This window comes from Nocardia sp. BMG51109, assembly GCF_000526215.1.
GTDB lineage: Bacteria > Actinomycetota > Actinomycetes > Mycobacteriales > Mycobacteriaceae > Nocardia.
This window is the reverse complement of record NZ_JAFQ01000004.1, coordinates 3156078-3615069: the sequence shown is the minus strand read 5'-3', so window position 1 is coordinate 3615069 and position 458992 is coordinate 3156078. Positions and strand designations below refer to the sequence as shown.

The window sequence follows — 458992 nt, the reverse complement described above, 5'->3', positions numbered from 1 at the left end:
CGAAACCGCAGTCGCGCATGACCTCGATCCCGATCTCGTGCAACCGGGGCGTCTGGGCGGCGCAACAGTCGTGCAGCAGCGTGACCGGGAAGTCACGCATAATGGCCGACCGCACAGTGGTCTCCACGCAGAAGTTGGTTACGACGCCGCACGCCACCAGCTCGGTCACGCCCATACCGCGCAGCAACGGCTCCAGTGAGGTCCACTGGAAGGCATCCAGCCGCGCCTTGTCGACCACCAGATCCTCGGGGCCGCAACCGAGTTCGTCGATCACGTCGCCGTCCCAGCTGCCCGCCCGCAAGCCGCCCGAGGCCTCGATGTCCGGGGTACGTCCGGCCAGCCAGGGCCCCTGGTCCGGATAGCCGGGCCGGTACACGTGCCGGGTGAAGACCACCGGCATGCCGATCCGGCGAGCATGCGCCACGGCCTCCGTGGCGGCCGCGACCGCCGCGTCGTTCCCGGCCAGGCCCATGCCCAGCCGCGGCAGCGAGCCCTCGGGGTGGCAGAAACCGTTCTGCATATCGATGACGATCAGCGCTTTCATCGCGCAACCTCCAGTTCGGGTTGTTCGGTTCGGGGCATGCCGAGGACGACCGGGCCCTTCGGTGGTCGCCACGCATGCGGTTTGCAGGAGTCCTTGCAGGCGCCCTCGGTCGAGCAGCACAGCGAGCACACGGTGCCGCCGTGGAAGGGGCAGGTGGCCATGTCGACGACGTCGAAGCTGCCCTCGCATACCGAGCACGGCAGTTCATCGGCGCCCTCCGGAAGCTCGGAGACCCGAGCGACGTACCAGCGGCCGCGGGTCGCCCAGGCGATCACCGGTGGCAGGACCAGGGCGATGCCGAGCGCGATGAACGGGGACAGCGCCGCGGCGGTGTCACCGAAGACCCGGTAGTAGGCGACCATCGACACCACGCCGGCGACGATCATCGACCCGAAGCCGACCGGATTGACGTTGTACAGGTGCGCCCGATGGAAGACCAGCTGCGGCGGCGCCAGCTTCAGCCATCGCTTGTTGATCACCAGGTCCGACACCATGGCGGCGATCCACGCGATGCCGATGTTGGAGTACCAGGCCAGCACCTGGACGATGTGGTCGAAGATGCCGATCTCCATCAGGATCAGCGCGAGCCCCACCTGCAGGAACACCCATGCCGCCCGGCCGGGATGGCGGTGCAGCACCCGGGAGAAGAAGTTCGACCAGGACAGCGAGCCCGAATAGGTGTTCATAATGTTGATCTTGATCTGGGACAGCAGCACCAGACCGCCCGCCAGGATCAACGCCGACGTGTGATTGCCGGTCAACCGCTCGTACACCACGGTGAACAGGTCGACCGGCACGCCGACACGGTCCGCGTCCAGCGTCGTGGCGGCATAGCCGACCAGCAGCGTGGAGGCGAAGAAGATCCCCACGGCGAACAGCGCGAACCCGGGCCCGCCGAAGATCACCGCCAGCCGCCACCGGCCCAGCCTGCCCTTCTCCGGATCGGGCATCAGCCGCAGGTAGTCGCCCTGCTCACCGACCTGCGCGGCCAGCGACAGCTGCGCGGCGGCGATCGCGAACACCGCCAGCACCGTCACCCCGGCGGCCCCGCCCGGTGCCACACTCGCCGGATGCACCATGTGCTGCCCGGCGTCCGGTGCCGTGGCCGCCGCTCCCAGCGCGAGCCCGATCAGCACGATCCACAGCGGCCAGGTCCAGGCCTGGAACTTGGCGCTGAACGACATGCCGTAGAGCGTCAGCGGAATCATCACCACGGCCACCAGGACGTAGGAGGCGTGAATGTCCATGTGGGTCAAGGCCGTAACTGCCTGCGCCATGATCGCGCCCTCGTAGGCGAGGAAGATCAGCGTGTACGTGGCATAGACCAGCGAGGTCACGGTGGAGCCCAGATAGCCGAAACCCGAACCGCGCGTGAGCAAGTCGATGTCGACGTGGCGGCGCGCGATGGCGAACGCGATGACCAGCGTCAGCGGTATCGTCACCACCGCGGCCAGGCCGAAGCCGATCAGCGCGCTGCCGAACCCGAATTCGTCCACGAACGCCGCGTCCAGCGCATAGCCCGCCATCGCGGAAATCCCGACCAGACAGGACAGGAACACCATCCAGGGGGACCATCGGCGGAACGCTGCCGGCGTATATCGGAGCGAATAGTCCTCCATTTTCGGATTGTCGGTGAAGCCCATTGTCGATCCCTTCGCTGCGGTGAGATCGACGGTGACAGCGGCGTATTTCGGCCCGGTATCTACTGTCGTTTCGCCTGGTTACGCCGGATCGGGCGGGCGGGGCGGGGCGCGGAGCTCGGGTTATGCGCGAATCGAAACGTATTCCGCCGGATTCGCCGGGAGTTACGCGGCCAGGTTATAACCACGCCGTCAGGTCAGGCGGCACCGTTCCCGACCCGGCCGTGTCGAAGACCTGCGGGAACACGGCGATCGACCTACCGACACCCATCGCGCCAGCCGCCTGGGCCACATCGGCGGGAATAGTGGTGGCTTCGGTCATGTCCCCCATACGTCGAAACCACCCGGGCTTTAACCTGACTCGCTGTGTTGCTGGAACACTCGCTGCCCTCCGTCTGATTCACCGGTGCGCAATGGTTTTCGGGATCGGCTCGCCGCCCCTGTGGTTCTGAGGAAAGCACGGTGAGGACACTCCGACGGCCAGGCTTCCACGAGGGTTCCGGGTGAGTATCAGCAGATATCCGTCCGGGGTGCCGGCCTTCACCTCCGGGATGTCAGGGTCACTGTTGTCACGGAATGGTTTCCACCCCAGCCTCTTCCATACCGCTTCGAACAGATCCAGGTACTCACCGCCCCGGTCCGCGGGTACACCGATGACCCAGTAGTTTGCACCGAGGTTGTAAGGGCGGTTCGGCACGGTGTCGTCATCGATACAGGGCACGACCGTGGCGTCACCGAACATCGTTTGCGGAAACTGAGGGTTCTGCCATGAGAGCGAGATCTCGGTGGGGAGCTGTCGGAGCGTATCGAGCAGGTAGGCGACGACCTGTTGCCGCGCCGCCGCCTCTGTCAGCACGGCGTCCGTGGGGCCGGCGGATACCACGCAATCACTCTCTCATCAACCCGATCCACACGTAATCCCGCGCCCTGGTCAGCGCCACCATGGTCTGGCGCAGGGTCAGTTCCGCGCGATCGCGTTCGCCGCCGGCCAACCGGCCGAGTGATTGGGCCGGTTCCTCGACGAGATGGAATACCGCGGCGAAGTCCATGCCTTTCGCGCGGTGGACGGTGCCGACCTTGACTTCGTTTCGGTGGGTGCCGTCGTAGTATTCGAGGGGCATCGAGGGGATGTTACTGCGGCGCAGTAGGTCTCGGATCTGCTCGGCTTCCCGGTTGGTGGAGGTGATTACGGCCGTGTCGGAACGGGAGACAGGGCATTCGGAGACTGCCCGGACAAGTCGGGCATGGGCGTCGTTGTGGGAGACGATCTCGTATTCGGCTGTGCCGCCGGGCAATACGACCTCGGTGTCGCGGAGTACGAAGCCGGGTTCGCCGTCCAGGTCGTCGACGGTGTTGGTGGCGTCCATGCGGGCGGCGTAGTGGTGGACTGCTTCTCGATTGCGGTAGTTGATGCGCAGGACGGCGCCGCGGCCGACGATCGGGATGCCCGCGTCGGACAAGCGCCAACCGCCCGGGTAGACCTGTTGCTGGCCGTCTCCGACCAGCAGGAGCGGGGAGTTCGGAGTGCCGCCGGCTATTTGGTGGGCCAGCATCAGCTCCGTCAAGGTGAAGTCCTGGACCTCGTCGACGACGACGAGCGCGTAGGGGTCGTCGCTCGGCGCTGCTCGCAGCTCGGCGATGGCCATGTCGATGACGTCGTTGAAGTCGTGCTCCCTGCGTGCTCGCAGGTTGTCCTGATACGGCTCGTACAGGTGCTTCCAGATGAACTCGCGCCGGTCACCGTCCAGGGCGAGGCGCTCGCGGCCGGTGCGGTCGATCTCCCTGTACTCCTTCAGCTTTCTGATGCCTCGGCCCTTGATGACGCGCTGGATTTCGTCCTTCCAGTAGTGCGGGTTCGGTTCGATGGCTCCCAGGACGTTGCGTGCGTTCCGCCATGCTCGCGAGAAAGCGTTGTCGCCCTCGACGAGTCTGGGCTCGTACCCCCGTTCTCGCAGAAATCGCACCGTCCAGGAATGCAGTCCGATGAACTCCGCGCGGTCGCCCGCATTCGGTGCGAGGCGGCGAAACCCCGACTCGTGGTAGGCCGGTAGGGTGCGCACGAAGCTGGTGAACAGCAGGCGGCCGGGCTCGTGTTTCGCGAGACGTGCCATTCTGTGCAGTGCCACAACGGTTTTCCCGGTTCCTGCTGGGCCACTGAACCGGGCGGGTCCGTTGAAGTTCCGGTGGACCAACTCCAGCTGAGCGGGATCCAGGAAGGTCATCCACTCGGCGAACGGGCGGCCGAGAGCTCGGGTGCGTTCGTCGTCGCGCAGTGCCGACGGCGCGAAAAGCCCTTCTGTCACGGAGGTTTCGGGCACCGGTGCGCTGTCGCTGGAAATCAGCTCGTACCGGATGTTTCGGTCGGCGGCGGTCATCGCGATCTGCCGAGCACCCTGTTTGGACAGTTTCGGTTCGGCGAAGAGGCACTGCGGCAGGCTGGTCAGATCGGCGGTCGTGTACCGGGCCTCCGCAGGGGTGTCGTCCGCTCTCGGCATGAGCAGCAGCACCTCGACCATGTGCGGAACGTACCGGCTGCGGCCGGCGACGAGGTTCGTGAACACCTCCTCGGCGTGCGCGCGGATCTGTCGCAGAGCGGATTCGGACGGGACGCTGTCGGTGAACACCAGGGCGAACACGCCGCCCGGACCCACCGCGAACGCCCCCGCGTGACCGGGTGGCGGGAACACGTCACCGCGCTCGACCAGCACATGCCACCCGTTGCGCATCAGCGGCACGGACAGGAAGCGACGATGCGCTCCGGTCAGAAACGGCAGAGCATCCAGTTGCTGCTCCACCCACCGACGACGTTGCTCAAACCTGATGTCGGCCATGCACATCCCCAATTCAACCCAGTGATCGATCATCCAGCTCATCGGATCCGAGTCGAAAACCCCGCCTGTCCAACCCATCGCCGGGCCTCGGTGTCCGCGCCCTCGTCACAGCAGACCCGAGCTGAATCCCAGATTGCTCGCCGATCGGGCAATTCAGATGCTAGCAACACTCGGATGTTGGGAACATCTGAATCGTCGAATCAGCGACATCCAGCACATGCCCAGCACGGTGGGAGTACGAGCCGCCGACCCGCGGCTATGACATTCCGGTGGAGGAGCCAACCGCTACGGCGCTATTTCGGTGCATAGAGTTCGGGCCGGAAGAGCCCCTCGGCACCCTCTCGGGTGGAGAGCTTTCGTTGCAAGCCTCGTGCGTTACGGTCGGCGAACCCAGTGCACGTACCGGAATCGGCGCATCGTGGGACACACCGGTCCAGCTTGCCAGCACCTGATCTCCAGTCCGGCTCCGCCACCAGCTCCACCCCGTCCCACGTAAACCGCGCCGTCGTCACGGCATCATCCCCGTCCCCGGCCAGAATCTGATGTATCGCAATGCCATCCAGCTCGGCATACGTGCACCACTCGTGGCCGGAGGTGAGGAGCAGGTCCAGGTCCAGTGCCGACAGCAGGGCGAAGATCTGGCCGCGGCGGTAATCCCGGCCCGTTCCCACAGCGCGCGAACCTGCCGGGCATCGGAGGGCGGCTCGAGATCCTGCATGGCGCTCAGAGCGCGAAAACCGGTAGCGGTATCCTCGCGCCGGGCAATTCCCGCAGGACACGCAGAGCCAGCTCCAGTGTCCGGGGCGTCAAGATTTTGGCCTACCGTCTTCCTGCTTGTCGAAGTAGAGGATGGTGTCCGCAGGGTAGTCCTGGAGCAGCATCCCCTCGCATGCTGTGCGGAAACCGCCGGCGGAGAGGCCGGTGAGGATGCCGAACAGCCTGGGGTTGCCGAAGGCTGCGCGGATCTCGGGAGGCGAGGCGTCGACGGCGCTGTCGGTGGTCAGGTCCCCGAAATCCAGGGGGCGCAACGGTGTGTCGAGTTCTGTCCGGCCCGCTGGGCGGCCGATCGCCGCGTACTCCTGCGGTTCGCCGTGGTCGTACCGGCACAGCTCGTAGGAGACGTCCTCGATCGCGGTCACGCTGATTATCGGCCAGCGGGACGACAGGCGCAGGGCGAGTGGGTGTTTGCCCAGCGGGGTCAGCTCCCAGTTGCAGCTCATGATGGTGATCCACGGGTCGTAGGATTCGTCGATCAAGACGATGTCCGGTCCCAGCGATCCGTCGGTGTTCAGCTGAGCGTCGAGGATCTGTTCGTGCCTGGGAGCGACGGGGAATACTCCGTTGGCCGCATAGGCGTCGATGATGGCGGTGCGGATGTCGGCGACGGTGTCTCGCGGGCGGGGACGCAGATTCAATGCGCCGAAGGTGGTCTCCAGTTGCACCGGAGCCTCCGGAAAATCCGGTGGTGCACCGGATTCCATCGGTCCGAGACCTACGAGTTCCAGGCGCAGGTCGATCTCCTCGAGGCACCAGCGCGGTGCCCTGCTGGCGTAGATGATGTCGCGGCGGGTCGACTGCGAGACATCCACGAGGGTGTCGCAGCCCAGCCGGCGCAGCGTGTTGTAGGTCGAGATCGTGAGATCGAAGTCGGCGAGCGGGGCCTCGTGCAGTTGCCGAACCAGCTCCGCCGGAACAAGACTCGAGTACGCCCTGCGATACGCCAGGGTCGCCTGCACGATCGGCAGTGCGGCCCGCAGCGCGCGCTCGAGCGCGCGCAAGCTGCCGATCAGTTCCTCGATCCGATCCGAATCGCCCGCCGCCCGTTGGCAGTTGATCCGAACGACCTCCTCGGCGGCGGCGATCGCTTCCGCCTTATCCGACTGCATACGCCTCGACCTCGTGCCACTGCGAAATACTCTCGCGCCGTGCGCATATCAAGGCCGGGTGAACACAGGTCAGCGCTCGCGCATGCCGGCCACTCGTCGCGGGAGAGGTGCGGTTTCCGACCCACCACTTCCCGTCCGAGTCGTACGAGATAATCACCGGAACATTAGAACGCCGAGCGGTACCGGCCGCCAGACCCGTCACGGGGGCCTTGACAAAACGGATCCGGGTCGTGCCGATGTTCCAAGGCCACCGGAAAGGCCACCGGCCCGGCCGAGCGCGATTCCCGCCGATGCGCAAGGGTCCATCGTCCCGAGAAGGAACGGACCGAATCGGCCGCATCGCGTCCGTAGGCCATCAACTCACCGCCGGGGACCCCTTGTCGACCTGCTGGTTACTCGCATTTTTCGAGTGGCCGAGTAAAGCGCAGCAACACCATTCATCGCATCGATCCGAACAAGGAGGGTGGTTACGATGGCTCCACCTCGGAATGCCGCGGTCGGGTAGGTGCACCCTTCGAGACGGTGCCCGTCTAGGGCACAAGGGCATCGGTTGACGACAACCGGTCACCGACACGGGTCCCAAAGGTCACCGTCTCGGCCATCCCGCACACAGGTGGCTAACAAGCGACGCACAATGGTAAGCCAGCGGGTGTTTCCGGGTGACGAGATCCGTTGCTGCCGCTAACAACTCGCCGACAATGTCGGAAACCGATCGGGGGTCGATGGTAGCTGTGCCGATACCCGAGGATCGGTGCGCTCGGTTTCCGACCCGAGCCCAGTAGAAGACGTATGGAATCCGGAAAAATCATGCACAACAAGGTTTTTCGTGCCGTCGCCACCGCCGGTGCCGTGGGCACGGTCATTTTCCTGCTCGGCGTGCCCGCCGGTGCCACGCCGGACGGAGCCACGTCGACCACGCGCAATACCGGTCCCGAACGCAGTGCCGTCGATCGGCAATTCCTGAAGCAGAGTCATCTCGAGGACGCCGACCACATCCGGCAGGACGCCGGCATCCAACTGGCGCACGCGGACTGCGCGTGGCTCGATGCCAAGGGGAACTCGGCGGCCAATCAGATCGCGCTGGCGGAGAATCTGCGGAGTTCGGTCGACTATCCGTACACATTTCTCAATGCCGCCGTCGACGCCTACTGTCCGTGGAACCAGCTGGCACGGCCGACCATGTACAGCGGATGAGAGCCCCGCAATCGCGGGGCTCGGCCGAAGAGCAGCCCGGTAGCGGAGGGGACCCCCGGACTTGCGCAAGAACGGTCAAGCGCCGCCGCACCCGCGCATACCAGACTGATATCCGTGACCAATGGACGCGACCGCCTGCGTGAACTGCTCGACGCCGTGCTCGAGGAGGGTAATACGACGCTGAGCGCGATGGCGCAGGACGCCTTCGCCTCCCCGTACCATTTCACTCGCCAGTTCTCGCGCGGCACCGGCGAGTCTCCGGTCGCCCTCAAGCGCCGGGTGCTGCTGGAGCGGGCGGCCTGGCAGCTGCGGCACGGCTCCTCGGTGACCGAGGTGGCGTTCGCGGCCGGGTACGACTCGGTGGAGGGATTCAGCAGGGCGTTCAGCAGAGCCTACGGGCATCCGCCGAGCGCCGACGACGAGTCGAAGCAGCACTGGCTGCCCGCGGCCAACGGCATTCATTTCCATCCACCGATGTCGCTGTGGGTGGAGAGCGAACCGAAAGGCAGGCATCACATGGATCCGACCTCACTGCTGGTACACCACGATCTCGACGACACCCGGGAACTGATGAAACTGGCGACCGGCCTCGGCGAGGAGCAGTACCGGCGCGGGCGCGAGGCACACCTGGTCCTCGGATGGGACGGCCCGGACGATTCGATCGCGACCGCGCTGGATCACCTGGTCTGGACGAAGGAGGTGTGGCTGGCATCGATCGACGGCGCCGACACCCCGCCGCGCCGACCCGACGATCTGCCGACGCTCATGCGCCGGCTCGACGAGGTCGGCCCGCACTGGCTCGACACGATCCGCGACATCGACCGCCGCGACGGCTGGGGCGACACCCTGATCGACGCGCTGTGCGAGCCGCCGGAAAGCTTCGTCGTCGGCAGCGTCATCGCGCACGTCCTCACCTTCTCCGCACACCGCAGGCAGCTGGTCCGGCATTGGCTACGCAGTGAAATCCCGGACAGTACAACAGAGTTCGACAACGGCGACCCCATCATGTGGCTCCGAGAGCGAGGCTGACCATGCCCTTCACCACCTACTACACCGCGACCACCCTCGACGGGTTCATCGCCACACCGGATCATTCGCTGGACTGGCTGCTCTCGCGCACCATCGACGGCAACGGGCCGATGGGCTACGAGGCGTTCATCACCGATATCGGCGCAATCTGTATGGGCGCCAGTACTTATCAGTGGCTCCTCGACAACCAGGGCAACGAGCCGTGGCCGTATCGGGTGCCGGTCTGGGTGTTCACCCACCGCACCTTCCCCGCACGCACCGACGCCGACATCCGCTTCACCCAGGACTCGGCGCCGGCGGTCCACAAGCAGATGGCGGATGCGGCGGGCGACAAGCACATCTGGGTGGTCGGCGGCGGCGACCTCGCCGGCCAGTTCGCCGACCACAGCCTCCTGGACGAGGTCTGCGTCTCCATCGCCCCGGTCACCCTCGGCACCGGCGCTCCCCTACTCCCCCGCCACCTCGAACTGAAACTCACCGAACTCGCCACCAACGGCGAATTCGCCTGCGCCCGCTACACAGTCGCCCACACCTGACCGCCGGACACCGACTGCGGAAGTAACCGCGGTCCGGCACCAATTCACCCTGCCCCGAGAACACACTCGATTCACTTACCGTAGAACCAGCAGCTCACCACGCTGCACGCAGTGATCACCGAACGCGGCGGCGGCCCCCCTGTGGGGACGCGGCCGCCGCGAGGATCCGGTGCCTACATCTGCGGCAGGCGGTCGCCCTGCACCAACTCGATGTCGAGGTCGAGCTTCACCGTGGTGCCGACCGCCGCGACGCCCGCGCGGACCACGGCGTTGTAGTCGATGGCGAAATCGTCGCGGCGCAGGAGTGTTTCGGCGTGGAAGGCGGCGCGCACGCCGCCCCAGGGGTCGGGGCCGTAGCCGCCGTAGGTGACGGCCAGCTCGACCTGCTTGCGCTGGCCGTGCAGCTCCAATTCGCCTGGCATCGACCAATTGTCGGCGCCGGTGCGCTTCAGGCCGGTGCCGGTGAATCCGATCAGCGGGTACCGCTCCACGTCGAGGAACTCCCCGGAACGCAGATGATCGTCGCGCATACCGACGCCGGTGTCGATGCTGGCGGCCTTGATCTCGGCGTATCCCGTTGTCTTCTCGAAGTTTTCGGCGACGTCGAGGCGGCCGCTCACATCGTCGAAGCGGGCCCGGATGCTCGCGATGCCGAGGTGGCGCGCGGTCACCACGACGTGCGAATGCACCGGGTCGATCGTCCACGGCCCCGCCGGCGGCGTCTCGATCGAGCTCGCCTCCGGTTCGAGCCGGACCTCGCCGAGGCTGCCGGCGCCCGACGACGAGACGCGCGCGATCTGCGCGACCGGCTTGTGGCCGGGTGCGGTCACGACCGCGGTGTGCATGCCCGCGGGCAGCGCCTCGGTGCCGGCCGCGCCGCTCTCGTCGGCCACCGCCCGGCCCAGCTGCCGACCGTCCAGGCTGGTGACGGTCAGCACCGCACCGGCGACCGGCCAGCCGTCCACGGTCCGAATCTGTGCGGTCAGCCCACTCATATCGTCGCCCTCCTGATTCCCGGCACCAGCAGGTGCCGATATTCGTTCGAGCCCCCCGATCGTCTGCCGGCCACCGTCGAGACGATTGATACCGCGGCCACTCCCCCGTCTGCTTCCGGCCGGAATCCACGAGTGCCGGTGCGGGATCCGGGCCGAGCGCACGCCGGAACGACCAGGACCGGTGACGACTGCGGTTGCCGAACTACCCCGCCATTCACGACGGCCCCGCCTGACCGTTGACGTCGTAGCCGAGCCGGACGTCGTGGTCCACCTCGCCGCCGGCGATGGTCACCGCGCCGGTCACCGGCGGGTAGCCGCGCGCGACGACCGTGTACTCGCCCTCGGGCAGATCCGGCACCGCGTAGCGGCCGTCCTCGTCGGTGCGGGCGGTTCCGACGGTGGTACCGGTACGGTCGAGCACCGTGATCTGCGCGTCGGGCACGACCCGCCCCTCGGCGCGGACCGTGCCGGACAGGACGGCCATCGACTCGAGCTGGACGTCGTAGTGCAGCCGGCCGCTGTCGGGCACGGTCAGGGTGGTCGCGGTGGGCCGCTTGTGCTCGGCGACCGCGACCAGCGTGTAGGTCCCCGACACCACGCCGTGGCAGGAGTACGCGCCGTCGCCGGCCGTGACGGCCGCGCCGACCACCTCGCCGCGCAGGTCGGTCACCGTCACGGTGGCGCCGGCCACCGGTTCGCCGCCGGCCGTGCGCACCGTGCCCGACAGCTCACCGGAACCGCGCAGGGTCAGGTCCAGCTGCTGCGCGCTGCCGTCGACGCTGACGTTCACCGCCGTCGGCTGATGCCCGCTCGCCGACACGATCAGCACATAGCTTCCGGGCGTGGGCGGTTCGATGGTGTAGGTGCCGCCGCCGTCGCCGGCGGAGCGCGAAACCTGGTGTCCGCGTTGGTCGATCAGGGTCAGGGCGGCGCCGGGGACCGGGCTGCCGTCCTCCCGCCGGATATGTCCGCCGATGGACCTGCCACCGGTGGAGGCCACGGCCCGGGTCGTCGTCATCGCCGACACCCGTTGCGCCGCATAGCCGTTGACGGCGGAATGGCGCCCGCCCGTGCCGACCAGTGCCGGTTCGGGTTCCGGCCTGGGCTCGGGTTCGGGCCGCGGTTCGGCGACCGCCGGCGCGGCACCGGCCGGCACCCGGTCGTCGACCCGCTCCACATCGGCGTTGCTCATCACCTTGTCGTCCGATTCGACCGCATCCAGCTGTGGCTCCGGATCCGGCTGGGACGCTGGGGCATCCTGCAATGGAATCTCCTTCATGAACATCAGCACGATGCACGACAGCAGGGCGACCCCCGCGGCCACGAAGAACACACCGTGCATCGCGTTGGTGAAGCCGATCAGAATCGGTTCACGCACCTGATCCGGCAGCGCCGCGATACCCGCGGTGTCGGACTGCATCTGCTCGAGCCGGTCGGTGTCGAACCCGGCGGGCAGCCGCCCGCCGAAGGCATCGACGATCTTGTTGGGGAGCAGGTTGAACAGGATGGTCAGGAACACCGCCACGCCGAGCGTGCCGCCGACCTGCCGGAAGAACGTCGCCGACGCGGTCGACACGCCCATATCCCGGCGCGGGCCGGCGTTCTGCGCCGCGATGATCAGCGTCTGCATGCAGAAGCCCAGGCCGAAGCCGATGACGGCGCCGAAGACCAGCGGCTGCCACAGCGGGCTGTCGAACTGCACCTGGGCGTAGAGCAGGGCGCCGATGGTGATGACGAAGGTGCCGAAGACGGGCAGGATCTTGTAGCGGCCGGTGCGCCGGGTGATCTGGCCGGCGATCACGGAGCCGGACATGATGCCCAGCACCAGCGGCAGCATCAGCAGGCCGGCCTCGGTCGGTGAATACCCGCGCACCACTTGCAGATACAGCGGCACCATGGTGATGGAGCCGAACATCGCGACGCCCACGATGGTGCCGCCGACGATGGACACCGAGAACGTCGAGTTCTCGAACAGCCGCAGCGGGATCAGCGCCGAATCCTTCATCAGGGCCTCGACGATGAGGAACAGCACCAGGCCGACCGCGCCGACGCCGTAGCAGAGGAGCGCCTTGCTGGAGTCCCAGCCCCAGGTGCGGCCCTGTTCGGCCACGATCAGCAGCGGCACGACGCAGATGGCCAGCGTGACCGCGCCGAACCAGTCGACCCGCAATTTCTGCCGTTGATGCGGCACGTTGAGCACCTTGGCGACCACCAGCAGGGCGAGGATGCCGATGGGCACGTTCACCAGGAACACCCAGCGCCAGCCCTCCAGGCCCCACAGGTTCTCGTAGTCGGAGAACAGGCCGCCCAGCACCGGGCCCAGCACGGTCGAGGTGCCGAACACCATCATGAAGTAGCCCTGGTACCGCGCGCGCTCCCGCGGGGGCACGATATCGCCGATGATGGTCAGCGCCAACGACATCAGGCCGCCAGCGCCGAGGCCCTGGAAGGCCCGGAATCCGGCCAGCATGTACATCGAGGTCGCGAACGTGCACGCCGCCGAGCCGATGACGAACAGACCGATCGCGGTGAGGTAGAACGGCTTTCGGCCGTAGATGTCGGCCAGCTTGCCGTACAGCGGCGTGCTGATCGTGGCCGTGATGAGATACGCCGTCGTGGCCCACGCCTGCTGGTCGAAACCGTTCAGGCTGTTGGCGATTCGCACGATCGCCACGCTCACGATGTTCTGGTCCAGTGCGGCCAGGAACATTCCCAGCAGCAGACCCGACAGGATGGTCAGGATCTGCCGGTGCGACAGCGAAGTGTGCGCACCCGCGTCCAGGTCCGGCTGCGCCGCCGGTGCCTGGGTGGTCGAAGTTGTCATCTATCAGGCCCTATTCGAATCGGCTGTAGCAGTGGTCTTCTCGATGCTGGTGACGAGTCGCTCGACGAGCCGGGTCAGCACCGCCCGCTCGTCCTCGGGCCAGTCGGCCAGCATCTGGGCGATCCGGTGGTTGCGGATGCTCCGGTTCTCCTCGAACACCCGCTCCCCCTCCTCGGTGGCCGCCAGCACACAGGCCCGGCCGTCGACCGGATCGGCTCGGCGTTCCACCAGTCCGTGCGACACCAGGTACCGGACCTGCCTGCTGATGGTCGAGGTCTCGGCATGCAGCAGTTCGGCGACCTTGCCGGTCCGCTGCGGCCCGTCCTGGACCAAGCAGTACAGCACGGCGTAGGCCAACCGCTCCAGCCCGTCGGGGCCGTGCTTGGTCAGCTGTGATTTTGTCCTACCGATCGCCCGCACGAGCCGGACCAGCTGGGCGCCGAGCTGGTCGGCGACGTCGAGTTCGGCTGCCGTAGCGCCACGATCACGGGCAGCAACGACCATGATCCGTTTTCCTTGTTCCCGCACACATTCGTTAGCAGCTACAACTAGTTGCTGACGCCAACTATACAGACCGGAGGTGGTGCCTCCGCAAGGAGATTCTGCCGCCGCCCCGCCGGTCCGTACAGCGACTTTCCGATAGCCGTCCCCGCAGGTCGAGATGCCCTTATGCGCAGGAGTGAGGCGGCACCCCAGGTCGGCTGTGTCCAGGAACACAGTGGCGGCCGCGCGCGCATCGGGTATCCGCGCCCTGTCCAGGAACCTGGAAAAGATGCGGTCGCGGCAGGTGGGAGCCATGCACCCAGCACACACCCTCGAGCGAACTCGAGGTCAAGAGCGCGGGGCGGCAAGGCATGAGGACCGGTCCGGGAGCGACTATGGCCCAGCCCGGGGAGCGACTGTGCCCGATTCCGGAAGACCGTGACCCGGCTCAGGCGGCGCGGCGACGGTGTTCGGCGACGTGCACGCGGGTGGAGCACCTGGTGGAGCAGAACCGCCGCCGGCCGTTGCGGGAGGTGTCGACGAAGACGGTGCGGCAGCCGTCGCGGGCGCAGCGGCCGATGCGGCCGGCGTCCTCGCAGAACAGCGTGGCGAGACCGGCGGCGGTGTATGCCTTCACGCGCTCGTCCATCGGATCGCCCTCCCACGCGTAGTGCAGGTGCGGCGGGCGGCCGTCGTGCGTGGAAATGTATGGGCGACTGGTGGTTTCGGCCAGCAGCGCATTGATCCGGTCGACCGTCGGATCGGCGAACACCTCGTCCAGGCGGCGGATCCAGCGGCGCAGATCGGCGGTCTGGCGGGCGCTCAGCGTGGTGATCGGGCGGTAGCCGAACTGGTCGAGCAGGCGGACCAGATCGGCCGCCGAATCGGCGTTGACGAGCCGGGCGGCCAGTTCGGCGGCGGCGCCGCCGTAAGGGTTGAACTGCACTAGGTCATTACAGCACGCTGATCGTATGAATGCGATATGCCCTTCCTGTTCCTGGCCGGACCCGGTCGTCGTCTCGTCGCACGGACCGGTGCGGTATCTGCGCTGCGTCTGCGGACGGTGGCTGGTTCTCGACGGCGGCGAGCTGGTGGCGGCCCCGGGGGCCGGTCAGTTCGCCGAAGCGGCGACCGGTCCGGCCGCATGCGGGTCCAGCGGGCGGTGAGTGGCTCTTGCCCGGCGCCGTGCTCCGATCCACGCTGAGTCGATGACCGTGCACACCTCGGTATCGGATCTGCTGCCCGCCGACGTCCTGGACGCCTTCGCACCGACAGTCACCTTCTTGAACACGGCCAACTACGGCCTGCTGCCGAAAACCGTTGCGGCGGCCGTGGCGGAGGTCGATACGCAACGCCTGCACGGGACGTTCCGCACCGCATCGGTCGATGCGGTCGTGCGGTCGTGCCGCGCCGGTTTCGGTGAGCTGACCGGATTCGCGCCCGAACAGGTCGCCGTCGGCGCACAGGTGTCGCCACTGGTATCGCTGGTGGCCACGGCGTTGCCGGAGGGTGCGTCGGTCGTGGTCCCGGAGGGCGAATTCACCTCCGTCCTATGGCCTTTCCTGGCCAGGCCCGATCTGCGGGTGCGCACGGCGCCACTGGCCGATATCGCCGCGGATGTACGCGAGGGCGACGACCTGGTGGCCGCCTCGGTGGTGCAGTCGGCCGACGGGCTGGTGGCCGATACCGCGGCGATCGTCGCGGCGGCCCGAAAGCAGGGTGCCCAAGTGCTTTTCGACCTCAGCCAGGCCGTCGGCTGGTATCCGGTGCGCGACCTCGGAGCCGACTGGGTGGTGAGCGTCGGCTTCAAATGGCTGCTCGGGCCGAAGGGGACGGCGTTTCTGGCCGGGACGGACAAGGCGCTCGCCCGGCTGCGACCCCTGGCCGCCGGTTGGTACGCCGGCTTCGATCCGTGGGAGACCTGCTACGACGCACCGCTGCGGCTGGCAAGCGACGCACGGCGTTTCGACCTCTCGCCGACCTGGCAGGCCTGGGTCGGACAGCAGCACGCCCTGGACCTGGTGTCCGCGATCGGAATCGACGCCATCCACCGGCACGACCTCGCACTGGCCGATCGGTTGCGCGCGGGACTGGGTCTGCCGCAAGGGAACTCGGCCATCGTCTCGATCGAGGCGCCACCGGAGACGCTGCGGAGGCTGGACGAGGCCGGCGTGGTGGGTTCGGTGCGCGCGGGACGCCTGCGGCTGGGCTGCCACCTCTACAACACCGAGGCCGATATCGACCGCGCCCTCGAGGCATTGCGTGGTTAGCGGCATTGCGCGGTTAGCTGTTTACTTGCCGGCCGTTGCGAATACAATCTCCGGGACCGACTCGGAAGGGATCCGCAGTTATGGACGCGGTCGTCACGGAAGTCGCCGTAGAAGGTAAGCGGCTCATCGATGAGGCATGGCTGGGCCGGATCAGCCGCGACCAGGCCGTGCACAGGTTCGTGCAGGTCGGCGATGGTCTGGTGGAGCCGGATACGGCCGAGGACATCGTCGATGACGGCCTGGCCTGGCTGGATTCGCACGCCACGCGGCTGCGCCTGGTGCGCTGGTGCGCGCTGCTGGAACCGCCGGTATTCGGCGGGCTGGCCATCGTCGGCGTGGTGACCGGCGACTATCTGGCGGCGGGTATCGCGGTGGCGCTACTGGCGGCGCTGCAATACCTGCACCGGCGGTTCGCCCCGCACGCCGCCCCGATCCGGCGCCGCGCACGCGCCCGTCGCTGAGCGAGATCCCGCGGCCGGTCGGCATTTTCGCAGCTCTCGCAGGGTAGCGACGGCATGCGCGGCCGTCGCGGGTGCGCTGAATATCATGGCGCAATGACCAAGTCCCAGCGTCTGCACATCGTCCCGTCCCGGTTCGCGGTGGAGCATCTGCCCGCCGCGACATTTCCCGAGGACGACGAGTGGATCGCGCTGGTGCGCGCGCCCGAGGGGCTGACCCTGGTGCGCGAGGCGCCGCCGTGGGAGCAGGGCGACGTGTGGGTGGGTTTCTACGCGGGAACCGGCGGGCCCGGGCTCGACGATTCGCAGGCGCTGGCCGCGCTCGTGAATCCCCTGGCGGACGCCTCGATTCCGGTCTTCGCGGCCTCCACTTACCACGCCGACCTCGTGCTGGTGCCGGAGCGGCGGCAGGAGGAGGCCGCCGCCGCACTGCGGGAGGCCGGGCACGACATCACGGAGTAGCGCTCATCCTCGCGCGCTCTTCCACGCGAGATACTCCGCCCGCAGGCACACCGCACACGGCCGGTATCCGGCGGCGACGGCGGTCCGCTCGTCGGCGAAGAAGACCCGATGGGCCGCATACGGCCCACGCGACAAGGCCCGCAGCGCGGCCGGGCAATCGAGCCGCCCGTAGATCCGCAACCGCCGATGCCCGCCCAGCGCGCCGGGAACCGCACTGCGATAAGGCTTTCCGTCCGCGCCGAGCAGCGTGTACGTCAAGGGACTCGCTCCTCGACGCTAGGCATCGTGGAAGACGAGGCCGAGGGTGTGGCGCTGTCCGGAGCGGACGACGCTGACGCCGTGCCGCATCGGGGCGGCGGACCAGCCCCGGGCGCCGCGCACCGGGCGTTCGCGAGTGGTGAAGATCAGGCCGTGGCCCTGGGGCAGGGTGGCCGCCGCACCGCGGGACTGGGCGCGGGGGCGCTGCTCGACCAGGAGGAATTCGCCGCCCGTGTAGTCAGCGCCCGGCACGTCCAGACCGATGACGACCTGTAGCGGAAAGACCATGTCGCCGAACAGGTCACGGTGTAATGCATTCCAGTCGCCGGGGCCGTAGCGCAACAGGATCTGCGCCGACCGGGACTGTCCGGCCTGATGGCACTGGGCAATCCAGTCGTCCAGCCGCTGCGGCCACGATCCGGGGCGACCGAGCCGCCCGGCCCAATCCCGCGCGATGGGAAGCAGTTCCGGATAGAACGCCGCCCGCAGCTCGCGCACGATATCCGGCAGGTCGTGGGTGAAGTAGCGGTACTCACCGGAACCGAAGCGGTGCCGCGCCATATCGACGGTGCTGCGGAACCGCTCCTCGCGGTCGTACAGCGCGGCGATCGACCCGCATTCGGCGGCGGTCAGCAGCGGACCGGTCAGCGCGTGGCCGTGCTGGTCGAGTTCGTCGGCCAGCACGGCCCACTCCTGTTGGGCTACGCGGTCGGCCGGCTTCGCCGGCATTCCGGTCGCCATCATGCCGCCCGGCGCGCCCGTTCCAGTTCCAGCAACTGTTGCTTACGCCACACGCCCCCGGCATAGCCGGTGAGCGAGCCGTCGGCGCCGAGGACGCGATGGCACGGCCGCACGATCAGCAGCGGATTCGCCCCGATCGCCGTGCCCACCGCGCGCACCGCCGCCCGCGACGCCCCGATCCGGGCAGCGATCTCGCCGTAGGTCGCGGTGGCGCCGTAGGGGATCTGCTCCAGCGCCTGCCACACCCGGCGCTGAAAATCGCTGCCGCCACCGGCGAATTCGATATCGAAGCCGGTGCGCTCGCCGTCGAAGTAGTCGCGCAGCTGCGCGATCACCGCGGCGAACGGCGCCGGGTCCGAGATCCACTCGTCCTGCACCGCAACGCCTTTTCCGCCGTTCATGGACAGCCCGGTGAGCAGTACGCCGTCCCCCGCCGGCTCGCCGGCCAGCACCAGCTCGCCGAGTGGGCTGTCGATCGTCGTATACACGGTCATCGAGTTTCCTTTCCTGTTTCGCGGTGTTCCACGCTCCAATCTGCCCGCGCAACCTCCCCGATACCGGCGGAAATCGGACACCTCATTAGGGGGTCGTACGGACACGATTGCGCTGGTCCAGGCGCGGCGAACCGGGCGGCGACCGGATCGGCACGCCCGGCAACGACATTGAGGAATACCGTCGTAGGACGCTGCCGTTGCGCTAACCACCATCATCCTGCTAGCAAGGGGATCCATGCGGATCATCGTGATCGGTGCGACGGGAACGATCGGGGCGGCAGTCGCGGCGCAATTGGAACGCGCCCACGAGGTCGTCCGGGCATCCCGCCGCGGCCCGATACATGTCGACCTCGACGACCCGGCCTCGATCGACCGGCTTTTCGTGACCGTGCCCGACGTGGACGCGGTAATCTCCTGCGCCGCAAGCGGAAAACTCACGCCACTGGATTCCGACGACGACTTCTACCGCGGCATCCAGGGCAAGCTGTTCGGGCAGGTGCTGTTGGCGCGGACCGCCCTGCGGCGGCTGCGCGACGGCGGCTCGATCACCCTGACCTCGGGCGTCTTCGAGCGCGCGGAGCGCGGCATGGCGTTCGGCGCGCTGGCGAACGGCGGCCTGGAGGCCTTCGTCGGGGCCGCCGCGGTGGAGATGCCCCGCGGCATCCGGGTCAACGCCGTCAGCCCCGGCTGGGTGGCCGAGACGCTGGAATCGACGGGCCGCGACGGTGCAGACGGCACCCCGGTCGAGGATGTCGCCCGCGCGTATGTCGAGGCCGTGCAGGGCTTCCGGCAGGGACAGATACTGCGACCGAGCCGGGCCGGGGTGCTGGTGGTCTGAACCGGGTTCGCTCTCCCGCCGAACCCGGACCCGAGTGGTTTCGGGCCCGGATCGACACCGCGTCGCCGGGCCGACCCCTCAGACGCGCTCGAGTTCGCGCGTCGGATGTACCGGCTTCAGCGTCTTGTCCAGGTTGGTTCGCATGGTCGTGGCGGCGTCGAGCAGGTAGTTCTGTCGCACCCGCCACGGATGCCGGTCGCCCTGGCGGGGGAACTCGCCGACCGACCGCTGGATGTAGCCCGAGGCGAGGTCCAGCAGCGGGCGCTCGGTGAGGGCGCCCTGCGGTTCGGGGACGACGGCCCGGTAGCCGCGCCGGTCCAGATGCGCCAACACCTTGCAGACCAGCCGCGAGCTGAGGTCGGCGCGCAGCGTCCAGGAGGCGTTGGTGTAGCCGATGCAGACGGCGAAGTTCGGGACGCCGGTGAGCATGGTGCCCTGCCAGACGAACTGATCGGTCATATCCACCGACCGGCCGTCCACGGTCAGCGACATTCCGCCGAAGACCAGCAGCTTCAGCCCCGTCGCCGACACCACCACATCGGCCTCCAGCACCCGCCCGGACCGCAGCCGGATCCCTTCGGGCACAAAGGTTTCGATGGTGTCGGTGACGACCTCGGCCGTCCCCTTCTTCACGGCCCGGAAGAAGTCGGCGTCGGGCGCGGCGCACAACCGCTGATCCCACGGCTCGTAGGTGGGCGTGAAGTGCTCGGCGACGAGCCGCTCGTCCTTCAGAATGCGAGTGGACAGACCGGTGAGCAGCTTGCGCGCCTTCTCCGGCCGCCGCCGGCAGTACTGGTAGAAACCCACGCTGAACAGGATGTTCTTGGCGCGGATGAGCCGATGCGCCGGTTTCGGCGGAAGCAGGTCGCGGATCCGGTCGGCGTACTTGTCCCGGCCCGGCACCGCGGAGATCCAGCTCGGCGAGCGCTGCAACATGGTGACGTGCCCGGCCTGCTCCGCCATGGACGGCACCAGCGTCACGGCCGTCGCTCCGCTGCCGATCACGACCACCCGCTTACCGGCGTGGTCGAGATCCTCCGGCCAGAACTGCGGGTACACCAGCTGTCCCGAAAACGATTCGAGGCCCGGGAATTCCGGGGCGTGACCCTGGTCGTAGTCGTAGTAGCCGGCGCAGCAGTACAGGAATCCACATGTCAGGGTGCGCGTTTCGCCGCCCTGCTGGATGGTGAGCGTCCAGCGGGCCTCCTCGCTCGACCAGTCGGCTCCGATCACCTTGGTGCCGTACCGGATTCGCTCATCGATGCCGTACTGCTCCGCGGTCTCGGTGATGTAGCGCAGGATCGACGGACCGTCGGCGATCGACTTGGCATCGCGCCAGGGCTTGAACGGATAACCCAGGGTGAACATGTCGGAGTCCGAGCGGACCCCGGGGTAGCGGAACAGGTCCCACGTTCCGCCCAGCGCCTCGCGCGCCTCGAGGAGTGCGTAGCTGCGGCCGGGGTGTTCGGTCTGCAGCCGGTAGGCGGCGCCGATGCCCGACAGGCCCGCGCCCACGATGACGACATCGAGATGTTCTCCAGCCACAGTCATGCCTCCAGTGTGCGGTTCCGGGCCGTCCGCTTCTTGACTTTTCACGACAACTATTTAACTCTAGGCGACATGTCGGTCATACGGTCGGCGGGCCTGCGGGGCTTCCGCGCCACGGTAGCCGAGCTGGGCGGCGACGCGGAGGAGTTCGCGGTCGCGGCCGGGCTGCCCGTCGCCGCGCTGGACACCGACGATCTGCTGGTGCCCGACGAGGCCATGGCGATGGTGCTGGAGATCGCGGCCCACCGGCTGCGCTGCCCGGACCTCGGGCTGCGGATCGCCACGCGGCAGGATCTCGGCATGCTCGGCCCGCTGGCGCTGGCCATCCGCAGCTCCCCCACCCTGGCCGACGCGCTCGACTGCACGTCGCGCTACCTGTTCGTGCACGCCGAGTCGCTGAGCCTGGCTCGGGAGCCCGACCCGTACGGCGACCGTGGCGTCACGGCGCTGCACTACGGCGTGGGTCCGGGGCTGCCGACCCCGGTCCAGGGCACCGATCTCGGACTGGGGTTTCTGCACCGGGCGTTGTACCGGCTGGTGGACGGGCCGTACGGCCTGCGCACCGTCGAACTGCCCTACCGGCCCCCCGCGGCCCGCGCGGTGTACGAGGAATTCTTCGGCGCCCCGGTGCGTTTCGAGCGCCCGGCCGCGGTCCTGCGGGTGCCGAGCAGCCTCACCACCCGGGCGGTGGCCGGCGGCGACGAGACGCTGCGCCGGCTGGCGCTGGCATTCCTGGCCGAGCAGTCCGCCGGCGCGGGCGCGAGCGTCGAGCCGAAGGTGCGCGCCGCGGTACGCCAGTTGCTGGGCACCGCCACACCCGAAATATCCACTGTTGCAAGGCTTCTCACGATGCATCCGCGCACGCTGCAACGCCGCCTCGCGGCCGAGGGCACGTCGTTCGCCGCCGTCCTCGACGACGTCCGGCGCACCGAGGCCCGGCGCTACCTCACCGCCACCGATCTCCCCATGACCCAGATCGCCCGCCTGCTGGGACTTTCCGAGCAGTCCGCACTCACGCGAGCCACCCGCCGCTGGTTCCACGCCACCCCCTCCACCCTTCGCCGGACTCATCAAGCGGCGCAGGGGAATTCGTGGTGATCCGCGCTGCGCACCGGAGTGGCAGCGATACACCTTCGAATAGCGGGAGTGTTGTTCGGGTCGCGTTCCGTAGCGCGCGGATTCCCGGCGATCGCTTCCGGTTCGGGGATGCCGGTGTCGTCGGTCGATCGCGCCGACAGCAGTGCCGCCACCGGCATCTCGTAGGCGTAGTGGCTGCCCGAACCGCCGCCGGAGACGAACAGCATCCGTCCGGTGGTGACCGCGAGCAGCCCGCGCCCGCCACACACCGGTCGCCGCGGCCGGGTGCTGCCAGGAAGTCGATGCGGCGGCCCGGCGGCTTCCGGCGGCTCGACCGTCAAGGGGCGGCGGGCGCCCAGCGGTTGGCGGTGAGCGTGACACCCGACAGCGGCATCGTGGCCTCGTACAGGCGCTCGTATCCGGTGTGGGCGATGCGCCACCGGCCGTCGTCCTTGCGGTAGCGGTCGCGGTAGTAGGCGGCGCCGCGGATCATCACGTCGAAGTCCGGCACGATCACCGTGTCCTCGAGACACCAGCTGCCGGTGGCCGTTTCGCCGTCCACCTCGATGTCGGGGTGGCTGCACACGTGCACGGTGATGATGTTGCCGTTCAGCGCCGAACGCATGTAGCCGACGATCTCGGCGCTGCCGGTGAACCGCAGCGGGCCGCCGCCGGACGGCGATCCGTAGTCCCCGGTGGCGTCCTCGGTCAGCGTGCCGGCGAACTCGTCCCACTGCTTCAGGTCCAGCGACCGCAGGTAGCGGTACTTCAGCGCCCGTATCTCCTCCAGCGCGTGCGTGTCCATCCGCGGCCACCTCCTCGTATCGACCCGCAGCCACTGTAGAACACGTTCTTGTTTTGTTCGATGAGTTTCGCCCGCGGGCGCCCGTGGAAGGTCGGGACCAGCGTGGATCGTCGTCGGCGATCGGGACGCGCCGTAGGGGTCCGGCCCGGGACCGGGTCATTGGCGAATCGGTGGCTACATCTTCACCGGGCGGCTCGACGGCCGTGCGACGCGCCGTCGAGGTGGCACAGCCGTTCCGAACGGCCGGAATCCACCGCATCCCCGCGCAGCGATGGCGGCGACCCGATCCGGCGAATACCGGGCGACCATAGCGACGACGATTACGGCCCAATTGATCTTGCTGCGGTGCCACACTGCGAGGAGGTTGGGCTCGAGGAGGATCTGTGACCACAGCACCGTCTCGCGGCGCCGCCGAGATCGAAGCCGTCAGGCCCTATCCCCGGCGGATCGCCCCGAAGGGTTCCTATATCTGGAACATCGTCACCACCACCGACCCCAAGTTGCTCGGGGTCATGTACATCGTCACCTCGGTGGCGTTCTTCCTCGTCGGCGGGCTGATGGCGCTGTTGATGCGCACCGAGCTGGCGCGGCCGGGACTGCAATTCCTGTCGGGTGAACAGTTCAACCAACTGTTCACCATGCACGGCACCATCATGCTGCTGTTCTACGCGACCCCGATCGTATTCGGCTTCGCGAATTGCGTACTGCCACTACAGATCGGCTCGCCGGACGTGGCGTTCCCGCGACTGAACGCGCTGAGCTACTGGCTGTATCTGTTCGGCGCCACGATGGCGACCGCCGGCTTCCTCACCCCCGGCGGCGCGGCCGATTTCGGCTGGACGGCCTATGTGCCGCTGAGCGTGGCCGAGCACGCGCCCACCGTCGGCGGGGATCTGTGGATCATGGGCGTGGCGGTGTCGGGGCTCGGCACCATCCTCGGCGGCGTCAACATGGTCACCACCGTGGTATGCCTGCGCTGCCCGGGCATGACCATGTTCCGGATGCCGATCTTCACCTGGAACATCCTGGTGACGAGCATCCTTGTGCTGCTGGCCTTTCCGATTCTGACGGCGGCGCTGATGGCGCTCCTGCTGGACCGGCACCTGGGCGCGCACATCTACGATCCGGCCAACGGCGGGGCGATCCTCTACCAGCACCTGTTCTGGTTCTTCGGCCATCCCGAGGTCTACATCGTGGCGCTGCCGTTCTTCGGGATCATCACGGAGATCATTCCGGTGTTCAGCCGCAAGCCCGTATTCGGTTACACCACATTGGTTTACGCGACGCTGTCCATCGCGGCGCTGTCGATGGCGGTGTGGGCGCACCACATGTTCGCCACGGGAGCGGTGCTGCTGCCGTTCTTCTCGCTGATGACCTTCCTGATCGCCGTGCCGACGGGGGTGAAGTTCTTCAACTGGATCGGCACCATGTGGAAGGGGCAGCTGACGTTCGAGACGCCGATGCTGTGGGCGCTCGGGTTCATCACCACCTTCCTGTTCGGCGGCCTGTCGGGGGTCATCCTGGCCAGCCCGCCGCTGGACTTCCACGTCTCCGACAGCTATTTCGTGGTCGCGCACTTCCACTACGTGCTGTTCGGCACGATCGTGTTCGCGACCTTCGGCGGCATCTACTTCTGGTTCCCGAAGATGACCGGGCGTTTCCTGGACGAGCGGCTGGGCCGAATCCACTTCTGGTCCACGTTCTTCGGTTTCCACCTGACCTTCCTGGTCCAGCACTGGCTGGGCGCGGAGGGGATGCCGCGCCGCTACGCCGACTACCTGCCGACCGACGGGTTCACGACGCTGAACGTGATCTCCACGGTCGGCTCGTTCGTGCTCGGGTTCTCGATGGTCACGTTCGCCTGGAACGTCTTCAAGAGCTACCGCTACGGCGAGGTGGTGACCGCGGACGATCCGTGGGGGCACGGCAATTCGCTGGAATGGGCCACCACCTGCCCGCCGCCGCGGCACAACTTCTTCGAACTGCCACGGATCCGCTCCGAGCGACCGGCCTTCGAGCTGCACTACCCGCACATGGTGGAGCGCATGCGGGCGGAGGCGAGTGCCGGCTGGGGTCGCCGCGAGGCCGCGCCGGTGAGCGAGGCCGCGGAGTCGACGCACTGACGATCCCGTCACCGAGGCGCCGTCCGCTTGCCCGTGTTCGGGCCGAGGGGCCCGCCGACCGGACGTACGTCGTTATCCGACGGTGCCGACCCGGACGATCCCGGGGCCGGGCCGAGGGCACGACACCGTGGCCGCCGGCGCGGCAAAACTTGTCGTACCCCTCCGGCATACTTGTTCTCGTCGGACGCCGATCAGGTTGCAACGCAAGGTAAACCGCAACCCGAGGAAAGGCGTACTCATGGCCGAGTTCTACTCGTCGACGTCCGACAACCGCGCCGGCGATCGGCTGGCCGCCGAGATCGAGCGGCACCGGGAGCTGCTGGCCGGCCCCGTCGCGGACCATTGGCGACGGGTGGACCTGCGGATCCGGTTCGCCGATCCGTCGGTGCAACACCTGCTGGTGAAGCAGGCCGAGCGGCTCCTCGACGGTCTGATGATCGACGCCGAGCGGCACCGCGATCTCGACGTGGACGCCTACCTGGCCGTGCGCGACGGGGTGCCGGTGCGCTACGACGCGCGGCGTCGGCGATTCGTCGCCGAGCGGGGCGGCCGGGAGATCGTGATCCGCCCCGACGGTCAGGAGCGGCGGCTGGGCATCATCGCCCGGCTGGCCGCGAGCGGCGTCGATGTGGACCAGATCCTCACCGTCGCCGCGGTGGTGGTCGCCCACCCCGGGTTCCCGGGCGCGGCGGCCGCCCGGGGCCCACGCCGTGACGACCCGTTCCGCCAGGCCCACAGCCGGGCCACCACGAGCAGGTGAGCTGGGCTGGGCACGGGTATTCCGTGCCCAGCCGCAGTACTTCGTTCCGGCGCGCTTCCGGCCGGAATCCATGCCAACCACCGGATTCGCTCAGTCGGCCCCGTTCTCGCGGCGCTCCGACGGCGCGGCCGGCAGCGGCTCCGAACGCCGGTGCACCACGTACTGCTGCACGAAGGTCCAGGTGTTGCTGGTGGCGAAGTACACCAGGATGCCCAGCGGCATGATCAGGCCGGCCGCGGCGGTGAAGAGCGGCAGCACCCACAGCGTCATCCAGTTGATCATCCTGGTCTGCGGCGTCGTCTCGAGCTGACGCGCGATCGATGCCCGGGCCGTGCCGTGGGTGGCGAGGGCGCCGATCAGCACCAGCGGAATCGCCACGGCCACAAAGGAGGCCAGCGCCGAACCCGACGTGGCCAGGGTCGCGGTCAGCGGGGTGCCGAGCAGCTCGGCGTCCAGGAACGACCGCACCTGTTCCGGCGAGAACAGGTAGTTGGCCGTGTTGGCGTTGTCGGCGGCGCTCATCGAGGCCGAACTGCCCAGGAACGGCACCTGCGAGACGGGTCCGGTGCGGTCGAACGACCGCAGCACGTGGTAGAGGCCGAGGAACAGCAGCAGCTGCCCGACCACCGGCAGGCACCCGCGCAGCACGCTGAAGTTGTGCTGCTGCTGTAACTTCCGGGTCTCCGCCACCAGTTTCTCGCGGTCGCCGGAGTACTTGGCCTGCAACTCCCGCACCTGCGGTTGCAGTACCGACATGGTCCGGGAGAACCGCACCTGCGCCAGGAACGGCCGCACCAGCAGTGCCCGGACGGTGACGACGAGAAAAACGATCGCCAGCACCCAGGCCGGGCCGCTGCCCGCGCCGAGCAGGGCGGCGAATCCGGTGTGCCACAACCACAGCACGGCGGACACCGGGTAGTACACGAAATCGAGCATGGGAGAACACCTCACGGTGTGGCGCCCGCGCACGGGCGAAAGGGAAACAGGGTCAGCGAAACTGCCGACCACGTCCTACGACGCGGTCAGGCTCCGCTACCCGGCGCCCTGGGCCGCACCCGACCGGCGGCATCCGGATTGCTCTGGCGCAGAAACGATCCCCGGCGCCGCCGCTGCGCGGATGCCGGCGGCCCGGCGTGCACGACCACGGGCAGCAGCGTGGCCCGCGCGGTCTGTGCCGCCACCACGGCCAGCGCCACCGCCGCCACGGCGCCTACGGCCACGAGCGAATTCGGCTCACTCACCGGCATCGCGAGCACGGCCCACCCGGACACGACGAGCGCGCACACCAGCAGCGCCGCCGACCGCATCCGAGTGATCACGCTCCCGAGCGTACCGGGTCACCGCCCGGGTGACGGGCGCCACGCGAACGCGATTCCGCGCGGATCGCAAATGATTCGCACCGGGGCCAGGCGATATCGGCCGGAATCACCCGGGTCGCATTGTGGGACTTTAGTCCCTAATTTTCCGAAACCCGGCCGCCCTACTGGCGTCACGCCAGTCCGTAGCGTCACTATCGTGTAGCGCGACGGTCTCCGATCGGGGGGAGACGCTCACCCCGAGCCACCATCGGGTCGCGCCGAATCTCTTACTCCTGCGGAGGGACACCATGAGCAAGAGACTCCTGGCAGCGCTGATCGCGGCATCCGGCGCGGTGCTGGCGTTCGCGCTCGTCCTCGGGTTCGCGACACCCGCGGCCACCTCGTTCGGCGTGCCGACCTTCCTCGTCGGCGTGGTCTCCAGCGCGCTGGTCGGGGCCGCACTCGGCACGGTGCCGCACGCCATCGCCGCCAAGAAGGTACGCGGGCACTCGGACTCACGCAACGACGCACCCGCGGCCCGGGGCAACGGCCAGGACTGATCCACGCCGTCCACCGGCAGCGGCCGGCCCGCCCCACCGTTCACAACATGCGGCGCGGGCGCAGCATGGCCCTGGCGCGGCGCACCGAGATCCGCGACCACAGGACGTTCTGCAGCGCCAGCGTGCCCCACCCGGCCAGCGCCATCCCGGCGATGTTCACCAGCAGCTGCAACGAACTCTCCGCGATCGCGGACCCGACCCCGAAGGCCGCCCCGAGCGCGATATTGCCCGCGGCCGACACCGTCGTCACCGAAATGAACACGCCCGCAAGGGCGGTCGCCTTCGCCGAGGTCAGTGACAGCACACCGGCCGCCCCCGCGACCAGGGCCACGATGAACGACCACTTGTCCGGTGAGTAGATGAAGGCGGTGCCCGGGCGCGGGCCCACCACGTCGTCGAGGGTGATCCAGCCCAGCGCCCGGCCGATCAGCGCCAGCACCAGCGTGGCGACGATGGCCGCGACGAAGCCCAGCACCAGGGTTCGGATGGCCAGCATGCCCAGCACATAGCGACGCCGCACCAGGGCCACGCCGAGCGCGGCGATCGCGCCGAACTCCGGGCCGAGCACCATCGCACCGATGACGAGCACCTGCGAGTCGCTGATGATGGCGATGCTCGCGATCACCGTCGCGAGGGTCATGAAGCTCAGATAGGTCCAGTTGAGCTCGGTGGCCTCGTAGGAGCGCTGGGCGACATCGGCCCACACGACCGAGTCGGAAGCACTACCCGGACAGCGGATCTCGGCCTCGAACCCGCTCCGCGACAGCCAGGTGGGCACCTGCTGGATCTCGATGCTGCCGCGATGGTGGACGCCCAGTCCGCGCAGCCGGGCGATGATGTCGTTGGCGGCCTCCCGCGCCACGTTCGCCGTGACGACGTCACCGACCGGCCGCAGTGCCGCGCCACGCATCACCGCCAGACCACTCACGCTGTCGTCGCTGTCGAGCGCCTCGAGGACGTCGTCGGTCATGTCGGCGGGCGACATGATTCGGAGGTTGAGCATGGGGACAGTCTGCCGTGCGCGGGCCGGCTCGGCCGAGATCTTTGCCCCGACACCGGGCCCCCGGCAGACGACTCGCCGTACCGCGGCCGATCTCCGCGACAACCACGCCACCGCCGACCTTCGCGACAATCATGCCACCGCCGACCTTTCGCGACGGCGGCGTGCACGGCGCTCGGCCGTCGCGACGACAGGTGCACCGGCCGGGGCGGGCCGACCGGCCGCTTCCTCCTATCGGCCCGCACAAGAACGCGAGCGAACCATCGTGGCATGCCGGGGCGGGGAACGACGGCGTCACCGGCGCTCGGACCGCTACGCTCACCTGCGGTCGAATGCCGCTGCTACACATCATTGTCCGGCAGCAGCGCCAGGAAGTTGTGCACCAGGGCGCGGTCGTCGCCGCTGCGGTGCACGGCGTAAACGGTTGTCGTGGCATCGGTTTCGGCCAAGGGCACGACCCGCACGCTCTGCGGTGCGGTGAATGTCGCGCTGCGCGGTGCGATGGTGACGCCGAGCCCCTCGCCCACCAGATACAGCACCGTGGTCCAGGTGTTGCCCTCCTGCACGATGTTCGGCCGGCAGCCGGCCTCCACCAGCGGGCGCAGGTTCTTGTCGTGGGCGACCGCGCCCGCGGCCCGCGGAAAGAACACCAGCGGATCGCCGGCGAGTTCGGCGCCGCTGAGGGCGGGGCGGTCGGCGAGCGGGTGCTCGACGGGCAGCACCGCCATGAACGGCTCGGTGGCCAGCGGGAACGCGACCGTGCCGGGTTGTTCGTCCGGATCGCGCACGATCGCCAGATCGAGCGCGCCGTGGCCGAGCTGCGCCATCATGTGCGTGGTGTAGCCCTCGACGAGTTCGATCCGGACCAGCGGGTAGCGGTCGCGGAACTGCCGGACGCTGCGCAACGGCTTCAACGGGAGCACCGACGGCACGAATCCGAGATAGAGCTTGCCCTGGCTGCCCCGGCCGATGCGCGCCACCTCGTCGAGATCGCGGCTCGCGTGTCGCAGGATCGTCGCGGCGCGTTCCCGCAGCACCTGCCCCGCCGGCGTGAGCGCGACGCTGCGCGAGGTGCGGTCGAACAGCCTGGTACCCAGCAGCGTCTCCAGCCGCTGGATCTGCTGGGTCAGCGCGGGCTGCGCGATGTGCAGCCGGGCCGCCGCCCGGCCGAAGTGCAACTCCTCGGCTACCGCGAGGAAATAGCGCAGGTGGCGCAGCTCCACTCCCTCGTTCATAAGTTGAACGTATCAATTGGACCTATCATGTATTGGACGTAATGGTTCTGTCGCGGGCAGGCTGGCGTCGTGACCCAGCAGACCGGACCCGTTACCTCCCCCGCCGCCCTCGTCGTCGAGCCGATGTCCGGCCCGGCCGACGCGCGCGCGTTCAAGGAACTCAACGAGGCGTGGATCGTCGAACTGTTCTCCCTGGAACCCGCCGACTCCGCGACCCTGGACGATCCCGAGCACAAGATCATCGCCGAGGGCGGCCAGGTGCTGATCGCCCGCGAGGGCGAGGATGTCGTCGGATGCGTAGCGCTCGTCCCGGAGGGCGACGGCGTGTTCGAGCTGTCCAAGATGGCCGTCGCCCGCGACCGGCGCGGCCGCGGCCTCGGCCGGATCATCCTGCGGGCCGCCGTCGACTACGCTCGCGAGCACGGCGCCACGGCCCTGTTCCTGGGGAGCAACAGCATCCTGAAGGACGCGGTCCACCTGTACGAATCCATCGGCTTCGTGCACGTCCCGCCCGACCGGATCGGCCCGATGCCCTACGACCGCGCCGACGTGTTCATGCGCTACGACCTGGACTGAGGCCGAGTTCGCCGAGGAAGCCGGCCACCGCGCGGGCGACCCCGGCGGGGTCGTCGTCGTGAATCCAGTGCCCGGCGCCGGCGAACTCCACGAGACGGCTACCGGGCCGCCGAGCGATCATCCGAGCGGCCAGTTCGGCGGGCAGTAGCGTGCTGTGCTCGCCACGTAAAACCAATGCGGGACAAGTAGATCCGAGCCACTCTTCCCACCAGTCGCCGACGCCGCCGGCCTGCACGGCCATCATGTCATCCCAGTCGAACAGCAGCCGCCAGCCGCCGTCGGCCGGTTCGGCGCTCTGCATGAAATAGCCTGGATCGGGGACGCCGCGCGACCGGATCGCCTCGGCCAGTTGATTTTTCGTGGACGCTTCGGCGGGCCAGCCACGCACGTCCAGGATCGGACGGGCTATCTCGGGCGGCCGCATCACCGGGCCGACATCCTCGATGACCAACGCCGACACCAGCTCCGGGTGCCGGGCGGCGAGGCGGTAGGCGGTAATTCCGCCGTGTGAATGCCCGAACACCACGACCGGAGCCAGACCCAGGCGCTCGATCACCCCGGCGGCATCGCCGACGAAATCATCGCTCGCGTAACTGTCGGCACGACCGGTGTAACCGTGGCCCCGCTGATCCGGGGCGACGATCCGGGCCCGGCCGGCGAGTTCACGGGCCAGTCCGTCGAATATGCTTGCGCGCCCGAAACTTCCGTGCAGCGCGACCATCGGCCGACCGGCACCGCCGAAGTCGGTGACCGCGATACCGTCCACCGTTACCGTCCGCTCGTTCACCAGACCATCCTGCCGCGCCGGGCAAGCGGTTTTCGCGAGCCCGTGATCACCGCACCTCGGCCGGGTGCGCCCCGATCACCGGCGCGATGCGCGCGACGAGCCGGATTTCCTCGCCGTCGATGTGGTGCGCAAGCGGCCGGTGACCCGATCGGCTACTCCCCCTGGAACTGCTCGAGGGCCTCGGTCAGCACCCGCAGCCGCTCCGCCCGGAACCGCGGGAGGTCCTTCTCGATCGAGTCCAGCACGTCCAGCGCCGGGTCCGCGCAGGCCCAGAAGCGCAGCTTGGTCTCGGTCCGGGAGTCGAGTTCCATTCCGCGGCAATGCTGTACGCGCCCGACGAAATCCCGTCCGGCCTCCGGATACAGGTAGCACAGGTCGTAGTCGGGGTCGGTGATCGCCACGTCGCCGAAGTCGATCAGCCCGCTGATCTCGGAACCCGTGACGAGCAGATGGTCCAGGCTCAGGTCTGCGTGCGCCAGCGTGGGCCGGTTCGTGAAATTCACGTCGTCCCCGAGATAGTCGTCCCAGGCGTTCAGCAGCATCGTCGCCTCCGCCGACGACAGCAGCGGAACCACCTCGGCGCGAACGGATTCCAGATCCTCGGTGAAATCCGCCCGCAGATCCCACAACTCGATGCCCAGCTCGCGAGCTCGGGAGACCGGGAAGGCGTGCACTCCCTCGATCAGCTCGGCGATGCGCCAGGGAACCGCGGGCAGGTCCAGCAGCCCCCGCTCGTGCCACCTCTCCTCGGGCACGGACTCGCCCGGTACCACCGGATAGACACAGAACTCCCCCGGGCCCAACGGATTCGGGGCGGTGAACAGGAATCGTGGTATCGGCACCGGCAGCAGTCCGGCAAGCTCCGGCAGCAGGCGAGCCTCGCGTGCGATCCCCTCGGCCCCGTGCGGATCCTGCGGCAGCCGCAGCACATACGCCCCCTCGGGCCGCTCCAGCAACAGCGCCAGGCTGTCCATGCCCGCGCCGAGCAACCGCAGCTCCCCATCCGCCAGCTCCGGCCGCGGCGAGACGGCCAGCACGGTACGAACGCACTCCTCCCAGCCGTCCGGAAGTTCGACGCTCGCACTCATGTCCACGTCGGGATCCTACGAGAGAAAATCCGCCCGGTGCGGGAGACGAGGGCGCTCAGCTCCCGGACGGCCGCGCGACGAGCAGGTGCGCCGGAACCGGCCGGTGCTCGATGACGCGATCCTCGACGGCGAAGCCCACCCGCTCCAGCTCGCCGATCACGTCCGCGACCGGCCGCAGCCGGAATCCGTAGGCCGTGAACGGCATTCGGGCCATCGCCGCCGGATCACCGATACCGACCACCACGCGACCGCCGGGCCGCACCACGCGGGCCAGCTCGGCGCACGCACGATCCAGCTCGGGCACGAAGTACACGGTGTTCACCGTGATCGCCGCGTCCACGGCGGCATCGGCCAGCGGCAGTTCGGTCAGCGACCCCGTGAGCAGCCGCAACCGCCCGGCGCCGACCTCGGAGACGAAGCGGGACCTGGCCCGCGCCAGCATGTCCGGCGAGATCTCCACGCCGTGCACGGTGCCACCCGCGCCGACCCGATCCAGCAGCAGCGACAGTCCCACGCCGCCACCGAATCCGATATCGGCCGCCGCCGCGCCCGGGGCGACCTCCGCCGCCTCGACGGCACCGGCGACCATGGCCCGGTTTCCGCGATCGAGCATGGCCGCCACGCCCTTACCCAGCAATCCGTGCGGATTGCCCAGCTGCCCGGCGAGAGTGGACATGACCCGAGTGACAATGGGATTCACATCCACGGATACTACCGGCCGGCGTCCGGGCCGGTGAGCAGCGATTCCCCCGGTACCTCCCACACACTCCCGCTCCCGGATCCCCGGAACGCCGACCCCGGGGGCCTAATCTGCTGAACGTGAACGACACCGGGACGCATCCGTCCGAACCGCACGGCCAGGGCCTGATATCGAAGCTGAACTGGCTGCGGGCCGGAGTGCTCGGCGCCAACGACGGCATCGTGTCCACCGCCGGGCTGGTGGTCGGTGTGGCGTCGGCGACCACCAGCACCACGCCGATCCTGGCCGCCGGCGTGGCCGGGCTGGTGGCGGGCGCGATCTCGATGGCGGCGGGCGAATACGTCTCGGTCAGCACCCAGCGCGACACCGAGAAGGCCCTGCTGTCGAAGGAGAAGCGGGAACTCGCCGAGGAACCCGACTACGAACTGGCCGAACTCGCCCAGATCTACCGGGCCAAGGGCCTGTCGCCGGAGACCGCGCACCAGGTCGCCCGGGAGCTCACCGCCCACGACGCATTCGCCGCGCACGCCGAGGCCGAGCTGGGACTGAACCCGAACGAGCTGACGAACCCCTGGCAGGCCGCCGCCTCCTCGGCCGTGGCATTCACCTGCGGCGCCCTGCTGCCGCTGCTGGCCATCCTGCTGCCGCCGCCGTCGTGGCGGGTTCCGGTGACGATCGTGGCCGTGCTGGTCGCGCTGGCCTGCACCGGGTCGATCAGCGCCCGCCTCGGCGGCAGCAACCCGCGCCGCGCCACCGCCCGCGTGGTGATCGGCGGCGCCCTGGCGATGGCCGTCACCTACGGCATCGGCCAGATCCCCGGACTGTCCGGCCACTGATCCGCCCCTGGCAGATCCACCGCCCGCCTGACACAGTGGAAGCATGAACGAGCAGCGGCGCGGACTGTTCTGGGAGGGAGTCGAGGGCCGGGTCCCGATCCCCCGGGCCGCGCAGACCCTCGGCTTCGAATTCATCGACGCCGATATCGACAGCGGAACAATCGAACTCGCCTTCACCGCGACGGAGGCATTCACCAATCCGCTCGGCGAGGTGCTGGGCGCCTTCGTCGCCGCCATGCTCTACGACACGGTCGGCCCCGCCCTGCTGGCCACGCTCGGGCCGGGCGAGTTCCAGTCCACGCTGGACATGCAGGTGAGCTTCCTGCGCCCCGCCCGGACCGGCCGCCTGCGCGGCACCGGCCGCGTCGTGCGCCGCGACGGCGACATCGCATTCCTCGCAGGCGAACTGCGCAATCCCGACGGTGCGGTGGTCGGCACCGCCACGGCCACCGCGCGGGTCATCCCGCTCGAGCACTGACCTCGCTACCGGGCCGAGGATTCCGCACCGTCGACGCCACCCTCCGTGCCTCGGGCCCGAGACCGCGCGACGACGCTCGCATCGCCACAGGAAGCAACCCGATACCCGCTTCGCCACATCGACTGTAGCGCGCGCCCGTTCACGATCCCGGCTCGTCCTGCGCCACAACCGGTCTCACAACTCGCGGCGGGTTCCGATGCCGGGTGCTCATCGGGTCGTTCTCGGCCACCGCGGCACTCGTTTTCACCGCGGCCGATCCGGAGTACGGCTACCTCACCACGCAACTGGTCGTCGACGGCGGCGAGATGGCCGTTCCTGCGCACCGGGAAGCACGAATTCAGTTGCCGAGCACAATAATTCCCGCCGCACGCGCAAACGCCGAGGCGAGATCGAGCAGCCGCACCGTACTGATGGTGGAGCCGCGCAGCGCGCCTGTATCACCACGCAACTGGTCGCCTACGGCGGCGAGATGGCCGTTCCTGCGCACCGGGAAGCACGAATTCAGTTGTCGCGCACAATAATTCCCGCCGCACGCGCAAACGCCGGGGCGAGATCGAGCAGCTGCACCGTATTGATCGTGGCGCCCCGCAGTGCGTCGATACCGGCGGTGATCTCCAGGTTGACCGCGCCGCGCAGGTCGACCTCGTGCAGCGTCGAGCCGTGCAGCGCGACCTCGTCCAGCCGGGTGCCCGGGAAGCTCACCCTGGTGAGTGCCGCCTCGCCGAAATCGGTGTCGCGCAGGACGCAATCGGCGAACGTGACGTCCCGAAGAACCGCGTTGCGCAGGTTGACCGAGTCGAATTTGCAGCCCTCGAACCGGACCCGGCGCAGCTGACAGCCGACGGCCTCGACACCGGACAGCGCGGAATCGACGAATTCGCTGTTCAGCCAGCCGGATTGGCCGAGGCCGGTGCCGATCCAGCGCACATTGCACAGCCAGACGTCGTCGAATCTGGCGTGGCGCAGCGCGCCGCCGGTGAACGTGACGCCGGTGAAAGCGGATTCGGTGAACATGCTGCCGCAGGCATCGAGAGCGTCGAAAGTGGCCGCGTCGACATGCACGCTCTCGTAGTCGGTATCGGGCTCCGGCTCGGTACCGAGGTCTTCCAGAAAGCGCGCATACGGTAGATCGGCTAGGTCGCGAGGCACACCCGTACCCTAGGCGAGCACACCGACACCCGGGGCATCCGCTCCCCCGCGACTCGGTTGCCGCCCGGCACGGATCCCACAGCGCGATCAGTCCAGATCGATGCGCACGGTGAGCAGGTCGGTGCCGACCGTGCCCACGATCGCGCTGTTGGCCCGGGGCAGCTGCCGGAGGCGCGCCCGCGCGTCGTCGTCCGGCACCGGGTGCGCGGTGCCGGTGTGCCAGTGGCCGTTCAGCCGCAACCGCACCCGGTTGTCGGCCCGGATATTGCGGATGTACTGGGAGCGCTCACCGAATTCGGAGACGAACCAGAACGAGTCGCCGACGCGGCGTCCGCCGATCGGGGTGAGGCGCGCCTGCCCGCTCACCCGGCCCGTCGTCTCCAACAGCGTCTGCACGCCCATGCGCCGCAGCATCGGATTGCCGATATTGCGCTGGAAGGTCGTCACCAGTCGGTGCTGAATGTCACGCCGGTCCGCCATGGGGCCGACGGTAACACCCACGGCGGCATCGGTCATCTGCCGCGGCCGACGAATCTCATTGCACGGGTTCGAAATCCACCTGACCGTCATCGACGAGCGCGTACGTGCCCGGTGCGAGGTCGAGCGCCGTGACGGTGCGCGCCACGGCCTCATCGAGGTGGATGCGCGGCGGATCGGGTTGTTCGCGCAGGTCGGGGTAGTAGGTGTCGGGCCCGTAGAACTGCCCGTAACGCAGCACCACGCCGTCGGCGCCGCGCACCGACTCCTCCAGAAACTCCTTGGCGGCCTTGCCTTCTCCGCTCAGCTCCCACGCGACGCTCTGCGCCAGCACACGCTCGACCCCGGCGGCCCGCGCGGCCGCGAGCAGGTTGGTGGTGCCCTCGCGGCGCATGCGCGCATTGGCGGCCCGCCCGGCCGCCAGCTCGGCGGCATCGTCGGGGAGGTCGGTGAGCTGGTGCATCACCATATCGGGCGCGCAGGCACGTACCGCCTGCTCGAGTGCCGCGGCGTCGTACACGTCGCACACCACCGGCTCGGCCCCGAGCTCGGCCAGCATCGGCGCCTTGTCGGGAGATCTCGTCATCCCCGCCACCTCGCACCCCGCCGCGATCAACAACGGCGTCAACCGGACGCCCAGCACCCCACTCGCACCCGCCAGAAAGATTCGCACATCCGCCACCCTAACGACCTGCCCTGCGCCGCCGAGGCGATACACACCCGAGCAGTCGCTCACCGCTACCTCGAGGCCGCGAAGTAGTTCAGAGCAGGCAGAGCAGGATCCCCGAGGCGGTCGTGGCGGCGATCAGCAGCGGGCCGCCCACACCCAGCGCGATGCCGGTGAGCAGCCCGGCGCGCGTGTGGAAATGCCGGCCGTCGCGCGGCGCGGCCAGGCGCTCGGCGCGGGCGAGCACGTCGACACCGCTGGCGGAGAGCACGCCCGAGGGCGCCGCACCGGACAGCGTCAGCAGGCTCGACAGCAGCGGGGCACGGCCGTGCCGGCGCACCGCGGCATCGTCGGCACACATCTCCAGCAGCCGCGCCACCTCCCGCGCGCCGACCGTGCACAGCCGCAGCCGCGGGAACGTCGTCGCCAGCCCGCGCATCACCGTCAGCACCAGCGGATGCCGGTGCCGGAGGTGGGCGTGCTCGTGCGCCAGCACCGCGGCCAGCTCGCTGTCTTCCAGCGCCGCCAACGCGCCGCTGGTCACCACCACGACGTTCGGCGCACCCGCCACGCAGTAGGCGGCGCGCTCGGCGGTGTCGAGCACCACCACGTCGCCGGATTCGTGCCGGTGCATCGGCCGGCCGGTCAGCCGCAGCGCCTCGGCATGTTCGCGGGCCCGCAACCGCATCCGCCGGTGCGATCGGGCCCACCTGGTAGTGAGGACCATGGCCATCACGGTCAATGCGACGGTTGCGGCGATCAGCGCCAGCTGGGCCGCGACACCGGCGTGCCCGATCGCTATCTCTTCCGCTTCGTGCAGCCCCAGGACCAGCAGCCGCTCCGGCCGGAACCAGATGTGCGTGATGTCGACCAGCGCGACCGCCAAGCCGACGCACCAGGAACTGAACACGCTGACCATCAGGGCCAGCCACGCCAGCACGCCCAGTTGCGGGAAGACGCCGTGCCGTGTCAGCCGGGGCAGCACGCGCGGTGCCACCAGCGCCACCAGGGTCCCGTAGAGGAACAGGCCGACAGCTACCGTCACGAGCCCTCCGTCAACTTCCGCAGCGCCGCGCGTAACCGGTCGGACTCCTCCGGACCGATCTGCTCGAGGAAGTGCGCGAGCACGAGTTCGGAGCGGCCCCCGTCGTCCAGCGCCTCGCGCATCAGCCGGGCGCTGTGCTGTTCGCGGGTCAGCGTCGGCCAGTAGCGGAACGCCTTGCCCTCGCGGCGGCGCTTCAACCAGCCCTTCCGGTGCAGATTGTCCATGGTCGACATGACCGTCGTATACGCGATCTCGCGTTCGCCGGACAGCTCGTCGAACAGCTCCCGGACGGTGGTCGGGTGGCCGTTCCGGTCCCAGAGGCGGTCCATGACCACCGCCTCGAGTTCCCCGAATCCGCGCGTGCGCACAGCACCTCCTCGTCGTGCGGCCGCGCCGGATCCCGGACGGCTCCCCGCATACTATCTACGTACCTAGACAGTAAACGTGGTCGCCGCATCCGGCCACACAAGTTGCCGGACAGCACATACTTGTCTCCAAATACTCGCAGACGTATATTTGCAGACGAGTAAGGAGGTGCGATGGCCCAGCGGCGGAAGGTCGGCAATCTGCTGGCGCTGGCGGTGCTGGCGACCCTGGCCGAGCGGCCGATGCATCGCTACGAGATCGCGGCCACGCTGAAGGAGCGCGGCAAAGAGCGCGATATGGACATCAAATGGGGCTCGCTCTACACCGTGGTGCGGAACCTGGAGAAGCACGGCCTGCTCGAGATCATCGGCAACGAGCGCGCGGGCGCCCGGCCGGAGCGGACGATCTACCGCCTCACCGAGGCCGGCCGCGCCGAGGCCGACGACTGGGTCCGCGAACTGCTCGCGACGCCCGAACCCGAGCCGCGCCGGTTCGTCTCCGCCCTGTCCATCGCGGCGATGCTGCCGCCCGACGACGTGGTCACCCTGCTGACCGAGCGCCTGCGCCGACTGGACCACGACATCGCCGCCGAACGCGAGTCGCTCGCGGCCGAGTCGAGCAGGATACCGAGGCTGTTTCTCATCGAGTCCGAGTACCGGGCCGCCATGCTGGAGGCGGAGCGCGCGTGGGTCACCGCCCTGCGCGACGAGCTGACCGCGGGAACCTTTGCCGGCGTCGACTTCTGGCGGCGCATGCATGCCGAAGACCTCGAGCCCGCGGAGGTCGCCGACATGGTCGAGAGGGGGGACTTCAGACAGTCGAACGACGCCTGAACACCAGGCAACCGGCCCCGGCGACGTGCGGCAACACCTCACCGGGGACCGATCGAATCACCGTCTCGAACCGCCTCCGCGCAGGCGAACCCGGCCCGAATGTGGCAACTACAGGATAACCGGGCTCGCCGCGTGACCGGTTCGGGCATCCGAACCCACCCGGGGAGAACCCTCATGTCCATTCGGACCGCTCTGGTCATCGGCGGCGGCATCGCCGGCCCGGTGACCGCCACCGCACTGCACAAGGCGGGCATTCGGGCCCGCGTCTACGAGGCGTATCCGGGGCCGGCCTTCGGCATCGGCAGCGCCCTCGGCTTCCAGTCCAACGGCCTGGCCGCGCTGGACGTCATCGGGGTCGGCGACGCCGTGCGCAAGGTCGCGCTGCCCATGCCGAACACCGTGATGTCGCTGGGGCACAAGCAGATCGCCGTGCCGACGCTCGGCGGTATCGAACCGCTGCAGGTCGTCGACCGCGCCGCGCTGCACCAGGTGCTGCACGACGCCGCCGTCGCCGTGGGCGTCCCGATCGAATACGGCAAGCGCCTGGCCGGCGTCGACGAACACGCCGACGGCGTCACCGCCCGCTTCGCCGACGGCTCCACCGCCACCGCCGACGTGCTGATCGGCGCGGACGGCATCAAGTCGGCGGTGCGCACGCTGATCGACCCCGGCGCGCCCGCCGCCGAATATCTCGGCATGCTCGGCTTCGGCGCCTACACCGAGTGCTCGGTCGACATCCCGCCGCAGACAATGGTTTTCGCCTACGGCAAGAACGCCTACTACCTGTACTGGTCGCTGCCCGACGGCCGGGTCGGCTGGGGCGTCAACCTGCCGCACACGCAGTACCTGTCGCTGTCGCAGGCGCGGGAGGTGCCCGCCGAGGACTGGCTGCGCATCCTGCGCGAGACCTACGGCGACGACGTGCCCGGCGGTGAACTCGCCCGCAACACCACGGCGGACGACCTGGCGATCGTCGGCGGCCTGCACATCATGCCGCCGGTGCCGACCTGGTACCGCGGCCGGATGGTCCTGGTGGGCGACGCGGTACACGCGCCGTCCAACAGCACCGGCCAGGGCGCGTCCCTGGCCATCGAGAGCGGTATCCAGCTGGCCCGCTGCCTGCGCGATATCGACGACCCGGCAACGGCTTTCGGCATCTACGAGCGGATTCGGCGCCCGCGCGTGGAACGGATCGCCGCGCGCGGCGCCAAGATCAGCCACAGCAAGACGATGGGCCCGGTGATGCGCCGGATGATGCCGGTGCTGATGCCGCTGGCGGGCCGCGTGATGAAGATCGAGGAGACGATGGCGCGCGAGCAGCGCTACATCGTCGACTGGGATGCGCCGGTCGACGTCCGGGCCGAACTCGCCCAGGTCTGAACCGAATTCGCGGCCCCCTGCCCGCCGGACCGGCGGGCAGGGATCAGCCGACCGACGCCGCGGGCAGGGATCAGCCGACCGACGTCGGCAGCGCGTCCGGCCGTTCGGTCTCGTCGAGCAGCTTGGCGGCGATGTTGTCCAGCGCCTGGTCCAGCAGGCGGCGGTCCTCGGCGTCGGAGCAGTCCCAGTCGTCGAGGTGGTCGCACAGCCATCGCCGCCACGCGGCGAAGATCTCGTCGAACCGCTGCTGACCGGCGTCGGTGAGATCCACGAGATCACCGTCGAATTCGACGTAGCCGTTGCGAACGGCCTTCTCGTACACCGGTTCCAACACCTCCGGCGGCATCCAGTGCGCCCGCGCGATCGCGGTCAGCGTGGCGCCGCCGCGCACCCGGTTCAGCATCTCCACCTGCCCGATCGCCCAGGCCTGGTCGCGGGTCAGCGAGCTCTCCGCGGCCGCCAGGATGCGGGGGTCGGGCAGTTCGTCGGCGCGCAGCCGCCGCATCACGCTGGCCAGCGAATGTTCCAGCAGCACAACGCGGTCCACGGATTCGGGCACCGCGAACCCGCCACCCACGTCGGTGGCGTCGACGCGGGCGCTGTCACGCAGCGGCACCTGCCTCAGCAACCAGGCCACCAGGAAACCGGCCACCGCGATCGGGACCACCCAGCGGAACACATAGTCGATCGTGTTCGCATAGGCATCGACGATCGGAATCCGCTGCACCAGCGGAATATCGTGCAGCAGTTGCGGATTGCCCGCGGCGGCGGGTGGTACGCCGGGAACCCGGGCGAGCGCCTCCGCCAGGTTCGGTTCCAGCCGGTTGGTGTAGAGCGTGCCGAAGATGGCGGTGCCGAACGTACTTCCGATGGTCCGGAAGAAGGTCACGCCGGAGGTGGCGGTGCCGAGTTCGGCGTAGGGCACGGTGTTCTGCACCACGATGGTGAGCACCTGCATGGTCAGGCCGATGCCGAGCCCCAGGATCAGCATGTACAGCGATTCCAGCCAGAAGCCCGTGGTCCGGCCCATGGTCGACATCAGATACAGGCCCAGCGCCATCACGGCCGTCCCGGCGACCGGAAAGTACTTGTACTTGCCGGTGCGCCCGACCACCTGGCCGGAGATGATCGAGGTGGTGAACAGCCCCACCACCATCGGCAGCGTGCGCACGCCGGACGCGGTCGCCGACACCCCGTTCACGTACTGCAGATAGGCGGGCAGGTAGGTCATCGCCCCGAGCATGGCGAAGCCCACGATGAAACTGAGCACCGAGCAGACGGTGAACACATTGCTCCGGAACAGATGCATCGGCAGCATCGGTTCCCGAGCCCGCGACTCGACGACGACGAAGGCCGCCAACAGGATTGCCGCGCCCACGAACATGCCGATGATGGTCACCGAACCCCACGCGTACTCCTGCCCGCCCCATTCCAACGCCAGGATCAGGCAGCTCACCCCGGCCGCCACCAGCGCGATACCGGCGTAGTCGATCACCGGGCGCTCGACGGTCCGGATGGCCGGGATCGCCCGGGCCGCAACGACGATCATCACGATCGCGATCGGCACGTTCACATAGAAACACCAGCGCCAGCTGGCATGATCGGTGAACAACCCGCCGAGCGTCGGGCCGATCACGGTGGTCACGCCGAACACCGCGCCCAGCGCACCCTGATACTTGCCGCGCTCGCGCAGCGGAATCACGTCGGCGATCAGCGCCATCGCGGTGACCATCAGACCGCCACCGCCGATGCCCTGGATGCCGCGGGCGACCACCAGCAGCGTCATCCCGTGCGCCAGCCCGGCGATCATGGATCCCACGATGAAGATCAGGCCGCTGATCTGGAACACCCGTTTCCGGCCGAACAGGTCGCCGAACTTGCCGGCCAGGGCCGTCGCCACCGCCGCGGCGAGCAGATAGGCCGACATCACCCACGCCATATGCCCGGCGCCGCCGAGGTCGGACACGATCGTCGGCAGCGCGGTCGACACGATGGTCTGGTCGAGGGCGGCCATGAGCATGCCGAGCACGACCGTGGCGAAGACCACATTGGCCCGGGCGTGGCCGACGGGTTCGGGGGATTCGGCGACGGCGGCGGTCATTAGCCCAGTATGTGCCGACAAGGCCGTTTCATCCCGCAGACACGTCAGACGCCCAGTTCATGGACAATCATATGAAGTTGCTAATGGATACCCTCCCCCGTACACGAGGCGCTTCGGCCGAAACCACCGTCACGATCCCGGGCCGCGGACGCGCCGAGCGACGAGTTCCGGCACCTTTCTGCCCGGGAACTTACTCTGAAGTAAGGTCGGCGTGAGAGAATGCACCGACGCTTCTCGTACACGGTAGGCAGTGAGGTCTCGACCATGGCGTGGAATCCCAGCGACATTCCGGACCAGTCCGGGCGGACGTTCGTGATCACCGGAGCCAACGGGGGTATCGGCAAGCAGACCACCAGGGCGCTGGCCGGCAAGGGCGGTACCGTGATCATGGCCTGCCGCAACACCGACGCGGCGCAGCGGGTCGCCGACCGCATCGACGGTGACGTCCGAGTCTCCGCACTGGACCTGGCAGACCTCGCCTCGATCCGCGATTTCGCCGACCGCACCGGTGAGATCGATGTGCTGATCAACAACGCGGGCCTGATGTACGTCCCGTTCTCCCGCACCGAGGACGGCTTCGAAACCCAGTGGGGCGTCAACCATCTCGGCCATTTCGCGCTGACCGGCCTGCTTCTCGACCGGCTCCGCGACCGGGTGGTGACGCTGTCGAGTATCGCGCACAACCAGATCTCGAAGCTCCGGACCGACGACCTGAACTACGAACATCGCAAGTACCAGCGCAATCCGGCCTACTCCCAGGCCAAGCTGTCGAATCTGATGTTCGCCCGCGAACTGCAGCGCCGGCTGACCGAGTCGGGGTCGAGCAAGCGGTCCTACGCGGTCCACCCCGGCGTCTCCGCCACCGACCTGTTCGCGCGCACCGAGACACCGCTGGACAAGGTGTCCAAGCCGTTCATCGCGCTGGTCGGGCATTCCCCGGCCAAGGCCGCCGAGTCCAGCCTGTTCGCCGCCACCATGCCCGACGCCGATCCGGCCGTCTACTGGGGCCCGACCTGGCTGTTCGGCTCGCGGGGCCCGGTGCGGCCCGCGCCGTCGAGCACGCTGTCGAAGGACCGCGAGGTATGGCGGCGGCTGTGGGAGGAGTCCGAGCGGCTGACCGACGTCACGTACAAGTTCTAGCGGCGCCGACGGGGCGGTGACTCCGGGAGCCTGCCCCTACGTATCGTGTAGTAGACGGGTACCGTGGTAGGCGTGTCCGCTCCGTACCGCCGCCCGGCCTTGATCATCCTGGTGCTCGTCGCCGCGCTGGTCTGCCTCGCGCTCGGCTGGTGGCAATGGGGCCGATTCGAATCCTCGAGCGGTACCGCGCAGAATCTCGGCTACGCGCTGCAGTGGCCGCTGTTCGCCGGATTCGTGGTGTTCGCCTACTTCCGGTTCGTGCGGCTGGAGCGCGAATCCGATGCGGCCGAGACAACCGCCGACGAGGCATCCGACCCGGCGGCCCAGACTCCGAGGAGCACCAAACCCGTTGCGCCGCGCGAGATTCCGGCCGGAATCCTGCCGGAGCGGCCGGCCGCGCCGCGCGACGACGATCCGGTCCTCGCCGAGTACAACAAGTACCTCGCCGAATTGAACGAGCAGGACCTGCGACAGCAGTTGCGCACCGCCGGGCTCACCGACCGCGACGTCGAGCGGAGCACGCGGTGAACGTCGGCACCACCGGCCTGCCCGGCATGCCGTTTCCAGCCCCATCATCGATCGCATCATCCGAGAGGAGCGCCGGTTGAGCGCCGCCGACAACTCCACCGAGACCACCCCGGCCGCCGCCGCGCCCCGCCCCGCGGGCGCGAACACCGCGCGCATCCGGTCCGGCCTGACCCGCTACCGGGTGCTGGCCTACATCACCGGTGTCTGGCTGCTCATCCTGTGCGGCGAGATGGTCTACAAATATCTGCTCCTCGACGACAGCAGCGAGGCGCCACACTGGCTGTTCTACATCGGCCAGGTCCACGGCATCTTCTACATGCTGTACCTGGTGTTCACCATCGACCTGGCGATCAAGACCCGCTGGAAGCCCGCCACCACCGTGATCACGGCGCTGGCCGGCACCATCCCCTTCCTCTCCTTCGTCTGCGAGCACTACCGCACCCGCCAGGTCAAGGAGCAGTACAACCTCTGAGCGCGCCCGGCTACTCCGCGAGGTCCGCCAGCGCGGGCAGGAGGGCACGGAGCGCACGGCCGCGGTGCGAGTCGGCGTCCTTCTCGGCGGCGGTGAGCTGAGCGGCGGTGCGGGTGCCGCCGTCCGGAACGAACAGTGGATCGTAGCCGAAGCCGTTGTCGCCGACCGGCTTTCGAATGACCGCGCCGGGCCATTCGCCGACGACGACCGCCTCGCGACCGTCGGCGACCAGCGCACAGGCCGAGACGAAGCGCGCGCCGCGGCGCTCGTCGGGAACATCGGAGAGCTGGCCCAGCAGCAGCTCGTTATTGGCCGCGTCGTCACCGTGACGACCCGACCAGCGCGCCGACAGCACCCCCGGCATACCGTTGAGCGCATCCACGGCGATCCCGGAATCGTCTGCGACACAGGCCAATCCGGTGGCCGCCGCACCGTCGCGAGCCTTGGCCAGCGCGTTCTCCTCGAAGGTCGCGCCCGTCTCCGGCGCCTCCTCGTAGGGCGGCACCTCGTTCAGGCCGACGATCTCCAGTCCCTCGATCCCGGCCTCGGACAGGATGCGGCGCAGCTCGTCGAGCTTCTTGGCGTTGCGGCTGGCGACCAGGACCCGCCGCGCGCTCATTTCTTCTTCCCCGGCTCCGGCAGGACCCCCGGATACGGCTGCGCCAGCGCCTCCTTCTGCACGGCGAACAGCTGCTCGCAACCGGCCAGCGCGGAATCCAGCAGCTTGTCCAGGGTGGAGCGCGGGAAGGTGGCGCCCTCACCGGTGCCCTGGATCTCCACCAGCGTGCCGGTGTCGGTGGCCACCACGTTCATGTCGACCTCGGCGCGCGAATCCTCCTCGTAGGGCAGGTCCAGCCGCACCCGGCCGTCGACCACGCCCACGCTGACCGCGGCGATCATGCACGAGATCGGCTGCGGGTCGGCCAGTTGCCCGGCCGCGCCCAGATAGGTGACCGCGTCGGCCAGCGCCACGTACGCGCCGGTGACGGCCGCGGTGCGGGTGCCGCCGTCGGCCTGCAGGACATCGCAGTCGATGGCGATGGTGTTCTCACCGATCGCGGCCAGGTCGATGCACGCGCGCAGCGAGCGGCCGACCAGCCGGCTGATCTCCTGGGTGCGGCCACCGACCTTGCCCTTCACCGACTCCCGGCCGCTGCGGGTGTGGGTCGCCGCGGGCAGCATCGCGTATTCGGCTGTCAGCCAGCCCAATCCGGAATCCCGCCGCCACGGTGGCACGCCCTCGGTGACGCTGGCGGTGCACATCACCCGCGTCTGCCCGAATTCCACCAGTACCGAACCCGCGGGATGCGTGGTGAACCCCCGGGTGATCCTTGCCTCGCGGAGTTCGTCGTCCGCCCTGCCATCGGCTCGTCTCGACACATCGAGCAGCCTAGTGGTGAGCCCCGACAGATCCGCACCCCCCTCACACCGGCGGACTACGGGGTACTCAGATGTCGATGACCTCGCCCGGAGACACCGCGTGCACGGGACCGCTGAACTGTTCCTTGGCCTCCGCGATGACATCCTCCCGCGCGGTCCACGGCGGGATATGCGTCAGCAGCAGCTCTCCGACGCCCGCCTCGGCCGCGATCTGCCCCGCCTCGGTGCCCGAAAGATGGATGCCCGGCGGGCGATTGGCCGGATCGTGCGTCCAGGAGGCCTCCGACAGCAGAATGTCGGCACCCCGCGCGAGTTCGAAAACCGCCGGGCAGAGCGCGGTGTCGCCGGTGTACACCAGGGTGCGGCCGGCCGGCGTGGTCAACCGCAGGCCGTAGGATTCCGGCGGGTGATACATGCGCCGGGCCAGCGCTGTGTACCCGGGGCCGAACGACACCGTCTCGCCCTCCACCCACGGCCGCATATCGATGACGTCGGACCAGTCGTCGCATTCGCCGCCGATCTCGGCCGAGGCGTTGCCGACCCGCACCGAAGCATCCGACGGCCCGCGCACGATCGCCCGTCCGCTCGGGGGATTCGGGTGGTAGCGCCGCCACACCAGCAGGCCCGGCATATCCAGGCAGTGATCGGCGTGCAGATGGGTGAGGAAGATATTCACCTCACCGGGATCCTGGTACCGCTGCAGTGCACCCAGGACGCCGGGACCGAAATCGACCACCGTCGGCGTCATATCGGGGCCGGTGAGCAAATACCCCGACGCCGGGGAATCCGGGCCGGACACACTGCCCGAACACCCGAGGACGGTGAGGCGCATTCCCCCATGCTGCCACGCTGCATCTTCACTCACGAGGGGGTCCCCCAAACCACCGGCCGGGCTCCGCGATCACCTCGGCGACGCGGAGCGGCCGACACTATCCCCGCGGCGACGACGACGTTCATCCCCAGAGAGTACCCAGCCGGCAATCAGTCCACCCACCGCCCCGAAAAGATGTCCTTGCCAAGAGATTCCGGGCTGTCCGGGCAGCACTCCCCACAGGATCGAGCCGTACAGCAACCCCACGACCAGGCCGATCAGTATCTGCCAGACATTGCGCGCGAAGAATCCGCGGGAGATCAGGTAGGTCAGCCAGCCGAATACGAGCACCGAGGCGCCCACGTGCACCGAGCCGGGCTCACCGGTGAGCCACGTACCCGCTTCGCCGACCACCCAGACGATCGCGGTGGCGGCCAGCCCGCGGCCGATACCGGTCAGCAACGTCAGCAGACCGAGCACGATCACCGGAACGGTATTGCCCATCAGGTGCGCCCAGTCGCCGTGCAGCAGCGGCCCGAACGCGATGCCGATCAGGCCGTCGGCGCTGCGTGGCCGCACCCCTTCGCTCTGTAACCGGTCACCGCTGAGGGTATCGATGCCCTCGATGGCGTACAGCAGGGCGACGAATCCGAGTGTCAGCCCGATTGCCCGCTGCCACAACAACTTCAGCGCCGGCGACGAGCCCGGCCGCGGCGCCGGGGATTTCCCCGGCCCGCCGCGCAGCGCGGCGATCCGATCCGGATCGAACGACGAACCCATGCCGGCGGTCACCGCCATCACCTCCTCGCGGAAACCCGGGGGCGCACTCGGCTCGCGCTCGAACCGGACTCCGCATCTCCGAGAGTACCGGCGCCGGTCACCGCGGCCGACTCGCCGGGCACACGACCGACTCGCGCCGAGCACCGGGCCCACAGCCGACCGCCTAGGCCCACAGCTGGCCGTCGAGCTTTTCCTCGGCCTCCTCGAGGGTGCCCTCGTACGCGCCGGTGGACAGGTACTTCCACCCGCCGTCGGCGACCACGAACGCGATATCCGCCCGCTTGCCCGCCTTCAGCGCCTTGTTCCCCACGCCCAGCGCCGCGTGCAGGATCGCGCCGGTCGAGATGCCGGCGAAGATTCCCTCCTCGGACACCAGTTCCCGGGTGCGCCGCACCGCGTCGTAGGGGCCGACGGAGAACCGCGAGGTCAGCACCGACTCGTCGTAGAGTTCCGGCACGAATCCCTCGTCGAGATTGCGCAATCCATAGACGAGTTCGCCGTACCGCGGCTCGGCGGCGACGATCTCGATCGAGGGCACCTTCTCGCGCAGGTAACGCCCGGTGCCCATCAGCGTTCCGGTGGTCCCGAGACCCGCCACGAAATGCGTGATCTCCGGCAGATCCGCCGCCAGCTCCGGGCCGGTGCCCTCGTAGTGCGCGAGCGCGTTCGCGGCATTGCCGTACTGGTACAGCATCACCCAGTCCGGGTTCTCGGCCGCGATCCGCTTCGCCTGCGCCACTGCCTGATTCGAGCCGCCCGCCGCCGGCGAGTCGATGATCTCCGCGCCGAACATGGTCAGCAGCTGCCGCCGCTCCACCGAGGTGTTCTCCGGCATCACGCAGACCAGCCGGTAGCCCTTCAGCTTGGCCGCCATGGCCAGTGAGATCCCGGTGTTGCCGCTGGTCGGTTCGAGGATCGTGCAGCCGGGCCGCAACGTTCCGTCCGCCTCGGCCTGCTCGATCATCCGCAGGGCCGGCCGGTCCTTGATCGACCCGGTCGGGTTGCGGTCCTCGAGCTTCGCCCACAGCCGCACGTGGCCGTCGCCGTCCCACCGCGGCGAGAGCCGGCGCAGGCCGACCAGCGGCGTATTGCCGAGCGTCTCGATCAGGGATTCGTAGCGCGCCACGGAATCAGCGGAGCCCGCGAGCGGTGCCGGACATACCTCCGGCAGTGTCCGACGAGCCTCCGGCTGTATCCGACGAGCCTCCGGCTGTGTTCGACGAGCCTCCGGCGACGGCGGGCAGGATGGTCACGGTGCCGTCGGCGGGCACCTCGGCCTCCAGTCCGCCGGCGAACCGCACGTCCTCGTCGTCGACGTAGATGTTGACGTAGCGGTTCAGCTTGCCGTCGGTGAGCAGTCGCTCCTTCAGGCCGGCGTAGTTGCCGTCGAGATCGTCGATCACTGCGGCGAGGGTGCCGCCGGTGGCCTGCACCCGCTTCTCACCCCCGGTGAGGGTGCGCATGATGGTCGGGATGGACACGGTTACCGACATGGGTGCTCCTTAGCTCTTCCTGGTCGGGGACGGCGTTTTCCGGTCGGACGGCTCAGCCCTCGGCGACCGGCGTCGACGCGGGACTCTCCTCGCTCACCTGCGCGCCCGGGCCGGCCGCCCCGGAGTACTCGGGCACGATCCGCACCGGCTCCTCGGTGACCACACCGTCGACGATCCGGTAGCTGCGCAGTTCGTGCCGCTCCGGATCGCGGGTGGAGACCAGCACGTAGTGCGCGTTCGGTTCGGAGGCGTACGAGATATCGGTGCGGCTCGGATACGCCTCGGTCGCGGTGTGCGAGTGGTAGACGACCACCGGCTCCTCGTCCCGATCGTCCATCTCGCGCCACACCCGCAGCTGCTCACCGGAGTCGAAGCGGTAGAACGTCGGCGAGCGTTCGGCATTGATCATCGCCACGTACCGCTCGGGGCGGTCGGATCCCTCCGGCCCGGCGATGATGCCGCAGGCCTCGTCGGGGTGATCGGTGCGCGCGTGCGCCACCATCGCGTCCACGAGGTCGGCCCTGATCACCAGCACAGTCGACAAATCCTTCCGTTCTGCGTCCGACGCGCTCGACCACAGGTCGAACCGCTGTCGTCAACGGCCCAGAATATGCACCTATTCCCGGCCGTCCGAAATCGCCCTGCCATCCGGAAACGATCAGGAGATGAGGGCCTGCAGCAGCGAGTCCTGCATCCAGGTGAGCCAGTGGTAGACGTCCAGGTGCGGGGCGCGCGGATCATTGGGGTCGAGCTGGTCGGGCGTGTCGTTTTCGATGCCGAGCGCGGTGCCCAGCGCCAGCCGGACGTCGTTGAGGGCGGTCAGCCAGGCATCGGCCTGCTCGGGGGTGAGCACGATCTTGCCGCCCTCGGCGGGCAGGGTGTCCAGCACCACGGTGCCCGCGGCCACCTTGGCCTCGATGATCTCCGGTTCGTGCAACCCGCGCAGCGCGCTGTTGAGCCCGGCGCGGTCGGCGTCGGGGGAACCCGGTTCGGATCGATGGAAATCGGGAAGTAATCGGGCCAGCCGCGGGTCGTCGGGCGGGATGGTGTTGCCGCTGCGTAGCCCGGTGAGTGCGGCGAGATCGTCCTCGGGCGCCGACTGCGCCCGGTCGCTCAGCAGGCCGGTCACCGCTCCCACCAGGGAGCGCAGCACCTCCGCCTCCCGTGCGTCCATCTCGGACCGCAGCTTGAGCCCGCCCAGCGAGTTCTTCCTGCTCCACTTGCGCACGAGGCTACGGTAGTCGTCCGGGTCAGTCGTCCCGCTGCATGGTCGCCCAAAGCCCGGCCGCGTGCAGTCGCTGGACGTCGTGCTCCATCTTGTCGCGGGAACCGGAGGACACCACCGCCTTGCCCTCGTTGTGCACCTTGAGCATCAGCTCGGTTGCCTTGGCTTTGCTGTAGCCGAACAGCTTCTGGAAAATATAGGTGACGTAGTGCATCAGGTTCACCGGATCGTCCCAGACCACCGTGACCCAGGGCCGGTCCTCGGCCTCCAGGATCTCGGTGTACTCGACGGCTTCCGGGGTCGCCTGCGGCGCCGACAGTTTCACGACGGCAACGCTCCCGAGGTGCGGCGTGGCTGCGCCCGCTGCCGCCTCCGGGGCCGGTGCGCTCGTCGCGGTCACGTTCGCGCCGACCGGACCGGCGGCGACCCGGACAGCGTCCATCATGCACAGACCCATAGCCCTTAGGGTACGACTCGGCTACGTATAAACAACACCCGCAGGTAGACGTTTTGTCCCCTTCCGGCGCCGATGTCCGGAGCCGGTCCGAGCGGGTCGGCTGGCTACAGTGACGGCGTGGACACCACGCTCCCGCCCGCGGGCACCGCGCTGCTGACCGACCAGTACGAGCTGACCATGCTGGCGGCCGCGCTGGCCGACGGTTCGGCACGGCGCCGGTGCACCTTCGAGGTATTCGCCAGGCGATTACCGCACGGCCGGCGCTACGGGGTCCTCGCGGGTACCGGCCGGTTGCTCGAGGCGTTGACCGGGTTCCGGTTCGGTGAATCCGAGCTCGCGATCGCCGCCGGGTTCCTGGACGATCGCACGCTGGACTGGCTGCGCGAATACCGCTTCACCGGCGATATCGACGGCTACCGCGAGGGCGAGCTGTATTTCCCCGGCTCGCCGCTGCTGTCCGTGCGGGGCAGCTTCGCCGAATGCGTCGTGCTGGAGACGCTCGCTCTCTCGATCCTCAACCACGACAGCGCCGTTGCCTCGGCCGCGGCGCGCATGGTCAGCGCGGCGGCCGGGCGGCGGCTGATCGAGATGGGCTCGCGGCGCACCCACGAATGGGCCGCCCCGGCCAGTGCCCGCGCCGCCTACCTGGCCGGATTCGACGCCACCTCGAATCTGGAGGCGGTGCGGCGCTACGGCATTCCCGGCGCGGGCACCAGCGCCCACGCGTTCACGCTGCTGCACAGCGGCACGGACGGTCAGCACGAGGCGGCGGCGTTCCGCAGCCAGGTGCGGACGCTGGGCGTCGGCACCACGCTGCTGGTGGACACCTTCGACATCACGCAGGGGGTGGCCACCGCGATCGAGGTGGCCGGGCCCGAACTGGGCGGGGTGCGCATCGATTCCGGTGATCTCGGCGTGCTGGCACGGCAGGTGCGCGACCAGCTGGACGGGCTCGGGGCGACCGGGACGCGCATCGTGGTGTCGGGGGATCTTGACGAGTACTCGATCGCCGGGCTGCGCGCCGAACCGGTCGACGCGTACGGCGTCGGTACCTCGCTGGTGACCGGCTCCGGCGCGCCGACCGCCGGCATGGTCTACAAGCTGGTGGAGGTGGACGGCGTGCCGGTGGCCAAGCGCAGCAGCCACAAGGAGTCGCGCGGCGGCACCAAGCGGGCGCTGCGGCTGGCCCGGCGAACCGGGACGATCGTGGAGGAGGTCGTGTATCCGGCCGGCGCGGACCGACCCGAGATCGACGGCCACGAGGTCCGCGACCTGCTGGTTCCGCTGGTCCGCAAGGGCCGGGTGGTGGACGGACAGCCCACCCTGCAGGACGGCCGCGACCTGGTGGCCCGTGGCCGGGTGAGCCTGCCGTGGGAGGGCCTGAAGCTGTCGGACGGCGACCCGGCGATTCCGACGACCTTCCTACAATGAGAACAGGGCAGACGACACCGACCGCCGGTCCGGGTCTGCCCTACACCGGTGTCGCCGGATCGCGAGGGACCGCGTACGCCACCGTCACGAAACCGAGGGGCACAGCCAATGACCAGAGCACTCATCGTCGTCGACGTGCAGAACGATTTCTGCGAGGGCGGCTCCCTGGCCGTCTCCGGCGGTGCCGCGGTGGCCGATCGGATCAGCGACTATCTCGGCGTCTCGGATTACGACGCGATCGTGGCGACCCGCGACCATCACATCGATCCCGGAGCGCACTTCTCGGAGCACCCCGACTACGTGGGCACCTGGCCGCCGCACTGCCGGGTGGGCACACCCGGCGCGGAGTTCCACCCGAACCTGAACCTCGCACCGATCGAGGAGATCTTCTCGAAGGGTGAATACACCGCCGCCTACTCGGGCTTCGAGGGCACCGCCACCGACGGCACTCCCCTCGCGGACTGGCTGCGCGCCAACGACATCGACACCGTCGACGTCTGCGGCCTGGCCACCGACCATTGCGTCCGCGCCACCGCCCTGGACGCCCGCTCCGCCGGCTTCGGCACCCGGGTCCTCCTGGGCCTCACCGCCGCCGTGTCCCTCGACACCGCCACCGAGGCCCTCCGCCGGATGCGCGATGCCGGAGTAGAACTCGCCGGCGAACTGGAGAGCTGAGGCCGACGAACTACTCCACCCTGAGCGCGGGGACGCGGCTCAGGACGCGAGTCCGGAGTCCCGGATGGCCTCGGCCAACGGCTCCAGCACGGCCGGGTCGTGCGGGGGCGGCAGGTAGATGATCGCGAGTTCCAGGCCCTCGGCGCCCAGTGCGGCCGCCCAGTCGACCACTTCGCCGTAACCGCCCTGGGGGTCGAAGCGCTTCTGGGCCGACAGGGTGATCTCCTTCGGATCGCGGCCGATATCGGCGCAGTGTGCGGCCAGCACGTCGCGCTTGCGGGCGAACTCCTCGACGGTTCCGGTGACGAAGTTCCAGTGCTGGGCGTAGCGAGCCGTGATGCGCAGCGTGCGCTTCTCGCCGTTGCCGCCGATGCAGATCGGAGGGTGCGGGCGCTGCGGACCCTTGGGCTCGTTGCGGGCGCCGGTGAGTTGATAGAACTTGCCGTCGAAATCCGTTGTCTCCCGGCTCAACAGGCCGATGAGCACCTGGCAGGCCTCCTCGAACCTGTCGAGGCGTTCGGTGATGCTGCCGAGCGGGATCCCGTAGGCGCCGGACTCCTCCTCGTTCCAGCCCGCGCCGATGCCCAGTTCGAGCCGGCCGCCGGAAATGATGTCGAGGGTGGCGGCCATATTGGCCAGCACGGCGGGATGCCGGTAGTGCACACCGGTCACCATCGTGCCGAGCCGCAGCCGCTCGGTGGCCTGCGCGAGCGCGGTCAGCGTGGTCCAGCCCTCCATGCACGGCCCGGTGGGGTCGGAGAAGATCGGATAGAAGTGATCGAAGGTCCACCCGGACTCGTAGATCTCGATGTCATCGGCGGCCTGCCAGACGGCCAGCATGTCGCCCCAGGTCGTCTCCTGCGGCGAGGTCTTGAACGCGAATCGCATACCGACAACGCTAGAAGCTGGAGCACGCTCCAGGTCAAGGGGTACCTCAGCTCGCCGGCGCGATCAGCCCGCCGGCATCGTCGCCGAGCAGACGACGCGCCCGGACCAGACGATCCGCCGCCGCGACGAGCCGGCCGTACTCGGTGGTGGTGTCGGGCATTCCGTAGTGCTCGGCGAGCCGGCGGGCGACCTCGGTCCACAACCCGGCGACCACGCCCGGCCGTGACCGAACGGGGGTGAGCGCGAACGGATTACCGGGTGTCCAGCGGGTGACCGTCCTTCTGTCGGACCGGCGCAGTACTCTGCCTGGGTGCCCGAACTGCCGCCCGTCCCCACCCTGCTGGCGACCGCCGTCGAGGCGCTCGGCGGCACCCCGCGCAAGGGTCAGCAGACGATGGCGGCGGCGGTCGCACACTCCATCGACACGAAGGAGCACCTGGCGGTGCAGGCCGGCACCGGCACCGGCAAGTCGCTGGCCTATCTGATACCGAGCCTGCGGCACGCGGTGCAGTCCGGTCGCACGGTGGTGGTGTCGACGGCGACCATCGCGCTGCAGCGGCAGCTGGTCGATCGCGATCTGCCCCGCCTGGCCGACGCGCTGGAGAAGCCGCTCGGGCGGCACGCCCGCTTCGCGATCCTCAAGGGCCGCAACAACTATCTGTGCCTGAACAAGATCAACAGCGTGATCCCCGACGAGCCCGCCGACGCCGAACTGTTCGACGCGTTCGCCATCTCCCGGCTCGGCCGCGAGGTGCAGCGGCTCAACGAATGGGCCTCCGACACCGAGACCGGCGACCGCGACGAGCTGGCCCCCGGCGTCAGCGACCGGGCGTGGCGGCAGGTCAGCGTCTCCGCCCGGGAATGCCTGGGCAAGTCGCGCTGCCCGTTCGGCGCCGACTGCTTCGCCGAGCGGGCCCGCAGCGAATCCGGCCAGGCCGACGTGGTGGTCACCAACCACGCCCTGCTGGCCATCGACGCCATCAGCGGCATCCAGGTGCTGCCCGAGCACGACGTGGTCGTCATCGACGAGGCGCACGAGCTGGTGGACCGGGTCACCGGCGTGGCCACCGCGGAACTGTCCACCGCCACGATCTCGGCCGCGGCCAAGCGCTGCGCCAAGCTCGTCGACGAGCAGGAGACCGACCGGCTCGAGGGCGCCGCCGAGTCCTGGCACGATCTGCTCGAGGAGCTACCGGCGGGCCGCTGGGACACGCTGCCCGGCGGCGCGTCCTCGGTCCTGGCGCTGATCCGCGACGCGGCGTGGAATTGCCGCACCGCACTGGCGCCGCCGGGTTCGAGTGCGCCGCAGGGCGATCCGGAGGCGGCCGCGGCACGCAACCAGGCGGTCGCCGCGGTCGAGGAGGTGCACGATTCGGCGGTCCGCGCGCTCACGACGTTCGACGAGCCCGATCCGGCGGCCCGGCGGGATGTGATCTGGCTGTCCGCCGACGAGGTGCGCGGCGTCGCCCGCCGCTCGCTGCACATGGCCCCGCTGTCGGTGGGCGGATTGCTGCGCAGCCGATTGTTCGGCACCGCGACGGTGCTGCTCACCTCGGCCACGTTGCAGGTCGGCGGCTCGTTCGACGGGCTGGCCGTCACCTGGGGCCTCCCGCCGCAGTCGGCCGACCGGGCGGAGCACGGCGCCGACACCCCCGAGCGCGGCCCCGACCCGGCGCTGGCCAACGGCGCCGAGGCGCCCTCGGATTCCGGTGCGATCCGGTGGAACTCGCTGGATGTCGGCTCCCCGTTCGACCACGCCAAGTCCGGAATCCTGTATGTCGCCAAGCATCTCCCGCCGCCCGGCCGCGACGGCCTGTCGCCGGCGTACCTGGACGAGATCGAACGGCTGATCCGCGCGGCGGGCGGCCGCACCCTCGGCCTGTTCTCCTCGATGCGCGCGGCCAAGGCCGCCACCGAGGCGCTCCGCGGCCGGCTCGACACACCGGTGCTGTGCCAGGGCGACGACGCCACCGGCGCGCTGGTCCGCCGCTTCGACGAGGACCCGGAGACGTCGCTGTTCGGCACGCTGTCGCTGTGGCAGGGCGTCGACGTGCCGGGCCCGTCGCTGAGCCTGGTGATTCTGGACCGCATCCCGTTTCCCCGGCCGGACGATCCGCTGCTGGTCGCGCGCCAGCGGGCGGTGGAATCGCGGGGCGGCAACGGATTCATGGCGATCGCGGCCAACCATGCGGCGCTGCTCCTCGCCCAGGGCACCGGGCGCCTGCTGCGCAGCACCGACGACCGCGGCGTCGTGGCGATCCTGGATTCCCGCCTGGCGACCGCGCGCTACGGCACCTACCTGCGCGCGTCGTTGCCGCCGTACTGGGAGACCTCCGATCCGGAGGTGGTGACCAAGGCGCTCCAGCGCCTCACCGGGACGGCGCCGACACCGACCAGCGGCTAAACATCACGAAGCTGTGAATTTACCCTCAGATCCTTGGACCGAACTTCTGTCCGGAACTAACTTGGTCCTCGGTACTCCGATGACCCCCAATTCCCCATCGGTCGTATCGGACGCCCCCGCACCAAGCCCTGCATGCGGTGCGGGGGCACCATAATCTTTCGATCAGCGGCCCGGCGTGCGGGCCGGTTTCACAGTGACCATTTGAGGATCAGGGTGACGACGCCCGCGACGACCGCGAGAACGACCGCGGCCGCACCCCAGACGAGACCCTGCCGCTGCCACGGCCGACCGGCGTCGAGCGAGATCCGGCCCGGTCCGGTGAAGGCGATGGCCGCTCCGACGACGCCGAACAGCAGCGCCATCTCGTAACCGGGCCCTTGCATACCGCCGAACAGGCCGCTGTGCCAGGTCGCGTTGATCGCATTGAGCATGGTGCCCAGCACGATCGCCCCCGCCAGTGGTGTGAGCAGGCCCAGGAAAAGCAGTCCGCCACCGACGAGTTCGCTCAGCCCGGCCAGGGTGCCGAAGAACTTGCCGGGGTTGTAGCCCATCTGGTCGAAACTGGCATTGGTCGCGTCCATGCCGGGTCCGTTGAACCAGCCGAACAGCTTCTGCGCGCCGTGCGCGAACAGCAGCCCGCCGAAGAACAGGCGAAATAGCAGCAGGCCGATATCGACCCCGGTGACGTCGCCACCGGGGCGTCGATCGAGCGCGGTGGAGTCGGTAGTGGGGGCGGTCATAGCGTCCTCATCTCGTTAGTTGAAGCAAGCAAACCGGACTCTGGTCCGGTTCGTTCACGGGTCACAACCCTCTCCGGTTCAACCCTTATTCCGTAGGACGAGGCCGCCGCCGAGAACTATTCGGCCAAGAAGAAGAAATATCCGAGGAACACCGCCATCAGCACCCACATCACCCAGTGCACCTCGCGAACTCGCCCGCGGGCCGTCATCACCACCGGGTAGAACAGCAGCCCCAGCGCGATGCCGTTGGCGATCGAGTAGGTCAGCGGCATCATGGTCACGGTGATGAACGCCGGAATCGCGTATTCCAGTCTGTTCCACTCGATTTCACCCAGGGCGCGGGCCATCAGCACGCCGACGACGACGAGCGCGGGCGCGGTCACGGCGGGCGCCCCGGCCACGACGGCGAACAGCGGGAAGAAGAACATCGCGATCAGGAACCACACCGCGGTGGCCACGGCCGTCACGCCCGTGCGCCCGCCCGCGCTGACACCGGCGGTCGATTCGACATAGGCGGTGGTGGTGGACGTGCCGATGATGGCACCGGCGGTGGTGCCCACCGAATCCGCGGCCAGCGCCTGGGCCGCCCGCGGCAGCTTGCCGTCCGGGCCGAGCAGGCCGGCCTGGTTGGCGATCCCGATCAGCGTGCCCGAGGCGTCGAAGAAGTCGACGAACAGCATGGTGAGCACGACGATCGCCATCTGCCCGGTGAACGTGCACGATGGCCTGCCCGAAGGTCTGATCGAGCCCGTGCGGCATGGCGACCACCGCGTCCGGGAGCTTCACCAGCCCGCTCACGATGCCGACGACGGTGGTGGCGACGATGCCGTAGAGCACCGCGCCGTGCCAGCGCAGCACCAGGAAGACCACGGTCACCACCAGGCCGAACAGCGCCAGCAGCGTACTGCCCTTGGTGAAATCGCCCAGGTGCACGAGGGTGTCCTCGCTGGCGACCACGATGCCGGCGTTCTTCAGGCCGAGAAACGCCACGAACATGCCGATCCCGGCGCCGACGGCCAGCTTCATCTGCATGGGAATGGCGTCGATGATCTTCTCGCGCACCTTCGTCACCGCCAGCACGAAGAAGATCACGCCCGACAGGAAGGTGCCCGACAGCGCCTCCTGCCACGGAATTCCCATCCCGAGCACCACCGAGTAGGCGAAGAACGCGTTGAGCCCCATCCCCGGCGCGAGCGCGACCGGATAGCGCGCCCACAGGCCCATGACCAGCGTGCCGAATACCGCGGCGACGGCCGTCGCGGTGAACACCGCCTGCGTCGGAATGCCGAGCGGGCCGAGATCGCCGCGGTCGCCGAGGACCGTCGGATTCACCGCGAGGACATAGGACATCGCCAGGAATGTCACGGTGCCGGCCATGATCTCGCGCCGATAGGTCGACCCCAGCCTGGAGACCCCGAAGTAGGAGTCGAGACGACCCGGCGGTCGCTGCTGCACGTCGGTACTCATCGTGATGTCTCCACCCTCGGGACGGAACGGGAATGCCCAGGGCACCGTATCTGTCGCGACACGCGCATCGCCATTCCGGCACTCGCTATCCAGCGGCAATCCGGCCCACCAGAGCCGAGGCGTGACGGCAAGTCACACGCAATCTACCCGCAATTTAACGAGGAATTCACCTGCAATATGAAGCTCCTTGACCTGTGGTGTGACTGCCGTTACAAATGCGTTATCCGCCGAACCGAGCTGTCGAACCGGCCGAGCGAGAAGTGCAAGCAGTTGGTTACCGAAATCGTCGAGGCCGCCGCAGATCTGCCGGCCGCCCGTCATGCCATATGGGGTCTGCTCCTGGAGCCCGAGACCTACACCCGGATGTTCCCGGGCGTCGGCGCCTGCGAACAGCTCGACTACGACGGCCGCACGCTGCTGTTACGGATGCGGCTCGGTGGCGGCGATGCCGAGATCACGGCCGTCGACGTCAGCCTGACCCCGACCAAGGCCCCGGAGTTCCTCGAACTCCAGTGCCCCGGACAGGGCTGCTTCGCCGCGGTGCGACTACGCGGCGACGACGAGCGGACCCGGGTCAACGTCACCTATTTCGCCCCGATGCGGGTGCATCCGCTCCTGGCGACGCTGACGAACGCGGCGGTGGCCGACTGGACCCAGTCCGCGCTGCGGCGGCTGGCCGACCTGGTGAACGGCTCGGCCACATCGGTGGTGGTCAACGGCGAGGATTCGCCGATGCGGCTGCAGACCGACGTCGCCCGGCAGATGGTCGCGACGGGCGTCGTGCGCAGCTACCGTCTCGACCGCGGGGTGAAACAGTTCGGGCGCCTGGCGAAATGGGGTTTCAATCTGGCGGGTGGTTATGCGGCGGCGGCCGCCTACGACCCGCACCGCCCGGCCGTGATCGACGATCAGGGCATGCACACCTTCGCCGAAATCCACGAGCGCACACACGCTCTGGCGAGCGGACTGGCCGATCTCGACCTTCGCCCCGGCGAGGCGATCGGGGTGCTGTCGCGCAATCACGCCGAGATGGTCGAAATCATGGTCGCGGCAGGCAAACTCGGTGTCGAGGTGGTGCTGCTCAACACCGGGCTCGCGGCCGGGCCGATCGCGGAGATCGCCGAACGGCACGAGCTGGCCGCGGTATTCGTCGATCCGGAACTCGACGAGCCGGCCGGCCTGCTGCCACCGGACATCCCCCGCTACGCCACCTTCGCCGACCCGGCGCAGCCCGGCCGCGCCACCGTCGACGACCTGATCGCCGCGGCGCGTGGAAGTTTCGTCAAGCCCCCGCGGCCGGGCGGGCTGATCGTGCTGACCTCGGGCACCACCGGCACCCCGAAGGGCGCGCGCCGGCCGCACCCGAAGGGCTTCGCCACGGTGGCGGCGCTGCTGTCGCGAATCCCGTTGCAGATGAACGAGATCATGCTGATTCCGGCGCCGCTGTTCCACACCTGGGGTCTGGCGGCGCTGCAGATCAGCACCCCGCTCCGGGCATCGGTGGTGCTGTCGGAGCGGTTCGACGCCGAGGACTGCCTGCGGCTGATCACCGAGCACCGGGTCACCTCGCTGATCGTGGTGCCGATCATGGTGAATCGGATCCTGGACCTGCCCGATGCCGTGCTCGCCCGCTACGACACCTCGAGCCTCCGGGTGGTGGCCAGTTGCGGGGCGCCGTTGCCGGGGGCGACCGTGCTGCGGTTCACCGAACGGTTCGGCGAGGTCCTCTACAACGTCTACGGATCGACCGAGGTGTCGTGGGCGACCATCGCCGATCCGGGCGACCTGCGCATCTCCCCGACCACCGCCGGACGGCCACCACTCGGCACGAAGGTGGCCGTGCTGGGGCCCGATGCGCGGCCGGTGCCGGTCGGCGCGACGGGACGCATCTTCGTCGGCAACCACATGCTCTTCGACGGGTACACCGACGCGGCGCCGCCGGCCGAGGCCGACGGCATGCTCGACACCGGCGACGTCGGATATCTCGACGCCTCCGGGCGGCTGTTCGTCGCCGGCCGCGACGACGAGATGATCATCTCCGGCGGCGAGAACGTCTTCCCGCGCCCGGTCGAGGAGGCGCTGTCGAACCTGCCGCAGGTGAGCGAGGTGGCGGTGGTCGGCGTCCCGGACCGCGAATTCGGCCAGCGCCTGGCGGCTTTCGTCGTCAAGCGCGAGGGCTCCGGGCTGGATCCGGACATGATCCGGGCGTACGTCCGCAACCGCCTGGGCCGCTTCTCGGTGCCCCGTGACGTCCACTTCCTCGACGCCCTGCCCCGCAACCCCACCGGAAAGATCCTCAAGCGCACCCTGATTCAGGCGCGCTGATCCGGCGCCTCCGGTGGGGCCACGGAGAACAGGCCGATCAGGCCACGGCGATCAGCAGCAGCACGACGAGCGCCAGTCCGGCGACGGCCATGACGACCGGCAGCAGGAGCAGGATCGCCATCGCCCCGGCGCCGGCGGACCGCTGCGGCGTCGTCCCGATGGCCGCCGAGCAGTGCCGGAGAGCCGGAAGCCGGTAGTACACCGTTGCTCTGGCCGCGGCCGGAACCTCGACCTCCAGCTGAGCGGGGTACTGGAACTCGCCGAACCGGTTCACGTACACGACGACGCTGTGGGCTCCCGGGCCCACCGGTACGATCCACCGGCCCCAGCCGCGCGCCGCGACCACTCCGTCGACGACGACCTCGGGCGTCATCGACATCAGCACCAACGGATGGCCGTACGACGGCGCGGAAATGACAATGTCGAGCGCCGGTGTGCCCACCGGTGCGTCAACGACATGCGCTGAGAGTGCGTCCTTTTCCGCCATGCCAATAGCATGCGCGCCACCGCTTAAGAATCTCTAGCCGATTTCCTATGGGCAGGCTGTTCCTATGGGCAGGCTGTTCCTATGGGCTGGGTGTTCCTATGGGCTGGGTGTTCCTATGGGCTGGGCGTGGAAATCAGCCCCCATTCGGCGGGGGTCGCCAGCAGCCGGTGCCGCGGCAGCACCCGCACCGTGTAGCCGACCGCACCCGACAGCGGTACCGGGGTGTCCACGGTGAACACCTCGACACCGGAATCCGTTGCGGCATGGGTCATGTCGACCGTCATGACATCGGACAGCTCGTCGTCCTGCGACACCCGGCCCAGGACCGCCTGCACCTGCACCTCCGTCGGCGCCAGTTCGCCGAGGGCGAGGCGGGCCCGCAGCGACAGCTCCGCGCCGATCACCGGGATATCGGGCAGGCCGGCGCTGTCGACCTGGATCACCTGCACCTGCGGCCAGGCCGCCTCCACCCGGCGGCGATACTCGGCAAGCTCCCTGGCTCCCGCGAAATCGTCCCGTGCCACCGCGGAATACGCGTGCGCGGCGGGGAGGTAGTAGTCGACGACGTAGTCGCGCACCATGCGGGAGGCGAGCACCTTCGGCCCCAGGGTTTGCAGGGTGTGGCGGACCATCTCCATCCAGTGCACCGGCAGGCCGTCGGGATCGCGGCGGTAGAAGTGCGGCAGCACGGAGCGTTCCAGCATTTCGTAGAGGGCGGTCGCCTCCAGATCGTCGCGGCGGTGGTCGTCGCGGACGCCGTCGGCGGTGGGGATCGCCCAGCCGTTCTCGCCGTCGTACATCTCGTCCCACCAGCCGTCGCGGATCGACAGGTTCAGCGCGCCGTTGAGCGCGGCCTTCATTCCGGAGGTACCGCACGCCTCGAGCGGGCGCAGCGGATTGTTCAGCCAGACATCGCATCCCCAGTACAGGTAGCGCGCCATCGACATGTCGTAGTCGGGCAGGAATACGATGCGATGCCGCACGGCCGGATCGTCCGCGAAGCGGACCACCTGCTGGATCAGCGCCTTGCCGCCGTCGTCGGCCGGGTGGCTCTTGCCCGCCACCACCAGCTGCACCGGGCGCTCCGGATCGAGCAGCAGCGCCCGCAACCGGTCCGGGTCGCGCAGCATCAGGGTCAGCCGCTTGTAGGTCGGCACCCGGCGGGCGAAGCCGACGGTCAGCACGGCCGGATCGAAAACCTCGTCCACCCAGGCCAATTCGGCGGGCGCGGCGCCGCGTTCCAGCCAGGACGCCCGCAGCCGGCGGCGCACCTCGTCGACAAGGCTGCCGCGCAACGCATTCCGCGTGGCCCACAGCTCCCGCAGATCGACATCGCGCAGCCGCTCCCAGCCGCGCGCCTCGTCCACCGCGGGTTCCGTGCCGGCGAGTCCCCGAGCGACCTCCGGATCGGCGCTTCCGGTGGCCGCGTGAACCGCCGAATCACCTTCTGCCGCAGTGCTTCCAGACGCCATCACCGAACCCGCCCGGCCCCCAGCGCTCTCGGTGCCGCTCGCGACCGGCCGCCCGGCCGCGCCGGAACCTGTCGCGCACGCCGCATCTCCCGCGGCACCCCCCGGATTCACGGCGCTCGCGAAAACCTCCGTCGTTTCGCGGCCCGCCACTTCGGCGTCCGTCGCGGCGTCGATCCACTCGCGGGCGGCCCAGGTGGGCGCGTGCACGCCGTTGGTGACCGAGCCGATCGGCACCTCGGCCGCGTCGAATCCGGGCCACAGCGGCGCGAACATGGCGCGGCTCACCTCGCCGTGCAGCCGCGAGACGCCGTTGGCGCGCTGGGCGAGCCGCAGGCCGAGGTGGGCCATGTTGAACACCGACGGGTCGGCCTCCCGGCCCAGCGCCACGATGCGATCGACGGAAACGCCGGGCAGCAGCGGAGATTCGCGCTCACCGTGCGCGCCGCCGAAGTACCGGCGGATCAGGGCACCCGCGAACCGGTCGATGCCCGCGGGGACCGGGGTGTGCGTGGTGAATACCGTTCCGGCCCGGACCGCGGCCAGGGCGGCATCGAAATCCATTCCGCCGGACATGAACTCGCGAATCCGCTCGATGCCGAGGAATCCGGCGTGCCCCTCGTTCATGTGGAACACGTCCGGATCCGGGAGGCCGTGCGCGTGCGTGTAGGCCCGCACCGCCCGCACCCCGCCGATACCGGCCAGGATCTCCTGCTTGATGCGATGGTCCTGGTCGCCGCCGTACAGCCGGTCGGTCACCGCCCGCAGTTCGGGATCGTTGTCGGCGATGTCGGAATCCAACAGCAGCAACGGAATCCGGCCCACCTGTGCGATCCACACCCGCGCCCGCAGCACCCGGCCCTCGGGCATCGGTACGTGGATCAGCACGGGGGCGCCCGCCGCGCCGGCGCCGTCGGTCAGCAACCGCAGCGGCAGGCCCTGCGGATCCAGATCCGGATAGTGCTCGAGTTGCCAGCCGTCGCCGGTCAGCGACTGCCGGAAGTATCCGGATCGGTACAGCAGTCCGACGCCGATGAGCGGCAGCCCGAGATCGGAGGCCGCCTTCAGGTGGTCGCCGGCCAGAATCCCGAGCCCGCCCGAATAGTTCGGCAGCACCTCGGTGACGCCGAACTCCATCGAGAAGTACGCGATGGCCCGCGGCGGATTCTCGGCCGGCCGGCGCTGGAACCAGCGCGGGCGGGTCAGATACTCGCGCAGATCCGCGTCGGCGGCATCCACCGCCCGCACATAGGCCGCGTCGGCGGCCAACTCGTCGAGCCGGGCGGCAGGCACCTCGCCCAGCATGCGCACCGGATCGTGCCCGACCTCGCGCCAGCGGGCCGGGTCCAGCCGCGCGAACAGATCCTGCGTCGGCGGATGCCACGACCACCGCAGATTCGCCGCCAGTCCGGCGAGCGCGGACAGCCGTTCGGGCAGATGGGCTCGAACCGTGAACCGACGCATTGCCTTCACCGATCGAACCCTACACGGCCGCCGGCCGCGCAAGAGCAGCGGATGGCGCCCCTGACCTGCGGACACCCGTGTCCCGGTGCCGCCCGGACGACCGACGCCACGGCCTCACCGGCGCCGGTCGCACCGGCCTCCGGTCACCCGGCGGCCAGGTTCCGGTCCAGCAGCGCCACCAGTTCCCGCCAGTGCCGCTCGGCGGCCGGCTCGTCGTAGCTGCTGGTGTCGGACTGGGTGTAGCCGTGCGCGGCGCCGGGGTAGACCTCGCAGCGGTGGCGGACGCCGGCGGCGGTGAGCGCCTTCTCGAAGCCGTCGATCTGCTCCGGCGGCAGCGAGGGGTCCTCGTCGGCGTGGCCGAAATACACTTCCGCCGCGACATTTCCGACCACCAGGTGCGGGCTGTCGGGGCTGTCGGTGGCGAGCCCGCCGGTGTGGAATCCGGCGGCGGCGCCGACGAGCTCGGGGAATCCGGCGGCCGTGCGCAGCGACAGCCCGCCGCCCAGGCAGTAACCGGTGGTGCCCATCGGGCCGTCCGCGGTCTTCTCGAACGCCGTCAGCCAGGCCAGGTAGGCGTCGGCATCGCGGAGCACCAGGTCGGGGGTCAGCTCGAGGATCATCGGCATCAGCTGCTTCAAAATCTCGGGCCGCTCCCCCATGTCGATGAATTCCGGCACATCGACCACCGGCGAGCGTCCGTGCCGGTAGAGCACGTTCGGCGCCAGCACCGTGTAGCCGTGGCCGGCGAGACGGTCGACCATGCCTCGCAGGGCCGGCCGCAGACCGAAGGCATCCATATAGAACAGCACCCCCGGATGGCGCGCACCATCGTCCGGATACGCTACATAGGCGTCGGCGATCCCGTCCGGCGTCGTTACGTCGACCGAAATGCCCTGCGTACCAGCCATCTGTGAATCTCCTCCAGCGTCGCTCGTGGCTCGGAACTAACGGAGGGATCCTCCGCTTCGGACTACCGCCGGACAGGTTTCCACACGCGGCGAATTCTTGCCAGACCGGGTGCGAACGATCGGCCCTCCGCACACCCGTCCGCCGCGACTGCCGGGCCCGCGTCCGGGGTGCCGGTACGGTTGTCTCGTGACCGGTCGCATCGCCATCGATGACACGGCCCCGGCCCTCCCCGGCGGCCGCCCGGCCAAAGCCGTGGTGGGCGAGGTGTTTCCGGTACGGGCCGTCGTGTGGTGCGAGGGGCACGACGCGGTGGCCGCGACACTGGCCGTGCGCGGCACCCGCACGCGGCGGATCCGGATGTCCCCCGACTACGAGCCGGACGTGTTCAACGCCGTGTTCACCCCGGACGAGCCGGGTTCGTGGACCTACCGCATCGAGGGCTGGCGCGACCCGATCGCGACCTGGCGGGCCGCGGTGGAGGCGAAGCTCGCCGTCGGGCAGAGCGCCGCGGATCTCGCCAACGACCTCGAGCTCGGCGCGCGGCTGTTCGACCGGGCGGCGCAGCAGGTGCCGAAGAGGCAGTGGGAACGGCTGCGGACGGCGGCGGACGCGCTGCGCGGCGACGGGCAGCTGCCCGCCCGGGTGGCTCCCGCCTTCAGCGCCGAGGTCGGCGACATCCTGCGCGAGACGCCGCTGCGCGAACTCGTCACCCGCGGACCGCAGCACGCGGTGCACGTGGAGCGCCGGCGGGCGCTGTACGGCGCGTGGTACGAGTTCTTCCCGCGATCGACCGGCGGCCGGGACGCCGGCGGTGCGCCGGTGCACGGCACCTTCGCCACCGCCGCCGAGGAACTGCCGCGGATCGCCGCCATGGGGTTCGACGTGGTGTACCTGCCGCCGATCCATCCGATCGGCACCGTGAATCGCAAGGGGCGCAACAACTCCCTGACCGCCGAACCGGACGACGTCGGTTCGCCGTGGGCGATCGGCTCCGACGAGGGCGGCCACGACGCCATCCACCCCCTGCTCGGCACCGAGCGGGATTTCGCCGAATTCGTCGAGTCCGCACACCGTCTCGACCTGGAGGTGGCGCTGGATCTGGCGCTGCAGTGCGCCCCCGACCATCCGTGGGTGCGCGATCATCCGGAGTGGTTCACCACCCTGCCGGACGGCACCATCGCCTACGCCGAGAACCCGCCCAAGAAGTACCAGGACATCTATCCGATCGACTTCGACAACGACCCGGACGGCCTGTACGCCGAGGTGCTGCGGGTGGTACGGCATTGGATCTCGCTGGGCGTCACGCTCTTTCGCGTCGACAACCCGCACACCAAGCCCGCCGACTTCTGGGAGTGGCTGCTCGCGCAGGTACGCCGGACCGACCCGGACGTGATCTTCCTGTCCGAGGCGTTCACCCGCCCGGCCCGGCTGTACGGGCTGGCGCGGCGCGGATTCGGCCAGTCCTACACCTATTTCACCTGGCGCACCGGCAAAGACGAGCTGGCCGAGTTCGGCCGGGAGCTGGCCGCCAAGGCCGACGAGGCGCGGCCCAACCTGTTCGTCAATACGCCCGACATCCTGCACGAAAGCCTGCAGCACGGCGGGCCGGGCATGTTCGCGATCCGGGCGGTGCTGGCCGCGACGCTGGCGCCGGCCTGGGGGGTGTATTCCGGTTTCGAGCTGTTCGAGCATCAGGCGGTGCGGCCGGGCAGCGAGGAATATCTGGACTCGGAGAAGTACCAGCTGCGCCCGCGCCACTTCGCCGACGCCGCCGCGCGCGGAGAGTCGTTGCAGCCGTGGCTGACCCGGCTCAACGAGATACGCCGCGCGCACCCGGCGCTACAACAGCTGCGCTGCATCGCCTTTCACCACACCGACAACGACGCCCTGCTGGCGTACTCGAAGGTCGACCCCACCACCGGCGACGCGGTGCTGATCGTGGTGAACCTGAACCCGTTCGGCCCGGAGCAGGGCATGATCTCGCTGGACCTCCCCGCGATCGGCCGCGAATGGCACGACCATCCGGTGGTCCTCGACGAGGTCAGCGGCGAGGAATACCACTGGGGTCAAACCAATTACGTGCGGCTCGACCCGGCCCGCGCCGTCGCCCACATCCTCGCCCTGCCGCCGGTCTCCGCCGCCGCCCGCACGGAGCTGGCCTATCGAAGGTCGTTCCGGTGACGGCCGCGCACCGGGCGAGCAGGGCATATCCCCCTGGTAGCCGGACGAGCCGGCCCGTGCCCACTCCGGTCGGGCACGACCACAGGACTCCGCTCCGATGAACCGGCGGGATCTGATGCTACTGGCCGCGGGGACGCACAGGGACCCGCACACGGTGCTGGGCGCGCACCCGCACCCCGACGGCACGGTGGTCAGAACCCTGCGCCCACAGGCGGATTCGGTATCCGCCCGGATCGGCGACGACAACTACCCGCTCGCACACGTCGAGCACGGCGTATTCGAGGGTGTGGTGCCGTACCCCGATCTCTGGGACTACCGGCTGCTGGTGTCCTACCCGAACAGCCGGACCGTGCTGCACGCCGACGGCTACCGGTTCCTGCCGACGGTCGGCGAATTCGACCTGCACCTGATCGGCGAGGGACGGCACGAGCGGCTGTGGGAGGTGCTGGGCGCGCATCCGCGCCGGTACACCACCCTCGACGGAGAGGTGTCCGGAACCTCGTTCGCGGTCTGGGCGCCCAATGCCCGCGGGGTCGCGGTGATCGGCGATTTCGACGGATGGAGCGGAAAGACCGCGCCCATGCGGACGCTCGGCGACTCCGGGGTGTGGGAGCTGTTCGTCCCCGGTATCGAACCGGGCGAGAAATACAAGTTTCGGGTGCACGGCGCGGACGGTCGCACGGTCGATCACGCCGACCCCTTCGCCTTCGCCGCCGAGATGCCGCCGGCCACGGCGTCGGTGGTCACCGAGAGCACCTACACCTGGCACGACGACGACTGGCTCACCATCCGCGCGCGCACCGACCCGACCCGCGCGCCGATGAGCATCTACGAGGTGCACCCGGGCTCGTGGCGCCCGGGTCACGATTATCGCGCGCTGGCGGAGCAACTCGCCGAATACGTTCTCGCACAGGGCTATACACACGTCGAACTGCTCCCGATCGCCGAACACCCGTTCGGCGGCTCATGGGGCTACCAGGTCACCTCCTACTACGCGCCGACCGCCAGATTCGGTACGCCCGACGAGTTCCGGGCGTTCGTCGACCATCTGCACGGCGCGGGCATCGGCGTCATCCTGGACTGGGTGCCGGCGCACTTCCCGCGCAACGAGTGGGCACTGGCACGCTTCGACGGCACCGCCCTCTACGAACATCCCGATCCCCGCCGGGGCGAGCAATTGGACTGGGGCACCTACGTCTTCGACTTCGGCCGGCATGAGGTGCGCAACTTCCTGGTCGCCAACGCCCGCTACTGGATCGAGGAGTTCCACCTCGACGGGCTGCGCGTGGACGCCGTGGCATCCATGCTGTACCTGGACTATTCGCGGCCCGAGGGTGGCTGGGAACCCAATATCCACGGCGGCCGGGAGAATCTGGAAGCCGTCGCATTCCTCCAGGAGATGAACGCGCTCGTGCACCGCCACCACCCAGGGGTGGTCACCATCGCCGAGGAATCCACCACCTGGCCGGGCGTCACCCGGTCGACCGACGTCGGCGGCCTCGGCTTCACCATGAAGTGGAACATGGGCTGGATGCACGACACCCTCGGCTATCTCGGCCACGACCAGATCCACCGCAGCTGGCATCACAACGAGATCACCTTCTCGGCGGTCTACGCGTGGAGCGAGAACTACGTGCTGCCGATCAGCCACGACGAGGTCGTGCACGGCAAGGGCACGCTGTGGACCCGGATGCCCGGCGACGACTGGGTGAAGGCCTGCGGGGTACGCACGCTGCTGGCCTACATGTGGGCGCATCCGGGCAAGCAGCTGTTGTTCATGGGCCAGGACTTCGGCCAGTTCCGCGAATGGTCGCACGACCGCGGACTGGACTGGCACGAGCTGGACAACCCGCTGCACAACGGAATTCGGCTGCTGGTCCGCGACCTCAACGCCGCCTACCGCGCCCACACCGCCCTGTGGACCCAGGACACCTCGCCCGGCGGCTACGCGTGGATCGACGCCGACGACCGCACCAACAATGTCCTCGCGTTCCTGCGCTACGGCTCCGACGGCTCGCTCGTCGCCTGCGTCTACAACTTCTCCGGCACCCGGCACGACGACTACCGCATCGGCCTCCCCACCCCCGGCGCCTGGCACGAAATCCTCAACACCGATGCGAACACCTACGGCGGCAACGGAATCGGCAACCTCGGCGGCGTCACCGCCACGGACGAACCGTGGCACGGCCGCCCCTACTCCGCCGCGGTCACCCTCCCCCCGAACGGCGCCCTCTGGCTGACCCCGGCCGACTGACCTTCGCCGACCGCCTCCGCTCCCAGAGCCGCGGTGGGCAAAGCAGGCCACACCATTCGGAGTGGGCACGTCGCCCGCAGTCACCGGCAGGTTCTCGGCCGGGATCCACACCGCACGACCGGGTTCACGTTACAGACGGGCCGGAATGGCAGGTGGCACCATCCGTCGTTCCGGCGGAGGCACCGCCCGGCCGGTCAGAAGTGCCAGGGAGCCGACAGCTCCGGGACCAGGCAGCCGTAGGTGCGTTCCACCGAGACGGGTGCGCCACGCAGAGTGCCCTCCGCGCGATACACCACCGGGTGGTAGCGGAAGCATCGGACCGACGGGTTCTCCTCGGGGAGCGTGAGTTCCCCGAGCGGGGCGAGGTAGCGGCAAGCCGCGTCGGCGCTCGGATGTGATCCACCGACCGGGTCACAGCTCAGTGTGGCCGTGCGTGCCGGGCGGCCGGGCTCCTCCCGGGTGAGGACGAGTTCGGTCGGGGCGCCCTCGGCGGTGGCAGGCCCGGCCGACAGCAATACAGCCACCGCCGCGGCCGCTGCGGCCGAGATCCGAGCGAGGCTTCGCACCGGCTCGCCCTCCCGGCCCCGAGTTGCGTTATGCCCAGGCACATCCCGATCGTAGCGCGCCTCCGGACCGCCCGACCGCCGCTCGGCGAGCCGGGCACCGGACCGAACCGGAGCGCCCGCAACGTCTCCGGCAGCGGGCCGTATGGTGGCCGGCCGTCCGGCGGCGGACCCTCCGATCACGCCCGCCCCCGGACCGCAAAGCCCCTCGAACCGCTCCGCCGTCGAACCCGCCCGGCCGTCGAACAACCGAACGGGCGTGGGCAGACCGGCTCAGTACAACGCGGTGGCCAGTTTCCGGCGGGCGGCGACCACGGCCGGATCGGCGGTGTCGAACAGCTCGAACAACTCCACCAGCCGGGTGCGGACGCGGTTGCGGTCGTCGCCGGCGGTGCGCTTCACCAGAGTGATGAGGCGGCCGAAGGCGGCCTCGGGATCCTGGTTGAACAGCTCCATATCGGCGGCGGCGAAGGCTGCGTCGATATCGTCCGGAGCGGCGTCGGCGCGGGCGATCGCGTCGGCGGGCAGATCCTGCGCGCGGCCGTAGAAGCGCACCTGACGCAGCGCGGCCTTGGCATCGGCGTTGCCCGGCTCCTCGGCGAGGATCTTCTCGTACGCGGCGACGGCGCCGTCCACGTCACCCCGCTCGAGCGCGTCCTCGGCGGCGGTGAACCGCGGATCCTCCGGGGCGGCGGCCGGAACCTCCTCACCCTCGGCGCCGTCCTCACCGGACAGCTTCCCGCGCACCGCGTCGACGACGGCGGCCAGCCACTGCTTCACCTGTGGTTCGGGCTGGGCGCCCTGGAAATCCGCCAGCGGCTGCCCACCGGCCACCGCGACCACGGTCGGAATGCCCTGCACCCCGAGTGCCTGCGCGATACGCATATTCGGCTCGGCCTCGACGGTGGCCAGATCCCACTCGTCACCGGCCTCGGCGACCAGGCGCTCGAACAGCTTCACCAGCTCCACACTGCCCGGGCTGCGCTGCGAGTACAGGACGATGACCACCGGCACCTGCATCGAGCGGCGCAGCACCTTGGTCTCGAAATCCGCCTCGGAGACGGCGTGACCATCCGGGGCATCCGCGGCGGCCGGCTGTTTCAAACTGGACAGATCCACCGCGCCGGACATGGCGGCGGCAGCGGCGGGCGAAGGACGACGTGCGGCAGGTCGATTCACGGTTTCCAGTTTGTCACGAACGGGCCGAGGCGGCCGTCGGGGTCGGGCTCAATTCACCCAACTGCCCGCTGCGAATCGCCCAGACCTCGAACCATGCCGAGGTGAACGGCACCACCGACGAGACCAGACCGAGCAGCAGGGTCTTACCCGGCCACTCGTACTGGCGGAACGCCACCAGCAGATGCAGCGCGAACAGCACGAAAATGATGCCGTGCAGCATCCCGAACACCATCACCGGCCAGGTGATCGGCTCCGGCAGCCGCTTCAGCACCGATCCCGTCAGCAGCAGCACCCAGGACACGGCCTCGAGAATTCCGAGCAGCCGCACCCGCTTGGCCACCGTGCTCACATCGAAGAATTCGCCCATACGCCCCATTGTGCCGAACCTCTACGACAACCCGTAGTCGAAGTGAGTCACGACACACCATCGAGCGCGGCGACTCCCGTATCTGCCCGCCGGACGCACGTCGCGGCGGGCCGGCCGGACCCGCACGGCCGACGCATCGCCCTGGCCACTACCGCACCGACAGACCCGCGGTGCGCTGGTGTCCGGTGCGGACGCCACCGCACCGCGGCCACACGGATGATCCCGTCGTCGCGGTACATCCCGAACTACCGATCGCGGCCACGCTCACCCGCCGACAACCCGGACGATGTGGCGTCGGCGCCGGCCGGACCTCAGACCCGGACGATGAGCGCATCCCCCTGGCCGCCGCCACCGCACAGCGCCGCCGCACCGACGCCGCCACCGCGGCGCTTCAGCTCCAGCACCAGGTGCAGCAGGATGCGGGCCCCGGACATGCCCAGCGGATGACCGATGGCGATGGCGCCGCCGTTCACATTGACCTTCGCCGGGTCGATGCCCAGCTTGCGGGTGGAGGCGACGCCGACCGCGGCGAACGCCTCGTTGATCTCCACCAGGTCCAGGTCGGCCGGCGCAATGCCCTCGCGCGCGCAGGCCTTGGCGATGGCGTTGGCGGGCTGCTCCTGGAGGGTGGAATCCGGTCCGGCCACCACGCCGGCCGCGCCGATCTCGGCGATCCAGCTCAGGCCCAGTTCCTGCGCCTTGGCCTTGCTCATCACGACCACCGCGGCGGCGCCGTCGGAGATCTGCGAGGCCGAACCGGCGGTGACGGTCCCGTCCTTGCGGAACGCCGGGCGCAGCTTGCCCAGCGACTCGACCGTGGTGTCGGCGCGGATGCCCTCGTCCTCGGACACCAGGACCGGGTCACCCTTGCGCTGCGGCACCGCCACCGGCACCACCTCGCCCTCGAACACGCCGTTCTTCCAGGCCGCCGCCGCCTTCTGATGCGAGTCCGCGGCGAAGGCGTCCTGCTCCTCGCGACCGATGTGGTCGCGGTCGTTGCGCGCCTCGGTCAGCGCTCCCATCGCCTGATCGGTGAAGATGTCGTGCAATCCGTCGAAGGCCATGTGGTCGCGCAGCGTCACGTCGCCGTACTTGAAGCCCTCGCGGCTCTTCTCCAGCATGTGCGGCGCCCGCGACATCGATTCCTGGCCGCCGGCCACCACGATCTCGTGCTCACCGGCGCGAATCAGCTGGTCCGCCAGGGCGATCGCGTTGATACCGGACAGACAGACCTTGTTCAGCGTCAGCGCCGGCACGTCCATCGGGATCCCTCCGGCGACCGCCGCCTGCCGCGCCGGGATCTGCCCCGCACCGGCGGTGAGCACCTGGCCCATGATCACGTATTCGACCTGCTCGGGCTGCACGCCGCTCTTCTCCAGCGCCGCCTTGATGGCGAATCCGCCCAGATCCGAACCGCTGAAATCCTTCAGCCCACCCAGCAGCCGGCCGACCGGGGTGCGCGCGCCGGAGACGATGACAGAGGTGGTGGTCACGATGTGCCTCGCTTCATGGAGTCGGAACGCCTGCGACGGACCCGGCCGTACGACACGCCGGACCACGTCCGTACTCCAAGGTAACCGGCGCCGTCCCGGCAGCACCACCGCGGTACGCGCTACCGTTCGAAGAGTGAGTACCTCCCAAACGCCCGAATTCATTCCCGCCGATTACGTCCTGGCCGTCGATCACGTCGGCGTCGCCGTCCCCGACCTCGACGCCGCCGTCACCTGGTACTCGGCGAACCTCGGAATGGTCGAGACCCATCGCGAGGTCAACGAGGACCAAGGCGTGCACGAGGCGATGATGTCGCTGCCCGGCGCCGGGGACGATTCGTCTGCTCTACAGTTGCTGGCGCCCGCGTCGGACGCCTCGACAATCGCCAAGTTCATCGATCGCAACGGCCCGGGGCTCCAGCAACTGGCCTACCGGGTCACCGATATCGAGGCGGTGGCAACCTTCCTGCGCTCGCGAGGACTACGTTTGCTCTTCGACGCGCCTCGCCCCGGAACGGCCGGCTGCCGGATAAACTTCATCCACCCGAAGGATGCTGGCGGTGTGCTGATCGAGCTGGTCGAGCCCGCGCCGAATCCTACTCACTAGTATCGCAATCCGACCGGGGAAACTTGTCGTAACGACATTCGCGGTCGGGTCACCATCGTGGGGCGACAGGCTGTAGTTTGTGGGGCATGTCGTCCACTGAGCCCGATCGCAATCGCTTCGTCGCGTTGCCTTTTACCGTAGTCCGTAAGGGCTACGACCGCGATGAGGTGCGCAATTACTTCGACCGCTTCGACGCCGAACTAAGGGTCACCGCCACAGATCGCGACGCCGCCGCAGCCCAGGCCCGAAATCTGGCCGCCCAGCTGGAGGACGCTCGCGACGAAATAGACGAACTGCGCAAGGAAGTCGACCGGCTGTCGGTGCCGCCGACGACCGCAGAGGGCATGAGCGATCGCATTTCGCGCATGCTCCGTCTGGCTTCCGACGAGGCGTCCGAAGTCCGTGCGCAGGCACAGGCCGAGGCCGCCGAGATGATCTCGATAGCCGAGCAGCAGGCCACCGAGATGCGCGGTAAGTACGAGTCGCTGCTCGCCGAGACCAAGGAGAAGCGCGAGGCGCTCGAGGTCGAGTTCGAGCAGACCCTCGCCAACGCGCGGTCGGAGTCCAAGAAGATCCTCGAGGCCGCCAACGCGGAGTCCGAGCGGATCACCAAGGAGGCCGAGGCCAAGCGCAAGGCCGCCCAGCAGGACTTCGAGGTCACCATGGCCGAGCGGCGCACCAAGCTCACCCGCGCCATGGAGGAGCTGGAGGCCAGCAGCCGGTCCGAGGCCGCTCAGCGCATCAAGGATGCCACCGACGAGTCCAACCGCCTGGTCACCTCCGCCACCCAGCAGGCCGAGCGCAAGATCGCGCACGCCAAGGAACTGGCCGAGGAGATGCGCGTGCTGCGCGGTCGCGTCCTGGCCCAGCTGCTGGGTATCCGCGGTCAGCTCGATTCGGTGCCGGCCATGCTCGCCGCGGTCAACCGCGAGAGCGAGCTGCTCGACGGCGGCGCCCCGGAACAGCAGCAGCGCTCGCTGTCGGGCAAGCAGTCGGGTTCCGGTCGGCAGAAGGCGATCCCCGAGGTGAAGGCCGAGGAGGACGAGTACGCCGACGACGAAGAGCGCGAGAACGCAGAACTCTCGAGCTAGCGCCGATCCCGCCGGGCGACACAGTTATCCGTCCGAAGGCCGCCCCCGCACCGCCGGGGGCGGCCTTCCTTATGTCTGTCGCCGGAATTGTTCTCCGGCGAACGAGGATGATTCAGGACCAGCGCCGCGTAATGGTGCGGGTGTGGCGGCCACGCCAGCAGCCGGTGTGCCAGTGCCGGCGGTCGTCCTCCCCGTCGTGCTCGCGCCAGGCGACGATATGCGCCGTGCCGGGCCGGATCTCGTGATCGCAGCCCGGGCAGCGATAGGTCTTCGTGGCCCGCGAACCGGGAACGGTGCGCACGATATACGTCTCGCCACCGCCCGGCCCCGGCTCGGTACGCCCGAAGACGTCGCCGAGCGGCCGCGGCTCACGCCGGAACCGCGCCGGCGACTGTTGGGGACGCGGTTTCCGGCGGGGCATGGTCTCCGAGCTTAGAACAGCCGGAACTCGTCGCTTTCCGTGCCACGCAGGGCGTCGTAATCGAGTGTCAGGCAACGGATTCCGCGATCCGAGGCGAGAGTCTTGGCCTGCGGCTTGATCTGCTGGGCGGCGAATACGCCCGCGACCGGTGCCAGCAGCGGGTCGCGGTTCAGCAATTCCAGATAGCGGGTGAGCTGTTCGACGCCGTCGATCTCGCCGCGCCGCTTGATCTCCACCGCGACCGTGGCGCCGTCGGCGTCGCGGCACAGGATGTCCACCGGCCCGATCGCGGTCATGTACTCCCGCCGAATGAGCGAGTATCCCGCGCCGAGGGTCTCGATGTGCTCGGCGAGCAGCTCCTGCAGGTGTGCCTCGACGCCGTCCTTCACCAGGCCCGGGTCGACTCCCAGGTCGTGCTCGGAATCGTGCTCGATCTCCTCGATGATGATGCGCAGTTCCTCGCCGGCCTTGTTGGTCACCACCCACGATCTGGCGGGATGGTTGCCGGCGGCGCTTGTCGAGCCGTCGGGGCCGGCGAGCGCCGTGGCCTCGGAATCGCTGCTGCTCCGATCCTCCAGCCAGCACGGCGGGCTCATCCAGTTCAGCGGCTTGTAGGAGCCGCCGTCCGAATGCACCAGCACCGAACCGTCGGCCTTCATCATCAACAATCGCCGCGCCATCGGGAGATGAGCGGTGAGCCGACCCACATAGTCGACCTGGCAGCGAGCAATTACGAGGCGCACCCCAGGCACTTTAGGGGAGCGGGTCCGAACGATGTCATTCAGCCCACGAGCATCAGGTAGCCGAGCGCGGAAGCGATGGCGAGCAGGCAACATTCGAACCGCGTCAACCGGGGTAGCCGCGGTGGATGCGTGCGCAGCAGCCAGAATCCGGCGAGCAGGCCGATCGCGAGGGCCACCAGGTGCCCGGCATTGGTGAACGTTCGGCCCATCGCGACGCCGGAAACCGCCACCGCCAGCCAGCTGATCGCCCAGGTGGCCCGCCACCGGCCGGGCAGCAGCACCACGAACGCGCCGATCACGGCCATCGCCCCGTAGCTGATGCCGACATCCTCGGCCGTCGTGATGCTCACCGGCACCCAGTCCGCCGTGACCGCCACCCACAGGCCCGCGGCGACCAGCAGGGTCGCACCGATATGGCCGGCGACGAAGATACGGATCGTGGTCAGTGCCCCGAACCGGAGCTCGGCCAGCGCGAGTAGGCAGATCAGCAGCGGGATGATCAGCGCCGCCACCGCGCCGTCGCCGACCACGAGGGCGCTGGAGACGAGCGTGCCGTAGTTCCCGCTCAGCAGGTTGCTCAGGTTCGTGCTGGCCCGGAGGACCACCTTGTTCTGCGCGGTGTCACCGAGCGCCGCGAGCAGGCCGGCCACGGCGATGAGCAGGACGGCATAGCCGTAGGTGACGGGAAGGAAGAACCGCCGCCACCCGGAGCGGGTGGCACCCAGCGCAGGAGCCGCCCCGGCCGTTACCTCTCCGACCATCCGCATCGCTTCCTTCCTGCGCGGCTTCGCCGTTCCGGTCCTACCCATCCATCATCCAGCGAAGTCTTTCCGAACAGGTTGCCATTGTTTATGAAGTAGCTGTGAATCCCGCCCGCCGGCCGCGTGTATACCGGGCCTGCCCCGTTACGGGCGGTTCTAACGCCATCGGACGAATCTGCAGACCTCCGAACGACCTCGCGACGAATGCGGCCGCTGGCGCCGGACAGTGCCGGGCGCTTACGACAGGGGGGAGAGATTTCGGACTTGAAAAATGCGAAAGGCCCCCATACAAGGCCGTCCGTAGTGTCATGCCTCAGCCTGACACGACCCGGACCACACCCTGCCCGGTGCCCCCGGAGCCCACCATCCGGTAAGCCACCATGGGAAAGGGCCCGGAAATGACGGAAGGCCCCCAGCTGCTGCTGGAGGCCTCCCTCGAAGTATGTTCCGGCGGTGACCTACTCTCCCACACCCAGTCGAGTGCAGTACCATCGGCGCAGGCGAGCTTAGCTTCCGGGTTCGGAATGGGACCGGGCGTTTCCCCACCGCTATAACCACCGTAACACTATGAAACTATCCACCACCCACCACACACGCTCTGCCGAGCAGGCGGGGGTGTGGTGTGTTGTTTCAGAACACCGCACAGTGGACGCGTAGCACCTTCGTTCATAAGCCCTCGGCCTATTAGTACCGGTCACCTACACCCCTCACAGGGCTTCCAGCTCCGGCCTATCAACCCAATCATCTCTTGGGGACCTTAACCCCTCGAAGGGGGAAAGAAACCTCATCTTGGAACAGGCTTCCCGCTTAGATGCTTTCAGCGGTTATCCCTCCCGAACGTAGCCAACCAGCCATGCTCCTGGCGGAACAACTGGCACACCAGAGGTTCGTCCGTCCCGGTCCTCTCGTACTAGGGACAGCCTTCCTCAAGTTTCTCACGCGCGCGGCGGATAGAGACCGAACTGTCTCACGACGTTCTAAACCCAGCTCGCGTGCCGCTTTAATGGGCGAACAGCCCAACCCTTGGGACCAACTCCAGCCCCAGGATGCGACGAGCCGACATCGAGGTGCCAAACCATCCCGTCGATATGGACTCTTGGGGAAGATCAGCCTGTTATCCCCGGGGTACCTTTTATCCGTTGAGCGACACCGCTTCCACACGCCGGTGCCGGATCACTAGTCCCGACTTTCGTCCCTGCTCGACACGTCCGTCTCACAGTCAAGCTCCCTTGTGCACTTACACTCAACACCTGATTACCAACCAGGCCGAGGGAACCTTTGGGCGCCTCCGTTACCCTTTAGGAGGCAACCGCCCCAGTTAAACTACCCACCAGGCACTGTCCCTGAACCGGATCACGGCCCGAGGTTAGAAGCCCAATACGACCAGAGTGGTATTTCAACGACGACTCCACCCGAACTAGCGTCCAAGCTTCACAGTCTCCCACCTATCCTACACAAACCGTACCGAACACCAATACCAAGCTATAGTGAAGGTCCCGGGGTCTTTTCGTCCTGCCGCGCGTAACGAGCATCTTTACTCGTAATGCAATTTCGCCGAGCCTATGGTGGAGACAGCAGAGAAGTCGTTACGCCATTCGTGCAGGTCGGAACTTACCCGACAAGGAATTTCGCTACCTTAGGATGGTTATAGTTACCACCGCCGTTTACCGGGGCTTAAATTCTCAGCTTCACGGAACAAATCCGTTAACCGGTCCTCTTAACCTTCCGGCACCGGGCAGGCGTCAGTCCGTATACCTCGTCTTACGACTTCGCACGGACCTGTGTTTTTAGTAAACAGTCGCTTCTCTCTGGTCTCTGCGACCCACCCCAGCTCCCCGTGCAAGACGGTTCACCAGAACGGGCCCTCCTTCTCCCGAAGTTACGGAGGCATTTTGCCGAGTTCCTTCACCACAGTTCGCTCGATCGCCTCAGTATTCTCTACCTGACCACCTGTGTCGGTTTAGGGTACGGGCCGTGTACCAACTCACTAGAGGCTTTTCTCGACAGCATAGGATCACTGAATTCACCTCAACCGGCTACGCATCACCTCTCAGGATATATGCAACACGGATTTACCTATGCTGCTCCCTACAGGCTTACACCCGGTAATCCACCACCGGGCCCAGCTACCTTCCTGCGTCACCCCATCGCTTGACTACTACAACCAGGATCCCGTGCATCCCTCTTGGGTCCCCCGAAGGAGATCCCGCCAGTTCAGGACGGTTAGCACAGCTGATTCGCCATTGGGCGCGGATACACGGGTACGGGAATATCAACCCGTTGTCCATCGACTACGCCTGTCGGCCTCGCCTTAGGTCCCGACTCACCCTGGGCGGAATAACCTGGCCCAGGAACCCTTGGTCATCCGGCGGACGAGTTTCTCACTCGTCTTTCGCTACTCATGCCTGCATTCTCACTCGCATGCCCTCCACACCTGGATCACTCCGGCGCTTCCCTGGACATACGACGCTCCCCTACCCATCCAGACCACTGTCCCGAAGGAAATGTCATGTCTGAATGCCGCGGCTTCGGCGGTGTACTTGAGCCCCGCTACATTGTCGGCGCAGGACCACTTGACCAGTGAGCTATTACGCACTCTTTCAAGGATGGCTGCTTCTAAGCCAACCTCCTGGTTGTCTCAGCGATCCCACATCCTTTTCCACTTAGTACACGCTTAGGGGCCTTAGCCGGCGATCCGGGCTGTTTCCCTCTCGACCACGAAGCTTATCCCCCGCAGTCTCACTGCCACGCTCTCACACACCAGCATTCGGAGTTTGGCTGACTTCAGTAAGCTTGTAGGCCCCCTAGGCCACCCAGTAGCTCTACCTCCGGTGTGAAACACGCAACGCTGCACCTAAATGCATTTCGGGGAGAACCAGCTATCACAGAGTTTGATTGGCCTTTCACCCCTACCCACAACTCATCCCCTCAGTTTTCAACCTAAGTGGGTTCGGGCCTCCACAACATCTTACTGCTGCTTCACCCTGGCCATGGGTAGATCACTCCGCTTCGGGTCCATGACATGCGACTCCACCGCCCTCTTCGGACTCGCTTTCGCTACGGCTCCCCCACACGGGTTAACCTCGCCACACACCAATGACTCGCAGGCTCATTCTTCAAAAGGCACGCCATCACCCAACAAGTGAGCTCTGACGGATTGTAAGCGCCCGGTTTCAGGTACTATTTCACTCCCCTCCCGGGGTACTTTTCACCTTTCCCTCACGGTACTAGTCCGCTATCGGTCACCAGGTAGTATTCAGGCTTACCGGGTGGTCCCGGCAGATTCACAGCAGATTCCACGGGCCCGCTGCTACTCGGGTATCTCCCACGACAGGGAACATGTTTTCGCTTACCGGACTCTCACCGTCTACGGTCGGCCATCCCAGACCAATTCAGCTAACACGAACCTTTCTGACTGTCGCCCATCACGGCAGTGATGAGAAGAAAGACCCCACAACCCCGGCCATGCAACGACTGCCGCCTATCACACATAACCGGTTTAGCCTCATCCGCTTTCGCTCGCCACTACTCACGGAATCACAATTGTTTTCTCTTCCTGCGGGTACTGAGATGTTTCACTTCCCCGCGTTCCCTCCACACACCCTATACATTCAGATGCGGGTAACACGACATCACTCGTGCTGGGTTTCCCCATTCGGAAATCCTCGGATCTCAGCTCGGTTGACAGCTCCCCGAGGCATATCGCAGCCTCCCACGTCCTTCATCGGCTCCTGGTGCCAAGGCATCCACCGAACGCTCTTACACACTTACAAACAAAGATGCTCGCGTCCACTGTGCAGTTCTCAAACAACACACCCGGAGAAACCCCAACCCGGACCAACCAGCAACCCACAGCCACCAGCGGTATCCAGGAAATCCCTCCGGATCCATTTTTTGCCTAGAAGAAACACCGCGTGTTCCCTCAGGACCCAACAGTGTGTCGACTACATCCAGCCACCCCGCCACCCGTGCGGCGAAGTTCATGCCGGCGCATGTCAGCGTTCCACCCATGAGCAACCACCGGAAGACACATGCTCCCGTAATGGCCTCTGCCAGAAGAACTCCCACCGACGCGGAAGCCTCACTGGAGAATGCTCCTTAGAAAGGAGGTGATCCAGCCGCACCTTCCGGTACGGCTACCTTGTTACGACTTCGTCCCAATCGCCGATCCCACCTTCGACAGCTCCCTCCCACAAGGGGTTAGGCCACCGGCTTCGGGTGTTACCGACTTTCATGACGTGACGGGCGGTGTGTACAAGGCCCGGGAACGTATTCACCGCAGCGTTGCTGATCTGCGATTACTAGCGACTCCAACTTCACGGGGTCGAGTTGCAGACCCCGATCCGAACTGAGACCGGCTTTAAGGGATTCGCTCCACCTCACGGTATCGCAACCCTCTGTACCAGCCATTGTAGCATGTGTGAAGCCCTGGACATAAGGGGCATGATGACTTGACGTCGTCCCCACCTTCCTCCGAGTTGACCCCGGCAGTCTCCCGCGAGTCCCCAACACGACTTGCTGGCAACACGGGACAAGGGTTGCGCTCGTTGCGGGACTTAACCCAACATCTCACGACACGAGCTGACGACAGCCATGCACCACCTGTACACCAACCACAAGGGGGGCCACATCTCTGCAGCTTTCTGGTGTATGTCAAACCCAGGTAAGGTTCTTCGCGTTGCATCGAATTAATCCACATGCTCCGCCGCTTGTGCGGGCCCCCGTCAATTCCTTTGAGTTTTAGCCTTGCGGCCGTACTCCCCAGGCGGGGCGCTTAATGCGTTGGCTACGGCACGGAGCCCGTGGAAGGAACCCCACACCTAGCGCCCACCGTTTACGGCGTGGACTACCAGGGTATCTAATCCTGTTCGCTACCCACGCTTTCGCTTCTCAGCGTCAGTTACTGCCCAGAGACCCGCCTTCGCCACCGGTGTTCCTCCTGATATCTGCGCATTTCACCGCTACACCAGGAATTCCAGTCTCCCCTGCAGTACTCTAGCCCGCCCGTATCGACCGCAAGCGTGCAGTTGAGCTACACGTTTTCACGATCGACGCGACGAACCGCCTACAAGCTCTTTACGCCCAGTAATTCCGGACAACGCTCGCACCCTACGTATTACCGCGGCTGCTGGCACGTAGTTGGCCGGTGCTTCTTCTACAGGTACCGTCAGTTCCCCTTCGTCCCTGTCGAAAGCGGTTTACAACCCGAAGGCCGTCATCCCGCACGCGGCGTCGCTGCATCAGGCTTCCGCCCATTGTGCAATATTCCCCACTGCTGCCTCCCGTAGGAGTCTGGGCCGTGTCTCAGTCCCAGTGTGGCCGGTCGCCCTCTCAGGCCGGCTACCCGTCGTCGCCTTGGTAGGCCATTACCCCACCAACAAGCTGATAGGCCGCGGGCCCATCTCGCACCGATAAATCTTTCCACCACACCCCATGCGAGGCACGGTCCTATCCGGTATTAGACCCAGTTTCCCAGGCTTATCCCAGAGTACGAGGCAGATCACCCACGTGTTACTCACCCGTTCGCCACTAATCCACCCGAAGGCTTCATCGTTCGACTTGCATGTGTTAAGCACGCCGCCAGCGTTCGTCCTGAGCCAGGATCAAACTCTCCGTTGAAGACTCTCAACCACACCCCGAAAAGGGGTGTAATCGGAAGTAACTCTCGAACCAGGAGTCCGAAAACCTAACTAAAACGCCAGCCGGAATTAAGCTGACTAAAAAATAATGCCCTGCCCTCACACGGGGGTATGAGAACAGGAACCAAAAAATATTTGGCACTGACATTCATCGACACACTATTGAGTTCTCAAAGAACACACGCACACACCATCTCCCAGGCATCCGCCCGCTCGATCATGAGGCAACTTTCCCAGCTTAGCTCAGCCATCCACCCCGAACCAAATCAGAGTCTCAACCGAACCAGTGTGACCATCAGGCGCTCCCCGTCCAACCTCGTGTCCCCGCCTCACAGCCGGGTCGGCGTCCGTGTCGCTCTGACCTCGAATAAGTTACGTGTCGGTGGAATCGATGTCAAATCGCCTGGTCACGAACGATTTTCACAATCAGGCCACACGCCGCACCTCGGCCCCCAGCGCCCCCAGGTTCTCCACGAAATCCGGGTAGCCGCGGTCGATGTGGAACACGTCGTGCACTTCCGTCACGCCGTCGGCCACCAGACCCGCCAGGACGAGTCCCGCGCCGGCCCGGATATCCGACGACCACACCGGCGCGCTCGACAACCGCGGGATGCCCCGCACCACGGCGTGATGGCCGTCGGTCCTGGCGTCGGCGCCGAGGCGGATCATCTCCTCGACGAAACGGAAGCGAGCCTCGAAGACGTTCTCGGTGATCATCGAGGTGCCGTCGGCGATCGCCGCGAGCCCGATCGCCATCGGCTGCAGGTCGGTCGGAAATCCCGGGAACGGCAGCGTCGAGAAGTTCACCGCGCGCGGTCGCTCGGCCTGCGTCACGCGGAAACCGTCCGGCTCGAACGAGATTCGCGCACCCGCGGAGCGCAGCTTGTCCAGCACCAGGGACAGGTGCTTGGGATTGATTCCCGTGACGCGGACGTCGCCCAGCGTCATCGCGGCGGCGATGCCCCAGGTGGCGGCGACGATTCGGTCCCCGATCACCCGGTGCGTGGTCGGCGAGAGCTTGCGCACGCCGTCGATGGTCAGCACCGAGGTGCCCGCGCCGCTGATCCGCGCGCCCATCCGGATCAGCATGGTGCACAGGTCGACGATCTCCGGCTCGCGGGCCGCATTGTCGATGACGGTCTCCCCCTCGGCCAAGACCGCCGCCATCAGGATGTTCTCGGTGGCGCCGACCGACGGGAAGTCCAGCCGGATGCGCGCGCCCTGCAGTTCGTCGGCGCGGGCCACCAGGCAACCGTGTTCGATCTCGCTGGTCGCGCCGAGCAGCCGCAGCCCGGTCTGATGCATGTCGAGGGGTCGCGATCCGATCGCATCGCCGCCGGGCAGCGCCACGACCGCGCGCTTACACCTCGCCATCAGGGGCCCGAGCACACAGACCGAGGCCCGGAACTGGGTCACCGCAGGAAAATCCGCGTGGTACTTCGGTTCGGTGGGGGTGGTGATGGTCACCACGGAACCGTCGACCGTCACGTCGCAGCCGAGGCCGCGCAGTACCTCGCCCATCAGTGGCACGTCGAGGATGTCGGGGCAGTTCGTGATCGTCGTGGTGCCCTCGGCGAGCAGCGCGGCGGCCATCAGCTTGAGCACGCTGTTCTTGGCCCCGCCGACTGTCACCTCACCGGCGAGCCGACTGCCACCGGTCACCAGAAACCGTTCACTCACGGGGGTCAGCCTAGTGGCCCGGAGTGGGGAGGGTGACCACTCCGCCCCTGCCCGAGCGGATGTCGTGGCCGAGGCGTTGCCGCGGCGAGATGCGACGGATCGAAGCGCATGAAAGATCCGGCCCTACGAGTCCGGCTGCCCGGCCGCATCCCCCGGCCCGTCCACCGAACCGCCGGGGCGCCACAGCACGTCGCCGTCCGGATTGGCCACCCGGCCGAGGATGAACAACAGATCCGACAGCCGGTTGAGGTATTTGGCCGGCAGCACCGACGTGTCGTCGGGATGCGCGTCGACGGCCGCCCACGCGGACCGCTCGGCCCGGCGGGCCACCGTCCGCGCCGTGTGCAGCAGCGCGGCCAGCGCGGTACCGCCCGGCAGGATGAACGAATTCAGCGGTGCCAGGCCCGAATTGAATGCGTCGCACCAGGTCTCCAGGCGATCGATGTAGTTCTGGGTGATGCGCAGCGGCGGATACTTCGGATCGGCCACCACCGGGGTGGACAGGTCGGCGCCGGCGTCGAACAGGTCGTTCTGTACCTGCCGCAGCACCGGCAGGATCTCCGCATTCGGCGCGCCCAGCGCGACCGCGACACCGATCGCGGCATTGGTCTCGTCGCAGTCGGCGTAGGCGACCAGCCGTGCGTCGGTCTTGGCGACCCGGGAGAAGTCGCTCAGCCCGGTCGTGCCGTCATCGCCGGTCCGCGTGTAGATCCGAGTCAGGTGCACATTCACACCGCCACACTAACGCCCGAGAACCGCGACGTTCCGCTGGATGCCGGGCTGATGCCGGCCCGGAGGATTCCGGGATAACGGAATAGGAGCACGTCCGGACGCCGGCCGCCGCCGGCTACCTGCGGCGGCGGATGCGTTCGGAGGGACGCGATTCCACCCAGGACAGGAAGGCCGCCAGCGCACCGCGGTCCAGGGCCAGCTCGTAACTGCCGTCGCCGTCGGACACCGCGATCACGATGATCTCGTCGTTCATGATGTCGTATTCGTCGCCGACCGGACCGCGCCGATCCACCACCTCGATACCCGATCGGCGAATCGTGGAGTCGGCCCCCACTTTCAGGCTGGTCAGCTTGAAGAAGACCAGGCGGTCTTCCTCATAGCGAATCAGCCCGTGCCGCCAGCCCTGCCCGCCCTTGACCGGCAGGACCCGCAGGATCGCCGGCGTCCCACCGCGGCGCAGCATGACGAAGCGGTACAACGACACCAGCGCCAGGCCGACGAGCAGCAGCACCAGAATGATCAGAAGCACCATCCCGGTCCACAATCCAGGTCCGTCCCTTCGCCGTTGCCCCTGTGCCGTTACGGGAGCCGTGCCATCCCGAGCAGGGTCACCATTGGGGCGAGTCTACAAACCGTTCCGTCCCGTGGTGCGGCCGGTACACCGGTCGGGGGCCATCTGCCGACCGGGCGCGTCGCCGCGGCGAGCGGGCCACGGAAAGGTTTGGCTCACAGCGTAATCGGTGCGCGCGAGACACACCGCCCCGACCCGCGCGAACGCATAGATCGGCAGCGGTACATATCGGCAACGGCGGCCCCGGGAGTGATCCCGGGACCGCCGCTCGATACTTCCGCTCGAATCAGGCCCGCGCGGCCTCGAACGCGCGGACCTGCCCGCGCGCGGCATTCTGGGCCTGCTCGGAGGCGTTCGGATCGGCGAGCACCGCCCGCGCGGCCTCGACGTCCACGTCGTCGGCGAATTCCGCGGTCTCTGCGAGAATCCGCACCGACGATGCCGTCACCGAGAAGAACCCGCCGTGCACGGCGGCGACGATGCGCTCGCCTTCCGCGCTGTCGATGATCACCGTGCCGCCCTCGACCAGTTGGCCGAGCAGCGGCTCGTGGCCGTGCAGAATGCCGACCTGGCCCTCGGTGGTCTCGGCGACGACGAAGCTCGCCTGCCCGGACCACAGTCGCCGTTCGATGGCGACCAGATCAACTGACATCGCATTTGAATCGGACACAGTAGCCATGGTGACTACTTCCCGGCGATTTTCTTGGCGGCCGCCTCGACGTCGTCCAGGCCACCGCAGGAGTTGAACGCCTGCTCCGGCAGGTGGTCGAATTCGCCCTTGCAGACCCGCTCGAAGTCGTCGATGGTCTGCTCCAGCGGTACGACCGAACCCGGGTTACCGGTGAACTTCTCGGCCACGATGAAGTTCTGGCCGAGGAACTTCTCCAGGCGGCGAGCCCGGCCGACCAGAACCTTGTCCTCTTCGGAGAGTTCGTCCATGCCGAGAATGGCGATGATGTCCTGCAGTTCCTTGTACTTCTGCAGGATCCGCTTCACCTCGTTGGCCACCGCGAAGTGCCGGTCGCCGACGATCGAGGCCTCGAGGATGCGCGAGGTCGAGGTGAGCGGGTCGACGGCGGGGTAGATACCCTTCTGCGAAATCGGGCGGGAGAGCTCGGTGGTCGCGTCCAGGTGGGCGAAGGTGGTGGCCGGCGCCGGGTCGGTGTAGTCGTCGGCGGGCACGTAGATCGCCTGCATCGAGGTGATCGAGCGGCCGCGGGTCGAGGTGATCCGCTCCTGCAGCTGACCCATCTCGTCGGCCAGGGTCGGCTGGTAGCCGACGGCGGAGGGCATGCGGCCCAACAGGGTCGACACCTCGGAACCGGCCTGGGTGAAGCGGAAGATGTTGTCGATGAACAGCAGCACGTCCTGCCCCTGCACATCGCGGAAGTACTCCGCCATCGTCAGCGCGGACAGCGCGACCCGCATGCGGGTGCCCGGCGGCTCGTCCATCTGACCGAAGACGAGGGCGGTGTCCGGGAGCACGCCCATCTCCTCCATTTCCAGGTGGAGGTCGGTGCCCTCACGGGTGCGCTCGCCGACGCCGGCGAACACCGAGGTGCCGGAGAACTCGCGCGCGATACGGGTGATCATCTCCTGGATCAGCACGGTCTTGCCGACACCGGCGCCACCGAACAGGCCGATCTTGCCGCCCTTCACGTACGGGGTCAGCAGGTCGAGGACCTTGACGCCGGTCTCCAGGATCTCGGTCTTACCCTCGAGCTGGTCGAAGGCCGGCGGCTCGCGGTGGATGCCCCACTGCTCGCCGTCGCGGCCGGTGCCCGGCTTGTCGAGGCAATCGCCGAGCGCGTTGAAGACGTGGCCCTTGACGATGTCGCCGACCGGCACCGAGATCGGCTTACCGGTGTCGCGCACGTCCGCGCCGCGGACCAGGCCGTCGGTCGGCTGCATCGAAATGGTGCGGACGATGTTGTCACCCAGGTGCTGCGCCACCTCGAGGGTCAGCGTCTTGGCCACCGACGGCAGGGCGATATCGGCGTGCAGGGCGTTGTACAGCTCCGGGATGGCGCCCCGCGGGAACTCGACGTCCACGACGGGACCGATGACCCGGGCGACGCGGCCGGAACCGGCGCCCGCCCGGCTGGTGTTTTCTGCAGTAACTGCTGCGGTCATGGTTTCTCTCCGAAAATATGGCGGTGTACGCGGGTCCCTACGTGGTTACGCAGGCTGCCTCCTTCGGTCCCGTCGCTCCCACCGCGGGTGGGCTCAGTCGCTAGTAGCTGCCAGCGCATTCGCACCGCCGACGATTTCACTGATTTCCTGGGTGATGTTGGCCTGCCGGAGCGAGTTCGCCTGGCGGGTCAGGCTGTTCACCAGATCCGTGGCGTTGTCGGTGGCCGCCTTCATGGCCGTGCGGCGCGCGGCCTGCTCCGAGGCCGCGGCCTCGAGCAACGACGAGTAGATCCGAGTGTTCACGTACTTCGGCAGCAGCGCGCCCAGCAACACGTCCGCATCCGGCTCGAACTCGTATTGGGGACCGACGTTCGCGTCGGGATTGTCCGTCACGAAATCGTCGCCCAGCTCGTAGTTCTCGTCGACGAAGCTGACCTCGATCGGCGCCAACCGGCGCACCTCCGGAACCTGCGACAGCATCGAGACGAAACGCGTGTAGACGATGTGGATCTCATCGATACCCGCCATGGTGCCCGTGCCGTCCACCGTCGGAACCTCGCCCTCGGCACCGGCCATGAAGGCCGCCACCAAGTGGTTGCAGGCCGCCGACGCATCGGAGTAGTGCGGCCGCTGCGAGAAACCGACCCATGAGCCACTCGGCCTGCGATTACGGAAGTTGTAGTAGGTCAGGCCTTTCACGCCCATCACATACAGCACCGGCTCCTTGCCCTCCGAGCGCAGCGTTGTCATCAACTCCTCGGCGCGCTTGAGCACGTTGGAGTTGTAACCACCGGCCTGGCCGCTGTCGCTGGTGATCACCAGCACGGCGGCCCGAGCCGGGTTGGGGCGCTCGGTCAGCAGCGGATGCGTGAGGTTCGTCGAGGCTGCCGCCAGCTCGCCCAGAACCTTCGTGATCTCCTCCGCGTACGGCTTCGCGGCGGCAACCCGGGCCTGCGCCTTGGTGATCCGCGAGGTGGCGATCAGTTCCTGGGCCTTGGTGATCTTCTTGATCGAGTTCACACTACGGATGCGGGAGCGCAGTTCGCGAGTGGTTGCCATCAGCCGTTCACACTCCCTTCATCGGTGCTGTATCCATGTCGCCGGCTCTTACTTCTCGACGTGCTTGCGAGTGACCGACAACGACTCGACCTCTTCGTGGCCCAGTTCGCCGGCGGCCGCCTCGTTCACCACGCGGCTGCCGTCGGAGGCCAGGAAGCCCTGCTTGAACTTGTCGGTGGCGGCCTTGATCTGCTCGGCGGCCTCGCCCTCGAGCCTCTTGCCGCCCTCGATCGCCTTGAACGCGTCGGCGGCGCTGCGGTGCAGATCCTCCAGCAGCTCGACGTTGAAGCGGCGCACATCGTCGACCGGCACCGTGTCGAAGTAGCCGGAGTCGACCAGGAAGATCGAGACGATCTGATCCTCGACCGCGACCGGCGTGTACTGGTCCTGCTTCAACAGCTCGACCCAGCGGGCACCGCGCTCCAGCTGCGCCAACGAGGCCGCGTCCAGGTCGGAGGCGAAGGCGGAGAACGCCTCCAGTTCGCGGTACTGGGCCATTTCCAGGCGCAGCGAACCGGCGACGGTCTTCATGCCCTTGGTCTGCGCGGCGCCACCCACGCGGGAGACGGAGGTACCGACGTTGATCGCCGGGCGCACACCCTTGTTGAACAGGTCGGACTCGAGGAAGACCTGGCCGTCGGTGATGGAGATGACGTTGGTCGGGATGAACGCCGAGATGTCGCCGGCCTTGGTCTCGATGATCGGCAGACCGGTCATCGAGCCCGCGCCCATCTCGTCGGACAGCTTCGCGCAGCGCTCCAGCAGGCGCGAATGCAGGTAGAACACGTCGCCCGGGTACGCCTCGCGGCCCGGCGGGCGGCGCAGCAGCAGCGAGATCGCGCGGTATGCCTCGGCCTGCTTGGACAGGTCGTCGAACACGATCAGGACGTGCTTGCCCTGGTACATCCAGTGCTGGCCGAGGGCCGAACCGGTGTAGGGCGCAAGCCATTTGAAGCCGGCCGAGTCGGATGCGGGCGCCGCGACGATGGTGGTGTACTCCATCGCGCCGTGCTCCTCCAGCGCGGCCTTGACGCCGGCGATGGTGGAACCCTTCTGGCCGATGGCGACGTAGATGCAGCGCATCTGCTTCTTGGGGTCGCCCGACTCCCAGTTCGCCTTCTGGTTCAGGATGGCGTCGATGCAGACGGCGGTCTTGCCGGTCTTGCGGTCGCCGATGATCAGCTGACGCTGGCCGCGGCCGATCGCGGTCAACGCGTCGATCGCAGTGATGCCGGTGGCCATCGGCTCCTCGACCGGCTGGCGCTCCAGCACGCTGGCGGCCTGCAACTCCAGCACGCGGCGGTCGTCGGACTCGATGTCGCCCAGGCCGTCGATCGGCTTGCCGAGCGGGTTGATGACGCGACCGAGGAACTTGTCGCCGACCGGCACCGAGAGCACGTCACCGGTGCGGCGGACCTGCTGGCCCTCCTCGATGGAGTCGAACTCACCCAGGATGACCGCGCCGATCGCGTTGTCCTCGAGGTTCAGCGCGACGCCCAGCACGCCGCCCGGGAATTCGAGCAGCTCGTTGGCCATCGCCGACGGCAGGCCACTGACGTGGGCGATGCCGTCGCTGGTGTCGGTGACGACACCGATTTCCTCGATCGAGGTCTCGGGGGTGTAGCTCTGGGTGTAGCTCTCGATCGCGCTACGGATCTCGTCGGGGGAGATCGTCAGCTCCGCCATGGTTCTTCCTGCTCTCGCTGTCTGGTCTGGGAATGTCGGGAGTTGGTGGCGCCGGGCCGACCGGTCAGCCGAGGGACTGACGCAGCCGCCGGAGCCGGCCCACCGCGCTGCCATCGATCACGTCGTCGCCGATCCGCACGACGACACCGGCCAGGAGGTCCGGGTCGACCTGGACGTGCACCGTGACCGGCTTGTCGTAGATTCGCCGCAACGAGGCCGCCAGATGCTCCCGCTGCTGCGACGTCAGGTCCGTCGCCGCGCGCACGTGCGCGACGATCTGCTTGCGCAGCGACGCCGCCAGTTCCGACAACTTGTCGAAGACGACGCCCACGTCGCCGTGCGAACGGCCGACCGCCTGCCCGGCCAGCTGCAACGTGATGTCCTCGACCTTGCCGGCGAGCAGGCGCTCGAGCAGGCCCCGCCGGTCGGCGGCGCTCCGGCCGCGACCGGCCAGCGCCTGCTCCAGGTCCGGGTTGTCCTCGACGATGCGGCCGAGCCGGAACAGCTCGTCCTCGACGGCGTCGATACGACCGCCGTCGGCCGCGGCCCGCAGCAGCGCCTCCTGACCCAGCAGCACCAGGGTGTCGACCAGATCCCGGGTGCGGGACCAGTCCTGGGCGACCGCCGTCGTCAGCACGGTCGTGGTGGCCGCGCTGATCTTGCCGCCGAAGACGCGTTCGGCCAGTTCGGCGCGCGCCGAACTGGACGCCGACTTATCCGCGAGCGCTACACGCAGCGACCGCTGGTCGTCGAGCACGGCGACAACGGCGAACAGTTCGGAGCCCGTCGTGGCCGCGATATGGCTGGTCGCGGCCAGAGCAGCCGACAGAGTCTCCCGGGCCCGGGAACTCGCCTCGCGGCTCGCTGCGTACATGCTTCCCACCTTCATTGTGTTCGGTTCCTGCCGGTGGTTCTACCGTCCGACCCCGATGCCGCTCTTCTCGTCCAGTTCGGTCAGGAACCGGTCGATCGACGCGGCCTGCTTGGCCTCGTCCGACACCGACTGCCCGATGATCTTCTCGGCCAGGTCGACGGCGGTGTGCCCCAATTCCGCCCGCAGCTCGGTCACGATCTGCTGACGCTGGGCCTCCAGCTGGGCATGCCCGGAGGCCACGATGCGGTCGGCCTCGGACTGCGCCTCCGAGCGCAGCTGCGCCAGGATCTGCTGGCCCTGGGTGCGCGCCTCCTCGCGGATGCGCGCGGCCTCGAGCCGGGCCTCGGCCAGCTGCTGCTGGTACTGCTCCAAGGTCGCCTGCGCCTCGGCCTGTGCGGCCTCGGCCTTCGCGATGCCGCCCTCGATCTTGTCCGACCGCTCGTTGAGCACCTTCATCAAGCGCGGAACGACGTACTTGTAGAAGACGAACGCGATGACGACGGTGACGATCAGCGACCAGACGATGTCATACGTCTCGGGAAGCAGAGGATTCTTATCCTCCGCCTCCTGAGCGAGCACATGGATCGTATTCATGGCAATCAGAAGATGAAGCCGGCGACGAGACCGATCAGGGCCAGCGCCTCGGTGAACGCGATACCCAGGAACATGTTGGTCCGGATGGTGCCCTGCAGCTCGGGCTGGCGGGCGAGGCCTTCGATCGCCTTACCGACGACGATGCCGACGCCGATGCCCGGGCCGATGGCGGCCAGACCGTAACCGATGGCGCCGTAGCCCTTGGCCTTCTCGGAGGTCTGAGCGAGTTCGGCGGCCAGGTAGGAGAGGCTCATGAGATTTTCTTTCCCTTTCTGTTGCCCACCCCGGGCGACGGGGCGGGTCAGTCTTTATGCGGTCGTGCGTTCAGTGCGAATCGGCGTGCTGCGCCAGACTGATGTACACGGCGGTCAGCAGCGCGAAAACGTAGGCCTGCAGGAAGATCACCAGCATCTCGAACATGGTGAAGGCGAATCCGCCCGCGAGCGCGAACGGCGACAGTCCCTTCATCCACGCGGCGCCGTCGAACAGGAAGAACTGGGTTGCCGAGAAGAACAGCACCAGCATGATGTGTCCGGCCAGCATATTGGCCATGAGACGGACGGTGAGCGTGAACGGGCGCAGGACGAAGGTCGAGATGAACTCGATCGGAATCAGCAGCACGTGCATCGCGGGCGGCACATCCGGCACCACGATGCTCGAGCGCATGTACTTCCAGAAGCCGTACTTCTTGATGCCGATGGCATTGAAGGCGACGTAGGCAATCACGGCCAGCACCAGCGGCATGCCGACTCGGGCGTTCGAGGAGATGTTCAGGAACGGGATGATGCTGGAGAAGTTCAGGAACAGGATCGTGAAGAAGATCGTCGCGATCAGCGGGAAATACTTCCGGCCCGTTTCCTTACCGAGGATCTCCTCGCAGATCTGTTCCTTGACGAACAGCAGGCCGTACTCCGCGACGTTCTGCAGACCGCGCGGAACGATCTTGGGACTGCGGAATGCGAGCAACATCACCGCAATCAAGATCACCGCCATCAGGATGCGGACGAGCATCAAACGGTCGAGCTCGAAAGGCGTCCCCTCGAACAGCACAGCTGGAGGGAAGAAATCTGACAGCGAAGGAGCGTGGAACTCGCTCGCCAAGGTGGTGACGCTCAGCGTTCTCTCCCGTGTTCGGCCGCGGGCCGTGTTTCCACCCGCGGTTCGATCGGACATTGACGATCTGGTGGTCGACTCAGGTCGGCTCGAAGTTCGTCAGCAGCTGAACGGGCTCACCCGCCGTGGCGTCTGTACGTCGGCGACATCGTCGACGGTGCAGAGCCGAAACCCCTCAGGATCCGGCACGGCTGTAAGCATAACCACCCAGACCCCGATCGGTGTGATCGCCCTCGGATGGCTGCCTACGGTAAAGAGTTTACCAAGCCATCTACGACAACGTGTAGGGGGTGCGCTCAAACGTTTGAACGATCTTGGTCCGCCCCCTCGGCCGGCGGATCCACCACCGGAACTCGTTGCCGCAGAAGACCGTACGTTTCCGCGCCGAGCACGATGAGTAACGCACCGACCACGGTGAGGAACAACGTGCCCGGGCTGTAGAAGTCGAACTGCTTCAGCGCCGCGACCACGACCATCACGATCAGCAGCTTGGCCACCCAGCCGCCGAGCATCACCATGCCCTGGGTGCCGGATTCCAATCTCGCGCTGAACAGCACCAATGCGGCGGTGGTGAGAATGAAGAAGCCGCCGATGGCCGAGCCGATCAGCGCGCCCCACAGTCCGGGGAGCCCGGCGAAGATCGACCCCAGCACGGCGCCGACCACCACGAGCGCGATCAGCCCCGCGACGCCGTAGCGCAACGCGGCGCGCAGTGCCGAATCGGCGGTCTCGGGGTGCGCCTCCTGGCTGTGTTGTTCTGGCTCCTGGTTGGGCACAGCATCGTGCCCGTCGCTCGACTCCGCGGGAGGAGCGTCGGGAGATTGGTCGGATGCCGTGCTCACGCCGGACACTCTACCTATTCCGCACCGGGGCCCGGCCCGCGCGGGGCCCGCCGCCGGATGCCGAGGGCCTCGCGCAGCGACGGCACCATCGTCACCACCAGCGCGAACACCAGCCCGGCGGCGAACAGCAACACCACCACCCGGCGGTCCATCAGCGACGTCCCCACCGCACCGAAGGCCAGCACGCCGACCCATAGGTAGATCGTCAGCACTACCCGGCGCTGGGAATGACCGATCTGCAGCAGCCGGTGGTGCAGATGCATCTTGTCCGGCGTGGAGAAGCTGACCCCGGCCCGCACCCGGCGCACGATCGCCAGCACCAGATCCAGCACCGGAATGAACATCACCGCGCCCACCAGCAGCAGGGGCGACAGCAGGCCGACGATGTCGCGCGGGCCGTAGCTCTGCAACGGAATGCGGCCGGAGACGCTCGACGAGACGGCGGCCAGCACGAGGCCGATCAGCATCGATCCGGAGTCGCCCATGAAGATGCGGGCCGGCTGGAAATTGTGCGGGAGAAAGCCCAGGCAGGCACCGGCCAGGACGGCCGCGAGCAGCGCCGGCGGATAGGTGTCGACGGAACCGCCCTGCGCGTACATGACGCCGAGCGAGAAGACGAAGACCGCGGCCGCGGCGATCATGCCGAGCCCGGCGGCCAAGCCGTCCAGTCCGTCGACGAAGTTCATCGCGTTGATCAGGGTGACCGTCACCGCCACGGTGATCAGACCGCCCTGCAGCGTGTCCAGGGAGATCGTGGAATTGGTGAACGGGTTGTAGATGCCGTACCAGCTCAGGCCCATCACGGCCATCACGCCGGCGGCCGTGACCTGCCCGACGAACTTGGTCAGGGCGTCGAGACCCCAGCGGTCGTCCACGATCCCCACCAGCACGATCAGGGTGCCGGCCACCAGCACGGCCATCGGGATGTTCGGGCCGTAGTCGAACCCGCGCCGCAGTGCGGGAAGTTGGTGGGCGAACAGCACAGCCGCGGCGAAGCCCAGGTAGATGCCGACGCCGCCCATCCGGGGTATCGGCTTCACGTGCACGTCGCGGTCGCGCGGCACGGCGACCGCGCCGAAGCCGATCGCGAGGACGCGCACCCCGCCGGTCGACAGCAGCGTCACCACGGTCGCGACGAGCATCACCAGCAGCAGCTCCCGCTGGGGAACGACCGCGCTCACCCCTACCACGCGACGGCCCACCTGATCATGTGCGGCGCCACCACGTCAGCAGGACAGCGCGCCGAATCGAGCGACCGGCGCGGCGCCCGGCGCGGCGACGGTGCCGGCCGCCGCCGGATGGGCGCCGGGCCGGAGGTGGTCGAGGCGGGCGCGGTTGCTGATCGTGCTCACCCGTTCATCCTTACACTGATCCGTCCACATTCCGCCATTCGGCCGCCGGGTTGCCGGATGTTCGGATTGCCCGGCCGACACAACCGAAGTGGTTGGCGCACTTGCGACATCGAACGACCGACCGGCCGGGCCGGTCAGCGTGCGGTCTCGGGCGTCAGTTCGTCCGGTGAGAGACCCAGCACCTCGGCCACCTGGTCGGTCGGCACGGCGCCCTCGCGCAGGATGCGCGGGGTGTCCGCGGTGAGGTCGAGGATCGTGGAGGGGACGCTGTGCTCGGCCTTGCCGCCGTCCAGGTACACCCCGACCAGATCGCCGAGCTGCTCACGCGCCTCGTGCACCGTGGTGGCGGGCGGGCGGCCCGAGACATTGGCGCTCGACTGGGCCAGCGGGCCCACCTCGCGCAGCAGCTCCAGCACGACCGGATGCAGCGGCATCCGCAGCATGACCGTGCCGCGGGTGTCACCGAGGTCCCAGGCCAGCGAGGGCGCCTGCTGCACGACGAGGCTCAGGCCGCCGGGCCAGAACGCCCGGATCAGATCCCGCGCCCGGGGCTGCACGGAGAACACCAGGCCGTCGATGGTGTTCCAGGAGCCGACCAGGATCGACACCGGCATGTCCCGGCCGCGGCGCTTGGCCGCGAGCAAGGCGTTGACGGCCGCCGAATCGAACGCGTCGGCGGCGAGGCCGTACAGCGTATCGGTCGGGATGACGGCCAGCCGCCCGGATTTCAGGGCCGTGCGCGCGGCGGTCAGCCCCGCGACCCGTGAGTCGGGATCGGTGCAGTCGTAGACGGTGCTCACGGCGCAGAGTCTATTGAACGCCACCGCACCGCATGTGCCCGGCGGGTCGCGGGCACGGGCGAGCGGCGCGGCCCGCAAGGTTCGGCCCGGGCGGGAGAAGTCCGGAACCCCGAGGATGCGCGGGGCCGCTATGCCGCTCCGGTGGTTACACCGGCTCGAACCCCGCGATGACGTCCGCGGCCGTGTTTTCGCCGACGGTCGTCCGCCGGGTTCCGTCCGGACAATCAGTGCAGCGCCGGCGCCCCGAGTGAAACGACAACGTTCGCTACTTTCGGGCGAAACGCAGTCGTCGGCTCCGGCTCGATCGATGTCCAGCGGTCCCGTCGAGCCGCTGAAGCGTGATGGCGCCCACCGTGTCCGCGCGTGCCCGGATCCACGCCGCCGGTCGACGTCCGCAGAGGTCTCGATGTCACCGCCGACAGCTCCGCCGTTTCAGGAGGTCGTGGTCATTCCGTCGGTAGACCGACCGGCTGCCGCGAGGTCGGCGGGCCGTGCTCCGTCAGCGGCCGCTCGTGCGGCGGGCGGTGACGAAGCGCGGTCTGGCGGCAAGGTCCAGGTGTTCGGTCACCTCGGTGAAACCGCCGTGTGCGGTGAACAGGGCAGCGGTGGCGGATCCGTTGGTGTCGTCGTGCTCCACCGCGGTAACGCCGCCGGTGCGCAAGAGCCGGGCGATCGTGCCGATCATCGGGCGGATCACGTCGAGACCGTCGGCACCGCCGAACAACGCCGGGTGCGGATCATGGTCACGCACTTCGGGATCCAGCTCCGCGGCGGCCGGGATATAGGGCGGGTTGGCGACGACCATGTCGACGCGGCCGTCGAGGCCGGTCAGGTTTCGCGGGTCGGTGACATCGCCGGCGTGCAGGGTGATCGGGGTGTCGCCGGCGGCCTCGCGGAGATCGGCGTTGCGTCTCGCCCAGTTCAGCGCCGCCGGATCGAGTTCGACCGCGTGCACCTCGGCGTCCGGGCGGGCGTGCGCGATCGCCAGGGCCAGCGCCCCCGATCCGGTGCACAGATCGACCACGACCGGCCGGTGCGCGTGGCCCGCCGCCCATTGCTCCAGGGCCCAGGCGAACAGCAGTTCGGTCTCGGGCCGCGGCACGAAAACACCGGGGCCCACGTCGAGATCGATCTCCCCCATGGCGGCGGTGCCCGTGAGATGTTGCAGCGGAACCCGTTCCGCGCGCCGCGCCACCAGCTTCCGGAACTCGCCCAGCTGCTCGGCGGTCACCGTGTCGATCAGCGCCAGCCGCGGCCGCTCCACCCCCAGCACATGGGCGGCCAGGAGTTCGGCATCGCCGCGCGAACCGGCAACTCCCACGGCCCGCAACGTCTGCTCGGCATCGCGGATCGCGGGGCGCAGCGGAAATCGGCTCACGCCCTCCAGCCTGCCCGATCGACCCGCGTCACCGGACATCGACAGGCACACCCCGGTGGCCACATCGTCGCGCGGCACTCGCTCGAACGCCTGCGCGGCATCCAACAGTCCGACCGGCCCCGAGCGGCGCCGGCGAGCGATTCACTCGGCGGCGAGGCGGGCGGTGCGGTCGGCTTCGCCCAGGGCGTCGAGCAGGGCGTCCACATCACCGTCCAGCACCGAATCCAGGTTGTGCGCCTTGAAGCCGATGCGGTGGTCGGTGATCCGGTTCTCCGGGAAGTTGTAGGTGCGGATGCGTTCGGAGCGGTCCACCGTGCGGATCTGGCTGGCCCGGCCGGCCGCGGCCTCGGCGTCGGCCTGCTCCTCGGCCAGCGCCTGCAACCGGGCCGCCAGCACCTGCATGGCGCGAATCTTGTTCTGCAGCTGGGACCGTTCGTTCTGGCAGGTCACCACGATGCCGGTGGGCACATGGGTGAGGCGCACCGCCGAGTCGGTGGTGTTGACGCCCTGACCGCCCTTGCCCGACGACCGGTACACGTCGACGCGCAGATCCGATTCGTCGATCTGCACCTGCTCCACCTCGTCCGGTTCCGGATAGATGAGCACGCCGGCGGCCGAGGTGTGGATGCGCCCCTGCGATTCGGTGACCGGCACCCGCTGCACCCGGTGCACGCCGCCCTCGAACTTCAGCCGCGACCACACGCCGTCGCGGCTGGGCTCGCGGCTCTTGATCGAGATCGTCGCCTCCTTGTAGCCCCCCAGATCGGAGAGGGCGGCGTCGAGCACCTCGACCTTCCAGCCGTGCCGCTCGGCGTAGCGGAGGTACATGCGCGCGAGGTCGGCGGCGAACAGCGCCGACTCCTCGCCGCCCTCACCGGATTTCACCTCGAGCACGACGTCGTCGGAGTCGTGCGGATCGCGCGGCGCGAGCAGATCGGTCAGCGCCGCCGCCAGCTCCTGCTCCTGTTGTTCGAGGTCGGGCACCTCCGCGGCGAAGGACGGGTCGTCGGCGGCCAGTTCCCGGGCCGCGGCCAGATCGTCGCGCACGGCCTGCAGCCTGCCGTAGGTGGACATGATCGGAGCGAGTTCGGCGAACCGCTTACCGACGCGCCGGGCATCGCCCGGGTTGTTGTGCAGCGCCGGATCGGCCAGCTGCGCCTCCAGGCCGGCGTGCTCGGCCAGGATGTCGTCGATCGCGGACGGGGCCGTCTTCTCGGCCATCGCGGTTGCTCCTCTGGGGTCCATGGGTGCCGAAACACAGGGCGCCGAAACGCGCCGACGCCCGACCTGCGAGGCAGGACGGGCGTCGGCGGGACAGCTACTTGGTGTCGGCGCCCTTCTTGGCGCGCTTGCCGTAGCGGGCCTCGAAGCGGGCGACGCGACCACCGGTGTCCAGGATCTTCTGCTTGCCCGTGTAGAACGGGTGGCACTGGGAGCAGACCTCGACGGTGATGTGGCCCGACTCCTTGGTGCTGCGAGTCTCGAACGTGTTGCCGCAACCGCAGACGACGGTCGTCGGCACGTACGCCGGGTGGATTCCTGCCTTCATGGGTGTCCTTTCGATGTGGCCGCCGGGTCGCCGTCGAAATCGAGGGCGTGAACCGGAACCGACTAGGCGGGATGGCCTGCCGCTCTCGGCAGACGCACCAGCGATTCAGTATGCCAGAACCGCTGACACGCTCCCAAAACGCACCCCGCACCCACTTTGTTCCCCTGACTCCCCCTGCCTCCCCCCAAGAAGTGCGGGCACGCGCCCGGGCCGCGCTCGAGCCACGCTGAAAGACGAGTAGTGCGCTACTCGGGAATGCGAACACCGTTGTTCATAGAGTATCGCCAGGTGAGAACCGCGCGATCACGTGGGAAGGACAGCAGTGAATCTGCACGCCGCTCAGGGGGCGACGAGGGCCAGGTCCCCGGCAACCGTGCGAGCGAATCCGAAACGTCGATCACGGCGCGCGCCGGCGGGGAGTGGGCGCGCGACCACGATGACGGCGGGCGCGATATTCGCCGCACTCGCACTGACGGCGGGAATCGGCCGGCTGACGGCACCCGGCGGCCGGACCCAGCTCGTCGTCGCCACACCGGCCCGGACGCCGCAATTCGAATACACCGCCCACACGGCTCCGACGGGCGGCCTCACCACGGCGACGGCCGTGATCCTGGCGCTGCTGATCGTCGGCGCCGCGGTGATCGGGCTCGTGTTCTTCGGCCCGAAAACGGTGCGGCGGCCCCGCCGAAGCGAGGCCGCCGCCACCCGTTGCGTCACTCCGGGATACCCCGGAACGCGTTACTCCTCCAGCGCGCCCGGTGCGGTCTTGGAGACCGTCATCAGGAACTCGAGGTTGTTCTTGGTCTTCTTCAAGCGGTCGATCAGCAGATCGATGGACTGATGCGAGTCCAGCCCGGTCAGCACCCGCCGCAGCTTGTGCAGGACCGCGGCCTCGTCGGGATTCATCAGCAGATCGTCGCGCCGCGTACCGGACGGATTGACATCCACCGCCGGGAACACGCGCCGCTCGGCGATCTTGCGGTCCAGCTTCAGCTCGGCGTTGCCGGTGCCCTTGAACTCCTCGAAGATCACCGTGTCACCGGTCGAACCGGTCTCCACCATGGCGGTGGCGATGATGGTCAGGGAGCCACCGTTCTCGATGTTGCGGGCCGCGCCGAGGAACCGCTTGGGCGGGTACAGCGCGGTCGAGTCGATACCACCGGACAGGATGCGGCCCGACGCCGGCGAGGCGTTGTTGTACGCGCGCCCCAGGCGGGTGATCGAGTCGAGCAGCACGACGACGTCCTGGCCCATCTCCACCAGGCGCTTGGCCCGCTCGATGGCCAGCTCGGCGACCGAGGTGTGATCGCCCGGCGGACGGTCGAAGGTGGAGGCGATCACCTCGCCGCGCACGGTGCGCTGCATGTCGGTGACCTCTTCCGGCCGCTCGTCCACCAGCACCACCATCAGGTAGCACTCGGGGTTGTTCGTCGCGATCGCGTTCGCGATGTCCTGCAGGATCGTGGTCTTACCGGCCTTCGGCGGGGACACGATCAGCGCGCGCTGGCCCTTGCCGATCGGCATGATCAGGTCGATCACGCGCGTGGTCAGCTTGTTCGGCTGGGTTTCCAGCCGCAGCCGCTGATTCGGGTACAGCGGGGTCAGCTTGTTGAAGTCCGGGCGGCGCTTGGCGCTGTCGATATCCGCGCCGTTGACGGTGTCCAGGCGCACCAGCGGATCGAACTTCTGCCGCTGGTTGCCGGCCTCGCCCTCGCGCGGCGCCCGCACCGCGCCGGTGATGGCGTCGCCGCGGCGCAGGCCGTTCTTGCGCACCAGGTTCATCGACACGTACACGTCGTTCGGCCCGGCCAGGTAGCCGGAGGTGCGCACGAACGCGTAGTTGTCGAGCACGTCGAGGATGCCGGCCACCGGCTGCAGCACGTCGTCCTCACGGATCTCGACGTCGCGGCTCTCGCCGCCACCGCCGCCGCCCTCGCGGTCGCGGCCGCGGCGGCGCTCCCGGAAACGACGACCCCGGCGGCCGCGGCCGCCCTCGTCGTCGTCGTTGTTGCTGTTGTTGCTGCTGCGGTTACCGTTCTGGTTCTGGCCGCTCGACTGCTGGTTGCGGTCGCGACGACGGTCGCCGGCCTCCTGCTCCGGCTTCGCCTCGCCGCCCTCCGACTTCGCCTCGGCCTTGTTCTCGGACTTGGCGTTCTCGGACTTGGCGCTGTCGGACTTGGCGTTGTCGGACTTGGCGTTGTCGGACTTGGCGCTGTCGGACCGGGTCTCGCCCTCCGCATTGGCGCGCTGGTCGCGGCCCCGGCGCTGCCGGCCCCGGCCGCGCTGGCCGCCCTCGCGGCCGGCGTCCTCACTCTGATCCGCCGCGGTCTTCGATTCGGCCGGCTTGTCGTCGGTGCCGACGCCGTCGAGCGTCTGCTGTTCGGCCCGGGCCGATCCCGACTTGGCGCCGGACTCCGCTTTGTTCGTCTCGGCCTTGTTCATGTCGGCCTTGGCCGCGGAACCGGCCTTGGTCGCAGCGTCGGATTTCTTGCCGGATTCGGCCTTGGCCGCGGGCTCGGCCTTCGTCGCGCCGGACTCCCCACCATTCGACGGCGCGTCGGCCTTCGGCTCGCTCTCGGCGGCCTGGGTCTCATTACGTCCGCGCGTACCGGTGGTACCCGGCGAGGACGCCTGATTTTCCTTGATAGCGGCGATGAGATCGCCCTTACGCATCCCGGATGTGCCTCGGATACCGAGCTCTCCAGCAAGCGCACGCAACTGCGGCAACAACATTCCAGTCAGCCCCGATCGTGCGACGTCGGTTTGTTCGCTCATCTTCGAAATCTGTCCGGAGTCACTATCGCGGCCCGGGGTACGTTCACCGGATTCCACCCCGGGTGTCGCGAGCAGGTCCGTATCTGTCACGGAGATCCTTTCCTTCCCTCGACTGCCGTGTGCTTGTTCGAGGGTTTCGTCCCGAAGTCCGGTCACTGCGCCGAACTCGGATGCCGTATCGCCTGCCCCGCCGGACCGGCAGCCATCAACCACCTGGTCACAGCCACCGGTTCACAAAGGTGGGAGTGATCATTCCAGTCGCTATCCCCAAAGTCCGAGACTCGGATTCCGAGCCTGAGCAAGGGAGCCTGCTGGAGCGATTGCCCTGATGAAGCACCGGCGTCTGACGCGCACGATGTACGGACTCGCTCAGGATAGCTCCCGCAGTTCACGTCAGCAAGGCAGGCGCGCCGTCAATCCACTCGCACGCCGTCGGCGATGGCCGGACGGACCACTCGCAGACCGTCCGCCGCGGCACGTTCACGCAGGTCATCGGGAAATTCCTCGGTACCGAGAGCCAAGACGGTCGGGCCCGCCCCCGATACCATGGCGGCGATCCCGGCGTCCCGGAGCCGGGCGATCCACGCCGTCGTCAACGGCAGCGCGGCCGACCGGTACCCCTGATGCAGCCGGTCCGCGGTGGCCGGAAGCAGCAGGTCGGGCCGCTGCGTCAAGGCAACTACCGCCAGCGCCGCCCGGCTGGCGTTGAACGCCGCATCCGGGTGCGGAACCAGCTCCGGCAGCAGGCCGCGGGTGTGCGCGGTCGAGGAATGCTCGTCGGGAACGAGCACCGTCGCGCGCAGCGCGGGGTGCGGATCCAACCGTACCGCCCGGTAACTGCGCAGATGATGTTCGGAAGTCCCGTTCGAGGCGGTGCCGACCGGGCTCGGAGACTCGATCCACGACACCGTGATACCGCCGAGCACGCTGGCCGCGGCGTTATCGGGATGTCCCTCGAATTCCGAAGCCAGCTGGATCAATTCGGCATCGTCCCGGGTCAGCTCCGGATCGAACCGAGCGGCCAGCCCGCGACCGGCGGCCAGGCCGGCCACCACTGCCGACGCGGAGGATCCCAACCCCCGCGAATGCGGAATCACATTGCGGCACACCACATCCAGGCCGTCGGCCCAGACGCCCGCCGATTCCAACCCCCTTTCGATCGCACGCACCACGAGATGCGAAGGGCCCCAAGGTACATCGTCGGCGCCCTCGCCCTCCACCCGGATCGTAAGCCCGGAATCGGTCGTCCGCACCACGACTTCGTCATGAATACCCAGCGCGATGCCGAGCGAATCGAAACCCGGCCCCAGATTCGCGCTGGACGCGGGCACCCGCGCCGTCACCGTGATGCCGGGCGGCAGGGGTCGCGTCCTGCCCGAGGGCGCGGTGAGGTGGTTGCCCCGCTGCGCTCCCGTACGCACTTGCCCCTCGCGCGAACTCAACTCAGGCCAGCTCGAGTTCGTGGGCCACCGCGACCGGATCGACCCGGATCGCCTGCACCTCCGGCATGCCCGACAGCGCGGTGTCGGGGTCCTTGAGGCCGTTGCCGGTCACCGTGCACACCACGGTGAGCCCGGCGCCGAGCCAGCCCTCCTCGCGGGCGGCCAGCAGACCGGCCACGCTCGCCGCGGAGGCGGGCTCGACGAAGACGCCCTCGGTGCTCGCGACCAGGCGATACGCGGCCAGAATGGCCTCGTCCGTGGCCGCCCGGAACGCGCCGCCGGACTCGTCCCGCGCGCTCACCGCACCGTTCCAGGACGCCGGCGCGCCGATCCGGATGGCGGTCGCCACCGTCTCGGGGTCCGTCACCGGCGCCCCGTGCACCAGCGGCGCCGCCCCGGCCGCCTGCACGCCCAGCATGCGCGGCCGGGCCGAGGTGATGCCGTCGGCGTGGTATTCGCCGTAGCCCTTCCAGTACGCCGTGATGTTCCCGGCGTTGCCCACCGGCAGCGCGTGCACGTCGGGCGCCCGGCCGAGGGCGTCGCAGATCTCGAACGCCGCGGTCTTCTGCCCCTCGATGCGCGCCGGATTCACCGAGTTCACCAGGCCGACCTCCGGAAATTCGGAGGTCACCTTGCGGGCCAGCTCCAGGCAGTCGTCGAAGTTGCCCTGCACCTGAATGATCTTCGCGCCCAGCATGACCGCCTGGGCCAGCTTGCCCATCGCGATCTTGCCCTGCGGGATGAGCACCGCGCAGGACATGCCCGCGCGGGTGGCGTAGGCGGCGGCCGAGGCCGAGGTGTTGCCCGTCGAGGCGCACAGCACCGCCTTCTGGCCGCGGGCCTTGGCATCGGTCATCGCCATGGTCATCCCGCGGTCCTTGAACGAACCGGTCGGATTCAGGCCCTCGACCTTGAGATAAACCTCACAGCCGGTGAGTTCCGACAGGTGGTGCGCGGGCACCAGCGGGGTACCGCCCTCGAACAGCGTCACCGGCTCCCAGTCCGCACCGACCGCGAGCCGATCGCGGTACGCGGCAATCAGCCCTGGCCACGGAGTGTGCACAGCCGACGACTGCGCTATCCGGCGGTGTCCGCGGGTCCCTACGTGGTTACGCACGCCGACTCCTCCGGGCCCGTCGCTCCCACCGCACTCCTGTACTCATTCTTCGGTGCCTTCCAATCTCAGAACGCTGGTCACGCGCGTGACGGACTCTCGCTCGGCGAGCGCTGCCACCGTATCGGCCAGGGCCGACTCCACCGCGTGGTGGGTGACCACGACGAGCCGGGCGCCCTCGCCGTGGCCCTCCTGGCGGACCGTCGAGATGCTGACACCGTGCTCGGCGAATTCGCCGGCCACTGCCTGCAGCACCCCGGTACGGTCGGCGACCTGCAGGTTCACGTGGTAGCGGGTGGGCGTGTCACCGATCGGCGCGATCGGTAGCTCAGCATAGACCGATTCGCCCGGAGCGCGACCACCGTAGAACTTGTTGCGCGCCGCCATCACCAGGTCGCCCATCACCGCGGACGCGGTCGGGGCACCACCGGCCCCCTGGCCGTAGAACATCAGCCGACCGGCGTTCTCCGCCTCCACGACCACGGCGTTGAACGCGCCGGTGACCGCCGACAGCGGATGCTTGCGCGGGATCAGCGCCGGATACACGCGCACCGACACCCGCTCCTTGGCGCCGGGCCCGATGCCGGGCACGCGTTCGCAGATGGCCAGCAGCTTCACCGTGCAGCCGACGGCGGCGGCCGTCTCCAGATCCTCCGCGGTGATCTTCGAGATGCCCTCGCGGTACACGTCCGCGGCGGTGACCCGGGTGTGGAAGGCGAGCGAGGCCAGGATCGCGGCCTTCGCGGCGGCGTCGTAACCCTCCACGTCGGCGGTCGGGTCGGCCTCGGCGTAGCCCAGCCGGGTGGCCTCCGACAGCATGGTGCCGTAGTCCGCGCCGGTCTCGTCCATTGCCGAAAGGATGAAATTCGTTGTGCCGTTGACGATTCCGACCACCCGGTTCACCCGGTCGCCGGACAGCGACTGGATCAGCGGGCGCACCACCGGGATCGCGCCGGCGACGGCCGCCTCGAAGTAGAGATCCGCCCGGCTGCGCTCGGCGGCCGCGGCCAGCTCGCCGGTGTAGTCGGCCAGCAGCGCCTTGTTCGCGGTGATGACCGATTTACCGGCGTTGAGCGCGACGAGGATGTGTTTGCGGGCCGGGTCGATGCCGCCCATCACCTCGACGACCAGATCCACGTCGTCGCGCGAGACGAGGGCATCGGCGTCGGTGGTCAGCAGGTCGTCCGGGATGCCACGGTCGACCCCGATCCGGCGCACGGCCACCCCGCGCAGCACGACCGGGGCGCCCACCCGGGAACGCAGATCCTCGGCGTGGTCGCGCAGGATCCGCACCACCTCGGTCCCGACATTGCCCATACCGAGCACCGCGACGCCGACCGGATGGTCCACTCCGAATCCGCCGGCCCGGGCCTGGCCCACCACCTCGGTCATACCGCTCATGCCTCCACCTCCAAGCTCAACAGGTCGCCCACCGTCTCCCGACGCAGGATCAGCCGCGCCTGCCCGGCACGCACGGCCACCACGGCCGGCCGGGTCAGCATGTTGTAGCGGCTGGACATCGAGTAGCAGTAGGCGCCCGTACCCGCCACCGCGACCAGATCGTCCGGTCCGACATCGGCCGGGATCCAGGTATCGCGAATGACGATATCGCCACTCTCGCAATGCTTTCCGACCACTCGCGCCACGACCGGGCGCGCGTCGCTGGAACGGGAGACCAGCCGGCAGTCGTAGTCGGCCTGATACAGCGCGGGACGGATGTTGTCGCTCATGCCGCCGTCGACGCTGACGTAGCGCCGCCGGGCGCCGGCGTCCAGGGTCACGTCCTTGGTGGTGCCTACCCGGTAGAGCGTCACGGTGCCCGGCCCGGCGATCGCGCGCCCCGGCTCGACCGCGATTTCCGGTGTGGCCACACCGATCTGGTTCGCCTCCTCGGAGACCAGATCGCGCACCTTGGCGGCGAATTCGTCGAGCGGCGGCGGATCGTCGCTCGGCAGATACGAAATCCCCAGCCCGCCACCGAGATCCAGGGTGTGGATCTGCTCGGTGCGTTCGACGCCGAACTTGTCGACGGCGTCACGCAGCAGCCGCAGCATGCGCCGGGCGGAGATCTCGAAGCCGTCGATCTCGAAGATCTGCGAGCCGATGTGGCTGTGCAGGCCGACGAGGCGCAGGTTGCGGGTCTCGAACACCCGCGTCAGCGCCTCCATGGCGTCGCCGCCGGCGATCGAGAAACCGAACTTCTGATCTTCGTGCGCGGTCGAAATGTATTCGTGCGTATGGGCTTCCACGCCGACGGTGACCCGGACCAGGACATCCTGAACGACGCCCGCACGGCCGGCCACCTGCTCCAGCCGGTCGATCTCGATCAGCGAGTCGACCACCACCTGGCCGACCCCCGCGGATACCGCCTGCTCCAGCTCGGCCACCGATTTGTTGTTGCCGTGCAAGGCGATTCGGTGCGCCGGGAAGTCGGCGTACAGCGCCACCGCCAGTTCGCCACCGGAGCACACGTCCAGATACAGGCCCTCGTCGCGGACCCAGCGGGCCACCTCGCCGCACAGGAAAGCCTTGGAGGCGTAGTGGATTCGCGCATCGTCGCCGAACGCGCGCAGCATATCCCGGCAGCGGGAGCGGAAATCGTCCTCGTCCACCACGAACAGCGGCGTGCCGTACCGCTCTGCCAGCTCGGTCACCGGGACACCCGCCAGCCGGACCACGCCGTCGGCGTCGCGAGTGGCGTTGCGCGGCCACACGTTCGCGGGCAGCTCGATCAGTTGTGCCGGATTCGCCGGGCGCTCCGGAAGATTCGGGGCGTGGGGAATTTCGGCGTGCCGGGGCCCGGCCGGGTGCGCGCTCACGACGGGTCCTTTCTCACGATGCCCGCCGCCGCGGAGGCGGGCGGGTGCGGTGCGTTCGAGGGTGTCACATGCGCTCCGGGGCCGAGACGCCCAGGAGACCGAGGCCGTTGGCGAGCACCTGGCGGGTGGCCTCGACCAGTGTCAGGCGGGCGGCGTTCAGCGGTGTCACCGGATCGTCGCCCTGCGGCAGAATGCGCAGCGCCTTGTTGGTCTGGAAACGGTGGTACGCGGCCGCCAGCTCCTCCAGGTAGCGGGCGACCCGGTGCGGCTCGCGCAGGCTCGCCGACCCGGCGACGACCGCCGGGTACTCGCCCAGCGTGCGGATCAGCTCGCCCTCCTCGTCGGCGGTCAGCAAGGCGAAATCCGGTGCGACACCGGCGAATCCGAAGTCCTCGGCGTTGCGGCCGACCGCGCGGGTGCGGGCGTGCGCGTACTGCACGTAGTAGACCGGATTCTCGTTGCTCTGCTTGGTCCACAGATCCAGGTCGATATCGATGCTCGAGTTGACCGAGCTGCGCACCAGCACGTAGCGCGCGGCATCCACCCCGATCGCCTCGACCAGATCGTCCAGGGTGATGACGGTGCCGGCGCGCTTGCTCATGCGCACGGCCCGGCCGCCGCGCACCAGGTTCACCATCTGGCCGATCAGCACCTCGACGGTGCCGGGGTCGTCACCGGAGGTGGCGGCGATCGCCTTCAACCGGCCGATGTACCCGTGGTGGTCGGCGCCGAGCATGTAGATGCACAGGTCGAAGCCGCGGTCGCGCTTGTTCTGGTAGTAGGCGATATCGCCGCCGACGTAGGCCGCGTGACCGTCGCTCTTGATGACGACGCGGTCCTTGTCGTCGCCGTACTCGGAGCTGGCGATCCACCAGGCGCCGTCGGACTCGTAGAGGTCGCCGGAGGTCTTCAGCGCCTCGACGGCCCGCTCGACCGCGCCCGACTCGAACAGCGAACTCTCGTTGAAGTACACGTCGAAGTCGGTGCCGAAGTCGTGCAGGGTCTGCCTGATGTGCGCGAACATCAGCTCGACGCCCTCGCGCCGGAACAGTTCGTGCCGCTCGGACTCCGGGAGCTCGGCCGCGCCGGGGTGGGCGGCGACGATGCGGGCCGCGATATCGCCGATGTAGGCGCCGGCGTAGCCGTCCTCGGGGGTGGGCGCGCCGACGGCGGCGGCGACCAGCGAGTTGGCGAACCGGTCGATCTGCGCGCCGTGGTCGTTGAAGTAGTACTCGCGGGTGACATCGGCGCCCTGCGCGGACAGGATGCGGCCGAGCGCGTCGCCGACCGCGGCCCAGCGGGTACCGCCCAGGTGGACCGGGCCGGTCGGGTTGGCGGAGACGAACTCGAGATTGATCTTCCGGCCCGACTGCGCGCCGGCCGAGCCGTACCGTGCACCGGCCGCCAGGATCTGCTCGACGATCGCGCCCTGCGCGGCCGCGGCCAGCCGGATGTTCAGGAAGCCCGGGCCCGCCACGTCGGCGGATTCGATCCCCTCGGACGCCGACAGCGCCTCGGCGAGCAGTCCGGCCAGCTCGCGCGGATTCGTGCCCGCCTTCTTGGCGACCTGCATGGCCAGATTGGTGGCGTAGTCGCCGTGTTCCGGATTGCGGGGACGCTCCACCTTGACCTCGTCGGGCAGGATCGACGGATCCGATCCACGTTCGACAAGCACCTTCGCGGCGGCAGCACGAAGGAGATCTGCAAGGTCAGCTGGAGTCACGAGTCTCTATCCTATGGTTCGGGCAGGTACGCGCCATCAGCGGGCATCGCCGGACGGGGTCGGCTCAGTCATATCAGCGCGCCACCCCGCCTCACATCCGCTTTTTGGCGCACGCCGCTGGATGCGTTACGCTTTCCGAGCCCGATCGCCAACGTGAAAACCGGTGACGAGCGGGTCCAACCCCGCCCTCGTAGCTCAGGGGATAGAGCGTCTGCCTCCGGAGCAGAAGGCCGTAGGTTCGAATCCTACCGAGGGCACATATCGCAGCAGTGGCCATGGGGCACATGGCGCTTCTATCAGCGTAATTCGGGCTCCGTGAACAAGCTGTACGGTCTGCGGGCGTCGGCGGCCGGATCCTGGTCCTGAATCGGAGATACCGGTCGGAATGACGAGCCCGATGACGCCGACGGCGTCGGGCTACACTCGGTGGCGGCCCGAGGCAATGGCATTGCCGCCCACGCCGGGGATATCCCGCGGGCAAATCTCCCCGGGCCAGTCAGCCACTTCCCTGCCGCAGAGCGGACGACGAATAGCCCCTCACCCATCCTGCGCCGATCCGGGCACACGACGGGGTGATCCGCCTCGGCACTACACGAACGGCATCCGCGTGCACATCACCGACCAGGCCGCGCCGGAATCGACGGCGCCCGATCCGCCATGCCTCGGCCCACACCGATCGGCGGCCGGCAGCATCGGCCGTGGACCGGAGTACCCGGCGGTGCTCGATGCCGTCGCGTGGCCGACGGCGCGCCGCCCGCGGCACACGATCGCAGGGATTGCCTGGACTCTGGGGTTCGCCTACCTGATTGCCGAGTTCGTCACCGCCGTCTTCTGGAAGACCGGCTACAGCTTCCGTCACGACACCATCAGCGATCTCGGCATCACCGCCTGCACCCCCGACATGTGCTCGCCGCTGCACCTGCTCATGAACGCGGCCTTCGTCGCTCTCGGCCTGCTCACCATCATCGGCGCCGTCGGATTCCGCGACTACCTCCCGCATGGGCACCGCCGGTGGTGGATCGTGGCCTTTGCCGTCGTCATCGGCCTGAGCACGGCGGCGACCGGGGTGGCGCCCTCCGACAATGGCATCATCGTGCACGGCCTGGCTGTCATGCCGGCGTTCGTATCCCGGCACATCGTGCTGATCCTGCTCGCGATCTGGCTGTGGAAACAACGCCGCCTCGCCGCGATCTGGTCGGCATTCTGCGCATCGACCGGACTCACCGGCACCGTCCTGTTCACCATCGGCCTCCAGGTCGGCATCAGCGAACGTCTCGTCCTCTACCCACTACCGGCCTGGATGGCGATCACCGGCGCCGTCGTCGTGCTCGGGCCGCTGCGTAGGGCGGCACCACTGCGATACCTACGAGGGGCATCGCGAAACCCACTGCGGTGCCGGTAGTCGCGGATACGCAGACCGTGCGCGAACGCCGCGGACCGATCCCCGGCCGGATACCGCGCGGCCTGACCATCCTGTTCACCGGCCGCGCCGCGACGACGTCCGGTGCCGGCTCCGGAACCATGCGTCGGCGCCGAACCCCGCCCCACCTCCAGAATTCCAACGCCATCCTGCGGCGCCGGTGCCGGCATCGGCTTCCGGGGTGATGATCCGAAGGGTCAGCGTGTCGCCGCCGATTCCGAGGACCTGAAGAGTGCGTGCGGGTATCTGCCGGTAGCCGTCGAGCCGAACCCGGCACCCGCCGCTATCCAGTTCTTTTGGCGCGGTGGACCATTCGTCGATGGGGTAGATCACGCGACGGATCGGGCCGAACCCGGGCCTGAGCGCCGAGAACAGATCCGGAAGCTCCACGGCGAGGTCACGGCTGTGCGGCCACCAGGCGCCGTCGGTATTTCCGGTGCCGCCGGCATCCAATTCGAGCCGCAACCGGTGGGTCCACGGCTCCTGCCGATCGGCGCCGGTGGCGTTCGGTCTCAGTGTCATGATCGGCGCTCCTGTCGCGGCCATGCTGCGGCCGGCCATGGTGATTCGGGTGCGGGGTCGAGTGCTTGTCCGAGGCGTCGCACCGACCAGTCGATCGACACTGTCGAGCATGTTGTCTACAACGTAACTCTACGCCGTAGACAATGGTTGTAGCCGAGGACTACGTTGGAGACGGCGCCGACATCGCCGCCCGAGAGAGCGTCGAGCCGGCCACCACATCTACTCGGTCGATCACGAGAAGCCCTCTTACCGAACGGAGAAGTGAATGGCGACAACGCCTTACGAGCGTCGAGTGGCCCGTATCCGAGAGGTGGTGCGGCAGAACTCGGAACTCGACGACAACGCCGCGACCGCACTCGCGGTGCAGGTACTGCACGCACTCGATACGATCCCCGAGAAGATTCGCTGACTTACGGCTCCCCCGCCAGTCGTCGTGCTTGCTGCCGAGTGGACAGCCGCGCGAGTGTCGATTCGGCGCCTTGGTTTTCGTTGCTGCCGGTGAGTTCCGGTCCGTCGGCACAGCCGCCGCTGTCCGGGTCGGCCGGCGGGGTGCCGACGTCGTTCCTGCCGCGAAACCAGGCTTCGCACAAGCCGACACCGCACGCGGTCACCGCGGCGTCGGCGCGTTACCCGGCCCGGGCAACGACGCGACGCCGGGCCCGGCCGGCCGGGCGTCACCCGGCCCGGGCACAGTCGCCGCGAGACCGGCCAGCAGCACGTCCAGTCCGCGCTCGAGTTCCGTGGCGCCGTCGTAGGCGGCCAGGACCGGCGCCAAGCTCCGCACCAGCGGGAACTCACCGATCGGAAGCCGATACAGTCCCAGCCGCAGCAGATCGTCGGTCTCCTCCGGGCGTTCGACGATCTCCTGCAGTTCGTTGAGCACGTGCCCGTAGAGGAACCCGAACAGCGCCCGATAGATGTGCAGCGCATCGACCTCGGTGTATCCGGCGCGCATGAGCAGCGCGAGCATGTCCTCCAGCGGCCGCACCACCGCCGGCGGTCGCTGCCCCAGCGGGGTCGCCAGCGGACGGGTCACCAGGAGCGGCACCACCCGCGGATGCGCCAGCGCCAGCTGCCGGAAATCCCGAGCGACACTACGCATTTCGGCGACCCAGTCGGCTGCCTCCGGGTCGACCGACAGTTCTCCGAATACGATTTCGGCGACACCGTCGAGAACCGCGGCCTTGTTCGGCACATGCCGGTAGATCACCATCGGATCGCGGCCCACCGCCTCGGCCAGGCGACGCATCGACAGCCCGTCGCTCCCGTCGCGGTCGATGATCTCGAGCGCCGCGCTGAGCACCGCCACCCGGGTCACGGGAGTGTCCCGGCGACCGGGCCCGGGCTTCCTGCGATTATTCGACGACTCAGCCATCACGAACGGACTCCATTCCTTCGGGATCCACAGGTCATCCAGAGCGTTGACCTACAACGTTGACACATGGCACACGCGGCGTCTACCGGAGCTGACCGGGCACTTCGGCAAGCAGTGGCGCCGAGTCCGCGGCGCGCCCACTCTCCGACGCCGTGTGACCTGCCTCGCCTCTCGACGAGGTCGTTTGCCACTTCGTAGCCGGTGTGCGATCTTGGAGACAGAGCCCCGGTGACGTGGGCTTCCGGACGAGAGGGCCGTACCCGGTGTGCGACAAGACGACCCATGGAGGCTGTCATGTCGGTGTCGTGGATCGTGCTGGTCGTGTCCGGGGTCCTGGAGGCTGTGTGGGCGACCGCCCTGGGTAAATCCGAGGGATTCTCCAAGTGGCCGCCCGCGGTCGTCTTCGCGGTGGCGCTCGCCGGCAGCATGGCCGGGCTGGCCTATGCGATGCGGGACCTTCCCGTCGGCACCGCCTACGCGGTGTGGGTGGGGATCGGCGCCGTGTTGACCGTCGTGTACGCGATGGTGACCGGGCAGGAGCCGCTCACGCTGCTGAAGGTCGTCTTTCTCGTGATGATCGTCGGCGGGGTGGTCGGGCTCAAACTGGCGCACTGACCCGTTTCGGGCTCCGAGCCGCCGGGCACGTGCCGGTCATCGGCCGGATGAGCCGGAAACCCTTGCGCCGTCGAGGAATACGGTGAGCACGGCGGCGCTGGCCTGTTCCACCCCGGCCTCCCCGCGCACTACCGTGTGCAGTGCTTTCTCGAGAAGTCCGGTGAACAGTTCGAAGAGCATGCCGGTGGACAGATCGGCGCGCAGGGTGCCGTCGGCGACGCCACGAGCAAAAAGGGCGACGATGGGCTCGCCGAGCCGTCGCTGCAACTGCTCGTCCTTGTCCGGCAGCACACTACCGGGCTGCAGCAGGGCCGCGTATTTGCTTCCGGCCGTGAGGAATCCGCGGGTGAGACGAGCCAGCGCCGTCGGCACCGGCGCCGACTCCAGCTCGGCGTCGGCGATCTTCGCGAGCAGGTCTCCGAGGGCCGCGACGGTCAGGCCCTCGAGCAGCGCCTCGCGGTTGGGAAAATAGCGGTACAGCGTGGCCCGGCCCACCCCGGCGGCCTCCGCGATGTCGGCCATGCTCGCGGCGGGGCCGCGCGCGGCCAGCACGTCGGCGGCGGCCGCGACGATTCCGGCCTCGACGTGATCACGCGAACCCGCACGCTTCACCATGTCCGGGAGCCTACATATCGGTCTCGGTCGTTGACTTCAACGTCTCTTATTGAGACACTATTGTCTCAATAAGAGATCGGAGATACTCATGGATACGGCTCGCAGGCTCGGTTCCACGGACCTGGAGATCACGCCGATCGGACTGGGCTGCATGCAGTTCGCCGGTACGGGAATCGTCGCGGAGTTCTATCGCGCACTCGATGCGCCGACCATCGAGTCGATCGTGCGAGCCGCGCACGACGGAGGTATCAGGTGGTTCGATACCGCCGAGATGTACGGGCACGGCCATTCCGAGCGCGCGCTCACGACCGCGCTGCGATCGATGGGCATCGCCCCCGGCCAGGTGACGATCGCCACCAAGTGGGCGCCGATGGGGCGAACGGCCGGCAATATCGGGCGCACGATCAATGCCAGACTTACCGCACTACAAGGGTTTCCGATCGATCTGTATCAGATTCACGAGCCACATACCGCGCTGTCCCCGCTCAGCCGCCAGGTGCGCGCCATGGCCGAACTGCGGACGGCCGGCAGGATCGGGGCCGTGGGGGTCAGCAACTTCTCCGCGCGGCAAATGGAGCTCGCGGACCGGATTCTGCGTTCGTACGGGCTGCGCCTGGTATCCAATCAGGTGCAGATCAGCTTGCTGCACCGCACCGTCGAGAGCAACGGCGTGCTGGACGCCGCTCGCCGCCTCGGTGTCACGCTGATCGCGTACTCACCGCTGCGTTCCGGGTTGCTGACCGGAAAGTTCCACGACACACCGGAACTCGTGCGTACGGTGCGGCCGATCCGCCGCACCCTCGGCGGATTCACCGCCCGCACGCTGGCCCGGACCGCACCGCTGATCGACGAACTGCGCGGCATTGCCCGTGCGCACGGTGTCACGCCCGGTCAGGTCGCCCTCGCCTGGCTGCTCGCCCGCTACGGCGGCACCGTGGTCGCCATTCCGGGCGCCTCCAGCCCCGCGCAGGCCACGGCGAACAGCGAAGCCATGCACCTGCGGCTCACCGAGGCGGAAATGGCACGCCTGGATACTCTGTCGGCACGCTGACGGCCCCGAAAAATGCCGGGCCGTCGACCGGGGTCGCCCAGTACTCTCGCTGCCCATGGCACAGGACGAGCGCGGTGTGACCGCACAGAGTGAGGACTTCGCTGCCTGGTACAACGAGGTGGTCTTCAAGGCCGGCCTCGTCGACCGGGGTCCGGCCAAGGGCACCATGGTCATTCGACCGTACGGGTATCGGTTGTGGGAACAGTTGCAATCCGAACTCGACCGGCGCATCAAGGACACCGGCCACGAGAACGCCTACTTTCCGCTGCTGATCCCGGAGAGCTACCTCGGCCGCGAGGCCGAGCACATCGAGGGCTTCTCCCCCGAACTGGCCGTGGTCACCCATGCCGGCGGCAAGAAACTCGACGAGGCGCTGGTGGTGCGGCCGACCTCGGAAACGATCATCGGCCGGATGATGGCCAAGTGGATCGGCTCGCACCGGGATCTCCCGCTGCTGCTGAACCAGTGGAGCAATGTGGTGCGGTGGGAGCTGCGGCCGCGAATGTTCTTGCGCACCACCGAATTCCTGTGGCAGGAGGGTCACACGGCGCACGCCGGCGAGGCCGGTGCCCGGCACGAGACCATGCTCGCCCTCGACATCTATCGCGAAGTCGCGCGGGACCTCGCCGCCATGCCGGTCGTTGCGGGCGAGAAGACGCCGGGCGAACGCTTCGCGGGTGCGGTCGCGACCTTCACGATCGAGGGCATGATGCGCGACGGCCGGGCGCTGCAGTCGGGCACCTCGCACTACATGGGCACCAACTTCGCCCGGGCCTTCGACATCCGCTACACCGGCGAAACGGGCCGAGACGAGTTGTGCCACACCACATCCTGGGGCATGAGCACGCGGCTGATCGGCGGCGTCATCATGACCCACGGCGACGACAAGGGGCTCGTCCTCCCGCCGCGGCTGGCCCCGCATCAGGTGGTGATCGTGCCGATCACGCGCGGCGGCGATGCTGCCGTCGAGGAAGCCGCCGAGGATCTGGCCCGGCGCCTGCGCGATGCGGGCGTGCGGACCCACGTGGATTCCCGCCCGCAGCTCAGCCCCGGATTCAAGTACAACGAATGGGAGTTGCGGGGCGTCCCGATCCGGCTCGAACTCGGGCCCCGGGATCTGGCGGCCGGCACGGCCGTGCTGGTCCGGCGCCTGGGTGGCGACGGCAAGCAGGCCGTCCCGATCGACTCGCTGCCCGAGGCGCTGCCGCCGCTCCTGGACGATTTCCACGATTTCCTGCTCGCCCGGGCAACGGCATTCCGCGACAACCACTCTCGCGCGGCCGACACCTGGGCCGAGTTCGCCGACGCGGTAGCCACCGGATGGGCGCTGACGCTGCACTGCGGCACCTCCGCCTGCGAGGAGGAGATCCAGTCCGTCACCGCCGCCACCCCGCGCTGCATTCCGCTGGACGGCGACGAGGAAGCCGGTGCGTGCGTTCGCTGCGGTGCGCCGTCGGCATACGGCAAGCGGGTGATCTTCGGGCGCGCCTACTGACGGGAACGACCGCAGCGACGGCCGAGGGCGCCGCGTCGCACTCACCCGACGCTGCCCTCCTCCACCCCTGTCCCGGCGTATTCGTGGCCGGGATCCCACCGGTCGCGGGATTCCGGCCGCACACGCCCGAAAGTCGCCGGCCGCGCACCGGATACGACGAGGGACGGCGCGCACGCCGGGATGACGGCAGGACCACCGCCCGGCCCGGCGGGGCCGCCGTCCCGTGCAGCGGGATCGACGGCCCAAATCTCGGGCGGTGGGATCGGCGGCCGAAATCTCGGGCGGTGGCGCGGCGCCGACGCTAGCGTGGGCGCTGCCGACGATCCAGGAGCAACCGTGACCAAAGTGATGTACGCCCTGTGGGGTTCGGGCCTGGACAAGGCCCTGCACGCGCCGACGCTGCACGCCCGGCTGTCCGCCGCCGGGGCGGAGACTTTGCAGCTCAACATCTGTGACGACGATGTTGCGGCCGCCCGGCTGCGTCTGTCGACCTACGAGGAGCCGATCGCGGCGATCGTCGGCGTCTGGACCGACGGCGCGAACGGGCCGGTCACCGAGGCGCTGGCGACGGTGGCCGATCGGGTCGACGGCTGGATCGTCGACGAGCGCGTTCCGCTGCCTCCTCCCCCGGCCGAGAACGGCGCTCGCCACGAGGCGCTGGCAAACGTGGCGCTGCTGCGGGTTCCGGCCGATCAGACCCGCGACCAGTGGTTGCGCTACTGGCACGACACCCACACCCAGGTGGCCATCGACACCCAGGCCACCATCGGCTACGTGCAGAACGCCGTCACCGCCGCGCTCACCCCCGGCGCGCGAGTGGACGGCCTCGTCGAGGAGCTGTTCCCGATGGCCGCCATGACCGACCAGCACGCCTTCTGGGGCAGCGCCGGCGACGACGCCGAACTCCAGCGCCGCGTCGCCCGAATGCTGTCCAGCATCAGCGCTTTCGGCGCCGACCGCGACATCGATGTGGTGCCCACCAGCCGCTACCGCTACCGATTGACGTAACGCCGACGGTCCGACCGGCTGTGCCACACAACCACTGGCGTGACGTGCGAGACAGTCCGGGTGCCGCTCGACCGGACGGAAACGGCTACAGCAGCCCGGCCTCGGTGATGAGCTGGGTGGCCTTCTCGGCATCCAGCCGGGCCGGGTCGACTCGCGGGGGCTGGAGGGTGTCCAGGGGCGGGAGGGCCGGGTGGGCGGGGACGCCGGCGGCGATCGGGTATTCCATGGACATGCCGTCCCGCACTATCTGCTGAGCGGTTCGGCCGGTGAGGAATCGGACGAAGCTCTGCGCCGCCTCGGACCTCTTACTCGACTTCAGCACGCCCGCACCGGAAATCGACACGAACGCCCCCGGATCCTGGTTCCGGAAATAGTGCAGCGCGGTGTTGCCGCTGTTCACCCCGGGCCCGGCCTGGTCGCGGTACCAGTAGTCGTGTTCGATCAGGCCGCCCGCGATCCGGCCGCTGTCGACGACGCGCAGCGAGGCGATGCTGTCCGGCGCCGAGGCGGCGTTCGCCTTCATGCCGCGCAGCCACGCCCGCGTGACGTCCTCACCCCGCAACGCCAGCAGGCCGGCCACGGTGGCCTGGAAGTCCGCGCCCGAGGGGTCGACCGTCCAGCGGCCCTGCCACTGCGGCTGCTGCAGATCCAGCAGCGAGGCGGGCAGCCGGTCGGCCGGCAGCTCGTCCCTGTTGTAGACGAAAGCCGTTGAGCGTGCCGCGATTCCGATCCACGTGCCGGTCGACGGGCCGTACTGCTCGGGAACCTGGGCCCGCGTGGCCGGATCGATATCGGCGAACAGGCCGGCGTGCACCACCGGCGCCAGGGCCGTGGAGTTCGCCGTGAGCAGGACATCGGCCGGGGACTTCTCGGCCTCGGCGACGACCTGATCGGCCAGATCGGTGTCGCCGCCGTTGCGAAGGGTGACCCGGATACCGGTTTCCCTGGTGAACGCGTCCACCCATTCCCTGGCCAGCTGTTCGTGCTCGGCGTTGTAGACCAGGATCTCGTTCGCGCCGGCGGGCGAATCGCCACAGGCCGTGGTCGACATCAGGACCGCGAGCACCGCCAGCGCACCGGTGACAAGTTTCCGTCGGGCCGCCGTCATGACCGTCCTTTCGAGACTTTTCCCTGCTACGAGGGCCGACTGAGGAACCTACCCCGCAACCCGGCGGTGCGGTGGGGCGACCCGTTGTCCGGGACCGAATTGCCGTACTCTGCACACGAACCGGTGGGCACACGAGGGGAGCGCGATGACCTATCCATCCGGCGAGCAACCCCCCGGACCGCTACCCGGCCCGCAACCGCCGCTCGGTTACGCGCCGCCGCAGCCGCCGAGTTATTACCCGCCGGAAGGGTATCCGCCGCTCGCCCCGGCAGAGCAGCACCCAGGCACATCGCCACAGCCGTACCCGGGCGCATCGCAGCAGCCGTACCCCGGCACGGCGCAGCAGCCGTATCCCGGCGCACCGCCGCCCAGGCGCCGCATCGGCCGGATCGTACTTCCGCTGGTGCTGGTGCTGGCGGCCCTCGGCGGCAGCGTCGCCACGGCCGCGCTGCTGATCGGACGGGGCGCGGCCGCCTCCGACGAGCAGAAGGTCGAACTCGCCGTCCGGGACTTCTACGACACCATCGCCGCCGACGGCGTCGACGCCGCGATGGCCAAGTCCTGCCACGCGGACCGCGCGGAATACGCCGCACTGCCGGGGGATCAGCGCTCGATGATCGCGGACGAGACGATGCCGGTCCGCATCGATGCCATCGACCACATCCTGATCGACGGCGACCGGGCGACCGCGACGGTGCACGGCACGATGGCCGAGGAGAGCACGCTCGCACCCGGTCTCGGCGTCATCGACAGCGCGCCCGAGTTCCTGCGCAAGGAGGACGGCGACTGGAAGGTCTGCGCGGCCGAGAACCGGTAGGCCCTGCTACGGTCGCTGCGAGTATGGGATCGGCGGTGGGATTCCGGCCTCGAGCACGCCGGAACGACCAGCACGAGAAGGACACGCGCGCCGGAACGACCGGGGCGAGAGGGGCAGGCACGCCGGAATGAGCTGCTGCGGACCGGACCGGCGGCGGGTGCTGCACGCGCTCGGCCTGGCGGCGGCGCTGCCGGCGCTGGCCGTGCACCGTTCGGGACCGGCTCGCGCGCAAGCGGGTTCGCTGATCGCCACCGATCTCGAGGTGGTCACCGTCACCGACACCTCGGTCGCGCTGACCTGGACGACGCTGGGACTCGACGCGGCCGGAGCCCCGGTCCCCATGGCGGCGGGCACGGAAGTGCGGCTCGCCCCGGCGGATTCCCGAGAACCGGCGGCGGCGCACCTGCCGGACGGCGCCCAGCGCACGCCGTACCACTACGCCGAGATCGACGGCCTGGAGCCCGGCCGCACCTACCGCTTCGAGGCATGGTCGGACGGGGTGCGCGCGGCCCCCGCGAACAACGTCGTGACCCGTACGCCCGGAACAGCCGAGACCACCGGGGAATTCACGACCCTGGTGCCGCCGCCGGGCCGTCCGCTGCGCACCGTCGCGCTGAGCAACGACGTGCACTTCGGCGAGGAGATCAGCGGTCTCGTCGCGGCCGGACTGCCGCCGGGAATCGCGCAGGAGCCGGGCCTGGCTCCGTATCCGGAGGTGATGCTGGCCGCCCTGCTCGACGATCTGCGCCGCCCCGACCGCGGGGCCGGCCAGCTGATCCTGGCCGGCGACCTCACCTCCGAGGCGACCGCCGCCCAAACCCGGGACGTCCGAAGGCAACTCGACGCCTGGGGCGCGGCGGGCCGGGACTGGTTCGCCGTCCGCGGTAATCACGACCGCCCGCACACCGGCGCCGACTACGCCGGATGCGCCCCGGTGGCGGGCACCGATCACCGCGACTGCTGGGGCGAATCCTTCGGCGCCCGTGGCGATGTGCTCGAACACCGGGTGGGCGGGCTGCGCCTGCTGGGGCTGGACACCACCGAACTCGACGGCGCGGGCGGCAGCATCGACCCGGCCGAGTTCGACCGCGTGGCCGAGGTGCTGCGCGCCGATCCGGACCGTCCGACCCTGGTCTTCGGCCACCATCCGGTCACCCTCGACGCGGCCGTATCCAATATCGCCGGACCGGGTTTCGTGCTGAACCGCCCCGACGCGGCGCGGCTGCAGGAGCTGTACCGCTCCGCGCCCGGCGTCTTCCTGCACCACAGCGGCCACACCCACCGCAACCGCCGCACCCGCCCCGACCTTCCGCTGAACGTGGAATTCCTGGAAGTGGCCGCGGTCAAGGAGTATCCGGGCGGCTATACCCTGCTCCGACTGTACGAGGGCGGCTACATGGCCAACTTCTACAAGACCCGCACCGCCGACGCGCGCCGCTGGAGCACCCGGACCCGCGCCGAATACCTGGGCCTGCAACCGGAATACACGCTCGGCACCGCCGCCGACCGCAACCACGTTGTGCTACGCGACCTTTCGGGCCTGTCGTGACATAGAGCGGGTGGCGGGAATCGAACCCGCGTACACGGTTTTGCAGACCGTCCCCTGGCCACTCGGGCACACCCGCATTCGACACCCATGGTCGGGTGCGCGACGACATTTGCCGATGCTTTGCCTCATCATGATCGGAACCTCAGCCGACGGCACCGCACCGGACGGTCCTGTGTACCCCCTAAACTCACCGTCATGGCCGAACCCCGCCCACTGCCGCTGGATCCCATCGGGGAGGCGCACCGCCAGTGGACCGAGCACGGCTGGGGCGACGTCGCCGACGGGATGGCCACGGTGACCTCGCTGGTCCGGGCTCAGCAGATCGTGATGGCCCGGGTGGACGAGGCGCTGCGCCCGTCGGGCCTGACCTTCTCCCGCTACGAGCTGCTCATGCTGCTGAGCTTCAGCAAGCGAGGATCGCTGCCGATGGCGCTGGCCAGCGCGCGGCTACAGGTGCACCCGACCAGTGTGACCAATACCGTCGACCGGCTGGAGGCGGCTCATCTGGTGCGCCGCGTACCGCACCCCAGCGACCGTCGGGCAACCTTGATCGAGATCACCGACGCGGGCCGGAAGCTGGTCGACCAGGCAACCGTCGAGCTGAACGAGAAGGTCTTCGCCCACCCGGGCTTGCCGCCCGACCGCCTGCGGTTGCTGCTCGGCCTGCTGGCCGAATTCCGGAGCGCGTCCGGTGACTTCGACAGCGGCGACACGCCGACTCAATGGGGGTGACACGCCACCCGCCAGCATCCACCCAGCGACATTCCGGTTCCCCGTCTTCCCATCGACCGGTAAAAGGTCCACCATGGAAGTCATGGTGCTGGTCCTGGGGGTGTCGGTGGGCGCTGCGGGCGCACGCGCGATGCTCACGCACTCCGACCAGCCACACCTCCCCCCGATCGACCGCTGCACGGTGCCGCGCCGCGCCGGCGGCGGCGTCGACGAGCCGGTCTTCCAGGCCATCCGCCTGATGCGCCGGGCGGCCGAGCGCCGCGACGAGTTCATCACCGGCATCGCCGTCACCTCGCGCAGCCCGGTGCACGCCGACGCGATCCGGGAGACGGCCGGGCGCAGCCGGCTCACCATCGTCGACGAGCCGGTGGCCCAGCTGCGCTACCTGCGGTTCAGCGGTCAGCTGCCGGAGGAGGGCGCCGCGGTCCTCTACGACCTGGGCGCCTCGGGCCTGACCGTCACCGAGATCGATTGCCGCACCGATGCCCTGCTGGCGGCCAAGCGCAGCACCGTGCTCGGCGGCGACGGCCACGACGCGCTGCTGCGCTGGCGCATGGCACACGGCGGCGTGATGATCGACAAGCCGACCAGCCGCGCCTACAAGGAGGCGCTGACCACCACCCCGGTGCTGACCGCGAACGATCCGCTGACCGATTCGCGAATGGTGTTCACCCGCAGCGATTTCAGCGATCTGGTGGCGGCCGGGATCCACCATTCGGCGTCGTTCGTGCGGCAGCTGACCGAGGAGACGGGCGTGCCGGCCGATTCGATGGCCCTCCTGGGCGGCTGCACCCGCAACCCGGGTATTCGCGAGTCACTGGCGCAGCTGCTCGATATTCCGCTGATCTACGACCCCGAGCCGGAGTTCGTCTCGGCCCGCGGCGCCGTGCTGATGGCGACGCAGATGCCGTCGGCGCGCCGGGTGCGGTTCACGGTCAAGCCGATGGGGACGGACGGGTCGGTGTCGCGGCGCAAGGTGATCGCGGCGCTGGCCGTCACCGCGGCGCTCGGCGGCACGGTGGCCGGTCTGCTGGCCGCCGACCGGCAGGCCCCGCAGCCGACCACCCACGGCACCGCACCGTCCCCGGTCGAGGTCGCGGGGACCTCCGCGAAACCGATGCCGCACAAGTAGTTTCAGCGAACGGCGAGGTCAGCGATCGGTGCGCTCAGCGATTCGTGAAGTTCGGCGGCCGCTTCTCCACGAAGGCCGTCATCCCCTCGGTCTGGTCCTCGGTGGCGAACAGCGAGTGGAACACCCGCCGCTCGAAGCGCAGGCCCTCGGTCAGCGTGGTCTCGTAGGAGCGGTTCACCGCCTCCTTGGCGATCAGGACCGACGGCAGCGACATCGACGCGATGGTCTCGGCGACCTCGAGGGCGGTCGCCACCAGCTCGGCCGCGGGCACGATCCGGGACACCAGCCCGGCGCGCTCGGCCTCCTCGGCGCCGATATTGCGGCCGGTCAGCACCAGATCCATCGCCTTGGCCTTGCCGACCGCGCGGGTCAGCCGCTGGGAGCCGCCCATTCCGGGGATGATGCCCAGCTTGATCTCCGGCTGACCGAATTTCGCGGTGTCGGCGGCGAGCAGGATGTCGCACATCATGGCCAGCTCGCAGCCGCCGCCCAGGGCGTATCCGGCGACCGCGGCGATGATCGGCTTGCGGAAGGCGGCCAGGCGGTCCCAGCCGGAGAAGTGGTCGGCCAGGAACATGTCCATATACGACTTGTCCTGCATCTCCTTGATGTCGGCGCCGGCGGCGAACGCCTTCTCCGACCCGGTGAGCACGACCGCGCCGATGTTCTCGTCGGCCTCCAGCTCGTCGAGCGCGGCGGTGATGTCGACCAGAACCTGGGAGTTCAGCGCGTTGAGCGCCTTGGGCCGGTTCAGGGTGAGCAGGGCCACGCGGCCCTTGCGCTCCAGCAGAATGGTCTCGAAGTCGGTCACGGGTCGGCTCCTTCCGTAGGCATGAACACCGGGTGCGTGAACTCCGGCCCTCCGTGGTGCGCAAGCTGGCCTCGGTGGCCGGGACCGCGCCGACCGCTTGCGGACACCGGCCACATTAGCCGAGGGTGCCCGGCCCTCTTCAAGCTCGTGGCCCGCGTCCGATCCAGTGCCGACCGTGCCGCGCCACGGCGGCCGCACCGTGCCGCACAACGGCAGCCGCGCATGGCCGCGCAATAGGTATCTGCGTGGAGCCAACCGACGATGTGCGCACGGGAGCGCCCGACAGTGTCCGCGCGGAAGCGCTCAGTCACATCGTCCGCGCGGAAGCGCTCAGTGGCGTCCCGGGCACGTCTTCAGCGCTCCACCGGGGCAACGAGATTCAGTTCGTGGTCGCCCAGTCCGGCGAAGTAGGAGTCGACCAGTTCGGCGGGGACCTCGGCGAGAGTGGCCGGCCGCCATCGTGGATCGCGGTCCTTGTCGACCACCTGGGCGCGAATGCCCTCGACCAGATCGTGGCTGGACAGCGCCGCGACCGAGGCGCGGTAATCGGCGTTCAGTACGTCCTCCAGGCTCCCGGCCGCGCGGGCATCGCGCAGCGCGCGCAGCGTAACCTTCAGTGCCACCGGCGATTTCGACAGCACCTGCTCGGCCGCGGCGTCGGCCTCGGCGGAGGGGTGCGCCCGCAACCGGGCAACGATCTCCTCGACGGTGTCGGCGCCGTAGCAGGCGTCGATCCAATCCCGTTGCGCGACAAGCTCGGATGGCGGTGCGTTCTCGGCGAACTTGGCGATCGCGACCTCCGGGTCGGCCGTACGCAGCGATTCCAGCAGCGCGTCGAGCCGATCGGAGGGCACGTAGTAGTCGGCGAATCCGGCGGCGAGGGCGTCGCCGGCGCTCATCCGGGCGGTGGCGAGAGCGACGTGCGTGCCGATCTCGCCCGGGGCGCGCGACAGCAGATAGGCGCCGCCGACATCCGGGACGAAGCCGATGCCGGTCTCGGGCATCCCGACCTCGGAACGCTCGGTGACGATGCGGTGGCTACCGTGCCCCGAGAGCCCGACGCCGCCGCCCATCACGATGCCGTCCATGACGGCCACGTACGGCTTCGGAAAGCGGCCGATGGCGGCGTTCAGGATGTACTCGTCGCGCCAGAACCGAGCACTCGGCGAATCTACGCCCGCCGCACCGGTTTTCGCGTCGTCGTGGATGGCGACGATATCGCCGCCCGCGCACAGCCCGCGCTCGCCGGCCCCCGTCACGACCACCGCGCGCACCTCGTCGTCGCCGGCCCACCGCCGCAGTGCCGCCAGGACGGCCAGCACCATCGCATGGTCGAGGGCGTTGATGGCCCGCGGCCGATTCAGCGTGATCAGGCCGAGCCCGTCACGCTTGTCGATCAGAACCTCGTCACTCATCAGCCACTCCTCACCACGCATCGATCCCGCCGACGATGCGACCATCATATAGTTGGACGTCCAAGTAATTCTCGTGCGTAGCCCGGAGTGTGCCGAATACCACGCACCGGGCGACCGGATTCACCGAGCGCATCATCGCAATCCGCGGGCAAGTGCGGCCCACCGAGATCGCCCGTCGTCGGGCCGCCGCCATCGGGCCGCGAACCCCGAGAGACACGCTGATTACCGGATACAGCCGAAGACGATGATGCCCCCGCACGCGGTCGATGCCACACTTCGGCACTGTCGTCGGCAAATCACCGGCACGGGTCTGCCCGAGTATCTGGCGCCGGACTCCTCCGCGCCGTAGGATTACTTGGACGTCCTAGTATCGGCCGCCAAAGCACTCGTCAAAGGACCCCAGATGCCCGACAACTCCGCTCTGCACACCCCCGTGCATCCCGTCCGCTTCGTCACCTCGGCGGCGCTGTTCGACGGGCATGACGCGGCCATCAACATCATGCGCCGGATTCTGCAGTCGCAGGGCGCCGAGGTGATCCACCTCGGCCACAACCGGGCCGTGCACGAGGTGGTCGACGCGGTGCTGACCGAGGACGCCCAGGGTGTGGCGGTCAGCTCGTATCAGGGCGGGCACGTCGAGTACTTCGAATACCTGGCGTCGGCGCTGCGCGAGGCCGGCGCGGGCCACGTGCGGATCTTCGGCGGTGGCGGCGGCGTGATCGTCGACGAGGAGATCAAGCGCCTGGCCGAGTCCGGGGTGCGGATCTTCTCCCCCGAGGACGGGCAGCGGCTGGGCCTGCCGGGCATGATCAACGAACTGGTCCGGGACTGCGACGTCGATCTGTCGCTGACTCCGGCGCCGATCGACGCGCTGCTGTCCGGGGAGCGTCCGGCGCTGGCGCGCACTCTCACCTGCCTGCAGCAGGACGCGCTGCCCGCGGAACACCTGGACGCGATCACGGCCGCCGCGCAGAACCGGACGGTGCCGGTGCTCGGCATCACCGGCACCGGCGGCTCCGGAAAGTCCTCGCTGACCGACGAACTCGTGCGGCGGCTGCGCTCGGATCAGCAGGACAAGCTGCGCGTGGCGATCCTGGCGGTGGATCCGACGCGGCGGCGCGGGGGCGGCGCGCTGCTGGGCGACCGGATCCGGATGAACGCGCTGGACAGCGACCACATCTACTTCCGCTCACTGGCCACCCGCGCCGGGCGCGAGTTGCCGGCCAATGTCGACGCGATGATCCTGGCCTGCAAGGCCGCCGGATACGACCTGGTGATCCTGGAGACCCCGGGCATCGGCCAGGGCGATGCGGCGATCATCGACCACGTCGACGCGTCGATGTACGTGATGACGCCGGAGTTCGGGGCGGCGTCGCAGCTGGAGAAGATCGACATGCTCGACTACGCCGATGTCGTGGCGATCAACAAGTACGAGCGCCGCGGGGCCGCCGACGCGCTGCGCGATGTGTCGCGACAGCTGGTCCGCAATCGGGAGGCGTTCGGTGCCACGCCCGACGATATGCCCGTATTCGGTACCAGCGCGGCGACATTCAACGACGACGGCGTGACCGCGCTCTACCAGCATCTGGCGAATATGCTGCGGGAGCGTGGCCTGGTGCTGGAACCGGGTGTGCTGCCGCGCGTGAGCACCCGGGCATCGACCCGGTTCGCCCAGGTGATCCCGCCGGCGCGGGTGCGGTACCTGGCGGAGATCGCCGAGACGGTGCGCGGCTACCACACCGAGACCGCGCGGCAGATCCTTGCGGCACAACGGGTTCAGCGCTTCGAGCAGGTGGCCGGCGAGCTGCCCGACGACACCGCCGTGGCGGAGCTGTTGCAGCGCGCCCGGGCCGAGCTGAGCCCGGAAAGCGCCGGCCTGCTGAAGGAATGGCCGGAGGTGGTCGAGTCCTACAGCGGCGACGAGCAGGTGGTCCGGGTGCGCGACCGGGAGCTGCACACCGCGCTGCGCCGAACATCGCTGTCGGGCAGTTCGATCCCCCGCGTCGCCCTGCCGCGCTACACCGATCACGGTGAGCTGCTGCGGTTCCTGCGCTCGGAGAATCTGCCCGGCAAATTCCCGTTCACCGCGGGCGTGTTCGCGTTCAAGCGCGACAACGAGGATCCGGCACGGATGTTCGCGGGCGAGGGCGATCCGTTCCGCACCAACCGCCGGTTCAAGGTGCTGTCCGAGTACTCGGACGCGAAACGGCTGTCCACGGCGTTCGATTCGGTGACCCTCTACGGACACGACCCGGCCGAGCGGCCCGATATCTACGGAAAGGTCGGCACCTCCGGCGTTTCCATCGCCACGCTCGACGATATGAAGGTGCTCTACGACGGCTTCGACCTCGCCGCGCCCACCACGTCGGTGTCGATGACCATCAACGGCCCGGCGCCGACCATTCTGGCGTTCTTCCTGAACACCGCGATAGATCAAGCGCTGGAACGGTTCTCGGAGTCGGAGGGGCGTGCGCCCAGCGCGGCGGAGGCCGCCGACCTTCGCGCGCGGACGCTGTCCACCGTGCGCGGCACCGTGCAGGCCGACATCCTCAAGGAGGATCAGGGGCAGAACACCTGCATCTTCTCCACCGAGTTCAGCCTGCGCATGATGGCCGACATCCAGGAATGGTTCGTGCGCAACGGTGTTCGCAACTTCTACTCGGTGTCGATCTCCGGCTATCACATCGCCGAGGCCGGCGCGAACCCGATCAGCCAGCTGGCCTTCACGCTCGCCAACGGATTCACCTATGTGGAGGCGTATCTGGCGCGCGGCATGCATATCGACGAGTTCGCGCCCAACCTGTCGTTCTTCTTCTCCAACGGCATGGATCCGGAGTATTCGGTGATCGGCCGGGTGGCCCGGCGCATCTGGGCCGTCGCCATGCGCGACAAGTACGGCGCCAACGAGCGGTCGCAGAAACTGAAGTACCACGTGCAGACCTCCGGGCGCTCGCTGCACGCACAGGAGATGAGCTTCAACGACATTCGCACCACGCTGCAGGCGCTCATCGCGCTCTACGACAACTGCAACAGCCTGCACACCAACGCCTACGACGAGGCCGTCACCACGCCCACCGAGGAGTCGGTGCGCCGCGCCCTGGCCATCCAGTTGATCATCAACAAGGAGTGGGGCCTGGCGATGAACGAGAATCCGCTGCAGGGCAGCTTCATCATCGACGAGCTCACCGATCTCGTGGAGGAGGCGGTGCTGAGCGAGTTCGAGCGGATCAGCGAGCGCGGCGGCGTGCTCGGCGCCATGGAGACGGGCTACCAGCGCGGCAAGATCCAGGACGAGTCGATGCTCTACGAGCACCGCAAGCACGACGGCAGCCTGCCGATCATCGGCGTCAACACCTTCCGCAACCCGCACGGCGAGGAGCATCGGGAGCTGGAGCTGGCGCGCGGTACCGAGCAGGAGAAGCAGTCGCAGCTGCGGCGCACCCACGACTATCGGAGCGGGCACCGCGATGCGGCGCACGACGCCCTGGCCCGGCTGGACGCGGCCGCCCGCGGCGACGACAACGTCTTCGAGGTGCTGATGGACGCCGCCCGGGTCTGCTCGCTACAGCAGATCACCGACGCCTTCTTCGCCGTCGGCGGCCAGTATCGCCGCACTGTGTGAAACCCGCCGAACTCCCGCGTCCGGCGCCCGGATCATGTGACAATCGCCTGGTCGCACGGGTAGCCGAGGCGGAAGGGGCGGCATGGATCTCGCGGGTATGAGCGTCGTCGACGCGCACGTCCACCAGTGGGATCCGCTGCGGACGCCGCGCGACTTCAGCACGCTGGCCAGGGCGTTCCGCTATATCCCGGTGCCGGTCGATCTCGTCGCGCGGCTGGCGTCGCGGCGCGATCGCGAGTTCGTCGGCGATCCCGATATCTACGTCCGCCCCTACCTGCCCGCCGACTACCGCACCGACCTGGGCGAGGTCCCGGTCGAGGCGCTGGTGCACATGGAGGTGCAGTGGGCGGGGGAAGCGCCCGAGGCCAAGGCCGACGAGACGCGGTGGGTGGCGAGCCTGCCGCTGGGCGTCGACACCCCCGCGCTGGGGGCGATCATCGGCAGCGCGGATCCGGCGGCCGAGGGCTTCGCCGCGCTGCTCGACGCGCACCGGTCGGCATCGCCGCTGTTCCGGGGCATCCGCACGATGGTCACCCATCATCCCGACCCCGACGTGCGCTCGTTCTGCACCTCCCCGGGCGCGCTGACCGAGAAGGCGTTCCTGGACGGATTCGCGACGCTCGCCGAGCGTGGGTTGTCGTTCGAGGCGTGGGTGTACTCCGATCAGCTGCCGGACGTGACGGCGCTGGCGCGGCGCTATCCGGAGGTCACCCTCGTGCTCAACCACTTGGGCACGCCCGCAGGGATATTCGGGCCGGTCGGCAGGTACACCGGCATCCATCCCGGGCGGCGGCGCGAGCTGTTCGTCCAGTGGCGCGACGATATCGCCACGCTCGCAACGCATCCCAATGTCGTCGCCAAGCTCACCGGGCTGGGCATGCCGATTCTCGGTCACCCGGTCCCGAAGCGCGGCGTCCCGACTCCGGTCCCGGAGCTACTGGACCGGACGGCTCCGCTGCTGCGGCACGTCTTCGACGTCTTCGGTACCCAGCGGCTGATGTGGGGCTCGAATTACCCGGTGGACAAACCGATTACGAGCATCGCCAACAGCGCCCAGGTGATCGTCGAGGTGCTCACCGAACGAGGCGGCGGCGCCGCGGAACTCCAGCAGGTGTTCCGCGGCAATGCCCAGCGGGTGTACGGGATCGACGCCGAACTCCTGACCTGAAGCCGGCGGCGATCCGGCGCAGGACTAGCGGTCGATGATCTCGGCAGGCAGGTAGTGGGCCGACAGCAGGGCAGCGTGCGCACCGGTGTGATCGATGATGCGCGCCGCGTCGACGTCGATCGCACCGGCACGCCACACCGCGAGCAGTTCCACGAAGCCGCCGATGCCCATCAGGGTGCTCATCCGGAACGAGGTTTCGTCCACGCCGGGGCGCAGGTACGGGCGGGCGGCGGCGATGAGCAGGTCGGTGGCGTCGGTGAGCATCTTGGCGCGGCGCTCCTCGAGGATGGCGCTGCCCGCGTGGTCGGCCAGCAGGATTCGCGCATGGCCGCCCGACTGGAGTTGCACCGCACGGGCAATCGCCGCGCGCAGGATGTCCAGCGGTGCGCGCCCGAGGTTTTCGGCGACGACCGCCGAGAGTTCGCCGAACACCTCGAGACAGACCTCGTCCCATCCGGCGGCCAGCAGTGCGTCCCGGTCGGCGAAATGCTCGTAGAAGTACCGATCGTTGAGCCCGGCCCGGCCGCAGACGCCGCGCATGGTGACCGCCGCCCAGCCGCTGTCGAGCCAGATGCGCAGCGCCGCCTCGATCAGGCGCTCGCGGCGCTCGGCCCGGCGCTGCTCGGGCGTCCGCCCGCCCCAGGTGCGGGTGGTGGTCCGGGGCGAGGCCGACGATCCGCGCGCGGTCATGGTTGACATTCTGCCCTGCCGGGCGCCTAATTGGTGGCGGGTGCGGCCAATGACGGCATGCGACACCACTTGCCTCGTCCCGGCCGGGCCCCCAATACGGCTCGGGAGTTCTCATGCGGCTCGGCCCCTTCGACCGGCTCGGCCCCTGCAACCGGCTCGGCCCCTGCAACCGGCTCGGCCCCTGCAACCGACTCGGCCCCTCCGACGGTGAGCGCCGGACCGGCCGGGCGGACGCGGTGGGCAGCGCCATCGGGCGGGCGTTCGCGCGGGAACCGAGCCGCCGCGGCGGGCGCGCGGCGCGCGCCAGGACATTCGAGGAGGCCGGACAATGACGTTCGCACATCCCGACGCGACCGTCGCCGATCACGAGGTGATCATCGTCGGCGCCGGGTTCTCCGGTATCGGCGTGGCCATCGCGCTGCGGGCGGCGGGATTCGACGACTTCCTGATCGTCGACGACGCCGACGGCGCCGGGGGCACCTGGCACTGGAATACGTATCCCGGTATCGCCGTGGATATTCCGTCGTTCAGCTATCAGTTTTCGTTCGAGCAGAGCTCGGACTGGTCGCGGGTCTACGCCCCGGGCCGGGAGCTGAAGGCCTACGCCGAACGCTGCGTCGACAAGTACGGGCTGCGCCCGCGCATCCGGTTCGGCACCACGATCTCGGAGGCGGAATTCGATGCCGGACAGGACCTCTGGCGACTGCGGACCGACGACGGCGAGACGCTCACCGCGCGGTACGTCGTCGCGGCGACCGGCGTGCTCACGCGCCCGAAGCTGCCCGAGATCCCCGGCGTGGAGTCGTTCGGCGGCGTCACCATGCACACCTCGCGCTGGGATCACTCCCAGGACCTGCGCGGCAAGCGGGTCGCGATCGTCGGCACGGGAGCGTCCGCCGTGCAGGTGATTCCGTCGATCGCGCCGGAGGTGGACCGGCTGGTGGTGTTCCAGCGCACGCCGATCTGGTGCCTGCCGCGCCCGGACACGACGCTGCCCGCCTCGGTGCGATGGGCGCTGCGCCACCTGCCCGGCGGGCATGCGGTGTCGCGGCTGGCCAGCCAGGCCTTCGTCGAGCTGACCTTCCCGCTGTCGGCGCACTACTACTCGAAGCTGCCGCTGGCCAAGCTCGGTGAGCGTTCCGGGCTGGCGCACCTGCGCAAACAGGTCCACGACCCGGTGATCCGGGAGAAGCTCACGCCGCGCTATGCGCTGGGCTGCAAGCGTCCCGGGTTCTCCAACGACTATCTGGCCACGTTCAACCGCGACGACGTGATCCTGGAGACCGACCCGATCGCCGAGGTCACCCCGACCGGCGTGCGCACCGCCGGCGGCACCGAGCACGCGGCGGACGTGCTGATCCTGGCCACCGGTTTCAAGGTGATGGAGTCGGGCAATATGCCCACCTTCCCGCTGCACGGCGTCGACGGCCTGGACCTGGAGAAATGGTGGGACGAGAACCGCCTGCAGGCCTACGAGGGCGTCAGCGTGCCGGGCTTCCCGAACTTCTTCTCCATCATCGGCCCCTACGGCTACAACGGCTCGTCGTACTTCGCGCTCATCGAGATGCAGACCCGGCACATCCTGCGGTTGCTCCGCCATGCCCGGCGCCGGCGGGCCACCCGCGTCGAGGTGACCCGCGAGGCCAACGACCGATACTTCCGCGAGATGCTGAATCGGCGTGCCGGGCAGGTGTTCTGGCAGGACAGCTGCGTCCGGTCGAACAGCTACTACTTCGACAAGAACGGCGATGTGCCGCTGCGGCCGATGAGCACCGTCGAAGCCGCTTGGCGCGCCGGTCATTTCGATCTCGGCGATTACCGGTTCGAACGGGCGGCGACTCAGGAGAGGGCGGCGCGCGCCAGCTGATCGGCCAGCTCGATCCGGGCGGTGACCAACGACGGGCCGTACCAGGTCAGGTTCCGGCCCGAGACCAGGGCGATCGGAATGCCCGGAAAGGCTTCGGGCCCATCGCTTTCGGTGAACACGTAGGGCTCGTCCGGGAGCACCGCCAGCTCGACGCCGCGCAACAACTCGGGTTCGGGCACCGTCGGATACCGTTCGGGGCGATCGGCGTGCGCCAGGCGCAGCCCGAGCCGATGCGCCAGATCACCGGTGAAGGTGTCCCGCCCGACCACCATCCACGGATCGCGCCAGACCGGGATCACCGCGCCGCGCACCGGTTCCGGCGCGGGCTCGGCCCAGACGACCCCTGCTTCGTCCAGCCACCGCGGCCGGCCGGTGCCCAGCGCGACCTCGAACAACCTCGCCATCGAGGACAGCGCCTCGTCCACGGTCCGTATCCTGGTGACCCACACCGGAATTCCCGCGGCACGCAGGCGATCCACGTCGATCTTCCGGTTCTCCTCCTGATTGCACACCACCAGGTCGGGTGCCAGCTCGGCGATGCGCCGCACATTCGGATTCTTCGTCCCCCGCACCCGCTCGACCCCGAGATCCTGCGGATGCGTGCACCATTCGGTGGCCGCGACCAGCAGCTGTGGGCAGGTCGCCGCGATCGCCTCGGTCAACGACGGCACCAGCGAAACCACCCGGCCCACCGGGTATTTCACCACCACCTCGGCATCGAGATCGTCGCGCAGCACGGTCTCCGAGGGCATAGTCGCACCTTCCTCCGGCTTCTAGGTATCGAAGAGCCGATAGAGCTCATGTAGTTCGCGCAGACCGGCCTCGGCGGCCGGCTCGTCCGTGGTCGTCATGCGCAGGGCCTGGCGCAGCGGCACCGGGTCCAGATCGTCGAGGGCCGGGCGGAACTCCGGTTCGGGGAGCCGGGGCAGCGCGATGTTCTCGCCGTACAGGTCGTCGGAAACCGTTGTTCCACTGTCGGTTTGGACACCGCTGATCAAGGTGTCCAGGTCCAGGCCGCGCAGCGTGAGCATGATCGACGGCTCGGAGTCGAGGCGTTCGGCGACGATGTAGCAGACCGCCGCGACGTGTTTGCAGGGCCAGCCCGAATCCGGGCAACTGCAGCCGAAATCCAGTTCCGCCGCCGTGCCCGGCAGCAGCAGCGGGCTCAGTTCCTGCGGCAATGCACCGGATGCGAGCTGGGCGAGCATGCCCGGGGTGTCGCGGACCAGGTCGATCAGCTCGCCCAGCCGCTCGTCGCGCAGTTTCCGCAGCGTCAGCACCGAGGTGAACGGGCGCGGCTGGCTGCCCTGGACCTCGGCGGTCACCGCGCCGGACTCGATGTCGTAGGTCACCACCTGGCCGGAGCGGGCATACGTGCGGCCGCGCGCCAGCCGGCCCTCGTCGGCGACCTGCTCGACCGCCTCGATGAAGGCCCGGCCCCACCAGGTGCGCGCGAACGACCCACGGCGGCTGCGCGGTTCGACACCGCCGCGCACCGGGCGCCGCTTGCCGTACTCGCTGTAATCGGTGAAGGGGCTCATTCGCCCACCGCCTCCGCCCCGAGGGCGAACATCCGCCGCAGTTCGTCGTCGCTGAACTCGGTGATCCAGTTCTCCCCGGTGCCGACTGTCAGGTTCGCCAATTCCTTCTTGCCACTGATCATGTCGTCGATGCGCTCCTCGATGGTGTCGACGCACACCAGCTTGCGCACCTGCACGTCGCGCCGCTGCCCGATCCGGAAGGCCCGGTCGGTGGCCTGGTTCTCGACCGCGGGATTCCACCAGCGGTCCAGGTGCACAACGTGATTGGCGGCGGTGAGGTTCAGACCGGTGCCACCGGCCTTGAGCGACAACAGCATCAGCGGCGGCCCGTCGTCCTGCTGGAATCCGGTGACCATCGCGTCGCGCCGCTTCTTCGGCACGCCGCCGTGCAGGAACGGGATCGCGGTACCGAACCGCTCGGTGAGATACGGCTCGACCAGCTCCCCGAACTCGCGGAACTGGGTGAACAGCAGCGCCTTCTCCCCGTCGGCCAGCACCGACTCCAGCACGTCCTCCACCAGCCCCAGCTTCCCGGACCGGTGCTGCCCGCGGCGCAGCACCGCCGATCCGTCGCCGAGGAAATGCGCCGGATGGTTGCACACCTGCTTGAGCCTGGTCAGCGCCGCGAGAACCACGCCCTTGCGCTGAATGTCCTTGGACTGCTTCAGCTTCGCGACCATATCGTCGACCACGGCCTGATACAGCGCCGCCTGTTCCACGGTCAGGTTGGCGCGCACCGTCATCTCGATCTTGTCGGGCAGATCCGAGATCACCGCGGGATCGGTCTTGACCCGGCGCAACACGAACGGGCCGGTGACGGTGCGCAGCCTGGTGACGGCGTTCTCGTCGCGCTCGCGCTCGATCGGCACCGCGAAGCGGGCGTGGAACTCCGACGGCTTGCCCAGCAGGTCGGGCGCGGCGAAATCCAGGATGGAGCGCAGCTCCTCCAGACGGTTCTCCACCGGAGTTCCGGTGAGCGCCAGGCGATGTCGGGCCGGAATATGCCGGGCGGCCCGGGCCTGCCTGGTGTTGGCGTTCTTGATGTGCTGCGCCTCGTCGACGACGATCCGCTCCCACGGCTGCCGCTTCAGCTGCTCGACGTCGCGGGCCAGCAGCGCGTACGTGGTGATCACGAGGTCCGAATCCGCCACGGCCGCATCGAGTTCCGCACCCGAGCGACGGGCCGCGCCGTGATGCACCAGCACCCGCAGGTCGGGGGCGAAACGCTCGGCCTCCCGCTGCCAGTTGCCGACCACCGACATCGGGCACACCAGCAGGGTCGGGCCCGGAACGGCATCCCTTGTCGCGGTGGACCTCTCGTGCACCAGCAGGGCCAGGATCTGGATGGTCTTCCCCAGGCCCATATCGTCGGCCAGGATGCCGCCGCAGTTGTGCCGGTTCATCGTCGCCAGCCAGGACAGTCCGCGCAGCTGATACGGCCGCAGCTCGGCCTTCAGCCCCGCCGGCGGCTCCACCGGTTCGGCCCGGCGGGTGGATTCCAGCAGTTCGGCCGCCCACCCGGCGACCCGCACCTCCTCGATCGGCACGTGCCGGACATCGGAGGCGGCCACCTGGGCGAGCAGATCCGTCAGCGAGCCGACCGTCTCGTCGGTGCGGCCGTCGAGATAGGCGGCGGCCGCCGCCAGCATCCGGTGGTCGGCCTGGACCCACTGCCCGCGCAGCCGCACCAGATCGGACTTGGCCTGCACCAGGCGCGCCATCTCGTCCGGCGTCAGCACCGTGTCGCCCAGCGCCAGCTCCCAGTGATACGACACCAGCCCGCTCATGCCGACCGCGCTCTCGGTGGCGGCCGGGCTCTGCACGGCCAGCCGCATGCTCGGCGCGACCACCCGCCAGGCGCGGGGCAGCAGCAGCTGCACGCCCGCCGACCGGAGCGCGTGCGCACCGTGCGCGACCAGGTCCTGCACCACCTGGGTCGGCAGCAGGAAGTCGATCCCGCCCGGTTCGCGCGGCAGCTCGCGCAGCATCGGATAGGCATCCACCGCCGCCGCCACCTTCTCCGCCGCCAGCTTCAGTTGCGCCGGATCACCGCGAATCGGAATGGGCTGCGGCGCTTCGCCTTCCGCGCGCAGGCATACCTCCAGCCGCCACAGCGCATCGAGGCCCTCCGTGCCGGTCTCCGGTTCGTCGTCGGGTTCGAGCAGCCGCAGCACCAGCTCGGGCTCGCCGGCGGTCAGGCTGGTTCGCCACTCCTCCAGGGCCGCCGACACCCGATGCGATCCGACCTCCAGCGGGGCGCCCTCGACCAGCGCCGCCACCAGCGGATGCGACTGCTCCCCGGCGTCGAGGTGCAGGCGCGCGATCGGATCGGTCAATTCGGCGAGCATGTTCTCGAGCATCGCGGCGGGCCGCACCGCCATCCGCAAGGCGGGCGGCACGGCGGCGGCCAGCTCCGCCAGCCACGCCCGCTGCCGCTGCCCGCCGACCAGCCGCCACCGGACCCACCACTCGCCGTCGTCGCGCCGCAGTTCGGGGACCAGCCGTCCGGCCCGGACCCACCGCTCGATCCCGCGCGCCACGTGGACGAGAAAACGCAGGTCGGCGGCAACGGCGTCGGCGGGAAGCTGCTGGAGCAACACCGGCGCGGCCGATACCGGAATCAGCGCATGCGCCTTGACCTGCGTGGGTTCGGGACCGTCCGGCCCGGTCAGCAGCACCTGCGCACGATGCCGGAACCGGGCGCCCGCGAGCAGCGAACCCAGCGGATCCGGCAGCGCACCGGCCTCGGCCGCCGAGGATTGCGGATCGTGCCACAGCACCAATCCCGACCCCGGCGTCCACAACCCGTGCAGCATTCCCCTATCCAATCAGTCGATCCCGACACGGCACAGCGGCCTTGGACGGCGCCCGCCGCGACCGGAACTGTGAGCAATCCGACGTTTCCCCCGAGCCCGATCGGTGAACGAACAGGCAGCACTCCGTTGCCCCCGGTGGACGGAGGCGCACGGACATGTCGACCACCGGGACGAGACGGCGCCACCAGTGCGCAACAGGAGGATACGTGCGATCCATCAAGGCCGGCATCGTCGCCGCTGTTCTGACCGCCACGACCGTCGCGGCCGCGCATCCGGCGAGCGCCGACGAGCCCGCCCCCGCGCCCGAGGCCCCCGACGAGATCATCTCGCTCGACATCAACCTGCTCGGCTGCTCCCTCGGCGCCGGCCTGGGCGCGGACCTCCTGCTGGCCTTCGCCGCCGGCGGCGGCTCCAGCACCATGATCAACACCGGCCTGGCGACCCGCCTGCGCGCCGCCGGCTGCCTGCCCTGGAAGAACTGAGCGGGACGCGAGACCGATCCGGATGCCGCGTGGGCGGATCGGTCCGACGAACAACGTCGCCATCCTGGGTGCTACCCATCGGCACGAATGTGGACCATACTGAAATATCCGCTGGTCACGGCCGACGAACGGAGCCGCACCCGCGCAATCGCCACGACTCGTTGTCCGCGCCTTCGGACGGCACGAGTCGGCGCCGCCGCTGACGGTGTACTAGGAGGGCAGTGCAGATGACCATTCTGCTCCAGGCACTCGAGCAGAGTTTCACGCCGACGACGCCATGGGATCGGCGCAAATTCACCTTTGTCGACACCGCGAAGATCGTCGGCCTGCGGCTGGACGGGCAGTGCGGGGTGTGGCTGGATCTGTCGCGAGCGGGTGAATCGCAGCGGCTGGCGCGCACGGTCGATCCGGGTGATGCGATCACGTTCCTGCTCACGACGTTCGCCAAGATCGCGGAGTGCGAGGAGCGCGGCGGCTCGTGGCTGATCGGGCACGACGGGTCGCGGGTGGAATCCCTCGCGGCGACCAGGTTCCCGCCGCAGGAAGCCGGGCTGCCGGTCGACGACCTGCTCGCCCGCGCCTGGTTGTAGCCGCCCGCCCAGCGCACCGGCACGCGCCGCACCCGAACATCACGCCGCGCCGTTCGGCACCGCCGAACCGCACTCGGACAGGCGGATCCGTGCCCGAGACCAACACGCCGTCACCGTGACGACATACCGGCGCCCCGGGGACACACCGACGACTCGCGCGGGCTGCGCTCTGGTTGTCGGTGCCTTGGTGTACACCGGATTTCATGCATGGGGGTGGGAGGCATCGGGGTGATCGGCATCGTGAGGACCGGGGACACGGAGTTCGCCGACGGCGTGAGCGCCGGTGGTGGGGCCCGGCGGTGCTGGTCGCCGTGGCCGTGCTCGCCGGGTGCTCGATTCCGACCGGCGGGCCGCCCGCGCCCGGTAGTCCCACCCGGGCCCAGCTGGAGGGGCTACTGGGTGTCGTCCGGGTAGTGGCGCAGCGGCCGCACCCCGGCGGTTATCAGCGTGGCTGCCGCGCCGACGAGGGGTGCGTATTCGGTCCGGCCTGGTCCGACGACCACGACGGCCCGGGCGGCCGGGACGGGTGCGATACCCGCAACGGCGTACTCGCCCGGCAGCTGAGCGCGATTCGCTACCGGCCCGGCACCCGCGACTGCGTGGTGATCGCGGGCGTCCTGCAAGACCCTTACACCGGAAGACGCATCGACTTCGACAAGGTACGCCCCCGCGAGGTGCAGATCGACCACATCTATCCGCTGGCCGCCGCGTGGGATATGGGCGCATCGAATTGGCCGCTGCCCCAACGCGTTCGCTTCGCCAACGATACCGATTTCACCCTGCTGGCCGTCGACGGCGCGACCAACGAGGACAAGGGCGACAGCACCCCCGCCGACTGGCTACCGCCCGCCCGGGCCTACCGCTGTTTCTACGCCGGTCGATACCTCACGGCCGCAACGCAATACGGCCTGCCGATCACCTCCGCCGATCACGACACACTCCAGCGGGTGTCCCGTGGATGCTCCTGAGAGCCGACCGGGAATTCCCGCCGCCGACCCGCAACCTGGACCACTCCCGCGGCGGCACCGGTAGTGGTGTCCGGACGAGGCGGTGGACCTGTCGGGGCTTGCGGGTGACGTCAGGGCTTGCGGGTGACGATGTACCAGAGCACGGCCGCCATCGGACCGGAGGCGTGGATGGCGGCGGGGCCGGTCGCTGCCTCGGGCCGGTTCGCAAGGAACCGACGACCCCAGCCCTCGCGGCCGATTATTCGCTCGACGGCTCTTGGCGATACGGCATCCCGAGGCCGATGACGGTGTCGCCGCGTTCGGTGATCCGAGCGCGGCATGCGGCGAACTCCCCTCGAGCGCAGCGCCGATCACCTCGCCACGCGGGTTGCCGATCAGTCCGTGGCGACCGGCCGCTGGGGATCGTGGGACCACTGCGACCAGGAGCCCGGGTAGAGCGTGGCGTCGATTCCCGCCACGGCCAGCGCCGCGATCTGGTGCGCCGCCGTCACGCCGGACCCGCAGTAGACCGCGACCGGCCCCGAACCCAGGTCCTCGAACCGCGCCCGCAGTTCCTCGGGGGACTTGAACGTGCCGTCGGCGGCCAGATTCTCGGCCGTGGGTGCGCTCACCGCGCCCGGGATGTGCCCGGCCCGGGGGTCGACCGGTTCGGACTCGCCACGATAGCGCTCCCCGGCGCGCGCATCGAGCAGCAGGCCCGCCCAGTGCCCGGCGCCGTCGGCGTCGGTACTCGGCATGTTGCCCGGTTCGAAGACGACATCGCCCGGCACCGGATCGGGCTCGGCACCCGTGGTCAGCGCGCCGCCGGCGCGTTCCCAGGCCGGCAGCCCGCCGTCGAGGATGCGCACCTCCCGCACACCGGCCCAGCGCAGCAACCACCATGCCCGCGCGGCCGCCATGCCGCCCGTGGCGTCGTAGACGACGACCGGCTCACCCGGCCGCAGACCCCAGCTGCGTGCGCATTTCTGCAGATGAGCGAGTTCCGGAAGCGGATGCCGGCCGCGCGCCGGGGACGGCGGATCGGCCAGTTCGGTCTCCAGATCGACGAATACGGCCCCGGGTATATGACCGTCCAGATAGTGCTGCGGCCCGTCCGGGTCGCCGAGCGCCCACCGGACATCCAGCACATGCACGCCGGAACCGCTGTCGGACAGCTCTTTCCGAAGTTCGTCGGCCGAGATCAATACCGCGGTCAAGCCAGCTCCTCTGTCAGATCTGTACCCGGGACGCGAAACATCCCCACCCTACGACAGGTCCCGGGCCGACCGACCGGGTCCGATCATGGGGAGTCGCCCGGGCCGCACGTCCGCGAGCGCACCGCGCGGCACCGCGGCCGAACGACGCGCCCCTCCTCACGCCCCCGGCCGGCGCAGCACCCACCGCACCAGCAGCCCCGCGACGAGCGCCCAGAACGCGGCCCCGATGCCCAGCAGCGCGACGCCGGAGGCCGACACCAGGAAGGTGACGGCGGCGGCGACCCGGTGTTCGGGCGCGCCCAGCGCCGCGTGCAGCGCGGTGGCCAGCGTGGCGATCAGGGCAAGGCCCGCAACCGTTTCCAGCGCACCCTCCGGCGCGGCGGCGACCAGCGTCACCAGCGCGGCGGAGGCCGGCGCGAGCACCAGGTAGGCGCACCCGGCGCCGAACGCCGCGATCCACCGCCGCCGCGGATCCGGATGCGCGTCGGGCGCGGCCGACAGCGCGGCGCTGACGGCGGCCAGGTTGATCGCATGCCCGCCGGCGAACGCGCCGGCCACGGTGCCGAGCCCGGTCGTGCTCATCGCCGCCCGCCACGGCACGCGATAGCCGAACGAGCTCATCACCGCCGTGCCCGGAATGTTCTGCCCGGCCATGGTGACGATGTAGAGCGGCACCGCCACACCGATCATCGCCTGCCAACCCCAGTGCGGCACAGTCCATTCCACGGTCGGCACCATCGCCGCGAGGGACACGTCCCGATGGGTGACCGCGATGTCGACGCCGGCACCGATCGCCGCGGTCACGAACGCGGCCGGCACGGCCCACCGGGCCGCGAAGCGCTGCAACACCAGCCACACCGCCAGCACCGGAATCACCACGGCCGGGCTCGTGGTCAGCGCACGGACCGGTGCCAGGCACAGCGGCACCAGCACCCCGGCCAGCATGGCCTGCGCGATCTCGACCGGGATGGCCGTGATCAACCGGCCCAGCCGGTCCCAGAACCCGGTGAGCACGACGAGCACGCCGGTCACCGCGAAGGCCCCGACCGCCGCGGGCCAGCCACCGGCGACCGCTCCCGTACTCGCCAGCAGAGCGGCGCCCGGCGTCGACCACGCCAGCGTGATCGGCATCCGATAACGCCTGCTCAGCAGCAGCATCCCGAGACTCTGCGTGACGCACACCGCGAGCAGTCCCGACGCCGCCTGCGCCGGCGTGGCCCCCATGGCGGTCAGCCCGGCCAGCACCACCGCGAACGAACTGGTGAACCCCACCAATGCCGCCACGACCCCGGCACCCACCGGATGCCACAATCCGACGTCGCGCTCCCCGGACGTGTTCGTATTCGATTCGGTATCGGCGGTAGCAGTCACCGCGCCATCGTGGCCATTCCCGACCAGTCCAGTCACGAGCCAATCCCTCGAAACTGGCCTGAATCCGCGATTTCCGCTACCGGCCGTCGCACCCGGTGCGGCGCCACCGCGGCGACCGAGACAGCGCGCGGAAACCACCGCCGTCGCCCGGGCGACGGCTTCGGCCGAGGCACCGAGGCCGAACGGACGAGCCGACCTCCAGCGGCCGAACGGACGAGCCGACCTCCAGCGGCCGAACGGACGAGCCGACCCCCAGCAGCCGGACGGACGAGCCGACCCTCAGTGCGAGCGGGTGGCGACGGTGCGGTCGTCCCGCGTCGAATCCCCGGCCGGGGCAACGCCGTTCGCACCCGAAATCCGCCGCAGCAGCGGGGCCGTGCGCGGGCCGACCAGCTGGCGCATCACGAGGGCCATATTGGTGCGCTCGACACCCGCGATCTCGAGAATCCGCCCGGCGATGCGGTAGAGATCGTCGGCGTCGCGGGCGACCACCCGGACGGTGAGGTCGGTGGGGCCCGTCATGCCACACACCTCCGTCACCTCCGGCACCTCCGCCAGCTCGTCCACCACCGAATCCAGCATGTGCTGGTCCACCACGACCGCGACGAAGGCCGCCAGCGGATAGCCGAGGGCGCGCGGATCGATCCGTCGCTCGAAGCCGGCCAGGACGCCGCCGGCCTCCCACCGGGCCAGTCGAGCCTGCACGGTATTGCGGGACAGCCCCAGCCGGGTAGCCAGTTCCACACCCGTGGCACGGGGATTGGCGACCAGTTCCAGCAACAACCGCGCATCCGTCGCATCGACCACGCCCGCGGCCGGCTCTCCACTCGACATGCACGCAGTATGGCAGTCGGCGGATCTGCCGTACGAGCATTCTGCTCAATACACAGACAACTTCCTGCGCAGCTCGCCCAGCACCGCACCGAATCCGAGCCGGCCGGACCAACCTGCCGGTTCCCTGCCGAATACCGGTCCGCGCAGCGGAATTCCCACCGGCGAACACGGCACGGCGGCGCCCGGTCCGCCCGATCCATGACCGATCCGGCCGGTCCGACACCGGTTCGACACCTGCTGCCCCGAGCCGGCGAGACATCGCTTCGGCACGGCATGGCCACCCGCGGCGGGCCCGATCGGCACGACTCGACCGGCCATCGCGCCGAGGCGCATCGAGCACACGAACGGCGGCACGGCGGCGAGATTCACCGAGATCTGATCATTCGACGCAGTATGCCCGGAATGACACCGGTCATCACGAGCATTCTGCCCAGTTTGTGTGTCACCACTTGCGCATGTCGCTCAATCGTGGATGCTATGTGGTACAGCGCACACTCTTCTGTCGCGAAGCACGGCGACCCCGGCACAGCGACGACCCAGGAGGCGATGGCCATGGCCGACCCGATCACCCATCCGGTGCAATTGGTCCAACCCGACGGCCGCCGCGTATTCGACAGAGAACACGCGGCGCTGGTATCCGATATCGGACCCGATCGATTGCGGCAGCTGTACGAGGACATGGCGGTGGTCCGCCGCATCGACGTGGAGGCGACCGCACTGCAACGCCAGGGCCAGCTGGGCCTCTGGCCTCCCCTGCTGGGTCAGGAGGCCGCCCAGATCGGCTCCGCCCACGCCCTGCATCCCGACGACTACGTGTTCTGCAGCTATCGCGAGGCCGGCGTCGCCTACTGCCGGGGCGTCGACACGAGCCTGCTGACCCGGCTGTGGCGCGGCGTCGACCACCACTGCTGGGACCCGGCCGACATCAACATGACCAATCCGGCGATCGTGGTGGGCGCCCAGGGCCTGCACGCCACCGGCTATGCCTACGCCGCGCAGCTGGACGGCGCCGAGATCGCGGTGCTCACCTACTTCGGCGACGGCGCCACCAGCCAGGGCGATATCGCCGAGGCGCTCGGCTTCGCCGCATCCTGGAGCGCGCCGGTGGTGTTCTTCTGCACGAACAATCAGTGGGCGATCAGCGAGCCGGTGCACGTGCAGAGCCCCACCCCGATCGTGCGGCGCGCCTACGGCTACGGCATCCCGGGGGTGCAGGTGGACGGCAACGACGTGCTGGCGGTGCTGGCGATGACCCGCTGGGCGGTGGCCCGCGCCCGCGCCGGCGGCGGGCCGTCGTTCGTCGAGGCCATCACCTACCGGATGGGCCCGCACACCACGGCCGACGACCCGACCCGCTACCGGTCGGCCGCCGAGACGGAGCTGTGGCGGCGGCGCGACCCGATCGACCGGATCCGCCGCCTGCTGGAGCGAGAAGAGCTGTGGGACAGCGATTTCGAGGACCGCGTGCAGTCTCGGTGCGACGAGATCGGCGGCCGGGTGCGCGCCGCCACCATCGATCTGCCCGACCCGGATCCGGCGCAACTGTTCGAGCACGTCTACACCACCGACCACCCGCTGATCGCGGAGGAGCGCCGGCAGTACGCGGCCTACCTCGCGGCGGGCGAATCCGATGCCCCGCCGATCGCGGAAGGAGTCCGGGCATGATCACCACATTCGCGGGCGCGCTGAACACCGGGCTGCGCCGGGCGCTGGAGGACGACCCGAAGGTCGTGCTGATGGGCGAGGACATCGGCCGGCTCGGCGGCGTCTTCCGGGTGACCGACACCCTGCAGAAGGACTTCGGCAACCATCGCGTCATCGACACGCCGCTGGCGGAGTCCGGCATCATCGGAACGGCTTTCGGCATGGCGCTGCGGGGCTACCGTCCGGTCTGCGAGATCCAGTTCGACGGTTTCGTCTATCCGGCATTCGACCAGATCGTCTCCCAGGTCGCCAAGATCCACTACCGCACCCGGGGAAAGGTGTTCGCACCCCTGACGATTCGCATTCCGTGCGGCGGCGGGATCGGCTCGGTGGAACACCATTCCGAGTCGCCGGAGGCGTACTTCGCCCATACCGCGGGCCTGCGGGTGATCGCACCGAGCGATCCGGCCGATGCGTATCTGCTGCTCCGCCAGGCGATCTCGCTGGACGATCCGGTGATCTTCTTCGAGCCCAAGCGCCGGTACTGGGACAAGGCCGACATCGACGTCGACGCCCTCGACGACGACCCGTTCCCGATCGACCGCGCCCGGATCCGCCGCGAGGGCGACGACGCCACCGTGGTCGCCTACGGCGGCATGGTGCGCACCGCCCTGACGGCCGCGGAAATCGCGGCCGGCGAGGGGCATTCGCTCGAGGTGATCGATCTACGCAGCCTGTCGCCGATCGACGTGGACACCGTCGAGGAGTCGGTGCGCCGCACCGGACGGCTGGTCATCGCGCACGAGGCACCGGTTTTCGCCGGACTGGGCGCCGAGATCGCCGCCCGCGTCACCGAACGATGCTTCTATTACCTGGAAGCACCGGTCCTGCGCGTCGGTGGCTTCGACATCCCCTATCCCCCGGCTAAGCTCGAACGGCACCACCTGCCCGACCCCGACCGCATCCTGGCCGCGGTCGATCGCACGCTTGCCGCCTGACCCGTAACGCTCAGACAGAAGGTGCCCGTTGGAAGACCCGGTTGCAGCAGAACGTCCCCCGAGCGAGACCGAAGACGGCCCAGCGCTCGAGTTCCGGCTACCCGATCTCGGTGAGGGGCTGACCGAGGCCGAACTGGTGTCGTGGGCGGTCGGCGTCGGCGATCAGGTGGAATTGAACCAGACGATAGCCGAGGTGGAGACGGCCAAGGCCCAGGTGGCGCTGCCGTGCCCGTTCTCCGGCACGGTGCTGGAACTGCTGGCGCAACCCGGCGACACGGTGCCGGTGGGCGCGCCACTGATCCGGGTCGCCACCGACACCACCGACGCCGCAGGCACCACCGAGCGGTCCGGATCCGAGTCGCCCGAACGGCAATCGGTGCTGGTCGGCTACGGCCCGGGCGGTGAGACCGGCTCGCGCCGCACCCGCCCCCCGGCGAACAGCACCGCGGTACGGCCGGATTCCGCCGCGGTACCGACATATCCCGAGGTCTCGGCCCGCCCCCCGGCGACCCCGGCCGCCCGCAAGCTGGCCCGCGAACTCGGCATCAACATCGCCTACGTCGCCGGATCCGGCCCGGGCGGCGCGGTGACCGTCGACGACGTCCGGCACGCGGTGCCGGTGTCGCAACCCGGCAACCGCCCGCGGCCGGAACCCGAACCCGAATCCGACGACGCGCCGCGGCCGAGCGCCCCGCCGGTGCCGACCATGCGCCCCGACGGCGGCCTCATCCACGCCACCCCGTCCGCCCGGGAGACGCGCACGCCGGTCAGCGGGGTGCGCAAGCGCACCGCCGCGGCCATGGTGACCAGTGCCCGCACCATCCCGCAGGCCGGCGCGTTCGCCACCACCGACTTCACCGCGTCGATGGAGCTGCTGGACCATCTGCGCAGCACCGACTCGTTCGCCGGCCTCTCGCTGACCCCGCTGGCGCTGGTGGCGAAGGCGACGCTGGCGGCCATCGCCGAATTCCCCGGCATCAACTCGTCGTGGGACGAGGAGCGTAAGGAGATCGTCACCAAGCACTACGTGAATCTGGGCATCGCGGTGGCCAGCGACCGCGGCCTGCTGGTGCCCAATCTCAAGGAGGCCCACACGCTGAGCCTGCGCGATCTGTGCCGGGAGATCGGCTGGCTGGCCGATGTCGCCCGGGCCGGCAGTGCCGCGCCGGCCGATCTGCGCGGCGGCACGTTCACCATCAGCAATGTCGGCGTATTCGGCGTGGATACGGGGATACCGCTGGTCAATCCGGGTGAGGGCGCGATCCTGTGCCTGGGTTCGATCCGCAAGCAGCCGTGGGTCTACCGCGACGAACTGGCCGTCCGGTGGGTCACCACGCTGGGAGTGAGCTTCGACCACCGGATGATCGACGGCGAGCTGGGCGCGCGCTTCCTGTCGACGGTGTCCTCGCTGCTGGAGGATCCGCTCACGCTGCTCGGGCGGGTGTGATCATTCGGTGACCAGAGCCGTTGCGGCGCTGCGGATCACGTCCGGGATCTCGATCGGCTTGCGGGTCTGCTCGTCGACGTAGACGTGCACGAAGGTGCCGGTGGCCGCGAGTTCCAGCGCGTCGCCGGACTCGCGGAACACGGCCAGATCGTAGGTGATGCTGGTGCGGCCGAGCCGGGAGACGCGCAGGCCGACCTGCACCTTGTCGGGGAAGCTGAGCGAGCCGAGGAACTGGCAGGAGGTCTGCGCGACGACGCCGATGGCGGGCAGGTCCCGGATATCGGTCCCGGTGGCGTGCATCAGCCAGCCGTTCACCGCGGTGTCGAAGTACGAGTAGTAGGTCACGTTGTTGACGTGCCCGTAGTGGTCGTTGTCCGCCCACCGGGTGGGCATCGGCCAGAGCACCGGGTAATCCTGCTGCGTCGTCACCACGCCGACAATAGTCAGCCGCCCGCCCGGATGATCGCCGCCCGGAGCCGACGACGCGAATGCGACCCCGGGCAGCCGGCGAGCCGCACCCGCCGAGAAGCTCCGCTCGGTCGGTAACGGCACAGTCGCCGCGGTATTCCGCCCTGAGCAGTCGGGAACCGCGCCGCTCTATCGGTCGGCTGCGAGCACGGTCGTCGCCGACCGGTGCCTGCCGAGTGGCATTCCCCCGCACCCTTCGCCGCCACACCCGCGGGAGCCGACGACCTCGCCGCGACGGAACCGCCGGGGGCGCAGACGAAACACCGTCACAACCGGGACGGTGGAACCCGCGTGATCGCGCGGACGGATACCGGCTCGGCCTCGAATATCGCCCAGGGCCGTCACCACCCGGAAAAAGCCCGGGGCACACTGCTTTCCGCCGCTGGCGGCGTCGACCTCCGTCGATGTTCACGCGGGCTCAGCCCGAAGTGGCGCTTGAAGGCGGTGCTCAGGGCGAAGGCGCTGCCGTATCCGACCCGGTGGGCAATGGATTCGACGGTGGCGTCGGAGCCGTGCAGGAGGTCGGCGGCCAGGGACAGGCGCCAGTCGGCGAGGAAGGCCATCGGAGGCTCGCCGACCAGGCCGGTGAAGCGCCGGGCCAGCGCCGCCCGCGACATCCCGGTCTCGGCGGCGAGCGCGGTCACCGTCCACGGGTGGGCCGGATTGTTCTGCAGCAGGCGCAGGGCCTTGCCGACCAGCGGATCGGCGTGGGCGCGGTACCAGGGCGGGGCGTCGTTGCGGGCGAACCAGGCGCGCAGAGTCGCGATGAGCAGCAGATCCAGCAGGCGGTCGAGCATGGCGCCCTGCGCGGGACGATCCTTGGCGCTCTCCTCGACCAGCAGGTCCAGCACCGGGCTGTCCAGTTCGGCGCGCGGCAGCACGATCAGCGGGGGCAGCGCCCGCAGCAGGCGGTGGCCGGTGGCGCTCTCGTGCTCGTAGCTGCCGGTGACCAGCATGGTGGCGGCGTCCGGGTCGGTGCCCCAGCTGCGCACGCCCAGACTCCATGTCTCGCAGAGCACCTCGCCCGCCGCCGTGGTGGTCACCTGGCCGGGGTCGATGTACACCTGCGGCGCGGTCGCCGGGTCGTCGGCGACGGTGTAGTGGCCGGGCCCGCGAATGATCGCCACATCGCCCTCGCGCAGCCGCCGGGGCGAATCCGCGCCACCCGACGAAACCGGGGACGGTTGCCCGGGCTCCGGCGGCGCGCCACCATTCGGGTCGGGAACGATCCAGCCGCTGCCGCGCACCACCGCGACCACCGTCAGCGGTGACTCGTCGCGGATGCGCAGCGACCACGGGGGATCCAGCAGCGTGCGCATGACGAAGGCCCCGCGCGCCCGCGGACTCTCGAGCAGGCTTTCCAGCGGATCCACCCTCAAACCTTGGCAGATGCCCCCACCCTCTTCAACCCTGTTTTTGTGGGCCGGAACTTGTCGGTGCCCCGGACTAGAATCGAGTCGAAACCGGTTGAAAACCGGCAAGATTCGGATCCCGGCCGGCCACGTCGACGAGGCCGCGGGCGGCAGGGGGTAACGGGGAGCTACCGGCCATGGCGGCCGGTACCGTCGAGTCAATGGCTGCTTCGATGCTTGCTCCCCCGATCCGGATGGCGCGGGCCGCGGTCTTCGCGGTGTTCGGGCTCAACGGGTTTCTGGCCGCCATGTGGGTCGTGCACATCCCGGCCATCACCGAGCGCACCGGTGTGTCCCACGCGATGCTGGGCATGCTGATCCTGCTCATGGCCGGCAGCGGCATCGTGGGGATGCAGGCCGCCGGTCCGCTGGCCGACCGTTTCGGCAGCCGTGCGCTGGTGGCCGGCGCGGCCTGCTGGCTGTCGCTCGCGGTCCTCGGCCCCGGGTCCGCGACCGGCCCGGTGCCGCTGGCCCTGGCGCTGGCGGTCTTCGGATTCGGCAACGGCGCGCTGGACGTCTCGATGAACGCCCAGGCGGTGCAGGTGGAACGGGAGTACCCGCGCCCGATCATGTCCGCGTTCCACGCACTGTTCTCCTGCGGCGGCCTGCTCGGGTCGCTCGCGGGCGCGGCGGCACTGCGCAGCGGCTGGGATATCCGGGTAACCCTCGCGGCCGCGGCCGTCCTCGGCCTGGTCGTCGCGGCCCTGTGCGCACCCCGCTTGCTGCCACATACCCGGCCCGCGCGCTCCGTAGGCACGGAGAACGCAGACTCACCGGCCGGCGGCGCACGGACGGCGGGCGCGCAGAACCCCGGTGACCGGCCCACCGACGCACAAGCCGCGGGCGGGCAGTGCCCCGGTGCGCAGGGCGGAATACCGGTGTCCGAGGGGCGGGACAAGGGATCGGCGTCGCGGCGGGTGATGGCGTTGGCGGCGATCTCGTTCGCGCTGTTGATGACCGAGGGGGTGGCCAACGACTGGAGTGCGCTGCAGCTGCGGGAGCATCTGGGTGCGGACCAGGCGACGGCCGCCCTGGCGTTCGGCGCGTTCTCCACCACGATGACTATCGGGCGGTTCGCCGCGGACCGGGTCAGCGGGCGCTTCGGCCCGGTCGCGGTCGTGCGCTGGGGGTCGGTGCTCGCCGCCGCCGGGCTGATTCTGGTCATCGCCTCGCCGTGGCTGGCCCCGTCGCTGTTCGGCTGGGCGCTGATGGGTATCGGCCTCTCCGGTGGTGTTCCCCAGATCTTCAGCGCCGCGGGCAATATCGGCACCGCCAACGCCGCGACCGATATGTCCCGGGTGTTCGGCCTGGGATACCTCGGCTTCCTCGCCGGTCCGTCGGTCATCGGATGGTTGTCCAAGCCCACCTCGCTGACGGTCGCCCTGCTCTTCCCGCTCGTCCTGGTCCTGCTGACCGCCTACTTCGCGAGGATCGTGGCCGACGACCGCCCGGCCGTCACCCGCTCGAGTTCTTGACCTTAAGGACAAAAACACGTATCGTTCCTCCCATGGCCAGGCCGCGCAATTTCGAACCCGACACGGTGATCGATCTTGCGATGCAGGCCTTCTGGACCCACGGATACGCCAACACCTCACCGGCCCAACTGGCCGAGTGCACCGGAATCGGAAAGGGCAGCCTCTACAACACCTTCGGCAGCAAACGCGAGCTGTTCGATCGCGTCCTGCAGCGCTACGACCGGATGGGGACGGAGCTGGTCACGGAATTCATGTCCCGGCCCGGCGACACCCGCGAGTGCGTGCGCACCTATCTGCGCTACATCGTGGATACCGATGCGGCCCAGCCGGTTCGGCGCGGTTGCCTGGCTGTGAACACCGCGACGGAATTCGCCGCGGAGGATGCCGACATCACCCGCGCCGTACAGGCCATGCAGGAGCACATCGTCGCCGCGCTGACGGCTCGCATCGACCAGGGCCACCGCGACGGTGACGTGGACCGCGCCGCCGACCCGCGGGCCACGGCGGAATTCCTGATGAACACCATCGTCGGCCTGCGCGTCATGGCCAAGACCTACGACACCCCCGAGCTGCACCGAATCATCGATACCGCACTGAACGCCCTCTAGACACACCGAATACCCCCAGACCACGTGCCGCCCGAGCGACCCTTATCCCTGCTCAAGTTTTTGACCCCTAATTCAAGAAAGAGGTAATCCCATGGATCTCGAACTGACCGGCAAGACGGCATTGGTGACCGGCGCGAGCCGCGGCATCGGACTGGCCGTCGCGCGGGCGCTGACCGACGAGGGCGTGCGCGTGGTCGGCGCCGCGCGCTCGATTACACCCGAACTCGAAAAGGCGAGCGTAGCAGCGGTTTCCGCCGATCTGGGCACGGCCGAGGGCGTCGAAACGGCGGTCCGGACGGCACTGGACGAACTCGGCGGCATAGATATCCTGGTCAACAATGTCGGCGGCGGCGACGCGGATCGCATGCGGCTCGGCGGATTCCAGGACATCACCGACGAGCAGTGGCGAAACATGCTCGACCTCAACCTGTTCAGCGCGGTCCGGGCGACCAGGGCCGCGCTGCCGAGTCTGCTGGAACGGCGCGGCGCGATCGTGAACGTCTCCTCGATCAACGCGCATCTACCGGGACCTGGGCCGACCGGCTACAGCGAGGCCAAGGCGGCCCTCACCGCGCTCGGCAAGCGGCTCAGCGAGGAGTTCGGGCCGCGCGGCGTTCGGGTCAACACGGTATCGCCGGGTGTGGTCGGCACCCCGCTGTGGCGCGACCCGCGCGGTTTCGGCGCCAAAGTCGCCGAGGCAGCGGGTGTTTCGCACGAGACGCTGCTGGCGAACATCGCCGAGCAGTTCGGCGCCGCCTCCGGCCGGATCTCCGAGCCCGAGGAGGTCGCGGCGGTGATCGCCTTCCTCGCCTCGCCCAGGGCCGCCAATATCGTCGGCTCCGACTACGTCATCGACGGCGGCACGCTGAAGACCGCATGAGCGAGACCACATGAGCCGCGGCGGGACCGGTCCGGCGCCGACCGGTCCCGCCCGCTACAGTGCGTGCGATGTTCGCCGACCGCCGCCTCGATCGCCTCGAGCGCAAGCTCGACGCGATCATGCGTCACCTGCAGATCCCCGATGCTCCCGCGCCGCAACCCGGCACACCCGTGCTCGACGGCGCCCGGACCGCCGAGATCGAGGATCTCCTCGCGCGCGGCAAGAAGATCCAGGCGATCAAGGTCTACCGCGAGCTGAATCCCGCTGTCTCCCTGAAGGAGGCGAAGGCGGCCGTCGAGGCGATGGAGCGCAGGTAGTGAACTGCCGGAGCCGGGACCTCAGCCGGTGTAGACCTCGGTCCTGTGGAAGGACATGTCCGGCCACGGCGGCCGGCGCAGCACGGCGAGGGCGATCGCGGCGGCCGAGACGAAGCCGGTCAGCACCGCGAGCAGCGCGATGCGGGTGCTGTCGTCGGCGGCGGTCCAGGTCGCCTTGCCCTCGTGCACGACGAACACCCCGACCGGCCGCTGGCCCGGCCGGAACAGTCCGGGGCGGGAGACGGTGATGACCGTGGACCCGTCGGCCGTCTGATGTGGTGCGCCGTAGACCAGCGAATCGTCCACCGGCACCGGCAACTCGAACTTCTCGCGCCCTGTCACACCCACACCTCTCGGTTACCGCGACGAGCCCTCGCCACGGAGGAATTCCGCACTCGGTCAGCGTAGTACGGACCGGAGTGCCCCGGCCGACTGCGCCCTCGAGGGCCTGTCGGCGAAGGTGCCCGATCGCCGCTCCGACGCGGGGCGGCAAACCTGGACGACCTCGACACCGGACGGCGGCGCACCCGCACCGGGAGGGCATTCGGCCCCGTACGCCGAATGCCGTGCGCGACCGGTACATTCCGGCCGCACACGGCATCCGATGGCGTAAGACCGCTACAGCGCCTTGAGTTCCTCGGTGACCGATCCGACGGACTTCTTGGCGTCCCCGAACAGCATCGAGGTGTGGTCGGCGTAGAACAGCGGGTTGTCGATACCGGCGAAACCACTGTTCATCGACCGCTTCAGCACGATCACATTGTGCGCCTGATCGACATTGAGCACCGGCATGCCGTAGATCGGGCTGGCGGAATCCTCGCGCGCGGCCGGATTGGTGACGTCGTTGGCGCCGATCACCAGGGCCACGTCGGTGCGCGAGAACTCGCCGTTGATCTCGTCCATCTCCTTGAGCGCGTCGTAGGAGACCTCGGCCTCGGCCAGCAGCACGTTCATATGCCCGGGCATCCGGCCGGCCACCGGGTGGATGGCGTACTTGACCTCGACGCCCTTGCCCTCCAACAGGTTCGCCATCTCCTTGACCGCGTGCTGGGCCTGCGCGACGGCCATGCCGTAACCGGGCACCACGATGACCTGGTTGGCGTAGGCCATCTGGATGGCGACATCGGCCGCGGAGGTGGCCTTGGCCTGCTTCTGCTCGCCGCCACCGGCACCGGGAGCCGTTCCGCCGCCGCCGAATCCACCGGCCACGATCGCCGGGATGGACCGGTTCATCGCCTTCGCCATCAGGTTGGTCAGGATCGAACCGGACGCGCCGACGATCATGCCGGCCACGATCATCGCGGTGTTGTTCAACGCCAGACCCGCCGCCGCGGCGGACAATCCGGTGAGCGCGTTGAGCAGCGAGATGACCACGGGCATATCGGCGCCGCCGATCGGCAGCACCACCATCAGCCCGAGCGCGGCGGCCAGCACCAGCACCAGCACCATCCACCAGCCCGACACCCCGTCACCGGTGGCGCCGACCCCGATCACCACGGCTGCGGCGATCGCACCGACGAACAGCAGAATGTTCAACGGCTGCTGGAGTTTTCCGACGCCGATCGGACGGCCGGGCAGGATCTCCTGCAGCTTGCCGAACGCGATCAGCGAACCCCAGAACGACACCGACCCGATGATCGCCGCGAACAGCGAGCCGATGACGATGTGCACCGTCGGCTGCTCGTGAATCCGCGAAAAGCCCTGCGTGTTCAGGAATTCCGACCAGGCGATCAGCGCGACCGTGCCGCCGCCGACGCCGTTGAACGCGGCCACCAGCTGCGGCATGGCCGTCATCTTGGTGAACTTGGCCGGCGGAACGCCCAGTGCCACACCGACGATCAGGCCGGCGATGATGATGATCCAGTTCGTCGTGTCCCGGATCGAGATGAAGGTCGCGATCACCGCGATACCCATGCCGACCGCGGCGATCCAGTTGCCGCGCACCGCCGTCTTCGGGCCCGTCAGGCCCATCAGGCCGTAGATGAACAGCGCGAAGGCGACGATATAGAGGATGTTGACCAGATTGTCCATCGGTTACTTCCCCGCCTTCGAATCTTCCGCCGCAGCAGGCTTTTTCGTCTTGAACATGCCGAGCATCCGGTCGGTCACCACGAAACCGCCGATGACGTTGAGGGTTCCGAAGACCACGGCGACGAACAGGATGATCTGGGTCGCCACCGACGGGTGCTCGATCCGGCCCAGCGTCACCAGCGCGCCCAGCACGACGATGCCGTGAATGGCGTTGGTCCCCGACATCAGCGGGGTGTGCAGCGTATTCGGCACCTTCGAGATGACGGCGAACCCGACGAACCCGGACAGCACGAGAATCGCGATATTGGCAAGCAGTTCGGTATACATCAGCTCTGCTCCTTCTCCGGCTCACTCGCCGGTTCGGCCGTCTCGGCCACCGCCGGAGCCTGCTCCACCTCGCGGGTGACGCACGAATCGGCCAGCACCTGATCGGAGAAATCCGGTGCCAGCTTGCCGTCGACCACCATCAATTCCAGCAGCGCGGCAATGTTTTTCGAGTACAGCTCGCTGGCGTGCTCCGGCATCGTCGCGGGCAGGTTCAGCGGCGAGGCGATGGTGACCTGGTGCTTGACCACGGTCTCGCCCGGCTCGGTCAGCTCGCAGTTGCCGCCGGTCTCACCGGCCAGGTCGACGATCACGCTGCCGGGCTTCATGCCCTCCACCGCCGCGGCGGTCACCAGCCGCGGCGCGGGCCGGCCGGGCACCAGCGCGGTGGTGATCACCACGTCGAAGCCCTTGATGGCATCCTCCAGCGCCTGCTGCTGCTTATCCTTCTCCTCGTCGGTGAGCTCGCGGGCGTACCCGCCCGCACCGGCGGCGTCGATCCCCAGGTCCAGCCACTGCGCACCCACCGACCGCACCTGATCGGCGACCTCCGGCCGCACGTCGTAGCCGGTCGTGCGGCTGCCCAGCCGCTTGGCGGTGGCCAGCGCCTGCAGCCCCGCCACGCCCACACCGAGCACCAGCGTCGTCGCCGGCTTCACCGTGCCCGCGGCCGTGGTCAGCATCGGGAAGAACCGGGTGGACTCCGAGGCCGCCAGCAGAACCGCCTTGTAGCCGGACACATTCGCCTGCGAGGACAACGCGTCCATCGCCTGCGCCCGGGAGATACGCGGAATGGCCTCGACGGCGAACGCCTGCACGCCCGCCGTCTTCAGCGCGCCGATCTTGTTGTCGGCGTTGCGGGGCGCCAGGAAACCGATCAGCGTCTGCCCGGCGGACAGCTTCGCGATCTCCGCGTCGTCGGGCGGGGCGACCTTCACGACGACCTCCGCCGACCACGGATCGCCGAGGGTGGCGCCCGCGTCGACGTAGGCATCGTCGGGGATCAGCGCGCCGAGCCCGGCCCCGGACTCGACGATCACCTGCACCCCCAGCTTCTGCAGGACGGGAATGATCTTCGGCACCAACGCGACGCGTCGTTCGCCGGCGCCGGTTTCGCGCACGACTCCGACAGACGTCCCGCGCGGCGCGTCCGCGTCTGCGCTTTGCGTTGTCTCCACAGGTCAACTTCCTTACTCGTGGTGGCAGCTGGCCCCCGCACCCATGGTGAGCCGCTGTGACCGGTCGGGCGATCCGGAACTTACTGTGCAGTAGGTTCGTGAGAATCTTCGCAACTGTACCCGGCCCGCCGTGAGCGTAGCCGAGATCAACGTCACATGGTTGGGTGAGATTCCTCCGAATTGCCGGAGTCGTAGGGGGCCTCGCGCAGGAGAACCGTCCGGGTCGGCGACCGCCCGGCGGTGGCCGCCGGTCGCGTCGGCGGGGGTGTCGCGGACCACTCGTACGCCGTAATGTCGGCCGTGTGAGTGGCTGCATCTTCTGCCGGATCGTCGCGGGCACCGCACCGGCGCACCGGGTCTACGAGGACGAGACCCTGTGCGCGTTCCTGGACATCCGGCCCATCGCCCGCGGGCACACGCTGGTGATACCCAAGCCGCACGCGACGAACCTGGACGATCTCGACCACGAGCTCGGCGCCCGTATCTTCACCCTGGGGCACCGCCTCGCGAAGGCGTTGCGCCGCAGCGATCTCGGCGCCGACGGCGCGAATCTGCTACTCAACGACGGCAAGTCGGCGTTCCAGACGGTGCATCACGTCCATCTGCACGTGGTGCCGCGCCGCCGCGGCGATCTCCTCACGGTCGCCCGGGGGTTCGTGCTGCGCCGGGGGCCCGAACCGGAGGCCGCCGCGGCCGCCATCCGCACCGGACTGGACCGGCTCGACGCCGAGGAAAGGGAATCCCGCGCATGAATTCGCCGAACCGCACCGAACTCACCGAGGCCCTGTCCGACCAGTGGGACGCGCTGGCCCGCCTGACCGACGGACTGCCCGAGGACCGCTGGCGGTTACCGTCGCCGCTGCCCGGCTGGACGGTGTTCGACGTCCTCGCCCACGTCGTCGGCACCGAGAGCATGCTGCTGGGCGAGCCGACGCCGGAGGCCGACACCGATCTGCGGGAACTCGCCCACATACACAACGGAATCGGCGCGCTCAACGAGAAGTGGATCCGCTCGTTGCGCCCGCTGACGGGCGCCGAACTGCTGGAACGCTTCCGCGCGACGGCCGATCGCCGCCGGGCCGCGCTGACCGCGATGAGCGACGAGGCCTGGCAGTCACCGAGCGAATCCCCGGTCGGCACCGTGCCTTACGCCCGATTCATGCAGGTCAGGCTGTTCGACTGCTGGATGCACGAACTCGATATCGCCGACGCCCTGGGGCTCACGGTGGACGAGGGCGGCCCGCGGGCGGATATCGCCTTCGCCGAGATGGTCCCCACCATCGGTCGCGCCGTGGTCAAACAGGCCCAGGCGCCGGACGGTTCGCGGATCACCCTCACGCTCACCGGCGCCGTGCCCCGGCAGCTGCATATCGCCGTGAACGGCCGCGCCGAACTCGTCGACGCCCTGGACGGGCCCGCCACGGCGGCGCTCGACCTGCCGTCCGGGTTGTTCGCCCGGCTGCGCGGCGGCCGGACCACCGCGGACGCGCACCTCGGGGAGTTCACCGTCACGGGCGATACCGAGCTGGGCGGCCGGGTGATCCGCAACCTCGCCTTCACCCTCTGAATCCCGATGCGGCTGTTCCTGTCCAGCTACCGCTTCGGTGCGCACTACGACCGGCTCACCGCGCTGATCGGCGAACCGGGCCGGGTGGCGGTGATCCCGAACGCCTGTGACGCCTGGCCCGCGATGTGGCAGGGAGCGGTGACCAGCGATCTGAGTCCCCTGCGCCGGTTGGGGTTCCGGCCCGACGTGCTCGATCTTCGCGAATACATCGGGCGCACGGCGGCGTTGGAGAAGACCCTGCGGGACTATCCGCTGCTGTGGGTGCGCGGCGGCAACACCTACGTGCTGCGCGCGCAATTCGCCCGCAGCACGGCGGATCTCGTGATTCGCCGGCTACTGGCCGAGGACGCACTGGTCTACGCCGGGTACAGCGCCGGCGCCTGCCTGCTCGCGCCGGACCTGCACGGCCTCGAGGAGGCCGACGACCCGGCCGAGGTCCGGCCCGCCTGCGGCGTCGGGCCCCGGTGGGACGGGCTGGGTTTGGTGGATCGCCCCATCGTCCCGCACGTGAATTCGCCGTACACCGACCCGTCCGGCGCCGGCGATCGCCTCGCCGCCCGCTTCCGCGCGGAGGGGGTGCCGCATTGGGCGCTCACCGACGACGATGCGGTGGTAGTCGAGGGGGATCGGGTGGACGTGCTGGTCGGCGATCCCCGATAGCGTTCTCGCACAGCCCCTCCCGGTTGCCGCCGAGCCGCGTCCGTAGCCGCTGGAACCGGGACCACAGCGGGCCGCAGGACATTTCGCATCGAACCGAACCCGGTAGGCAGGTGACAGGGCACGCTCTCGGACCGACCGTCAGGGGCATACGCCGCAGGCCCGCTCAACGGTAACGCACGCCGGCTCCCGGACCTGCCGGTTCGCATCGACGGTGTCGGCAGCGGTCAATCCCCTTCGGCCGGGACGGGTTTCGGCGCGACGACCCGGTGTGCCGCCTCCTTGGCGACTCGGCGCCGATCCTCGACGTCGGCCTCGCCGACGAGCAGCCGCCGGATCTGCGGGACCGCCTGCGAGTAGTTGATCAGGCCCATCAGCAGCATCAGCACCTCGCCCGGCGGCAGGTCGTCGCGGACCACCCCGCGCTGCTGCGCGTCCACCACCTTGTCCTTCTTCTCCGTGTACTTCGCCGTCCGGGATTCGCCGGCGATCACCCCGTCCGCGCCCACCTCCAGCGCCTCCCACAGCAGCAGCCGGAGAAACTCCGGATGGTCGAGGTGGTAGTCGAGATGTTCGTCGATCCACTTGTCGAGATCGCTGATATCGGTGGTGACCGACGCGGCCACATCGACCATCGCCCGCTCGAGCACCTGCTCGAACAGCTGCTGCTTATCCCCGAAGTACGCGTAGATCAGCTGCTTGTTGGCCTGCGCGGCGCGGGCGATGCGGTCCACCCGGGCACCGGCGATCCCGTACGCGGCGAACTCCCTGGTGGCCGCGTCGAAGATGCGGGCCTTCGTCGCCTCGGGGTCTCGGGGAGTCATGCCCCGATGGTAACCAACTAATTGGTTGACAAGCATCCGAACCGGCTGGAATAGTCTCAACCAACCGGTTAGTTACACATTCTCGTGCGGCGCGCGACCGCACTCCCGCACGGCGCAGCGGCGCGCCGCCCACCTGCTCCAGACTCCGGGAGAACGACGTGTCCATGCTCGAAACCCGTTCCGCTCCAGACACTGTCGAAACCGTCCGATCCGAAGAACCCGCGCCGTACCCCGCCCGCCGGCGGGCGTTTCCGGTGGTGCTGAGCGCCATCTTCATGGCGATGTTCGACTGGTTCGTGGTCAATGTGGCGGCGTCCTCGCTGCAGACCGATCTGCATGCCGGCGAGGCGGCGCTGGAACTGATCGTCGGCGGTTACGGCTTCGCCTTCGCCTCCGGCCTGATCACCGGCGGCCGGCTCGGCGACCTGTACGGCCACCGCCGGTTGTTCGCGATCGGCATGCTCGCCTTCGCCGCTGCCTCGCTGCTGTGCGGACTGGCGCCCAACGCCTGGGCGCTGGTGGTGTTCCGCATCCTGCAGGGCGCGACGGCGGCACTGATGGTGCCGCAGCTGCTGGCGCTGATCAACACCATGTTCCCGGCGTCCGAACGGCCCCGGGCGATGGCCGCCTACGGCGCCACCATCGGCATCGGCTCGATCGCCGGTCAGGTGCTGGGCGGCGTGCTGCTGGACGCCGACCTGTTCGGCTGGGGCTGGCGCACCATCTTCTACATCAACGTGCCGATCGGAGTCATCGCGGCCGCACTGGCCGTGCGCTGGCTGCCCCGGCACGAGTCCTCGCACCGCCCGAAGCTCGATCCGGTGGGCGCCCTGGGCATTTCGGCCGCGCTGGCCCTGATCCTGGTGCCGATCACGCTGGGCCGCCCCGAAGGCTGGCCGCTGTGGACCTGGCTCTCGATGGCGGCGGCGGTGGCGGTCCTGGCGCTCACGCTGCGCTACGAGAGGCTGCTCGGCCGCCGCGGCGGCGAGCCGGTGCTCGACCTGGATATGGTGCGCGAACGGGTGTTCCGCTCGGGTCTGCTGATCGCCGGCGGTTATCTCACCTTCTACGCCGGTTTCATGCTGTGCCTGACGCTCCTGCTCCAGAACGGCCTCGCATTGTCGCCGCTGCGTGCGGGTTTGGCGTTCGCACCGCTGGGCCTGTGCTTCGCGGGCAGCTCGCTGTTGCTGGCCCGCCCGATCGCCGACCGGATCGGGAACCGCGTGATGGTGGTCGGCGCGACGACCAGCCTTGCCGGTCTCGCGCTCACCTTCGCGGTGCTGACCTGGTCCGGGCCCGACCTGAGTCCGCCGGCCCTGATCCCCGGGATGATGATCGTCGGCATCGGCAACGGCCTGAGCATCCCCTCGGTCATCGGGGCGGTGCTGTCGTCCGGCATCCCGCCGCGGCACGCGGGCATGGCGGCCGGGGTACTCACCACCGCGCAGCAGTTCGGCAACGCCATCGGCGTCGCGGTGCTGGGCAGCCTCTTCTTCTCGGCGCTCGGACCGGCAAGCGGCACCGGCGATTACATCACCGCCATGCGGGCCGCCGCCGCGGCCGGGTTCGTGGTACTGGTCGTGGTGCTCGCCGCGGCCCTCACCCTGCCCCGCTCCGGAGCCACCCGGTAGGGCACATCTCGCGCGACCGAACACGATCCCGTGCCCTACACCGCCGCGTGGGGCACGGACCCCTGCACCGGTGCGGGGAGGCCCGCCGGGAGCGCCGAGACCGCATGCCCCGGCCGGAACCCGTTGGTCCCCACGCGGTTACGGCGAACCCGCCCGAGAGTCGTGTCGGGCGCTACAGGTACAGGCCGGTGCCGTGTTCGGGGCGCTCGCTGGCCACCGCGTGCAGGTCACGTTCGCGCAGCACCAGGTACGCCTCGCCCTGCACCTCGACCTCGAACTGGTCCTCGGCGCTGAACAGCACCCGGTCGCCCACCCCGACGCTGCGCACATGCGAACCGACGCCGCATACCTCACCCCAGGTGAGTCGCTTGGCCACCTGCGCCGTGGCCGGAATCAGGATGCCTCCGCTGCTGCGCCGCTCACCGGTCTCCTGCGATACGCGCACGATGACCCGGTCGTGCAGCATCTGGATTTCTAGCTTCGCATCGGGCACCGCGCGATTTTACTGAAGGAGCCACCTTGCCGTATGGCCGGACCCCGCGCATCGGCCGAATGCCGGACCACACGGTCCGGGTGCGACAACGTAGTTTCGGAGATGTGGACAACGTAGTTTCGGAGATGTGGATGTGAACGATCTCGCCGCCCTGCTTCCCACCGGCGTGCTGGTCACCGACCCGGACATCCTCGCCGGCTACCGGCAGGACCGGGCGCTGGATCCCGACGCCGGGACCCCGTCGGCGCTGCTGCGCCCGACCACCACCGAGCAGGTCGCGACCGCGCTGCGGTGGGCGCACGAGCACCGCGTCCCGGTCGTGCCGCGCGGGGCCGGCACGGGTCTGTCCGGCGGCGCGACCGCGCAGGACGGGGCGCTGCTGCTGACCACCGAGCGCATGCGCGAGCTGACCGTCGACCCGGTGACGCGCACCGCCGTGGTGCAGCCGGGCCTGCTGAACGCCGAGGTCAAGCGGGCCGTCGCCGAGCACGGCCTGTGGTATCCGCCGGATCCGTCGTCGTTCGAGATCTGCTCGATCGGCGGCAACGCCGCCACCAACGCCGGCGGGCTGTGCTGCGTGAAATACGGCGTCACCACCGATTACGTGCTCGGCATGGAGGTGGTGCTGGCCGACGGCACCGCGATGCGCCTGGGCGGGCCGCGGCTGAAGGATTCCGCGGGCCTGTCGCTCACCAAGCTGTTCGTCGGCAGCGAGGGCACCCTCGGTGTGATCACCGAACTCACGCTGCGGCTGCTGCCCGCGCAGCCGCCGCAGAGCACCGTGGTCGCGACGTTCGGCACGCTCGCCGCCGCCACCGAGGCGATCCTCGGCATCACCGGCCGGCTGCGGCCCTCGATGCTGGAATTCATGGACTCGGTGGCGATCAACGCCGTCGAGGACGAGCTGCGGATGGGCCTGGACCGCTCGGCCGCCGGGCTACTGGTGGCCCGGTCGGACGCGCCCGGCCGGTACGCCGCGGAGGAGGCGGCCGCCATGGTCGCCGCCTGCGAGAAGGCCGGGGCCGCGGAGGTATTCAGCACCGAGGATCCCGAGGAGGGCGAGGCCTTCGCCGCCGCACGGCGATTCGCCATTCCCGCGGTCGAACGCAAGGGGACGCTGCTACTCGAGGATGTCGGTGTGCCGCTGCCGCGGCTCGGCGAGCTGGTCACCGGCATCGCCGAGATCGCCACGCGCCGTGCGGTACTGGTCTCGGTGATCGCGCACGCCGGCGACGGCAACACCCACCCGCTGATCGTGCACGACCCCGACGACGCCGACGAGAGCGCGCGGGCCCACCGCGCGTTCGGCGAGATCATGGAGCTGGCCATCGCGCTGGGCGGCACCATCACCGGTGAGCACGGCGTGGGCCGGCTGAAGAAGGCATGGCTGCCCGATCAGCTCGGCCCGGACGTGATGGCGCTGACCCGGCGCATCAAGGACGCGCTCGACCCGCACGGCATCCTCAACCCCGGCGCGGTGCTGTAGTCCCGCCGGAACAAACGGACACCTTCCAGGAGTTTGACCTCACATGACGACCAGGCTCGAGCACAATGTCGCCGACACCCGCTACGAGATCCACCTCGACGACACCCTCGCCGGTTATGCCGACTACGCCGATCGAGTCGACGGCGACACGAAGATCCGGGATTTCCAGCACACCCTCACGTTTCCGGAATTCCGCCGCCGCGGCGTGGCGGCGCAGCTGGTCGAATTCGCTCTGCGGGACTCCCGCGCGGCCGGCTTCGCGATCGTACCTACCTGCTGGTATGTGGAGAAGTTCATCGGCGAGCACCGCGAATACGCCGACCTGGTGGCGTAGTCCGGGGCGCCCGGCTAGTTTCTGGCGGGCAGCCGGCGGTTGGTCGCGCTGCGGTGCCGCCACACCAGAAACTGTCGGTCGGTCACGCTTCCCATCGCCTCCACAACCTTGGCGTTGTCGAAACCGGGCAGTCGCTGCAGACGCAGCAGAAACCCGGAATCCGCCGCGGAATGCGGCACCACACACCCGTTCCCCTTGGCACCGATCAACACGAAGAACACATCGTCGGCGAACGGTCCGTCCGCCGTGGTGATGATTCGTACCTCCGTGAGATCGTGCCACGCAACCTCTTCGATCCGTCCGTTCTCCAGCGTGCGCCGGACGAATCTGTCGTTGATCTCGACGCCGACCATGCATCAATAGTGCGCCGTAATCGTCGGATTCGACAGCCCCAAATCGCCCGATTGCGACTGAAATTGCCGATGTAAGAACAGTTTTAGTTCACCGGAGGATTGCGCGCGACATCACCACTCGCTGAATCTGGTTCGTGCCCTCGTAGATCTGGGTGATCTTGGCGTCGCGCATCATTCGCTCGACGGGGAAGTCGGTGGTGTAGCCGGCACCGCCGAACAACTGCACAGCATCGGTAGTGACTTCCATTGCCACATCGGAGGCGAAACACTTCGACGCCGCGGAGATGAACCCGAGATTCTTCTCGCCGCGTTCGGCGCGGGCGGCCGAGGTGTAGACCATCAGCCGGGCGGCCTCCACCTTCATGGCCATGTCGGCGAGCATGAACTGAGTGCTCTGGAAATCCGAGATCGCCGTGCCGAACTGCTTGCGCTCCTTGGTGTAGGCGATGGCGGCGTCCAGCGCGCCCTGCGCGATGCCCACGGCCTGCGCGCCGATGGTCGGGCGGGTGTGGTCGAGCGTCTCCAGCGCGGTCTTGAAGCCGGCACCCTCCGCGCCGATCAGGCGATCGCCCGGGACGCGGCAGTTCTCGAAGTACAGCTCGGCGGTGGGCGAGCCCTTGATGCCCAGCTTGTGCTCCAGCGGGCCGACGACGAAGCCCGGATCGTCCTTGTGCACCATGAACGCCGAGATGCCGTTGGCGCCCTTGTCCGGATCGGTCACGGCCATCACGGTGTACCAGGTCGACTTGCCGCCGTTGGTGATCCAGCACTTGGTGCCGTTGATCACCCAGTCGTCGCCGTCGCGACGGGCCCGCGTCCGCATGCCGGCGGCATCCGATCCGGCCTCGCGCTCGGACAGGCAGTAGGAGGCCATCCTGCCGCCCGCGATATCGGGCAGTACCTGCTGCTTGAGCTCCTCGGAGCCCTTCAGGATCAGGCCCATGGTGCCGAGCTTGTTCACCGCCGGGATCAGCGACGAGGAGCCGCACACCCGGGCGACCTCCTCGATCACGATGCAGGTGGCCACCGAATCGGCGCCCTGCCCGCCGTAGGCCTCGGGGACGTGCACGGCGTTGAAACCGGCGGCGTTCAGGGCGTCCAGGGCCTCCTGCGGGAAGCGGGCCCGCTCGTCGACCTCCTTGGCGTGCGGGGCGATCTCCTTCTCGGCCAGGCCGCGGATGGCCTCGCGCAACTCGTTGTGGATGTCGTCGAGTCTGAACAGATCGAAGTCGGGATTGCCCGCCATGGGTTCGCTCCTGGTCGCATCGGGTCGGAATCGCCTGGTTCCGCAATTCTCCAGCACAGCGGCACTCAGTGCCATCGAAGAACGAGTATACGCCGCGATGTCTTGGCCACGTGCGCCGACGTCCATCATTTCATGTGGCACTGAGTGTCAAGATCGCCGCCCTGCGGTCACAGGTTACCGAGCCGGTGGGCGAGCAGGTCGGCAATCTGGCGCGGCGGCATGTCCCGGGGAAAGACCGCGACCACCATCTCCCCCGATTGCTCCCGATCGCCGCGCGGGATCACCGCCAGCGCCGCGCGCAGATCGCCCGCGCCGGCCTCCTCCTGGCCCCGGACCATGCGGCGCAACAGGAAGTTGTGGGTCGCCGTGACCGCGGCGGTGAACTGGATCAGCGTCAGATCCGGCAGCCCGGGCAACCGTTCCCGCAAATAATCGGTGAACAGCCGCTCGTAGCGAAATACGGTGACGATCTCCCGATCTCGCAGCGCGGGGACTTGACGTACCACCCGGTAGCGCCGCGCCGCCAGGTCCCGGGTCTGGGTGAATCGCTCGAACACGCCCACCACGGCCTCGCACACCGCATCCCACGGATCACCCTGCGCCGCCGCCAGATACGCCCGCGCCTGCGCCAACTGAGCCTCGTGGTCGGCGAAGACGACATCCTCCTTGGACCGGAACTGCCGGAAGAACGTGCGCCGCGAGATACCCGCGGCCTCCGCGATCTCATCGACCGTCGTTGCCTCGTATCCCTTTTCGGCGAACAACCGCAGCGCGTGATCGATCACGGCCAGCTTGAACCCGGAATCCCCGGCGGCGCTCATGGGTCTCGCCGCCGCTCAGCCCAGCAGCCGGGTGCGCAGCGCGTCGTCCTTCTCCAGCACCATCTTCTCCAGGCCGGACTGGAATTGCTCCATGCGCGAACGCAATTCGGGATCGGCCGCGGCGAGGATCCGGACGGCGAGCAGGCCGGCGTTGCGGGCGCCGCCGATCGACACCGTGGCCACCGGGACACCGGCGGGCATCTGGACGATCGACAGCAGCGAATCCATGCCGTCGAGATATTTCAGCGGCACCGGAACACCGATCACCGGCAACGGGGTCGCCGAGGCCACCATGCCGGGCAGGTGCGCCGCGCCGCCCGCCCCGGCGATGATCACCTCGAGTCCGCGCCCGGCGGCGCCGCGGGCGTAGTCGAGCATGCGCTGCGGGGTCCGGTGTGCCGACACCACGCCGACCTCGAAGCGAATATCGAACTCCGCCAAGGCTTCCGCCGCCGCCGACATCGTCGGCCAGTCGGAGTCGCTGCCCATGATCAGGCCGACGTGCACAGGGGCAGAGCCTGAGCCTGCGGAGCGCCCCGGAGGCACAGTCGTGTCATTCATGCGGATCCCATCCGTCGGTCCATACCGCGCGCGACATCCACTGTGCCGCGCGCTCGGCCTTCTCACGCACCTCGGCCACGTCGTCACCGAGAACATTGACGTGACCGATCTTGCGGTTCGGCCGCTCGCCCTTGCCGTACAGGTGCACCCGCGCCTCGGGCATGCGCGCGAACAGGTGGTGCAGCCGCTCGTCCATCGACATGTCCGGGGCCTCGGGCGCGCCGAGGATATTGGCCATCACGGTGACCGGGGCCAGTGGCGCGGTGTCGCCGAGCGGGTAGTCCAGCACGGCCCGCAGATGCTGTTCGAACTGGCCGGTCACCGCGCCGTCCATACCCCAGTGCCCGGAGTTGTGCGGGCGCATCGCCAGCTCGTTCACCAGCAGCTCGCCGGTGCCGGTCTCGAACAGCTCGACCGCCATCGCGCCGGTGACGCCGAGTTCGGCGGCCAGTCGCAGCGCCAGCGCCGAGGCCGCGGCGGCGGTCTGTTCGGCGAGCCCCGGGGCGGGCGCGATCACCACCGCGCACTGGCCGTCGCGCTGCACGGTCTCCACCACCGGCCAGGCCGCGGCCTGGCCGAACGGCGAGCGCGCCACCATCGCCGACAGTTCCCGGTGCAGCTCCACCCGCTGTTCGGCCAGCAGCGCGGCACCGTGCGCCAGCTGGTCGTCCACGATCGCCCGGGCCTCGCCGGCCGAATCCGGCATCCATACGCCGCGGCCGTCGTAGCCGCCGCGCACCGCCTTCAGCACGCAGGGCCAGCCGTATTCGGCGCCGAAGGCGACGGCATCGCCGGCCGATTCGACCGGAGCGAAGGCCGGTACCGCGACACCCAGCTCGCGCAGGCGGCGGCGCATCGCGAGCTTGTCCTGCGCATAGATCAGCGCCTGCGGCGGCGGCTGCACGTTCACGCCCTCGCCGACCAGCGCCCGCAGGTGCTCGGCCGGGACGTGCTCGTGATCGAAGGTCAGCGCGTGCGAGCCGACGGCGGCCTTGCGCAGCGCGGCCAGATCGGTGTGTGAGCCCAGCACCACCTCCGGGGTCACCTGGGCGGCCGGCTCGTCCGGACGCTCGGCGAGCACGCGCAACCGCTGCCCCAGCGCGATGGCGGCCTGATGGGTCATCCGCGCCAGCTGACCGCCGCCGACCATGGTCACGGTGGGCATGGCGGCATCGAAGGGACGGGATGCGGGAGGGACGACAGACTCGCGCTGTATCAACGGTTCACTCGCAAGCTCGCTCACGACCCACCATGGTGTCATGTCGCCATCGTCGCAGCTGCGTGCGGGTTGATCGCCGGAAGATCGCGGCACGTAGACTCGGTGCGTGTCAATAGTCGACAACGTGGTCAGCGCCCTACCCCGATCACTCCAGGATCTCGTACATCGCCATCACGAACTGATCAAGTTCGCGATTGTGGGTGCGACCACGTTCGTCATCGACAGCGGCATCTTCTACATCCTCAAATTGACGGTGCTGGCGCCGAAGCCGGTCACCGCCAAGATCATTTCCGGTGTGGTCGCGGTCATCGCGTCCTACATTCTCAACCGGGAATGGTCGTTCAAGGGGCGCGGCGGCCGCGAGAAACACCACGAGGCGCTGCTGTTCTTCGTCGTCAGCGGCATCGGCGTGGTGCTCAGCTTCCTGCCGCTGTGGGTCTTCCGGTACGTGTTCCACCTGCAGGTGCCCAGTATCAGCCTGACGACGGAGAACATCACCGACTTCATCAGCGCCTACGTCATCGGCAATCTGCTGCAGATGGTGTTCCGGTTCTGGGCGATGCGCCGATGGGTCTTCCCGAACGAAATCGACACCCTGGTCGAGGAATTCGAGGAATTGTACGAAGAGGAGGAGCGGGCCGGCCGCAGCCGGCGCAAGCACGGCTGACCCGGTATTCGCCCACGCGGGCACCCTCCGGCCCGGCCACATCCCGAGACACCTACAGCGCCTCGAGACGACACAGCAGCCCCGAGAGGGCTCGGCCGCATCCGAGATTCAGCGCGGCTCGCTGATGCGCGGCTCGACAACCGAGTTCCCCGAGTTCCCGTTGTCCGCCCGCCCGGCGGTCGGCTTACCCAGGAAGACCGCGAACAACGCCGGCCGGCGGCGATGCAGTTCCAGGCGGCCACCGTCGGCCTCGATCAGCGCCCGCGCCAGCGCCAGCCCGACGCCGGTCGACCCCGCACCGGAAAAGCCGCGATCGAAGATGTGCGGCGCGAGGTCGTCGCTGACCCCGGTGCCCTCGTCGGCCACCTCCACGGCCACCAGCGGCTCCCGGTCCGGGCCGCCGTAGACCGTGCGGACCGACACGGTGCAGTCGCCGCCGCCGTGCATCAGGGCGTTGTCCACCAGCACCGCCACCGCCTCGCGCAGCCGCGACCCGGTCACCGGCGCGGTCAGCGTCGGATCGCCGGACAGGATCAGCCGGCGGCCCGCCTCGACGAACGGATGCCGCCACTCGGTCACCACCCCGCGCAGTTCCGCCACCACCGCGACCGGATCGCGGTCGGCGGCGCCCTCGTCCCGCGAGGCGCGCACCAGATCGTCGATCGCCGCGGTCAAGCGGTCGACCTGGGCCATCGCCTCCTCGGCCTCGTGCACCACGTCGGAGTCCGGGTGCGCGGACAGCTCGTCCAGGCGCAGCCGCACCGCGGTCAGGCGGCTGCGCAGCTGATGCGAGACGTCGGCCACCAGCGCGTGCTCGCGCTGCAGCCGGCCGGCGATCTCGACGGCCGCGGAATCCAGCACGTCCGAGACGCGATCCAGTTCGGTGATGCCGTGCCGGCGCACGTCCAACCGGAAATCGCCGGTGGCCAGCCGGGCGGCCCGGGCGGCGACGTCGCGCAGTGGATCGGCCACCCGGCGCGCGGTCACCACCGCGACCGCGGCGCCGGCCGCCAGCGAGGCCACCGCCACCAGCGCCACCGCGCCCACCGCCTGTCGCTGCATGGAATGCATCGGCGCCGCCGGGACCTCCAGGCGCAGCGACCCCGACGTGCCCATCGACAACGACTCCACGACCGGATCGCCCACCTCGGCCACGCCCACGTCGACGCGCATCGCGGAATCCTCGGGCGTGGGGTAGATGACGGTCAGCCGGCCGCCGGCCGGGATCAGCGGCCGCACCGACCGCAGATCGACCGTGCCGTGCACCAGCCCGTCGCCGCGCTCCTGGGCGACGATCTCCACGGCCATCCGGTCCAGGCGCGCGCGCAGATCACCCCGGGTGATGTCGGCCACCCACTGCCAGGCGGTGAAGCCCAGCGGGATGCCCAGCACCACCGTGGTGAGGGTCAGCGCGGCCAGCATCGACAGCAGTATTCGGCGCCGCATGTGCTCCTCGGTCGGTGTCGGATCGGTCGGTGTCGAATCAGTCGATGTCGAATCAGTCGGTGTTGAACCGGAAGCCGACGCCGCGGACGGTCACGATCCGGCGCTCGGCCACCGGGCCCTCGTCACCGATCTTGCGGCGCAGCCAGGACATATGCATATCGAGGGTCTTCGACCCGCGCAGATCGGCGTCGCCCCACACCTCGCGCAGGATCGCCTCGCGCGGGACCACCTGACCGGCCTTGTCGATGAGCACCTTGAGCAGTTCGTACTCCTTGTTGGCCAGATTCACCTCGTGGCCGTTGACCAGCACCCGGCGCGCCTGCGGTTCCAGCCGGATGCCGCCGACCTCGACCGCCTCGTCGCCGATCCCGCTGCGCCGCAACAGCGCCCGCACCCGGGCCAGCAGTTCGGCCAGCCGGAACGGCTTTCCCACGTAGTCGTCGGCCCCGGCGTCGAGACCGACCACGAAATCCACCTCGTCGGTGCGCGCGGTGAGCATCAGCACGGCCAGATCGGCGCCGCTGGAGCGCACCTGACGGCACACCTCCAGGCCGTCCATGCCGGGGAGGCCGAGATCGAGGATCAGGAGATCGTGTCCGCCCGCGAGGGCCCGCTGCAAAACCGCCGGGCCGAAACTCTCCACGGTCACCGAGTAGCCCTCGCGCCCCAGTGCACGTGACAGTGGGGCCGCGATGGCCTCATCGTCCTCGGCCAGCAGTACAGCGGTCACGATCCAAGGTTACGCAGTTTCGCTGTCTGATTTGCCGCACTCGGGCAGGCCCGGTGCGCTGTGTCACGTTGCCGCTGCTCCGGCGGGCTCGTTGTCACCGGTTGCCGGGCGCGCCGCCGGGCCTGCCGCGGTCGTAGGGCGAGCTGTGCGGATTGTCGAAGACCTCGTGGTACAGCAACGCGTGCACCTTCTGCACATTCGGGATGTCGTCGTATTCCAGCGGATCGCCGGAGGCCGCGTCGATGATCAGCGTTCCGGTGCCCAGGATGCGGTCGGACAGGCCGTGCCGGAACTGGATATTGGCGATGCGGTTCATCGGGATATCGATGCCGGTGTGCGTGAGCACGCCCTCCCGGACCAGGACCCGGCGGTCGGTGATGATGAAATGCGTTGACATCCACCGTAATACGGGAGCTGCGCAGCGCCACAGCAGCAACGCCACCCAGACCACGACGATGGCGATCAGCACGATGCTGCGGGTGCCGCCCTCGGTGTTGCGCCACGCGAACCCTCCGGCGAATCCGGCGACCGCGGTGGCCAGGATGAAGATGACCGCCGGCCAGAACAGCATCTTCCAATGCGGGTGGCGGTGCAGCAGTATCTGCTCGTCGGGCGCCAGCAGCTCCTCCGGATAACCCATAGGCGAACCCTACCGCGTGCGGATGCCAGAATGCCTGACAGCGAACGTCGTTGTGCTGCACAATCGGCTGCCGCCGTTGCGGCGCACGGACAGCGCGCAACGGCGGCGAATCTCCACAGCTCTTCTCGCGGTACCGAAGTACGACCCGTCTAATCCATGTTCGATTTGCGACAGCGGAGGCGTGCGTGACCAAGGAACTGACTCAGCTGGAAATCTTGACCGAGCTCGAACCCGTGGCCGGACAGAATCTGGAGCGGCATCTGTCGATGGCCAAGGACTGGCACCCGCACGACTACGTGCCCTGGGACGACGGCCGCAACTTCGCCGCCCTGGGCGGGGTGGACTGGGATCCGTCGCAGTCCACGCTGAGCGAGGTCGCCAGGATCGCGATGGTCACCAATCTGCTCACGGAGGACAATCTGCCCTCCTACCATCGCGAGATCGCCGAGAACTTCTCCGCCGACGGCGCCTGGGGCACCTGGATCGGCCGCTGGACCGCCGAGGAGAACCGGCACAGCATCGTGATCCGGGACTACCTGGTCGTCACCCGCGGCGTGGATCCGGTTGCGCTGGAGGAGGCCCGGATGATCCACATGACCAACGGCGCCCACTCCCCCGACGACTGGGGCGGGTTCCTGGAGAACGTCGCCTACGTGACCTTCCAGGAGCTGGCCACGCGCGTCTCGCACCGCAACACCGGCAAGGTCTGCGACGACCCGATCGCCGACCGCATGCTGCAGCGCGTGGCCGCCGACGAGAACCTGCACATGATCTTCTACCGGACGATGTGCGGCGCCGGTCTCGACCTCGTCCCGGACCAGGCGATCGAGGCAATCGTCAAGGTGCTCACCAACTTCACGATGCCCGGCTACGGCATGCCGAACTTCCGCCGCAACGGCGTGACGATGGCCAAGCACGGCATCTACGACCTGCGCCAGCACCTCGAGGAGGTGGTGGAGCCGGTGCTGAAGAACTGGAACATCTTCGAACGCAACGATTTCGGCCCGCGCGGCGAGCAGGCCCGCGAGCGCCTGGCCGCCCACCTGGACAGTCTGCGGGGAGACGTGGTCAAGTTCGAGGAACAGCGCGACCGGCTGCTGGCCCGCGAGCGGGACCGCGCCATGGCGCCGGCGTAGGCCGTCGGTCCAGCGGCGGCCCGCCGCCCCGGACAGCACTCTCAGTATTCGGCACGCAGATGTGTGACGTCGCCCGCCGCCACTGCCCGCTCGCCGATCAGCAGCCGGCCATGGCCGTCCACGTCGGTGGCGGTGCCGGTGAGCACCTCGCCGCCCGGCAGTTCGGCGCGGACGGTGGCGCCCAGAGTGGCGCAGCGCCTGCGGTATTCGTCGGCCAGGCCGGCGGTGCTCCAGCCGGCGGTGCGCCATTCGGTGAAATGCCGGGCGAACTCGCGCAGCATCGACCGCACCAGCGCGGTCCGGTCCACCTCCGGGGCACCGGCCAGGACCAGCGAGGTGGCATGCGGGACCGGCAGTTCGGCCTCGGTCAGGCTGACGTTGAGGCCGGTGCCGACCACGACGGTGGGCACGTCGGTGCCGGTGGCGACCTCGGCCAGGATGCCCGCGACCTTGCGGCCCTCGATGAGAACATCGTTGGGCCACTTGAGGTTTGCTTGCAGGCCGGCGGTGGCGCGCACGGCGTCCACCGCCGCGACCCCGGTCAGCAGCGGCAGCCAGCCCAGCACGGCAGGGCCGATGCCGGGCAGCCGCACCAGGATCGACATCGCGATCTGCGCCCGTGGCGGGCTGGCCCAGCTGCGCTCGTGCCGGCCACGGCCGCTCTCCTGGCACTCCGCGACCAGCACCCGGCCGCCGGCCTCGGGGTCGGCCGCGTGCGCGATCAGATCGGCGTTGGTGGAGCCGGTCGACTCCACCACGTCGATACGGGAGAAGAGCGACAGCTCCGGGAACTCCGCGACGCTGCGCCGCAGGAGTTCGGCATCCAACGGTGGCCTCTGCATCACCGCAGGGTACTACCCCCGCCGGAACAGACCGCTCGGCACGGGCGCCCCGACGGCACGGCGCCGGGCCACTGTGGACCCGGCACCGCCCGACGGTGATTCACAGGGTCAGCCGATGAGGCAATACTCCCCGAGGGCTGCCGGTACGGACATGGCATCGTCGTTCTCTCGATCGCCACCGCGATCGATCTCCTCCCGCCACGGTTCCGGGTCGACCACGGTCGGCTTCGGCTCACCGGCCGGCCTGGTCCACACCGCCGCGGCGGCTCTTTCGGCGAAGGTCTTGCTCCATTCCCACATGACGCGCCTCCCCTGCGCTCGATACCGGGAACCCCCACGGTACCGTCCCACCCCCGTCTCACCCCAGTGATTTTTCGCCGGTGCGAATCACACGCCGTCTGATGTGCTGTCGCGCAGGGCCGTTCGCGCGCTCAGATCGGCTGCAGGCCCAACGCCCCGGCAACGAAACGACGCACGGCCTGATCACCGGATTCCAATGCGGCGCCGTAGCTCTCCCGGGCCCAGCCCGAAACATCGGCCGTACCATCGGCATTCGGCGTCACCACCACCTCGGCGACCAGCTCCGCGGTGGTGGGCTCGCAGACCGCCCAGGAGTAGGCGGTCTGCTCGTCCCATTCGCGGGCACGGCGGGCGACATAGTCGGGGTCGGTGATGCCGCCGTCGGCCAGCGCGGGCCGGTCATCGATGCGCTCGTCGGCCCGCAGCGCCCGCAGGTACCAGCCGCCCGCGTTGATCTCGATCGGTTCCATCAGCGCTCCCGCCGGTCGCGGTGCTGGTGGCGCATCTCCCGGGCCTGCCGGCGCAGTTCGCGGCGCTGCTGCTGGATCTCCCGGCGGTGATCCTCGATGCCCAGCCGGTGTTCCTCCGCGTCGACGCCGTGGCGGCGCTGTTCGCGACCGTGGCCGAGCGCGCCGAAGACGATGCCCGCCGCCGGAATCAGCAGGAACCACAGCCAGGTCTGCGTGGTGAAGAACAGCACCAGGGCCAGGATCACGATCAACCCCATTGCCGGGCCCCGGAACTCCGGCCGGCCGCGATGTGGCGGACGTTCGGGGACCGGTCCGGTGTCGGACACCGGTTCCGGCAGGTCCTCGAACACCTTCACGAGGTCGCCGCGCGTCACGGCGGCCGCGACCACCGCGCTGCGCTCGTCGAACTCGGCCACCGACAACCGGCCGGCGGCGAAATGATCCGACAGCCGCTGCATGGCGTGCTCGCGGTCCGCGTTGCCGATGCGGATGTCGGGAGAATCAGCCATGACATCGAGACTAGCGCGCGCCCGGCGGTACCGTGCGACGGCCGAAGTCCCCGCGTACAAGGCCGGAACCGACGCGTGCGGGAGGGCTGTCGCCCGACCCACACTGGTCTCCGGCCGGGACGCCGGTTTAGGGTCGAACCATGTTCCGGCAGCGTGGCATCGGCACCCCTCGCGCCGGCATCGCACGTCCCCCCTCGTCCCCGCATCCCGGCTCCGGATCACGCGGCGCCGAGCGCACATCCGGCACGCACGCTCGGAGGAGCTGACGGTGGCACGGCAGTTCGGCAAGTACCGGCTCGACCGCTTGATCGGGCGGGGATCGGTGGGCGAGGTGTGGCTGGCCCGGGATACGGCCACCGATCGCCCGGTGGCGCTGAAGATCCTCACGATCACCGCGGCCGAGGATCCGGACTATCGCCGGCGCTTCGAACGGGAGGCGCGGATCGGGGCCGATCTGCACAACCCGCATATCGTGCCGATTCACGATTTCGGCGAGCAGGACGGCCGGCTGTTCCTCGACATGGCGCACATTCCCGGGGCCGACCTGTCCGGGCGGCTGCGCGGCGGGCCGATCGGAGTGCCGCAGGCCGTCGACATCGTCTCGCAGATCGCCGAGGCCCTCGACGCCGCCCACGGGGCCGGGCTCATCCATCGCGATGTGAAGCCCGCCAACATCATCGTGCACGCGAGCGGCTTCGCCTATCTCATCGATTTCGGGATCGCGCGGGCGCCGAACCAGACCACCATCACCGCAACCGGTTTCACGGTGGGAACGCTCGCGTACATGGCGCCGGAGCGGTTCACCGGGCACGCGGACGTCCGCTCCGACGTCTACTCGCTGGCCTGCGTCCTGTTCGAATGCCTCACGGCGCAACGCCCGTTCGGCGACACCGACCCGGTGCAGCAACTGCACGCGCACCTGAGCGCCCCGCCGCCGCGCCCCTCGCTGGACGATCCCGCGATACCCGCGGCACTGGATGCCGTTGTCGCCCGGGGCATGGCCAAGAACGCCGACGACCGCTACGCGAGCGCCGGCGAACTGGCGGCTGCCGCCCGCACCGCCGTAGGCATGCCCCACCCGATCCACCGCACCCCACCCCTCGACGAGCAATTGTCCAGTGCGACAACGCATTCGGAACAACCGCGACACCCCGCACCACCGAATCCGCAGGCACCCGGCCACCCCCGAAACCGACATCCGTCCTCCCGACGCCTTCCCCCGGGCATCCCACCACCCAATCGCCCGAACACACTCGCGCCCTCCCGAACGACGCGGCTGCACAATCGAATCCGCAGGATCGGCCACTCCAGCCGACCCGCGCGCTACCCGGCAACCCGGCCGCACAAACGAACCCGCCGGCGCAACCACTCCAGCCAACCCGAGAACTGGCCGACAACCCAGTCGCACCAACGGGCGCCCCGCCCCAACCCACTCGCGAACTGTCCGGCGAAGCGGCTCGGGCAAACGTCGCCGGGCAGCCGCCACACCCCACCAGCGTGCTGCCCGATACCGCAGCTCCGCCGGCACAACCACTGCAATCGACCCGCGTACTGCCGGACGGCCCAGCCGCACAGCCGAACACACCACTTCGGCCCACCCGCGACATGCCCGGCACCGCGGGCCCGACGAGTACTCCGGGACAACCGAGACCCACGCGGGTGCTGCCGGGCACGGGCGCACAAGCGAATCCACCGGGGCAGCCGCCGCGGCCCACGCACGTATTACCGGGTGCGACACATCCGCCCCGGCCGACCCTCGTGGGCACCCGCATCGGCGGTTCGTCCGCCATAGCGCGGCCGACGCCACAGCAGCCGGCTCCCCGGCGCAGATCCACCGTCAAGATCGCCGCCGCCCTGGTCGGTGTCGCCATCCTCGGATTCGCCCTCGTCGCCGCGTGCACGGCGGTACTGACCTCGGGCGGCGGCCAACCCACCCAACACTCCACCGTCACCGCCACCGCGCGCAACAACTCCCCGGACACCGGCTCGGCGACGGGAAACGTCTGGCCCCCGCCACAACAGACCGGCACACCCCCCACCGGCAACGCCACCACGTTCCAAATCCCGTTCCCGTCGATCCAGCTCCCGACCCGATCCCCCCAGCCCCCACCCTCACCGCTCGAGGTCCCCGGCCTCCCCTTCCCCATCCCGGTCCCCCAAGCCCACAACCCGCACCCCGACAACGGCCACAACCCCAACCGCTGACATCGACCGATCCACCACCGACCGGACGATCCCGATACCGCCCAACCCAATTCGAAGACCGCTCCTACGGCCGACCATGCTCCCGCACGAGGAACGAGGCGGTGCCGGTCGCGTCTCCAGCGGGCGCAACAATCTCGCGCGAAAAGGCTCAGTCGGAGGCGGGAACCGGCCTCGGGTCCCCCGGGCCGGTGAACCGCGCGAGATAATCGTGTGCCCGAGACCACGGGTCGAATACGTACTCGGCACGACTGCGATGCCGGTGCCGGGCGCAGAATTCATCGAGCCCCATGCCGATCGGGCGCGGCCGGTAGCCCATCCCGGGCTCGGCCTCCTGGGAGACCGTCACGAGTTCGTCTTCGAGAGTCCAGCCACAGTGGTCGAAGGCCCACGTGCCATCGGAGACGTACACATGCCCCGGATCCTCAGCGGCGGACGGCCACAGGCCCATCGGCACGAATCCGCCCGGACACGCTTCCAGAAAGGCGTACGCCAGAATGTGGCAGGCACCGGCGGCGAAGAACCACTGGTCGGGACGGCACCAGGCCAGGTGCTGGTCGGCACGTTCCAACGGAGTCCGCCGAAAGACGGAACATGGAACATACACGCGCCCAGCGTATTCCACCGCTACAGAACCGGGTCCGGACAGCACCGAGGCCCGCCGACTCCGGGAGGGAGCGGGCGGGCCCTGGTGGGAAGTGTTGGGCTTACTTGATTTCGGCGAGGATGGTGCCCTGGGTGATGGCGGCTCCGGCCGCTATGGTCAGGCCGGTGACCACGCCGGCCTTGTGGGCGTTCACCGGGTTTTCCATCTTCATGGCCTCGAGGACCACGATCAGGTCGCCGGCCTCGACCGTCTGGCCCTCCTCGACCGCGACCTTCACCACGGTGCCCTGCATGGGCGCGGTGATCGCGTCGCCGGAGGCCGTGCCGCCGCCGGCGCCGGCGCGCTTGCGCGCCTTGGGCTTCTTGCGGATCACGCCCGCGCCGTTGCCGGCCGCCCCGGCCGCACCGGCGCCGACGGTGAACTGACCCGGCAGCGATACCTCGAGCCGACGGCCGCCGACCTCGACGACGACCTTCTGCCGCTCCTCGGCCTCGTCATCCTCGATCGGCTGACCACCGGTGTAGGGCGGGATCGGGTTGTCCCACTCGGTCTCGATCCACTTGGTGTACACATCGAACTTGGTGCCGTCACCGATGAACGCCGGATTCGACACGATGTGGCTGTGGAACGGCACCACCGTGGCCAGGCCCTCGATCTCGTACTCGGCCAGCGCCCGCCGCGACCGCTCCAGCGCCTGATCCCGCGTCTCACCGACGACGATCAGCTTCGCTAGCATCGAGTCGAACTGGCCGCCGATCACGCTGCCGGCCACGACACCCGAATCCACGCGCACACCCGGACCGGCCGGCTCCTTGTACACCGTCACCGGGCCCGGCGCGGGCAGGAAGTTACGGCCCGCGTCCTCGCCGTTGATCCGGAACTCGATCGCATGCCCGCGCGGCGTCGGATCCTCGGTGATGGTCAGCTCCTCGCCGTTGGCGATCCGGAACTGCCACCGCACCAGATCCAGGCCCGAGGTCTCCTCGGTCACCGGGTGCTCGACCTGCAGCCGCGTGTTCACCTCCAGGAAGGAGACGGTCTCGCCCTGCACCAGGTACTCGACGGTGCCGGCGCCGTAGTAGCCGGCCTCGCGGCAGATCCGCTTCGCCGACTCGTGGATCTTCGACCGCACCTCGTCCGACAGGAACGGGGCGGGAGCCTCCTCGACCAGCTTCTGGAACCGCCGCTGCAGCGAGCAGTCCCGGGTGCCGGCCACGATCACGTTGCCGTGCTGATCGGCCAGAACCTGCGCCTCGACGTGGCGGGCCTTGTCCAGGTACTGCTCCACGAAGCACTCGCCGCGCCCGAACGCCGCGGTCGCCTCGCGCGTCGCGGACTCGAACAGCTCCGGAATCTCCTCGATCGTGTGCGCGACCTTCATGCCGCGGCCACCACCGCCGAACGCGGCCTTGATCGCCACCGGCACACCGTAGGTCTCCGCGAACGCCACCACCTCGGCCGCGTCCTTCACCGGATCCTTGGTGCCGGCCGCCATCGGCGCCTGCGCCCGCTCGGCGATGTGCCGGGCGGTCACCTTGTCACCGAGATCCCGGATCGACTGCGGCGACGGCCCGATCCAGATCAGCCCCGCGTCCAGCACCGCCTGCGCGAAATCACCGTTCTCCGACAGGAACCCGTAGCCGGGATGAATCGCGTCCGCGCCCGACTTGCGAGCCGCGTCGAGAACCTTGTCGAACACCAGGTACGACTCCGCCGACGTCTGACCACCGAGCGCGAACGCCTCATCGGCCAACTTCACGAACGGCGCTTCGGCGTCCGGCTCCGCGTATACCGCGACGCTGGCGATACCGGCATCCCTGGCGGCCCGGATCACACGCACCGCGATCTCGCCCCGATTGGCAATCAGGACCTTCGTGATCTGCGCGCTGGCATGGCTGGGCACTGAGCCTCCTGTGCTTTGGACAACCTTCGTCTGGAGCGAGTGTAGGCAGTGTGCCAACAGACGCCGAACCGGGATAGGGCTACTGAACAGTAGGCCCCGATAAGTGACCGGTACAACAGCACGTCCCGATTGCGCCGCGCCCCCGCGGCCGGATCAGGAGGCGGGCACGGCCGTCCGGCCGACCTCGTGCGCGTCCCCCGGTTCGAGCCCGCGGACGATGGGCGTGCGCACGGCATTGCTCCACTCGGTCCACGAACCGTCGTAGTTGCGCACGTTCTCGCGGCCCAGCAGATAGGTGAGCACGAACCACGTGTGTGCCGAATGCTCCCCGATCCGGCAGTACACGACCGTCTCGTCGGCGGCGCGCGTATGCGCGTAGATGCGGTCGAGGTCGTCCCGGGACCGGAATCGCCCGTCGGCGGACAGCGCCTCGGTCCACGGGATGTTCACCGCCGTGGGGATGTGGCCGGCCCGCAGCGCCTGCTCCTCCGGGCGATCAATGATGCGATCGAGGTCGCCGCTGTACTCCGGGGCCGCCCGCACGTCGATCAGCGACCGCCCCAGCCGCGACCGCACCTCGTCCAGGAAGACCCGCGCCCGCCGGTCGTCCCGCTCGACCACCGGATACTCACCCAGCCCGGCGTCGGGAACCTCGAAGGTGGTGTCGCGCGCCTCGGAGATCCACGCGTCCCGGCCACCGTCCAGCAAGCGCACGTCGGGGTGGCCGAACAGCTCGAATACCCAGAGCGTGGCCGCCGCCGTGCCGTTCGCCTTGTCGCCGTAGACCACCACCGTGTCTTCGCGCCGGATACCTTTCGCCGACATCAATTCCGCGAAACGGGCCCCGTCGACGACGTCTCGCGTCTTCGGGTCGGTAAGCTCGGTGCGCCAGTCGATCTTGATGGCACCGGGCACGTGTCCGATGTCGTAGAGCAACACGTCCTCGTTGGACTCCACGATCTCGAGCCCCGGCGCGCCGATGTTTGCCGACAGCCATTCTGTGGTTACTAGTCGGTGAGGGTGTGCGTGGGAGCCGAAGGATGGGTGAGGGTCCGGGGCGACGGGCACGGTGTTTGGTCCTTCACGCGTGGTAGACGGATGATCAGCAGTTCCACACCGATCGTAGGTGCGAAGCGTTACAGCAGCCGGTTTCACATCACGAATCGGGTGAAGAGCGAATAAGTCGCAGCCGCATCCGATAAAGTCTCCCGGGAGGAGGGGTGAGCTATGTCTGATTCTTGGCCACGACGGCGCCTGCTCGCGATCCTACGTGGCGCCAGCGAGCCTCTCGATGCCCAAGAACTCGCGAGAGTCACCGGGCAACACGTCACGACCGTCCGCTTCCATCTGGACGTGCTGACCCGCGAATCGCTGGTGCGGCAGTTCCAGCAGCCGCCGCGCGGTCGCGGTCGGCCCCGCATCGGCTACAGCGCGGTGCAGCGATCGGTCGGCTACCAGGACCTCGCCCAGGTCCTGGCCGATCAGCTGGGCGGCGATCCGCGCCATCGCTCCGACGCGGCCGTCGCCGCCGGGCGGGCCTGGGGCGCCAAGCTGGAGAACCCCGACCAGCCGATCGCCTCGCTCGCCGACGCCAGGGACATCACCGTCACGACCATGTCCGAACTGGGTTTCGCGCCCGAACGCGATACCGCCACCGAGACCGACGAACAGTCGCTGATCCGGCTGACGGCCTGTCCGCTGCGGGATCTGGCGCGCACCCACCCGGAGGTCGTCTGCGGCGTCCACCTGGGCCTGATGCGGGAGATGATCGACCGCAACGGCGGCCGGGACGCGGTCAACGTGCGGCTGCACCCGTTCGTGGAGCCCGAGATGTGCATCGCCCGGCTCGAGGCGCTGCGCAGCACCCTGCCGGACCCGGCCGACCTGACCGATATGGCCGAGGTCGGCGAACCGCGGCTGGCCGCGCCGGTGGCCGGCCGGGTGGGTCCGCAGCTACGGGCCGACCCACAGATCCGCAACGCCGATACCCACGCCGGCAAGCAGTCGACGCAGCAGCGGTAGCCCGATGCCGATGACGCTCGACGGGTCACCGTCGATGCGGTCGACGAACCAGCCGCCGCGGCCGTCCAGGGTGAAGGCGCCCGCCACTCGCAGCGGCTCGCCGGAGGCGAGGTAGGCCTCCAGTTCGTCGGCTTCGGGCTTGGCGAAATGCACGATGGTGCGGCTGTAGTCGGAGGATTCGGTGACGGGGGCGCGGTCCCGCATCCGCAACACGCAGTGGCCCGTGAGCAGATCCGCGCTGCGTCCCGCCATCTCGGCCCAGCGTGCGCGGGCCACCTCGACGGTGTGCGGCTTGCCCTGCAGCACCCCGTCCACCAGCAGCATCGAATCGCAGCCGACCACAACGCAATCCGCCGCGAGGTCGGCGTCCTCGGTCCGCAGCGCCTCGGCCACCGCATGCGCCTTGGCCCGGGCGAGCGCGGTCACCACGCCCTCCGGCGGGGTATCGGGCGGCAGCGCGGCGGCGACCGCATCCTCGTCCACGTCGGAGACCCGCACGAGCGGGGACAGCCCCGCCGACCGCAATACCTGCAGCCGCGCCGGTGAGGCGGAGCCGAGTACGAACTCCGGCACGTCAGTCGCGCAGGTGCGACAGCTGGGGGAAGGCGTACGGCGAGATCGGCGAGGTCCCGCGATGCATCAGCGTCGGCTTGCCCCACTGGTCGATCGGGCCGACCGGGCCGGGGGCCGCGGACGAGCCGGCCGCGGCGGCCGCCAGCACACACACCAGGGCCGCGATCTCGTCGTCTGTCGGGGAACCCTTCAGGATCCGGATGACCGGGCCCGCGGGCGAATCGGCACCGTCCGCCTCCGGCTCCATCGCGACCAGTTCGTCGACCGACAGATCCAGTTCGGCGGCGCGCAATACCTCTTCATCAGCTACAGCGGTCACAGCGCCAGCTCCTCCTGTCCACCTGCCGGACCCGCGTAGGCCCGGCGCCGGCGGATTCCGGGCGGAATCCCGAACCCGCCAACAGTATTCGTTGGGCTCTCGGCGACGAGGACCCATCTTTCCATCTTTGCTCGGATGAGGCAGTCGTGCGCGGAATGCTGTTTTTTCTCACAACAAGTGTGCCCCCGCTACCGCGCATATCGCCGGATCAGAGTGGGATGTTGCCGTGCTTCTTCGGCGGCAGCGTCACCATCTTCCGTTCCAGCAGCCGCAGCGCCGAGACGATCTGGCCGCGGGTGTGCGAGGGCGGGATGACCGCGTCGACGTAACCGCGCTCGGCGGCCACGTAGGGGTTCACGAGGGTGTCCTCGTACTCGTTCTGCAGCTCGAGCCGCAGCGCATCGACGTCGGCGCCCTCGGCCGCCGCCTGCGACAGCTGCTTGCGATAGACGAATCCGACCGCACCCGAGGCGCCCATGACCGCGATCTGCGCGGTCGGCCACGCCAGGTTCACGTCGGCGCCCATATGCTTGGAGCCCATCACGTCGTAGGCGCCGCCGTAGGCCTTGCGGGTGATGATGGTGATCTTCCCCACAGTCGCCTCGCCGTAGGCGTACAGCAGCTTGGCGCCGCGCCGGATGATGCCGTTGTATTCCTGGTCGGTGCCCGGCAGGAAGCCCGGCACGTCCACCAGCGTGACGATCGGGATGTTGAACGCGTCGCAGGTGCGCACGAACCGCGCCGCCTTCTCCGAGGCGTCGATGTCCAGGCAGCCCGCGAACTGGGTGGGCTGGTTGGCCACGATGCCGACGCTGCGGCCGTCGATGCGGCCGAAGCCGACGATCACGTTCATCGCCCGCTCGGCCTGCACCTCGAGGAATTCGTCGTCGTCGAGCAGCCGCGTGATGATCTCGTGCATGTCGTACGGCTGGTTCGGCGAGTCCGGGATCAGCGTGTCGAGCTCGAGATCCTCGTCGGTCAGCGAGTCCTCGATCGCCGTGGTGATCGGGTCGCTGGCCGGGTAGCGCGGCGCCTCGGCGCGGTTGTTGCTGGGCAGGTAGCTCAGCAGCTCCTTGACGTAGTCCAGCGCGTCCTGCTCGCCCGAGGCGACGTAGTGCGCGGTACCGGATTTCACCATGTGGGTGTGGGCGCCGCCCAGCTCCTCCATGGTCACTTCCTCGCCGGTGACGGTCTTGATGACGTCCGGACCGGTGATGAACATCTGGCTGGTCTGGTCGACCATCACGACGAAGTCGGTGAGCGCCGGCGAGTAGACGTGCCCGCCCGCGGCCGCGCCCATGATCAGCGAGATCTGCGGGATCACGCCGGACGCCTGGATGTTGCGGTGGAAGATCTCGCCGTACAGGCCGAGCGAGACCACGCCCTCCTGGATGCGGGCGCCGGCGCCGTCGTTGATGCCGATCAGCGGGCGTCCGGTCTTGATGGCCAGGTCCATCACCTTGACGATCTTCTCGCCGTACACCTCGCCGAGGCTGCCGCCGAACACGGTGGCGTCCTGGCTGAACAGGCAGACGTCGCGGCCGTCGATGGTGCCGTAACCGGTCACCACGCCGTCGCCCAGCGGGCGGTTGTTCTCCAGCCCGAAGTTCACGCTGCGGTGCCGGGCCAGCGCATCCATCTCGACGAACGAACCCTCGTCCAGCAGCGCCAGAATGCGCTCGCGCGCGGTCAGCTTGCCCTTGGCGTGGACCTTGTCGACCGCGGCCTCACCCACCGGGTGCTGTGCCTCATCCAGCCGATTGCGCAGATCAGCCAGCTTCCCGGCGGTGGTGTGGATATCGGGTGCCCCCGCCGACCCCGGCGAAGGCTGCTGCTGGACACTCGTCATGCCCCGGAGTGTAACCAGTAGCAGTGCATCGGGAAATTCCAGTGGGGGCTACTCACGAGTACTCTTATTGGCTACTCGCCAGCCGAAAATGCCTGGTGAAGTGCGGTGAACGGTAGTCCGGACCCCGTCCGGCGAGGGGCGGAGTGCCCCGATTTTCAGGGGTGCGCACAAATGCCGGCGGCGGCCCGCCGTATCCGGTGGGCTCCTCGCGATCCGACATCTCGGCCATCACGCCGGTGCGCCCCGGCAGCGATCCGGCCACGGCCGTCACGCCGGCCCGGGCGGCTCACGGCGATCAGCTCAGTACGCGGTCCAGCGCGTCCACGGCCTCGTCCAGCTCGTCGACGGTGACCGTGAGCGGTGGACGGAAGCGGATGCCGCGCTCGCCGGTGCCGAGGATCAGCACATGTTCCCGCTCGCGCAAGGCGGTGACGATCTCGTCGCGGCGATGCGCCGATGCCAGCGTGACGGCGCACAGCAGGCCGCGCCCGCGCGGATCGGTGACCTCCGGGTGCCGGTCGGCCAGCGCGACGAGACGATCCAGCAGATGGGCGCCCAGCTGCCCGGCTCGCGCCGCGAGATCCTGGCTCTCGACGACCTCGAGGATCCGGCGCGCCCGGACCATATCCGTCAGATTTCCGCCCCAGGTGGAGTTCAACCGGGAGCTCACGGCGAAGACGTTGTCGGGCACCTCGTCCACCCGGCCGCCGGCCATGATCCCGCACACCTGGGTCTTCTTCCCGAAGGCCACCACGTCGGGCCGCAGGCCGAGTTGCCGGTAGGCCCAGGCGCTGCCGGTGGCGGCGACACCGGTCTGCACCTCGTCGAGCACGAACAGCGCGTCGTGCTCGTGACACAGCCGGCGCATCGCCCGCAGGAACTCCGGGCGCAGGTGCCGATCGCCGCCCTCCCCCTGAATCGGCTCCGCGATGAAACACGCTATGTCGTGCGGGTTTTCGGCGAACGCGGCACGCGCCTGCGCCAGCGCGCGGGCCTCCGCCGCCTCGATGTCGACGCCCTCGGCCAGGTACGGCGTCTCGATGCGCGGCCAGTCGAAGAGCGGGAAGCGGGCGGTCTTCACCGGATCGGTGTTGGTCAGCGACAGGGTGTAGCCGGTGCGGCCGTGGAAGGCGCCGGTCAGGTGCAGCACCTTGGTGCCCAGTTCGCCGGGGCGGCCGTGCATTTCGTTGTGCCGGCTCTTCCAGTCGAAGGCCACCTTGAGCGCGTTCTCCACCGCCGGCCCGCCGCCGTCGATGAAGAACAGGTGCGGCAGTGCGGGATCGCCGAGCACGCGCGCGAAAGTGTCGACGAAGCGCGCCATCTCGACCGTGTAGATGTCGGAGTTGCTCGGCTTGTTCAGCGCGGCCCCCGCCAGCTGGGCCCGGAAGGCCGCATCATCGGCCAGCGCCGGATGGTTCATGCCCAGCGCCGAGGACGCGAAGAACCCGAACATGTCCAGATACGGCGTGCCGTCGCGGGCGTCCACCAGCCGCCGGCCGCGCGAGGCGCGCAGATCCAGCACCAACTCGAAGCCGTCGGCCAGGATGTTCGCGGACAGGATCTCGTGTACCCGGGAGGGGGTGACCAGCGTGCCGTCGGCAACCGCCTCGGGGTGCTCCAGTTCGAGGGTCACATTCGTAGGGTACGCAAATATTTACGCTTTCGCTACGGGATCCCGGAAAGATTACGAGAGATGGTCATCTGTCATAGAATGTCTGCAAGATGATGGTGCTTCGGGTTCTGACGTTGGCGGTCGCGCGGATCTCCTGCAGCAGCTGCTCGAGGTGCCGGGGCGAGGCCACCCGCACCAGCAGCACGTAGCTCTCCTCGCCGGCCACCGAGTGGCACTCCTCGATGCCCGGGATGTGCCGCAACAATGCGGGAGCATCATCGGGCTGCGAGGGGTCGAGAGGAGTGATCGCGACGAATGCCGATAGCAGCTGCCCCAGCGCCTCCGGATCGACCTTGGCGGTGTAGCCGCGGATCACGCCGCGCGACTCCAGGCGGCGCACCCTGGACTGCACCGCCGACACCGACAGGTTCGCCTTCTCCGCCAGGTTCGACAGCGTGGCGCGGCCGTCGGTCATCAACTCGCGAATCAGGAGTCGATCGATGTCGTCCAAAGCAGGTCTCGCCGGTGCATCCGCCATCAGCGAAGGCTAACTCAGCAAACCGAACTCGTGGCAGGAACCGACCTCCGCGGCCTCCGCGCACGGCCCTCCGCGGCCGCAGGCGCACAGCACCGTCCACCCCGTCCGCCCGACCATGGAGCACAGCATGACATCGGCACTCACCGCCCCCGATACCCGCGAGTTACGCTCCCGCGCCGAACATCTACTGGGCGCGCTGGGCGCCGCCCCGCCCGAACCGGGGCCGCTCTCCGTGCGCACCCCGATTACCGGCGGCGAGCTGGCCCGGCTGCGCCCGAGTTCCGGTGCCGCCGTCGACGACGCTATCGGCAAGGCGGAGGCCGCCTTTCGGGCCTGGCGCACGGCGCCGGCGCCACAGCGGGCCGCGGTGGTGCGGCGGCTGGGGCAGCTACTCACCGAGCACATCGCCGAACTCGGCGAACTGGTGACCCTCGAGGCCGGCAAGATCGGCGCGGAGGCGCGCGGCGAGGTGCAGGAGATGATCGACGTCTGCGAGTTCGCGGTGGGGTTGTCGCGCCAGCTGTACGGGCGCACCATGGCCTCGGAACGGCCCGGACACCGGCTGATGGAGACGTGGCATCCGCTCGGTGTCGTCGGGGTGCTGTCCGCGTTCAACTTCCCCGTGGCGGTGTGGTCGTGGAACACCGCGATCGCGCTGGTGTGCGGAGACACGGTGGTCTGGAAGCCTTCGGAGACAACGCCGTTGACCGCGCTGGCCTGCCATGCGCTGGTACGGCGGGCGGCGGCCGACGTCGGCGCCGATCCGGAGATCCATCAGTTGATCGTGGGCGCCGCGGAGGTGGGTGAGCGGCTCGTCGACGACGACCGGGTCGCGCTGGTGAGCGCGACCGGTTCGGTGCGCATGGGGCGCACGGTGGGGCCGCGGGTGGCCGGCCGGTTCGGGCGCTGCCTGCTGGAACTCGGCGGCAACAACGCCGCCGTGGTGACGCCGTCGGCGGATCTGGAATTGGCCACGCGCGGTGTGGTGTTCGCCGCCGCCGGCACCGCCGGGCAGCGCTGCACCACGCTGCGGCGGCTGATCGCGCACGCCGATGTCGCCGGGCCGCTGCTGCACCGGATCGAGCACGCGTACGGGCAACTGCGGGTGGGCAATCCGCTCGACGACGGTGTTCTGGTGGGGCCGCTGATCGACGGCCGCGCGTACACGGCGATGCGGGAGGCCGTCGGCCGCGCGATCGACGACGGCGGCGAATTGGTCTGTGGTGCGGAGCGAGTCATGGTTGCCGGGGAGGATTCCTACTATGTGCGGCCCGCGATCGTGCGGATGCCCGCGCAGACGGCCGTGGTGCGCGAGGAGACCTTCGCGCCCATCCTGTACGTGCTCACGTATCACGACTTCGAGGCCGCGATCGCGCTGCACAACGGTGTGCCGCAGGGCCTTTCGTCGGCCGTCTTCACCGGCGACCAGCGCGAGGCCGAACGTTTCCTGGCCGCCGACGGCTCCGACTGCGGCATCGCGAACGTCAACATCGGCACGTCGGGCGCCGAGATCGGGGGCGCCTTCGGCGGCGAGAAGCACACCGGCGGCGGCCGAGAATCCGGCTCCGACGCATGGAAGGCCTACATGCGCCGCGCCACCAACACGGTCAACTACTCCGCGGATCTCCCACTGGCCCAGGGCATCCGGTTCGGCTGACCCACCTCGCGCGTACCTGTCGGCCACTCTCGCAGAGGCAGCGTCCGGGCGTCACGACAGCAACGCGATCACGCACGCAGACACACCATCCAGACACCACGACAGCCCAGCTCGATCACGCACGCAGAGGCAGCGTCCGGACATCACGACAGCGCAATCCGACCACGAACAGACACACCATCCAGACACCACGACAGCGCAGACCGCTCACGCGCGCAGGCGCACCGTCCAGACATCGCGACAGCGCAGACCGGTCACGCTCCCCGGCGGAATATCGATGCGCCAGAACGATTTCGCGGGTGCGTCGAGCGCGACGAGCAGGGCGGCGCGGATGACGGCGGGATGGGTGACGGCGATCGTCGGCGTCCCGTCCGCGGCGATGTCGCTCAGCCACTCCCGGACCCGCTCGATCACATCGATGACCGCCTCACCGCCGTGACCGCGGAACGCCGGGTCGGTGAGCCAGGCGTGCAGTTCGTCCTCGGGCACCGAGGTCAGCTCGCCGCCGCGCCAGGTTCCGGCGTCGAGATCGCGCAACCGCTCGTCCTCGTCTCCGGCCAGGCCCAGCAGCGAGGCGGTTTCGAGGGTCCGCCGTTCGGGGCCGGTCAGCACCCGAGCGCCGGGCAAGCGGTCGTAGGAGGTCATGGCGTTGCGGCCGCCCTCGGTCAGCGGCTCGTCCCCCGGAAACCGCGCCTTCCGCATCGCCTCGGTCACCCCGTGGCTGACGAGATCGACGCGGACCACCTGCTGCACGAACCGAAGCCTACGGCCCGCCGGACCGGACGGCACGGCCACCGCGACACCGATCTGCCACGTGCGCTCGCACATCCCGTCGGACTGGATGCGCACGGGCCTGATCCGCAGTGTGGTACCCACGGCGTCGGCGGCGACAGGAGCTGCCCGGCGGCGGGCGGGCGCCGCATGTGCGGAGCACCCGGGCAGAGGATGTGGGCCGCCGCTGTGGCCGAGCCCACCAGCGATCACGGGCCGCAGCAGCCGCCGGGCGTGACATCGGTCCACGCGACACCGGGATCACACCGAGCGATCGGCGCCGGGTGGTTCGTGTGACGGTTTCTCGAACACCGCGCCGGGGACAAGAGCCGTGGCGGCCCACCGGCCATCCGCACGACCGCCGGTGCGGACGTCCGCCACCGGCTCGCGGGCCGCCGAGCATCCTGTTCGGCCGAGTCGGCCGGCCGCCGCGCTCGCACCCTGCAGCGCCTGGCAGCCGGGTTGTGGCCGCCTTTCGAACGGGTCGTCTCCTGTGCCGTCGGATCGCGAGCGTCACCGCGAGGGCGAACGCCGTGGGCGGCACCACTGTGCCGCAGCGCGCAGCGCCCGGGACCGAGGCGGAACTCGCTCGGTCCAGGTGTCGGTGCCCCGGTGCACACTGGGGCCATGGACCAGTTCTCCCGACCCACCCAGGAGTGGTTCGACGGCGCGTTCCCGGCGCCGACGGCCGCGCAGCAGGGTGCGTGGAAGGCCATCTCGGCCGGGGAGCACACGCTGGTCATCGCGCCGACGGGTTCGGGAAAGACGCTCTCGGCGTTCCTGTGGGCGATCGACAGGCTGGCCACCCGCGAGCCCGCCGACGGTCCGCGCAAGACCTCGGTGCTCTATGTCTCGCCGCTCAAGGCGCTGGCGGTGGACGTGGAGCGCAATCTGCGGTCGCCCCTGGTCGGCGTCACCCAGACGGCGAAGCGGCTCGGGCTCTCGCCGCCGGAGATCACCGTCGGCGTCCGCTCCGGCGATACCGGCGCCGCCGCCCGGCGCTCGCTCCAGCGCACCCCGCCCGACATCCTGATCACCACGCCGGAGTCGCTGTATCTCATGCTGACCTCGGCCGCTCGGGAGACGCTGAGCGAGGTGCACACCGTGATCGTCGACGAGGTGCACGCCATTGCCGGATCCAAGCGCGGCGCGCATCTGTCGTTGTCGCTGGCCCGGCTGGACCGGCTGACCGAGCGCCCGGCGCAGCGGATCGGCCTGTCGGCGACGGTGCGGCCGCCGAAGGAGGTCGGTCGTTTCCTGGCCGGCCCGGCGCCGATCACCATCGTGTCGCCGCCGGCGCCGAAGACGTTCGACCTCTCGGTCCGGGTGCCGGTGGCCGACATGACCGAGCCGGACGAGTCCGGTGAGTCCGACCGCCCCGGGTCGATCTGGCCCCATGTCGACGCCGCGATCGTGGATCTCGTTCTGGCGCACCGCTCCTCGATCGTATTCGCGAACTCCCGGCGCCTCGCCGAGCGGCTGACGGCCCGGCTCAACGAGTCCTATGCCGAAAGCCTCGGCGAGACCGTGGATCTCGAGCACGAGGTGCCCGCGGAGATGGGCACGCCGAGCGATGTGACGCACGGCGGCTCGGCGCTGCTCGCCCGCGCCCACCACGGCTCGGTCAGCAAGGAGCAGCGCGCGCTGATCGAGGACGACCTCAAGAGCGGCCGGCTGCGCTGCGTGGTCGCCACCAGCAGCCTGGAGCTCGGCATCGATATGGGTGCGGTGGACCTGGTCGTGCAGGTGGAGGCGCCACCGTCGGTGGCCAGCGGGTTGCAGCGGGTCGGCCGGGCCGGGCATCAGGTCGGGGAGATCTCTCGCGGGGTGATCTTCCCGAAGCATCGCACCGACGTGATCCACTGCGCGGTGGCGTCGACGCGGATGGCGGCGGGACAGATCGAGGAGTTGAAGATTCCTGCGCATCCGCTCGACGTGCTGGCCCAGCAGACGGTCGCGGCCTGCGCGCTGGAGCCCCTCGACGCCGACGCCTGGTTCGAGACCGTCCGGGGCACCGGCAGTTACGCGGCGCTGCCGCGCTCGGCCTACGAGTCGGTGCTGGACCTGCTGTCCGGCCGCTATCCCTCCGACGAGTTCGCCGAGCTGCGCCCGCGAGTGGTCTGGGACCGCGATGCGGGCACGGTGACGGGGCGCCCCGGCGCGCAGCGGCTGGCGGTCACCTCCGGTGGCGCGATCCCCGACCGCGGCCTGTTCCCGGTGTTCATGGTCGGAGAAAAAGCCTCACGCGTAGGCGAACTCGACGAGGAGATGGTCTACGAGTCGCGCGTCGGCGACGTATTCGCCCTGGGCGCCACCAGTTGGCGCATCGAGGAGATCACGCACGACCGAGTCCTGGTGACACCGGCCTTCGGGCTCCCGGGCCGACTCCCGTTCTGGCACGGCGATTCCCTGGGCCGCCCCGCCGAATTGGGCGCCGCCCTGGGCGAATTCGTGCGCACCGCGGGCCGGGCGGTGGAGCGGGCACCCGCCGCCCAGCTGGACACGCTGATCCGCGCGGCCGCCGATCCGCACACCGCATTCGGCCCGAATCACACGGTGGAACAAGGCATGACCGCCGCCGGGCCGGGACAGCGGGGCGAAACCGGCGTCGATCCGGGGCAGGGCGTCACCACCGAGGCCGTATCGGACCGCCCACGCGGCGACCAGCACGGCGACGAGCAAGACACCCCCGAGACGGCATCGGCACAGAGGCCGCGAACCAGCGGGAACGCCGGGCGAAACGTCGAGTCCGACCAGAGAAAAGGCAGTATCCGCGATACCGAGGCCGGCACCGCCCCGGACTTCGAAGAACCGAACAAATACGGTGCGGGAGAGCATATTTCGGCCGGATCCGCACCCGGCCGAGAACGGGACGATGCGCAGGGACATCCCCCGGGTGGCCGGCGGCGAAGGGATGAGCCCCGGGCGGCGGAACAGTCGAACGGCTCGGCGCCGGGAGCGTCGGCTCGGGCAGCCGCTGCGGCCCGGCCGGCGACGCGTGGGCAACGGCGTGCGCCGGGCGCGAAGTCCGCCGGTTCCGACCTCGCGGAGCTCGAGCAGGTCGTGCACGCGGCAGGGCTGGACGATTTCGCCACCGCGAACCTGGTGTCGCTGCTGGCCGACCAGCGACAGGCCACCGGGCATCTGCCGACCGACCGCACGCTGCTGGTGGAGCGCTTTCGCGACGAGCTGGGCGATTGGCGGCTGATTCTGCACTCGCCGTACGGGTTACCGGTGCACGCGCCGTGGGCGCTCGCGGTGGGGTCGCGGCTGCGCGAGCGGTTCGGGGTGGATGCCGCGCCGACGGCCTCCGACGACGGGATCGTGGTTCGCCTCCCGGATACCACCGACGATCCGCCCGGGGCCGAGCTGTTCGTCTTCGAACCCGACGAGATCGATGAGCTCGTCACCGAGCAGGTCGGCAGCTCCGCCCTGTTCGCCTCCCGGTTCCGGGAATGCGCCGCACGGGCGCTGCTGCTGCCGCGCCGCGATCCGGGCCGCCGTGCCCCGCTGTGGCAGCAGCGGCAGCGGGCCGCGCAACTGCTGGACGTGGCGCGCAAGTTCCCGGATTTCCCGATCCTGCTGGAGACCGTGCGCGAATGCCTGCAGGACGTCTACGACCTGGCGGCGCTGCGGGACCTGCTGAGCAGCGTGGCCCGGCGCAAGCTGCGGCTGGTGGAGGTGGAGACGGCGGCGCCGTCGCCGTTCGCGAACGCGTTGCTGTTCGACTACATCGGGCAGTTCATCTACGAGGGCGACAGCCCGCTGGCCGAACGCCGGGCGGCCGCGCTGTCGCTGGATTCCTCGCTGCTCGGCGAGCTGCTCGGGCGGGTGGAACTGCGCGAACTGCTGGACGCCGACGTGCTCGAGCAGACCGAGCGCGAATTGCAGCGGCTGACACCCGAACGCCTCGCCCGCGACGCCGAGGGCCTGGCCGACCTGCTGCGGCTGCTGGGCCCGCTCACCGCGGCCGAGGCCGCCCGGCGCTGCGACGGCGACCCGCGGCCGTGGTTCGAGGAGCTGTCGAGTGCCCGTCGCGCCCTGGAGGTTTCGTTCGCCGGCGAGACCTGGTGGACGGCGGTGGAGGATGCTTCGCGGCTGCGCGATGCGCTGGGCGTGCCGCTGCCGATCGGCACGCCGGCCGCCTTCGTCGAGCCGGTCGCCGACCCGCTCGGCGACCTGGTCGGCCGGTACGCGCGCACGCACGGGCCGTTCGGCCTGGACGCGGTGGCCCACCGGTTCGGGATCGGCACGGCGGTCGCCGCGACCGCGCTGCATCGGCTCGCGCACGAGAAACGCGTCGTGGAGGGCGAATTCACGCCCGGGGCGGCCGGCGCCGAATGGTGCGACAGCCAGGTGCTGCGGCGGCTGCGACGGCGCTCCCTCGCCGCGGCGCGCAAGGAGGTGGAGCCGGTCGCGACGGCCGCGTTCGCGCGGTTCCTGCCGCCGTGGCAGCATGTCGGCACCGGCGACCTGCGCGGCGTCGACGGTGTGGCGGCGGTGGTGGAACAGCTTGCGGGCGTGCCGATTCCGGCATCCGCCTGGGAGTCGCTGATCCTGCCGTCGCGGGTGCGCGACTACTCCCCCGCCATGCTCGACGAACTGATGGCGACGGGCGAGGTGGTCTGGTCCGGGCACGGCCCGATCACCGCCAAGGACGGCTGGGTCGCCCTGCATCCGGCCGACCAGGCCGCCCTCACCCTGCCCCCACCCGACGACATCGACTTCACCGAAACCCAGATCCAGCTGCTGCTGGCGCTGGGGGCAACGGTGATTCCGGAATCGACTGCCTCGCAGAGCCAGGCCACCGAACCGGGCCGGTTCCGGCAGGCGGCCGGGCCGGCGAATTCGCCGGATCAGCGCACCGACTCCAGCGGGGAAAATGTTGCAGCGCAGCATGATTCGGTACCGCAGCGGGACCGCCCCGACATCGGCCGTGCGGACCGACCCGGCGGCACGACCGAAACACCCGCGCCTCCCACCGGCAACCGCCGACCGACCGAAACCGGCGCCGGGGCTACCGGTCGGGACCGCCCCGATCCCGGCCGCTCAGGAAAGCCGGACACGACAACGCCCTCCGGCGATAGCGGCGATACGTCACCGGCACCCGGCAGGCACGCATCGCACCGCCGAGACGCCGACCGCCGGGATACGGACGCGACAACAACCTCCGGCGACGCCGCCGGTCGCGTTCACGTGCTGCCGGGGACGGGTGGGGCGTACTTCTTCCGGCAGCTGTCGGATGCCACCGGTCTGCTCGACGATGCCGCGGTGGCGGCGGCACTCTGGGAATTGGTGTGGGCCGGCCACGTCACCGGCGATACATTCGCACCGGTGCGGGCATTGTTGTCGGGGACCACACGCAGCAGCACCGCGCACCGCACGCCGCGGCGGACACCGCGCGGCCGAATGTATCTGCCGCGGGCGAACATGCCGTCGCGGACCGGGCCGCCGACCGTGGCCGGACGCTGGTCGCTGCTTCCGGAACGGGTATCGGACAATACGATTCGCGCACACGCCACGGCCGACCTGCTGCTGGAACGGTACGGGGTGCTCACTCGCGGGGCGGTGCAGGGCGAGGGCGTACCCGGCGGATTCGCGCTGATGTACCGGGTGCTCACCGAATTCGAGGACCGCGGCCGCTGCCGCCGCGGCTATTTCGTGGATTCGCTCGGCGGCGCGCAGTTCTCCACGACCGACGTGGTCGACCGGCTCCGCACGTTCGACACCGACCGCACCGAGCGGACCTCCGGCGGCGCGCTGGCGCTGGCCGCCTGCGATCCCGCCAACCCGTACGGCGCGACGCTGCCGTGGCCCAAGGGCCCCGAGGGCGGCGGTCATCGACCGGGCCGCAAGGCGGGCGCCCTCGTCGTCCTCGCCGACGGCGATCTCGCCCTGTACCTGGAGCGAGGCGGCAAGACATTGCTCACCTTCACCGAGGATCCCCAGGTCCGCGCCCGGGCCGCTACCGCCCTCGCCGACCTGGTCCACCACCGCCGCGTCGACTCGCTCGTGATCGACCGCGTCGACGGAGACTCCGTGCACGGCAACACCTTCGCCACCTTCCTCACCGAGGCGGGATTCGCCGCCACACCCCGGGGATTCCGCCTACGGAGCAAGCCGTGAACCAGTCCACGGTAGACAGCCCGCACGGCGCCGCCGAGAACACCGTCGGTCCCGCAGCCGAGCACAGGCCGAGTCTCATCGCGCGGCACCACCCGAACGTGCCGCCGAGCACATCACCGGCCCCACGGAGCGAGCCGTGCACCACGACAACGCCAACCGTCGCACGAGTTCGGTGAGCGGCCATGCCGGAAGGTGATGTCGTCTACCACACCACCGAACGACTACGCGACACACCGGCCGGAAAACCACTGACGCGCAGTAACTTCCGGCACCGCACGAACCTCGCCGCCGAGCACATAACCGGCCCCGCGGAGCTGGCCGTGCACCACGACAACGCGACCCATCACACGAATCCGGTGAGCGGCCATGCCGGAGGGTAATGTCGCCTACCACACCACCGAACGACTCCGCGACACACCGGCCGGAAAACCACTGACGCGCAGCGAATTCCGGCACCGCACGAACCTCGCCGCCGAGCACATAACCGGCCCGGCGGACCAAGCCGTGCACCACGACAACGCGACCCGTCGCACGAATCCGGAGGGTGGCCGTGCCGGAGGGTGATGTCGTCTATCGTACGGCCGAACGGCTGCGCGACGCGCTGGCCGGGAAGACGCTGACGCGCAGTAATTTTCGCGTTCCCCGGTACGCCACGCTGGATCTGCGCGGGCAGCGGGTCGACAGTGTCGGCAGCTACGGGAAACATCTGTTCGTCCGGACCCCGAGCGTGTCCATTCACACCCACCTGAAGATGGAGGGCGAGTGGCGGGTCTTCCGGCCCGGGCAGCGTTGGACCAAGCCGGGATTCACCGCGCGCCTCGTGCTGTCCGCCGAGGACGCCGAGGCGGTCGGGTTCGCCCTCGGCCAGGTGGAGGTGCTGCGCCGCGCCGACGAGCACACCGCGATCGACCATCTCGGCCCGGACCTGCTCGGCCCGGACTGGGATGCGGCGGAAGCGACCCGGCGGCTGGCGGCGCACCCCGATCGACCCATCGGCCTGGCGCTCCTGGACCAGCGCAATCTGGCGGGGATAGGCAATATCTATCGCAGCGAGGTCTGCTTCCTGTGCCGCGTTCACCCGGCCACGCCGGTCGCCGAGATCGCCGACCTTCCGGAACTGGTCGCGGAGGCCCACCGAGTCCTCGACGAGGCAGCGCACGGCCGGCCCTGGCGGCCGCTGGCCTACGGGCGGAATCGGCAACCGTGCCGGCGGTGCGGTACCGGGCTGGTGGTCCGGCTGCTGGGCGACGACACGGCGGCGCGGTCCGAGCGGGGCATCTATTTCTGCCCGCGCTGCCAGCCGGAACCCGGCCGCGGCGGCACCTCTCCGGCCTGAGGTATCCGCAGGTGGCAGCTCTATTTGCCATTCAGTTGCTAACATTTCAACCACTGCGTCCGACACCCTCAGCGACGATCGGAATCACAATGCAGGAGCGTGCGGATGACGGCGACGATGGACCGGCGGCGATTCGTCGGCATCGCTACCCAACTGCTCGTCGCGGCCATCGCGATCGCCGTGACGGCCCTGTTCTCCTGCGTCCTGCTGCAACAACATCCGCAGAGCAGCGTCACCCGGCCCAGCGGCCAGGCGCCCCCGGCCGCCACCTCGCCACCGTGACGCTTACTCGTCCACGGTCTACTCGCCGGGCCTGACCAACCGGCGCCGACGACCACGCCGACGCCGTCCCGAGAACGGCACGTCGCACGCCCGGGGTCGGGACCCCTCGATCTCGCCGAATCGTTTGACCTCGCGGCACAACTCGCTTCCGCGATGGGCGACGATCCGCGTCGGTATGTGGTCATCGGAGGTGGTCTGGCCGGACTCGCCGCGGTCGTCTGGTGGCGGAGGCCGGTAAGCAGGTCACCGTGCTGGAACGGCGCACCCGGCTCGGCGGGCGCACCCGGGCGATGCGGGTCGAATCGGTGGACGACGTTCCCGACAACGGCCGGCATGTGATCGCCAGCGGCTATATGCACCTGTTCCGCTACCTCGACAGCATCGGCACCAGACAGTTCGTCGCATTTCCCAGGGGCGGGACGCTGCGCTGGCCGGACGGCCGCAAGGCGGACGTGCGGACCACCGGCATCCGCGCGGTCCGGACCCTGCTCGGCGTCCACCCGGACATGAGCCCGATCGACCGGCTCCGATCCGCGCGCGCCACACTGCGACTCGGCTGGCAATGCCTGCGCCGGCCGGAGGATCTGGCCGATCTCACCACCGAACAGTGGTTCCAGCGGGTCGGCATGCCGGCCGCGGCGCGGGAGGCGCTGTGGGACTGGATGGCACTGAGCATCGCCGCCGAACCGGTGCAGCGGGGATCGGTGGTTGCGGCACAGGTGGTCAAGATGCCCAAGGCGACCTTCTCCCAGGTGCTCGGCACGCACGGACTGCGGCAGCCGCAGCGGACGTCGGTTCCGACGCTGGTGCCGGCCGGCGACTGGACCGCCACCGACTGGTCGGCCACGATGGAAAGTGCCGTGCAGAGCGCCGCGCGAGCCGTGGACCTGCTGCTCGAGCTACCGTCGGAGCCGTGACCGCCGAGCGCCCCACCGTCAAACGCCGCATGTCGGCCGCCGGCCGGCGTGCTCAACTGCTGGACGTGACCCGGGATATCGTGGCCGCCGAGGGCTTCACCGCCGTGAGCATCGACCGGGTCGCGCGCGCCGCCGGCGTCACCCGGGCCGTGCTGTACCAGCAGTTCACGGATCTGCCAGGTCTGGTGACGGCGCTGCTGGAACGCGAGCGGGCCATCGCACTGGCCGGTGTGGACAGCGTCGACCGGCCGGTGCCCGAGGACGACGTCGATGCCGTCGGTCGCGGCATCCTCGCGTATCTCCATGCGGCACCGGTGAGTTGGCGCATCATCCTGCATCCGCCCGACGGCGCGCCACCCGGACTGCGCGAGCACATCGAACTCGGCCGCGCGTACGCCCGCCGGGTGAGCGCCCGCCACCTGTCCCGCGTCGCCGGTATGCCGGTCGATCCGGACGGCCCGACGTCGCGAATCCTGTTGTCCGCCATAGAGGAGCTGGCCCGGCTCCACCTCGACGACCCGGCCGCCTATCCGGACGACCTGGTGCTGCGATATCTCCGGTCGCTCGTCGCCTGGGCCGCACATCTCGAAACCATGGGCTGATCGGACTCGACGGTCGGCACCGATGCAATCCCCGCCGACCCCGGTGACCATGTCGCGCCACCGATATCGTGCGCCCGTCGCGCCCACCTCGGCACGGTGCCCGCAGGCCCGGGCACCGGGCCGGCACCGACCAGCCACCAGGAGGACGCTTCTATACCGCGAGACCGACAGGCTGGTACTCGAACGAGTCCACAGTCGGTAGCGCTGATCCGTTGCGGTGGCGGGAAAGTCGTTGTAGCCAAGGTGTCGACCGGCACCATCGACGACGCCTTGCCGGTCGGCCGCGCGTGCGACTCGTACCCCGTCGGGCCGGATCGACCGGCCGGAACAGGAAAGCCACTCCGACCGCTGGTCGGCACGAACCACCGGCCGGTCGGCACTAGGACGGATATCCAGCGGCGATCCGAACACCTTGGCCCGCAACCGAATCCGCGCTCACCCTTCGGACGGTACCGGCTCCAGGATCTCGGGGCGCGGTTCCGGCGCCGCCGCCCGCAGCGCGTCGGCCGCGGCATCGTCGGGCTGGGTCTGCGAGCGGATCTCCGCGTCGACCCGCGCGTTGTAGGTGTCGACCTCCCGGGTGATCTCGGATTCCTTCCAGCCCAGCACCGGCGCCATCAGGCGCGCCACCTCGTCGGCGCAGTCGACCCCGCGGTGCGAATACTCGATGGAGATGCGGGTGCGGCGGGCCAGGACATCGTCCAGGTGCAGCGCGCCCTCCGCGGCGGCCGCGTACACCGCCTCGACCCTCAGGTACGTGGGCGCCGCCGTGATCGGTTGCAGCAGTTCCGGTGCGCCCGAGGCGAGGTCGAGGACCCTGGTGATCAGCGAACCGTAGCGATTGAGCAGATGTTCGACCCGATAGGGATGCACATTGTAGGTTTCGGCCAGGTGCTGGGTCTGATTCAGCAGCGCGAAGTAGCCGTCGGCGCCCAGCAGCGGCACCTTGTCGGTCACGGTGGGCGAGACGCGCTGCGGAATATCTTGTGCCGCGGCGTCTACCGCGTCGTAGGCCATCACCCGGTAGGTGGTGTACTTGCCGCCCGCGATGGCTACCAGCCCGGGGGCGATGCGCGCGACCGCGTGCTCGCGCGACAGCTTCGACGTCTCGTCGCTCTCCCCCGCCAGCAGCGGCCGCAGGCCCGCGTACACGCCCTGGATGTCGTCGTGTGTCAGCGGCGTGACCAGCACCTCGTTCACCCGGGCCAGCAGGTACTCGATATCGGCCTCGGTCGCCGCCGGGTGGGCGAGATCGAGGTTCCAGTCGCTGTCGGTGGTTCCGATGACCCAGTGGTTACTCCCCCACGGGATGACGAACAGCACCGAGGTCGGGGTGCGCAGGATCAGCGCGGTGTCGCTGGCGATGCGGTCGCGCGGGACGACGATGTGCACGCCCTTGGAGGCGCGGACGTGGAAGCGGCCGCGCAGGTGCGACAGCGCCTGGATCTCGTCGGTCCACACGCCGGTGGCGTTGACGACGACATGTCCGCGCACCTCGGTGGTGCGGCCGTCCTCGCTGTCGCGCACCTTCACCCCGACCACCCGGTCGGCCTCCCGCAGAAAACCGACCACCTGGGTGGAGGTGCGCACCACCGCGCCGTAGTGGGCGGCGGTGCGGGCCACGGTCATGGTGTGGCGGGCGTCATCGACGACGGTGTCGTAATAGGTGACGCCGCCGATCAGCGCGCTGCGCCGCACGCCGGGGGCCAGTCGCAGCGCACCCGACCGAGTCACATGATGTTGTCCGGGAACGGATTTCGCGCCGCCCATGGTGTCGTACAGGACCAGGCCGGAGGCGACGTACGGCCGCTCCCAGATCCGGTGGGTGAGCGGATAGAGGAAACGCAGCGGCTTCACCAGATGCGGCGCAAGGGTTTTCAGGCTCAGCTCGCGCTCGTGCAACGCCTCGCGCACCAGCCCGAACTCCAGCTGCTCGAGGTAGCGCAGCCCGCCGTGGAACATCTTCGACGACCGGCTCGAGGTCCCCGACGCCAGATCGCGGGCCTCCACCAGCGCGACCTCCAGGCCCCGGGTGGCCGCGTCCAGCGCGATGCCCGCGCCGACCACGCCGCCGCCGATCACCACCATGTCGAAGTGGTCCTTGCCGAGCCGCTCCCAGGAGTCCGCGCGCTGCGCGGGCCCCAGCTCACCGGCGGATTGCTCGTGCGGTTGCGTCTTCTCCGTCATCACCGACTCCTCCGAACACCGTCGTTCCGGGTTGTGGATCTGCCCGCTGTTGGTGAAGCTCTCGTCCGGCCGCTCGGGTACAGGCCAGGGAAATCCCGGCCGGGACCGCGCTCGTGACGCACGTCCCGGACTACCCACGAGTAACCAACGCCCACAGTAACCCACACGCAACCCTCCGGGCGATGTGACCTTCCCGCGGTGTCGGCCGGAACCGGAGGAGGAGGACTGCGTGGCGGCACCCGTTCGAGGGCACCGCCACGCGACCGTCCCGGCTACGGGGCCGGAGGAGGCGGGTCGATCACACCCGGCTGCTTCTCCCCGGGCGGAGGCTGCGGAGTCGGACAGGGCGTCGGACACGGATCACCCCCGGCTGCGGATCCGCCACGGCGACAGCCGGAGCCATGAAGGCCGCACCCGCAGCCAGCACACCGACAAGACACTTCGCAATCATGAGTACTCCCCCGTCGTTCGCCTACGACGGTACCAGGAAGGCCCATGACCGCTGGAGCCGAAATAGCCCGGTCCGGACGAAGATTGTTGCGGCAGCGCCCTATTCGCCGACGACCGACGCCAACCGGCCGACGGCCTCGCACAGCGTCGCGGTGTCGGCGGTGGTGAAGCACATGCGCAGGGAGTGGCGGTAGGGCCGGGTGACGGCGAAGGCCGAGCCCGGGACGTAGGCGACGCCGTGGTCGATGGCGCGCGGCAACAGATCCGCCGTGTCGGTGCCGTCGGTGAAGTCGGCCCAGACGAACATGCCGCCGGCGGCATCGGTGCTCACCAGCCGGTGGCCGAGCCGGTCGCGCAGGGCACCGACCAACGCGGCCGCCCGTTCGCCGTAGATCCGGCGGACCTTGTCCACATGCGCCGTCAGCCAGCCGGCATCGGCGAGCAGGTCGGCGGCGATCTGCTGGGTCAGTGCCGAACCGCAGAGATCGGCACCCTGTTTGAGCAACTCCACGCCTCGGCACACCGCGTCCGGGGCGACCATCCAGCCGACCCGCAGGCTGGGCGCCAGGATCTTCGACGCACTGGACAGGCGAATCACCGTGGGCGAGTAGGACGCAACCGGAGCCGGCGCCGAGCCGTCGAACCACAGGTCGCCGTACGGATCGTCCTCGACGACCCAGAACCCGTGCCGCTCGGCCAGTTCCGCCAGCGCACGCCGGCGGTCCGCGCTCATGGTGACGCCGCGCGGATTGTGGAAGCTGCTCACCGTATGCACGAGCGCGGGCCGCTCACCGCGGTCGATCAGTTCGACCAGGGCATCGATCCGCATGCCCTCGGCGTCCAGCGGAACGCCGACGACCCGCGCCCCGGCGGCCCGGAACACCTGCAGCGCACCGACATACGCCGGATCCTCCACCACGACCAGGGCGCCCGGGTCGACCAGCACCTCGGCCAGCAGCGACAACGCCTGCTGCGATCCGTGCGTGACGAACACCTCCTCGACGGGCACCGAGCGATCCAGCCGCGCCGATTCCCGCGCCGCCAGCACGGCGCGCAGCGGCCCCCATCCGGCCGACTCGGTGTACTGCAACCGCGAGCGGTCCGCGAGCGCGGCCTCGGCCGCCCGCGCGATCCGATCGCGCGGCATGAGCTGTTCGTCGGGCAGACCGCCGGCGAGGCTGATGATGTCACCGCGGGCCGTCAGCTTCAGCAGGTCGCGAATCGCGGAGCTCCGCAGGCCGTCCAGACGATGGGCCAGGGGCGGCATGATCGACGACATGGAGACCTCCGAGAGCGGTGCGCGATATCGCTACTCTCGCATATCGCTCTCCAGGATATGAAACCAATATCTCATATTCTGAGACGCTACGAGGTCGCGGGTACACATCCCGAGGCCAGGAAGGCACCGACTGTCCGACCGAGTTCGGGAAATCACACCCGGCTTCCCGGATTCGTCCCGTCGGGAGTCCGCCGCTCAGGCGCTCCGATTGGCGATTCCGGTGATCAGGAACTTGTTGTCACGGTTCTCGACCGTCACCTGCTGCAGGTACTGCGGCGCACCGCCGTCGGGCCGGTATTCGTTGACGTCCACGTAAAACACGTTCGGCACGACCTCTTCGATGCGCAGGCAGTACGTGGTCCCCGACGGCACCTGGCCGTCGATGGCCTCCTGCGCGAGGCCCACCGTATTGGGCACCACGAAGGTGAGCGCCTTGGCGGCGCTGCGATCGACGTAGAACGCGTGCTGGAAGCCGAGAATCGCCGACGCACCGGTCTCCGTACCGCCGGGGCCGTTGCCGATCGTGACCCTGCCGTCGGTTCGGCTGGGGCACGGGATCGAGCCGGTCTCGGACGGCGGCGGGCCCGCGGTCTCCGTCGGAGTGCCGTCGTTGTTGCGGGTGGCGAACACGATCACCGCCGCGATCGCGACGATCACCACGAACGCGGCTGCCAGGCCGCCGAACAGCACACCCAGGTTGCGGCCCGGCTTGTCCGGCTCCGCTTCCGGTTCCGGGCGGGACGGCGCGAGCTTCTTGGCCAGATCGTCGTCGTCCCACAGCGAGGAGGACTCGCGCTGCGGCGCCGGCCGCGCCGCGACCATCTTCTTCGCCAGATCGTCGTCGTCCCACAGCGAGCCCGAGGACTCGCGGGGCGGAGTGGGCACCTGCCGGTGCCGATCCGATCCGCGATCGCCGGACGGATCGACGGGACGCTGCGGCGGGCGCATCGGCGGCGGAGTGGGCGGGCCCTGATGCGTGGGCCGCGACATCTCGGGGCCGGGCTGGGCGGGCCGGGAGACCTCGGGACCCGGCCTGGTAGGCCGGGACATCTCGGGGCCCTGATGCGTGGGCCGCGACATTTCCGGGCCCGGCTGCGCCGGACGGGAGACCTCGGGACCGGCCGCACCGCCCGACTCCGGCGGCAACATCCGGCGGGTCTCCGGTGCCGGGGAACGCGGCGCCTCGGGCGCGGTGCTCGAATCCGGCGCCCGATACTGCGGGGGCGGCGGGGGTACCGGAGGCGCGGTCGGGGCATCGGCGGGCTGCCAGCCCAGATTCGGCCGCTCGGGCACATCCGCCGGGGCCCAGCCGACCCCGGACGAATCACCGGCCGGCGGGCCGAAGTCGTTGAGTGGCGGACCGAATTCACTCAGGGGTGGGCCGAACTCGGACTCGCCCCGGTCGCGCCGACCCGGCCGTTCCGATTCGTCCCGCCTGGCATCGTCTTCGGAGGCCATCACCTACAGTCCCTTCCCCATGACACACATGAGAGGGCGGCCGCGAACGACCGCCCCACATGTCGATTCTGCCTGTGTCAGTTCTGGACCGACCCACTCCACTGCGTGGTAACACCGGCAACACTCGCCGTCTGCGGAGTCCACTCGCCCTCCGGCAGCTTACCAACCTGAGCGGCGGCATCGAGCGCCGCTTCGCCGCCCGGCTGCATCTTGATCCAGCCCTCGACGGCCGCCTTGGCCGCGTTGGCCTGGGTGGTGTCGACGTAGGTCTCGTTGGTGATGTCGTTGAAGCCGGTGGCCGACTTCAGGTCATCGATACCCGTGGTGTGGGTGTAGGTGGTGATCTTGATCTTGTTGGCCTCGATGTACTCGACCGACGCTCCGGCGTCGCCCGTGCCGGTCGGGGTCGAATAGCCCACGGTGCCGACGTAGCCGTCGGCATTGTTGAAGTGGTGGGTGTTGGCCACGTAGCCCGGCACCAGGCCACCGCCGTCGATATTGGCACCGACCTCGCTGTGCGGGCCCTGCATCGGGACGACCGGGGCGGCCGGGGCGTTCTGCAGCCGCGGCGCGCTCCACTGCGGCTCGACCTTCTCCTGCGACGGGGCGTTGTCGGTCAGGGTGTCCATGTTGCCCTGGCCGCCCTGCTCGGGCTGCATCGGACGGACCGGGCGCGGCGTCACCTGCGACTGATCCGGTTGCGGCTGTTCGGGCTTCAGCTGGTCGGCCTCGCCGTTGTCCGGCGCGGGCTGCTCGGGCACCACGGCCGGCTGGGGCGCGTTCTTGTTCTCCTGCCCCGGCACCGGCAGCGGCGCCACCCGCGGCGAGGTGATGCCCGGCTGGCTGGGCGACGCCTGCTGGCCCGGCGCCCGCTGCTCCGGCTGGGGGGCATTCGGGTCGGACGGGGTGGTGACGCCCGGCTGCGGCGTGGTGACACCCGGCTGGTTCGGCGACGGCTGCTGCTGCGGCGCCTGCTGCTGCGGCGTGGGGGCACCCGGCTGCGCTTCCGGCGCCTGGACCTCGTTGGTGCCCGGCTGCGCGGGGGTGGTCGGAACCGCCGGCTGGGCACCCGCCGGCGCCGCCGCGAGGATTGTCGCCACCGCGGCCGCCGTCGCCAATGGCAGGGAGGTGGCCATCGCCCGCGGTGCCCGACTCGGCTTACGATGTGTCACTGTCTGGCAATCCCTTCCCGAGTCCGGCCGCGCCTCATCATGCTCGGCCGATTCAGTTGTCCCTCATCAGATGACAGCCCGGGGGCCGCACGCGGAATTCGGCCCGGGAAGATCGATCCCCCCGTACACGAAATCAATCACACGCCCACCAGTCACATCTCTGCGGGAAGTGAACCATACGAACAAGTTTCAGGCAACAGGTATGAGGGGTGCGCACAGGCGCCGTCCGGACCTGCTCAGCAGGGTGATCGCCGCCACGGCCGCCCGGTCCGGACAGGCCCCGCCGGCCGTCGCCGCTCAGCCCAGATCGTCGTGGCGCATCAGCTGCCGCGCGGCCTCGGTGATCGAGCCCGACAGCGACGGGTACACCGAGAAGGTCTGGGCCAGATCGTTGACCGTCAGGTTGTTCTGCACCGCCATCGCGATCGGCAGGATCAGCTCGGAGGCGATCGGGGCCACCACGACGCCGCCGATCACCACGCCGGTGGCGGGCCGGCAGAAGATCTTCACGAAGCCGCGGCGCAGGCCCGACATCTTCGCGCGCGGATTGGTGTTCAGCGGCAGCATGACCGTGCGCGCGGGCGTATCGCCGTTGTCGATCGCGGTCTGGCTGACGCCCACCGTCGCGATCTCCGGGCGGGTGAACACCGCCGAGGCCACCGTCTTCAGCCGGATCGGCTGCACGCCCTCGCCCAGCGCGTGGTACATCGCGATGCGGCCCTGCATGGCGGCGACCGAGGCCAGCGGCAGCAGGCCGGTGCAGTCGCCGGCGGCGTAGATGCCCGGCACCGAGGTCCGCGACACCCGGTCCACCCGCAGATAGCCGCCCTTGCCGAGTTCGATGCCGATCCGCTCCAGGCCCAGGTCCTGGGTGTTCGGGGTGGAGCCGACCGTCATCAGCGCATGCGAACCGGTCACCGTGCGGCCGTCGGACAGCTTCACCACGATGCCGTCGGCGGTGCGCTCCACCGCGTCGGCGCGGGCCTGCTTGAACAGCTCCACACCGCGTTCCCCCAGCGCGTCCTCCAGGACCAGCGCGGCGTCGGCGTCCTCGCTGGGCATGATGCGGTCGCGGCTGGACAGCACCTTCACCTTGACGCCCATCTCCGTGTACGCCGAGACGAATTCCGCACCGGTGACACCGGATCCGATCACGACCAGGGTCTCCGGCAGTTGTTGGAGGTCGTAGAGCTGGCGCCAGTTCAGGACGCGCTCGCCGTCGGGTTCGGCGCCGGGCAGCACCCGCGGGCTCGCGCCGGTCGCGATCAGCACCACGTCGGCCTCGAGCACCCGCTCCGTGCCGTCGGACAATGTGGCCCGCACCAGGTGGGTGGCCAGGCCGGGGATCTGATCGATGAGCCGGCCGCGGCCGTTGAGGATGCTCACCCCGGCCGCCTGCAACTTGGACCGGATATCGGAGGACTGCGCCTGCGCCAGCGTCTTGACCCGGGAGTTGACCTCCGACAACCGCACCTGCGCCTGCGCCGGATGCAGCGTGATGCCCAAGTCGCGGGCGCGGCGCAGGTCGGTGCGCACGCCGGTGGAGGCGATGAAGGTCTTCGACGGCACACAGTCCCACAGCACGCACGCACCACCGATGCCGTCGCTATCGATCACCGTCACCGTCGCGCCGTGCTGGGCCGCCACCAGCGCCGCCTCGTAACCGGCGGGGCCGCCTCCGATGATGGCAATGCGGGTCATGTGTGTACCTCCGCTGTCGAACCGTCCAACCGGGATCTCCGGATAACCCAACGTTATCCGCCCTGCTCCGCACAGGTACGACCGCACTACCGGTGAGTAGATGACACAAACCCACCGGGGCGAAACCGCGCCGACCGAACACAAGCTACCCTTTCCAGGTGCCGATATACGCCGCCTACGGGTCCAACATGGATCCCGAGCAGATGCTCAAGCGCTGCCCGCACTCCCCGGTGTACGGAACCGGGTGGCTGGAGGGCTGGCGGCTGACCTTCGCCGGCGACGACATCGGCTGGGAGGGTCCGCTCGCGACGGTGGTCGAGGAGCCCGGCTCGCGGGTCTTCGTCGTGCTCTACGACGTCTCCGCCGAGGACGAGCTGAGCCTGGACCGCTGGGAGGGTTCGGACTTCGGCATCCACAAGAAGATCCGCCTCCGCGTCACCTCCGGCCCGGGCGCCGGCGCCGAGCCCGTCCTGGCCTGGCTGTATGTCCTCGACGCCTACGAGGGCGGGCTGCCGTCCGCCCGATACATCGGCGTGATCGCCGACGCCGCGGAAAAGGCCGGCGCCCCAGCCGATTACGTCCACGCCCTTCGCACCCGCAACAGCAAGAACGTCGGCCCGGGCACCTTCGAACTCTGACGCCGCGAGGACCGCGAGCCCACGGTCCTCGCAACACCGCGAGTCTCTGCCGGTCACCCCCACTTCGCCGTGCAGACCCCGCTAGTACCGGGGCAACAAGGTCGGTCTCGAGGGCTCGCGATACGCCGTAACGGGGAGCAAGAACGTCGGCCCGGGCACCTTCGAACTCTGACGCCGCGAGGATCGCGAGCCCATGATCCTGGCAACACCGCGAGTCTCTGCCGGTCACCCCCACTTCGTCGTGCAGACCCCGCTCGTACCAGGGCAACAAGATCGGTCTCGACGGCCCGCGCGATACGCCGTAACGGGAGGACGTGCGGCGTATCAGCGTGCCTGCAGGGCGAGGTTCGTCAGGGTGCGCACGCCGACGTCCAGGGCGCGTTCGTCCAGGTCGAAGGTCGGCTGGTGCAGGTCCAGCTGGGGGCCCTCGCCGCGCCAGACACCGAGGCGGGCCATCGCGCCGGGGACCTCCTCGAGGTACCAGGAGAAGTCCTCGCCGCCGCCGGACTGCGGGGTGTCGGCCAGCGCCTCGGGTCCGAGCGCGCGGATGGCGTCCTCGAACATCCGGGTGGCGTACTCGTCGTTCACCACCGGGGGCACGCCGCGCTTGTAGTTGAGCTGATACCGCACACCGGTCGGGGCCAGCAGGCCGTCGACGATCTCGCGGACCATCGGCTCCAGCAGCGACCAGGTGGCGTGATCGCCGGTGCGGACGGTGCCGGTGAGCATGCCGGTCTGCGGAATGGCGTTGGGCGCCTTGCCCGCCGACACCGCGCCCCACACCATCACGGTGCTGGTGCGCGGATCGATGCGGCGGCTCAGGATCCCGGGCAGGCCGGTGATCACGGTGCCGATCGCGTAGACCAGATCGCTGGTCAGATGCGGCCGGGAGGTGTGCCCGCCGGGCGAGTCCAGCACCAGCTCCACGGTGTCGGCGGCCGACGTGATGGCGCCGACCCGGACACCGACCCGGCCCACCTCCAGCCGCGGATCGCAGTGCAGCGCGAACATCCGCGACACGCCTTCCGCCGCACCCGACGCGACCATATCGATGGCGCCGCCGGGCATGACCTCCTCGGCGTGCTGGAACACCAGTCGCACGCCGACCGGCAGCTCCGGCGCCTCGGCCAGCGCCAGCGCGGTGCCCAGCAGGATGGCGGTATGCGCGTCGTGCCCGCAGGCATGCGACACGCCCGGGACGGTAGAGGCGAACGGAAGACCCGTGTATTCCTGCAACGGCAGGGCGTCCATGTCGGCGCGCAGGCCGATGCGCGGGCCCGCGGGGCCGATATCGCAGATCAGACCGGCGCCGGCGGATAGCTTGCGCGGTTCGAGACCGGCCTTGACCAGCCAGGATTCGATGAACTCGGTGGTGGCGAATTCGGTGCGGGACAGCTCGGGATTGGCATGGATGTGCCGCCGCCACCCGGTCAGGTCCTCGGTGTGCTCGCGCAACCACGCGTCCACCGCCCGGCGCGCGGCCGCCGCGGTGGACGCCCGGGCGGCGCCGTTCGGCGCAGGAGCGCTGCCGTTCGGCGCAGGAGCGCTGCCGTTCGGTGCCGGAGCAGTGCCGTTCGGTGCCGGAGCAGTGCCGTTCGGTGCGGTGACACAGCCGTTGGCCGCCGCGGCGGTGCCGTTCGGCGCCGCGGCGCCCGGGGTTCCCGCGGTCTCCTGCCGGGCCGCTTGCGGTGTGGTCTCCGATCCGTCGGTCGTGCTCACGGCGTCACCTCGCCGGCGCCCGGTGCCGCAGTGCACACTGCGCGCCGCGTCCAGGTTTCGCTCTCGAGCTCGATCACCGAATGTCCTCCTGTCGCCGACTGCTGCGCTCCAACAGCCTGTTCCTGTGCGATTGATCGCCCGCGACCCCGATCGCGGTGCGCGCCAGCGCCGTCGCCCCGTCCGTTATCGCGACGTCGGCCGACGGCGTGACGCACGCCGCCGCGAATTCCGGCTGATGCGTGACGGCGCCGCCGGCATCGATCCCGATAACCGGATGGATGCCCGGGATGACATGGGTGAGGTTTCCCATGTCGGTGCTGCCCAGTGGCCGCGCCGCCTCGAGATCCGGTGCGAGCGGCACGCGGCCCATGCCGACGATCTGCTCGCGATAGGCACACAGTAGTGCGGGATCGGGAGTCAGCTCGGCATACGTGGGCGCCAGCGTCCGGACCTCGTGGGTACATCCGGTCGCCAGTGCCCCCGCCTCGAAGCAGGCCGATGCACGTCGCACCAGATCGTCGAGGGATGCGGAGTCGACTGCCCGTAGGTAATACAGCAGTTCCGCATGTCCGGGCACTATGTTGGGGGCAGCGCCACCCGTCTTGACTATACCGTGAAGTTGTTGTCCAGGGTTCAGGTGCTGTCGCAGCAATCCGAGGGCAACCTGCGCGACCGTCACCGCATCGCCCGCGTTGCGGCCCTGTTCGGGCGCCGCGCTGGCATGTGCCTCGCGCCCGTGGAACACGATCGACAGATCGGCGAGGGCCAGCGAGCGCGCGCCGACGATGTCGTACGGACCGGGATGCACCATCATCGCCATCGCCGCGCCGTCGAATACGCCGCGCTCCAGCATCAGTACCTTGCCGCCGCCGCTCTCCTCGGCCGGCGTCCCGAACACCCGCACCGTGATGCCGCACGCATCGGCCACCTCGGCCAGGCCCAGTCCCGCACCGACCGCCGCCGCGGCGATGATGTTGTGCCCGCAGGCGTGACCGATCTCGGGTAACGCGTCGTACTCCGCGCAGATCCCCACCATCAGCTCGCCGCTGCCGTAGGTGGCCGTGAACGCGGTGTCCAGACCGGCCACCGGGCATTCGATCTCGAAGCCGCGCCGCCGTAGCGGCGCAAGGGTTTTCGCGACGCTGCGGACCTCCTCGAAGGCCAGTTCGGGCTCGGCGTGGATATCGTGCGACAGCGCGATCAGCTCGTCGGCCGCGGCGGCGACGGCGGTGTCGGCGGCCGTCACCAGCGCGGGATCCGGGGGAGCCGGGGTGTCGCCGGGCGCCGCGGCCGGACCGCTATATTCCGATCCGACCGTTCGGTTCGAGTCGCGGCCGGGTGTCGGTGAGGCGACGCTGCGTGGCATGGCACACAGTCTCGCACTGTGTCCGCTGTCCCGCCGCCCGGGTTATCCGGCGGCGAATGCCAGATTCTCCGGCGTGGTCGGGGTGGCCAGACCGGCCAGCGCGCGGGCGTGCAGGGCGCGCTTGATCACCGGCAGGTTCGGCTTGCGGTTGCCGGCCAGCGCGGCGGCCCGGGTGACCGCGGCGGCCGTCACCTTGTCCCCGTCGGCCTTCTCGTCGACGATACCGGCGGCGATCGCGTCGTCGGCGCCGTAACGGCGGCCGGTGGTCATGGCCTCGAGCGCGACCTGGTTGGTGAGCCGCTCGGTGACGAGCGCGTTCATCGCGACCGTGAACGGCATGCCCAGATGGACCTCGGGCAGGCACCAGTAGCCACGGTCGGCGCGCATCACCCGGAAGTCGTGCGAGGTGGACAGCATCGCGCCGGCGCCGAAGGCGTGCCCGTTCACCGCGGCCACGGTGGCCATCGGGAAGGTCAGCAAACGGCTGAACATCGAATGCACGCGATCCAGATACCAGTGCATCCGGTCGTAGTTGCCGAACAGCCAGTCGGTGTCCAGTCCGTTGCTGTAGAACTTGCCGGTGGACACGGTGACCAGCGCCGCCGGCTCGCCGGACGCCCCGGCGGCCTCGACCTGATCCAGCAGACCGTGGAACTCCTCGATCCAGTCGGGGTGGAAGCGGTTCTCACTGTCGGTCCGGCCCTCGTTGCCGAGGTAGAGGACGAAGACGTCCCCATCGCGCTGCAAGTACGGCATACGCTCAGCTTAACCGCGGTAGGACACAAGTTACCGACGGGTAGGGACCGGTACCCGCATGAGGTCCTCGGCCACCACCAGGTCACCGTGGAAGTACTTGCTCGCCTCGGCGCGATGGCCGTCCAGATCGGGGTAGCGCTGGGAGAAATGCGTGAGGACCAGCGTGCGCACCCCGGCCGCCTCGGCGACCCGCGCGGCCTCGGCGGCGGTCAGGTGACCGAAGTCGTGTGCCAGCACGGCGTCGGCGTCCAGGAACGTGGACTCGATCACGAGCATGTCGGCATCCTGCGCCAATTCCTCGACGCCCGAACACATCCGGGTGTCCATCACGAACGCGAACCGCTGGCCGCGCCGCACCGTCGACACCTCGTCGAGGGTGAGCACGCGCCCGCCGGGCAGACGCAGCTCGCCCGCGCGTTGCAACCGCCCGATGTCGGGGCCCGAAATTCCGTGGGCAGCAAGTTTTTCCGGCAGCATGCGCCGGCCGTCGGGTTCGGCCAGGCGGTACCCGAACGTCGCCACCCGATGCGACAGCGCCACCGCCTCCAGCCGAAAAGGCGCGTCCGGCAACGGCACCGGGCCGTCGTCGGGGATCGGATGCGACCGCAGGCCCGGATCCCGGTACCGCGGCACGACCTGGCTCAGCCGCTCGAAGTAGTCGCTGTCGGCCGCCGGAAAGCAGACGTCGACCGGATGGGCGACCCGGTCCAGGTTCAGCCTGGCCAGCACGCCCGGCAGGCCCAGGCAGTGATCGCCGTGGAAATGCGTGATGCCGATGCACGTGATGCTCGCCGCCGAGACACCCGCGTACAGCATCTGCCGCTGGGTGCCCTCCCCCGGATCGAACAGCAGCCCCGCTCCGTCCCACCGCAGGAAGTAGCCGTTGTGGTTGCGCTGGCGGGTAGGCACCTGGCTGGCCGTCCCCAGCACGACGAGTTCACGCACGGCCTCATCCTGCCCTGCCGCACCGTCCGGCGTCGCCGAACCTCACCGGGACTACGCGCGCAAGTCACCGGGACTACACCCTGCCCGCCACCGGGGCTGTACCGTCCCGTCGCCGGGCCTACGCAGTGCCCGTCACCAGGGCTACGCAGTACCCATCACCCGACTACGCGGTACCCGACACGGTGCCCGTCATGACAACTACACAGCGCCCGCGGCCGGGACTACACCGTGCCCGCGACCGGCCGCCGCGACCGGCCCCACTATCGTGGCCCGCATGCTTGCCGAACAGGCCGCCGAGGCGATTGCCGAACGGACCGGAGTCGCTCGCCACCGGGTCGCCGTCGTGCTGGGATCGGGCTGGCAGGAGGCGGCCGCGGAGATCGGGAACCCGTCGGCCTCCGTGCCGATGGAGGAACTCCCCGGCTTCGGCGCGCCCACCGCCCGGGGGCACGGCAGCACCGTGCATTCGGTGCCCGTGAACGGCTCGCCGGTACTGCTGCTGATGGGCCGCCAGCATCTGTACGAGGGCTACCAGCCGGACCAGGTGGTGCACGGCGTGCACGCGGCCGTCGCGGCCGGCACCGAGACGGTGGTGCTGACGAACGCCGCCGGCGGCATCCGGCCCGGCCTGCGCGTCGGCGAGCCGGTGCTGATCGGCGACCACATCAATCTCACCGGTCGCAGCCCGCTGTCCGGCGCCACGTTCGTCGACCTGGTCGATGCCTGGGATCCGGAACTGCGGGCGCTGGCCCGCGACATCGATCCGAGCCTGACCGAGGGCGTGTACGCCGGCCTCACCGGACCGCAGTACGAAACCCCCGCGGAGATCCGGATGCTCGGCACGATGGGCGCCGATCTGGTCGGTATGTCGACGGTGCTGGAGGCCATCGCCTGCCGCGCCGCCGGTGTCCGGGTGCTCGGTATCTCCCTGGTCACCAACCTGGCCGCCGGGGTCACGGGCGAACATCTGTCGCACGCCGAGGTGCTGGCCGAGGGGAACGCCGCGGCACCGCGGTTGGGCAAGTTGCTGCGGGGTGTCCTGGAGCGACTGTAGAACGCACCGATCCGACGACGCCGGAAGGGAAGCCGCTGATGCTCCGATTCGGGACGGCGGGCCTGCGGGGGCCGCTGCGGGACGGACCCGACGGTATGAACGTGGAGACGGTCGCGCGCGCGACGGCCGGACTGGCCGGCTGGCTGCGGGACCGGTGCCTGGGCGGCGGGCTGGTAGTGGTCGGCCGCGACGCCCGGCACGGCTCTGCCGAATTCGCCACGGTCACGGCCGAGGTCCTCGCGGCCGCCGGATTCTCGGTGCTGTCGCTGCCCCGCCCGCTCCCCACGCCCGTCCTCGCGTTCGCGGTGCGTGAGGTGGGAGCCGTTGCGGGCGTACAGATCACGGCCTCGCACAATCCCGCCGGAGACAACGGGTACAAGGTGTACCTGGAGGGCGGCCGCCAGCTGGTCCCGCCGTCGGACGCCGAGATCGAACGCTGCATCGAGGCGGTGCGCGAGCCGATTCCGCGCGCCGATCCGGGGCCGACCGCACCCGGTCCCACGGCGCTGACGCTGTCGGTCGGTGCCACGGTCACCGATATGGGCGAGGAGATCGTCCGGCGCTACCTGGCCCGCGTCGCCTCGCTGCCGCATGTGCTCGGCGGTCCGGACACCGGCGCGGGACTCCCCGTCTCGACCGCCCGCACCGCCGACCGGGGCACCGCCCGGCGCGGCGACCTGCGCATCGCATTGACCCCGATGCACGGCGTCGGCGGCGAGCCCGCCGTGACGGCGCTGCACGCGGCGGGATTCACCGATGTGCACGTGGTGGTCGAGCAGTTCGCGCCCGACCCGGACTTCCCGACCGTGCCGTTCCCGAATCCGGAGGAGCCGGGCGCCGCCGATCTGCTGCTGGAACTGGCCGAGCGGGTCGGCGCGGATATCGCCGTCGCGCTGGATCCGGATGCCGACCGGTGCGCGATCGGCGTGCCCGGTCCGGACGGGTGGCGGATGCTGCGCGGCGACCACACCGGCGTCCTGCTCGCCGATTACGTGCTGCGGACCGCGCCACCGGACGCCCTGGTCGCCACGACGGTCGTGTCCTCGCGGCTGCTGCGCGAGCTGGCCCCGGCGCGCGGCGCCCGGTACGCCGAGACGCTCACCGGCTTCAAATGGCTGGCGCGAGCGGGCGAGGGCCTGGTCTACGCGTACGAGGAGGCCATCGGGCACTGCGTGGATCCGGCGTCCGTACGCGACAAGGACGGTGTCTCGGCGGCGGTGGCGGCCGCCGACCTGATGGCGCGGCTGCGCGCCGCCGGGCAGCATCCGCTCGACATCCTGGACGACTACGCGCTGCGCTTCGGCCTGCACGCCGGCGATCAGGTCTCGGTGCGCCTGGCCGGCCAGGACGCGGCCGCCGACGTCGTGGCGCGCCTGCGCGACACCCCGCCCGAGATGATCGCGGGCACCCCGGTCACCTGCACCGATCTGGCGCAGGCCCGGGGCGGGCTGCGCACCGACGCGCTGATCTTCGAGGGCGAGTCGCAGCGGATCGTGATCCGGCCCTCCGGTACCGAACCCAAGCTCAAGTGCTATCTCGAAGTCGTGCAGCCGGTTTCGTCGGCGGCCGCGCTCGCCGACGCGAAACGGGCCGCCGCACAGCGGCTGTCGGAGCTGCGCGAATACTGCGAGAAGCTCTGACGGTCCGCGCCGCTACGGCCGGCGCTCAGCGGGGTCCGAACTGCCGGTCGCCCGCGTCGCCGAGGCCGGGCACGATGAACGCGTTCTCGTTGAGCCCGCGGTCGACGGCCGCGGTCACCAGCCGCACCGGCTGCCCGGAACCCTCCAGCGCGGCAATGCCTTCGGGCGCGGCGACCACGCAGACGGCGGTGATGTCGGTGGCATTGCGGGCGGCCAGCAGTTCCAGGGTGTGGCACATCGAGCCGCCGGTCGCCAGCATGGGATCCAGTACGAACACCGGATGTTCGGACAGATCCTCGGGCAGCGACTCCATGTACGGCACCGGGCGGTGGGTCCGCTCGTCCCGGGCGACCCCGACGAAACCCACCCGCGATTCGGGAATCAGCGCGCTGGCGGCGTCCACCATGCCCAGCCCGGCCCGCAGCACCGGAACCAGCAGCGGCGGCCGGGCCAGCCGCACGCCCTCCGTCGGCTCGACCGGGGTGGCGACCGCGAATCCGGTCAGCGGGGCCTCGCGCAGCGCCTCGTAGATCAGGAACCCGGTCAGGTCGCGCAGCGCGGCGCGGAAGCCCGGATTTCCCGTGCGCTCGTCGCGCATGGTCGTCAACAGGGCGGCGGTGAGCGGATGGTCCACGATGTGCGTGCGCATGAGGGAACGATAAGGTCTGTGCGGGCCGGGATTCGGTCCTGCGGCGGATTTCTCGTTCCTGGGGTGGAACTGTTCCCGTGGTACCTGCGTCGAAGTAGTCGGATGACGTAATCTGCCAGCAGACCAGCACGATGGGGGATGTTGATGCACAAGATCTCGGTCGACACCGAGGGCGTCGCCGCCTACGGCGCGACGGCCGGTGGCCTGTCCGGTGAGATGGCCATGGCGGCGGCCCGCGCGGCCGGCGCCGATCCGCTGCTGTTGGGTCCGATCTTCGGGCTGATCGGAGGCGATTTCGTCGCCGCGTACGCGGCCGCGCACGCCGGGCACGTGGCGGGTATCGGGGAACTATCGGCGGTGCTGGGCAGCATGGGCGCCGCGGCGGCGGGCACGGCCGCCGCCCACGCCGAGACCGATCTCGGCAACGCCGCGGCCGTCCGCGCCACCGAGGGAGATCTGCCGTGACGGGTGTGATCAACCTCGATGCCCTGGCCCAGCCGATCATCGAGTTGCTGTCGGCCTTCGGCAGCGGCGTGATGCCCACCGACGGCCCGGCCGATGCGCTCCGTCAGACGTCCACCACCCTGGACGGAATTCACCGGGCCGGCAGCGCCGGCATCAACCAGCTGACCGACGCCTACGAGGGCCGCGGCGGCGACGCCGCGATGGACAAGGCCCTCAAGGTACAGACGTCGTCGGCCACCATCTCCACCCGCGGCCTGGATATGGCCGATGTGGTCTCGCAGGCGGCAGCCTCGGTCCACACCGGGCAGAAGGAGCTGGACGACATCCTGCAGTCGTTCGCGCGCTCGGTGACGGCGCTGGGCCCGGCCGTCACCACCCCGCCCGGGCTGGCGGCCGTGGTCGGCTCCGCCATCGACCATCTCAACCAGGCCGTCAGCGTCGTGACCCGCACCCGCTCCGAACTCGACACGCACACCTCCTCGATGGGCGAGCTGACCCCGCCGCCGTCCACGCCTCCGCCGGCGAGCACGCCGGTCGCCCCGGCGGCCGCCGCCGCGCCGATCGCCGGCGGTCTGCAACAGGCCGCCCCGATGCTGAGCACCGTGGCCTCCACCGGCGGGTCGATGATGGACACGCTGGTCAGCCCCGCCTCCATGTCCACGCCCTCGCGCCCGAACAGCAGCGGCAACGGCAACGGCACGCCGAACAACAAGTACGCCGGCGGCGACAAGCCCGGCAGGCACGGCGGCGTGATGATCACCCTGCCCGACGGCAGCCAGGTCGAGGCCCCCAACGAGAAGGCGGCCACCGCGGTGAAGTCGGCGCTGAGCGCGCAGGGAACCCCCTATGTATGGGGCGGCAACTCCCCCGGCTCGGGGTTGGACTGCAGCGGGCTCACCAAGTGGGCCTACGGCGAGGCCGGCGTCGATATCCCGCGCCTGGCCGCCGATCAGAGTTCCGGCGCCACCCCGGTGAGTCCCGGCGATCTGATGCCCGGCGATCTAGCCGTCTGGGACGGCCACGTCGCGATGGTCATCGGCAACGGACAGCTAGTCGAGGCCGGTGATCCCGTACAGACCGGTCCGATTCGAACGGAGAACAGCGGAATGTCGTTCCACGGTTTCTACAGGCCCACCTCATGACCTCGCAGCAACCACAGCAGCAGATCCCCAACGTCACCGTGGCCGCCAGCACCAACCGCGGCGGCACCATCAGCGTGCGGGCCACCGACCAGGGCATGCCGGTCGAGATCAAATTCGAGCGCAGTGAATACCGCTACGGCGCAAAGGCGTTGGCCGCGGAGATCCTGCGGCTGACCAAGCGGTCGGCGATCGTCGCCAAGGCCCGCCGGCGCGAACTGCTGGCCGAGTCCGGCATGCCGACGGAGGTGCTGGACAAGCTCGGGCTGCCCACCCGTGCGCAAGCGGTCGACGAACTGGACCGCATGGACGACGCCGACACCGGCCCCACGACCTGGATGCGGCCGGTATGAGCGCGGAGGAGACAGCATGAGCGCGGAGATGGACGCCCTGGTCGCGCGGGCGACCGACAAGCTCGAGGCGCTGGAGGCCGCGCTCTACGGGCTCCAGCAGGTGCGCGGCCGCTATACCGCCGACGACGGCTCGGTGACGGTCGAGGTCGACTCGAACGGCGCACTGGTGGCCCTCGAACTCGCCGAGCCGGTCACTTCCCGGCCGCCGGCCGAGGTCGGCCAGCTGATCATCTGGGCGTGCCAGCAGGCCGCCCAGGACGCGGGCTCCCAGCGCTCCGAGGTGGTCGGCAAGTTGAACTCCGCGTTCGTGCCGCCGGAGCCGGAAACCCCTGCGTCGGGAACTGTTGGGGGGCGGGCCGAATAGTGCCGCGCGCGTCGGCTAGATAGGCTTCCGTTCATGGCTTCTGGAGACATCGTCCCGATCGAGCTCGGCCTGACCGACGGCGACCTCGTCACACTGTGGGCACCGCGCTGGCGGGACGGTGACGACGAGTGGGAGGCGTTCCTGGGGCACGAGGACGTTCTCTACGGCTTCGAGTCCGTCGCCGAGCTCGCCGCGTTCATCCGCACCAACCACGACAACGATCTGGTGGACCATCCGTCGTGGGACGTGGTGGCCGGTTTGTCGGCCGCCGAGCTGGAACCGGAGGAGCAGTACGTCTTCGACCTGGTCGGCGTGCCCGAGCTGGCGGCGGGCGATCCGGACCCGGAGATCCTGCAGGAACTGGAGGAGACCCTCGACATGGTCCGCACCCTCGGCGAGGTGTGCGAACTCGAGGTGGTGACGAAGTTCTTCGGCTCGCATCCGGTGCTCGGCGCGCTGCCCGCCGGGGTGAGCGCGTTCGTCGGCCGCGAGGGCGAGGAGCTGTGGGACCAGATCGGCTCGGCCATCGCCAAGGACTGGGACGCGGTGGTCGACGCCATCGATTCGACGGTGCGGACACCGGACGTCGACGCCGAGGCGGTGTCGGTGGCCGAGGCGGAACTGCTCGCGGCCGAGGAGAACGTCGTCGATGCCGAGGACGCTGCGGACACCGACGACGACAACGACTTCGAGCCGGTCGACCTGAGCAAGACCGACGAGGACGACGAAGACGAGGACGAGACCCTCTGGCACGAGGTCGGCATCGACCCGGTCAAGATCGTCACTTCGGGAGACACCTTCTTCACGCTGCGCTGCTACCTCGACGACGATCCGGTGTTCCTCGGCACCGACGGCACCATCACGGTGTTCACCTCGGAGCGGGCCCTGGCGCGCTACCTCGCCGACGCCCACGAGCACGATCTGGCCCGTGTGAGCACGTACGCCGACGTGCAGACCGCGGCCACCGACGGCTCGCTCGAGATCGAGGTGGAGGACGAGAACGTCTACGTGCTGCCCGGCCTGGCCGACGATCTGGCCGAGGGGCCCAAGTCGGTCGATGTCGATCAGCTCGACCTGGCGGTCGAATTGTTCACCGACGCAGCCGATTACGCCGGCGACGAGTCGGTCGAGCAGGCGCTGGCCAAGTCGGTCCCGCTGGGCTGGTACGTGTCGTACCTGTTGGAGCCCGACCCGACCCGGATGGCCCCGAGCCCGCCGTTCGCGGCCGAGGCCGAGGCGTGGCGGGCCCTGGAGCAGGCGTTCGAGACCCGGCTGCAGAAGGGCTGAGCCGGGCGCACGGCTCAGCCGAGCACCCGGCGTGGCTCAGCCGAGCAACACCGCGTAGCCGGGCTTGATGACCTCGTCGATGATGCGCAACCGCTCCGGGAACGGGATGAAGGCCGACTTCATCGCGTTGATGGTGAAGCGTTCCAGATCGCTCCAGCCGTAGCCGAAGGTGTCCACCAGCTTGCCCATCTCGCGGCTCATATCGGTGTCGCTCATCAGCCGGTTGTCGGTGTTCACCGTGACCCGGAAACGCAGCCGGGCCAGCAGGTCGAACGGATGCTTGTCCAGCGACGGCACCGCTCCGGTCTGCACATTCGACGACGGGCACAGCTCCAAGGGAATCCGCTTGTCCCGCACGTAGTTCGCGACCAGGCCGAGGCGTGGTTCGGCGCCGGTAGCGGTGTCGGAGTTCCGGTGCCAGCGGGACCCTCGGTGGTGACGCAAGCTGCCGCCTTCGGGCCCCGACGCCGGCACCGGGGTGTCGGAATCGAAGATGTCGTCGGTGATGCGCACGCCGTGGCCGAGCCGGTCGCAGCCGCAGAACGCCACCGCCTCGTGGATGGACGGCAGGCCGAACGCCTCGCCGGCGTGGATGGTGACGTGGGCGCAGTTGGCGTGCATGTACTCGAAGGCGTCCAGGTGCCGGCTGGGCGGATAGCCGGCCTCGGCGCCCGCGATGTCGAAACCGCCGACCCCGCGGTCCCGGAAGCGCACCGCCAGTTCCGCGATCTCGAGCGACCGGGCGGCGTGCCGCATGGCGGTCAGCAGGCAGGTCATACGGATCGGCGTGCCGGCCTCGGCGGCGAGATCGGCGCCCTCCCGGAATCCGGCGAGCGTGTGCTCGACCACCTCGTCCAGGGTCAGGCCGCGCTCGAGATGCTGTTCGGGCGCGAACCGCACCTCGGCGTACACCACGCCGTCCGCCGCCAGGTCCAGGGCGCACTCGCGGGCCACCCGGCGCAGGCCCTCCGGGGTCTGCATCACCGCGACGGTGTGGGTGAAGGTCTCCAGGTAGCGCTCCAGCGACCCGCTGTCGGCCGCGTCGCGGAACCATCGGCCCAGGGATTCGGCATCGGATGCCGGTAGTTGGTCGTAGCCGCACTGGGTAGCCAGTTCGAGTACGGTTGCCGGCCGCAGCCCACCGTCGAGATGATCGTGCAGTACTGCCTTGGGGGCTTGGCGGATCGAGGCAAGAGTCAAAGGCATCGGTCCAGTCATGCACCGACGCTATCCCCATCCACCCCGTTCCGCAGCCGACTCTCGGCATGTCCATCCGCTCGCTGGCATGTCGTAGCCGCGATGTCGCCCGCGTGTCGCTCGATCGTCTCCCGCGTTCCGTCAGCTCGGCGATCTGCTCGACGTGGTGTCGCTGGACTGCATACGGCGCGAAGAGAAGTCATCGGCCGCGCTCGTCGTCTACGCGGGGACCGGTTCAGCGTTCGTGCACGACGGTGCGGTACCGATCGAGCAGTATCGGAAGTCCGTCCAGCTCGACTGGCAACGGCGGCTTCCCCCGCGCCCCGGATATTTCGGAGAACATCCCGGTCAAGGGGCGATGCGGTCCAGAACGACCGGTGTGGGTTCGACCAGGTCCGGACCGATGGCGTAGCCGTCGCGCAGGTCGTCGAGGGCAGCGGAGAGGACGTCCGGGGTGTCGGTGTGGAGGGTCAGCAGAGGTTGGCCCGCGGTAACGGAATCTCCTGGCCGCGCGTGTATCTCGACGCCAGCACCGTACTGGACCGGGTCACCCTGGCGGGTGCGGCCGGCGCCGAGGCGCCATGCGGCCCGGCCGACGGCCAGGGCGTCGAGGCGGGCGAGGATGCCGGAGCGTTCGGCGGTGACCGTTTCGGTGTGCGCCGCGCGCGGCAGCGGCGCGTAGGGATCGCCACCCTGGGCCGTGATCATGGCTCGCCACTGGTCCATCGCCCGGCCGTCGGCGAGCACCTCGGCGGGATCGATATCGTGAATCCCCGCCTGCGCCAGCATCTCCCGGGCCAGAGCCACGGTGAGCCCGACGACGTCGGCCGGACCGCCGCCCGACAGCACCTCGACGGCCTCGGCCACCTCCAGGGCGTTGCCCGCGGTGCGGCCGAGCGGGGTGTCCATCGCGGTCAGCAGCGCCACCGTGCGCACGCCCGCATCGCTGCCCAATTCGACCATGGCCGTGGCCAATTCACGCGCCGCGGCGAGATCCTTCATGAAGGCCCCGGCGCCCACCTTGACGTCGAGCACCAGCGCGGCGGTTCCTTCCGCGATCTTCTTGCTCATGATCGAACTGGCAATCAGCGGAACGGATTCCACGGTGCCGGTCACATCGCGCAGCGCGTAGAGCCGCTTGTCGGCCGGGGCGAGATCGGCGCCCGCCGCGCACACCACCGCGCCGATCTTCGGATCCGCCAGGATCTCCCGCATCCGCGGCACCGAGATATCGGCCCGCCAGCCGGGTATCGACTCCAGCTTGTCCAATGTGCCACCGGTGTGCCCCAATCCGCGGCCCGACAGTTGCGGGACGGCCGCCCCGCAGGCGGCGACCAAGGGTGCGAGCGGCAGCGTGATCTTGTCCCCCACCCCGCCGGTGGAATGCTTGTCGACGGTCGGCCGCGGCAGATCGGTGAACTCCAGCCGCCGGCCGGACTCGATCATCGCCCGCGTCCACCGCGCGATCTCCCGCCGCGTCATCCCGCGCAGCAGGATCGCCATCGCCAGCGCCGACATCTGCTCGTCGGCCACCGCGCCGCGGGTGAAAGCATCCACCACCCAGTCGATCTGATCGTCGCGGAGCTCTCCCCCGTCCCGCTTGGCCGCGATCACCGACACCGCCGACTGCGCATTCGCCATGCCCGACAGCCTCGCAGACAACCGGCCGAACCGCCCGACGCGCCGCCCGTGTCCCGCGCACGGGGTGCGCGAACCGGGGCGGGGTGCGCGAACCCGGATCGCACGCCGACACGCGGTAACTGTCGGTGCGCCGGGGTAGCGTCGCCGCCATCATCGGATCGATGGCAGGGGGAACAATGAGCTATGCCGAGCTGGACCGTCGAGTGGCCAGGTTGGAGAGGATCGTCACCGATATCGAGGACGGCTACGGTAACTCGATTCTCGAGCTACGGAGAGACGTCACAGGGGTACAGCTCGCCAACAGCCGACTCTTCGACGGCATGAACATTCTCGGCTCCGGCGTCGGCCAGATCATGGCGCACCTGGGCCTCGCCCCGATCGGGTCGCCGGTGGCGACACCACCCACGGACGCGGAGATCGACGCGGCGTTCGAGGAGAAGACCACGTGACGACGGCAGACTCATGCGTCGTTCGAAGAAGAATTGTGGGCGCATGACCTACTCGAATCTGGAGCGCCGCGTCACCGAGGTCGAGGCCTGGCTCGCGGATATCGATTACAGCTATCGGGAGTCGATGCACGCGCTCACCCGGGCCTGCGTGCGCGACCGGCTCGAGACCGGGCGGCTGATCGAGCACGCGAACCGGATGGGCCGGGGCCTCGAGTCGATCATGGGGAGGCTCGGCATCACCGGGGGCGAGATCGGCGAGATCGCCCCGGCGAGCGCCGAAGAGGTCGAGGCGGCGCTGGAGGCCGAGGCGATGCACCCTCTCGGGCGGGGGTGCGTCATCCCCCGGCGCCCCTCGAAACAGACGCCACCCGACACATGACGCCGGTTCGGCGCCGCCGAGGATGCGTAAAAACGAGGTGTGTAAAACATTGCCCCCGTGAAGGATTCACAAGAATCTCGGCCCGGGTCGCCGGGCCGTTTCAGCCCGCGAAACCGGCCCGCCGGCGTCGAAAAGTTGCCAAAACCTCGCCAGGGTGCCGAAATTCACATCTCCCGCCGCCCGGCGGCCACATCATCCGGCCCGAAGGCATCGGGCAGCAAACTCCCCAGCGATACCGGCCCACCCCGATGGTCCACCAGCATCTCCGCCCCTCCGTGCTCGTAGAGCACTTGCCGGCACCGCCCGCACGGCATCAGAATCGCGCCCCGGGAATCGCAGACGGAAACCGCCAGCAAACGCCCGCCACCGCTCGCGCAAAAGTTACCCACGAGTACACATTCGGCACAGAGGCCGAGGCCATATGAGAGATTCTCCACATTGCACCCGCTCACAATGCGATCATCGACGGTGCGAGCAGCGGCTCCGACCGGAAACCGGGAGTACGGTGCATACGCATTCTGCATAACTTGAAATGCCTTGCGACGCAATGCATCCCACTCAATTTCGGGCATATCGGACCTCCACTCGGATGCGTCGCATACGACCGTAGGAATGGCATGACGGGCCGGTCAATTCATCAGGCAAGGCAAACCTAACTCACCGAATTACGGGCCAACGCGCGCCACGCCGAATTAGTTCCGCGAATCGCCGGGGATTAGAGTTCGAGACAGATCGGTTCAGGTTCCCGGCGGCGGGCCGGCCACCGCCACCGGGGCGTTGCCCCCGGGCACGAGCTGGTGTTTTCCAGATCCAACGGCTCGGTCAGCCCGCGTGCCGAAACCGCGACCGGATCCATCAACGACGTTGGAGGCACCGCACTCTATGACCGCCACACTGGAAGCTCCGGCACAGCCGAAGCGGAAGACGCTGTACCGCGGCGACCCGGGCATGTGGTCCTGGGCGCTGCACCGGATCACCGGCGTCACGATCTTCTTCTTCCTGTTCGTGCACGTGCTCGACACCGCGCTCGTGCGGGTCAGCCCGGACACCTACGACCAGGCGATCGAGACGTACAAGAACCCGCTCGTGGCCCTGATGGAAATGGGTCTGGTCGTGTGCGTGCTGTTCCACGCGCTCAACGGCATCCGCGTGATCCTGGTCGACTTCTGGTCGAAGGGCCCGCGCTTCCAGCGCCAGATGCTCTGGATCGTGCTCGCGATCTGGATCCTGGTCGCCGGCGCCGGCATCGGCCGCCAGTTCTTCTACCTGCTGACGGAGCACTGATCATGACCGCACCCGTTCTCGGTAAGTCCCACGACATCCCGGCCAGCCTCGCCGCGCCCAACGCGCCGCGCCGCCTCGCGGGCAACAACTTCGAGAAGTACGCCTGGCTGTTCATGCGCTTCTCCGGCCTGCTGCTGGTCGTGCTGGTGCTCGGCCACATGTTCATCATGCTGATGCTCGACGGCGGCGTGCACCGGCTGAACTTCGCCTTCGTCGCCGGCCGCTGGGCGAGCCCGTTCTGGCAGCTCTGGGACCTGACCATGCTGTGGCTGGCGCAGCTGCACGGCGGCAACGGCCTGCGCACCGTCATCGACGACTACGCCCGCAAGGACTCCACCCGCTTCTGGCTCAAGACCCTGCTGGTGGTCTCGATGATTCTGATCATGGGCGTAGGCACCTACGTGATCTTCACCTTCGACCCCAACATCAGTTAGGAACAGGCCACCACTCATGAGTGAGCAGACCGAACAGAGCATCGGGACAGGTGAGACTCGTTCCGTCCAGGAGCACCGGTACGACGTCGTGATCGTCGGCGCCGGCGGTGCGGGGATGCGCGCGGCGATCGAATCCGGACCCCGGACCCGCACGGCCGTGCTGACCAAGCTGTACCCGACGCGCAGCCACACCGGCGCCGCGCAGGGCGGCATGTGCGCCGCGCTGGCGAATGTCGAAGAGGACAACTGGGAGTGGCACACCTTCGACACCGTCAAGGGTGGCGACTACCTGGTCGACCAGGACGCCGCGGAGATCATGGCCAAGGAGGCCATCGACGCCGTGCTCGACCTGGAGAAGATGGGCCTGCCGTTCAACCGGACGCCGGAAGGCAAGATCGACCAGCGCCGTTTCGGCGGGCACACCCGTGACCACGGCAAGTCCCCGGTCCGGCGCGCGTGTTACGCCGCCGACCGCACCGGCCACATGATCCTGCAGACGCTGTACCAGAACTGCGTCAAGCACGGCGTGGAGTTCTTCAACGAGTTCTACGTGCTGGACCTGCTGATCACCGAGACCGAGCGCGGTCCGGTCGCCACCGGCGTGGTCGCCTACGAGCTGGCCACCGGCAACCTGCACGTGTTCCACGCCAAGGCGATCATCTTCGCCACCGGCGGTTCCGGTCGCATGTACAAGACCACCTCCAACGCCCACACGCTGACCGGCGACGGCATGGCGATCGTGTTCCGCAAGGGACTTCCGTTGGAGGACATGGAGTTCCACCAGTTCCACCCGACCGGCCTGGCGGGGCTCGGCATTCTGATCTCCGAGGCGGTCCGCGGCGAGGGCGGCATCCTGCGCAACTCCGACGGCGAGCGGTTCATGGAGCGCTACGCCCCCACCATCAAGGACCTGGCGCCGCGCGACATCGTGGCCCGCTCGATGGTCAAGGAGGTCCTGGAGGGCCGCGGCGGCGGCCCGAACAAGGACTACGTCTTCATCGACGTCACCCACCTCGGCGAGGACGTGCTCGAGGAGAAGCTGCCCGACATCACCGAGTTCTCCCGCACCTACCTGGGCGTCGACCCGGTGAAGGAGCCGGTGCCGGTCATGCCGACCTGCCACTACGTGATGGGCGGCATCCCGACCCGCATCCATGGCGAGGTGCTGCGCGACAACTCCGATGTCGTCCCGGGCCTGTACGCGGCCGGCGAATGCGCCTGCGTGTCGGTGCACGGATCGAACCGCCTCGGCACCAACTCGCTGCTGGACATCAACGTCTTCGGGCGCCGCTCCGGCATCGCGGCGGCCGAGTACGCCCAGCGGGCCGAGTTCGTCGAGATGCCGGAGAACCCGGCCGACTACGTGCAGGGCTGGCTGGCCCAGCTGCTGTCGGAGCACGGCAACGAGCGCGTCGCCGACATCCGCACCGAATTGCAGAACACGATGGACGCCAACGCCGCGGTGTTCCGCACCGAGGAGACCCTCAAGCAGGCGCTCACCGATATCCACGCGCTCAAGGAGCGCTACGAGCACATCACCGTGCAGGACAAGGGCCGGCGCTACAACAGCGATCTGCTCGAGGCCGTCGAACTGGGCTTCCTGCTGGAGCTGGCCGAGGTCACCGTGGTCGGCGCGCTGAATCGCAAGGAGTCGCGCGGCGGCCACGCCCGCGAGGACTACCCGGACCGCGACGACACCAACTTCATGCGCCACACCATGGCGTACAAGCAAGTCGAGCAGGGTAAGCAGCACGCCGAGCTGATCGCCGACATCCGGCTCGACTTCAAGCCGGTGGTGCAGACCCGTTACGAGCCGATGGAGCGTAAGTACTGATGACTGCTGTAGCCGAAGCTCCGACGACGCAGAAGCCCGCCCCCGTTCCGGACGGGTCGACCATCATCACGGTCAAGATCGCCCGGTTCAACCCGGAGGACGGCAAGGGCGCCCACTGGGATTCGTTCCGGGTGCCGGTGCTGCCGACCGACCGGTTCCTGAACGTGCTGATCTACATCAAGTCCTACCTGGACGGCACGCTCACCTTCCGGCGCTCGTGCGCGCACGGCGTCTGCGGGTCCGACGCCATGCGCATCAACGGCGTGAACCGGCTGGCGTGCAAGGTGCTGATGCGCGACATGCTGCCCAAGAACGGCAAGGACCTGACCATCAGCGTCGAGCCGATCCGTGGCCTGCCCGTGGAGAAGGACCTCGTGGTCGACATGGAGCCGTTCTTCGACGCGTTCCGCGCGGTCAAGCCGTACCTGATCACGCACGGCAACGAGCCCACCCGCGAACGCATCCAGAGCCAGGCCGACCGCGCCCGGTTCGACGACACCACCAAGTGCATCCTGTGCGCCTGCTGCACCACCTCGTGCCCGGTGTACTGGCACGACGGCAGCTACTTCGGCCCGGCCGCGATCGTGAACGCGCACCGCTTCATCTTCGACAGCCGCGACGAGGGTGCCCGCGAACGCCTCGACATCCTCAACGACGTCGAGGGCGTCTGGCGCTGCCGCACCACCTTCAACTGCACCGACGCCTGCCCCCGCGGCATCGAGGTCACCAAGGCCATCCAGGAGGTCAAGCGGGCCCTGCTGTTCGCCCGCTGAACCCGGCCGCTCACAGACCGAAACCGAAGGCCGCCTTCATCATTCGTGGTGAAGGCGGCCTTCGTCGTGGTGGCCGAACACCGGGGAAGCCGCGCCACCTCGGGTCCCTGTTCGCTCGAAGCCTTCTCCTATCGCGCCGCATGGTTCCGGTCGGCGGCACGATCGGCTTCGCGCGACAGTGATGTAGGCGATACCGCACATGGGATACGAACCCCTTGACCCTATACCCCATAGGGGTATTCTACGGTTGTGCGGAACGATCACCCCGGCAGACCGTGAAGCCCGGCGCGGCGGCGGTGACCAGCATGATCGCGACGCGCATCAGCATGAGACCACCGCAGAGGGGCATACCATGACCAGACATATGGACCACTCGGCTCACACCTCACGCGTTCCGGCCGGCTGGAAGATGGCGGCCACCGCGACCCTGCACTGCCTCACCGGCTGTGCCATCGGTGAGATCCTCGGCATGGTCATCGGCACGGCGCTGGGGTGGCACAACGCGCCGACCATGATCCTGGCGATCGTGCTGGCGTTCGTGTTCGGTTACGCGCTGACCATGCGCAGCGGTCTGGCCGCCGGGCTCGGCATCGGTGCCGCCGTGTCGCTGGCGCTGACCGCCGACACCGTCTCGATCATCGTCATGGAGATCATCGACAACGCCGTGGTGCTGGCGGTGCCCGGGGCGATGGATGCGGGCCTGACCGACGCCCTGTTCTGGGGATCGCTGATCTTCGCCCTGGCCGTCGCGTTCGTCGTCACCACGCCGGTGAACAAGTGGATGATCGGCCGCGGCAAGGGGCACGCCGTGATGCACTCGTTGCACGGCCACCACTAACCCCCCGCGAGCCCGTCCGGCCTGGCAATGTGCCCCGACCGGACGGGCTTTCGGCGTCTCCGCACACCAAGACGAGCACGACGGGAATACACCGACTCCCTACCGGCGATGCCGAACGATCCACTAGGCAATTTGTTCAGCAGGCTGGACGTTTGTTGTCGGATTCGCCCAGTAGTGCTTGCATCGAGTCATGTTCGAGGAGGCTCAGCTGTACTCGCCGGTGACCACCGGGGACGACGGTGACGTGACCGTGCACCTGAGCGACGAGCATCCCGGTGCGAACGACCCGGAATATCGGACCCGCCGCAATGCGATCGCCGCCCGGGCGCTGGCGTACCGGCCCGGGGAGCCGGCGCCGCGGATCGACTACACCGACGAGGAGCAGGAGGTCTGGCGGATCGTCTCCGCCGAACTGGCGCGCAAGCATCGCACCTACGCCGCACGGGAGGTGCTGGAGGGCGAGCAGCGCTTGGGCCTGCCCTCCGGCCACATCCCCCAGCTCGACGAGGTTTCATCGAAGTTGTTGCCGCTCAGCGGGTTCCGCTACGTTCCGGCCGCCGGGCTGGTGCCGCTGCGGGAGTTCTTCGGCTCGTTCGCCGACCGGATCTTCCACTCCACCCAGTACATCCGGCATCACTCCGCGCCGCTCTACACGCCCGAACCGGACGCCATTCACGAAATCATCGGGCACGCGAACCAATTGGCGAGCCCACGGTTCGCCGCGATCTACGCCGAGGCGGGGACCGCCGTCGCCCGCCTGGAAACCGAGGCCGCGCTGAAGTTCCTCGCCGATGTGTTCTGGTTCTCCCTGGAGTTCGGCGTGGTCCGCGAGGGCACCGAGATCCGTTGCTACGGAGCAGGATTGCTATCGTCCTTCGGGGAGATAGAGGAGTTCCGGCACGCCGAACTGCGGCCGTTGAATGTCGTCGAGATGGGCACGCGCACCTACGACATAACCCACTACCAACCCGTCCTGTACTGCGCGGAATCGGTTTCCGAGATCGAGGACATGATCGGTGGCTTCTTCGCCACGATGACCGACGATGTCGTCGCCTCGCACGTCGGGGATACCGCATAGCCGTAACCCGTTGCGGCGGTGCTGTCCTGGCGAGTCGGACCTGGATCGGGCCGGGACAGCACAGGCTCAGCCGAACCGGGAGTCGTTCCGGCAGACCCACTTCGGCAACGGACTAAATCCGCATACCGTCCGACAGGAAGTCCATAACCCGCGTAATGGTCGCGGCGTCGTACGGATCACGGTCGAGTAGCGCGGCCAGAGCGGCACCGATCAGAGCGCCGGAGAAGGCCCGCACCTCGAGATCGGTGGCCGACCGCCCGGTCCGTGCGGCGGTCAGATCGGCGACCATGTCCACGCTGCGGTCGTACTCGTGCGCCAGCGCGCCCCGCAACTCCGGTACCGACCGAATCAACTCCAGCCGCCGTCGCTCGAACGCGAAGCCCTCCTCGGGAATGGACGCGAACGTCTCCAGGACGGCACGATGGAACGCCTCCAGCATCGAGAGTTCCGCCGGCTGTCGCTCCAGCGCCTCGATCATGATCGGGTCCAGATCGTCGGCCATCACGAGGTCTTGCTTCGACGGGAAGTAGCGGAAGAACGTGCTCGGCGAGACCTCCGCCGCCTCCGCGATCTGCTCCACGGTCGTCTCGTTGTATCCGTGGTCTGCGAACAGCCGGAATGCCTCGGTACGAATGGTGCGCCGGGTGCGCTCCTTCTTGCGCTCGCGCAGGCCCATCCGGGGCGGCACCACTCCGGCATGTCCCCGCGACGGCGTCGACGGTGCCTTCGCGGTGGCATGAGCCGATACCGCGGTGTCCGAGGGCACCGCCCTCGCCTCCACACGCGGCGACGTCCCGCCGCCTGCGGCCCGCTCGCCCGTACCCCGGCCCGACGGCGACACTCGCCCAGCCTTGCGGGGTCCCGCTCCGCTACCGGGGCGGGATCCCTCACTCGCCTCGCGCCCCGACGCTCCCGCCGAGCGTGCCCTCGAATCAGCCGACATGAGCCGATTCTCCCGCACCTCCCCCATCCGGCGTGTCGGGTACCCGGCCACGGATGAAGATCGCCGCCAGTACCGCGGCCACGAGGCAGATCCCGGCGCACACCCACAGCATCGCGCTCATGCCCCCGACGAACGCCGAGCGCACATGCTCGAGCATCTGCGGATCGCCCAGCTTGTGCGCCACCGCGACTCCGGCGCTCACCCCGTCGGAGACCGGTTCGACGTCGTACCCGCCCAGCTCGGACCGGTACTGCGAGGCCAGCACCGTCCCCAGCACCGCGACACCGATGGTGCCGCCGGCCTGCCGGACCGCCTGCAGCAGGGCCGATCCGGAACCGGACCGCTCGGCGGTCAGCTCCCCCATCGCGATCCCCATCGCGGAGGGCATCACCAAGCCCATACCGGCGCCGAGAATGGTGATCCAGGCGGCGCTGTAGCCGTAGCCGACGGACACCGGGGTCAGCGCGCCCATGATCAATCCCGCGCTCAGTGCCACGAATCCGGCCGTGATCATCACTCGCACACCCAGCTTCGGCAGCAGCTTGTCGGTGAGCCGGGTGCCGACGACGAGTCCACCGATCAGCGGCAGCAGGCGCAACCCGCTACCGAGCGAATCGGCGCCCAGCACCTCCTGGAAGTACTGCGGCACGGTGAAGAACAGCCCGAGCATCGCGAACTGCACCAGAATGGAAAGCCCGGTGCCCCAGCGGAATCCGTTGGTCGCGAACAGGCCGAGATCCACCAGCGGGTGCGAGGTTCGCCGCTGCGTCAGCACGAACATCACCAGCACGGCCACGCCACCCAGCACGGCCGCCCAGCCGATCGCATCGCCCCAGCCCTGTTCACCGAGGCGAATGAAGCCGTAGGTGAGCGCGAGCATGCCGCTCACCGAGAGCACCACGCCCGGCACGTCGATCGGAAACCTGTTGTCGCTGCGGGACTCCGGGACCAGCACCGCCACCGCGACCAGACCGACGATCACCAGCGGCACGTTGAGCAGGAACACCGAACCCCACCAGAAGTGCTGCAACAGCCAGCCGCCGATGATCGGCCCCAGCGGCAGGCCGATCGCGGTCGAGGTGACCCAAATGGTAATGGCCCGTTGCCGTTCCGCCTGTTCCGGGAACATGGACGGCAGCACCGCCATCGACAGCGGCATCATCGTCGCGGCCGCGATGCCCAGCACCGCCCGGGCGGCGATGAGCTCGCCGGACGAGGTGGCCAGCGCGCACCAGACCGATGCGCCACCGAACAGGACGAGCGCCGCGAGCAGGAACTTCTTGCGGCCGTAGCGGTCGCCGAGCGCACCGGCGGGCAGCATCACACCGGCGAGCGCCAGCGTGTACGCGGTCGTGAACCATTGCAGCGCAGCGGTATTCGCCTGTAGATCGACGGCCATCGTGGGCAGCGCCACCACCAGCACCGTGGTGTCGAGACCGATGGTCAGCATCGTCACGGCGAGCGCGCCCAGCGCCAGCCACCGTGCCCTGCCCGCGGGTGCCGAGGTGTCACCGTGCGCCGTCCCCGCACGCGCATCCGACGTCTTCATGACAGTTCCGATCATTTGATGTCTTGTTGTTTTTGACAGTAACTCTCATTTCGTAGTTTATGTCAATACCGGAACTGTCACAGTCGGGACGGTCGGCAGCGCCCGGGCCCGGCGCCGCATAAGCTCCATGGCGATGAACCCCTGCATGTCCCGGCGCGTCCGCCGCCTCGGATCGTTCGCGGCTGCCGCGCTGGCGGCCGGGCTAGTCGGCGCTACCGCGCTGACCGGCGTGGCCACCGCCGCCCCGGGTGTCTCCGCCCCGGTACCGTTCGCCACGCCGAATACGGATTCCTGCCCCAACCGGACCGCGCCGCCGCCCGCGATCGACACCTCCGAGGTGCCGCAGCCCGGCGAGGCGGCTCCGACGCCGCTGCCGGTCCAGTCGCCGCCGATCGGGGGCGACAGGCTCGGCGCCTGCGGTGTCGTTCTGCCCGAGGGCGCACCGCCCGTCCCCGCCGACCTCTCCGCCACCGCCTGGCTGATCGCCGACCTCGATACCGGACGCGTGCTGGCGGCGAAGGATCCGCACGGCCGGTACCGCCCCGCGTCGACCATCAAGGTGCTGCTCGCCGCCGTCGCGCTGCGCACCCTCGACCTGAACAAAGTGGTGGTCGGCACGCAGGACGACGCCAACGCCGACGGCACCCGGGTCGGGATCGGCGTCGGCGGTCGGTACACCAACCGGCAGCTGATGCAGGCCCTGATCATGTGCTCGGGCAACGACGCCGCGCACGCCATCGCCACCCAGCTCGGCGGCGAGAAGGCCACCGTCGAGAAGATGAACGAGCAGGCAAAACGCCTGCACGCCTTGGACACTCGCGCCGCCACCCCGTCCGGGCTGGACGGGCCCGGAATGAGCACCTCGGCCTACGACCTGGCCGCGCTGTTCCGCGACGCGATGACGATCCCGACCTTCGCCGAGCTGATCCACACCGAACAGGTCGACTTCCCGGGATTCCCCCCGAACCCGCAGATCCCCGGCGACCAGGACCACCCCGGCTTCCCGATCGCCAACGACAACCACCTGCTCTACGACTACGAGGGCACCCTCGGCGGCAAGACGGGTTACACCGACGACGCCCGTCAGACCTTCGTCACCGCCGCCGAACGGGGCGGGCACCGGCTCGTCGTCACGCTGCTACAGGCCGATGTGCTGCCCATCCGGCCGCCCCAGCAGGCGGCACGACTGCTGGACTACGGGTTCGCGCTGGCCTCCGACGCGAGCGTCGGAGCGCTGCCGGACGACGGCACGAAATCGTCGAATACCAATGTGGCCGTTGCCTCTCCGCCGCCGCGCGACACCGGTACGGCGGCACCGGAGGAGCATCACAGCGAGAACCTGCTGACCGTCCTGATCGTGGGCGGTCTGGGGGCCGTGCTCGTGCTGGCGGTCGCCGCCTGGTCGCTGACCGGCAGGTCGCGCCGATAGCGGAACGTCCTCTCTTTCGAGCTGTTTGGGTCCCGGATGTCCGGGCACCCGGCACAACGAGCCGCATAGAGGCTCGAACAAGGAGTCCGGAGAGAGGAGAACGACAATGGCGGACCCCAAGAATCCCGGCCAGTTCGGTAATCGTCCGGATACCGAGAAGCAGGCCCACAAGGGCGGAGCGGCCAGCTCCGGCAGCTTCGGCTCCGAGCACAGCGCCGACCCGTCGGAGGCCGGCCGGAAGGGCGCGGCCGCCCAGCCGAGCGAGGCCAAGTCCCGTGGTGGGCAGCACAGCCATGGCGGCCACTGAGTCGCCTTCGAAGAGTCCTTGGGGAGTGTAAACCACTGCTCCCCAAGGTTTTTCAATCCGATACTGTCGCGCGGTACGACCCGGAGGTGGGGTTGACGAGTCGTCGCGGCGATGTGTTCGACATCCGCGCCGTAGTATCCGTCTCCCTATCGGCGACCCGGCTGTGATTCGGTGCCACGGCGCTGCGTACCGTCAAGTCGGTTGCGTAAGTTTGTATTCCGTGGTGGATTACACAATGGTCTTCGATCGGGTGCGCGGTTCGCTGCTCGGCGGCGCGGTGGGCGATGCGCTCGGATGGCCCATCGAATTCCTGCAGATCGGGCAGATTCGGGAGCGTTACGGGGAGTCGGGCGTGACGGGCTTTCTCCCGCAACACGATGAGACCGCGCCGCAGCAGATCACCGATGACACCCAGATGACCCTGTTCACCGCGGAAGGGCTGCTGCGCTGCGCGCCGGGCGCCGATCCGGTACCGGCGCTGCGGCGGGCGTATCTGCGCTGGTTGCAGACGCAGCGGGAGGACGAGTCGAGGCCGCCGGCCGATGGGTGGCTGACGAGCCTGCCCTTCCTGTACGCGGTGCGGGCGCCGGGGAACGCGTGCATGACCGGACTGAACCAGCAGGCCGTCGGATATGTCGCGCCGCGTCCGCTCGGCGAGAAGGGACAGGTCAATCACGACTCGAAGGGGTGCGGCACGGTCATGCGATCCGCACCGTTCGGGTTGATCGGCGCGGGCCCCGAGTGGGCCTTCAGCACGGCCGCACGGGCCGCGCAACTCACGCACGGCCATCCGACCGGATACCTCGCCGCCGGCGCGTTCGCGGCACTGATCGACCGGGTGGTGAGCGGTACCGAGCTATCGATAGCGGTGCAGCAGACCATATCCCAGCTATCATCCTTTCCCGCTTCGAAAACGGCGACAGCGGCACTCGCGCGCGCGGTCGACCTGGCCGAGCATCCGGCGACACCCGAACAGGTCGCGCAGGTCGGCCAGGGCTGGATCGCCGAGGAGTGCCTGGCCGTCGCGGTGTACTGCGCATTGATCGCGGCCCGGACCGGCGACGTGCGCACCGCACTCCTGCTGTCGGTGAACCATTCCGGCGACTCCGACTCCACCGGCGCGGTCACCGGCAACCTCCTGGGCGCCGTCCACGGCCTCCCCGCCCTGCCCATGGATTGGGTCTCCAGGGTCGAGGGCCGCGACACCCTCATCCAGATAGCCGACGACCTCGTCACCACCTTCGGCTTCGGCAACCGCACCGCCTCCACCACCAGACACCCCCTGGAGAGCCCGTGAGTGTGCAACGTGGCAGCGACACGCACCTTGGGGCTCCGCCCCGCTGTGCACGCTCGTCGGCGACGCCCGGGAGTGGGTCAGGTCAGGTGGGATTGCAGTAGCGGGCGGTGGGCGCGTATCCAGGTGGAGGAGGCACGGATCGCACAGGGGACGCCCGCGTCGCGCAGGGCCACCATCGCCGGGGAGCCGGCGGCGGCGCGCTCTTCGATTCCGTGCCGGCAACGGTCCTGCCACCACAGGATCGTGTCGATGACGGCGCTGCGATCGTCCAGACCGTACGCATCGCACAGCAGCCGCATCCGTGTCGCGGTCTCGCCGACGTCCCGCACGTCCGGGCCGAGATACAGGTACTGCCAGCACATGTGGGCGACGTCGTGGATGCGAACACCCGGCGCGGCGAGGTCCCAGTCGATGAAGGCGATCGGCCGCGCGGTGTGGCCGCCGAGGTCGTAGACGGTGTTCTTCGGCGACAAATCGTTGTGGCAGACCACCTCCTGACCGCCGGCCAGGGGTGTTCCGGCGGTCAGGTCGTGGAAACGCCGGACCAGTCGCGCGACGCGGACGAGGGTGTCGGGTTCACTCACCTCGGGCCCCGTGGGTCGATACGCGACGTGTCCCGCCAGATAGGTGAACACGTCCCTCCCCTGTGCGTCCGTGCCGAGGAATCGGGGCGCACCGTCCCACCCCTGCTCCTCGAAGTGGTGTAGCAGCCGACGGACGAATTCGGCGCGCTCGCCCGGTTCCCGACGGACGGTGTTCCCCACCCGGACAACGCGGTTGACGAAACCGCCCGGCATCGGATTCTCGACCATAGCTCCAGTATGGGTGCGGGCAACGCGGATTCGTGCCGGGACTGACGGAAAGGCTTGCCTTCTAAGGTGTATCGAACAGCAGGCCGGGGGATCGGAACAGTTGCGGGCGGGAATCGTAGGGGGCGATCATCAGCGGGATTTCGCGGAGTTCGGCCAAGGTGCGGGGTAGGCCGGTGAGGGCGCAGATCGTTCGCATGGTGACGCCGTCGTCGAACTCGGCGTCGATGGTGCCGGCGGACTCGGTGGCCGCCCGCGCCTCCGCAGGTGCGTCGTCGAGATCGGGATCGAACTCGTCGTGGGAACGCCAGAACAGGATGTTCCCGTCGACCGCGTAGGTGAAGCCGATGTGCCCGGTCATGGCGACATTGCTGGTAGCGGCCACCGTGCCCTTGGCGGACAGCGCCTCGGCCGCCTCCACCGGAGGACGCTGTTCGAGGTGCCAGAGGTAGCCGGTCTCGCCGAGGTCGTCGTAGATCAATGTCCAATCACCGATGCGGGCGGCAATGAGTACCACGGTGGGATTCAGCGGGGCGATGGCCAACCGGGCCAGGGATGTCCGATCATCGGGATTCCTGGTGGGCAGGACGCACGGCCCGATCGCCTGCCGGTCGACGCCCAGCACCTCCAGCGCGTCCGCCGGTTCGAGATCACGGACGACATGAATCAGGTGATTCGGATCGTATTCCTCGCCGCCGAGCGCGTTTATCCAAGCGGGACTTCCGGTTTCGTCGAGTTGCTCCGGGGAGAAATAGGGCTCGGGCATGATCTCCAGTGTTCTGACATCGTGGTCGGCTGCGCGGCGGTACATCCACCGGTGCGTTGCAAGGGTATGAGGAACCGGCCCACTGTGCGCGGCGAGGACGCCGTGTTCGAGCTTCAGCCGGCCTCGGTGATCTCCAGCCCCCAATAGACTTCGGTCCCCGGCCCCGTCGGCATTCCGCGTTCCCGCTGCACCGGTGTCACCATCGAGTCCGGTGTGGCGTAGTGCCCGTCGCTGACACCCGATGACGGAACATCATCGACGAACGCATGGACGACACTGCCTTCGTACAGGAAAACCTGTACGTACCCATCGGATCCGCCTGGCAGATCGCCCCATCGGACATTCGTCCCGAGGACGTCGTTCAACTCACCACCGTCCCTCGACGCCCGAAACCGGTACATCCGGTCCCACGCATCGAGCGGTAGATTCGTCCCGGCTATTACATCGCCGAGGCGCGCAGGCTGCCGGGACTCCCTGATGCGCTCCCACGCGCCATCCACCGCGGAATCGTCGCGAACCACTTCCACGCGATCGCCGAACACGTAACCGCACCCGGTGCCTGTCATCAGGAAGGCGACCGACAGCGCCACTGATGCGAGCAGACGGCCAGGACAGCCGCGACTTACCCAGTCGCCTCGAAGAGGTCGATCACCTGAACGGGTACGCAACGTAAAGGTCTCCGTTGCCAGGCCGGACGCCTGCCACGTCATCGCAGGTCAGCCGTCGAAGTCGCCCCGGGAAGCCGCCGCGGTGAAGGCCGACCACTCGGCAGCGCCGAATACCAGAGCAGGGCCGGAGCGCGCCTTCGAATCACGCACGCCGACAAGGTTGTCGGGCAGGAATGCAACCTCGACACACTCCTTGTCCCCACCGCTATAGCTGCTCTTGAACCACTCGACACCGACCGGATCGAAGCTCACGCATACTCCTTCGCTAACTGCCGAAGCATATTTCGGCTGGCAACCTCATCCAGGGCCTGGTTGCGGATGCTCTCGTAGGCCCGATGGTACCGCTGTACGACCCCGCCTTTCTCCAGATACAAGTCACCAGCGAACTGCTCCACATAGACGACCGGCGGCTCGTTCTCCTCTCCCTTGGCGTCGTTTCCGAACTCGAGAAGGACGAATGGACCTACAGCGACTCCCAACGGGAGTCCAGCGCAGAACGGCAGCACCCGCACGTTGACATTCGGACGCGTACCGATGTCAGCGAGATGTTTGAGTTGGGCGGCCATTACTCGTGGGCCACCCACCAGGCCGCGCACGGCGGACTCGCGCAGGACGACGTCGAGGTAGATCGGCTGCGCCTTACGCGTAATCCTGATCTGACGTCGCATGCGCAACCGAACACGGCGTTGGTGCTCCTCCGGGAGCTCATCGGGATAGACGGCGTGTATCAGCGCACTTGCGTAGGCAGGAATCTGAAGCAGTCCTGGGATCAGCTCGGATTGGTATGTCGCCACACTGTGTGCGGCAGCTTCCAAGCCGACATAGAAGTCGAAGTTCCCGGGGATCAAGTCCCCGTACTCGGACCACCAGTTGAGGATATTGCCTTGGGCTGCAAGAACTTTCATCGCTGCCGTCTGATGCTCATCGAACTCGTAGATCTTGCACAGCGCTTCCAGATCCTCCTCCCGCAGGTTGGCCACCATCCCCTTCTCGATCCGCTGCAAGGTACTCGCGCTGCGATTGATGAGCGCAGCGGCTTGCTGCAACGTGAGCCCGCACTCCTCCCGCCCATTGCGCAGGTACCGACCGAGTTGCCTCCGCGGCAGCGTGGATCCGCACTCCGACATGCCCGTCTCCCTCCAGGTTTGGTTGGACCCCGCCAGCACACCACCGAGCTACATCCCCCGACCCCGCCAACGCGGATTCTCATGCGATCACCGCATAATCCCAGGAAGTGTTGCATCTTTCGCCGCATCCGGCTACCAAATCCGGATGTCGGGGGAACCAGGAGCGTCGACAGTGCGTCCAGTAAGGTAGGCGGACAAGCGCGAAGGGAGGGCCTGTCGATGGATGTGGGGCAGTCGACAGCGAACGGGCTCTGGCAGGACGCCAGCGCGGGGACATTCAAGATGGAGGAGGGTGCGGCACGCAAGTGCGCTGAGATCTTTCAGCGGTTCGGCGACTCTCTGTCCACCATGGTCGACAACGCCAACACACTCCGCGCCTTGGACGGGTTTGGCGGATTCAAGTCTGCAGGTGAACTCCAGGACGGATTCGGCCGCAAAGGACAAGCTTTGCACGAAGCGCTATCCGGGCTGCAGGAAGCCGCGTTTCGGATGGCCGCTGCGTACCTGCAGGCAGGCAATCTTTTCGAGGAGGCAGACGCCATGAACAAACGAGCAATCTTCGCCGCAGGAGCAGGGCTCGAGTCATGAGAAGACTGCTGCAAAGCGCGTGCTTGGCGACGATCGCGGCCACAGCCGTTTTGGCCACTGGCTGCTCGTCAGGTAACGATCAGTCTTCCGATACGACAGCTGAGTCACCGGCGGCGAACGCACCGACGAGTTCCAACGCCCAGCCAGGGCGGCCGACGCTGACAGCTTCGTCGCTACAGCCTCCGCCCCCGTACAGCAAGAACTCGGGCCGGCCGAATGTCGTCTTCGATCCCTGCACCTGGATTCCCGACGACGCAGTTTCGAAAGCCGGTATCGATCCGAACACCCGCCAACGTGGTGACGATCAAATCGCTGAACAGACCTTCCTGATCTGCAAATTCAAGACAGACACCCGCTACCTGACAGTGATGTCCGGCAACGTGACCTGGGACGAGGATCTGCAGAAGAACGGCGGTTGGAGTGAGCCGACCAACGTCAATGGCAGGGAGGCGCTGTGGGTTCACGACCCGGGTGTCAAACGTGGATGCGAGATCCACATGAGAACGAAGGTCGGCTTCGTCGACATCTTGTCGACCTTGACCATCGACGGCGGCGTACAGGGCATCAAGCCCTGCGACAACCTTCTCGACATCGCCACGGCGATCGAGCCCTCCATCGGTAAGGACAACTGATCATGGGTGCCGAGGACGAACCCTTCGATCCCTACCGCTTCGGCGGCCTGGTGACCGGTCAGGACCCTGAATTCCTGCGGAATCGCGACCAAGCGAGACAGACTCAGCATGGCGTCGAGCTGACGCAGAAGGACATCACGCACCCGGGGACGGATCCCGCATACATCGCGGACCTCGAACACTGGGAAACAATGTCCCACGCGGATATTCACACCAAGGTGCAGGAGATGAGGCCGGACCTCATGCTCGGCCATGCCAAGAAGTGGAACGATATCGCCAGCGGGCTGAGCGGTGCGCTTTTCGGACTGAACTTGTCCATCCAGAAAGCCTTGTCCGAAGGCTTTCAAGGTCAGTTCGCCGATGCAGGGCGCGACGCCGCCCAGAAGTTCGTCAAACAGGCTACCGGCGTGCAGAATGTGATCCGGAACGTCGGTGTTCGCATCGATTCGGTTGGTTACGGTGCCGAGACCGTCAAACGGTCGGTCCCGCCGCCGGCGACTCCCGCCCCAACCCCCACCGGCACCATTCCGGCCGATGTCAACGGTTTGTTCCCGATACTGACCGGTGGTGCATCACCTGCTGCTGCCATAGGAGCGGGACGCGACGAAGAGGAACAGCATCGGCTCGCTATAGATGCCATGCGGCAGAACTACGACCCGATCTACCGTCCCGCCGGCGACAACGTCCCCACCTTCATCCCCGTCGAAGCACCCGGCGGCCCCGGCAACGACAGCGGCGGCTGGACGGCCGGAACCGGTGGTCCCGGTGGCCCGGGCGGCACAGGCGGCTCCGGCGGGCAGGATGGCACACCTGAAGGTCCCGCTGGGCAACCTGGTACCGGGGACGAACCGGCGGCGACGGAAGCGGCCAGCACGGCTGGTGACTCATCGAATCCGCTTGGTGGCCAAGGTAATCAGCCGACGTCTTCCGGCCAGCCGGGTACCGGCACCGGCCCGGCGGGCGCGGGTACGGCCACCACGCCGGCCGGTTTCGGTGGTGGTCCCGGTGGCAGCGGGGGCGGTGCGGGCCGCGGCGGGTCCGGCGCGGCGGGCGGCGGCACGGGAGGCATGGGGGGAAGCAAAGGTGGTCCCGGAGGCAAGCTTCCCGGAGCACCAGGTTCCGGAAACCCCGCTGCCGCAGCCGCTTCCGGTGGTAGTGCGGGTAGATCCGGCATGCCCGGAATGGGTGGAATGCCCGGCATGGGGCCCGGTGCGCGTAGGGGTGAAGAGGATGAGCGGGAGCACAAGACGCCCGACTATCTCGTCATCGACCGCGAGGAGGAGCTGCTGGGGCACATCGACCCGGCCGTTCCCCAGGCGATCGGCTCGGATATTCCTGCGGCGCAGGTGAATCCGGATAATGAGGGCCGCCGGGGGTGAAGTGGGAGTTCACGCCGGATGAGTTCATGTACGTCTGGAACGAGACGGGGCAGGATCGGTATCCGTATCCGCTCAAACTGATCTCGGCGGTGCGCTGGCAGGACGAGTACGCGAAGCTGAAACAGGAGTTGAGCGCGCGGCTTTCGCCGGGGCCTGATCCGGATCTGGCCGCGGTTCTCCGAGTGGCATCGAATCCTGCTGTGTCGCTGGTGATTACGGGCAAGCGTAGGCGCCCGGTGCGGGCCTTCGGCGCCGTCGACACCACGGTCGGCGTCACCATGGTGCAACGCCCCGGTGTCACCGACGAATTCGGGGGCAATGTCGTGATCGAGGTCGGCTCCCCCGCGATCGTGCCCAAAGTGTTCGCGGCTGTGCTCGGCGACGTTCCGGCCGGGCGCCACCCGGCGCTGGTCGAGGGCTTCGACCAGATCAGGACCAGCCTCGAATCCTGGACCGGCACAAAGGAAACCATCACCGACCGGATGCGACGCCTGCTGCACGCCCCGCGCACGGGCTCGGGCCACATCGAGGTCCTGTGCGGCCTCCAGAACCCCCGCCCCCTGCCACCGCAATACCTCAGCTGGTTCGACGTCGAGGGCGACGGCCGCTACGTCTACCGCCAGCAGTACAACGACTTCCACATCCAGCCCTGCTCCCAGGAAACGATCCGTCGCGAGATCGAGCACATGGCACAACGGGATTCGCTACACGAATAGATACTGACAGCGGCGGCCACTGCCGTACCCATGGCTACCACCTATCGCGATTGCGAACACGCACTCGATTCACCGGTTCCTCACGGACGGGTCGGCCCGCCATGACGGTGGGTCGGAGTTACTCCTCCACTCAGCTGAACTCTTCGATCTCGATGTACCAGAACGTCGTCGGCTGCTGGGTCACCTGATCGATCTCCACTTCGCTCGTCGGCGTCGCCGCCGAGTCCGGCGTGGCGTACGCATCGTCGCCAAGCACACCGTGCCCTGGCACAGTGTCATAGTAGGCGCCGACAGCTTCGTTGCCGTTCACGAAGACCTGTACGGACCCATCCGAATTTCCGGGAAGGCCAGTCCAATACGCGTCGGTGCCGAGCTTGTCATTGATCTCGTCACTTTCGACCATCGAACTGAACGTATACATCCGATCCCAGGAGCCGAACGGCAAACCGGCCTGGGTGATCACATCGCCCAGGCGGGCCGGCGCCCGTGAGTCCAGCACTCGCTGGAATGCCGCGTCCACCGCCGAGTCGTCCTCGACGACTTCCACGCGATTGAAGACGAACGCACATCCCGGCACCGTCATGACGGTGACCGCGGCAGTTACGGCCGCACCCATCGCTACCCACCTACTGCGACTCCGAACTTGCACCGGATTCACCGACTCCTCGAGTTGACATTTGTTCTAGGCGGGATTGGCCTTACTTGGGCTGGAGAGCGTTCAGCGCGCCCTGCTGACCGATACCGCGACTGCTACACGGTACGGAGTCTCTGTGCATGTCCGAGCGGATGGCTCGCTCGAATCCGTGGAATCGACCAGACGGTCACACCGTACGGTGCCGATCTCGGTGCACTCATTACGCAACTCGCCGGCGAGGCACTCGAACCGGCGCGCGGCAACGTCCGAGAAAGCCTGGGACAATTGACCGTAGACCCCTGTGGTCTGGGCTACCGTTCGTCGGCCACGAGAACCGCGGTCAGTCGCTTCGACCCGCCATGGCGGTGGGCATCGGTCACAATCGAGCGATGCTGGGCAGGACGAGTCGCGCTACCGGAACGGAAACGCGGCCGACGACCGCTGTGCGCGCGGGAGTCAGTAAGCGCTACAGGACGATCGGGCGCAGCGTGGGCCGGGTCAGGCTGTTCTCCGCCGTCGGTTTCGCGCTCGGCGCGGGGCTCGCCGTCGCCATCGCGGCGTACGGGATCCTGCGCGCGGTTCTGCCTGCCAGCGAGGCTAAGGCGGCGCCGATCGATATCACCCGGGTGGCATTGACGATCGTCGCCGGTGTCGGCGGGATCGTCGCGCTGGTGATCGCCTACCGCCGCCAACGGGATATCGAGCAGGGCCGGTTCGTCGAACGTTTCGGCGCGGCAGCGGGACAGCTCGGCACGGCCGATGTCGCGGTCCGGATCGCGGGGGTGTACGCGATGGCAACCGCCGCCGACGATTCCGAGGGCTCACGCCGGCAGCAATGTATCGACGTCCTCTGCGGCTACCTGCGCCTGCCCTACGACCCCGGCCACGGCAGCAGCGGGCGCGCCAAACTCGTGACCACCACCCCTCGCGAGGGCGGCGGCGAAACCGAGGAGCATGTCGAGTACCGGCAGAACGACCGCGAGGTGCGGCGAACCATCGTCCGGGTCATCGCGGACCACCTCCAACCCGAGGCCGAATACAGCTGGTCGACAAGCAATTTCGACTTTCGCACCGCGCACCTGGAGGAGGTCGCATTCCGTGGCGCTGTGTTTTCCGGCCTCGCCCGGTTCGACACGGCCACATTCGACGGCCCCGCAGGATTCGAAAGGACGACCTTCCACGGCCCCGCCGGATTCGAGGGGACAACGTTCAATGGCCATGTCGGCTTCGATGGCGCGGTCTTCCACGGCCCAGTCCGATTCGACGAGACCGTATTCAACGACGGCGCCAAGTTCCAAGAAGCAGCGTTCAAGGATGACGCCGGGTTCTACCGGGTGACGTTCAACGGCCACGCTCGGTTCCACTGGGCAACGTTCAACGGTGCGGAATTCTACCGGGCGACATTCAACGGACACGCCAGGTTCGACCACGCAACCTTCCATCGTGGCGCGGTGTTCCGCGGTGCGACGTTCAACGGCCACAGCGGATTCCGGAACGTGACGTTCAGCGATGCCGCCGGATTCGGCAAGACGACGTTCAGCGGCCACGCCGAATTCGACCAGGCCGCGTTCGTCGAGGCGCAGTTCTCCGAGGCTGTGTTCAACGGTCCTGCCGGGTTCATCGGGGCGAGGTTCAACGGTCCGGCCACCTTCGCGAACGCCGACTTCGGCTCCGAGCGAATCGTTTTCGAAGCCCCCGCCCGCTGGGGCCCGCCCGATCCGGAATTCGACTGGGACCAGGACATCACGGAGAAACCGGCGAATATCGAACCACAGAGCTGGCCGCCTGCGACAACAACCGCAAAACCGACCATGGGCAGCGGCAACGGTCCGTGAGTGTCACCGCCAACGGCGGTCGCCGACGACCGCTGCTTCCGAACCTCCGTCAGCGAAGATGACCTGGCCGGTCACGAACCGGTTGTCCGGGCCTGCCAGCCAGCACAGAAGTTCGGCGACCCATTCCGGGCGGCCGGGGAATCCGCCGAACGGTTGGGGCGCAGCGGTTTCGACGGCCTTGCGGGTCTCGTCGTCGGCGAGGATCCAGGCCGCTGCCGGGGTGTCGACTACGCCCGGGGCGACGATGTTGAGGGCGATGCCGGAGCCGGCCCACTCGGCGGTCGGGGCCGCTGTGCGCACCCAGCGGTTCAAGGCGCGTTTCGCGATGCCGTATCCGCCGGTCGCGCCCCCGGCGGACGGGTCGGCCGCGAGGTAGGCGACGGCCGCGGCCTCGTCGCCGTCGAGGCATGCCCGCACGATGCGTTCGTCCGCCGGTTCCAGCGAGGAGGTGGACGACACCGCCACCGCGCGCGGCGCCGGGCTCCGCGCCAGCAGCGGGCGCAGCCCCTGCAACGTCGCGACCGCGCCGAAGTAGTTCGTTTCCAGCAGGCCGGTCGCGCCGCCACCGGCGACGGCCAGCACCGCGTCGATCGTCCCGTACCCACTCACCTGCTCGACCAGGGACCGGCGGCCCTCGGGCGTGGAAAGGTCGGCGTTCACTTCAGCATCGGCGAGATCACAACCGACGACCTGGGCGCCGCGCTCTCGAAGCAGGGCGGCGGTCGACGCGCCTATGCCGGAAGCGGAACCGGTGACCACATACGTTCGCCCGGCGAGATCCGACTGCGTCATCACCGTATCCTCCCGTACCCCTTCACAACAGCTCCGCCAGGAGGTATCGGCACCCTATTCACAGGCAACGTCGTACCCACCGAGATCAACCGTATCCAACCTACCTGCGGCTGCCACGTTCCGAACCGTCAGCAGCTCCGACCCGATCCGCTGCCCGGACTCTATTCGATACTGCAACAGCGGATTTCGGGCGCCATCCATGCGGTCCCGCACCCGGACCGGAGCTGACCGCGAGTCCGGCTGTCGGTGGCGGGGTGTAGCGTCACGGTCATGAAGGGGGAGGCTTCCGGCCCGCACGACGCGTACGCGCGGAAAGTGCTGGGACGGAGTGAGAATGCGGCACCGTATTCGAGCGGCTCGGCCCGCGTGCGAAGGAGGCGATCGTGACCACGGAAGCAATCATCGAAGCGCGTGGAGAGGCACGCGGTCGCGCGGAAGCGCTGCTCGAGCAGATGACCGTGAAATTCGGGCCGCTGCCCGCCGCCGCCGTTCAGCACGTCCGATCCGCCGACCAAGCCCAGGTCCGCGCGTGGTCGACCCGGATACTGACCGCAACCACACTCGACGACATGCTTGCCTGACCCGGAACGCGCCCTTACGGTCCTGAATCCGGGCCGCGCCTTGCTCTGAATTCCGTTGTCTACCATGGGTTCGATGACACAGTCCTACGTGGTCACCGGCGGCGGGAGAGGTATCGGCCGCGCCATCGTGGAACGGCTACTGACACATCGGCACGCGGTTGTGGTGGTGGAACGCGATGTCGGGGCGCTGGCTTGGGCAGCGGGGCGAATCACGGCGGTGGTGGGAGACGCCGCGTCCGAACCCACCACCGAGCAGGCCGCCGATCGCGCTCAGGAGGCCGGGACGTTCGCCGGGTGGGTGAACAATGCCGCCGTATTCCGTGATGCCGCATTGGATTCCGACGGCGCAGACGAGGTTCTGGATCTCATCACCGCGCATTTGCGGCCCGCCGTGGTCGGGTGTGGCACCGCCGTCCGGCGATTCCTGGCCGCGGGCACCGGTGGCTCGATCGTGAACATCAGCTCGCACCAGGCGCGCCGGGCCGTACCGGGAGCGCTGCCCTACAGCACGGCCAAGGCGGCGATCGAGGGACTCACCAGGGCATTGGCAGTCGAGTACGGGCGGAACGGAATCCGGGTGAACGCCGTCGCGCCCGGCTCGGTCGCCACGGAACGGTACGAGGAATACCTGTCCGGCCTGAGCAAGGACGCCGCGGCGGCCGTCGAACGTGACATGGCCACGCTGCACCCGCTGGGCCGGGTCGCGACCGGCGACGAGATCGCCGCCGCTGTCGAATTCCTGCTGTCCGCGGACGGCGGCTTCGTCAACGGCGCCACCCTGCCCGTCGACGGTGGCCGCTCGGTGCTGGCACTCGACCCCGAGGCTCGTTGACGGGAACCGGTGACGGTTCCGACGCCGTACGGTGCGGCCTACCCCATCGTCGGCGTACCCAGCGGGCCTACCAGCTCACAGCGACCATGGTGCACGATCGACACGACAACGCGAGTTCGCCGAGGACGGAGGAGCTTTCACCGTCGTCGGCACAGACCGACCAGCGCCCCCGCGACCGCCCCGGCACCGAACATCGCCGCCCCCGCCATCGCCGACATCCCCGCGGTGACCCGCGGCGTGATGATCGCCGGTGGGGGCGGGGCGATTTCGGCCTCCGGCTCGTTCTCCCTCGCGGTCGCCGCCCACGCCGTGGCGAACAGGATGATGCGGGCGGTGATGTAGGCGAACACCATCAGGCCGATGATCGGGCCGAAGGCGACGCCGGCCGGGCTGGTCAGCACCGATTTCAGATAGATGCTGGCGATCTGCTTCCAGAGTTCGAAAACGATCGCGGCGAGCAGGGCCGCCTTCGTCGCGCTCACGAAAGTCACCGGCTGCCGCGGCAATCGGGCGATGATCCAGACGAACACCGCCCACGACGACAACACCGCCAGTACCAGCGACAAGACGGTGAGCAGCGTCCCTGCTCCGGGCGCGGTATCGAGGTTGACGGATTTCAGGACGCTGCGGCCCAGGCCGCCGCCCGCCAGGGCCGACAGGCCCAGCGAAACCCCCATCGCCACACCCAGTCCGAGCAGGGCGAGCAGATCCGACACCTTGCTGCCGACCCAATTGCCGTCCGGCACTTTCTGTTCCCACTGCTCGGTGAGCGCGGCCCGCAGGTTGGCCATCCAGCCCAGCCCGGCGTACAGCGCGCCGACCAGGCCCAGCACGCCGACGCCGCCCCGCGACTTGATCGCCTGATCGATCAGGTCGGTCACCTGCCCGCCGAAGGATCCCGGAATCTTGTCCACGATCTTCTGCTGAATCTCGTTCAGCAGATCCGGATTGCGCGACAGCACGAATCCGGCGATCGCGAAACCCACCATGAGCAGTGGAAACAGCGACAGCACAGTGAAATACGTGATACCGGCCGCGAAGTAGTCGCCGCGTTGACGCTGGTACCGCCCGCCGGCCCGGATGAGGTGGTCCAGCCAGGGCCGCGCCTGCACTTCGCCTTCGATTCGCGCCTTGACCTTGCCGAACACCCGTCCTCCCGAAAGCCGTCGGCCACCCGCGCGACAGGGCCGGGACGTGGGCTACCACGCCGGTCCACGCGGGCGGCTATCGCACGCAGCCCCGCGAGGTGGACGTCAGCGAGGCAGGAACCCCACCCGGTCGTACACCTGCGCGAGGGTGTTGCCGGCGATTTCCCGAGCCCGCTCGGCACCGGCACCGAGAATACGATCGAGCTCGCTCTGGTCGTCCAGATACTCTCGCACCTTCGACTGCAGCGGGGTGACAAATTCGACCAGTGCGTCGGCCACATCGCCTTTGAGGTCGCCGTATCCCTTGCCGGCATAGTCCCGCTCGAGCGTCACGATGGGCGTGTCGGAGAGCGCGGAGAGAATTACCAGCAGATTGCTCACGCCCGGCTTGACCTCCGGGTCGTAGCGGATCTCGCGCTCGGTGTCGGTGACGGCCGAGCGGATCTTCTTCGCCGAGACCTTCGGATCGTCGAGCAGGCTGAGCAGGCCGGTGTCGGTGGCGGCCGACTTGCTCATCTTCGCGGTGGGATCCTGCAGGTCGTAGATCTTCGCGGTGCCGGAGACGATATGCGCCTCGGGCACCACGAACGTCTTCTTGTAGCGGCCGTTGAACCGCTGCGCCAGGTTGCGGGTCAGCTCCAGGTGCTGGCGCTGATCCTCGCCGACCGGGACCTGATGCGGCCGGTAGAGCAGGATGTCGGCGGCCATCAGCACCGGATAGGTGAACAGGCCGACGGTCGCGTTGTCCGCGCCCTGCTTGGCCGACTTGTCCTTGAACTGAGTCATCCGGCCGGCCTCGCCGAAGCCGGTCAGGCAGCTGAGTACCCAGGTCAGCTCGGCATGCTCGGGCACCTGGCTCTGCACGAACAGGGTCGAGCGCTTCGGGTCGATGCCCAGCGCCAGCAGCTGCGCGGCGGCCGCCCTGGTGCGGTGGCGCAGCTGCTTCGGGTCGTACTGGACGGTGATCGCGTGCATGTCGGGGATGAAGTACAGGGCGTCGTAGTCGTCCTGCAGCGTCACCCAATATTGCAGCGCGCCAAGATAGTTGCCGAGGTGGAAGGAATCGCTGGTCGGCTGGATGCCGGACAGCACGCGCTGCTTGCGCTCACCGGGTGTTGCGGGACTCGACATGTCTCCGATCTTCCCATGCCGCGCGAGGCGATTTATCGGCGCTACCGGAACGTCCGTGGCAAAGTTGTAGCAAATGACTGATACGGGTCGAGACAGCGGTGAAAAGGGTGCTTGCGCGCGCGGGAACGGCAAGGATGAATTCACTCCCCGATCGTGTCGCGATTACCCAGCGTCCGCGTGTCGCTGCTTCACTACGGACATGTCCGGCATCTCCCGGCGGCAGCTGATCGGCTCGGCGGTCACGCTGGCGGCCGGTTCGGCCACCCTGTCCCTGCTGCCGCCCGCGTTGCATCGGGCCATGGCCGCGCCGATGCGTCCCGGCGGACCGCGGGCCGTCGAGCACGTCATCCTGGTGATGCAGGAGAATCGCTCGTTCGACCACTACTTCGGGACGCTGCGGGGTGTCCGGGGATTCTCCGATTCCACGCCGCTGCGGCTGCGCAACGGCTCGTCGGTCTTCCGGCAGCCGGCGACGGACGGTTCGCCGCTGATGAAGGCCCTCGAGCGGGCCGGCGGGCTGACCGGCGCGGTCTCGCCGTTCTCGCTGCGGGAGGCGGCGGCGCGGGCCGGGCGCCCCGACAGCGACATCCAGTACCTGGACAGTCTCGACCACGACTGGCCCGGCAGCACTGCGGCCTGGGCGCAGGGCTGGTGGGACGGCTGGATCCCGGCGAAGACCGCGGCGACCATGACCTATTACGAGCGCCGGGACCTGCCGCTGCAGTACGAGCTGGCCGACACCTTCACGCTGTGCGACGCCTACCACTGCTCGCTGTTCGGCGGGACCAATCCGAATCGCAACTACTTCTTCACCGGCACCACCGGATACGAGCCCGGCGGCAAGCGCGCCGTGGACAATGCCGCCTACGACGCCGGGCATCCCGGCTACGACTGGACGACCTATCCGGAACGCCTGGAGGCCGCCGGAGTTTCGTGGCAGATCTATCAGGAGTGGGACAACTTCACCGACAATCCGGTCGAGTATTTCGCGCCGTTCAAGCGGATCGGCGGCAAGGTGCTGGCCCAGGTCGAGGGGAACCATCCGACGACGGAGAAGTTCTACGAGGCGCTGCCGAACAAGACACCGGAGGAACGTCAGCGCCTGCTGGCGCAGTTCGAGGCGGCGCGGGCGAGGCTGGACGCGCACGAGCGCGGTTTGTTCGATCGGGGGATGTATCGCAGCGAGCCGGACACCCTGCTGCGGCGGCTGGGCGCCGATATCGAGGCCGGGACACTGCCCGCGGTGAGCTGGCTGGTGCCGCCGGCGGCCTACAGCGAGCATCCGTCGGTGTCGACGCCGCTGGGTAGCGCGAACCTGATCTACCGGTTGCTCGACCTCGTGGCGTCCGACCTCGAAACCTGGTCCAAGACAGCGATTTTCCTCAATTTCGACGAGAACGACGGATACTTCGACCACGTGCCGTCGCCGGTGCCGCCGCGGCCCGGCGGCGGCGCGGGTGACGATTGGTACGACGGCAAGGCGATCGGACTGGGGCCGCGGGTGCCGATGACGGTGGTATCGCCGTGGACCATCGGCGGATACGTGAATTCCGAGGTCTTCGATCACACGTCGGTGCTTCGCTTCCTGGAGCTGGTGACGGGGGTGCGCGAGCCGAATATCAGCGACTGGCGGCGCACCGTGTGCGGGGATATGCGGTCGGTGTTCGACTTCACGAGCGCCGGTGAACCGCCGAAATTGAGCAGGCCCCACGATGTTCCGAAACCCATCGGCCGGTGGAAGCCGGTGCCGCCGAATGCGCCGGCGCTGCCGGAGCAGGAGCCGGGATCGCGGCCCGCGCGGCCGCTGCCGTATCAGCCGTCGGTGTCGGGGGCGGTGTCCGGATCGACGCTGACCGTCCGGCTGGCCAACAGCGGTGCGGCATCGGCGCATTTCGCCATCTATCCGTTCGGCGGGGTGTCGGAGGATCCGCGGCATCGCGATGTGCGCGGCGAATCGGCCGAAACATTCGGCGTCGGCGGCACTTACGATCTGGTGGTGCAGGGGCCGAATCGGTTCTGGTACGAGATGCGCGGGAGCACGGGCGGTGCGGCCGCCGGTATCGAGGTCGGCACGGCGCCGTCGGGGTCTCGGGTGCGGATCGCGCTGGCCAACCGGGGGCGGCAGAGCGTCACACTGTCGCTCGGTCCGCTGCGTTACGGCCAGGTCCGGGAGGATGTCGACCTGGCCGCCGGAGCCACCCGCGTCGTCGACTGGAGCACCGAAAACGGTTGGTACGACGTGGAAGTCACCGCCGCCGAGGAACCGGAGTTCCGTCGCCGAATCACCGGCCACGTCGAGAACGGACGGACCGGCGTCAGCGCGGACTGAGCGAGGCCCGACCCGGTGCCCGGCTATCCGGCGGCGCGTTGGGCGTGGGTGCGCGGGTCGACGCCGGGCATGCTCGGGCGGCCGGAGTTCACGAGTTCGTGTTCGCGGCGGGTGAGCATCCGGTAAACGGGGGCGCTGGGACCGGCGAGCGTGTTGCGCAGCGGGCCCGGCGTGAGCGGCGGCTTGATGTGCGCGGTCCGAACTCCCCGGGCGACGGCCCGGAAGGTGAGTTCCTCCCTGGTGCCCCAGCGGATTCCGTACATCTCTCGAATTCGGGCCGGGAGGCTGCCCTGGATCAGCAGGAAGACGCTCGAGGTCACCTGGTGCAGCGGCATCGGCATCGGGTACGGCACCTGCTTGCCGGCCAGGTAGGAGCCGACCAGCTGCGCCTCGTCGGTCAGGTGCAGGTCGCCGGAGGCCAGGTAGCCGTCGAAATAGCGGCGGAAAGCGGGGTAGTCGGCCGGGGCGGCGTCGCGCGGCATGCCGAACAGTTCGCCCCAGCGCACGTAGTCCTGGTACAGGTCCTCCCGCTCGGCGGTGGCGAGCCTGCGGACCAGCAGATCGTGCATCACCTCGGCGGAGTCGAAAGTGAACGCCATGGTCATGAACATCAGGTGCGGGTCCATCGCGGAGTACCCGCTCCCGGCGGGATAGTGCGCCCCGGCGTCCTCCGGCAGCTCGCCGCGCACCCGGACGTGCTTCTTGCGGGTGAAGGCCAGTGCCCGGTCGGCCTCGTCCCTGCTGCCCAGGAACACCGCCTCGAACAGCCGGCCGGTGAGCGCGAGCCGGGTGTAGGGCGTGGTCCGGTGCTCGGTGTTCTCGGCGGTCCCCACGTAGAGCAGCGGGTGGACCGCGCCGATCACCAGCGCGCGCTGGCCGTAGGTGAGGCCGACCGCCCGCTTGCGCATGACGCGCCGAATCATCGAATCGTCGGAGAAATAGCCGGTGTCGGGCATCGTCGCCTCCTGGTAGAGATTCTGGCAATAGGATCCACCAGAATCCACAATCTGGCAAGAGGTACCACCAGAATCGACGATCGCTGCACCAACCGCGACCTTCGAGCGCCACGGGCCGACGGCGCGCACCGTGACACAATCGGGGCGTGGCAGCGCAGCGGACATACGGCGGGCTCTCCGCGGCGGAGCGGCGCGCCCAGCGCCGGGCCGCGCTACTCGACGCAGCGCTGGAGATCATCGGTAATCAGGGCTCGGAGAAGCTCACCGTCGCCGGGCTGTGCACGCGGGCGGGGCTGAACGAGCGCTACTACTACGAACAGTTCGACGGCCGCGACGCCGTGCTGACGGCGCTGTTCGACGGCATCGCGGAGGAGCTGGCCGTCGCCATCGTGGCGGGGCTACAGGCGGCACCCGCCGACACCCGCGGCACGGCGCGGGCGGCCATCGCGGCGGGCATCCACGTGCTCACCGACGATCCGCGCAAGGCCCGGGTGACGTCGATCGTCGGCACCGCAACCCCCGAACTCCGCGCGCGCACCCTCGATACCATTCGCTCGTTCGCGAAACTCGTTGCCACCGAGGGCATCGACTTCTACGGGCTCTCGACTCCCGACCCGGATCCGGCGATCGACTTCCGGGCCACCTACCTCGTCGGCGGACTCGCCCAGACCCTGACCAGCTGGCTGCACGGCGATCTCGCCATGACGCGCGACGAGCTGATCGAGCACACCACCGACGTCTTCGTCCTGCTCGGCGAGGACCTCGCCGGACGCCTGCGCTGAATCCGGCCGGGCCGCACCGCTTCTCGCCGCATCCGCGACTACGCACACGGCAGGACGCGGTGTCACTCGTCGTTCGGCACGACGTACAGCCGGGGCGGCAGGCCGAAATAGCGGTGCAGCGCGATATTGATCGCCATCTCATCGGAGTGTTCGGCGGCCTCCCTCCGCAGCTCCGGGTCCGGGAACAGCTCGGACCGCGGTTCGGGAGCCGCCCGGCCGGTCGATTCGGCCAGGGCCCGGCGTAGCGCGTCGTTGACGATGCGCGCCTTCGGCCGACCCTGTGCGCGAACGACGGTCGCGAGCAGCTGGGCCACGTCGGGGTCGAGAGCTACGGTGAGTCTCACGCGTTCATGGTCCGCCCGCGCCGCCGCCACTACGGCGGTTCCGCGAGTGATAGACCAATCTCACAGCAACCGGATCACCCATTCCGGCTCGACATCGGGCCGCATGGTCACAGTGCACACCGAGCCGATCGACACCGGTGCACAGTGCCCAGCCCGGGCCACCGGTCACATCGTGAGGGGCGCGGCTTCGAGGGTGGGACTGCCCTGTAGCACGACTCGGAACACGCCGCCGTGCGATGCCCGGTGCGCGGCGGCGTCGCGCATGGCCTCGGCGAACCAGTCCCGCTGGCCGGGCTCCTCGGCCAGCAGCTGATCCGAATCCCGGATCAGCACAGCGTATCCCGGTGCCGACCCGACGAAATCCGCCAGGTCGCGCAGGCATTCGTCGAAGGCGTCCTTATTTTCCCCGAAGTAGTACGGGAACTGGAACGCCGCCGCGAACTCGTCGAAAACACCCTCGGTGGTGCGCATCTTGGCGCCCCGCAGCTCCCGCACCAGGTAGCCGCCGGGGGCCCGGAAGCGAACACCGCTGAAATCACCGTCAGGCACCGGAATCGCGCCGAGTACCGGGCCGGTGGTGGTGGTCTCGTGCGACTTGCCGCCGGCGCCGGACAGGAACTGCGACAACGTTATCGGCGTGGTCATCACCGCATCCTCGTGAAGGTCTTGTAGTGGTCTCCCGTGTAGTAGGCCGAGCCGTCACTACCGGTGACGATCCGTTCGGCGTCGCGGGTCTGGCCACGCTTCTTCGGATTCACGTCCCATTCCTTGTAGGTGATGGCCTTGCCGGAGGAGTCCTTCTTCGACAGTGTTCCCTCGCGATTCATCCACTGGTCACCGCCTTTGGTGCCGGGAGCGCCGGCCGAGTCGGGCCAGCGGCCGGCATCGATCTCGGCCAGCGTCCGGTACGCACCGTCGGGAACGCCGGGCGCACGGCTGGTGACGGCGGCTGCGGCAGCGCCCGCCTTCGCAGTGGCGCTCGCGGCGACCGAGTTCGCGCCGGACCCGGCGTCGGTGCCGCCGCGCAGCGCGAGCACGCCCGCGACCACCACGGTGACCACCAGACCGGCGAGCACCAGCAGGGTGCGCATTCGCTTGTCGGACAGGTTCATCGGTACCGCACCGTCACCGGGGCGTGATCCGACCAGCGCAGCGCGTACTCCGGGGCGCGCTCCACCACGGCCTGTTTCGCCCGGCCGGCCACCTCGCCGCGGGCCAGGTGGTAGTCGATGCGCCAGCCGGCATCGTTGTCGAAGGCCCGGCCGCGGTAGGACCACCAGCTGTACGGTCCGGGCACGCCCGGATGCAGCTCGCGGACCACGTCCACGTATCCGGCGGCCAGCACCTCGTCGATCCAGGCGCGCTCGCCGGGCAGGAAGCCGGAGTTCTTGACGTTGCCCTTCCAGTTCTTGATGTCGAGTTCGGTGTGCGCGACATTCCAGTCGCCGCAGATCACGAAGTCGCCGGTCTGTGCCTTCAGATGGGCACCCAGCTCGCCCAGGAACCGGTACTTCTCGTCCTGCATCGGCGTGTCGGCCTCGCCGGTGTGCACATACACGCTCGCGACGGTGAGCCCGTCGAATTCGACCTCGACGTAGCGGCCCATGCCGTCGAACTCGGTGCTCCCGAAGCCGATCCGGGCCGCCCGCGGCTCGCGGCGGGACAGGATCCCCACCCCGGCCCGGCCCTTGCGCCCCGGCTCCGCGTGCGCCAGGTGCCAGCCGTCGGCCAGCGCGGGCGCCAGCGCCTTGTGCGTCTGCTCGTCGGTTGCCCGGGTCTCCTGCAGGCAGATGATGTCGGCGTCTGTCGTCGCCAGCCACTCGAGCATCCCGCGGCCCGTCTTGCCGGTCGCCGCGCGCACCCCGTTCACGTTGATCGTCGATATCGTGCAGTACCGAGAGGAATCGTCTGACCAGGTCTCATAGGGAAGATCGAGGGGGGTCACCGCCTCACGATAACGCGAAAGCGGATGCGGTACACATCGCCTGCCGGCCGCCGGGGCCGCGCGGCGCGCGCCCCGCCCGGCGAGATTTGCCGGGCCGTATCCCGGGCGTACGCATGATGCCGACCGCCTATCGACCGTAGAATGCTGGTCATCAACACTCCCTGTGGACACCGCGGTCCAGGAAGGGGTGCGACGATGACGTCCGACACCACCGAGTCCGTCCCGCTCGTACCGATGACGGCCCTGCACACGGGGTCCGGCGATCCGCTCCTGCTCCTGCACGGCTTCATGCTGTCGCCGCACTGCTGGGAGCAGGTGGCCGACCGGTTGTCGGGGACCTGCGAGGTGTTCGCCCCGGCCTTCGCCGGCCACTGGGGCGGGCCCCAGGTGCGCGGCCGGCACCTGGGTATCGACACCCTGGCCGACCAGGTGGAGGCGCAACTCGACGAATTGGGCTGGCGCACTTGCCATATCGCCGGCAACTCGCTCGGCGGCTGGGTCGGGTTCGAGCTGGCGCGGCGCGGCAGGGCCCGGACACTGACCGCGATCGCCCCGGCCGGCGGCTGGAAATCCCCGTCGCTGTTGCAGATTCGGCTGGGCCTGAAGTTCCTGTCGCTGTGGCCGGTGGTGACCGTGGGCAAGCGGATGCCGCGCGCCGTCCGGTTCGGCGCTCCCGCGAGGAAATTCGCGGCATTCATGCTGACCAAGGACACCGCGGCGGCGGCCCGGCGCGGCGTGGAGGCGGCGATCACCTCGGCGATGCACTGCCCGGGGATGATCCCGCTGCTGATCACCGCGTTGCGCATACCTTCCCTCGCGGAGCTGTCGGCCCTGCCGACCCCGGTGCGCCTGCTGCTGTGCGAACACGACCGGATAATCCCGAACCGCTTGTACGCCAGGGTCTTCCTGCGCGACCTGTCCGATGCCGCGGACCGCATTCTGGTGCACGGCGTCGGGCACGTCCCGATGCTGGAGGCACCGGACCGGGTCGCGACGCTCCTCGCCGAGCACATCTATGCCAGCCGCACGCATCTGCGTGCGGTGTGAGGGAGGCCGGCGGATCGGTCATCACCCCTCGGCACCGATCCGCCGGCTGCACTCGCGGCACCGGCCCGCCGCGGCGTGCCAGGCCTCACGGCGGCGGTTTCGAAGCTACGGCAGCCGAGCGGCGATGTCGTCGATCCGCCAGGGGCCCTCGGTCTCGATGGTCTTCACGTCGTGCCAGCCGGCCAGCTCGGAGATCGCTCCGCCCTGCACCGCGAACACCTTGCCGGTGATCGGGCACGCATCGGCGGCCAGGTAGGCCACCAGCGGGGAGATATTGGCCGGGCTGAAGGCGTCGAACTCGCCGTCGGGCACCTCGGCGGCGAACACCGTGCCCAGGCCCGGCGTGGCCAGCGTCAAGCGGGTGCGGGCCATGGGGGCGATGGCGTTCACCCGCACCCCGTATCGCTCCAGTTCTTCGGCGGCGACCAGGGTCATCGCGGCGATCGCCGCCTTCGCCGCGCCGTAGTTGACCTGACCGGCATTGGGCACGGTGAGACCCGAGGCGGAGGCGGTGTTGATGACCGCGGCCCGGGGCTGAATACCCGCCTTGGACTGCTGCTTCCAGTACGCGGCCGCGTGCCGCAGCACGTTGAAGTGCCCCTTCAGATGCACGGCGATGACCGCGTCCCATTGCGACTCCTCGAGGCCGGCGAGGAATCCGTCGCGCAGGATCCCGGCGTTGTTGACCACGACGTCGAGCGTGCCGAACTCCGCGATCGCCTTGTCCACCAGGTTCTTCGCGCCGTCCCAGGTGGCGACGCTGCCGGTGTCGGCGGCGGCCGACCCGCCCGCGGCCAGGATCTCGTCGCGCACCTCCTGCGCCGGGCCGACGTCGCTGCCCTCGCCGGCGCCGTCGCCGCCCAGGTCGTTCACCACGACCGCCGCGCCCTCCCGCGCGAACAGCAGCGCGTGCTCGCGGCCGATGCCGCGCCCGGCGCCGGTGACGACGGCGACCTTGCCCTCCAGTGCACCCATTCGTTGTCTCCTGATCTGTGGTTCGAGCGACCTGCGGGTCGAGTCCGCTCGCCGGGTCAGTCCGCGATCTCGGCCAGGCCGTCGCTCAGCACGACGTCCGCAGGGCCCCGGCCGGACCGGTCGTAGCCGCGAACCGTTTCGAAAGCGTATGTGGTCACGCCGTTTTCGGAGCCGGACCGCCAGACCCTGGTGTGCAGATCGTCACCGGGAAGGACCATCTTGGCGAAGCGCACCGCGAATCGCCGCAGCCGAGTGGCATCCGAGTCGCCGACCTCGGTCAGCACCGCCCAGGACGCGAAGGCCATGGTGCACAGGCCGTGCGCGATGATGCCGGGCAGCCCGGCCGCCCTGGCGACCTCGTCGTCCAGGTGTAACGGCACCGGATCGCCGGCAGCCGGTGCGTAGCGGTAGGTCTGGTCGTCGTCGATGTGCTGGGGCACCTCGGCCACCGGATCGTGTGCCCGCAGGTTCTCGTCGAAACGGTGCTCCGGGGCGGCCCGCCCGACCGTTCCGCCCGCGTCGATCCTGCGGAAGAACGCCGTCAGGTACTGTTCGTTGACGAGTTCGCCGTCCTCGGTGCGGGATTCGATGTGCACCGTGATGCCGCTGCCGTTCGGCTTGCCGGCGTACCCGATCGCCCGCGCCCGCGAGACCAGGGTCTCGCCCGGGCGGATCGGGCGGTGGAAATGAAAGTCCTGCTCGCCGTGCACGACCCGGCCGAAGATGTCCATCGGCGCGACGTCGATGACGGGCACCAGCATGGCGTCGAAGACCGGGACGATCGCGAAGACCGGCGGGGCCACCGTGCCGGTGCGGTGCGCCTCGATGGGATCGTTGGTCGCGGCGGCGTACTCGGCGATCCGCTCCCGCCGCACCTCGAAACGCTCCTCGTCGCACCAGAGGTTCAGGCCGGAGGCATCGAATTCGACCGTCCGGCCGGCGGTCTCCGCGCCCACCGATCGCTCGCTCATGCTGTGTCCTTCCCCGGCACGAGCGGAGCGCTCCGTGGTTACACTCCGCTGCCGCCTCCGCGCTTGACCGCTCATGCCGCCGCGGCCAGCGTCTCGAGCTGCGCGAGCGACTTCTCGAGCTGCGCGACGCCGTCCTTCTCCACGGCCTTGCCGAGCGCACCCTTGATCAGCGCGCCCTCGAAGTCGCCGTTCACCGACAGCTCCGCGCCGTCGCCGTCGGGCGCGATGGCGAAGGTGAATTCGACTCGCACGCCGGCCATTCCGGTCGCCGCCAGGGTCAGGGTGCGCGGCGCCTCGACCGCCGCGACATGCCACTCGAACTTGTTGGCCATGCCGAGCATGACGATCTTGGCGACCAGCTTGTCGCCCACCTCGAGGGTGGCCGGCGGCTCCTCCATCCAGCGCTCGTGGATGGAGAACCAGTCGCCCCAGGTGTTCGGGTTGCCGACGACGGCCCACAGCGCCTCGGGCGGGACGGACAGCGTCCTGGTGTATTCGATGTGCCCCATGGTGTTTCCTCTCGTCAGCTCTCTGCGCGCCGGTAGGCGGTGACGACCGCGGCCCCGCCCAGCCCGATGTTGTGTTGCAGTGCCGCGGTCACATTCGGCACCTGACGCTTGTCGGCCTGTCCGCGCAGCTGCCACGTCAGCTCGCTGCACTGCGCCAAACCCGTTGCGCCCAAAGGATGTCCCTTGGAGATCAGCCCGCCGGACGGGTTCACGACCCAGGTGCCGCCGTAGGTGGTCAGGTTGTCGTCGACGAGCTTTCCCGCCTCGCCCTCGCCACACAGCCCCAGCGCCTCGTACAGCAGCAGCTCGTTGGACGAGAAGCAGTCGTGCAGCTCGATGACCTGGAAATCCTCGGGGCCCAGACCGGACCGGTCGTAGACCTGCCGGGCGGCCTGCACACTCATGTCGTGGCCGACGATGCCCCTGGCCGTGCCGTCGAAGGTGGAGGCGAAGTCGGTGGTCATGGCCTGCCCCACGATCTCCACCGCCCGGCCGGCCAGGCCGTGCTCGTCGACGAAAGCCTCGGAGGCGAGGACCACCGCGCCGGACCCGTCCGATGTCGGCGAGCACTGCAGCTTGGTCAGCGGGTCGTAGATCATCCGCGCGCCGAGGATGTCCTGCAGCGAATACTCCTCCTGGAACTGCGAATACGGGTTGTTCACCGAATGCTTGTGGTTCTTGTACCCGATCTTCGCGAAGTGCTCGGCGGTGGTGCCGTAGGCGAGCATGTGCTCGCGGGCGGCCGCGCCGAACATCCACGGCGCCGGCGGAAACAGCACCTCGGAGATCTCGGCCAGCGCCATCAGGTGCTTGGCCATCGGCTGTTCCCGATCGTCCCAGGTGGATCCGAGCGACCCGGGCTGCATCTTCTCGAAGCCCAGCGCCAGCGTGCAGTCGGCCAGCCCGCCCCGAATCGCCTGTGCGGCAAGGTAGAGCGCGGTGGAACCGGTCGAACAGTTGTTGTTGACGTTGACCACCGGAATGCCGGTCATCCCCAGCTCGTAGACGGCGCGCTGCCCGGACGTCGACTCACCGTACACGTAGCCGACATACGCCTGCTGCACCCGATCGTAGGAAATCCCCGCGTCGGCAAGGGCTTTCGTGCCGGACTCCCGCGCCATGTCGGGGTAGTCCCAGGCCCGGGTCCCGTCCGCATCCTCCACCTGCCGCCGCCCCGGCTTCTCGAACTTCGTCATGCCGACACCGACGACGTAAACCTTGTTCGCCATCGAACTCCTCACCTCGGGCCACCGCCCCCGCGCGGCGACATCGGCGATCCGCTCCGGATCGGATAAAAACAAACATACAAAGCTGTATGTAAGAGCGCAAGGGGGCGTTCGGGCCAAGCAGGAAGGCCAGATCGTCAGCAACAGATCGCCGGACACCGGTGCCCGCTCGGGCCCGACCGACGACGAAACCACCGGACCGACCGATCGCCGGACGACGAATGCGCACGAGCCGGACCGCGGCGCCGTCGTACCCGGATCGGGGGCACGCACCAGCGACAGGACACCGGACTGTCGGCTCACCCGGGATGCTCGGCGGAAGTCTCCGCTACCGTCGACCCGTCGGGCGGGCGCGCCGCTCCGGCAGTCGACCGGTAGAGGACTGGCGGCCATCCGAACACGTTGTCCGGCACGGGCTCCGGCGCGATGGTTGTATGTCGTTGCCGCGGCGCGTGTTCGGGTCTACCTCTCGGCGCGCAGAGTCGGCAGTACGGATTCCGCCGCCAGGCGCAGGTGGGCGGCGGCCCGTGCCCATCGGCGGCGGGCCCGGTCGGAATCCGGATCGATGAAGTCGGACATCAGGATTCCGCGGAGGGCGTCCATCGCCGTGTAGAGGAAATCCCGGGCGACCTTCCGGTCGACCTCGTCCGGCACCAGTTGGGCGACCGACATCAGGACGGCGTTGTTGACGAACGGCTCGACCTTCGCCATCTCCGCGGCCAGGAGGCGGTCGACGCGACCCGCCACCCACAGCTCCATGGCGGCGATGAACAGCGGGCCCTGATGCAGTTCCCAGAGGAAGTCCAGGACCGCGGCCAACGGGTCGCCCTCGCGCCGGAAGCGGTCGAGTTCCCGCATCGCGGCCTCGGTGCGCCGCTGGGCGAGATGGCTGATCGCGGCCACGACCAGGTCGGTCTTGGAGCCGAAATGATGCACCTGCGCACCCCGCGTCACGCCGGCACGCTCGGCGACCCGCGGCGTCGTGGTGCCCGCGTAACCGTATTCGACCAGGCAGTCGATCGTGGCGTCGAGCAGCCGGACGCGCATCTCGCTGCTGCGCTGCTCCTGCGTGCGGCGCTGCGGCTTCGATATCGCGGGCCTGGTCATTCCGGGAATTCTACACTTACATTCAGGTCTGTATGAAAACGGGCGGTGCGGTGGATCCGCATCGGCCCGCGATCACGCGGCCGACGAACCCGGGGCCGCGCCCGCACCTCCACCGCGCCGGGCGAGCAGGACGGTGATCGTGAACAGCAGTAATCCCGCCACGGCCAGGCCGGCCCCCACCATCGCCGGGGCGGTGTATCCCAGACCGGCCGCGATCACCACGCCGCCGAGCCACGCACCTGCCGCATTGGCGATATTCAGCGCGGCGTGATTGAGCGCGGCGGCGAGGGTCTGGGCATCGTGGGCCACGTCCATCAACCGGGTCTGCAAGCCTGGCGACAGCGCCGACCCGCAGGCGCCGACCAGGAAGATGCCGACTCCGGCCGTGTACGGATTGTGCGCGGCCGCAACGAATCCCGCGAGAATCACGATCATCGCCACGAGCACCGCGAATACCGAACCGTCCACGCCGCGGTCGGCGAGCACGCCGCCCACGATGTTCCCGGCGACCATGCCCAGGCCGAACAGTGCCAGCACGAGCGGCACCAGGCCCACCGGCATGCCGGCGACATCGGTGAGGGTGGTGGTGACGTAGGTGTAGACGGCGAACATGCCGCCGAAGCCGACGGCGCCGACCAGCAGCGTCAGCAGCACCTGCGAGCGGCGCAGCGCGCCGAGTTCGGTGCGTGGATCGGTGACGCGGATACCGGTCAGCTGCGGGACGAATTTCGCGATCGCGAACACCGTCGCCAGGCCGATGACCGCGACCACGAGATAGGCGTCGCGCCAGCCCAGATTCTGGCCGAGCCAGGTGGCGGCGGGAACGCCGACAACATTGGCGGCGCTCAGTCCCAGCATAACCGCGGCAATCGCCTTGGCGCGCTGCCCCGCCGGCGCGAGTGTCGCCGCGGCCAGCGATGCCACGCCGAAGTAGGCGCCGTGCGGCAGTCCGGTCACGAAGCGCGCCAGGATCAGCGTCTCGAACGAGGGCGCCAGCATCGAGGCCGCATTGCCCACCGTGAAGGCCACCATCAGGGCGATCAGCAGACGCTTGCGCGGCATCCGGGCGCACACCGCGGCGATCACCGGTGCGCCGACGACCACTCCGAGGGCGTACGCCGACACCGCATGTCCCGCGGTCGGCTCCGAGACGTTCATGGCCTGCGCGACGTCCGGCAGCAAACCCATGGTGACGAATTCGGTGGTGCCGATGCCGAAACCGCCGAGCGCCATGGCCAGCACCGCGGGTATGTGCCAGCCGGTGCGCCCGGCGGGGGTGTCGGACGAAGACTGGGAGGACGCCGCATCGGGCGCGGTCACGGAAGCCACGACTCTGCCCAACACGGCGGCGAATGCCCGGGCATCCCCGATCGCCGGTGATCTCACTCACCGACCGAAATACCGCAGGTCGAAACGGTCTTTGTCCACATCGGAGAGTTATCCCCAATCGCCGATCGACCGCTTCCGGCGGGCCCGCGCAGCCTCTAGCGTTATCGGCATGACCAAGCCGCAGCGTGACCCCGTTGTTGATCGGTTGCGACACGACGTCGATGACATCTACGAACTCATCGACGATTCCAACCGGACCGCGCACACCGCACTGGCCGCGGTACGAGGCGTCGACCTGCGCTTACGTCGATTCCAGAACACCAGCGGCCGCCAGTTCGGGATTTTGATCGCAACCCTCCGCCAGCACGGGCGGCGCCTCGACGGCATGGATCAGCGCTTCGACCGCATGGACCAACGCCTCGACACCATGGATCAACGCCTCGACACCATGAACGGACAGCTCCAGCAGCTGACGCACACGATCGCCGAGGCGGTGACGCTGATGAAGCAGCGGTAGGGTCCGGTGCGTTCAGACAAGTCGGGCACCCGCGGCCACCGGAAGGTGGGGGCGGGTGCCCGGAATGTGTCGTCTCGCGCGAGGCTCAGCGCAGCTGGCGGGCCAGGTTGGCGTCGAGCACGCCGAGGAACTCCTCGGTGGTCAGGTAGCCCTGATCGCCGCCGACCAGCAGCGCCAGGTCCTTGGTCATCTGGCCGTCCTCGACGGTCTTGATCACGACGTCCTCGAGGGCCTGCGCGAAGCCGACCACCTCGGGGGTGTTGTCCAGCTTGCCGCGATGCGCGATGCCGCGGGTCCACGCGAAGATCGACGCGATCGGGTTGGTGGAGGTCGGCTTGCCCTGCTGATGCTGCCGGTAGTGGCGGGTCACGGTGCCGTGCGCCGCCTCGGCCTCGCAGGTCTTGCCGTCCGGGGTCAGCAGCACCGAGGTCATCAGGCCCAGCGATCCGAAGCCCTGCGCCACGGTGTCGGACTGCACGTCGCCGTCGTAGTTCTTGCAGGCCCAGACGTAGCCGCCCTCCCACTTCAGCGCGGAGGCGACCATGTCGTCGATCAGCCGGTGCTCGTAGGTGAGGCCGGCCGCGTCGAACTCGTTCTTGAACTCGGTCTCGTAGATCTCCTGGAAGGTGTCCTTGAACATGCCGTCGTAGGCCTTCAGGATGGTGTTCTTCGTCGACATGTAGACCGGGTAGTTCTGCTGCAGCCCGTAGTTCAGCGACGCGCGCGCGAAGTCCTCGATGGACTTCTTGAAGTTGTACATGCCCATGACGACACCGCCGTCCTCGGGCATCTTCACGACCTCCTGCTGGATCGGCTCGCTGCCGTCCTCCGGTGTGAAGGTGAGGGTGACGGTGCCCGCCTGATGCACCTTGAAGTCGGTGGCGCGGTACTGGTCGCCGAACGCGTGGCGGCCGATGATGATCGGCTTCGTCCAGCCCGGAACCAGGCGCGGGACGTTGGAGATGATGATCGGGGCGCGGAAGATCGTGCCACCGAGGATGTTGCGGATGGTGCCGTTGGGCGACCGCCACATCTTCTTCAGGCCGAATTCCTTGACGCGCGCCTCGTCGGGGGTGATCGTCGCGCACTTGACGCCCACGCCGTGCTGCTTGATGGCGTTGGCGGCGTCGACGGTCACCTGATCGTCGGTCTTGTCGCGGTACTCGATACCGAGGTCGTAATACTCGAGATTGATGTCGAGGTACGGGTGGACCAGCTTGTCCTTGATGAACTGCCAGATGATCCGGGTCATCTCGTCGCCATCGAGTTCGACGACGGTACCTTCAACCTTGATCTTGGACATGGATCTTCGTGTCCTCCTAGGAAGGTGCTCCCATTGCACGGCCAGGTGAACACGCTTGTGAGCGGACCCCAGCTGTTCAACAGACAACGTATACGTCCCGCTCTGTCGGCGAGACTCGAGGTGCTAAACAAGACAAGCGTACTGGTGCGCTGGGTCTCAATTCCAGCGGTTGTCCCATCGCGAGACGGTCGCGTCCGCTCCGGGCGAGGCGCCGGCGGGGTGAGATCGGCAACGTACCGGCCGGCACTGACAAATGCGAGGTAAGCCGACGAGCACGGCCGATCCCTTCCCGGACGGCAGCGAGCCCGGGACATCGCCCGGGCTCGCTGTGCGTCACAGACTGTGACAAATCAGACACCGGCCGCCGTATGCTCCGACCCCTCCAGCAGGTTTTCCGGCTTGTCCCGGATCATCAGCACGACGATGACGATCGCGGCCAGGAAGAACCCGGCGCCGATGTAGAAGGCGATGTCGTAGCTGTGGATCGCCGCCCGGGCCGCGAGGTTGTCGACGGCCGGGTTGTTCTCCGCATAGCGCTGGGCCACCTGGACCGAGATGGTGGTCAGCAGGGCCGTGCCGATGGCGCCGCCGACCTGCTGGGCCGCGTTGAGCAGTGCGCTGGCCACGCCGGAATCCTCGGCATCGACCTGATGCAGCGCCGTGGTCTGCATGGAGACGAACAGCGCACCCATACCCAGCGCGATCAATGCCGTCGCGGGCAGCACGGTGGTGGCGAAGCTGTCGCCGAAGCTCAACTGCGCCAGGTACACCAGGCCGGCGATGCCCAGCACTCCGCCGCCGATCATCAGCGGCCGCGGCCCGATCCTCGGCAGCAGCGAACCGGCCACACCCGCCGAGATCACGATCCCGATCGGGAAGGCCAGGAATGCCACGCCGGCCTTCAGCGGGCTGTATCCGAGGGTGATCTGCAGGTAGTAGCTGAGGTTGATGAACATCGCGAACATCGCGATCGGCACCAGCAGCGCCACCAGGAACGAGCCGCCGCGATTGAGCTCACCCGGAATATGCAGCGGCAGTAGCGGGTTCGACGTACGCCGCTCGATGCCGACGAAGGCGATCAGCAGCGCCACACCCGCGATCAGCAGCGCGAGCGTGGACGAGGCCAGCCAGCCGTCCTCGGCGGCCCGGCTGAATCCGTACACCACCGCGATCAGGCCGAGCGTGACGGTCACCGCGCCCGCCACGTCGTAACCGCCGGTCCGCGGCGCGGGGACGTCCTTGATCACGAAGAAGAAGGCGCCGACCAGCGCCAGCAGCGCGACGGGCGTGTTGACCAGCAGGCACCAGCGCCAGTCGGCGTATTCGGTGAGCGCCCCGCCGGCGATCAGGCCGATGGCCGCGCCGCCTCCGGACACGGCTGCGAAAACGCCGAAGGCCCTTGCCCTTTCGCGCGGTTCGGTGAACGTCACCGACACCAGCGACAGGGCCGCCGGGGCCAGCAGCGCGGCGAAGGCGCCCTGCAGTGCGCGCCCGGCGAACAGTTGCGCGGCATTCTGCGCCAGCCCGGCCAGCGCGGAGGCCCCGGCGAAGCCGACGAGGCCGATCAGGAAGATCCGGCGGCGGCCCAGATAGTCGGCGAGGCGGCCGCCGAGCAGCAGCAGGCCGCCGAAGATGAGCGTGTAGGCGGTGAGCACCCACTGTTTGTCGCCGTCGCTGATGCCCAGGTCCTGCTGGGCGAACGGCAGCGAGATCGTGACGATGGTGGCGTCCAGCACCACCATGAGCTGGGCCAGGGCGATCACGCCCAGCGCCCACCAGCGCGCCGAACTCTTCGGCCCGGCGGAGGTATCGGGAGAAACGAGTGTCCCGGTTTCGGTCATGAGGGGGACTCCTGCATCGGAAGGAATGTGCAGCCATAGTGGCACCGTCTGACAATTGGCGTCAAGAGAAAAGTGTCCGACTATGACATTTGGCGGTACTCGTCACAATGAGAGCCGATAGCGATAGAATCGGGGCATGCTCGACTCACCGCCGCGTCCAGACCAGCCCGGCCTGCGCGAACGCAAGAAGCAGCAGACCCGGCGCCGCATCATCGAGGTGGCGCTGCGGTTGTGCGACGAGAACGGCTTCGAGGCGACCACGGTCGAGCAGATCGCGGAGGCGGCCGACGTATCGCCGCGGACGGTGAGCCGGTACTTCGAACTGAAGGAGGACATCGTCCTCGCCCCGATCGAGGAGTGGGGCCGGATCATCGCCGCCCACCTGCGCGAACAGCCGATCACCGGCAACGAGTTGCAGGCCCTCTTCGACACCTACCTGGCGGTCACCACCGAGAGCATCGAGGGCGGCGGGCCGCTGCCCTTCGAGTGGTTCCAGCACATGCAGCGGATCACGCGATCCAGCCCGACGGTGCGCGCGCGCAGCATGGAGTTCACCGACAGCAAGATCGTCGAAATCCACTCGGCCCTTGCCGAACGAGTCGGCGCCGAGCCCGACTCGCTCACCGTGCGACTCATCGCCGCGACCTGGAACGCGATCCTGCGCACCGGGATGGAATGCGATGCCCAGCTTCCGGAGTGCGCGCCGGCCGAGTCGGCGGAGGCGACCATCCGGGCCGTCCGGGGCGCCTACGACGAGTTCGTCGGCCGCTGCGCGGTCCCGGTGGCCCGGGCGAGTGAGGCCGGGGGTTAGCTCCCCGACCTCGTCTCGCTTCCCGCGCCGGCGATCCGCTACCATCCAGTCAGGTCATGAGTGCCAGCGCCAAGCCCCGGCTCGCTGGCCGGCAACCCTCCAGTTGCGGTGGGGTGCTCCGGGTGATGACCAGGCTCTCGAAAGCCGAGAGCAAGCGCGACTATCAGGAGGTCACCGACATGTGTTGTTGCCTTTCGAGATTCGAATCCCGATAACGGGCCGCACGCCGCCTCTCGGCACACCGCACCTGGAGTAGTACATGAGCGACTCGACCACGTCCGGGCACGATCCGGCGAACCGGAGCCACGCGACCGACCGGCACCGGGCCGGCCCCGGCACCCTGGGAGCCCGCACGGCGCATCGACAGCGCCCCTTCCCCCCCGGCGCCGCACGCATCGCTGTGCCCGGCATGGCGCACACCCGCGACGTGGCACGCACGACCGCACCCGGCGCCGCGCATTCCGCCGCCCTCGCACGCACGATCACCCTCGGCCCGACCGGCACCACACACACAGCGACCCGCACCACCGCACACACCGCTACCCACGGCAAAGTACGCACTGCCGTCGGCGGCCCCGCACTCACCACCTTCCGCAGCGCCGGGCGAACGGCGTCCCCGGGGCGGGTGGCTACCATCGATGATGTGCGTTTCGCTGTCGTTCGCCCGGTACCGGCCCCGCGGCCGGCGGACAGGGTGCGGCGGATTCCCGGCGGCGGCCCGGGGTGGAACGTCGGTATCGGCAGCGCGGGTATCGGCAGCGCGGGCATCGACGATGTGTCGGCCGGTCGGCGTGCCGGGTTGGCGACGGCGGCGTGGTGACCGTGGGCATCGGCTCGGAGACGGACCGTTCGGCCGCGGCCACGCTGCTACCGCCGCCGGACGGCACACTCGGCACCATTGCCATCGGGGATGTGCGGCTGGAGAGCGGGGCGGTGGTCCCCGATGTGAAGCTCGCCGTGCAGCGCTGGGGTGAACTGTCGTCCGAGCGGGACAACGTCGTATTCATCGAGCACGCCCTGACCGGCGATTCCCATGTGGTGGGCGCGCCCACCGAACCGCACCAGCTGCCGGGCTGGTGGGACGGCATCGTCGGGCCGGGCGCGCCGCTGGACACCGACGAGTGGTGCGTGATCTCCACCAACGTGCTCGGCGGCTGCAAGGGCAGTACCGGGCCCGGATCTCCCGCGCCGGACGGAAGGCCCTGGGGCGCACGGTTTCCCGGTATCTCCATCCGCGATCAGGTGACCGCCGAGGTGAACCTGATCGACCTGCTGGGTATCGACCGGCTGGCCGCCGTGGTCGGCGGATCGATGGGCGGGATGCGGGTCCTGGAATGGATGATCGGCCACCCGCGGCGGGTCGAGGCCGCGCTGGTGCTGGCCGTCGGCGCGCGTGCCACCGCCGATCAGATCGGCACCCAGACCACGCAGGTCGCGGCCATCAAGGCCGATCCGGACTGGCAGGGCGGCAACTATCACGGCACCGGCCGGGCGCCGACCACCGGGCTGGGGATCGCCCGCCGGATCGCGCACCTGACCTATCGCACCGACTTCGAGCTGGACCACCGCTTCGAGAATCAGCCACAGGGCGACGAGGATCCCCGCAACGGCGGCCGCTACGCGGTGCAGAGCTATCTCGAGTACCAGGGGGCGAAGCTGTCGCGGCGCTTCGACGCGGCCACCTACGTGCTGCTGACCGAGGCGATGAGCCGGCACGACGTGGGCCGCGGGCGGGGCGGGATCGAGGCCGCGCTGGCCGGCACCGCGGTGCCGTGCATCGTCGGCGGCGTCGACTCCGACCGGCTGTATCCGCTGCGCACACAGCAGGAGCTGGCCGATCTGCTACCCGGCTGCAAGGGCCTCGAGGTGGTGCACTCGCGCGACGGGCACGACGGGTTCCTCACCGAGATCGAGGCGGTCGGCAAGCTGCTGACCGAGACCATGGAGCTGGTGCGGGCGACCCGGTCCGAGCGCTGAGATCGCCGGTCAGCCGACGCCGAGGCTGCTGATCGTCGCGGCCAGCACGATGATGAGACCGCCCAGCACGGTGTAGGTACCGATGTCGAACGGCTTGCTGCGGACCGCCAGGAGACCGACCCGCGCCGTCGGCAGGCACGCCCGCAGCGCGGCCGCCAGCAGCGTCGCGCCGCCGATCACGTAGGCGCCGCGCCGCCAGCGATCCTGCGCCACGAAGATCACCGCGACCAGCAGGACCGCCACCACGAGCAGCATCGGCAGGTGGTTGCCGAAGAATCGGCCGACCGGGTTGGGGTGCCGTGCGGGGGGCGCGGGGGCTCCTCCTCCCTCATCCACTTCGATCACGCCCCGATTCTTCCATTGCCGACGCTCCCGGTCTCGACACGACCACCGCCCCGGGGCGCACCCGCCGCATGCGATGCTGGTGCCCGTGCTCCATGTGGTGTTCTTCGAGCCTCGGATACCTCCCAATACCGGTAACGCGATCCGGCTCGCGGCCGGCACCGGATGCGAACTGCATCTGATCGAGCCGCTGGGATTCGATCTGTCCGAGCCGAAGCTGCGGCGGGCCGGACTGGACTACCACGACCTGGCCTCGGTCACCGTGCACGAAAACCTCGCCGCCGCTTGGCACACCATCCGGCCCGAGCGGGTTTTCGCGTTCACCACCAAGGCGACCACCCGCAATACCGATATCGCCTATCGCAAGGGGGACGTGCTGCTGTTCGGGCCGGAGCCGACCGGGCTGCCCGAGGAGGTACTCGCCGATTCCCGCATCACCGACCGGCTCCGGATCCCGATGCTGCCGGGACGGAGGTCGATGAACCTGGCCAATTCCGCGGCGGTGGCGGTGTACGAGGCATGGCGGCAACTGGGGTTCCCGGGCGCCGTGTAGCCGGGCCGGGTGTGGCCGCGCGGTCTCGGTCACTCCGCTATCTCGAAGCGCTTGTGGCGGGCGGTGCTGCCCGCGGCCAGCCGGACCGCGGACTTCGGGACGCCGTAGTGGCCGGCCAGGAGCTCGACGGCGGCCTTGTTGGCCTTGCCCTCCACCGCGGGGGCCCGGACGTACAGGCACAGCGTGCCGTCGTCGAGGGTTTCGACCAGCGGGCCCTTTCTACTGTTCGGCTTGATCACGGCCCGAACCACCGTCGGCGGCACCGGCACCTCCCGATTCTTCCCTGCCTCCGGAAGAGGACGAAACCTCTTCGGCCGCAGTATCTTTCGCCGAGACCGAGACCGAGACCGAGACAGGCTCGGGCTCCGGCACCGCGTTCTGCTTCCCGGAGCGTCGTATCCGCACCGCACCCCAGACGAGGGCGGCGATCACCAGTAGGAAGCCGAGCCACGGAATGGCATTGCCGGTCGCGCGCAGGGCGCTCAGCAGCGAGTGCCAGCCGTCCACGATCCGGTTCCAGTAATTGTCCGGCCTCGACCGCGGCGGCTCGTCGGTGCCGAGGTCGATGGTCAGGGTCGACAGGGAGATCTGGTCGTCGAGCTGACGTTTGCGGGCGGTGAGGCTGTCCAGTTCGCCCTGCCGGCTGGACAGGGCGTTCTCGGCGGCGATCAGGTCGGCCGTCGTAGCGGCGCCGGCGATCAGGGCCCGCAGGCGGTCGACCGAGGCCTGCAGCGCTCGGATCCGGGCGTCCAGGTCCTGCCACTGCATGGTGACGTCCTCGCGCTGGGTCGTCACGTCGGTGACCTCGCCGACGTCGCGCAGGCCGGTGATGAACCCGTCGGTCTGGTCGGCGGGGATCCGAACAGTCAGTGCCGCATGGGGTTTCGTGGTATCGGTGTCGGGTTGTTCGGAGCGGCTGTCCACCCGTCCCCGCACCGCCCGCACCCGCTCGTCGACCTTGCCTGCCGCCGCGATCGGATCGTCGGTGGTGATGTCGACGCTGCCGGTGACGACCTCGCGGCGTTCGGCGGTGCTGTCCACGGAGTCGCTGTTCTGCTGTTTCGGCCTGGCCGGTGCCCCCTCGCGCAGCGCGGGCGCCGCCACCGACGCGGAGCCGCGGTCGACCCCGGAGCCATCCGAAACCTTGGAGTGCTCGGAGCCACCGCAACCGGCGAGCAGCGCCAGCACCAGGCCGGCCGACACGACAGCGACTTTTCTCATGGGACGCAGCGTAACGACCAACCGCCCGTTTCAGCCGGGTTCCGCCGCCCGCCGCAGATTCCGGCACCCCCGCGGCCCGGCCCGGCCCGTCCGGCGCAGGCACGCCGCGCGGCAACCTCCACACCGCGAAGTAGGCGGTGAGCAGGAGGGCTGCTCGTGACGGTCGGCAGAATATCCGTTCCGGCCGAGACACGACCGGTGCGCCGGATCGCCTCCGCCCCGGGTCATCCGAGCACCTCCAGGGCGCGCGAGTAGTACTCCTCGCGGGCGGCGAGACCGTTGAACCCGCCGTTGACGGCCTGGGTGACCGCGGCGAAGTCGCCCGCGTCGGCGAACGCGTTGATATTGCGAGAGGTCCAGTACCACTGGGCGATCCGGAAGCCGATATCGGACCGGGCGGCCATCTCCGGGTTGCCCTCGAGGTCCAGCCCCAGTGCCTCCCCGGCGGCGCGGTAGTTGCCCCGGCCGGTCAGCTGGATGGGGCCGCGGCCGTGGTAGCGGGGGCCGTCGCCGGGTTCGGTGTTGCCCGCCGCGGTATTGGGCTGCCCGGGATCGTATTGGCTGAAATAGTCGTCGTCGCCGAGTTCCTCGAAGTACCGCAGCTGGCAGCTCTCGTGGGCCAGCTGAGCGAGGAATGCGGCCTGCCGCGGCGGTGTGGTGATATCGCCCTCCCGCATGGCCGCATTGAGCGCGGGCAGGTATTCCCGCGCCTGCTCCGGCGACAGATCGGGCATGATCGCCACGAGTTGGTCGACGGTGATGTCCGCTGGTGGCGGATCGGCGGCCCCCTGGAGCGCCGGTGTGAATACCGTTGCCGCCGCGTTGTTTTCGGCCTGCTGGTCCGGAGTGCCGGCGGCCGGATGCGCCACGGCGGCAGACTGAGTTCGAGCTGTCCCGATCGGCCCCTCGACGCCCGGGACAGCCGAACCGGCTGCGTGTGTTCGACTCTCGCGCTCCGTGGTCTCCGCTGGATCGCCTCCGTGCGCGACGGGGCCGGGTGCCGGACCTGCGGCCGGCCCCGAGGCGCCGACCCCGGCCGAGGACGTGCCGGGGCCATCGCCGGTCGACGGCCGTCCGGTAGCCGTCACATCGGCCGGGACCGTGGCGTCGTCCGGGGGTTCGGCGGGTGTACCGGCATCCGGCGGGTACGCGCCGGCGGCTGCGCCCGGCCACCGTTCCGCGGCATCCGCCGGAACCGCGCCGCCGGCCGGTTGCTCGGCAGCCGCACCGGCATCCGGCGGGGACGCATCGGGGCCTGGCGCGGGATCCTCCGCATCGGACTCGCCGGGTTCGGGTGGGCCGGTCGGTGCGTCGGATCCCGGAGCCTGCCCGACATCCGTCGGGCCCTCCGCAGCATCCCGCGATCCGCCGAGACCCGGAACATCCGGCGGCGCGGTATCGAGGTCGAATACCCATGCCAGATGGGACAGTTCGTCGGCGGCCGCCAGAACAGCCGTGCGCCCGCGCTCGTCGGCACGTTCGACGGCGGCGACGGCCTCGGTCACGACCTCGGCCCATTCCGGTGCGGTCGCACCGCCGGTGACGGACCAGTCGTCGGCGACGCGGCACCCGTCGGCCTCGGCATCGGCCACGTAGTCCAGCAGGGCCAGCGCTGTGTAGTGCAGATCCGACAGCGCCCCGGCCCCGGCATCGCGCAACTGCCCGGCCCGCTCGCACAATTCCTGGTAGTGGCGGTGCGCCGCATCGACGTGGGTGAGCATCGCGTCGTAGGCCACGCCCTGCCACCCCTCGCCGTCGAGCCGGCGGCAGGTGTCGCGCACGGCGGCCGATACGGTCTCCAACTCCTCGATGCGGCGGTCGAATTCGGTGCACAGCAGGTCTGCGGCCGCCAGCGCACGCCACGTCACCAGCACCGAGCGCGGCGGGATCATATCCGGGCCGCGAGTCGGTCGAGACCGTCGGCGCCGCACCGGTCGACCGCGGCGAACGATCCGGCGGCCTGTTCGGTCAGGTCGGCGAGCCGGCGGAAGTACTCTGCGCTGCGCCGCACGACATCCATTGCGGCACGGTATGATTCGCAGATCTTCCGGGCCACCCCGCTCTCGGCCACCAGAGCGGCGATTCCGGCGGCCACCTCGGCGGCCGCGGCCGCCAGCTCCCAGACGTCCCGAAACACTTGCAGCGCAACGGATGCGAACCGCAGCACCGCATCCACATCGACAACACACGAACCAGCCACGCGTCCCCCTCTGCCGTCATTTCCCCGTCCTCGCCCACGGTATCCGCGCCGCCGCGCACCTGTCACGACCTCGGACGCAGCCGCACCCCGCACCGTTTCCCGCACCCCGTACAGGACCTACGAGGGGTGCGCGAAACAACACGGGGTGCGCGAATCCGCTCACCCACACCTCCCATACGACAAACGACGATCAACACAACGAACCGGACCGGCACGACACACGCGACCAGCACGACATACCGGAACCGGCACGACAAGCACGCCTGGCACCACCGACACGACGAGCGACACAGAAGCCGCGACCAGCCCGGCGATGACCCCGACACCGCCACCTCGACCTCCGACGGCACCAGATCACCGGAGCCGACCAGCAGCGTGACACTCGACGCGTACGCCCCCGGCGACACGTTCCGACATCAGCACGACAGGCAGGACCCGACTGCACGAACCCGCTCGGCGAGTACCGACGGCCCGGCGAGCGCGAAGCGACAGGTACAGGCGCACGGGGTCGGAGCGGTGACGCCTCGATCAGCGGAAATCACGGGACTTCGAGGTGACGCGCAGGTCCAATGGCCGGAGGTGTTCGGCGACGACGCTCACCACTCCCTCGGCGCTGCGCACCCGGCCGCGGATCAGCAGCGCGGAGGCGCCCTGTGCGATCCGGCGGTAGCGCCGCCACAGGCCCACCGAACACACCACGTTCACCATGCCGGTCTCGTCCTCCAGGTTGACGAAGGTGACCCCGGACGCGGTGGCGGGCCGCTGCCGATGCGTAACAGCGCCTCCGACAAGGACTTTCGTGCCATCGGGCACCCCGGACAACTGAGCGGTGGCGAGCACGCCGAGCGAATCCAGGTGCGCGCGCAGGAATTCGGTCGGATAGCTGCCCGGCGACACCCCGCTCGCCCACACGTCCGCCGCCGCCATCTCCAGCTCGCTCATGCCGGGCAGGGCGGGCGATGCGACGGCGGCGCCGGTGCCGGGCAGCCGGTCCGGCCGCTCCCCTGCCGCCGCACCCGCCGACCACAGCGCCTGCCGCCGGGTCAGCCCCAGACTGTCCAGGGCACCCGCCGTGGCCAGCGCCTCGGCCTGCGGCACCGTGAGTTCCACCCGCCCGGTCAGATCCAGGAACGAGGCGTAGGGCCCGGATTCCCTGGCGGCGACGATCTTTTCGGCCGGTTCGGTGCCGATGTGCCGGATCGAGGACAGCCCCAGCCGGACCCGGGTTCCGCCCCGCTCCAGGGTGGCGCCGGCCAGGCTGTGGTTGATGTCCGGACCGTGCACCACCACCCCGTGCCGGCGAGCGTCGGCGACCAGCGACTGCGGCGAGTAGAACCCCATCGGCTGCGCGTTCAGCAGCCCCGCGCAGAACGCCGCCGGATGGTGCAGTTTGAACCACGCCGAATAGAAGACCAGCGAGGCGAAGCTCTGCGAATGACTTTCCGGGAAACCGAAATTCGCGAACGCGTACACCTTCTCGTAGATGCGGTCCGCCAATTCCCCGGTGATGCCGTGCAATTCGCGCATACCCCGGTAGAAGCGCTCGCGCAGCCGCTCCATCCGCTCCGGGGAGCGCTTGGATCCCATCGCGCGGCGCAGCTGATCCGCCTCGACCGCGGTGAAACCGGCGACATCGACGGCCATCTGCATGAGCTGCTCCTGGAACAGCGGCACCCCGCGCGTGCGCGACAGCGAGTTCCGCAGCGCCTCATGGTCGTAGGTCTCCAGCTCGGCGCCGTTGCGGCGGCGGATGTAGGGGTGCACCGAGCCGCCCTGGATGGGACCGGGCCGGATCAGCGCCACCTCCACGACCAGGTCGTAGAATTCGCGCGGCCGCAGTCGCGGCAGGGTGGCCATCTGCGCCCGCGACTCCACCTGGAACACCCCCACCGAATCGGCGCGCGACAGCATCTCGTAGACGGCCTCCTCCTGGAGATCCAGCCGGTGCAACTCGACGGTTTCGCCGGTGTGCTCGCGCACGAGGTCGATCATGTAGTGCAGGGCCGACAGCATGCCGAGGCCGAGCAGATCGAACTTGACCAGGCCCGCGGCGGCACAATCGTCCTTGTCCCACTGCACCACGCTGCGCCCGGGCATGCGCGCCCACTCGACCGGGCACACGTCGGCGACGGGCCGGTCGCAGATCACCATGCCGCCGGAGTGGATGCCCAGATGCCTCGGCAGCCCCTCGATCTCGCCCGCCAGCGCCAGCACCTCGTCCGGTATCTCGGTGTGGGTTTCGCCGGAGACGCCCGACCAGCGGCTGACCTGTTTGCTCCAGGCATCCTGCTGTCCGGGCGAAAAGCCCAGTGCCCGAGCGGCATCGCGTACCGCGGACTTGCCGCGATAGGTGATCACGTTGGCCACCTGGGCGGCGTAGCGGCGCCCGTACTTGCGGTAGACGTGCTGGATCGCCTCCTCGCGGCGATCGGATTCGATGTCGATATCGATATCGGGCGGGCCGTCGCGCTCCGGCGCCAGGAAGCGTTCGAACAGCAGGTTGTTGGACACCGGGTCGACATTGGTGATGCCGATCGCGTAGCAGACCGCGGAGTTGGCCGCCGAACCCCGGCCCTGGCACAGGATGTCGTTGTCCCTGCAGAAGGCGACGATATCGTGCACCACCAGGAAGTAGCCGGGGAATCCGAGGCCCTGGATGATGCGCAGCTCGTAGTCGATCTGCCGGTACGCCTGGGGATTTCGCTCCGGCGGCCCGTAGCGGGCGGCCGCACCCGCCAGGGCGAGGTGACGCAGCCACGAATCCTCGTCGTGGTCGCCCGGCACATCGAACGGCGGTAGCTCGGGCGCGATCAGCGTCAGGTCGAAGGCGCATTCCCGGGCCAGGGCCGCGGCTTCGGCCACCGCCCGCGGGTGAGCCGCGAACAATCGCGCCATCTCCGCACCCGACCGCAGATGCGCACCGCCGGCCGGGGCCAGCCACCCGGCCATCTCGTCCAGACTCTGCCGGGCCCGGACGGCGGCCAGCGCCATGGCGCGGCGGCGCTGCGCGGGTTCGGCGAAATGTGCTGCGGTGGTGGCGATCACCGGTAGACTCACCCGGTCGGCGAGGGCGGCCAGCCGAGCGTTGCGTTCGTCGTCCTCCGCGATGCCGTGACGAGTGAGTTCCACGGTCACCCGGTCGGGGCCGAAGCGCTGCACCAGATCCCGCAGTGCCGCCTCGGCCGCCGCATCGCTCTGCCGAAGTGCTTGGCGCACATGACCTTTGCGACATCCGGTGAGAATGTGCCAGTGCCCGCCTGCGGCCTCGGTGAGCCGATCCAGATCGTAGCGCAGGATCCCTTTCTCGCCCGCCACCATGTGCGCGTACGAAATCTCCTGGGACAGACGGCGATAACCCTCCTGACCGCGGGCGAGCACCAGCAGATGCGGACCGGCGGGGTCGGGGTTCCCGGCGCGAGGTTCGGAATCCGTCCACGCGGCGCCACCGCCCCAGCGCGGATCCTCCCCCTCGCCCCTTCGGACACCGTCCTTGTCGTTCCGTCGTGCTTTCGGCCGGAATCCGCCGGCGAGATCCCGGCTCGAAACGTGCCGGGCCGACGAAGCGGCCCCACGCCCGGACGGCACGGACAGTCCGTCCCGCAACGACGAAACCGGCTCGCCCAGTGACAGTTCCGCGCCGAACACCGTCGGCATCCCCCATTCGGCCGCCGCCTCGGCGAACCGCACCACACCGTAGAAACCATCGTGGTCGGTGAGCGCGAGCGCCTCCAGTCCGAGCCGTACCGCCTCCTCCACCAGTTCCTCCGGCTGGCAGGCACCGTCGAGAAAACTGTAGGCGGAATGAGCGTGCAGCTCCGCGTACGGAACCGCGGGCTCGCCCGGCCCCGGCCGCGAGCCGGCCCGATATCGCCCACGCTTGCGCGACCAGGCCGGGCTGTCGCCACCGTCCCCGGGCGGATCCTCGGGACGGCCGGGGCGCCCGGACAGCACCCGTTCCATCTCCGCCCAGGTCGGCGGCCCATTACCCCAGCCCATACACACCTCCAGCAAACCGATCGGTCCCATTGTATCGAACATACGTTCTATACACGGCGGGTCTAGCGTGGAGGCCGGGACCAAGGCCCTCGACGAGGTCCCGGCGGCCCGACCGATGAGTTTCCCGGCGAGTTCACGTCGTCTACACATAGCCGCGCAGAACCTGCTGGAGGGCGTGCAGGCCGGTTGGCTGAGCATGCCTCGGTGACCTGAGGATGTGACATGTCGGACAGTGAGCCGGATGGTGTGCTGGGACCATTCTCGTCTCCGGACGCGCAGGCGACGCCGTGGGCGTCGGCGATCCTCGACGAGGCGGACGTCCAGACTCGCTACACGTGGCCGGGCCGGTGACGATGTCCGCATTGCAACACCAGATCCACAGTGTCCTCGACGAATTCGTCGATACCGGTGCCGAAACCGGCCTGCAGGTTGCCATGTACCGGCACGGCGCTCTTGTTGTCGACGCCGTCGCCGGGATCGCCGACAGCGCGACCGGGCGCCGGGTGACGCCGGAGACTCCGTTCTTCAGCTTCTCCTCCGGCAAGACCATGTCGGCGCTCATCGCGCACCTGCTCGTCCGGACGGGCGCCGTCGGATACGACACGCCGGTGGTCGATCTGTGGCCGGAGTTCGGTGCCCACGGCAAGGAGTCCGCGACTCTTCGACATGTGCTCACACACTCCGTCGGCGTGCCGGCGATGCCTCGTGACATCGGGCCCGCCGACCTGACCGACTGGTCGCGGGTCTGCACCGCGCTCGCCGACGCCGAACCACGCTGGCGTCCCGGGACGGAGACGGGTTACCACTCGTTCACCTTCGGTTTCCTCGTCGGCGAGATCGCACGCCGGGCCACGGGCAAACCGATTCGGCAACTCCTGCACGACTGGATCGCCGCGCCGCTGGGCATCGACGGTGACCTGTATTTCGGTGTGCCGCACACGGATCTGGGCCGACTGGCACGACTCGAAGACGCCGCGCCGCCACCGGTCGCCCCGCCCGACGGCGATGCCGTTCTCGCGCCCTGGGAAATGCGACCCACCGCGGCCATGGGCAACAGCCACGAGATCCTGCAAGCGGATATCCCGTCGGTCGGCACCTTCACCGCGCGGGGAATCGCCGCCGCGAATGCCGCGCTCCTCGACGGCCGGCTCCTCGATGCACACCAGCTCGAGGAGCTGACGGCGGTGGCCTTCGAGGGCACCGACCAGGTCTTCGGCAATCCCGTGCGGCTGGCCCTGGGCTATCCGCTCGGCCGCCTCGGTGCTCGGCCGGACGAGGCATCGACCGCGTTCGGCTGGGTCGGTGGTGGCGGCAGCTACGTCTATGCCGACACCGCCACCGGCCTCTCTTTCGCCCTGACCAAGACCCGCCTCACCCCGCACTTCGACACCGCCCAACGACTCGCGGACCTCATCGCAGCCGAGGTCGGCCCACACGCTTGAGCCTCTACACCGAGACGACTCTCCGCATCCCGTCCGGCACCGCAAAAATGCACGCCGCCGACCCGGGCGACCAGCACCTACCCGCACCGACCATCGCCCGAGCGGGTCGACGCCGGAGGCTGCCGTCACCCCGGGACACAGGTCCGTGCGTCGGATTTTCCGCGGCGCCGCCCGGCTCCTTCGTGCCTGCTACTCCCAGGGGCAGGCTGGATGTGGAGAACCTGGCCATACTCGATCGCATGGATGAGACAACGCACGGCCGGCCCAGCCTCGGTGAGTTCCTGTCCACGCGCCGGGCGCAGTTGAAGCCGGCGGATGTGGGGTTGCCGGACTACGGCGACCGGCGCCGGGTGCCGGGGCTGCGGCGTGCGGAGCTGGCCCAGCTGGCTGGGGCCAGCGTAGAATAAGTGGCCCCTTCTCCGAGGGAGTGGTCAGAATGTCGAAACCCCTGGTTACGGGTGCTGACGGCACGATTCTAGACATCTACGCGCGGGTGTCGCGGTTGGGGGACGACCGGCAGCGGTCCACGTCGGGCCAGGTGGAGGATTGCACGGCCCGGGTGACCGATCATGGTGCGCGAGTGGGTGAAACGCATGTCGATAGCGGTCGGTCGGCGTGGAATCCCCGGGTGCGTCGTCGTGAGTGGGAACGGTTGATGCAGCGGCTGGAGTCGGGCGCGACCGGTGGTGTGGTGGTGTTCGATATGGCGCGGTTCTCGCGCCGACCGATCGAGGGGGAACGGCTGATTCTGGCGGCCGAGCGCGGCTTGGTTGTACTGGACAGCGAGGGTGAATACGACCTGTCAACAGCCAACGGGCGCAAGTCTTTTCGTGATCAGCTGAATGCGGCGGCGTATGAGTCGGATCGGTTGTCGACGCGTGTGAAGCGCGGTAAGCGGGTGAAAGCGGCGCGGGGCGAATCCAATCACACGCACCGGCCGTTCGGGTACGAGCGCGACGGGTTGACGGTGCGGGAATCGGAAGCGGCCGTTGTGCGGGAGATGGTGAGGCGGCTGCTCGACGGCGAGAGCATGAAACGGATCGCGATCGATCTGAACGAGCGCGGGATAACCACGTCGGTAGGTGCGAAGTGGTCCGGGGAGAAGGTGAAGCGGGTCGCGACGAATCCGCGCAACGGCGGGTACGTGATGCATCTCGGCGAAATCGTCGGCCGGATTCCGGGCGTGGTCCCGTTGATCGATGAATCGGATTGGGATCGGCTGACAGCGAAGTTCGCGGCGCAGGGGCGGGGGCGGCCCGCGTCGGCGGAGTATGTGTGTTCGGGGCTGGTGTATTGCGGTGGGTGCGGTCGTGGGCTGACGGGCCGACCGCAACCGGGCCGGGCACCGTACCCGGACGGTTCGATCCGGCGGCGGTATGGCTGCCAGAAGCGGCTTACCGGCGGTGGCTGTAACCGGGTGTCGGTGGATATGCGGCTACTGGATACCGAGATAGGCGCGTTGGTGGTGGAGATTCTGTCGGACCCACGTCATACCGAGGCGGAGAACGCGGCGGCGGTCGCGGTGGCCAAGCAGCGGCGGCCGATCGCAGAAGCGCTGGCGGAATCGGAAGAATTGGCAACGGAGCTGTCGGGCAGGCTCGGGCGCGGGGAAATCAGCCTGGCTCGCTATGACGCGGCGGTTGCGCCGCTGGATCGGCGTATTGCGGAGTTGCGGGCGAAGCTGGATGCGTTGGACGCGGCGCGGGTGGTGGACGATTCGGAGCAGGCGCGCGCGGAATCGTTCGAGGCATGGACGGCGCGCTGGAAGGCGGCGAACGTGGGCGAGAAGCGGTCGATGATCAAACGCGCGCTGCACCGCAAGCGCGTGAAGATCATGCCCGCCACGACACGCGGCCCCGTCTTCGACCGGACGCGGATCGTGGTCGAACCGATCAGCGGCCCCGTCGCCGCGTAGCGCTCAGGCGGCCTGTGGCCGCTCGTGCGGGCCGTCATCGTCGTTGGTGGCGGCCCGTCGTTCGTCTATGCGCTGGATTATGGCCCCGATCGCGGAGAGTTGGTCACGGTCCAGCGGCGGCAAGCTGCGGGCGATCTTGCGCCAGTAGTCGATCATGTCGGCATCGAAGGTCAGCTGTTCGGGTTCCGACTCAGGAGCATGGGCCGGGCGGGCGCGGCGTCGGCGGGCGTCGAGCGGGATCGGGTCGTTGTCGGCAGGCATCGGGGCTCCCTGGCGGGTCAGGCGGCGTAGGTGGCCGCTGGCGGGGTGGGCAGGGTGGCGAGGCGGTGGCGGGTGGTGTGCCCGGCCAGCCACCAGACGGGTCCGGCGGGGGTGTTGTCGGCTAGGTCGGCGAGGGTGGTGGTGGCTACGGTCAGCCCGGAAATGGTGGCGGGTTGCTGGTCGAGTAGGCGGTGGAAGTTGGTTTGCCGTTTCGGTCCGGGCAGCACGAACAGCACAGGGATTGTGAGACCTCCGGCGCGGAGATCGCGGTATCCCTGCAATTTGTCGATCAGGCGGGATTGGTCTTCGGTGCCGGTGTCGTATTCGAGGAAGAATCGAACGGTGTTGCCGTTTTCGGACCATATGCCGTAGCCGTCCGGGTGGGCTATATCGGCGCATGCTTTGGTGGCTTCGCGTTCGTCCCACCATTCCAGCAATTCGCATCCTGGATTGTTCGGGCGTGGTAGTGCAGGGTGGTGAAAAACTCGTTGATGCCCAATAAATGATCGAGTTGCGGATTGCGAGACAGTTTCAGGACTTTTTCGTGGACGGCGCGGGGAATGGGGATCGGTGCGTCGGTGGTTGCGGCGTGGATCATCGCGCCGAGCGGTCCGAGTGTGTAGCGGTATTCCTGGGAGCCGGGCCGGATACAGGCGCGGAACCGAGCAAGGATGTTCCGGTTGGTGAGCAGGACAAGGCGTTTGCGGGCGGTGTTGTCGTCGGTGAACAGGATGCGGACGATCTGGTGGGCGGTGAGGGCGCGGTGGGCTGCGAGTAGCCCGAGCAGTCGGAGGTCGCGGGGGGTGAGTTGCCGCTGTGCGGCAATCGCATCCGCGATAGTGGGACCCTGCCGGAAGGCTATAGAAGCCTGTCGGGGTTGCCGCGCTGTCATGCCGCACCCCGCCGGGCCTGCGGCGATGTGTCGCCGGGGGTACCCCGGTCAGTCGCCCGGTCTAGCTGGGCGGGTGAACGGGGTACCGAATGGGCGGGTGAGTGGGGTAGTGAAAACCGGTGCTCCACACCAGGATCGGTGCCAAGCGGGCCGCTGGCGAGTTTGCGGTGGCGGGAGTTCGCGGCACGCTGCTCGCGCGACAGTCCGGCAGTGTCGCGGGCGGCGGCCCGCAGTGCTTCGGCGCGACCGGGAATCGGTGGGGGCAATGGCCAGGTGTCGACGCTGAACGGTTCGATCATTTCCCCTTCATGGATTATACGGACGGTGGCGGCGTATCCGTCCCGAAACCGCAAATCAGCGTCATCGAGAATCGGTTCGAAATGCGGAGCGAGTTTCCGCGCATCGTCCGGGGATACCGTGAATACGATTTTGTTGCGGGCGTTGGCTTCGACCGCGCCCCGGATCTCTGGGGGTAATTGTCCGAGGTTCTGGTGGGCCAGGACGAAAGAGACGCGGTAGCCGCGGGCTTCGGCCAGGGCTTGGTCGATACCGATCGGCAGGTGCAGGAAGTTATGACACTCGTCCACGATGATCGTGGCGTCCGCGCGGTCGTCGACCGGGGTTTGCACGCGGCGGGTGGTGGCCTGCCATATCCCGGACAGCAGCAGCGACCCGACGAGTTGAACGCCGCCGTCGCCGAGTTCGCCTTTCGGGAGCCGGGCGACGAGTATTCCGCCGTCCAGGATTTCGGTCAGGTCGAACGTCGCGGCCGGAGCGGCGAACAGATCGTGAGCGAACCGGTGCGACAACACCTCCCGCAACCGCGAGATCACCGGCCCGCTCTGCTGCTGGCGCTGCGCGGGCGTCTGATCGGTGAACCCCTGCCAGAACCCTTCGTAGCCGGTGGGCTCGCCGTACCGGTCGACGATCGGGCGATGGTAGCCGGGCTGGGTCAGGATCGGGATCACGTCGGCGAGGGTGGAGCCAGGACGGCGCGCCAGGGTGAGGCAGGCGGCGGCGAAGGTTTCGTCCATGCGCGGCCCCCACCACTGCGCATACACCTTCCGGAAGGTATCGATCACCATCCGTGCCGCGCGCTCGCGGCCGTCGGCGTCATCGGCGGCCCCGACCGGGGCGGCAAGGACGTTCCATGCCGGGGGCGCAGCACGTTCGGCCGCATCGAGCACGACGAGGCGACCGGCGGCCTCGGCGGGCAGACGGGCGAGAACGTTGTCGGCGAGATCGCCCTGGCAATCCAGGACGACCAGCCCACGCCCCGCGTCGGCTTCGGTCAGCGCGAGATTGGCCAGCCACGTGGACTTGCCCGAACCGGTGACGCCGGGAACATGCAGATGATGACGGGCCGCTTCCACCGTCATGCCAACCGTATAGCCGTCCGGATCGACACCCAGCGGCTTGGGGTCGGCGCGCCCCGGCGCAACGGGCGGGGCCATCCGCAACCGCCGATCAGGGCCGGTGGAAGCAGGAACACTGAGGTTGGGGTGGTCGGCGGTCATGACGGGCCTCCCTTGCTGGTGCGGCGGTGTGGGTCGCGCTGCGGCAACCGCCGCGATGCTGTCCGGTCGGGCCGGGACTTGTGGCCGGGCAGGCGCAGGGCGGGGCGGGCGCTGCGGGTGCGGGCACGCACGGTCGGCAGGCCGTAGCGCGCTGGGTCGGCGGGCAGATGCCAGAGTGCGGCCACTTCGGCCGGGGTGGCGATGAAGCGGCGGCCGGGCCGCCGGACCTCCGTGCGGTAGCGGCGGTAGCGGGTGCGGTGGGTGACCAGGCCGCCGCTGTCGCTGGCGGTGGCCACGGCGTCGAATCCGCCCGCGATCTGCGCCGCTGCCGCCCGCCCGTGCGGTATCGGCTGGGTGCTGGTCACTCCGACACGCAGGGTCGCCGAGAGGTGCGGTCCTGCGGCCTGCTTGGCCTGCATGGCCTTCTGCGCGGCGGTCGCCAACGGCGGCACCGACGACGCGGCCGGACGCGCGCCGGTGGTGGTGCGGCGGGTGTCGGAGAGCGCGAACCGCAAGAGCGCCAACAGTTCCGACAGGGCCGCCGCTGCCCCGCGCATCAGCAGCCGCGCGAGGGTGCGGCGGTGGTAGGTGGCCAGCACCAGTTGCACGACCCCCGTCTCCCCTACGGCGCGGGCGGTCAGCCGCTCCAGCACACCATCGAGAGGATCGACCGCGGTCGTCTGCCGGGTGGAACCGATCGGCGCCCGGGTGGGGTGCGAGTCGATCCACGGTGCCCACGGACCATGGCGGGCGGTGACTTCCTTCGCGACGACCGCCCGGTGCTCGGCGATGATCGGCGGCGTCGTACGGGTGACGGTCGCGCCCGGCCACGCTCCGGTGATCGCTGCCGTGATCTCGTCGTGGTCGATGCCCGGCGGCACCCAGACGCCGATCTGTGTGCGGTCGGCGCTCGCGTGGACTTCCAGGACGAGATGGCGGGCGCGGACGCCGATGCGGCGGGTGCGATGGAGGACGTTGGTGATCCGGCGGGCGAACACGCCGGCATCGCCGGTCACGGTCGCGGCCGGCGTCTGGATGCGCAGCCACACCGCGCGGGTCGCCTCCCGCGCCCGCCAGCGCCGCACCGACCGCGCCCCCGCCACCACGGCGAGCACGGCAGCGACGGCGAGCACGGTCAACAACACCCGGTGCGCGGCCGCCGCGCGCGCCAGCATCGCGAACAGGTCGCCCGGGATCGACCATTCGCCGGTAAGGAATTTCGCAATCATGGTGCGGGCCTTTCGAACTCTGAGAAGACGGTGGGGGGTGCCGGGCGGCGGCGCGCACCGCCCGGCACCCGGGAGGCGATCAGGCGGCGTCGTCCTGATCGATGTCGGCCACGGTGAACACCTCGCCGTAGGAACCGCGCTCCAGCTCGCTCTTGAGATGGCCCCGGCAAACCTCGAGGGTGTGGCCGTCCATGCCGAGCACCGCGACCGCCGGTTGGTGGCAGTGCCGCAACCGATGGAACGTGGTGTCCGTGCCATAGGACAGGTGCCTGTCCGCCTCGCAGTACCAGCCCGGCACGATCCCGCGATGGCTGAGCACGTCCCCGTGCTCGGGGCACCCCGACCACGGAATCTCGCAGCCGCCCGGCACCGGTTCCAGATCGGCCGGTGTCAGCTGAGCCAGCAGCGCCAGCCGCAGCAACACCCGGTGGCCCGGGTCCAGCAGCCCTGCCACGTTCTCCGGGACCGGGGCCTGCTCAACCTCGATCAGCTCACGAAGCCGGTATTCGGCCTCATCGAGCCAGCGGTAACCCAGCACCGGTAACTCCCGATGCAGCCAACCTTCCTCATCGGAACCGATACCTAGCGGGTAGTGACGAAACGTCTGCGATGAGCGGATGTTCTCGGACATGGTGTGCTCCTGAAAATCGTTGGCGGGGTTGGAGGGGGCGGGTTCGCGGTTCATGACGTTCTCCTTCGTTCGGTCGGATCGGATTCCCCCGCGAGCGCGGAGGACTTCGGCGCACTGTGCGCGCCTCGTGTTTCCCATGTCGGGTCCCTTCCGGTTCGGTCTTTTTCCCTGGTGCCTAAATCCGGTTCCAAGCGCGCTTTTCGGCACCCGGCCGGTTAACAATTTCGTGAATATCGGTTGGTGCCCCCGGCTCCGCCGACGGAGGCGGCGCGCGGGCCGGGCGCGTCCGGCGGCGGAATCGGCTCATAATCTGACCTCCCCTCGGCGACCGAGCCACCGGCATTCCCGGCCGCAGAGTTTTCCTCGCACTAGGCACTGGCAGCGAGGGGCCCGATTTGGGACAACTCGAACAGTCACAATCTGGTTTCAATGCCGCACCGCCTCTCTGATCGGTGGTCTGCATGAGGACTCCTGTCCCGGGCCTGTTTATGGACATCCCGGATCCAAAAAGTTCCTCACGGCTCACGGCTGGCGCTCGGCTGCGATCGACACGGGACCAGTGATACGCCGGGGGAACCTCCAAACAACCCCGAAGTAACCCCCAAACAACCTCCAACCAGTCACCAAACAACCTCCAGTCAGTCACCAAATCAGCCCCGACGGAATCACAACCGCAGGTCATCGGCCTACACCGGTCGGCCCGAAAGTTTCCGGAAAAAAGTTTTCCGAGCCACCGCCCTAGCCCGCCCGGGGTCGGACACCGGGGTTAGCGGCGAGCGCACCGAAACCGCACCCAAACGGCACCCGCGTCGCACCCAAGCGACACCCGCCGGACACGCAACACCTGGTCAGAAGCTATTTCTTCCGAACCCAGAACTTTCTCCGGAGCGCAGGAATCCCGTGCGCACTGGAACCGGTCCGCCGGGACGCTGTTTTCGCCATCGCCGGGGAAACTTCTTCGTCGGGCGCGGGCCTCGCGCCCGTACCGGCGTTCTCGCCGCATGTGTCCCGGCGGTCGGATCCAGACATCAGCAGCACCTCCAATCGGTAGGACGAGGCCGACGAGAACGGAGCGCCAGTGAACCTCCCGGGGTGCCACAAAAACGCCACACGAGAGCCACACGACAGTGACACGACGAGTACAAACGAATTCGCCGATTGGCATATGATCAGCTAAAGAGAGGTCCGTGCCCGCAACAAAAAGAACTTCTAAAATTGTCGAGCGACCTTTGCGCGCGGGCCGCGAGTAACCACCGCGTCGGACAGTATCGGCGTGGTGATGGCGCTCGTCTCTCGCAGCGAACCTCACCGCGCGGGGGCCGCCGGCCGGGAGCGGGTGAACACGCCTGGCCCCGATGGGTATCACGCTGATGCTCGTGATCGCGGCCGTCGGGTGTGGGTGTTGTTCGACGTTAGGGTGTCAACCATGACGACGGCGAGAGTGTGGACGGTTACCTCGACAACTCCGACCGAGGACGCTGCGCGAGTCATCGCAAAAGCAGTGGTGGCTGAGCGGCTCGCAGCGGGAGCGGAGATAGCCGGGCCTGCGATCTCTGTGTTCTGGCACCTTGGCGAGCTCGGCGAGGGCTCCGAGTGGCGGGTCTCGCTCCGCACCTCAGCGGCGGTCCGTGATCGGCTTGCGGCACGGGTCTCGGAGCTTCACCCGTGGGACAGTCCGGAAGTAACCGCGACGCCGGTCGCGTGGTGCTTGGACACCTATGTGGAATGGGTCGAGCGCACTACAGCCGGGGAGGGATAGGCACGCGAACGGACGCTGTCCGCCGCGCCAGGTCGGCGGCGCCAGCGATTCCCGCTATAGCGCAGCGTTGCGCAACCTCTCGGACTCGAGCAAGTGGCCGAGCGGAAGCGACGGCGCCCGCGAGCCCGAAGGCTCGCTCTGCGGTCGACAGTGCGGCCGTATCGGCTCCAGCATCGAGATATGCGTCAGCGAGCCACGTCAGGTACAGGGCCTTGTCCCGTGCCCAGTGATCGGGGTACGCAGCGAGGGCATTTTCGAGTGGCCTGATCGCCTTGTCCGGCTGGTGCAGTACCGACCAGACGCGCCCGGTCATGATGTCAAGCTCGGCGTGGTCTACCCATCCACACCAAGGCGCGTCGGCTCCGGACTTCTCTTCCAGCGCATCCCGCGCTGCATCGAGGGAGCGGGCGGCACCGTCGCGGTCACCCGACGTTGCCAGGGACCACGCCCGCCGTGATTCCAGTAGCGCTCTCGCTTTCGGTTGCGCGCTGGGTCCGATTGCGGCGCAGGCGGAATCGGCCGCCTCTACCGATTCCCCGGTACCGCTGGCATAGGCGATGTGCACGAACGCGTTTGCCGCCAGCTCGCGGCTCGCTGATTCGTCGGCAGCACGGCGGCTGTACTCGAAAAGGTCGACGGCTGTGGCCTTGAATCCGGCATCGAACGCAGCCCATCCAGACTGCTGCGCCTGCTCTGCGGCAAGCTCGGTGAGATCACGCCGCACGGCTGAGCTACAGCTCGATCGGCTGAGAATCTGCTCGGTATGCGCAAGTTCGCCGAAATACATGCGGAACGTATCAGCACCGCCAAGGTAGCTGTCGACGCTCACCAGCCGTGCGAATCTCTGGCGAATCTGCTCGACATCAGTCGCGCCCACCCCGCGCGGCAGATGCGGCAGTGCACTAGCGCCCATGCCAGCGAGGGCTAGGAAGGCTCTGCGTTTCGTGGCTTCATCCCTTTCGGCATCGCGCTGGGTCCGTTTCGGATACAGACCGAGGTCATCCGGTGACCGGACATCCAACAATGCCATCAGTACGCGCCGCGTTGAAGTCCGCGGCCAAGAGATTTCACCACATTCGATTCGGCTGATCGACTGGGCATCCACAGCCGGACGCCGTCCGGTCTCGGCCTCGACCTGAATGCAGATCAACTCGGCCAGCTCGGCCTGCGTCCATCCCCGAGCCAACCTCAACGACTTGAACTGTTCGTTCGTCCCCACTGCCCCTGCCGGTTGATAGCAGTTGTTTGCCCATAGTTTTGCGCTGTTGCGCGGACCACACAACCGGAACGCTTGAATCGGGCCCCGGCGCCGAGAGTTCGGCCCCTTCCTCCCATTGGGGGCTGCCGGGGGTGCCGACCTCTGGCGTGTACATCCTCGGTCGGCGAACTGGCACCTCGGCGCTGGGCGCCTTCCAACTTCCACGGGAGGCACACACCAATGGAACCAGAAACCATATCACCGGGTCGGCTCGCGATACTTTGCATCCGGCCAGACCTGACCGGCGATCTCAGCCGCGACGAACAGCAGATGACCGAGATCGGCGTGCGGCTCGGATACGCCGTCGACGGGGTGGTCGTCGTGTTGGCCCCGTCCCGCGAGTGGCCACTCACAACGGTCGAGAACGCCCTGAAGCGCACCAAGGCCAACGCGGTCATCGTGCCCGATCTGGAACATATCGACGGTCTCGATCGGCAGATACGCGAGCGGGCGCAGATCGTCACGGTCGAGGGCGAGAAGATCCTCGAGCGGGCCGGGCTAACCGCCGAACTGGCGAAGGTGGCCCGGGCAGGCACGGCATGAGCGCGCCACGCGGCAACGCAGTTGGCCTGGTCCGGGCCGACCTCAGCGAGAACGTGGCCGACGACCAGAAGGCAGTCCGGGCGTTGGCCGGGTGGGCTGACCTGGAGTTGGTCGAGGGGCTGGTGTTCGATGCCGCCACAGATATGCCGACGCTGCGCCTGATGGAAACGGTCCACCGACACCAGGCGACCGTGGTGATCGTCCCGACAGCGGCGCACCTCGGAGACGGGTACCGCGCGTTGCGAGAGACGGGCATCGAGGTCCTGTGCACTGCGGCGGCCGATAGCAGGGGTGAGTCGGCATGAGCACCGCTACCCCCCTGGATGGGCCTTGGATGTTCGCCTCGGCGTGCGGTGCGGCGGCGGTCAACAGCAGCACTGGGAAGCTGACAGCGGTCGCGTGTCCGTCGCGGCTGTGCCCGCCCGCCGGACTGGTCCCGCTCGATGAGTACGGCCGGATCAGCCCGCACGAAGGGCTTGTTCCCGGTATCTGCCCGTTCATCGGGTACCGGGTGGTGCCCGATCCCGGGGTGAACCTGCGTGATCCGACGCGGCGGCGATCATGAGCGGAGCCGTCATGGCAGTCACTGCCGTCGTGATCTGCGGAGCAGTGATCTGGATTGTCGTCTGGCCCGACCTCAAGGAGCCGCGCGACAACCCACCGATCGTGCAGACCGCCAGGCACTCCCGGCTTACCGAGCACCCGAAACAGCAGCGGTGGCCGGATGATCCCCCGACGATCGCCGTCGTCCCGTACACGCACGCGCCGCCGGGCCGACCGTTCACCGTGGCCGAGGCGCACACGGTGATGCGCCAGCACCTCGAATGCACCCCGGGCGACTGCGCCCGCAAACGCGAAGCGCGCCGGGTACTCATCGAGGCGGGCGTCATACGGCCAACTCGTCGCAAGCGTCGCACGCAACAGCTCTTGTCATCGCAGCGTAGGCGGCGGTGAGCCCGATGCATGGTTTCGGAACCTCGGCCGTGGCCGACCTTCGGCCGAAACATCCACTGCCGCACCGCCTCCCGACCGAACTGTTGTGGGCCGAGCCCGTGGCCCTGCCATCGATGGGATTGCTGGTGCGGGTTCTGCTCGCGCTGCACCGCCACACCGTCGATTCGGAGAACACCGTGAAACCAGGCACCGGGCGACGCCAGCAGCTGATCCTGCGGCTGCTGGCCGACGGCGCGCCGCGCACCTGCGAGTGCATCGCCAGTGAGATCGCAGCCAGCGCGCCCGCCGTGCACGAAACGATCGCGATCATGCTGACCCGCCACTGGGTGCAGGAGGTCGGCCGCAACAGCCACTACCCCGCGCAGGTGTGGCGGATCACCGACGACGGCCGCCGGATCATTCCGCCCCAATACAGCCGACCGGCCACGGACGCGGGGCGCGTGCCGCGATGACTGCTCCGCCGTCGCCGACCGAACTCGATTTCCGACCAGGGAAGGAACCCCACATTCAATGGGACTGAAAGGCCAAGGCCGCCGTCAGCGGGCGATCCTGCAACTGATGGCCGACCGCACACCGCGCACCATGTCCGACATCGGCAAAGAGGTCGGGCTGACAGGCGCGGCCACCGCGAATACCGAAAGCGCACAGTGACTTCGGCGAACACGACGACCATGGCGGCGGCTGCGGACACGCGGTCAGGGTATTGCGAGGCCCGGCTGTCGCGGTGCGCGACCTGGCGCACCGCCGACGGCAGCCCATACGGCCGTATCACGGCGGTGCGCTGCCCGGACCTCACCCACTGCCTGCACTTCGCCCCGGTCACCAGCGACAGCCGTATCGGAGCCCACGTCAGCAACATAACCGGATGGCGATGCCCCTGGATCGGGTCGGCCCTGGCCGACGACCGCGCCGACCTGGTCGACCACCGGTACTTCACCCGCGACGACATCACCGTGCTGCTGAGGCCAGGCTCACGCACGCGAGGGAAGAAATTCTGACGGTGCCCGCGCGGCGGTACCTACGAATCGGCCGCGTACACGAAACAGGGTGCCCCGCAACGGCATCGACAGATGAGGGCCTGCCGGGCCGATATGGGAGAACCGATGACACCACCGACAGCATCCGAACTCATTGACGCGATGCTCGGCATCCTGCCCGGCCAACACGCCGCGCAGGACGTACTCAGTGCCGCGTTCGCGCTCGCCAACCTGCGCGACTGGTTCACACCGGACGATCTGTTCACCCTCAGCGGCGACCCCGGGTCGGAAATCCTCGACCGGCTCGGGCTCGGCGACGGGTGGATGCGCGCCCAGCTCGCCGCCCGCATCGACGAAGCAGCACCACAGGTGCCCGGCATCGGCGACGCCGTGACCGCATTCGCGATGGCCTGGCGCACCTGGCACTACCACACCAACAGCTGCGACATGACCGACGACTCACCCGAGGCACGCGACCTCATCCGCACCCGCGCGGCATACACCAACCTCACAGCAGCGACCGCCGAAACATGAACCGTGAAGCAACAGCGGAGGGCCGAGCCGGACCCGGCCGCGCCGGGAATTGAGAACGTCCCACAACCGTGGGCGAGTAACACAATTTAGAAACAAGGGGGAACCCTCATGCTACGCAACACTATTCGCGTTCTCGCGCTCACACTCGCACTGATCGGCGCTGCCGCCGGAACCGCTGCCGCCTACCCGAAAAGCTATTGCGACAGCCAATATCAGACCCTGTACAACGCATGCGCCGAACGTTTCTCCACCTCCACCGATGTGCAGCGCTGCCGGAACGCAGCATTCGAGTGGTATCAAGGTTGCCTCGACAACGCGTGCGACTGCTGACCCCATCCAAAAACTAAGGAACCAACCCATGACTGACCCCATAGCTACCCGCCGCTACGACGACCGCCACGGGCAACCGGTCAGCCTCGAATTCGACCGCCCCCGCTACGACGACGACAACGATTGCTGGCGTTGCGTTTTCCGGATCACCGGCCTCGAACGCGGCCCCGAACCCTACGAGGCATTCGGCCTCGGTAACGACTCCCTCGAATCGCTCGTAGTCGCCCAGTACATCGCGGAATCGGTCCTCACCAGCTCCCGCAACGATCCACCGGTCACCCTCGACGGCAACACCGATCTCGGGCTGCCGTCGAACCCGCACCCGCCGATGTCGGACACCGAACGCGCTGAAATCGAGGCCCTGCTGTCACCACCGACCGACTGACAGCCTGACACCGAGATGAGCCCGCCAGCATGACAGCTGACGGGCTCATCTCCATCACGTCACATCATCAGCACCGCAGGCATCGGCGGCCCCTTGCCACATTTCCGCAGGTCAACTAGTATGCACTAAATACATGCTCATTGGGGTCAGCGTGGCCTACTACATCCGGCTGGAGCAGGGGCTGTCGCTCAACGCCTCGCCGCAGGTCCTCGACGCGCTGGCCGCGGCTCTGCAACTGGACGATGCGGAGCGACGCCACCTGCACGCCTTGTCCGGTGATGCCCGGCCGCGCCGCCGCCGGCTTCCCGCCGAGCGTGTCACCGCGGCGGTGCGCCAACTGGTGGGTTCCTTCGGGGACTCACCCGTGGTCGTCCTCGGCCGACGCTCGGACATTCTGACGTGGAACCGCGCCGGGCACGCGTTGTTCGCCGGGCACCTGCCCCCGGACAGCCCGGATCAAGCGGCCACGCGCCCCAACACCGCCCGGCTGGTCTTCCTGGACGCCCACACGCGGGACCTGTACGTGGACTGGCAGAGGAAGGCACGGGACGTGGTGGGCAAGCTGCGGCAGGCAGTCGGCGAATATCCGGACGACCCGCAGCTGGCCTCCCTCATCGGCGAGTTGACCATGGGCAGTCCGCAATTCGCCACGCTGTGGGCCGAGCACCGGGTGCGCTCCTGGGATATGGCCGAGTACCGGATGCGCCATCCGATGGTCGGGGAGCTGGACGTGCTCCAGCACTCGCTCCCAGTGCCCCGGGGGCAGGGGATCAAGGTGGTGGTGACGACGGCGGCGCCCGGCTCCGCTTCCGAGGCGGCACTGCGGTTGCTCAACCAGACCCTCGTGCCCGCCGCGGACATGCCGGAAACCGCCCGTCTCGCCGACGGCACGCCCGCACGGATCGGTCCTCCCGCACAGTCCTGACTCGGCCGTCCATCGGACCAATTCCACAGTCCCCCAGAGTATTACGCCTGAACACCACCCGGCAGCCCCCGGCCTGAGACCGGCCGGGAGTGCCGTGCGGCCCTCGTCATGCGCACCCCGCCGCTGACGACGCTGCCCCTCCTACTTCCGTCCGTCTCCGCCCGCCGGCATCACCCATCCGGTGCCACGGGCGAATCCCGCATGTCCCTTTCATCCCTATTGGAGGTTTCCCGTGTCCGCTACACCCGTCACGGCTTTCGCCGAGGTCACCGACACCGTTGCCCGCTTGGTCGAGGCCGTGGAGAAGGAACAGTGGAGCGCGCCCACACCCTGCACCGAATGGAATGTCCGGCAGCTGGTCGACCATCTGGTGACGGGACAGCGCACGTTCGCCGTCGTGCTGGGGGCGCAGCCGACGCTCGACGCAGGCCACACTCCGGAAACGCTCGAGAAGACGTACCGGATGTCGGCCGCCGCCCTGGTCGCCGCCTTCGCGGCGCCGGGAGCGCTGGAGCGCACGGTGCAGGCCCCGATCGGTGCGGTGCCCGGCGCCGTGGCGCTGCATCTACAGACCATCGAGCACCTTGTGCACGGCTGGGATCTGGCCCGGGCCATCGGCCGGAAAGCCCTGTTCGATGACGTAACGGTCGAGCGGGAGGTCGAGTTCGCCCGCGGCCTCGTGGCACAGCTGCCGTCCGGGCCGGACGCTCCGTTCGCGCCTTCGAGGACCGCCCCGGACGACGCCCCCGCGCTCGACCGATTGGCCGCGCTGCTCGGCCGCGACATCACCGAATAACCCCACCGCAGTACACACCCACCCCATTCTCCCGAGAAACAAGGACCGAGGAACAAGGGCAATGAAGAAGACGAAGCTGAAGATCGCCATCACGGGTGCGGCGCTTGTCGTCGCCGCGGCCACCGGAACGGCGACGATCGCGAACGGGTCGCCTGCCGAACCCGAGCAGCCCCGGATCGAGCAGACCGACCAGAAGGCGACCACCGCGATCAGGACCGACGGGGCGAATGTGTTCCCGCACTCGCTGGACTTCGACGCACCGTCGGAGACGTTCTTCGCCGGCTCGCTGAGCCACGGCCAGGTTTACGCCTTCGGCCCGGACGGCAAGGTGCGCACCCACATCGACGACCCGCAACTGGTGTCGGCGCAGGCCGTCCACGCCGACCGCGAGCGAGGCCGCATCCTGGTCAGCAATGTCGACTACGGCACCGCCGATCGTTCGAACAAGGATGCCCCCTTCCGCATCGCCGGTGTGGGCAGCTACGACCTGAACAGCGGCAAGCAGAACTGGTGCGTCGACCTGACCGCGGTCGTCGCGGACGATAAGCAGCACCTGATCTCCGACGTGACGGTGGCGCCCGACGGCACCGCCTACGCCGTGGACGAGCTGTCTCCCACGGTATTCCGCATCGACCCCGACGGCCGCGCCTCGGTCTTCCTGCAGAGCGACCTGCTCCAGGGCACGCTGGATGTTCCCGACTTCCTGAACGACGTGGGGATGGCGGCGGTGAACTGGGTGCCGGGCGACCAGCTGATCATCGCCATGGCCGACGGCGCGCTGGTGCGGGTGCCCGTCCAGCATCCCGAACAGGCGCAGCCGGTGAAGCTCTCCGCGCCGCTGGCGTCCCCCGCGGCCGGCATGCGGCTCCTGGAGGACGGCGCGATCGCGGCGGTCAGCAGCGGCCTGCTGTCCGGCAAGCCCGCCCAGATCCAGCGTGTGGAGCCCCGCGACGGCTGGCAGGAAGCCACGGTGAAGGTCACCGGCACCGTCGAGGACCCCGTCACCAGCGACGTGACCGCCGGGCCGGCCGGGACGACGTACGCGCTCAGCGGCGGGCTGGCCGCCCTCCTCGCGGGCAAGCCCAACGACGGGTTCACCCTGACCCCCGTCCCGACCAACTGAGCCGACGGCCGCACCCCGACGACCTGCGGGCACCGCTCCCGCGAAGCCGCCATCGCGCGGTAGCCCCCCGCTCACGAGCGGGGGGCTACCGCATTCCCGGTGGAGGTGGTCCCACCATGTCGAAGCGTTGTGCGAGAAGCGAATCCCACAGTTCCTGGCCGACGTCGTCTCAGATCCCCGGCCTCGAGTCACGGAGCCGGTGGGTCGCCCGGGTCAGTGGCCGCGGGCGATCCATTCGGACAGGTGGGGTGCCTCGGTGCCGATGGTGGTGTGGTCGCCGTGGCCGGTGTGGACGCGGGTGTGTTCGGGGAGGGTCAGCAGGCGGTTGCGGATGGATTCGATGATGGTGGGGAAATCGGAGAACGATCGGCCGGTCGCGCCGGGACCGCCGGAGAACAGGGTGTCGCCGGAGAACAGGGCGCCGGCCTCGGGCAGGTGCAGGCACACCGAGCCCGGCGAGTGGCCCGGCGCGTGGAGGACCTGGATGTCGGTGCCCGCCACGGGGATTCGCTGCCCGTCGGCCAGATTCCGGTAGGACACCCCGGGATGGGTCAGCTGCCACAGCGGCTCGTCGCCGGGGTGGAGCAGCACCGGGGCATCGAAATCCGCGCCGAGCCGCGGCGCGAAGGTGACGTGGTCGTTGTGCCCGTGGGTGCACACCACGGCCCGCACGGTGCGGCCGCCGACGGCCTCGACGATCGGTTCCGGATCGTGTGCCGCGTCCACGATCACGACCTCGTCGTCGTCACCGATCACCCAGACGTTGTTGTCGACTTCCCAACTGCCGCCGTCGAGTTCGAACACCCCGGAGGTGACGACGCGGTCGATGCGCAGACTCACAGCACCACCACCGACCGCAGGACCTCGCCGGCGTGCATGGTGTGGAACGCCTGCTCCACCTGATCGATGGTGATGCGTTCGGTGACGAACTTGTCCAGCGGCAGCCGACCCTGCCGATAGAGATCGACGAGCATCGGGAAGTCGCGTTCGGGCAGGCAGTCGCCGTACCAGGAGGACTTGAGCGCGCCGCCGTGCGAGAAGAAGTCGATCAGCGGCATCTCCAGCCGCATGTCCGGGGTGGGCACACCGACCAGGACCACGACACCCGCGAGATCGCGGGCGTAGAACGCCTGCTTCCAGGTCTCCGGGCGGCCCACGGCATCGATCACCACATCCGCGCCGAACCCGCCGGTGAGATCCTGAATCGCCGCGACCGGATCGGTGGCCGAGGCGTCGATGGTGTGCGTGGCGCCGAGTTCGGTTGCCCAGGTGAGCTTTCGCGCGTCGCGATCGACCGCGATGATCTTCGAGGCGCCGGCCAGCCGGGCGCCGGCGATCGCGGCATCGCCGACACCACCGCAGCCGATCACCGCCACCGAATCCCCGCGACTCACGCCGCCGGTATTGACCGCCGCACCCAGCCCCGCCATGACACCGCAGCCCAGCAGCCCGACGACCGCCGGATCGGCGGCCGGGTCGACCTTGGTGCACTGACCGGCATGCACCAGGGTCTTCTCGGCGAAGGCTCCGATACCCAGCGCGGGCGTCAGCTCGGTGCCGTCGGTCAGCGTCATCTTCTGCGTGGCGTTGAAGGTGTCGAAGCAGTACTGCGGGCGTCCCCGCTTACAGGCCCGGCAGACACCGCAGACGGCGCGCCAGTTCAGCACGACGAAGTCACCGACCTCGACGGAATCGACTCCCTCCCCGACGCTTTCGATCGTGCCCGCGGCCTCGTGACCGAGCAGGAACGGGAACTCGTCGTTCACGCCGCCCTCGCGATAGGTCAGGTCGGTATGACAGACGCCGCAGGTCGCGACGGCGACGACGACCTCACCCGGGCCGGGGTCGGGAATGACGATCTCGGTCAGCTCGACCGGCTTCCCCTTCTCCCGGGCGATGACACCTCGTACGTGCTGTGACATGTGTGCTGGTTCCTCCGAGGTAGTCGGGCCGGCGGAAACTCCGGCACGGACGATTATGGCGGCGCTTACCGCAGCGCCGGGGCGAATCGCTCGTCGGTGAGTGTGCGCAACTTCCGCAGAAAGTACCGGAACGTCGCGTTCATCATCGGCGTGGACAGCTTGATCGACAGGTGAGTCGGCCGGTCGCCGGCCATCGCCATCGTCCACGTGAGCCGGCACCCGTCGGCGGTGGGAACGATGCGGTAGTCCTCGGCGAAGGCGGTGATGCCGCCGACGGAACACTCGTTGAACCGAAAGGCCATGTGCGTGTTCGGTTCCCAGACGAGGAACTCCTCGTTCCCGACGACCCCGGCCCGCATCCGGACGGTGCGGGTCGTGCCGACACCGCGCGGTTCCGGGCTGGTCCAGGTGACGCCCGTGATCACCGTGGCCCACCGGGGCCAGGCGGCGGCATCGCCGAGCACCTCGAACACCTGCTCGGGGGTGACCCGCAGGTCGACGCTGTTGGAAAATCGGTGCGGCGCGGTATCGACGAAACTCGCGTCGACGCGCTCACAGGAATGCAGGGCGGACATACGGTCCCTTCCTCTCGATGAAACCGGCTGTGCCGGTGCGGATTCCGACCCGGCGGCGGCTACCGGCGGATTCGCCGGGCGGCCGGGCGGGTGAGCGCTACGACATGAACCGGCGCCCCAGCCGGGTGCCGAAGCCGTACCGGACCACGGCCTCGAGCTGGCGGAGCGACTTCTCCGTGTAGGGGTACCAGTTGCTCTCCTTCTTGACCTGCCACCGATCGATGAGCACCGGCTGGGCATGGGTGAACCCGCGCAGCGCATCGGTGCCGTTGACCTGCCCGACGCCGCTGTCCTTCCACCCGCCGAACGGGGCCTCCGCCACGCCGTAGATGACCGACGCATCGTTGTGAACGACCGTTCCCGTCTCCAGCCTGGCCGCGATGCGCCGCGCCTTGTCCGGATCCTTGGTGAAGACCGAGCCGCTCAGACCGTAGCGGCAGTCGTTGGCGAGGCGGATCGCCTCGTCCTCGTCGCGCACGCGGGTGATCGACACCACCGGCCCGAAGGTCTCCTCGGTCATCAGGTCCATCTCGTGGGTCGCGTCGACGACGACGGTGGGCTGGAAGTACAGGCCGTTGCCGGCCGCCGGGGCGCCTCCGACGACGACACCGGCGCCCTTGGCCTTCGCGTCGTCGACGTGTCTGGTGACCACGTCGAGCTGGCGGTCCCAGAACAGCGGGCCCATATCCGCCGCGCCCGGGCCATAGGTGACGGCCGAGGCCTCTTCGGTCACCCGCCGGATGAATTCGTCGGCGACGCTGTCGACCACGTAGACCCGCTCGATGCTCATGCACACCTGCCCGGTGTTGAACATCGACAGGTACACCGCCCCCGACGCCGCGCGCTCGATATCGGCGTCGGCGCAGACGATCATGGCGTCCTTGCCGCCGAGTTCCAGCGTGTAGGGCAGCAGCCGCTGCGCGCACGCGGCGGCGATCTTGCGGCCGGTGCCGACGCTCCCGGTGAAGCACACCTTGTCGATATCCGCGTCGACCAGCGCGGCGCCGGTCTCCCCGTCTCCGTGCAGGACCTGCACGACATCGTCGGGGACGCCCGCCTCGCGCAGGATCCGCACCACCCACTCCCCCGATCGGGGCGTCACCTCGGACGGCTTGAGCAGCACCGCGTTACCCGCCAGCAGCGCCTGCACGACGGGGTTGAGCGACAGGATGAACGGCCCGTTCCACGGGGTGATCACGCCGACCACGCCCAGCGGGATGTAGTTGATGTACAGCTTCTTCATCGGCTTGATGTAGCCGTGCAGCCGTTCCCGGCGCGGGCGCAGATCGCGGGGTGCGCGGGCGCTCCAGTGATTGAGGAAGTCGCATCCGGGCACGATCTCCATCGTCAGCGCCTCGACCCGCGGCTTACCGGTCTCGGCGTGCACCGTGTCGATGATCTCATCACGCCGGGTGACCAGCACGTTCACCGCGGCACGCAGTATCTCGGCACGCTCGCCGGCGCTGCGCGCCGCCCAACCCCGCTGCGCCGCACGGGCTTTCGCCACCGCATCGGCGACCTCGGCGGCGCCGGCGACCTCGATCTCATCGATCGGCCGCCGATCCACCGGACTGTCCAGGGCCAGGCGGCGACGACCGTCGGTGGTTTCCGGGACCGAACGGACGATTGCCATGGGACTCTCCTCGATTGTGGCCGACTGTCACCGCGCGTCCGCGGGCAGGCGTGGCACCGACCCGGGCCGCTCGAACCGGCGGCGGGAGGGTTGCCAATTCATATGTTCAGACTAGTATTCGGACACATGTCTCGCAGTAGTTTACCGACCGCCGCCGATTACGTAGTAGTGGGTGCGGGCAGCGCCGGAGCCGTCGTCGCGGGGCGGCTGGCCGAGTCCGGGGCGAGCGTGATCCTGCTGGAGGCCGGGCGCAAGGACGACACCCGGCTGGTGACCATGCCCGGCGCCATCGTGATGGTGCACATGGTCCCGCCGTTGAAGCATCGGGTGACGTGGGGCCAGTACTCGGTACCGCAGAAACACGCCAACGAGCGCGAGATCCCGATGACCCGCGGCAAGGTGCTCGGCGGCTCCAGCTCCGTCAACGGCATGCTGTTCGTCCGCGGCAACAAGGCCAACTTCGACTCCTGGGCCGCCGAAGGCTGCGACGGCTGGAGCTACCAGGACGTCCTGCCCGCCTACAAACGCCTCGAGAACTGGGAAGACGGCGCCAACGAACTCCGCGGCTCCGGCGGCCCCATCCAGGTCACCCGGCAGAAGGAACTGACCCCGATCGCGGAGGAGTTCGTCGCCGCCGCGACGGAGACGCTCGGGGTGCCGCGGAACACCGACTACAACGGCGAGTCGCAGGAGGGCATCAGCACCTTCCAGCAGAGCGTGCGGCACGGCCTGCGCTACAGCTCGGCGCGCGGCTATCTGACCGAGAGGCCCAACCCGAACCTGACGGTGCTGACCGGCGCGCATGTCGCCCGGGTGGTGATCGAGAAGGGCCGGGCGACCGGCGTCGAGGTGATCGAGAAGTCCGGGCGCCGCATCATCCGCGCCGGCAAGGAGGTCGTGGTCTCCGGCGGCGTGATGGGCTCGCCGCACATCCTGCTGCTGTCGGGCATCGGCCCGGCCGGGCACCTGCGCGACATGGGCGTGGACGTGCACGCGGACCTGCCCGTCGGCCAGAACCTGCACGACCACCTGTTCGTCCCGATGACCTTCATCGCCAAGAAGGCACGGCATCGCTCGATCCCCACGTATATGGGCCGGGGCATCGCACGCGAACTCGCCCGGCCGGGCAGCTCCTGGTTCGGCCGCACCTTCTTCGAGCTGGTGGGTTTCGTGAAAACCTCGTTCGCCCAAGATGTTCCGGATCTGCAGATCCACACCCTGCCCTGGGGTTATCCGGTGCCCAACCAGGATGTGGACAAGCTGCACATGGTCGACCGCCGGGAGTCGCTGACGATCTTCCCGACGCTGATCTACCCGAAGAGCCGCGGCGAGCTGCGGCTGGGCTCGACAGATCCCTTGCGGCAGCCGCTCATCGACCCCGGCTACCTGTCCGACCCGGCCGACACCGAATTCCTGATCGAAGCCATGGGCATGATCCGGGAAACCATGGCGTCCAAGGCCATTGCGGGCAGCGTCACCGAAGAACTCACGCCCGGACCGGATTTCACCGACGAGACCGCGCTGCGGCGGGAACTGCCCCACCGCATCCACTCCGTCTACCACCCGGTCGGCACCTGCCGCATGGGCGCCGACGAACGCGCCGTGGTCGACCCGCAACTGCGGGTGCGCGGCATCGAGGGCCTGCGCGTCGCCGACGCCTCGATCATGCCGAGCATCACCGGCGGCAACACCAACGCGCCGTCGTACATGATCGGCGAGAAGTGCGCCGAATTCATCACCGCGGGAATCTGACCGCACCGCGGCGACGGGAACCCGACCGCACCACAGCCGCCGGAACTCGACCGCACCGCGCGCGCCGGGCAACAGCCCGCCCGGCGCGCGCACCGATTACAGATGCTGGGTGTCGCCGGCTTCGTGCAGCAGCTGTTCTACGGCGGTGCCCTGGTGATCGCCGTGGCACTGTCGGGCTGGGTACGCCGCCGCACCACGTCGCGGTCCCCGCACTGAGTATCCGGGCCGGGCATCCGGGCCGGTCGCGGCACCGAACTTTGCCGGCGGGCGAATTCGTCGTGGCGATGGAACTTACTATGGAGTAAGTTCGTGGCAAATCGACGTGCAAGGGAGCAGCGATGACCGATCACGCAGCCGACGGCGGGAGCAACCACACCGAGTCCGCCCAGGTCACGGACGAGTCCGCGCACACCGCAGCCGGGCTCGCCCACGCCACGGCCGAGCCCGGTTATCTGGCCCGCCGCCGCGCCGCCCGCAGCCTGGCCGGCAAACACGTGCTCATCACCGGCGCATCGTCCGGTATCGGCCGGGCCGCCGCGGGCGCGGTCGCCGCCAAGGGTGCGGTCGTGTTCCTGCTGGCTCGCCGCGGCGAGGAGTTGACGGCCGTGGTGGACGAGATCCGGGCCGCGGGCGGCACGGCCTACGGCCACTCGTGCGACGTCACCGATTCCGAATCCGTCGACCGCACCGTCGAGGCCATCCTCGACGAGCACGACCACGTCGACATGCTGGTCAACAATGCCGGGCGCTCCATCCGCCGCGCCGTGCACCGCTCCACCGACCGGCTGCACGATTTCGAGCGCACCATGGCCGTCAACTACTTCGGCGCGGTGCGGATGACGCTGGCGCTGCTGCCGGGTATGCGCGAGCGCAAGTTCGGGCACATCGTCAACATCTCCAGCGCGGGCGTGCAGGCGACCACCCCGCGCTATGCCGCGTATCTGGCCTCCAAGGCCGCCCTCGACAAGTTCGCGGAGGTGACGGCGATCGAAATGCTCTCCGACAACGTCACTTTCACCACCATCCACATGCCCCTGGTGCGCACGCCGATGATCGCGCCGAGCGGCGACCAGGGAGCCCCGGCGGAGTCGCCCGAGTGGGCCGCCGCCACCATCGTGCGCGCCCTCACCGACCGCCCCAGGCGCATCGACGTCCCGATCGGCACCCTGGGCGAATACGGCAGCCTGTTCGCCCCGCGCATCAAGGACCGAATCCTGCACCGCTACTACCGCGCCCTCCCCGACTCCCCCGCGTCCAAGGGCGAGGCGGCGCCGGACCGGTCCCCGGCATCGCAATCCCCGGCATCGCCAACCCCGGCATCGCCCGCCGATCCGCACCGCCGGTCGTCCACCGCGGGCCGTGCCACCCGCACCGTGCTGCGCCGCGCCGCCCGCCTGGTCCCCGGCACCTATTGGTGACCTGCCACCGGACAGTGCCGCTCGTCCACCACGGCACAGATCACGCCCACGCCGCCCGCCGAGCCGCCGCTCGGGCCGGGCACCTACCGCCAGGCAGCACGTACCGAGGCGTTCGGCCCGGCCCTGCGGCACTCGCGCCGCAAGGCCGTCGACGCCCAGGTCATCAGGCCGGCAGCCGGCGCTTCCCGACGAGCACGTCGCCGATACCGGGGGGTCGGCCGCCTCGGCGCCGCCGACCGCCCGGCGCAGGACAGGTCATGCCCACCGCCGCCCACCGAGACACCGGCACTTACCGATGGCCCGGCTCGTAACACGACTGTTCCGTGTCCCGGTCCGGATCATGTCGCGCCCGGTCTCGGCCGGTGCCCGCGGTGTGCGTGATTCGAACCGGTCGAGCCGGTAGCCGAGGCGGCGCGGTACGGCGGCGCTTCGGATATTGGCTGCGTCGCAACGGATCTGGATGTGCTCGACGCCGGGCAGCACCAGGGCGGCCTCGGTCGGCGCGGCCACCGACCGGGTGCTGACGCCGCGGCCGGTGCGCTCGGCGTGGACCCAGTAGCCGATCTCCAGCGCCCGGCATCGGTCAGAAACGTTGACCGGCGGCGAGTTTCGCGATGATCTGGTCCAGTCGCCGGGCCCGGGTCTCGGGGCGTGCGGCATTGGCGAGGTGGTAGCCGATCGCGGCCCGGGACTGGTTGTCGAGGGTTTCGAAGAAGGCGGCGGCCTTCGGGTTCGCGGCCAGCGACTCGGTGAAATCCCGCGGCAGTTCGCGGCCGTAGGCGTTGGCCCAGCGGCCGTCGGCCTTGGCGCGCTCGATCTCCGCATGGCCGGCCGGATGCACCAGGCCCTGCTCGATCAGCCCCTCCACCAGACCGATATTGCGCTGCGACCAGGGGCTGCGCCGGCGGCGCGGGGTGAAGCCGACCAGATAGAAGACGTCGTCGAACGCGCGGGCCTGGCTGTCGATCCAGCCGAAGCACAGCGCCTGCCGCAGCGCACCGGTGTGGTCGAGGGATACGATCCCCGCACCCTTTTTCGCGAACTTCAGCCAGATACCGTCCACCGCGGCGTGGTTGGCCTCCAGCCAGTCCCGAAACGACGGCTCATCGGGAAAGAAGAGGGTCGGACGCTCCTGAGCGGACACCCTCCCACTGTAGAAGCCGCGGCGGCGTCAGTGACCGAGGAACGGCAGGACGGTCGCGGCGAACTGCCGATAGCGGTCGCGGTGGATGCTGTGGCCGCAGTCGAAGGTCTCGACGGTGCAGTCGGCGACCGCCGCGCGGAAGATCTCCAGCTTGTCCGGGTCGACCATGCCTCCGGGGCCGCCGCGCAGCATCAGGGTGGGCGCGGTGATGTCCGCCAGCCGCCCCCACCACTCCGGATCGGGTTTGCGGAACTGCTCCAGCGCGATCCGGGTCATCGACCGGTCGAACGCCAGCACCGCACGCGGATGCCGGAGCAGGCTGGTGGTGGCGTGCCACAGTTCCGGCGGCGAAGGCAGGCGGCGCGTGAGGGTGACCTGTTCGTCACCGGAACGCAGCGGCAGCGGCTGTTCCTCGATCACCAAGCGCCGCACCAGTTCCGGCCGCTCGATGGCGACACACGACGCCGCGTAGCCGCCCAGCGAATGCCCGACCAGGTCCGCGGTCGTCAGCCCGAGCCGGTCGCACAGCAGCAGCACGTCGGCGCCGAACGCGTCGAAGCGATAGGACGCGGTGTGCGCACTGTGACCGTGGCCCCGCAGATCGGGGACGATCACCCGCCGGCCCAGCCGCACCAGGCGCTGGGCGAACCGCTGCCAGGTGTGGCCGTCGCCGCCCATGCCGTGCACCAGCACGACGGGCACATCGGACAGCGGGTGCGCGACGGCCGGCGCTCCGGAGTCGCGGTAGGCGATCAGCACGCCGTCCAACGGCACTCGGGTAACGGTCGACTCCACGTCGAGCCAGGGTACGGGGCCACCGGTTCGGCCGCCGCCGGATGTGCGTCTTGCCACAACCGGATCGGCGCACCCGCATCCGCGCACGCGGCCGTCACCGCGATCACCGTCAGCCGCTGGTCACCAAGGCCGCGATGTCCTCGATGCGCACGATCTCTCCGCACGCACCCCAGTTGCCCTCCGGAATCTCGTTGATGTGCACCCACGCCGCGGCGGGCTGGGCGAAACGCGCCGGGTCCGCATCGGCGTCCGCGAGCACCCGCGTGACCCGCCGCACGATGTCCGCGCGCTTGTCGTCGTTCATCGAACCGGCCGGAACACCTACGCGCACCACATATTTCGGCTTCTCTCCGGCGGGCAGCTGCCGGCCACCGACGAACCAGGCATCGATCTCGTTCACCACCAGCCACGAGATCGAGCGGGCCGCCTCGGTGTCCGGTGCGCCCTCGGCGAGCATCACCTCCGACACCAACCGGCCGCCGATCTTCTCGCGACGCTCCTGGTCGAGCGAGCCCTTGGGAACGAACAACTCCACGAACGGCATCAGTCAGTCCTTTCATTGAACTCTCGATTCATGACCGTACGCTCAGTCAGTTCAATGAATAAACCCTCTAGACTGGGAATCATGCAACGGACCAGCTTCGCGGAGATGCACTGCTCGATCGGGCAGACCCTGGAACGCGTCGGGGAGTGGTGGACGCTGCTGATCGTGCGGGACCTGCACCTGGGCCTGCACCGGTTCGACGACATCGCGGAAAACCTCGGCATCTCCCGGAACCTGCTCACTCGCCGGCTCGAGACGCTGGTCACCGACGGCATCGTGGAGCGCCGGGCGTATCGGGAGCGACCGCCGCGGCACGAATACCACCTCACCGAGGCCGGCCGTGACCTCGTGCCCGCGCTGCTGGCGCTGATGACCTGGGGCGACAAGTGGGCCACGCCGCCCGGCGGGCCCCCGGTACGCCTGGTGCACCGCGAGTGCGGCGCGGAATTCACCGCGCGGGTCTGCTGCTCGGCCTGCGGGGAGCCGGTGACCACTACGAACGTGATCACACTGGCAGGCCCCGGCGCCGCGTCCGGACCGGGAACGAGGGTGCTGGCCCGCCGCGGCCAGGCGGCAGCGGAGGAGTCCGGCGACTCGCGCCGAACCCCATAGGCCCGGAAGGCGGAGACGCCACAGGCCCGGAAGGCGGAGACGCCGCAAAACGACTTGCCCGAGCCGGGGTTCGCCGGGCGATACTGCGGCACATGCCTGCTTTCGCGGATTTCGACCGGCGCAACTACCGCACCGTGGACGTCGCCACCGGTTACGACGGATGGGCGGCCACCTATGAGCAGACCGTCATGGACGAGATGGATCTCGCGCTGCTGGACCGGCTGCGGCGGCCGGACTGGCGCCGCGTGCGCCGGGCCGCGGATCTGGGCTGCGGTACCGGCCGCACCGGTGCGTGGCTGCGTGTTCGCGGGGTCCCCCGCATCGACGGTGTCGACCTGAGCAAGGGAATGCTGTCGCGGGCCCGCGAGCGCGGGGCGCACAGCAGCCTCGCCCACGGCGATGTGCGCGAGACCGGATTGCCCAGCGGCGCATACGATCTGGTGATCTCCTCGCTGATCGACGAGCACCTGCCCGACCTGGCGCCGTTCTACGCCGAGGCGCGGCGCCTGGCCGCACCCGGCGGCACCTTCGTCCTCGTCAGCTATCACCCGCAGTTCATGATGGTGACCGGGATGCCGACCCACTACACCGCCGAATCCGGTGAGCCACTGGCGATCAGCACCCATCTGCACCTGTTCAGCGAGCACGTGACCGCCGGGGTCGCGGCCGGATGGCAGCTCACCGAGGCCGCCGAGACTCAGATCGACGACACCTGGCTGACCGCCAAACCCCAGTGGGCGCCCCTGCGCGGCCACCCGTTCACCATGGCGCTGGTGTGGACGCTGCCGGGATAACCGGCCCGCACCTCGCGTTCCGCATCGGCTCCGGGGCTGCGACAGGTACGGCAGCCCCTCGACTACTCGTACAGCCCCTCGACTACTCGTACAGCCCCTCGACATGCCAGGCCCGGTCGTAACCGAGCAGCAGCAGGGCGCGGACGTCGGCATCCAGCAGGATCTGGGCACGAGCGGTGCAGCCGGGGCGGTCGGCGGTCCACCAGCGCTCGTCGAGCGGCCAGGGGCCGGCCCAGCCGGTCACCTCCCACTGCCTGTTGCTCCAGTGCAGCCTGGCCGGTTCGGCGGTGAACAGGCCGCGGTCGGTGATCCACACCGGGGTTCCGTCAGCGGCTTCCAGCACCACATCGGGGTGGTTGGCCAGGATCACGGCGGGCGCGGGCTCGGGCAGCCTGCCGGGCCACGGCAGCGCGGGGTCGGCGGCGGGGACCTGCTCGTCGCCGACCGCGACCAGGGTTACGCGCTCGGCCGGGCCGCGGCCGCCGCTGAGCACCCCGATCCGCACGGCCTCCCCGCCCAGCAGGCCCTGCACCCGGACCAGGGCGCGGCGGGCGCGCTCGGCCCCTTCCCCCGTGTCACCCCACAGGCCGGGCTGCAGCGCACCCGCCGACACCACCTCGACCGGCTCCAGCCGAAGCACCGTGATCGGGGCGGTCGTACTACTCCCGGTAGCGCCGGATCCACTTCTCCCTCCGGGCTTTTCGAATGGCACCCGCGTAGCCGCGCGCTCGCGTCCGAGCAGGTCGACCGATTCCTCGTTCCCGGTATCGGATTCACCGGATGGTCTCGAAAAATCCTGCGGACCAGTGAAATTCGATCCGTCTCCCTGCTCGCCGGCTCCCCGCCCGTAAACCGTGCCGAATTCCGGCTCCCCCGCTCCGCGCGGCCCACTCAGCGCCCGCCGGGTGAGCCAGCCGTCCAGCTGCCAGCGCACCCGGTCCGCGGCACCCTCCGGGGTGATCGGTTCCGCGCATCGCCAGATTCGCGAAAGGCTTTCCCCGGCAGCGGTTTCCGCAACAATCGACAGGCGGGTGCAGGCCACCGACGCGGCGGACAACCGCTCGTGCAGGCGGGTGGCCAGCAGGCGCCCGGCGAAGGCGGCCGCATCGACGCGGTCGATCGGCGGATCGCAGCGATACTCCACCGTCAGGTCCGGAGCCGGCGGGCGGGCCGACGGCGATCGTTCGGGTTCGGCGCGGGCGCAGCGGTGCGCGCGGATCGCGTCGGCGCCGAAGCGCGAGGCCACCTCGGCCGGCGTCAGCGCGGCGAAGTCACCGATCCGGCGCAATCCCAGGCGGTGCAACAGATCCACCAGCTCGGCACGCTCCGGAGCGGCCAGGCTCGGTTCGACGGCCAGCTCGCCCACCGGCAGCGGCGCCAGGAATCGCGCGCCCGCTCCGGACGGCACGAGGGTGGCCCGGCGGGCGGCGAGCACCGCCGTGAACAGCTCGTCGGCGATGCCGATCCGGCACTCCGCCCCGGCCGCGGCCACCGCGTCGACCAGCCGCTCGGCCGCCGCCTCCGCGGAGCCGAAGAACCGGATGGCACCGCGGGCGGCCAGCACCAGCAATCCGGGCCGCAGCACCTCCACGCCGGGCACCGTCGCGTCCACGGCCGCCACCACAGGCTCGAACAGCCGCGCGTCCCGGTCCGGATCCGCCTGCGCCACAAATAGATCCGGGCAGCGAGCCTGCGCCTCCCGGCGTCGCAGCCCGCGCCGCACGCCCCCGGACCGCGCCACCGCCGAGCACGCCACCACCCGATTGGCGTGCAGCACCACCACCGGCCGGGTCGGCGGGACATCGGCCACCGCGGCCGCCGCAGCGGCCGACCAGTCCGGGCACCACAGCGCCAGCACCCGGGACTCCCGCCGCTGCCTCACCTCCATCGCACGACCGTCCGGGCGACGCACCCCCGTACCCCTCGAGCCGTCTGCTCGCTCGTTACCCGCCTACCCGTGGGACTCCCCCGCACGTCCGCACACACGAAATAATCCACTGCCACCGGCCCGGCCGGCATTCCCCGGCGCAAGCATGCCGGAACGAGGCAAGATCGGACCGCCCCGCGACGACGGTCGGCGGCGGGCCGGGCACGGATCACGAAGCGGCCTCGCGCACGGAACCCAGATGCTGCGCCGTATTCTCCTGCCGCGCAACCCATTCGACACCTCCATCCCGGGGTGTAAGTTCCAGGCGGCCGGTGCGGGGCGGGGCCGAGCGGCCGCGCACGCGCACGTCCAGGCGCAGGGTGCGCAGGCGACCGCAGCCACGGCCCAGGCCCTCGTAGCCGGCGACCCGGGCATCGATGCGCACGGTGGCCCCGCTCCAGGAACCGCCGGTGACCACCAGCGTGGACGCCTTGCTACGCGCCCGGGCGGCGAGCACGCGGGTGCGGCTGGGCGGCACCGACAACCCGCCCAGACCGAGCACCACCAGGTCCAGGCCGTCCAGCAGCACCGCGGCGATCTCCACCGGATCGGATCCCGGATCGGGCACCACGGCCAGCCGGTCCAGCCGGGCGCCCATCTCGGACGCGGCCAGCAGGCCGAGCCGGGGCAGGCCGACCGCGGCGGCATGCCCGCCGCTACCCGTCACCGCGGCCAGCAGGCCGGTCAGCAGCGAACTCGCGCCCGTGTAGGCGACCACCGAACCCTTCGCCAGGCCACCCTCCGGCAACAGCTCCGCCAGCGCGGACGGTGTCGGCAGGGGCTCCCGGCGCAGCGGATGGCGTACCGCCGAGCCCACCCCGCGCACCGCCGCGCCCGCCCCGCGCGCCGGAACGGCCGCTATCCGCCGCCGCAGCTCCGCCAGCTGCTCCCGTTGCGCCTCGCCCGCCGAACCCATCCTCGACCACCTTCCTCCCACCGCATGGACACCCACTCACGCGAGATGGACGCCGCGCACGCGAGCCGTCACCGCGCGGCACGGCACCGGAACCACCGCGTACAGCACCGATCCAGCTATCGATCGGTCTCGAATATATGTTCGATACCGGCCGAAGTCTAGCGCGACGGATGTGCCGCCGGGGTCACGAACGGCGGACATATCGCCGCGCGTAGCGAACGAGCCGCCCGGACCGATCAGAATTCGAGAAGCGACGGCCACCGAGCCGCACGTAACGTGGGCGCCACAGGCTTCACCGCACCGGCCGCAGCGGCGCGAGAGGGCCCGCCACCGGAGGGAGACATCAATGAGCACGGCCCCGAAGACGGAGAGGGAGAAGACGGAGACGGATTCGCCGCACGTCGCCGACAGCCACGACCTGATCCGCGTGTACGGCGCACGGGAGAACAACCTGAAGGACGTCAGCGTCGAGCTCCCGAAGCGCCGGCTGACGGTGTTCACCGGCGTATCCGGTTCGGGCAAGAGCTCGCTGGTGTTCAACACGATCGCCGCGGAGTCGCAGCGGCTGATCAACGAGACCTACAGCGCCTTCGTGCAGGGCTTCATGCCGACCCAGGCCCGGCCGGAGGTCGACGTCCTCGACGGGCTGACCACCGCGATCATCGTCGACCAGCAGCGGATGGGCGCCGATCCCCGCTCCACGGTCGGCACCGCCACCGATGCCAACGCGATGCTGCGCATCCTGTTCAGCCGGCTCGGCCGGCCGCATATCGGCTCGCCGCAGGCGTTCTCGTTCAACGTCGCCTCGATCAGCGGGGCGGGCGCGGTCACCATGGAGCGCGGCGGGACGACCGTGAAGGAACGCCGCACCTTCAGCGTCACCGGCGGCATGTGCCCGCGCTGCGAGGGCAAGGGCTCGGTCAACGACATCGACCTGACCCAGCTCTACGACGACGGCAAGTCGCTCAACGAGGGCGCGCTCACCATCCCCGGCTACAGCATGGACGGCTGGTACGGCCGGATCTTCACCGGCTGCGGCTTCTTCGACCCGGACCAGCCGATCAGGAAGTTCACCAAGAAGCAGCTCGCCGACCTGCTCTACAAGGAACCGACCAAGATCAAGATCGACGGCATCAACCTGACCTACGAGGGCCTGATCCCGAAGATCCGCAAGTCGATGCTGTCCAAGGACGTCGAGGCGCTGCAACCGCACATCCGCGCCTTCGTCGAGCGGGCGGTGACGTTCCAGATCTGTCCCGAATGCGACGGCACCCGGCTCAGCGAGCAGGCCCGGTCGTCGAAGATCAAGGGCCGCGACATCGCCGAACTGTGCACCATGCAGATCAGCGATCTGGCCGAATGGGTCACCGACCTGGACGAGCCGTCGATGGCTCCACTGCTCGGATCGCTGCGCCACACCCTCGACTCGTTCGTGGAGATCGGCCTGGGCTACCTCTCGCTGGACCGGCCGGCGGGCACGCTGTCGGGCGGCGAGGCCCAGCGCGTCAAGATGATCCGCCACCTCGGATCCTCGCTCACCGATGTCACCTACGTCTTCGACGAGCCCACCGCCGGCCTGCACCCGCACGACATCCAGCGGATGAACAGCCTGCTGCTGCGGCTGCGGGACAAGGGCAACACGGTGCTCGTCGTCGAGCACAAGCCGGAGACGATCGCGATCGCCGACCACGTCGTCGACCTCGGCCCCGGCGCCGGCACGAACGGCGGCACGGTCTGTTTCGAGGGCACCGTCGAGGGGCTGCGGACCGGCGACACCGTCACCGGCCGCCACTTCGACGACCGGGCGGCCCTGAAGCAGGAGGTGCGCCGGCCCACCGGCGCGCTGGAGATCCGCGGCGCGACGGCGCACAACCTGCGCGATGTCGACGTCGACGTCCCGCTCGGGGTGCTCTGTGTCGTCACCGGCGTCGCCGGCTCCGGCAAGAGCTCGCTGATCCACGGCTCCATCCCCGCCCCCGAGGGCGTGGTGTCGGTCGACCAGGCGCCCATCCGCGGCTCCCGGCGCAGCAACCCGGCGACCTACACCGGACTGCTCGAACCGATCCGCAAGGCGTTCGCCAAGGCCACCGGCGCGAAGCCCGCGCTGTTCAGCGCCAATTCCGAGGGCGCCTGCCCCACCTGCAACGGCGCCGGGGTCATCTACACCGACCTCGGCATCATGACCGGCATGGAGACCACGTGCGAGGAGTGCGAGGGGAAGCGGTTCCAGGCATCGGTCCTCGAGTACCGCTTCGGCGGGCGCGATATCAGCGAGGTGCTCGCGATGTCGGTGGCCGAGGCCGAGGAGTTCTTCGGCGCGGGCGAGGCGCGCACGCCGGCCGCGCACAAGATCCTCGAGCGGCTCGCCGATGTCGGGCTCGGTTATCTCAAGATCGGGCAGCCGCTCACCACGCTGTCCGGCGGCGAGCGACAGCGGCTCAAGCTGGCCACGCACATGGCCGACAAGGGCGGGGTCTACGTCCTGGACGAGCCGACCACCGGCCTGCACCTCGCCGACGTCGAGCAGCTGCTCGGCCTGCTCGACCGGCTCGTCGACTCCGGCAAGTCGGTCATCGTCATCGAGCACCACCAGGCGGTGATGGCGCATGCCGACTGGATCATCGACCTCGGTCCCGGCGCCGGCCACGACGGCGGCCGGATCGTGTTCGAGGGCACGCCCGCCGACCTGGTCGCCGCCCGCTCCACCCTGACCGCCGAACACCTCGCCGACTATGTCGGCGCGCCCGCACGGGCCTCGTGAGAGGGGCTCTCGTCAGGCCGGAAAGCCCTGGGCAATTCGGACAGGACGTGGCACGATCTGCTAGGTGACCAGCAGACCCGCCGCGGCGCAGCACCTGCGCGACCTGGCCCGGCTGCGCCGGGTCCGCGATCGGATCGACCGGGAGTACGCGCAGCCGCTGGACGTCGAGGCGCTGGCCCGCGCCGAGCACATGTCGGCCGGGCACCTCAGCCGCCAGTTCCGGCTCGCCTACGGCGAATCGCCGTACGCCTACCTGATGACGCGCCGCATCGAGCGCGCGATGGCGCTGCTGCGCCGCGGCGATCTCAGCGTCACCGAGGTCTGCTTCGCCGTCGGCTGCTCGTCGCTGGGCACCTTCAGCACCCGGTTCACCGAACTGGTCGGCGTACCGCCCAGCGTCTACCGCAACCAGGCCGCGGATGCGACCGAGGGGATGCCGGCGTGCGTGGCGAAACAGGTGACCAGACCGATCAGGAATCGAGAAGCGCAGGTCACCGGGCCGCAATTATCGTGATCGGCATGGACATCAGCATTTGCCAGAGCTATCTCCCGCACGAGGATCCGGAGGCCACCCTGGCCTTCTACCGCGACACCCTCGGCTGGGAGGTCCGCAACAACGTCGGATACCAAGGGATGCACTGGATCACCGTCGGCCCCGCCGGCCAGCCCGACGTCTCCGTCGTCCTCTACCCACCGGCCGCCACGCCGGGCCTCACCGACGACGAGCGCCGCGCCGTCACCGAGATGATGGCCAAGGGCACCTTCGCCAGCATCAACCTGGCCACCAAGGATCTCGACAGCACCTTCGAGAGGTTGCAGGCCGGGGACGCCGAGGTCGTCCAGGAACCGACCGACCAGCCCTACGGGATCCGCGACTGCGCCTTCCGCGATCCCGCCGGCAATATGATCCGCATCCAAGAGCTGCCCTGATCCCCTCCTCGAACGGCACTCCGGCGAACCCGGATCCCCGAAGTAGGCCAGTCAGGACGGTTTTCCGCTATCCTCGCGCCGTGACCGAACGCGCCCGTCCCATCATCGGCCCCGACTACCTGGTCGCCGGCCGGTATCGCCTGCAATCGAAACTGGGGGGCGGCGGCATGGGCGCGGTGTGGCTGGCACACGACCGGCTGCTGAACCGCGACGTCGCCATCAAACAGGTGCTGACCACGGCCGGCCTCAGCGAGGAGGAGGCCACCGAGGTCCGCAACCAGATCATCCACGAGGGCCGCGTCGCCGCGAAGCTGTCGCACGAACATGCGATCGCCGTCTACGACGTGGTCCTCGAGGCCGGCGAGCCGTGGCTGGTGATGGAGTACCTGCCCTCGCGCAGCGTGGCGAAGGCGCTGGCACTGGTGGATACGCTGTCGCCGGTCGAGGTGGCGCAGATCGGCGCGCAGGTCGCCGACGCGCTGTCGGCCGCGCATGCCGCCGGGATCACCCACCGCGACATCAAGCCGGGCAACATCCTGGTCGCCGACCGCGGCGCCGAGGTGGGCAAGGTCAAGCTCAGCGACTTCGGCATCTCCCGCGGCACCGGCGATCCGCACGACGAGCTGGACGACGCGATCACCGGCACCCCCGCCTACCTGCCGCCGGAGGTGGCGCGCGGGGCCAGGCCGACCGAGGCCAGCGACGTATTCTCGCTCGGCGCAACGCTGTACACCGCGATCGAGGGCCAGCCGCCGTACGGTTTCGACGAGGACAACGACGTGATCGTCACGCGGGCCGCGATGGCGCAGATCATTCCGCCCACCCGCAGCGGGCCGCTCACCCCCGTGCTGCTGCACATGATGGAGCCCGCGCCGCAGCGGCGCCCGGCCATGGCCGAGGCGCGTGACCAGATCCTCACCGCGGCTTTCGGTCCCGGCACCGGGCCCTACATCCTCGGCGCCCCCGTCCGCACCGACGACGGCACCATCCCGGCGTGGGCCGCCCGCAACTCGGCCTCCGGCCTACGCAGCCCGCACTCCAGCCCGCTACCGCGCCCCCCGCGCGTCGGCGCGCAGAATGCCCCTGCGCCGCAACAGAAATCGGCGGGGCTCGACCTGTCGAACCTCGGCCCGAACGCCGCCCCGCTGGCGATCGCCATCGGCCTGCTCATCGGATTGCTGATCCTGATCGTGATCCTGGTCGCCGTGTTGTAGCGGCTGTCGGGTCGGTCAGTCGATGCGGCGGCGGTGGGCCCAGCGGGTGAGCGCATTGCGGTTGGACTGCTGGGTCTTGCGCAACACGTTGGAGGCGTGGGTCTCCACGGTCTTCACCGAGATGAACAGGGTCTCGGCGATTTCGCGGTAGGTGTAGCCACGGGCCAGCAGCCGCAGCACCTCGAGTTCGCGCGGGGTCAGCGAGTCCAGTTCGGGGTCCAGCGGCGGCTCCGGAACGGGTGAGCGGCCGGTGAACGAGTCCAGCACGAAGCCCGCCAGGCGCGGGCTGAACACCGCGTCGCCGCCGGCGACACGCCGGATGCCCTCGGCCAGTTCGGGTCCGGAGATGGTCTTGGTGACGTACCCGCGCGCACCGGCCCGGATCACCGCGATCACGTCCTCGGCGGCGTCGGACACGCTGAGCGCCAGGCATACCGGGCCCTCCCGGTGGTCCTCGACCCCCTGCAACACCGCCACCCCGCCCCCGTCCGGCATGTGCACGTCCAGCAGCACCACGTCCGGTCCGGCCGCCTTGATACCGGCGATGGCCTCGGAGACCGACCCCGCCTCACCCACCACCTCGATATCGGCCTCACGGCTCAACTCGGCCCGCACACCGGACCGGAACACCGCATGGTCATCGACCAGAAAGACCCGGATACCCACTGTTCTCCTCACCTAGGACCGAACCCGCCACCGGGCGCGATACCGCCCACTCATCGTTACCACAACACCGGCCGGCGGGTTCGTCGACCGCGTGACGAAGAGACCACCATCGACGGCATCCGCGCCGTCGCCGGCAGCGCCTGGCCCAACTCGTCACCGCGACACCGGCACTCAGCGCGCAACGACATCAGAAGACGGCAACACGGCACGAGCTACTCGCCCCGAGATCGCGCGCCGTCTCGGTTCGGACCCGCGAGACAAGACCGACGCCCGGCCCCGTCGCGCTGGTCTCGGCCATGCTCGGCCTCCTCGAGGCCGCCACCCCGGCATGGGGCCGTCGGCAACTGCACACCCCCGTTGACCGAGATCCTCGATCGCACGATGGACCCTATCGGCCACAGCGGATTCGCGATCGGTGAGTCCGGACGGGGAAGCAGCGGCCGACCCCGCACACCGGCCGCGCACGACACAGATTCCGGACCGCACCCCGTCCCACCGCAGCGGGCACGCACTCGAACCACCGGGGTCCGAATGTGCGTACTCACCGCCCGGCGTGGCGTCGAACTACCGACCCGGATGTGCGTGCTGGCGTTCCCGGTCGGTGCCGCTCGGCGAGGTCTCGACACCGGCCCGCGATCCGGAGCGGCCGTTCGGGCCCGACGCCGGCGCGGGCCGATCGGCAGGAACACCCGCATCGGCCTCGCTCGATCCGAACCCCTCGACCGTCTCCGCCTCGCGCTCCCCGGCATCGACCGGCTCACCGGCATCTCCGGAATCCCGGGCCGGAACCTCGACACCGTCCTGACCCTCGGAGTCGTTGCGGGGCATGGTGATTCGAACCTCGGTGCCGCGGCCCGGGGTGGACTGGATCGCCACGGCGCCGCCCCGGCGTTCGATCCGGGCGCGGATGGATTTGGCCAGGCCCTGACGGTCGGCGGGGACGGCGGACGGGTCGAAGCCGGTGCCGCGGTCGCGCACGAAGACGCTCACCTGATGCGGCTCCACCTCGGCGAACAGGTCGGTCGTAGGCGCGCCGGCGTGCTTGGCCGCATTCACCAGGGCCTCCCGGGTGGCCCCGAGCACGGCCGTGAAATGTTCCCGGGGCAGGCCGAATCCGGTGTCGCCGGGATCCATCGACACGTCGCCGACGGTCACCGGCGTCACCTTCACCCCGTACTGGTCCTCCACCTCGCCGGCGATCGTGCGCAGCGCGGCGGCCAGGCTGGACTGCGCCGGCGCCGTGTCCTCGAACAGCCACTTGCGCAGTTCCCGCTCCTGACTGCGGGCCAGCCGCACCACCTCCTGCGCGTCCCCGGCCTGCCGCTGGATCAGCGCCAGCGTCTGCAACACCGAATCGTGCAGGTGCGACGCGATCTCCTCGCGTTCGTCGTTGCGGATGCGGGCGGCCCGCTCGGCGTTCAGCGCGCGCATCATCCGCAGCCACAGCGGCACCGTCAGCAGGCCGACCCCGACCAGCGTCACCGCGACCGCGATCAGCGCCGAACCCAGCGAGCTCAGGTTGATCCGGGCCAGTACCACGACACCCAGGCCGACCACGATCAGCGTGGCGCCGGCCAGGATGCGCGTCCAGGTCAGCACCGTGGGCCGCGCGGGCAGCCCGAGCATCGACCGCGGACCCTCCGCGTCGAATTCGCGCCACACCAGCGCCGCACCGATCGCGACCACGATGATCGGCGCCACCACCTGCGCCGCGGTGCCGTTGAACAGCCACGACATGGACACCGCCAGCGCCAGCCCGAGCAGGCTCAGCCCGACCGCCTGCCGCCGCTCCGCCCCGGACGGCGGCGGGCCGTCGCCCCCGGCAGGGGTGAAGATCCACAGCATCCCGTAGGCGACGATGCCCGCCCCCATCAGCGCCGACAGCAGGACGAACACCATCCGCACCTTGAAGACGTCGACCCCGAGATGGTCGGCGACACCCCCGGCGACACCACCCACGACCCGCCCACCGGAGCGCCGCGTCAACCGCCGATAGGGCGGTGCGGGCCGAACTCCGCGCGCATCGAAGGCGGGCGTCGACGGATACATACTCCCGATACTGGCACGGCCCACCGACCGCGACCATCGGGAAACACCCCCATTCCGCGCCCGGCCGCGAGCCGTCACGGCCGGCCGGTCACGCCCACTCGTCCTTGATCGACCGGACGACCTCGGCGATGACCCGGTTGATCATGATGGTCATGCGCTCGGCATCCACGGCCGTCGCGACCGGGGGCGTGCCCGACGTGGTCAGATACCGGCCGTCGCCGACGAGATCGCGCCAGCCCAGCGAGTACCGGACGGTGCCGCGCGGACCGAACCGGGACCGGCCCTGGACGATCTCGATCGTCCCGGCCGAGTTCGCCGGTGCGCCGCGAAACCAGTCCGAACGACGAGTTTCCGCAGAGTCCTCGTCCTCGAGCGACCACCGGACCTGGGAGCGCCGAGCGAGACGGTCCATACCGTCGTCTTCGTCGACCAGCACGACGTCGCTCTGCCTGCCGGCGGGGGCGGCGGGTAGCGCGCCGACCACCGTGGCCGCCAGTTCGATCACGCCGCACTCGGTGATCGTGAACCCGGCGCTGTGCCGCGTCGTCTCCCCCGGCAGTTGCCTCACCACACAGGCGAAGGACCCCTTCCTCGACCCCAGCATCCGGATCGATCCCGCCGGGTTGTCCGGGTCGCGGCCGTCCCGGCCACGGACGACGATCCGGATGTCGGCATCGGCGAGCGTCGCCAGTAGCACCCGCAGCTCCTCGCCGAGCCGCTGCCGCACGCTCGCCAGCGCGTCGGCCTTCTCCCGCAGGTGATCGGTGAGCAGCGGTGTTCTGCTCATGTAGGTCAGCGGTTTCGGCAGGCTGCCCTCTTTCAACGTCTCCCACTCGGCGACCAACTCGATATCGGACACCTGCCAGGTACGGTTCATCGCTCCACGACCGGGTCGACCACACGCTGGCCCTTGCCCAGCGCCTCGGCCAGATGCTCCTTGGAATCGAGGTACTTCGGGCGTTTGCGCTGTTCGTCGGGGCCTCCCGCACCGCGAGCGCCCGGCGCCATCGCCCCGGGAGCGCCCGGCGCCGCCGCCACCTGGCCGGCGCCCACCCGGTCGGGCACCGCGCCCGCCGCAGGGAGACTCGCGCGCGGAAACACCGTGACCGGCCGCTCCGATCCGAGTCCGATACGCGAACCGGCGCCACCGCGACCAGCCCCCGCGGCACCGGGCCCGCGGACAGCGCCCTGGCCGCCCGTGCCCGCAGGCCGGTGACCGGGAGGAGGGCCGCCGGTCACCGCCGCACCCAACGGTGCCGGCCCCGCCGACGGCGGCGGCGTGTCGCCGAACGTCTCGGCCGCCTGAACAGCCTGCTGCAGGCCGTTCATCGCCTGCGCGGGATCCAAGGCGTTCGCCGCCATGTCCGGCACCGCGGAGTCCGGGCCTGCCGGCGGCTCCGACTCCTGGGCGATCCGGGAGGCGGTAGAGGGCACCGAACTCGTCGGTATCCCACCGCCGGGCAAGAATCCGTCCGGTGGAAAATTCCCGGCCGAGTAGGCTGCGGGCGAGTACCCGCCGCCCGCCGTCGTCACGTCGCCGGTGACATTCGCGCTCTCCATGGGTGCGATCGGGTTACCCGGTATCGGCAGGGCCGGCAATGCCGCGTTCGCATTGTCGACCGCCGGATGATAAATGTACTTCAATGCCTCGACCCGTTGTTCTCGGATGGCGTCCGCATCGTCGTAGTCGGCTACGTCGGGAATCATTTGTGCAATTGTCTCGAGCATCCATCGGCCGGTGTAATCGAGATCATCGGCAACCAAACGCATCTGCTCGGTCAACAACACGACGTCATTGCCGTACACGGTGGCCGCCTCCATCGCCGCCGACGCGCCGTCACCCCGCCAGTCGCCGTCCATCCCCACTCGTTGCAACCTGTTGACGAAGTCCGGGATCTTGTCGTACAGCTCGTCCGCCAGCCATGTCCAGTAACTGGCGGCGTCCACCGCCGCACTCCACTGGATCGAGTGGAAGAATTCGGTGTACTCGCCGTCGGAGATGCTCTCCGGAGTCCGATGCGGAATAGCACCGTTGAATTCATTGGGCGGTATATCTTCCGGGCCGGCGACCACGTTCCTCCCGATCTCGGGGTCGTAATCGCCGTACATATCGTCGACACCGTATTCTTCCTGCGCAGAATCCACCGCCGCGGTAGACACACCGATACGGTCGCGTCCGTCCGGAACGGCGAACTCTCCCGCCACGGTCGGCAGGTCCGCGATCCGGTCTATCTCGTCCGCCGACTCACCCTCTGCGGACGCATACGCCCGGCCGGCGGATCTCAATGCCTCGGCCATATCGCGAAGTATCTCGACGTGGCGATCGAGAATTTCTCCCAGCTCGGCCCCCTTGTCCCGGAACTTGGCCGCGAGCAGTTGACCGTCGGACATGTTGGAGAAATCCGGAATGCTGTCCACATTCGCGACCTCGCCGCGTACGGCCAACAGCCGCTCCATGACCCCGTCGGCGAGCGCGGCAAGCTCGACGACGATACCGGGCCGCAGCATGAGGAGGCCATTCTCCGCCTGTCCTGTCAACCACCGCCACGGGTTCGTCTCATCGCCCATGGTCACCGCTCCTGAATCAACTCGAATCGGTCGGACCCCACGCACTGCCGATACTTTTCGCATACGGCATGGAGATATATTCCACCCCGGAAGCACATTCGTAAACGACCGATTCGGACACTACGCAAGTGCACTACCGGATTCACGGAAAATTAGGGGTCCATACCCCATGACTTATATCCCATGATCCCATGAGAAGGGCTGAATTCGGCGACCGTTACACGGCTACTCCCCTCGATCCCAGGTGTCGCGCGGCGGTGCCCAGACCTCGATGGGGGCCAGCCTCGGACGGAACCGGACGAGGGGTTCTCCCTCGGGGCCCAGATGGCCGGACAGGATATTCACGAAGATGGCCTCGTCCTTCTCGGACCGTTCTTCCCACATCAGATGCGTCCCGTGCTGAACTCCGTCGATGCACCGGCCCATCATCTCGACGATCCGCCGGACCGACGGACTGTACTGGCTCAGGTCCTCGAGGTCGGACCGGCTGAGCCGCCCCAGTTCGGCGAGTTCGTCGGCGGTAGCGTGGCCGAGCTCCCAGCGCACCGACCAGCTCATGGTCTCGGCCGTCCGTCCCGCGGGCCGACCGACGGCGAAGAGGTCGTGATCTCCGGCGATCGGTCTCCACTCGCCGTCCGGGCATTTGGCCTGTATCACCTGGTCCCGTATCCGGAACTCGTCGCTGTCCTCGATCTTGTGCCGGTTTTCCCATTCTTCCAGCCGTTGCCGATAGCGTCTTTCCAGCGCCGCTCGCTCGGACGGGTCGTAGCCGCTCAGATCCGCGGGAAGCCGGGGCTCGAAACACGCGGCCAGTCCCTTCGCCTCCGATCTGCCACGGAGCGGGACGTCCAGATCACTCATGGTCTTGTTCTTGATCGCCTGCGATTTCGGGACCGCTTCCCCGGACAACAGACGGGGCAGCGAATCGACGTTGGTCGGCCGCACGTCGATATAAATGCCGAAGAGGTCCGCGAACCGCTGAAACATCCACTGGGCCGGCGCCGGTATGCCGTGGACGTGCTGAATCTCGTCGGATGTCAGCGGCCGGGGCGGGCCGAACTCGTCACCCTGCCCACTGTCCGGAGGTTCCACCGAACCGATCCCGGAAGACACGGCGGACACCGTCTCGGCGGCACGTGCCGGCGGCACGGGGTTTCCGGCAGCGTCGTACGCGATCGCGTGGACTCCCCTGACATTCGCCGCGACCTCGCCGCCGCGGAACGGGTGCGGCCCGCCGAGGAACCGATCGTGCACCGTGATCACGCCGTCGCTGTGCGCCATCACGTAGGCATGCGCGCCGACGCCGTACTCGTCGAGCGGATCACCGTACTCGTCGACCACCAGCGCGACCGCGCCGTCACCCAGTTCCCGCAACCGGGTGGCGATCGCATCGTGGGAGTCGAACGCCTGTAGTCGGCCACCCGCCGCGGATTCCAGCAGATCCGCCGGCATGCCCGCCGGGCCCACCTCGTCACCGGGCACCCTGACCACCGGGCTGTCCGTCAGGGCGACCACCGTGGCAAGTGCCTCCGGTCCGCAGGTTTGATCCGGCGAAGTATCCGGAGGGTCCGGCGCCGATCTCTCGACGGCCGTGACGTGAGCTCCCCCGCCGGGAACCGCGTCGGGATCGGCACTCGCCGAGCTCCGGTCGGTGGGCTCCGCGACCTGATCACCGCGCTGGGCGGCCCCGGGCGCCTCGGTCCCGGTGTGCTGCGCCCGCAGCGGGCCCCCACGGAGGGTTCCGGAATCCGTAGCCGCGGATCCGGCCGCGGCACGAGACTCGGGCGCCACCATCGACCGCCGCGTCGCCTCGCCGGCCGCGGGCGGCTGGGACCTGGCATCCGCCGGGCCGGACGTTCCCCGCGCCTCGCCGGCCGGGGACGACGCCACCGATCTCGGCTCGGCCGACGGCCCGGCCCCCGCTCGCGAGATCCCCTCGCGGACAACGGAATCGCCGGACGGACGGTACGCGCCGGCGGGCTTCCCGGCCCCGTCGGACCCGCTCGAGGGCCCGACGAGCGGCGTACCACCGGTGGCCGTGCCCGCCCGACGGTCCGAGACCGCACCGATCGACGACCTCGGCCGATCGCCCGCCGCCGAGACTCCGTCGGTAGCGAAAAAGTAGTTCGAATAGCCGGTGCCGCCGCCTGCCCCGTGCACGGCGCCGGGGAGCGCGCCGCCCAGCACCCCGCCGGTCGCCATCCGCGGATCGAACTCCCAGTTCCCGGTGAGCACTCCGCCCGCACCCCACCCGGCGGCCACCCCGGCCGCCCCGGCTCCGGCGCCCGGGAGCAGTCCCCTGACGATATTCGGCAGCGCCGTGCCCGCGACCACGTTGCCCAGCGCATGACCGACCGGCGCCGCGAAGCCGGCGGCCAGCGCCGAGGTGAGCGCATCCGACATGATCTCGTCCGCGTCGAATCCGTCCCGATGCCCCTGAGTGATCTGGATGCCCTGCACGAGGACGGCCTGCGTCACCCCCTGAACCGCCTCCACGACGGCCTCCTGGGCGATCTCGTACACCGGCAGCGTCAAGAACCGGGCCGCCCGCGCACCGACCAGCCGGGTCAGGCCGCTCTCGATGGCACTCATCGCGGCCCGGCGTATTCCCGCGGCGGCCGTCTGTGTTCGGGCAATGGCGGCCGCCTCCTGGGCCGGTGCCGTCGGTGGGAACGCCCACGCGGCGGCGATCTCGGCGGCGAGCCAGGTCAGCGCGCCGATCACGTTCAGCTTGGCGGTCTGGATCTGCAGTGCCATGTCATCGGCGGCGTCGGCGAGTTGGCCGTAGACCTCCGCCAGATGTTCGGCGGATCCGTCGCCGCTGCGCAACGCCTGTAGCCGCGCGTCCATTCGGTCACGCCCGGCGCCGGCCGGATAGGCCGTCAGGGTGAGTTCGAGGGCGGCGTCCAGGTCCGGCAGGATATCGCGCAGTTCGTCGCGAGCCGACCGCAGATCCGCGGCCAGGTCCCACATCCGATCCTCGTCGCCGGTCGGCCAGTCCGACCCCGCCACCCATTCCAGCCAGTGCAGCCAGCCGGGGATCTGGATCGACATCGCCACCGGCCTCGAATCACAAGCTCCAGCCGAGGCTGCCCGCGCCGCCGCCGTCGCGGTCGGCCCCGTCGGCGCGTTCCGGCCGCGTGGGCGGCCCCGCGCCGCAATCCGGTGCGCGGGGCGGGGTCGTCGGCGCCCGCGGCACCGGGAACTGCGCCGGTAGCTCCGGCAGGTCATCGGCGAATTCGGACAGGTCGGGGAACCGGGCCCGCTGCTCCTGCAGCGGTGCCATCAGCTCGTCGGCCAGGCGCGCCACCTCGGCCGCGGCCTGCTGGGCCGCCGCCGTCACCGCCGCGGCGATCTCGTCGTAGCCCAGCTCATCGATGTCGGCGGCGAATCGGGTCTCGATCAGGACGCCGTCCGCATTGACCGCCACGTGCACCCGTCCGTCCCGCACCGAGGCGGCGGCCGTCAGCCGGTTGCGCCGCTGCTGGATGTCGGCGACGGTGCGCAACCGCTGCTTGAAGTGCTCGAGCTCGGTGGCGAACTCCGCGTCGACGCCCCTGCTGCCCATCGCCGTCTCCGGTCAGTCGAATCCTTCGGCGGACTGTGTGTCGCTCGCCTCCAGGGCGTCGGCCGCCTCGAGCTGGCCGGTCTCGACCTCGGCGAGGGACTCGGCCACGGCCCGGGTACCGCCGGTCACGTTGTCGGCCGCGGCCACGAATCCGTCCGGGCCGTCGGCGAATCTGCTGCCGAACCGATCGTTACCCCACGGAGCCGATCCGGCGCTCAGTGCCGACTCGGCGGCATCCGCCACCCCGGACATTCTGTCCCGAACACTCCCGATGGCGTCGGCCGCGCGCCGCAGCAGCTCCGGGTCCACCTCGACATCGTCGGACATGTCGCGCACCTTCATCCCTGTGCCCCCGGTCGTCGGGTGCGGGCCGGACGGCTGGTCCCATGATGGCACGGCCGACATCCGTTGGTATGCAACGGTTTCGTCACGGTACCGACCGGTTCCCCGGTGGCCGGAACATTGCCGCCGGACCGGGACCGGCGGGACCGGTGACGACCGGACCTCTGGTCACACCCGGATCGGCGGTGACCGCCGGGCCGCGCGTACCGGACCTGTCCGGTGGAGTTCAGGATGGTGTTCAGGGTGATCCCCGATGCGGTCCCACCTCCGCGAACGCCACCATGGAGAGCATGACCAGACACAACGGCGGGACCGGCGGGACCGGCCGGATGGGATTCAACGATCAGCTCCACCATCTGTGGCGGACGCGGCCGCTGCGGCTGCCGCGGCAGAGCCCGGTCGCCGGCGTAGCCGCCGGGTTCGGGCGCCGCTACGGGGTGGATCCGGTGCTGGTGCGGGTCGTGTTCGTGGTGGCGACGATCTTCGGCGGCACCGGCGTGGTGCTGTATCTCGTGGCGTGGCTGCTGCTGCCCGCGGCCGGTGATCAGGTGTCGGCCACGGAGGGCCTGTTCGGCAGGGGGCAGAGCTCCCAGTCGCCGACCAAGACCGTGGTGCTGCTGGTGGCGCTGGCCATCGCGGCCAGCACCATGGGTCCGGTCGGGGTGGGGCTGGGCGGCTCGGGCCTGATCAGCCTGGCCCTGATGCTGGCCGGCTGGTGGCTGCTCTATCTCCGCCAACCGGAACCACCGGCCGACGGCTACGATCAGCTGCTCGCCGAGGGCGGCGTCGCCCCCACCGGATATCCGGGCGCCATGTTCCCCGGTGCGACGCCCTGGCCCGGCCCTACTTACGGTCCGTACACCAGGCTGCCCGACCACTACGAACCGGACCAGCCGAAAGACGCGTCCGGACAGGGCCTTTCGACGACCGCGCCATCGACGGCGCCAGTTTCGACGACACCGCTTTCGACGACACCGCCGGACGGCACCGCCACCGACGTGCTGTCCCGGCCACAGTCGGACGAGCGGCAGGACGATACCGGGGTGTTGCGGGCCGATCCCCCGGCCGAGTCGGCGGCAGCGGACGCCACCACCGATTCCGGTACCGCCCAGCGGAATTCGGCCGCCGATGCTCCCGAGAGCGACTCCACCACCGAAGTACTTCCGGGTAAGGAGCCACCGCCGACCGGTGAACCCGGAGGGGGACAGTCGATTCCGTCCTTCCCGCCCGCCCCGGACGCGCGCACCCGCACCGTCCCGGGCCCGGCGCACCCCGGTCCCACCCCGCCCGGCTGGGATCCGCTGGGAGTGGCCCCGCTGGCATGGACCCTGCCGGATCCGGCCCCGGCCGCACCGGTCGCGGTGCCGGCCGCACCGCAGCGGCGACCCCGTTCCCGGCTCACCGCGATCGTGATCGGGCTGGCCATCCTGGCCGCGGCCGTCGCGGGCGCCCTGGCCGCCGCAGGCGTGGACTGGATGACCCCCGGCCGCGTCGGCGCGGTAGCGCTGGCGGTGGTCGGCCTCGGCCTGATCGCCGGTGCCTTCCTGCGCCGCGGATACGGTCTGATGGTCGTGCTGGCGCCGCTGGCGGGCTTCGTGATCCTGGCATCGATGGTCGGGCCGGTCGAATTCGACCGCGCCGCAATGGGAGAGCACACCTGGACGCCGGCCACGGTGGCCGACCTGAACCCCGACTATCGGGTGAACATTGGCTCGGGAACCCTCGACCTGCATTCGCTCGCGCTCACCGAGAACCGGACGGTGAACGTCTCCGTCCAGATGGGCGATTTCCGGGTGCTGGTCCCGGAATCCATGCGGGTGCAGGCCAATTGCACGGCCGATATGGGTGAGGTCGCGTGCCCGCCCGGACTCACCGGCCCGGCCGGCGGCCCGGTACTCACCGTCAATGTCGATGTGCACGCCGGAAACGCGGAGGTGAAACGTGGCTGACAATTCGGAAACCCGTCGGGGACCGTCGTTCTCGCTGCTGCTGGCCGGGGTGCTGGCGCTACTGGTGAGCGTGTGGGCCTTCATCGGCCCGTCCGCGTGGCCGGTGCACAGCATCATCCCGGTGGGCTGGATCGTGGTGGCCGCCGCGATCGTGGTCGGCATCGCCCTGGTGGTCGCGCCGCGCAAGAAGAAGAACTGATCGTCACCAGGCCGCCGGGGCTCGGATCGGATCCGGGCCCCGGCTGCTGTCGTCAGCGCATCCTGGTGAAACTGCGATAGTGATCGCCGGTGTACCAGGCCGATCCGTCACTGCCGGTGACGATTCGCTCGGCGTCCCGAGACTGCCCCTCCTGCTTGGGATTCACGTCCCACTCCTGATAGCGGATCTTGTTCCCGCTGCCGTCGGTGGCGGGCAACTGGCCCTCACGGTTGTTCCAGGTGCCACCGCCCTGCGTACCGGGCGCGCCGGCCGCGTCCGGCCACTGCCCCGCATCGATCAGCTCCAATGTCCTGCGGGCATTGTCGGGCACCTCGTCCGCGACCAACCGCACGTCGGCCGGCCCGACCACCGCCGGCGTACCGGCCGATTCCGGCGCGACCCCGCTACCGCCGAGCAATACCGCCGCGGTCGCGAACACGGCCATCCCGAGCGCGGCGAGCGCCGCGAACGGCCTGGCCCACATGCCTTTCGAACGGTTCGATTCCTGTGCCGCCATCGGCTACCTCCCCAACACGGCCGGGCCGAACGGCCCGGCGACTCACCCGAGCACCGGCCGCCCACCCTCGCAGTACGGCCTGAACCGCACCGGCACGGGAAGGCACGGCACCATTACCACCAGATGAAAAGTGCCGTGAGACGAAAGCTGTTGCGGGGCCGTCCGACACGGCTCACTCCCACTCGATGGTCCCCGGCGGCTTGCTGGTGACGTCGAGCACGACGCGGTTGATCTCGGCGACCTCGTTGGTGATCCGGGTGGAGATGCGCTCGAGCACGTCGTAGGGCAGGCGGGTCCAGTCGGCGGTCATGGCGTCCTCGCTGGAGACCGGGCGCAGCACGATCGGGTGACCGTAGGTGCGCCCGTCGCCCTGCACGCCGACGCTGCGCACATCGGCCAGCAGCACCACCGGGCACTGCCAGATCTGCCGGTCCAGGCCGGCCGCGGTCAGCTCCTCGCGGGCGATGGCATCGGCCTGGCGCAGCGTGTCGAGTCGCTCGCCGGTGACCTCGCCGACGATCCGGATCGCCAGGCCCGGGCCCGGGAACGGCTGGCGCGCAACGATATCCTCGGGCAGTCCGAGCTCCCGGCCGACCGCGCGCACCTCGTCCTTGAACAGCAGTCGCAGCGGCTCGACGAGTTCGAACTCCAGATCCTCGGGCAGGCCGCCGACGTTGTGATGGCTCTTGATATTCGCGGTGCCCGCGCCGCCGCCGGACTCCACCACATCGGGGTACAGGGTGCCCTGCACCAGGTATTCCACAGCCGGAGCGGAGCTTGCGGAGCGCCCCTCGGATACGGCAGCGGAACCCGCCGCACCGCTCTCCTCGACGATCCGCGCGACCGCGTCCTCGAACGACCGGATGAACTCACGCCCGATGATCTTGCGCTTGTCCTCCGGATCGGTGACGCCCTTCAGCTCACCGAGAAAGGTGTCCACCGCGTCGACGGTCATCAGCTTCGCCCCGGTCGCGGCCACGAAATCGCGCTGCACCTGTTCGCGCTCCCCGGAGCGCAGCAGGCCGTGATCGACGAATACACAGGTCAGCCGCTCGCCGATGGCACGCTGCACCAGCGCGCCCGCGACCGCCGAATCCACCCCGCCGGACAGGGCGCAGATGGCGTGCCCGTCACCGATCTGCTCGCGCACCCGGCCCACCAGCAGGTCGACGATATTGGCGGAGGTCCACGAGCCCGGGATGCCGGCCAGCTCGTGCAGGAATCGGCTCAGCACCTGCTGGCCGTGCGGCGAGTGCAGCACCTCCGGGTGGTACTGGACGCCGGCCAGGCGCCGCTCCCGGTCCTCGAACGCCGCCACCGGGGAGCCCGCCGTGGTGCCGGTGACCTCGAATCCGGACGGCGCGGCGGTGACCGCGTCGCCGTGGCTCATCCACACCGGCTGGACGGCGGGCAGGCCGCCGTGCAGCACGCCGCCATGGGATTCGGCGCCGCGGGATTCGGCACCGATGTTCAGTTCGGTGCGGCCGTACTCGCGGGTTCCGGTATGCGCGACGGTGCCGCCGAGCGCCCGCGCCATCGCCTGAAAGCCGTAGCAGATACCGAAAACCGGCACACCGAGGTCAAACATCCGCGCATCCAACTGCGGGGCGCCCTCGGCGTACACGCTGGCCGGACCGCCGGACAGGATCACCGCGGCCGGTTCCCGCGCGGCGATCTCCTCGACCGTCGCGGTGTGCGGAACCACTTCGGAGTAGACGCAGGATTCGCGCACCCGCCGGGCGATCAGCTGCGCGTACTGCGCCCCGAAGTCGATGACGAGGACCGGTCGCTGGGTTTCTGTCACGCGCTCAGCTTAATGAGCGCGCCGGCGCGACCTGTGCCCGGGCGAACCGGTCCGCGCGGCACCGTCCGGATTGCCGACAACTCCCGGACCTCGCCCGGAGTCTCTCCCGGATCGATGACGGCCGCAGCGGTCCAGACGGCACCGCGCGGCGGTCCGGGCGGCGGTCCGGGCGGCGGTCCGGGCGGTCCGGGAAGCGACGCACAGCGGGCCGACGGCGACCCCACAGCGGACGGCCAGACAGCGACCCACAGGCGGGCCAGACAGCGACCCCACAGCGGACGGCCAGACAGCGACCCACAGGCGGGCCAGACAGCGACCCCACAGCGGACGGCCAGACAGCGACCCACAGGCGGGCCAGACAGCGACGCACAGCGGGCCGGGCAGAGGCTCGCGGCAGGCCGGGCAGAGGCTCGCGGCGGGCCGGGCAGAGGCTCGCGGCGGTTTCCAGGTGTCGCACGGAACCCGGGCCGCCCGACGTCCGGCGCAGGTCACCCCTGTCCCCACTGCGCACACCACCGCCCGTTCGGCCACCGCGAGCGATCCCGCGACAAGCGCCGCGATCATGTGCCGGAGCAACGAGCCGGACATCTATACCGCGAATCACCATGCGACACAAGGCCCCCTGCTCGGCGAACCGGCAGCAGCCCGGCGGCGGGCGCGGATCGCGGAGCGCTGCGATCTGTCACCGAACCCGGCCGTATGCCGGGGCCGTTCCAGCTATCCTCGTGCTCGTGCCATTCGCCCGTGCGATCGATGCCGACATCCATTACGAGGACAGTGGCGGCAACGGCCCGGTGGTGCTCCTCGGACACGAATTCTTCATGGACCGAACGATGTTCGCGCCTCAGGTCGCCGCGCTGTGCCCGGAGTTCCGCATCGTGGCATGGGATGCCCGCGGCCACGGCCACACCCGCGACAAGGGCCTGCCGTTCACCTATTGGACCGCCGCCCGCGACGCCCTGACCGTCCTGGACCACCTCGGGATCGAGCGGGCCGTCGTCGGCGGCACCTCGCAGGGCGGGTTCAGCGCCATGCGCGCCGCATTGCTTGCGCCGGAACGGGTATCGGCGCTGATCCTCATCGCGACCGAGGCGCACGGCGCGACCACGCAGGAGCTGGCGACCTCGCGCAGATTCCTGGACCGGTGGAACGAGCCGGCCGCGCGGCGCGCGCTGGCCGACCATCTGGCGCACTGGCTGATCGGCGACGACCCCTGGCATCGCACGGTGTGGATCCAGCGCTGGCTGGCGCAGGATCCACACGCCACCGAGGTGGCGGCGGGGTGCCTGCTCGGCCGCGACTCGATCCTCCAGCGGCTGCCCGAGATCACCTGCCCGGCGCTGGTGATCCACCCGACCCGCGCCGGCCTGCTGCGCGCGCACGCCGCGGAAATGGCTCGCGGACTGGCGAATTCGCAGTATCTGGAGATCGAGGGCGCCCGCCAGGCGGTGAACATGACGCATCCGGCCGAGGTGAACGCCGCCATTCGCGAATTCCTGCGCGACGACGTGGTGCTGCGCGCGAGCTGACCGTCACGCCACACCGACACCCAGATCGCCGACCCACGCCGGAATGACAGGGGGCGACACTCACGACAGCGGAAAGACAGGGACGACACCTGCAACAGCCGAAACACCAGAGTCGAGGCTCAGGGCGAGGGGCGCGGAGGAGCCGGGGCGAGCGCGCGGCCGCGACCGGAGAGACGGATGGTCAGGCGCGGACCGTCAGCCCGACCTTCTGGAATTCCTTGAGTTCGCTGTAGCCGGCCTTCGCCATCGAGCGGCGCAGGCCCCCGACGAGGTTCACCGAGCCCCACGGGTCACTGGACGGGCCGTACAGCACCTGCTGCAGCGTGGGCCGTTCGTCCTCGTCGGCGAACCGCAGCAGCGCACCGCGTGGCACCGACGGATGGGCGGCCGCCGACGGCCAGTACCACCCGCGCCCGGGCGACTCCTGCGCCAGCGCCAGCGGCACCCCCAGCATCGCCGCATCGGCGCCGCACGCGATGGCCTTGGCCAGCTGCCCGGACGACACGATGTCGCCGTCGGCGATGACGTGCACGTACCGGCCCCCGGTCTCGTCGAGGTAGTCGCGGCGGGCGGCGGCGGCGTCGGCGATCGCGGTCGCCAGCGGCACGCCGATCCCCAGCACCTCGCCGGTGGTGGTGGCGCCCGGGGTGGAGCCGTAGCCGACGATCACGCCGGCCGCGCCCGTGCGCATCAGGTGTAAGGCGGTGCGGTGATCGCTGACGCCGCCGGCCACCACCGGCACGTCGAGATCGGCGATGAAGGTCTTCAGGTTCAGCGGCTCGAGCGTGGTGACGGGCTCGTCGGCGTCGGCCGGGGTGGCCGCGGACACCGCGTGGACGCTGCCGCGCACATGTTCGGCGGAGATGATGGTGCCGTGCACGACCAGCAGGTCGACGCCGGCCTGCACCAGCGCGGGGGTCAGCACCCGGGCATTCTGCGGGCTGACCCGCACGGCCACCGTCACGCCCGCACCCCGCACCTGGGACACCGCGGCGGCCAGCAGATCCGGCTGCATGGGCGCGGCGTGCAGCTGCTGCAGCAGCGCGACCGCCGCCTCGGTGCCCTCCTTCTCGGCCACCTCGAGCAGCTGATCGATCCGGGCGGACACATCCGCGTGCCGGGCCCAGAGGCCCTCGCCGTTGATGACGCCGAGCCCGCCGAGCCGGCCGAGCTCGATGGCGAACTCCGGTGACACCAGGGCATCGGTCGGGTGAGCCACCAGCGGGATGTCGAACCGGTAGGCGTCCAGCTGCCAGGACAGCGAGACCTGCTGGGACGAACGGGTCCGCCGCGACGGAACTATGTCGACATCGTCCAGTTCGTAGGTACGCCGGGCGGTCCGGCCCATACCGATCTCGACCATGTCGCGCACTGGTGTTCTCCTTCGTGTGTGATGCCGTGCCCGGGCACGGCACAGCACGGTGCCCCGACTCGTGTTCCGTCGGCGGACGCTCCCATAGTCCCAGCTCTCGCCGCAAGCCACGGCTTCGGGGGCCACGGGAGCGGCCCGAGATATCCGGTCCGGACGAGGCCGCACCGCCGCCCCGGTGCGCGACGGTAGTCACGCGCCGCGACACCGCCGTTCCCGCGCCACCACTGTCGCCGCGACACCGCTGTTCCCGGGGCACCGCGGGTTTCCAGGGCACCGCCGTTCCCGAGCCCCGGCTACGTGGCAGCCGGACGGACGATCAGCCCCGGCCGGTGTAGTTGGGCGCCTCGACGGTCATCGTGATGTCGTGCGGGTGGCTCTCCTTGAGCCCGGCCGCGGTGATCTGCACGAACTGCGCCCGCTGCAGATCCGGAATCGACTGCGCGCCGGTATATCCCATGGCCGCGCGCAGGCCGCCGACCAGCTGATGGATCACCTGGTTCACCGGGCCGCGGAACGGCACCCGGCCCTCGATGCCCTCCGGCACGAGCTTGTCCTCGGCGAGCACGTCGTCCTGGAAGTAGCGGTCCTTGGAGTAGGACCTGGCCTGGCCGCGGCCCTGCATGGCGCCCAGCGAGCCCATGCCGCGATAGCTCTTGAACTGCTTGCCGTTGACCAGGATCAGCTCACCCGGCGACTCGGCGGTGCCGGCCAGCAGCGAGCCGAGCATCACGGTCGACGCGCCCGCGGCGATGGCCTTGGCGAGATCGCCCGAGTACTGCACACCGCCGTCGGCGATCACCGGGACACCCGCGGCATTGCAGACGGCGACGGCCTCGAGGATCGCCGTGATCTGCGGCGCCCCGACCCCGGCGACCACCCGCGTGGTACAGATCGAGCCGGGCCCGACACCGACCTTGACCGCGTCGACGCCGGCCTCGACCAGCGCGGTCGCGCCGGCCCTGGTCGCGACGTTGCCGCCGACCACCTGAACGCGATCGCCGACCTCGGCCTTGAGCTTGGAGACCATCTGCAGCACCTGCACCTGGTGGCCGTGCGCGGTGTCGACGACCAGCACGTCGGCCCCGGCGTCGCGCAGTGTCATGGCGCGCGACCAGGAGTCGTCACCGACACCCACCGCCGCGCCGACCAGCAGCCGGCCGTCGCGGTCCTTCGTGGCGTTCGGGTACTGGTCGGTCTTGACGAAATCCTTGACGGTGATGAGCCCGCGCAAACGGCCGTTGCCGTCGACGATCGGCAGCTTCTCGACCTTGTGCCGGCGCAGCAGCCCCAGCGCGGCCTCGGCCGTCACGCCCTCCTGCGCGGTGATCAGCGGCGCCGGGGTCATCACCTCCGCGGCGCGGCGGTTCTGGTCGACCTCGAAGCGCATGTCGCGGTTGGTGATGATGCCGACCAGTTCGCCGGTCTCGTCCACCACCGGCAGGCCGGAGATGCGATAGCGCGCGCACATCGCGTCGACCTCGGCGAGGGTGTCGTTGGGGCGGCAGGTCACCGGATTGGTCACCATGCCGGCCTCGGAGCGCTTCACGGTCTCGACCTGCGCGGCCTGATCGGCGGCGGCCAGATTGCGGTGTAAGACCCCCATACCGCCGGACCGGGCCATCGCGATCGCCATCCGGGCCTCGGTGACGGTATCCATCGCCGAGCTCACCAGCGGGGTGCGCAACGTGATGTCCCGGGTCAGCCGGCTCGCGGTCGTCACCGAGCTGGGAATGAGATCCGACGCGGCCGGCAGCAACAACACGTCGTCGAACGTGAGGCCGAGCATGGCGATCTTGTTCGGATCGTCACCGCCCGTATGAGGGCGGACGGCGTGTTCGCCCATCACGGGACTACTCATCGGATCGACCCCTCCTGGACCTCGAATGCAACGATCCGGGAACGGGCCCCGGATCACGTACGTCTGACGGAATGGCGGAGCCGAAGAGCGATACCCGGCACCTGTGCCGTCCATGGTATCGACCGCGCAAATCGAGCGGCCACGCGACTCGGGCCAGTAATCTCCACCACACCCCGTGGACGGCCCCGCCGACACTGCCGCGCGCACCCGATGACGTTACGCTGATGGTCGAGCCGCCGGAACCGACACCGTCCGGCACGGCGATTCGACACCCCCTCAGCAAATTGGGGCCAGCGCTGGCGCAGGCACCCCTGTTCTGCGTACCGTGGGATTGTGCGTGACCATCTACCACCTGGCCTGCCGCCGGATCCGTTCGCCGGAGATCCCTCCGACCCGTCGGCCGCGCTCGATGCCATCGAGCCGGGGGAACCGCTGGATCCTCACGAGCGCCTAGCGGTCGAGGAAGATCTCGCCGATCTCGCCGTCTACGAGGCACTGCTGGCGCACCGCGGCATCCGCGGGCTCGTGGTCAGTTGCGAAGACTGCCGACAAGATCATTATCACGACTGGGACATGTTGCGCGCCAACCTGCTTCAATTGCTGGTCGACGGCACGGTCCGCCCGCACGAGCCCGCCTACGACCCGACACCGGAGGCCTACGTCACGTGGGACTACTGCCGCGGGTACGCCGACGCGTCGATGAACGAGGCGCTACACGGCGACGGGTTCGAGGGTTTCGACGCCTGAACCGTGCCCGCCGGAGGCGAGTTCGTGACCGAACCCGCCGTTCGTGACGAAACCACGTCGGCGCACAGAAGAAACCGACCGCCGCGAGGCGATCGGGTGATATGTCCCGAATGTGGCCGAATGCCGAACGATCGGCCGTGCCGCGGGCCGATGGCCCTGCGTGGCACCGGCATTCCGCCGATTATCTGAGTCCGCCCGGCAACGATCCGGCCGGCGGAAGAATGACCGTGGTCGGCCCGACCTGTGGCAGGCTCGGACGGACGGTGTTCTGATCGGGCCTCGAGCCCGGGCGCCCGGACGGGAAATCCGGAATCGATGCCCCCGTCGAGCCGATGGTGGTCGGCCCGGCGGTCGGCTCGTTCGACGGTGGTTCCTGCGGAAGCGTCGGCAGCCCGCTGGTGGGCAGCGACGGGAAGGTCGGCGCCGTGGAGCCGGGCTTGGTGCTCGGCTCCCCGGAGTCGGGTTCGTTCGACCCGGTGCCACCGAGAATCCCGATATCGGGAGTGGTGGTGGGCCTGCTGCCCGGCCGATCGGTCGTCGACGGCTGCGGCCGACCGCTCGTATTCGACGGGGTGAGCGGGGCCAGCGACGCCGCGATATCGGGCGCCTTCGCGTTCAACTGGGCCACCAGCTGGTTCCAGCGCTCCTCCAATTCGTGCTTGCGCTGGCCGTCGTCCACCTGGGTGGCGGTGTGGCGGACCCCCTCCAGCAGGGGCTGGGCCCGTTCCGGCTGGCCCTGATCGATGAAGTTCTGCGCCGCGGTCAGATCGTCGTCGGCACGCTGGGCGATGGTGGTCTGCGCCTGCTGGCTGAACACCACCTCCTTGACCCGCCACAGCGGATCACCCGGCTGCGCGCTGTAGGAGAATGCCGTCGTACCACCGAAGATCAGTGCCACCGCGGCCGCCGCGCCCATGAGCGGGCGAACCAACCGCAGACGACTTCGCCGACCGACGTTAACCCTCGCCTGCCGCGCGCCGATCTCCTGATTGACCGCCGCGACAACGGCATCCAGATCCGGCCCGCCCGGCAACGGCTCCTCGACGATCTCTGCCCGCCAGTTCGCGAGGAGGGTTGCGAGTTGATACTCCTCGGGGCTGTCGGTCGTTACGGGTCCGTCCCCGGCGATGGCATCGATCAACGTGTCGTCGCGGCGGACCGCGGCGATGTCGACCGGCCCGGTGTCACCGGATGCGTCGGCGTAGGGATCGCTGTTGTGCGATCCACGTCGCGCCTTCCAGTCGCCCCGACCGCGCTCGCCATCCCTAGCCATACATTTCACCTGCCCTCGCCACTTGTGACTTCAGTTTCGCGAGCGCCCGGTGCTGGGCTACCCGTATAGCTCCCGCCGTACTGCCCACGGCGGCAGCAGTTTCTTCTGCTGACAGACCCATGACCAATCGCAGGATCAGGATCTCTCGATGCTTCTCCGGAAGCGTCGCCAGCAAACTGTTCATCTGCCGGCTGGTTTCGGAATCGAGAGCGCGCTGCTCCGGCCCCTGGTCGGTGGATATGACATCTGGTACTTCGGCCATCGCATCGGCCTTGTTACGGGCGGCATTACGATGTGCGTCGGCAACCTTGTGCGAAGCGATTCCGTACACGAAGGCCATGAACGGCCGCCCTTGGTCCTGATAACGGGGCAGGGCGGTCATTACGGCAAGACAGACCTCCTGCGCAACGTCGTCCGCGGAGAGCTGCCCACGCTCCGCGGATCCGATCCGCGCTCGGCAGTAGCGAACCACCAGGGGGCGGATGATCTCCAGTACCTGAGCTAAAGCCGAACGATCGCCCTGCCCTGCGGCAGCAACGGCGGCGTCCAACTCTTCGCCCGTGTGCGTCATCGTCAGAAGTAGTCCTGGCGTTACAAGTGGCACGGTCGGTCGTGACCGGTGCTTCCGCCGGTCGGCGGAACGGCTCCAACAATAGCGGCTGCCCAAGACGAGACGGGCGACACCTGTGCTCAATCATCACGCGAAACCCCGCCCTCGGAGCGCAATAAACCACCCTGCCCGGCCAGTGCCTGCGCACAGGCGTTCGCCTCCGCCGCCGCCCGCGCGGCCGACGATCCCGCACCGACTCCGGCCCGCAGCATCGCGCACGCCCATCGCAGCGGCAGCAGGCCGTTGTCCCGGCTCTGGGCCGAGGCGATCTCGGCCGCCGTGCGGCACCGGTCGAGATCGCCGGCGGCCGCCGCGGCGGCGGCGAGAAGTAGACGGGTCTTGACGCGATGCCGGACCGACGGACACCGCTCGGCGAGCGCCAGCGCGGTCTCGGCATGCCGCAGCGCCGTTGTGGCGATCGGCACCCCGCCGGAGGCCGCGAGGGCGGTCTCGGCCGACACCCAGTGCCAGCGCAGCCGCACGCGGCGGTCGCCGGATCCGCCGGGAAAGACCTCGAGATAGCCCTGGCAACGTTCCAGCAGCCGGGCCGACAGATCCGGCCGGGCGGTGCCCAGCGCGTCGGCGGCCAATCCGGTCAACGCGTCGCAAACCGCCTCGGAACGCACGGCGTCCCGCCGTTCGTCGCCGTTCGGCACATCCGGCAGCGCCAGGGCGAGCGCCCGGCCGTCCAGCGCGGCCGCCCGCGCATGCCAGCCGAGCTGCCGCAGCAGCGATGCCTCGGTGCTCGTGGCCAGCGAGCGCAGCACCGGATCCGCGGTGGCGCGGCGGGTGCGGCACAGTTCGGCGCGGGCGGCGGCGTACCTGCCCCGGCCGCCCAGGACGACCGCGCGCAACCAGGATTCGACGGGGCCGGCGGCGCTCGGCAATTCACCGGCAGCGATACCGGGACGATTTCCGAAAGCCGCCTCGGCGAACACCTCGCGGACCGGGTCCGGCCACCCGTGCGGCGCCGCGGAAAACTCGTGCACCGCCGCACCTTATCCGGTGCCGCGCACCCCCCGGCACGCAGCTCCGACGAACTCCTGGCAACCTTTCAGCATTAATAAAGCTGTATTGATGTTTCCATCTGGTAAAACCATCGTGGGCTATCACTCAGCATGTATGTAAGGAATTCGCATGCTTTTCTGATAATTAACCTCGGCGCCTCGGCTCGGCCATCTCGGACTCGCCGGCATTCGCCCGGCCGGTGACTACCGGCACATACCACAACTCGCGCCGGAAGTGGGGCGCACGTACTATTCATTCCCGGCAAACACGTCATGACCTGCAATTTTATGAGTACTCACAGCAGGCATCATAGCGGCCATCAGCTCGGCCAACCGCTCAGTATCGCTATCGATGGCCGAGATGTAAATAGCGGGTAGGTTAAATCTGGGGTCCGCGCTCTTTGAAATCGTCGACAGGGAAACTATTGACTGGATTTCGCTATGCGTCCTAACGTACGACATCGCCGTCGTCGGCGCCGTACGAAATTGCGGTGCCACGAACTGCGATCGCCGGACCCCGGCGAATCGGTCCGAGCCCGTTCTCGGCGAGGTCTGACCGGCCGCGCCCAGGGTACGGACAGACCGCTGCTGACAAGCACCGCTCGACAACGCCGACGAGCTCGCACATGAGGGAGTTCACCATGCCCATGCCCACCCACCTCCCCGGTCCGAATGCCGACATCTGGGACTGGCAGATGCGCGGTTCCTGCCGTGGAGTGGACTCATCGGTGTTCTTCCATCCCGATGGTGAACGCGGACGCGCTCGCGCGCAACGCGAACTGCGCGCCAAGGAGATCTGCCGCACCTGCCCGGTGCTCATGCAGTGCCGCAGCCACGCACTGAAGGTCAGCGAGCCCTACGGCATCTGGGGCGGGATGTCGGAGACCGAGCGCGAAATGCACGTCCGGCGCAACCGCCGCCGCGTAACTGTCTGAGCCGGTAAGGGAATTCGCAGGTCGTGCCCCTGCCGGGGGGTCGGCGACGAATTCTCTCCCATCCGGAACGCACGGCGCGCCGAATGCCTAGCAAACACCCGGCCACCGAAACTGCCGGCCGGTGGATACCGACACAGACGCGCAGGCCCCTTCGGTCACCGCCGATACGCCTGACGCGAGATGGCCAGAAGCCTTGCCACAGCGTTTCGCACAGCCCCCGGCGTGTCACGGCGTGTCTCCTAAAAGAACCCTCGGCGTGTCGGGAGATGTCCGAAAACCGCTGGGCTACAGGCGGTTTGCCGACACCCCACCCGAGAGGAGGTCATAGCCGCCCGCTACGGTAGTGGCCGATGACACAGAATGGAGCGTTGTGACAACGCGGCCGCCGGCCGCAGAGGGCGACTCGTTCCAGCAAGCGGTCGGGGACGAGCGGGTGGACGCGCCACCCCGAGCAACCTCTGCGGTGACGGCACGCGCAGCCGAAAGCATCGAACTAGCCGCGCTTCTCGAGCGCTGCGGCCGATCCGACCAGCGGGCCTTCGCCGAGCTGTACGACCGAACGTGCGCTCGCGTCTTCGGCCTGGTGCTGCGCGTCCTACACGATCCCGGCTACGCGGAGGAGACCACGCAGGAGGTCTACCTCCAGATCTGGCGTACCGCAGCCAACTTCGACCCCGCCAAGGGCTCGGCGGTCACCTGGCTGATGACGCTCGCCCATCGCCGAGCGGTGGACCGTGTCCGTGCCGAGCAGGCGCACGCCCAGCGCGAGGTCACTTACGGCGCGAGCACTCTCGGTAACGAATTCGATGAGGTCACCGAAGAGGTAGGACGAAGACTCGAGCAGCAGGCGGTGCTGGAAGGCCTGGCCACACTGACGAGTACACAGCGGGAGGCCATCTCGCTCGCGTACTTCGGGGGCCGGACCTATGCGGAGGTAGCGGAGCATCTCGGCGTAGGGTTACCGACCGTTAAGTCCCGTATCCGCGATGGATTGACACGACTGAAGAAGAGCTTGGGAGTGACGTGAGATGAACGAAAGCCAGATCGATCTCGCGCACGCGGTCGCGCTCGGATCGATCGGCGACGAGGACCAGCGCGCGGTGCGAGAAATACTCGACTCCGGCAGCGAGACGCTGCGCGCGGACTTCGACAGGGAAGTGCAGCTGACCAGAGAAGCTCTCACCGTATTCGCCTCGGCGGCCGAACAGCCGCCCGCCGCTCTTCGTGATCGTCTGCTGGCCGCCGTCGCGCACGGTCAGGCCCCGCACGATCAAGCCCCGGCGGCGACAGCCACCCCGCACAAGGCCGCCCACTCCGAAGGTTCGGACTCCACGACGCCGTACTGACCGACCGCCGACCGCACCGCCGTCGGCCGTCTCCGTTTCCCGCGGCCATGCCACTTCGCAGCCATACCACCTCGCGGCCATGCCCACGGGACACGAGAACGGGCCGCCCACATCGCCTCGGATGTGAACGGCCCGTTTCGTTGTCAGCGCTCGGCGCCCGTTTCGTTGTCGGCGCTCGGCGCCCGTGACCGGCTCAGTCGAGTGACCGGCTCAGTGCGAGTGACCGTGGTGGTCGTCCTCGTCCTCCTCGGCCGGCTTCTCGACCACGGCGCTCTCCGTGGTGAGCACCATGCGCGCCACCGAGGTGGCGTTGAGCACCGCCGAGCGGGTCACCTTCACCGGATCCACCACACCGTCGGTGACCAGGTCGCCGTAGGTCAGGGTGGCGGCATTGAAGCCTTCCTTGCCGTCGGCGACCCTGGTGACGACGACGGCACCGTCGATGCCGGCGTTGCTGGCGATCCAGTACAGCGGCGCCCGCAGCGCCTGCCGCACCAGGTCCACACCGATGGCCTGGTCGCCGGACAGCGAGTCGCGCAGCTCGGTCAGCTTGGCCGCCGCCTGCACCAGCGCGGTGCCGCCGCCGGGCACGATGCCCTCCTCGATCGCGGCCTTGGCCGCGTTGACCGCGTCCTCGACCCGGTACTTGCGCTCCTTGAGCGCGGTCTCGGTGGCCGCGCCGACGCGGATCACCGCGACGCCGCCGGACAGCTTGGCCAGCCGCTCCTCCAGCTTCTCGCGGTCCCAGTCGGAGTCGGTGGCCTCGATCTCGCCGCGCAGCTGGGCCACGCGGGCGTCGATCCCGTCCTGGGTGCCGGCACCCTCGACGATCGTGGTCTCATCCTTGGTGACGACCACGCGCCGCGCCGAACCGAGCAGGTCCAGGCCGGCCTCGCGCAGGTTGATGCCCAGCTCCGGATTGATCACCGTGCCGCCGGTGACGACGGCCAGGTCGTCCAGGAACGCCTTGCGGCGGTCCCCGAAGAACGGCGCCTTCACCGCGACGACCTTGAGCGTCTTGCGAATCGCGTTGACCACCAGGGTGGACAGCGGCTCGCCCTCGACGTCCTCGGCGATGATCACGACCGGCTTACCGGATTCGGCGATCTTCTCCAGCAGCGGCAGGAAGTCCGGCAGCGAGGAGATCTTCTCCCGGTGCAGCAGGATGTACGCATCCTCCAGCACCGCCTCCTGCTTGTCGTGGTCGGTGACGAAATAGCCCGACAGGTAACCCTTGTCGAACTGCACGCCCTCGGTGACCACGAGATCGGTGCTCAGCGTGGAGGACTCCTCCACGGTGACCACGCCGTCCTTGCCCACGGTGGTCAGCGCCTTGCCGACCATCTCGCCGATCTCCTCGTCGCGCGAGGAAACGGTGGCGACCTGTGCGATGGCCTGCTCGCCGGAGACGGGCGTCGCGGCGGCCAGGAGCGCCTCCGAGACGGCCTCGCCGGCCTTGCTCATGCCGGCGCCCAGGCCCATCGGGTTGGCGCCCGCGGCGATGTTCCGCAGGCCACCCTTGATCATCGCCTGCGCCAGCACGGTGGCGGTGGTGGTGCCGTCGCCGGCCACGTCGTTGGTCTTGGTGGCGACGCTCTTGACCAGCTGCGCGCCGAGGTTCTCGAACGGATCCTCGAGGTCGATGTCCCGCGCGATGGTGACACCGTCGTTGGTGACCGTCGGTCCGCCGAATGCCTTGGCCAGCACCACATGCCGGCCGCGCGGGCCCAGCGTGACCTTCACCGCGTCGGCGAGCTTGTCGACGCCGCGTTCCATCGCCCGACGAGCCTTCTCGTCGAACTCGATCTGCTTTGCCATGTGTTCAGTCCTGTGTTTGGTGGGAGAACGACCACTGCCCCGGCCCCACGCGTGCGGGCACCGGGGCAGCGATCGTCACGGAGTCACTTGTCGACGACGGCCAGCAGGTCGCGCGCCGACAGGATCAGGTACTCCTCGTTGTTGTACTTGATCTCGGTGCCGCCGTACTTGGAGTAGATGACGACATCGCCTTCCTTGACGTCCAGCGGAATGCGCTTCTCGCCCTCGTCGTCCCACCGGCCGGGGCCGACGGCGACGACGGTGCCCTCCTGGGGCTTCTCCTTCGCCGTGTCGGGGATGACCAGGCCGGAGGCGGTCGTCGTCTCGGCCTCGTTGGCCTGGACGAGGATCTTGTCCTCGAGCGGCTTGATGTTCACGCTCGCCACGTTGAGCCCTCCACTTTCAGGGGATTCGTCGCGTCCGGGGCGGTTCCCCGGACTAAGGTTTCGGTCACGATCACGACCCTGTGCATAGCCCCGTCGTCGCGGGTGCCGGGACCCCTGCTCAGCAGTCACAATGGCACTCGAGCAACATCCGCAGTGCCAACTAGCACTCTATACAGGGGAGTGCCAGCGCTCAAGAGCGGGTAGTGCCGACTCGTCACCGAATCCCGGTGACGGCCCATCGGCCGGGTCCCGATCAATCGGGCACAACAACGTTTCGCCGCGAATCCGCCATCAACACGCGCGAGACCGTGGCAATTCATCGTCAAAAACTGTAACGTTCGGATAACGGATTGTGACATCATGGACGACGAGTTCGTGATGTCGCAGCGTTCGTGATGTCGCGTCTGCCGACCGGTCCTGCCGGTCGACGCTCTGTCGCGTGATCTGCCTTGCATCACACACCGTGCACCACAAAACAACTGCTTCACCCACCCGCGCGAAGACCATCGCGCACGCCTGAGACGAGAGCAAGACCACAAGTGATCACCGGCTGGTCCGACACCTACCGGACGAGGCCCAGCCGCGATCCGCTGCTCGGGCCGACCGCCATCCATGCGGAGGCTCGCTGTCCGTTCGAGATGGTCGGCGACACCATGACCATCCGCTCGAAGGGAGGTGAACATGCGAACATCCCTCGGCATCTCCGCCGGGAACGAAGTGGTGTGCTCGGCGCTGGTTGCCACCGCTCCCAACGGCGCCCAGAGCTTCGACTACCGAGTCGTGACGGCGGACGCCGCACATTCCGATCTCGGTGATCTGGTGGCATCGTCGATCGAACTGATGACCACCCGGATGCCCACCCGCGAGATCGTGCATCCGGCCGGCGCGCACACCGCGGCGCTCCCGGCCCCGCACTCCGAGACCGCCGCTGGACCGCCCGGGGCGATCGCGGTCGCCTACCGCGACCGGGAACAGGCCGTGGCGATCCGGTCGGCGATCGGCCGCCAGCGCCGCGACGTTCAGCTGATCCCCGAAAGCACGGCCGCCCTCACCTATCTGCGCCACACCGGCCTGCTCGACCGGTACGAGACGGTCGCGATCATCGACCTGGGCGCGTCCGGGATGACGGTCACGGTGGCCGATCTGGCCGACCACACCACCCTGCGGTCCGAGCGCACCACCGCGGTCAGCGGCACCGCCGTCGACGAGCTGATCTATTACCACCTGCTGGATTGCCATTTCGCCCGCCGCGGCACCCGGCCCAACCGCGGCATGCTCATCAACCGCAGCCGGGCGGCCAAGGAGCATCTGTCCATCGCCCCGGCGGTGACCATCGACCACGTCGCCGGGCAGCCGCTGAAGCTGACCCGCGCCGACTTCGAGGAACTGATCGCGGACCTGATCCGGGAGGCCGCGGTATTCGCCGCCGGGGTGTTCGCTCGGTCGCCGAAGCTGCCCGAGGCGGTCGCCGTGATCGGTGGCGGCGCGAACATCCCGACCGTCGTCGCCGGAGTGAACGACCTGCTCGACGTCCCGGTGCTCACGGTCCCCGAACCCGAGGCGGCGACGGCGAAGGGCGCCGCGCTGGTGGCGGATTCGGCGCAGCCGTCGGCGTTCCCGGTGGTCGGCCTCGGTAACGAGGCACAGACCGGCACCTTCACCAAGCTGGTCGGCACCCTGGCCGGCGCGGTCGTGGTGGTGGGCCTCGTGGTCGGCTACGGCGTCAAGGAGCTGGTCCCGGCCGATCACGACGTCAGCCCGGTCGGCACCAGCAACACTGCCCAGTTGACCCCGGCGCCGACCCCCGCGCCCAGCACCACCGGCTCGACCACCCCGGCCGATCAGACCCAGTCCGGTGATCAGCCCACCGGCGGCGGTCCGGGCTCGCCGTCGCTGCCCTCGTCGCCCTCGTCGACCTCGTCGTCCGCCTCGACCTCGTCGACCAGCCGGCCCCCGACGAGCGCCGCCGAACAGATCCCCGCCACCACCGCGCCACTGCGCCCGGATCCCAACCTGCCGCAGATCCCGCTGCCCGATCTGCCCCACTTCCTGGGCCCGCTGCTGACCCCCAGCACGCCGGAATCGACCACTCCCGACGAGCCGACCCCGAGCCGCCCCTCCTTGCAGTCCCCCAGCGCGACCCCGAACCGCGCACCGGCGCTGCCGAGATCGAATTCGGGCTCCGCCGGTTCGGGGGCAGTGCAGCCGACCGACTGATCGGTCCGTCCGTCGAGGCGTCCCCGCAAGCCGATCGGGTGCCGTCGGCCATCAACCACATCCGCACCGAATGCCGGTACGGGCTCCTGCGTGGCCCGGAGCGCAAGCAACCGACCGCCCCCAGCTCGGTCGTCCGGATGTGCGTATCCAGCCGTGACTATCGGCGAACGTGCCGCGCTGGATTCCGGTCAGCGTGTCGCGCAGTGCCGACAAGCCCGGCAGGCGGGACGACGGCGGCGCCGGCCGCCCGCAAGCGCCCGGCGCCCGCGGACGGCCGCGACCATCTGCTGGGCTCCCACGACCGGCGCATCGACGTCGCCGCCTCCGACTGCGTCCGCGATGCCCCGGGCCCGCATGAGCATGCCGCTCGCGCGCACCGCTCCAGTGCGGCCCTGGACGAGCCCATAGCCGCACAGTGTGCGGAACCGCAGTGCAGCCGAGACATTCGCAGTATGGGCCCGACAGCATCGCCATCGAGCAGCGGCCGTCCGCGAACGCAGACCCCTACAGCCGCGCGGCACCTGTCCGCCGGGGTTCGACGACCCGGGCCACGCCCGACAGGTCGGTGTCGCCCGCCTCCGAATCGGCACGCCGCCCACCCACACGCTCGCTCTCGTGCAGCCCCGGCCGAGGACGGCCGGACCCGCAGCGGCACAGGCTACTCGGAACCGGACCCGCAGCGGCACAGGCTACTCGGAATCGGTGTGCGGCTGGGATATTCGTGCGGTAGGGCGCTCGGCATCGTCACTGTCGCCGGTCGGCCGGTCGTGCTGTAGCGAGCGGCACCCGTGAGACGGGCGGCGAGGCCAACGGTGGGCGTGGGCCGGCCGGTTCCCACCTCTCGGGTCGATACGGCCGGCGCGCGAGCGTCGGTCCGGAGCCCTCCGGTTCAGCGGAGTTGGCTGGTGGAGACGGGGAGTCCGGGGTCGGTGGCGACGGTGAGGGCCGAGGGCTTGGCGCCGCCGCCGATCACGTGCGCGCCCAGGGCGGCGATCATCACGCCGTTGTCGGTGCACAGCCGCGGCTTGGGCACGCGCAGCGTCAGACCCGCTGCGGCGCAGCGCTCTTCGGCCATCGAGCGGATGCGAGAGTTCGCGGTGGCGCCGCCGCCGAGGACCAGCGTGCCGACGCCGGCGTCCCGGGCGGCGCGAACCGCCTTGGCGGTCAAGACATCCGCGACCGACTCCTGGAACGAGGCCGAGATATCCGCGACCGGCAGGTCGGCCCCTGTGCGCTGCGCCGCCTCGACATAGCGGGCGACCGCCGTCTTCAGGCCCGAGAAGGAGAAGTCGTAGCGCGCATCGCGCGGGCCGGTCATGCCGCGCGGGAACGCGATGGTGTTCGGATCCCCGTGTGCCGCGGCGGCATCCAGGGCCGGGCCGCCCGGGAAGCCGAGGCCCAGCAGGCGAGCCACCTTGTCGAAGGCCTCGCCCGCCGCGTCGTCGACCGTGCTGCCGAGTTCGACGATCGGTTCGGCCAGGTCGCTCACCTGCAGCAGGTGCGTATGCCCGCCGGACACCAGCAGGGCCACGCACGGCGGCATCGGGCCGTGCTCGAGGGTGTCCACGGCGACATGGCCGCCGAGATGGTTGAGCGCGTACAGCGGGATATCCCACGCCGCCGCATAGGCTTTCGCGGCCGCCACGCCGACCAGCAGTGCCCCAGCCAGGCCCGGGCCGATGGTCACCGCCAGCGCGTCGGGCCGGGATACCGCGGCGGCCGACAGGGCCCGCCGCACCGCCGGCACGATCGCCTCCAGATGGGCGCGCGAGGCGATCTCGGGCACCACGCCGCCGAACCGGGCGTGCTCCTCGACGCTCGAGGCCACCTCGTCGGCGAGCAGCTCGCAGGTACCCTTGTCCTCCGCCGCGTCGTCGGGGTGCCAGCGGACGACACCGACTCCGGTTTCGTCGCACGAACTTTCGATGCCCATGACGATCATGACCGGACCTCCGAGTCGCGCGGGACGCCCGGCCGCGGCAGTTCGGCCTCCCCCTGCGATCGCAGGAGGTCGTCGGCCGCCCGGCGGCGCATGGTGTAGGCGTCGGCGCCGCTGGGCTGGTAGTAGTTCCTGCGCAGACCGATGATGTGAAAACCGTGCTTCTCGTAGAGCGCGATCGCCGGGGCGTTGTCGGTGCGCACCTCGAGATAGACGGGGCCGCCGCGCTTTCCGGCCGCCGCCAGCAGCGCCCGCAGCAGGGTGGTGCCGATACCGCCGCGCTGCGCGCCCGGGTCGACACCGATCGTATGCACCTCGGCCTCGGGATCGCCGGGGGCGCCCAGCAGCGCGATACCGGCGTAACCGATCGCGCGGCCGGATTCGTCGCGGACCACCACGTAGTGGTTGTGCGCACCCGCCAGCTCGGACAGGAAGGCGACCTCCGGCCACGGATCGTCCTCGGGGAACAGCTTTTTCTCGAGTTCGGCGCACCGGGCGGCGTCCGCGGGACGCATCGGTTCGACGCCGCCGGCCGGCTCGCTCACGATGTCACCTCGCCGGCGCTAGCCGCCACCGCGCGCGAGGCGCGCTGTGTCGTTGGTTCGCTCGCAAGCTCGCTCACGACACCGCCCGATAACTGCGCTCGACCGCGTCGGGCCGGCGCAGGTACAGCGGGACCAGCGGTGCGGCGGCCGCCCGGTCCAGCACGTCGGTGGCCGCACAGCGCACCAGCCCGGCCGGCGACGGGGTCTCGACCGGCAGCACCGGCAGATCGAAGAGGTCGACGTGCGAGGCGGATCCGGCAATCACGGCCGATTCGCCCGGGTCCAGGTCGGCGGGCTTGTCTACGCCCGGACCGTCGGCTCGGCCGACCGCGCGCGCACTCGAATCGGCGGCGATCTCCCGCTCGGGCCGCGCGCGGTAGCGGGCCCAGTACACCTCGCGGCGGCGCGCGTCGGTGACCACGAGCAGCTCGGATTCGCCGATGGTGGCGATGCCGCGCCCGCCGCCGTCGGTGATCTCCTGCCAAGCGTCGGCGGCGATCGCATCCAGGCTGCACACGCCGTACACCGGCAGGCCGAGGGCGTCGCCGAATGCGGCGGCCGTCGCCATTCCGACCCGCAGCCCGGTGAACGGGCCGGGACCGATTCCGGCGACCACGGCATCGAGGTCGGCCCGGGCTACCTCGGCCGCGTCGAGGCATTCGAGGATCTGCGGCGTGAGCACCTCGTTGTGGGCGCGCGCGTCGACGGTGACCCGGGTGGCCAGGGTCCGGATCCGGGGCGCCGTTGCCGAAACGTGCGGCTGCCGATCGTCCTCGGCGGCAGCCTGCTCCAGTTCCACCAGACCTGCGGTGACGGCAGGCGTCGCGGTGTCGACGGCGAGTACAAGCATGATTGGGTCAACGATACCGGGTGGTCATCTTGCGGATAGCACCCCGCCGCCGACCGTCTACGAGATCACACCGAGGTCAGGACGACTCGATCCACGCCCACTCGGCCGTGCGTACCTCGGATTCCGATTCGCGCCGGAGCAGCACCCGCAGATGCCGGTCGGCGAGGTGCTCGACCACCCCGAGACCCCATTCGACGACGACCACCGCATCGTCCAGGTCGGTGTCGAGATCGAGGGCGTCCAGCTCGTCCAGGTCGCCGCCGAGCCGGTAGGCGTCGACGTGCACCATCGCGATCGCACCCGGCCGCGGGCCCGCGCGATGCTGCCTGGCGATGATGAAGGTCGGCGAGCTGACCCGGCCCTCGACACCGAGCCCCGCCGCGATGCCGCGGGTGAGCGCGGTCTTGCCGGCGCCCAGCGGACCGTCCAGCACCACCAGATCGCCGGGCCGCAGATCGTCGGCCAACTCCCGGCCCAGCGCCTCGGTGTCCTCGACCGTCGACAGCACCCGCTGCTCCGTCACCGGCCGCCTCCCGCGCAGAGCCGCCCCTCCGGCACGAGCGCAGGGGCCCGGTCCGCCATCGGGCCGCGGCCCTCCTTCGTCGCCGCGGTGACCCGTCCGGCCGCCGCACGGACGCGCGCGATCGTCACCCCCGCGACGCACTCGAACGGCTCGGCCGCATGCGCCGTTCGCGGCATACCTTCTGCCGCAATCGCTCTCGGTGCCGTTCGACACTCACCCACGGGCCGCCTCCCGGTCGTCTCGGTGTTCGGCGTCCAGCATTCCGCTGCGGATCAGCAATCGGTCCAGCGCCGCGGCGACCAGTTCCGGGTATTGCAGATGCACCATGTGGGCGGCGTCGGTGACGCGGACCAGGTCGGCATCGGGCAGCTGCCGGGCCAGCGCCCGGGAGTTGCGGAACGGGATCACCAGGTCGTGCGCGCCGCCGAGCACCAGCGCGGGCAGCGGGGCGAGGGTGGGCAGCGCGGCCGACTCGTCGTGCAGCTCCAGGGCTTTCAGGAATTTCACGATCGTCTCGACCGGGGTGCGGTCGATCATCGAGGTGGTGAACCGGGACAGGGTCGGGCTCACGTCCCCGTGGAACGAACTGACGTGCAGGATCGGTGTGATCACGTGGCCGGCGGTGACCCGGCTCGCCTGGACCAGCGCCGGCGCGGTGTGCACCGCCATCCGGAACCCGTCGAGGGCCGGATTGCGCAGCAGCTGTGCGACACCGGCGGAGGTGACCTCGGCGGCCGCGGTGGACAGCAGCGCCACGGCGCGCACCCGCTCGGTGAACAACCGCGGAAACTGCGCGGCGGCCGCCAGTACCGCCATACCGCCCATGGAATGTCCGGCCAGCATCAGCGGGCCGTCCGGCACGCACTCCGCGAGCACCGCCTCCAGGTCACGGCCCAGCTGCGGGACGGTGCAGCTCGCGGTGCTCGGCGTTCCGGAGCGGCCGTGCCCGCGCAGGTCGAAGAACACCATCCGAACCCGTGGGCCCCACAGCTTTTCGAGATCGCGGCGCTGAAAGTGGAACGACTCCATGCTGTTGCAGAAGCCGTGCACGAAAACCACTGTCGCCGGGGCGTCGTCGGGACCGCAGACGCGCACCGCCAGCGGTACGCCGTCGTCGGTCACCACCGTGACCGCCCGGTCCCGGTCCAGCAGGGCGAAATCCTCGTCGCGCAGATCGTCGCGGCGGGCAGGCCAGCGCACCGCGGCACCCGCCCGGCGCAGCGCATGCGCCCCGGCCAGGGCGCTCAGCGCCCCCGCGGCGGCGATACCGCCGCGGAACAAGGTGGATCGAAAGCCCTCCGGCCGTACGGATTTCATAAACCGCCCTCGTGCTGTGCGACATCGCCCACATAGCGTCGCACGACCCGCCCGCGCGGGGAACAGACGATCTCGTAGTGGATGGTCCCGAGCAGGTCCGCCCACCGCTGCGGATGCGGTTCGCCGGGCCCGAACAGCACCGCGGTATCGCCCTCGCGGACCTCGGCGGGATTCTCGCCCAGATCGACCACCAGCTGATCCATGCACACCCGGCCGACACCGGGGTACAGCGTGTCTCCGATGCGCACCGCGAGGCGACCGCCCAGCGGCCGGAAGACACCGTCGGCGTAGCCGGCCGGGATCAACGCGACCGTGGTGGCGCGCGGCGCGATCCACTCGTGGCCGTAGGAGACGCCCTCCCCCGCGGCCACCTGCTTGACCAGCGCGACCCGGGCCCGGAACGTCATGGCCGGGCGCAGGCCGAAATCGGAGATCCCCGGGACCGGTGACAGCCCGTAGACGGAGATCCCCGGACGAACCATGTCGAACGCCAGGTCCGGGCGGGTCAGCGTCGCCGCCGAATTGGCCAGGTGCACCAGTTCGGGCTGTAGGCCGTACTCCTTGGCGGTGGCGATGGCCTCCAGGAAGGTGGCGCGCTGCCGGTCGTTCGCCGGATGCTGCGGCTCGTCGGCGCAGGCGAGGTGGGAGAAGATCGCCCGCAACCGCACCACCCGCTCGTCGACCAGGTCGCGCAGCAGCGCGAGCACCCGCGGATATTCGGTATCGGAGATGCCGTTGCGGTTCAGGCCCGTATCGACCTTCAGTGTCACGGTCGCGACGATGCCGCTCGCGCGGGCGGCCCGCGCGACCGCGCACAGGTGGGCCACCGACGACACGCCGATCTCGATATCGGCGGCGATGGCCGCGGCGTAGTCGGCGTCGGAGGTGTTGAGCCAGCTCAGGATCGGCGCGTCGATTCCGGCGGCGCGCAGCCGCAGCGCCTCGGCGATCGTGGTGACGCCCAGTTCCGCCGCCCCGGCCGCCAACGCCGCCCGCGCGACCCGCACCGCACCGTGGTTGTAGCCGTCGGCCTTCACGACGACCATCACCGCGGCGTCCCCGGCGTGTTCGGCCAGGATCCGCACGTTGTGCGCGATGGCATCCAGGTCGATAACGGTTTCCACCTGCGGGTCGGCACTACTCACGGCTACCGATCCTGCCACTCGCGCGGATCGGCGCGGCGAAGGCTTCCGCGAGCGCGGGAAAAACTCTTGCTTGGAGTGGACTCCAGGTCGTTAGCGTGGTGCACGGGCATCGGAGCCACTCGAACCACGAGCATCGGCACAGGCCACGAAGCAGAGGAGACCACATGAGCAAGGTCTGGTTCATCACGGGCGTCTCGCGCGGGTTCGGACGGGAGTGGGCGCTCGCGGCGCTGGAGCGGGGCGACCGGGTCGCCGGGACCGCCCGCGATCTCGGAACCCTCGACGACCTCGTGGCGAAGTATCCGGACACGTTCCTGCCGCTGCGGCTGGACGTGACCGACCGGGACCGCGACTTCGCCGCCGTCGAGCAGGCCGCGGAGCATTTCGGGCGGCTCGACATCGTCGTCAACAACGCCGGGTACGGACACTTCGGCATGATCGAGGAACTCACCGAGGACGAGGCGCGGGCCCAACTGGAGACCAACGTGTTCGGGGCACTGTGGGTGACGCAGGCGGCGCTGCCGACCCTGCGCGCCCAGGGCAGCGGGCACATCATCCAGGTGTCCAGCATCGGTGGCATCAGCGCGTTCCCCGGCGTCGGCGCCTACAACGCGTCGAAGTGGGCGCTGGAGGGGTTCTCGCAGTCGCTGGCGCAGGAGGTGGCCGGTTTCGGCATCCACGTGACGCTGATCGAGCCCGGCGGGTTCGGCACCGACTGGGCCGGACCGTCGGCCCGGCACAGCGCGCGGAACGCGGCCTACGACCACGTCTGGGAGAAGCGCACGCAGAATCGTGCCGCACAACAGATCGGTGATCCGGCGGCCACCCGCGCCGCGATCCTGACGGTGGTCGACGCCGAGCAACCGCCGCTGCGCACCTTCCTCGGCGCCGCCCCGCTCACCGTCGCGACGGCCGATTACGAGTCGCGGCTGGCGCAGTGGCGCGAATGGCAGCCGGTCGCGCAAGCCGCCCAGGGCAACTGACGCCTCCGCGGCCGCGAACACACCGCGAAACTGTCTGGGGCGCACCGACTCCTGACAGGTCCGAGAGCGGGAAAACGGGTGAGCGAACTCACGCCGTAACGGCGGGCGCACCGGGCCGGCGCCGTAATCGGCCGACCCGACCACTCGGCGCGGGCGGCGCCCCCGGGTTCCCGGCTCCGCCTGCCGGACGGGAAACGCCGCGTTTGTCGCGGGCTTCCGGCGCCACCACGAGCCGGGACGCCCGCCACCCGGTACGCCCGGTTCGAGTGGCCATTTCGCCGCTCTGAATGACGCGGCGGGACACCGCGTGAGCGAGCCGTCCCGAAACCGACGGGGCCTCAGGCGAACTCGGCAAAGCACGCAGGGTCCGAAACGGCGGGCCTCGAACGAACTCGACAAAAGCACGCAGACCCCGAAACACCGGGGCCTCAGGCGAACTCGGCAAAGCAGGCAAAGACCGAAATGCCCGGGCCTCAGGCGGATTCGGCAAAGTACGGAGAGTCCGGAATGTCGGGGCTCGAGCGAACTCGGCAAGAGGACGCAGAGTCCGAAACGCCGGTCCTCGAACGAACTCGACAAAAGCATGCAGAGACCGAAAGCCCGGGCCTCAGGCGGATTCGGCGAAGGTGCGCAGGGTTCGGATTGCCGGGCGGATGTGCTGGAACAAGGGGCTTGCCGAGATGGGGGCTCCGGCATCACCGCCGTGGGCGGCGGGAATGTCACTGCCGTGGGCGGCGAGGTTGGCGGCCAGGGTGTGTACGCGGGCCGCGGCCGCAGCGGCCCAGGACGGGTCGTGGCCGTTGGCCAGGAGAGCGCCGAGGATGCCGGACAGGACGTCGCCCGAACCCGCCGTCGCGGCCCAGGAGCCGCCCGCCTCGTTGACCAGGACCGGGCGGCCCGGTCCGGCGACGAGCGTGGCGCGGCCCTTCAGCAGGACCGTGACCTGCCATTTCTCGGCGAGTTCGCGGACCGCGCCGACTCGGTCCGGGCCGGGCTCGTGGCCGGTCAGACGCGCGAATTCGCCGGCGTGGGGGGTGAGCACGGTGGGCGCGCCGCGGCCGGTGACCAGGGACGGATCGCCGGCCAGCAGCGTGAGCCCGTCGGCGTCCACCACCACCGGCAGATCGGTGGCCAGGATCTCCGACAGCCGTTCGCGGGCAACGTCGTCGGTGCCGGCGCCGGGGCCGAACACCCAGGCCTGCACCCGTCCGGTCGCCGAAACCGACTCGGCGGCAATGACCTCCGGGAAGCGGTCGAGCACATCGGCCGCGGCGGTTCCGGCGTACCGGACCATGCCGGACGTCGCGGCCACCGCTCCCCCGGTGCACAGCACGGCCGCACCCGGGTATCGCGCACCGCCGGCACAGATTCCGACGACGCCCTGGGTGTACTTGTCGTCCGCCGCGCCCGGCACCGGCCAGTGCGCACCGATCGAAACGGGTTCCAGGGCAGCCAGACTCGGCTCGGGCAGCTCGAGACCGATGGGGACCAGCTCGATTCGGCCGCACCACGGCGCCGCCAGCACGTGCACCGGCTTGTAGGCGCCGAAGGTCACCGTGACATCGGCACGGACCGCCGGCCCGTCCACGGCACCCGTATTCGGGTCGACACCGCTGGGTAGGTCGGCGGCGACGATCGGCGCCCGGACCGCCGCCACCAGCTCCGCCGCGCGTGGGCGCAGCGCACCGCGACCCGAGATGCCCACGATGCCGTCGACCACCAGGTCCGGCGAACCCAGACCCTCGGTGATGCGGCCACCGGTATTCCGCAGCGCCGCAAGACCTGTCGCGTGCGCTCGCTCCGGCGACAGCAGCACCGCCGACACCGCGACCCCGCGCCGCCGCAGCATCGATCCGGCCCACAGCGCGTCACCCCCGTTGTCACCGGATCCGACCAGCAGCGTCACCGACCGTCCGGCGACACCCCCGGTCCGCTCGCGCAGTTCGGCGGCGACGACGCGAGCCAGCCCGTAGGCCGCCCGCCGCATGGGCACCCCCTCGGCGACGCGCTCGAACAGTGCGGCCTCCGCCGCCCGGACCTCGTCGACGGTGAAGTATCCGCGGACCGCCGCTGCGGCCATCTTCGCCTCCTACCCGCCCGCCGCGACAGCACGGGCCCGATCGGTCATCCGCACGAGTGCAGCGATCATCCGCACGAGTGCAGGGTACGCCCGCCCGGTCGCACGGGACCGAGCCTCCGCGCCGCACCGGACACGCCGGGGCGACGAACCGTACGCCGCAGTACGGCGTGACTGCGGTACACGCCCCACACACCACGGGAGATTCCGATGTCCGGACACCACCGGCACACACGCACCCACCGGACCACGGCCGCATCGCACGACACAGTGCCGCGGCGGGTGCCGGACCGACCGCACGGCCCGAGTTCCGCCACGCGATCCGCGCGGATCCGCACCGCGTCCGCCGCAGCGCATCGGCCGCTCACTACGCTGGCCCGCATGTCGACCGGCTCATCGGGCGCGGTATCCGCGCGCATCCTCGTCGCCGTCGTTGCGGCGGCGGGCATTCTGCCGGCCGGCTGCGGCTCGAACGATTCCGGCAAATCCGCACCCGACCGGCCGGCGGCTTCCGCCGCCTACGGCTCGGCGGCCCCGACCACCGACACGCCCCGGGCGGCGACCACGATCCGGGTCGACGATATGGCGTTCTCGCCGGCCTCGGTCACCATCGCCACAGGCGAGACGGTCACGTGGCAGTTCTCCGACAAGGTGCCGCACGGCGTGCAGGGCATCGGCGACTCGGCGATGGGCGTCGACAGCCCCATTCTCACCGAGGGCGAGTGGAGCCACACCTTCCCGACCCCCGGCACCTACCGCTACCTGTGCCCCCTGCACCCGAGCATGCGCGGCACCATAACCGTCCGATAAGCGGCCCGCCCACCTCCGGCCGAACGCGGGACGATCCCGGCATGAGGCCGGACGGTATCCGCGGGGTGACGGCACGTCCGCGTCGGCGACGTGTTGCGGCAAGGCCCACCGCGCCGGTTCGGCTACGGGCTCGGCCCGACACCCCCGCGGTATCGCTGGGAATGCCTGGGTAACCGCCCCGGTCGGTCGAAGGCTATGGGTCCCGGACGGTGTCGACATAGCCGGTCGTGCCGGCGGAGTGCCGGATGCGCCGGAACAGAACGGCCCAGCGGATCAGTACGCCGAATTGACGCTATCGATCGAACCGTAGCGGTTGGCGGCGTAGTTGCAGGCCGCGGCGATATTCGCGACCGGGTCGAAGATGTCCCACGAGGTGCCCTCCACGTGGAAGGCGGCGAAGGTCGGGTCGATGACCTGCATGAGCCCCTTGGACGGGATACCGGCCGCCGCATTGGAGTCGTAGAGGTTGATCGCGGCCGGATTTCCGCCGGATTCCCGCATGGCGTTGCGGTAGATCCCGTCGTAACTGGCCGGAATGCCGCGCTGGTCGAGGATGTACAGGGCGTTGCGGATCCAGCCGTCCAGGTCGTCCGGGAAGACCGGCGGCAGCAATTGCGGAATCGGCTGCGGCATCGGCCGGATGAACTGCTGCAACTGGTCCTGCTGCGGCTGCGGCAGTTGCTGCTGCCACTGCCCGGCCTGCTGCTGTAGTTGCTGCGCGGGTTCCTGCAGCTCGGGTGGTACGCCGGCAACGGGAGTTTCGGCGTTGGCCTGCGCCGGTACGGCGACGACGGCGGCAAAGGCGGCGAGCGGCAACAGTTTTCGTACATGCATGGTGAACGTGCTCCGACAGCGCGGCAGTACCCGGCGCCGATCAGAGGGCCGATCCACGTCGTCGCTGCGCTGTTTCTGTTGTTCGTTGCGGGATAGGGAGATTCAGTTGTCCGCGGTCGGAACGCGGTGCACTGCGCGCCGGTTCGAGGCCGGCGACGAAGGCGGGGCCGTGGCGGTGGGCAGGCGCATGAGCGTGATCACCACACGCGGTGAATGGACTTGCGGTCCGTTCCCTGGCACATCACAGACTGATTGCGGAAGGTGAACATAAACTGAACTAGAAATGAACTGAAGGTTCTATTTTTCTGAGAGAACTCGTAGGAACAGTGCTTATCGAGTTCTCCGTCACGTCGAGGGCCGATCACAATCCGATATAGCCTTCGGGGATCAACCGTTTGCCCGAGCACTGCGGAGCCGGGTCGGGATGATGTTCCGGTCCGGTGGACGACAGGTGGCCGCCGCGGGCCACCTCCGAGCGGCAGCGCGACGAGGCGGGCCTCCGCCTCGACGACGGCCGCGATTATTCGACGGTGACCGACTTCGCCAGATTGCGGGGCTTGTCGATGTCGTACCCGCGCGCCTGCGCCACCTCGGCGGCGAAGACCTGCAACGGAACCGTCGACAGCAACGGCTGGAAAAGCGTGGGGGCCGCGGGGATCTCGATGAGATGATCGGCGAAGGGGCGCACGGTGTCGTCACCCTCCTCCGCGATGACGATCGTCCGGGCGCCGCGGGCCTGAATCTCGCGAATATTGCTGAGCAGCTTGGAGTGCAGCACCGCGCGGCCCTTCGGCGAGGGCATCACCACGATCACCGGCAGGCCGTCCTCGATCAGCGCGATCGGGCCGTGCTTGAGCTCACCGGCGGCGAAGCCCTCGGCGTGCATGTACGCCAGCTCCTTGAGCTTGAGCGCGCCCTCCAGCGCCACCGGGTAGCCCACGTGGCGGCCCAGGAACAACACGGTCGGCACCTGCGCGAACCGGCGGGCGATCGCGCGCACCTGCGGCGCCGTCTCCAGCACCCGCTCGACGAGCTTCGGCATCGCCTCCAGCTCCCCGAACTCGCGCGCCACCTCGTCCGGGTACTTGGTGCCCCGGGCCTGCGCAAGCGCAAGTCCGACAAGGTAATTGGCGGTGATCTGGGCCAGGAACGCCTTGGTGGAGGCCACCCCGATCTCGGGACCGGTGCGGGTGTAGACCACGGCGTCGGCCTCGCGCGGAATCTGCGCGCCGTTGGTGTTGCAGATGGCCAGCACCCGCGCCTTCTGCTCCTTGGCGTGCCGCACCGCCTCCAGGGTGTCGGCGGTCTCGCCGGACTGCGAGATCGCCACCACCAGCGTGGAACGGTCGAGAACCGGGTCGCGGTAACGGAATTCGCTGGCCAGCTCCACCTCGACCGGCACCCGGGTCCAGTGCTCGATCGCGTACTTGGCGAGCAGGCCGGCGTGATACGAACTGCCGCAGGCGACCACGAACACCTTGTCGAACTCGCGCAGTTCCTGTTCGGCCAGCCGCTGCTCGTCCAGCATGATGCGGCCGTTCGCGAAATGCCCGATCAAGGTCTCGGCGACACCGGCCGGCTGCTCCTCGATCTCCTTGAGCATGAAGTAGTCGTGACCGCCCTTCTCGGCGGCGGCCAGATCCCAGTCGATCGTGAACGGGCGCGTCCGCACGCCCTCGGTGTCGCCGTCGAAATCGGTGACCGTGTACGTGTCCGCGGTGATCACGACGGCCTGGTCCTGGCCCAGTTCGACCGCCTCGCGGGTGTGCTCGATGAACGCCGTGACATCGGAGGCGATGAACATCTCGTCCTTGCCGACGCCCACCACCAGCGGTGTCGAGCGGCGCGCGGCGACGATCGTGCCCGGATGGTCGGCGTGGGTGAAGACCAGCGTGAAGGCGCCCTCGAGCCGGCGCAGCACGGCCAGCGCGCTGGCGACGAAATCGCCGGCGGTCGGGCCGGCGGCACAGGCCCGCGCGACCAGATGCACCGCGACCTCGGTGTCGGTGTCGCTGTGCAGCTCCACCCCGGCGTCCTCGAGTTCACCGCGCAGCGGGGCGAAATTCTCGATGATGCCGTTGTGCACCACCGCCACCTTGCCGGAGGCGTCGCGGTGCGGGTGCGCGTTGCGATCGGTCGGGGCGCCGTGGGTGGCCCAGCGGGTGTGGCCCATGCCGGTGGTGCCGGCGAACCGGGCCGCACCCGCCTCGGCCAGCTCGGACTCCAGATTCGCCAGCCGCCCCGCCTTGCGCTCCACCGCGATGGTGCCCGCGCCGCCCAGGATCGCCACTCCGGCGGAGTCGTACCCCCTGTACTCCATGCGGCGCAGCGCGTCCACGACGACGCCGAGCGCGTCCCGGTACCCGACGTAGCCCACGATTCCGCACATGGTGCCTCAGCGTACTTGGAGCCGATGCCGGCAGCGACGGGACCGGAGGCGCCGCGTGTGAGCCGGACCGCGGCCTGCTCGCAGCCGCTCGAACGGGGCGGCAAGACGTCACGTTCGCGCAGGCCCGGCACGGATCCGGCCCGATTCGGCCGAGGTGGCGCAGCTGCGCACCGACGCCCGGAAACGACACCCGTTCCCGACGCCGGGCCGGACGCTTCATCGACGCTCGTCCGTCCTCGCACGGCAGCCGGTCGTGTACTTCACCGCGACCGGACCGCCGTCTCGTCCCGCGGAGGCACGCGCCGCCCGGATCCGTTCCGCCTCGGCCCACCCGGGTGGACGACGCCGCCCCGAGACAAGCGGCCGAGACCCGCGGCGGGCAGGTTCGGCCGAACCGCCGGCGATTCCGCGAGCGGGCGAAACACCGCAGGAGGGCGTTCATCGGTTAAGTTCGACCACGTGTCGGCGTCTGTGAAATCGCTTCTGAGCACCCTCAGCACACCCGGTCCGCACCGGGTCGTGCGCGGCAATCTCGGCATCGCCGGGCAGCCCGGGGTGGTGTTCGCCCCGCAAGAGGGACGCAATCTGCCCGCGGTCGTATTCGGGCACGGCTGGCTGGCCGGTGTCGGCAACTATCGAAAGTTGCTGGAGCACCTGGCATCCTGGGGTTTCGTCGCGGCCGCACCGGACACCGAGCGCGGGCCGCTCCCGTCCCACCTGAACCTGGCGACCGATCTGCTCACCACGCTCGACATCTGCACCGGGGTGCGGCTCGGCGACGGCTCGCTCAGCGTGCACCCCGACAAGCTGGCATTCGCCGGGCACGGCATGGGCGCCGGGGCCGCGGTGATCGCCGCCGCGCGGCGCCCGGTCGCCGCCGTCGCGGCCCTGTTCCCGTCGCCCACCGCCCCCAGCGCGGAATCCCTCGCCGCCGATATCGAGGCCCCCGCGTTCATCCTGGCCGGCACCGACATCGACTCGCTCAGCTGCAATGCCGTCTCCCTCGCCGCGGCCTGGGGCGGGCCGTCGGTCCTACGCACGGTCGACAAGGCGACGCACAACGGCATCGTCGAGGGCCGGCGGGCACTGGCCGCACTGGGTGCGGCGAAGTACGAGGCGAAGACCGACCGGACCGTGCGCGGCCTGCTCGTCGGCTACCTCAGCCATCAGCTGCTGGGCGACAAGAAGTACCAGGCGTTCGCCGACCCCGAGGAGACCATCCCGCACACCGAACTCGTCGACCCCGAGGCGGCGCTGGCGGCAGAGCCGGAGAAACCGTCGAAACTGCAACTACTTCAGGCGGTCCAGACACTGCGGAAGTGAGCGCCGCGGGCGAGCCCGAAAATGTGCAGCGGCCTGGCCGGAATCTGTCCGGACCGGTCAACGGATTGCCGCCCTCCGCCCCGGGCACCGTGATACACCTTGCTCGGGGCCTCGGGCCGGGTCTGCCGCGCCGGAGCCTGGCAGGCCGAGTGGCGGGTCTGTCATGATCGGGGGGCCGAAAGTCCGTCCGCGGAGGTCGGCTCTCCAGGGACCGAATCGGGGATGAGGAGGGGGCCGTGCTGATCGACCCGCAGTCCGTGCTGAACATGGCGCGCACGATCGCGCCCGCGAGCGAGGCGACGCGCGATCACGCGGCGCAGATCGCGGCCGCCGGCTTCGACGCGGCCCATGCCGGTCAGGACTATCAGGATCAGGGGAACAAGCTCGCGGCGGGCGTCGAGGGGATCGTCACCATGCTGCAGTCGTGGTCCGCGGCCTCCGGTGCGACGGCGGAGGCCATGCGGCAGGCCGCGACGGCCGCCACGGCGACGGAGCAGGACAGCGGCGCCCGGATCGAGAACGCCGCCGGCGGGCCTGGCCCGGCATGACCGATCCGCAGCGGTACGCATCGGACTACCAGCGAGACCTCGGGTCGGCGCGGCAGTCGCTGGAACGATTCCTTCAGGAGGACGGCCGCAACGTCTTCGACCAGAAGATCTGGAGCGATACCACCAGGGCCACCGGTCCGGACGTCGCAAGCCTCCTGGACACCGCCGCACCCGGGTTGCAGTGGTTCGAGCGGGCGCTGATCCGGTACCACCGGTGCCGCGACGTGGGCCTGGACGGCTTCGACGATTTCCCGATCCCGCCCCTGAGCGTCGTCGGCGAAGAGATCGGCGGCGAGACGATCCACACCGGCGGCGACCCGGGCGAGGAGCTGCGGCGGCTGGAGGGCCGATGGTACGACCAGCAGCGCAGCATGAACCTCGACAGCCTGCGCACCCTGTCGGCCGCGCTGCGGGCGGCCTCCGCCGGCACCGGCGCGCAGCCTTCGGCGAATGACATCACCACGGATCTGAACGGCGTGGCCCAGGCCGTGCCGGAGGTCTGGCAGGGCCGGGCCGGTGCGGCTGCGCAGGACCACTTGGCCGGGTTCCACGCCCATGCCGACCAGCAGGCGCAATACCTGCGGGCGGTGTCGGCGGCGTTGACCGGGCTGCCGGAGGTGCTGCTGCAAATCGTCAGGGACAAGGCGAATTTCGTCGCCGGGTTCGACAGCCCGCAGTGTCCGGTGGCGGCGCACGCCATGCGCCTCGACGGCGCGGAGGACCCGGTGAGCACCCTCATCACCGTGGCGGCCGAGAGCACCACCTGGGGCTATCTGCACGGCAAGCAGAACACCACGGCCGCCCAGCAATTGAACCTGCCGTCGGTCGGCCCGGGCTCGGACGAAGGTTCTCAGCGCATCCGCGACGCCTGCAAGCAATGGCTGACCGAGCACTTCCGCCCCGCGGTTCAGGAGGCGTTCAAGGCGTTCGTCCATCAGTGCGCCCTCGCCGACTACTACATTCGCCAGGCCTACAAGCCGGTGACCGATCTGCTGGACAGCCACGAACCGGCACCCTTTCCCACGCCGGCCGGTCAGCAACCGCCCGCGCCCGGCCCGAGCACACCGGCCACATCGACACCGGCAGACAGCAGCACGGCTACATCGACACCACCCCCGAGCAGCACGGCCGCACCAGCACCGGCCGACAGCGCCCCGGCCGCATCGACACCAGCCCCCAGCAGCACGGCCGCCCCCAGCGACCGGGCCGCACCGACACCGGAGTCGCCGACATCCGCGTCGAGCGCCCCGGCCGCGGCCACGCCGTCCTCGATTACCCCCACGTCCGCACCGGCATCGCCGGGCCCCGGAATGCCGGATCTCGGTTCGGCGCTGTCGGAAGCGAGCCGGCTGTCGAGCCTCGGACAGGCGCTGGGCCAACCGGTGACACAGGGACTCGGCGCGCTGTCGGATGATATTCAGCAGGGCGTCGGGGGAATCCTGGGACAGCACAACGCATCTCAACACGATCCGGCCGATCCGGGCGAAGGCGCGGCGGCGCCGCACGCCCGTCCGTCCGCCGAATTCGACTTGGCGGGAAAGCATCTGAAGATCGATGCGGGCGCGCACGGCGCACTCGAGGTGTCGGTGTCCGGCGCCGACGGCACGGACAAGACCTACGAGTTGAAGCTCGACGAGCACGGCATGCCGATCATCTCGACCGAGGACGAGTCTCCGCACGATCCGGAGAAGCACGATCCGGAGAAGGACGAGACGGATCCGGTGCGCGACGATGAGCACCCGGACGACCGGCAACGGCCCGACCAGAAGTCGGACGACGCGGCGCAGGGCACCCAGGACCGGCAGCCGGTGGACCACGGCCGGCACCACGAGCCCGATCAGCCCGTCCCGGAGAACCGGGCGCCGAACGACCGGTCCCCCGCCGACCGGCCCCACCAGCCCGAAGATCGACAGGAGCCCGGCACGCGGTCACCGCAAGACACTCCCGGCCCGGCACACCAGCAGTCCCCGCCACCCGGCCCGGTGCCGGCGGCCGGTCCGCGGCCCGAGGCCCGGGACCAGCGCGCCGCACCACCGGCACCGCCCACGCCGCCCGACAGCGGAGCCGAACTCGCCGAAGCGGGCCCGTTGTAGATTGTCCTGCCCGGCCGTCGAGGCCGGGTGCACGAGGCGATCGAGATATGGCAGCCGATATCGGGACGGGCGAGCACAGATGGACTACCAGGCCGAGATGGACCGGATCCTCGCCGAGTACGGCGCGGCGACCCGCGAGGTCCGCGGCGAATTCCTCGCGGCCGACGAACGGACGAGCCGCGGCGGCGCCGCCGTATTCGACGATCTCCGGCAGGAGCTGAACCGGCAGGCGCATCCGGAAACACCGGAGGAGGCGGCGGCCCGGGAGGCCCGGGACGAGCGCGACCGGTTGCTGCGCGAGACCACCGAACGAGCGAGAACCGAGGCCGAGCCGCGGCACGCCCGGGAGACCTACGTCCTGCCGACCGATTGGACGGAGGAGGACGAGGCCCGCATGGAGGGATACGGCCCGCCGGACACCTGGCTGCGCTGAGCCCCTGGCTCCGGGCAGCGCTGAGATCACCGGCGCGCAGGCGCTCGGCTCGGCGGGCCGCCGACCTACTTGCCCAGTTCCCCCTGGTCGGTCCGGACCCACTCGCTGGTCCCATCCGGATGCTGATGGAACTCCCACGCGCCGTACGCGCCGTCGCTGTCGATGACGCTGACGTGGTCGGCGATTCCGTCGTGGTTGGTGTCGGTCCAGATGTCGGTACCGCCCGGGCCCTGGACGGATTCGGTGTCGGGGATGCCGTCGGCGTCGATGTCCTGAGTGGGATGGTGGAGTTCGACGGCGCCGAGGCCGCCTAGGTCGGAGTGCGCATCGACGTCCGGCAGGTTCAGACCCGGCAGATCGTCCGATGTCATCATGAGCGGCTCCTCGAGGGGCGTACAGCGAATGTCGCTCCATCCTGACATCCGCGCACCCCCTCGCGCAGCCCTCCTGTGGACAACCCGGGCCGCGCGAGCGAGATCACGCCCGAACCTGTGGATAACCGGTGGCGCCTCACGCCTTCGGAATGACCACCCACAGGATGAGATACAGGATGAACTGCGGGCCGGGCAGCAGGCACGACAGCACGAACAGCAGCCGCACCACCGTGGAACTCCAGCCGAAGTACTGCGCGAGGCCGCCGCAGACGCCGCCGATCCACTTGTCGTTGCGGGGCCGGGTGAGGCGGCGGGTAGGGGCGGGGGCGGTCATGTCGTTCTCCTTCTCTCGATATCCGTACCACCACTGTGCGTCCACTCGCCCGCCGCGAGCATCGGGCGCCGGACCGATCCGCACCCTGATTTCTCCGGGCCCGGACTCAGGGTCGAACCCCGAGCACGGCAGACTCATGGCCGTGTGCGACCGAAAACCAGGTGCGCGCGACGCACGAGCGCGGGCAGGATGCAGCCGTGCAGCACGTCGCCCCCACGGGCCCGCCGTGACGGAACCATCGGCACAGCGCGCCGCCCGCACGATGGCGGCGAGCCTCGGCGAGGCGGCATCGTGAACGAGCTTGCGAGCGAACCATCGGCACAGCGCACCGGGCGCAGGGTGATGGCGAACGCCAGCGAGGCGGCATCGTGAGCGCCACGCTGCACGCACGCGGGCTGGCGGCCGGTCACGGCGACCGCGCGCTGTTCGGCGATCTCGATCTCGTGCTGGCGCCGGGTGACGTGATCGGTCTGGTCGGGATGAACGGCGCCGGAAAATCGACGCTCCTGCGGATGCTGGCCGAGGGTAGCGCGCCGGCCGGCGCCATCACGCTCAGCCCGCCCGGGGCGAACGTCGGATATCTGGCCCAGGAACCCGAACGCGTTCCGGGCGAGACGGTGCTGAGTTTCCTGGCCCGGCGCACGGGAGTCGCCGCGGCACAACAGATCATGGACGCCGCCGCGGAACGCCTCGCCGCGGACGTACCGGCCGATTCCGGTACGGACACCGACGACTACACCCCCGCCCTGGACCGCTGGCTGGCGCTCGGCGGAGCCGATCTGGATCAGCGCGCCGCCGAGGTGGCGGTGGAGCTGAATCTCGCCGACGGTCTCCCGGACGGCCTGGATACCCCGATGACGGCATTGTCCGGCGGTCAGGCCGCCCGCGCCGGGCTGGCGTCGGTGCTGTTGTCCCGCTTCGACATCCTGCTGCTCGACGAGCCGACCAACGACCTCGACCTGGACGGACTGGCCCGGCTGGAACGCTTCGTCACCGGCGTGCGGGTGCCGCTGATGGTGGTCAGCCACGATCGGGAGTTCCTGGCGCGCACCGTGAATCGGATCGTCGAGCTGGATCTGGCGCAGCAGCGGGTGGGCCAGTACGACGGCGGGTACGAGTCGTACCTGGCCGAACGCGAGGTCGCACGGCGGCACGCCCGCGAGGCGTACGAGGAGTACGCCGACACCAAGGCGGCCCTGGAGGCCCGCGCGACGACGCAGCGCAACTGGATGGAGCACGGCGTGCGCACCGCCCGCCGCAAGGCCAGGGATCCGCGCAAGGTGGACTCCGACAAGGCCGGTCGCAAGATGCGCGCCGAATCGACCGAGAAGCAGGCGTCGAAGGTGCGGCAGACCCAGCGGCGCATCGAACGGCTGGAGGAGGTCGCGGAGCCGCGCAAGGAGTGGGAGCTGCGGATGTCGATCGCCGCGGCGCCGCGCAGCGGATCGGTGGTCGCCACCGTGTCCGGCGCCACCGTCGCCCGCGGCGGTTTCACGCTGGGACCGGTGACCACGCAGGTGGATTGGGGCGACCGCATCGTGCTGACCGGCGCCAACGGCTCCGGGAAGTCGACGCTGCTGGCGTTGCTGCTGGGAAAGATCCACCCCGACACCGGATCCGCCGTCCTGGGCTCCGGTGTGGCCGTCGGCGAGGTGGACCAGGCGCGCGGGCTGTTCCGCGGATCCACCACGCCCGCCGAGGCTTTCGGCGCCGAGGTGCCGGACTGGCCGGAGTCCGATGTCCGCACGCTGCTCGCGAAGTTCGGGCTGCGCGGCTCACAGGTATTGCGCGCCAACGACACTCTCTCGCCCGGTGAACGCACCCGCGCCGCCCTCGCGCTGTTGCAGGCGCGCGGTGTGAATCTGCTCGTCCTCGACGAACCCACCAACCACCTCGATCTGCCCGCCATCGAACAGCTCGAGGAGGCGGTCGAATCCTTCACCGGCACACTGCTGTTGGTGACCCACGACCGCCGCATGCTCGACGGCGTGCGCGCCACCCGCCGCTGGCGGATGGACAGCGGGCTGCTGGTCGAGGACCACTGAGGTTCGCAGCCTCGACCTACATGAGCCGCTCCACAACGCAACCAACGAGTTTCGACATCGCCGGCGGTCTCAGCTGACCCACACGCCGATCCAGTTCCACCACACGACCCACGAGTTTCCACAACGCCCGCGCACCCGCCAGACCAACACACCAATCCAGTTCCACCACACGACCCACGAGTTTCCACAACGCTCGCGCACCCGCCAGACCGACACACCAATCCAGTTCCACCACACGGCCAACGGGTTTCGTTTATCGGTAGCCGGTTCCGAAGTGCCCCGGATACCGATTCGGTCGGCCGATAATCGAGGCCGATCTACCGGTGCCGCCCCTCACCCGCCTCGTAGACCTCGGGTTTCGAGTGCGCTCCTTCCGGCGGCTTGTGCCACACCAGGGAATAGCGCCAGAACACCAACCGCCGCACCCGGACTCCGGGAAGCAGCGGCTCCGCGGTACGCCGGACCTGCCGCGTGGTCAACGGCGGGTCGAGGACCACCGGCATCGCCGAGTCATCGCCCTTCGCACACCACCGGCCCCGGCCCAGGGTGCGCAGCACGAAGAACACTCCGGCCAGGACCCGTTGGCCGATGATCGCCAGCAGCTCGATCGGCAACTCTCGCAGGTCGTGTCGCGGCAGCGCGACCGCCGCCAGCACGCCGCCCGGCCGCAGCGCGCGAGCCAGCACGGGAAGCACCTCGTCCAGCGGAACGTGATGCAGCGCGGTGACCGACACGATCGCGTCGTACCCGTCGTCCGGCAGCGGCCAGTCTCGTACGTCGCCGAGAATGCAGGTGACATTGCCGGGCACGGACCGCAGCGCCTTGTCGATCATCTCCGGGGAGCGGTCGAGCGCATCGACGTACTCGGCCCGCCGGGCGAGTTCCGCGGCGAACGCACCCGTGCCGCAGCCGACGTCCAGTACGCGGCGGCAGCGCCGCGGCAGGCGGCGGAGCAGGTACGGGTGATAGAAGGCGTTGTGGCTCCAGGTGAACACGGTCATCCGGCGTTGATGGCGGCGATCAGCGTGCGGTTGGCAACGGTCTGGGTGGTGACGATCTGGGTGAAGGAACTCGGTTCCTTCTCGGGCTCCTGCTGGGTGAGCCGGACCTCCCACTGGCCCTGCTCCCCCGCACGGGTGATCTGCACGCAGTAGCGGGTCCCCACCGGCACCTGGTTGATACCGCGCTGAATCTGTTCGGCCGGTGGCACATTCGCGTCGTCGACGACCACCGCGCGCGCCGCGAAACCGGAGCGCTGCACGTAGTAGGCGCGCTCGAAGGCGAGGATGGCGTCGGGGCCGTTGCCGGTGCCGCCGGGATCGGTACCGGAGACGACGTCGGCGGTGCGGCGCTGCTCGCAGCCGTCGGCGGCGAAGGTCGCCGGTTGGCTGGTCGTCGGTTCGCCGGTCGTGCTCGGCGGCGCGGCCGTGCGGGCCGGAACGCCCTGCACCGCCGTCGTCGCGGCCGCCGTGGACGGGGTCCGGTCGCGGGTGGTGTGGATGACGGTCAGCACGATCGAGACCACCACGATCGCCAGGCCCGCCATGATCAGCGCGGCGACCACCTTGTCGGCGACGCGACCCTCCACGCGCCGCCGCCGCGGATGCCGCATCCGCGGGCCGGGATTGCCGCCGGACCGATCGATGACCGCCGGAATCGACACCGGGTCGTCGTCGCCGGTGTCGTCGTCGGCCAGCCGGTCTTCCGGATCGGGCCGCCGGACCGCGACCGACCCTTCGCGTGGCGGCGGCAGCGGATCCAGCCACTGCTCCCAGTCACCCGATTGGTACGACGGACCGTCGGCCTCCGGTAGCGAATCGGGATCTTCCACCGGCGGTGGCGGCCGACGGCGCCGCGCACCGCGACGGCCGGGCCGCCGCCGCTTGGATTTGCGGGCCGGCATCCGCACCATCGGCAGCCCCAGATCGAACGGATTGCCGTCCTCCGGGGTCGGGTCGCCAGGGTTAGATCGTGTCATCGCCGAAGTCGCCGATGACGGCGGCCGGAACAGTCTCGTCGCCGATCATGGCCGGCACCGTCACCCCCAGCTGCCCGTCACCGCGCGGCTTGTGGTCGTCATCGTTGCCCGAGGGCGGCGGCAGCGCGAGGCCGCCCGCCGCACCCGGCGGAACGCGATGGTCGGGCTCCGCGGGCGCCGGGGCGGCCGACGAATCGTTCGGCGCGGCGACGCTCGGCGGAATGGCGGGCGAGGGCGTCGACGGCTCGGGGACCGGCTTGACCTCGGCCCGCTCCGGTGCGCCGGGCGCGCCCGGCGACGGTGGAATGACCGACGCACCCGGCCCGGTGCCGGACGGCACCGACGGTGTCGCCCCCGACTGACCGGATTGCCCGGTGCCACCGCCGAAATCGAACAGCTTGTTGGATCCGCCGCCGCCCTCGGAGGTGCCGTTGTTCGCGCCCGGATTGATGGCCTCGGTGATCGCCTTGTCCGCCGACGCCGCCACCGTATCCATGGCGTGCGTGCCGACCTCGGCGATCTTGTCGATCAGATGCGTGCCGATATCGACGCCGGCGCTGATGGCCGTGGTACCGACCTGCACGCCCGCCGCGATCAACGCCTGCTGCAACTGCATCTGGGCGGCCAGGGCCGGATCCATCGGCTGCCCGGGGACCTGGCCCGGCATCCCGTACTGCCCCGGGGCCATCTGGCCCGACTGACCGGGCATCAGCCCGCTGGGCGCCGTCCCGTACTGCCCGGTGCCGTATTGCCCGGTGCCGCCGTACCCGGGCGGAGACCAGGACTGCTCGGGCGGGGACCAGCGCGTGCTGCCGCCGGAATCGTCGTCCTCGGCCGCGACCTCCTTCGGCGAGGTGACCGTCAGCGGCCCCATCTCGTCCAATCGCCGGGTGTGGTCGTCCATTTCGGTGCGCGCCGCCGTGACCGTGCCGATGGCATCCCGCAGCGCCCGGGTGGCGCGCGCGATCACGGCATCGGTGTCGGGGGCCGAATTGGCGTTGTCCAGAATGATTCGCGCATCACCGCGGAAATCCTCGATGATCCGGTCGACCCGGCCGGCGGCGCGCGCACTGGTGGACTGCGCGTCGGCCAGCACCGACAGGTAGGCCGGGCCCCGGTCGGAGATGTCGCCGATCTCGGTCTGCGTGGTGCGCATGGCCGGAACCCCCGCATCGGAGGCGGCGCCGGACCACGTCGACTCGATGGCATGCAGCCCGTCGCGGTGCGGGAATTCCGTGGACGCGGCCTGTTCCGAGGCGTTGGCCAGGGCGGCGGAGATCGCCTCGTCCGGCACGCCGGCACCGGTGCCGAGGGAGGCGCGCAGCGCCAGCATCGGCTCCACCAGCCGCGCCACGATCGGCGGGTCGCCGCCGGGTGCGGATATCGTTGCGGGGGCGGCCGACTCGGTCGGCCGGGTTCCGACGCGCCTCATGCCAGCGCCTCCCCGGTCCTGGTCATATCCGCCACCGCTCCGGACTCGCTGTGCTGGACGGACGCATCCAGCCCGCGCAGCACCTCGCCGTAGGTGGAGACCAACCGGCCCGCGGTGGACAGGGCCTGTGCATGCTCGGACACCGCCGCGGTGAACCGCGCCGCGAAATCGGCGCCGAGCATCCCCAGATCAGCCGTCAGCTTCTCCGGGTTCACCGCACCCTCGGCGACGGCCGCAGCCGACGCCAGCTGTTGCGACACCGTATCCGCGATAGTGGTGTAGGCGGCCATCGCCACCGGATCGAGCTTCAGCGTGTTCACTGTTCCCCCTCACGGAAACCCAAGCTCTCGCTGTCGCATCATAATTCGGACTCCACCATACTTCGCGGTCCCGAACCATGCGCCCCGATCCCACGGATGGGCTCCGGGCGTCCGTCGAGGTTACCGCCTCGTCGCAGCTCACGCACGTGCTACCGATCGGTGAGCGAGACCGTTTCCGCGCGGCGGCCGGGATCGACCCTGGTACGTACGTACCGGAGCCGCACCGGTTTTCGGCCGGGCTCAGACGGCCGCGACCCGCTTGGCGAGATCGTCGGCGAGCTGGCGGGCGCGGTCCGGATCGGTCGCCTCGACCATGACGCGGATCAGCTGCTCGGTCCCGCTGGGGCGCAGCAGGACCCGGCCGGACTCGCCGAGGATCCGTTCGGCCTCGGTGACCGCGTCCCGGATCTCGGGGGCCGCGGCGACGGCGGAGCGGTCCGAGACCGGCACGTTGATCAGCACCTGCGGCACGGTCCGCAGCACGCTCGCCAGATCGCGCAGGGTGCTGCCGGTCCGGACCATCCGGGCCATCAGCCTCAGGCCCGTCAGCACCCCGTCGCCGGTGGTGCCGAACGCCGGGAACACCACGTGCCCGGACTGCTCGCCGCCGAGGGTGTACCCGCCCCGGCGCAGCTCCTCCAGCACGTACCGGTCGCCGACGGCGGTGGTGCGCACCGCGATTCCCGCCTCGCGCAGCGCGATGTGCAGACCCAGGTTGCTCATCACGGTCGCGACCAGGGTGTCGTGCGCCAGTTCGCCGGTCTCGTGCATGGCCAGGGCGAGGACGGCCATGATCGCGTCGCCGTCGACCACGGCGCCCGCCGCGTCCACGGCCAGGCAGCGGTCGGCATCGCCGTCGTGCGCCAGTCCCAGATCGGCGCCGTGCTCGCGGACGGCGTGCTGGATCCGGTCCAGATGCGTGGAGCCGCACCGGTCGTTGATGTTCAGGCCGTTCGGTTCGGCATTGATCGCGACGACCCGCGCACCGGCCGCACGGTAGGCCGCGGGCCCCACGTCGGAGGCCGCGCCGTGGGCGCAGTCCACCACGACGGTCAGACCGGACAGGTCGCAATCGGTCGCCGCCACCAGATGCTCGACGTAGCGCTCGTGGGTGCCGTGCAGGCTGTAGTTCTCGTCGACCCGGCCGTCCACCCCGGACTGGCTCAGCACCCGGCCGATCCCGGCGCCGGTCGGGCGGGCGAACGACTTCTCCCGCACCAGTTCCTCGATGCGGTCCTCCACGGTGTCGTCGAGCTTGCGCCCGCCGGCGGCGAAGATCTTGATCCCGTTGTCGGGCATCGGATTGTGCGAGGCGGAGATCATCACGCCCAGGCAGGCGTGGTACGCGGCGGTCAGGTAGGCGACGGCCGGCGTCGGCAGCACCCCGACCGAGAGCACGTCGACCCCGGCCGCGGTGAGCCCGGCGGTCACCGCGGCCTCCAGCATCTCCCCGCTCGCCCGGGGATCGCGGCCGACGACCGCCACCGCGCGCTGCTCGCCGCGGCCGAGAACCTGCGCCGCCGCGGCCGAAACGCGTAGCGCCAGTTCCGGACTCAGCGAATCGTTGGCAAGTCCCCGGACTCCGTCGGTGCCGAACAAACGTCCCATTCCCTCGCCCCTCTGTCTGATCGCGGAACTCCATCGTCACGCAGCGCGCCTGTCCGCGTGGCCGTTCCGCGCGGTGCAGCGGAAACAGCACGAGAGCAGGCGCCCGGACGGGGCGCCTGCTCTCGCACGATCCGGCTCAGCGCTTCGAGTACTGCGGAGCCTTGCGGGCCTTCTTGAGGCCGTACTTCTTGCGCTCGGTGGCACGCGGGTCACGGGTCAGGAAGCCGGCCCGCTTCAGGGCGGGACGGTCGTCCGGGGTGACCTCGATCAGCGCGCGGGCGATCGCCAGCCGCAGCGCGCCGGCCTGACCCGACGGGCCGCCGCCGACCAGGCGGGCGTGCACGTCGAAGTTCTCGGTGCGCTCGACGGTGACCAGCGGGGACTTCACCAGCTGCTGATGCACCTTGTTCGGGAAGTAGTCCTCGATGGTGCGGCCGTTCAGCACGAAGTTGCCGGAGCCCGGCACCAGGCGCACCCGCACCACGGCCTGCTTGCGACGGCCGACGGTCTGCACCGGGCGGTCGATCAGGGACGGGGCGACGGCGGGCTCCAGGGCCTCGTCGTAGCCGGCGCCGTCCTCGACGATCTCGGCGGCTTCCTCGACGTACTCTTCGTTGAATTCCTCGGGAGCGGTCACTGGGCCACCTGCTTGATCTCGAACGGAACGGGCAACTGGGCGGCGTGCGGATGGTCCGGCCCGCTGTAGACCTTCAGCTTGCGGATGACCTGGTTACCCAGCTTGTTCTTCGGGATCATGCCCTTGACGGCACGCTCCACGAGACGGTCGGGGCGGGTCTCGAGCTCCTGCCGGACAGACCGGGTCTTCAGGCCGCCCGGGTGCCCCGAGTGGGTGTGGATGAACTTGCGGTCGGCCTTGTTGCCCGCGATGGCAACCTTGTCGGCGTTGATGATGATGACGAAATCGCCACCATCGACGTTCGGGGCGTAGGTCGGCTTGTTCTTGCCGCGCAGCAGATTCGCTGCCTGCACGGCAAGGCGGCCGAGCACTACGTCAGTGGCGTCGATGACGTACCACTTGCGGGTCACGTCACCGGCCTTGGGGCTGTACGTAGGCACAGTGCTTCCCTGTCTGTCGTCGGTGCTGCCGGCCAGGCGAACGGTCGAGCGATCCCGGCGGCCGGTGGAGACCCGGGACTCGTAGGACGGCACGGGTTACCCCGCGACGTACCGCATGCCAGCGGGCAACGATACCAGCAGACCGATGCGCGGAAGAAATCGGGGAAGCCCGCCGACGAGCCGCCACCTGCGGCGACGAATCGGCACCGGGCCGCCGTCAGACGTGCGTCGGCGGGCCCGGGTCGATGGCGCCGAAGGGTGCCGGGAGCGTGTAGCGGAGGTTGTCGATGCGCAGGTGCGGGCAGGCGGACCGGTCGGCGGTGGCATCCAGGTCGGCGGCGTGCGCCCGCGGGGTGAACGCACAGACCGGACCCGCCGACGAGATGCCGGCGGCCGGCTCGACGACGGGGGCGGTGCCGAGCCCCCGGACGATGTCGCGCGCAACGGCGCTATCGAAGGACACGCCGCTGTCGAAGGACACGCCGGTATCGAGCGCGACCTCTCCCCGCGCCCCGACGGTGGAGACGACGTCGTCCGCCGGCCGCGCGGCGTGAGCGGCCGCATCCTCCGGATACAGGGCCACCGCCGCCAGCGCCAGGGCGCCCACGATCGTCGGCGCGCCGAACAGGTTGTCCTTCATCCGGTGCCACAGCTTGCCGCCGTGCGCGCCGTCGTCTTCGTCGTGGTCGGGAGCCGCATGCGCTCCGCGCGGCTCGGCCGAGCCGCTCTGCTCCCGGCCCAGGACGGTCGTCTGCTGATCGTCGGGGGTCGACGGCGGGCGGGTGAACCGGCTGCCGGACTCCGCGCCTCCCGACGTCATGGCCTGCGCCTGTTCGCGGGTGATCCGCGCGGTGGGTTCCTCGTCCGGATCGCGGACCGCGTGCCGGCCCTCCCGCGGCGGCTCGTCCGGGCGCTGCGGGGACGGCTCCGGTTGCCTGGTCATGGCCTCGGGCCGGTGATACGGAGGCGGGGACGAGCCGGCGTGCCGCGTGCCCTGCTCCGCCGGGCGGCCGCCGGCATGGCGCACCGCGTCGGCCGACCCCGACTGCGTCGCCGTGGCCTCCGGGGTCCGCAGGCTGTGCCGCCCGCCTTCCTCGGGCGACACCGCCGGTGCGGGCGAGGACGTCAGGCGAGCGTTTGCGCCGGGGCCCTCGCGGGGTCCGGTGAGGCCCGACGCCTCCGGGCGGGCCGTGCCCGGCCCGGCGTTCCCCCGGTCCGCTCCGGTGCCGCCGCTCGGCGCCGACCGGCCGGTACCGGGATTCGTCCCAGTGCCCGGCACCGGACGCCCCGGCTCCTCCCCGCGCGCACCGGAGGACGGGCCGGGGGGACGGCCGGCGTCGGGTGCGGGGTTCGGGGGCGGGCCGGCCGAGCCCGGATTGCCCTGCCACGCCTCGGGATTCGGTGCCGGGCGAGATGTTTCCGGATATTCGTCCTCATCGGCCTCGCTGTCGGTGACCAGCAGATGCGCCGCGCCGAGCGCCAGCGCGTGCATCGGATGGTCGGCGACGCGTAGTCGGTGTCCGAGGTGATTCTGGAACGCCAGGCGCAGCGCGTCGTTGAAGCACACATTGCCGGTCAGCAGCACCGAGGAGGTGTCGGCGCCGATCGAGCGGGCCGCGGCCATCACCTCGATCACCACGTTGTCGGCGGAGTGGGCGTCGCGCATGGCGTCGGCGGCGATCGGCACGCCGACCGACTCGGTCGGCTGCTCGTCGTCGCCGTGCACCGCGACCACCAGGCACATCCGGCCGTCGGAGTACACGCCGGTGGCGCCGGAACCGGGCCGGCCCGGTTCCGGCGGGCGGACCAGGCCGAGGGCGCGCACGTAACCGGACAGCGCGACCGATTCCGGCAGCGGTTCGGTCGTCACGTCCAGCAGCTCGACGAGGCGGCTGTACTCATCGATCTTCTCGTCCGGCCAGTCGTCCGGGAACGGCAGCGCGACGACCTCCGGCTTGCCGCGCAGATGCTTACCGATCGCGGCCAGCGGGTTGTACATGCGGGCCCGGAACACCAGATCCACGGGCCATGTCGCACCGGCGATCCGGATCTGCCGATGGCCCAGCACGTCACGCACATCGGAGATGGCGATTCCCAGGTCGGGACGCTGGCGCTCGGCACCGGCCGTGTGCAGGCGGCCGGACGTATCCGCCAGCAGGTACGCCGGCGGCGTATATGTTCCCTCCACTTGGACCGGGCGGATCGGCGTGCCACCGCCGCCTGCGGCCACGGACACCACATCCCAGCCGAGATGTACTGCCCCAACTCGAGCCGTCACATGCATCAGTGTGCCTGCTGCGTCGACGACACGCGCGGGGCAGGTCTCAAACCCCGCGCCGACCTGCGGACCGGTCTCATGCGGCCGTCTTCTTCAACCGCAGCCGCCACCAGGTCAGCACCGACAGGACGGCCGTGATCACCAGGAGCATGACGACGTCCAGCAGCCACCAGCCGGACTTGTGCTGCCACAGCGCGTCGGGCTGCGCACCGGCGAACAGCTCGCGCAGGTCGACCGTCGAGGCGCCGGCGCCGAAGCCCCAGCGCGACGGGAAGACGTACGACATCTGTTCTAGGACGATGCGATCGGTCACCGGGATCATGCCGCCCGCCATCACCAGCTGGCACATGATCATCACGACCAGCAGCGGCATCACCTGCTCGTTGGATTTCGCGACCGTGGACAGCAGCAGGCCGATGACGACGCACGCCACCGCGGTGAACGCCAGATCGATGTACAGCTCCACGCTGCCCGACGGAATCAGCGCTCCCTTGCCCGGCGGATTCTTGCCCGCCAGCACGATCCCCACCAGCACCGCGGCCTGCAACAGCGCCGCGATGCCGAAGATGGCGACCTTCGCCAGCAGATACGCCGACGGCAGCAGGCCGACCGCGCGCTCGCGGTAGAAGATGGCGCGCTCACCGACCAGATCGCGCACGGTCAGGGTGGAGCCCATGAAGCAGGCGCCGAGGATGAGCACCACCAGCAGCTGCTGGGTCTCCCCGCCGCCGTCCCGGACGAACGAGCCGTCCGGCATCGGCACCAGCGCCCCGGGCGCGAACCCGTTCTCGCCGGGCACCACCAGCGACAGCACGCCCAGCACGAACGGCAGCACCACCAGGAACGCCAGATATCCGCGGTCGGCGAGGATCAGCCGCACCTGCCGTCTGGACAGCGTCGAGAACTGTTTCCAGCCACTGGATTTCGGCGGTTGTCCCGTCACACCCCGCGGTGCGACCGGCGGTGGCGGCGGCGCCACGGCCGCCTGGCGGGATCGGTAGTTGGCGAAGGCACCGTCCGGATCGGACGCGACCCGGGCGAAGATATCCGCCCAGTCGCTGGTGCCGAGGTAGTCGCCGACGGTGGCGGGATGCCCGCAGAACGCCGTCTTGCCGCCGGGCGCCAGCAGCAGCACCTGATCGCACATGTCCAGGCAGGCCACCGAGTGGGTGACGACGATGACGGTGCGGCCGGCGTCGGCCAGTTCCCGCAGCATGGTCATGACCTGGCGGTCCAGCGCCGGATCCAGGCCCGAGGTGGGCTCGTCGAGCAGCAGCAGCGCCGGGCCGGTCAGCAGTTCCAGGGCGACCGAGGCGCGCTTGCGCTGACCGCCGGACAACCGGTCGACGCGGGTCTCGGCGTGTTCGGTGAGCGAGAGCTCCTTCAGCACGCCGTCGATCACCTGCTGGCGATCGGCCTTGCTGGAGTCGGGCGGCAGTCGCAGTTCGGCGGCGAAACCGAGCGCCTGCCGGACGGTGAGCTGGCGGTGCAGCACGTCGTCCTGCGGCACCATGCCGATTCGGCTGCGCATGGCCTCGTATTCGGCGTGCAGGTTGCGGCCCTCGAAGGTGACCACGCCCGCGGACGGATGAGTCGTCCCCGCAACGAGTTTCGACAGGGTGGACTTGCCCGCGCCGGAGGGGCCGATCAGCGCGGTCAGGGTGCCGCGCCCGGCCTGCATGTTCACATCGACCAGCAGCTGCTTGTTGCCCTCGACGGCGAATCCGACGCCGTGCACGTGCAGGCCCTGTTCGGCGACCGGCCGCTTGCGGTGCTTCAGCGTGCCTTCCTGCACGACGAAGTCCACGTTGCCGATCGTCACGATGTCGCGCTCGCGCAACACCACCCGCTGCTCGCGACGGCCGTTGACGAAGGTGCCGTTGGCCGAGCCGAGGTCCTCGACGGCCAGGCCCTCGCGGTCCTTCAGCAAGCGGGCATGCCGGCGCGAGGCCAGCGGATCGTTGACGACGATCTGGTTGTCGCTGGTGCGGCCGATGGTCAGGCCGCCGGCCGGGATCCGGTCGGCGCGGGCGACCGGCGAGGTGGAGGTGCGGGCGCGCACCGGCGGCAGCGCCGAGGTGCCGGCCTTGGCCGTCATGTTCTGGTTCACTTCCGGCGGAACCGGTTGCTGCGACGGCGGATTCGGCCGCGGCGGACGCTGCGGCGGAGACTGGGGCGGCCGCTCACGCCCCTGCGGCGGCGCGGGTGGACGCTGCGGCGGGGACTGTGGCCGTTGCGGCGGCTGCGAGCGCTGCGGCGATGCCTGGGGGTTCGCCGCCGGAGTCTGGGGGCGCTGCGCCGAGGGTGGCGGCCGGCGATGCCCCTCCGGCGGCGTCTGCCCGCGCGGCGGCGCCGGGCTCTGCGCGGGCGATGCCGCGCTGCGCGGCGGTTGTGCCGCACCCTGCGGGGGCGGCACCGGGCGCGCCGGGCGCGCGGCATCGGGTACCAGATGCAGCAGCGGCCCGCTGACGGCATCCCCCAGCCGAACCAGCGTCGGGTGCTCGATGGACACCGGCCGCGTCAGCCGCTGCGCATCCACGAACACACCGTTGGTACTTCCGTTGTCGCTGAGTATCCACGTATTACCCTGCCAAGCGAGTGTCGCGTGCACACGGGAAACCAGCGGGCTGTCGACGAACAGCGTCACCTCCGGCGCGCGGCCCATGGTGACGTGCTGATCGGCATCGAAGACGCGATCGGTTCCCTCATGGCGCACGGTAATCTTTTGCGCCCCCGGTGATGACATGTGCCGGATACTATTCGATGATCCGAACGTCGGTGAGGCTCCCGGCTGCCCTCGATTACTCTGTACCGGCGACCGAGACGCAGACGTGACCGGCCCGGGGAGGGAGTGGGTGTGGCGAAACGCCGGGTATTCACCGTGCTGGCCGTGCTCGCGCTGGCGGCCGCATCCCTCGCCGGCTGCACCATGACGACCAGCGGCCGGGCGGTGTCGATCTACGACGACCCGTTCAAGGTGGCCGGACTGCCGACCACCAGCGGCCCGAACGGCCCCCGCCCGGGCGTCCCCGACACCCCGATGTCCGCCGTCGGCGGCGACAACGGCGAGATCGACAAGCTCGCCCTCAACGCCATCGAGGACATCCAAGGCTATTGGCAGGCCGAATATCCCCGCGAGTTCGACGGCCGCTTCACCCCGGTGGGCAAGCTCTACTCGTGGAGCGCGAAGGCGCCCAAGTCGCAGGAGCGCCAGTTCTGCGACGAGTCCACCTACCACCTGGTCAATGCCGCATTCTGTCGGCTGGACAACTCGATCGGCTGGGACCGCGAGGTGCTGCTGCCGATGATGCAGGAGAGCTTCGGCAAGATGGCGGTGGTGATGGTGCTGGCGCACGAATACGGCCACGCCATCCAGACAATGTCGCGCCTGGTGGGGCCCAAGGATCCGGTGATCGTCAAGGAACAGCAGGCCGACTGCTTCGCCGGCGCGTTCATGCGCCATGTCGCCGAGGGCAACGCCCCGCACTTCACCGTCAACACCTCCGACGGGCTGAACAGCGTGCTGGCCGCGACGGTGGCGATCCGCGACGCCAATCCGGACGATCCGGAGGCCGTGCACGGCTCGGCATTCGAGCGGGTGACGGCCGTGCAGATCGGCTTCACCGACGGCCCCAAGGGCTGCAAGGCGATCGATATGAAGGACATCAACCAGCGCCGCAAGAATCTGCCGCAGACGTTCGGCGAGAGCACCGGTGGCCCGGCGAATCTCGATCTGTCCAAGGACTCCCTGATCCGGCTCAGCAAGGAACTGGCCTGGATCATGCCGACCGCCCGCCAGCCGGACTACGACTACCACGGCGCCGAGCTGAACTGCCGCGACGGCGCCAACACCGCACCGGTCACCTATTGCCCCACCACCAACACGATCGGCACCGACGTGGCCGCCCTCGCCGAACGCGGTTCACCCGGCACCGACGAGCGCGACGGATTCCCGACCCGGGTGAGCGGCGACTTCGACGCCTACATCGTGTTCGTGTCCCGCTACACGCTGGCCGTGCAGCACAACGCCGATCAGGCCCTGACCGGGGCCAAGACCGGTCTGCGCGCGGCCTGCCTGTCCGGCGTGATCACCGCGAAGCTGGGCGGGCAGGATCCCCGGTTCGCCCCGGACGATCTCGTGCTGTCGCCGGGTGACCTGGACAAGGCCGTATCGGGCCTGCTGGCCGACGGCCTCGCGGCCAGCGACGTCGAGGGCAACACCGTGCGCAGCGGTTTCGCCCGCGTCGACGCGTTCCGCGCCGGTGTGCTGGGCAACCAGCAGACCTGCGAATCCCGCTACGCCTGACAGCACCGCCTGCTGGGTCGAGGGCCGAAGGAGGCAGCGTGCATAATCACGCAGGCCCCCACCGGGCGCAGACAGCACCGCCTGCTGGGCCGAGGGCCGAGGGAAACAGCTTGCACAACCCCATCAGGCGCGGATAGCAGCGCCTGATCACGGTTGACCGGTGCCCCTCCCCCGGGCATTGTTGGAGCGTGACCGGCGAGGAGACCCGGCTCGGCGTGGCGCTGACGAATCTGGACAAACCGCTGTTCGACGGCGCGAACGCCACCAAGCGCGATCTGATCGACTATCTCGAGGTGGTCGGCGAGCGGCTGGTGCGCGGGTTGCGCGCCCGGCCGCTGTCGGTGGTGCGCATCCGGCCCGGGCAGGAGCCGTTCATGCAGAAGAACCTGCCCAAGTACACGCCCGAGTGGGTGGCCCGGGTGACGGTGTGGGCGGAGAGTTCGCGGCGCGAGGTCACCTATGCCCTCTGCGACGACGTCCGCACGCTGCTGTGGTTCGGCAATCAGCGCGCGATCGAGTACCACCCCACCCTGCTGCTCGCCGAGCACGCCACCGGGCCGACCCATCTCGTCCTCGACCTGGATCCGCCACCCGGGCAGCACTTCCGGCAGGCCGTGCGCGCCGCGGAACTCGTGCGCACCGCCCTGCGCGCCGACGGCCTCGCGGGGGCGGTGAAGACCAGCGGCGCCAAGGGCCTGCACATATTCGTGCCGATCGAGCCCGGCATCGCGATCGAGGATGCCGCCGCGGCCACCCGCGCCGTGGCCGCCCGGGCCGAACGACTCGATTCGGACCTCGCCACCACCGCATTCATCCGGGAGGACCGCGGCGGCAAGGTGTTCCTCGATTCGACCCGCGCCGGCGGCGCGACCGTGGTCGCGGCGTACAGCCCGCGCGTGCGACCCGGGACGCCGGTGTCGTTCCCGCTGTCCTGGTCCGCGCTGCACGACGTGACCCCCGGCGATTTCACGATCCGCACGGCGGCACGGGAACTCGGCGATCGCGATCCGTGGGAGCACGAGATGCCCGCGCCGCAGCCACTTCCCGCCGACCTGGTCGAGGAGGGGCACACCATCCCGGTGGCCCGCGTGCAGGCGATGCACGAGGGCAAGCGCCGGGCCCGAGCCCGCCGAGCGGGTGACGGCCACCAAGCTGGTCCGGCGACCAGTCTGGAATGAGCGTGAATAAAAACCTGCATTACGGTTTGATTGACTATTTACTGGGTAATTGCCATAACGTGCGCGAGCATCGCCCGCCAGAACTGGCGGAGCGCAACCACGAGGAGCGCGGCATGTTCGAAATTGCTTACCTTGGGGCACGACCCGGCGAGGATACGCAACGCATGATACCTGCGCCTGTCGACGGCGATTCAAACAGCACGAGTATTGTCGAAGAATTCCGAGCGGAACGGGCAATTCGCACATCGTGCACAATCGGCGCAGCGCTGATCTAGCGCCGTCACTTCGACGTCCGAGCCGGACTGAACTTTTTTAATGAATGGCTACAGAGTAGAATTTCGACCGTAGCACTACGGCCGATGGTTCCAGCTTGTCCACATACATTTGTTCACGACGACTGGAGGGCAGTGCGGTGAATGCTGGAAAGGCTCGAAGCCTGCAGCACAGACCGTGAAGGAATCAACGCAGCCGGCGCGTGCCGGTGAGACCGATCTGTGGCTGGCACAGTATCGCGATTGCGGCTGCGAACCCGTGGGATTGACGCCGGACAAAGCTCGATTCGTGCGAACGGTGCACGCCGGCCACGGTCCCGGATGCCACCAATACCTGGCCGCCACGGCTTTTTTGGACGGGGCGGTCGATGCAGCGAACGACCCGGTCAACACTCCACACCTTCGAGGAGGCAGCACTATGAGTAGTACCCCGTCCGGCACCGATTCCATCCTCGACCGGCTCCGCGGATCCGGATCGCCGCTGCACATCGTGATGGTGGCCCCGCCCTACTTCGAGGTGCCACCGGCCGGATACGGCGGCGTCGAGGCGGTGGTCGCCCAGCTCGCCGACGCGCTGGTCGACCGCGGACATCGGGTCACGCTGCTCGGCGCGGGGCGCACGGGGACCAGGGCCGATTTCGTGCCGGTGTGGGAGGAGACCCTCGCCGACCGGCTCGGCGATCCGTTCCCCGAAGTACTGAATGCGCTCAAGGTTCGTCGCATCATCACCGAGATCGCGCAGAACGACCGAATAGACGTCGTGCACGATCACACCTTCGCGGGACCGCTGAACGCGCCGATGTACAAGGTGCTCGGCATTCCGACCGTGGTGACCGTGCACGGTCCCGTCGACGGCGATCCGCAGGAATACTATCGAGCGCTGGACGATACGTCGCACCTGGTCGCCATCAGCGATCGGCAACGCAGCCTGGCGACCGAGCTGAATTGGCTTGGGCGCGTGTACAACACGATCCGGCCGAGCGAATTCCCCTACCAGGCCGAGAAGCAGGACTTCGCGTTGTTCCTGGGTCGGTATGCGCCGTACAAGGGTCCGGACCTGGCACTGGAAGCGGCGCATGCCGCACATATCCCACTGGTGCTGGCGGCGAAAATGAACGAGGCTCCCGAAAAGGAGTATTTCGAACGTTCGGTGCGTCCGCTGTTGACGGATAGCGACGTGGTATTCGGCGAAGCCGATTCAATTGCCAAGAGGCTGCTGCTTTCTCAAGCAAAATGTCTGCTGTTCCCGATCCGCTGGGAAGAGCCATTCGGAATCGTCATGATCGAGGCGATGGCCTGCGGCACACCCGTCGTGGCCCTGCGCGGTGGCGCGGTGGACGAGGTGGTCGAGTCGGGCGTCACCGGCATCATCTGCGACGACCCGGCCGAGCTGCCCGCCGCGATCGCCGAGATCGATCGCATCGACCCGGCCGCGTGCCGCCGCCGAGTGGTGGAACGCTTCTCCGACGAACACCTCGGCGCCGGCTACGAAGCCGTCTACTACGCCGCCCTCGAATCCGCGGAACTGCCCCGGATTCCGGCGGTGCCGGCCGGCCGCAGGCGCGACCGCACCCTGTCGGTCGCCAGCAACGGCTGACTCCGCGACACGAAACCCACTGCGCCGCCGCGCAATCGCCCGTGCCCGAGCCCACCGGCCCGGGCACGGGCGCGGCAGCGGTCCAGTGCCCGGCGATAGACCGGTTCCTCTGGCCCAGCGTCCCGGGTTCGCCTGGCGAGTGTCCGGGTTCGCCCGGGCTCAGTGCCCCGGATTCACACCGGCCCAGCACCTCAGGTTCGCACCAGCTCAGCACCCCGGATTCACACCGGCCCAGCACCCCTGGTTCACACCGGCTCAGCACCCCGGATTCACACCGGCCCAGCACCCCGGATTCACACCGGCCCAGCACCCCTGGTTCACACCGGCTCAGCACCCCGGATTCACACCGGCCCAGCGCCCCCAGGTTCACACCGGAGTTCAGTGCCCCAGGCTGCCCAAGCGGCCCTCGAGCAACAGCAGCAGGTCGCCGAGGATCGCCGCCAATTCCGCGCGGTCGCCGGGCGGCAGGCCGGACAGCAGCGCACGCTCGTAGGAAAGTTGTTGCGGCAGTACTCGATCCACCAGCTCCCGCCCCTCATCGGCAAGCCCGATGTGGGCGACGCGGCGGTCGCGGCCGTCGGCACGTCGGGTGACCAGGCCACGATCCGCCAGGCCGCGAACGCGTTTCGTGACGGCGGCGGGCGAGGCGAAGGTCTCCCGGGCGAGCCGGCCGGGCGTCATTTCGGCTCCGACCCGGCGCAGCGCGCTCAGGATGTCGAACTCGGGCCGGGTCAACCCGGCATCGCCCAGCGGCGCATCCGTCACGTGTTGCAGCAGTGCCGCACACCGATTGATCCGCCCGAGAACACCGATCGGCTCGGTATCGAGTTCCGGATGCACCTCGGCCCACAACCGCAACACCCCGGCAACCGCATCCTCCGGCGGTGTACGGGACACCCCCTGGGCCGGTATCGAATCCGCGTCCGATGCCGAACCCGCCGCGAACGCCCGCGACCGATCCACACCGGACGATTGCGACGAATCCATCCCAGACACCGACGCCGGATCTTCTCCGAACACCCGCAAAGAATCCGCCGCGGACACCGGCAACGAATCCGTCGCGGAATCAGATCCCGAACCCTCCGCAACCGTCGGCACCGAACTCGACACAGCCATCGGCGACGAACTCCCCACCGACACCGATACCGAATCCACCGGCAACATCCGCGACCGATCCCCGACGGGCGCCTGCAACGAATCCGCCGCGAACTCGAGTCCCGGACCCTCCGCAGCCGTCGGCACCGAACTCGACGCAGCCGTCGGCGACGAACTCCCCGCCGATACCGATGCCGCGTCCGCCGGCAATGTCCGCGACCGATCCCCGACGGGCGTCCGTGCCGGATTCGCGGCGGGCGACGAGTCCCTCGCACGCGGCGGTGCCGGGTCCGTCGCAGACCTCGGCGCCGAACTCGGTGTGCGACCGGGACCTTCGGCAGTCGTCATGATGCGACCGTAGGCCGGGCCGACAGTTCCGCGAGCATGCGGTGGCCCGTGCGCTCGGCGGCGACGATCCGCTCCTGCGGCAGTGCCGGACTCCACCATTCCCCGGCCGCGGTATCGGCCGATTCCCGCAACTCCACCAGCGCGGTCGCCAACCGCTCCCGCCGGGCGGCTCGATCGCCGGGGCCCGGGCTGCCCGTCGTGCCGAACTCGGTACGGCCGGAACCGAACCCGGAACTGCCGGAACCGGTCTCGGAATCACCGGAGCCGAACTCAGCACCGCCGGAACCGAACCCGATACCGCCGGAGCCGGTCTCGGCACCACCGGTGACAGCCTCGGCACCACCGGTGACAGTCTCGAGATCGCGCAGGGCCGCATCGACCCGGCCGGATACCCGCCGGTTGGGGACGGCGAAGCAGACCAGCATGCCGACGGCCGCGCCCACGCAGGTGTCGAGCCAGCGGTCGGTCACCAATTCCCGTGCGGGATGGCGCATCGCGTACTCGGTCATCACCAGCGCCATCGGCGTGATGAACAGGGTGGCCAGCGCATAGTTACGGGCGACGGTCGCCTCCACCACGACCTGGCACGCGAGCGCGATCACGACCAGCACGACGGGGCTGCCCATGATCGGCACCAGCGCGGTGAACAGCAGCACGCCACCGAGATTGCCCAGCACGCGCTGCACCGCACGCTGCCACGACAGCGCGGTATTGGCGACGTACACCGCCGCCGCGGTCACCACGGCCCAGTACGGCCGGTCCACGCCCAGCGCCAGCGAGGTCCAGCCCGCCACGGCGCTGCCGATCATCACCCGGAGCCCGATCGGGAACAGCGGCGAAGACGGCGCGAATGCCCTTGCCACCCTGTGCCATCCCCCTTCGCGACGATCGGCGGCGCGTTCGGCGGCCAGCCCGCGAATCTCGGCCTCCTCCGCCGCCACCCGGTCCACGGACGGCACCGGGCGCCCGGCGCGCAGCGCGCGGGCCCACTCGTCGAGCACGGCTGCCTCCTCCGAACGCTCTGCCGCGATGAGGGATTCGGCACGCACGACCAGATGGGACAGCCCGGTGAGTTCGGCCGCGGCCGCCGCGGTCCGTGCCCGCACCAAGCGCAGGGTCTGCCAGGCGCTCTGCACGGCCGCGGCCGCCTCGAACCGCGCCCGGCCGGCGGCCGGATCGTCGCCCGCCACCCGCAGCGCCCGCGCCGTCGACTCGAGCGCCCGGGCCACCGCCCTCCGCTCGGGCTCGTGCGGGCGGAACAGGCCGGGCGCCAGGCAGACCGACCAGGCCAGCACGCCGCCGAGCAGGACGAGCGCCAGCTGCCAGGGCAACTCGGCCGGACGAGTGGGCAGGAATGCGGCGGTGGCGGCGATGAAGGTGAGGATGACGTTGCCGGGCGGCCCGATCCGCGTCGCATCGCACACCACCTTGAACACCCCCGCCAGCAGACCGATCACCGCGACCCGGACGACCGCGGAATCGGTGAGTCCCGCCGTGGCCAGGGCGACGCCGGTTCCGGTGACCATGCCGAGCGCCAGCCAGGCCAGCGCGCGAGCCCGCGCCGCGTACGGCATGCCGTGCGCGTACAGCGCACACATCGCACCCGCACCGGTGTAGAAGGCGAGCTCGAGGTGGCCCACGGCGAGCAGCACCACCGCCGGCGCACCGATCGCGAGCACGGCGCTCACCGCCTGGCGGCGCCAGGTGTCGGCCGCGGGCCGCAGGCGCAGCACACCGCGCAGCGGCAGCACACCGCGCATCCTCCGGTATGCGCGCACGGCATGGCCGGTCTGTTGCTGGGTCGGAGGAAGCACGCCCTCGATGTTAGCAGATATTTTACTAGTAAAATACCAGTCGGTAGGCGTATCGAGGCGGGCGATCACCCGGCCGAGGCCGCACTCGCCGGATCACGCAGGTCGTAGATCCGTACCGGACAGCGACGGAACGCCTCGCGGCGCCATCCGGGCGGTCGCAGGATTGCGTTTCGAGCGCCGAATTTTCCGGACAAAACAGACAGTTGTAGACGAGTCCGGGTATCCGGCGGCACCACCCCAAGAGGCCGGCGGGGAAACTGTGTCCAATCACAAAGAATTGTGCGAGAAAAGTTGGCGTTCTATTTCCCGTTCAACTATCAGACGACTGATATTGCGGGCCGATTCTTGCCCCTCGGGGGCGGTTCCGAGATTTGTCTCGGACAGTCGGCGTTCGAACGCTACTTACGCAGAATCGTTTGCCGGTACGCCCGCGGAGACATGCCGCGCCAGCGAGTGAACGCATGCGTGAAGTTTGCGGTCTCGGCGTAGCCGAGGCGGCGCGCCACATCCTCGACGGTCGCCGACGTGCGCAGCAACTCCGCGGCCTTGATCTCGCGCACGTTGTTGAGCAGGCCGCGGAAGGTCGTGCCCTCGTCGGCCAGCCGGCGCCGCAGCGTGCGCACCGTGATGTGCAACTCCGCGGCGATCTCGGCCATCGACGGCATCCGATCGGGATCGCTCAGCAGCCGTTCCCGCACCTTTGCCGTCACTCGCCAGCCCGCGTCCAGCAGATGCCGCAGCGCCTCCCGGCATTGCCGCTCGAGCGCCGACGCGGTGCGCGAATCCGATTGCGGCATCGGCTGATCCAGGAACGACCGGGGCAGGATCACCAGGTTGCGGGGACACTCGAAGGCGATCGGATGCCGATCGAACGGCGTGATGACCGACAGCTCGTCACCCCGGTCGGCCGAGATCTGCATCTCGACGCCGAGCACCGGGATCTCGACATCGAGCAACTCGCCGGCCATGAAGATGAACGCCACCTCGCGTTCGACGAAGTAGGCGCGCACGTCCTCGGGGACCCCGTCGCCGTCGACCACGATGGCGACCTCGTCACCGCGATCCTCCAGGGCGTACCGCGCCGCGACCGAGACCAGCGCCTGATACCGGATGGTGATCGACAGAACGTCCCCGATCGTCGGGCTGACCAGGGCGGCGAGACCCACCATGCCGCCGTTGCCGATGGTGGCGTGGCGGGCGGTCTGCACGCCCAGTCCGGGACGGTCGCCGAGCCGCGACAGCAGATTTCGGGCTACCGCGAATTCCTGGTCCGGCCAGATTTCCACATTATCGTCGGCGAGCCGCTCCGGCACTATTCCGGTGCCGGCCAATAACAATGTTTCGTCGAGACCGTGCGCTTGACCGACACTGACCATCATCCGCACACTGACGCTGCTGTGGGGTAGCACGCCGAGCGAGGCACCGAACGAATCCACTGTCCGAAATTACCAACAATCCGTCCCGTCGTCACATTCTTCGGTAGGAAATCCCGGAATATGGTCTATCGCACCGGCGTCGTCGGCCCTCCCGGCCCGATGCCCGGCGGTTTCAGGGAATCCAGGAAGAGGCCTCCGACCGTGGACATGTTCAGCACGTGCTGGATCGAACCGCTCCAGCTGACCCCGCAGAAAGCTCATGCCATCATGCAGATGCACATCACGTGCCGGACCGAGGAGTGCCCCCGGCGCCGGGCCGCGGTCCGGACCCTGATCGACGCCGGCCACCTGATACCCGATTCGTCCCGCGTCCGGTAACCGGTTCGCCCGCTCGGCCGCGATCAGTCGAGCGCCCGCCAGCGCCAGGTCATCTCGGCGATCAGCGGATCCTCCGGCGTGACCGCCCGCGGCCGGGTGTTCAGCCCGTTGGGCGGCCCGGACTGCGGCTCGACACAGACCGTCTCGGCGGGCCGGTCGTAGACCACCACCCAGTGCAGCGGGCTGCCGACTGTCAGCTCGAACGCTCCCGGCCAGGTGAGCGTGACGCGCACCCCCTCGGGCATCCCGAAACAGTCGTCCCACGGCCCCGGCAGCGGGTCGATACGGTTGCCGTCGGGAAGGTAGTCGGGGCCGCGCTCCTCCTGCCAGGCCGCCGCGAAATCCAGTTCGACCGGTTTCCCGTCGACGCTCAGCCGGCGGTTGAACCACGGATGCCATCCGGCCTGCGCCGGAAACGATTCGGCCGCCGCCTCGACGCTCATCCGGAACGCCGCCGATTCCTCGCCGAGCGCGAACGACTGCACGACCCGGCCCGCGAACGGCCAGGGATCGCGGAGTTCTTGTGCGAGAACGACTTCCGACTCGCTTCGACGCACCACATTCCACCGATGGTCGCGCACGGTGCCGTGAATGGCGTGCGGTTCGGCATTGCGCGGCAATTGCCGGGTGCGGCCGTCCCATTCGAACGCGCCGTCGCGCATCCGCCCACACCACGGCGCCATCGGAAAGCTGCCGAAGCGGGCGCCGGTGCGCAGGACATCGGCCGCGCCGACCCGGAACCTCGCGATCCGCCCCGTGCTCGCATCCACCGCCATCCGCGCCCGCCCCGCGACCAGCTCCAGCTCCTCGTCCGACACCCTCGCCTCCCTCACCACACCCGACCGGCCGCCTCGGCCCTGCGTTCCCAGCATGGCACAGCGTGCCCGTATCCCCCGGCGCGCCCACGACGGTCTCGCCCACGACGGTCTACGGACAACCTCCGACACAACGGCACGTTCGGCTCGGACACGATCGCGACCCGCCCGCCGGCCGTTCCGGCACCGAGCCCGGACGACAGCGGCTACCTCAGCACAACCCCTGGGTGACACCGCCGAACTCGGCTGCCACCTCGACAGCCGGAACGGCAAGCGGCACAAGGACAGTACGCGCGCGGCTACGGAGTGCCGGTCCACGCGCCGGTCCACGCGCGGGCCAGGCGGGTGGCGCGGGCGGGCGGCATGCGGCCGGGTTCGGTGAGCACCGCGATCGTCAGACCGTCCAGCAGGGCGAGCAGTTCGGCGGCGGCATCGGTGGCATCGGCGGCGCGGTCCGGATTGGCATCGGCGAGCGTGCCGGCGAGGATGTCCTGGGTGCGCTGCCACTGGTCGCGGTGCAGGGCGGCGATCTCCGGGTCGTGGGCGGCGCGCGCCGCCAGCGCCAGCCACACGCGCGCCAGGATGTCGCCGCTATCCGGCGCGATGAGCAGATCGGTGAGGCGTTCGAGGCGATCGCCCGGTGGCTGGTCGGCGACGCCGGAATCCAGGAAGCGGCTGGCCGCCTCGTCCCGGACGTGCTCCCAGACCCGTCGCAGCAGATCGTTCTTCGTCGAGAAGTAGTACTGGACGGTGCCGATGGATACGTGCGCGCGGGCGGCCAGGGCGCGAATGCTGACGCCCTCCAGCCCGTCCTCCGCGATCACCTCGGCCAGCCGGTCGAGCAGCTCGCGGCGACGATCCGTCGCCTCGGCCGTCGAGGCCGCCCGCCTAGCGCCCATCGAGCCGACTCCTCTCCCGCCGGTTGCAGTCCCGATAGTAACGCCGCGCCACGACACCGAGCCGCCGCGCACGCGACGGTCCGCACCACCCGCATCGGCCGACGAACAGAACAAACCCGGCCCCACCGCCGACGACAGGTCCACAATGACCCCACGCGGGCACCGCCTGTACCGAGGATCCCACGCCGACCGCACCAACGCCCCTACCCCAGCCCGCGGACACCGAAACGAGCAGCACTCGACGTTCAGCGCCGAGCGCAGCCTGCGGCGACCAACTCGCATTCCCGCTGCCGGACAGCGTCCGACCGGCACAGTCCGACAGACGATCCGGGCGATATCCCCTGCCGACGCCTACGGTCCTGCCGTAGAACGACGGCACCCGCTTCCTCTGCGGCGCGGCCCTCCGGGCGGCCCGGCCCTATTCCCCTGCGGCGCGGCGGATTTCGCCGCCCGCGGCGCGGTTGCGGGTGGCGCGGGCGGCCGCGGCGTCGAAGGGCTCCAGGTGGTCGAAATCGGCGTTCTCGTCGTCCACGTCCAGCACCACGGCGCGGCGGCGCAGCACGCGCGCGGCATCGCGGTCGAGGGCGGCGCGCTCGTCGCGCGTCGGACGGGCCGACACCGCACCGGACTCCGGCCGGTGGTCGCCGCGCGACAGCCGGGCCGCCCGGCGCCGCCGGATCTCCTCCTCCATCCGGACCTGACGCCGCAGGTAGACGAGGTAGGTAGCGAGCACCAGCACCGACAGTGCACACCCCCACCACAGCATCGGCGCTACCGCGAAGGCGAACGCGCCGAACATCAAGGCGCTCAGTGCCAGCCCGAGCGCGGTGCGCTGCCGGAATCGGTAGCGAATCCGGCGGGCCGCCGCATCGGACTCCGGGTCGTAGCCGCCGCGACCGCGGCGCTGCGAGACGTAATCCGCGGCGTCGGAATCAAATTCGACCGGTTCGGGCAGGTGTGCCGGATCGGCCGCCGACGGGGCGGGTGGTATCCGGACCGTCATTGCCGGAGCGGACCGCTCCGCGGCACCCTCGTCGACGTCGGCGGCGCGCTCATGTCCGGCGGCACCGTCATGTCCGGCGACACCGTCGTATCCAGCGGCATCGTCATGTCCGGCGACACCGTCGTATCCAGCGGCACCGTCATGTCCAGCCACACCGTCGTATCGGGCGGCACCGGCCGCGTCGTCGAGCGATCCGCCGGACTCGCCGTCGGCCGGGTCGTATTCGCGGGACTCGCCGTCGTCGGCCGCGGCCTCGGCGGGGTCGGGTGTGGTGCCGTCCTCGTCGCTCTCGCCGCGCTCGTCGGCGTCGTCCCACTCGGCATCCTCGGCCCCGGCGCCCTCGATCTCGGCATCCTCGATGTCGGCGCCGAGGACCTCGCTCCCGGCCTCGGCCGCCATCGACTCGGCGGGGTCGCGGGCGGTCTCGTCGTCGTGCTCGGTGACGGTTTCATCGGCAGATGTCGTCATCCGATCCTCCGCATCATCGCCGTGGGAAAGCTTTCTCTGCACACGGGTCGGCACCCAGTCCGGGTCGGAGTCGTGCCCGGCGGCCGGTCCCTTCTTCATCCGCCGCTTGGTACCGCCGCGGTGCAACACCCGGGTGGCCAGCGCGGCATCCGTGGTACGCCGGATGCGCGGATGCCGGTCGGCGAGCATCGGAAACAGCACGAAGACCCAGAGCACGACCAGGCCGATCCACAAGATCGAATTCGGCATCGCGCTCACACCTCCGTCCCCGCCTGGCCGTTGTCCCTTCGACGGTCGTCACCTCATCGCCGGCGCGGTATCCCGTCGTCGCGCCGGTCGCACCGCCGCCACGTCGGGCCACTTCGCAGGCTCCCTTCCGATAGCGCACGACGCACCACCGACGTCCGTAGGCTAGTGCCGAACCACAGGAATAGCCCGCAGGCGCGCCGCCCACACCCGCCCCACAAGTAACACGACACACCGATCACCGGCGCCGCTAGGCCAGCGTGGCCCGGCCGGTGCGGACCAGCCGGTCGACGACCGTGCCGGTCAACTCCTCCGCCGTCATCGCCACCAGCAGATGGTCGCGCCAGGAGCCGTCCACGTCGAGATAGCGGCGCAGCAGTCCCTCCTCGCGGAAACCCACCTTGCGCAGCACGGCCTGACTGGCCAGGTTCTCCGGGCGCACGGTCGCCTCCACCCGATGCAGCCCGACCGGGCCGAAACAGTGGTCCAGGCCCAGGGCCAGCGCGGCGGTGGCCACCCCTCGGCCGCCGACCTCCTCGGTCACCCAGTAGCCGATCCACGCCGACCGGAGCGCGCCGCGCACGATATTGCCGACGGTCAACTGGCCCGAAAACGTCCCGTCGACCTCGATCACCAGCGGAATCATCGCCCCGCGGCGCGCCTCGGCCTTCAGGCTCGACCACAGCGAGGGCCAGTTCGACACATGGTTGCGGGCGTCCCACGAGCCGCGGCCGGTCGGTTCCCAGCGCTCCAGATGGGCACGGTCCCGGATCCGGATGCGCGACCACGTGGTGGCGTCACGCAGCCGGATCGGCCGCAGCGTGACCTGCCCGGCGGCGACCCGCACGGGACCCAGATGCGCGGGCCAGCCCGGGTGCTGGGCGGTCCGGAACACGTTCATGTCCACGATTCACCCGCGCTGCGCGAGAAAGGCCACCGGCACCTCGTCCCCGGTACGCACCTCGGTGACGTCCGGATCCAGCACGATCAGGCTGTTCGCCTCGGCGAGGGTGGACAGCAGATGGGAGGATCCGTTGCCGCCCAGCGGCTGCACCAGATACTCGCCGGTCTGCTCGTCGCGCATCAGCTGCGCGCGCAGATAGCCGCGCCGGCCCGGCATCGAGGTGATCGGCATGATCGTGCGCGCCCGCACGATCCGGCGCATCGGATGCCGCCGGCCCAGCGCGATCCGGACCAACGGGCGCACCATCACCTCGAAGACCACCAGCGCGCCGACGGGATTCGACGGCAGCAGGAACGTCGGCACCTCGTCGCGGCCGAGCCGGCCGAAGCCCTGCACGGATCCGGGGTGCATGGCGACCCGGGCGATCTCCAGTTCCCCCAGGTCGGACAGGGCCTCACGAATCTGCTCGGAGGCCCAGCCACCGACCGCGCCCGCTATCACCACGACCTCCGAGCGGACCAGCTGGCCCTCCACCACATCGCGCAACCTCGCGGGATCGGCACTCACGATGCCCACCCGGTTCACGTCGGCGCCCGCGTCTCGGGCCGCGGCGGCCAGCGCATAGGAGTTCACGTCGTAGACCTGACCCGGGCCCGGCGTGCGATCGATGTCGACCAGTTCGCCACCGATCGAGATGACCGACAACCGGGGCCGCGGATGCACCAGCACCTTGTCCCGGCCCACCGCGGCCAGCAGTCCGACCTGCGCGGCCCCGATGATGGTGCCGGCCCGCACCGCGATGTCGCCGGGCTGCACGTCGTCGCCGATGCGGCGCACGTAGTCGCCGGACCGCACCGGCTCGTAGACCTCGATCCGGGCGCGCCCGCCGTCGGTGAAGTCCAGCGGCAGCACCGCGTCGGCCAGTGTGGGCAGCGGCGCGCCGGTGTCGACCCGGACGGTCTGGCGGGGCTGCAACCGGTTCGGCTGCCGCGAACCCGCGGCGACCTCGCCGACCACCGGAAGCGTCAGATCGATCGGATTGCCGTCCTCGTCGCGGATCTCGGCGCCGGCGCCCTGCACGTCGACGCTGCGCACGGCGTATCCGTCGATGGCCGCCTGGTCGAATCCGGGTAGCGGCCGCTCGGTGACGACATCCTCGGCGCACAGCAGACCCTGGGCCTCGGAGATCGCGACCCGGACGGGCCGCGGGGCGACGGCCGCCGCGGTCACCTTGATCTGCTGGTCCTCAACCGAGCGCATGCAGCCCTTCCCTCATAGTCCGGCGTCTCCCCGACCCCGCACGACGAGAAGCCGAGCTGCCCGCGTCACTCCGACGAGGTCAGCTGCGGATTCCAGTCGGGAGCGAGCCGACGCTCCAGCCACTCACGCAGCGCGGGGCCGTATTCCTCTCGCTCCAAAGCGAAATCGACCGCAGCACGAAGATAACCGCCCGGGTTGCCCAGGTCGTGGCGCGACCCACGGTGCACCACCACATGAACCGGATGACCCTCGGCGATCAGCAGCGAGACGGCGTCGGTGAGCTGCAGTTCACCGCCCGCGCCGGGCTCGATGCGGCGCAGCGCGTCGAAGATCTCGCGGTCGAGCAGGTAGCGGCCGGCGGCGGCATAGGTCGACGGGGCGTCGGCCAGTTCGGGCTTCTCCACCATGCCCTTGACGCGCAACACATTCGGGTTCACCGCGTCGGGCACCGAGGCCACGTCGAAGACGCCGTACGCGCTCACCTGATCCTTGGGCACGTCGATCGCGCACAGCACCGTGCCGCCGCGCTTGCGGCGCACCCGGGACATCACCTCGAGCACGCCGCTCGGCAGCACCAGGTCGTCGGGCAACAGCACCGCGATCGCGTCCTCGTCGGGGTCGAGCGCCGCCTCCGCCTGTGCCACCGCGTGGCCCAGGCCCAGTGGCTCCTCCTGCACCACCGACGTCACATCCAACAGCCCCGGCGCCTTGCGCACCTTCTCCAGCAGCTGGAACTTGCCGCGCTCGGCGAGCGTGCTCTCCAGCATCAGGTCCTCGACGAAGTGGGCTACCACGCCGTCCTTACCGGGCGAGGTGACGATCACCAGCCGGGCGGCGCCAGACTCGGCGGCCTCCGCCGCGACCAGTTCGATGCCGGGCGTATCCACCACCGGCAGCAGTTCCTTCGGCACGGTCTTGGTCGCGGGCAGGAACCGCGTCCCGAGCCCGGCCGCGGGCACCACGGCCGTGCGGAAACCAGCCTGCGTCGCGTCCGTTCCGGCGTCAGCTGTCATAACGCACACCCTATCCATCAGATTCGTCGGCCGGACCGGCTTCGACCGGCCCGGCATCCCGGAGAGCCTAGGCGTCGGCGGGGACAGGCGCTTGTCGACGACAGCCCCTCGACGCGGTCTCGCCGAGCATTCGTTCGGCGCGGTCGGCCCGCGCGTGAACGCCGCGGGCACCGGCCGAGACTCGGCTCGATTTACATCGTTTACCCCCGGACCGGATCGAGTAACCCACGGGCGTACCGGATCACGTTCCCGCCCCGGTCCTATCGTGGTCGGGTGAATATCGCCGGTCAGCGTGACAAGAACCAGTGGCGGGCCGAGGTGTCGGCGCGGCGGGCGTCCGTCGCCGCGCCGGTGCGGGCGGGCGAGGCGGCGGCGCTGGCGGGCGCCGCGGCGCGGGTGGCGGCGGACTGGGCGCCCGCCGGCTGGGTCGCCGCGTACGTGCCGGTGGGCACGGAGCCCGGTTCGACGGGCATGCTCGACGCGCTGCGCTCGGCCGGGGCCAGGGTGCTGCTGCCGGTCACGGGGCCGCCGGGGCCGCTGGACTGGGCCGAGTACTCCGGCGCCGGCTCGCTGCACCGCGGCCGCTACGACCTGCTGGAGCCGGCCGGGGCCCGAATGTCCCCGGCCGCAATCGAATTGGCGGGAGTTATCCTGGTACCCGCGCTGGCGGTGGACCGGCGCGGCGTGCGCCTGGGCCGGGGCGCCGGATATTACGACCGCACGCTGCCCGCCGCGCGGCCCGATGCCCGGCTGATCGCTGTGGTGCGGGACGAGGAGGTGGTCGCCCGGCTGCCGGAGGAACCACACGATCGGCGGATGGGCTGGGCGCTGACTCCCGGCGGCGGACTGCGACGTTTGGCCGGCCCGGCGAGCGGGAATTAATGCCCGATTGGCAATGTTGGCACTGTCGGCTGTAGAGTGCTAGCGACGGAGACTGTGGAGGTCCTTCAGTGCCTACTTACTCGTATCAGTGCACCCAGTGTGGCGACAAGTTCGACATCGTCCAGTCGTTCTCGGACGATACCCTCACCACCTGCGAGAAGTGCAACGGTAAGCTGCGTAAGCTCTTCAACTCGGTCGGCATCGTGTTCAAGGGCAGCGGTTTCTACCGCACCGACAGCCGCAACGGCTCCTCGACCTCGAGCGAGCCGGCCAAGGCCGACAGCTCCTCGTCCGAGTCGTCCTCGTCGGGCGGTTCGGAGTCGTCCGGCTCCGGTTCGTCGACCACCTCCACCTCGGGCAGCTCCAGCACCGCCAGCACCGGTTCCGCCGCCTGACCCCCCTCGGCCCAGGCGGCGTCGTCCACAGGCTTTCAGTTATCCACAGCCCGGCACCGACCTGCTGATTCGTGTTCGGGTCCCGGTGGCCCCGGCCGTAGCGTGCCGGGCATGAAGCCACCGCGCCTCGATACCGATCTCGGCCGCGGGCTGCGCTGGGACCTGGTGACCAGGTACCGGCCGCCCTGGGCCGATTCCACCTTCGCGCGCCGCCTGCTCGCCGTCGCCCTGACGGTGCTGGCCGGCGCGCTGTTTCTGCGCGGCGACCCCGAGGCCCATCCGGCCGCGGTCGTCGTCGCCGCACACGACCTGGCACCGGGCCGGGTGCTGGACGCCACCGATCTGCAACGCGTCCTGCGCCCCGCCGGCACGCTGCCGGAGGGAGCCGTCGGCGATGTCGCGGCGCTGCTCGGCGCGACCGTCACCGGCGCCGTACACGGCGGCGAGATCCTCACCGATCTGCGCGTGCTCGGCCCCCGCCTGGCCGCGGCCGCCACCGGCGCCGCCGACGCGCGCATCGTGCCGATTCGCTTGGCCGACAACGCCGTTGCCGACATTCTGCGCACCGGCGACCGGGTCGATGTGATCGCGGCCGAGGAGTCGGCGGCCGAGGGCGCACCCGGCCCCGCACCGCCCCGCACGCTCGCTACCGACGCGGCGGTCGTGCTGATCGCCGGCGCCGGGAAGGGCCGCGCCTCGGAGGAGCATGTCGTCCTCGTGGCGTTGGATCCGGCCCGTGCGACGGCGGTGGCCGGCGCTTCCCTGCGCACCCCGCTGACCGTCGTCTTCCGCTGAGCGGCCACGCCCTGTTCACAAAGTTGGCCGAATATTTGCCACAGACTCGAGTAGCATCCGGAATACCCGATTCCGATAGCAGTCATCGGTCGTGCCGTACACCGCCATCAGCAGACGAACCGTCCTGCGAGGCACGGAGATGAGACAGGAGCCGCAATGCTGAAGGGTTTCAAGGACTTCCTGCTTCGCGGGAACGTGATCGATCTGGCGGTCGCGGTGGTGATCGGCACCGCCTTCACCGCGGTCGTCACGGCATTCACCACCGGGATCATCAATCCCCTGCTCGCCATCTTCGGCGATCGCAACGAACTGGGCTGGGGCTTGCAGCTCGTCGCCGACAAACCGGCCACGTTCATCGCGATCGGGCCGATCGTCACCGCGGCGATCAACTTCCTGCTGATCGCGGCCATCCTCTACTTCGTCCTGGTGCTGCCCGCCGGCAAGGCCAAGAAGCGCTGGGGCGCCGCCTCGAAGGACGAGGCCACCGAGCTCGAGCTGCTCCAGGAGATCCGCGATCTGCTCGCCGAGGGCGGCAAGAGCGCCGGCGGCCGACACGAATCGAACGCACCGGCAGGCACGACTCCGGACCGTCACGAACACTGACCGTCACGAATACTGACCGTGTAGCCCCGCGAACCAGGCCCCCGAACATCGAGGGGTCGTGCATACGACGGTGGGCCCGGTGCACGCGGCACCGGGCCCACCCGAGCGTTACTTTGATCGTCCCGGCGTGCTCACCACCGGGAACTCACCGATACGCCCCGGCCACGAGCCGGCCGGAGCGATCGATGGTCGGTACCGGAATCAGCCCAGGCTGAACGGCTGACCCCACACCGTCACCCAGCTGATGACGTTGTCGGTCTCGACCTCGACGTTGACGAACGAGCGCGCCTGCGCGTAGCCGCCGCAGCCGTTGATGCCGATGGTCGAGTCGGCCCAGGACACCGAGCCGCTGTTGCTCTTGAACTTGTTGCGCTTCTTGTGCGACTCGTTGCCGTAGTCGTCGGCCTGCTCGAGATCGAGCACGTAGAACGACTGCGCCTGGCCGGGTCCGAGGGTCAGGTCACCGCCGCCGCTGCCCTTGACGGACGGCGTGACGGTGCCTTCCGAGTCCCACTCGACGCCGGTCTCGGGGCCACCGTTGACGCCGCCGCCATCGATGTTGACCTGGCAACCGACGACGTAGCCCGGGTAGATGCTGCCACCGGTGTTCTCCCCGGCGGAACCGGAGATGTCCACGTGGGCACTACCGCTCACCCAGGTATTGCGGTGCACCGGGGTGGAGCCCATCGACGGGTTGATGTTCGCCGACTCGCCGTCCACCCAGATGTGCACCGTGGTGCCGTCGGACAGGGTCTTGGTCAGGTCGGCGCCCGGCAGCGGGACGAAGGTGTCGGCGTTGGCTGCGCCGGTGGAGAGAAGGCCCAGGGCGGCGGTGGCGACAGCACCGACACCGGCCGCGCGGGCCACGGTCTTACGGATGTTCATAATGAGGTCCCTCTAGGGTGAATCGCTTTACGCGGGAATGGGTTTGGCGGAACTGGACCACATCAGCCGATGGAGAACGGCTGCCCGTAGAGGGTGGTCTTCGAGTAGTGGTCACCGACGACCTCGACGACCGTGTACGACCGGGCCTGGGCGTACCCCGCGCAATTCTGGATCTCGATCTCCGCGTCCTGATACTCGACCGAGTACCGACCGGGCTTGGTGATGTCCTTGTAGTCGATCTGGACGAACTTCACCTCACCGGGTCCGAGCTCCAGGCCGATGGAGCCGCTGAGGCTGGCATCGCTCATGCTGATCCCGCCGGACAGGCTCGCGGAAATGGCGTCGGATCCGATGTTGACCTGGCATCCCACGATGTAGCCGGTGTTGACCTGAGACGAGCCGTGGCTCGACGAGTTGTTGGTCCCCGGAGAGTTCAGCGGGCCGTTGTTCGGGCCGACTTCCGCCTCGGGAGCGTTGGGCACGTCGGCGAAGGCGTTGCCCGACACCCACACGGTGCGGCCGGCGCCGTTGGCCGCCAGCGACGGTGAAACGGTGGCGTGCTCACCGGTGCGGGTGATCACAACGCCATTGGGCCCCAGCTTCTGGCCGTCCGGCAACGGCACGAAGGTGTCGGCGTTGGCAGCACCGGTAGAGAAAAGGCCGATGGCCACGGCTACAGCCGCGCCGATACCCGCGAAGCGGGCACCACGCCGCAGACCTTTGGTGCGGTTCTCGCTCATACTTCCCCTCATCAGGTTCTTACGCTCAGCCTCGACCATCGAGGCCGAAAAGCGGTCCCCTTCGGGCCCAGCTCAGTTTGTCGCTATTTTGTTGCCACCGTGTAACCGGTGACGAATATCCGGCAAACGACAACCCAACGGTCGGAACCGGGCTACGTTCCGCCGGGGTCGGCGCCGGCACGCCTTCCCCAAGCCGTCAGGAACCGCAGGTGAAGCAGCCCAAATTGGGACAGTAAACGCACCGGCGACCAACTGACAACGTAAGGCCCCGCAAACTCGATGTGATCTGGATCACACAGACCATCGGGGCACAACGAGGAATGCGCATAAACGCAGTGAGAGATCGGTATCGATCGGATCACGACAGCCTGGCCCAACTGAGACGTCGAGATAGCCCCGTGATGCGAGAAGTCATTCGTGGTGCGGGGGCACCTGTGAGCGCAGCCACTCGTCCGCGGACGCGGCGCGCTCGCCGTCCGGACCGCGCTCATCGCTGGTGGTTTGCGGCAGGGTGTCACCGAAGATGCGGGCCAGCCGCGCCGCATCGGCCGCAGAACGCACACGACCCCGCGGGCGGCCGCCGGTGCGGCCCGGACGCGGGGTCGGCTCGTCGTCGTGCGGGGGTGTTGTCACTCGTCCAATCCGGACAGTTCGTCGATGACCCGGGAGGCCAGCGGGCCCAGGGTTGCCATGCCGTCGCGGACCGCGGCGCGGGTGCCGGGCAAATTGACCACGAGCGTGCTTCCGGACACCCCGGCCAGCCCTCGGGACAGGCCGGCGTCCAGCGAACCGGCGGCCAGCCCGGACGAGCGCAACGCCTCGCTGATGCCCGGCAGTTCACGATCGAGCACCTCGGAGGTGGACTCCGGGGTGACGTCGCGCGGGGACATGCCCGTACCGCCGACCGATATCACCAGGTCGACGCCGCCGATCACCGCCGTGTTGAGCGCGTTGCGGATCTCGACCTCGTCGTTGGCCACCAGCACCGTGGCATCGACCAGAAACCCGGCCTCGGTGAGCAGCTCCGTCACCAGCGGACCCAGCGAATCCACCCCGCCGTGCGCGGTTCGGTCGTCGACGACGACGACAAGTGCACGGCCGGCCACAGCGGCATCGATTTCCATGCTGCTCACCGTAGCGTCCACCGGTGACATCGGTGCGGTGTCCCCGGGGCCCCGGCGCCGGTCGGACAGGGCGGTGACGGGGCGCGGGCCGCGCATCATCGGCCGCCCTCCGCGGGCGCCGCGGCGAGGGTCACTTCGACGGTCTTGGGATTCTGTCCCTTGTCGTCGGTGTAGGTGACCTTCACCTTGTCGCCGGGCTGATGCGAACGGACGGCGGCGATCAGCCCGTTGCCCGAGTCGATGATCTGATCGTTCACCTTGGTCACGATCGCACCGGCCGGAATGCCGGCCTTCCCGGCCGGGCCGTCGGGGACGACGTCGCGGACCCGGGCGCCCGTGGACGTATCGACCCGGTTCACGGTGATCCCGATCTGGGCGTAGGTCGCGTGGCCGGTCTTGATCAGCTCGTCGGCGACGCGCCGGGCCTGATCGACCGGGATGGCGAAGCCCAGACCGATGGAGCCGCCCTGCTGGCCGCTGGCCTCCGAGGTGCCCAGGGTGGCGATGGCCGTATTGAGGCCGATCAGCTTGCCCGACATGTCGACCAGCGGACCGCCGGAGTTGCCCGGGTTGATCGGCGCGTCGGTCTGGATCGCGGAGATCACCGAACCGTCGCCGCCCTGTTCGCCGCTGGTGGACACCGGCCGGTTGAGCGCGGACACGATGCCGGTCGTCACCGTTCCGGACAGGCCGAGCGGTGAGCCGACGGCCACGGCGGACTGCCCGACCTGCAGATTCGAGGAGGTGCCCAGCTCGATCGGCGAGAGTCCGGTCTTGTCGGAGGCCTTGACGACCGCCAGGTCCGAGATCGGATCCGCGCCTACGACCGTGGCGGAAGAGGTTGTGCCGTCGTTGAACTGGACCTGCATCCGGGCGTTCGGCCCGGCGCCGCTGACGACGTGGTTGTTGGTGAGGATCAATCCGTCCGAGGACAGCACCACCCCGGAACCCTCCCCCTCCGCCTGGGCGCCGGCCACCCGGATCATCACCACGCTCGGCAGCACCTTCTGCGCGGCGGCGGGCACGCTGCCGGCCGGTGCGTTGGAGACGTTGTCCGCCTTGGGCACCGGGGCGTCCAGGGCGTTGGTCACGGGGGCGGAATCGTCCGACCGGGTGGCGAGCGAGCCCACCGCGCCGCCCACGCCCCCGGCCACCAGCGCCAGCACGACCGCGCCGGCCACCAGACCGGCCCGGCCCCGGCCGCCCGGCTGCGGGGCGGGTCCGGCCGCCGGATACGGGACGCCCGGCGGCTGGCCGGGACCACCCGGGCCGGCCGGACCACCCGGTGCGACGGCACCGTACTCGGGCGGATAGGGCGGCATGGGCGCGGTGTGCTGCACACCCGGATCCTGCGGATAGGCAGCGTACGGCGGGGCCGGGGCGGGGCCGGGCTGATGGCCGGCCGGGCCGAAACCCGGCTGCTGCGGCTGTGATTCGTGCGGAGTCGCCGTCGGGAGCTGTTCGGTCGGCTGCGGTCCGGTCGCTTCGACAGGCGCATCCGAGCCACCCTGAGCCGTCGTCGGCTCGTCCCGCCTGTCCTTCGAATCCTCGGTCATTTCCCTCGTTTCTCCTCGAGACTGTCGACCAGTGTGATGATCTCGACTGAGAGCGGACTGAGACGGAGCTATCAGTTGTCGCAGATATCGCTGCTGCTACCTGCGACATTCTACGGGGCGGTACACGCGGCGAAGCGCTACGAAACCTCTCCCTGTGCGGAGGTCGCCTCCGGCGGTGGCCCGCCCTCGCCCGGCAGCACGATGCGGATCAGCGCACCACCGCGATCGGAGGTATCGATCGTGATGGTGCCGCCGTGCTTGGTCACGACCTGCTTGGCGATGGCCAGGCCCAATCCGGAACCGGGCATGGAACGAGACGCCGTGGTCCGATAGAAGCGTTCGAACACCAGCTCCCGCTCGTTGGGCGCGATACCCGGCCCCGCGTCGTCGACGGTGAATTCCAACAGGCCCGGGCGGTTCTCGCGCATGGCAACCCGGACCTGCGCACCGGCGGGGCTCCATTTGGCGGCATTGTCGAGCACATTGAGAATCGCCCGCACCAAGCCCGCCTCGTGCCCGTAGACGAACCACGGCTGCAGTTCCGCGACGAATTCGATACCGGCGCGCCGGCGCCGCACGCGCTCGAGCGCGCGTTCGGTCACCTCGCCCAGATCCACTCGCTCGTACACCGCGTCCGGGGCGTCCTCGCGGGCCAGGTCCACCAGATCGCCGACCAGCGTGGACAGTTCCTCGATCTGCGCCACCACATCGGTGCGCAGTTCGGCCATGTCCTGGGCGGGAATCGCCGGAGCGCCCGGCCGTTGCGAGGCGATCAGCAGTTCCATATTGGTGCGCAGCGATGTCAGGGGGGTACGCAGCTCGTGTCCGGCGTCGGCGACGAGACGGCGTTGCCGCTCACGCGATTCCGCGAGCGCGCGCAGCATCGTGTTGAAACTCGCCGTGAGCCGGGCCAATTCGTCGTCGCCACTCACCGGGATCGGGGTCAGATCGTCGGTACGCGCGATGCGTTCGGTGGCCGCGGTCAGCCGAGCCACCGGGCGCAGACCGGTTCGCCCGACCGCCGTGCCGGCGGCCGCCGCCAGCACGACCCCGCATCCGCCGACCACGAACAGCAGCAGGGCGAGCTTGTCCAGCACCTCCTTGGTCGGTTGCAGCGACCGCGAGACCACCAGGGTGCTCCCCGAACTCATCCGTTCGGCGAGCACCCGCTGGTTCCCGACGGTGCGCAGCGAGGCCGACGAATCGCCCCGGGCCACGCTCCACTCCGCCGCACCGACCGGCGGATACATCGACTGCGGCGGGGCCGCAGGCGCGTCGGCGCCGCGGTAGATGATCGCGATGCCGAGATCGTTGTAGTAGAGGCTGCTGAGCATGATGATGTACGGGAAGCTCACCCGGTCGATATCGGCCCGGACGAGCACGTCGGCCCGCTCCCGCAGCTGCTTGTCGACATCGGCGTAGAGCGAGCGCGCCACCAGCGCGTAGGCCGCGATCGAGGCCATCGCGACGGCCACCGCCACCACCGACGCCGCCAGCAGGGTCACCCGCCAGCGCAACGAGACCGACCGGGTCAGCGGCATCGGCGGGCGGAGCTCGGAGGCCTCCGCCCGCGGTCGCAGCGCGGCGACCACCGGCTGATGCGGAACCGTTCTTCCCACAACTACGGCACTCCTACGGCGCCGTCTCGCGGAGCACGTAACCGACACCGCGCACGGTGTGGATGAGCCGGGGCTCGCCCTCGGCCTCGGTCTTGCGCCGCAGATAGCCGATGTACACCTCGAGGGCGTTACCGGAGGTCGGGAAGTCGTAGCCCCAGACCTCCTCCAGGATGCGGCTGCGGGTCAGCACCCGGCGCGGATTGGCCATCAGCATCTCCAGCAGCGAGAACTCGGTGCGGGTCAGGCTGATCGAGCGCTCGCCCCGGGAGACCTCCCGGGTGACCGGATCCAGCGACAGGTCGGCGAACCGCATCGTCTCCGAGGAGTCGGCGACCGGATCGGCGGTGGTGCGCCGCAGCAGCGCGCGCAGCCGGGCGAGCAATTCCTCCAGGGCGAACGGCTTGGGCAGGTAGTCGTCGGCGCCGGCGTCCAGGCCGGCGACCCGCTCCGAGACCGAATCGCGCGCGGTCAGCACCAGTATGGGCAGGTCGTCACCGGTGCTGCGCAACCGGCGGCACACCTCGAGCCCGTCCAGCCGCGGCATCATGACGTCGAGGACGAGGGCGTCGGGGCGCTGGCCGCCCACCTTGTCCAGCGCGTCGACCCCATCGACGGCCAGTTCGACGGAGTAGCCGTTGAAGGTGAGCGACCGGCGAAGCGATTCGCGCACCGCCCGATCGTCATCGACTACCAGAATGCGCATGGCCACCAGTCTGACCGTACCGACTGAGAGCCGACTGAGAAGCAAACTATCGACACGCCGGATCATTCCGGCGCGATGACCAGTCCCTTTACCGACGGGCCGCGCGGGCGGCGAGATCCGAAACACGTTGTGTTCAGCGAGAATCGGCTTATCCGCACGTAGGGGTCCGGATTGCCGTCGCTCTTTCCACACGGTATGTTGCGTGCGGTAAAAGAAGAACTCCAGTTGGTTCTGCGCGGGATACAAACCCCAAGACCGCTACACCTTGGCAACGAATCCGGCCGTGCGTGGGAGCTTTCCAAGCTAGGCGGTGACGGTGGTTGATGCCGCACCCGAGTGGACCGGAGGGCCATCAGCAAGCGGAGGCGACACAAGCGGGATGGGCACAGCACCGCGGCCATGGCAGAGGAGTCTGTCCAACCTGTCCGTGACGAGCAAGGTCGGCATCGTTCTGCTTCTGCCCGTCATCCTCGCCTCGGTCTTCGCCGGCCTGCGTGTCAAGACCGAACTGACCACGATCGGGCAGTTGAACACGGCGGGCGATCAGGCCCGGATCATCCGGCCGATGCTGGAATACACCGCCGCCGCGAATCAGCTGGCCGTGGCCTCGGCCGCCGGCGCCGACGGCGGCGCCCAGCCGACGCTGGACCAGGACGCCGCCCACTTCGATCAGACGCTGGCCGACCTGCAGGCGGCACTGCAGATCTCGAAGGCCGACAAGCGCGTCACCACCGCGGTCACGAACGCGCTGTCCGCCGGGCGCACGCTGCGCGAGAACCGGCGGGGCACCTCGCCGATGCAGATCGGCAAGCAGGCCGACGAGATCGCGACCCACATCGACACCGCGATCACCGCGCTGCCCACTCCCACCGAGACCGCCATCGAGCGGTACTACGTGCAGATGGGCGTGATCGCCATCGCGCGCCAGATGTTCACCCAGGAACAGCTGTGGATCATCAGCGGCGAACTGAGCAACAATCCGGCGCTGATGTCGCAGGCGCTGCTGGCCGCCGGCGGCGAGTCGGCCACGATCCACCAGTATTCCGCGGTGTATCCCGAATCCGCGGACCGGCCGGACGTGCTGCTGGCGGCGCTGCAGACCCGGGTGGACGCGCTGGGACAGAACGCGGTAGAGCCCGCCGACGTGCCCGGCGTCACCGAGTCGCTGCGGACCAGCGACGAGATCTACACCGAGTCCACCAACCGGCTGGTGGATCGGATCGACACCAGCCTGTCGGAGCGCCTGATCGAGGCGCGGGGGCAGGTGCTGCGCGACGTGGCCTTCGTTGTGATCACCCTGCTGCTGGGCCTGGCGCTGGCCCTGGCGGTGGCCCGGTCGCTGGTCGTCCCGGTGCGCCGGCTGCGGCGCGACGCCCTGCAGGTCGCCCACATGGACCTGCCCGCCGAGCTCGCGGTCGTGCGCAAGGGCGGCGCCACCCCGGAGATCGTCCCGGTGGACGTGCAGACCACCGAGGAGATCGGCCAGCTCGCCCGCGCCGTCGACGACATGCACCGCCAGGCCCTCTACCTGGCGGCCGACCAGGCCCGGCTGCGACTGCAGATCAGCAGCATGTTCGAGACGCTGTCGCGGCGCAGCCAGTCGCTGGTCGAGCAGCAGCTCACGCTGATCGAGGACCTGGAGCGCGACGAGGACGACTCCAACCGGCTGCAGAGCCTGTTCCGCCTGGACCACCTGGCCACCCGGATGCGCCGCAACGGCGACAACCTGCTGGTCCTCGCCGGTACCGCGCTGCGCCGCGGCCACCTGCCGCCGGTGCCGCTGTCGGACATGCTGTGGAGTGCGGTATCGCAGGTGGAGGACTATCAGCGGGTCGAGATCGGGTCGGTGCCCGACGGCGTCGTCGCGGGTGAGCCCGCCGTCGACATCGAGCATCTGCTGGCCGAGCTGATCGACAACTCGCTGCGCTATTCGCCACCCAGCACGCCGGTGGCGGTGTCGGTGACGGGCGCGATGGACGGCGGCTATCTGATCGAGATCACCGACCGCGGCCTGGGCATGTCCGCCGACGACCTGCGGTCCATCAACGAGCGGCTGGCCTCCGGCGGTGAGGTGACCATCGAAACCGCCCGCCGGATGGGCCTGTTCGTCGTGGGCCGGCTGGCCAAGCGGCACACCGTGACCGTCAGCCTGCGTCGTACCACCGGCATGTCGCACCAGTCCGGCATCACGGCCGGCGTGCATCTGCCCGGTCCGCTGGTGTCGCCGGCGCCGGGCGCCGCCGACGGCCCGCAGCCGATCACCGGGAACTTCGCCGCCGCCGGCCCGCCGGACGCGTTCGGCGACCCGACCACCGATCCGCAGCGGCGGCTGCTCAGCGCGGTGCCGGACCAGCAGGAGCCGAACCCGTTCGGGTCGGTTCCGGACCTGCCCCAGCGCCGTCCGGCCGAGCCCACCGTGCCGACGGCCCGCGGACCCGTCGCCGAGGCGCCCGCCGACGACCTGTTCGCCGACGCGGCCCCGGAGGCGTCCGGCGAGCGGACCACCTACCTCCGGCCACCATCGGCCCCCGCCGATCTGCGGTCACCATCGGCCCCTGCCGATCTGCGGTCACCGTCCGCCCCCGCCGAACCGGCCTTCGGACGCTGGGCCGAACCCGACTCCCGGACCACTGCGGACCGATCCGAGGAACAGGCATATCTCGGCGGCCGGGCGCCCGCCGACGACCGGGACGAGCCCGGCGAACAGGCATACCCCGACGACGAAAGCGCACCCGGCGGCCACGGATTCCTCAGGGAAGGAACCCTTTTCGGCGGCCGGGCACAGGCCGACGCCGAGGTCGACGCCGACGGACACCGACAGGCGTTCCCCGGCAGCCGCGGATTCCTCGGCAACCGGGACCGTGTCGGTGGCCCGTCGTCCACCACCGACGAACCCGGTTCCGAGGACCAGGGTTACGCCGACGACCGAACCGGCCCCAACGCGGACTCCTACTCCGATAGCGCTTCCCGGCCGGGCGGCCGCGGATTCCTCGACAACCGAACCTTGTTCAGCGGACAGCCGTACGCCGACGACGACACCGATCCCGACGGCGGAACCGACGGCGACGGACGGACCTACCCCGACAACGATGTCCCACTCGGCGGCCGCCGATTCCTCGGTGACCGACCGCCCTTCGCCGGACGGCGGTACTTCGAAGGCGACACCGATTCCGACGACGGAACCGACGGTGACGGACGGGCCTACCCCGACAACGACATTCCATCCGGTAGCCGCGGATTCTTCGAGGACAGAGCCCAATTCACCGGTCGGCCATACCCCGGCGGCGACACCGATCCCGACGACGGAACCGACGGCGACGGACGGACCTACCGCGGCAACGACGTTCCGTCCGGTAACCGCGGATTCTTCGAGGACAGAGCCCGTTTCGGCGAGCGGACCCACCCCGGTGACCAGACCGATTCCGACGGCCAGGGGTATCCCGACGATCGGGACGCTCTCGGCAACCGAGCGCTACCCGATGAGGCACTGCCCGATCGCGACAACCTGGCAGCCGCCGACGACCGCGCATATTCCGATGACCGGGCCCACACCGACGACGGCTACGTCGCACCGGCCGCCCGCATGTCGGCCCTGGCCGCACAGCAGACCACGTTCCTCCCGCGACGGACCGATACCGACCGGCCCGACACCGCCCTGACCCGTCCGGCCGACGCCGATTCGCCACCGGCCGGGTCCGAACCGGCGACTCCGATCTATCAGCGCATGGTCTCGGAATGGCTGGTCGAACCGTCGTCGAGCGGGCCGGTCGAGATGTGGGACTCCCCGGCCGACGAGGGCTGGGCGGCCGCGGCCGACGCCAGCCGGCCGCCGACCGCCGACCGCACCGACGGCGGCCTGCCGATCCGCAAGCCGGGGGCGCAACTGGTGCCGGGTGGGCTGACACCCGCGGACGAACCGGGTACTCCCGATCCCGAGGAGATCCGCAGCAACCTGTCCCGGCATCTCAGTGGTGTCCGCAGCGGACGAGCCGATGCCCAGTACCACGACGACGGAGGCCCTTCATGAGCGACACCGAACAGAGCACCGACGACAACCTAAATTGGCTCGTCGACCGGTTCACCCGCGAGGTGCCCGGCGTCTCACACGCGGTGCTGGTCTCGACCGACGGCCTGCTGCAGGCCACCAGCCCGAACCTGCCGACCGACCGGGCCGAGCAGCTGGCCGCGGTCACGGCCGGCCTGGCCAGCCTGTCCACCGGCGCGGCACAGCTGTTCAGCGGCGGCAAGGTGATGCAGTCCATCGTCGACATGCAGCGCGGGTACCTGCTGGTGATGAGCGTCGGCAACGGCTCGCACCTGGCCGTGCTCGCCAACAAGCAGCACGACATCGGCCGCATCGGCTACGAGATGGCATTGCTCGTCGATCGGGTCGGGGCGGTCGTGCAGGCCACGGCCAGAGCTAGCTAGCGAGCGCGATGTCCCATCCCCCTGGAGCCGGTGGCGGCCGCCCGACCACCCGCGTCCGCCCCTACGCACTGACCGCCGGGCGCACCGAACCCGCGGTCGATCTGCCGCTGGAGGCGGTCATCGAGACGCTGCCGTACGCGAATCAGTTCGATTGGCCGGTCGGCGACGTGCGCACCGACATCCTGCGGCTCGGCGCCGCCCGCCTGTCGGTCGCCGAAATCGCGGCACACCTGCAGCGGCCGCTCGGTATGGTCCGAGTGGTGATCGGCGATCTCGTGGTCGCCGGGACCCTACGCGTGTACACCACGCTGAGCGACGAGGCGAGCTTCGACGAGCGCCGATCCCTGATGGAGAGGACCCTGCGTGGACTACGTGCCCTCTGACGACACCCGGACCGCCTCCACCAAGATCGTGGTGGCCGGCGGTTTCGGCGCCGGGAAGACCACCTTCGTCGGCGCCGTCTCGGAGATCGTGCCGCTGCGCACCGAGGCGATGGTGACCGGCGTCTCCGACGGCATCGATGATCTCTCGGCCACCCCGGGCAAGGAAACCACTACGGTGGCAATGGATTTCGGGCGCATCATGTTGCCCGGCAACCTGACGCTGTATCTGTTCGGCACGCCCGGTCAGCGCCGGTTCTGGTTCATGTGGGACGACCTGATCCGCGGCGCGATCGGCGCGGTGGTCCTGGTGGACACCCGCCGCATCGAGGACAGCTTCGCCGTGGTCGATTTCTTCGAGGCCCGCGGGCTGCCGTTCCTGGTGGCGGTGAACCGATTCCCCGGCGCACCGCAGTTCCCGGTGAGCGAGCTGCGCGAGGCCCTGACCATCCGCTCCGACGTGCCGATCGTCGATATCGACGCCCGCGACGCGAACGAGGTACGACGCGCGCTGGCCGCGGTCACCGAGTACGCGATCCAGCGCCTCACCGCCGCGCAGCAGAACGCCACGGATCGGGAGACCACGGCCGAGACGACCACCGCGCAGCAGGAGACCGCGCGGCAAGAGACGGTGGGGCAGGGCTGAGGGCCATGAACTACTTCACGATGGGCACCTGGGTGCTCGGCCTGGCGGCCGGCATCTCGCTCGCCGGGGCCGTGGTCGGCCTGGCCTGCGTGCGGCAGTCGACGTTGTCGGTCACCTCGCGTTTCCGCCTGGTGTGGCTGACCGCGGCGGCGGTGTCGCTCGGTGGCATCGGGACCTGGCTGGCGGTCTACATCACCATGCTGGGGGTCGGCGTCCCGGTCGGCGAGATCCGCTACGACGTGACCCGGATGGTGATCTCGGCCGTGCTCGCCGTGGCCGCCGTGCTGGCGGGGCTGCTGATCAGCGGTCAGCTCACCGAACCCGCGCGGCTGGCCGGCGGTACCGCGGTCATGGGGCTGGGCCTCGGGCTCACGCACTATCTCGCGATGGGCGCCGTCCGGGTGCAGGGCTCGGTCGAGACGAATCTCGGTGCCGCCGCGGGTGCGGCCGCACTGGCCGTCGTCGCCTCGCTCGGCGTGCTCTGGACCACCACCCGTTTCCATCCGCTGCCGATCCTGGTCGGCGTGGCGGTGCTGTACGCCGCGGCGGTCGTCGCCCTGCACTACCTCGGTCTGGCAGGCGTTCGGGTCCAGGTGGATCCGGCCGTGCTGCAACCCGACGGCGAGGATCTGTTCACCCTGTTCGTCCCGGTCTTCGCGCTCGGCACGCTGTCGCTGGCGATCCCGATCACGGCCATCCTGGTCGCGCCGGACCGCAGCCGCTCGCCCCGGCCGACCGTCCCGGCGCAGCCCGACGATGCCGGCGATCCGCCCCGGCGGCGGAACTCGCCCTTCCCGGTCGGCTGAACAGGGGCCGGAGGGACTTCGGGCCGGATCACCACCGCGGGTGATCCGGCCCGTTCGAACCGAGGCGCCGGTCAGGCCGGTGCGTTGATCCGGTTGAAGTACTCGATGGCCACGGCGACACCGGCCACGCCACCGACGGTCACCAGGCCGGCCGCGGCGCCCAGCGGGGCACCGACGGCCGCACCGCTCAGGCAGCCACCGATCCAGCCCGGGATGACGAGAAACGGCGTCCCGGCGATCGCGCCCAGCAGGCAGCCGCCGGCGAGGCCGATCACGGTGCCGACCAGCGTGCCGACACCGGTCGCGAGGCTGAACTCGGTCCCGGCGTTCGACATCGCGTTGTCCATATCCTCCTGGCTGGCGACGTCGTGCAGCATCGGGGCCGGATGCGCGGACGCGGGGTCGACGTTCGGCGTCAGCGTCACCTGATTGGCGCCGTCGACCTGAGCCGCGATCGGGTACTCCAGGCCGTCACGCAGGTAGCTCAGCGGAAATCCGGCAACCACGTTGCCGACGCCGTCGCGCACCTGTAGCTGGTTACCCTCGGTGGTCAGCGACCCGGCATCGGTGTGGACCACCACCGACTTGTCCACCACGTTCGCGGCGTAGTGGATGCCCGGGTCGCCGGCGGGTGCGGCTTGTGCGTAGGACGTACCGGTGCCGACCCCCAGAGCCGCAATGACCAGTGCGGATGTTGCGGCGAACTTCCTGAACCTCATACTCTCGAACACTTTCCCTCAGTAGTTGCGCCACCAACTCCGGCGCAGGGCCCAATCGGGACCTGTCAGTAGGTTTGCTCGAGTCGATTACAGGTCTGTAACAGAACGCACCGAAGCGTCGGTAACGTAACCCGGATGTGTTAACAGAGCGAAAAATCGTCCGGCAAACTCCCCGCATAGAGCCCTCAGGAAAAATTCAGCCCATTCTCATGTGAGTTGCGTTACTGCGCCGTTATCCGACGCATGACGGCGCCACCGGAGAGCATGCCCCGCCACCGGGTACACCGCGAGGTGGGGGCCGAGTCGCCACACGAATGCGCGGTGTTCGACACACCGACGGCCGGCGATCCGATCGAATCAGCGTGGCGTGAGCACGCTCCGCCCCGGGACCGCCTGTCGGCAACCCCGGCGGCAGGGTCGATCCGGCTCGATCGCCGTCCTCGATGTGGAGACCTGCCGAGAGTTGCGCCAGACTACCCGGCAGGTGCTCGTTCGCTCTGCCGACGAGGCCGGGCCGGCGACGCCGGCCACTGGGAATTCGAACGGGAGGACTCGACGGTGACGCCGGAACAGGACGCGATTCTGCGCGACATCCAGACCCAGCTGCGCGGACCAGGAGGGGCCGGCTGGCCGCAGCTGGGCACCGATGCCCAGGGTGACCATCGCAGCCTGGTGGAGGGCTTGGCCGAGGCACTGACCCTGATCTCCGAATTACGCACCGAGATAGGCGATTTGGAGGCGACGGTCGCGGATCTGGAACAACGGGTCCAGCGGCTGTCGGGACACCAGTGGCCGTGGCCGCTGTCGCTACTGGAGGGCCCGGCCACGATGGTGAGTGATCAGCTGGCGCGACTGGAGTCGGTGTTGTCCGAGCTGCCACTGGCGAACCGCAACGGCGACACGCCGCCGACGGGCCGCAACGGCACCTAGCGGCCGGGCCGGAACGCCACGGGCACAACACATCAGAGGCCGTACGTGGGTTCGGGCGCCCGAAGGGCTGCAGAGTGGCGATGAGCGGGTTCTCGCGATGTATTCGGGAGAACCCGCCCTCGCAGATGAGAGTACCCGGCGCCGCGGTACGAAAGCATCACTTCGGGGAGACTTTTTCATTGCTCGAGAACGTACTAGCAGTAGGCAATTCGCCGTTCAGCTACCTGAAAGCAACAGATCCGTAAGCGGGTGACCCGGATCGTCGCGGCATTCGCCGGTAGCCGCGCAATCGCCGAATCCGGGCAAATCAGCCATACCGCAACCGAACCGGTGGGACCAATCGGTCTATTATCGGATAGGTCGATTTACACCGATTCCGGCACACTTCGAGTTATCGTCAGCGGGCACGAACACGACTCGCTCCCAAGGAGATTCCGATGGCCGTCACCGTGTCCCTCGAAAAGGCCCTGGACAAGGCATACGAGAACAAGACCCTCGACGAGATCCTGGCCGCCCCGCCCTCGGCGCTGGCCGGGCTCACCGAGAACCACGACACCAAACTGCTGGACGCGCTGGGTATCAAGACGGTCGGTGACCTGGCGAGCAACAAGTACTTCCGGCTCGCGGCCGCCCTGGCCGACCTGGCCGCCAAGTCGGGATAAGCCCGCACGAAGCGGTGCGGCCACCGTGCCGAGCACGGCGGCCGCACCGCTTCGCCTTCGCCTACCGTCGCTCCGGATCGATCAGGCCGCGACGCACCGCGGCCACCAACCGCCGCGGCACCTGGTAGACCACGCCCCCGACACCGACCGGCACCAGGTCGGGTGGCGTCGCCTTCCAGTTCGCCCGCCTGCTGCGGGTGTTCGACCGCGACATCCGACGCTTCGGCACCGCCACGGCTCAGCCCTCCCCTCGTTCGGGCCGGGCCGGCGGCTGCGGCATCGGCGAATCGGCGGCACGGTGACGCCTGCCGTACTTGCGTTCGAACTTCTCCACCCGCCCCTGCGTGTCCAGCACTCGATTCGCGCCGGTCCAGAACGGATGCGAATCGGAGGTGACGTCGACGGTGATGAGCGGGTAGCTGTTGCCGTCGGTCCACTCCGCGGTGCGAGTGCCGATCGCGGTGGACCGGGTGAGGAATCGCTTGCCGGTACTGACGTCCTCGAAGATCACCGGGTGGTAATCCGGATGGATACCTGACTGCACGGGCCTACCTTTCTGTCGGGCGCCGGTCGCCGGTCGGCGAGGCGCTGGATGTCGAATCGGCGTCCGTCTCGTCCGCGCACGGATCGGTGTGCCAGTCCCCGAACGGGTCCTCCCACTGCGCGACCAGGTCCGGGGCGCTGCGCGCCAGCAGCAGTTCGGCGTCGTCGACCAGTGCCCAGTGCAGCGCCCGGCGGATCTCGGCCGGGTCGACGTCGCAGGCCAGCACCACCAGGGAGATGTCCCGGTCGCCGAAGTGCTCGTCCCAGCGCAGCGCGGCCAGCGCGCGCCGGCCGGGATCGGCGTCGGCCGATTCGCGCGGGGTCATCGCCGCCAGCCAGCGCCCGGCGCCGCCGACACGCAGCCCGCCGCCGGCCGATTCCAGCCACACCACCTCGTCGGGCTGAGTGGCCAGCCAGATCCGGCCGCGAGCGGTGACGACGCCGTCGAACAGCACGTCCAGCGCCTCGTGCAGCCGGGCGGGATGGAACGGACGATCGGTGGCGAACTCGACCAACGTCACGCCCGCGTCGGTATCCAGCGGCGGCTGCCCGCGCAGCAGCGGGGCGTGCGCGTCGAAGATCCGGCCGCGCCGCGAGTCCGCCGGGATCCGCGCGAGCAGGTCTTCGATCCCGAAGGCGGACAGGGCATTCGGGCCGTTCACGTGCGCGACCGGCGCCTGCGGGATCAACCGGTCCAAGACCGCGGCCAGTCGAGACCTTTCGGTATCGGTCACCGCGTCCGCCGCGAAAACCACCGCGGCATCGGCGAATTCGACCTGACCGACCGCCAGCTGGGCTACTGTCCGGTCGTCCTCGGCATCGGCCAGGCCGCGCTCGGCCAGCGTCTCCTCGGTCAGCGCGTCGGCAAGCCAATAACGCGCGTCCAGGCCGGTGACCACCGCCTCGATGCGGACGTCCCGGCCCGCCGGGCCGTCCACGCGACCCACTATCCCGGCGACCGGAACCTGCTCGATGGCGTGGCACACCGCCTCCGCCTCGAATGCCGGATCCAGCGCGATCACGATGCGCCGCACCGAATCCCGCGCCGCCAGCACGCACAGCAACGGCAGCAGGTTCGCGCGCAGCGTGCACGAGACGCACCCGTGCGCCAGCTCGTGCACGGTGTTGTGCTCGATCACCCCGGGCTCGATCTCGCTCGGCTCGATCGCTTCCGGCTCGACCGCACCGAATTCGACCACGCCCGAGCCGGCCGCACCCGGCCCGGCCGCGCCGGGGGTATGCCCGGTTCCCGCATCGGGAGACAGGTACGAGACAGCGCGGCGCACGACGCCCTGACGCAGTTCGCTCAGGTCGTGCCGCACCAGCACGGTGCCGGGCGTGTCCCGCAGCTTCCTCGCCATCTGCTCCACGCCGGTCGTCACCAGGCCCTCGAAACCGGCCAGCAGCACGACGGGCGTGCGGCGGTCGGACTGAGACACCACCGGAACCCCTTTCGACAATGATTTTCATTTAACCGGGGCCCACGGTACAGTGCGGAACCAGCATTGTCGAAAACGATTGTCATTTCGAGGCGGGCGGGCCGACCCGGGAACGCCGCCGTCGAGACACAGGAGGTTAGTCATGTCGGCTCATTGCCAGGTCACCGGGCAGCGGCCCGGGTTCGGCAGGTCGGTGTCGCATTCGCACCACCGGACCAACCGGCGATGGGATCCCAACATCCAGCGCAAGACCTACTACCTGCCCAGCGAGGGCCGCCGGATCACGCTCACCGTCTCGGCCAAGGGCATCAAGACCATCGACCGCGACGGCATCGAGGCGGTCGTGGCCCGGCTACGTGTTCGGGGCGAGAAGATCTGATGGCGCGCAACGAGATTCGGCCCATCATCAAGCTGCGCTCGACCGCGGGCACCGGATACACCTACGTCACCCGCAAGAACCGGCGCAACGACCCGGACCGCATGATGCTGCGCAAGTACGACCCGATCGTCCGCAAGCACGTGGACTTCCGAGAGGAGCGCTGAACCGTGGCGAAGAAATCCAAGATCGCGCGCAACGAGCAGCGCAAGCTCGTCGTCGCCCGCCACGCCGAGCGCCGGGCCGAACTGAAGGAGCTCGTCCGCAATCCGGCCGCATCCGGCGAGCAGCGGGCCGCGGCACAGCTCGCCCTGCAGAAGCTGCCGCGCGACGCCAGTCCGGTACGATTGCGCAATCGGGACGCCACGGATGGACGCCCACGTGGTCATCTCCGGAAGTTCGGTCTCTCCCGTGTACGTGTGCGCGAGCTGGCCCACCGGGGGGAATTGCCCGGTGTGCACAAATCGAGTTGGTAGACCACCGCAGACAAGGATTACTGACATGGCTGTGAAGCGAGCACCGTCGAAGAAGGTCCGTGCCGAGCAGGCGCGCCGCCCGAAGAAGAACCCCCTGATCGCCGCCGGCATCGAGACCGTCGACTACAAGGACGTCAATCTGCTCCGCACGTTCATCTCCGACCGCGGCAAGATCCGCAGCCGCCGCGTCACCGGTTTGACGCCGCAGCAGCAGCGGCAGGTCGCCATCGCCGTCAAGAACGCCCGCGAGATGGCCCTGCTGCCGTTCACCAGCCGCTGATCGTCCGCCGTTCCGGCACGTTTCGGCACATTTCGATGCGGGAGCCCCGGTGCCCAACGCACCGGGGCTCTTTCGTGATCATTCGGCGCAATCGGCCCACTAGGCTGGACGATCATGAACTGGATCCCGGGAGGGCGCCGCGTCGCCGCGGCCGCCGCGGTGCTCACGACCCTGCTGACCGCGGCCTGCGGCGGCACGAACGACGATGGAGCGCAAGCGAATACGAGCACGACCGCATCATCGGGCCCGAGCACCCCGACCGAGCAGCCGGAATCGGAACCCGGCCGCACGTTCACCGCGAACCCGGCGATCACGGGCGCGCACCCGATCCCGTTCGAGAGCTGGCGCCGAGTCGCCCCCGACCGGATCGCGGTCAACTTCCAGAGCGGGTCGCCGGAGTGCTACGGCGTGGACGCGACCGCCGAGGAGACCGGCGACGAGGTCACCATCGAGCTGCGGGAGGGCACGCTGCCGGAGGCGGTCGGTCGCATGTGCACCATGATCGCCGTATTCGGCACGCTCGAGGTACCCCTGAAGGAGCCGCTCGGTGATCGAAAGGTGCTCAGCGCGACGTAGTTTCGTGGTAAGCACAGATGCAAGTACAAATGGAAGACCACATACCGAGGTTTTTCTGTGACGTGCATCACTGTCTATCGACGTGCTGGTTTTATAGCAAATTGCTCTGGCACCGGCGCATCGGCGCGGTGATAGCTTCCGTGGCACAAGGACTTTCACCGAACCACGCGGCCACGGATGCCGCGTGACCTCCGACTCGCTCCCGGCTCCGGCCGGGACAGCGAAACCCGGGTGCCGGGATGAGGAAGGCCCGGTGGCTGGATGAGCCGAAGCCCTGCGCGGGACGAATTCCCGCGCAGGGCTTCGGCTTTGAATCGGCCCGGTCCCGGTAGGTTGCCCGGTGCGCCGGTAGGCGTCTCCGGGAGCCGCCGGCTTCAGTGTGCGAAGTGCCGCGCACCCGTCAGGTACATCGTCACCCCGGCCTCCCGGCAGGCGTCGATGGTCAGTTGGTCGCGCACCGAACCGCCCGGCTGCACAATGGCTTTCACACCCGCGGCGATCAGCTGCTGCGGGCCGTCCGGGAACGGGAAGTAGGCGTCCGACGCCGCGACCGAGCCCGCGGCCCGGTCACCGGCGCGCAGCACCGCCAGATGCACCGCATCGACCCGGTTCACCTGACCCATACCCACCCCCACCGAGGCGCCGTCGTGCGCCAGCAGGATCGCGTTCGACTTCACCGCACGGCAAGAGCGCCAGGCGAATTCGAGATCGGCCAGCGTCGCCTCGTCCGCGGCCTCGCCCGCGACCAGGGTCCACCGGGCGGGATCGTCGCCCTCGGCGTCGACGATGTCGGACCGCTGCAGCAGCGCGCCACCGCTGATCGGCCGCAGTTCGGCGCCGCCGCGGCGGGGCGGCTCGGCGATCAGGATGCGCACATTCTTCTTGCGCTGCAACACTTCCACCGCGCCATCGGCATAGCCGGGAGCCACGATCACCTCGGTGAAGATCTCCGCGACCTGCTCGGCCATCTCGACGGTCACCTCGCGGTTGGCCGCGATCACGCCGCCGAACGCGCTGACCGGATCGCAGGCGTGCGCCTTGCGGTGCGCCTCGGCGATATCGGCGCCCACCGCGATGCCACACGGGTTGGCGTGCTTGACGACCGCCACGGCGGCACCGGCGTGATCCCACGCGGCACGCCAAGCGGCGTCGGAGTCGGTGTAGTTGTTGTACGACATCTCCTTGCCGTGCAACTGCTTCGCCTGCGCCAGGCCGGTGCTGCCGTCGTTGCTCGTGTACAGCGCCGCGGCCTGATGCGGGTTCTCGCCGTAGCGCAGCACCGACGCCCGCGTCCAGGTTCCGCCCAGCCACGCCGGAAGCTGCTGCCCGGCAGCGGGATCGGCCGCCAGGACGCTGGTCATCCAGCTCGCCACCGCGACGTCGTAGCTCGCGGTGTGCTGGAACGCCTTGGCCGCCAGCGTGGTTCGCTCGGCGAAGGTGAAGCCGCCGGACTTCACCGCGGACAGCACGTCGTCGTAGTCGCCGGTGTCGACGACCACGGCCACCGACGGATGGTTCTTGGCCGCCGCGCGCACCATGGACGGGCCGCCGATGTCGATCTGCTCGACACACTCGTCGGGGGTGGCGCCGCCGGCCACGGTCTCGGTGAACGGGTACAGGTTGACCACCACCAGCTCGAACGCCTCGACACCGAGTTCGGTCAGCTGATCGGCATGCTCCTGCTTGCGCAGATCGGCCAGGATGCCGGCGTGCACCCGCGGATGCAGCGTCTTCACCCGGCCGTCCAGGGTCTCCGGAAACCCGGTCAGCTCCTCCACCGGGGTCACCGGGATGCCGGCGTCGGCGATGCGCGTCGCGGTGGATCCGGTGGATACCAGTTCCACGCCGGCCGCGTGCAGCCCGGTGGCGAGCTCGACGAGCCCGGTCTTGTCGTAGACGCTCACCAGCGCCCTGCGAATCACTCGGCGCTCGCCGCGCTCACTCGAGCCGGCTGGTCCCTCGCTGCGCTCACTCGAGTCGGCTGGTCGTTCGCTGCGCTCACCGGAACCGCTTGATCGTTCGCTGCGCTCACTCACTGGCGAACTCGCTCATCTGGGATAACTGCCTTTCGTCCGTCGGAGACTATGCCTCGGGTCGCGACGGCGGCGACCACGTCGACCAGCAGCCGTCGCTCCACAACCTTGATCCGTTCGTGCAGGGTCGCCTCGTCGTCGCCGGGCAGCACCGGCACCGCCTCCTGGGCGAGAATCGGGCCGGTGTCGACACCGGCATCGACCAGATGCACGGTGGAACCGGTCACCCGCACGCCGTAGGCCAGCGCGTCGCGCACCCCGTGCGCGCCCGGGAAGGACGGCAGCAGCGCGGGATGGGTATTGATGATCCGGCCACCGAATCGTTCGAGAAACGCCGGGCCGACGAGCTTCATGAAACCCGCCGACACGACGAGATCCGGCCGGTGGGCGGCCACCGCGTCGGTCAGCGCGCGATCCCAGGCGGCGCGGTCCGGATGGTCCGCCACGGCCGCCAGGAAGTGCGGGACCCCGGCCTGCTCCGCGTGTTCGGTTGCGGCGCAGGCGCGATCGACGCCGACGGCGGCCACGCGCGCCGGATAGCCCGCCTGCCGGGCGGCGTCGAGCAGCGAACGCAGCAGCGAGCCGGCGCCCGAGGCGAGCACGACGACGGTCGCGGGCGCCGTCGGGGGCACCTGCTGGGTTGGCGAGGTCGTCAGCGCTCTACTCCCTGCGTGTCGGGCTGTACAGGAGGCGGCGGCCGCGGAAACCGCCACACAGAGCCTAACGACCGCCCGTTCCGCCGCCCTCGGGCAGGTCCGCCTCCACCACTTCCGCCTCGAGGATGTCGGCGTTCTCGTCCGCACGGTCCCTACTCGAATCGGCGGCGAGGGCGCCCTGCTCCTCCACCAGCTCGCCCTCCACCACATCGGAGTAATCGCGGGGCTCGTCGCCGGTGTCGTAACGGTCGCCCGCGTGGCCGCCGGGCTCGTGGTCGCCGTATGCGTAGTCGCCGTCTCCGTACGCACCCCCTTCGTACGCACCGTCTCCGTAAGTACCGGCTTCGTAGCCACCGTCTTCGTAGGCGCGGTACTCGTAGGCACCGTATTCCTCGTAGGCGCCGTATTCACGGCCGCCGTGCGGATCGTCCGGGTACTCGTCGCCGCGGATTCCGAAATCGTCCGGAGCGGCGGCCGCGTAGTCGTCGAAGGCCGCGGGCCCGACGGCCGGACGGAACCGGCGCACGACCAGCAGGCTCAGATATCCGGGAATCGCCAGCCAGGCGAAGACCAGCAGAACCGACAGCCAGACCGCCGGACCCAGGTATCCGAACGATCCGACCGCCCCGCCCGCCAGGCCGCCGAATACGGCCGTCGCGACTGCCGCCACGCCCGCCGCGGTCAGCGTCGCCCAGGGTGCGCGGAACTCGTCGTACGAGGTCCGGGCGCAATCCAGTCCGCTCAGCACGCCCACCGCCGCCGGCACCACCAGCAGCACCGGCCACCAGCCGGCGGCGGGCCCCGACGGCACCGCGGCCAGGATCGGCAGCGCCGGAACCGGTGCTCCCGCAACGGAGAACAGGCTCAGCGCGCCCTCCCCGATATGGATGTCGGCCCCGGCCAGCAGGCCCACCACGTCGATGGCGACGTTCGGCAGGTATGCCAGCGACAACAGCGTGAGACCGAGCGCGCCGACGACATTGCCCGCCGCGTCGTAGGTGTCGCCGATCCGCGACCAGTGCGCGAGTAAGGAGATCAGGATGAGCGCGGCGGCCGCCGCCAGCAGCCGCAGTAGCGCCCGCCCGGCCGCCCGCACGCCCGGGGCCACCCACCCGGGCAGATAGTCGATGAGGTACTCCCGCAACGGATTCCACCGAGTCGCGATGCCGGCCACCGCGGCGATCAGATGCAGCCCGCCGACCCAGGCGAACGCGGTCAGGGTCGCCGGCGGCTGCAGCGCCACCACGGCCGACGCATCCTCGGCCACGGCCAGGCAGACCGCGGTGATCAGCAGCGGCCCGGACAGCGCGGCGCCCACGATCCAGCCCAGATCGGCGCGCGTCGCATCCGGCTCGACCGCGCGAGCACAGTCGCGGGCGACCAGCCACAACACCAGCGCGGTGGGGACCAGCGGCAGCAGACCGAGCGAGGTCTTGCCGATCACCAGCGGAACCTGATGCACCGCAAGCCATCCCGCCGCGATCGCGCCGGAGGCTCCGGTCATCCCGCTGCCCGCCGCCCACAGCGTGACGAGCACCAGCGCCACAACGGTGAGCATCGCGAAACTGGCCGTCCGGGCGGCGACGAACAGCAGCACCCGGGCCCGATCCGGGCTCAGCGACAGGAATACGTTGTCCTCGGGGTGCGGCGCGCGGCGCCGGTTCGCGTCCGATCCGCCCCTCCCGCGCGGGCGCTCCCGGGGATCGTCCCATCGGACCAGTGAGGATTTCATGACACCGCCTTGCCCATCGCGAACGACGGACACGCCTCGTCGATCCGCCGCCTCACCGTCTCGCGCACGGCACCACCTCGACAGCGGCTCGGCGCCGCCGCGCGCGAGACGCGCTGTGCCGTTGGTTCACTCGCGAGCTCGCCCACAGCACCACCCCGCCGGAAGCTCGGCGCCGCCGTGTGCGGGGCACGCTGCCACCTCGCCGTGGGCGGCACCACCGTGCGTGTCGATGGTTCGCTCGCAAGCTCGGTCACGAGACCCCAGCGTGACACCTCGACGTGCGTCGGCGGGTCAGGCGCGCCGCTTACGGGCGCGACCGGACGCGCCGACGCACGACCGGGTTGTTACTTCTGCTCGTCCTCGGGGCGGAATGCCTTGGTGGCGTCGGCGGCCGGGTTGGCCGCCTGGCTCTCCCCGAACGGCTGGGCCTGCCCGCTCTGCCCGGCCCCGCTCTGCCCGGCCTGACCGCCCTGGCCGAAGCTCAGCCCACCGTACTGCTGGCCCGATTGCTGACCCGGCTGCGTGCCGATGTGCTGCGTGGCGTTCTCGTCACCGGTCGGCTGCTGCGGGCGCTGCTGCTGCGCGCCGTACGCCGACTGTCCGCCCGGCTGCGCGCCGTAGCCCTGCTGGTACTGCTGGCCCCCCGGCTGCTGGCCCTGGCCATAGGACGGCTGCTGACCGTACTGGGCCTGGCCCGGCTGGGCATACGCCTGCTGGCCGTATTGACCGTACGACTGCTGCTGCCCCGGCTGCGCCTGACCGTAGCCCTGCTGACCGTACTGGCCGTAGGCCTGCTGGCCCGGCTGACCGTAGGACGGCTGCTGCCCCGGCTGGCCCTGACCATAGGGCTGCTGGCCGTAACCGGCCGCACCGCCGAAGCCCGCGGCCGCCGGCTTGGGCGCCGGCACCGACAGGATGTCGGCCTCGAACAGCAGCGCGGCCACCGCGGCCGCCGTCTGCACCAGGCCCAGGAACAGCACCACCCAGGCGCCCCACGCCAGGCCGACCTCACCGGGCAGGCTGAACGACTGGACCGCCAGCCCCAGGAAGCCGGCCGCGCTCGCCGCCGCGGCGGCACCGACCCAGCTCTGCTTGTGCAGCAGCGAGACGCCCGCCAGCAGCCCGCCGAGCAGCAGGAACACCAGCAGCGGGGAAATGCCGACCGCCTTGAAGAAGGTCTCCGACTGCTCCTCGGTCCGCACTCCCATGCCGAGGTCTTGGGCCTTCTGGGTGGCGAAGGTGGTGAACCCCAGCACGAAGTTGATGACGCCCAGCGCGGCGACACCCACCGTCAGAAAGAACGGCAGCCCTTTGGCAGCACCCCCACCACTCGATTCCGAGGTGCCGGATCCAGCACCGGCAGCGCCTCCCGGCTGGCTGAAGCTGGGCGCGGAGGAGGGCGTCGGTGCGGGCGCGTTGTACCCGGAGCCCCCGGTCGGGTATGACATTCGTCGTCTCCTATCGAGTCCTTCATGGTCTACACGGCTGGATGTGCCCTCACTGACGCTACTGCAATCGAGCGTCCTGGTCACGGCCACCGCGTCCCGGCCGATGCTCGCAGATTTCCGATGAACTCGCCGCCCACCCGAATCCGTGATGCGCGGGAGACGAACGGAGATATTCGGATGGACCTGAACGAGATGTTCTGCACGGCGGTACGGACGCTGGGCCTGTGCCATGTACTGCCCGCACCGTAACCCCCTGTGCCACACGCACCGTCACGGCGAGGGCCACACGCACCGTCACGGCGAGGGCCACACGCACCGTCACGGCGAGGGCCACACGCACCGTCACGGCGAGGGCCACACGCACCGTCACGGCGAGGGCCGCCTTCCCTCGGGAAGGCGGCCCTCGTAGGTAGCCGTGGATCAGGCGGTGCGCCGACCTGGAATCAGGCAGTGACGCCGGTGCCTGGAATCAGGCGGTGACGCTGGCCTGCTCCAGGATCGCGCGGGCCAGGGCGGCGGTCTCGGACGGCGTCTTGCCGACCTTCACGCCCGCGGCCTCCAGCGCTTCCTTCTTCGCCGCGGCGGTGCCCGACGAACCGGAGACGATGGCGCCGGCGTGGCCCATGGTCTTGCCCTCGGGGGCGGTGAAGCCCGCGACGTAGCCGACGACCGGCTTGGTCACGTTCTCCTTGATGTAGGCCGCGGCCCGCTCCTCGGCGTCGCCGCCGATCTCGCCGATCATGACGATCAGCTTGGTCTCCGGATCCTTCTCGAACGCCGCGATGGCGTCGATGTGGGTGGTGCCGATGACCGGGTCGCCGCCGATGCCGATGGAGGTCGAGAAGCCGAAATCGCGCAGCTCGTACATCATCTGGTAGGTCAGCGTGCCGGACTTGGAGACCAGGCCGATCGGGCCCTTGCCGGTGATGTTGGCCGGAGTGATGCCGACCAGCGCCTCACCCGGGGTGATGACACCGGGGCAGTTGGGGCCGATGATCCGGGTCTTGCTGCCCTTCTCCACGTTGTAGGCCCACGCGTAGGCGGTGTCCTGCACCGGGATGCCCTCGGTGATGACGACCAGCAGCGGGATCTCGGCGTCGATGGCCTCGATGATCGCGTCCTTGGCGAACTTCGGCGGCACGAAGGCGATCGACACGTCGGCGCCGGTCTCCTTGATGGCCTCGGCGACGCCGCCGAACACGGGCAGCTCGACGGCGTCGCCGTCCTTGCCGGTGTGCGAGACGGTGGTGCCGGCCTTGCGGGCGTTGACGCCGCCGACGACCTGGGTGCCGGCCTTCAGCATCAGCGCGGTGTGCTTGGTGCCCTCGCCGCCCGTGATGCCCTGGACGATGACCTTGGAGTCCTTGTTCAGGAAGATAGACATTGTTGTTTCGTCCTTTACTTGGCAGCAGCCAGTTCGGCGGCCTTGTCGGCGCCTTCGTCCATTGTCTGCGCCAGCGTCACCAACGGGTGGTTGGCGTCGGCGAGAATCTTGCGGCCTTCCTCGACGCGGTTGCCGTCGAGGCGGACGACCAGCGGCTTGTTGGCCTCGCCGCCCAGGATCTCCAGGGCCTTCACGATGCCGTTCGCCACGGCGTCGCACGCGGTGATGCCGCCGAACACGTTCACGAACACGCTCTTGACCTGGCCGTCGTTCAGGATGACGTCCAGGCCGTTGGCCATCACCTCGGCCGATGCGCCGCCGCCGATGTCCAGGAAGTTGGCGGGCTTCACGCCGCTGTGGTTCTCGCCGGCGTAGGCGACCACGTCCAGGGTCGACATGACCAGGCCGGCGCCGTTGCCGATGATGCCGACCTCGCCGTCGAGCTTGACGTAGTTGAGATCGTTCTCCTTGGCCTTCAGCTCCAGCGGATCGGTGGCGTCCTTGTCCGCGAACGCCTCGTGGTCCGGGTGCCGGAAGTCGGCGTTCTCGTCCAGGGTGATCTTGCCGTCGAGCGCCAGGATCTCGTTGTCCGGCGTGCGGACCAGCGGGTTCACCTCGACCAGGGTGGCGTCCTCGTTGACGAACACCTCCCACAGCTTCTGGATGGTGACCGCCGCGGCATCCAGAATGTCCTCCGGCAGGTGGCCCTGCTCGGCGATCGAGCGCGCGAACGCCAGGTCCACACCCTTGACCGCGTCGATCGACACCTTGGCCAGGCGATCGGGCTTGGTGGCGGCCACCTCTTCGATTTCCATGCCGCCCTCGACCGAGCACATGGCCAGATAGGTGCGGTTGGCACGATCGAGCAGGAAGGAGATGTAGTACTCCGAGGCGATGTCCTTGGCCTCGGCGACCAGGATCTTCTTGGTGATGTGGCCCTTGATGTCCAGGCCCAGGATGTTGGAGGCGTGGGTGAAGGCGTCGTCGGGGGTCGCGGCGTACTTCACGCCGCCGGCCTTGCCGCGGCCACCGACCTTGACCTGCGACTTGATCATCACAGGCTTGCCGATTTCAGTCGCGATCGCACGAGCGTCCTCGGCCGAGTCCGTGACCCGGCCTTCCGACGAAGGCACTCCGTGCTTCACGAAGAGCTCCTTCGCCTGATATTCGAAGAGATCCATGTACTCACCGTCTCGTCTGCGTTGTTCGTGACAACGACTTTGTTGGCGGCCCGTCGTCGGGGGCGGGTCGGGTCGGACTCTAATCAGTCACGGGGACGGGAAATCAGCCGCATACAGCCTAAGTGGCACAGGTCACGGGGCCGCGTACCGGGCGGCAAAACCGCTGGCCAACCTACTGGCGAGTAGCTTGCCGGTGCCGCGCCAGGTCGGGCCGGACAAGCCCGGAAAGGGCAGCCGAAAACGACGCACTGTCGTCGAATAAGCTCGCAATCCTGCCCAGCCGCCGGTGAGATATTCCTGGCAAATCTCGTGATCAATCTCACATGTCAGAACAGGGTGGTCACAGCGCTTGCCGAGCCGCAATCGTTTCGTTACCGTCGATGCGGTCGATGTCACAGCACGGTCACGACGTCGCCGGGAACAAATCGGCCCGGCACGGTAGATTGCGTAACCACGGTGGGGCTCGGAGACGACACAGGAGGACGGCAGGCTTGTTGCAGCACAGCGCTCCGCAGGTAGAGAGCCGCTCCGCAGACGACCCGTCCACCGCATCGCAGTACTCCCGGCCGGAACCCCGCCGATGAGCGCCGACCCGTATCGCCAGGGACATCGCGCGCAGTCCGCGCGGCGTTATCGCCAGGACGGCGATTCGTTCGACGGCCACTCGCACCCCGGCGATTTCGATGCGTTCGGCGGGTACGGCGGCGCCGCACCCGCGCGGACAGCGGCCTGGGGTACTCCGGCCGCCGCCGGGTGGAACCATTCCCCGGCCGGAAACGCCTGGGACGCACCGTCGTCCGGGTCCGCAAAGTGGGAAGCCTGGGATTCACCGGCGCACGCCGACTGGGATTCACCGGCACGCGCAGGCGAGGCCGAGCACGGCGACTACGACTATCCCGCCACCGATGACGAGCCGTACGACCGCCCGCTCGACGCGGGCTGGCCGCGCACCGATCCCGGCTTCGGCGTGCCGACCACCGCCGTCGCGCGGCCGAGCCGGATCGATGCCCGCCGCGCCGGCGCCCATCGCATGCCCGCACCGCCGACCGCGCTCAAGGGCCGGGCGGCCGTCGTGGCGGTCGCCGCCGGTGCCGTCGTGGCGGCCGGGCAGGCGACCATGCAGTCGTCCGCGCAGAGCCCGTCCTCGACCACGGACTATCAGGCCGACGGCAAGGTGCACGAGATCGCGGCACAGTCGGTGAGCACCGCCGATCCGGCCGCCGCCGGGTCGAAGTCCTCGCAGCTGGTCAACGTCGCTCCCGTGACCGATATAAGCCAGTTCAGCGATATCCTCCAGCACGGCAAGGAGTTCGCCGACGGCCTGGCCGCACAGGAGGCCGCCAAGCTCCGTCCGCTGTTCACCCAGTTCGCCTACGGGAACTACACGTCCGGGTACGGATACCGCTGGGGCGCACTGCACGGGGGCGTCGATATCGCCGCCCCCATCGGCACGCCCATCTACGCCGTCGAAGACGGCACGGTGATCGACGCCGGGCCGGCGTCCGGATTCGGGATGTGGGTGCGGTTGCGGCACGAGGACGGCACCGTGACCGTATACGGGCACGTGAACACCACGACGGTCAGCGTCGGGCAGCAGGTCATGGCCGGCGATCAGATCGCCACGGTCGGCAACCGCGGCTTCTCCACGGGTCCACACTGCCATTTCGAGGTGCACCCCAACGGTGGCGGGCCGATCGATCCGACCCCCTGGCTGGCATCGCGCGGGATCTCCCTCGGCCCCGAACGCGACTGACCGATGAGCCCGGCGCGACCGACCATCGGACTCGAACGCGATCGCCCCGCCAATCGGTACGACCTGTAGTCGGCCCGAGCACGATCAGCCCTCGCACCCGGTACGACCGGGACAGTGGAGGCCCGACGCGACCAACTCGTGAACCCCCTCGACTCACAGTCGGCCCCGGACTTACGCACGCGCTCGGAATTGCGCACCCGTGAGCCGACCGGACGGATTCCACTCGGCCCGTACGGTTTCCGCATTCGGTACAGACTCCGTCGGCTCGTGCAGGGTTCCTGTGTCCGGTACGGGCTCCTCCCGTCGTACGCTTCCGTACCGGTACGGATCTTCGGTCCGTACCGGGTCCGGTATTCGGCGCACTACAGCTTGATGAGGGTGCGGCTGTACTGCGGGATCAGGCGGATCTTGCCTGCGGTCCCGAAATCGATGGTGACCGTGGCGAGAGAACCGAATCCCTCGGCGGCGACCACTCGGCCCATACCGTACTTGTCGTCGCTCACGCGGTCGCCGACGGCGAGCACCAGATCGGTGTTGTTGCGCTTACCGGTGCCGCCGGGGGCCGGGCGGCGCGGACCGCGCTCGCGAATGCCCGGGCGCTGATCGGCCCAGCCGTCCCCGCGCGTCCAATCGCGTTCCATGCCGTCGTCGTCGCCGCGGCGGCGGAAACCGCGGGACCCGGACGACGCGGCGGGCTCGAGTCGCTGCCATTCCAGCAGGTGGTCCGGAATCTCCTGGAGGAAGCGCGATTCCGGATTCGACACCGCCTGTCCCCAGCCCGACCGCACCACCGCGCGGGTGAGATACAGCCGGCGGCGGGCACGGGTGAGGCCGACATACGCCAGGCGGCGCTCCTCGGCCAGTTCGGCCGGATCGCCCAGGGCCCGCATATGCGGGAACTGGCCGTCCTCCCAGCCGGTGACGAAGACGACCGGGAACTCCAGGCCCTTGGCGGTGTGCAAGGTCATCAGCGTGACCACGCCCGAGCCCTCGTCGGGGATCTGGTCGGTGTCGGCTACCAGCGACACCCGCTCCAAGAAGGCCGCCAGCGAGCCCGGTTCCGGCTCGCCCTCCGCGGGCTCCGGCACCAGGCCCTCGGCCCGGGCGGCCTCCACGTCGTTGCGTGCCTCGGCGCTGAACTCCCGTGCGACGCTGACCAATTCGTTCAGGTTGTCCAGGCGGGCGCCGTCCTGCGGATCGTCCGAGGCCTCCAGTTCGGCGCGGTAGCCGGTGCGGTCCAGGACGGCGTCGACCACGTTGCCGACATCCGGGAATTCGAGATCCTCCTGGGTGCCGGCCGCCCGGATCTCGTCCAGCAGGTCCATGAATCCGGTGATGGCCCGCTGCGCGCGGGTGTTCAACAGGGCCACCTTGCCGTCGGCGGCATCGCGCAGCGCCGCGGCGAATCCGATATCGCGCTGTTCGGCGTGGACCGCCACGCAGGCCTCGGCGCGGTCGCCGATGCCGCGGCGCGGGGTGTTGAGGATGCGGCGCATGCTCACCGCATCGTCCGGATTCTCCAGCACGCGCAGGTAGGCGACGATATCGCGAATCTCCTTGCGCTCGTAGAAACGGACGCCGCCGACCACCTTGTAGGGCAGCCCCATCCGGATGAAGATCTCCTCCAGCGCGCGGGAGTTGTTGTTGGTGCGGTAGAACACCGCGACATCGCCGTAGGTGTAATCGCCCTCGTCGATCAGGCGGTCGATCTCGCGGGCCACGAACGAGGCCTCGTCGTGCTCGTTGTCGGCGACGTAGCCGACGATCAGGTCGCCCTCGCCGGAATCGGTCCACAGCCTCTTCTCGCGGCGGCCCTCGTTCTTGGCGATCAGCGCGTTGGCGGCGGACAGGATGTGCTGGGTGGAGCGGTAGTTCTGTTCCAGCAGAATGGTTTCCGCATCCGGGAAGTCGCGCTCGAACTCCTCGATATTGCGGATGGTGGCGCCGCGGAAGGCGTAGATGGACTGGTCGGCATCGCCGACCACGCACAGTTCGCTGGGCGGGACGGCGTCTGCGCGCCGGACCGGGGCGAAATCCGGATCGGCGGCGCTCGCCCCGGCGTCGGCGTCGTCGAGGTCGGGCCCCAGGTGGTGCCCGACCAGCTCCCGGACCAGCACGTACTGCGCATGGTTGGTGTCCTGGTACTCGTCGACCAGGACGTGCCGGAACCGGCGGCGATAGTACTCGGCCACCTGCGGGTGGTTCTGCAGCAGCGCCACCGTCTCGCCGATCAGGTCGTCGAAATCCAGCGCGTTGGCCGCGCGCAGCCGGCGCTGGTACTCGGTGTAGACGTCGGCGACGATGCCGGGCAGCTCGCTCTCGTCGGATTCGGCGTCGGCCGCGGCGGTTTCGGGATCGGTGAGTTCGTTCTTGAGATTCGAGATGGCGGTGGACAGCAGGCGCGGCGAGTACTTCTTGGCGTCCAGGCCCAGGTCGCGGACGATCATGGCCAGCAGGCGGCGCGAGTCGTCGGCGTCGTAGATCGAGAAGTTCGAGTTCAGGCCCGGCACGAGCGCGGCCTGGGTGCGCAGAATCCGCACGCAGCTGGCGTGGAACGTCGACACCCACATGCTGGCGGCGCGCGGGCCGACCAGTTCGGTCACCCGCTCGCGCATCTCGGCGGCGGCCTTGTTGGTGAAGGTGATCGCCAGGATCTGGCCCGGCGTCACGCCGCGGGCGGCCAGCAGGTAGGCGATGCGGCGGGTGAGCACGGCCGTCTTGCCCGAACCCGCCCCCGCGACGATCAGCAGCGGGGCGCCGGTGTGCACCACCGCGGACCGCTGCTGCGGATTCAGGCCCTCGAGTAGGTGTTCCACCTGATCCGCCGGCTGCTCGGCGCGCCTGCCGGAACCCGGCGACCGCCGGCTCCGCTCATCGCCCCGGGCCTGCTCCGGGTGTTCGGAAGGGGTGCGGTCCGAGGCTGTGCGCTCCGAGGCGGTGCGCGGTGTGTCGGCCGTCGTGCGCGTCGTGTCAGCCACCGTCGTCTCCATCGTCCATCCACGCTACCGGCGGGCACCGACATCCTGTAGTCCGGCGGCCTTCTCGTGCCCCGATACGGCGGCTCGTGCCCCCGATATGAAAGCCTCGGAACAAGAATTGTTTGGCTCACCTTCGGGCCCGTGGCACACTGGCCACATGACCAGCGCTCTCGCGTCCCGTGCTGTCCGGCTGATCACTGGCTATCGTGGTCATCGACCTCGCACCTGAGCGCACCATTCGACGGGGGGACAATGAAGGACCCGCTGGGTCTGTTTCACGGTGAAGGAACCGATCGGTAACGGGGCGGGGCCGCCTGCCGATCGAAGTTCTGACACGAGGAGAGAACGTATGAGTACCTCAACCGAGCCGATCGACCAGCCCGCGGCCGGGTCCGATTCCGCGCTGCCCAGCAGCGAGGCGGAGATCGAGAAGCTCCGCAAGGAAATCGACCGGCTCGACGCCGAGATCCTGGCCGCGATCAAGCGGCGCACCGAGGTCTCGCGGATCATCGGCCGCACCCGGATGGCCAACGGCGGCCCGCGCCTGGTGCACTCCCGCGAGATGAAGGTGCTGGAGCGCTTCAGCGAACTCGGCCAGGAGGGCCACACCCTCGCCATGCTGCTGCTGCGCCTCGGGCGCGGCCGCCTCGGTCACTGACCGACCCCAGACACGCGGCGTTCGACGAGCACCGCTTCCCCAGGCCGCCCCGGGTGATGTTGCCCCGGGGCGGCCGTTTGTTTCCGGGCCCGGCGACGCGCGAATCGATGCCGCGCCGGAAGCGGAGTCGTAGCCGAATGCGAATCGAGAACGGCTTCGGCGCGACGATCTACCGTACGCACCGAGAACTCGTTCGCAGTCGGATCATGCTCGCCGAGTTGGCAGCGAAATCCGGCGTCCGGCTCGCGTCGGATGAGGCGGTGGACACCGTGCTCGAAAAACGTAGCCGACCGGACCGGTGGGGCTCGGGCCTGCCGAGCCCCTCTACGGGAGGGCGATGTACTTGGTGGAGAGGTATTCGTCGATGCCTTCGAAGCCGCCCTCGCGGCCGAAGCCGGAGGCCTTGACGCCGCCGAAGGGGGCGGCGGGGTCGGAGATGACGCCGCGGTTGATGCCGACCATGCCCGACTCCAGACCCTCGGCGATGCGCAGGGCGCGGTCCAGGTCGCGGGTGTAGGCGTAGGCGACCAGGCCGAATTCGGTGTCGTTCGCGGCGGCCAGGCCCTCCTCCTCGGTGTCGAAGCCGACGATCGGGGCGACCGGCCCGAACACCTCCTCGCGCAGGATGCGCGCCGACGCGGGCACGTCGGACAGGATCGTCGCCGGGTAGTAGTACCCCGGGCCGCTGGGGGCCTTGCCGCCGATGGCGACCTGCGCGCCCTTGGCGACCGCGTCGTCGACCAGTTCGGTGACGGTGTCGAGCTGGGCCTGGTTGATCAGCGGGCCGAGCGTGGTGGCCGGGTCGCTGCCCGGGCCGAGCGCCACCTCGCTCATGGCGGCGGCGAACTTCTCGGTGAACTCGGCACGCACCGAGTTGTGCACGTGGAACCGGTTGGCGGCGGTGCACGCCTCGCCGCCGTTGCGCAGCTTGGCCAGCATGGCGCCGGTGACCGCGGCATCGACGTCGGCGTCGTCGAACACCACGAACGGGGCGTTGCCGCCCAGCTCCATCGACGTGCGCAGCAGGCCGTGCGCGGACTTCTCCACCAGCGTGCGGCCGACCTCGGTAGAACCGGTGAACGTCAGCTTGCGCAGGCGCGGATCGGTGAGCAGCGGCTCGGTGACGGCGCCGGAGCGGCTGCTGGTGATCACCGAAAGCACACCGTCGGGCAGGCCGGCCTCGGCGCACAGCCGGGCCAGCAGCAGCATGGTCAGCGGGGTCGCCGAGGCCGGTTTGACGATCATGGTGCAGCCGGCCGCCAGGGCCGGGCCGATCTTGCGGGTGCCCATGGCGAGCGGGAAGTTCCACGGCGTGATCGCCAGGCACGGCCCGACCGGCTGCTTGTGCACCACGATGCGGCCGGTGCCGGTGGGCGCGGTCTGGTAGCGGCCGTGGATGCGGGCGGCCTCCTCGCTGAACCAGCGGAAGAACTCGGCGCCGTAGCGCACCTCGTTGCGGCTCTCCTGCAGCGCCTTACCCATTTCCAGGGTCATCAGCAGGGCGAAGTCCTCGGTATGCTCGATGATCCGCTCGTACACCGCGCGCAGGATCTCCGCTCGATCGCGGGCCGTGGTGGCGGCCCACTCGTCCTGCGCCGCGACGGCGGCATCCAGGGCGCGCACCGCGTCGGCCGGGGCGGCGTCGGCGACGTGCGTCAGCGGCTCACCCGTCGCCGGATTCTCGACCGGAAATCTCGCGCCACCGGTGGCATCCACCGGCCCGCCGATCCAGAGCTGTGTGGGGACGGAATCGAGGAGTTCACGTTCGGACACCATGATCTCCAGCCTATGCCCGCCTCGCCCACCCGTCCGCCATGCCGGAATACTCGCCCGTGCGCCGCCCGTCACCGCCCGCTCGCACCGCTTGCCACCCAGCTCGCGGGATCCCAGCCGAACATCCGGGACACCGACGCGCACGGAGATCCGCGGCGGCCACCCGTCCGGCGATAAGAGGCACGGTCGACCAGGCGGATGACGGAACGCCCGCCCAGGGGGACAGACCACCGCACGATGCTGCCGTGAGTGGTTACCCCGACCCGGGTTTCCCGGCGAGAAGTGTCGCGCGGCGGCGGCATCACTACATATGACCGCCTCGGGGGCGCAGACAGGTAGTGTCGGCCGACCCGTGCAGCCGGCGACATCACCGCGCATGGGTGCCGTAGGGGGCGCGGGCAAGTAGTGTCGGCCGACCGTGCAGCCGGCGACATCACCGCGCATGGGTGCCGTAGGGGGCGCGGGCAAGTAGTGTCGGCGGATGTGAGCAGCGACATCACCGCGACGGCGGTTTGGCGGAAACTGCGCGAGCATCATGCGGACATGGCCGGTCGGCATATTCGTGATCTCTTTGCCGATGATCCGGAGCGGGGGCGGGAACTGACCGTCCGGGTCGCCGATCTGCACATCGACTTCAGCAAGCATCGCGTCGGGCGCGAGACCCTGGATCTGCTGGTCGAACTGGCGGAGGCCGCCGGGGTCGCGCAGCGGCGCGACGCGATGTTCCGCGGCGACCACATCAATACCTCGGAGGATCGCGCGGTCGGGCATACCGCGCTGCGGCTGCCGCCGGGCGAGTCGGTGACCATCGACGGCACCGACGCCGGCGCCGAGGTGCACGACATCCTGCGCCGCATGGGCGAATTCACCGACGCGGTGCGGTCCGGGCAGTGGCGCGGCGCCACCGGCGAGCGCATTCATACGGTGGTGAACATCGGCATCGGCGGCTCCGACCTCGGGCCGGTGATGGTGCACCAGGCGCTGCGCCATTACGCCGACGCCGGGGTCTCGGCGCGGTTCGTCTCCAATATCGATCCCGCGGATCTGACCGCGAAACTTACCGGCCTCGACCCGGCGACGACGCTGTTCATCGTTGCGTCCAAGACGTTTTCGACGCTGGAGACGCTCACCAACGCGACCGCCGCGCGCCGCTGGCTGGTGGCGGCGCTCGGCGAGGACGCGGTCGCCAAGCATTTCGTCGCGGTGTCCACGAATGCCGAGCGGGTGGCGGCCTTCGGCATCGACACCGCGAACATGTTCGGTTTCTGGGATTGGGTCGGCGGGCGCTATTCGGTCGATTCGGCGATCGGGCTGTCGGTGATGGCGACCGTCGGCAAGGAGCGGTTCGCCGAGTTCCTGGCCGGAATGCACAGCGTGGACGAGCATTTCCGGTCCGCTCCCCTGGCGGCCAACGCGCCGGTGCTGCTGGGCCTGATCGGGGTCTGGTACTCGAACTTCTTCGGCGCGGAATCGCGTGCGGTGCTGCCGTATTCGAACGATCTGGCCCGGTTCCCGGCGTATCTGCAGCAGCTGACAATGGAGTCGAACGGCAAGTCGGTCCGCACCGACGGCAGTCCGGTCGGCACGTCCACCGGGGAGATCTTCTGGGGCGAGCCGGGCACCAACGGGCAGCACGCCTTCTACCAGCTGCTGCATCAGGGCACGCGGCTGATTCCGGCCGATTTCATCGGATTCGCGCAGCCCACCGACGATCTGCCGACCCGCGACGGCACCGGCAGCATGCACGACATCCTGATGAGCAACCTGTTCGCGCAGACCCAGGTGCTGGCGTTCGGCAAGACGGCCGAGGAGATCGCCGCCGAGGGCACCGACCCGAAGCTGGTGCCGCACAAGGTGATGCCGGGCAACCGGCCGACGACCACGATCCTGGCTCCCCGGCTCACGCCGTCGGTGGTCGGGCAGCTCATCGCGCTCTACGAACATCAGGTGTTCGTCGAGGGCGCCGTCTGGGGGATCGACAGCTTCGACCAATGGGGCGTGGAGCTGGGTAAGCAGCAGGCGCTGGCGCTGGAACCGCTGCTCACCGCCGCGGAAGATCCCGCACCGCAATCGGATTCGTCCACCGACGCGCTGATCCGGTGGTACCGCGAGAATCGGTGAGCGGCGAGCGACTCGGTCGCGCCGGGCCGGGCACGGGCATGCGGAGTGATCGGAAGCACCGAGTGGAGGGGGCGGAAGACCCTGCCTCGCACCGTTGTCCGGAGGTACCGTCGCGATCATGACCTCGCTCGCGCAACATTTGCTGTGGTTTCTGCCGATGCTGTGGCTCGGCATGGTGTTGGCGATCTCGTTCCTGGAGGCGCCGCTGAAGTTCCGGGCGCCGGGGGTCACGCTCGCGCTCGGGCTCGGCATCGGCCGGTTGGTGTTCCGGGCGCTGAACATCGCCGAGACGGTGCTCGCGGTCCTGCTCGTGGTGTCCGCGCTCGTCGTCGGCCCGTCGGGCGCCACCTGGGGTTGGCTGTTGGCCGCCGGGGTCGTGCTGGCCGTGCAGGTGCTCGTCGTCCGGCCGCCGCTGACCCGCCGGTCGGATCGCGTGCTGGCGGGCGAGGACGGGCCGCGGTCCACCGCGCATTACTGGTACATCGGCTTCGAGGTGGCGAAGGTGGTCGCGCTGATCGGCACGGCCGTCGCGGCGGCGCCCTGACCGGGCCGCCGCCGAATCACTCGGTCCGCAAACGAATTACGCGGTCCGACAGTCGAATCGCTCGGTCCGACAGAATCGCTCGGTCTAGCAGTCGAATCGCTTGGTCCGGAACCCGAATGGCTGAGGGGCAGGTAGCGGAATCGGTCAGTCCCGCAGTAGAACGACCAGCGCCTCGTCGAGCGACGGATAACGGAATCGTTCAGTCCGGCAGCAGATCGGCCAGCGCCTCATCGAGCGACGGATAACGGAATCGGAATCCGGTGTGCGGCAGAACTTCCGAGGTAGCGTGGCGTCCGGTGTAGCCGAGGGCGGGATCGGTGCGCAGCAGCGCCGCACCCAGCTTCAGGACCGGAATCGGCGTGGGTAGCGCGGGCGGGCGCCGCAGCCGGCGCCGCAGGACCCGCATCAGGTCGCGGTTACGCACCGGGAAATCCGTTGCCGCTACGAGGATTCCGTCGGGCAGTGTGACTTCCGGGTCGAGGCCCAGTCCGGCGCGGACGAGGGCCAGCCAGTCCTCGACGTGAATCCAGCTGAACCACTGGTCGCCCCGGCCGATGCGGCCGCCCAGGCCCATGCGCGTGAGCCCGGTCAGGCGCTGTAGCGCGGGCGCCTCCGGATCCAGGACGATCGAGGTGCGCAGCACGATCCGGTGATCGGCAACGGCGCCCGCGAAGGCCCGCTCCCACGGCTCGGCGACACCGGTCATCTGCGGCAGGCCCACGGGCAGCGACGTCGTTTCCGTGCAGTGGGTCTCGCCGGCGTCGGACCAGATGGCGGTGGTACTCGCCTGGATCCAGGAGGTGATCGGGCGATCCAGCGTCTTCGAGGCAGCCACCAGGGCGGCGGTGGGATCGACACGGCTGCTGCGCAATTCGTCGATATTGCGGGTGGTCGGCGGGCAGTCGACGAGTTTGCCGGCCAGGTTGATCAGGACGGTCGGGCCCGGATTCCGCAGCGCACCCACCCAATCCCCGACGCTGCGGCCGTCCCATTCGACCTGAGTGAACGGCACGGCCGGATTCGATCGCCGGGTCAGGATGGTGACGCGGTGGCCGCGACAGGTCAGATCCGCGGCGATAGTGCGCCCCAAAGACCCACTGCCACCGGCGATTACGACATTCAGCGCGGCCTCGTCGGGTACGATTCCGGCCAGCCGCGCGAGCCGGGCGAACCCCACGCGCGCCCCGGCCTGCAAGCGGGCCCCCACGATCCGCCAGAAGATCGGCGCCGTGGCGCCGGTCAGGCACACTCGCTGGGTGAGATCGCAACCGCCGTCGCGCGGGGCCAGCGTCCAGTCGACCGTGAGGTTTCCGGCGGGCTCGGGTTGCTCGATGACCAACCTGCGGTTCGGTTCGAACGCCGAGAGGACGAACGGTTTCGCCAGGCGGCCGTGCACCCGGGATGCCATTCCGCTCGGCAGGTAATCACCGGTGACGCCTGCTCCGGGCGGGCCGTGCAGCGTCACGGAGGCGACGGCTGGGTTCCATTCCGGCCAACGCCGCGGGTCGGCCAGCACGGCCCACAGCCGCTCCGCCGACAGCGCGACGAACTGGGTGTACTCCGTTGTACGAGCCATATCCGGACGCTAACCCCAGGCGTCGCACACCGGAAGCGTGTGCTTGCTCACCGAGTCTCGGTGCGCGGTTCCGCGCGGGTCTCGGTGCGCGGCTCCACGCGGGCGGGACCGCCTCGCGGGAACCCGGCTGCCGGCGCCGGTGTATAGGCCCCGAACACGGTGGCACCGGCGCGACCGCTGCCGAAACTCGGGGCATGTGCGTGGGCGCCTTCGGCGGTAGACATGTACTCGGGAGGAACTCATATCGGGAGGGACCATGTCCACGATCTTTCGCGCCGCCGTGCCACAGCCCGCGTCGACCAGCGAGCTGGGACCGCTGGAGAATCTGCCCGGAACCTGGATGGGGACCGGATTCAGCCTGGCCGAACTGCCCGACCACGAAGGTGGTTCGCCATTCTTTCTGCGGCTCAACGCCACTCAGGAGACACTGACCTTCACCGAGATCGGCGCACCGATCCTGAACCGGGGAAATCTCCAGGACGACATCGTCTTTCGCGGTGTGCACTACTTGCAGCAGATCGCCGACGCGCAGACCGGCGAGGCGCTACACGTGGAGAACGGTATGTGGCTGTACGTTCCGGCCACGTCGGTGCCGCCGTCCGGGCCGACCCTGGTCCGGATGGCCGACATCCCGCACGGCGACTCGTTCATGGCGCAGGGCGCACCCGTGGCGGATGTGCCCGGCGCACCGGAGATTCCGCCGCTGGATTCCACGCCGAACGGGTCGGTGTTCGGTGACGGGTACTTCCCGCCGCCTGGAACCGAGCTTCCGCCGGGAATTCCGGACGAGGCGCTGCGCGACCCCGCCGTGCTGCTGCGCCGGGCGCTGAAGGAACAGACGGTGCTCAACACCACCACGCTGGACGTGCGGACCGGCCCCGACGACGTCCGCAATATCGGCTTCGTCGTCGAGAACGCGAACGCGACGTCGGTGCGGGCCGCCCTGTGGATCGAGACCGTGCGGCGACCGGACGGCACCGAAACCCTGCAACTGCAGTACAGCCAGCATTCGATTCTGCGGTTCCCGGCGGGGCCCCGGCCCGATCCGGCGAAGCAGATCGACTGGCCGCACATTCAGGTCGCCACCTTGATCAAGCAGTAGCGGCCCGGAATACGATCCCGCGTCACCCGCACAACGGCGAGCAAGCTCGCGCGCGGTAGACCCGGGAGCTGTCAGGGCGCACCGCAACCGGACCCGGCGACCATAGAGCACCCGGGCCTACACGTGGGCGCGCTCGAGGATTGCCGCGGTATCGGCGCCGGTGGGGAGGGTACCGAAGGCGATTCCCCAGTCACCGCCGAATCTGGTGGCGCAGAACGCGTCCGCCACCGCCGCGTGGCCGTGCCGGACCAGCTGGGCACCCTGCAGCACCAGGGCCATCAGCTCGACGACGCGGCGCGCGCGGTACTCGATGTCGGACAGGTCGGTGAGCTCCTTGCCGATCCGGTCGATCGCGTCGTCCAGGTAATGGTTGCCGCCGCGGGCCAGCGACACCTCCGCGAAGTACGCCTCGACCGATTCCGGCTGACGGCCCATGGCGCGCAACGCATCCAGCGCGGCGACATTGCCCGAACCCTCCCAGATCGACATCAGCGGCGCCTCGCGGTAGAGCCTGGGCATTCCGGATTCCTCGACATATCCGTTGCCGCCCAGGCATTCCAGCGCCTCGGCCGCGTGCACCGGCGCCCGCTTGCAAACCCAGTACTTGGTGACCGCCAACGCGATCCGGCGCAGCGCCGCCTCGGCGGGATCGTCGGCCGCGCGGTCGGTGGCACCGGCCAAGCGCATCATCACCGTTGTCGCGGCGTCGGATTCGATGACCAGGTCGGCAAGCACATTGCGCATGGCGGGCTGGTCGATCAGCTTGGCGCCGAAAACATCTCGATGGCGGGCATGGTGTACGGCATGCACGACACCCGCCCGCATCCCGGTGGCCGACCCGATCACGCAGTCCAGCCTGGTCATATTGACCATCTCGATGATGGTCTTCACGCCGGCGCCCTCCGCGCCTACCAGCCAGCCGACCGCATTCTCGTATTCGATCTCGGAGGAGGCATTGGACTTGTTGCCCAGCTTGTCCTTGAGCCGTTGCAGCCGAAGGGAATTGCGGGTGCCGTCCGGCAGCACGCGCGGCAGCAGGAAGCAGGACAGGCCGCCGGGCGCCTGCGCCAGGGTGAGGAACAGGTCCGACATCGGCGCCGAGGTGAACCACTTGTGGCCGACGATGCGATAGCTGCCGTCGGATTGCGGTGTGGCCGTGGTGGTATTGGCACGCACGTCGGAACCGCCCTGCTTCTCGGTCATCGACATGCCGGCGATCAGCCCGGCCTTGCCGGACGGCTCGCGCAAGCCGAAATCGTAAGTGCGGGAACCGAGGAGCGGCTCGTAGCGCGCGGCCAGCTCTGGATTGTGGCGAAGCGCGGGAATCGCCGCGTAGGTCATGGAGATCGGGCACATGTGCCCGGCATCGGCCATACCCCAGGTGTAGAACTTCGCCGCGCGGGCGGCATGCGCCCCGGGCCGCTCGTCGAGCCACGGCGTGCCGTGCAGCCCGTGTGCCACAGCGACTTTCATGAGTTCATGCCAGTACGGGTGGAACTCCACCTCGTCGACGCGGTGGCCGTAGCGGTCGTGGGTGTGCAGGACCGGCGGGTTGTCGTTGGCCAGCCGCCCCCAGTCCTGCGCCTCGCGACCGCCCGCGAGGGCGCCCAATTCCCGCACGTCGGCCTCCGCCCAGCCCGCGTGCTCCCGGTGCAGGCCCTCGAGCAGTGCCGGGTTGTGCGAGAAATCGAACGGGACGAGGTCGGGAACCTGGTTGAACACCTCGTGAGTGGGCATATCGGACACTCCTATTCGGGCAGCCCCAAGGCGCGTAGGGCGAAGGTGACGAGTTCGGGCACCACGGATTCGCTCTGCGGCGCCTCGGCCAGCGGGCCGACCAGGACTTCGCCGATGGCGCCGACCAGGGCGGTGGCGCTGATGCGCGGATTCTGCGCCGGCAGTTGGCCGTTCGCGACGCCCTCGGCGACCGCGGCCTCGAAGGTCTCGGCGAAGGCGCGGCGAAACCGCAGGCGTTCGGCGTCGACGGCCGCGTCGACCGGCTCGGCCAGCAGCACGTAGGCCAGCTTCGGATTCTTCAGCGCGCGGCCCGCGAACGTCTCCACCGCGGCGCTGACCCGCTCGACCGCGCTGCCCTCGGCGCCCGCGGCCGCCACCGCGGCCACCTCCCGGCCGACGACATCGCGGAATACCGCGGTGACCAATTCCGATTTCCCGAGGAAGTTCTTGTACACGGTTCCGGTGGCCACGCCCGCCTCGGCCGCGACCGCCGCCATCGACAGACCCGAGAAGCCGCGCGCGGACAGCACCCGGGCCGCGGCGTGCACGATCGCGGCCGCCTGCGCATCGAGGCGCGCCTGCACGGCGGGGGTTCTGCGGTAGGGCACGAAAGAAGTGAATCACGGATTCATTTCTTGACGCAAGAGGGTGTCGCCTGTTCGAATCGGACCACGCGCGGCACCCAGGCCGAGCGAGTTCGCAGGCGCCCCGGTGTGTGGCCGGGGCGAGGACGAGCGCATCGCGGCGACCGGTGGCCCGCGCGACGGCGACGAGCCGGCATGGGTGACGCGGCGGCGCGCAGGGAGACGGAGGCCCGAGCATGACCGTGCACGAACCCGTGCGAATCGAACGCCGTGGCCCGGTGTTCACCGTGATCCTGGATCGCCCGCAGGCGCGCAACGCCGTCGACGGCCCGACGGCCCGGGCACTCGCCGACGCGTTCCGGGAGTTCGACGCCGATGCCGGGGCCGCGGTGGCGGTGCTGTGGGGTGCGGGCGGAACCTTCTGTGCCGGTGCAGATCTGAAGTCGTTCGGCACCGAACGCTCCAACCGGGCCGACGCGGACGGCGACGGGCCGATGGGCCCGACCCGGATGCGGTTGTCCAAGCCGGTCGTCGCGGCGGTGTCCGGATACGCGGTGGCCGGCGGGCTGGAGCTCGCCCTGTGGGCCGATCTTCGAATTGCCGAGCAGGACAGCACCTTCGGAGTGTTCTGCCGACGGTGGGGTGTGCCGCTCATCGACGGCGGCACGGTGCGGCTGCCGCGCCTCGTCGGCGAGGGGCGGGCCATGGACATGATTCTCACCGGCCGGGCGGTCGGCGCCGCGGAGGCCTTGCAGATGGGACTGGTGAACCGGGTCGTCCCACCGGGCGAATCCCGCAGCGCCGCCGAACAACTCGCCGCCGAACTGGCCGCGCTCCCGCAGACCTGCCTGCGCTCGGACCGCATGTCCGCGCTGGAGCAGGGCGGACTCGACGAGGACGAGGCCATTCGCAACGAGTTCCGGCACGGCTGGGGCGCGCTGGCCGATGCCGAGGGCGCGCTGTCCGGGGCGCAACGGTTCGCCGCCGGCGCCGGCCGGCACGGGACGCCGGGCTGAGCGACGGTGGCGCCGATCGGTACGGGACGCCCGACTGAGCGACGACAGCACCGGTCAGCGCGGGGCGCCCCGAGCTGAGCGACAGCAGTGGTGGCCAGCGGCACGGGACGTCGGGCTCGACCCCGATGGTGGCACCATGACCTCGTGCGATCGATAGAGCGGCGAGCAGACCACCGTCCGGACCCGGCGATGCTGGCGCCCACGACGACCGCCGGGCGGCCGGTGTGCCCGTATTCGGGCGCCCTGACCCATGCCGTTCGCCTCACCGGATCGCGAACGGCCAGCCGCCGGTCCGGCGAGGAGCACCGGTGAGCAGACTCGGCGTCGTCGACGAGATCTTTCTGCGGTCCCATCGAGGCATGGGGACACCGATTGCGCTGCAAGGCTTGTGGCGGACCGCCGACCGGATCGAGCCGGCGGTGCTGGGGTCGATACACGCCGCCCTGCGGCAGGGTCCGCTGGGTCGCCGGGTCGTCCGACCGCAAGTGCCCGGTGCGCGGCCGTACTGGCGGGCGAACGACCGGGCCCATCCCCTGCTGATCGCCGATTCACCGATTCCGGCCGAGGAGCTGCTGAGCTGGGCGGATGCGCAGGGGTTCGATCTCGATCCGGAATTCGGGCCGGGGTGGCGGCTGTCGGCGGCGCGCGTGGAGGGTGGCGGATCGATAGTGTCGTTGACGTGCTCGCACGCGCTGGCCGACGGGCGGGGGCTGGCGATCGCCGTCGACCTGGCGCTGACCGGGACCGATTTCGCCGAAGCAGCTGTGGTGCAATCGGATTGGTCTGATGCCCGCAGGCAGTGGTCGACGGTGTTGAGCGGTACGGTTCGGGCGTTGCGGCGAGGAGTACCCGAACGTGTCGCCGGGCCGGAACCACGCAGCACCGCCGCCGAGCACGCCACTTGTAGCGCCGTGCTCCGGATTCCGGCCGCCGACTGGGACGAACTCGCCGCCGCGCGCGGCGGCACGGCCAACAGCCTGTTCGTGCACCTCGTCACGAAGATGCTGTGGCACAGCGGATTCACCGATCCCACGCTCACCGTCAGCCTGCCGGTCGACACCCGCGACGAACCACGGGTGGACAACGACATGGCAATGACCCAGGTGGTCGTGACCCGCAACGACGATCCCGCCACGATTCGCGAAAAATGCCGCGCCGCATACGAACACCGCATATCGAGCCCGGAAGGCATGCCCGAGGAACTACTCCAGGTACTGCCGGACCGGGTGGCTCATCGATTGTCCCGAGGCGCCGGCGAACGAGATGTCCTGTGCTCGAACATCGGCCACCTCCCCCCATCATTGCACCGACTCGGCCCGCATCCCTGCACCGGCATCGCCGCCCGCGCCATTCACCCCGGCCTCCTCCCCACCCAACTCCCCCGGACCCGCCTGTCGGCCTACCTCTCCCGAATCGACGACACGTACACCCTGGCCCTGGTAGCCCTCGACCCCGACCACATCGAATCCGACCAGGCGCTGATCCAGGTCGCCACCGGCGTACTCGACGGATTCGGCCTTCTGAGCACATCGTGGTAGCACTCCACGGTCCCGCTCCACCACCAGGTGCACGGACCGGACTCGTCGCATCCTGCAAGGCGCCTGCCCGGCTCACTCGCGGGTCCGAATCCCGCATCCTTCACCGAGCCACCGACCTGCCACCAGCAGGTCGGGACTTCTTGTGTCGCTGACTATTTCAGATCGAACGCCAGCCGTAGCGCCTCGCTGAGATCTTGTTCCAGTTCGGGGTGGAACCACCCGATCTGTGCGCCGAGCTCGGCGACGGGGATCGTGTATACCAGGTCGCAGTTGACCACCGAGTCGTGTGACAGGCCATTGCGACGGCCCACAGTTACCTCTGTGGACAGGCCACGGATCGTTGAAGTGATCGCGGCGACCGTGACGTGATTCAGGTGCGGCCGGATCGTCTCGCGGGTGAGAACCAGCACCGGCCGCACCTTGTCCAGGCGGGCACTGTGGATGGGTCGCATCAGTCGATGTCCGGGAACGCTTGACGGGTGCCGGTGGTGATCGCCTCGGCTTCGGCGTGCGCGTCGGCGCCGGCGTTGGCCATCGCCAAGATGTCGGCCTCAGCCAGGCGGCGACGGCGCTCGTGTTCGAGGGCCTCGAGCACATAGGCGGTGCGGTTGGAACTCTGGCCGTCGATGAAGGCCAGCACGTCATCCGGGACGCGGATCGTGATCTGTGACATGCATCCAGCATACCAAAATGGGATTCACATCCCCGGCGGTCGATTCGTAGCAAGAATCTGGCAAGGAACCGCGGAAAATCATTATCGATGAACGTCGCTCGTCCTCCCAGAGCGCCACGGCGAGTTGTCCACCGGCCGACCCGCGCGTCGAGGTGACACCTCCCGTGCCCCGCGGGCGTGACGACGACGGCAACTCTGGCATCGTCGCTCCTATCGGCTCCGGCAGGCGTCGGGACCGCAGCCGCGCCCGACGCATCGTCCTACCCGACCGTCGACAACGAATCGCCCGCCTATCGCGCCGAATCGCTGGGTATGCCCACTCTGGTCGGCCGCCTCGGAGGGGTAAGCCGGAACGGCGGGACAGGTCGAGCGCCTGTCGGTGTGGACGACCGCTACCCGGCGCTTACCGGGGTGCCTGACACGCGGGCGAGGACATGCTCCGGGATGTCGATACTTACGGCGAGATCAGCTGAGGGGATGGGGTTTTCGAATATGTTGCGGAGGGGGAGGACGCCGGCCCAGGTGTCGGAGGCGAGGTCGTCGGTGTCGTCGACCGGGTCGCCGGTGCGGGTCTTCACCGAGGCCTCGGTGAGGTCGAGGGCGAGGACGACGGTGGCGGCCATTTCCTTCTTCGTCGGTGGGCGGGCGTGGTCCCATGAGCCGGGGGCGACGTGGTCGACGATGGTGCGGAGGGCGTGCAGGCGCTCGTCGGAGTCGGTGAGTTCGACCGGGTGGCCGTGTACCACCGCCGAGCGGTAGTTCATCGAGAAATGCATGGCCGAGCGGGCGTACACGATGCCGTCGAGGTGTGTCACGGCTACCGAGACCGGGCCGGTGAGGGCGGCCCGCAGGTTGCCGGCGCCGGTGGATCCGTGCAGGTAGAGGAGGTTGCCGTCGCGGCCGTAGGTGGTCGGGAGCACCACCGGCGCGCCGTCGAGCAGGACGCCGAGGTGACAGATCAGGCCGGCGTCGAGGATGGCGTCCAGGGCGTCGCGCTCGGTGGTGGCGCGGGCGCGCTGACGGGTGACGGTGCTGCGTGGTGTCGGTGAGAGCGGGGTCCGGACAACATCTGACTCGGTCATACCACCAGCATGTTTGCCACAATGGCATGATGAAACGGCCAATTCTTCGCAAGAATGAAAGACCACTTTCGTGACCGTTCCGGAGGACCTGCCGCTCGCCCTCGATCGCGGCGCGGCCCGCCCGCTGGCCGTCCAGATCGCCCACGGCCTGCGGTCCGCGGCGATCGAGGGCCGGCTGCGCGGCGGTGATCGGCTGCCGTCCTCGCGGGCGCTGGCGAACCGGCTCGGAGTCAGCCGCACCGTGGTGGTCGCGGCCTTCGATCAGCTGCATGCCGAAGGGTGGCTGACCGGCCGCCGCGGTTCGGGCACCTATCTCACCGCCTCCCCCGCTCCGGTGACGGAACATCGCACCGCAGCGGCGGCCGACGAATTCGACACCGCCCGATACGATCTCGCATCCGGGGCGCCCTGCACGGAGGCGATCGACCGGGCCGCGTGGCGCCGCGCTTGGCGGGCGGCATCGGATCGAATCCCGCTGGTGCGCAAGGACAGACGAGGCGATCCGGAGTACCGGGCTGCGGTCGCCGAGCATCTGCTGCGGCATCGCGGCCTCGCCACCACCGAGGACGCCGTGGTGCTGGCGACCGCGGGCACCAGCACCGCCGTGGGCGAACTCGCCGGTGCGCTGCTGCGTCCCGGCGATACCGTGGCCATGGAGGATCCCGGCTATCAGCGCGCGGTCGGCGCCTTCCGAGCGGCCGGGATGCGGGTGCTGCCGGTACCGGTGGATGCCGAAGGGCTGCGCGTCGATCTGATCGAACCCGGCGTCAAGGCCGTGTATTGCACTCCCGCGCACCAGTTTCCGCTCGGGGCGCGGATGCCGGCGGGGCGGCGCGTGGAGCTGGTCGAATTCGCCCGCCGCACCGGTGCTCTCGTCATCGAGGACGACTACGATGGTGAACTGCGCTACGACACGGCGCCGCTGCCCCTGCTGGCGACGCTGGCGCCGGATGTGGTGGTACACCTGGGCACCACATCGAAGATCTTTACCCCGGCGCTGGGGGTGGGCTGGCTCGTCGCGGTGCCGTGGATCGCGAAAGCCGTAGTGGCGCATCGTGAATACACCGGAACCGGACCCGCCCCGGTCGGCCAGTCGGTCGTCGCCGAACTGGCCCGTCACGGCGACCTGGCCCGCCACCTACGCCGGCTGCGCCGCGCGATGCCGCCACGCCGGGCCATCGTCGTCGACGAGTTGCGTGGCCGCGGACTGGACGTACTCGGCGACGATGCCGGATCCCATGTGGTGGTGCCGCTTCCGTCGGTAGCCGCCGAGCAGCGGGCGGTCGCGGCCGCGAGACGAGGCGGTGTCCTGCTCGACGGACTGGCCCGCTACCACATCGGCCGACAGCGGACTTTCGGTGTGCCCCTGGGATATTCGGCCGTACCACAGGCCGATCTGCATACCGCGATCCGGATCGCCGGAGAGGTCCTGGCGCAATGCTGACCTACGAACCAGCTCGGGACCGGCCACAGCTCTGCGGGCACGGCGGTCTCCGGTGGTTACTTCGGGTGCGGGCATGCGATATGCGTTCCCGCCCGCATGACACTGCCGTGCGCCGCACCGACAAGCACAGCCGATCCGTCGCCGGCGGCTCGGGATGCCGGAGCGTGTCTCCCCGGCCGCGCGAGATGTGGTCGTGTTGGCGCAGCTTGCGGGCGCAACGGTCGCTCCCGCGTCCTCCGGCGCCGCGTGGGCGACCGAGGCCGGTCGCGGGGATGCCCCGCAGCCTGTGAGCAGGCATGTACCGACCGGTGAACCGAATCGGTCGTAGCATGTACGCATGACCGAACAGGACATCCTCACGCGCATCAAGGACCTGGTGGATCGTGAGCATCAGCTGCGGTCCAAGACCGAGAGCGGGGCGCTCGATCCGGAGCGCGAGCGCGCACAGCTGGCCGATCTCGAGGTGATGCTGGACCAGTGCTGGGATCTGCTGCGCCAGCGGCGGGCCAGCACCGATCGCGGCGAGAATCCGGACGAGGCACAGGCCGGATCCGCCAAGCAGGTCGAGGGTTACCTCCAGTAACAGCTACGATCGGCGGGGTGGTAACAGATATTCCGACCGCCGAGGGCGTCGTCCGCGGCCATCGTGGCCGTCGCGTGTTGCGCTGGCGGTCGATTCCCTACGCCGCTCCCCCGGTCGGGGAGCTGCGCTTCCGTGCGCCGCAGCCGGTGCGGCCCTGGTCCGGGGTCCGCGAGACGACCGACTTCGGCTTCGCGGCCGTGCAGCACCGCGACGGTGCGCGGATCGGCCCGCGCTACATCCAGCCGACCGGGGAGGACTGCCTGACGCTGAACGTCACCGCCCCGGCCGCGCCGTCGTCGGCACCGCGCCCGGTGATGGTGTTCATCCACGGCGGCGGGTACGTCTTCGGCACCTCGGCGCTCGGGCTGTACTCGGGTGCGCGGCTGGCGCTGCGCGGCGACGTGATCGTGGTGTCGATGAACTATCGGCTCGGCGCCTTCGGATATGTCGATTTCAGCGAATTTTCCACTGCGGCACGGACTTTCGACTCGAACCTGGGCCTGCGCGACCAGGTCGCGGCGCTGGAGTGGGTGCAGCGCAATATCGCGGCGTTCGGCGGAGATCCCGGCAATGTCACCATCTTCGGCGAATCCGCAGGGGGCCACGCGGTGGTGAGCCTGTTCGCCACACCGGCGGCCGCCGGGCTGTTCCACCGCGGCATCGCGGAGAGCCCGCCCGCCGACTGGGCGCTGACGGCCGACGAAGGACGCCGGTTCGCGCGGCTGTGCCTCGAGAAGCTCGATGTCGCACCGGGGGACACCGCCACCGCGCTGACGGCCCTGAGCGCCAACGATATTCGCAAGGGCGTCAGCCGGGCGATCGGTAAGGTGCTGTGGGAGCAGCCGGGCAGTTTTCCGATCGCACCGGTCGCGGACGGAGACTACCTGCCGCGCACGCCGATCGACGCGTTCGCCGACGGGAGCGCGCAGGCGCTGCCGCTGATCATCGGCACGAATCGCAACGAGGGCACGTTGTTCCAGCGGTTCGACCGGTCGCTGCCCACCACCGAGGAGCAGCTGCACACCGCCCTGACCCGGTGCGGCGGAAGCGAACTCGAACGACGGGTCGTCGCGGCCTACCCCGGCTATCCGGCCCGCAAGGTGGCGGTGCGGATGGGCGGCGACTTCGTGTTCTGGCGGCCGACCGTCGAGGTCCTGGCGGGACACAGCCGGCACGCGCCCGCCTATTCCTACCGCCTCGATTTCTCCCCGCGCGCGGTGCGAATAGCCGGGTTCGGCGCGACGCACGCGCTCGATCTGATCCCGGTGTTCGGTGGCGTGGACTCTTCGGTGGGACGGGTCCTGACCGCGGCCGGTGGTTATCGCGGATTCCTCGCGGTACAGAACGAATTCCAGGACAACTGGTTGTCGTTCGCGCGCACCGGAAAACCGCTCGCGTCCTGGCCGGAGTACACCGAGCAGCGGCGCAGCACCCGGATCATGGACCACCCCGCCCGCGTCGAGGTCGATCCCGATCGCACGAAACGCCTTACCTGGGAAGGAGTCCGGGTCCCAGCGCTGACCTGATCCCCGGCGAACCCGCGACGGGCATCAGGTGCCGTGGCGGGTGAATGGACGACCGAGGCTTGCGAGTGGCTGCCCGGCACCGTATGTCGCTGCGGCCCACCGGTGATTATTTTCAGCAGCAGCAACATTCGAAAGCCTCGAAGTGGCGGACCAGTACGGGTGACACTGCGGCCCTGCCGGGTCTACTCAGCCGCCGCGACATTCGGTGGACTCGGAGTAGCGAGCCGACACTGGGTGTCACCGCGGCCGCTGGATCTACTTCAGCAGCAGCAATATTCGAAGACCCGGAGCGAACCAGCACCGGGCGACGCCGCGGCCCTGCCGGGTCCACTCAGCCACCCCGACATTCGGCGGACTCGGAGTAGCGGCCCCGCATCGGGTGTCGTCGCGGCCGCCGGATCTACTTCAGCAGCCGCGACATTCGGCGGTCGGCGAGGATCTTTCCGCCGGTCTGGCAGGTGGGGCAGTACTGGAACGACTTGTCGGCGTAGGCGACCTCGCGGACCGTGTCGCCGCAGACCGGGCACGGCAGACCGGTACGGGCGTGCACCCGCATGCCCGAGCGTTTCTCGCCCTTGAGCCGGGCGGCGTCCTGGCCGACGGAGCGGTCCACCGCATCGGTGAGAACGGCGCGCATGGCAGCGTAGAGCTGCGCCGTCTTCTCGGGGCCGAGGGTGCCCGCGGTGGCGAACGGGGACAGCTTCGCGGTGTGCAGGATCTCGTCGGAATAGGCGTTGCCGATGCCGGCGAGCAGCGCCTGGTCGGCGAGCGCGGTCTTCAGTCGCTGCGAGGTGCCGCGCAGGATCTCGGCGAACTGATCCTCCCCGACCGCCAGCGCATCGGGGCCGAGCCGGGCGATCCCGGGAACCTCCTGCGGATCGGACACGATCCATACCGCGAGCCGCTTCTTGGTGCCCGCCTCGGTCAGGTCGAAGGCCGGGGTGGCGCCCTCGGGCGTGAAGAAGTGCATCCGCAGCGCCAGCGGGCCGCGGCCCGGCTTGGGCGGGTTCGGGCTCGGCTCATCGATCCAGCGCAGCCAGCCGCCCCGGGACAGGTGCGTGATCAGCCACAGCTCGCCGCAGCGCAGACCCAGGTGTTTGCCCCAGTGCCCCGACGCCGTCACGTCACGACCGGACAGCGCGGTGATCGGCGGATCGAACGTCTTCAGCACGCTCAGCGCCGCGACATCCACCCGCCCGACAACCGCGCCCACCGCATGCTCGGCCAAGAATCGCTCGAGCGCCACGATTTCGGGTAACTCGGGCACCCCCGCAGACTACCGCCCACCACCGACATCGGCGATCGTCCACCGTGGATCGCAGCGATGTGCGCTGCGAGACTGCGCCCGCCCGACCAGTAACGCCGAACCAATCGGCTACATCCGACTACCCAACTGCGCCCACCCCAACCGACGGCATCGGACAAGCAACAGCACCCGCCCGACCGGCGATGCAGAACCAATCGGCAACGTCCAACTATCCAACTGTGTCCAACCGGCCGAGGGCACCGGACAAACGACAGCATTCGCCCCTCCGGCGATGCAGAACCGATCGGCAGCGTCCGACTATTCGACTGCGCTCACCTGGTCGGAAGCGCCCGGTTGACCGGCGGCATCCGCATGGTCGCCGCCTGGCTGATCGGCCGGGACGGTCGCGGGGGCGAGTGCGCCCTCGATGGCGCCGACGCCGGCACCCGCGGCCGCGCCCACGGCCGCGGCGGGGACCGTGACAACAGCGGCGCCGATCGCTGCGCCGAGTGCCGGGACGACCACCAGGCCGGCCGGGAGGAACGGCACCCCGGCGACGAGGCCCGCGACCCCGCCGACCAGCGCGCCGGTGGCCGCGATCGGACTGCTGACGCCCGCACCGACCGCGGCTCCGGCGGCCGCGCCGCCGAGGGTGTCGGCGGCGATGCGGTCCGAGCGGCTCGCCGGGAGCCCGGTCGAGTCCAGCTCCTGGGCCAAGGCCGCCTCCGCCCGGGCTGCGGAATCGTTGATCTGCGCGGCAGTTCCGGGATCGAGGACATCGGGACGAGGGACCACCGCGGACCCGATGCGGATCGTGCCCTCGGGCGCCTCGATCGGCGCGACGGGCGCGGCCGAGAAATCCGGCAGATGCAGGACGCCCGGATCGACCGGCTCGAGCGCGCCGACCGGGATCGGCCGATTTCCGCCTACACCGTTGCGCTCGGCTACCGGCGCGAAGCCACTCGCCCGGCGACGGCGGGCGGTGGAGCGCCTGCCTCGGCAGGGGCGGCTTGGGCGAGCCCTACTGACAGCGGAACAACACCGATGACCAGCAATGATCCGGTATGCCCGAGTCGACGGCCGTTGAACCACCGGCCGTTGAACCACCGCATCGAGACCACGGAACGCTGCACTGCCATGAACGACCTCTCTCGCGAACCCCCGCCTTCGAGAGAGATTCGTACCGACACGCTTCCCGGATGTCCGGAATCGGAATTCATCGGCCGAATGCCGGAATTCGCCGGGTGAGGCGACCGGCCGATCCGCGCATGCCGCCACGCATCGGCTGTATGCCCAGCCGAATGCGGGTGTGCCGCCGACAACGGGCCGACGCGGGATCGGCATGGACCGCATACACCTCGCTGCGGCAGCCGACCCACACCGGGCCGAAGGCACCCACGCACGGCAGTAGGCCGGTGGACGCGCGGGAATTCCGCTGATCGATCGCGATCCGACGGGTTTCTCGACGAACGCTCGCGACGACGTGACCGGAACCGAACCGGCGGCCCAATACTGCGGCGCCACTCGTCACCGGCCTACGGCCTACGGCCTCCCGGCATGATTTCGGCCGGAATTCTTCTCCGGCACCTGTGGATTCCGTCCGAAAGCAGGCCGGAGTGACGGAGGTGACCACCGGAATGACGGGGGTAACGGTGCTGTACTAATCAACCCGGCGCAGTAGGTAGATGTCCATGATCCACCCCTTTGCGTCGCGTAATTCCTTGCGGCGGTGCGTGATTCGGTCCTCGACGGACCGCAGTGGGCCCTCGATCAAGGTCTCGTCGGGCATGCCCAGGTAGGCGCCCCACCAGATGTGCAGGTCGTCGCCGGGGACGGTGGTGAACGAGCATTCGCCGTCGAGCATCACCAGCGTGGATTCGCCTGGGGCGACGCCCTTCTCGCGCAGCCGGCGGCCGGTGGTGATGTGCACGGGCTCGCCGATGTCGTGCAGGACGATGCGGTGCCGCGCGGCCAGCGCCTGCGCACTGGTGACACCGGGAATCACCTCGAGGTCGAACCGCTGTGCGCCGCGTTCGGCGACCCGCCGGACCATGCGCAGGGTGCTGTCGTACAGCGACGGGTCGCCCCACACGAGAATGCCGCCGACGCCGTCGGTCTCGGCGAACGCCTCCTCCAGCAGCGCGGCGCGGCGCTCGTGCCAGTCCTCGACCACCCCGCGATAGTCCCCGTCCCCGACCATGCGCTCGCGGGGCGGATCGGGGATCTCCCGCATCCGGTACGGACGGTCGGTGTGCGCGGCGAGGATCGCGGTGCGCACCTCGACCAGCTCCTGTTTCGCATCGCCCTTGCCGATCACGAAGAACACGTCGACACGGCGCAGGGCCTCGATGGCCTGCACCGTCACCTGGGCCGGGTCGCCCGCTCCGATCCCGATCACGTAGAGCTGCCGCACGCCGACCAGCTTGCCAGGCGCGGCGGTGCCCGATCGCGACCGGTTGCCCGTGCGTAAGCTGGACGGCCATGGACGGCCCTCCCGACACCCAGTACGAGGACCTGCTGCGGCATGTGCTGGACACCGGAACGCCGAAGGCCGATCGCACCGGCACCGGCACCCGCAGCGTCTTCGGGCATCAGCTGCGCTACGACCTGTCGGCCGGTTTCCCGCTGATCACCACCAAGCGGGTGCACCTGAAGTCGATCGTCTACGAGCTGCTGTGGTTCCTGCGCGGCGATTCGAACGTCGGATGGCTGCGCGAGCACGGGGTCACCATCTGGGACGAATGGGCCGCGCCCGACGGCGAACTGGGTCCGGTATACGGCGTCCAGTGGCGCTCCTGGCCGACGCCCGACGGATCGCACATCGACCAGATCTCGCAGATCCTGCACACGCTGCGCACCGACCCGGACTCGCGGCGGATGATCGTCTCGGCGTGGAACGTCGCCGAGCTGGACAAGATGGCGCTGGCACCGTGCCACGCGCTGTTCCAGTTCCACGTCGCCGGCGGCAGGCTGTCGTGCCAGCTGTATCAGCGCAGCGCGGATCTGTTCCTGGGTGTGCCGTTCAATATCGCCAGCTACGCGCTGCTCACCCACATGGTGGCCCAGCAGGCCGGATTCGAACCCGGCGACTTCATCTGGACCGGCGGCGACTGCCACATCTACGACAACCACGTCGAGCAGGTGCGCGAGCAGCTCGGGCGGGAGCCCTATCCGTTCCCGCGGCTGCGGCTGCGGCGGGCGCCGTCGCTGTTCGACTACGCCTACGAGGACGTGGAAGTTCCCGGCTACCAGCATCATCCGGCCATCAAGGCGCCGGTCGCGGTATGACGCCGGACGTCGTCCGCGCGGGAGCTGCCCGATGAGTCCGCGACGGGTCGGTTTGATCTGGGCCCAGACGCCCGACGGAGTCATCGGCGCCGACAACGCCATTCCCTGGCGAGTCCCCGAGGATATGGCGCACTTCAAGAACGTCACCTCGGGGCATCCGGTGGTGATGGGGCGGCGCACCTGGGATTCGCTGCCCGCGCGGGCCCGGCCGCTGCCGAATCGGCGCAATATCGTCGTCACCCGGCAGCCGGACTGGGCGGCCGCGGGGGCCGAGCGGGCCGGATCGCCGGCGGAGGCGCTGCGCCTGGCCTGCGGCGAACTGGCCTGGGTGATGGGCGGCGGCGAAATCTACCGGGCGGCAATGGATCACGCCACCGAGCTGGTGGTCACCGAGGTGGACGCCGAGGTCGCCGGCGATGCCTACGCGCCGGCCGTGGGCCCCGAGTGGCGGATCGATTCCGACAGCGGCTGGCGCACGTCCCGCTCCGGGACGCGGTATCGCTGGTTGCGCTACGTTCGATAGAGCACGTCCGACAGTACGAGACCCGATCCACCCGCGCCCGCGGACGAGTCCCGACAGCCCGCGTGACGTACCCGACAGACCTCGTGACGTGCACCGACACGGCATCGAAACGGCGAAACACCGGAGCCCCCGGTGGGTCTCCGGCATACTCACGGATATTCGGCCCGCGACCACAGCCCGATCCCGGCTGACCCGTAAAGAGGTGTCCATGGACAAGAAATCGCTGACCGCGGTGGCTCGCCAGCAGCTGAAGCTGGCCGCGACCACGACGAGCGGGCGCAGCTCCCAGACCCTGTGCGGCGGCCACACCCACAGCCTCCGGCAGACCGTGATCGCCCTGACCGCGGGGCAGAGCCTGGCCGAGCACGAGAATCCCGGCGAGGCCACGCTGCAGGTGCTCACCGGCACGCTGACGCTGCTCAGCGGCGCGAACGAGTGGAAGGGCTCACCCGGCGACCTGCTGGTCCTCCCGGCCGCCCGGCACAGCGTCAAGGCCATCGACGATGTGGCGTTCCTGCTGACCGTCGCCAAGTAGGGGCCAGGCCCCGATCACGACGGACATCGGTCGATCATGATCCGTCCTGTCGGTGGCACCCTCTAGTCTGTTGATCATGGGTGAGCCGCAGCCGATCCTCGATCCGCTCACACGCGCCGCGATCTTCCTCGTCGCCACCATCGACGAGGGGGGCGAGCCGGCGATCCGCGATCTGCTCGCCGACCTGTCCGGCCTGCGCCGCTCGGTCGGGTTCCGGTTGTCCGGTTCCGACCTCACCTGCTGCGCCGGTATCGGCTCCGCCGCGTGGGACCGGCTGTTCGCCGGGCCGAGACCAGCTGAGCTGCACGAGTTTCCGGGCTACGACGGCGATCGGCACGAGGCCCCCGCCACGCCCGGCGATCTGCTCTTCCACATCCGCGCCGAATCCCAGGACGCCTGCTTCGAGCTGGCGATGGCCATCGGCGAGCGGCTACGCGGCGCGGCCACCATCGTCGACGAGACGATCGGCTTCCGCTATCTCGAAATGCGCGACCTGCTGGGGTTCGTCGACGGCACCGAGAATCCGGAGGGTCGGCTCGCGCAGTCGGCGGCGATCGTCGGGGCGGAGGATCCGGACTTCGCGGGCGGCAGTTACGTCGTGGTGCAGAAATACACCCACGATCTCGACACGTGGAACGCGCTGCCGGTCGATGAGCAGGAGCACGTCATCGGGCGCACCAAGCTGAGCGATTTCGAACTCTCCGACGAGGAGAAGCCGCTGAATTCGCACGTGGCGGTCAACACCCTGTACGACGCCGACGGCAACCAGTTGCAGATCGTGCGCGCCAACATGCCGTTCGGCAGCGTGCAGGCGGGCGAGTTCGGCACCTATTACATCGCCTACGCCGCCACCCCCACCGTGATCGAGCAGATGCTGGAGCGCATGTTCCTGGGCAGCGACGAGGCCGCCTACGACCGCATTCTCGACTTCTCCACCGCCGTCACCGGCACCCTGTTCTTCGCCCCGTCCACCGATTTCCTGGACGACCCGCCGGAAGCGCCGGAGTCGGAACTCTCCGGCGATATCGATCCGGGTGACAGCGATCCGGGTGACAGCGATCTGCTCGATGATCTGCCCGATGCCGCGCCAACGGGCGACGGCAGTCTCGGTATCGGCACGTTGAAAAGCACTCAGGCATGAGCGATCAGGCCCATTCGAGGCAGCCCACGAGGGGCTCTGCCCGCGCCGGAAAGGACGCAGCATGAACAACCTGCACCGCGAGCTCGCGCCGATCACCGCCGAGGCCTGGTCGGCGATCGAGGAGGAGGCGACCCGCACGTTCAAGCGGCATATCGCCGGGCGCCGCGTCGTGGATCTGTCCGGGCCGCACGGCACCGACTACTCGGCCGTCGGGCTGGGGCGCACCGCCGCCATCACGGCGCCCGATGAGGGCGTGCAGGCGCGGCAGCGGCTGGTGGCGCCGCTGGTCGAGCTGCGGGTGCCGTTCACGCTGTCGCGCGAGGAACTCGACAACGTCGAGCGCGGCGCCCAGGACACCGATCTGGACGCGGTGAAGGATGCGGCCCGCAAGATCGCCTTCGCCGAGGACCGGGCGATCTTCGAGGGCTATCCGGCGGCGAGCATCACCGGAATCCGGTCCGCCTCGTCCAACGAGCCGGTCACGCTGCCGTCCGATCCGCGGCTGGTGCCGGAGGCGCTGGCGCAGGCGCTGAGCGAGCTACGCCTGGCCGGTGTCGACGGCCCCTACTCGGTGCTGCTGAGCGCCGATCTGTACACCCAGGTCAGCGAGACCTCCGACCACGGCCACCCGATCCGCACGCATATCGAGCGGCTGATTCCCGAGGGCCAGATCATCTGGGCCCCGGCCATCGACGGCGCCTTCGTGCTGACCACCCGCGGCGGCGACTTCGATCTGCAACTGGGCCAGGATCTCTCGATCGGCTACGAGTCCCACGACCTCGACAAGGTCCGCCTGTACTTCCAGCAGAGCCTGACGTTCCTGGTGTACACGGCCGAAGCGGCGGTGGCCCTGCAATCCTGAGCGGCGGCGCTGCTCGCAAGCCCTTGGCGCACAAGGGCTTGCGGCCCCGACCGCTATGATCGCCTGGCGACCTGCCGACGGTGATCTATGTGGAGGGGGGCAGCCGTGGAATCCGAACCTGCGACGCAGCGTGGAGGGGATGGCGATGCGCGGGAAGGGCCGGACGGCGGCCTGTCCGGGCCGATGCCGCTCGGCGGCAGAACCGGACCCACGCCACTCCACAACCAACCCGGACCCACGCCCGTCGACGGCGACGTCGACTTCGCGGACCTATATGGCTTGGACGAGCCGGAGAACATCGATACGCGAGAACTGTGGAAGCCTCGGTTCGGTCGCGAGCGCCTGCGAATCCCGATAGGGATCGACGCCGCGGGACGCCCGGTCGAGTTGGATATCAAAACGGCCATGGAGCACGGGAACGGGCCGAACGGCGTCGTGGTCGGCTCGCCGGAATCGGAACGGTACGACCTGCTCAGAGCCATCGTCCTCGGGCTGGCGGTCAGGCACTCGCCCGAAGCCGTCAACTTCCTCCTGGTCGACTTCCACGGGCGCGGAACATTCGACGGGCTGACGGATCTGCCCCACGTATCGGCACATGTTTCCGGTGTCGCACAGAATCCCTTCCTGGCGAGCCGCATCATGGAGGTTGCGGTCGGTGAGTGCCATCGCCGTCTGGCCGTGTTGAAGGACAGCGGAAATTTCGGTGAGATCGCCGAGTACGAAAGGGCGCGATCCCTCGGCGCGGACCTCGATCCACTTCCCTCGCTGGTGCTGGTCATCGATGAGTTCAGCGAGTTCGTATCGGTACCGCCGGATTCCCGCGCACCGTTCGCGGCACTCGGCCGTCTCGGTGGACGACTCGGAATTCACCTGCTGGCCGGGGCGCAACGGCTCGACGAAGAAGCATTCACCGGACTCGAGGGCCACTTGGCCTACCGCATCGCTCTGGGAGACCTCTCCACCAACGAGCTACGACCATTACTTCACGCCGACGATCTCCGCATGCTGCCGAATCCCCCCGGCCACGGATATCTGTGCGTTTACCCCGAGCCGATTCGATTCAAGCCCGTGCGCGCCGCTCGCCGCGTGACGACCGGGTCCAGCGAGAAGGCCGATCGCACGCTGCTCGAGGCGCTCGTTTCGCAACTGCACTGGAACGGCATGTCGCGGCATGAGATATGGCTGCCTCCACTGGATGCGCCACCGACGCTCGACCAGCTCCTCACCCGTACTGTCGTCACCGGCGAGCATGTCCGGATCGCGACGCTGCGCACCGCGATCGGCATCATCGATCGCCCCTTCGAGCAACGCCGTGATCCGTTGACCGTCGACCTGTCCGGCCCGCAGGGCAATGCCGCCGTGGTGGGCGGGCCGGAATCCGGGAAGTCGACCGCGCTGCGCTCGCTGATCATGGCGTTGTCGCTCACCCACACCGCCGAGCAGGTGCAGTTCTACTGCCTCGACTTCGGCGGCGGCGCGCTCGCCGGAATCGAAGGGTTGCCGCACGTGGGCGCGGTAGCGTGCCCCGGGGACGGGCACCTGGTGCGGCGCATCGTCGGGGAGATGGCCGCGCTGATGAGCGGCCGGAAACAACGCTTTCGCACGGCGGGTATCGAGTCGATGGCGCAGTTCAGGAAGCTGCGTGCGGGGGATTCGAGCGACGCCCCCGGCGCGTCCGTGGCCCGGGCCGATCCGTACGGCGACGCATTCCTGGTGATCGATAACCTGCCCCTGCTGGATCGGGAGTTCGACACGCTCGGACTGCCGATCGTCGAGCTCGCGGCGGAGGGACCGTCGTACGGGGTGCACGTGGTCGTGACGGTGCGGGGATGGTTCGAAGTAGGCCATTGGCTGAAGGACCGTTTCGGCACCTGTGTCGAGCTTCGCCCGCAGGATCCGGCCCGATCCGAACTCGATCCGGCCTACGCCACACTGATCCCGCCGGGGCGACCGGGCCGCGGGATGACCGCGGACTACCAGCACCTGCTCACGGCGCTTCCGCGCCTCGACGGCAATCCCGACCCGCGGTCACTGGCCGGGGCCGAGGCCGAGGCGGTGGCAACGGTGCGGCAGTGCACGCCGGGGCAGCCGGCGCCGCGGATCCGGCCACTGCCCGAACTGGTGCGCCGCGAGGAACTGCTGTGGCCGGGCGGAGACCGGCCGGCTGATCCGGCCCGGGCCTGCCTCCGATTTCCGATCGGGATCAACGAATCGGCCTTGGCGCCGGTATGTCTCGACTTCGACGCCAACCCGCACTTCCTCGTGGTCGGCGACTCCGGGAGCGGTAAGACCACGCTGCTGCGCTCGATCATCGCGGCGATCTGCGCATCCAACACCGCGGATCGGGCACGCATCGTGACGGCGTCCTATCGCGACGGACCGACGGAATGCGTTCCGGCGGGTTTCGATTCCGGCTACGCCACGAACTGGCAGACGCTCGAACAGCTGCTCTCCGGCCTGGCGCGCTTCCTGGCGAACCGGATGTCCCGGCCGGGTGCGCCGCGGTGGTCCGGCCCGGAGATGTTCGCCGTCATCGATGACTACGACCTGATGGTCCCGCCGACCATCGGCAGGTCGGCATGGAACACCGACAGCCCGGCCTGGAAGCTGGTGGAGTTGCTGCCTTTCGCACGCGAGATCGGCTTCCACATGATCGTCGCGCGCACCGCGCACAACGCCGCCCGCAGCCTCTACGAACCGATGCTCGGCGGCCTGCGCAGGCACGGCGCCGCCGGCCTCGTCATGAGCGGCCACCCCGACGAGGGCGAACTGATCGGCGGCATCGCCCCACAACCGCTGCCACCGGGCCGCGGCATCCTCACCACCCGCGGCACCACCGAACTCATTCAAACCGGCTGGATGCCACCCCGGTGAGTTCTCCGGCCGAACCACCGGAATTTCGGCCGACCCGGACCGGCACCGAATGCACCTACCCGGAGAACCGCGCGACCGGTACGGTGGGCGCGCGGAGGTAGGAGGGTCGATGGGCGCAGTGCGTGCGGGGGTGGTGTCCGGGCGGCGGGCGCTGGTGTACAGCGTGCTCGGGGTGGCCGCCACGGTGGTGGTGTGTGCCGCTGTCGTGGGGGTGTTCGGGGTGAATCGCGTATTCACCGGGCTGTTCGCGGGAGCGGTCGTCGCGATCGCGCTGCTGGTGCGGCTGTTCGGGCGGGACGCCGTGGTGCTGACCGAGCAGGCGATCTACCTGCGCACGCCGCTGCACGAATCCAGCATCGGCTGGGAGCGGGTGGTCGCGGGCCGGTTCGCGCTGGACGAGCAGGCCCGGTGGTCGCTCGCGCTGGACCTGACCGGCGGCGACGAACCGCACAGCGAACTGGTCCTGCTGAGCATCCCGCCGGTGGTGCGCCCGGTCGCCAACGCCTACGAGCACCGCAAGTGCGAACAAGTGGGCGAGATCCGGAAGATGTTGCGCCACAAGCGAATTCCCGTAACGGTACTACCGGAGATCGGGGCGGCCCTCCACGAGCACTGGAAGCTCGCGCCCCCGGCGGCGCCCGCCTAGTCGAGACCGGCAGCGTCCGCCGGATCGAGATCGATGCGGATCGTGAGCATGTCGCCGCCGGTCGCGAGCCTGCGCAACGCCATACCATCGGCTCGGTATCCGGGGCGGCCCCGGCCGAGGAACCGGTGCCGGGCCTCGGCATCGTCCTCCGGCAGCAGATGGGCAGTGCCCGAACGCCATTCGCACCGAATCCCGTCCCGGAGCCGTGCCGGCCCGGCCTTGATGCGCACCCGGGGATCCGCGGATGTTGTGGACGTACCCGACCCGCTCACCTCGCCCGGAGATCAGCCAGAAGGTGTTGCCCTGCAAGCCGTTCGCGACCGGGACGACACGCCGCCGGCCCGTGCGGCGCCCGGTGGTCTCGAGTAATGCGAACGTCGGTGGGGCAAGTCCTCGTTCGAGGGCGCCCACCACGATCGGATGCACCACTCGCCGGTTGAATGCCAGCTCCCACGCCGTTGGCGGCATCGCCGAACCCCCTTGAACCCGAATCGCTTCCGTGATCGTACCCGGCGACCACGCGACGGTCCGGGATGTGGGTGTCGACCATCCTGGTCCCGCCGAAGGGCAACCGGCGGGGCAGCCAACGCGCGGACGTGCGCAGATCATCCAGTCCGGCGGCGAAGGTCACGCTCGGCCGATAGTCCAGGTCGGCGCGGGCATTCGTGATGTCGTAGCTGCGGTCGCGGCCCATGGTCGCGATCAGCCAGTTGTTCAACGGCGGTGCGGTAGGGCGGCGCAGCAGTCGCCATGCCCGGTCGAGGATCCCGGCGACGGGCGCGGCGACCGCGAGCGGAACACTTCGCGCGCGGCCGACATCGGCACCCGCGGTTGCCAGGACCGGAGTGAAGAAGTCCCGGAGCGGCATCGGAGCGCCATCGGTGATGTAGTAGACCCCGCGGTCCCGGCCGCGGCTCAGCGCGGCTGCCGTCGCGGCGGCGAGGTTGTCGACAGGGACGAAATCCATGACGTGACGGCCGTTGTCGATCCAGGCGAGCTGATTCGCGGCGCCGGTGCAGCGGACCGTCGAGCAGATCGGACCCGGACGAGCCCGCGTCCGGTCGGACGCGGGCTTGCGGCTCTCAGCGGGACGGGACCAGGTCGTCGCTGTCCGTGCGGTCCGGTGTGTGGCTGTCGACCATGGTGGTCTCGTCGAAAGGCAACTGACGGTCCAGCACCGAGCGCACGCGCTGGGCGTCGATGGTGCTGGTCCAGGTGCCGACCAGCACGGTGGCGACGGCGTTGCCGGCGAAGTTGGTGACGGCGCGGGCCTCCGACATGAAGCGGTCGATGCCGACGATCAGGCCGACGCCGTCGAGCAGTTCGGGGCGGTGGCTCTGCAGGCCGCCCGCCAGGGTGGCCAGGCCCGCGCCGGTGACGCCCGCCGCGCCCTTGGACGCCACGATCATGAACAGCAGCAGGCTCAGCTGTTCGGTCCACGACAGCGGGTTGCCCATGGCGTCGGCGATGAACAGCGTCGCCATCGTCAGGTAGATCGCGGTGCCGTCGAGGTTGAACGAATAGCCGGTCGGTACCACGATGCCGACGGTGCTCCGCTCCACTCCCATGTGCTCCATCTTCGCGATCAGCCGCGGCAGCGCCGACTCCGACGACGAGGTGGACACGATCAGCAGGAACTCCCGCGCCAGGTAGCGGACCAGCTTGAAGATCGACACGCCGGCCGTGGCCCTCATCAACACGCCCAGCACGCCGAAGACGAACACCGCACAGGTCAGGTAGAACGCGACCATCAGCAGCGCCAGCTGCTCGACGGCCTCCAGCCCCGTCGACGCCACCACGTTGGCGATCGCGCCGAACGCGCCGATCGGCGCCAGCCACAGAATCATCGTCAGAATCCGGAACACCAGCTTCTGAATCAGCCCCACCGCGTTCAGGATCGGCTCCCCCGTGCTGCCCATGGCCTGGATCGCGAATCCGACCAGCAGCGCCACGAACAGCGTCTGCAGCACGCTGCCTTCCGTCAGCGAGGACAGCAGCGACGTCGGGATGATGCTCTCCAGGAAGTCCCAGGTGCCGCCGGCGCCCTCGGCCTGTTCGGCGTACTTGGTGGCGTCCTTCGCGTGCTCGGCGATGTTCAGGCCGCTGCCCGGCTCCAGCAGGTTGCCGACCACCAGGCCGATCGCCAGCGCGACGGTCGACATCACCAGGAAGTACCCGAGCGCCAGGCCGCCGACCTTCCCCACCCGCGAGGCCGCGCGCACCGAGCCGATGCCCAGCACGATGGTGCAGAAGATGACCGGTGAGATCATCATCTTGATCAGGTTCACGAACATGGTGCCCAGCTCGCCCACCGACTTCCCGAAGCCGGGTGCCAGCCAGCCGACGAAGATGCCGGCCACCACCGCCACGATGACGGCGAGGTAGAGCCAATGGGTTCGGTCGCGGCGCTGCGGCCGGGTCGTCTGTTCCGACATAAGAGTGTGGTTCCTCCGGTACTGCTGGTGTGAGCCGGGCTACGGCCCCGGACATTATGGTGACGGCTACCGTGACCGGGGTCACTGTTTCGTACATTTCGTTCACCGGGAGGACATGTGCCGGCGCAACGCCGTACCGGTCGCGACCGCGGGATGACGCTGGCCGGGCAGGTATTCGCCGTGCAGCTGGTGGTCCTGGTGACCGTCGTCGCGGTCGGGGTGGCGCTGACGGTCTGGGAGCTGCGGCGCGATCAGGACCGGGCGACGGCGCGGCGGGTCACCGATATCGCGGTATCCGTCGCGCAGGCGCCCTCGACCGCGGCCGCGGTGCGCGGGCCGGATCCGACGGCACTGTTGCAGCCGGTGACCGAGCGGATCCGGCGGCAGGCCACCGTCGACTTCATCGTCGTGATGGCCCCCGATCGCACCCGCTACACCCACACCGAAGTGGACCGGATCGGAAAGCCGTTCAGCGGCACCATCGATCGCGCGCTGGCCGGCGAGACGTTCACCGAGATCTATCCGGGCAGCCTCGGGCCGTCCATCCGCGCGGTCACGCCGGTCTACGACGACGGCCGGATCGTCGCGCTGGTCTCGGCGGGGGTGACCCGGGACCGCATCGCCGATCAGGTGCGGCGGCAGCTGCCGCTGATTCTCGGTTCCGCCGGCGCCGGGCTGCTGCTCGCGGTGCTGGGGTCGGCGCTGTTGCGGCGGCGGCTGCTGCGCCAGACCCACGGCCTCGCGCCCGCCGAGCTGCGCACCCTCTACGAACATCACGACGCCGTGCTGCACTCGATCCACGAGGGCCTGGTGGTGTTCGACCGCGATGCCGACACGGCCGCGGTGGTCAACGACCAGGCCCGGCTCCTGCTGGAGCTGCCCGACGGCCCGATCCGGCGCACCGATCTGCCGATCTCGCTGCGCCGCTTGGATATGCGGGTGGTGCGCGACGAGATGCACGTGACCGCGGAGCGGGTGCTGGTGGTGAACCAGGACGTCGTGCGGTGGTCGGGCCGGCCGCTGGGCACGGTGCTGACCGTGCGCGATCACACCGAGCTGCGCGACATGATGGGCGAGCTGGATTCGGTACGCGGACTTGCCGATTCGCTGCGCGCCCAGGCGCACGAGTCGGCGAACCGGCTGCATACCGTCGTCACCATGGTCGAGCTGGGCCTCTACCGGGAGGCGGTGGAATTCGCGACGGCCGAACTGCGTTTGTCGCAGGCGCTGATCGACCGGCTGACCGGTGCGGTGCGGGAGCCGGCGCTGGTGGCGCTGCTCCTGGGCAAGGTCGACCAGGCGATCGAGCGCGGCGTCGAGCTCACCGTGGCGGAGGATACCGAGCTCGACACCGCGGCACCGCTGAGCGCGCACGAAATGGTCACCCTGGTGGGCAATCTGGTCGACAACGCGCTCGATGCGGTCGCGCAGACCCCGGACGCCTGGGTGGAAGTGACCGTCCGGCAAGAGGATTCGGGGCTCTACCTCCGGATCGCGGACAGCGGGCCGGGCATGTCGGAGGAGGTGTTCGCCCGTGCCATGGAACGCGGCTATTCGACCAAGACCGACCACCAGGGACTGGGCCTGGCCCTGGTGCGGCGTCTGGTGGCGCGGTACGGCGGCACGCTGCGCGCCGAACGATCGCCGGAATCGGCTGTGCTGGTAAGGATTCCGCTATGACCGTGCGGGTGCTGATCGTCGAGGACGAGGCGCAGATCGCCGACGCGCACCGGGCCTACCTGGAGCGGATGTCGGGGTTCACGATCGTCGCGGTCGCCCGCACCGGGCAGGACGCGCTGCGCGAGGCGACCCGGGCAGCCGAGGGGGACGAACCCGTCGAGCTGGTGCTGCTGGATATCGGACTACCCGACATCGGCGGGCTGGAGGTGGCCGCGGCGCTGGCCCGGCTGCGGCCCCGGCCCGATGTCATCGCGATCACCTCGGCCCGTGACCTGGAGATGGTGCGGTCCGCCGTGGCGCACGGTGTCGCGCTGTATCTGTTGAAGCCGTTCACCTTTGCCGCGTTCCGGGAGAAGCTGGACCGCTATCTGGAGTTCCGCGCGGCGTTACCGTCCGGCGCGGACACCCTCACCCAGCACGACATCGACCGGGCGTTCAGCGCACTGCGCACCGCCGACCCGAAGACCACCGCACCGAAAGGCATTGCGCCACAAACCCTGGAGGAGATCTCCCGAGCGGTCCGCACGGCCGACGAGGGCCTGTCGGCCACCGAAACCGGCCGGGCGGTGGGGGTCTCGCGCGTAACCGCCTGGCGCTATCTCGAGCGACTGGCCGACGACGGGGTGGTGGACCGGCGCGCCGACTACGGCCGGGCGGGCCGGCCGCAGGTGCGGTATGTGTGGCGGCGGTGAGTTTCGCACGCCGGGCTCGCCGGTTTCACAGTCGTTTGACGAAAAATACTCTGCGGTAACCGTTCTCGGTCGCTCGGTGTGTCTCCACGTATCCGTTGCGGGGGTAATAGTCGAGGTTCTCGGTCATGGCCTCGTTGGTGTAGAGCCTGATCTCGGGCAGGCCGCGCTGCCGCGCGTGGTCGTCGGCGAACGCGAGCAGGCTCCTGCCGATGCCTGTGGCCTGCGCGGCGCGGTCGACCGCGATGTTGTCGAGCAGCAGATGGTCCGGCCGCGCCTCGAGCACCACCAGCCCCACGACGACGCCCGCACGTTCGGCCACCCAGACGCTGCCGGCCGCCACCAACGCGGAGTAGTCCGCCCGCATGGGCGCGGGCTCGCCGCCGATGCGGTCGACGTAGCCCGCATAGGCGGCACGGACCAGTTCGGAGAGCGCACCCACGTCGCTCGGCCCTGCTCGGCGGATAGCCGTCGTCTCCATCGTGTTACCGTTCAGCCGTTCTCGTGTTCGAGTCGCCGCCGCGACCCTCGCGATCATGCTCCGGGGGCATGTTCCTCGCATCGTGCCATCCTGGTGGGCCCGTATTCCGGGTGTGTTCGGCATGGCGGTGACGGGTGGTGAAAGGCGGGTCATGATTCGGACGGCGGCGATTGCGCATGTTCGCGGTCGGCGGCTGCTGCAGGCGCGGTCGGCCGGGAAGGACGTCTTCTACATGGCGGGCGGGAAGATCGATCCCGGGGAGACGGCGGTGCAGGCGCTGCGCCGGGAGACGCGGGAGGAGCTCGGGGTGGACGTCGCCGGCTATCGCGAGCTGGGGGTGTTCGAATGCGAGGCGTACGGCCACGCTCCCGGAACCGCGCTGCACATGACGTGTTTCACCGCCGATCTGACCGGTGATCCGCGGCCCACCAGCGAGATCGCCGAGCTGCGCTACTTCACCGTCGGCGAGTACGCCGCCATGCCGCATGTCGCGCCCGGCTCGATGCTGGTCTTCCGCCGCCTGCACGAACTGGGGCTCATCGACTGGTAGGGCGGGTTGCCCGGCTTCCGTGAGCCGCCCGGCACGCACGGCCGTCGATCAGCGGCCGCCACGAGGTCTGCGGAGCACCCTGTTCAGGAATCGTCGGCCGGGCACCCGGCCCGAACCGCTCCCCGGTGCGGCCGGGCCACCGCTCGGTGGTCGCGGGACGACGCCGGGTACTTCTGCGCCGCCCCCGCCCGAGCCACCGTCCGATGGCCCCGACTCGTCCCCCGGAGAATCCGGCGCACCGCCTGCCGAATCCGGCTGAGCGCCCGGCAGCCCAGACGTACCGCCCGCCGACTCCGGGGCGCCACTCGACGACTCCGGCCCAGCGCCCGGCAAGCCGACCGCGCTGCCCGTCCGTTCCGAGCTATCGCTCGGCGATTCCGTGTCGCCGAGTGCCGAATCCGAGTCGGTGCCCGTGGAGTCCGATGCGCTGATCTGGGATTTCGTATCGTCGGGTGTTGTCGAGTCGGTGCGCGAGGGTTCGGCGTTGCCGGCGGGTGAGGCGGAGGGGCGCAACGGGATTCGGGTGGCGGAGAGGAAGCCGAGGAGCAGGATTATCGCGGCGCCGAACAGGGCGATGCGAGTGGCGTCGGCGAAACCGCTGGTCAAGGCGTCGACCACCGGCTGCGGGGCGTTGTTGTCGCGGAGCACCGTGATCGCGTCGCCGGCGGATTCGCGGGTGGCGACGGCGACCTCGTCGGCGGCGGGGCGCGGCAGACCGGGCACCTCCGCCAGCCGGTCCGGCAGCATGCGGCCCAGGGATATCGACAGCACGCCGCCGACCACCGCGGCACCGAGCGCCGAACCGACCTGCCGCGCCGTGAACCGGGTGTCCGGGCCCTGCCCCGACAGCTCCGGCGGGGCGCCCACGTTCCCGGTGAGCAGCGCGGATGTGAGGCCGAGTCCGACGCCGTAGCAGGCCGACAACACCGCCAGCAGCCAGGGCGAGACATCCGGAGTCACGAACAGTGCCGTCACCGCCACGGCCACGGTCTCGATGGCGAGACCGAGCCGCGCCGCCCACACCGGCTCCAGCGGCAGGCCCGGACGCACGAGAACGACGCCGGCGGCGAAGGCCGCGAGCGCCAGTACGGCGAGTACGAAACCGGCTCCGAGCGTGGACATTCCGAGCCCGTTCACCAGGAACAGCGGCAGCGTGAACAGCAGGCCGAACTGAGCGAGCGCCACCGCGAGGGCCGTCAGGTTCTCCCACCGGAAGGTCCGGTCCGCGAACAACGAGAGGTCCACCAGCACAGGGCGGTTCACCTGCGCACGGTGCCGCTCCCAGAGCACGAACAAGCCCAGCAGCACCGCACCGGCCAGCAGCAACAGCGGAACCGGCGAGCTGGCCGCCCGGGTCGACCAGTGCAGCCCGAGGAAGTCGAACTCCCGCAACGGCTTCCACCAGCCATAGGTCTGCCCCTCGATCACCGCGAACACCACGAGCGCGAAACCCGCGGCGCTGAGCAGGAATCCGTCGACATCCCACCCGCGCGCGGGCGCGCGCACCGGAGTCTCGGGGACGAACGCCGCGATCCCGGCGAGAACCACCAGCCCGAGGGGCAGATTGATCAGGAAGATCCACGGCCAGGTGAAGCTGGTCGTCAGCCAGCCGCCGAGCAGCGGGCCGACCACGGCCGTCCCGGACAGCACCGAACCCCAGGCCGCGAGGACGATCGCCCGGTCGCGTCCGCGAAAGGCCGCGTCGATCGTGGACAGCGTGCCCGCCAGGACCCCCGCGGCACCGATGCCCTGCACGATCCGGCCCCAGATCAGCGTGGCCGGATCGGTCGCCGCGGCCGCCAGCAGGCTGCCGGCCACGAACAGCACCACCCCGGCGGCGAAGACGATGCGGCCGCCGTACCGATCGCCGAGCCGCCCGGCGGTGATCAGCAGGACGGCGAAGACCAGCGCGTAGACGCTGGTCACCCACTGCGCCTGGGTGAAGCTCAGGCCCAGGTCGTGGATGATCGCCGGGAGCGAGACGCCGACGACGGTGCCGTCCAGCACCACCATGAACAGGCCGAGCAGCATCACGGCCAGCGCGAACCTCCGGCCGCTGCCCCGCCGGAGGGATGAATCGAGCTCCACGTCCGTCATGCGCAACTCCCGCCGTCGAGTGGGAACGCCGTCGAAGAACCTCGTCCGCACCCAGTCTACGAGTCGTTTGCCCAGAATTCGCCACGGGGATTCGCGGCGAGGTCAGGAGCCCGCGATGCGCCCCAGCAGGTGTTCGGCCTCCGCCCGGACATCGGCCGGGTCGCCCGACCAGCCGAGCATGTGCAGCACAGCGTCCGGGATCAGCCGCTTCGCGTCCTCGGGGGCGGCGCCCTCGTCGGAGCGGATATTGGTCACGCTCTCGACCAGCCGGAAGGGCAGCACGCGCGCACCGGCCACATGCGCCGCGCCGGTCTCGGCGATCACCTCGTCGGCCAGTTCCTCGTAGTGGCGGCGCAGGTCCTCGCGGCGCAACCGGAATGCGGCGAAGCGCTCGGACCGCAGTTCGGGCAGCAGATACAGCGCACCGAGATTCCAACGGGTGGCGCATAATTGACGCACATCGAACCAGGCCAGCGCGTACAGGCGCACCGCCGCGGAGGTCGGCTCGCCGCGCAGCCGGGCCGCCAATTCCAGTGGACCGGTGACGGTTTCGTCCAGCAGCGCATCGAGGATGTCGTCCTTGGCGGAGAAGTGGTGATAGAG

General features: G+C 69.3%; 438 protein-coding genes, 2 tRNA genes, 3 rRNA genes, 6 pseudogenes and 2 riboswitches (2 of these 451 only partly in view). Of the genes and pseudogenes, 185 read left to right on the top strand and 264 right to left on the bottom strand.

The genetic code is table 11. The annotated features are described in order from the left end of the window. From D892_RS0118005 to D892_RS0117975, 7 genes are all read right to left on the bottom strand, one after another. Nucleotides 1-544: the 5' portion of a cysteine hydrolase family protein gene (locus tag D892_RS0118005; protein ID WP_024802584.1), read on the bottom strand. Its footprint begins 74 nt before the window's first position; 544 of the gene's 618 nt are visible here — the first part of the coding sequence; the start codon lies at nt 542-544; the stop codon falls past the left edge of the window. Continuing rightward, on the bottom strand, nt 541-2187 hold the full coding sequence (locus D892_RS0118000) for a cytosine permease (protein ID WP_024802583.1): 1647 nt from the start codon (nt 2185-2187) through the stop codon (nt 541-543). Before D892_RS0118000 ends, D892_RS0118005 begins: the two co-directional genes overlap by 4 nt. Nucleotides 2188-2362: 175 nt before the next feature. Further along, nucleotides 2363-2506: a hypothetical protein gene (locus D892_RS46735; protein ID WP_156959552.1), complete on the bottom strand. Its 144-nt coding sequence runs from the start codon at nt 2504-2506 to the stop codon at nt 2363-2365. A 78-nt stretch (nt 2507-2584) separates the two neighbouring features. After that, the gene (locus D892_RS0117990) at nt 2585-3067 is read right to left on the bottom strand and encodes a hypothetical protein (protein WP_024802582.1); all 483 of its coding nucleotides are present in this window, start codon (nt 3065-3067) and stop codon (nt 2585-2587) included. Between the two features lie 4 nt (nt 3068-3071). Continuing rightward, nucleotides 3072-5057 carry a UvrD-helicase domain-containing protein gene (locus D892_RS0117985; RefSeq protein WP_232236105.1) on the bottom strand — a complete coding sequence of 662 codons (1986 nt, stop codon included), beginning with the start codon at nt 5055-5057 and terminating at the stop codon, nt 3072-3074. Nucleotides 5058-5308: 251 nt separating this feature from the next. Then, nucleotides 5309-5686: a hypothetical protein gene (locus tag D892_RS0117980; RefSeq protein ID WP_024802580.1), complete on the bottom strand. Its 378-nt coding sequence runs from the start codon at nt 5684-5686 to the stop codon at nt 5309-5311. A gap of 135 nt (nt 5687-5821) precedes the next feature. Continuing rightward, nucleotides 5822-6901 (bottom strand): hypothetical protein, encoded by a 1080-nt coding sequence (locus D892_RS0117975; RefSeq protein ID WP_024802579.1) that lies wholly within the window; start codon nt 6899-6901, stop codon nt 5822-5824. Nucleotides 6902-7708: 807 nt separating this feature from the next. Here D892_RS0117975 and D892_RS0117970 point away from each other — a divergent pair. From D892_RS0117970 to D892_RS0117960, 3 genes are all read left to right on the top strand, one after another. Then, nucleotides 7709-8095, top strand: a complete 387-nt coding sequence (locus D892_RS0117970) for a DUF732 domain-containing protein (RefSeq protein WP_198036917.1) — start codon at nt 7709-7711, stop codon at nt 8093-8095. Between the two features lie 114 nt (nt 8096-8209). After that, nucleotides 8210-9124 (top strand): helix-turn-helix domain-containing protein, encoded by a 915-nt coding sequence (locus D892_RS0117965; protein ID WP_198036916.1) that lies wholly within the window; start codon nt 8210-8212, stop codon nt 9122-9124. 2 nt (nt 9125-9126) lie between these two features. Beyond that, the gene (locus D892_RS0117960) at nt 9127-9660 is read left to right on the top strand and encodes a dihydrofolate reductase family protein (protein WP_024802576.1); all 534 of its coding nucleotides are present in this window, start codon (nt 9127-9129) and stop codon (nt 9658-9660) included. 173 nt (nt 9661-9833) lie between these two features. On the opposite strand, the gene D892_RS0117955 is transcribed toward D892_RS0117960, so the two are convergent. From D892_RS0117955 to D892_RS0117940, 4 genes are all read right to left on the bottom strand, one after another. Continuing rightward, nucleotides 9834-10655, bottom strand: a complete 822-nt coding sequence (locus D892_RS0117955; protein WP_024802575.1) for a YceI family protein — start codon at nt 10653-10655, stop codon at nt 9834-9836. 214 nt (nt 10656-10869) lie between these two features. Further along, entirely contained in the window at nt 10870-13479 is a 2610-nt protein-coding gene (locus tag D892_RS0117950) for an MFS transporter (RefSeq protein WP_024802574.1), read from the bottom strand. Nucleotides 13480-13482: 3 nt separating this feature from the next. After that, complete coding sequence (locus D892_RS0117945; protein WP_024802573.1) at nt 13483-13983, bottom strand: MarR family winged helix-turn-helix transcriptional regulator; 501 nt, start codon at nt 13981-13983, stop codon at nt 13483-13485. 427 nt (nt 13984-14410) lie between these two features. Continuing rightward, the gene (locus D892_RS0117940) at nt 14411-14908 is read right to left on the bottom strand and encodes a CGNR zinc finger domain-containing protein (RefSeq protein WP_024802572.1); all 498 of its coding nucleotides are present in this window, start codon (nt 14906-14908) and stop codon (nt 14411-14413) included. Between the two features lie 262 nt (nt 14909-15170). Here D892_RS0117940 and D892_RS0117930 point away from each other — a divergent pair, with 262 nt between their 5' ends. The 3 genes from D892_RS0117930 to D892_RS0117920 all read left to right on the top strand — a co-directional run bounded on the left by D892_RS0117930 (nt 15171) and on the right by D892_RS0117920 (nt 17152). Beyond that, nucleotides 15171-16232, top strand: a complete 1062-nt coding sequence (locus tag D892_RS0117930; RefSeq protein ID WP_024802570.1) for an aminotransferase class V-fold PLP-dependent enzyme — start codon at nt 15171-15173, stop codon at nt 16230-16232. An 80-nt stretch (nt 16233-16312) separates the two neighbouring features. Beyond that, on the top strand, nt 16313-16693 hold the full coding sequence (locus D892_RS0117925) for a hypothetical protein (protein ID WP_024802569.1): 381 nt from the start codon (nt 16313-16315) through the stop codon (nt 16691-16693). Nucleotides 16694-16786: 93 nt separating this feature from the next. Further along, nucleotides 16787-17152: an ACT domain-containing protein gene (locus D892_RS0117920; RefSeq protein ID WP_024802568.1), complete on the top strand. Its 366-nt coding sequence runs from the start codon at nt 16787-16789 to the stop codon at nt 17150-17152. 3 nt (nt 17153-17155) lie between these two features. On the opposite strand, the gene D892_RS0117915 is transcribed toward D892_RS0117920, so the two are convergent. Genes D892_RS0117915 through D892_RS0117905 form a run of 3 tightly spaced genes read right to left on the bottom strand, consistent with a single transcriptional unit; the run spans nt 17156 to nt 18645 of the window. Next, nucleotides 17156-17410: an Ada metal-binding domain-containing protein gene (locus D892_RS0117915; protein ID WP_024802567.1), complete on the bottom strand. Its 255-nt coding sequence runs from the start codon at nt 17408-17410 to the stop codon at nt 17156-17158. An 18-nt stretch (nt 17411-17428) separates the two neighbouring features. Beyond that, nucleotides 17429-18139, bottom strand: coding sequence for a 2OG-Fe(II) oxygenase (locus D892_RS0117910; protein ID WP_232236104.1), 711 nt, complete (start codon nt 18137-18139; stop codon nt 17429-17431). 11 nt (nt 18140-18150) lie between these two features. Continuing rightward, a complete protein-coding gene (locus tag D892_RS0117905; protein ID WP_024802565.1) occupies nt 18151-18645 on the bottom strand; it encodes a methylated-DNA--[protein]-cysteine S-methyltransferase in 495 nt (164 codons plus the stop codon). A 235-nt stretch (nt 18646-18880) separates the two neighbouring features. On the opposite strand from D892_RS0117905, the gene D892_RS0117900 reads away from it, so the two are divergent. Then, entirely contained in the window at nt 18881-19483 is a 603-nt protein-coding gene (locus D892_RS0117900; RefSeq protein WP_024802564.1) for a short chain dehydrogenase, read from the top strand. A 78-nt stretch (nt 19484-19561) separates the two neighbouring features. On the opposite strand, the gene D892_RS0117895 is transcribed toward D892_RS0117900, so the two are convergent. Beyond that, complete coding sequence (locus tag D892_RS0117895) at nt 19562-21034, bottom strand: NAD(P)/FAD-dependent oxidoreductase (protein WP_024802563.1); 1473 nt, start codon at nt 21032-21034, stop codon at nt 19562-19564. Between the two features lie 69 nt (nt 21035-21103). Between D892_RS0117895 and D892_RS0117890 the strand changes: the two genes are divergently transcribed. Next, nucleotides 21104-22129, top strand: a complete 1026-nt coding sequence (locus D892_RS0117890; RefSeq protein ID WP_024802562.1) for an AraC family transcriptional regulator — start codon at nt 21104-21106, stop codon at nt 22127-22129. Here D892_RS0117890 and D892_RS0117885 read toward each other — a convergent pair. Both D892_RS0117885 and D892_RS0117880 read right to left on the bottom strand, forming a co-directional pair. Then, nucleotides 22102-22335 (bottom strand): hypothetical protein, encoded by a 234-nt coding sequence (locus D892_RS0117885; protein WP_156959551.1) that lies wholly within the window; start codon nt 22333-22335, stop codon nt 22102-22104. The genes D892_RS0117890 and D892_RS0117885 overlap by 28 nt on opposite strands. A gap of 110 nt (nt 22336-22445) precedes the next feature. Next, the gene (locus D892_RS0117880; protein WP_024802560.1) at nt 22446-22913 is read right to left on the bottom strand and encodes a nuclear transport factor 2 family protein; all 468 of its coding nucleotides are present in this window, start codon (nt 22911-22913) and stop codon (nt 22446-22448) included. A gap of 383 nt (nt 22914-23296) precedes the next feature. Here D892_RS0117880 and ctaD point away from each other — a divergent pair, with 383 nt between their 5' ends. Beyond that, nucleotides 23297-25036, top strand: coding sequence for a cytochrome c oxidase subunit I (gene ctaD / locus D892_RS0117875; RefSeq protein WP_024802559.1), 1740 nt, complete (start codon nt 23297-23299; stop codon nt 25034-25036). 238 nt (nt 25037-25274) lie between these two features. Continuing rightward, complete coding sequence (locus D892_RS0117870) at nt 25275-25796, top strand: hypothetical protein (protein ID WP_024802558.1); 522 nt, start codon at nt 25275-25277, stop codon at nt 25794-25796. Between the two features lie 90 nt (nt 25797-25886). Here D892_RS0117870 and yidC read toward each other — a convergent pair whose 3' ends face one another. Both yidC and D892_RS0117860 read right to left on the bottom strand, forming a co-directional pair. Then, nucleotides 25887-26732 carry a membrane protein insertase YidC gene (gene yidC / locus D892_RS0117865; protein WP_024802557.1) on the bottom strand — a complete coding sequence of 282 codons (846 nt, stop codon included), beginning with the start codon at nt 26730-26732 and terminating at the stop codon, nt 25887-25889. A gap of 86 nt (nt 26733-26818) precedes the next feature. After that, nucleotides 26819-27115, bottom strand: coding sequence for a DUF6412 domain-containing protein (locus D892_RS0117860; RefSeq protein WP_024802556.1), 297 nt, complete (start codon nt 27113-27115; stop codon nt 26819-26821). Nucleotides 27116-27402: 287 nt separating this feature from the next. Between D892_RS0117860 and D892_RS0117855 the strand changes: the two genes are divergently transcribed. Then, the gene (locus D892_RS0117855; protein WP_024802555.1) at nt 27403-27654 is read left to right on the top strand and encodes a hypothetical protein; all 252 of its coding nucleotides are present in this window, start codon (nt 27403-27405) and stop codon (nt 27652-27654) included. Nucleotides 27655-27694: 40 nt separating this feature from the next. Here the strand turns inward: D892_RS0117855 and D892_RS0117850 are convergent, their stop codons facing one another. Together D892_RS0117850 and D892_RS0117845 are read right to left on the bottom strand one after the other, a co-directional pair. Then, nucleotides 27695-28657, bottom strand: a complete 963-nt coding sequence (locus D892_RS0117850) for a DUF389 domain-containing protein (RefSeq protein WP_024802554.1) — start codon at nt 28655-28657, stop codon at nt 27695-27697. 338 nt (nt 28658-28995) lie between these two features. Further along, nucleotides 28996-29889, bottom strand: a complete 894-nt coding sequence (locus tag D892_RS0117845) for a LysR substrate-binding domain-containing protein (protein WP_024802553.1) — start codon at nt 29887-29889, stop codon at nt 28996-28998. A gap of 69 nt (nt 29890-29958) precedes the next feature. Here D892_RS0117845 and D892_RS0117840 point away from each other — a divergent pair, with 69 nt between their 5' ends. Continuing rightward, nucleotides 29959-30465, top strand: a complete 507-nt coding sequence (locus D892_RS0117840) for a GNAT family N-acetyltransferase (protein WP_198036915.1) — start codon at nt 29959-29961, stop codon at nt 30463-30465. Here the strand turns inward: D892_RS0117840 and D892_RS0117835 are convergent. From D892_RS0117835 to D892_RS0117825, 3 genes are all read right to left on the bottom strand, one after another. Next, entirely contained in the window at nt 30443-31252 is an 810-nt protein-coding gene (locus D892_RS0117835; RefSeq protein ID WP_024802551.1) for an alpha/beta fold hydrolase, read from the bottom strand. The two genes, D892_RS0117840 and D892_RS0117835, sit on opposite strands and share 23 nt — an antisense overlap. A 152-nt stretch (nt 31253-31404) precedes the next feature. Continuing rightward, complete coding sequence (locus D892_RS0117830) at nt 31405-32340, bottom strand: phosphotransferase family protein (RefSeq protein WP_024802550.1); 936 nt, start codon at nt 32338-32340, stop codon at nt 31405-31407. A 55-nt stretch (nt 32341-32395) separates the two neighbouring features. Further along, nucleotides 32396-33040: a class I SAM-dependent methyltransferase gene (locus D892_RS0117825; protein WP_024802549.1), complete on the bottom strand. Its 645-nt coding sequence runs from the start codon at nt 33038-33040 to the stop codon at nt 32396-32398. A gap of 119 nt (nt 33041-33159) precedes the next feature. Between D892_RS0117825 and D892_RS0117820 the strand changes: the two genes are divergently transcribed. Further along, nucleotides 33160-33876 carry a VIT family protein gene (locus tag D892_RS0117820; RefSeq protein ID WP_024802548.1) on the top strand — a complete coding sequence of 239 codons (717 nt, stop codon included), beginning with the start codon at nt 33160-33162 and terminating at the stop codon, nt 33874-33876. 43 nt (nt 33877-33919) lie between these two features. After that, entirely contained in the window at nt 33920-34354 is a 435-nt protein-coding gene (locus D892_RS0117815) for a PaaI family thioesterase (RefSeq protein ID WP_024802547.1), read from the top strand. Between the two features lie 501 nt (nt 34355-34855). Here D892_RS0117815 and D892_RS0117810 read toward each other — a convergent pair. The 5 genes from D892_RS0117810 to D892_RS0117790 form a co-directional block, all read right to left on the bottom strand. Next, complete coding sequence (locus D892_RS0117810; RefSeq protein WP_024802546.1) at nt 34856-35503, bottom strand: pentapeptide repeat-containing protein; 648 nt, start codon at nt 35501-35503, stop codon at nt 34856-34858. 87 nt (nt 35504-35590) lie between these two features. Then, on the bottom strand, nt 35591-35983 hold the full coding sequence (locus D892_RS0117805) for a nitroreductase/quinone reductase family protein (protein WP_024802545.1): 393 nt from the start codon (nt 35981-35983) through the stop codon (nt 35591-35593). A 55-nt stretch (nt 35984-36038) separates the two neighbouring features. Further along, a complete protein-coding gene (locus D892_RS0117800; protein ID WP_024802544.1) occupies nt 36039-36653 on the bottom strand; it encodes an NAD(P)-dependent oxidoreductase in 615 nt (204 codons plus the stop codon). 88 nt (nt 36654-36741) lie between these two features. Next, nucleotides 36742-37692, bottom strand: a complete 951-nt coding sequence (locus D892_RS0117795; RefSeq protein ID WP_024802543.1) for a M56 family metallopeptidase — start codon at nt 37690-37692, stop codon at nt 36742-36744. Next, entirely contained in the window at nt 37689-38060 is a 372-nt protein-coding gene (locus D892_RS0117790) for a BlaI/MecI/CopY family transcriptional regulator (RefSeq protein ID WP_024802542.1), read from the bottom strand. Before D892_RS0117790 ends, D892_RS0117795 begins: the two co-directional genes overlap by 4 nt. Nucleotides 38061-38231: 171 nt before the next feature. Between D892_RS0117790 and D892_RS0117785 the strand changes: the two genes are divergently transcribed. Continuing rightward, nucleotides 38232-38891, top strand: a complete 660-nt coding sequence (locus tag D892_RS0117785; protein WP_024802541.1) for a PadR family transcriptional regulator — start codon at nt 38232-38234, stop codon at nt 38889-38891. Nucleotides 38892-39065: 174 nt separating this feature from the next. Further along, nucleotides 39066-40271 (top strand): FAD-dependent monooxygenase, encoded by a 1206-nt coding sequence (locus D892_RS0117780; protein ID WP_024802540.1) that lies wholly within the window; start codon nt 39066-39068, stop codon nt 40269-40271. Nucleotides 40272-40341: 70 nt separating this feature from the next. Here the strand turns inward: D892_RS0117780 and D892_RS0117775 are convergent, their stop codons facing one another. Continuing rightward, on the bottom strand, nt 40342-42372 hold the full coding sequence (locus D892_RS0117775) for an MFS transporter (protein ID WP_024802539.1): 2031 nt from the start codon (nt 42370-42372) through the stop codon (nt 40342-40344). A gap of 264 nt (nt 42373-42636) precedes the next feature. On the opposite strand from D892_RS0117775, the gene D892_RS0117770 reads away from it, so the two are divergent. The 3 genes from D892_RS0117770 (at nt 42637) to D892_RS41400 (ending at nt 44512) form a co-directional block, all read left to right on the top strand. Then, nucleotides 42637-43512: an oxidoreductase gene (locus D892_RS0117770; protein ID WP_024802538.1), complete on the top strand. Its 876-nt coding sequence runs from the start codon at nt 42637-42639 to the stop codon at nt 43510-43512. 72 nt (nt 43513-43584) lie between these two features. Next, entirely contained in the window at nt 43585-44040 is a 456-nt protein-coding gene (locus D892_RS0117765; protein WP_024802537.1) for a glucitol operon activator, read from the top strand. 76 nt (nt 44041-44116) lie between these two features. Continuing rightward, nucleotides 44117-44512: a DUF3817 domain-containing protein gene (locus D892_RS41400; protein WP_024802536.1), complete on the top strand. Its 396-nt coding sequence runs from the start codon at nt 44117-44119 to the stop codon at nt 44510-44512. Between the two features lie 10 nt (nt 44513-44522). Here the strand turns inward: D892_RS41400 and D892_RS0117755 are convergent, their stop codons facing one another. The 9 genes and pseudogenes from D892_RS0117755 to clpS all read right to left on the bottom strand — a co-directional run bounded on the left by D892_RS0117755 (nt 44523) and on the right by clpS (nt 50643). After that, nucleotides 44523-45131, bottom strand: a complete 609-nt coding sequence (locus tag D892_RS0117755) for a non-canonical purine NTP pyrophosphatase (protein WP_024802535.1) — start codon at nt 45129-45131, stop codon at nt 44523-44525. Continuing rightward, nucleotides 45128-45892, bottom strand: a complete 765-nt coding sequence (gene rph / locus D892_RS0117750) for a ribonuclease PH (protein WP_024802534.1) — start codon at nt 45890-45892, stop codon at nt 45128-45130. The genes D892_RS0117755 and rph overlap by 4 nt, the downstream gene beginning before the upstream one ends. A 67-nt stretch (nt 45893-45959) precedes the next feature. Further along, on the bottom strand, nt 45960-46724 hold the full coding sequence (locus D892_RS0117745; protein WP_036567169.1) for a cyclic nucleotide-degrading phosphodiesterase: 765 nt from the start codon (nt 46722-46724) through the stop codon (nt 45960-45962). A gap of 69 nt (nt 46725-46793) precedes the next feature. Then, nucleotides 46794-47501, bottom strand: a complete 708-nt coding sequence (locus D892_RS0117740; RefSeq protein WP_232236103.1) for a rhomboid family intramembrane serine protease — start codon at nt 47499-47501, stop codon at nt 46794-46796. A gap of 145 nt (nt 47502-47646) precedes the next feature. Further along, on the bottom strand, nt 47647-48609 hold the full coding sequence (locus D892_RS0117735) for a PLP-dependent cysteine synthase family protein (protein WP_024802531.1): 963 nt from the start codon (nt 48607-48609) through the stop codon (nt 47647-47649). 97 nt (nt 48610-48706) lie between these two features. Then, nucleotides 48707-48976, bottom strand: a pseudogene (locus D892_RS41395) (MoaD/ThiS family protein); the annotation flags it as partial. Nucleotides 48977-49028: 52 nt separating this feature from the next. After that, a complete protein-coding gene (locus D892_RS0117725) occupies nt 49029-49511 on the bottom strand; it encodes a Mov34/MPN/PAD-1 family protein (protein ID WP_024802529.1) in 483 nt (160 codons plus the stop codon). 123 nt (nt 49512-49634) lie between these two features. Continuing rightward, nucleotides 49635-50204: a DUF2017 domain-containing protein gene (locus D892_RS0117720; RefSeq protein WP_024802528.1), complete on the bottom strand. Its 570-nt coding sequence runs from the start codon at nt 50202-50204 to the stop codon at nt 49635-49637. 22 nt (nt 50205-50226) lie between these two features. Beyond that, the gene (gene clpS, locus D892_RS41390; RefSeq protein ID WP_369801827.1) at nt 50227-50643 is read right to left on the bottom strand and encodes an ATP-dependent Clp protease adapter ClpS; all 417 of its coding nucleotides are present in this window, start codon (nt 50641-50643) and stop codon (nt 50227-50229) included. Between the two features lie 87 nt (nt 50644-50730). Between clpS and D892_RS0117710 the strand changes: the two genes are divergently transcribed. Both D892_RS0117710 and D892_RS0117705 read left to right on the top strand, forming a co-directional pair. Beyond that, entirely contained in the window at nt 50731-52089 is a 1359-nt protein-coding gene (locus D892_RS0117710) for a nicotinate phosphoribosyltransferase (RefSeq protein WP_084161103.1), read from the top strand. Nucleotides 52090-52197: 108 nt separating this feature from the next. Continuing rightward, nucleotides 52198-52764 (top strand): nicotinamidase, encoded by a 567-nt coding sequence (locus D892_RS0117705; RefSeq protein ID WP_024802525.1) that lies wholly within the window; start codon nt 52198-52200, stop codon nt 52762-52764. Between the two features lie 39 nt (nt 52765-52803). Here the strand turns inward: D892_RS0117705 and D892_RS0117700 are convergent, their stop codons facing one another. Together D892_RS0117700 and D892_RS46730 are read right to left on the bottom strand one after the other, a co-directional pair. Then, nucleotides 52804-53652, bottom strand: coding sequence for an LLM class F420-dependent oxidoreductase (locus tag D892_RS0117700; protein WP_024802524.1), 849 nt, complete (start codon nt 53650-53652; stop codon nt 52804-52806). Nucleotides 53653-53698: 46 nt separating this feature from the next. After that, on the bottom strand, nt 53699-53866 hold the full coding sequence (locus tag D892_RS46730; protein ID WP_156959550.1) for a hypothetical protein: 168 nt from the start codon (nt 53864-53866) through the stop codon (nt 53699-53701). Between the two features lie 96 nt (nt 53867-53962). On the opposite strand from D892_RS46730, the gene D892_RS0117690 reads away from it, so the two are divergent. Beyond that, entirely contained in the window at nt 53963-56056 is a 2094-nt protein-coding gene (locus D892_RS0117690; protein ID WP_024802523.1) for an ATP-dependent DNA helicase, read from the top strand. Between the two features lie 188 nt (nt 56057-56244). Here the strand turns inward: D892_RS0117690 and D892_RS0117685 are convergent, their stop codons facing one another. From D892_RS0117685 to D892_RS49390, 3 genes and pseudogenes are all read right to left on the bottom strand, one after another. Next, complete coding sequence (locus D892_RS0117685) at nt 56245-56796, bottom strand: DoxX family protein (RefSeq protein WP_024802522.1); 552 nt, start codon at nt 56794-56796, stop codon at nt 56245-56247. 116 nt (nt 56797-56912) lie between these two features. Continuing rightward, on the bottom strand, nt 56913-57476 hold the full coding sequence (locus D892_RS49395; protein ID WP_304413529.1) for an NCS2 family permease: 564 nt from the start codon (nt 57474-57476) through the stop codon (nt 56913-56915). Nucleotides 57477-57606: 130 nt separating this feature from the next. Continuing rightward, nucleotides 57607-58146 (bottom strand): annotated as a pseudogene (locus D892_RS49390) (solute carrier family 23 protein); the annotation flags it as partial. Between the two features lie 480 nt (nt 58147-58626). Between D892_RS49390 and D892_RS0117675 the strand changes: the two are divergent. Next, entirely contained in the window at nt 58627-60588 is a 1962-nt protein-coding gene (locus D892_RS0117675; RefSeq protein WP_232236350.1) for an AMP-binding protein, read from the top strand. Nucleotides 60589-60625: 37 nt separating this feature from the next. Here the strand turns inward: D892_RS0117675 and D892_RS43755 are convergent, their stop codons facing one another. The 3 genes from D892_RS43755 to D892_RS0117660 form a co-directional block, all read right to left on the bottom strand. Next, on the bottom strand, nt 60626-61075 hold the full coding sequence (locus D892_RS43755) for a hypothetical protein (RefSeq protein WP_156959549.1): 450 nt from the start codon (nt 61073-61075) through the stop codon (nt 60626-60628). Nucleotides 61076-61188: 113 nt separating this feature from the next. Beyond that, nucleotides 61189-64017, bottom strand: coding sequence for an alpha-glucan family phosphorylase (gene glgP / locus D892_RS48580; RefSeq protein ID WP_024802519.1), 2829 nt, complete (start codon nt 64015-64017; stop codon nt 61189-61191). Nucleotides 64018-64151: 134 nt separating this feature from the next. After that, nucleotides 64152-64916, bottom strand: a complete 765-nt coding sequence (locus D892_RS0117660) for a dienelactone hydrolase family protein (RefSeq protein ID WP_024802518.1) — start codon at nt 64914-64916, stop codon at nt 64152-64154. A gap of 187 nt (nt 64917-65103) precedes the next feature. On the opposite strand from D892_RS0117660, the gene D892_RS0117655 reads away from it, so the two are divergent. Next, on the top strand, nt 65104-67098 hold the full coding sequence (locus D892_RS0117655) for an alpha-1,4-glucan--maltose-1-phosphate maltosyltransferase (protein ID WP_024802517.1): 1995 nt from the start codon (nt 65104-65106) through the stop codon (nt 67096-67098). A gap of 97 nt (nt 67099-67195) precedes the next feature. Next, entirely contained in the window at nt 67196-69352 is a 2157-nt protein-coding gene (glgB, locus tag D892_RS0117650) for a 1,4-alpha-glucan branching protein GlgB (protein WP_024802516.1), read from the top strand. Between the two features lie 194 nt (nt 69353-69546). On the opposite strand, the gene D892_RS47750 is transcribed toward glgB, so the two are convergent. From D892_RS47750 to D892_RS0117630, 4 genes are all read right to left on the bottom strand, one after another. Continuing rightward, nucleotides 69547-69918, bottom strand: coding sequence for an SSI family serine proteinase inhibitor (locus D892_RS47750; protein WP_036569031.1), 372 nt, complete (start codon nt 69916-69918; stop codon nt 69547-69549). Nucleotides 69919-70188: 270 nt separating this feature from the next. Next, a complete protein-coding gene (locus D892_RS0117640) occupies nt 70189-71046 on the bottom strand; it encodes a tetratricopeptide repeat protein (RefSeq protein WP_024802514.1) in 858 nt (285 codons plus the stop codon). Between the two features lie 61 nt (nt 71047-71107). After that, complete coding sequence (locus D892_RS0117635) at nt 71108-71461, bottom strand: DUF3817 domain-containing protein (protein ID WP_024802513.1); 354 nt, start codon at nt 71459-71461, stop codon at nt 71108-71110. Between the two features lie 311 nt (nt 71462-71772). Then, complete coding sequence (locus D892_RS0117630) at nt 71773-72954, bottom strand: acetyl-CoA C-acetyltransferase (protein ID WP_024802512.1); 1182 nt, start codon at nt 72952-72954, stop codon at nt 71773-71775. 133 nt (nt 72955-73087) lie between these two features. On the opposite strand from D892_RS0117630, the gene mce reads away from it, so the two are divergent. Both mce and D892_RS0117620 read left to right on the top strand, forming a co-directional pair. Then, nucleotides 73088-73558 carry a methylmalonyl-CoA epimerase gene (gene mce / locus D892_RS0117625; RefSeq protein ID WP_024802511.1) on the top strand — a complete coding sequence of 157 codons (471 nt, stop codon included), beginning with the start codon at nt 73088-73090 and terminating at the stop codon, nt 73556-73558. Between the two features lie 86 nt (nt 73559-73644). Further along, nucleotides 73645-74649 carry a hypothetical protein gene (locus D892_RS0117620; protein WP_024802510.1) on the top strand — a complete coding sequence of 335 codons (1005 nt, stop codon included), beginning with the start codon at nt 73645-73647 and terminating at the stop codon, nt 74647-74649. Between the two features lie 112 nt (nt 74650-74761). Here D892_RS0117620 and D892_RS0117615 read toward each other — a convergent pair whose 3' ends face one another. From D892_RS0117615 to argS, 31 genes are all read right to left on the bottom strand, one after another. Beyond that, nucleotides 74762-75070, bottom strand: a complete 309-nt coding sequence (locus D892_RS0117615) for a hypothetical protein (RefSeq protein WP_024802509.1) — start codon at nt 75068-75070, stop codon at nt 74762-74764. A gap of 11 nt (nt 75071-75081) precedes the next feature. Continuing rightward, nucleotides 75082-75813, bottom strand: a complete 732-nt coding sequence (gene nucS, locus D892_RS0117610; RefSeq protein WP_024802508.1) for an endonuclease NucS — start codon at nt 75811-75813, stop codon at nt 75082-75084. 38 nt (nt 75814-75851) lie between these two features. Next, nucleotides 75852-76574 carry a rhomboid-like protein gene (locus tag D892_RS41375; protein ID WP_051499750.1) on the bottom strand — a complete coding sequence of 241 codons (723 nt, stop codon included), beginning with the start codon at nt 76572-76574 and terminating at the stop codon, nt 75852-75854. A 445-nt stretch (nt 76575-77019) separates the two neighbouring features. Beyond that, nucleotides 77020-77136 (bottom strand): 5S ribosomal RNA (rrf, locus tag D892_RS0117600). Nucleotides 77137-77238: 102 nt separating this feature from the next. Next, nucleotides 77239-80347 (bottom strand): 23S ribosomal RNA (locus tag D892_RS0117595). Between the two features lie 329 nt (nt 80348-80676). Continuing rightward, a 16S ribosomal RNA gene (locus tag D892_RS0117590) occupies nt 80677-82193 on the bottom strand. The 16S, 23S and 5S rRNA genes sit together here, the layout of an rRNA operon. Nucleotides 82194-82639: 446 nt before the next feature. Next, nucleotides 82640-83893 carry a UDP-N-acetylglucosamine 1-carboxyvinyltransferase gene (murA, locus tag D892_RS0117585; RefSeq protein WP_024802506.1) on the bottom strand — a complete coding sequence of 418 codons (1254 nt, stop codon included), beginning with the start codon at nt 83891-83893 and terminating at the stop codon, nt 82640-82642. A gap of 123 nt (nt 83894-84016) precedes the next feature. Then, complete coding sequence (locus D892_RS0117580) at nt 84017-84625, bottom strand: cob(I)yrinic acid a,c-diamide adenosyltransferase (protein ID WP_024802505.1); 609 nt, start codon at nt 84623-84625, stop codon at nt 84017-84019. 115 nt (nt 84626-84740) lie between these two features. Beyond that, nucleotides 84741-85157, bottom strand: a complete 417-nt coding sequence (locus D892_RS0117575) for a DUF2550 domain-containing protein (RefSeq protein WP_036567164.1) — start codon at nt 85155-85157, stop codon at nt 84741-84743. 325 nt (nt 85158-85482) lie between these two features. Further along, the gene (locus D892_RS0117570) at nt 85483-85848 is read right to left on the bottom strand and encodes a F0F1 ATP synthase subunit epsilon (RefSeq protein WP_024802503.1); all 366 of its coding nucleotides are present in this window, start codon (nt 85846-85848) and stop codon (nt 85483-85485) included. 32 nt (nt 85849-85880) lie between these two features. Then, nucleotides 85881-87329 (bottom strand): F0F1 ATP synthase subunit beta, encoded by a 1449-nt coding sequence (gene atpD / locus D892_RS0117565; protein WP_024802502.1) that lies wholly within the window; start codon nt 87327-87329, stop codon nt 85881-85883. A 93-nt stretch (nt 87330-87422) separates the two neighbouring features. Beyond that, a complete protein-coding gene (locus D892_RS0117560) occupies nt 87423-88388 on the bottom strand; it encodes a F0F1 ATP synthase subunit gamma (protein ID WP_024802501.1) in 966 nt (321 codons plus the stop codon). Nucleotides 88389-88436: 48 nt separating this feature from the next. Further along, on the bottom strand, nt 88437-90074 hold the full coding sequence (atpA, locus tag D892_RS0117555; protein WP_024802500.1) for a F0F1 ATP synthase subunit alpha: 1638 nt from the start codon (nt 90072-90074) through the stop codon (nt 88437-88439). 64 nt (nt 90075-90138) lie between these two features. Continuing rightward, nucleotides 90139-90948 carry a F0F1 ATP synthase subunit delta gene (locus D892_RS0117550; RefSeq protein WP_024802499.1) on the bottom strand — a complete coding sequence of 270 codons (810 nt, stop codon included), beginning with the start codon at nt 90946-90948 and terminating at the stop codon, nt 90139-90141. A 39-nt stretch (nt 90949-90987) separates the two neighbouring features. Beyond that, nucleotides 90988-91542 (bottom strand): F0F1 ATP synthase subunit B, encoded by a 555-nt coding sequence (locus D892_RS0117545; RefSeq protein ID WP_024802498.1) that lies wholly within the window; start codon nt 91540-91542, stop codon nt 90988-90990. Between the two features lie 5 nt (nt 91543-91547). Next, nucleotides 91548-91796 carry an ATP synthase F0 subunit C gene (locus D892_RS0117540; protein ID WP_024802497.1) on the bottom strand — a complete coding sequence of 83 codons (249 nt, stop codon included), beginning with the start codon at nt 91794-91796 and terminating at the stop codon, nt 91548-91550. A 70-nt stretch (nt 91797-91866) separates the two neighbouring features. Beyond that, nucleotides 91867-92715, bottom strand: a complete 849-nt coding sequence (gene atpB, locus D892_RS0117535; protein ID WP_198036914.1) for a F0F1 ATP synthase subunit A — start codon at nt 92713-92715, stop codon at nt 91867-91869. 236 nt (nt 92716-92951) lie between these two features. After that, nucleotides 92952-93431, bottom strand: coding sequence for a hypothetical protein (locus D892_RS0117530; protein WP_198037147.1), 480 nt, complete (start codon nt 93429-93431; stop codon nt 92952-92954). 80 nt (nt 93432-93511) lie between these two features. Continuing rightward, the gene (locus tag D892_RS0117525) at nt 93512-94639 is read right to left on the bottom strand and encodes a glycosyltransferase family 4 protein (RefSeq protein WP_084161583.1); all 1128 of its coding nucleotides are present in this window, start codon (nt 94637-94639) and stop codon (nt 93512-93514) included. A gap of 84 nt (nt 94640-94723) precedes the next feature. Next, nucleotides 94724-94849 (bottom strand): hypothetical protein, encoded by a 126-nt coding sequence (locus tag D892_RS49190; RefSeq protein WP_255360232.1) that lies wholly within the window; start codon nt 94847-94849, stop codon nt 94724-94726. 134 nt (nt 94850-94983) lie between these two features. Continuing rightward, entirely contained in the window at nt 94984-95649 is a 666-nt protein-coding gene (locus D892_RS0117515; protein ID WP_024802492.1) for an L-threonylcarbamoyladenylate synthase, read from the bottom strand. 499 nt (nt 95650-96148) lie between these two features. Then, entirely contained in the window at nt 96149-97027 is an 879-nt protein-coding gene (prmC, locus tag D892_RS0117510) for a peptide chain release factor N(5)-glutamine methyltransferase (protein WP_024802491.1), read from the bottom strand. Between the two features lie 141 nt (nt 97028-97168). After that, nucleotides 97169-98248, bottom strand: coding sequence for a peptide chain release factor 1 (gene prfA / locus D892_RS0117505; RefSeq protein ID WP_024802490.1), 1080 nt, complete (start codon nt 98246-98248; stop codon nt 97169-97171). A gap of 97 nt (nt 98249-98345) precedes the next feature. After that, nucleotides 98346-98576: a 50S ribosomal protein L31 gene (gene rpmE / locus D892_RS0117500; protein WP_024802489.1), complete on the bottom strand. Its 231-nt coding sequence runs from the start codon at nt 98574-98576 to the stop codon at nt 98346-98348. Between the two features lie 339 nt (nt 98577-98915). After that, nucleotides 98916-99293: a hypothetical protein gene (locus D892_RS0117495; protein WP_156959547.1), complete on the bottom strand. Its 378-nt coding sequence runs from the start codon at nt 99291-99293 to the stop codon at nt 98916-98918. Between the two features lie 21 nt (nt 99294-99314). Beyond that, the gene (gene rho / locus D892_RS0117490) at nt 99315-101441 is read right to left on the bottom strand and encodes a transcription termination factor Rho (protein WP_036567155.1); all 2127 of its coding nucleotides are present in this window, start codon (nt 101439-101441) and stop codon (nt 99315-99317) included. Nucleotides 101442-101764: 323 nt separating this feature from the next. Further along, a complete protein-coding gene (gene thrB, locus D892_RS0117485) occupies nt 101765-102772 on the bottom strand; it encodes a homoserine kinase (RefSeq protein WP_051499093.1) in 1008 nt (335 codons plus the stop codon). A gap of 22 nt (nt 102773-102794) precedes the next feature. Beyond that, nucleotides 102795-103856: a threonine synthase gene (thrC, locus tag D892_RS0117480; RefSeq protein WP_051499092.1), complete on the bottom strand. Its 1062-nt coding sequence runs from the start codon at nt 103854-103856 to the stop codon at nt 102795-102797. A 96-nt stretch (nt 103857-103952) separates the two neighbouring features. After that, a complete protein-coding gene (locus D892_RS0117475; protein WP_024802484.1) occupies nt 103953-105299 on the bottom strand; it encodes a homoserine dehydrogenase in 1347 nt (448 codons plus the stop codon). Nucleotides 105300-105304: 5 nt separating this feature from the next. Beyond that, entirely contained in the window at nt 105305-106726 is a 1422-nt protein-coding gene (gene lysA / locus D892_RS0117470) for a diaminopimelate decarboxylase (RefSeq protein ID WP_024802483.1), read from the bottom strand. Nucleotides 106727-106790: 64 nt separating this feature from the next. Beyond that, complete coding sequence (argS, locus tag D892_RS0117465; RefSeq protein ID WP_024802482.1) at nt 106791-108449, bottom strand: arginine--tRNA ligase; 1659 nt, start codon at nt 108447-108449, stop codon at nt 106791-106793. Between the two features lie 184 nt (nt 108450-108633). Between argS and D892_RS0117460 the strand changes: the two genes are divergently transcribed. Both D892_RS0117460 and D892_RS41370 read left to right on the top strand, forming a co-directional pair. Further along, nucleotides 108634-108706: transfer RNA gene (locus D892_RS0117460), tRNA-Arg, on the top strand. Nucleotides 108707-109056: 350 nt separating this feature from the next. Beyond that, nucleotides 109057-109851, top strand: coding sequence for a DUF998 domain-containing protein (locus D892_RS41370; RefSeq protein WP_024802481.1), 795 nt, complete (start codon nt 109057-109059; stop codon nt 109849-109851). Nucleotides 109852-109926: 75 nt separating this feature from the next. Here D892_RS41370 and D892_RS41365 read toward each other — a convergent pair whose 3' ends face one another. Further along, nucleotides 109927-110391, bottom strand: coding sequence for a DUF5994 family protein (locus D892_RS41365; RefSeq protein WP_156959546.1), 465 nt, complete (start codon nt 110389-110391; stop codon nt 109927-109929). 265 nt (nt 110392-110656) lie between these two features. On the opposite strand from D892_RS41365, the gene D892_RS47745 reads away from it, so the two are divergent. Next, complete coding sequence (locus tag D892_RS47745; RefSeq protein WP_198036912.1) at nt 110657-110800, top strand: DUF6307 family protein; 144 nt, start codon at nt 110657-110659, stop codon at nt 110798-110800. A gap of 198 nt (nt 110801-110998) precedes the next feature. Here the strand turns inward: D892_RS47745 and D892_RS0117435 are convergent, their stop codons facing one another. Continuing rightward, nucleotides 110999-111766, bottom strand: a complete 768-nt coding sequence (locus D892_RS0117435) for a TetR/AcrR family transcriptional regulator C-terminal domain-containing protein (RefSeq protein ID WP_024802478.1) — start codon at nt 111764-111766, stop codon at nt 110999-111001. A gap of 217 nt (nt 111767-111983) precedes the next feature. Next, nucleotides 111984-112051, top strand: a riboswitch (guanidine-III (ykkC-III) riboswitch). Nucleotides 112052-112066: 15 nt separating this feature from the next. Between D892_RS0117435 and D892_RS0117430 the strand changes: the two genes are divergently transcribed. After that, a complete protein-coding gene (locus D892_RS0117430; RefSeq protein ID WP_024802477.1) occupies nt 112067-112381 on the top strand; it encodes a multidrug efflux SMR transporter in 315 nt (104 codons plus the stop codon). A gap of 36 nt (nt 112382-112417) precedes the next feature. On the opposite strand, the gene D892_RS0117425 is transcribed toward D892_RS0117430, so the two are convergent. Further along, nucleotides 112418-112996 carry a TetR/AcrR family transcriptional regulator gene (locus D892_RS0117425; RefSeq protein WP_024802476.1) on the bottom strand — a complete coding sequence of 193 codons (579 nt, stop codon included), beginning with the start codon at nt 112994-112996 and terminating at the stop codon, nt 112418-112420. Nucleotides 112997-113084: 88 nt separating this feature from the next. Between D892_RS0117425 and D892_RS0117420 the strand changes: the two genes are divergently transcribed. The 3 genes from D892_RS0117420 to D892_RS0117410 all read left to right on the top strand — a co-directional run bounded on the left by D892_RS0117420 (nt 113085) and on the right by D892_RS0117410 (nt 116550). Next, nucleotides 113085-114047, top strand: coding sequence for an aldo/keto reductase (locus tag D892_RS0117420; protein ID WP_024802475.1), 963 nt, complete (start codon nt 113085-113087; stop codon nt 114045-114047). Nucleotides 114048-114102: 55 nt separating this feature from the next. Next, nucleotides 114103-115542, top strand: a complete 1440-nt coding sequence (gene proS / locus D892_RS0117415; RefSeq protein WP_024802474.1) for a proline--tRNA ligase — start codon at nt 114103-114105, stop codon at nt 115540-115542. A 336-nt stretch (nt 115543-115878) separates the two neighbouring features. After that, entirely contained in the window at nt 115879-116550 is a 672-nt protein-coding gene (locus tag D892_RS0117410) for an EthD domain-containing protein (protein ID WP_024802473.1), read from the top strand. Between the two features lie 85 nt (nt 116551-116635). On the opposite strand, the gene D892_RS0117405 is transcribed toward D892_RS0117410, so the two are convergent. Then, complete coding sequence (locus tag D892_RS0117405) at nt 116636-117658, bottom strand: extracellular solute-binding protein (protein ID WP_024802472.1); 1023 nt, start codon at nt 117656-117658, stop codon at nt 116636-116638. 145 nt (nt 117659-117803) lie between these two features. Here D892_RS0117405 and D892_RS44520 point away from each other — a divergent pair, with 145 nt between their 5' ends. Together D892_RS44520 and D892_RS0117395 are read left to right on the top strand one after the other, a co-directional pair. Further along, nucleotides 117804-118475 (top strand): hypothetical protein, encoded by a 672-nt coding sequence (locus D892_RS44520; RefSeq protein WP_024802471.1) that lies wholly within the window; start codon nt 117804-117806, stop codon nt 118473-118475. Between the two features lie 127 nt (nt 118476-118602). Next, on the top strand, nt 118603-120024 hold the full coding sequence (locus D892_RS0117395) for a metallophosphoesterase (RefSeq protein WP_024802470.1): 1422 nt from the start codon (nt 118603-118605) through the stop codon (nt 120022-120024). A gap of 5 nt (nt 120025-120029) precedes the next feature. On the opposite strand, the gene D892_RS0117390 is transcribed toward D892_RS0117395, so the two are convergent. Continuing rightward, nucleotides 120030-120100: transfer RNA gene (locus tag D892_RS0117390), tRNA-Cys, on the bottom strand. A gap of 119 nt (nt 120101-120219) precedes the next feature. Here D892_RS0117390 and D892_RS0117385 point away from each other — a divergent pair. Both D892_RS0117385 and D892_RS0117380 read left to right on the top strand, forming a co-directional pair. After that, on the top strand, nt 120220-120756 hold the full coding sequence (locus D892_RS0117385) for a MarR family winged helix-turn-helix transcriptional regulator (RefSeq protein WP_024802469.1): 537 nt from the start codon (nt 120220-120222) through the stop codon (nt 120754-120756). Nucleotides 120757-120829: 73 nt separating this feature from the next. Next, the gene (locus D892_RS0117380) at nt 120830-121888 is read left to right on the top strand and encodes a hypothetical protein (RefSeq protein ID WP_232236102.1); all 1059 of its coding nucleotides are present in this window, start codon (nt 120830-120832) and stop codon (nt 121886-121888) included. A gap of 34 nt (nt 121889-121922) precedes the next feature. Here D892_RS0117380 and D892_RS0117375 read toward each other — a convergent pair whose 3' ends face one another. After that, on the bottom strand, nt 121923-122699 hold the full coding sequence (locus D892_RS0117375) for an enoyl-CoA hydratase (RefSeq protein WP_024802467.1): 777 nt from the start codon (nt 122697-122699) through the stop codon (nt 121923-121925). A gap of 353 nt (nt 122700-123052) precedes the next feature. Continuing rightward, nucleotides 123053-124114 carry an enoyl-CoA hydratase/isomerase family protein gene (locus D892_RS0117370; RefSeq protein ID WP_024802466.1) on the bottom strand — a complete coding sequence of 354 codons (1062 nt, stop codon included), beginning with the start codon at nt 124112-124114 and terminating at the stop codon, nt 123053-123055. A gap of 403 nt (nt 124115-124517) precedes the next feature. On the opposite strand from D892_RS0117370, the gene icmF reads away from it, so the two are divergent. Then, on the top strand, nt 124518-127736 hold the full coding sequence (gene icmF, locus D892_RS0117365) for a fused isobutyryl-CoA mutase/GTPase IcmF (RefSeq protein WP_024802465.1): 3219 nt from the start codon (nt 124518-124520) through the stop codon (nt 127734-127736). Nucleotides 127737-127818: 82 nt separating this feature from the next. Further along, complete coding sequence (locus tag D892_RS0117360) at nt 127819-128904, top strand: amidohydrolase (RefSeq protein ID WP_024802464.1); 1086 nt, start codon at nt 127819-127821, stop codon at nt 128902-128904. A gap of 24 nt (nt 128905-128928) precedes the next feature. Here D892_RS0117360 and D892_RS0117355 read toward each other — a convergent pair whose 3' ends face one another. Then, nucleotides 128929-129594: a TetR/AcrR family transcriptional regulator gene (locus D892_RS0117355; RefSeq protein ID WP_024802463.1), complete on the bottom strand. Its 666-nt coding sequence runs from the start codon at nt 129592-129594 to the stop codon at nt 128929-128931. A gap of 113 nt (nt 129595-129707) precedes the next feature. On the opposite strand from D892_RS0117355, the gene D892_RS47740 reads away from it, so the two are divergent. Beyond that, nucleotides 129708-129926 (top strand): hypothetical protein, encoded by a 219-nt coding sequence (locus tag D892_RS47740; RefSeq protein ID WP_024802462.1) that lies wholly within the window; start codon nt 129708-129710, stop codon nt 129924-129926. Further along, nucleotides 129923-131461, top strand: coding sequence for an NAD(P)/FAD-dependent oxidoreductase (locus D892_RS0117345; protein WP_024802461.1), 1539 nt, complete (start codon nt 129923-129925; stop codon nt 131459-131461). The genes D892_RS47740 and D892_RS0117345 overlap by 4 nt, the downstream gene beginning before the upstream one ends. Here D892_RS0117345 and D892_RS0117340 read toward each other — a convergent pair. Genes D892_RS0117340 through D892_RS0117330 form a run of 3 tightly spaced genes read right to left on the bottom strand, consistent with a single transcriptional unit; the run spans nt 131434 to nt 135818 of the window. After that, complete coding sequence (locus D892_RS0117340; protein ID WP_024802460.1) at nt 131434-132213, bottom strand: helical backbone metal receptor; 780 nt, start codon at nt 132211-132213, stop codon at nt 131434-131436. The genes D892_RS0117345 and D892_RS0117340 overlap by 28 nt on opposite strands. A 21-nt stretch (nt 132214-132234) precedes the next feature. Next, nucleotides 132235-133002, bottom strand: coding sequence for an SWIM zinc finger family protein (locus D892_RS0117335; protein ID WP_024802459.1), 768 nt, complete (start codon nt 133000-133002; stop codon nt 132235-132237). After that, nucleotides 132999-135818, bottom strand: coding sequence for a DEAD/DEAH box helicase (locus tag D892_RS0117330; protein WP_024802458.1), 2820 nt, complete (start codon nt 135816-135818; stop codon nt 132999-133001). The genes D892_RS0117335 and D892_RS0117330 overlap by 4 nt, the downstream gene beginning before the upstream one ends. A 206-nt stretch (nt 135819-136024) precedes the next feature. Between D892_RS0117330 and D892_RS0117325 the strand changes: the two genes are divergently transcribed. From D892_RS0117325 to D892_RS0117315, 3 genes are all read left to right on the top strand, one after another. Beyond that, a complete protein-coding gene (locus D892_RS0117325) occupies nt 136025-136300 on the top strand; it encodes a hypothetical protein (RefSeq protein ID WP_024802457.1) in 276 nt (91 codons plus the stop codon). Between the two features lie 227 nt (nt 136301-136527). After that, the gene (locus D892_RS0117320) at nt 136528-136890 is read left to right on the top strand and encodes a hypothetical protein (RefSeq protein WP_024802456.1); all 363 of its coding nucleotides are present in this window, start codon (nt 136528-136530) and stop codon (nt 136888-136890) included. Between the two features lie 299 nt (nt 136891-137189). After that, a complete protein-coding gene (locus tag D892_RS0117315; RefSeq protein ID WP_024802455.1) occupies nt 137190-137858 on the top strand; it encodes an HNH endonuclease family protein in 669 nt (222 codons plus the stop codon). A gap of 374 nt (nt 137859-138232) precedes the next feature. Here the strand turns inward: D892_RS0117315 and D892_RS0117310 are convergent, their stop codons facing one another. From D892_RS0117310 to D892_RS0117295, 3 genes are all read right to left on the bottom strand, one after another. Then, nucleotides 138233-139054 carry a sulfurtransferase gene (locus tag D892_RS0117310; RefSeq protein WP_024802454.1) on the bottom strand — a complete coding sequence of 274 codons (822 nt, stop codon included), beginning with the start codon at nt 139052-139054 and terminating at the stop codon, nt 138233-138235. 156 nt (nt 139055-139210) lie between these two features. After that, nucleotides 139211-140365: a benzoate/H(+) symporter BenE family transporter gene (locus tag D892_RS0117305; protein ID WP_036569015.1), complete on the bottom strand. Its 1155-nt coding sequence runs from the start codon at nt 140363-140365 to the stop codon at nt 139211-139213. Between the two features lie 339 nt (nt 140366-140704). Next, entirely contained in the window at nt 140705-141259 is a 555-nt protein-coding gene (locus tag D892_RS0117295) for an Lrp/AsnC family transcriptional regulator (protein ID WP_024802452.1), read from the bottom strand. Nucleotides 141260-141811: 552 nt separating this feature from the next. On the opposite strand from D892_RS0117295, the gene pdhA reads away from it, so the two are divergent. Genes pdhA through D892_RS0117275 form a run of 3 tightly spaced genes read left to right on the top strand, consistent with a single transcriptional unit; the run spans nt 141812 to nt 145348 of the window. Continuing rightward, complete coding sequence (gene pdhA, locus D892_RS0117285) at nt 141812-142924, top strand: pyruvate dehydrogenase (acetyl-transferring) E1 component subunit alpha (protein ID WP_024802450.1); 1113 nt, start codon at nt 141812-141814, stop codon at nt 142922-142924. After that, a complete protein-coding gene (locus tag D892_RS0117280) occupies nt 142921-143901 on the top strand; it encodes an alpha-ketoacid dehydrogenase subunit beta (RefSeq protein WP_024802449.1) in 981 nt (326 codons plus the stop codon). The genes pdhA and D892_RS0117280 overlap by 4 nt, the downstream gene beginning before the upstream one ends. Nucleotides 143902-143929: 28 nt before the next feature. Next, nucleotides 143930-145348, top strand: coding sequence for a dihydrolipoamide acetyltransferase family protein (locus D892_RS0117275; protein ID WP_024802448.1), 1419 nt, complete (start codon nt 143930-143932; stop codon nt 145346-145348). Here the strand turns inward: D892_RS0117275 and D892_RS0117270 are convergent, their stop codons facing one another. Further along, on the bottom strand, nt 145349-145741 hold the full coding sequence (locus tag D892_RS0117270; protein WP_051499746.1) for a thioesterase family protein: 393 nt from the start codon (nt 145739-145741) through the stop codon (nt 145349-145351). It lies immediately after the preceding gene. Between the two features lie 416 nt (nt 145742-146157). Then, a complete protein-coding gene (locus D892_RS0117265) occupies nt 146158-147189 on the bottom strand; it encodes an AraC family transcriptional regulator (RefSeq protein WP_024802446.1) in 1032 nt (343 codons plus the stop codon). Between the two features lie 200 nt (nt 147190-147389). Here D892_RS0117265 and D892_RS0117260 point away from each other — a divergent pair, with 200 nt between their 5' ends. The 4 genes from D892_RS0117260 (at nt 147390) to D892_RS0117245 (ending at nt 150508) form a co-directional block, all read left to right on the top strand. Continuing rightward, a complete protein-coding gene (locus D892_RS0117260; protein ID WP_051499743.1) occupies nt 147390-148703 on the top strand; it encodes an MFS transporter in 1314 nt (437 codons plus the stop codon). A gap of 32 nt (nt 148704-148735) precedes the next feature. After that, complete coding sequence (locus tag D892_RS0117255; protein ID WP_024802444.1) at nt 148736-149311, top strand: TetR/AcrR family transcriptional regulator; 576 nt, start codon at nt 148736-148738, stop codon at nt 149309-149311. A gap of 91 nt (nt 149312-149402) precedes the next feature. Next, the gene (locus D892_RS0117250) at nt 149403-150191 is read left to right on the top strand and encodes an oxidoreductase (protein WP_024802443.1); all 789 of its coding nucleotides are present in this window, start codon (nt 149403-149405) and stop codon (nt 150189-150191) included. A 68-nt stretch (nt 150192-150259) separates the two neighbouring features. Continuing rightward, the gene (locus tag D892_RS0117245; RefSeq protein WP_024802442.1) at nt 150260-150508 is read left to right on the top strand and encodes a hypothetical protein; all 249 of its coding nucleotides are present in this window, start codon (nt 150260-150262) and stop codon (nt 150506-150508) included. A 21-nt stretch (nt 150509-150529) separates the two neighbouring features. On the opposite strand, the gene D892_RS0117240 is transcribed toward D892_RS0117245, so the two are convergent. From D892_RS0117240 to D892_RS0117225, 4 genes are all read right to left on the bottom strand, one after another. Continuing rightward, nucleotides 150530-150850, bottom strand: coding sequence for a hypothetical protein (locus D892_RS0117240; RefSeq protein ID WP_051499741.1), 321 nt, complete (start codon nt 150848-150850; stop codon nt 150530-150532). 276 nt (nt 150851-151126) lie between these two features. Then, nucleotides 151127-152539, bottom strand: coding sequence for an NAD(P)(+) transhydrogenase (Re/Si-specific) subunit beta (locus D892_RS0117235; protein WP_024802440.1), 1413 nt, complete (start codon nt 152537-152539; stop codon nt 151127-151129). Nucleotides 152540-152542: 3 nt separating this feature from the next. Then, a complete protein-coding gene (locus D892_RS0117230; protein WP_024802439.1) occupies nt 152543-152866 on the bottom strand; it encodes an NAD(P) transhydrogenase subunit alpha in 324 nt (107 codons plus the stop codon). Beyond that, complete coding sequence (locus tag D892_RS0117225) at nt 152866-154041, bottom strand: Re/Si-specific NAD(P)(+) transhydrogenase subunit alpha (protein ID WP_024802438.1); 1176 nt, start codon at nt 154039-154041, stop codon at nt 152866-152868. Before D892_RS0117225 ends, D892_RS0117230 begins: the two co-directional genes overlap by 1 nt. A gap of 302 nt (nt 154042-154343) precedes the next feature. Here D892_RS0117225 and D892_RS0117220 point away from each other — a divergent pair, with 302 nt between their 5' ends. Genes D892_RS0117220 through D892_RS0117210 form a run of 3 tightly spaced genes read left to right on the top strand, consistent with a single transcriptional unit; the run spans nt 154344 to nt 156268 of the window. Further along, nucleotides 154344-154793 (top strand): HIT domain-containing protein, encoded by a 450-nt coding sequence (locus D892_RS0117220; protein WP_024802437.1) that lies wholly within the window; start codon nt 154344-154346, stop codon nt 154791-154793. Further along, nucleotides 154790-155608, top strand: a complete 819-nt coding sequence (locus D892_RS0117215; protein ID WP_024802436.1) for a maleylpyruvate isomerase family mycothiol-dependent enzyme — start codon at nt 154790-154792, stop codon at nt 155606-155608. Before D892_RS0117220 ends, D892_RS0117215 begins: the two co-directional genes overlap by 4 nt. A 6-nt stretch (nt 155609-155614) precedes the next feature. After that, nucleotides 155615-156268: a Type 1 glutamine amidotransferase-like domain-containing protein gene (locus D892_RS0117210; RefSeq protein WP_024802435.1), complete on the top strand. Its 654-nt coding sequence runs from the start codon at nt 155615-155617 to the stop codon at nt 156266-156268. A 224-nt stretch (nt 156269-156492) separates the two neighbouring features. Here D892_RS0117210 and D892_RS0117205 read toward each other — a convergent pair whose 3' ends face one another. Then, the gene (locus tag D892_RS0117205; RefSeq protein ID WP_024802434.1) at nt 156493-157089 is read right to left on the bottom strand and encodes a TetR family transcriptional regulator; all 597 of its coding nucleotides are present in this window, start codon (nt 157087-157089) and stop codon (nt 156493-156495) included. Between the two features lie 164 nt (nt 157090-157253). Here D892_RS0117205 and D892_RS0117200 point away from each other — a divergent pair, with 164 nt between their 5' ends. After that, entirely contained in the window at nt 157254-158720 is a 1467-nt protein-coding gene (locus tag D892_RS0117200; RefSeq protein WP_024802433.1) for an MFS transporter, read from the top strand. 172 nt (nt 158721-158892) lie between these two features. Here the strand turns inward: D892_RS0117200 and D892_RS0117195 are convergent, their stop codons facing one another. Further along, entirely contained in the window at nt 158893-159213 is a 321-nt protein-coding gene (locus tag D892_RS0117195) for a co-chaperone GroES (RefSeq protein ID WP_024802432.1), read from the bottom strand. Nucleotides 159214-159340: 127 nt separating this feature from the next. Here D892_RS0117195 and D892_RS0117190 point away from each other — a divergent pair, with 127 nt between their 5' ends. Both D892_RS0117190 and D892_RS0117185 read left to right on the top strand, forming a co-directional pair. Next, nucleotides 159341-160699 (top strand): FAD-binding oxidoreductase, encoded by a 1359-nt coding sequence (locus D892_RS0117190; RefSeq protein WP_024802431.1) that lies wholly within the window; start codon nt 159341-159343, stop codon nt 160697-160699. Nucleotides 160700-160742: 43 nt separating this feature from the next. Next, nucleotides 160743-161033, top strand: a complete 291-nt coding sequence (locus tag D892_RS0117185; protein WP_024802430.1) for a GNAT family N-acetyltransferase — start codon at nt 160743-160745, stop codon at nt 161031-161033. Between the two features lie 14 nt (nt 161034-161047). On the opposite strand, the gene D892_RS0117180 is transcribed toward D892_RS0117185, so the two are convergent. The 5 genes from D892_RS0117180 to D892_RS0117160 all read right to left on the bottom strand — a co-directional run bounded on the left by D892_RS0117180 (nt 161048) and on the right by D892_RS0117160 (nt 165179). After that, entirely contained in the window at nt 161048-161386 is a 339-nt protein-coding gene (locus tag D892_RS0117180; RefSeq protein ID WP_024802429.1) for a hypothetical protein, read from the bottom strand. An 88-nt stretch (nt 161387-161474) separates the two neighbouring features. Continuing rightward, the gene (locus D892_RS0117175) at nt 161475-162632 is read right to left on the bottom strand and encodes an acyl-CoA dehydrogenase (RefSeq protein WP_024802428.1); all 1158 of its coding nucleotides are present in this window, start codon (nt 162630-162632) and stop codon (nt 161475-161477) included. A gap of 167 nt (nt 162633-162799) precedes the next feature. Then, nucleotides 162800-163453: a TetR family transcriptional regulator gene (locus D892_RS0117170; protein ID WP_024802427.1), complete on the bottom strand. Its 654-nt coding sequence runs from the start codon at nt 163451-163453 to the stop codon at nt 162800-162802. A 15-nt stretch (nt 163454-163468) separates the two neighbouring features. Then, complete coding sequence (gene purE, locus D892_RS0117165; RefSeq protein ID WP_024802426.1) at nt 163469-163942, bottom strand: 5-(carboxyamino)imidazole ribonucleotide mutase; 474 nt, start codon at nt 163940-163942, stop codon at nt 163469-163471. 64 nt (nt 163943-164006) lie between these two features. Further along, complete coding sequence (locus D892_RS0117160; RefSeq protein WP_024802425.1) at nt 164007-165179, bottom strand: 5-(carboxyamino)imidazole ribonucleotide synthase; 1173 nt, start codon at nt 165177-165179, stop codon at nt 164007-164009. Nucleotides 165180-165339: 160 nt separating this feature from the next. On the opposite strand from D892_RS0117160, the gene D892_RS0117155 reads away from it, so the two are divergent. Further along, nucleotides 165340-165900 (top strand): GtrA family protein, encoded by a 561-nt coding sequence (locus D892_RS0117155; RefSeq protein WP_024802424.1) that lies wholly within the window; start codon nt 165340-165342, stop codon nt 165898-165900. 108 nt (nt 165901-166008) lie between these two features. Here the strand turns inward: D892_RS0117155 and D892_RS0117150 are convergent, their stop codons facing one another. The 3 genes from D892_RS0117150 to D892_RS0117140 form a co-directional block, all read right to left on the bottom strand. Continuing rightward, the gene (locus tag D892_RS0117150; protein ID WP_024802423.1) at nt 166009-167346 is read right to left on the bottom strand and encodes a HAMP domain-containing sensor histidine kinase; all 1338 of its coding nucleotides are present in this window, start codon (nt 167344-167346) and stop codon (nt 166009-166011) included. A gap of 52 nt (nt 167347-167398) precedes the next feature. After that, nucleotides 167399-168076, bottom strand: coding sequence for a response regulator transcription factor (locus tag D892_RS0117145; RefSeq protein ID WP_024802422.1), 678 nt, complete (start codon nt 168074-168076; stop codon nt 167399-167401). 94 nt (nt 168077-168170) lie between these two features. Next, the gene (locus tag D892_RS0117140) at nt 168171-168716 is read right to left on the bottom strand and encodes a PH domain-containing protein (protein ID WP_024802421.1); all 546 of its coding nucleotides are present in this window, start codon (nt 168714-168716) and stop codon (nt 168171-168173) included. 185 nt (nt 168717-168901) lie between these two features. Here D892_RS0117140 and D892_RS0117135 point away from each other — a divergent pair, with 185 nt between their 5' ends. Then, nucleotides 168902-169852, top strand: a complete 951-nt coding sequence (locus D892_RS0117135) for an acyl-ACP desaturase (protein WP_024802420.1) — start codon at nt 168902-168904, stop codon at nt 169850-169852. Nucleotides 169853-169893: 41 nt separating this feature from the next. Here the strand turns inward: D892_RS0117135 and D892_RS0117130 are convergent, their stop codons facing one another. The 4 genes from D892_RS0117130 to D892_RS41360 form a co-directional block, all read right to left on the bottom strand. Further along, nucleotides 169894-170694: a biotin--[acetyl-CoA-carboxylase] ligase gene (locus D892_RS0117130; protein WP_036567146.1), complete on the bottom strand. Its 801-nt coding sequence runs from the start codon at nt 170692-170694 to the stop codon at nt 169894-169896. Nucleotides 170695-170802: 108 nt separating this feature from the next. Beyond that, the gene (locus D892_RS0117125; RefSeq protein ID WP_024802418.1) at nt 170803-170994 is read right to left on the bottom strand and encodes a hypothetical protein; all 192 of its coding nucleotides are present in this window, start codon (nt 170992-170994) and stop codon (nt 170803-170805) included. 131 nt (nt 170995-171125) lie between these two features. Continuing rightward, nucleotides 171126-171464, bottom strand: a complete 339-nt coding sequence (locus tag D892_RS0117120) for a hypothetical protein (RefSeq protein WP_024802417.1) — start codon at nt 171462-171464, stop codon at nt 171126-171128. Continuing rightward, complete coding sequence (locus D892_RS41360) at nt 171464-171973, bottom strand: DUF1707 domain-containing protein (protein WP_024802416.1); 510 nt, start codon at nt 171971-171973, stop codon at nt 171464-171466. Before D892_RS41360 ends, D892_RS0117120 begins: the two co-directional genes overlap by 1 nt. A gap of 268 nt (nt 171974-172241) precedes the next feature. Here D892_RS41360 and D892_RS43745 point away from each other — a divergent pair, with 268 nt between their 5' ends. Further along, the gene (locus D892_RS43745; RefSeq protein ID WP_024802415.1) at nt 172242-173765 is read left to right on the top strand and encodes a serine/threonine-protein kinase; all 1524 of its coding nucleotides are present in this window, start codon (nt 172242-172244) and stop codon (nt 173763-173765) included. Then, entirely contained in the window at nt 173732-174178 is a 447-nt protein-coding gene (locus D892_RS0117105) for a hypothetical protein (RefSeq protein ID WP_024802414.1), read from the top strand. Before D892_RS43745 ends, D892_RS0117105 begins: the two co-directional genes overlap by 34 nt. A gap of 148 nt (nt 174179-174326) precedes the next feature. On the opposite strand, the gene D892_RS0117100 is transcribed toward D892_RS0117105, so the two are convergent. The 3 genes from D892_RS0117100 to D892_RS0117090 form a co-directional block, all read right to left on the bottom strand. After that, the gene (locus D892_RS0117100) at nt 174327-174746 is read right to left on the bottom strand and encodes a hypothetical protein (protein WP_051499089.1); all 420 of its coding nucleotides are present in this window, start codon (nt 174744-174746) and stop codon (nt 174327-174329) included. Nucleotides 174747-174882: 136 nt separating this feature from the next. After that, the gene (locus tag D892_RS0117095) at nt 174883-176685 is read right to left on the bottom strand and encodes an acetyl/propionyl/methylcrotonyl-CoA carboxylase subunit alpha (protein ID WP_024802412.1); all 1803 of its coding nucleotides are present in this window, start codon (nt 176683-176685) and stop codon (nt 174883-174885) included. A 153-nt stretch (nt 176686-176838) separates the two neighbouring features. Further along, the gene (locus D892_RS0117090) at nt 176839-177753 is read right to left on the bottom strand and encodes a sulfurtransferase (RefSeq protein WP_024802411.1); all 915 of its coding nucleotides are present in this window, start codon (nt 177751-177753) and stop codon (nt 176839-176841) included. A 159-nt stretch (nt 177754-177912) separates the two neighbouring features. On the opposite strand from D892_RS0117090, the gene D892_RS0117085 reads away from it, so the two are divergent. Further along, nucleotides 177913-178707: a metalloregulator ArsR/SmtB family transcription factor gene (locus tag D892_RS0117085; RefSeq protein WP_024802410.1), complete on the top strand. Its 795-nt coding sequence runs from the start codon at nt 177913-177915 to the stop codon at nt 178705-178707. Here D892_RS0117085 and D892_RS0117080 read toward each other — a convergent pair. The 5 genes from D892_RS0117080 to D892_RS0117060 all read right to left on the bottom strand — a co-directional run bounded on the left by D892_RS0117080 (nt 178639) and on the right by D892_RS0117060 (nt 183598). Further along, nucleotides 178639-179280: a nucleoside triphosphate pyrophosphatase gene (locus tag D892_RS0117080; protein WP_024802409.1), complete on the bottom strand. Its 642-nt coding sequence runs from the start codon at nt 179278-179280 to the stop codon at nt 178639-178641. The two genes, D892_RS0117085 and D892_RS0117080, sit on opposite strands and share 69 nt — an antisense overlap. A gap of 1 nt (nt 179281) precedes the next feature. Next, nucleotides 179282-179599, bottom strand: coding sequence for an acyl-CoA carboxylase epsilon subunit (locus tag D892_RS0117075; RefSeq protein WP_024802408.1), 318 nt, complete (start codon nt 179597-179599; stop codon nt 179282-179284). A gap of 208 nt (nt 179600-179807) precedes the next feature. Beyond that, on the bottom strand, nt 179808-181448 hold the full coding sequence (locus tag D892_RS0117070) for an acyl-CoA carboxylase subunit beta (RefSeq protein WP_024802407.1): 1641 nt from the start codon (nt 181446-181448) through the stop codon (nt 179808-179810). A gap of 295 nt (nt 181449-181743) precedes the next feature. Continuing rightward, complete coding sequence (gene lat / locus D892_RS0117065; protein WP_369801826.1) at nt 181744-183036, bottom strand: L-lysine 6-transaminase; 1293 nt, start codon at nt 183034-183036, stop codon at nt 181744-181746. 109 nt (nt 183037-183145) lie between these two features. After that, on the bottom strand, nt 183146-183598 hold the full coding sequence (locus D892_RS0117060; protein ID WP_024802405.1) for an Lrp/AsnC family transcriptional regulator: 453 nt from the start codon (nt 183596-183598) through the stop codon (nt 183146-183148). Nucleotides 183599-183725: 127 nt separating this feature from the next. On the opposite strand from D892_RS0117060, the gene D892_RS0117055 reads away from it, so the two are divergent. Then, nucleotides 183726-185255, top strand: a complete 1530-nt coding sequence (locus D892_RS0117055) for an aldehyde dehydrogenase family protein (protein ID WP_024802404.1) — start codon at nt 183726-183728, stop codon at nt 185253-185255. 207 nt (nt 185256-185462) lie between these two features. On the opposite strand, the gene D892_RS0117050 is transcribed toward D892_RS0117055, so the two are convergent. Next, complete coding sequence (locus D892_RS0117050; protein WP_369801756.1) at nt 185463-186104, bottom strand: histidine phosphatase family protein; 642 nt, start codon at nt 186102-186104, stop codon at nt 185463-185465. A gap of 549 nt (nt 186105-186653) precedes the next feature. Here D892_RS0117050 and D892_RS48575 point away from each other — a divergent pair. The 6 genes from D892_RS48575 (at nt 186654) to D892_RS0117015 (ending at nt 195289) form a co-directional block, all read left to right on the top strand. Beyond that, nucleotides 186654-192152 carry a DEAD/DEAH box helicase gene (locus D892_RS48575; RefSeq protein ID WP_232236101.1) on the top strand — a complete coding sequence of 1833 codons (5499 nt, stop codon included), beginning with the start codon at nt 186654-186656 and terminating at the stop codon, nt 192150-192152. A gap of 182 nt (nt 192153-192334) precedes the next feature. Next, on the top strand, nt 192335-192532 hold the full coding sequence (locus D892_RS0117040) for a hypothetical protein (RefSeq protein ID WP_024802401.1): 198 nt from the start codon (nt 192335-192337) through the stop codon (nt 192530-192532). Nucleotides 192533-192702: 170 nt separating this feature from the next. Continuing rightward, the gene (locus tag D892_RS0117030; protein WP_024802399.1) at nt 192703-193488 is read left to right on the top strand and encodes a DNA-formamidopyrimidine glycosylase family protein; all 786 of its coding nucleotides are present in this window, start codon (nt 192703-192705) and stop codon (nt 193486-193488) included. Between the two features lie 105 nt (nt 193489-193593). Continuing rightward, complete coding sequence (locus tag D892_RS46710) at nt 193594-193770, top strand: hypothetical protein (protein WP_156959545.1); 177 nt, start codon at nt 193594-193596, stop codon at nt 193768-193770. Between the two features lie 221 nt (nt 193771-193991). Next, the gene (locus D892_RS41340) at nt 193992-194687 is read left to right on the top strand and encodes an FAD-dependent oxidoreductase (RefSeq protein WP_051499088.1); all 696 of its coding nucleotides are present in this window, start codon (nt 193992-193994) and stop codon (nt 194685-194687) included. Between the two features lie 29 nt (nt 194688-194716). Further along, a complete protein-coding gene (locus tag D892_RS0117015) occupies nt 194717-195289 on the top strand; it encodes a TetR/AcrR family transcriptional regulator (RefSeq protein ID WP_024802398.1) in 573 nt (190 codons plus the stop codon). Between the two features lie 435 nt (nt 195290-195724). Here D892_RS0117015 and glpD read toward each other — a convergent pair whose 3' ends face one another. The 5 genes from glpD to D892_RS0116990 form a co-directional block, all read right to left on the bottom strand. Next, nucleotides 195725-197476 (bottom strand): glycerol-3-phosphate dehydrogenase, encoded by a 1752-nt coding sequence (gene glpD / locus D892_RS0117010; RefSeq protein WP_024802397.1) that lies wholly within the window; start codon nt 197474-197476, stop codon nt 195725-195727. Between the two features lie 550 nt (nt 197477-198026). Next, nucleotides 198027-199205, bottom strand: a complete 1179-nt coding sequence (locus tag D892_RS0117005) for a PLP-dependent aminotransferase family protein (RefSeq protein WP_024802396.1) — start codon at nt 199203-199205, stop codon at nt 198027-198029. 195 nt (nt 199206-199400) lie between these two features. After that, the gene (locus D892_RS43740) at nt 199401-200666 is read right to left on the bottom strand and encodes a hypothetical protein (RefSeq protein WP_156959544.1); all 1266 of its coding nucleotides are present in this window, start codon (nt 200664-200666) and stop codon (nt 199401-199403) included. Nucleotides 200667-200740: 74 nt separating this feature from the next. Further along, nucleotides 200741-201835 (bottom strand): hypothetical protein, encoded by a 1095-nt coding sequence (locus D892_RS0116995; protein ID WP_232236100.1) that lies wholly within the window; start codon nt 201833-201835, stop codon nt 200741-200743. Nucleotides 201836-202132: 297 nt separating this feature from the next. Next, nucleotides 202133-203536: an NAD(P)H-quinone dehydrogenase gene (locus D892_RS0116990; RefSeq protein ID WP_024802393.1), complete on the bottom strand. Its 1404-nt coding sequence runs from the start codon at nt 203534-203536 to the stop codon at nt 202133-202135. Between the two features lie 158 nt (nt 203537-203694). Here D892_RS0116990 and D892_RS0116985 point away from each other — a divergent pair, with 158 nt between their 5' ends. Continuing rightward, nucleotides 203695-204174: a gamma-glutamylcyclotransferase gene (locus D892_RS0116985; protein ID WP_024802392.1), complete on the top strand. Its 480-nt coding sequence runs from the start codon at nt 203695-203697 to the stop codon at nt 204172-204174. Nucleotides 204175-204498: 324 nt separating this feature from the next. On the opposite strand, the gene D892_RS41330 is transcribed toward D892_RS0116985, so the two are convergent. The 4 genes from D892_RS41330 to D892_RS0116965 form a co-directional block, all read right to left on the bottom strand. Beyond that, nucleotides 204499-205641, bottom strand: coding sequence for a M20 family metallopeptidase (locus tag D892_RS41330; protein WP_036568987.1), 1143 nt, complete (start codon nt 205639-205641; stop codon nt 204499-204501). A 325-nt stretch (nt 205642-205966) separates the two neighbouring features. Then, on the bottom strand, nt 205967-207259 hold the full coding sequence (locus D892_RS0116975) for a M20 family metallopeptidase (RefSeq protein ID WP_198036911.1): 1293 nt from the start codon (nt 207257-207259) through the stop codon (nt 205967-205969). 42 nt (nt 207260-207301) lie between these two features. Next, a complete protein-coding gene (locus tag D892_RS0116970) occupies nt 207302-208015 on the bottom strand; it encodes an enoyl-CoA hydratase-related protein (protein ID WP_024802389.1) in 714 nt (237 codons plus the stop codon). Between the two features lie 30 nt (nt 208016-208045). After that, the gene (locus D892_RS0116965; protein WP_024802388.1) at nt 208046-208960 is read right to left on the bottom strand and encodes a ribonuclease Z; all 915 of its coding nucleotides are present in this window, start codon (nt 208958-208960) and stop codon (nt 208046-208048) included. Nucleotides 208961-209234: 274 nt separating this feature from the next. On the opposite strand from D892_RS0116965, the gene D892_RS0116960 reads away from it, so the two are divergent. Together D892_RS0116960 and D892_RS0116955 are read left to right on the top strand one after the other, a co-directional pair. After that, nucleotides 209235-210014: a purine-nucleoside phosphorylase gene (locus D892_RS0116960; RefSeq protein ID WP_024802387.1), complete on the top strand. Its 780-nt coding sequence runs from the start codon at nt 209235-209237 to the stop codon at nt 210012-210014. Between the two features lie 38 nt (nt 210015-210052). Then, the gene (locus tag D892_RS0116955; RefSeq protein ID WP_024802386.1) at nt 210053-211654 is read left to right on the top strand and encodes a phospho-sugar mutase; all 1602 of its coding nucleotides are present in this window, start codon (nt 210053-210055) and stop codon (nt 211652-211654) included. A 25-nt stretch (nt 211655-211679) separates the two neighbouring features. On the opposite strand, the gene upp is transcribed toward D892_RS0116955, so the two are convergent. Beyond that, nucleotides 211680-212303: a uracil phosphoribosyltransferase gene (gene upp / locus D892_RS0116950; RefSeq protein WP_024802385.1), complete on the bottom strand. Its 624-nt coding sequence runs from the start codon at nt 212301-212303 to the stop codon at nt 211680-211682. A gap of 144 nt (nt 212304-212447) precedes the next feature. Here upp and D892_RS0116945 point away from each other — a divergent pair, with 144 nt between their 5' ends. The 5 genes from D892_RS0116945 to D892_RS0116925 are packed head-to-tail and all read left to right on the top strand — an operon-like array spanning nt 212448 to nt 215911. Further along, nucleotides 212448-212768, top strand: coding sequence for a hypothetical protein (locus D892_RS0116945; RefSeq protein ID WP_024802384.1), 321 nt, complete (start codon nt 212448-212450; stop codon nt 212766-212768). Beyond that, the gene (locus D892_RS0116940) at nt 212765-213910 is read left to right on the top strand and encodes a C40 family peptidase (RefSeq protein WP_369801755.1); all 1146 of its coding nucleotides are present in this window, start codon (nt 212765-212767) and stop codon (nt 213908-213910) included. The genes D892_RS0116945 and D892_RS0116940 overlap by 4 nt, the downstream gene beginning before the upstream one ends. After that, entirely contained in the window at nt 213907-214260 is a 354-nt protein-coding gene (locus tag D892_RS0116935) for a hypothetical protein (protein WP_024802382.1), read from the top strand. The genes D892_RS0116940 and D892_RS0116935 overlap by 4 nt, the downstream gene beginning before the upstream one ends. A gap of 16 nt (nt 214261-214276) precedes the next feature. Continuing rightward, nucleotides 214277-214624, top strand: coding sequence for a YbaB/EbfC family nucleoid-associated protein (locus D892_RS0116930; protein WP_024802381.1), 348 nt, complete (start codon nt 214277-214279; stop codon nt 214622-214624). A 33-nt stretch (nt 214625-214657) separates the two neighbouring features. Continuing rightward, entirely contained in the window at nt 214658-215911 is a 1254-nt protein-coding gene (locus D892_RS0116925; protein ID WP_024802380.1) for a hypothetical protein, read from the top strand. A gap of 36 nt (nt 215912-215947) precedes the next feature. Here D892_RS0116925 and D892_RS0116920 read toward each other — a convergent pair whose 3' ends face one another. After that, the gene (locus tag D892_RS0116920) at nt 215948-217129 is read right to left on the bottom strand and encodes an adenosine deaminase (RefSeq protein WP_024802379.1); all 1182 of its coding nucleotides are present in this window, start codon (nt 217127-217129) and stop codon (nt 215948-215950) included. Nucleotides 217130-217456: 327 nt separating this feature from the next. After that, complete coding sequence (locus tag D892_RS0116910) at nt 217457-218749, bottom strand: thymidine phosphorylase (protein ID WP_024802378.1); 1293 nt, start codon at nt 218747-218749, stop codon at nt 217457-217459. 161 nt (nt 218750-218910) lie between these two features. Here D892_RS0116910 and D892_RS0116905 point away from each other — a divergent pair, with 161 nt between their 5' ends. Beyond that, nucleotides 218911-219198 (top strand): hypothetical protein, encoded by a 288-nt coding sequence (locus D892_RS0116905; RefSeq protein ID WP_156959543.1) that lies wholly within the window; start codon nt 218911-218913, stop codon nt 219196-219198. A gap of 43 nt (nt 219199-219241) precedes the next feature. Continuing rightward, nucleotides 219242-219577, top strand: a complete 336-nt coding sequence (locus D892_RS0116900) for a hypothetical protein (RefSeq protein WP_024802376.1) — start codon at nt 219242-219244, stop codon at nt 219575-219577. A gap of 164 nt (nt 219578-219741) precedes the next feature. On the opposite strand, the gene D892_RS0116895 is transcribed toward D892_RS0116900, so the two are convergent. Beyond that, the gene (locus D892_RS0116895; protein WP_024802375.1) at nt 219742-220149 is read right to left on the bottom strand and encodes a cytidine deaminase; all 408 of its coding nucleotides are present in this window, start codon (nt 220147-220149) and stop codon (nt 219742-219744) included. Nucleotides 220150-220459: 310 nt separating this feature from the next. Between D892_RS0116895 and sdhC the strand changes: the two genes are divergently transcribed. The 6 genes from sdhC (at nt 220460) to D892_RS0116860 (ending at nt 225818) form a co-directional block, all read left to right on the top strand. Next, a complete protein-coding gene (gene sdhC, locus D892_RS41325) occupies nt 220460-220861 on the top strand; it encodes a succinate dehydrogenase, cytochrome b556 subunit (RefSeq protein ID WP_051499087.1) in 402 nt (133 codons plus the stop codon). Nucleotides 220862-220863: 2 nt separating this feature from the next. After that, nucleotides 220864-221295, top strand: coding sequence for a succinate dehydrogenase hydrophobic membrane anchor subunit (locus D892_RS0116885; protein ID WP_024802373.1), 432 nt, complete (start codon nt 220864-220866; stop codon nt 221293-221295). A 16-nt stretch (nt 221296-221311) separates the two neighbouring features. Then, nucleotides 221312-223129, top strand: a complete 1818-nt coding sequence (gene sdhA, locus D892_RS0116880) for a succinate dehydrogenase flavoprotein subunit (protein WP_024802372.1) — start codon at nt 221312-221314, stop codon at nt 223127-223129. Further along, nucleotides 223129-223902 carry a succinate dehydrogenase iron-sulfur subunit gene (locus D892_RS0116875; RefSeq protein WP_024802371.1) on the top strand — a complete coding sequence of 258 codons (774 nt, stop codon included), beginning with the start codon at nt 223129-223131 and terminating at the stop codon, nt 223900-223902. The genes sdhA and D892_RS0116875 overlap by 1 nt, the downstream gene beginning before the upstream one ends. Nucleotides 223903-224254: 352 nt before the next feature. Then, on the top strand, nt 224255-224740 hold the full coding sequence (locus D892_RS0116865; protein ID WP_051499086.1) for a DUF4396 domain-containing protein: 486 nt from the start codon (nt 224255-224257) through the stop codon (nt 224738-224740). 190 nt (nt 224741-224930) lie between these two features. Then, entirely contained in the window at nt 224931-225818 is an 888-nt protein-coding gene (locus D892_RS0116860; protein ID WP_024802369.1) for a phenylalanine 4-monooxygenase, read from the top strand. Nucleotides 225819-225930: 112 nt separating this feature from the next. Here D892_RS0116860 and D892_RS0116855 read toward each other — a convergent pair whose 3' ends face one another. Together D892_RS0116855 and D892_RS0116850 are read right to left on the bottom strand one after the other, a co-directional pair. Continuing rightward, nucleotides 225931-226494: a TetR family transcriptional regulator gene (locus D892_RS0116855; RefSeq protein ID WP_024802368.1), complete on the bottom strand. Its 564-nt coding sequence runs from the start codon at nt 226492-226494 to the stop codon at nt 225931-225933. 256 nt (nt 226495-226750) lie between these two features. Beyond that, nucleotides 226751-228211, bottom strand: a complete 1461-nt coding sequence (locus D892_RS0116850; protein ID WP_063630032.1) for an MFS transporter — start codon at nt 228209-228211, stop codon at nt 226751-226753. A gap of 232 nt (nt 228212-228443) precedes the next feature. Here D892_RS0116850 and D892_RS0116845 point away from each other — a divergent pair, with 232 nt between their 5' ends. The 3 genes from D892_RS0116845 (at nt 228444) to D892_RS0116835 (ending at nt 231343) form a co-directional block, all read left to right on the top strand. Further along, nucleotides 228444-229739 carry a serine hydrolase gene (locus D892_RS0116845; protein WP_024802366.1) on the top strand — a complete coding sequence of 432 codons (1296 nt, stop codon included), beginning with the start codon at nt 228444-228446 and terminating at the stop codon, nt 229737-229739. Nucleotides 229740-229845: 106 nt separating this feature from the next. After that, a complete protein-coding gene (locus D892_RS0116840; protein WP_024802365.1) occupies nt 229846-230046 on the top strand; it encodes a hypothetical protein in 201 nt (66 codons plus the stop codon). Between the two features lie 220 nt (nt 230047-230266). Further along, a complete protein-coding gene (locus D892_RS0116835) occupies nt 230267-231343 on the top strand; it encodes an ADP-ribosylglycohydrolase family protein (RefSeq protein ID WP_063629961.1) in 1077 nt (358 codons plus the stop codon). 77 nt (nt 231344-231420) lie between these two features. On the opposite strand, the gene D892_RS0116830 is transcribed toward D892_RS0116835, so the two are convergent. The 5 genes from D892_RS0116830 to D892_RS0116810 all read right to left on the bottom strand — a co-directional run bounded on the left by D892_RS0116830 (nt 231421) and on the right by D892_RS0116810 (nt 234713). Further along, nucleotides 231421-232155 (bottom strand): phosphotransferase, encoded by a 735-nt coding sequence (locus tag D892_RS0116830; RefSeq protein ID WP_024802363.1) that lies wholly within the window; start codon nt 232153-232155, stop codon nt 231421-231423. 61 nt (nt 232156-232216) lie between these two features. Then, complete coding sequence (locus D892_RS0116825; RefSeq protein WP_156959542.1) at nt 232217-232918, bottom strand: hypothetical protein; 702 nt, start codon at nt 232916-232918, stop codon at nt 232217-232219. 113 nt (nt 232919-233031) lie between these two features. Next, the gene (locus D892_RS0116820; RefSeq protein WP_156959541.1) at nt 233032-233628 is read right to left on the bottom strand and encodes a hypothetical protein; all 597 of its coding nucleotides are present in this window, start codon (nt 233626-233628) and stop codon (nt 233032-233034) included. 6 nt (nt 233629-233634) lie between these two features. Beyond that, nucleotides 233635-233838 carry a DUF397 domain-containing protein gene (locus D892_RS0116815; RefSeq protein WP_024802360.1) on the bottom strand — a complete coding sequence of 68 codons (204 nt, stop codon included), beginning with the start codon at nt 233836-233838 and terminating at the stop codon, nt 233635-233637. Then, the gene (locus D892_RS0116810; protein WP_024802359.1) at nt 233835-234713 is read right to left on the bottom strand and encodes a helix-turn-helix transcriptional regulator; all 879 of its coding nucleotides are present in this window, start codon (nt 234711-234713) and stop codon (nt 233835-233837) included. Before D892_RS0116810 ends, D892_RS0116815 begins: the two co-directional genes overlap by 4 nt. A gap of 219 nt (nt 234714-234932) precedes the next feature. Between D892_RS0116810 and D892_RS0116805 the strand changes: the two genes are divergently transcribed. The 4 genes from D892_RS0116805 to D892_RS0116790 are packed head-to-tail and all read left to right on the top strand — an operon-like array spanning nt 234933 to nt 238028. Beyond that, complete coding sequence (locus D892_RS0116805; protein WP_156959540.1) at nt 234933-235301, top strand: hypothetical protein; 369 nt, start codon at nt 234933-234935, stop codon at nt 235299-235301. Further along, nucleotides 235298-235933 carry a DUF3558 domain-containing protein gene (locus D892_RS45240; RefSeq protein WP_084161096.1) on the top strand — a complete coding sequence of 212 codons (636 nt, stop codon included), beginning with the start codon at nt 235298-235300 and terminating at the stop codon, nt 235931-235933. Before D892_RS0116805 ends, D892_RS45240 begins: the two co-directional genes overlap by 4 nt. Before the next feature lie 2 nt (nt 235934-235935). After that, entirely contained in the window at nt 235936-237312 is a 1377-nt protein-coding gene (locus D892_RS0116795) for a hypothetical protein (RefSeq protein ID WP_024802356.1), read from the top strand. Continuing rightward, nucleotides 237309-238028 carry an ESX secretion-associated protein EspG gene (locus D892_RS0116790; protein ID WP_024802355.1) on the top strand — a complete coding sequence of 240 codons (720 nt, stop codon included), beginning with the start codon at nt 237309-237311 and terminating at the stop codon, nt 238026-238028. Before D892_RS0116795 ends, D892_RS0116790 begins: the two co-directional genes overlap by 4 nt. Nucleotides 238029-238158: 130 nt before the next feature. Here the strand turns inward: D892_RS0116790 and D892_RS43735 are convergent, their stop codons facing one another. Next, nucleotides 238159-238644, bottom strand: coding sequence for a hypothetical protein (locus D892_RS43735; RefSeq protein WP_024802354.1), 486 nt, complete (start codon nt 238642-238644; stop codon nt 238159-238161). 407 nt (nt 238645-239051) lie between these two features. Here D892_RS43735 and D892_RS41315 point away from each other — a divergent pair, with 407 nt between their 5' ends. Next, nucleotides 239052-240497 carry a pentapeptide repeat-containing protein gene (locus D892_RS41315; RefSeq protein WP_084161575.1) on the top strand — a complete coding sequence of 482 codons (1446 nt, stop codon included), beginning with the start codon at nt 239052-239054 and terminating at the stop codon, nt 240495-240497. Nucleotides 240498-240500: 3 nt separating this feature from the next. On the opposite strand, the gene D892_RS0116775 is transcribed toward D892_RS41315, so the two are convergent. Next, the gene (locus D892_RS0116775) at nt 240501-241289 is read right to left on the bottom strand and encodes an SDR family oxidoreductase (protein ID WP_036567133.1); all 789 of its coding nucleotides are present in this window, start codon (nt 241287-241289) and stop codon (nt 240501-240503) included. 383 nt (nt 241290-241672) lie between these two features. Between D892_RS0116775 and D892_RS0116770 the strand changes: the two genes are divergently transcribed. Continuing rightward, the gene (locus tag D892_RS0116770; RefSeq protein WP_024802351.1) at nt 241673-241870 is read left to right on the top strand and encodes a hypothetical protein; all 198 of its coding nucleotides are present in this window, start codon (nt 241673-241675) and stop codon (nt 241868-241870) included. A 73-nt stretch (nt 241871-241943) separates the two neighbouring features. After that, complete coding sequence (locus D892_RS0116765; RefSeq protein WP_024802350.1) at nt 241944-242702, top strand: SDR family NAD(P)-dependent oxidoreductase; 759 nt, start codon at nt 241944-241946, stop codon at nt 242700-242702. 137 nt (nt 242703-242839) lie between these two features. On the opposite strand, the gene yhjD is transcribed toward D892_RS0116765, so the two are convergent. Both yhjD and trpS read right to left on the bottom strand, forming a co-directional pair. Further along, nucleotides 242840-243850, bottom strand: a complete 1011-nt coding sequence (gene yhjD, locus D892_RS0116760; RefSeq protein ID WP_024802349.1) for an inner membrane protein YhjD — start codon at nt 243848-243850, stop codon at nt 242840-242842. A gap of 105 nt (nt 243851-243955) precedes the next feature. Beyond that, a complete protein-coding gene (gene trpS / locus D892_RS0116755; protein WP_024802348.1) occupies nt 243956-244981 on the bottom strand; it encodes a tryptophan--tRNA ligase in 1026 nt (341 codons plus the stop codon). 199 nt (nt 244982-245180) lie between these two features. Here trpS and D892_RS0116750 point away from each other — a divergent pair, with 199 nt between their 5' ends. Next, complete coding sequence (locus tag D892_RS0116750) at nt 245181-247310, top strand: phosphocholine-specific phospholipase C (RefSeq protein WP_024802347.1); 2130 nt, start codon at nt 245181-245183, stop codon at nt 247308-247310. 23 nt (nt 247311-247333) lie between these two features. On the opposite strand, the gene D892_RS0116745 is transcribed toward D892_RS0116750, so the two are convergent. Next, entirely contained in the window at nt 247334-248266 is a 933-nt protein-coding gene (locus D892_RS0116745) for an oxygenase MpaB family protein (protein WP_024802346.1), read from the bottom strand. Nucleotides 248267-248412: 146 nt separating this feature from the next. Here D892_RS0116745 and D892_RS0116740 point away from each other — a divergent pair, with 146 nt between their 5' ends. Then, entirely contained in the window at nt 248413-249048 is a 636-nt protein-coding gene (locus D892_RS0116740; protein ID WP_024802345.1) for a TetR/AcrR family transcriptional regulator, read from the top strand. 62 nt (nt 249049-249110) lie between these two features. Here D892_RS0116740 and D892_RS0116735 read toward each other — a convergent pair whose 3' ends face one another. From D892_RS0116735 to D892_RS0116715, 4 genes are all read right to left on the bottom strand, one after another. Continuing rightward, complete coding sequence (locus D892_RS0116735; RefSeq protein ID WP_156959539.1) at nt 249111-249392, bottom strand: hypothetical protein; 282 nt, start codon at nt 249390-249392, stop codon at nt 249111-249113. Between the two features lie 165 nt (nt 249393-249557). Continuing rightward, a complete protein-coding gene (locus D892_RS0116725; protein WP_024802343.1) occupies nt 249558-250037 on the bottom strand; it encodes a barstar family protein in 480 nt (159 codons plus the stop codon). Beyond that, entirely contained in the window at nt 250037-250504 is a 468-nt protein-coding gene (locus tag D892_RS0116720; RefSeq protein ID WP_024802342.1) for a ribonuclease domain-containing protein, read from the bottom strand. The genes D892_RS0116725 and D892_RS0116720 overlap by 1 nt, the downstream gene beginning before the upstream one ends. After that, nucleotides 250501-251220 (bottom strand): exodeoxyribonuclease III, encoded by a 720-nt coding sequence (locus D892_RS0116715; RefSeq protein ID WP_232236349.1) that lies wholly within the window; start codon nt 251218-251220, stop codon nt 250501-250503. Before D892_RS0116715 ends, D892_RS0116720 begins: the two co-directional genes overlap by 4 nt. A 312-nt stretch (nt 251221-251532) precedes the next feature. On the opposite strand from D892_RS0116715, the gene D892_RS0116710 reads away from it, so the two are divergent. Then, nucleotides 251533-252384, top strand: coding sequence for an alpha/beta fold hydrolase (locus D892_RS0116710; protein WP_024802340.1), 852 nt, complete (start codon nt 251533-251535; stop codon nt 252382-252384). Nucleotides 252385-252489: 105 nt separating this feature from the next. On the opposite strand, the gene D892_RS0116705 is transcribed toward D892_RS0116710, so the two are convergent. From D892_RS0116705 to D892_RS0116680, 6 genes are all read right to left on the bottom strand, one after another. After that, entirely contained in the window at nt 252490-253359 is an 870-nt protein-coding gene (locus tag D892_RS0116705; protein ID WP_024802339.1) for an SDR family oxidoreductase, read from the bottom strand. Between the two features lie 56 nt (nt 253360-253415). Beyond that, complete coding sequence (locus D892_RS0116700; RefSeq protein WP_051499085.1) at nt 253416-254330, bottom strand: MaoC/PaaZ C-terminal domain-containing protein; 915 nt, start codon at nt 254328-254330, stop codon at nt 253416-253418. A gap of 71 nt (nt 254331-254401) precedes the next feature. Then, nucleotides 254402-254839 carry an SRPBCC family protein gene (locus D892_RS0116695; protein WP_024802337.1) on the bottom strand — a complete coding sequence of 146 codons (438 nt, stop codon included), beginning with the start codon at nt 254837-254839 and terminating at the stop codon, nt 254402-254404. Between the two features lie 14 nt (nt 254840-254853). Next, nucleotides 254854-256068 (bottom strand): lipid-transfer protein, encoded by a 1215-nt coding sequence (locus tag D892_RS0116690; RefSeq protein ID WP_024802336.1) that lies wholly within the window; start codon nt 256066-256068, stop codon nt 254854-254856. Between the two features lie 459 nt (nt 256069-256527). Next, nucleotides 256528-257172, bottom strand: a complete 645-nt coding sequence (locus tag D892_RS0116685; RefSeq protein ID WP_024802335.1) for a TetR/AcrR family transcriptional regulator — start codon at nt 257170-257172, stop codon at nt 256528-256530. A 72-nt stretch (nt 257173-257244) separates the two neighbouring features. Continuing rightward, nucleotides 257245-258492 carry an MFS transporter gene (locus tag D892_RS0116680; protein WP_024802334.1) on the bottom strand — a complete coding sequence of 416 codons (1248 nt, stop codon included), beginning with the start codon at nt 258490-258492 and terminating at the stop codon, nt 257245-257247. Between the two features lie 178 nt (nt 258493-258670). Between D892_RS0116680 and D892_RS0116675 the strand changes: the two genes are divergently transcribed. Further along, complete coding sequence (locus tag D892_RS0116675; RefSeq protein WP_024802333.1) at nt 258671-259018, top strand: hypothetical protein; 348 nt, start codon at nt 258671-258673, stop codon at nt 259016-259018. An 85-nt stretch (nt 259019-259103) separates the two neighbouring features. Here D892_RS0116675 and D892_RS0116670 read toward each other — a convergent pair whose 3' ends face one another. Together D892_RS0116670 and D892_RS0116665 are read right to left on the bottom strand one after the other, a co-directional pair. Continuing rightward, the gene (locus D892_RS0116670) at nt 259104-260321 is read right to left on the bottom strand and encodes an NADP-dependent isocitrate dehydrogenase (RefSeq protein ID WP_024802332.1); all 1218 of its coding nucleotides are present in this window, start codon (nt 260319-260321) and stop codon (nt 259104-259106) included. A 350-nt stretch (nt 260322-260671) separates the two neighbouring features. Beyond that, a complete protein-coding gene (locus D892_RS0116665; RefSeq protein WP_024802331.1) occupies nt 260672-262162 on the bottom strand; it encodes an MFS transporter in 1491 nt (496 codons plus the stop codon). Between the two features lie 136 nt (nt 262163-262298). Here D892_RS0116665 and D892_RS0116660 point away from each other — a divergent pair, with 136 nt between their 5' ends. The 3 genes from D892_RS0116660 (at nt 262299) to D892_RS0116650 (ending at nt 264950) form a co-directional block, all read left to right on the top strand. Then, entirely contained in the window at nt 262299-262973 is a 675-nt protein-coding gene (locus D892_RS0116660; protein WP_024802330.1) for a TetR/AcrR family transcriptional regulator, read from the top strand. Between the two features lie 52 nt (nt 262974-263025). Next, a riboswitch (SAM riboswitch) is annotated at nt 263026-263136 on the top strand. A 96-nt stretch (nt 263137-263232) separates the two neighbouring features. Beyond that, the gene (locus D892_RS0116655; RefSeq protein WP_024802329.1) at nt 263233-263793 is read left to right on the top strand and encodes a hypothetical protein; all 561 of its coding nucleotides are present in this window, start codon (nt 263233-263235) and stop codon (nt 263791-263793) included. Next, nucleotides 263790-264950, top strand: coding sequence for a homoserine O-acetyltransferase (locus D892_RS0116650; protein WP_369801754.1), 1161 nt, complete (start codon nt 263790-263792; stop codon nt 264948-264950). The genes D892_RS0116655 and D892_RS0116650 overlap by 4 nt, the downstream gene beginning before the upstream one ends. A gap of 9 nt (nt 264951-264959) precedes the next feature. Here D892_RS0116650 and D892_RS41310 read toward each other — a convergent pair whose 3' ends face one another. Beyond that, a complete protein-coding gene (locus tag D892_RS41310; protein WP_051499719.1) occupies nt 264960-265205 on the bottom strand; it encodes a DUF3017 domain-containing protein in 246 nt (81 codons plus the stop codon). A gap of 175 nt (nt 265206-265380) precedes the next feature. On the opposite strand from D892_RS41310, the gene D892_RS0116640 reads away from it, so the two are divergent. Next, nucleotides 265381-265845 (top strand): tRNA (cytidine(34)-2'-O)-methyltransferase, encoded by a 465-nt coding sequence (locus tag D892_RS0116640; RefSeq protein ID WP_024802326.1) that lies wholly within the window; start codon nt 265381-265383, stop codon nt 265843-265845. A 29-nt stretch (nt 265846-265874) separates the two neighbouring features. Here the strand turns inward: D892_RS0116640 and D892_RS0116635 are convergent, their stop codons facing one another. The 5 genes from D892_RS0116635 to D892_RS0116615 form a co-directional block, all read right to left on the bottom strand. Next, complete coding sequence (locus tag D892_RS0116635; protein ID WP_024802325.1) at nt 265875-266084, bottom strand: DUF167 domain-containing protein; 210 nt, start codon at nt 266082-266084, stop codon at nt 265875-265877. Then, the gene (locus D892_RS45235; RefSeq protein ID WP_024802324.1) at nt 266065-267066 is read right to left on the bottom strand and encodes a DUF4349 domain-containing protein; all 1002 of its coding nucleotides are present in this window, start codon (nt 267064-267066) and stop codon (nt 266065-266067) included. Before D892_RS45235 ends, D892_RS0116635 begins: the two co-directional genes overlap by 20 nt. 224 nt (nt 267067-267290) lie before the next feature. Continuing rightward, nucleotides 267291-268958, bottom strand: coding sequence for a glycoside hydrolase family 19 protein (locus D892_RS47735; protein ID WP_198036908.1), 1668 nt, complete (start codon nt 268956-268958; stop codon nt 267291-267293). Continuing rightward, complete coding sequence (locus tag D892_RS0116620; protein WP_156959538.1) at nt 268955-269266, bottom strand: hypothetical protein; 312 nt, start codon at nt 269264-269266, stop codon at nt 268955-268957. Before D892_RS0116620 ends, D892_RS47735 begins: the two co-directional genes overlap by 4 nt. Before the next feature lie 528 nt (nt 269267-269794). Further along, nucleotides 269795-273262, bottom strand: a complete 3468-nt coding sequence (locus D892_RS0116615) for an error-prone DNA polymerase (protein WP_036568952.1) — start codon at nt 273260-273262, stop codon at nt 269795-269797. Nucleotides 273263-273484: 222 nt separating this feature from the next. On the opposite strand from D892_RS0116615, the gene D892_RS49185 reads away from it, so the two are divergent. The 4 genes and pseudogenes from D892_RS49185 (at nt 273485) to D892_RS0116590 (ending at nt 276619) form a co-directional block, all read left to right on the top strand. Then, nucleotides 273485-273613, top strand: a complete 129-nt coding sequence (locus tag D892_RS49185; protein ID WP_255360229.1) for a hypothetical protein — start codon at nt 273485-273487, stop codon at nt 273611-273613. Between the two features lie 2 nt (nt 273614-273615). After that, nucleotides 273616-274704: an EstA family serine hydrolase gene (locus D892_RS0116600; protein WP_024802320.1), complete on the top strand. Its 1089-nt coding sequence runs from the start codon at nt 273616-273618 to the stop codon at nt 274702-274704. Between the two features lie 239 nt (nt 274705-274943). Next, nucleotides 274944-275105 (top strand): annotated as a pseudogene (locus D892_RS0116595) (transcriptional regulator); the annotation flags it as partial. A gap of 35 nt (nt 275106-275140) precedes the next feature. Beyond that, a complete protein-coding gene (locus tag D892_RS0116590) occupies nt 275141-276619 on the top strand; it encodes a recombinase family protein (RefSeq protein WP_084161095.1) in 1479 nt (492 codons plus the stop codon). Between the two features lie 3 nt (nt 276620-276622). On the opposite strand, the gene D892_RS0116585 is transcribed toward D892_RS0116590, so the two are convergent. The 5 genes and pseudogenes from D892_RS0116585 to D892_RS0116565 form a co-directional block, all read right to left on the bottom strand. Further along, nucleotides 276623-276880, bottom strand: a complete 258-nt coding sequence (locus D892_RS0116585; protein ID WP_024802317.1) for a hypothetical protein — start codon at nt 276878-276880, stop codon at nt 276623-276625. A 17-nt stretch (nt 276881-276897) separates the two neighbouring features. Next, nucleotides 276898-277772: pseudogene (locus tag D892_RS48570) on the bottom strand (replication-relaxation family protein). Beyond that, the gene (locus D892_RS0116575) at nt 277769-279289 is read right to left on the bottom strand and encodes a type IV secretory system conjugative DNA transfer family protein (RefSeq protein ID WP_156959537.1); all 1521 of its coding nucleotides are present in this window, start codon (nt 279287-279289) and stop codon (nt 277769-277771) included. Before D892_RS0116575 ends, D892_RS48570 begins: the two are co-directional and overlap by 4 nt. Continuing rightward, a complete protein-coding gene (locus D892_RS0116570) occupies nt 279286-280518 on the bottom strand; it encodes a hypothetical protein (protein ID WP_024802315.1) in 1233 nt (410 codons plus the stop codon). The genes D892_RS0116575 and D892_RS0116570 overlap by 4 nt, the downstream gene beginning before the upstream one ends. 79 nt (nt 280519-280597) lie before the next feature. Continuing rightward, on the bottom strand, nt 280598-281203 hold the full coding sequence (locus tag D892_RS0116565) for a hypothetical protein (protein WP_024802314.1): 606 nt from the start codon (nt 281201-281203) through the stop codon (nt 280598-280600). Between the two features lie 1225 nt (nt 281204-282428). Here D892_RS0116565 and cutA point away from each other — a divergent pair. Next, nucleotides 282429-282908: a divalent-cation tolerance protein CutA gene (gene cutA, locus D892_RS49630; protein WP_369801825.1), complete on the top strand. Its 480-nt coding sequence runs from the start codon at nt 282429-282431 to the stop codon at nt 282906-282908. Here cutA and D892_RS41300 read toward each other — a convergent pair. Further along, the gene (locus D892_RS41300; protein ID WP_024802312.1) at nt 282889-284127 is read right to left on the bottom strand and encodes a helix-turn-helix transcriptional regulator; all 1239 of its coding nucleotides are present in this window, start codon (nt 284125-284127) and stop codon (nt 282889-282891) included. The genes cutA and D892_RS41300 overlap by 20 nt on opposite strands. Before the next feature lie 309 nt (nt 284128-284436). Between D892_RS41300 and D892_RS0116550 the strand changes: the two genes are divergently transcribed. The 13 genes from D892_RS0116550 (at nt 284437) to D892_RS0116495 (ending at nt 290733) form a co-directional block, all read left to right on the top strand. Further along, nucleotides 284437-284709 carry a hypothetical protein gene (locus tag D892_RS0116550; RefSeq protein WP_024802311.1) on the top strand — a complete coding sequence of 91 codons (273 nt, stop codon included), beginning with the start codon at nt 284437-284439 and terminating at the stop codon, nt 284707-284709. Further along, the gene (locus D892_RS0116545; RefSeq protein WP_024802310.1) at nt 284706-285014 is read left to right on the top strand and encodes a hypothetical protein; all 309 of its coding nucleotides are present in this window, start codon (nt 284706-284708) and stop codon (nt 285012-285014) included. Before D892_RS0116550 ends, D892_RS0116545 begins: the two co-directional genes overlap by 4 nt. After that, nucleotides 285011-285274 carry a hypothetical protein gene (locus tag D892_RS0116540; protein ID WP_156959536.1) on the top strand — a complete coding sequence of 88 codons (264 nt, stop codon included), beginning with the start codon at nt 285011-285013 and terminating at the stop codon, nt 285272-285274. Before D892_RS0116545 ends, D892_RS0116540 begins: the two co-directional genes overlap by 4 nt. Before the next feature lie 11 nt (nt 285275-285285). Continuing rightward, complete coding sequence (locus D892_RS0116535; protein ID WP_156959535.1) at nt 285286-285663, top strand: hypothetical protein; 378 nt, start codon at nt 285286-285288, stop codon at nt 285661-285663. A gap of 5 nt (nt 285664-285668) precedes the next feature. After that, nucleotides 285669-286115 carry a hypothetical protein gene (locus D892_RS0116530; protein WP_024802307.1) on the top strand — a complete coding sequence of 149 codons (447 nt, stop codon included), beginning with the start codon at nt 285669-285671 and terminating at the stop codon, nt 286113-286115. A gap of 58 nt (nt 286116-286173) precedes the next feature. Next, a complete protein-coding gene (locus tag D892_RS46695) occupies nt 286174-286314 on the top strand; it encodes a hypothetical protein (RefSeq protein WP_156959534.1) in 141 nt (46 codons plus the stop codon). Next, the gene (locus D892_RS0116520; RefSeq protein WP_024802306.1) at nt 286311-286661 is read left to right on the top strand and encodes a hypothetical protein; all 351 of its coding nucleotides are present in this window, start codon (nt 286311-286313) and stop codon (nt 286659-286661) included. The genes D892_RS46695 and D892_RS0116520 overlap by 4 nt, the downstream gene beginning before the upstream one ends. Before the next feature lie 105 nt (nt 286662-286766). Beyond that, complete coding sequence (locus D892_RS0116515) at nt 286767-287174, top strand: hypothetical protein (protein WP_156959533.1); 408 nt, start codon at nt 286767-286769, stop codon at nt 287172-287174. A gap of 108 nt (nt 287175-287282) precedes the next feature. Then, entirely contained in the window at nt 287283-287504 is a 222-nt protein-coding gene (locus D892_RS46690) for a hypothetical protein (protein WP_156959532.1), read from the top strand. Nucleotides 287505-287532: 28 nt separating this feature from the next. Next, nucleotides 287533-287889 (top strand): hypothetical protein, encoded by a 357-nt coding sequence (locus tag D892_RS0116510; RefSeq protein ID WP_024802304.1) that lies wholly within the window; start codon nt 287533-287535, stop codon nt 287887-287889. Between the two features lie 133 nt (nt 287890-288022). Next, on the top strand, nt 288023-288814 hold the full coding sequence (locus D892_RS0116505) for a helix-turn-helix domain-containing protein (protein WP_024802303.1): 792 nt from the start codon (nt 288023-288025) through the stop codon (nt 288812-288814). Between the two features lie 232 nt (nt 288815-289046). Further along, nucleotides 289047-289610: a TIGR03086 family metal-binding protein gene (locus D892_RS0116500; RefSeq protein WP_024802302.1), complete on the top strand. Its 564-nt coding sequence runs from the start codon at nt 289047-289049 to the stop codon at nt 289608-289610. A gap of 61 nt (nt 289611-289671) precedes the next feature. After that, complete coding sequence (locus D892_RS0116495) at nt 289672-290733, top strand: hypothetical protein (protein ID WP_024802301.1); 1062 nt, start codon at nt 289672-289674, stop codon at nt 290731-290733. A gap of 213 nt (nt 290734-290946) precedes the next feature. On the opposite strand, the gene D892_RS0116490 is transcribed toward D892_RS0116495, so the two are convergent. From D892_RS0116490 to D892_RS0116475, 4 genes are all read right to left on the bottom strand, one after another. Next, nucleotides 290947-291573 (bottom strand): MBL fold metallo-hydrolase, encoded by a 627-nt coding sequence (locus D892_RS0116490; protein ID WP_024802300.1) that lies wholly within the window; start codon nt 291571-291573, stop codon nt 290947-290949. Further along, nucleotides 291570-292655, bottom strand: a complete 1086-nt coding sequence (locus D892_RS0116485) for an S-(hydroxymethyl)mycothiol dehydrogenase (RefSeq protein WP_024802299.1) — start codon at nt 292653-292655, stop codon at nt 291570-291572. The genes D892_RS0116490 and D892_RS0116485 overlap by 4 nt, the downstream gene beginning before the upstream one ends. 65 nt (nt 292656-292720) lie before the next feature. Next, nucleotides 292721-293221 carry an SRPBCC family protein gene (locus D892_RS0116480; protein ID WP_024802298.1) on the bottom strand — a complete coding sequence of 167 codons (501 nt, stop codon included), beginning with the start codon at nt 293219-293221 and terminating at the stop codon, nt 292721-292723. Nucleotides 293222-293327: 106 nt separating this feature from the next. Then, a complete protein-coding gene (locus D892_RS0116475; protein WP_024802297.1) occupies nt 293328-294863 on the bottom strand; it encodes an aldehyde dehydrogenase family protein in 1536 nt (511 codons plus the stop codon). 126 nt (nt 294864-294989) lie between these two features. Between D892_RS0116475 and D892_RS0116470 the strand changes: the two genes are divergently transcribed. Beyond that, nucleotides 294990-296615, top strand: coding sequence for a GMC family oxidoreductase (locus D892_RS0116470; protein WP_024802296.1), 1626 nt, complete (start codon nt 294990-294992; stop codon nt 296613-296615). A 338-nt stretch (nt 296616-296953) separates the two neighbouring features. Continuing rightward, on the top strand, nt 296954-298033 hold the full coding sequence (locus D892_RS0116460) for an SDR family NAD(P)-dependent oxidoreductase (protein ID WP_024802295.1): 1080 nt from the start codon (nt 296954-296956) through the stop codon (nt 298031-298033). Nucleotides 298034-298288: 255 nt separating this feature from the next. Here the strand turns inward: D892_RS0116460 and D892_RS45220 are convergent, their stop codons facing one another. The 4 genes from D892_RS45220 to D892_RS0116440 all read right to left on the bottom strand — a co-directional run bounded on the left by D892_RS45220 (nt 298289) and on the right by D892_RS0116440 (nt 300516). Further along, the gene (locus tag D892_RS45220; protein WP_024802294.1) at nt 298289-298693 is read right to left on the bottom strand and encodes a GNAT family N-acetyltransferase; all 405 of its coding nucleotides are present in this window, start codon (nt 298691-298693) and stop codon (nt 298289-298291) included. Continuing rightward, entirely contained in the window at nt 298617-299177 is a 561-nt protein-coding gene (locus D892_RS0116450) for a YdeI family protein (RefSeq protein ID WP_024802293.1), read from the bottom strand. The genes D892_RS45220 and D892_RS0116450 overlap by 77 nt, the downstream gene beginning before the upstream one ends. Nucleotides 299178-299204: 27 nt before the next feature. Further along, nucleotides 299205-299972 (bottom strand): alpha/beta fold hydrolase, encoded by a 768-nt coding sequence (locus D892_RS0116445; RefSeq protein ID WP_024802292.1) that lies wholly within the window; start codon nt 299970-299972, stop codon nt 299205-299207. A 109-nt stretch (nt 299973-300081) separates the two neighbouring features. Continuing rightward, nucleotides 300082-300516: a tautomerase family protein gene (locus D892_RS0116440; RefSeq protein ID WP_024802291.1), complete on the bottom strand. Its 435-nt coding sequence runs from the start codon at nt 300514-300516 to the stop codon at nt 300082-300084. A gap of 81 nt (nt 300517-300597) precedes the next feature. Between D892_RS0116440 and D892_RS0116435 the strand changes: the two genes are divergently transcribed. Further along, the gene (locus tag D892_RS0116435; RefSeq protein ID WP_024802290.1) at nt 300598-301128 is read left to right on the top strand and encodes a helix-turn-helix domain-containing protein; all 531 of its coding nucleotides are present in this window, start codon (nt 300598-300600) and stop codon (nt 301126-301128) included. Between the two features lie 92 nt (nt 301129-301220). Continuing rightward, nucleotides 301221-301922: a class I SAM-dependent methyltransferase gene (locus D892_RS0116430; protein ID WP_024802289.1), complete on the top strand. Its 702-nt coding sequence runs from the start codon at nt 301221-301223 to the stop codon at nt 301920-301922. A gap of 82 nt (nt 301923-302004) precedes the next feature. On the opposite strand, the gene D892_RS0116425 is transcribed toward D892_RS0116430, so the two are convergent. Both D892_RS0116425 and D892_RS0116420 read right to left on the bottom strand, forming a co-directional pair. Then, nucleotides 302005-303810, bottom strand: coding sequence for a DNA polymerase Y family protein (locus D892_RS0116425; RefSeq protein ID WP_036567116.1), 1806 nt, complete (start codon nt 303808-303810; stop codon nt 302005-302007). Nucleotides 303811-304018: 208 nt separating this feature from the next. Continuing rightward, complete coding sequence (locus D892_RS0116420; protein ID WP_024802287.1) at nt 304019-304765, bottom strand: hypothetical protein; 747 nt, start codon at nt 304763-304765, stop codon at nt 304019-304021. A gap of 346 nt (nt 304766-305111) precedes the next feature. On the opposite strand from D892_RS0116420, the gene D892_RS0116415 reads away from it, so the two are divergent. The 4 genes from D892_RS0116415 (at nt 305112) to D892_RS0116400 (ending at nt 309670) form a co-directional block, all read left to right on the top strand. After that, nucleotides 305112-307526, top strand: coding sequence for an excinuclease ABC subunit UvrA (locus D892_RS0116415; protein ID WP_024802286.1), 2415 nt, complete (start codon nt 305112-305114; stop codon nt 307524-307526). 64 nt (nt 307527-307590) lie between these two features. Next, a complete protein-coding gene (locus D892_RS0116410) occupies nt 307591-308040 on the top strand; it encodes a helix-turn-helix transcriptional regulator (RefSeq protein ID WP_024802285.1) in 450 nt (149 codons plus the stop codon). A 5-nt stretch (nt 308041-308045) separates the two neighbouring features. Next, nucleotides 308046-308456 carry a VOC family protein gene (locus tag D892_RS0116405; RefSeq protein WP_024802284.1) on the top strand — a complete coding sequence of 137 codons (411 nt, stop codon included), beginning with the start codon at nt 308046-308048 and terminating at the stop codon, nt 308454-308456. Between the two features lie 80 nt (nt 308457-308536). Beyond that, nucleotides 308537-309670 (top strand): serine/threonine-protein kinase, encoded by a 1134-nt coding sequence (locus tag D892_RS0116400; RefSeq protein ID WP_024802283.1) that lies wholly within the window; start codon nt 308537-308539, stop codon nt 309668-309670. A 15-nt stretch (nt 309671-309685) separates the two neighbouring features. On the opposite strand, the gene D892_RS0116395 is transcribed toward D892_RS0116400, so the two are convergent. From D892_RS0116395 to D892_RS0116360, 7 genes are all read right to left on the bottom strand, one after another. Further along, nucleotides 309686-310330, bottom strand: a complete 645-nt coding sequence (locus tag D892_RS0116395) for a response regulator transcription factor (RefSeq protein ID WP_036568944.1) — start codon at nt 310328-310330, stop codon at nt 309686-309688. A 570-nt stretch (nt 310331-310900) separates the two neighbouring features. After that, the gene (locus D892_RS41285) at nt 310901-312385 is read right to left on the bottom strand and encodes an ATP-binding protein (protein ID WP_024802281.1); all 1485 of its coding nucleotides are present in this window, start codon (nt 312383-312385) and stop codon (nt 310901-310903) included. A gap of 88 nt (nt 312386-312473) precedes the next feature. After that, on the bottom strand, nt 312474-313262 hold the full coding sequence (locus tag D892_RS0116380) for an ESX secretion-associated protein EspG (RefSeq protein ID WP_024802280.1): 789 nt from the start codon (nt 313260-313262) through the stop codon (nt 312474-312476). Next, entirely contained in the window at nt 313259-314953 is a 1695-nt protein-coding gene (locus D892_RS0116375; RefSeq protein ID WP_024802279.1) for a hypothetical protein, read from the bottom strand. Before D892_RS0116375 ends, D892_RS0116380 begins: the two co-directional genes overlap by 4 nt. Nucleotides 314954-315178: 225 nt before the next feature. Continuing rightward, on the bottom strand, nt 315179-318007 hold the full coding sequence (locus D892_RS0116370; protein WP_024802278.1) for a hypothetical protein: 2829 nt from the start codon (nt 318005-318007) through the stop codon (nt 315179-315181). Nucleotides 318008-318023: 16 nt separating this feature from the next. Beyond that, nucleotides 318024-318521, bottom strand: a complete 498-nt coding sequence (locus D892_RS0116365) for a YbaB/EbfC family nucleoid-associated protein (protein ID WP_024802277.1) — start codon at nt 318519-318521, stop codon at nt 318024-318026. A 12-nt stretch (nt 318522-318533) separates the two neighbouring features. Further along, a complete protein-coding gene (locus D892_RS0116360) occupies nt 318534-318848 on the bottom strand; it encodes a type VII secretion target (RefSeq protein WP_198036907.1) in 315 nt (104 codons plus the stop codon). 305 nt (nt 318849-319153) lie between these two features. On the opposite strand from D892_RS0116360, the gene D892_RS0116355 reads away from it, so the two are divergent. Both D892_RS0116355 and D892_RS0116350 read left to right on the top strand, forming a co-directional pair. After that, entirely contained in the window at nt 319154-320812 is a 1659-nt protein-coding gene (locus D892_RS0116355; RefSeq protein WP_024802275.1) for a PspC domain-containing protein, read from the top strand. After that, on the top strand, nt 320805-321011 hold the full coding sequence (locus tag D892_RS0116350) for a hypothetical protein (RefSeq protein WP_024802274.1): 207 nt from the start codon (nt 320805-320807) through the stop codon (nt 321009-321011). The genes D892_RS0116355 and D892_RS0116350 overlap by 8 nt, the downstream gene beginning before the upstream one ends. Nucleotides 321012-321063: 52 nt before the next feature. Here D892_RS0116350 and D892_RS0116345 read toward each other — a convergent pair whose 3' ends face one another. Beyond that, nucleotides 321064-321528, bottom strand: a complete 465-nt coding sequence (locus tag D892_RS0116345) for a ribonuclease domain-containing protein (protein WP_232236098.1) — start codon at nt 321526-321528, stop codon at nt 321064-321066. Between the two features lie 172 nt (nt 321529-321700). Next, entirely contained in the window at nt 321701-323332 is a 1632-nt protein-coding gene (gene guaA, locus D892_RS0116340) for a glutamine-hydrolyzing GMP synthase (protein ID WP_024802272.1), read from the bottom strand. A gap of 731 nt (nt 323333-324063) precedes the next feature. On the opposite strand from guaA, the gene D892_RS0116335 reads away from it, so the two are divergent. Then, nucleotides 324064-324861, top strand: a complete 798-nt coding sequence (locus D892_RS0116335) for an alpha/beta fold hydrolase (RefSeq protein WP_024802271.1) — start codon at nt 324064-324066, stop codon at nt 324859-324861. Nucleotides 324862-325042: 181 nt separating this feature from the next. On the opposite strand, the gene D892_RS0116330 is transcribed toward D892_RS0116335, so the two are convergent. Together D892_RS0116330 and guaB are read right to left on the bottom strand one after the other, a co-directional pair. Beyond that, a complete protein-coding gene (locus D892_RS0116330) occupies nt 325043-326233 on the bottom strand; it encodes a GuaB3 family IMP dehydrogenase-related protein (protein ID WP_024802270.1) in 1191 nt (396 codons plus the stop codon). A gap of 316 nt (nt 326234-326549) precedes the next feature. Beyond that, nucleotides 326550-328091, bottom strand: a complete 1542-nt coding sequence (gene guaB, locus D892_RS0116325) for an IMP dehydrogenase (protein ID WP_084161092.1) — start codon at nt 328089-328091, stop codon at nt 326550-326552. 333 nt (nt 328092-328424) lie between these two features. Here guaB and D892_RS0116320 point away from each other — a divergent pair, with 333 nt between their 5' ends. Next, on the top strand, nt 328425-328838 hold the full coding sequence (locus D892_RS0116320; protein ID WP_024802268.1) for a DUF5319 domain-containing protein: 414 nt from the start codon (nt 328425-328427) through the stop codon (nt 328836-328838). A gap of 181 nt (nt 328839-329019) precedes the next feature. Here D892_RS0116320 and D892_RS0116315 read toward each other — a convergent pair whose 3' ends face one another. The 3 genes from D892_RS0116315 to D892_RS0116305 form a co-directional block, all read right to left on the bottom strand. Next, nucleotides 329020-330111 (bottom strand): anti-sigma-D factor RsdA, encoded by a 1092-nt coding sequence (locus D892_RS0116315; protein ID WP_024802267.1) that lies wholly within the window; start codon nt 330109-330111, stop codon nt 329020-329022. Continuing rightward, nucleotides 330104-330682 carry a sigma-70 family RNA polymerase sigma factor gene (locus tag D892_RS0116310; RefSeq protein ID WP_024802266.1) on the bottom strand — a complete coding sequence of 193 codons (579 nt, stop codon included), beginning with the start codon at nt 330680-330682 and terminating at the stop codon, nt 330104-330106. The genes D892_RS0116315 and D892_RS0116310 overlap by 8 nt, the downstream gene beginning before the upstream one ends. A 119-nt stretch (nt 330683-330801) precedes the next feature. After that, nucleotides 330802-331710: a hypothetical protein gene (locus D892_RS0116305; RefSeq protein WP_024802265.1), complete on the bottom strand. Its 909-nt coding sequence runs from the start codon at nt 331708-331710 to the stop codon at nt 330802-330804. Between the two features lie 659 nt (nt 331711-332369). Between D892_RS0116305 and D892_RS0116300 the strand changes: the two genes are divergently transcribed. From D892_RS0116300 to D892_RS41280, 3 genes are all read left to right on the top strand, one after another. After that, entirely contained in the window at nt 332370-332663 is a 294-nt protein-coding gene (locus tag D892_RS0116300) for a WhiB family transcriptional regulator (protein WP_024802264.1), read from the top strand. A 433-nt stretch (nt 332664-333096) separates the two neighbouring features. Beyond that, on the top strand, nt 333097-333690 hold the full coding sequence (locus D892_RS0116295; protein WP_036568939.1) for a sigma-70 family RNA polymerase sigma factor: 594 nt from the start codon (nt 333097-333099) through the stop codon (nt 333688-333690). 1 nt (nt 333691) lies between these two features. Beyond that, nucleotides 333692-334009, top strand: a complete 318-nt coding sequence (locus D892_RS41280) for a hypothetical protein (protein ID WP_024802262.1) — start codon at nt 333692-333694, stop codon at nt 334007-334009. A gap of 210 nt (nt 334010-334219) precedes the next feature. Here D892_RS41280 and groL read toward each other — a convergent pair whose 3' ends face one another. Both groL and groES read right to left on the bottom strand, forming a co-directional pair. Continuing rightward, nucleotides 334220-335827, bottom strand: coding sequence for a chaperonin GroEL (gene groL / locus D892_RS0116285; protein ID WP_024802261.1), 1608 nt, complete (start codon nt 335825-335827; stop codon nt 334220-334222). 83 nt (nt 335828-335910) lie between these two features. Beyond that, a complete protein-coding gene (gene groES, locus D892_RS0116280; protein ID WP_024802260.1) occupies nt 335911-336213 on the bottom strand; it encodes a co-chaperone GroES in 303 nt (100 codons plus the stop codon). 681 nt (nt 336214-336894) lie between these two features. On the opposite strand from groES, the gene D892_RS0116270 reads away from it, so the two are divergent. Then, nucleotides 336895-338430: an Hsp70 family protein gene (locus D892_RS0116270; protein ID WP_024802259.1), complete on the top strand. Its 1536-nt coding sequence runs from the start codon at nt 336895-336897 to the stop codon at nt 338428-338430. Between the two features lie 132 nt (nt 338431-338562). On the opposite strand, the pseudogene D892_RS48565 reads toward D892_RS0116270, so the two are convergent. The 7 genes and pseudogenes from D892_RS48565 to alr all read right to left on the bottom strand — a co-directional run. Next, nucleotides 338563-338637, bottom strand: a pseudogene (locus D892_RS48565) (hypothetical protein); the annotation flags it as partial. 682 nt (nt 338638-339319) lie between these two features. Further along, entirely contained in the window at nt 339320-340372 is a 1053-nt protein-coding gene (tsaD, locus tag D892_RS0116260; RefSeq protein ID WP_024802258.1) for a tRNA (adenosine(37)-N6)-threonylcarbamoyltransferase complex transferase subunit TsaD, read from the bottom strand. Then, nucleotides 340369-340884 (bottom strand): ribosomal protein S18-alanine N-acetyltransferase, encoded by a 516-nt coding sequence (gene rimI, locus D892_RS0116255; RefSeq protein ID WP_051499715.1) that lies wholly within the window; start codon nt 340882-340884, stop codon nt 340369-340371. Before rimI ends, tsaD begins: the two co-directional genes overlap by 4 nt. A 103-nt stretch (nt 340885-340987) precedes the next feature. Beyond that, complete coding sequence (gene tsaB / locus D892_RS0116250; RefSeq protein ID WP_024802256.1) at nt 340988-341764, bottom strand: tRNA (adenosine(37)-N6)-threonylcarbamoyltransferase complex dimerization subunit type 1 TsaB; 777 nt, start codon at nt 341762-341764, stop codon at nt 340988-340990. 76 nt (nt 341765-341840) lie between these two features. Next, on the bottom strand, nt 341841-342287 hold the full coding sequence (gene tsaE, locus D892_RS0116245; RefSeq protein ID WP_024802255.1) for a tRNA (adenosine(37)-N6)-threonylcarbamoyltransferase complex ATPase subunit type 1 TsaE: 447 nt from the start codon (nt 342285-342287) through the stop codon (nt 341841-341843). A gap of 213 nt (nt 342288-342500) precedes the next feature. Then, entirely contained in the window at nt 342501-343604 is a 1104-nt protein-coding gene (locus D892_RS0116235; protein WP_051499079.1) for an alpha/beta fold hydrolase, read from the bottom strand. Continuing rightward, nucleotides 343601-344749, bottom strand: coding sequence for an alanine racemase (gene alr / locus D892_RS0116230; RefSeq protein ID WP_232236097.1), 1149 nt, complete (start codon nt 344747-344749; stop codon nt 343601-343603). The genes D892_RS0116235 and alr overlap by 4 nt, the downstream gene beginning before the upstream one ends. A gap of 164 nt (nt 344750-344913) precedes the next feature. Here alr and D892_RS0116225 point away from each other — a divergent pair, with 164 nt between their 5' ends. Next, nucleotides 344914-345732, top strand: a complete 819-nt coding sequence (locus D892_RS0116225; protein ID WP_024802251.1) for an SDR family oxidoreductase — start codon at nt 344914-344916, stop codon at nt 345730-345732. Between the two features lie 607 nt (nt 345733-346339). Here the strand turns inward: D892_RS0116225 and D892_RS0116220 are convergent. Continuing rightward, a complete protein-coding gene (locus D892_RS0116220) occupies nt 346340-347812 on the bottom strand; it encodes an NAD(P)H-hydrate dehydratase (RefSeq protein ID WP_024802250.1) in 1473 nt (490 codons plus the stop codon). Nucleotides 347813-348190: 378 nt separating this feature from the next. Here D892_RS0116220 and D892_RS0116215 point away from each other — a divergent pair, with 378 nt between their 5' ends. Beyond that, nucleotides 348191-348619, top strand: coding sequence for a plastocyanin/azurin family copper-binding protein (locus D892_RS0116215; protein ID WP_036568935.1), 429 nt, complete (start codon nt 348191-348193; stop codon nt 348617-348619). A 273-nt stretch (nt 348620-348892) separates the two neighbouring features. On the opposite strand, the gene D892_RS45210 is transcribed toward D892_RS0116215, so the two are convergent. Next, entirely contained in the window at nt 348893-349453 is a 561-nt protein-coding gene (locus D892_RS45210; protein WP_024802248.1) for a transglycosylase SLT domain-containing protein, read from the bottom strand. Between the two features lie 520 nt (nt 349454-349973). Beyond that, nucleotides 349974-351842 carry a glutamine--fructose-6-phosphate transaminase (isomerizing) gene (glmS, locus tag D892_RS0116200; protein WP_024802247.1) on the bottom strand — a complete coding sequence of 623 codons (1869 nt, stop codon included), beginning with the start codon at nt 351840-351842 and terminating at the stop codon, nt 349974-349976. Between the two features lie 459 nt (nt 351843-352301). On the opposite strand from glmS, the gene D892_RS0116195 reads away from it, so the two are divergent. From D892_RS0116195 to D892_RS0116180, 4 genes are all read left to right on the top strand, one after another. After that, nucleotides 352302-353165: a dienelactone hydrolase family protein gene (locus tag D892_RS0116195; RefSeq protein WP_024802246.1), complete on the top strand. Its 864-nt coding sequence runs from the start codon at nt 352302-352304 to the stop codon at nt 353163-353165. Nucleotides 353166-353401: 236 nt separating this feature from the next. Further along, entirely contained in the window at nt 353402-353713 is a 312-nt protein-coding gene (locus tag D892_RS0116190) for a hypothetical protein (RefSeq protein ID WP_024802245.1), read from the top strand. Then, nucleotides 353710-355806 (top strand): WXG100 family type VII secretion target, encoded by a 2097-nt coding sequence (locus D892_RS0116185; protein ID WP_024802244.1) that lies wholly within the window; start codon nt 353710-353712, stop codon nt 355804-355806. The genes D892_RS0116190 and D892_RS0116185 overlap by 4 nt, the downstream gene beginning before the upstream one ends. Before the next feature lie 79 nt (nt 355807-355885). Next, nucleotides 355886-356239 (top strand): hypothetical protein, encoded by a 354-nt coding sequence (locus D892_RS0116180; RefSeq protein WP_024802243.1) that lies wholly within the window; start codon nt 355886-355888, stop codon nt 356237-356239. A 65-nt stretch (nt 356240-356304) separates the two neighbouring features. Here the strand turns inward: D892_RS0116180 and D892_RS0116175 are convergent, their stop codons facing one another. Both D892_RS0116175 and D892_RS0116170 read right to left on the bottom strand, forming a co-directional pair. After that, complete coding sequence (locus D892_RS0116175; RefSeq protein ID WP_024802242.1) at nt 356305-356613, bottom strand: DUF6802 family protein; 309 nt, start codon at nt 356611-356613, stop codon at nt 356305-356307. A gap of 136 nt (nt 356614-356749) precedes the next feature. Further along, nucleotides 356750-356947 (bottom strand): PspC domain-containing protein, encoded by a 198-nt coding sequence (locus tag D892_RS0116170; protein ID WP_024802241.1) that lies wholly within the window; start codon nt 356945-356947, stop codon nt 356750-356752. A 368-nt stretch (nt 356948-357315) separates the two neighbouring features. Between D892_RS0116170 and D892_RS0116165 the strand changes: the two genes are divergently transcribed. Then, entirely contained in the window at nt 357316-358992 is a 1677-nt protein-coding gene (locus tag D892_RS0116165) for an ABC-F family ATP-binding cassette domain-containing protein (RefSeq protein ID WP_024802240.1), read from the top strand. Nucleotides 358993-359309: 317 nt separating this feature from the next. Here the strand turns inward: D892_RS0116165 and D892_RS0116160 are convergent, their stop codons facing one another. From D892_RS0116160 to D892_RS0116120, 9 genes are all read right to left on the bottom strand, one after another. Then, nucleotides 359310-359993: a class I SAM-dependent methyltransferase gene (locus tag D892_RS0116160; protein ID WP_051499076.1), complete on the bottom strand. Its 684-nt coding sequence runs from the start codon at nt 359991-359993 to the stop codon at nt 359310-359312. Then, entirely contained in the window at nt 359990-360970 is a 981-nt protein-coding gene (locus D892_RS43705; protein ID WP_156959528.1) for a hypothetical protein, read from the bottom strand. The genes D892_RS0116160 and D892_RS43705 overlap by 4 nt, the downstream gene beginning before the upstream one ends. Then, complete coding sequence (locus D892_RS0116150) at nt 360957-362402, bottom strand: hypothetical protein (RefSeq protein WP_024802237.1); 1446 nt, start codon at nt 362400-362402, stop codon at nt 360957-360959. The genes D892_RS43705 and D892_RS0116150 overlap by 14 nt, the downstream gene beginning before the upstream one ends. Further along, on the bottom strand, nt 362399-362722 hold the full coding sequence (locus D892_RS0116145; protein WP_024802236.1) for a hypothetical protein: 324 nt from the start codon (nt 362720-362722) through the stop codon (nt 362399-362401). The genes D892_RS0116150 and D892_RS0116145 overlap by 4 nt, the downstream gene beginning before the upstream one ends. Before the next feature lie 240 nt (nt 362723-362962). Continuing rightward, nucleotides 362963-364330, bottom strand: coding sequence for a phosphoglucosamine mutase (glmM, locus tag D892_RS0116140; protein WP_024802235.1), 1368 nt, complete (start codon nt 364328-364330; stop codon nt 362963-362965). 136 nt (nt 364331-364466) lie between these two features. Next, a complete protein-coding gene (gene rpsI / locus D892_RS0116135) occupies nt 364467-364967 on the bottom strand; it encodes a 30S ribosomal protein S9 (protein WP_024802234.1) in 501 nt (166 codons plus the stop codon). Next, nucleotides 364964-365407 carry a 50S ribosomal protein L13 gene (gene rplM / locus D892_RS0116130; RefSeq protein ID WP_024802233.1) on the bottom strand — a complete coding sequence of 148 codons (444 nt, stop codon included), beginning with the start codon at nt 365405-365407 and terminating at the stop codon, nt 364964-364966. Before rplM ends, rpsI begins: the two co-directional genes overlap by 4 nt. Nucleotides 365408-365624: 217 nt before the next feature. After that, nucleotides 365625-367685 carry a hypothetical protein gene (locus D892_RS48560; protein ID WP_232236096.1) on the bottom strand — a complete coding sequence of 687 codons (2061 nt, stop codon included), beginning with the start codon at nt 367683-367685 and terminating at the stop codon, nt 365625-365627. Nucleotides 367686-367761: 76 nt separating this feature from the next. Next, the gene (locus D892_RS0116120; RefSeq protein WP_024802231.1) at nt 367762-370431 is read right to left on the bottom strand and encodes an FHA domain-containing protein; all 2670 of its coding nucleotides are present in this window, start codon (nt 370429-370431) and stop codon (nt 367762-367764) included. 111 nt (nt 370432-370542) lie between these two features. Between D892_RS0116120 and D892_RS0116115 the strand changes: the two genes are divergently transcribed. The 4 genes from D892_RS0116115 to D892_RS0116100 all read left to right on the top strand — a co-directional run bounded on the left by D892_RS0116115 (nt 370543) and on the right by D892_RS0116100 (nt 375038). Further along, on the top strand, nt 370543-371991 hold the full coding sequence (locus tag D892_RS0116115; protein ID WP_024802230.1) for a metallopeptidase: 1449 nt from the start codon (nt 370543-370545) through the stop codon (nt 371989-371991). Nucleotides 371992-372179: 188 nt separating this feature from the next. Further along, nucleotides 372180-373169 carry a DNA polymerase domain-containing protein gene (locus D892_RS0116110; RefSeq protein WP_024802229.1) on the top strand — a complete coding sequence of 330 codons (990 nt, stop codon included), beginning with the start codon at nt 372180-372182 and terminating at the stop codon, nt 373167-373169. Nucleotides 373170-373171: 2 nt separating this feature from the next. Then, nucleotides 373172-373444: a hypothetical protein gene (locus D892_RS46675; RefSeq protein ID WP_198036906.1), complete on the top strand. Its 273-nt coding sequence runs from the start codon at nt 373172-373174 to the stop codon at nt 373442-373444. 415 nt (nt 373445-373859) lie between these two features. Beyond that, nucleotides 373860-375038, top strand: a complete 1179-nt coding sequence (locus tag D892_RS0116100; protein ID WP_024802228.1) for a glycosyltransferase family 4 protein — start codon at nt 373860-373862, stop codon at nt 375036-375038. Nucleotides 375039-375416: 378 nt separating this feature from the next. Here the strand turns inward: D892_RS0116100 and D892_RS41265 are convergent, their stop codons facing one another. The 9 genes from D892_RS41265 to D892_RS0116050 all read right to left on the bottom strand — a co-directional run bounded on the left by D892_RS41265 (nt 375417) and on the right by D892_RS0116050 (nt 386657). Continuing rightward, on the bottom strand, nt 375417-376025 hold the full coding sequence (locus D892_RS41265) for a MarR family winged helix-turn-helix transcriptional regulator (protein WP_084161569.1): 609 nt from the start codon (nt 376023-376025) through the stop codon (nt 375417-375419). 452 nt (nt 376026-376477) lie between these two features. Then, entirely contained in the window at nt 376478-378295 is a 1818-nt protein-coding gene (locus D892_RS0116090) for an FUSC family protein (protein ID WP_198036905.1), read from the bottom strand. A gap of 398 nt (nt 378296-378693) precedes the next feature. Next, complete coding sequence (locus tag D892_RS0116085; protein WP_024802225.1) at nt 378694-379731, bottom strand: AraC family transcriptional regulator; 1038 nt, start codon at nt 379729-379731, stop codon at nt 378694-378696. 341 nt (nt 379732-380072) lie between these two features. After that, nucleotides 380073-380867 carry an aldose epimerase gene (locus D892_RS0116075; protein WP_024802223.1) on the bottom strand — a complete coding sequence of 265 codons (795 nt, stop codon included), beginning with the start codon at nt 380865-380867 and terminating at the stop codon, nt 380073-380075. Between the two features lie 296 nt (nt 380868-381163). After that, complete coding sequence (locus D892_RS0116070; RefSeq protein WP_024802222.1) at nt 381164-381763, bottom strand: TetR/AcrR family transcriptional regulator; 600 nt, start codon at nt 381761-381763, stop codon at nt 381164-381166. A gap of 418 nt (nt 381764-382181) precedes the next feature. After that, a complete protein-coding gene (gene glpR, locus D892_RS0116065) occupies nt 382182-383483 on the bottom strand; it encodes a gephyrin-like molybdotransferase receptor GlpR (RefSeq protein WP_036568927.1) in 1302 nt (433 codons plus the stop codon). A 247-nt stretch (nt 383484-383730) separates the two neighbouring features. Then, nucleotides 383731-384381: a GNAT family N-acetyltransferase gene (locus tag D892_RS0116060; RefSeq protein ID WP_024802220.1), complete on the bottom strand. Its 651-nt coding sequence runs from the start codon at nt 384379-384381 to the stop codon at nt 383731-383733. Nucleotides 384382-384390: 9 nt separating this feature from the next. Then, the gene (gene glp / locus D892_RS0116055) at nt 384391-385644 is read right to left on the bottom strand and encodes a gephyrin-like molybdotransferase Glp (protein ID WP_024802219.1); all 1254 of its coding nucleotides are present in this window, start codon (nt 385642-385644) and stop codon (nt 384391-384393) included. A gap of 65 nt (nt 385645-385709) precedes the next feature. Next, on the bottom strand, nt 385710-386657 hold the full coding sequence (locus tag D892_RS0116050; RefSeq protein ID WP_024802218.1) for a UTP--glucose-1-phosphate uridylyltransferase: 948 nt from the start codon (nt 386655-386657) through the stop codon (nt 385710-385712). A 273-nt stretch (nt 386658-386930) separates the two neighbouring features. On the opposite strand from D892_RS0116050, the gene D892_RS0116045 reads away from it, so the two are divergent. The 4 genes from D892_RS0116045 to mscL all read left to right on the top strand — a co-directional run bounded on the left by D892_RS0116045 (nt 386931) and on the right by mscL (nt 389332). Next, nucleotides 386931-387539, top strand: coding sequence for a 5-formyltetrahydrofolate cyclo-ligase (locus D892_RS0116045; RefSeq protein ID WP_024802217.1), 609 nt, complete (start codon nt 386931-386933; stop codon nt 387537-387539). A gap of 68 nt (nt 387540-387607) precedes the next feature. Then, the gene (locus D892_RS45205; protein WP_084161090.1) at nt 387608-387934 is read left to right on the top strand and encodes an FmdB family zinc ribbon protein; all 327 of its coding nucleotides are present in this window, start codon (nt 387608-387610) and stop codon (nt 387932-387934) included. Nucleotides 387935-388045: 111 nt separating this feature from the next. Further along, nucleotides 388046-388729, top strand: coding sequence for an SAF domain-containing protein (locus D892_RS0116035; protein WP_024802215.1), 684 nt, complete (start codon nt 388046-388048; stop codon nt 388727-388729). 156 nt (nt 388730-388885) lie between these two features. Further along, complete coding sequence (gene mscL, locus D892_RS0116030) at nt 388886-389332, top strand: large conductance mechanosensitive channel protein MscL (RefSeq protein WP_024802214.1); 447 nt, start codon at nt 388886-388888, stop codon at nt 389330-389332. Nucleotides 389333-389533: 201 nt separating this feature from the next. Here mscL and D892_RS0116025 read toward each other — a convergent pair whose 3' ends face one another. The 7 genes from D892_RS0116025 to D892_RS0115995 form a co-directional block, all read right to left on the bottom strand. Continuing rightward, nucleotides 389534-390217, bottom strand: coding sequence for an MspA family porin (locus D892_RS0116025; RefSeq protein WP_024802213.1), 684 nt, complete (start codon nt 390215-390217; stop codon nt 389534-389536). Nucleotides 390218-390279: 62 nt separating this feature from the next. Continuing rightward, entirely contained in the window at nt 390280-390957 is a 678-nt protein-coding gene (locus D892_RS0116020; RefSeq protein WP_024802212.1) for an MspA family porin, read from the bottom strand. Between the two features lie 411 nt (nt 390958-391368). After that, entirely contained in the window at nt 391369-391590 is a 222-nt protein-coding gene (locus tag D892_RS0116015; protein WP_024802211.1) for a hypothetical protein, read from the bottom strand. Continuing rightward, nucleotides 391587-392081: a molybdenum cofactor biosynthesis protein B gene (locus D892_RS0116010; RefSeq protein WP_024802210.1), complete on the bottom strand. Its 495-nt coding sequence runs from the start codon at nt 392079-392081 to the stop codon at nt 391587-391589. Before D892_RS0116010 ends, D892_RS0116015 begins: the two co-directional genes overlap by 4 nt. 95 nt (nt 392082-392176) lie before the next feature. Continuing rightward, the gene (locus D892_RS41260) at nt 392177-393637 is read right to left on the bottom strand and encodes a trypsin-like peptidase domain-containing protein (RefSeq protein WP_024802209.1); all 1461 of its coding nucleotides are present in this window, start codon (nt 393635-393637) and stop codon (nt 392177-392179) included. 137 nt (nt 393638-393774) lie between these two features. Continuing rightward, entirely contained in the window at nt 393775-395178 is a 1404-nt protein-coding gene (locus D892_RS0116000) for a HAMP domain-containing sensor histidine kinase (protein WP_084161567.1), read from the bottom strand. Between the two features lie 91 nt (nt 395179-395269). Next, nucleotides 395270-395959, bottom strand: a complete 690-nt coding sequence (locus D892_RS0115995; RefSeq protein WP_024802207.1) for a response regulator transcription factor — start codon at nt 395957-395959, stop codon at nt 395270-395272. Between the two features lie 427 nt (nt 395960-396386). Here D892_RS0115995 and D892_RS48555 point away from each other — a divergent pair, with 427 nt between their 5' ends. From D892_RS48555 to D892_RS0115970, 5 genes are read left to right on the top strand one after another with little or no spacing between them, the layout of a single operon-like run. Beyond that, complete coding sequence (locus D892_RS48555) at nt 396387-399986, top strand: ATP-binding protein (protein ID WP_369801752.1); 3600 nt, start codon at nt 396387-396389, stop codon at nt 399984-399986. Beyond that, entirely contained in the window at nt 399983-400387 is a 405-nt protein-coding gene (locus tag D892_RS0115985) for a roadblock/LC7 domain-containing protein (RefSeq protein WP_024802205.1), read from the top strand. Before D892_RS48555 ends, D892_RS0115985 begins: the two co-directional genes overlap by 4 nt. An 8-nt stretch (nt 400388-400395) precedes the next feature. Then, the gene (locus D892_RS0115980) at nt 400396-400770 is read left to right on the top strand and encodes a DUF742 domain-containing protein (RefSeq protein WP_024802204.1); all 375 of its coding nucleotides are present in this window, start codon (nt 400396-400398) and stop codon (nt 400768-400770) included. Then, nucleotides 400751-401413: an ATP/GTP-binding protein gene (locus D892_RS0115975; protein ID WP_024802203.1), complete on the top strand. Its 663-nt coding sequence runs from the start codon at nt 400751-400753 to the stop codon at nt 401411-401413. Before D892_RS0115980 ends, D892_RS0115975 begins: the two co-directional genes overlap by 20 nt. A gap of 5 nt (nt 401414-401418) precedes the next feature. Next, on the top strand, nt 401419-402219 hold the full coding sequence (locus D892_RS0115970) for an MHYT domain-containing protein (RefSeq protein ID WP_024802202.1): 801 nt from the start codon (nt 401419-401421) through the stop codon (nt 402217-402219). A gap of 71 nt (nt 402220-402290) precedes the next feature. Here the strand turns inward: D892_RS0115970 and D892_RS0115965 are convergent, their stop codons facing one another. Then, nucleotides 402291-402938, bottom strand: a complete 648-nt coding sequence (locus D892_RS0115965; RefSeq protein ID WP_024802201.1) for a hypothetical protein — start codon at nt 402936-402938, stop codon at nt 402291-402293. Between the two features lie 558 nt (nt 402939-403496). Here D892_RS0115965 and D892_RS0115960 point away from each other — a divergent pair. Both D892_RS0115960 and D892_RS0115955 read left to right on the top strand, forming a co-directional pair. Then, nucleotides 403497-403868: a hypothetical protein gene (locus tag D892_RS0115960; protein WP_024802200.1), complete on the top strand. Its 372-nt coding sequence runs from the start codon at nt 403497-403499 to the stop codon at nt 403866-403868. Between the two features lie 437 nt (nt 403869-404305). Then, complete coding sequence (locus D892_RS0115955; RefSeq protein ID WP_024802199.1) at nt 404306-404530, top strand: hypothetical protein; 225 nt, start codon at nt 404306-404308, stop codon at nt 404528-404530. Between the two features lie 61 nt (nt 404531-404591). Here D892_RS0115955 and rpmF read toward each other — a convergent pair whose 3' ends face one another. From rpmF to mrf, 3 genes are read right to left on the bottom strand one after another with little or no spacing between them, the layout of a single operon-like run. Continuing rightward, nucleotides 404592-404765, bottom strand: coding sequence for a 50S ribosomal protein L32 (gene rpmF / locus D892_RS0115950; protein WP_024802198.1), 174 nt, complete (start codon nt 404763-404765; stop codon nt 404592-404594). 3 nt (nt 404766-404768) lie between these two features. Then, nucleotides 404769-405074, bottom strand: coding sequence for a type B 50S ribosomal protein L31 (locus D892_RS0115945; RefSeq protein ID WP_024802197.1), 306 nt, complete (start codon nt 405072-405074; stop codon nt 404769-404771). A gap of 4 nt (nt 405075-405078) precedes the next feature. Next, complete coding sequence (mrf, locus tag D892_RS0115940) at nt 405079-406515, bottom strand: ribosome hibernation factor-recruiting GTPase MRF (RefSeq protein ID WP_024802196.1); 1437 nt, start codon at nt 406513-406515, stop codon at nt 405079-405081. 139 nt (nt 406516-406654) lie between these two features. Here mrf and rpmB point away from each other — a divergent pair, with 139 nt between their 5' ends. The 5 genes from rpmB to D892_RS0115915 all read left to right on the top strand — a co-directional run bounded on the left by rpmB (nt 406655) and on the right by D892_RS0115915 (nt 408220). Further along, on the top strand, nt 406655-406891 hold the full coding sequence (gene rpmB / locus D892_RS0115935; RefSeq protein WP_024802195.1) for a 50S ribosomal protein L28: 237 nt from the start codon (nt 406655-406657) through the stop codon (nt 406889-406891). Beyond that, nucleotides 406891-407055: a 50S ribosomal protein L33 gene (rpmG, locus tag D892_RS0115930; protein WP_024802194.1), complete on the top strand. Its 165-nt coding sequence runs from the start codon at nt 406891-406893 to the stop codon at nt 407053-407055. Before rpmB ends, rpmG begins: the two co-directional genes overlap by 1 nt. 3 nt (nt 407056-407058) lie before the next feature. Further along, nucleotides 407059-407364 carry a 30S ribosomal protein S14 gene (gene rpsN, locus D892_RS0115925; protein ID WP_024802193.1) on the top strand — a complete coding sequence of 102 codons (306 nt, stop codon included), beginning with the start codon at nt 407059-407061 and terminating at the stop codon, nt 407362-407364. A 25-nt stretch (nt 407365-407389) separates the two neighbouring features. Beyond that, complete coding sequence (gene rpsR / locus D892_RS0115920; protein ID WP_024802192.1) at nt 407390-407644, top strand: 30S ribosomal protein S18; 255 nt, start codon at nt 407390-407392, stop codon at nt 407642-407644. A 114-nt stretch (nt 407645-407758) separates the two neighbouring features. Next, the gene (locus D892_RS0115915) at nt 407759-408220 is read left to right on the top strand and encodes a hypothetical protein (RefSeq protein WP_036567104.1); all 462 of its coding nucleotides are present in this window, start codon (nt 407759-407761) and stop codon (nt 408218-408220) included. A 374-nt stretch (nt 408221-408594) separates the two neighbouring features. Here D892_RS0115915 and purH read toward each other — a convergent pair whose 3' ends face one another. The 6 genes from purH to sucC form a co-directional block, all read right to left on the bottom strand. Further along, nucleotides 408595-410139 (bottom strand): bifunctional phosphoribosylaminoimidazolecarboxamide formyltransferase/IMP cyclohydrolase, encoded by a 1545-nt coding sequence (purH, locus tag D892_RS0115910; protein ID WP_084161563.1) that lies wholly within the window; start codon nt 410137-410139, stop codon nt 408595-408597. 113 nt (nt 410140-410252) lie between these two features. Next, a complete protein-coding gene (gene purN / locus D892_RS0115905) occupies nt 410253-410885 on the bottom strand; it encodes a phosphoribosylglycinamide formyltransferase (protein WP_024802189.1) in 633 nt (210 codons plus the stop codon). 88 nt (nt 410886-410973) lie between these two features. After that, nucleotides 410974-412641 (bottom strand): DUF6350 family protein, encoded by a 1668-nt coding sequence (locus D892_RS0115900; RefSeq protein WP_024802188.1) that lies wholly within the window; start codon nt 412639-412641, stop codon nt 410974-410976. Between the two features lie 344 nt (nt 412642-412985). Next, nucleotides 412986-414089, bottom strand: a complete 1104-nt coding sequence (locus tag D892_RS0115895; protein WP_024802187.1) for a DUF5336 domain-containing protein — start codon at nt 414087-414089, stop codon at nt 412986-412988. 469 nt (nt 414090-414558) lie between these two features. After that, nucleotides 414559-415473: a succinate--CoA ligase subunit alpha gene (gene sucD / locus D892_RS0115885; protein ID WP_024802186.1), complete on the bottom strand. Its 915-nt coding sequence runs from the start codon at nt 415471-415473 to the stop codon at nt 414559-414561. Nucleotides 415474-415487: 14 nt separating this feature from the next. Beyond that, nucleotides 415488-416654 (bottom strand): ADP-forming succinate--CoA ligase subunit beta, encoded by a 1167-nt coding sequence (gene sucC, locus D892_RS0115880; protein WP_024802185.1) that lies wholly within the window; start codon nt 416652-416654, stop codon nt 415488-415490. A gap of 580 nt (nt 416655-417234) precedes the next feature. On the opposite strand from sucC, the gene D892_RS0115875 reads away from it, so the two are divergent. After that, nucleotides 417235-418407: a M23 family metallopeptidase gene (locus D892_RS0115875; protein ID WP_024802184.1), complete on the top strand. Its 1173-nt coding sequence runs from the start codon at nt 417235-417237 to the stop codon at nt 418405-418407. A 362-nt stretch (nt 418408-418769) separates the two neighbouring features. On the opposite strand, the gene pcrA is transcribed toward D892_RS0115875, so the two are convergent. Then, a complete protein-coding gene (gene pcrA / locus D892_RS0115870) occupies nt 418770-421397 on the bottom strand; it encodes a DNA helicase PcrA (protein WP_024802183.1) in 2628 nt (875 codons plus the stop codon). A 337-nt stretch (nt 421398-421734) separates the two neighbouring features. Here pcrA and D892_RS0115865 point away from each other — a divergent pair, with 337 nt between their 5' ends. Next, nucleotides 421735-422043 carry a chorismate mutase gene (locus tag D892_RS0115865; protein ID WP_024802182.1) on the top strand — a complete coding sequence of 103 codons (309 nt, stop codon included), beginning with the start codon at nt 421735-421737 and terminating at the stop codon, nt 422041-422043. A gap of 324 nt (nt 422044-422367) precedes the next feature. Here D892_RS0115865 and D892_RS0115860 read toward each other — a convergent pair whose 3' ends face one another. Beyond that, nucleotides 422368-423819, bottom strand: a complete 1452-nt coding sequence (locus tag D892_RS0115860; protein WP_024802181.1) for an NAD-dependent succinate-semialdehyde dehydrogenase — start codon at nt 423817-423819, stop codon at nt 422368-422370. Between the two features lie 480 nt (nt 423820-424299). Here D892_RS0115860 and pgi point away from each other — a divergent pair, with 480 nt between their 5' ends. Next, on the top strand, nt 424300-425937 hold the full coding sequence (pgi, locus tag D892_RS0115855; RefSeq protein WP_024802180.1) for a glucose-6-phosphate isomerase: 1638 nt from the start codon (nt 424300-424302) through the stop codon (nt 425935-425937). A gap of 118 nt (nt 425938-426055) precedes the next feature. Continuing rightward, nucleotides 426056-426481: a hypothetical protein gene (locus D892_RS0115850; RefSeq protein WP_024802179.1), complete on the top strand. Its 426-nt coding sequence runs from the start codon at nt 426056-426058 to the stop codon at nt 426479-426481. A gap of 199 nt (nt 426482-426680) precedes the next feature. On the opposite strand, the gene D892_RS0115845 is transcribed toward D892_RS0115850, so the two are convergent. Continuing rightward, entirely contained in the window at nt 426681-428057 is a 1377-nt protein-coding gene (locus D892_RS0115845) for a DUF1731 domain-containing protein (protein WP_024802178.1), read from the bottom strand. 256 nt (nt 428058-428313) lie between these two features. On the opposite strand from D892_RS0115845, the gene D892_RS0115840 reads away from it, so the two are divergent. Then, on the top strand, nt 428314-429159 hold the full coding sequence (locus D892_RS0115840; RefSeq protein ID WP_024802177.1) for a heme-binding protein: 846 nt from the start codon (nt 428314-428316) through the stop codon (nt 429157-429159). 117 nt (nt 429160-429276) lie between these two features. Here the strand turns inward: D892_RS0115840 and D892_RS0115835 are convergent, their stop codons facing one another. Then, complete coding sequence (locus D892_RS0115835; RefSeq protein WP_156959526.1) at nt 429277-430896, bottom strand: acyl-CoA dehydrogenase family protein; 1620 nt, start codon at nt 430894-430896, stop codon at nt 429277-429279. 11 nt (nt 430897-430907) lie between these two features. Beyond that, nucleotides 430908-431504 carry a TetR/AcrR family transcriptional regulator gene (locus D892_RS0115830; RefSeq protein WP_024802175.1) on the bottom strand — a complete coding sequence of 199 codons (597 nt, stop codon included), beginning with the start codon at nt 431502-431504 and terminating at the stop codon, nt 430908-430910. Nucleotides 431505-431722: 218 nt separating this feature from the next. Here D892_RS0115830 and D892_RS0115825 point away from each other — a divergent pair, with 218 nt between their 5' ends. After that, entirely contained in the window at nt 431723-432496 is a 774-nt protein-coding gene (locus tag D892_RS0115825; protein WP_232236344.1) for a crotonase/enoyl-CoA hydratase family protein, read from the top strand. Nucleotides 432497-432804: 308 nt separating this feature from the next. Next, nucleotides 432805-434034 (top strand): hypothetical protein, encoded by a 1230-nt coding sequence (locus D892_RS0115815; protein WP_024802173.1) that lies wholly within the window; start codon nt 432805-432807, stop codon nt 434032-434034. 152 nt (nt 434035-434186) lie between these two features. Here the strand turns inward: D892_RS0115815 and D892_RS0115810 are convergent, their stop codons facing one another. The 3 genes from D892_RS0115810 to D892_RS0115800 all read right to left on the bottom strand — a co-directional run bounded on the left by D892_RS0115810 (nt 434187) and on the right by D892_RS0115800 (nt 435789). Then, entirely contained in the window at nt 434187-434486 is a 300-nt protein-coding gene (locus D892_RS0115810) for a type II toxin-antitoxin system PemK/MazF family toxin (protein ID WP_024802172.1), read from the bottom strand. Continuing rightward, nucleotides 434486-434707, bottom strand: coding sequence for a hypothetical protein (locus D892_RS49385; RefSeq protein ID WP_024802171.1), 222 nt, complete (start codon nt 434705-434707; stop codon nt 434486-434488). Before D892_RS49385 ends, D892_RS0115810 begins: the two co-directional genes overlap by 1 nt. A 392-nt stretch (nt 434708-435099) precedes the next feature. Continuing rightward, nucleotides 435100-435789, bottom strand: a complete 690-nt coding sequence (locus D892_RS0115800; protein WP_024802170.1) for a pyridoxamine 5'-phosphate oxidase family protein — start codon at nt 435787-435789, stop codon at nt 435100-435102. A gap of 70 nt (nt 435790-435859) precedes the next feature. Between D892_RS0115800 and D892_RS0115795 the strand changes: the two genes are divergently transcribed. The 3 genes from D892_RS0115795 (at nt 435860) to D892_RS0115785 (ending at nt 439342) form a co-directional block, all read left to right on the top strand. Then, a complete protein-coding gene (locus tag D892_RS0115795) occupies nt 435860-437233 on the top strand; it encodes a PLP-dependent aminotransferase family protein (protein WP_024802169.1) in 1374 nt (457 codons plus the stop codon). Nucleotides 437234-437570: 337 nt separating this feature from the next. Next, complete coding sequence (locus tag D892_RS0115790; protein ID WP_024802168.1) at nt 437571-437816, top strand: DUF2630 family protein; 246 nt, start codon at nt 437571-437573, stop codon at nt 437814-437816. Between the two features lie 17 nt (nt 437817-437833). Next, entirely contained in the window at nt 437834-439342 is a 1509-nt protein-coding gene (locus D892_RS0115785; RefSeq protein WP_024802167.1) for a carboxylesterase/lipase family protein, read from the top strand. A 400-nt stretch (nt 439343-439742) separates the two neighbouring features. Here the strand turns inward: D892_RS0115785 and D892_RS0115780 are convergent, their stop codons facing one another. From D892_RS0115780 to cobF, 3 genes are all read right to left on the bottom strand, one after another. Beyond that, nucleotides 439743-440609 (bottom strand): Fpg/Nei family DNA glycosylase, encoded by an 867-nt coding sequence (locus D892_RS0115780; RefSeq protein WP_024802166.1) that lies wholly within the window; start codon nt 440607-440609, stop codon nt 439743-439745. A 297-nt stretch (nt 440610-440906) separates the two neighbouring features. Beyond that, complete coding sequence (locus tag D892_RS41245) at nt 440907-441383, bottom strand: hypothetical protein (RefSeq protein WP_051499075.1); 477 nt, start codon at nt 441381-441383, stop codon at nt 440907-440909. 865 nt (nt 441384-442248) lie between these two features. Then, complete coding sequence (cobF, locus tag D892_RS0115765; RefSeq protein ID WP_024802163.1) at nt 442249-443001, bottom strand: precorrin-6A synthase (deacetylating); 753 nt, start codon at nt 442999-443001, stop codon at nt 442249-442251. 68 nt (nt 443002-443069) lie between these two features. On the opposite strand from cobF, the gene D892_RS0115760 reads away from it, so the two are divergent. The 7 genes from D892_RS0115760 to D892_RS0115725 all read left to right on the top strand — a co-directional run bounded on the left by D892_RS0115760 (nt 443070) and on the right by D892_RS0115725 (nt 450457). Then, nucleotides 443070-443876, top strand: a complete 807-nt coding sequence (locus tag D892_RS0115760; protein WP_024802162.1) for a thymidylate synthase — start codon at nt 443070-443072, stop codon at nt 443874-443876. Between the two features lie 31 nt (nt 443877-443907). After that, nucleotides 443908-444399: a dihydrofolate reductase gene (locus D892_RS0115755; RefSeq protein WP_024802161.1), complete on the top strand. Its 492-nt coding sequence runs from the start codon at nt 443908-443910 to the stop codon at nt 444397-444399. A gap of 208 nt (nt 444400-444607) precedes the next feature. Then, a complete protein-coding gene (locus D892_RS0115750; protein ID WP_024802160.1) occupies nt 444608-444934 on the top strand; it encodes a cupin domain-containing protein in 327 nt (108 codons plus the stop codon). Between the two features lie 76 nt (nt 444935-445010). Next, nucleotides 445011-446075 carry a Dyp-type peroxidase gene (locus D892_RS0115745; RefSeq protein ID WP_024802159.1) on the top strand — a complete coding sequence of 355 codons (1065 nt, stop codon included), beginning with the start codon at nt 445011-445013 and terminating at the stop codon, nt 446073-446075. Nucleotides 446076-446136: 61 nt separating this feature from the next. Further along, complete coding sequence (locus D892_RS0115740) at nt 446137-446937, top strand: family 1 encapsulin nanocompartment shell protein (protein WP_024802158.1); 801 nt, start codon at nt 446137-446139, stop codon at nt 446935-446937. A gap of 105 nt (nt 446938-447042) precedes the next feature. Further along, nucleotides 447043-449811 carry a type VII secretion protein EccCb gene (gene eccCb / locus D892_RS0115735; protein WP_198036903.1) on the top strand — a complete coding sequence of 923 codons (2769 nt, stop codon included), beginning with the start codon at nt 447043-447045 and terminating at the stop codon, nt 449809-449811. Between the two features lie 109 nt (nt 449812-449920). Continuing rightward, the gene (locus D892_RS0115725; protein ID WP_024802156.1) at nt 449921-450457 is read left to right on the top strand and encodes a hypothetical protein; all 537 of its coding nucleotides are present in this window, start codon (nt 449921-449923) and stop codon (nt 450455-450457) included. On the opposite strand, the gene D892_RS48545 is transcribed toward D892_RS0115725, so the two are convergent. From D892_RS48545 to D892_RS0115710, 3 genes and pseudogenes are all read right to left on the bottom strand, one after another. Further along, nucleotides 450454-450687: a hypothetical protein gene (locus tag D892_RS48545; RefSeq protein ID WP_051499074.1), complete on the bottom strand. Its 234-nt coding sequence runs from the start codon at nt 450685-450687 to the stop codon at nt 450454-450456. The genes D892_RS0115725 and D892_RS48545 overlap by 4 nt on opposite strands. A gap of 58 nt (nt 450688-450745) precedes the next feature. Beyond that, nucleotides 450746-450925: pseudogene (locus D892_RS48540) on the bottom strand (nitroreductase/quinone reductase family protein); the annotation flags it as partial. Between the two features lie 614 nt (nt 450926-451539). Beyond that, nucleotides 451540-452892, bottom strand: a complete 1353-nt coding sequence (locus tag D892_RS0115710; protein ID WP_024802154.1) for a cation:dicarboxylate symporter family transporter — start codon at nt 452890-452892, stop codon at nt 451540-451542. Between the two features lie 153 nt (nt 452893-453045). Between D892_RS0115710 and D892_RS0115705 the strand changes: the two genes are divergently transcribed. Both D892_RS0115705 and D892_RS0115700 read left to right on the top strand, forming a co-directional pair. Continuing rightward, nucleotides 453046-454572: a sensor histidine kinase gene (locus tag D892_RS0115705; protein WP_024802153.1), complete on the top strand. Its 1527-nt coding sequence runs from the start codon at nt 453046-453048 to the stop codon at nt 454570-454572. After that, the gene (locus D892_RS0115700) at nt 454569-455264 is read left to right on the top strand and encodes a response regulator (RefSeq protein WP_024802152.1); all 696 of its coding nucleotides are present in this window, start codon (nt 454569-454571) and stop codon (nt 455262-455264) included. Before D892_RS0115705 ends, D892_RS0115700 begins: the two co-directional genes overlap by 4 nt. Nucleotides 455265-455289: 25 nt before the next feature. On the opposite strand, the gene D892_RS0115695 is transcribed toward D892_RS0115700, so the two are convergent. Beyond that, nucleotides 455290-455742: a GNAT family N-acetyltransferase gene (locus tag D892_RS0115695; RefSeq protein ID WP_024802151.1), complete on the bottom strand. Its 453-nt coding sequence runs from the start codon at nt 455740-455742 to the stop codon at nt 455290-455292. A 151-nt stretch (nt 455743-455893) separates the two neighbouring features. Between D892_RS0115695 and D892_RS0115690 the strand changes: the two genes are divergently transcribed. Further along, a complete protein-coding gene (locus D892_RS0115690) occupies nt 455894-456292 on the top strand; it encodes an NUDIX domain-containing protein (RefSeq protein ID WP_156959525.1) in 399 nt (132 codons plus the stop codon). A gap of 48 nt (nt 456293-456340) precedes the next feature. Here D892_RS0115690 and D892_RS41230 read toward each other — a convergent pair whose 3' ends face one another. After that, nucleotides 456341-458389, bottom strand: a complete 2049-nt coding sequence (locus D892_RS41230) for an MFS transporter (RefSeq protein ID WP_024802149.1) — start codon at nt 458387-458389, stop codon at nt 456341-456343. Between the two features lie 102 nt (nt 458390-458491). Continuing rightward, nucleotides 458492-458992 carry the 3' portion of a TetR/AcrR family transcriptional regulator gene (locus D892_RS0115680; protein ID WP_304413528.1) on the bottom strand. 186 nt of this gene lie beyond the right edge of the window, so only the last 501 of its 687 coding nucleotides appear in the window; the start codon falls outside the window, past its right edge — the gene reads right to left on this strand; its stop codon occupies nt 458492-458494.

What these genes read in the sequence shown, in the direction of transcription:
- D892_RS0118000 (WP_024802583.1), bottom strand. Translation starts at nt 2,187, where the DNA reads ATGGGCTTCACCGACAATCCGAAAATGGAGGACTATTCGCTCCGATAT.
- D892_RS46735 (WP_156959552.1), bottom strand. Translation starts at nt 2,506, where the DNA reads ATGACCGAAGCCACCACTATTCCCGCCGATGTGGCCCAGGCGGCTGGC.
- D892_RS0117985 (WP_232236105.1), bottom strand. Translation starts at nt 5,057, where the DNA reads ATGAGCTGGATGATCGATCACTGGGTTGAATTGGGGATGTGCATGGCC.
- D892_RS0117975 (WP_024802579.1), bottom strand. Translation starts at nt 6,901, where the DNA reads ATGCAGTCGGATAAGGCGGAAGCGATCGCCGCCGCCGAGGAGGTCGTT.
- D892_RS0117970 (WP_198036917.1), top strand. Translation starts at nt 7,709, where the DNA reads ATGCACAACAAGGTTTTTCGTGCCGTCGCCACCGCCGGTGCCGTGGGC.
- D892_RS0117960 (WP_024802576.1), top strand. Translation starts at nt 9,127, where the DNA reads ATGCCCTTCACCACCTACTACACCGCGACCACCCTCGACGGGTTCATC.
- D892_RS0117955 (WP_024802575.1), bottom strand. Translation starts at nt 10,655, where the DNA reads ATGAGTGGGCTGACCGCACAGATTCGGACCGTGGACGGCTGGCCGGTC.
- D892_RS0117950 (WP_024802574.1), bottom strand. Translation starts at nt 13,479, where the DNA reads ATGACAACTTCGACCACCCAGGCACCGGCGGCGCAGCCGGACCTGGAC.
- D892_RS0117945 (WP_024802573.1), bottom strand. Translation starts at nt 13,983, where the DNA reads ATGGTCGTTGCTGCCCGTGATCGTGGCGCTACGGCAGCCGAACTCGAC.
- D892_RS0117930 (WP_024802570.1), top strand. Translation starts at nt 15,171, where the DNA reads ATGACCGTGCACACCTCGGTATCGGATCTGCTGCCCGCCGACGTCCTG.
- D892_RS0117925 (WP_024802569.1), top strand. Translation starts at nt 16,313, where the DNA reads ATGGACGCGGTCGTCACGGAAGTCGCCGTAGAAGGTAAGCGGCTCATC.
- D892_RS0117920 (WP_024802568.1), top strand. Translation starts at nt 16,787, where the DNA reads ATGACCAAGTCCCAGCGTCTGCACATCGTCCCGTCCCGGTTCGCGGTG.
- D892_RS0117910 (WP_232236104.1), bottom strand. Translation starts at nt 18,139, where the DNA reads ATGCCGGCGAAGCCGGCCGACCGCGTAGCCCAACAGGAGTGGGCCGTG.
- D892_RS0117905 (WP_024802565.1), bottom strand. Translation starts at nt 18,645, where the DNA reads ATGACCGTGTATACGACGATCGACAGCCCACTCGGCGAGCTGGTGCTG.
- D892_RS0117900 (WP_024802564.1), top strand. Translation starts at nt 18,881, where the DNA reads ATGCGGATCATCGTGATCGGTGCGACGGGAACGATCGGGGCGGCAGTC.
- D892_RS0117895 (WP_024802563.1), bottom strand. Translation starts at nt 21,034, where the DNA reads ATGACTGTGGCTGGAGAACATCTCGATGTCGTCATCGTGGGCGCGGGC.
- D892_RS0117890 (WP_024802562.1), top strand. Translation starts at nt 21,104, where the DNA reads ATGTCGGTCATACGGTCGGCGGGCCTGCGGGGCTTCCGCGCCACGGTA.
- D892_RS0117885 (WP_156959551.1), bottom strand. Translation starts at nt 22,335, where the DNA reads ATGCTGTTCGTCTCCGGCGGCGGTTCGGGCAGCCACTACGCCTACGAG.
- D892_RS0117880 (WP_024802560.1), bottom strand. Translation starts at nt 22,913, where the DNA reads ATGGACACGCACGCGCTGGAGGAGATACGGGCGCTGAAGTACCGCTAC.
- D892_RS0117870 (WP_024802558.1), top strand. Translation starts at nt 25,275, where the DNA reads ATGGCCGAGTTCTACTCGTCGACGTCCGACAACCGCGCCGGCGATCGG.
- yidC (WP_024802557.1), bottom strand. Translation starts at nt 26,732, where the DNA reads ATGCTCGATTTCGTGTACTACCCGGTGTCCGCCGTGCTGTGGTTGTGG.
- D892_RS0117855 (WP_024802555.1), top strand. Translation starts at nt 27,403, where the DNA reads ATGAGCAAGAGACTCCTGGCAGCGCTGATCGCGGCATCCGGCGCGGTG.
- D892_RS0117850 (WP_024802554.1), bottom strand. Translation starts at nt 28,657, where the DNA reads ATGCTCAACCTCCGAATCATGTCGCCCGCCGACATGACCGACGACGTC.
- D892_RS0117845 (WP_024802553.1), bottom strand. Translation starts at nt 29,889, where the DNA reads ATGAACGAGGGAGTGGAGCTGCGCCACCTGCGCTATTTCCTCGCGGTA.
- D892_RS0117830 (WP_024802550.1), bottom strand. Translation starts at nt 32,340, where the DNA reads ATGAGTGCGAGCGTCGAACTTCCGGACGGCTGGGAGGAGTGCGTTCGT.
- D892_RS0117815 (WP_024802547.1), top strand. Translation starts at nt 33,920, where the DNA reads ATGAACGAGCAGCGGCGCGGACTGTTCTGGGAGGGAGTCGAGGGCCGG.
- D892_RS0117805 (WP_024802545.1), bottom strand. Translation starts at nt 35,983, where the DNA reads ATGGCGGACCGGCGTGACATTCAGCACCGACTGGTGACGACCTTCCAG.
- D892_RS0117785 (WP_024802541.1), top strand. Translation starts at nt 38,232, where the DNA reads ATGGCCCAGCGGCGGAAGGTCGGCAATCTGCTGGCGCTGGCGGTGCTG.
- D892_RS0117780 (WP_024802540.1), top strand. Translation starts at nt 39,066, where the DNA reads ATGTCCATTCGGACCGCTCTGGTCATCGGCGGCGGCATCGCCGGCCCG.
- D892_RS0117775 (WP_024802539.1), bottom strand. Translation starts at nt 42,372, where the DNA reads ATGACCGCCGCCGTCGCCGAATCCCCCGAACCCGTCGGCCACGCCCGG.
- D892_RS0117770 (WP_024802538.1), top strand. Translation starts at nt 42,637, where the DNA reads ATGGCGTGGAATCCCAGCGACATTCCGGACCAGTCCGGGCGGACGTTC.
- D892_RS0117755 (WP_024802535.1), bottom strand. Translation starts at nt 45,131, where the DNA reads ATGAGCGCGCGGCGGGTCCTGGTCGCCAGCCGCAACGCCAAGAAGCTC.
- D892_RS0117745 (WP_036567169.1), bottom strand. Translation starts at nt 46,724, where the DNA reads ATGCGCCTCACCGTCCTCGGGTGTTCGGGCAGTGTGTCCGGCCCGGAT.
- D892_RS0117740 (WP_232236103.1), bottom strand. Translation starts at nt 47,501, where the DNA reads ATGGCGGTGACCGCCGGCATGGGTTCGTCGTTCGATCCGGATCGGATC.
- clpS (WP_369801827.1), bottom strand. Translation starts at nt 50,643, where the DNA reads ATGGACGCTGTCCGGGTCGCCGCCGGTCCGGTCGGCGCGAACGTGACC.
- D892_RS0117710 (WP_084161103.1), top strand. Translation starts at nt 50,731, where the DNA reads ATGTCCGGAGCCGGTCCGAGCGGGTCGGCTGGCTACAGTGACGGCGTG.
- D892_RS0117705 (WP_024802525.1), top strand. Translation starts at nt 52,198, where the DNA reads ATGACCAGAGCACTCATCGTCGTCGACGTGCAGAACGATTTCTGCGAG.
- D892_RS0117700 (WP_024802524.1), bottom strand. Translation starts at nt 53,652, where the DNA reads ATGCGATTCGCGTTCAAGACCTCGCCGCAGGAGACGACCTGGGGCGAC.
- D892_RS0117685 (WP_024802522.1), bottom strand. Translation starts at nt 56,796, where the DNA reads ATGACCGCCCCCACTACCGACTCCACCGCGCTCGATCGACGCCCCGGT.
- D892_RS49395 (WP_304413529.1), bottom strand. Translation starts at nt 57,476, where the DNA reads ATGCTGTTCGTCGACTTCTTCGACGCCTCGGGCACGCTGATCGGGATC.
- D892_RS0117675 (WP_232236350.1), top strand. Translation starts at nt 58,627, where the DNA reads ATGTTCCCGGGCGTCGGCGCCTGCGAACAGCTCGACTACGACGGCCGC.
- D892_RS43755 (WP_156959549.1), bottom strand. Translation starts at nt 61,075, where the DNA reads ATGGCGGAAAAGGACGCACTCTCAGCGCATGTCGTTGACGCACCGGTG.
- D892_RS0117660 (WP_024802518.1), bottom strand. Translation starts at nt 64,916, where the DNA reads ATGGCTGGTACGCAGGGCATTTCGGTCGACGTAACGACGCCGGACGGG.
- glgB (WP_024802516.1), top strand. Translation starts at nt 67,196, where the DNA reads ATGAACCGGCGGGATCTGATGCTACTGGCCGCGGGGACGCACAGGGAC.
- D892_RS0117640 (WP_024802514.1), bottom strand. Translation starts at nt 71,046, where the DNA reads ATGTCCGGCGCGGTGGATCTGTCCAGTTTGAAACAGCCGGCCGCCGCG.
- D892_RS0117635 (WP_024802513.1), bottom strand. Translation starts at nt 71,461, where the DNA reads ATGGGCGAATTCTTCGATGTGAGCACGGTGGCCAAGCGGGTGCGGCTG.
- D892_RS0117620 (WP_024802510.1), top strand. Translation starts at nt 73,645, where the DNA reads ATGTCGTCCACTGAGCCCGATCGCAATCGCTTCGTCGCGTTGCCTTTT.
- D892_RS0117615 (WP_024802509.1), bottom strand. Translation starts at nt 75,070, where the DNA reads ATGCCCCGCCGGAAACCGCGTCCCCAACAGTCGCCGGCGCGGTTCCGG.
- D892_RS41375 (WP_051499750.1), bottom strand. Translation starts at nt 76,574, where the DNA reads ATGGTCGGAGAGGTAACGGCCGGGGCGGCTCCTGCGCTGGGTGCCACC.
- D892_RS0117575 (WP_036567164.1), bottom strand. Translation starts at nt 85,157, where the DNA reads ATGGTGCTTCTGATCATTCTGGTGCTGCTGCTCGTCGGCCTGGCGCTG.
- D892_RS0117570 (WP_024802503.1), bottom strand. Translation starts at nt 85,848, where the DNA reads ATGTCAGTTGATCTGGTCGCCATCGAACGGCGACTGTGGTCCGGGCAG.
- atpD (WP_024802502.1), bottom strand. Translation starts at nt 87,329, where the DNA reads ATGACCGCAGCAGTTACTGCAGAAAACACCAGCCGGGCGGGCGCCGGT.
- D892_RS0117560 (WP_024802501.1), bottom strand. Translation starts at nt 88,388, where the DNA reads ATGGCAACCACTCGCGAACTGCGCTCCCGCATCCGTAGTGTGAACTCG.
- atpA (WP_024802500.1), bottom strand. Translation starts at nt 90,074, where the DNA reads ATGGCGGAGCTGACGATCTCCCCCGACGAGATCCGTAGCGCGATCGAG.
- D892_RS0117550 (WP_024802499.1), bottom strand. Translation starts at nt 90,948, where the DNA reads ATGTACGCAGCGAGCCGCGAGGCGAGTTCCCGGGCCCGGGAGACTCTG.
- D892_RS0117545 (WP_024802498.1), bottom strand. Translation starts at nt 91,542, where the DNA reads ATGAATACGATCCATGTGCTCGCTCAGGAGGCGGAGGATAAGAATCCT.
- D892_RS0117540 (WP_024802497.1), bottom strand. Translation starts at nt 91,796, where the DNA reads ATGAGCCTCTCCTACCTGGCCGCCGAACTCGCTCAGACCTCCGAGAAG.
- atpB (WP_198036914.1), bottom strand. Translation starts at nt 92,715, where the DNA reads ATGTCCGATCGAACCGCGGGTGGAAACACGGCCCGCGGCCGAACACGG.
- D892_RS0117525 (WP_084161583.1), bottom strand. Translation starts at nt 94,639, where the DNA reads ATGCTCGTCGCGACCGTGGTGACGCTGCTGTCGACCGGCGGGGTGCGC.
- prfA (WP_024802490.1), bottom strand. Translation starts at nt 98,248, where the DNA reads ATGGCCGAGAAGACGGCCCCGTCCGCGATCGACGACATCCTGGCCGAG.
- rpmE (WP_024802489.1), bottom strand. Translation starts at nt 98,576, where the DNA reads ATGAAGGCAGGAATCCACCCGGCGTACGTGCCGACGACCGTCGTCTGC.
- D892_RS0117475 (WP_024802484.1), bottom strand. Translation starts at nt 105,299, where the DNA reads ATGACCGAGGTGGTGGGCCAGGCCCGGGCCGGCGGATTCGGAGTGGAC.
- D892_RS41365 (WP_156959546.1), bottom strand. Translation starts at nt 110,391, where the DNA reads ATGACACTGAGACCGAACGCCACCGGCGCCGATCGGCAGGAGCCGTGG.
- D892_RS47745 (WP_198036912.1), top strand. Translation starts at nt 110,657, where the DNA reads ATGGCGACAACGCCTTACGAGCGTCGAGTGGCCCGTATCCGAGAGGTG.
- D892_RS0117435 (WP_024802478.1), bottom strand. Translation starts at nt 111,766, where the DNA reads ATGGCTGAGTCGTCGAATAATCGCAGGAAGCCCGGGCCCGGTCGCCGG.
- D892_RS0117425 (WP_024802476.1), bottom strand. Translation starts at nt 112,996, where the DNA reads ATGGTGAAGCGTGCGGGTTCGCGTGATCACGTCGAGGCCGGAATCGTC.
- D892_RS0117420 (WP_024802475.1), top strand. Translation starts at nt 113,085, where the DNA reads ATGGATACGGCTCGCAGGCTCGGTTCCACGGACCTGGAGATCACGCCG.
- proS (WP_024802474.1), top strand. Translation starts at nt 114,103, where the DNA reads ATGGCACAGGACGAGCGCGGTGTGACCGCACAGAGTGAGGACTTCGCT.
- D892_RS0117405 (WP_024802472.1), bottom strand. Translation starts at nt 117,658, where the DNA reads ATGACGGCGGCCCGACGGAAACTTGTCACCGGTGCGCTGGCGGTGCTC.
- D892_RS44520 (WP_024802471.1), top strand. Translation starts at nt 117,804, where the DNA reads ATGACCTATCCATCCGGCGAGCAACCCCCCGGACCGCTACCCGGCCCG.
- D892_RS0117395 (WP_024802470.1), top strand. Translation starts at nt 118,603, where the DNA reads ATGAGCTGCTGCGGACCGGACCGGCGGCGGGTGCTGCACGCGCTCGGC.
- D892_RS0117385 (WP_024802469.1), top strand. Translation starts at nt 120,220, where the DNA reads ATGGCCGAACCCCGCCCACTGCCGCTGGATCCCATCGGGGAGGCGCAC.
- D892_RS0117380 (WP_232236102.1), top strand. Translation starts at nt 120,830, where the DNA reads ATGGAAGTCATGGTGCTGGTCCTGGGGGTGTCGGTGGGCGCTGCGGGC.
- D892_RS0117370 (WP_024802466.1), bottom strand. Translation starts at nt 124,114, where the DNA reads ATGAGTGACGAGGTTCTGATCGACAAGCGTGACGGGCTCGGCCTGATC.
- icmF (WP_024802465.1), top strand. Translation starts at nt 124,518, where the DNA reads ATGCCCGACAACTCCGCTCTGCACACCCCCGTGCATCCCGTCCGCTTC.
- D892_RS0117360 (WP_024802464.1), top strand. Translation starts at nt 127,819, where the DNA reads ATGGATCTCGCGGGTATGAGCGTCGTCGACGCGCACGTCCACCAGTGG.
- D892_RS0117355 (WP_024802463.1), bottom strand. Translation starts at nt 129,594, where the DNA reads ATGACCGCGCGCGGATCGTCGGCCTCGCCCCGGACCACCACCCGCACC.
- D892_RS47740 (WP_024802462.1), top strand. Translation starts at nt 129,708, where the DNA reads ATGCGGCTCGGCCCCTTCGACCGGCTCGGCCCCTGCAACCGGCTCGGC.
- D892_RS0117345 (WP_024802461.1), top strand. Translation starts at nt 129,923, where the DNA reads ATGACGTTCGCACATCCCGACGCGACCGTCGCCGATCACGAGGTGATC.
- D892_RS0117340 (WP_024802460.1), bottom strand. Translation starts at nt 132,213, where the DNA reads ATGCCCTCGGAGACCGTGCTGCGCGACGATCTCGATGCCGAGGTGGTG.
- D892_RS0117335 (WP_024802459.1), bottom strand. Translation starts at nt 133,002, where the DNA reads ATGAGCCCCTTCACCGATTACAGCGAGTACGGCAAGCGGCGCCCGGTG.
- D892_RS0117330 (WP_024802458.1), bottom strand. Translation starts at nt 135,818, where the DNA reads ATGCTGCACGGGTTGTGGACGCCGGGGTCGGGATTGGTGCTGTGGCAC.
- D892_RS0117320 (WP_024802456.1), top strand. Translation starts at nt 136,528, where the DNA reads ATGACCATTCTGCTCCAGGCACTCGAGCAGAGTTTCACGCCGACGACG.
- D892_RS0117295 (WP_024802452.1), bottom strand. Translation starts at nt 141,259, where the DNA reads ATGTCGAGTGGAGAGCCGGCCGCGGGCGTGGTCGATGCGACGGATGCG.
- pdhA (WP_024802450.1), top strand. Translation starts at nt 141,812, where the DNA reads ATGGCCGACCCGATCACCCATCCGGTGCAATTGGTCCAACCCGACGGC.
- D892_RS0117280 (WP_024802449.1), top strand. Translation starts at nt 142,921, where the DNA reads ATGATCACCACATTCGCGGGCGCGCTGAACACCGGGCTGCGCCGGGCG.
- D892_RS0117270 (WP_051499746.1), bottom strand. Translation starts at nt 145,741, where the DNA reads ATGCCCACCCGGTGGGCGGACAACGACCACTACGGGCACGTCAACAAC.
- D892_RS0117260 (WP_051499743.1), top strand. Translation starts at nt 147,390, where the DNA reads ATGGCTGCTTCGATGCTTGCTCCCCCGATCCGGATGGCGCGGGCCGCG.
- D892_RS0117255 (WP_024802444.1), top strand. Translation starts at nt 148,736, where the DNA reads ATGGCCAGGCCGCGCAATTTCGAACCCGACACGGTGATCGATCTTGCG.
- D892_RS0117250 (WP_024802443.1), top strand. Translation starts at nt 149,403, where the DNA reads ATGGATCTCGAACTGACCGGCAAGACGGCATTGGTGACCGGCGCGAGC.
- D892_RS0117245 (WP_024802442.1), top strand. Translation starts at nt 150,260, where the DNA reads ATGTTCGCCGACCGCCGCCTCGATCGCCTCGAGCGCAAGCTCGACGCG.
- D892_RS0117235 (WP_024802440.1), bottom strand. Translation starts at nt 152,539, where the DNA reads ATGGACAATCTGGTCAACATCCTCTATATCGTCGCCTTCGCGCTGTTC.
- D892_RS0117230 (WP_024802439.1), bottom strand. Translation starts at nt 152,866, where the DNA reads ATGTATACCGAACTGCTTGCCAATATCGCGATTCTCGTGCTGTCCGGG.
- D892_RS0117215 (WP_024802436.1), top strand. Translation starts at nt 154,790, where the DNA reads ATGAATTCGCCGAACCGCACCGAACTCACCGAGGCCCTGTCCGACCAG.
- D892_RS0117210 (WP_024802435.1), top strand. Translation starts at nt 155,615, where the DNA reads ATGCGGCTGTTCCTGTCCAGCTACCGCTTCGGTGCGCACTACGACCGG.
- D892_RS0117205 (WP_024802434.1), bottom strand. Translation starts at nt 157,089, where the DNA reads ATGACTCCCCGAGACCCCGAGGCGACGAAGGCCCGCATCTTCGACGCG.
- D892_RS0117200 (WP_024802433.1), top strand. Translation starts at nt 157,254, where the DNA reads ATGCTCGAAACCCGTTCCGCTCCAGACACTGTCGAAACCGTCCGATCC.
- D892_RS0117185 (WP_024802430.1), top strand. Translation starts at nt 160,743, where the DNA reads ATGACGACCAGGCTCGAGCACAATGTCGCCGACACCCGCTACGAGATC.
- D892_RS0117180 (WP_024802429.1), bottom strand. Translation starts at nt 161,386, where the DNA reads ATGGTCGGCGTCGAGATCAACGACAGATTCGTCCGGCGCACGCTGGAG.
- D892_RS0117175 (WP_024802428.1), bottom strand. Translation starts at nt 162,632, where the DNA reads ATGGCGGGCAATCCCGACTTCGATCTGTTCAGACTCGACGACATCCAC.
- D892_RS0117170 (WP_024802427.1), bottom strand. Translation starts at nt 163,453, where the DNA reads ATGAGCGCCGCCGGGGATTCCGGGTTCAAGCTGGCCGTGATCGATCAC.
- purE (WP_024802426.1), bottom strand. Translation starts at nt 163,942, where the DNA reads ATGGGCAGCGACTCCGACTGGCCGACGATGTCGGCGGCGGCGGAAGCC.
- D892_RS0117160 (WP_024802425.1), bottom strand. Translation starts at nt 165,179, where the DNA reads ATGCCCACCGTGACCATGGTCGGCGGCGGTCAGCTGGCGCGGATGACC.
- D892_RS0117150 (WP_024802423.1), bottom strand. Translation starts at nt 167,346, where the DNA reads ATGCGGCGCCGAATACTGCTGTCGATGCTGGCCGCGCTGACCCTCACC.
- D892_RS0117140 (WP_024802421.1), bottom strand. Translation starts at nt 168,716, where the DNA reads ATGGGTTATCCGGAGGAGCTGCTGGCGCCCGACGAGCAGATACTGCTG.
- D892_RS0117130 (WP_036567146.1), bottom strand. Translation starts at nt 170,694, where the DNA reads ATGCAGAGGCCACCGTTGGATGCCGAACTCCTGCGGCGCAGCGTCGCG.
- D892_RS0117125 (WP_024802418.1), bottom strand. Translation starts at nt 170,994, where the DNA reads ATGTGGGAATGGAGCAAGACCTTCGCCGAAAGAGCCGCCGCGGCGGTG.
- D892_RS0117120 (WP_024802417.1), bottom strand. Translation starts at nt 171,464, where the DNA reads ATGGAACCGATCGAGATCAACGCGGGCGGCTGGTACCTGCGGGCGCTG.
- D892_RS41360 (WP_024802416.1), bottom strand. Translation starts at nt 171,973, where the DNA reads ATGGCTGATTCTCCCGACATCCGCATCGGCAACGCGGACCGCGAGCAC.
- D892_RS0117085 (WP_024802410.1), top strand. Translation starts at nt 177,913, where the DNA reads ATGTCTGATTCTTGGCCACGACGGCGCCTGCTCGCGATCCTACGTGGC.
- D892_RS0117070 (WP_024802407.1), bottom strand. Translation starts at nt 181,448, where the DNA reads ATGACGAGTGTCCAGCAGCAGCCTTCGCCGGGGTCGGCGGGGGCACCC.
- D892_RS0117060 (WP_024802405.1), bottom strand. Translation starts at nt 183,598, where the DNA reads ATGGCGGATGCACCGGCGAGACCTGCTTTGGACGACATCGATCGACTC.
- D892_RS0117055 (WP_024802404.1), top strand. Translation starts at nt 183,726, where the DNA reads ATGACATCGGCACTCACCGCCCCCGATACCCGCGAGTTACGCTCCCGC.
- D892_RS48575 (WP_232236101.1), top strand. Translation starts at nt 186,654, where the DNA reads ATGGACCAGTTCTCCCGACCCACCCAGGAGTGGTTCGACGGCGCGTTC.
- D892_RS0117040 (WP_024802401.1), top strand. Translation starts at nt 192,335, where the DNA reads ATGCCGGAAGGTGATGTCGTCTACCACACCACCGAACGACTACGCGAC.
- D892_RS46710 (WP_156959545.1), top strand. Translation starts at nt 193,594, where the DNA reads ATGACGGCGACGATGGACCGGCGGCGATTCGTCGGCATCGCTACCCAA.
- D892_RS0117015 (WP_024802398.1), top strand. Translation starts at nt 194,717, where the DNA reads ATGTCGGCCGCCGGCCGGCGTGCTCAACTGCTGGACGTGACCCGGGAT.
- glpD (WP_024802397.1), bottom strand. Translation starts at nt 197,476, where the DNA reads ATGACGGAGAAGACGCAACCGCACGAGCAATCCGCCGGTGAGCTGGGG.
- D892_RS0117005 (WP_024802396.1), bottom strand. Translation starts at nt 199,205, where the DNA reads ATGTCGTCGATCATGCCGCCCCTGGCCCATCGTCTGGACGGCCTGCGG.
- D892_RS0116990 (WP_024802393.1), bottom strand. Translation starts at nt 203,536, where the DNA reads ATGACCCGCATTGCCATCATCGGAGGCGGCCCCGCCGGTTACGAGGCG.
- D892_RS0116975 (WP_198036911.1), bottom strand. Translation starts at nt 207,259, where the DNA reads ATGCCACGCAGCGTCGCCTCACCGACACCCGGCCGCGACTCGAACCGA.
- D892_RS0116970 (WP_024802389.1), bottom strand. Translation starts at nt 208,015, where the DNA reads ATGCCGTACTTGCAGCGCGATGGGGACGTCTTCGTCCTCTACCTCGGC.
- D892_RS0116960 (WP_024802387.1), top strand. Translation starts at nt 209,235, where the DNA reads ATGCTTGCCGAACAGGCCGCCGAGGCGATTGCCGAACGGACCGGAGTC.
- D892_RS0116955 (WP_024802386.1), top strand. Translation starts at nt 210,053, where the DNA reads ATGCTCCGATTCGGGACGGCGGGCCTGCGGGGGCCGCTGCGGGACGGA.
- upp (WP_024802385.1), bottom strand. Translation starts at nt 212,303, where the DNA reads ATGCGCACGCACATCGTGGACCATCCGCTCACCGCCGCCCTGTTGACG.
- D892_RS0116945 (WP_024802384.1), top strand. Translation starts at nt 212,448, where the DNA reads ATGCACAAGATCTCGGTCGACACCGAGGGCGTCGCCGCCTACGGCGCG.
- D892_RS0116935 (WP_024802382.1), top strand. Translation starts at nt 213,907, where the DNA reads ATGACCTCGCAGCAACCACAGCAGCAGATCCCCAACGTCACCGTGGCC.
- D892_RS0116930 (WP_024802381.1), top strand. Translation starts at nt 214,277, where the DNA reads ATGAGCGCGGAGATGGACGCCCTGGTCGCGCGGGCGACCGACAAGCTC.
- D892_RS0116925 (WP_024802380.1), top strand. Translation starts at nt 214,658, where the DNA reads ATGGCTTCTGGAGACATCGTCCCGATCGAGCTCGGCCTGACCGACGGC.
- D892_RS0116920 (WP_024802379.1), bottom strand. Translation starts at nt 217,129, where the DNA reads ATGACTGGACCGATGCCTTTGACTCTTGCCTCGATCCGCCAAGCCCCC.
- D892_RS0116910 (WP_024802378.1), bottom strand. Translation starts at nt 218,749, where the DNA reads ATGGCGAATGCGCAGTCGGCGGTGTCGGTGATCGCGGCCAAGCGGGAC.
- D892_RS0116905 (WP_156959543.1), top strand. Translation starts at nt 218,911, where the DNA reads ATGGCAGGGGGAACAATGAGCTATGCCGAGCTGGACCGTCGAGTGGCC.
- D892_RS0116900 (WP_024802376.1), top strand. Translation starts at nt 219,242, where the DNA reads ATGACCTACTCGAATCTGGAGCGCCGCGTCACCGAGGTCGAGGCCTGG.
- D892_RS0116895 (WP_024802375.1), bottom strand. Translation starts at nt 220,149, where the DNA reads ATGCCCGAAATTGAGTGGGATGCATTGCGTCGCAAGGCATTTCAAGTT.
- sdhC (WP_051499087.1), top strand. Translation starts at nt 220,460, where the DNA reads ATGACCGCCACACTGGAAGCTCCGGCACAGCCGAAGCGGAAGACGCTG.
- D892_RS0116885 (WP_024802373.1), top strand. Translation starts at nt 220,864, where the DNA reads ATGACCGCACCCGTTCTCGGTAAGTCCCACGACATCCCGGCCAGCCTC.
- sdhA (WP_024802372.1), top strand. Translation starts at nt 221,312, where the DNA reads ATGAGTGAGCAGACCGAACAGAGCATCGGGACAGGTGAGACTCGTTCC.
- D892_RS0116875 (WP_024802371.1), top strand. Translation starts at nt 223,129, where the DNA reads ATGACTGCTGTAGCCGAAGCTCCGACGACGCAGAAGCCCGCCCCCGTT.
- D892_RS0116865 (WP_051499086.1), top strand. Translation starts at nt 224,255, where the DNA reads ATGACCAGACATATGGACCACTCGGCTCACACCTCACGCGTTCCGGCC.
- D892_RS0116860 (WP_024802369.1), top strand. Translation starts at nt 224,931, where the DNA reads ATGTTCGAGGAGGCTCAGCTGTACTCGCCGGTGACCACCGGGGACGAC.
- D892_RS0116855 (WP_024802368.1), bottom strand. Translation starts at nt 226,494, where the DNA reads ATGGGCCTGCGCGAGCGCAAGAAGGAGCGCACCCGGCGCACCATTCGT.
- D892_RS0116850 (WP_063630032.1), bottom strand. Translation starts at nt 228,211, where the DNA reads ATGCTGACCATCGGTCTCGACACCACGGTGCTGGTGGTGGCGCTGCCC.
- D892_RS0116845 (WP_024802366.1), top strand. Translation starts at nt 228,444, where the DNA reads ATGAACCCCTGCATGTCCCGGCGCGTCCGCCGCCTCGGATCGTTCGCG.
- D892_RS0116840 (WP_024802365.1), top strand. Translation starts at nt 229,846, where the DNA reads ATGGCGGACCCCAAGAATCCCGGCCAGTTCGGTAATCGTCCGGATACC.
- D892_RS0116830 (WP_024802363.1), bottom strand. Translation starts at nt 232,155, where the DNA reads ATGGTCGAGAATCCGATGCCGGGCGGTTTCGTCAACCGCGTTGTCCGG.
- D892_RS0116825 (WP_156959542.1), bottom strand. Translation starts at nt 232,918, where the DNA reads ATGCCCGAGCCCTATTTCTCCCCGGAGCAACTCGACGAAACCGGAAGT.
- D892_RS0116820 (WP_156959541.1), bottom strand. Translation starts at nt 233,628, where the DNA reads ATGACGTGGCAGGCGTCCGGCCTGGCAACGGAGACCTTTACGTTGCGT.
- D892_RS0116810 (WP_024802359.1), bottom strand. Translation starts at nt 234,713, where the DNA reads ATGTCGGAGTGCGGATCCACGCTGCCGCGGAGGCAACTCGGTCGGTAC.
- D892_RS0116805 (WP_156959540.1), top strand. Translation starts at nt 234,933, where the DNA reads ATGGATGTGGGGCAGTCGACAGCGAACGGGCTCTGGCAGGACGCCAGC.
- D892_RS45240 (WP_084161096.1), top strand. Translation starts at nt 235,298, where the DNA reads ATGAGAAGACTGCTGCAAAGCGCGTGCTTGGCGACGATCGCGGCCACA.
- D892_RS0116795 (WP_024802356.1), top strand. Translation starts at nt 235,936, where the DNA reads ATGGGTGCCGAGGACGAACCCTTCGATCCCTACCGCTTCGGCGGCCTG.
- D892_RS43735 (WP_024802354.1), bottom strand. Translation starts at nt 238,644, where the DNA reads ATGGGTGCGGCCGTAACTGCCGCGGTCACCGTCATGACGGTGCCGGGA.
- D892_RS41315 (WP_084161575.1), top strand. Translation starts at nt 239,052, where the DNA reads ATGCTGGGCAGGACGAGTCGCGCTACCGGAACGGAAACGCGGCCGACG.
- D892_RS0116775 (WP_036567133.1), bottom strand. Translation starts at nt 241,289, where the DNA reads ATGACGCAGTCGGATCTCGCCGGGCGAACGTATGTGGTCACCGGTTCC.
- D892_RS0116765 (WP_024802350.1), top strand. Translation starts at nt 241,944, where the DNA reads ATGACACAGTCCTACGTGGTCACCGGCGGCGGGAGAGGTATCGGCCGC.
- trpS (WP_024802348.1), bottom strand. Translation starts at nt 244,981, where the DNA reads ATGTCGAGTCCCGCAACACCCGGTGAGCGCAAGCAGCGCGTGCTGTCC.
- D892_RS0116750 (WP_024802347.1), top strand. Translation starts at nt 245,181, where the DNA reads ATGTCCGGCATCTCCCGGCGGCAGCTGATCGGCTCGGCGGTCACGCTG.
- D892_RS0116745 (WP_024802346.1), bottom strand. Translation starts at nt 248,266, where the DNA reads ATGCCCGACACCGGCTATTTCTCCGACGATTCGATGATTCGGCGCGTC.
- D892_RS0116725 (WP_024802343.1), bottom strand. Translation starts at nt 250,037, where the DNA reads ATGACCACGCCGATAACGTTGTCGCAGTTCCTGTCCGGCGCCGGCGGC.
- D892_RS0116720 (WP_024802342.1), bottom strand. Translation starts at nt 250,504, where the DNA reads ATGAACCTGTCCGACAAGCGAATGCGCACCCTGCTGGTGCTCGCCGGT.
- D892_RS0116715 (WP_232236349.1), bottom strand. Translation starts at nt 251,220, where the DNA reads ATGCTCGAGTGGCTGGCGACGACAGACGCCGACATCATCTGCCTGCAG.
- D892_RS0116710 (WP_024802340.1), top strand. Translation starts at nt 251,533, where the DNA reads ATGACGTCCGACACCACCGAGTCCGTCCCGCTCGTACCGATGACGGCC.
- D892_RS0116705 (WP_024802339.1), bottom strand. Translation starts at nt 253,359, where the DNA reads ATGGGTGCACTGGAGGGCAAGGTCGCCGTCGTCACCGGCGCCGGGCGC.
- D892_RS0116700 (WP_051499085.1), bottom strand. Translation starts at nt 254,330, where the DNA reads ATGAGCGAGCGATCGGTGGGCGCGGAGACCGCCGGCCGGACGGTCGAA.
- D892_RS0116695 (WP_024802337.1), bottom strand. Translation starts at nt 254,839, where the DNA reads ATGGGGCACATCGAATACACCAGGACGCTGTCCGTCCCGCCCGAGGCG.
- D892_RS0116690 (WP_024802336.1), bottom strand. Translation starts at nt 256,068, where the DNA reads ATGGCGAACAAGGTTTACGTCGTCGGTGTCGGCATGACGAAGTTCGAG.
- D892_RS0116685 (WP_024802335.1), bottom strand. Translation starts at nt 257,172, where the DNA reads ATGACCAGGCCCGCGATATCGAAGCCGCAGCGCCGCACGCAGGAGCAG.
- D892_RS0116675 (WP_024802333.1), top strand. Translation starts at nt 258,671, where the DNA reads ATGACCAAGCCGCAGCGTGACCCCGTTGTTGATCGGTTGCGACACGAC.
- D892_RS0116670 (WP_024802332.1), bottom strand. Translation starts at nt 260,321, where the DNA reads ATGTCCAAGATCAAGGTTGAAGGTACCGTCGTCGAACTCGATGGCGAC.
- D892_RS0116665 (WP_024802331.1), bottom strand. Translation starts at nt 262,162, where the DNA reads ATGACCGAAACCGGGACACTCGTTTCTCCCGATACCTCCGCCGGGCCG.
- D892_RS0116660 (WP_024802330.1), top strand. Translation starts at nt 262,299, where the DNA reads ATGCTCGACTCACCGCCGCGTCCAGACCAGCCCGGCCTGCGCGAACGC.
- D892_RS0116655 (WP_024802329.1), top strand. Translation starts at nt 263,233, where the DNA reads ATGAGCGACTCGACCACGTCCGGGCACGATCCGGCGAACCGGAGCCAC.
- D892_RS41310 (WP_051499719.1), bottom strand. Translation starts at nt 265,205, where the DNA reads ATGCTGCTCGTGGTGGCGGTCCTGCTGGTCGCGGTGATCTTCGTGGCG.
- D892_RS45235 (WP_024802324.1), bottom strand. Translation starts at nt 267,066, where the DNA reads ATGAGAAAAGTCGCTGTCGTGTCGGCCGGCCTGGTGCTGGCGCTGCTC.
- D892_RS47735 (WP_198036908.1), bottom strand. Translation starts at nt 268,958, where the DNA reads ATGATCCCGCCGCGCTCGGTGCTGGTGACGTGGCGTGCGCTGGCGGCC.
- D892_RS0116615 (WP_036568952.1), bottom strand. Translation starts at nt 273,262, where the DNA reads ATGGGCTGGGGTAATGGGCCGCCGACCTGGGCGGAGATGGAACGGGTG.
- D892_RS49185 (WP_255360229.1), top strand. Translation starts at nt 273,485, where the DNA reads ATGTCGGACAGTGAGCCGGATGGTGTGCTGGGACCATTCTCGTCTCCG.
- D892_RS0116600 (WP_024802320.1), top strand. Translation starts at nt 273,616, where the DNA reads ATGTCCGCATTGCAACACCAGATCCACAGTGTCCTCGACGAATTCGTC.
- D892_RS0116590 (WP_084161095.1), top strand. Translation starts at nt 275,141, where the DNA reads ATGTCGAAACCCCTGGTTACGGGTGCTGACGGCACGATTCTAGACATC.
- D892_RS0116585 (WP_024802317.1), bottom strand. Translation starts at nt 276,880, where the DNA reads ATGCCTGCCGACAACGACCCGATCCCGCTCGACGCCCGCCGACGCCGC.
- D892_RS0116575 (WP_156959537.1), bottom strand. Translation starts at nt 279,289, where the DNA reads ATGACCGCCGACCACCCCAACCTCAGTGTTCCTGCTTCCACCGGCCCT.
- D892_RS0116570 (WP_024802315.1), bottom strand. Translation starts at nt 280,518, where the DNA reads ATGATTGCGAAATTCCTTACCGGCGAATGGTCGATCCCGGGCGACCTG.
- D892_RS0116565 (WP_024802314.1), bottom strand. Translation starts at nt 281,203, where the DNA reads ATGAACCGCGAACCCGCCCCCTCCAACCCCGCCAACGATTTTCAGGAG.
- cutA (WP_369801825.1), top strand. Translation starts at nt 282,429, where the DNA reads ATGGCGCTCGTCTCTCGCAGCGAACCTCACCGCGCGGGGGCCGCCGGC.
- D892_RS0116550 (WP_024802311.1), top strand. Translation starts at nt 284,437, where the DNA reads ATGACCGAGATCGGCGTGCGGCTCGGATACGCCGTCGACGGGGTGGTC.
- D892_RS0116545 (WP_024802310.1), top strand. Translation starts at nt 284,706, where the DNA reads ATGAGCGCGCCACGCGGCAACGCAGTTGGCCTGGTCCGGGCCGACCTC.
- D892_RS0116540 (WP_156959536.1), top strand. Translation starts at nt 285,011, where the DNA reads ATGAGCACCGCTACCCCCCTGGATGGGCCTTGGATGTTCGCCTCGGCG.
- D892_RS0116535 (WP_156959535.1), top strand. Translation starts at nt 285,286, where the DNA reads ATGGCAGTCACTGCCGTCGTGATCTGCGGAGCAGTGATCTGGATTGTC.
- D892_RS0116530 (WP_024802307.1), top strand. Translation starts at nt 285,669, where the DNA reads ATGCATGGTTTCGGAACCTCGGCCGTGGCCGACCTTCGGCCGAAACAT.
- D892_RS46695 (WP_156959534.1), top strand. Translation starts at nt 286,174, where the DNA reads ATGGGACTGAAAGGCCAAGGCCGCCGTCAGCGGGCGATCCTGCAACTG.
- D892_RS0116515 (WP_156959533.1), top strand. Translation starts at nt 286,767, where the DNA reads ATGACACCACCGACAGCATCCGAACTCATTGACGCGATGCTCGGCATC.
- D892_RS46690 (WP_156959532.1), top strand. Translation starts at nt 287,283, where the DNA reads ATGCTACGCAACACTATTCGCGTTCTCGCGCTCACACTCGCACTGATC.
- D892_RS0116510 (WP_024802304.1), top strand. Translation starts at nt 287,533, where the DNA reads ATGACTGACCCCATAGCTACCCGCCGCTACGACGACCGCCACGGGCAA.
- D892_RS0116505 (WP_024802303.1), top strand. Translation starts at nt 288,023, where the DNA reads ATGCTCATTGGGGTCAGCGTGGCCTACTACATCCGGCTGGAGCAGGGG.
- D892_RS0116495 (WP_024802301.1), top strand. Translation starts at nt 289,672, where the DNA reads ATGAAGAAGACGAAGCTGAAGATCGCCATCACGGGTGCGGCGCTTGTC.
- D892_RS0116485 (WP_024802299.1), bottom strand. Translation starts at nt 292,655, where the DNA reads ATGTCACAGCACGTACGAGGTGTCATCGCCCGGGAGAAGGGGAAGCCG.
- D892_RS0116475 (WP_024802297.1), bottom strand. Translation starts at nt 294,863, where the DNA reads ATGGCAATCGTCCGTTCGGTCCCGGAAACCACCGACGGTCGTCGCCGC.
- D892_RS0116470 (WP_024802296.1), top strand. Translation starts at nt 294,990, where the DNA reads ATGTCTCGCAGTAGTTTACCGACCGCCGCCGATTACGTAGTAGTGGGT.
- D892_RS0116460 (WP_024802295.1), top strand. Translation starts at nt 296,954, where the DNA reads ATGACCGATCACGCAGCCGACGGCGGGAGCAACCACACCGAGTCCGCC.
- D892_RS45220 (WP_024802294.1), bottom strand. Translation starts at nt 298,693, where the DNA reads ATGCCGCACGCCCCGAGACCCGGGCCCGGCGACTGGACCAGATCATCG.
- D892_RS0116440 (WP_024802291.1), bottom strand. Translation starts at nt 300,516, where the DNA reads ATGCCGTTCGTGGAGTTGTTCGTTCCCAAGGGCTCGCTCGACCAGGAG.
- D892_RS0116435 (WP_024802290.1), top strand. Translation starts at nt 300,598, where the DNA reads ATGCAACGGACCAGCTTCGCGGAGATGCACTGCTCGATCGGGCAGACC.
- D892_RS0116430 (WP_024802289.1), top strand. Translation starts at nt 301,221, where the DNA reads ATGCCTGCTTTCGCGGATTTCGACCGGCGCAACTACCGCACCGTGGAC.
- D892_RS0116425 (WP_036567116.1), bottom strand. Translation starts at nt 303,810, where the DNA reads ATGGAGGTGAGGCAGCGGCGGGAGTCCCGGGTGCTGGCGCTGTGGTGC.
- D892_RS0116420 (WP_024802287.1), bottom strand. Translation starts at nt 304,765, where the DNA reads ATGGGTTCGGCGGGCGAGGCGCAACGGGAGCAGCTGGCGGAGCTGCGG.
- D892_RS0116415 (WP_024802286.1), top strand. Translation starts at nt 305,112, where the DNA reads ATGAGCACGGCCCCGAAGACGGAGAGGGAGAAGACGGAGACGGATTCG.
- D892_RS0116405 (WP_024802284.1), top strand. Translation starts at nt 308,046, where the DNA reads ATGGACATCAGCATTTGCCAGAGCTATCTCCCGCACGAGGATCCGGAG.
- D892_RS41285 (WP_024802281.1), bottom strand. Translation starts at nt 312,385, where the DNA reads ATGTATCCGTCGACGCCCGCCTTCGATGCGCGCGGAGTTCGGCCCGCA.
- D892_RS0116380 (WP_024802280.1), bottom strand. Translation starts at nt 313,262, where the DNA reads ATGAACCGTACCTGGCAGGTGTCCGATATCGAGTTGGTCGCCGAGTGG.
- D892_RS0116375 (WP_024802279.1), bottom strand. Translation starts at nt 314,953, where the DNA reads ATGGGCGATGAGACGAACCCGTGGCGGTGGTTGACAGGACAGGCGGAG.
- D892_RS0116370 (WP_024802278.1), bottom strand. Translation starts at nt 318,007, where the DNA reads ATGTCGATCCAGATCCCCGGCTGGCTGCACTGGCTGGAATGGGTGGCG.
- D892_RS0116365 (WP_024802277.1), bottom strand. Translation starts at nt 318,521, where the DNA reads ATGGGCAGCAGGGGCGTCGACGCGGAGTTCGCCACCGAGCTCGAGCAC.
- D892_RS0116360 (WP_198036907.1), bottom strand. Translation starts at nt 318,848, where the DNA reads ATGTCCGACGATGTCGAGGTGGACCCGGAGCTGCTGCGGCGCGCGGCC.
- D892_RS0116355 (WP_024802275.1), top strand. Translation starts at nt 319,154, where the DNA reads ATGACCAGACACAACGGCGGGACCGGCGGGACCGGCCGGATGGGATTC.
- D892_RS0116345 (WP_232236098.1), bottom strand. Translation starts at nt 321,528, where the DNA reads ATGGCGGCACAGGAATCGAACCGTTCGAAAGGCATGTGGGCCAGGCCG.
- guaB (WP_084161092.1), bottom strand. Translation starts at nt 328,091, where the DNA reads ATGAGTAGTCCCGTGATGGGCGAACACGCCGTCCGCCCTCATACGGGC.
- D892_RS0116315 (WP_024802267.1), bottom strand. Translation starts at nt 330,111, where the DNA reads ATGGCTAGGGATGGCGAGCGCGGTCGGGGCGACTGGAAGGCGCGACGT.
- D892_RS0116310 (WP_024802266.1), bottom strand. Translation starts at nt 330,682, where the DNA reads ATGACGCACACGGGCGAAGAGTTGGACGCCGCCGTTGCTGCCGCAGGG.
- D892_RS0116300 (WP_024802264.1), top strand. Translation starts at nt 332,370, where the DNA reads ATGCCCATGCCCACCCACCTCCCCGGTCCGAATGCCGACATCTGGGAC.
- D892_RS41280 (WP_024802262.1), top strand. Translation starts at nt 333,692, where the DNA reads ATGAACGAAAGCCAGATCGATCTCGCGCACGCGGTCGCGCTCGGATCG.
- groL (WP_024802261.1), bottom strand. Translation starts at nt 335,827, where the DNA reads ATGGCAAAGCAGATCGAGTTCGACGAGAAGGCTCGTCGGGCGATGGAA.
- D892_RS0116270 (WP_024802259.1), top strand. Translation starts at nt 336,895, where the DNA reads ATGCGAACATCCCTCGGCATCTCCGCCGGGAACGAAGTGGTGTGCTCG.
- tsaD (WP_024802258.1), bottom strand. Translation starts at nt 340,372, where the DNA reads ATGATCGTCATGGGCATCGAAAGTTCGTGCGACGAAACCGGAGTCGGT.
- rimI (WP_051499715.1), bottom strand. Translation starts at nt 340,884, where the DNA reads ATGCGTCCCGCGGACGCCGCCCGGTGCGCCGAACTCGAGAAAAAGCTG.
- tsaB (WP_024802256.1), bottom strand. Translation starts at nt 341,764, where the DNA reads ATGCTTGTACTCGCCGTCGACACCGCGACGCCTGCCGTCACCGCAGGT.
- D892_RS0116235 (WP_051499079.1), bottom strand. Translation starts at nt 343,604, where the DNA reads ATGAAATCCGTACGGCCGGAGGGCTTTCGATCCACCTTGTTCCGCGGC.
- D892_RS0116225 (WP_024802251.1), top strand. Translation starts at nt 344,914, where the DNA reads ATGAGCAAGGTCTGGTTCATCACGGGCGTCTCGCGCGGGTTCGGACGG.
- D892_RS0116220 (WP_024802250.1), bottom strand. Translation starts at nt 347,812, where the DNA reads ATGGCCGCAGCGGCGGTCCGCGGATACTTCACCGTCGACGAGGTCCGG.
- D892_RS0116215 (WP_036568935.1), top strand. Translation starts at nt 348,191, where the DNA reads ATGTCGACCGGCTCATCGGGCGCGGTATCCGCGCGCATCCTCGTCGCC.
- D892_RS45210 (WP_024802248.1), bottom strand. Translation starts at nt 349,453, where the DNA reads ATGCATGTACGAAAACTGTTGCCGCTCGCCGCCTTTGCCGCCGTCGTC.
- glmS (WP_024802247.1), bottom strand. Translation starts at nt 351,842, where the DNA reads ATGTGCGGAATCGTGGGCTACGTCGGGTACCGGGACGCGCTCGGCGTC.
- D892_RS0116185 (WP_024802244.1), top strand. Translation starts at nt 353,710, where the DNA reads ATGACCGATCCGCAGCGGTACGCATCGGACTACCAGCGAGACCTCGGG.
- D892_RS0116180 (WP_024802243.1), top strand. Translation starts at nt 355,886, where the DNA reads ATGGACTACCAGGCCGAGATGGACCGGATCCTCGCCGAGTACGGCGCG.
- D892_RS0116175 (WP_024802242.1), bottom strand. Translation starts at nt 356,613, where the DNA reads ATGATGACATCGGACGATCTGCCGGGTCTGAACCTGCCGGACGTCGAT.
- D892_RS0116170 (WP_024802241.1), bottom strand. Translation starts at nt 356,947, where the DNA reads ATGACCGCCCCCGCCCCTACCCGCCGCCTCACCCGGCCCCGCAACGAC.
- D892_RS0116160 (WP_051499076.1), bottom strand. Translation starts at nt 359,993, where the DNA reads ATGACCGTGTTCACCTGGAGCCACAACGCCTTCTATCACCCGTACCTG.
- D892_RS43705 (WP_156959528.1), bottom strand. Translation starts at nt 360,970, where the DNA reads ATGACACGATCTAACCCTGGCGACCCGACCCCGGAGGACGGCAATCCG.
- D892_RS0116150 (WP_024802237.1), bottom strand. Translation starts at nt 362,402, where the DNA reads ATGAGGCGCGTCGGAACCCGGCCGACCGAGTCGGCCGCCCCCGCAACG.
- glmM (WP_024802235.1), bottom strand. Translation starts at nt 364,330, where the DNA reads ATGGGACGTTTGTTCGGCACCGACGGAGTCCGGGGACTTGCCAACGAT.
- D892_RS0116120 (WP_024802231.1), bottom strand. Translation starts at nt 370,431, where the DNA reads ATGTCATCACCGGGGGCGCAAAAGATTACCGTGCGCCATGAGGGAACC.
- D892_RS0116100 (WP_024802228.1), top strand. Translation starts at nt 373,860, where the DNA reads ATGAGTAGTACCCCGTCCGGCACCGATTCCATCCTCGACCGGCTCCGC.
- D892_RS41265 (WP_084161569.1), bottom strand. Translation starts at nt 376,025, where the DNA reads ATGGATTCGTCGCAATCGTCCGGTGTGGATCGGTCGCGGGCGTTCGCG.
- D892_RS0116070 (WP_024802222.1), bottom strand. Translation starts at nt 381,763, where the DNA reads ATGGGCGCTAGGCGGGCGGCCTCGACGGCCGAGGCGACGGATCGTCGC.
- glpR (WP_036568927.1), bottom strand. Translation starts at nt 383,483, where the DNA reads ATGCCGAATTCGATCTTGTGGATCGGCCTGGTCGTGCTCTGGGTCTTC.
- D892_RS0116060 (WP_024802220.1), bottom strand. Translation starts at nt 384,381, where the DNA reads ATGAACGTGTTCCGGACCGCCCAGCACCCGGGCTGGCCCGCGCATCTG.
- glp (WP_024802219.1), bottom strand. Translation starts at nt 385,644, where the DNA reads ATGCGCTCGGTTGAGGACCAGCAGATCAAGGTGACCGCGGCGGCCGTC.
- D892_RS0116050 (WP_024802218.1), bottom strand. Translation starts at nt 386,657, where the DNA reads ATGACAGCTGACGCCGGAACGGACGCGACGCAGGCTGGTTTCCGCACG.
- D892_RS0116035 (WP_024802215.1), top strand. Translation starts at nt 388,046, where the DNA reads ATGAAGCCACCGCGCCTCGATACCGATCTCGGCCGCGGGCTGCGCTGG.
- mscL (WP_024802214.1), top strand. Translation starts at nt 388,886, where the DNA reads ATGCTGAAGGGTTTCAAGGACTTCCTGCTTCGCGGGAACGTGATCGAT.
- D892_RS0116025 (WP_024802213.1), bottom strand. Translation starts at nt 390,217, where the DNA reads ATGAACATCCGTAAGACCGTGGCCCGCGCGGCCGGTGTCGGTGCTGTC.
- D892_RS0116020 (WP_024802212.1), bottom strand. Translation starts at nt 390,957, where the DNA reads ATGAGCGAGAACCGCACCAAAGGTCTGCGGCGTGGTGCCCGCTTCGCG.
- D892_RS0116010 (WP_024802210.1), bottom strand. Translation starts at nt 392,081, where the DNA reads ATGGAAATCGATGCCGCTGTGGCCGGCCGTGCACTTGTCGTCGTCGTC.
- D892_RS41260 (WP_024802209.1), bottom strand. Translation starts at nt 393,637, where the DNA reads ATGACCGAGGATTCGAAGGACAGGCGGGACGAGCCGACGACGGCTCAG.
- D892_RS0116000 (WP_084161567.1), bottom strand. Translation starts at nt 395,178, where the DNA reads ATGCCGCTGACCCGGTCGGTCTCGTTGCGCTGGCGGGTGACCCTGCTG.
- D892_RS0115995 (WP_024802207.1), bottom strand. Translation starts at nt 395,959, where the DNA reads ATGCGCATTCTGGTAGTCGATGACGATCGGGCGGTGCGCGAATCGCTT.
- D892_RS0115985 (WP_024802205.1), top strand. Translation starts at nt 399,983, where the DNA reads ATGAGCGACACCGAACAGAGCACCGACGACAACCTAAATTGGCTCGTC.
- D892_RS0115980 (WP_024802204.1), top strand. Translation starts at nt 400,396, where the DNA reads ATGTCCCATCCCCCTGGAGCCGGTGGCGGCCGCCCGACCACCCGCGTC.
- D892_RS0115970 (WP_024802202.1), top strand. Translation starts at nt 401,419, where the DNA reads ATGAACTACTTCACGATGGGCACCTGGGTGCTCGGCCTGGCGGCCGGC.
- D892_RS0115965 (WP_024802201.1), bottom strand. Translation starts at nt 402,938, where the DNA reads ATGAGGTTCAGGAAGTTCGCCGCAACATCCGCACTGGTCATTGCGGCT.
- D892_RS0115955 (WP_024802199.1), top strand. Translation starts at nt 404,306, where the DNA reads ATGGCCGTCACCGTGTCCCTCGAAAAGGCCCTGGACAAGGCATACGAG.
- rpmB (WP_024802195.1), top strand. Translation starts at nt 406,655, where the DNA reads ATGTCGGCTCATTGCCAGGTCACCGGGCAGCGGCCCGGGTTCGGCAGG.
- rpmG (WP_024802194.1), top strand. Translation starts at nt 406,891, where the DNA reads ATGGCGCGCAACGAGATTCGGCCCATCATCAAGCTGCGCTCGACCGCG.
- rpsR (WP_024802192.1), top strand. Translation starts at nt 407,390, where the DNA reads ATGGCTGTGAAGCGAGCACCGTCGAAGAAGGTCCGTGCCGAGCAGGCG.
- D892_RS0115915 (WP_036567104.1), top strand. Translation starts at nt 407,759, where the DNA reads ATGAACTGGATCCCGGGAGGGCGCCGCGTCGCCGCGGCCGCCGCGGTG.
- D892_RS0115900 (WP_024802188.1), bottom strand. Translation starts at nt 412,641, where the DNA reads ATGAAATCCTCACTGGTCCGATGGGACGATCCCCGGGAGCGCCCGCGC.
- D892_RS0115895 (WP_024802187.1), bottom strand. Translation starts at nt 414,089, where the DNA reads ATGTCATACCCGACCGGGGGCTCCGGGTACAACGCGCCCGCACCGACG.
- sucD (WP_024802186.1), bottom strand. Translation starts at nt 415,473, where the DNA reads ATGTCTATCTTCCTGAACAAGGACTCCAAGGTCATCGTCCAGGGCATC.
- sucC (WP_024802185.1), bottom strand. Translation starts at nt 416,654, where the DNA reads ATGGATCTCTTCGAATATCAGGCGAAGGAGCTCTTCGTGAAGCACGGA.
- D892_RS0115875 (WP_024802184.1), top strand. Translation starts at nt 417,235, where the DNA reads ATGAGCGCCGACCCGTATCGCCAGGGACATCGCGCGCAGTCCGCGCGG.
- pcrA (WP_024802183.1), bottom strand. Translation starts at nt 421,397, where the DNA reads ATGGAGACGACGGTGGCTGACACGACGCGCACGACGGCCGACACACCG.
- D892_RS0115865 (WP_024802182.1), top strand. Translation starts at nt 421,735, where the DNA reads ATGAGTACCTCAACCGAGCCGATCGACCAGCCCGCGGCCGGGTCCGAT.
- D892_RS0115860 (WP_024802181.1), bottom strand. Translation starts at nt 423,819, where the DNA reads ATGGTGTCCGAACGTGAACTCCTCGATTCCGTCCCCACACAGCTCTGG.
- D892_RS0115850 (WP_024802179.1), top strand. Translation starts at nt 426,056, where the DNA reads ATGACCTCGCTCGCGCAACATTTGCTGTGGTTTCTGCCGATGCTGTGG.
- D892_RS0115845 (WP_024802178.1), bottom strand. Translation starts at nt 428,057, where the DNA reads ATGGCTCGTACAACGGAGTACACCCAGTTCGTCGCGCTGTCGGCGGAG.
- D892_RS0115840 (WP_024802177.1), top strand. Translation starts at nt 428,314, where the DNA reads ATGTCCACGATCTTTCGCGCCGCCGTGCCACAGCCCGCGTCGACCAGC.
- D892_RS0115835 (WP_156959526.1), bottom strand. Translation starts at nt 430,896, where the DNA reads ATGCCCACTCACGAGGTGTTCAACCAGGTTCCCGACCTCGTCCCGTTC.
- D892_RS0115810 (WP_024802172.1), bottom strand. Translation starts at nt 434,486, where the DNA reads ATGCGACCCATCCACAGTGCCCGCCTGGACAAGGTGCGGCCGGTGCTG.
- D892_RS49385 (WP_024802171.1), bottom strand. Translation starts at nt 434,707, where the DNA reads ATGTCACAGATCACGATCCGCGTCCCGGATGACGTGCTGGCCTTCATC.
- D892_RS0115800 (WP_024802170.1), bottom strand. Translation starts at nt 435,789, where the DNA reads ATGACCGAGTCAGATGTTGTCCGGACCCCGCTCTCACCGACACCACGC.
- D892_RS0115790 (WP_024802168.1), top strand. Translation starts at nt 437,571, where the DNA reads ATGACCGAACAGGACATCCTCACGCGCATCAAGGACCTGGTGGATCGT.
- D892_RS0115760 (WP_024802162.1), top strand. Translation starts at nt 443,070, where the DNA reads ATGGACGGCCCTCCCGACACCCAGTACGAGGACCTGCTGCGGCATGTG.
- D892_RS0115755 (WP_024802161.1), top strand. Translation starts at nt 443,908, where the DNA reads ATGAGTCCGCGACGGGTCGGTTTGATCTGGGCCCAGACGCCCGACGGA.
- D892_RS0115750 (WP_024802160.1), top strand. Translation starts at nt 444,608, where the DNA reads ATGGACAAGAAATCGCTGACCGCGGTGGCTCGCCAGCAGCTGAAGCTG.
- D892_RS0115745 (WP_024802159.1), top strand. Translation starts at nt 445,011, where the DNA reads ATGGGTGAGCCGCAGCCGATCCTCGATCCGCTCACACGCGCCGCGATC.
- D892_RS0115740 (WP_024802158.1), top strand. Translation starts at nt 446,137, where the DNA reads ATGAACAACCTGCACCGCGAGCTCGCGCCGATCACCGCCGAGGCCTGG.
- D892_RS0115725 (WP_024802156.1), top strand. Translation starts at nt 449,921, where the DNA reads ATGGGCGCAGTGCGTGCGGGGGTGGTGTCCGGGCGGCGGGCGCTGGTG.
- D892_RS0115710 (WP_024802154.1), bottom strand. Translation starts at nt 452,892, where the DNA reads ATGTCGGAACAGACGACCCGGCCGCAGCGCCGCGACCGAACCCATTGG.
- D892_RS0115705 (WP_024802153.1), top strand. Translation starts at nt 453,046, where the DNA reads ATGACGCTGGCCGGGCAGGTATTCGCCGTGCAGCTGGTGGTCCTGGTG.
- D892_RS0115700 (WP_024802152.1), top strand. Translation starts at nt 454,569, where the DNA reads ATGACCGTGCGGGTGCTGATCGTCGAGGACGAGGCGCAGATCGCCGAC.
- D892_RS0115695 (WP_024802151.1), bottom strand. Translation starts at nt 455,742, where the DNA reads ATGGAGACGACGGCTATCCGCCGAGCAGGGCCGAGCGACGTGGGTGCG.
- D892_RS0115690 (WP_156959525.1), top strand. Translation starts at nt 455,894, where the DNA reads ATGATTCGGACGGCGGCGATTGCGCATGTTCGCGGTCGGCGGCTGCTG.
- D892_RS41230 (WP_024802149.1), bottom strand. Translation starts at nt 458,389, where the DNA reads ATGACGGACGTGGAGCTCGATTCATCCCTCCGGCGGGGCAGCGGCCGG.